Below are 461,373 nucleotides of genomic sequence, written 5' to 3' on the forward strand. Positions count from 1 at the left end.
ACCTTGCTTATTTGAAAGACAGATCAATGACGCCTGCCATTCAAAAACTTTTAAACAAAATACGTCAATTTGAAGTTTTTTAAATATAAAAAAAGGGCGAAGTGAGTACTCCGCCCTTTTGTAGCCATCATATTAAATTATTTTTGGTAACCACCTAATTGTTGTTCAGCCATTTGAACTAAACGTTTAGTGATTTCTCCACCAACTGAACCGTTAGCACGAGAAGTAGTTTCTCCACCAAGGTTTACACCAAATTCAGTTGCGATTTCGTATTTCATTTGATCAAGAGCTTGTTGTACACCAGGTACTACAAGGTTATTTGAGCTGTTGTTTGCCATGTGATTTCACCTCCTTGTGAGTATAGAATGTGTAGAATCACATGGCACTATGCAATAAATATTTGGTAATTGTTTCATTTAAATTTCTTTTTGTAATCTTTTTGTAATAAAGGTCGTTTAAAAAAGATCTTCCATCTCTTTTTCTATGTTTGAATTCGGCATAATAACAAGTTTTTCTGTATTTTCAACTGCTTTTTGAATATACGGCTCGAAGTCTGTATAGCTTTCAAAGTGTTGAACTTTTTCAAGCTTCGGCTTCGTTTTAGGTGATGAAGGTACAAATACGGTACAACAATCCTCAAATGGACGAATAGAAATATCATGCGTATCAATAGTTTGAGCTATGTCGATTATATCCGCTTTATCCATCATAATCAGAGGTCTTAAAATGGGTGTGCTAACCACCTCATTAATAGCATACATACTTTCCATCGTCTGACTGGCAACTTGCCCAAGACTCTCACCAGTAATAATGGATAATCCTTGATATTTTTCTCGTAGCGCGTCTGTTATTCTAAGCATTAACCTTCTTGTCGTTGTCATTGTATAGTTATCAGGAATTTGTTTTTGTATCAGCTGTTGTATTTCAGTAAAAGGAACAATATGAAGCGCCACGCCACCATTAATTCGAGAGAGCTTTTCCGCTAGATCAATGACTTTTTGTTTTGATCTTTCACTTGTAAATGGAGGGCTATAAAAATGAACAGCCTCGACTTCAATTCCTCTTTTCATGGATAAATACCCTGCAACAGGGCTATCAATCCCACCAGATAACATGAGCATACCTTTCCCACTTGAACCAGCTGGTAAGCCAACAGCTCCTTTAATATTCTCACATGAAATATAACTTGCTTCTTTTCTCACTTCAATGACTAAGTTTATACTTGGTTTTTTCACATCAACTGAGATAGAAGGCATATTTGTTAGTATATGTGCACCAAATGCTTGGTTAATACCAAACGTATCTAATGCAAAACTTTTATCTGCTCTTTTCGCAGTGATTTTAAACGTATCGCCTTCTTGATAAACCTTTTGAATTAATTGTAATGCCTTTTCCTTCATTGTATCTAAATCTTTTTCCACCTTCAAAACCGGACTAAAAGACTGGATACCAAAGACACCCTTTAATCTCTCAATAATCTCTTCATGTGGTTGGTCATTAAGCAGAACAAACATGCGATCTCTTTGCCCCTCGACCTTGATTTCAGGAAAATCATGTAGTACTCTCTTTACGCTTTTTCTTAATTTATCTATAAAATTTTTACGATTTCTTCCTTTAGTTGAAATTTCTCCATAACGAATTAATATTCTATCGTATTTCATTAAGCTTTCATTACCTTTCTCAGTTGAAATATAGTGTGTTTCACTTCATGAATAAACTTTTCTACCTCATCAGCCGTTGTATGATAACTTAAACTCACTCTAACAGCACTCAAGGCAATTTCTTCTTTTACACCCATAGCAAGTAATGTACTACTCGCTTGAGCATGTTTAGATGAACACGCACTCGTGGTAGAAATATAAATATCATTCTCTTCCAAGGCATGAACAAAAACCTCTGACTTAAAGCCTTTAACAGAGAAATTAAGAATATGTGGGGCTGTCGCCTTTATTGGCGTATGGATAATGACATCTTCTATTTCACTCAATGCTATTCTAATTTCATTCATTAAATGAGAAAGTTTAGAGCTAGAGTTGAAATAATCATTTGTCATCCTCAACGCTTTAGCCATCGCGACAATTCCACCAGTATTTTCTGTGCCGCTCCTTAATTCACTTTCTTGGTTACCACCTGCAAGGAGGGGCATTAGGGTTACTCCTTGTCGTAAATATAAAATACCCGAACCCTTTAGGCCATGAAATTTATGGCTTGACATTGTACATGCATCAATACCAAATTCATATAACTCCAGTGGGACTTTGCCTACTGATTGAACAGCATCGACATGAAAGAAAACCTTAGGATATTCTTTTAATAAAGTTCCAATAGCTTTAATTGGTTGAATGGTCCCTATTTCATTATTGACATGCATAACAGAGACAAGAATCGTTTCTTCCTTTATAGCTACTTGTAAATCATCTAGAGAAATTCTCCCATCCCCATCTACAGGTAGATAAGTCACTTCAAATCCTTCTTTTTCTAACTGCTTCATTGTCTCAATTACAGAAGGGTGTTCAATGGTTGTTGTAATTAAATGATTGCCACGATGCTGATATTGTTTAGCAATTCCTTTAATTGCCATATTATTACCTTCCGTACCACCTGAAGTAAACAGCAATTCTTTTTCTTTTACTTTAAGCAATTGTGCTATCTGTCTCCTCGCTTGTTGCAATAGTTTTTCAGCTTTCTCACCAACTCCATGGAGGGATGATGGATTACCAAAAAAGGTAGAAGAAACTTTTACAAACGCATCAATTACTTCTTTATATGGTTGAGTTGTTGCACTATTATCTAGATAAATCATTACGGCTCCTCCTTGAAGAACACTTATGCAATTTTTAATCATAGCATAATTTTCGCATAGATAGAAATGTTATTTGTATAAAGACGAAATGTAATTTCACTATTTTGTAAAAACAAATTATTACGATACACAACCGAAAAAAAATTTGTGTATTAATACAGGTTTTGCTTTATAATTTTGGGTTTTTAATTTATAATGAAAATAATTGGTTTAAAAAAACTCCGAAAATCTATTCCTTTCAAAGTTTGCCACCGTTATTTCAATATACCCAAAATTACAACATTTTTATAATTCGACACATTTCGTCAAAACCATGGTACTATAGTTTCTGTTGAAAATTTTATAGTGACTATTGACGAGCGACTTAGGGGGTAAATTGTATGAATAATAACACACTTTCGTTCAAACAAATCTTTTCAATAGGTTTAATGCTCTTTGCTCTATTCTTCGGAGCAGGGAATATGATATTTCCACCATTTTTGGGACAAGAAGCTGGTACTTCTGTATGGGTAGCAATTATTGGTTTCCTAATTACTGGTGTTGGACTACCACTCATTGCTGTTATTGCCATTGCAAAATCTGGTGATGTACAGACAATGGCAAATCGAGTTCATCCATTGTATGGATTAATTTTTACTGTGGCAATGTATTTAGTCATTGGTCCACTATTTGCCATTCCTCGTACAGGAACAGTTTCTTATGAGATTGGAGTATTGCCGTTTTTATCTGAAAACGCTGCCAATTCAATTTGGCCACTTTTAATATTCTCAATTGTTTTCTTCGTGCTTACGACTTTATTAGCTATGAATCCAGGTAAGCTTGTAGATGTAATCGGTAACATTCTAACGCCACTACTATTAATTATTCTAGCTGTAATTGTAATAAAAGCGATTATTTCACCAATAGGAGACCCTCAAGCTCCAACAGGCGCTTATGTAGACAGTGCCTTCTTTAAAGGGTTTATTGAAGGGTACTTGACAATGGATACGATTGCCGCTCTTGTATTTGGTATTATCGTGATCAGTTCAATCAAAGGCTTTGGTGTTACGAAAAAAGCTTCAATTACAAAGATTTGTATTGCCGCTGGACTTATTGCCGCAGCTGGTCTAGCCATTATTTATGTATCACTTGCTTATATTGGTTCTACATCTCCAAATACATTAGGTGTACAACCAAATGGCGGTGCGTTATTATCAGTAGCCGCACAATTTTTATTTGGTTCTGCAGGTGGTTATATTCTCGGATTTGCGATCATTTTCGCTTGTTTAACAACATCTGTGGGATTAATCTCCTCTTGCGCAGCTTACTTTAATAAACTTGTACCAAGTATTTCATATAAAAAGTTCGTTATTATTTTCTCAATTTTTAGTATGGCCATTGCAAACGTCGGCTTGACACAATTAATTAATTTCTCAGTACCAGTGCTAACATTCCTTTATCCATTAGCTATTGTGCTTATCCTTCTCACACTAATAAACAATGTATTTAAAGGAGCATCTATTGTATATATTTGCGCACTCATTCCAACAGGAATCATTAGCATAATTGATGGATTAAATGCAGCTGGTCTTGGGAGCGAAGGACTAAATAACACACTTTCTATCTTGCCGTTATTTAGTGTAGGTATTGGATGGCTTGTACCTGCTATCATTGGTGCAATTGTTGGTTTTATTATCGCTTTCAATACAAACCCGAAAGAACAGTTACAAACTCAAGAAGATTAAAAAAAAAGAAATAGTCACTAAGAAAAGCGAAGGAAAAGGGGCCTTCGCTTTTTTCTTATTGTTATTCATTTCTTTTGAGTTTTGTTCAGACAGTCAGTGCACTAAATTAAGTTCGTAATCACTTATAAACGAATGAAACAACTATAGCAAGCGAATTCAAACTAAAAAAACTGATGTAGCCACATCAGTTTTTTTCCTCTTCATTTATCCAATCTTTAATCTTCTCTAACGCTCCTGGTTCTACTTCTTCAATCGCGGTTGCTGCCAGTTCAAGTGCTGCTTTGTATTCATAATTCCTAAAGGCAAGCTCGGCATTCGTAAATTTTTCCTTTAACTCTAGGTGACGACTGCGATATCTATTACCATATTGAATGACCTTTTCAGTTAACGAAAATGTCTCTATCATATCCTCCGTGTATTCAACTGCTTTCTCTACTGATATTAAGGCTATTTCCATATAATCGTTAACAGAAGCAATATTTAGTGGCTTTTCTTCGAGTCGTAAGATGACCTCTTTAATCTGATCGTTTGCTTCTTTCATTACAAATTTATATTCTTCTGGTAAACCCGGAATATTACTTTTTGATACTAAGCGAGCTACGTCACTAACCTGCTTTTTTAAATCATTAATTTTTTCCCTAGCTACCATTTCGTCTTTACGTAATGCTTCTAATTTTTCACTAAAACGAGTTTGTTCCTCTTTTATCATATCTAATTCTTCTTTTACAGTTGTCAATTCTTCTTTTAAAACTGTATGGGGGACTTTTTGTTCCTTGATTTTATCTTCCAATACTTCATATCTTTTGATGGCATTAGTGAGTAGCTTCTGAAGTCTGTCCTGTGTATCACTTTCCGTGTCTGGTACATGATATGTATCGGAAATAACTCGCATTTCTTCTATTAAATCCATATGTCTTTCACTACTATCAATCAAGAGATCTTTCGCCTTGCTTTCTTCTTTAGAAACGAAGTGTTTCGCCATAACTTCCTTTTCTAGCTGTTCATATAAACTATCAATTCGTTCCTTAATTTCATCTTGGAGTTCAGAAGCAGCTTTCACGTTTATCTCTTCAACTAACTCAATTATTTTTTTAACTTCTTCTTCGATTTCAGTTATATTCTTTTCTACTTGGAGGTGTTCGAGTAGGTACCCTTGCTCTTTCATCTCCTCAAACCCATCCTTTAATTCTGCTAACTGATTAGGCAATTTATTATTGACTTCAACTAGTAATACAGGAATTTGATCTATATGATCATTCATTTCTTCCATCTTTTGATTTAAAGCAAGAACTAATTCTCGTGCCTCAAGATAGTTTCCTTCATTTGTTTTTTGAGTATATAACTCGAATTCATTATGCATTTCACCTAGCCTATTTTCGAGTTGTTCCCCCGGCTTGCCATAGGCATGACGTTGTGTTAGTAATCGCTTTTTATAATTGCGGTATGTATCTTTTAACGCTTCCATTTCGAGGCGGTTCTTTTCTTCACTTCCTACTAACTCTTTTAGCTCTATTAAAATCTGGTCGATTTGTTCCTCTACTAGGTTCAATTCCGCTTCAATTTTATTTAAGCTTTCCTTTGCTTTATTGAACCGATATTTATCTATGTATTCTTCCGCATCAAATAATGTCGTTTCAACCTCAGGAAGCTGTGATGTGACGATTTCGTCCCAAGCACTACGCCATTTTTCAAATAATTTTTCTGTTTGACCTGTCATATTTAGTGCCTTCACCTTCGATAATTCATCCAAAACAGGGCGATCTATAATTTCAAGCTTCCATGTCTCTAGTCGATCCACTTCCTTGAAGTATTTCTTCTTAAAAAAATACCCTGTAAAATAAATGCATATGAAAACTATGAGTACACCAATTACATATCCCATCTGTAAAGCCCCCTGTTCTGTTACCGAACCAAATATATATACTTAAATTAATCATTTTCTTGTTCATTTCAATGCTTTTATGATACCATGTAAACGACATTTTTTAACTATTATTTTAAGATTTTATTGAAATAATTGGACAAAATTCGTATAATCAATCTTTTTACATCTTAAATTGACCAGAAAAACTTCTATTTCCCCGTAAAAATAACTGAATAAAGTTAAATCTGCACGTATAAATGATTATTTTTATTTATCTCATATATCGCACGAAATAACAATTATTTCGCTATAAAAAGGAGCTTTCACGTGAAAAAAGATGGTCATATTCATACGCCTTATTGCCCTCATGGAACAAAGGATCATATGAAACATTATATTAATAGAGCGATAGAGCAAGGCTTTACTGATATCACTTTTACTGAGCATGCCCCTTTACCTATTGATTTTATTGACCCGGTGCCAGCCAAAGATAGTGCTATGAAAAATAGTGATATTGCCAATTATTTAGACGAAGTTGAGCAGTTAAAACAACAATATAAAAAGGAACTCAATATCCATATCGGACTAGAAGTGGATTATATTGAAGGGTATGAAGACGAAATAACGGCATTTTTGAATAAAATCGGCCCAAGTATCGATGACGCCATCTTGTCTGTTCATTTCCTAAAAGGGGAAAATGGTTATCATTGTTTAGATTATAGCCCTGATGTCTTCCAAGATATGATTAATGAATACGGGTCTATCGATGCCGTATATCAACATTATTTTCGTACAGTTCAAAAGTCCATCTTAAGCGACCTTGGTCAGTATAAACCAACGAGAATTGGACATATTACTTTAGTTAAAAAATTCCAAAAAAAATTTCCCGTTGAACAGGAATTTGAAAAGGAACTTAGTGATATTTTGAATGCTGTTAAAGACAAGCACTACGAACTGGACTATAATGCCGCTGGGCTCATTAAGCCGCTATGTCTTGAAAGTTATCCTCCTGCATCAGTCGCACAAAAAGCAATGAGTATGGGCATTCCACTTGTATACGGCTCCGACGCTCATCAAGCAAAACTTGTGGGATACGGTTGGAGTAAGTTAAATTCCCAGTTACAAAACATTTAGCAATGTCACCTGCTGCTCTTTTGGCTCTTTTCTACAAACAAAATGATCAATCCAAGCATGAGTCTCACGTACATACTTCTCCACAAAATAACTTTCATGGGGAACAAGGTAAAGCACTTCTGTTAAGTAATGACTATTAAGAAACGGCATAGTAAGCAGACTCTTCCATTGTAGGATTAAATACGCCGTCGTGTTTAAGTAGAATTCTTTCGTCTTGAATCCTTGTTCAAAGATTCTATTTAGATAATACTTTTCCTTTGTTAAATAAGTGGACATAATTTCTCGGACCATTTGCGAATCGATCGACATTTCTCTAATAATCAGTCTCGTTAATTGCACATTTTCAAATTGGAAATAAAGGATATTTTCAGCAACGGCCTTTAGGGAATGTGTCGGTCCTCGGTCTAAGAGATTAAACCCTTTCTCAATTTCTTGAATATATGCTTCATAATATTCCGTTAAACATTGCTCTAACAAACCATTTTTATTACCAAAATAATAGGATATATTAGCAACATTTGTTTTTGCTTTACTGGCGATATCCCTGACAGATGTTCCATTAAACCCTTTATGGTTGAAGAGATAGATAGCTGCATCAATTATTGCCACTTTAGCATTTTCTTTCATGCGCTCTTTCGCCTCCCTATAACAAGATTTTTGTTCAAATATCCTCTGTTCTTGTTATAATAAATCTATTCTTGCATAAAAGAGATTTTCCTTTTATTAATTGTCGACAAAGTCTCCCCTTTTAACCTATTTTATGGCATAATACCTTAAATACTTAAAGAAAGCATGGTGATGTATGATGTTTAACGTCGAAAATTATCAAGGAAATAAAGAAGAAAATTATCAACTAGTAATTAAGCAACTTGCTGCATTATTAGAAGGTGAAAAAAATACAATCGCCAACTTAAGTAATGCTTCTGCCTTATTAAATCAATTTTTAGACCGTACAAATTGGGTTGGCTTTTATTTAATGGAAGACGGAGAACTTGTTCTCGGACCATTTCAAGGATTGCCCGCATGTGTAAGAATCCCAGTTGGTAGAGGTGTTTGCGGCACTGCTGCTTCTAGACAAGAGACGCAAAGAATTGCAGATGTCCATGCTTTTCCTGGCCATATCGCATGTGATGCGGCTTCTCAATCGGAAATTGTCATTCCTATCGTAAAAGATGGAACATTATTAGGTGTCTTAGATATTGATTCTCCTGAAAAAGACCGCTTTGATGAAATAGATGAAAAGATGCTAGAAGCATTTGTAAAAGAATTAGTGAAGTTCTTATAATTTCAAGAAATGCGAACAAATAAGGATATATACATTTGTTCGCATTTTGATTAGATGATGTTATTTGAATTGATTTAACGCTTCAGAGAGATCTGCTTTAATATCTTCGATTGCTTCTAATCCCACTGAAAGCCGTAATAAACTATCTCCAATCCCCATTTTTTCTCTCTCTTCTTTAGGAACGACAGCATGTGTCATCGTTGCCGGATGTTGAATTAAAGTTTCTGCATCACCTAAACTCACAGCCACTTTAATTAGACTTAGATGATTCATCAATGCCTGCGCTTCTTTTTGTCCTCCTTTAATTTTAAAAGAAATAAGCCCCCCGGGTTGCTTCATTTGTTTTGCGATAATCTTAGCTTGTGGGTGATCAGCAAAACCTGGGTAATAAACCTGCTCAATTTTTTCATGATTTCGTAAAAATTCGGCAAGAATAGTAGCTTGTTGACTGTGTCGGTCTAATCGAATAGCTAATGTCTTGATACCTCTTAATAATAACCAAGCATCAAAGGGAGATATAATACCACGTATATCCTTTCTTGTATGTCTCGCAATGTCGTCCATCCACACTTTTTTACCTGCCACAATGCCAGCAATGACGTCTCCATGGCCACATAAATACTTTGTTGCACTATGGATAACAATATCACATCCAAATGAAATTGGATTTTGCAAATAAGGGGAACAAAAGGTGTTATCTACTACAACAGGGATTTGTTTTTCTTTACCTATTGCTACGACCATTTCAAGATCAACAATATCAAGCGTTGGATTAATCGGTGTTTCAATGTAAATAAAAGTGGTTTCTGGTGTAATACAACTCATTAACTCTTCTCTAGAGCTCATAGTAGAAAACTGATGTGAAATCTGGTACTTTTCTTCTAATAAATGCAATAGACCATATGTGCATCCATATACTCCTTGTGAGCATAAAATATGGTCTCCCGCTTTCGTTAATGTCATTAACACAGATGAAACAGCTGCCATTCCAGATCCAAATGCTAATGCCGCTTCTGCCCCTTCTAATTCTGCCATTCGTTTTTCTAAGATCTCAACAGTCGGGTTCCCTAAACGTGAATAGACATACCCTGCTTCTTCAGAGGCAAACCTGCGAGCACCTTCCTCTGCACTTGAAAATGTAAATGTAGCTGTTTGAAATAAAGGTGGTATTAAACTGCCGTTATATAATTGACTATCATAACCAGAATGAATACATTTGGTCTCTATTCTTTTCTCGTTACCTTCCAAGGATATCTCCTCCAGGATTATGATTGAAAACGCTTACAATAATAAAAGTACAAAACATTACCGTTTAAATATAAAAAAGATTCCTATAATTCAGAATATGCTACCACACAAGAATTTTCAACGATTATTATTATTTATCGGTGTCTAATTAAACAAAGAGGCTGGTATAAGTGGCGTTAACTAAATAGGATTGGGCGTTTGTGAACTAAGTGTCCAGTTTGGACATTAAAAGTTCTCATTCTAAACCCCATCTATTTAATTTCTATCCAACTAAACTAATCAACCTCTTAGTCTCTATCTTTTTCTAAAAAAACAACTTTATTTTTCCCTGCATTTTTCGCTTCATATAATGCTACATCAGCACGGTGAAATAAGGTTGCATAGCTCTCCTCTTCATTAGCTTTCCAATGTGACACTCCACATGAAATACTCACATTTGGACTCGTTAATCGACTCACTTTTTCCTTTAATCTTCTAGCGATTGAAACACCGATCTTCGCATCTACATTTGGAAGATAAATCGCCAGTTCCTCTCCTCCCCATCTTGCGCCCACATCACCCACTCTAATATGATGAATGATGATATCTGCCACTTGAATAAGGATATCGTCACCGACTTGATGACCATATTCATCATTAATCATTTTAAAATCATCAATATCGATTAATATTAAAACACCTTTTTCATCACTTTTTAGTGATTGTTCCACTTGATTATCCAAATAACTTCGTGAAAAAAGTTGCGTTAAGTGATCGGTTACGACTAACTTTTCTAATTCCTCTCTTAATAACGAATTCTTAAATGCAAGCGTTGTATGATGAATTAATGCTTGGAGTAATTTAAATGAATCAAACGGAAAGTAATAAGGCATAGGGTGCAAAATCACGACAAACCCCCACATATTCCCTAAGTTTCCCATAGGTACGGCCATAAGAGAACGGTAACTAGCTTTCATATGGGGAATCGTTAAATCGCCAATAAAGAGCGCATCTTTCTTCTCTAACATCAATTTTTGCACATATGTTACAAAGGCTTTCGATTTTTTTGCAAAGAAGAAACTGGTGCTACCACTTAATGGAGTCCATTTTTCACCATCTTGAGACAAGAAAAAACCCACTTCTTCTGCGTGAAATGATTTCTTTATTTGTTCTGTCATAAAATGAATCGTCTCTGTAAAACGCAGATCAGCATTTAATTGCTGTGATGTTTCGTTTATAAATTGCAAATCACCAATTAATTGTTGTGATTGTTGATGTAATTGAATATTTTCAATAATTGCTCCTGTCATTTTCGCAATTAAACCAAAATACTTTTGATCTGCTTTAGGAATGGCATATATCCCTTTAGTAATCACTTGGAGAACACCATATACCCCCTGGCTTCCTAAAAAAGGAGCATATAGAACAATGTCGGTTGATGTTTGTTCTATTGTCACTTCCCCTGATACATACGCTTCAAGTGCGAGACTGTTTTCCTCCTGATAATCTAGATCCCTCACTGGTAATTGATTGATTTCTTCATAATCATGTGTCAACAATAAATAATATTGAAATGAAGGATAGAGCCTATCCAGAATTTTTAACATTTCACTTAATAATACGTCCAATTTTAATATTCTATGAAAACTAAAACGTTCGACAAATGCGAACAATTCCGTGTAATGCAGTTTTTCATCGTAAAGCTCATTTATTTTACCTTTAAATAACATATAGGAACTCAAGACATCTGTAAGCTCATTCATAAATGGTTGGCTCAACATAAATTGTTGATTCTCCCTTAGCAAAACCAAATACTCTGGTAAGCCATCTAACCGCTGAAGGAAGAAGATGAGTAAGCGTCCATCTTTACTCGAATAAGCTCCCTGTTTTTTATTAACATACAAAGGATGATTTTCACGATAAACCTCATCTATAGGAATAATAGCAGGTAAAGACAATAACTCAGCATGGTATTCCCCTTCAATGACATATGCCTTTCTCCACTCATTTACGAAATAAAATCCCGCTGCTATACATCCTAAACTAGTAGCAACTTCTTTAACAAAATCATCAAATTGATTCTTAGAAGTATTTCCTTTATATATAAGGTCTAATATTTTACTTTTTATTTCTAGTAACGCTTTTACTTCTTTTTCCTTATCCATAGTTATATCACCTATATTCAAAAGTGGTTTGTTTATCACCCACATTTTAGATAGAATATGTACTAAATCCAGATGTATAAAACAGACATAATTAATCGTCTCTTAAATGGTATGGGAATTATCATTTTTATGACTTAACAAATGACATAAAAGGATAATCGCACTTAAATATATTTATTATTACACTTAGCTATTTTTTTCTATACTATAGTTCTTTTAACCTACTTCAAAACAGATACTTTAGAACTATATTATATCATATATTTTACAATATCAATCAATCTTTATTATAGTTTTTACTATATTCATAAGGAATTGACTCATTTTCATTAATTGTTTTCAACTTACAACCTCGACATCAGAGATTACTGATTGACTACATATTACACTCAGTAAAACATTGACTTCTAATCAATAAAGATTGTATAATAGTCTTTGTGTAAAATATCGCAGCTTTTGTGTGTACTTTAATGTTTCATTCTGTTCCTCTAACAATCTTTGTTGATGGGGTATTGTGTAACCCTCTGCTGCGAGGGCGAAGATACTTGAAAACAAAATGTGCGTAAAGATGACCACAACTGTTTTTATTTTACCCAAATAAAAACAAAAAGGAGGAGTCATATTATGGCTCGTTATACTGGCCCAAGCTGGAAATTATCTCGTCGTCTTGGTATTTCTCTAAGCGGCACTGGTAAAGAATTAGAAAAGCGTCCTTACGCTCCTGGACAACATGGTCCTAACCAACGTAAAAAATTATCTGAGTACGGATTACAATTACAAGAGAAGCAAAAGCTTCGTCACATGTATGGTGTAAATGAACGCCAATTCCGTAACTTATTCGATAAAGCTGGTAAAATGACTGGTAAACACGGTGAAAACTTCATGATTCTTTTAGAATCTCGTTTAGACAACGTTGTTTATCGTCTAGGTTTATCTCGTACTCGTCGTCAAGCACGTCAACTTGTGAACCACGGTCACATCTTAGTTGATGGCAAGCGTGTAGATATCCCTTCTTACCGCATGCAACCAGGTCAAACAATTACTCTTCGCGAAAAATCTCGTAACCTAGATATCGTGAAAGAAGCAGTTGAAGTTAGCAACTTTGTTCCTGATTTCGTATCTTTCGATGCAGATAAACTTGAAGGTTCTTTCACTCGTTTACCAGAGCGTTCTGAACTTCCAGCAGAAATTAACGAATCTCTTATCGTTGAGTTCTACTCTCGTTAATATTAGCATTAAGCATTTTAATGCTAATAAACCCCTTGAAATGTTGTTAGATCAACATTTCAGGGGTTTTTTCGTTTTTATTTACTTTGCAAAACAGGGTAAGATAATGCTTTTTGGGACCAAGTTGGGGCCAAAAAATAATAGGAAGAGTGCCCGTTTGCTTCATATTATTACTCATTCTTCAAATCCCGAACATCGTACTTGACGGTTCACAAGGAATAAAAGAACTTACAGAATGACTTTGTCTTAGAACTATATTTAGTTAAAAGGAATTTCTATTTTATTATTTTTATGAATATCTTCAGTTCCGGAATCCAAAGCTGTTCTGTAATACCAACATTTATGCTTGATGAGTTCCATTGTCTTGTTTAATTCCTCTAGTTGTGATTCCACTATAGCTTTTCGTTCCATGAACATATCAAATCTTTGTTGCAAGGTGGAATCTCCTTCAGAACACCAATCAATAAAATTTTTTATTTCTTTAATAGGCATTCCGGTGGCTTTTAAACATTCAATTATTTTTAAAGCTTCGATATCGGATTCTTTAAACTGTCTTGTTCCCCTAGCAGTACGTTCTATAAATGGCATAAGTCCTTCTTTGTCGTAGTAGCGCAAGGTATATACGGTAAGATTCAATTCTTTAGCAACCTCGCTGATAGAATATGTCTTCATTATTACTCTCCGTTTCTTTATTTACGATATAGATTTCGAGTTAACTCTAGAAATGAAAGAAATTATATCATGGTATTTGTTGATTGGCAAAGTCATCTGTTCATTAGAAATTGGGTAAAAAGAATAAATGGGTCATTTTAGCTAGAGTTAACTGTAATATATAAGAGAAAAAAAGCAAGATTTGATATGAATAGAGGCTATTTTAAGATGAGTTCTTAGTTTAATCTGGTATAAGTGTTATAAAAAATGGATTAGGAATGATAGAGCGTCAGATTCAGAAAAGGTATATTTTGAAGAATACAGTAAATTGATGAAAAGCAAAAATTGGGATTTGTAAAGAAAAATTCAGAACATAGGTCTTAACGAACAAATAAAGACGTCTTTTTAGTTACTAATATTTAATTTTTATAGGGGTACCGCCATTGGCTGTACCCCATAAATATCGCTTACGTCATTCACATTGTACTGATGTCAATTACAAATCTATACTTCACATCGGAAGCTACTACTCGTTCATAAGCTTCGTCAATTTGATCAGCTGAAATCACTTCAATTTCAGGAGTAATATTATGTTTAGCACAAAAATCCAACATTTCCTGTGTCTCCCGGATGCCTCCAATCATAGACCCAGCAAATGAACGACGATGACCGATTAGATTGAACACGTTTAGTGACAGTGGTTCTGCAGGAGCGCCTACGTTTACTAGCGCGCCATCAAGATTGAGTAGTCCTAAATAGGCATCCAAATTAATCTTTGCACTTACCGTATTAATAATTAAGTCATAGCATCCAGCAAGTTTCTCGAATGTTTCTGGGTCACTTGTTGCATAGTAATGATCTGCACCTAACTTCAGACCATCGTCCATTTTCTTCAATGTTCGAGACAGAACAGTGACTTCAGCACCCATTGCATGTGCAATTTGAACAGCCATATGTCCAAGCCCCCCCATACCAACAATTGCTACTTTCTTGTTAGGACCTGCTCCCCAATGATTTAACGGGGAATATGTTGTAATACCCGCACAAAGTAATGGTGCTGCTACGTCAAATTCAATATTATCAGGTATTCTGAGTACGAAATCTTCCGATACGACAATGTGGGTTGAATAGCCACCTTGAGTGGGCTCCCCGTATTTATCAACACCTGCATAAGTATCGACTTTTCCTTTTAAACAATATTGCTCTTCTCCTTTACGGCAGTTCTCACACTCACCACAAGAATCAACCATACATCCGACTCCTACTCGGTCCCCAACCTTATACTTTGTCACCTCGGCTCCAACATCTGTGACGATTCCCGCAATCTCGTGTCCGGGTACAAGTGGATAGTTCACTGGACCCCATTCACCATGAGCAGTATGAATATCAGAATGACATATGCCCGCATATTTAATTTCTATCAGAACATCTTGTGAATCAAGATCACGTCTTTTAATTTCTGCAACTCTAAATGGTTTGTCTGGACCGTCTACTGCTCTTGCTTTAGCTGTTATCATTTGTTTAAACCTCCAATAATTTGATTTTAAAGAGAATTGACCTGTTTGTTTCTTACAAAACTAGAATAACCCCTCTAGTTAACTCTAAGTCAAGGTATAAGTTTATATGCAGAATCAAGCCAGCAAAATTATATAATAGTGATACTCCTTATGTGGAGTGTTTTGTAGGAATATACCTTTCCATTGTGTGAACAAACTAAAAATGTAAATACTTGTAAAAAGAAAGATGAGATGTATTTGATAAACAGAGTTGATGAATTTAGAAAAGGAGCGAGGTTTGAACCAAAGAGATTTCGCTAAAGCAATTCGTTAAGACAAACTGGCTAGAAGCGAATTTACTTAATTAGTAATTAATTTGTGAAAAGATGTTCTTTAAAACAAACAGCTGTTCAGGTAAAAAGCCCCTCTCGATTGAGAAGGGGCTTTTTACTAAAACTCGTCATAACTTACTAAGGAAAAGTCATCCTTATTTAATTTCCTTTTACAAATATCCATATAATCACAAACATTGTTCTTGAAGTTTTTTATAATGTCTACTAAGGCATCCTCAATTTTTAAGCCATATCCTACTGCTCCTTCAAAACCACCTAAAGGATCTTTTAGTTTTAGATTTGTATAACCAATAAAGGTATTAGATTCTTTTTGTTCATAGATTCTCACTTTAAAGGAACCAAAAGGAATTTGGTCACCTTCATATACTTCTTCAAAAAAAGATAAAGCAGATACTTCAAACTCAGCCACTAACTTTTCAATTGTATTAATTTTCTCTATATCTAAATCCTTCCAACTCATTCAATCCCCCCATTTTTTTGGAGCTTAACATTTTACTTTCATTCTTTTTATATCTAACCATGCCGTAAACTTCACCTAATACATGAGTTCCAGAGTATTTCCCCCAAAGGAAACTGCTTAGGCAATTCACATATGGAGAACTTTTTTGGATTACTATATCAGGTAATGTATTTCAGAAAAGCACGCTACTCATTTGAGAAAATTAAAGGAGAGTAGATCATTCATTATATAAATAAACGCATAAAGAAAAAATGGCAGGTATGAGTGGTTCAATACCATATTCATACCTGCCAAATAGTTACTTAATATAAAGCTCTCACTTTTAGGAGTCACTACTATATGTTGGTTTTTCTTTATTTAATAATGATATACCTCCTTGCTTAATACTTAAACAACATGGCAACCATCTCATGCCCCGCACCAATAGTCCAAAATAACACCGTATCGCCTCTTTTAATCCTTCCTGTTTCAATACCTTCATATAAACAAATAAAAGGACTACTTGTAGTGGTATAACCGTACTTATCACCTATGTAGATGATCTTTTCCTGTGTGATTTCAAAATGTGATTGTATTTTCTTAATGTTTGATAAAGCAAATTGAGAGAAACAGTAAGCATCTACATCTCCTATTGTTAGGTTATTTCTTTCAAGCAACTCTTCAATCATTTCACAAGCTACTGGAATGGCCATTGCTCCATCAAAAGGTAGGAAAACAATATTTTCTGCTTGTCCTCTCGTTTGAGAAAAACCTGCCTGCGGATAGACAATATTATCTTTATTCGCAGAATCCACTTCGAATATGGCATCAATAAAACCTGTTTCTTCTGTTGTTTTTTCTAAAATAAGAGCTGCTGCTCCATCAGCAAAGTTGGCAAAGGTAATCTCTTGCTGAGGGTGAGATATGAGGCTATTCGCATCCGATCCAATCACCAATGCTTTTTGCACACGTGGATTGGCCATCATGTAACGTGACACATTTTCCACTGTTAAAGTCATACCTGCGCAATTTGCATTACTATCATATATCATTGTATGATTCTTGGCACCAATGGCCTCATGTACATACATCGCATGACTTGGAAACGTCCTTTCAGGTACCTGTGTGGAAAAAACGATCAGATCTATATCCCCTCCAGCCATTTCAGCCTTAGTTAATACCTTTTTCGCTGCTTCTATTCCCATTGATAAGCTATTTTCCTTACTGTTATCAATGATGTATCGCTCTTTTCTACCCATGATTTCAAGGAAATGTGTAATATCCCTCCCTTGTTTCTTAAAATGTTCAATATAAAAATCATTTGTCACAACATTCTCAGGATGATAAATAGCTATTGCACGCATTTTAATATTCTGTTCTGTCACTTTCAATTCTCCTCTTGATATGATTTATTTTCCATATAAATAAGTATGAAGAGCTACCCAAATAGAATAGCTCTTCATACTTATTTAAGCCTCTTCAACACTCGCTTGTAAAAGACCCGCGTTTCTCGCCACTCTTGCCAATTGCATTTTGAGGACTACATTTTCCTTAATCGTATAGATGACTTTCTTGAAGCCTGTCTCTTTATACATTTTCATCACTTCTGTCAAATTATCAGACAGCTCTTGAGATAAAAGCTTCATTTCCGTACAATCAACAAAAAGGTCATAATCCGGACCATTGATCGGACCGATTTTTGCCACATATTCCTCAACAAAAAGCTTTGCATCCTCCATCGTCATCTGCCCTGCTACAGACATATTTACTATTTTACTTGCTTCATTCACATGAATCGTTGCTTTTTTCATTTTCCTATAACTCCTTATTATTTTTTACTCACAAATAGGTCTTTACACCCATAAATAAGTTATAAGACTATATCAAACTATTAGTCTACTATAATAATATCGGATGATTAATAAAAATTTTACTAGAATATAGGAAAATAGGCACAAAAAAAAAGCACCCTGTTAGGGTGCAAAATACTTTTATCACTCATATGCTAGCAAAATCTTCTTTGAAAAAATTTCTTGCTACATTCGTAAACAAATGAATGGTTACATTGTTTTTGAACTAGATATATCTTTGCTACTCTTCATATAAGTTTCCCGTTTAAGATAGATTAATAGACCACCTATAACCCACCAGCCTGCAAAGATGACCCATTCATATGGCCAGATTAATGCAGCAGGCATTCCTGGGAAAAAGAGGATAATAAAGCCAATACTTAATAGAACCGCTAACCACCCGACAATATTAGAATTCCCTGCTTTGAATGGTCGAAGCATATCTGGCTCATTTTTACGTAATTGCAAAAAGGCAATAGAGACGATTAAATAGGCAAAGAGAACGGCCAACCCACCAGCGTCTACTAACCATACAAGCATTGGACGACCTAAGAGTGGCGCTAACATTGATAGTCCACCAATAAACAGAATCGCATTCGTTGGCGTTTTATTTTTCGGATGTAAGCGACCAAACCAAGCGGGAATCATTTCCTTCTCTGCCATTGAGCAAAGAATACGACTACCTCCAATAATAAAGGCATTCCAACTCGTCAATATCCCAGCAATTCCTCCAAGAATCAAAATGGTGGCAAAATGATCAGAACCATATATGATTGCCATCGCATCCGCGGTTGGTAAAACCGATGTCGAAAGAGTTGTTTTATCTACTGCTATTCCTACTGCTATGACTACTCCAATATAGAATATAACAGCAAAGGCAACTGACATTATTAAAAGGCGTCCAATCGATTTTGGAGGTATATTCATTTCCTCAGCCGTTTGTGGGATAACGTCAAAACCGACAAACATAAATGGAGTCATCACTAGAACAACAATAATACCTGAAACGCCCCCTACAAAAAGTGGTTCAGCATCTGCTAAGCTTCCAGTCACACCGGCACCTGCAATGAGCATGACACCAATTAAAGCAATCACAATCGTTAATACCATCTGTAAAAAGGCAGCTGATTTCACACCAAAGAAGTTAAAAATGGTAACAAATAGGGCACCTGCGACTCCTACTAAAACCCAGGATAGATAGACATCATAATCATTGATGGTGTACATATAACCAACTTTATAATTAGGAAACAAATATTCTACAACGGTCGGCAGGGCAACTGCTTCAAAAGCGACGACTGATATATAGCAAAGTGCTAACCCCCAGGCAGCAATAAAAGCAGACTTACGTCCAATACCTCTTTCTGCAAAAATCATCGTTCCCCCATTTGTCGGCATTGCTGATGATAATTCTGCATAAGCAAGTCCGACAAAAGAAACTAAAATACCGCCAACAATAAAGGCAATCGTTGCTCCAACAGAACCAGCAGTATGAACCCAGTTGCCTGAAAGCACAACCCACCCCCAGCCAATCATTGCACCAAAAGACAAAAACAACACATCGAATCGAGACAGGACTTTATTCTTGTTAATAAAATTCAACCCTTTCAGATTTAATTGCCATCTAATGTTTCAAAAGTTTGTATAGATACTGTTTTTATCTCTGTAAAAAACTCAATTGCTGCTTGTCCCTGTTCTCTGCTACCTGAGCTTGATGCCTTCATTCCCCCAAATGGTGCTTGGGGTTCTGCACCTCCAGTCTCTCCATTAACTTGAACCATACCTGCTTCAGCATGTTGAATAAAATGAAATGCTTGGTGAAGATTATTCGTGAAAATAGAAGCGCTTAGGCCATATTTAGAGGAATTCGTTGCTTCTAATGCCTCCTTGTAATTCGCTACTTTCCTTAAACAAAGAACTGGGCCAAAGATTTCTTCCTTAACAATCGTCATGTTTTCTTTCACATTTTCAAAAATTGTCGGTTGAATATAGTAACCATTTTGCCAATATGTATCAGCAAGCGACTTCCTACCGCAAACAAGCTCTGCACCTTCTCCCAATCCTTTTTGGATATAGGATTGTACTTTTTCATATTGTCTCTTTGATACCACCGGACCAATATCTGTCATCTCTGATAATGGATCTCCTATTTTCAATTCATTGATTGTATCCTCCAATATCGTTTTAAAAGAATCATAGACTGCCTCCTCAACATAAACGATGCCCGTTGCTGTACAGCGTTGTCCTGATTGTTTCATTGCACCGTCTATACATGATTGCGCAGCAAAAGATAAATCACAATCAGCCATTACAATCGCAGGGTTTTTCCCGCCTAACTCAAGTTGGTACTTCTTTTGCTGAGATGCAGCAGTAACAGCAATTTGATTGCCTACTTGGTTTGACCCTGTAAATGTAACTGCAGTTATTTCTTTATGACGAACTAATGCCTCTCCAATCGTTGCTCCTGAACCATTAACCATTTGTAGCACATCTTTAGGTAACCCTGCTTGCCACAGAATTTCTGCTAGTTTTATTGCTGTTAATGTAGATTCCTCTGATGGTTTCCAAACAACTGTATTTCCGAAAACTAATGCTGGGGCCATTTTCCAGATTGGGATGGCGATTGGAAAATTCCATGGAGAAATAACAGCTATCGGTCCAATCGGCACTCTAGAAGAGTAGAGAGTTTTTCCAATAAACGCAGAAGGAAGATGCTCTCCAATTTGTCTCCATCCTTCTTGCCCATAATATCGGAGAATCGCTGCTGCTCTACCTATTTCACCTCTCGTCTCTCTTATAACCTTTCCTGTTTCTTTTGTCGCAAGTATAGCCAGTTCTTCCATATTTGCTTCTAATAGATCTGCAGCTACTCGTAAAATTTCCCCACGTTCAATTGAAGGCTTGTTTTTCCATTTTAAAAAGGCTTGCCTAGCAGAAGTAGCCGCTAAGTCTACTTCCGCTAGGGATGATTCTTCTACTTCTCCTATTAATTCATCAGTATTAGCAGGGTTATAGCGCATATACTTTTTTTTATTTGTATCAATCTTCAACCTTTTAACACCTCTCTCTTTACATTCGAAATCGCCTGGTCAAGGATATTAACCATCTGCTCTACTTCTGCTTTGTTTATGATGAGCGGCGGTGAGAAAACAATCGAGTCATGATCATACGTAACTGTTCGCAAAATCAACCCTAGCTTCGCAGCTTCCTTCACAATGAGTGGACTTAAATATTCAGCAAAACGCTCACCAGATTGACTATCTTTGACAATGTCAATGCCACCAAGTAAACCAAACCCTCTTGCATTTGTCACGATTTCATGTTTTTCTTCTAAGTACTTTAGCCCTTTATACAATTCCTCTCCCATTTTTTTTGCGTTCTCAATAAGACCATTTCTCTCAATGATTTCAATATTTTTCAAAGCAACATTACAAGCCACTGGATGACCGCTATACGTATAACCATGCAACAGAGTGCCCTTTGAGAGAGTCTTAAAATCATTGTGTAGGCGATCATTAAGTGCAACTCCACCTAATTGGGCATATCCACTTGTTACACCTTTGGCAAAACAAAGCATATCTGGTTGAATCTCTTCATGTTCAATGGCAAAATATTTTCCTGTTCTTCCAAAGCCAGTAATGACTTCATCGATAATCATTAAGATGCCATATTCATCACATATTTTTCTTATCTCTTTAAAGTAGCCTTCTGGTGGGAGGTTGACTCCGCCTGCACCTTGAACAATCTCAGCAATAAAAGCGGCTATTGTCTCAGGTCCTTCCTTCTCTACTAATGTACGGAATTCTTCTACGCTCGAATTTACATAGTGAAAATGGGGCGCATTAGCATTTGTAAAATCACGAAACGGTTTTAACCCTGTAGCACTTGTAGCCCCCATTGCAACACCATGATACGACATTTTCCGGGAAATAATTTTTTGGCGCTCTGGTTGATCCTTTAATATCCAATAATGTCTTGCTAATTTAAATGCCGTATCGTTTGATTCGGAACCCCCTGATGTAAAAAAGACAGCATTCAGATCTCCTGGTAGTATTTTTGACAACTTTTCTGCTAAGCGGATCGCTGGCTCATTACTAAAAGTGCTAAAATTAGATGTAAAGGCGAGTTTAGACATTTGTTCATAAGCTGCTTCAGCCATTTCCTTCACACCATGGCCTATATTGACATTCCAAAGCGAGGACATACCATCAATAACTTTATGTCCGTTTGTATCTGTCAAATATACGCCCTTACCCTCTGTAAATATATGGCTCGGACCTTCCGCCTGTTGCTGGGCAATTGAGCTAGTTGGATGGATAAAATGCTTCTTGTCTAATTCAGATAACTCTGTGGTTAATAATGTCGTCATGTCAATTCCTCCATTATGTGATTATTTAGAATATTATTATTTATAATGCAATTCTTATGCCAAATTTATAAAACTTATTAAATGAAGAAACTTCTTTATCATTAATGAATTTAATAATTCATTTTTGACTTTTTTAATCAATAAATTAATTATTAATTATATTTTGAATTATTGTATAATTGAAGAGAGGTTTATATGCAAAGGAGTTTTTATATGGAAAATTCATCACTTCATCATTTAATAGAAACAATCGTTCTCACATCCAATAATAATATTACAATTACAAATGGCGTAGGCGAAATCTTATATTTCAATCCAAAACATTGGTCTGTTTATGGTGTAAGGCAAGAAGATTGCTTAGGTAAAACAGTTTATGAATTAGAGGCAAAAGGCGTATTTAACCCTTCAATTACAGCACTAGTAATAAAAAAGAAACAACAAGTAGAACTGATGCAGCAAACGCTAACAGGAAAAATCATTATGACTACCGCCTACCCAATATTTGATAATAACAATCAAATACAATTCGTAGTGAGCTATGCTCAAGATCAAACAGAAATAAATAAACTTCATTTACAATATAAAGAGCTAGAGCGACAAATCCAAAATTATCAGCAGGTCGTAAAAGCACTTAGAGAACAAGAAAATGCCCAATATCGTAACAAAAAAATGGAAGAAATCAAACGAACGATTCATCGGGTAGCCAATACAAACGCAACCGTCTTATTATTAGGTGAATCTGGTGTTGGAAAAAGTATGTGGGCAAGAAAAATCCATCAACTAAGTAAAGAAAAAAAAGAACCATTCATTGAGGTTAACTGCAGTACCATTCCAGAAAGTTTATTCGAAACGGAGTTTTTTGGCTATGAACCAGGGAGCTTCACTGGGGCCCATAAGCATGGAAAAAAAGGGTTAATTGAACAAGCACATCATGGCACATTATTTTTAGATGAGATTGGAGAATTGTCGTTATCCTTACAGGTCAAATTATTAAAAGTACTTGTAGAAAAGAAGTTTAAAAGAGTTGGCAGTAATACAGAGCGAACGAGTCACTTCAGACTGATTACAGCCACGAATCGCCCATTAGAGGAAATGGTCAATAAAGGTGATTTCCGCCTTGACCTTTATTATCGTATCAATGTAATTCCCATTGAAATTCCCCCTTTAAAAAAACGGAAAGAAGACATCATCTTTTTAGTAAGTCATTATCTGTCCATCATGAACAATAAATATCATATGGAGAAAGAGATTCATAATGAGACTTACGAATACTTAACAGAGTATCATTGGCCAGGAAATGTGCGCGAGCTTGAGAATTTAATAGAAAGACTTGTCTTAACAGTTGATTCTGTCATTATTTACCCAAGTCACCTACCCCAAGCACTCTTTAAGAACAAGCAAATCGAACCAGACCTTATTGACTTACCACTACAAAAGAATAATGAAAGCTTAAAAGAGAGAATAGAAAGAATTGAAAAACATATTCTCTTACATACGTATAAACAATATCCCTCAAGCTATAAAGTAGCTGAATTACTAGGAATTAGCCAAGCATCTGCTGCTAGGAAGCTAAAGAAATATCGCGCAAATAGAGAGCTATAGCTTCTATTTGCTTTTTTACTATACAAAACAGGTCCACTCAATTTCTTCTACTATTTTTTTATTCAGCAACATATATAGATAAAGAGATAAATATTAAAAATGATATGAGATAAAAGGGAAAAAATCTTAGAATAAATAAATTTTTAAAAAAAGGTTTGAAATAAGACTATTAAGGATATTTATCTATTGTAAAAGGAAAGGTTTTTTTTTAACTTAAGTGACATATGTGTCACTTAAATTCTAGACTTTCTCCTTTTCATTAGGTACAGAAAAAAAAGGAGCGAAGCAATGGAAAAGACAAAAAGTGTTGTAGTCATCGGAGCAGGTGTTGCAGGATTAGCTAGTGCGATACGATTACAAAAAGCAGGCTATGATGTAGAAATTTATGAAAGAGATAGTAATCCTGGAGGTAAAATGAATCGTATCGAAAAAGATGGCTTCACATTTGACCTCGGGCCGACTATCGTGATGATGCCCGAACTATACAGAGAGATATTTGAACTTGCCGGAAGAGATCCTAATGATTATATTCCTATGCAAAAACTCGATCCGATGTACGCTGTTTTCTTCAGTGAACAGTCTCAAGATCATTATGAAATATCCTCAAACTTAGTTGAATTAATGAAAACACTTGAAGATATTGATGAGAAAGATGCCCAAGGATTCCTCACCTATTTAGAAAAAATATACAAACGGTTTTTAGTTGCCAAAGAACACTTTCTACAAAAACCTTTTAGGAATGGAAAAGATTTTTACAACCCCAAAGTATTGAGGCAAGCTCTCAAATTAAGAACATTAGATAGTGCAGATTCATTTATTGGAAAGTACATCAAAAATGACAAAATAAAAAGTATGCTGAGCTTCCAAACATTATATATTGGGGTTTCTCCTTATACTGGACCATCTTTATATACGATTATCCCAATGATTGAAATACTTTATGGGGTCTGGTTTATAAAAGGTGGAATGCATACGATGGCAAAATCAATGGAAAAACTTTTCTTAGAACTAGGAGGTAAAATTAATTACAACTGCGACGTGCAACAGATCTTAATAAAAAATGGCAAAGCATATGGTATACAGGCAAACAACCAAGTTGTCCATTCTGATTATGTTATGTGCAACGCAGACTTTCCTCATGCCATGAAACACCTCATTCAAGATCAGCGCACTAAAGGAAAGAAATATACAGATAAAAAGATTGATCAAATGAAATATTCATGTTCCTGCTTTCTCATGTATATAGGGTTGGATAAAAAAGTGGAGCAACTAGACACTGTCCATAATTTTTATATTAGTCAATCTTTAAAGAGAAACATTGACGATATATTCGAAGGTAATCAATTAAATGACCCCTCTTTTTATGTTTATATCGGCTCAAAACTTGATGAAACAATGGCACCTAAAGATAAAGATGGTCTCTATATACTTGTTCCTGTTTCTGAGCTCTCTACAGCTAAGGATGAATGGACGCATGAAACCTCGCAACACTACCGCGAGCAAGTCATGAAAAAATTATCAACCATGCCTGGATTCGAAGATATTGAAGAACACATTATTTCTGAAACACATATCACTCCAATGGATTTCAAACATCGATTTAACGCTTATAATGGAGCGTGTTTTGGATTAAGACCAAATTTGACCCAAAGCAATCACTTACGCCCGCAAAGTAAAGCTACTTATTGTGAAAATCTTTACTTTACCGGTAGTAGTACACATCCTGGCGCAGGCGTACCGATTGTATTATTATCAGCAAAAATTGCCTCAGAGGAGCTTATATTAGATGACGAGAAAGCATACGAGAAAATTTAAGGGGGGCATGTAATGAATCAGCAGCTATTAGCCGATTATTATTATTGTGAAAAAATCATTCAAAACTATTCAAATAGTTTTTACTATACCTTTTCTCATCTACCGAAGGAAAAAGCGAATGCAGTGTATGCCATTTATGCTTTTTGTAGAATGGCAGATAATGCAGTCGACCTTCATGACAGTACGGCGGAAAAAGTTAACCGTCTGGAGCAACTACACGATGAACTTGTCCTGTTTCAACATAATAAGGAGCTAGATTTACCTTTATGGAGAGCATTACGAGATGTATTTAACCGCTATGAAATGAATATTCAACCTTTTTTTGAACAATTAGAAGGACAAGCAATGGATATTTCCTTCAAAGCCCCTCGTACAATAGATGAGTTGTTGAAGTATAGTTATCATGTAGCCGGAACTGTCGGCCTTATGCTGCTACCTATTATCGCTAAGACGCATTACCAACAACTAAGACCAATAGCTATTAAATTAGGAAATGCTATGCAATTAACAAATATTTTACGAGACATTGGTGAAGATTATCGCAATCATCAACGTATATATATCCCAGAAAATTTGCTAGTAAAATATCAATATTCAACTGGAGAACTTTCAAGAGGTGTGATTAACCCTTCATTTATTTCAATATGGGAGGAACTTGCCCAAAAGGCTGAAAGCGAATATGACAGCTTTGAAACGAGCTATCATCTATTTGATCGTGACTCTCAATTCCAAGTATTATCCGCTGCAAGAGTTTATAGAAGCTACTTAGCACAAATTAGAAACAAACAATATAACTGTTTTAAAGAAAAGCATGCGATGATCTATGATGATGTGGCGGATATATTAAATAATACAAGAATGGATTTAGCTAATTAAGGGGGATAATTAATGAAGCGAACAGCCATTGTCATCGGCGGTGGACTCGGCGGACTGTCCACTAGTATTTCCTTAGCACAGAGCGGTTTTCAAGTTTCATTATATGAAAAAAATGCTCACCTCGGTGGAAAATTAAATAGGCTTGAGCAAGATGGGTTTGGTTTTGATCTTGGACCAAGTATTTTAACCATGCCGCATATTTTTGAAAGATTGTTTAACGGCAGTGGCAAACAGATGTCTGAATATATTCCAATAAAGGAAGTAGCACACCAATGGCGTGCTTTCTTTCCAGATGGAAAAATGCTTGATCTCTTCTCAAATTTAGAACAAATGCTCACTGAAAATGATGATTTAACATCCAAGGATATAGAAGAATATGAGCAGTTCCTTCATTATTGTAAAGGGTTATATGAAATGACTAATGAAGGTTACTATAAGCATGGGCTTGATTCAACATTAGAAGTAATCAAACATCACGGAATCATCCGCTCACTTAGAGGGTTTGATTTATTTTCCACAATGTATGATGCCATCGAGCATCATATTAGTCATCATCATCTCAAGAGAATGCTCTCTTATTTTATCAAATATGTTGGCTCTTCACCTTATGATGCACCAGCTATACTTAATATGATGATTTATATGCAGCATAAGCAAGGGGTATGGTATGTGCCTGGTGGTATGCACAAAATTGCAGAAGGTTTAACAAAACTTGCTCAAGAAATTGGTGTTCATATTTACCACGGTCAAGAGGTAACAAAATTATCTACTAGCAAAAATAAAGTCACAGAAGCCATTCTAGCAGATGGTACCACCCTAAAGGCTGATTATTATATTTCCAATATGGAAGTCATTCCAACCTATCAATTTTTATTGAATGAAAACATAGGCTACATTAATAAACTTGAAAAAAAGTTTGAGCCCTCTAGCTCAGGTTTAGTGATTCATCTTGGTGTTAAAAATCAATACCCACAATTACGTCATCATAATTTCTTTTTCTCAAGAGATTTAAAGACGCAGATGAATAAAATATTTCATAAAAAACAACTACCAGATGATCCAACGATCTATTTAGTCAATGTCAATAAAACAGACCCAAGTCAGGCTCCAGTTGGCCATGAAAATCTTAAAGTGCTGCCACATATCCCGTATATCCAAGATCAGCCCTTCACAAAAGAGGATTATTTGCACTTAAGGACGACTGTACTCATTAAATTAGAAGAAATGGGATTGACTAATTTACGCCAATCCATTGTTACAGAGGATTTTTGGACGCCTGAAGATATCAAAGAAAAATACAACTCTCATCGTGGTTCTATCTATGGAACCGTTTCTGATAAGAGCAAAAACAAAGGCTTTAAACACCCTAAACAAAGTGAAAAGTATAAGAATTTATTTTTCACAGGCGGAACCGTAAACCCAGGTGGCGGTATGCCGATGGTCACACTTAGCGGTATGCAAGTGCGTGATAAAATAATGACTGCTGAAAAAGAAAGGGCGTAACATTCATGGTTCTGACCGGTATTCTCACCGTACTTGTCTTGTTCATTATATTTGGCCTCCTTTCTGGGAAGCTAATGTTATGGGAAATTCCCACTGCTGAAAAAAAAAGTACAAAACTGGTTTCACCACTTATAGAACAGGTATCTATCATTATACCCGCACGAAATGAAGCGAAACGATTGCCGAACTTACTCACTTCATTACAGCAACAAATTATGCAGCCAAGAGAAATTATTGTCATCGATGATGGTTCGGTAGATAGCACAGCTTCTATTGCTATGCATTACGGTGCAAAGGTTTTAAATACCAACACATTAAGAGAAAATTGGACAGGAAAGTCAGCGGCCTGCTGGCTTGGCGCGAACGAAGCGAATGGTGATTTCTTATTATTCCTTGATGCTGATACATTCTTTGAACATCCTGATAGCTTGCAGAATTTAATGCAAACATATGAACGATACGGAAAAACCGGTATTCTCTCTGTACAGCCTTTTCATCGTATTAAAAAATCCTATGAAAACTTATCCTTACTATTTAATATGATTGTTTTTGCAGGCATGAATGTCTTTACCATTTTTCGTCAAAAAATACCACCTGCAGGTGCATTCGGTCCGTGTATCTTATGTAATACACATGAATATCTACAGACAGGCGGGCATCAAAAAGTCGGGGAAGCGATTATGGATGATCTTGTGTTAGGAGGAATTTTTAGTAAAGAGGGATTCCCAGTCCATTGTATTAGCGGTAAAGACCTTATCAGCTTTCGTATGTACCCAGAGGGGATCAAAGGTTTGATTGAAGGTTGGACTAAAAGCTTTGCTACAGCTTCAAAGGCTACTCATTCTTTTATTACCATACTAATAAGTTTATGGATTGCCGGTGCCTTTTCTTCCGTTGCATTCATCTTATTGTCACTATGGCAAAGCAGTCTTAGCTTATTACTTATTTCATTAGGATTTTATCTTCTTTACATCTATCATCTTATTTTGCAGTCTCAAAAAATCGGTCGTTTTCATATAGCGAGTATTGTCCTTTATCCATTTTTATTTTGTTTCTTTACACTAACATTTGTATATTCTCTTTATTTAACGCGAATTAAAAAAAGGGTGAACTGGCGTGGTAGGAAGGTAAAAGTATGAATATTTTTCCGATTTTCACCCTTACACCACTCGCTCTTTTGACAGTTAATATTCTTGCATGGGGTTTCATTCACATCAGTTTATCTCTTTTACTAGCTTCTCTACCACTCCGTTGGTTTAAAAATGATTCTCATCTTTATCAATCAAAAAAATGGGAGAAAAACGGAGAGCTTTGGCAATGGCTGGTTAAGGTAAGACAGTGGAAACATAAAATTCCAGATGGTAAGCATATTATTTCTAAAGGATACGAAAAACAAAACTTACAGGGTGTTTCTCTGTCAGACCTTGAAGTTTTCTTATATGAATCTAGAAGAGCAGAGCTCACCCACTGGCTATCCATACCACCTGCATGTTTATTTTTCATTTGGAACCCCATTTGGGCAGGTTGGGTAATGATTGCCTATGCATTAATATTTAATTTACCTATTATTATCGTACAACGCTATAATCGGCCACGCTTAATACGCTTAATAGCATTAAAAAAATGCAGAAAAACTGTTTACTAAAGATAAGTAGCCTATCTCTAATTTTTAGAAATAGGCTACTTCATTTTAATATTGAATTAATGTATATTTCTTCTTCCCGCGACGAATAACTGTAAATTGACCCTCTATTTTATCTTGCTCACTCAACTGATAATCAACCTGTTGCATACGATCACCGTTAATGTAGATTGCACCGTTCGTTACGTCTTCTCTCGCTTGTCTTTTAGAAGGCGAAATTTTAGCCTCTACAAGTAAGTCAACAATATTGCCCTCTCCAGTATGTTGATAAGAAGGAACATCCTTAAACCCTTCCTTTACTTCCGCAGCGGTTAACTCTTTAATTTGTCCACTGAATAAGGCTTCAGTAATTTTCAGCGCTTGGTTCAATGCTGCTTCACCATGTATTTGTCTCGTCATTTCTTCTGCTAATGCCTTTTGTGCTTTACGTAAATGAGGCTCTTCTTGGACAGCTACTTCCAAAGCTTCGATGTCTTCACGTGATAGGAATGTGAAGTATTTCAAGTATTTAATGACATCTGCATCTGCTGTATTAATCCAGAACTGATAAAACTCATAAGGTGATGTTTTTTCGGCATCTAACCAAATGGCTCCACCTTCTGTTTTTCCAAACTTCGTACCGTCAGCTTTTGTCACAAGCGGAATGGTCATACCGTATGCTTTTGCACCTTCTCCAACCATTTTACGGATAAGCTCAAGCCCAGTTGTAATATTACCCCACTGATCACTGCCGCCAATTTGAATTTTACATTGATGATTTTCATAAAGATGCTTAAAGTCCATCCCTTGTAAAATCGTATAAGTGAATTCCGTAAAAGAAATACCTGATTCTAATCTTTTAGCAATCGTATCTTTAGCTAACATATAGTTAACCCCAATATGTTTACCGTAATCCCTGAGGAAAGTGACAATATTCATACTCGATGTCCAGTCGTAATTATTGACTAATGTCGCTCCATTATCTCCTTCAAAATCAAAAATACGTTCTAATTGCTGTGATAAAGAAGCAACATTTTCTTGTACTTTCTCAATCGTTTGTAGTGTTCTTTCTTCTGTCGCCTTTGGATCACCAATTAACCCAGTTGCCCCCCCTACTAACACAATCGGACGATGCCCAGCATTTTGAAACCTTCTCAATGTTAAGAAGGGTAATAAATGACCAATATGCATACTATCACCAGTCGGATCCATCCCACAATATAAGGAAATCTTTTCTTTTTCTAAAAGATCCTTCATCCCCTCTTCATCTGTTTGTTGATAAATAATGCCTCTCCACTGTAAATCTTCTAATAAATTCATCCACTTTTCCTCCTTTATTTCATAAAAGATAAATTTTTATCCAAAAAAAATACGCCCCTGCTCATTGCAGGGACGCATTTCTTTGCGCGGTACCACCCAGTTTGAGAACACTATTATTCTCCACTCTTCACTGATAACGGAAATACCGTTTACTACTACTAGATATATTCATTCGCAGTAAAAGCTCCGGGAGGTATTTCGCACTTCTATTTGTATCGACTCACAGCAAACCGTCGACTTTCTGAAAACAGGGATAGAATGACTACTTATGACCCATCAACGCTAATATTAAATTGAATCGTAATAATGCATTTTTATCATAAAAGAATAACCAATGTCAATATGACGTTTTTTTAACTTTTTTTCATCCCAATAGGAAAAATATGAATTTTGTACTTTATGACGAACCTTGTCATATTACCTGTTAGGTTATGCTATAATGTATTTGATTTTAGGAGGGATGAACGAATGAATGAGACCTTCAGCAAGATAAAAGAAAAAGCAAAAGCCGCGTTCGGTTTTTTAACTCATAATAAAACCAAAAAAGGCGCACGTATTACATATCAAGTTATATGGAACTTATTATTAATACTTGCAATTACCGTTATCTTAGGTGGGGCATTTGCAGGTGCCACAGGTATTGGCTATTTTGCTTCTCTTGTTAAAGATGAACCCCTTCGTTCTTATGAAAATATGCAAAAAGATATCTATAATTATGAGGAAACCTCAAAATTATATTTCGCTGGTGATGTATATTTAGGAAATGTAAGAACGGACCTTGAAAGAGAAGAAGTGAAGCTAGAAAATGTTTCACCATATTTGAGAGATGCTGTTATTGCCACAGAGGATGAGTACTTTTATGAGCACGAAGGTGTAGTGCCAAAAGCTATCCTACGTGCACTGTTTCAAGAAGTAACTAACGCCTCTACTCAATCTGGAGGAAGTACATTAACTCAGCAACTGATAAAAAACCAGATCTTAACAAACGAAGTTTCTTTTGATCGAAAAGCAAAAGAAATCTTACTCGCATTAAGGTTAGAGAATTATTTCGATAAAGAGGAGATTCTTGAAGCTTATTTAAATGTCTCTACTTTTGGCCGCAATGCGGAAGGTAGAAATATCGCTGGCGTTCAGGCTGCTGCCCAAGGTTTATTTGGTGTTGATGCTAAAGATGTGTCTATACCGCAAGCAGCTTTCATTGCTGGTATGCCTCAGTCACCTTTTGGTTATACACCATTCCAACAAGGTGGTGGCTTAAAGGATGAAGAGTCTCTACAACCAGGCATTGATCGTATGAAAGTCGTACTTAAGAGAATGTACGATGATGAAAGAATTACTGAAAAAGAATATAAAGAAGCTAGTGAGTATGATATTGTTGCTGACTTTAGAAAACCGAAAAATGATGATGCAATTGAAAAATACCCTTATTTAACTTATGAAATTCAAGACCGCGCCAAGGAGCTTTTGGCATCCATCTTAGCAGAACAAGATGGCTATGAAGAAGCTGATTTAACTGGTGACCTTAAAAACGAATATCTTATTTTAGCTGATCGAGCATTAAGACAGAATGGTTATCATGTTCACTCAACTATTGATAAAGATATTTATGAAGCTTGGCAAAAAGTTGTTAAAGATTATCCTAACTACGGCCCAGCCAAAAGTGCAACCTATGTAATCGATGGTGAAGAAAAAGAAGTAATGGAACCAGTGGAGGTTGGTGGACAACTTATTGAAAACAGTACAGGGAAAATTCTGAGCTTTGTTGGTGGTCGTGGCAAGGGTGTATCCTTAAATGAAGACCTTAACCATGCAACCGATACGTTAAGACCAAACGGCTCAACCATGAAACCATTACTTGTTTATGGTCCTGCATTCGAACTTGGTGCAGCACAACCAGGAAGTATTCTTCCCGATGTGCCACTGCGCTTAAATCCAGGTTCAAGTGACTATTGGCCAAAAAACTATTCTTTTACCTACCATGGTTTAGTTTCAGCAAGGTATGCCGTTGAACAATCTTATAACGTCCCAGCGGTTAAACTTTATACCGATATTTTGAGCCAAAATCCGGCACAATATCTTGAAAAGATGGGTATAACCACATTAACCGCAGAAGATAAAACGAATAGATCAGCTGCATTAGGTTCATTAACAAATGGTGTTTCCGTTGAGGAAAATACGAATGCATTTACTACATTTGCTAATAACGGTAAATTCGTAGATGCTTATATGATTGATAAGATTACTGATAAAGAAGGCAATGTCATCTACGAGCATGAAACGAAGGAAGTAGAAGTCTTTACTCCGCAAACAGCTTACTTAACAATAGATGTGATGCGTGGGGTTATTAATAGTGGGACAGCCACTGCTGTTAAAAACCGTTTAAAATTTAGTGCCGATTGGGCAGGAAAAACAGGGACAGGTAATAACTTTGAAGATGCATGGTTCGTCGCGTCTAACCCAAATGTAACCGCTGGTCTATGGAGTGGCTACGATACGCCTAAGTCTCTAAAAGCAAGTGGTAGTTTATCTTATAGCGCACGTAATAATTACTTATGGGCTGATTTGATGAACGCTGCTTATGATGTAAATCCTGAACTCATGAAGCCAGATAAAACCTTTAAACGACCTGATGGTATAGTCAGTCGCTCATTCTGTGCAATTAGTGGTTTAATCCCTTCTCAAGCTTGCTCTGAAGCAGGACTTGTTGATACTGACATCTTTAATGCAAAATATGTTCCGTCTAAATCAGATGATAGTCTTGGAACAGGTAGAATTGTCTATATAGGGGATAAAAAGTATTTGGCACTTGAATCCACACCAGCGGAATTTTCTGAGCCTGGTATGGTCATAGATGCCGATTATATTGAAAAACTATTTGGCATTAGAGCGAACCCAAGTGATTTATTGCCGAAAAGGGATAAATGGGCTAAAGTACTCGTTGCAGCCGATAAAATGAGTGAAAATGGCAAAAAGCCAGCTGCACCAAATGCTAAAGCATCAGGTAACTCCATCACTTGGGGGCAACATCCTGAAAATGACGTCATTGGTTATCGTGTATATAAAGACGGTAAAAAAGTAGCCAGTATAAAAGCCGGTGACTCCTTAGGCTATAAAGGTGGCAATGGTGAGTACCATGTTACAGCAGTTGATATTGCCGGTAATGAATCTTCACCTTCAAGCAAAGTCCAAGTTGGCAAAGTGAAGGAAGAAGAGAAGCCAAAACAAGAGGACAAAGTAAAAGAAAACGAGCCTAAAGAGGAACAAACAGATAAGGAAACAGAAACGGATAGCAAACCAGAAGAAAAACCGGAAGAGGAAAAGCCTCAAGGTGAAACAGAAAATCCTCCTGCGGAAGAAGATCAACCGGATACGAGTGATGAAGAATAGAACAATGAGAAATTTAGAGATTTAAAGAGGTGCCATTCGCACCTCTTTTTTATTTATCTTTATATTTTTACGTTTGATCACTTGGTAAAGTAACTTTCTTTAAAATAGATGTTTTCCAAGAAATAATTGTCGTGTTATCTCTTACATTATTTTCTTCGATACATCGAAACAATGTTTTCATGCTTTCTTCTTCCTTCGAACTGGCGAAAGCATGATAAATGTTTTGAGGGTTTGAATAGGGTTCATTCGGACATTCTAATAAACCATCTGTGGTCAGCAAGAGGTGATTTTCTCCTTGTCTTAACTCTCTGATACCAACACTGTAGCAAGGTACTTCTTGTTCAAAAGTATTGACTTGTCCTATCCACTCATAGAATTGCCTTTGGTTTAATTGGTATTGTCCTAATGAGGAAAGTTCTGGATGAAATAAATAAAGAACACAGTCCCCAACCGAAAACCACCAAATATATTTATCTTTCCTAACGACAATCAAACAAGCTGTTTCTCCCTGTGTCTTTTGGCAGATAGATAAAAATTTCTTAGATTGAAACATACTTATTATGTTTTCTTCTAACATCTTAAAAGTTTTCTGAGATGCAGTCATAGACAATAAAGGTTTTATTTGAGCCTTTCCATCCTCAAACAATCCTAACACTTTTTCAGCACTTTCGGCTGTGTTATGTGCATCTAAAACAATAACGAACTCCCAATCTTCCTTTTCGTTAAGCCATACTAAGCATCCATCTTCATTCTTATATTGACCTGCATTCGAATTTCCTCCATATCGGCCTACTATTATATGGTTTACATAGGTAATATTTTGTCTATCTACAAAGTCTTCTTTACTTCCCACCCAACTAAATTCTTTCATGTGGTTATTCATGAGGATTATTCTCTAAATATGTTTTCAGACGATTACAAAGTTCCACTACTTCTTTGTTTTCGCCCATTGGAGCCTCATCCCAATTGTAAACTTCCAGCGGACCCCAATATTCTTCTGGCGTATTCGGATAACGAGCGATTAAATGCATATGAAGATGTGGAACAAAATTCCCCGAAACAAGCGAGTAGATATGTTCAGCGCTTTCTGAATATTTTAGTGCTTTACTAACTCTAGCCATTATAACCCCGAATGCCCTAGCTTCTTCTCCTGTCATTTCAGCGAGTGTTGGTACGTGTCTTTTTAAATCAATCATAATATGACCTAAGTAGTTAGGCTTTCCATTTCTATCAATATGCCCCACATAGATATACTCATCTTCATAAATTATGACTCCAGCAGTTGCAATTTTTCCAGCATGTTTATTACATATAAAACATTCACTCATAGCTACTTCCCCCCCTTTTTTCTAAACAACACTCTCTATACTTGAAAAAACATTAAAAAAGCGAGTCAATTAGAGAGGAATACCTCAATCATTGACTCGCAACTCACCTCTTTGCTCAGTCTTCCATTGTAGATAAGTCGCCCGTAGGTAAATCTAATTCCCAAGCCTTTAATACACGGCGCATGATTTTACCACTACGTGTTTTTGGCAGTTTGTCGCGGAATTCGATTTCACGAGGTGCAGCGTGTGCAGCTAACCCCTTTTTAACGAATTGACGAATATCTTCTTTCAGTTCATCTGTTGCTTCATAACCATCGATTAGCGCAATAAAGGCTTTTATAATCTCGCCACGAACCGGGTCCGGTTTTCCTATGACACCAGCTTCAGCAACAGCTGGATGTTCGATGAGCTTACTTTCTACCTCAAATGGTCCTACCCGTTCGCCGGACGTCATAATTACATCATCGACTCTCCCTTGGAACCAAAAATATCCATCTTCATCCATATAAGCGGAATCACCTGAAACATACCAGTCACCTGGCATAAAGTAAGAATCATATTTCTCTTTATTATTCCAAATGGTATGCATCATAGATGGCCACCCTTTTTTTATGGCCAGATTACCCATGCGATTTGGTGGTAGTTCATTCCCTTGGTCATCGACAATGGCTGCTTTTACCCCTGGAATTGGTTTACCCATGGAGCCAGGTTTAATTTCTAGGCTTGGGTAGTTACAAATGAGTTGAGCACCCGTTTCAGTCATCCACCACGTATCATGAATACGCTTATTGAATACTTTCACTCCCCATCTCACCACTTCAGGATTCAATGGTTCACCTACACTTAACACATGTCGTAGAGTGCTTAAGTTGAATTTCTTCACTACTTCATCCCCAGCGCCCATTAACATACGAAAAGCTGTTGGTGCACTATACCAAACCGTAACACCATAATCTTCAATCGCCTGATACCATGTTTCTGGGCTAAATCTGCCTCCGACAATAAGGTTTGATGTTCCTGTCAACCAAGGTCCGAAAATACCATAAGAAGTTCCTGTTACCCAACCTGGGTCAGCCGTGCACCAATAAACATCATCTTCTTTTAAGTCCAATACCCATTTCGCCGTTTGATAATGTTGAATCATCGCATTGTGAACGTGCAGCACACCTTTTGGTTTACCAGTGGAACCAGAAGTATAATGTAAAATTAGACCGTCTGTCGGTTCTACCCATTCAATTTCTAATTCTTTACTAGCCTTTTGCATATATTTACGGAAATCTAATAATTTTCCATTTTCTTCTACATTCTCACCAACAACAAAAATATGTTTTAAGTTTGGTAATTTATCAGCGGGTACACGATCTAATAGTTCAGGAGTCGTAATAAGGACTTTTGCTTCGCTATCCTCTAAACGGTCTGTTACTGCTCCCTCCATAAAGGCTTCAAATAGTGGTCCGACTATGGCACCTAGCTTGATTGCGCCAAGAACTGAGAAGTAAAGTTCTGGTGAACGTCCCATAAAAACAAATACGCGATCACCTTTTTCAACGTCTCCATGTGCTTTTAGTACATTAGCCGCTTGGTTTGAAAAGTCCTTCATCTCTTTAAAGGTATACTTCTCTTTATTCTCACCTTCACGATAATAGAGCGCTACCTTGTTTTTCTTATCACTTTCAGCATGGCGGTCAATTGCTTCGTACGCCAAATTCATTTTCCCTGTTTCGTACCAAGAAAATTGCTTTTTCGCTTCTGTCCAATCAAAACTATTATACGCTTCCTCATAATTTTTCAAATTATGGTTACCTTGTATTGCTGGCAGCGCTTCCAATTTCATGTTCATTTATCCCCCTTTAAACTTGTTTAAACTATTATAATATAAATACTTTTTTTTCACAATTTTTTAAATTATAAGGCAGTAAATTATCTATAAAGACTTATTAAATTGTATGTTAAGAAGGGATAACGATTAAAAGCTGATTCCTTCTGTGTTATTGATACGATTTTTTTATAATCAGGGATAGCTCAGGAAAAGGGATTTGCGCGTACATCTGAAGGTAAACGGGCAAGGATAGTTGAGGAAAAAAGGATTTGCTTGTGTAGCCACTTTTTTCAAAAATGTCAACAGTTCGATCAGCTAGCTGTTTTTTTATACTTACCTACTGTGAAGTAAGATTTTACATTCCCCCTTACTTTATCTGGTGTTGAAGCTACTCTGGGTTTTTAATTTTATGCTGATAGCTTTAACAAACGTTCTTACTTCTTTTATTGCTATGATTTTCTTCACGGCTACATTGCCTGTTAGGAGTAATCTAAAAAGGCTGACGTAAATATTATGTTAAATCCTCCCTTTCCATTGATCAAATATAGGGCAATTAAAATAAAAAGGTTTCAATTCCCACTAAAATTTTTATATAATCTACATATTATTTTAAATTGTCATTAAATTGATGTTTTTTATATGAAAGCGCTTCAGTAGTTTATGTATAATAGATAGAAAGATTAATTGTTTTAGGCGGTGAATGAATTGCAGCATCTGAAAACGTATAATGCGATGAAACTGAATACGGCAAACGGAGAATTAATCATTGAAGGACCGATATCTGCCGACGTTCTAAAAACCTATGACTTTCATCATGATCTTGTTGCTTTCAGACCTCCAGAGCAACAGAGGAAGGCCTTAATTGAGATTGCTGGTTTACCTGAAGGAAGAATCATTATTGCTAGATTTAGAGATACGATCGTAGGCTATGCGACTTATTTATATCCAGATCCGTTAGAAAGATGGTCAGAAGGGAAAATGAATAATCTCATAGAACTAGGGGCAATAGAAGTGATTCCTGCCTTTCGAGGAACGGGAACTGGAAAAAGTATCTTACGCGTATCGATGATGGATGATGCGATGGAAGATTATATTGTTATTACTACCGAATATTATTGGCATTGGGACTTAAAAGGAACTGGTTTAAACGTATGGGAGTATCGCAAAATCATGGAAAAGATGATGAATGCAGGGGGACTTGTTTGGTTTGCTACCGATGATCCAGAAATCAGCTCCCATCCCGCTAATTGTCTAATGGCCCGGATTGGTAATCGGGTAAGCACAGATTCCATTCAACAGTTCGATAAACTTCGATTTATGAATCGCTTTATGTATTAGTTTTTCTTAAAAAGGGGGATTTTAAATGATTGTTGAAGAAATGATGAAGAAGGAAATCTTTACACTTACAGAAAATCACCTCATTGCTGATGCACTCCAACTCATGCGTGATCAAAAAATCCGCCATTTGCCCATTATCGATGAAGCCAATCACCTGATCGGCTTAGTAACAGATCGAGATATACGGGATGCGACGCCTTCTATACTAGATACAGTTCAATTAAAAGAAGGCCTCTCACAACCAATTAAACGAATTATGAAAACGGACATTATTTCTGGACACCCATTAGACTTTGTAGAGGATATCGCTGCGACCCTTTACGAGCACCGCATCGGTTGTATGCCCATTCTCAACGATAACCAATTAGTCGGCATTGTGACTCAGACAGACCTCCTTCATACTTATGTAGAATTAACAGGTGCCCATCAGCCAGGGTCACAAATCGAAGTAAGAGTGCCTAATCGTACAGGTAAGCTCTTTGAGGTTACCTCCGTATTTCGTAATTTAAAAGCCAATATTCTTAGTGTCCTCGTCTATCCAGATAAAGAGGATAGTAATTATAAAATTATAGTCCTTAGAGTCCAAACAATGAATCCGCTTTCTCTTGTAGACAAATTACGTGAGGAAGGACATTCTGTACTCTGGCCTATAGATCCAAGGAAGTGAACATCATGGACCGTTCTGTTTTTTTATATTCTGATGCATTACTTAACTATCGCTTTAATGCTGAGCACCCTTTTAATCAGCAACGCTTAAAATTAACTTTAGATTTACTACAATCTATCCATGCGATAAAAGACACGCAAATGATTGCACCTAGAATAGCAACAGAAGAAGAATTATTACTCATTCATGATCCAGGTTATGTTCGTGCTGTAAAGTTAGCAGGTAATGATGAGCTTCCCCAAGAGCAGGCAGAGAGTTACGGGCTTGGAACCGAGGATACACCTATTTTCCCTCAAATGCACGAGGCCAGTAGCTTACTTGTTGGAGGCGCATTGACTGCCGCTGATTATGTCATGCAAGGGAAGGCAGAACACGCCCTTCATTTAGGCGGGGGACTTCATCATGGCTTTAGAGGTAAGGCATCTGGATTTTGTATCTATAATGACAGCTCAGTGGCAATCAAATATTTACGAGAAAAGTACAATGCCCGTGTCCTTTATATTGATACGGATGCTCATCATGGTGATGGTGTACAATGGGCGTTTTATGATGACCCAAATGTATGTACATTATCTATCCATGAAACCGGTAGATACTTATTTCCCGGAACAGGGAATATTAACGAAAGAGGTCATAGTCATGGATATGGCTATTCTTTTAATATACCTTTAGACGCTTTTACAGAGGATGATTCGTGGCTACATGCATACGAAACGTCCTTTAAAGAAGTAGCAGCGTTTTTTAAACCAGATATTATTTTCACCCAAAATGGTGCTGATGCGCATTACTTTGATCCGTTAACACATCTTTCGGCAACAATGAGAATATATAAAGAAATACCAAGGCTCGCTCACCAACTCGCTCATCAATATTGTGAAGGAAGATGGATAGCCGTTGGTGGGGGTGGATATGATATCTGGCGGGTAGTTCCGAGAGCTTGGTCACTTATTTGGTTAGAAATGATTGAAAATTCAAGCGGAACAGGACCATTACCTTCTGATTGGATTGAAAAGTGGGAAAAGGAATCTCCATTTAAGTTGCCACAAACTTGGGAAGATTCATCGGATATATATGATCCCATTCCAAGAAAAAATGAAATCACTGAAAAAAACGCTAAAACGGTGGAAAAAGCGCTTTATCCCTTAAGAGGAAAAAATGAATGAAAAATGAAGTAAGGCGCAAAGTTTTGGGACAGAAGTTATTAAGTAATGATAAAGGTTAGGAAACATAACTAACATCACCTATTGATCTATGAGCTAAATTATCAATATAGAAAGCTGAACTATTGTAGCATGTTCCCGATGTGTGAGCTTGTCTAATCATAGTTCGGCCTTTTTAGTTGAGTTGCTGCAAACCTTTTGTCCTAACCTCTTCTCTTTTATGAAGAAGTAGCTAAACATTGTAACAGAGTGTAAGCAGCTTGCTGGGCGCTGACAGTAAGAAACACATATTATGATTCGTATTCTTTTATATTTACTGTTATATTCTTATTTTTCCGGCAGAAAAAAATCCTGCGAAGCATTCAGATCTTGTTTTCCTTTTGAGTAACTTGCTAATCCTTTTTGCGAAGCGCTCAGCTCTGGTTTTGTTCCTGAGTGACTTGCTAACATCTTTTGCGAAGCGCTCAGCTCTGGTTTTTCTTATGAGTGACTTGCTATTCCCTTTTGCGAAGCGCTCAGCTCTGGTTTTCTTTCTGAGTCACTTGCTAACATCTTTTGCGAAGCGCTCAGCTCTGGTTTTTCTTATGAGTGACTTGCTATTCCCTTTTGCGAAGCGCTCAGCTCTGGTTTTGTTCCTGAGTAATTTGCTATTCCCTTTTGCCAAGCGCTCAACTCTGGTTTTCTTTCTGAGTGACTTGCTATTCCCTTTTGCGAAGCGCTCAGCTCTGGTTTCCCTTCTGAGTGACTTGCTAATCCTTTTTGCGAAGCGCTCAGCTCTGGTTTTTCTTCTGAGTGACTTGCTAACATCTTTTGCGAAGCGCTCAGCTCTGGTTTCCCTTCTGAGTGACTTGCTAACATCTTTTGCGAAGCGCTCAGCTCTGGTTTTTCTTCTGAGTGACTTGCTATTCCCTTTTGCGAAGCGCTCAACTCTGGTTTTGTTCCTGAGTAATTTGCTATTCCCTTTTGCCAAGCGCTCAACTCTGGTTTTCTTTCTGAGTGACTTGCTATTCCCTTTTGCGAAGCGCTCAGCTCTGGTTTCCCTTCTGAGTGACTTGCTAATCCTTTTTGCGAAGCGCTCAGCTCTGGTTTTTCTTCTGAGTGACTTGCTATTCCCTTTTGCGAAGCGCTCAGCTCTGGTTTTGTTCCTGAGTGACTTGCTATTCCCTTTTGCGAAGCGCTCAGCTCCGGTTTCCCTTCTGAGTGACTTGCTATTCCCTTTTGCGAAGCGCTCAACTCTGTTTTGTCCCAGTCTCTGCTTGTTTTAACTTAATAGGATCACGGGAGTCTATTCTCCAAGATTCTCAATTTCATTGTAAATAGATGTGATGTCATTAATTGTTTGCATAAATTCTTGGTCCTCGATGAATGCCTCAGATAATGTCCCTTTCTCCAAACCTTCCTCAAGCTTAACTAAATGCGTAGATAATGCTTCATTTTGTTGCACCAACTCAGCATGCAGACTATCAATTAATTCTGGTGCTTCAGTGTTTTCAATTGTATCGATGGCATTTTGTAAATCCTCTACATTTTTTTCCAGTGATGCTGCAACATTCTCATCCGTTATCGCTTGCTCTGCTTGTTCCGGAAATTCGTTGGCAAACTGTGTAATCTCATTCATATAATCTTCCACATCATTTACGTAAGCCAACGTATTTTTTGTATCTTCAATTGGCGAACACGCAGACAAGCTTAACAACATACCAAAAGCTGCAAGGTAAACTTTTGTTTTCATCCCTTATCTACCCTTTCTTTTCTTTAACTGTTCTTTTATGATTGGCACTGCTTTTTTCTTCAAAAACTTCACGCCTTCTTTTTGAATGAGTCTCTTTAGTAATTTTTTCACAGCCATTAGTCTTCACTCCTTAATAAATGAGTTAGTGTTTCTTTTTTAAAAGCACGACAAAAACCCTTACCAAAGAAACTTGGTAAAGGTCTCGCAAACAACGAATGTTGCCAATAAAGCCGAGGGAGAGCCCCTGTATTGACGACTTTACTGTAACTGCTACTCCCCTTTAGACAAAAGGTAGTTGTATATTTAAGTTTCACCAATTATACCATGCCCATATTTAACCTGCAACTGATTGCAACCTTCATCTGAAAGAACAAGTCGATGACAGTAGCCCAATCAAGCTTAGCCTTCCACTCCTTGGGATGCATCCCACTTTCCTTGTAATTTGCGCAACAAGATGATTTGACCCGTATGATACGCCGTATGCAAATAAAGATGACTCAATGCCTCACTGGCATTATTCATCACTAAATCATCCGCTGCTTCTAGGTTTTTTTTCCAATCATTATATAATTGATGAATCCTCTCTCTCGTGTGAGAAAAAGTTACCCCTTCAGCCAACTGAAAAGTATTTTCTTTAGCTTCATCAACTGGCTCTTCTTTGAAGCGATGCAAGTATCTTTCATTATAATAAAGAAGATGTGTCGTGATTTCATGGATACTATGAACGTCTTCGTTCGGTTTCCAATTTGCTTCTTCATCACTCAAGTTTGTTATGCTATTCAGCAAACTAACAAACCACCCATTTTCATGATGTGATGCATTTAATTGCTCGTTTAATACCTCCCTTAATTCCATCACTTTGCCCCCTTTTGCATCTTATATCCAAACATCATTTTCAGCCGTCAATGATGATTTCACCTCTCCTGTATTAATCACTCCTTTCGGTTCAATTAATATGACATGGCACTCTTCTTTTGCATATGGACAATGTTCTACTCCCTGAGGGACAACGAATAAATCACCATTCTTTAATACCACATCTTCTTCTCTCATGCGAATCGTTAATTCACCTTTAACTACCAAAAATACTTCGTCTGTATCATCATGCTTGTGCCACACGAACTCCCCTGAGAATTTAGCGACCTTCAATTGATAATTATTCATTTCTGCAACAACTTTTGGAGACCAAAACGTATGAAATTTTGTTAGTTTTTCTTGAATGTTAATGGGTTGATTGTTCATTTTTATGCCTCATTTCCTTGTGAAATAACTTTATTCATTTCTTTTGCTGCACTGATTGCCTTCGTATCTTTTTCGATATCTCTCGGTTTATTTCCTTCACCCAATATATATCCTAAAAACTTCATTCCCATAAAATCAAAGATGTACAGAAATTGTTGAATCATTGGTAATCCCTTGATCGTTGGCTGATCTCCACCAACAGCTATGACATAAGCTTGTTTATTTTCCATGCACTTCTTAAAGTGTTTCATTTCGGGATCCCTGAGTGTTTGGGACCAACGATCGATAAAATTCTTCATCATACCGGACATACTATACCAGTAAATAGGTGTAGCAAATATTAACGTTTCATATGTCATTATTTCTTGAATTAATTGTTGATAATCATCATCCACTAGAGGAAAACCGCCTTCACTATGTCGATGATCCTTTATAGCATCTATTTGATAGTTAGATAAATGAAATTCCTTAACTTTCACCCCATTTATCACTTGTTTCGTCAACCATTCAGTATTCCCGCTTTTACGTGTTCCACCATATATAACTGCTATTTTCATTACGATTCACTCCTCTAGTTTCCTATCATATTAAGTTTAATCTGTTTCTATTAATAGATACAGATGATAATATAGATATCATCAATCGAAAAATACGATCAATGCAGAAGGTGAAAAAATGGATATGAAGCAATTAAAGACCTTTCAAACAGCGGCCACTACTTTGAATTTTACAAAAACTGCAAAAATGCTTAATTTTGCACAATCAAGTGTAACCGCTCAAATTAAAGCATTAGAAGCAGAACTGCAACACCCACTTTTTGAAAGGTTGGGAAAAAAGCTTGTCTTGACCGCTACCGGTAAAGAATACAAGAAGTATGTTGACCAAATGTTAAGGTTAAATGATGAGGCACTACAAAAAATAAGTGACAAACAGTTTAGAACAGCCTCCTTAACAATTGGCGCACAAGAAAGTCAATGTACTTACCGACTTCCACGAGTTTTACAATTATTTAAATCACAGTTTCCTCATGTAAAATTGACGTTTAAACCTGCCCATTCTGATGATTCAGCAAGAGCACTTATAGATGATGGTACACTCGACCTTGCCTTTATCATGGATGTGAGAAAAACCCCTGAGACCTTACTGACAGAGACATTAATAATTGAAGAGTTAAAAATGGTGGCAGCGCCAGAGTATGCAATTAAATCAAGCGTTACCCTAAAAGATTTACAAAATGAATCATTTCTCTTAACCGAAATCGGATGTGCCTATCGCACTTTATTGGAGCAGACTTTAGCGGGGGAAAATGTCTTTTTGCATAACAGTATTGAGTTTGTGAGTATAGAGGCCCTTAAACAATGTGTAATAGCTGGACTAGGTGTGGCTTTTCTTCCCGCCATGGTCGTCAATAAAGAGCTTCATAACGGTCAATTAAAAGAAGTTATTTGGCCAAACGAACACATTCAACTCTATACACAAATAGCTTGGCATAAAAACAAACAAATGACACCACCACTACAAGCATTTATTGATTTAACTAGAAACGTATTTAAAGAGGAGAGAAAAAAAGCTGTTAGTTCTTATTAATAAGAGTTAATCCTATTATCGATAGCTTGGCAGTTACTATTTAATGATCGTCTCCACTATGTGAAATAATGTCGTAACAAGTTGTAACGCAAACAATCTAAATTTGCGCAAGGAAACAAAATTTACTAATGAAAAGGCTAACACCACCATCGCTCGGCTTTCACTTCTGCTTTTCCACTCTTGTCCATCATTTCCTTATATGAAAAAACCCAATCCGATTTGATCAGATTGGGTTTTTACTATCGCCTATTACTCTCATAAAAATATTTGATTGAGCGCTCAATCATCAATCATTTTTATTTATAAGAATGCCACTGTTGTTTCAACACTACATGGTTTTTTTGCATATATTGTAGACTTGCAACAAGCGCAAATCCTATCATAAGAAAAATGACAACCATGCCGATGACTCCATGCCATTCGTAGCGCGACCAAAAGAATCCAGCAACTGTACCACCGACACTAGAGCCGAAATAATAAAGAAATAAATAGAGCGAAGAGGCTTGTGCTTTGTCATGTGTTGCTCGTTGGCCAACCCAACTTGAAGCAATGGCGTGTGCCCCGAAAAAGCCAAATATAAAGATAGATAAACCTAAAAGAATGCCGATGATATGAGGTATAGCCGTACAAACTGTACCCACTATGGCCAAGGTGAAATAACTAACTAACATCTTCTCTTTACCGTAAGAACGAACAAGTTTTGCGTTAATTGTAGAACTAACTACACCGATTAAATAAATAAGAAATAACCAGCCAATCGTTGCATGACTATATGAAAATGGCTCGCTCATTAATAAATAACCAACATAGTTAAACAATGCCACATTGCTGCCTAATAGTAAAAAACCGATAAAAAACAAAGCTAACAACATTGGATCTTTAAGATGGTCAATTAAAGAATTGGATAATGAACGAAGGTTTAATAATCTCGGTTTAAAGAATTTTGAATCAGGTAAACTTCGTTGAAAATACATTGTGGCAATAAAGCCAATCAGTCCCACGCCAAGGATAGCAATTTGCCAGCTGAAGTAATCTGTAATAACACCAGTAAACACACGCCCAAAGACAGCGCCTGTGGCATTCCCACTAATATAAAGGCCCATTGCCTTTCCTAAACTTTTCGGATCCATTTCCTCAGATAAATAAGCCATTGCAATAGAAGGCAAGCCTGCAAGTGTCACACCAATGAGCACACGATAAATAAGTAATATCTCAAAAGAAGGACTAAATGCTGTCAAAATACACAGAAATGAGGAAATGAACATGGAATAAACCATAATCGGTTTTCTTCCCCACACCTCTGATATAGACCCAAAAAATAACATACTAATCGCTAAAACTACTGTTGTCAGGGAGAGGGAGAGACTTGCTTCTGCTGGGGTAATAGAAAAAATCTTCGAAAACTCCGGTAGTAATGGTTGCATGCAATAGAGTATGGCAAAAGTATTAAAACCCGCTGCAAAAAATGCGATATTCACTTTTTTAAAAAGGTTGGTACCTTGCTGTATGCCGTTCATCAATTCATGTTCTCTTCTTTCTTTTAGAATAGTTCTTCTAACATATTCTTTAATATTAAACATCGTACCACCTTTGAATCGATATGTATAATGCATTATAATAATAAAAATAATGCATTAATGTAATGGAAAAGAGTGAGTCTATGGATATTCAACAACTGCTTTATTTTCGAACTCTTGCGGAAACAGAACATATGACACAATCAGCAGAGAAACTATTGATTTCTCAGTCTGCATTAAGTCGTTCCATTGCAAGGTTAGAAGATGAATTAGGCGTGCCATTATTTGAAAGACAAGGGCGTGCTATTCACCTTAATGCTTATGGGGTTATTTTTTTGCGAAGAGTAGAGAAAATCATTCAAGAATATGTAGAAGCTAAGCAAGAAATTCAAGACCTTATTCAACCGCATACTGGAACGATTTCTCTTGGCTTTCTCCACACATTAAGTACCAACATTATCCCCGATATGATTTCACAATTCCGTGATTCTTACCCTGAGACACATTTCCGACTTAGTCAAGGAGCTTCACATGTCATGTTAGAGCAACTCTATAATGGGCAAATTGATTTATGTTTTATTGCACCTAATGAAAAAGATGATCAGGTAGGCTGGATGAAGTTATGGGAAGAAGAACTTTTTGCTGTCGTACCTAAAAACCATCGGCTAGCAAAGAAAAAATCTATTACACTCGAAGAACTAAAATATGAACCAATCATCCATTTAAAGAAAGGTTATTCTTTAAGAGAAACCGTTGAGGGGCTCTTTTTAGATGCAGGCCTCACGCCAAAAATTACGTTTGAAGGAGATGAGGCAGATACAGTCGCAGGGTTAGTTGCTGCAGAGCTTGGGGTTTCAGTTTTACCTGATTTGAAAGGTATCAACAAAAGTAAGATTATACAAATTCCAATTAGTCGACCACATTGTTTCCGTATGATTGGTATTGCCTGGTTAGAAAGCCGTTATATGTCACCCATTACTAAAACGTTTAAAAAATTTGTGACAGACCAATATATCTCTTCTGGATGGTAAAATACAAAGCCATCCAGAAAGATATATTCAAAACCGATGTTGATGAAGATTCCCGAACCTTTCAAACCATGCTAATGCCTTCTGTTCAACTTTTTTCACATAAGCATTTTTTCCTTCTATATAGGCATGGATATCTGTCGAGTGCTTGATGGCCAACGATTCTTTTAAGGCACCATATTTTCCAGCTTCTAATGGATGAGTCCGTAAATAATCACGAAAGGCAAGATGTCTAATAATCTCCTTACTGTCTTTTGCAAAAAAATGAAGATGATGCGTACGATTATCATGTCCTTTTTGAAAATATCTTCTTCCTCTTATACCATTCTCTCCTCTTGCCTCATACCCTAATGCATTCATTTCAATTAAGTAATCATCAACCTCTGTAATATCTTTGACAACCGGTAATATATCAATAATCGGCTTGGCTTTAAGACCTGGTACTGAGGTGCTACCGATATGAAAAATGACTATCATTTTATCTTTGAAGACTCGTTTTAACTTCTGTGCCTCTACTTCAAAGGCCGTAGACCATTGTCTATCATAATTAAGTACTTCTACTTTCCTCATGATTACCTCCATTTCCTAGGATTGAATAGTCCCTCTATCTGTTCGAATAACGATTGGCGCTTCTTTAGCGTATTTATTTGAGAAAATCCACCTTCTACCAACAGGAGCAACAATAATATAAACTCCATCATCATATTCTCCGAAAAAGTTTAAATATTTCTCGTGTTTAATTGATTCGTTGTTTCTCACTGGTATTCCTTTATCTTGTAATTGCTGAGCAAGCTCTATTATATGGTTTGTAGCGATACCTACCTCACTTATATTTAAAAAATGAGCCTTATGAAAATGCGATTCACTAGCTACTGCTGACGTTTTTCTTGCAATCAATTCAACGATATTACCGGATGGATCCTCGAAATAGATCGCTTTTGCTTTCGCTTCCTTAAAGTCTGCCTCATCTTCCCCCTCCTCCATTGCCAATTTAACTCTATTACTTAACCAAACTTTCGCTGATTGAAGTAAGTTAGGTGGAATATTAATAGCAAAATGATAAAAAGATGCCTGTTCAATCTCCTCTTGAATGGTTAACAGACTTGTACCGACCTGAAATGTAATCTGTTGTTTAGATTCTTTATATACATTTAAACCCATCACTTCTTCATAAAATTTTCTCGTTTCATTGTAATTACCTACATATATTGTCAGCTCTTTTATTTGCATACGTTTCTCCTCCTTACCGTTTCTTTCATTATACAAAATGACCGCTGTTTAAAAGTCAGTCTATAGGTTGAGAAAAAACAGTTAAATATTATATGGTAAGGAGTAGGCATAGCTTTTTTTGGGACCAAAAAAATGAAAAAAGCTATAGAATCAATTAGATGATTCCATAGCTTCATTGTGTTTATACTCAGGATCAAGAATAATAACTTCTACTCTGCGATTTTTCTCCCAATTTTCTGAGCTATTATTTGCGGCAATCGGCCTTGTTTCACCGTATCCTACTGCAGTAAAACGAGACGGTTCTATTTCATTATTATCCACTAAATAACGAATAACACTACTTGCTCGAGCTGAAGATAATTCCCAATTCGATGGGTAGCGATACGTTTCAATTGGGCGATTATCTGTATGGCCCTCGACTCGGATAAGATTAGGCATTTCTTTGAGCATGACCCCTAAGCTTTCGAGAAAACCAAATGAATCTTCAATAAGATCGGCTTGGCCCGTTTCAAACAATACTTGCTCTTGCAGAATGAGCACAACACCTCTTTCATTTCGATTGGCTGTAATCACATTTTCCAACCCATTAGATTTTAGATAACTCTCAACTTCCTGAACAAGTGAATCAAGTGAATGTGGTGTACCTGTCTCTGTTTCATCTGGCACAGATTCACGTCCATCATCAGGTAATATTGATGAGCTAGATTGGAATATCCCTACTTTATTAAATGAATCTGAGACAGCCTTAAACTTCGTCATATCCACTTGTGACATCGAAAACAGAAGGATGAAAAAAACGAGAACGAGCGTAACAAGATCTGAATAGGTCACCATCCAAAGGGGAGCACCCTTTTTATTGTTCCTATCTCTTTTAGAACGGCGGTTATTGCGCCTCATGTTCAAAGTCCTCCGTTAGCTCTAGTCGCCCCTCGATAGATTTTTTCTCAGTTTCGGACAAGTAAACACTTAATTTCTCTCGTAAAATCGTTGGGTTCTGTCCCGTTTGAACACCAATTACTCCTTCAATCACAACCTGTTTATAAAAAATTTCATCATCCGTTTGTGATTCAAGTTTCGCAGCTAAAGGATTGAAAAAAAGATTTGCTAGTAAAGAGCCATATAAAGTCGTTAAAAGAGCAATTGCCATTCCGGAACCAAGTTCTGAGGGGTCATCCATATTTTTCAACATAAGGACTAGTCCAATTAATGTACCAATCATTCCCCAAGCTGGTGCATAATCCCCTGCTTTTTCAATAATATTCCTCCCTTTTCGATGGCGCTCTTCCATTGCATCAATATCGGCATCAAGTATATCCCTAATCATTTCTGGTTCAATTCCATCAACCGCCAACAACACACCTTTACGGATAAAAGGATTTGGTTCATTTACAACTTCTAACTCTAAAGATAATATACCTTCTCTTCTAGCACGGTCTGCTAACTTAACAAAGGTCTCAATCAGGCTCTCGATTGACCTTTCTTCTTTAGAAAAGCCTTTTTTCATTACTATAAAAGTCTTTCGTAAATCCTTCATTTGGAAGGATATAAAAAGACCTGCAACTATCCCACCAATGACAATAAAGATGGAAGAGAAATCAAAAAAATACTTGACCCCAGTCCACCCACCGGAAGCAACAATTCCAAAGATAATCATGATTACACCGACCATTAAACCAACTGGTGTTAACTTGTCTAACTTTCTCATTCTCTCTCTCCCTAATGACGAAATTAGAAAACTCGCCTATTGGCGAGTCTTGCAAGAGGTGAAGACAAGTTGTTCCTTATTAGCTGCAAAGACACTTATCTTCTCACTTGACCATTTTTTCTTACCTTAACATGTAAAAAGTGAGAATTACCTTGTAAACTCGGTAAACTCACTTTACATGTCTTTCCCTCTTTTTCTCATATCGGTCGGATGATTATTTTGTTGAGTTACGCTGTTCAATTCGGTGCGGAAGTACTACTGTGTGATCTGTGACTTCTTCCTTATTCATATACTTCGTCAATAATCTCATTGCAACTGCACCTATGTCATATAACGGTTGTACAACAGATGTAAGTTGTGGTCTCACCATTAAAGCTAATCTTGTGCTATCAGAGCTAATCACTTCTACATCCTGAGGTACGTGATACCCTTTATCTTGCGCCCCATGAACGATGCCCAATGCCATTTCATCTGAACCAGCAAATATAGCAGTTGGCTTGCTATCTAACTCTAACAACCGTTCAAATGCTTCCAAACCTGAGTCATATGTGTAGTCCCCTTCAATTACCCATTCTTCATGATACGGAATACTCGCGTCTTGAAGAGCTCTCTTATAGCCTTCTAATTTTTTCTCTGCATTGATTGGTTCTCTTAAAGGGCCAATCAGCAAGGCAATTTTTTCGTGACCTTTTTGAATAAAGGCTTCCGTGGCATCATAAGCTGCTTGTTCATAATCGATGTTAACAGAAGGAATGGTTTGCGACTTTTCAATAGAACCAGCAAGTACAATAGGTACAGGAGATTTCTCAAATTCCGTCACATGTGCTTCCTCTATATTACCGCCCATAAAAACAATCCCGTCCACTTGTTTTCCTAACATCGTGTTTAATAGATGTAACTCCTTGTCCATATTTTGATCTGAGTTACTTAAAATAATATTATACTTATACATCGTTGCGATATCTTCGATTCCTCTAGCTAACTCCGCGACAAAAGTACTCGATACATCGGGTAATATCACCCCTACTGTCGTAGTTTTTTTACTAGCAAGTCCCCTTGCAACAGCATTAGGGCGATAGCCTAAACGTTCAATTACCTCTAATACTTTTTTTCTTGTTGTCGGTTTGACATTAGGATTCCCATTGACAACCCTTGAAACAGTAGCCATTGAAACATTTGCTTCGCGTGCTACATCATAAATCGTAATATTCATGTCACACACTCCTTCTACTTTTTCTATATTAATAAAATGTATTTATGTATGTCATTCTTCTACAAACCTTATTTGTTCAGCAAGAATTGTAATTATGTATAATCATACGATACTTTTCTCTTCCCTCGCAACTTCATGCTGAAATATTTATGAAAAAGTCAAAAAATAGTTAGAATCTAACCTACATAACTGATATCCCAAAGTTCTATCCTATTGTTCAATTCCTCACATAATCTTGTAAAAAAATTAGAAACCACAACCAGCTTACTACAAATTTTTTTAAAAAGATATAAAAAAGCCGACTCAAGAGGGACGGCTACCATTCCCCTTAAATCAGCTTTATTATACCATTACACTTGAATTTGTGAAGGAAGTTTAAGTGCGTTCATGAATTGATCAAATTGATTTAAATCCATTTGCTGAGCGGAATCAGATAACGCCACTGCAGGATCTGGATGTACTTCTGCCATAACCCCATCAGCACCAATTGCAAGTGCTGCTTTTGCAGCTGGAAGTAATAAATCTTTTCTTCCAGTTGAATGAGTGACATCAACCATAACTGGTAAATGTGTTTCTTGTTTTAAAATTGGAACAGCCGTAATATCTAACGTATTTCTTGTTGCTTTTTCATATGTTCTTATACCTCGTTCACAAAGAATAATTTGGCCATTTCCTTGTGCCATGATGTATTCAGCTGCATTAATGAATTCTTCAATCGTTGCAGACATACCACGCTTTAAGAGTACAGGCTTATTGATTTGTCCTGCTGCTTTTAGCAATTCAAAATTCTGCATATTTCTAGCTCCAATTTGAATAACGTCTAAGTACTGCACTGCAGTTTCCATATCATTTGGGCTTACGATTTCTGAAATAACAGCTAAACCATATTCATCTGCTACACGTTTTAAGATCTTCAAGCCTTCAACACCCAAACCTTGGAAATCATAAGGAGAAGTTCTAGGCTTAAATGCGCCGCCACGTAACAACTTCAAGCCTTTAGCTTTCACAGCTTCAGCAACTGATGCCACTTGCTCATATGATTCTACTGCACATGGCCCAAAGACAAGATGCGGCTGTCCGTTACCGATCTGCTCTCCATTTATATCAACAATTGTATTTTCAGATTTTTTCTTACGGGATACTAATAATGCTTTGCGATGGTCATCCTTTTGTAATTCTAAACCAGCTTTAAAGATCTCCTTGAACATATGCTCAATTGTTGAGTTCTCAAAAGGTCCATTATTATTCTCTTTGATTAGATCCAACATCGCTCTTTCACGGACAGGATCATAACGATAGACTCCTTGTGTTTCCTTTACCCTTCCGATTTCTTGTACAAGTTCTGCTCTCTCATTAATTAAAGAAAGCAACTGAAGGTTAATTTCATCCACTCGGTTACGCAATTGCTCTAGTTCTTTACCCATAATAGTCCCATCCTCTCAATTGTTATTACATTAAAGCTCAATTCCGAAAAAGCGAAGATGAGTACAATACTTTCTTGCTTCATTCAGATATCACTTATTTGTTTTGGTGATAATTATAATACATTTTTTATAATTGTTGTTATTATATATGAAATATACGCTTCTGTCACTAATTTTATCTTTATTAATTAGACGCTTTTAAGCAATAAAGCAAATTGATTCAAAAGGATGTGATTCTTTTGGGTGAGAAGAAACAATTTTTTGTCTTAGATATAGGAACAAGGTCAGTCATTGGTCTCTTTATTCTTTTTGAAGAAGGTGAGTATAATTGTGTTGATTACTTTGTAAAGGAACATGATGATAGGGCAATGATGGATGGACAAATTCACAATATCCAATCGGTTGCAGAAACAGTTATTGTTATTAAACAATACTTTGAAAAAAAACATGGTCCCCTTCAAAAAGTATTTATTGCTGCAGCTGGTAGATCATTACGAACCGAACGCATAATGGCTAGTATGGATATAAGAAATTACCCTCCTTTAACTGCTGACTATATTCAATATTTAGAATGGCAAGCTCTTCAAAAAGCACAATCTACTATTACAAATAAAACTCATCATACAGAAATCCAAACAGATTATACCTTTGTAGGCTATACACCACTGTATTATTTTATTGACCGACAGCCTATTGGGAGTTTATTACATCAACAAGGTGCTCAAGCGAGTATAGAAATTATTGCCACCTTCTTACCTAAGCTTGTTATCACCTCTCTAGAAGCAACTGTACAAAGAGCAGGGTTAACGATCGATGGACTAACACTCGAGCCTATTGCTTGTGTACAAACTTTAATTCCTCCATCCTTACGACATTTGAATATAGCTGTATTAGATATCGGAGCAGGTACATCTGATATTGCCATTACTAATGAAGGAACAATTACTGCTTATGGGATGGTGCCACAGGCAGGTGATGAAGTGACAGAGTTCATTCAGCAATTAACACTAACCGATTTCCATGAAGCAGAGCGGATCAAGCGGCAATTGGTCGACCATGAATCCTTCACATTTGAAACATTAAATAACACAAAACAACATATCTACTCAAAAGACTTAATGAGTAGGCTTTTTCCCTTTATCGAACAACTTGCTCATTCACTTTCAAAAAAAATACAACAGCTAAATAATAAAAAGTCACCTCTTGCCCTCATAATAATTGGCGGTGGAAGCTTAACACCAGGCATTCAAGAATTACTTAGAGACCAATTAGATTTGCCTCCTCATCAAGTCATGCTTAAAACTTTAAATAGCTTAAAACATCTATCATTTCCAGAAGAGCTAGCTTCTCACCCGATGTATGTCACACCTTTTGCAATCGCAATTGCAGCCAACGAAACTCCGCTCAGATTTGTTCCTATTACAGTCAATGGAGAGACAGAACGATTGCTAAAAATCAAGACTCTCACAGTAAAGGATGTCTTATTAACTGCAAAATATCTCACAAGGAATTGGTATGGAAAAATTGGCTCTCCAAAAGTAATTACCGTTAACAAACAACAAATGACCATTCCAGGAAGTCACGGAAAACTGCCATATATTTATTTGAACGGTAAAAAGGCAAAATTAAATGATGCCGTTCACGCTCATGATGAAATAAGTGTCGTAAGAGGAATGAGTGGGGAGCCAGCGACTATTAGAGTATCTGATTGTGTCGGAGAAACCGAGAATAAAAGTATTTATATTCACGATGCAAAATACACCATTATGCCCTTAATAAAGGTGAATCAAGTAACAGCATCCACTCAACAGCTACTCGAGGACGGTGATCATATTGAATATATGATCCCATCGACAATTACAGAAATCTTTCATTCATTAGATTTGACACATCTATTAGAGAGCGTAAAGCCATATCAACTGATCATCAATGGGAAGCAGACAATCATTCCACCGCATAACGGAAAAGTTATTTGCAATGGAAATTCGATATCTTTAACTAGTCATGTCAACCATTTAGATCGTTTAGAGATCATTGAGCCGCGCCCATTAACACTGGTAGAATTCATAAAATATAAATCTTTACAATACAAGGCCAGTATAACGATTAGTGTCAATAATAAAGAAGTTACGCTTTATAAACAACTTTTGCACATAATCAGAGAAAAAGAGAAATTAGTTGAGGAATCACTTATACATTCAGGAGATGTACTAGAAATAATAAAGGAAGATGACCAAGCAAGGTTTTATTTTCATGATGTGATTAAATTTGCAAAAGTTCAAATTCCTTATCATGGTAAACTTCAATGTACATTATTTAAAAACGGCAAGAAGTCCTCTTTATTAGAGGAAATACAAGAGGGGGACAATTTAAAAATTCACTGGTCAACTAAAAATTACACACTCGTGCGGAAAAAACACATAACTCCTTCAACCAATTTAAAAAATGTTCCGAACGACTCACGTCCATATTAGACAAATAAATCGTTCGGGATAGATAACTTCCTTAAGCTTGTACAGCCTCATTTAGGGTATCATATGTAATTTTACGGTGGGATGTATGCCAAGCCACTTCTTTATTAACAAAAAGAAAAGCTTGTGGAGATTCGTGTTTTACTTCAAATATTTCTGCAATCTCGTTTGACAATGGGCGATCTTCTTGAACAACTAAGTAATAAGCTTTCACATCACTATTTTCATTTGTGTATTTTTCATATTGCTCGTAAGCATCTGCGCTGATTGGGCAAGTGTTACTGTGCTTAAGTAATAACATCTTCTCATTCTCTTGCAGTGCTTGTTTAAATGCTTCTTTTGTATTTAATCTTTCCATTTGAATTACCTCTCTTATTATAATTATGGTATACCTCACATTATTTTACTAAAAAAGAAGCACCTATGACAAATCGAGATCATAATAAAGCGGTAAAGAATAGATGGCTCTTTACCGCTTTATTGAATACTATTGATTTACTTTTTCTTCTGTTTGGTCAAAAGCTACTTTCGTTTCTTCTAATCTCTTTTGTGCTTCTGCTTCCGATGTTGGAGCATTTTCTTCAGCTACTGCGTCATCTTTTGCAGTCATTTGTTTAATTTTATCTTTCATATCTGCAGACTGCTTTGAGACTGTTTGTTGTAAGTCACTAGATTTTTCTTTTGCTGATTGGACAATTTCATTGCTTTTTTCTTTAGCAACCTGAACCCATTCAGTACCTTTTACTTTAGCAGTATCAGCGATATGGCTAGATTTTTCCTTTAATTGAGAAGCTTGTGTATTAATATCACTTATTAGTTCCTTACCTGATTTAGGTGCAAGTAATAATGCTGTACCAGCACCTACAATACCACCAATTAGTGCTCCGATGACGAAATCCTTTGTATTGATGCTATCTTCATTTTTGGCCACTTGTTTTGATTCATTTTCTTGACGATCTTGGTTACTCATCATTATCATCCTCCAAATTGAATTTATGACCTTGCTCTTTCTCTTTTCTTGCTAGGAACTGGGATAGGATCCTCAGCTGTATAGGTTTGCGCTGGTGCTTGCTTACGTTGTTTATATTTCTCTCTTAATTCTAAGATGACATTACCCCAGCTAATAGCTTGTGCAACTTTTTCTTTATTCGACTCTAGCTGCTGACTGACTGAAGATGATATATTTTGAATAGAACCATTAAAGGTTCTTACTGAGTCCCCTACTTCTTTTACGGCACCAACAACATTATTCAAGCTTTCAGATTTCTTTTGAATATCTTCTGCTAATGCATTCGTTTTATGTAAGAGTACTGTTGTTTCCTTGGTCACTCCATCAAGCTGTTTTTCTAACCCGTCTAATGTCTTAGATACACTTGTTAACGTTACTTGTAGCGATGAGAGTGTTTTAGAAAGGTAGATGACTAAAACTAAAAAAGCAATGGCAATAACCGCTACACTCAAATACAAGATAATTTCCATTAGGCACACCTCCGTATTTTCAAAATAAGAATGATTCAAAGAAAAGAGCAAAGTATTTAATTTATTATTGCTTTTCCCCAATTATGAGAGAATAAACGCTCTTTCCAAATAATCCTTTTTATTTTATCTGTAAATATTATCATAATATAAACAATTACTTAAATGAAGCGATTAGACCTAACGGGAACCTTACTTATCTATTTTATCCTAAGAAAATCATTTATTCTGTCTTTTTCTCTAGTTATTTTCGAACAAACATCCCACTTTAGGTTACAATAAGAAGGTAGTAATCAATTTTTTATTCGGAGGGATATGTAATGAAAGATCCTCGTATTGAACAATTAGCTAAGAACTTAATTAATTATTCAATTGGTTTACAAAAAGGAGAAAAGGTTCTCATTGAGAACTTCGGTTTACAAAAAGAACTTGTAACTGCTCTTGTAAAAGAAGCCTACGCCGCTGGTGGTCACCCTTTTGTCACGATAAAAGATAATACAGTTGACCGCGCACTTTTATTCGGCGCAAATGAAGAACAATATAATATGATGGCTTCATTTGAAGCAAATGTCATGAGCCAAATGGATGCTTATATTGGTTTACGTTCTGGAAATAACATTAACGAACAAGCAGATGTACCAGATGAAAAAATGCGTATTCACGGATCAACAATCGGCCAAAAGGTACATAGAGAAATTCGCGTGCCAAAAACAAAATGGGTCGTACTCCGCTATCCAAACGCTTCAATGGCTCAATTAGCTAAAATGAGCGTGGAAGCATTCGAAGACTTTTACTTTGATGTATGTAACTTAGACTACAGTAAAATGGATGCAGCCATGGACAATCTCGTTTCATTGATGAATAAAACAGATAAAGTTCGCTTAACAGGACCTGGGACTGATTTAAGTTTTTCAATTAAAGATATCCCAGCTATTAAATGTTCTGGACAAATGAATATACCAGATGGTGAAGTTTATACCGCTCCAGTGCGTGATTCAGTGAATGGAGTTATTTCTTATAACACACCATCTCCATATAACGGTTTTACGTTCGAAAATGTAAAACTAACTTTCGAGAATGGTAAAATCATTGAGGCCACTGCTAATGATACTGAGCGTATTAACAAAATATTCGATACAGATGAGGGAGCTCGCTTTGTTGGAGAATTTGCTATTGGTGTTAACCCTTATATTCTACACCCAATGCAAGATATCCTTTTTGATGAAAAAATTGACGGTAGCTTTCACTTCACACCAGGACAATGCTATGACGAAGCATATAATGGGAACAAATCAAATATCCATTGGGACTTAGTCAATATCCAACGTCCTGATTATGGTGGTGGAGAAATCTACTTCGATGATCAATTAATCCGCAAAGACGGCAAATTTGTAATTGCAGAATTAGAAGCTCTCAATCCAGAAAACTTAAAATAAGCTAACAAATTCGACTTTTTCCATGTACCACGAACAAATTTTTGTTCGTGGTTATTTATGTATTGCCATATTCTTCGGATTTAATTGTTATAATTTTCCTTATTTACTAATTCTGTAATTTCCTTAACAACAGGTACACCCTGTCTTGTAATTGTATTAAACATGACAAATGTCTTCTTACATGTTGTTAATAGCTCTTGATTCTCATTATATATTTCTTGATAAATATAAAAGCTTTTATTACCTACGTTACGCAATTCTGTGAAAATTGTGAGTTCTTCATTCACCCGTGCCTCTTTTTTATAGGTAACATCAAAGTTAACCATTACTGTTCCTAAATGCTGTTGATCTAATTGCTCTCTTCCAATGCCAATTTCTCTATACCAGTTAGATACTCCCTTCTCTAAATAGACAAGATACTTCATATAATTCATGTGTCCTAAATGATCAATATCATCTTGTTGAACACATACCTTTAATATATTTTTTCGCATACTCATTCCCCCGTAATTTATCCGTCATTTTTTTATATTATATTTTATCAAAATAGTAAGAAAATGAATACCATCAACTTTCATCATTCAAATTTATTTAGTTCAAAGTAATTGATTAAGGAGAGTATTTGAAGAAAAAATGATTGTTGTGTCGTTTTCGATGGCCTGATGTGAGTGCAACTCAAAAATCACGCAGCTATCTTTGCCGATTTCACTTCAATTGCACGCACAAATTCCTTTTTTACTCTAATGGAATTGAACCACAAATTGAATTTATAAAACAAAAAATAGTCCCCCACTCACATGAGGAACTACTCGCTTATAGTTGCATTTCGTATGCTTTCTGGAATTTTTGAATGTCGCCTGCACCCATAAAGATTAAGACACCATCGTGGTGATCTTTTAAGATATTCGTATCGTCTTCGTTTAAAATAACAGCACCATCGACTTTTGCTTGTAAATCTTCAATAGAAAGCTTTCCGTGGATTTCCCTAGCGGATCCAAAGATTTCACATAGATACACTTGGTCTGCCAAGTTTAAACTTGAAGCAAAATCATCTAAGAATGTTTGTGTCCTTGTGAAGGTATGCGGTTGGAAAACACCGATGATTTCTTTATCAGGGTATTTTTGACGCGCTGCTTCAATTGTTGCTTTTATTTCAGTCGGATGGTGAGCGTAATCATCGATAATGACTTGATCACCAATTTGTTTTTCTGTAAATCGTCTCTTTACTCCTCCAAAAGTGAGGAGCTGCTCTTGAACAATCGAAGCATCAATATCTTCGTAATGACACACGGCAATCACGCTTAAAGCATTTAAGATGTTATGATCTCCGTATGATTTGATCGTGAACGTATTATAGAAGGTATTCCTTACAAATACATCAAAGGTTGTACCGCTTGTTGACTTGATGACATTTCTTGCTTGAAAGTCATTTTCTTCACCAAAACCGTAAAAAACAACAGGTACTTTTGCTTGCACTTTTTGTAATTGTTCATCATCACCACAAGCGAAAATCCCTTTTTTCACTTGTAATGACATTTCTTGAAACGCAGAAAAAACATCATCAAGACTTGCAAAATAATCTGGATGATCAAAATCAATATTTGTCATGATGCAATAATCCGGATGGTATGACAAGAAGTGGCGGCGATATTCACATGCTTCAAAAGCAAAATATTCGGCCAGTTTATTTCCTCTCCCAGTACCATCACCAATCAGATAAGCAGTAGGATTCGCACCTGTAAGTACATGTGCAAGCAACCCAGTCGTAGAAGTTTTACCATGTGCTCCTGTAACAGCGATACTTGTAAAATTCTTCATGAAATCACCGAGGAACTTGTGATAGCGAATGATTGGTAAACCAAGTCTTGTCGCTTCTTCTATTTCCTCATGTGTATCAGGGAATGCATTACCGGCAATGATTGTTAAGCCAGGTTGTATATTATTTTTATTAAATGGCAAAATTTTTATTCCAGCTTCCTCAAGTGCCACTTGTGTGAAGAAGTGCTTTTCAACGTCTGATCCTTGAACATTATAATTCATATCATGTAGAATTTGTGCAAGTGCACTCATCCCTGACCCTTTAATACCGACGAAATGGTAAATAGTCATATAAAGAAACCTCCAACCATCGTATATCTGTAAAACAGTATATGACATATATCTATTTTTGCTCATAATCGTTTATTTCAAGTTTCCATAGTTCTTTTTAATTCACATTTAAACATTATATCATTATTCCCTTTGAAAAACTATGTATCACTTGTCCCGATCATTATAATTTTTTTCAACTTATAAAGCATTAGCATTTTCTTACCTACAGTACAGTATAACAGCCTTTTCTACCTAAAAAGGTTGTTTGTTTTTAGGTAATAAGAACGAGGACTATTGACTCACTACTTCCCAATATTGGCTTTCTGGTAATATGTCCAATGCTCTGTGCTTTAAAAAAGATCTCAATGTATCTTTTTTGCCCATTCTTTGATAGTTTGTACGTAATTCACTAAAAGGATGAACATCTTGACATAGTAGGAGAGGGGTGAAAGCGAAATTATTCTTTATACCAGGAATTCTCCTTAAAAAAACAACCGTTCCTCTGACGATAGTTAAAGAAGAATGCTCCACTTTATTTAAAGATACAACTTGTTCTTCCTCATTTAAATCATATCCAACTATAGTCTTTCCATCATAGTTTGTAATTAACAATGGTTCCATAACAGCAGCCATACATAGGGCAGCTTGAATCATTTCATATTCATGCATCTGAGTTCTTTGTCTCTGTAAAAATAGCTGAAACACGCTAACCCCATGAATGGTTTGGTAGTCAAAAATTAACCAATCCGTAAATAGCTGGTACATACTTGATGGAATTTCATCCTCCTCCTTTAATTGGAGGTGTAGTTTAAAAATATGCTTTGCACGGACCATCTCACGAATATTTAAGTGGCGTTCACTGTACCTTTTAACCTTTTCAATTAACTGAAAACTAGCTTCCTCACCTTGCAGTTGCTTTTTATCACGAAACTTGTGCAAATGAACGATGGGTGTATCATTTTCAACCATCATGACCCTTCCTTACCTTTCTTCTAACATCATTCACTATTTTGTTCAATTTCATTTAGTTCCATTTCAGTAATGAGGACATCTCTTGGCTTACTGCCCCGATTTTCAGATACGAAGCCTTGTTCCTCCATCATATCTATTAAGCGTGCTGCTCTGTTATAACCAATTTTAAACCTTCTTTGTAACATAGAAGCCGATGCCGCCTGATGATCAATCACAAAATAACATGCTTCAAAGAATAATTCATCTGTTTCTTCAGTTACTTTCGCTTTCTTTAATAACTCTTCTTGTTCAAATAAATATTGTGGTTTCTGCTCTTTCCTAACATGTGCTACGACATCATCAATTTCTTGATCAGAAACAAAAGTTCCTTGCAAGCGAACTGGCTTTGATGAACCGTTTTCTAAAAAGAGCATATCTCCTCTACCCAATAGCTTTTCAGCACCACTAATATCTATTATTGTCCGCGAATCCACTTGTGAAGAAACAGAAAAAGCAATTCTTGTTGGTACATTTGCCTTAATGAGACCCGTGATAACATCAACTGATGGTCGTTGAGTCGCAATAATTAAGTGAATCCCACAGGCCCTTGCCTTTTGAGCGATACGACAGATGGCTTCCTCAACATCCGCTGGAGACATCATCATTAAATCGGCTAATTCATCTATGACAATGACAATATACGGCAGTTTTTGATGGTATTGCTTATTTGCCTCTGCATAATCATTGTAACGATTAATATCTCGTACGCCCGAATGAGCAAATAATTCATACCTTCTTTCCATTTCTTCTACCGCCCACTTCAGTGAGGCTGTTGCTGCTTTTACATCGGTTATGACCGGACTAACAAGATGTGGTATTTGATTGTATGGTGCTAATTCTACCATTTTAGGATCAATGAGCAAGAGCTTTAACTCCTCAGGATCAGCTTTGTATAAAAGACTAATAAGAATAGAATTAATACAAACACTTTTACCAGATCCTGTTGCACCTGCAATTAAACCATGGGGCATTTTGCGTAAATCTGTGACAATTGGATCACCAGCAATATCTAGACCTAATACAGCAGTTAGTGGTGACTCTGATTGCATAAACTCTTCACTATGAATGATTTCGCTAATTTGTACAGGTCTACTCTTTTGGTTAGGCACTTCTATGCCTATCGCGTGTTTTCCAGGGATAGGTGCTTCTATTCTAATATCCCTTGCAGCAAGACTGAGTTTGATATCATCAGCTAGGTTTGTAATTTTATTTACTTTCACTCCAGGCTCTGGTTGCACTTCAAAACGAGTAACCGCAGGACCTTTCGTTACTTGTATCACATGAGCTCGGACATTGAAGTGATGTAGGGTGGCATTTAATAATTCCTCTTGTTCTAATAACCATTCTTCATCTGTGTCCATATTAACTGGAGGATCTAACAACCTCATAGATGGGAAGACATAATTAGGCAAATTTTCTTCTATTTCCTCATCTCTATAAAAGTCATTTTTTTTTACTTGTGACGATGAATCAAATGCTGCCGTCTCATTGACATTTAACTTTTTCTTATCCGATTGCAACATCATTACATTAAAGGGCAGATGACTCCGCTTCTGTGGTTGATGAGACGATGTTCCAGTTTCTATCTCTTCTTCCACATTGGCGTGAGCTTCTTCCATGCTATGTATGTTTGTTTGTCCTTCATCCTGTGCCTCATCTTCATACATCCGTTTTTCTTCAACTTCTTCATACTGGTTCGAATAAGGAATGGATTTTTCAAGTGCGACAGCAGTTTGATTTTGTGAAACTGTTAGCTCATCTTCGACCTGAAAGGATGCTATCACTTGTTCCGGCTCATTGTTAGTCGCGACAATCGGGGCTTCTTCCATCCTCTCATCCACTTGTTCCGGCTCATTGTTAGTCGCAACTATCGGGGCTTCTTCCACCCTCTCATCCACTTGTTCCTGCTCATTGTTAGTCGTCACTATCGGGTCTTCTTCCACCCTCACATTCACTTGTTCCGGCTCATTGTTAGTCGCCACTATCAGGTCTTCTTCCACCCTCACATTCACTTGTTCCGGCTCATCGTAAAGAGACAATTGATTGTATTGTTCTTCAAGTGAAGCAGATTCTTTTCTGCCACGAGCAATACCAAGGTCATATTCAGTAGGTTCTATTCTTTCATACTGTTCAAGTTTCGTTTCCTCTTTTATTTGACTTTTCCTTTGACCAAAACCATATATAGGAGAAGGAATTTCTGATGGTTTAAATGGCCCTGCATTCAGCTTAATTTCCGTTTTTTTTATTTGTTTCTTTTCTAATGGACGATGATTTTCTTGCTGATTTTCAATATTTTCTTTTGTTGAATGACTTCTTCTTTGTCTTGTTTGAAGATTTTTACTATCTTTTGGCTTTTCGTCTGCTAATTTATTTTCACGTTCTCTTGGCTTTCTTCTTTCCCGTGTCTCATCTGGGATGAGAGGAAAACGGAATTCACCTTTTGGATATTGATAAATTACTTTTGCTTCGATCTCTCTATGTGTTTCATATGGTTCTTTAGTTTGAATTTTATTAGTGTTATTTGTAGGTTTATCTTCTTGAGTTGTATTCGTTGGATCATATTCCTTGAACTCATCGGCATCATAGCCATTAAAGTAGGCTTTTATTCTTTTAAACCAATTCATTCTATCAACTTCCTTTTCTGTTCTAACTTACATTCTATCAGTAAACCTACTAAGAATGATAGCAATTATGTAATCTGAGTTATCTTTGATAAGTTTTTGATATCATTGAAAAAGATGACACACAAATGAAAAATGGACCGCCTATAGCGACCCATTTCCATGGTTATTGTTTCTTTTTATTCTTGCCTAAAATAAATATTGGTTCTAACTCCCCATCTTCATATAAGAAAGACAGAGCTGTAATTGGTACATGACCACTTGCAAAAAAGCTCATTGTCATTTGTGCCAGGATATCGTATCCTGTTTCATTCATAATATCAGCAATAATTAATACATCTTGATGAGGAACAGCTACAGCCATATTTCCTTTGACCTTTGTCGCCATATTTTTGAGAAAAGACTCGTTTAAGATACGACTAGCATCATACCCATCTTTTTTATTGAGGAAATAAAAATCGTTACCAGCTACTTGATCTATTTTCATTTCTGTAGAAAGCGACCGAACATTAAACTGAGCAACTTCTTTTATTCGCTCTTTTTCCCAGCCTTCTTTTTGAAGCAATTTTTCATCAATTAATCGGTAAGTGCTCCCTAAGTCAAGCGCATAAAAAATTCGCGTTTCTGCGGTATGCTCATCATATACAAAGGGTACTTCATCACCTGTTTCTAGTGGAAAGGAAGTTGAGCGAATAACGGGAAAAATGTTTTTCTCTTTACCGGAAAAACGTTGTTCTCCTGTCATGGCTTCTAAGCCTTCTTCTACATAATAAACAACCTCATCAATTGCTTTTTCCTTTTGCTCTTGATATCTCGCGACAATGCCAGGCAATTCTATCGTAATCCCTTTGCCAGTATGTTTATTTTCTATACGTAATTGATCTTTTTCTCTATCGAAAGTCATTAGGCGATCCTCTTTATGAAGACGCTTTTCTAATTCTTCTTTCATACGCTTACTTGTCATTTTATTCTTCATTCTTATCCCTCCTTACAGGGAAGATTTTCGGTACTTAGTTTACACTAAAATGAGCAGAAACAAAAGTGTCCCGCTTCCATAACCGATGATATGGCTATTATCCATGTAGAACAAATATCTCCATCTATCCTATCAAAACAACCAAACTATTTCGTGGGAAAAACGATATAAAGGAATGAACAAAATACCTTTTATTGATATACAGGGTGGATTCATTTGCCATTCAAACAAGATTGTCATTGATTCGTGGTGTGAACAAGAAATAACACCGATGATCTCCAAATTCGTATTGTAAAAATAAAAAAACGGCCCTTATAAGGAGCCGTGCAAATCTATTTTTAAAGCGCTGCAATAAATTCCTCAATTTCATCTTGTGTTTTACGATCCTTACTGACAAAACGACCAAGCTCTTTACCATTTTCGATAGCTACAAAGCTCGGAATGCCGAAAATATCAAGTTCCACACAAAGATCGATGAACTCATCGCGATCTACATAAATAAATGTAAACTCTTTATACTTATCAGCTACTTCAGGCATAAACGGTTCAATAAACCGGCAATCCCCGCACCACTGTGCTGAAAACATTAAAATATATTTTCCGTTTTCCTTTAATTGCTCATACTCTTCCATTGACGCTAATTTTCTCATTGTTTTTCATCTCCCATATCAAGCTTCATATCGCCGAATTTAATCCAGCCTTTTTTTCTCATATATTCTGATATTATCAAGCTAATGATTGCAGGTCCAATAAAATGTATTACAATCACTTTTAATAGTACAGTAAGATTAAATCCCATTGTTGTAAAAGTCATTATTTGGCCGACTAAGCCACTCGTACCCATTCCCGCACCAGCAGCAATACTTTCCATATTAAAAATAATAATGCCAATTGGCGCAAGTAAAAGCCCTGCAATTGTGGGTGGGATGAGTATGAATGGATTTCTCATAATATTTGGCACCTGCAACATAGAAGTTCCTAGCCCTTGTGCAACAAGGCCACCAAATTTATTCTCCCTATAACTCGAGACAGCAAATCCAACCATTTGAGCAGCACAACCAATTGTTGCTGCTCCTGCAGCTATACCATTTAAATCAAGCATCATCGCAATAGCTGCTGCTGATATAGGGGCTGTTAAAGCTAGACCCATTAGTACAGCTACAATCATTCCCATCACTAGTGGTTGCTGCTCTGTCCCCCACATAATCAATGCTCCAAGATTTTTTATTCCAAGATCTATAAAAGGACCAATTAAAGACGCTACACTATATCCGGAAAACACAACAACAAAAGGTGTCACAATAATATCAAGCTTTGTTTCCTTACTAATTAGTTTGCCTAGTTCAGTAGAGATGATTGCTGCAACAAAACTACCTGCTGGTCCACCTAATACCGCACCAGCTGCCCCACTTAATAAAGAAGCAAACAAGACGAGAGGAGGCGCTTTTAGACTATACGCAATAGCAACCCCGATCGCAGGACCCATTAACCCCATTGCCATTGTACCCATTTCAATCATTACATTAGAAATCATGCCTAGTTGTAATTGTTCACCAATAGTTTTAATAATCAACCCTATAATTAAAGTGGAGAACAATCCTAAAGCCATACTCCCCATAGCGTCTATAAAATATACCTTTAGAGACAGTTTTACTCCCTTCTTATTAAGAAAAGCGTTCATAAGTATAATTCCTCCATCATTATGTTCATTTAACACCATATTATCTTATCACATGTAAAGACATATGTAATATCTTAATTTTTATTTCATTAAGATGTTAATAGAGGGAGTTACAACCTTAAAGTTTTATACCATTCAAAAATAAAATGAATGGGATGACCATTTGTATTTCTTCAAAAACGTTCAGTAGATACTTGTCCACATTCTTTCTTCATCTTCTCATATTCATACTTCATTTGATGAAATAGTTAATACCATTAGAATTAGCCGCCATACAAGCCTTCTAATAATGAAATAGACTATCTTAATGCGCGATTGTTCGAAAGATCTGTTCTTTAATAGATGAACGACATTAAGTAAAGGGTAACTTTTATTTTTAGAAAGGAGTTAAGCATCGGAACAGAAAATAGTCATTTAGCACATACAGTATCAAACAAAATAAGCAGTGCACATATTTTCACTATCAATCCATTTGATGTTAGAATAAGTAAAAGTGTAGAGGAGGAAGACAATGGAACTGAATGTATATTTAGCTGGGGAAATTCATTCTAACTGGCGTGAAGAACTGAAGGATAAAGCCAAATCACTACAGTTACCGGTTCATTTTTTCGGACCTATGGAGAATCACGATCGCAGTGACTTCATTGGGGAGGAAATCCTTGGTAAGCAGCCTAATGCTATTTTCAAAGACGAAGCAGCTTCAAATATCAATAATTTACGCACTGAGCTTTTATTGAAAAAATCTGATTTAGTGATTGCCTTATTTGGCGAAAAGTATAAGCAATGGAATACTGCTATGGATGCAAGTGCAGCAATCAACCAAAACAAACCGCTTATCCTCATTCGGCCAGAAGAACTCCACCACCCTCTGAAAGAATTATCAAGTAAAGCAAATGTTACAGTGGAAACGGTTAATCAGGCCATTAAAGTACTTTCTTATATTTTTGAGGAAAAATAGTAGACTACTCCCTACCTGCCACCATTCATGTGGTGGGTATATTTTTGAGACTTTTGCAGAAAACACATCATATGCATCTTAAATAAAAACCAGCCCTAAAATGAAATAGGCTGGTTAATTTATTGTAAAAGGCTTTATTCACCTCTATTGCGATATTGCCATTGACCATACAATAGCTTAACAAGATGGGTAAACATTTCTTCGCGGTTGATTTGATTTTCAGTAAATACCCCTATTGCTCCTTCTTGGCTACGGATATTATTTTTATTCGTAAAATCATCCATGACTGGTCCCAGTTCCTCTCCTTCAATCAGACGTTGCGCTATAGAATCTGGTAAAAGAATTCTTGCTCCACCTGCAACAATTGGCGTATGCCCTTCTACTGCAAGTGCACCCCAATTACATAAGAATAGACCATAATCTGTTTGCTGTACACCACCTTCTAGGCCAATGCCAATGACTCCATCGCCTTCATATAAGGCACCCTTCGCCCTGTTAATTGCTCCTTGAATCGTTTCTTGATCAGTCATTGGTTGTTTAGCTACATTAGATGCAACATCAACAGCAATAACATCACTATTTTCAATGAAAATATTTTTAACGGCCTGTACTTTTGTAGGGTTTTTCGATCCAATATAGATCTTCATGATAGCCCCTCCTAAAATAAATATATTAAAAATCATCCTGATATACTCATTGCCAATGCAAAACTTAAAAAGGACCTCTTGTAAAGAAGTCCCATGTTACTTATTTGAAATTCTAACTGTTTTGACGAATGGTTTCAACTGTTGTGCGATCAAGTGATTTTATCAATGTGACAAGTAGTTCTTTCGCAGCAGCATAATCATCTATATGGATAATTGAACCGTGCGTATGAATGTATCTTGAACAAATACCAACAACTGCACTTGGGACACCATTATTTGTTAAGTGAACACTGCCTGCATCCGTTCCACCAGGAGAAACAAAGTATTGGTATGGAATCTGATGACTTTCAGCCGTATCTAGAATAAATTCTCTCAAACCGCGATGTGTAACCATTGAGCGATCAAGTATTCTTAATAATGTACCTTTCCCTAACTGTCCGAACTCGTCCTTTTTACCAGTCATATCATTGGCAGGACTTGCATCAAGCGCAAAAAAAAGATCCGGTTTAATCATATTAGCAGCTGTTTTTGCACCTCTTAAGCCTACTTCTTCTTGTACAGTCGCACCAGACCATAAATTAATAGGTAGTTTCTCATCTTTTATCTCCTCAAGTAATTCGATAGCAAGACCACACCCATAGCGATTATCCCAAGCCTTCGCCAAAATTTTCTTCGGATTCGCCATTGGTGTAAATGGACAAATAGGAACAATTTGTTGTCCCGGTTTGATACCGATTTCTCTTGCATCTTCTTTATTGTCAGCCCCGATATCAATCAACATATTCTTTATATCCATCGGCTTATTTTTTGCCGTATCATCTAATAAATGTGGAGGGATAGAACCAATTACCCCAATTACCGGTCCGTTAGCAGTCATAATCTGCACCCTTTGTGCCAATAATACCTGGCTCCACCAGCCACCTAATGTTTGAAATCTGATCATGCCATTATCTGTAATAGCAGTTACCATAAAACCTACTTCATCCATATGACCTGCAACCATAATCGTAGGATCTGTTTCAGCACCTTTTTTCACACCAAAAATACTTCCTAAATGATCTTGAACAATTTCATCTGAATATTTACTAAGCTCTTCTCTCATAAAATTTCTAACTAAGTGTTCGTTACCAGCTGCTCCGGGAAGTTCTGTTAATGTTTTAAATAGTTCTAAAGTCTTCTCATTCATTATTTCCCACTCCTATTATTTGACTATATTGAATCCTATGTATATTACCATTCTACATAACTTTTATGACGGGTGCCACCATTAGGAAAGTTAATTAGTTTTTAAATATTCAATTCTTTGCTAAGATAAAAGTGAAGCAATTAGCATAGCAAAACATCTAAAAGATTATGTAGATACTTTTTAATAATGGAGGTTTAATTATGAGTTGGAAATCATTTGTTTTAGGTGTAGGGGTCGGTCTTGTTGGAGGATATATTACGCGCGAGGTAATGACAGAGAAAATAGCAGCGTCACCTGAGAAGGCATTACAAAATGCAAAAGATGCCTTCAAAGAGAATGGGGAAATAAGTGGTTCATGGATTCATATGGAAAAAGAACCTTATCAAAAGGAAGAATTACATTATGAAGTGTATAAAGGCGGCATATCCAGATATACTGGTGAAGACGTAAAACAATATGAATTTGTTGCCGATGCAAAAACAGGTGTCATTATTGACGCTTATCCTATTTAATTTATTCCTAAATGAGCGCTGAGCCTCATCGACGCAGATGCGTTGATGGGCACAGGCATTCATTATTTATTTGGCTCTTTTAATTTCTGCGATGATTTCTTTCCCCTCTTGATTCCATTTAACTGCTCGATAAAAGGCATCATGATAAAAACTAAACCAAGCTTCTTTTTCTAATCCTATCTTCATCCACTTTTGTTTTGCAGAGATAGAATCCATCGGATAATCATCAAACGCCAATACCCATAGCACATTTTGATGCGCATGTGTTGGCATAATATCGGCCATATGTATAAGCAACTCTTCTTTTCCCTCAATGATAATGATGCTATGTCCATCACTATGGCCGCCTGTATGAATCATTTGAACAGGTCCCATACTCCATTCTTTATCAAATGTTATTACTTGTTCTTGTATACTCTGCCAATTTTCCTTCCAATATGTATTACGTGAGCGAATATTCGGATTTCTCATTTCATCCCATTCGATTTGTGAACAAATAATCTTCGCGTTCGGAAATACAGAATGATAGGATTCTCCTTCTAATTTAGTCAAACCACAAGCATGATCAAAATGCATATGAGTCATAAGAACATAATCAATATCCGACGTCGTAAAACCTAGTTGCCTTAAGTCTTCCTCTATAAACGATTCTTCCCATGCACCGTAATTCCGCTTTTGTTTATCTGTAAACTTCCCAATCCCTAAACCGCTTTCAACTAACAGCAATTGATTATTCCATTGTATGAGGATAGGATCTGTTCGTAGCTCAATTTGGTTATTTTCATTACTAGGATACTTTTTGGACCATAATGGTTTCGGAACGACACCGAACATCGCTCCCCCATCTAGATGATTGACACCACCACGAAGCCAAGTTAATTTTATATCGTCTATTTGTAAAGTCTCCATTCTTTTCCCTCCCTTTCACACCATTAGTCTATCATATTTACGCAATATTAAGAAATCTATTATTAAGCAGTATTCCATTAATTAAAGAAAAAACAAGTTCAGTTAAGCCACTGGGTATAGTCACTAAAAAGTTCTGAAATCAGGAGGAGAAATAGAGATTCATCGTTCACATAGAAACTCTCTTTCCGTTGACTTCCGTTACAGGATCGATGTGCTTACAATTCTTCAATTTTTCATATATTCGATTTTGTACGGAACTCGTATTCTCTTCGCTTTTTTGAACACATACTCTTGATATGCAGTCTACTCAAAGAAACATGATTAGAGAAGTGAAAAAGGCCTTTATCACCAACACAACATGACGATAAAGACCTGTTACTATTTTCTGAGCCTTTCTTAAGTGAAGCGGCATTTTCACCTTATCGATATTGCACTTCACATCGGAAAATACGACTACCTTTATTCGAGAACTTTTCTTCGTACTCTGTCATTATATTTCCTTCATAATCACTCTGGTGAAGGTCTAAGCTGACATATTTCAATATCATTCCGTATTGAGAGAAACTCATTAAAGAATATTCGAAAAGACCTTGGTTATCTGTTTTAAAATGAATCTCTCCTTGAGGAGGTAGAATATCTTCATAAAGAGATAAGAATGTTTGATAAGTTAGTCTTCTTTTTGCATGTCGTTTTTTAGGCCACGGATCTGAGAAGTTTAAATAAATCCGATCTACTTCACCTTTCTCAAATACCTCCCGTAACTCTGCTGCATCGATATTCATCAGTTTTACATTTGGTAATTCTTCTTCAATAATATGATCTAGCGCACTTACAATGACGCTCTCCGCTAATTCAATACCAATATAATTAATCTCAGGATTCTGTTTTGCCATTCCAGTAATAAAACGACCTTTTCCCGTACCAATTTCGATATGAAGTGGACGATTATTACCAAAGCACACTTGCCACTTTCCTTTTTGTTCTTTTGGCTCTTGGATAATGTATTGTGGATAATTGGCAAGTTTTTCTCTCGCCCACGGTTTATTTCTTTGTCGCATAATTACACCTCTATATTCAATTCATCTTTCAAAAGATAACATGCAATGTAAAAGTGTGCAAGCTCCTTTAAAAGGGTAGCTTACTATGCAGTTTTGCAGACACTCACTACTTCCCATGGTGAAACCTCTTTTGTCATTACGGTTTTTTGCATGTATAAAAAACGAAAGGAATCACAATCTAGTTGTGATTCCATAAAAAGAAAAAAGGTGAGTAAAATGCCAATTAGTCAAAAAGACCAATTAACATTGCTGCAGGATCTATTAAGGAACCATCACACAGATACCTGTGGCTCCAAATCAGAATGTGAACAAATTGCTAGGCTTGTACAATCCCTACAAAACCAAGAAACTATTCATCAAGATTTACTTCCTTTATTAAATGATGTTGACCAATATAGTAAAAACGGTATAGAATCATCTGACCTAAACGAGCATATTTCTTCTAGCAAAGATGAACTCGCTCAATGGGTCGACACAATGAATCAACTAATATAATCTAAATGAAGCCTTCTTTCCAACCCTTGGATTAGATTATTCATTTCCTGAAAACGGAATTTACTTTTATGCCATTGAATACTATCCAAGGCTTGGAACAATGCATACCACTTCATGCGCAATCGCAAATCTTCCGTCAACACCATGCCATATAACTGAAGCCACTCACTCCATTGTTCATATGGAATATAGGCATATAATAATGTACCAATATCTATAGCCGGGTCACCGATCATTGCTCCATCCCAATCTATTAAAAACAACTGATTATCCTCGGATAATAGCCAATTATTATGATTCACATCACAATGACACACAGTCGTTACATCCGTTTCAATCGCATTCACTGTGTCTTTTAAAAATGTTAGTGACTCAGCTACTAATGGAATTTCCAATAAGTCTTGATCCAATTCCGTTAATAGTGATTGTAATACTGTCTCTGGATGGATGGCCGATTTCCCTAACCTAGTTAACATGGCAAGCAATGGTTTTGATGAGTGAATCTTCTTTAGCAGCTTGGCTACTCTCTCGCTATTCATTTGCGATTGCCTAAGCTCACTACCACTCATCCATTGCTGAGCAGTAAATACATCTCCATTCTCCATCCTTTTCGTCCAAACAAGCTTCGGGACAATTCCTTCTGCAGAAAGCACGGCTAGAAAAGGAGAAGAATTCCTTTTTAAAAATAATCGCTGTTCATCATGTTGTGCATAATAGGCTTCTCCAGTTGCACCACCAGCCGGGATAATCCGCCAGTCATCCCCGAATAAATTTTCCAAAATAGTTCACCTGCAATTTACTACGCCATTTATGAATAGCTGTATTAAACAATTTCACACTTAAAGTTTCAATTGAAAATAAAAATAGCTATTGATACAAATTCAACAATAGCTATCTTTATAAATTTTATCTCTTTCAAGAGTTTTTAGCAAGTTACTTTTTCCTGAACAAAACAATAGCAGGAAAAGGGAGGCAAAGTAATATTAGAATAGTTACCTAACGAATGAGGAGAGGCTTGATTTTGAGTGACATATAATTTCCATTGCCCATATGGTAAGGAAATTTCATATTCCTTTTCAGTTGGATTAAAATAACATAATACATCCTCATTAAACTTATGATGTGAAAGTAAATACGCCAGTAGTGGTTTTTCAATATCTAGAAAACTTACCGCTTCATTAATTTGCTTCGTACTGGATAAACGTAAAATCGCATACCTTTTTCTGAAAGCAATTAATCCTTTTACATATTCAACATTCTCTTTATATTTACTCCTAGCCATCCAATCCAATTGATTCACACAATCAGGTGAACGATAACTATTCCCTTCACCGTTTTTTGTTCGAAAGAACTCTTGACCACTGTGCAAGAAAGGAATCCCTTGTGCAAGAAGAACCATCGCTGTTGCTAATCGATGTCTTAGTCTTTTACTTTCATCTGTGTCTTCAGGAAAACATATATGGATTTTATCCCATAATGTATGATTATCATGTACTTCCACATAATTAACCGTCTGAAATGGTTCATTAAATATCCCTTGTTGACCAATGCTCCCCTTCAATACTGTTTTAGCTGTTTGATAATAATAGTGATTACCAAGTGCATATCCACAATCGTATAGATTAAATGTATTCCCTTTTATTCCATCTCTAAACTGATCATTAAATTGTGCAATGGCACCAAGCCTATCTTGATTATGAATATTCGCTTTCTCTTCTTTAGCGAGAGGTGTATTTAAGTCCCAACCTTCACCGATAACAAGGATTGTCGAATCAATGCCATCTAACGTTTTCCGGATAAGTTTCATCGTTGTCACATCTAAAATACCCATTAAGTCAAATCGAAAACCATCAACCTTAAAAGTGTTGGTCCAATAAGTAATCGAATCAACAATAAACTTTCTTGCCATATGCCTTTCAGATGCGATATCATTTCCGACACCTGTACCATTTGATGGAGTACCATTTAGATCATGTCTAAAATAATAACCTGGTACAATTTTTTCAAAAGAGGAAGTTTCTCTTTCATACACATGATTATAGACAACATCTAAAATGACCCTTATACCTTTTTGATGAATGACATCAATGAGTCCGATTAATTCATTTATTCTTGTATAAGGAGTGGCAGGATTAGAGGCATAGCTTCCTTGTGGCACATTAAAATGAAGAGGATTATATCCCCAATTATAACAATCGTCTGGTCTAGTCTCATCAACTCCAGCAAAATGATTCAATGGTAAAAATTCGATATGTGTTATACCTAATTCTTTCATATAATTGAGCGCTGTAGAGTCTCCTTTTACGTTAGCAGTGTTCTCTTCAGCTATGCCTTTATATAAACCTTTGTGGCGGACACCGCTATTTGGATGAATGGTCAAATCCCGAATATGCGTTTCGTAAATAATAGCATCTGTCATCATTGAGAAGGATGGGCGTGCTGTTTTTGGATGTTTATATCGATTCTCATCAATAATGACACCTAATTGCCCATTTGGAGTAATTGCTTTTACATATGGGTCTACAGCTTCTCTCCAAACCCCGTTCACACATATGTGGTAGCAATAACACCATTCATGTACATCCATTGATACAGTAACCTGCCAAACACCTTTTTGCTTCCTACTCAGTTCAATCATTTCTGAATCATTGCCATGATGTAACTCTAATCGTAGGGCAGTTGCCGTTGGTGCCCATACTTTAAAAGTCGTTGCATGCGGTTGATATTCATATCCAAGAGGCCCTTCATATTTGAAGAGCTCATCAAATTCAGGTGTTCTTGTCACCGACCCAATATCGACCTCAATCACATCTCCGTGTTCACTTTCTATATAACATATCGCCCCAAATGGAAAAGGATGAGGAAAAGAACAATAGTATTTGCGAAAATCATTAATTTCTTCTATTCCTTCTATCACAAGCTCGTAACTTTCATCACGATGGATATAAGTAAAATACTTTGAATGACCCTGGTGATAATCATAAGGAAGTAATAATGTGACTAAATCTAATCGATCTAAATACGCATAAAATGCTTTCTTACTATCATTCATATTACTCCCCCATCCCTTCATTTAATTATTGTCCTCTTTGCTAGATTGGAAATATCTCTTAGGCGAAATGATAAGCCATTCTCCCCTCTATCCTGCACATCAAATGAACGGGAAGCCGCATTGAGATAGAAAGTCCAAGAAGTGACATCACTTCTTTATACTTCCCTACTTTCCTTTGCAATGTGAGCATACTAATCAATTATAATAATGTCCATCCCTGTACTCGCCACAGTTCCTACGACATTTGCGGAAATCATATGTAACGCCAACAAAAAGTCTCAGGTTCTATTCCTATCGGTTTATAAACCGATTCACCTTATAGGCAACTTAAGCATCAAACCACAGCCCATTATTTTTACAAATAGCAAATAGAGTTATTTAATCCGCAAATTCACCCGATATCAAAACTCTTCTTCATTATCTATATTATTCACCAGTGATTTAAGTGCTTGTTTAGCTGAATAGACTTTCAAAATACCTCTTATCAAATCATTACCCGATCTATATGGAAAAAGGCCAGTTTAACAGCCGAGCTCTTATTCCATCCATGCAGTTCATGAATGGTACAAACACTGCCTTACAAACCAATAACACTTTTTATTCGGACCTGTTACTGGACAAGAGTATTTGACTTGGCTGTCTTAAATTTGCCTGAACGAGAGACACACTCATTTCATTTTTTTCGTATGGATAGACAATAATGATTAATCGCCTATTCGTTACCCTTCCCCTATGTCACTCCATTCCGATCTTTCGAATGATATACTTTCCGCATAAGTCAACAAGGCTTGTGCTGCTAATAACTGCTGACTTTTTAACGGTGCTTTTGTTTGTCTTTTATTTATGAACCAAGACGGATACTCTTTCCGATCAATTAAAGTAACATCAAAGGGTACTGAAGGATAATCAATATATCCTTCTCGGCAAAGAACAACCTTTTGAACAGGTAAAGTGACATCATGTTTGTCCAAAATTTTCTTGACTACTGTGACTGTTCTGTTTAATGAGATCAATGGGTTTAAAATTTTCTGTTCATTTTCTTTTTTAGCTAACCAAAATCGGCCAGCACTTCCGGTATAAGCCGTTAATTCAGCACCGTCTAAAAAATGGAGACAGATTACTTCCGTCGGTGTGAGAATAATTGTATCAAGAGAAACCGGTGCTTGACCTAGCTTTAGTATCGGCTGGAATAGGACAAGGAATGTATCTGGAAACCTTTGTAACAAGTATTTTAACTGTTCATTATAATAGTAACTTCTTGGTAGAGATGATTCAGAAAACAAGGTTGAGCTTGCCCACTTTAATTGTGTACGAAATAATTGATCGAGGTACATTTGCTTAAGTTCCTTTGTTGAGGTAGGTCTCACATGATAGTCCGCGGTAAACGAAAATGAATCTTCATTATGATTCGTTTCCTCTTCAGCCACCTCTTCAATCATTGTCTCCTTGTTTCTTTTTACAATATTGAGCAGCTTATCCTTCAAGCGTGGTTTATGATATTGAGCTGGTTCTTCCTCTATGAGTTGGTACTCTTTTCCTTCTTCTTCAAAACGGGTCAATAACAGTTCCCATTGTTGTTTTTTTAATTTTACAAATCTAGATGGATATAAATAAATATTCTGCTCATATCGTGAAATACAATCGACAATTTTTATTAACTGCCCCACCCTACTACCCCCTTAACTTTTTAATGAGAATGTTGCTATTCTTTTATATTTCGGCTTACTCTCTGTATTTACTTCATAAAGACCCACTTCAGTAGCTTCAAATGATAACGGTGTTTCCATAATAGGCGGAAAATGTGTGAACTGATTTTTACCTTGCCATTTTTTAGCTAATGTAATATGTGGTGTGAAATTTCTTCTATCACGTGAGAAACCATACTTTCCACAGACTTGATTAACAATGGATTGAATTTCATGTAATTGCTTTTCTTTATGTATATCACACCATAGAATACGAGGACGTTCCTTAAGTCCAAAAGTTTGAACACCTTCAAGATACAGCGTAAATGGGGAAGTATTTTTTAAATCATTAACTATCAGTTGGTTCATTTCGTCCAATACTTCTAAAGAAGCACTCCCTAAGAAAGCAAGAGTAATGTGATAATCACATTCATGTACCCAATCTTTAAACGGATAATCAGCCTCTACTGCCAGACATTTTTGTTTTATGATTAATTGTATATTTCTTGGTATACTAATCGCATAAAAGTAATGAGGATTTCTCTTTTCCATCATCTTTATCCTCCCAATTCCTTTTGATTATCTATATCTATTTTATCAGAACAGATAAGAATTTCAGTATTTTTCCATAGGTATGATGTCATGTTTGCCTTTAAGCAATTCCTTTATAACTGATAAGTTAAATATGATATAACTATAATAAAGAGTAAAGCATTGAAGAAAGGATGCGACTTGAATGAAGGTTGTTGAAAACTTAGCGCAACTAATAGGAGACACCCCTCTATTGAAATTAAATAAAATTGGGCCTAAAAATGGGGCTACTATTTATGGAAAACTAGAGTTTTTTAACCCTAGCAAAAGCGTAAAGGACAGAGCAGCATATAATATGATTCTAAAAGCTGAAAAAGCGGGGTTATTAAAACCAGGGGCTACAATTATTGAACCCACAAGCGGAAATACAGGCATAGGTCTTGCTATGAATGCTGCCGCTAGAGGATATAAAAGTATACTCGTAATGCCCGATACGATGACGAAAGAAAGAATCAATTTATTAAAAGCGTACGGTGCAGAAGTTGTTCTCACACCAGGAGATGAAAAAATGCCTGGTTCAATCAGAAAAGCAAAAGAATTAGCTAAACAAATTCCTAATAGCTTTATCCCTATGCAATTTGAAAATAATGCTAACCCAGATGCCCATAGGCATTCAACTGCTATTGAAATTATTGATGGGATGAAACAAATAGGTAAGGATTTGTCTGCATTCGTTGCTACTGCAGGGACAGGGGGAACCATTACAGGTACCGGGGAAGTATTGAAAGATTATTATGAGGGACTCCAAGTCCATGTTGTAGAACCAAAAGGTTCGCCTGTGCTTTCCGGTGGAGAACCAGGAAAACATAAATTAGTAGGGACAAGTCCTGGCTTTATACCAGAAATCTTAAATACAAATGTCTATGATGAAATACATCAAATCACAGACGAAGACGCCTATCAAACAACAAGAGACCTCGCACGAAAAGAGGGCATCCTTGTCGGTCCATCATCTGGAGCAGCTTGTTTCGCAGCGATACAGGTCGCTAAAGGTTTAACATCAGATGATGTCGTTGTATTCATTGTTTGTGACACAGGTGAGAGATATTTATCAAGTGATTTATTTAAAATTTGAATATAGAGCTAGAAAGCCGGACGAATGCTATCGTAGATTTGTCAGGCTTTTTTATTATTACACTCCTAAATTAAAAACCGATCCCCCGTTAACCAAGTTTACCAAGCTTTCACACCTCGTGTGTACCCAATTTAATTCCATAATTTCCTATTTTAGTTTTCATTTGTGTCTTTCCTGCTAAATGACTTGCAAGTTCGCATTGCTCGGATTTCATTTCCATTCTCGCTTCGGAGTAATATGCAAACCACACATTTAATAAGTACCTTTTGCTTCCAATATGCCCTAAAGAAACCCTCCCATATTTCTTTCGCGTGTTCCCCGCTCATATGCGTTATGTTTAGAACAACAAAAAAAAGGCCACTCGATTTATCGAATGGCCTTTCTCTTATACTTCAGCACTCACTTGTTTTGAATGCCTATTGTCTTCCTCTTCTTCTAACTTACGTACTGCTTCCTCACTTGTATCCACTCGTTTTATAAATAATACGAGTATAAGTGCAACAATATTAATTGCAAGTGATACATAGAAGGCATATTGTATACCTGCTAGTAACGCCTGTTGAGTAACTGCAGCAGTTGTTGCTTCTGTCATTGTTGTAGGGTCTACACCTGTCATTAAGCTTTCTGCTTTAGATTGTGTGACACTATTCATAATCGTTACTAATATAGCTGTACCGATTGAACCCGAAACTTGTTGAGCTGTGTTATTTATTGCTGTTCCATGTGGATTTAAGCGATTTGGAATTTGGTTCATACCATTTGTCATAATTGGCATCATTACCATTGACATACCAAACATTCTCAACGCATAGATAATCACAATATGACTATAGGATGTATCGATTTGTAAATTAGCTAACATATAAGTTGAAATAGCTGTCACTATTAAACCAACAGCAGCTAACATACGCGGTCCAAATTTATCAAATAACTTACCAGTGATTGGTGACATAATTCCCATCACAATTGCTCCTGGAAGCATTAACAGACCAGAATCGAGCGGCGATATTCCACGAACACTCTGTACATATGCTGGAGTTAAGATCATACCTGAAAACATGGCGACCGCATTAACAATTGCAATCACTGATCCCAGTGCAAACATCGGATATTTATATACACGTAAATCTAATAGTGGTTTTTCCATTGTCATTTGACGAATAATAAAGAGAATAAGTGAAATGCCACCAACAATTAAAGTCGTTAGTACCCATGTATCTGTCCAACCATCAGCACTTGCAGAACTAAAACCATAAAGCAAGCCGCCGAAACCTAAACAAGATAGCACGACTGAAAAATAATCAAGTTGCACATTTTTATTTTGAGGCATAACGTTCTCTAATTTCCAAATAGATAGTAATAAGCTGATGATTGCTAATGGCAAAATCATCTCAAAAAGAACACGCCAATCATGATATTGAACAATATACCCAGACAAAGTCGGACCAATGGCTGGTGCAGTAATCATAACTAATCCAAACACACCCATTGCAGTACCGCGTTTTTCACGAGGAAAACTAACAAGCATGACGTTCATTAATAAAGGCCCCATAACGGATGCACCTGCAGCCTGAACCATACGACCTGCTAATAACATACCAAAGTTTGGTGCAAATGCAGCCATAGCTGTACCAATTGTAAATACAGACATACAGAAAATATATAAGCTACGATTTTTAAAACGTGTTAGTAAGAATGCTGAAGCAGGAACAAGCACGCCACTAACTAGCATATACCCAGTTGCCAGCCACTGTACTGTAGAATAATTTTCTACATTTAAATCGACCATAATACTAGGCAACGCCACATTTAATAATGAATTATTTAAGAAAGACACAAACGCACCGACAAATAATATTGCAAGCATTAAATACGGAGGTTTTTGAGGTTGTAAACTTGAATCCATACTTTCTCATCCTTTTTATTTTTTATTTCGAGTACTGAACCATTTTAAACCCAAAGTATAAATCGGTCAACATATTTATACTAAAAGTTCAATTACATTGTATTTCTCTTCTTAAGAATTTATAATTAAAGCCATAAGGGTGGGGAATACACGATGAATAACAAGAAGAAGAAAGTGGCAGATGCAGCATTGAAACTGTTTCAAGAAAAGGGAATTCAACAAACATCTGTACAAGATATTATTGATTCAGCAAATATTTCCAAAGGGACATTTTACAATTATTTCGCCACAAAAAATGATTGTATCGCTGAGATATTAGAGGATTTGCGCTATGAAGCAAGTCAAAGAAGAATTGCACTACAAGTGGGGAAAGATACAAAAGATAGAGATGTCTTTATAGATCAAATCTCCCTATTATACACACTACAAGAAGCCAGTAATCTTCATCGATTATTTGAAGCGATATTGCATTCCAATGAAAAGGATTTAAAGAAACTCGTTTTACAACATAGAGTGTACGATATGGAATGGTTAACATTTAGAGTTATTGAGGTATTCGGAGAAGACACTAGAGATTATGCGTTTGAAGGAGTTGTCTTATTTACTGGAATGCTCCAACACCTTCTCTTTGTGAAAAGAATTACGAATAATGTTTATGATTTAAAACAACTTATTGATGTGACACTATCTTATTTAGAGATGATTTTACAAACGATGAAATCTAGTGGCGTTTCTCTTCTCAATTATTCAGCTATTAATCAGCTAAGAACTCATATAAATAAACGGATTATCAAAATTGAAGAAATTTTTGAGTTTGCTCAGCAATTGCAAGAACAGCACCAATTTGATGAAGATCAACAAGATTTATTTGATGCGATATTAACAGAATTAAAAGCAGACCGAATTCGTAAACCTGTTCTGTTACCTTTACTCAAACCTTTCCAAACCTCACTAGACAAGACAGAGATCGAACTACAAGCTCATACGTTTACAAATTTGATTTGGTACTATTTACAAACAAAATAAAAACAGCTTGGACAGTTTTGCTTTTATCTAAAATAACCACGAGCCAAATGAATTTGGTTCGTGGTTATTTATTTCCCATTAGCTATTTGCTTTTGCTAACTTTGGCCAGAAGACAATTGGTACTAAAATGAATGAAATCAATCCACCAACTATACTTAAAGTAGCATAACTAGAATGAGCAACAACCATGCCCGAAAGCAACCCACCTGTCGCACCAGATAGGGCAATAAACACATCGACTTTTCCCTGAATGTGAGCTCTGTTTTCATTGGTTGTTCCATCAACAATTAATGTCGTTCCACTGATTAAACCGAAGTTCCAGCCTAACCCTAATAAAGCTAAAGCTAAGATTAATCCAAATAAAGAATCCTCAGGCACACTAGCAGCGGTAATTCCAGATAACAATAATGTAACACCTGCAGCAATTGCAATAAAATATCTACCTAATCTATCAACTAGAACACCTGTAAATAGAGATGGTAAATACATCGCACCAATATGAACGCCAATTACCACTCCGATTGCTTGTAGTGTATGACCATGATGAAGCATATGAACAGGGGTCATCGTCATAATCGCTACCATAATTAACTGTGTTAAAATCATTACTGTTGCCCCAACAACGATATGATATTTATTTACATTTTTGGTAGCAATAACAGAATTACTCATTTGATTTTCTTCTTCAGCGACCCATTGCTTCGCTAAGATAAATGGGTCTGGACGTAATAAAATAAACAATACAATCCCAGCAGCTATGTATGCAAGAGCAGATAATAAAAACGGGCCAGCTAAAGGAGGAATGGTTAATCGGCCTGCCACCTCCCCCATAATATTAACTAGATTGGGCCCTAATACTGCTCCAAATGTGGTCATAACCATTGTTAAACTTACTGCTTTTCCCCTTTGATTCTCATTAGCCAAATCACTGCCGGCATATCTCGCTTGTAAATTGGTTGCCGTACCTGCGCCGTAAAGGAATAAAAAAAAGAATAATAGAAAGATATTCTGTAATATAGCTGCCAAAACAACCCCTAATGCTCCTAGTCCACCTACAATAAAACCTATAGTAAGTCCAATTCTTCTGCCATAATGTTGAGAAGTTTTCCCTACTATAAAAGCAGTAACTGCTGATCCAATCGTGAATAAAGCTGTTGGCAAGCCTGCATATGAAGCCGTTCCTAATATATCCTCTGCTAATAATGCTCCTACCGTAATGCCTGCAGCCAAACCTGCTCCACCAAACAACTGAGAAATACTCACAACCGTTAAAGTTCTTTTATATAATCTCTCTCTCTCACTCTCACTATAACTCGATTGAATCGGTTCTCCCATTTCTTCCCCTCACTTTGTTAAATCTTATATTTCTTGATTTTGAAGTTTTATTAGTATTGTATCCTTAATAAACTGTCGGCAGCTTTCAGATAAAAGTGACTTATTCGGATGAATCATATCACCATATATGTTATTCCCTAGAATTCTCACTTCTCCTGCAAATGGTTTATCGGATTGTGCATCGTACCCTTGTAGGACAATATAAATAGATTGTCCCCTCCTCGCAAAATCAATGATAGACATTTGATGTTTACTCAATTTTATTCCATCCCCTCTGGTTATAACCGTTATTGACTAGTTTACTCTATTTTTGGTAAATGGGAGCAATGATTTGATTATCATTCAGCTAGTAAAAGCTTTCATAACACCTTATTTTAAGGTATTCAACCATTTTTTAATCTTCAAGCATAATAAGTAATACATGAGAGGAGTTGATTTTATAAAGGAGTTTTTATAATTGACCCTATTACGACGTTTAGATGGCACTAATCGTCTTTACTGGACCTAACAGACAAGAGAAGATAACGGATGATTTGATTAATAAAATTGAGGGTACAACTATTTCAAAAACAATACATCATAATCATTGAAGAAATTCTCTATAAAACAACTATGTATGATAGAAAAGATGATACATGTAGTTAAATTTACTATTGAACGCAAAAAACAGAGACACCATTAGATGACGTCTCTGTTTTCCTTCTTAGTCATTATACTTGCGACCGATTCCAAAATCTGTGAGCGGACAAAGCATCAATTATTTGTTTCGCAAAATCATTACCTGATTGTTCTTCTAGTAAAATGCCTTCTTCACTAGGATAATCTAAATCTTTAATCCAATAGATGGCATCACCAGTAGCAGCGATTGGTTTGAAGTGTTGGTATGCTTCATCTATAAACAGCAATGCATCATGCTTAAAGGTTGCATCAACTTCATCACTACCAATGAGATACACACCATCAAATACCACTGAACTGTCACTAGCAAATGTATGTTTTGCTTGTAACTCTACTCCCCCACTCCCTCTAAGTGTGCCAAGACGGTCACTTATAATACATGGGTTCACACCAGCTTCTTGCAAATCATTGATGATTGACTTTGCTTTTTCACCTTCAAACCCATCTGTAACAATGATTGCTAGTTTACGTGTAGCTGCGGAAAAGATTGTGTTTTGTTGACTTAGTGCAGGTGATGATTTCGCTGTAGTTGTCTCATTTTTATTCTCAACTGCATCTACACCCACTTTTTCAGCAATGCGATTAGCAAGATCACTATTTACGTGACTAAACATTTCGACTACACGCTCTTTTACAGCTTGGCTTTCCACTTTACTCAATTCGAATTGAAAAGCACTAATCGTATGTTCTTTTTCTATATCGCTCAAGCTATTCCAGTACAGTGTAGCTTGACTAAAGTGATCTTCAAAACTATCACTTCGTTCTCTAATTTTCCTACCTTCTACTTTTTCTTGATAGTGAGCATAACCACCTTCAGATTCTTCAACCGTATTCGGCGAACCATTTGCTAGGGTATTATTATGATAAGCAGCTTGTCCTGTATTAATCGTTTGGCGACCATAACCATCTCTTTGATTATTGTGGAAAGGGCAAACAGGTCTATTAATAGGTAGCTCATGGAAATTTGGACCACCTAAACGAATGAGTTGGGTATCTGTATAGGAAAACAATCTTGCTTGTAATAATGGATCATTCGTAAAATCAATACCAGGTACTACATTTCCAACTTGGAAGGCCACTTGTTCTGTTTCAGCAAACACATTGTCTACATTGCGATTCAGTGTCATTTTACCAATTTTACGAACAGGAATTTCTTCTTCTGGCCAAATCTTCGTTGGATCCAGAATATCGAAATCAAACGAAAATTCATCCTTCTCTTCTAAAATTTGCACACCAAGTTCGTATTCAGCATAGTCGCCTGCTTCGATAGACTCCCATAAATCACGGCGATTGAAATCAGGGTCTTTCCCTCCTAACTTTTGTGCCTCGTCCCAAACAAGGGAATGTGTGCCTAATACTGGTTTCCAGTGAAACTTAACAAAGTGACCTTCCCCTTTATCATTAACCAATCTAAATGTATGAACACCGAATCCTTCCATTGTTCGATAACTTCGCGGAATACCACGGTCACTCATCACCCACATCACCATATGGGCAGATTCCTGATTTTGCGAAACCCAATCCCAAAAAGTATCATGTGCAGAAGCCGCTTGTGGCATTTCATTATGCGGTTCAGGTTTCACTGCGTGAATTAAATCAGGAAATTTAATACCATCTTGGATAAAAAATACAGGAATATTATTACCTACTAGATCATAATTTCCTTCTTCTGTATAAAATTTTGTAGCAAATCCCCTGGCATCTCTCGGCGTATCAAGTGAACCACGCGAACCAACAACTGTTGAAAACCGGACAAAAACAGGCGTTGTCGTATGAGGATTAGTTAAAAATTTCGCTTTCGTGAATGCCTTCATTGAATCATCATAAACTTGAAACTCACCGTGAGCCCCAAATCCCCTAGCATGAACAACACGCTCAGGAATTCTTTCATGGTCAAAATGCGTTAACTTCTCACGTAAATGGAAATCCTCTAGTAATGTTGGACCTCTTGTACCAGCTTTTAAAGAATGATCATCTTCTGAAAGTTTTACTCCACCGTTTGTTGTTAAGTCTTTATCCTTATTGTCATTACTTCTAAAATTTTCAAGTTGTTTGTCTTTATCATTTTTAGACATAGTAATTCTCTCCTTTTATTATGTAATTATTTTTAAGGAATAGTTGTTTTTATTTACCCTCCATATTTTTTCTAAAACAAAAATAATCATTTTTTTTAAATAATAATTATAAAAAAGATGGAATCAACACATTGATTATTTTAAGCCAACGCCTATTTACAGGTTTCTTTTATGACATACTAGCGTTTTATCATAAAAAAAAAGCACCCTATGATGGATGCTTTTCTTCGTGCATTTGTAATGATCTTTGAAGATGAATCATGTCATTTTTCAAGTTAGATAAACCTTGCATTTTAGGAAAGGACAAATTTGCTGGAGCGTGCTCTCTGTAAGCTGCATTAGCTAAAGATTCATAAGAATACAAGAGTTGCGCTAAAGCCTCATCAGATAATTTCACTTGGTGCGCTTTCTCTTCTGCTGTTTTTTCAAGAAAATAGGTGATTTGCTCTAACCAAAAAACAACTGGCCAATAATAGGTTAATGCGCTGCGATCGATCGGGATCTCACCAGCTGCTGTATTATATACAGTCTTTAAGCCTTGAATATTTGTTTTCAATTTAGATAGTTCTCTTTCTGATTCATGACCATCTTTTGTATGGGTTGAAAACATTGTAAACATGAGCTGAGCTTGGCTACGAATTGTTTTTGAAATGAGGTGGGGTAGCCTACTAGAGGCTGAGCTTCTCCCAATAATTAAAACACCTAATAAACCAATGATACTGCCTATAAAAACATCAATTATTCTTGCTTGTGCGAAATAAGTAAAAGCAAAATCACCTGGCGTTACTGTTTCTGCCATCAACAGCGCATTAGGTGTAAAAAAGATTGCCGCTAATCCATAGTTTTTCACAATAAATAATTCTGTAATAAAGGTAAGTAAAAAGATTAATAAGGCAATGACAAGTCCAGTAGGGTGAAAACTAAGTATAAAGCTAGCGATTAAGATTCCCACTATTGTTCCAATTCCACGTTGAATTGCACGATGATAAGTGGCAACGACTGTTGCTCCAGACATGACAGCTACACAAGAAAGAGGTACCCAAAATGAACGTTCAAAATGAAATTGGTAAGCGATAATCCCTGCAATGATTGTCATAATTCCAATTCTCAAAGCAGACAGTAATACAATCGAGTTCTTATCAAATGAATGAAGTAAAGCTTTTCTAACAGTGGGCTTAGAAAGCTCTATTTCTTCTTTCACATGCGAAGATATATCTTCTGTATCCCAATCGAGGCGTTTAATAATTGCATATAATTGCTTATACTTGGCGTGCCAGCCTCTTACTTCATCTTCTTCGATTTCAATTATATCCAATCTATTTTTATCAACTGAATTCGATAAAACTTGAAGCTGTTCTATTAATTTTTGTGGTGGCGCTGTTCTTTCATTTAAAAAGTTTTTAATCACCTCTAGAAAAATGCGATTCAAATGATCATTTAACACATATAAACGATCATATCTCTTCTTCCTTCTAAGAGGTAGGTAGCCAGCAATTAAGATATCCTCGACATCATTTAAGGAGGACATGACTTTATATCTCTGTTCATCAAACTGCTCTGTACCAATGCTTTTTATCAAAATGGTTAATTCATTATAAGCCCTTTTAACGACATCTGTTTCAGGTCCAAAAGGATTCACAAACCAGCCTGCCATCGCAATCAACCATGACAGTGCACCACCTAAAAACACAAACCCAGCACGCTGAAACGCTAGCTCAGGCTCTGTAGGCATTCCAGAAGTCATTGCGAACACTAATACAAAAAAGATCGCACTTGGCCCGGTAAAGCGTAACGCTCCAAAGACAAACGTGGCCATTGCAGCAATTATACCCATAATGATTGCAACAGCAAGTGGAAACGGTGCAGCAATTGTCCCTAAGAAGGATGATAAAGTAATTCCTATGGCAACGAAAAATAGTTTTTTTGCTCTTTGGGCATAAGGGATATTAAATACATAAAGATAGGTAAACCCACCCATACCTGTTAATAAACCATACTCTAGCTCTCCAAAAAGGATACCAATAATAACTGGAAGACCTGCAGCTAATCCAGCTAGAAAAGCCTTTACCCATGGAAAAGGTTTTTTGTTCACCTTTAGAGCTTGTTGAAGAAGGGATGCATTTCCTTTATCTGTATTTCCACTCATTTATAAAACCTCACTTAAAACCTTAAAATAAAAACAATAAAGAGCATCTATTCACACTAGATGCCCATGTTCTATAGAACGTAAATAAATCCCTTTAAAAGGGAATTTCCTGACATATATATTAGTATAACATATTGCCAAAATACTTATGTGGCAATCCTCATGGTACATTTTCACTTTACTACTTGTATGAATATTTCGTATACTTTTATTGATTGTAGTAAAAGTAAGGAGTGTGGTTGCTGTTGAAAGTACACCAAGCGTTGTTAGCTGATGTAGATGATATTCTTACTTTGCAGAAAGGGATCGTTGAAGAAAATCGATTTTTCATTACTACAAACGAAGAATTTTTAGCAAATATAGATGAAGAAAGAAAAAGATTATCTGCAATCATCACAAATAGCAAAAAACACTCGGTTGTCTTTGTCGCTAAGTCTGATCAAAGAGTCGTTGGATGTATTATATTTCGCTCATCATCCATAGCCCGACTAGCTCATCATGGTAGTTTTAGTATATATGTTGACTCAAGCTATCGTAAAAAAGGCATTGGTATGCAATTATTGCAAACACTGATTAAATGGGCTGAAGAACATCCTGTCATTGAAAAATTATCTTTAGGAGTGTTTTCTACTAATTACCCTGCTATCCATCTTTATGAAAAAATGGGCTTTGTGGAAGAAGGACGAAAAATAAAAGATATTAAACTTAGTCATGATGTGTATGTTGACGATGTTTTAATGTACAAGATGGTTTAAAAATATTACGAGGTGATTCCGTTGATAAGACGTCATACTGTTCTTATGAATCAATTACACACGTATCGTGAGGAAGTGCTATTAATCCTCAAGAATGTATCTGCATAGCAAGCAGAAATCATTCCTGCCGGTTTCCGCAATAACATCAGATGGCATATGGGGCATATTTACCTTGATCAGTTTTTATGGATACAATCGTTAACAAGAGAGGTTAGCATAGACTTATCAGCCTATCATTCATTCTTTGGTTTCGGTACAACACCAACTGATTTCAATGAATGCACCCCTTCTTATGAAGATCTTATCAGATTACTTCGTGACCAACCGACAGTTATTGAACAGCATTATGGTGATATCTTAAATCGCGAATATCAACCTATTGATATGGGTATGTGCACCATTGAGGATGTCCTCATCAGAACCATCTGTCCTGAGGGAATCCACATGCAAACAATCAATATAATTATCCGTTTAATTAAGGAAGGTTCCTATGACCAATATTCGAAAAATTAAGCAGAAAGATAACTTAAAGATTGCAGCAATTATAAAAGAAGCATTAGAGTCAGCCAATTTAGCTATTCCAGGAACGGCTTATTACGATCCTCAATTAGATTCGCTCCATCAATACTATGAAGAAACCCCAGGCTCAGCCTATTGGATTGTTGAAATGGAAAAAGAAATCATTGGAGGTATCGGCATTGCTCCTTTTGACTTAGACGAAGGAATATGTGAATTACAAAAACTATATGTATCACCTAAAGCTAAAGGACTGGGCTTATCCAAAAAGTTAATGGATACTGCGCTGACATTCGCAAAACAACATTATCAATATTGTTATTTAGAAACACACAATACACTAACAATTGCGGATCGCCTATACCAATCATATGGGTTTGAATTACTTCATGAGCCACTAAAAGGGTCAGAACATTCAGCTATGGATCGTTGGTACATAAAGCCACTGTAAATGAAAAAACGAACAAATTGTTCGTTTTTTCTATTTCACCAAACTAACCAGCTTTTTCATTCTGAAACCCATCTCTTATAAAGTAATAAATACTATGTGTAATCTTTATATCGTGAAGAATGATAAGCAATACAAGTGTGACTGGACCAATAAATAAGCCAAATGCTCCGAATAATTGGAGACCAACAAAAAGAGAGATTAACACAGCAACCGGATTTAAATCCATGCTGCTCGATAAAACTTTGGGCTCTAACAATTGTCTTACGACTAATGTCACACCATAAACAATGGCAATGCCAACCCCAAGTCTGACATCTCCTGTAATGAGAAGATAAACACTCCAAGGAATGAGGATTGTCCCTGTGCCTAAATAAGGTAGAAGTTCTGCGATACCTATAATAACCGCTAGTGTAAATATATTTTCTACTCGCAAAATAGCTAGACCAATGAAGACAATAATTCCTGTTGCGATCATTAGAATAAACTGCGCTCGTATAAAACCAAACAGTCGGTTTCTTATGGCAAAGTTAAACTCTTTTGCCTTCACTCTCACACGAAAAGGGAGGATTCTCCTGAAAAAACTTCTATATTGTCCCCAATCTTTTCCCATAAAGTAAATGCTTAATAAGAAAAAAATAAAGGCAACAAAAAAAGTAGGCAAGCTGAGTAGCAACTGAGATAACCAATCAACAACCCCTTGACCAATATCTCCTAAAATAGAACCAACCTGTGAACCAAGTTCCATTATTCCTTGCTTCATGGCCTGATTATTACCCGAACCAATTGAGTTAAATAACCCTGACGCATCTTGCCAAAAAGGTAAAATAACCGTATTAAAAAAGTGTTGCACATTAATAGAAGCGCCCTCTATCCAGTTAGGGATTTGCAAGAAAAAGGTTTTAAAATTGGCAATTAGTAAGAACAGTAGGCCAGTAATCATACCGCATATAACAAGAACACCGCCTAACAAGCCAACGAAGCTTGCCCATCCTGAAGAAAAGCGTAATTTACTTTGTAATAACCGAACAAGGGGCTGTAAAAACCAGGCAAATAAGGCAGCCAACCAGAAAGGATAGGTAAGGGTGAATGTTTTTATGACGAACCAGCCGACCAACACCAAAGTGAGTATAAGCACGCCAGCTCGTACAATCATCCAAGCATGACTTCTTTTCATAAAACATCCTCTTTTCATTCAATTCTACTGTTTATTTCATGTCATAATTATATACTAGTCCTCTGAAAGAACAAAAAGTCTACACTCGAAAACCATGAAAAATTTGGTGCGTTTTTTTGAAAAGTGCTGGATATTTAGAGATATTAAAGTTAGTAACTTTACAATAATGTCCTTGAAAGTGAAAAATTCCTTGAGCATCTCTATGCAGCTAAAGAAACAGCCCCACGCCCATTCTTCATATTCATGAAGACGATTAATGATTTGTGTGCAATCAAGAAAGGTATTAGCTGACTTTATTCATGAAAAGGCCCTGCTAGCAATAAAAAAGCACCTCCACTTGTAGATACCGTCTAACAAGTGGGGTGCAGTTTTTGATATTACTTATGGTTAGAAAGAATTCTACTTCCCTTTATATTGATATCCCTTACACTGTCGTTGTTAAGCTTCCGCATTCGCTTTCAATCGCTGCATCAAATAATCCTTGAATTCTCTTTGTTAACACGCCAGGTACACCTTCACCTACTTGTTTTTCGTTTATTTGAATGATAGGTGTAATTTCTGAAGTTGTGCTAGATAAAAATACTTCATCCGCTGTATTTAAATCATTTAACGAGAACGGCTCTTCCACTACCGGAATACCATCCTTTTCACAAACCTCAATCATTTTACGACGAGTGATGCCATTTAAAATCAGATTGGAAGCAGGATGTGTGTAAAGTGTTCCATCTTTAATAATAGAAATATTAGATGAGCTACCTTCTGTTACAACTTCGCCACGATGTTGAATCGCTTCATAACATCCTTTTGAGATAGCCTCTTGTTTAGCCATTACATTACCAAGTAAATTTAAGCTTTTAATATCGCAAAGTAACCAGCGAATATCTTCTTTTAATATGGCTTTGACACCATTTTCTAAATTCGCAAGCGGACGCGCTACTTCCTTCGTATAAGCCACAAATGAATGAGCTACATCAGAAGAGGGGTATGGATGATTACGTGGAGCTACTCCTCTTGAGAATTGCATATAAATCGTTCCATGCTCTAATGAATTTTTTGTTATTAATTGTGTTAACAGCTCTTTCATTTCTTTAACAGTATAAGTTAACTCCATGCCAATTTTTTTTGCGCTTAAAATAATTCGCTCCAAATGTTCTGTCGCTGTAAACATTTTGCTATTATAGACGCGAATGACTTCATACACTCCGTCACCAAATTGGTAACCACGGTCTTCAATATCAACATTTGCTTCCGATCTTTCAATGATATTGCCATTAAAAATGACATAATTCATGATAGAGCATCTCCTTCAACGATTTCATTTTTCCTTTAAAGTGCTAAACTTCAACGCTATCTTATCAAGGAAAACAGCATTTATCAATAGATTATTTTGTTAATTCGTATATTGCTTCTGCATAGATGGCTGTTGCTTTCAATAAATCTTCAATATACATATATTCATCTTTCTGATGGGCTACATCTTCTCTCCCAGGGAATAACGCACCAAAAGCTACTCCAGCTTTTAATGAACGCGCATAGGTTCCTCCACCTATCGAAAGTAATTCAGCTTCTTCCCCAGTCTGTTCTGTATACACTTTTTTTAATGTTTGAATGAGGAAAGAGTCACCATCTACGTGATGTGGTCTTGAATCATCTAGGTTTTCAAATAGCATCCCCAATGTTTGAGCTTTTTGTTCAATTTTCTTCAATGTAGATTCAATATCAGTAGTAACTGGATATCTCATATTTAAACCCAATCTACCTCCAGTTTGTTGTTTGTAATAGATTTTACCTACATTGATTGTCAAGTCTCCCGTGATATCGTCCGAGAAGGCAATACCTAACTGATTACCTCTAGAATCATTAGCAAAATGCTTCGCTATGAAACCGATAAATTGGTCTGCTTGTTGATCTAGCTTTAAACTTGAGAGAAAATCTGCTAATAATAGTCCGGCGTTTTTACCCAAATTCGGCTCCATCCCATGTGCAGATACACCTTCAAGCTCAAGAATAAGTTCACCATTGTCCATATAATATTTACCTTGAAGTTCTTTTTCCTTTAAAAAGTCAACATACATTTGTACAACTTCAGTTGGCTCATATTGAACCATAAGCGATGCTTTAGCAAAGTCAGGAACCATATTGTATCTTTTACCTGACTGGAGTGAGAGCACTTTTACTTGTGAGGAAGCGACACCGCGAATAATTTCTTTTTGCACAAGGTCAAAGTCAGCAATGCCCTTTTCTGCATAAATAATAGGAAAATCCGCATCTGGGGCAAAACCTAAAGTTGGCATTTCTTCTACTTCAAAGTATCGATCCACACAACGCCAATCACTCTCTTCATCCGTACCAATAATCATCCTTACTCGCTTGTTCATATCCAGGCCTAACTCTTTGACAATTTTCATTGCATAATACGCAGCCATTGTTGGTCCTTTATCATCAATCGCTCCACGAGCAAAGATTTTACCATCTCTTATTTCGGCACCATAAGGATCACTGGACCAGCCATCTCCCTCAGGAACAACATCGACATGACAAAGAATACCGAGTAACTCTTCACCTTGTCCAAACTCTAGGTGACCAGCAAGATTCTCAACATTTTTTGCTATAAATCCATCGGATTCACCTAAATTCAATAGATAGGTTAACGCTTCTTTTACCTCTTTACCGAGCGGTGCATCAGATGTGGCATTTTCCTCATCTAGCACACTTTTAATTTGCAATAACTTTTGTGTATCTTTAATTAAGTCGTCCTTCCTTTTCATAACTTCTTCTTGCCAATTAATATCACCCAATGTAAAAACCTCCTGCTATATGTAATCAACATCCTTCTCTTTTAAAAGGATTAATAAAGTAAGTGCTTTCATGGTTATTATAACACTACCCTTAAAAATATAACGATATGTACGGTATGTTTCTATTTCAAAGTCTACATCTTATATTCATTATTGATCATTTCTTTAATAAACGTTCAAAGTCCGAACAACACATCACATTGTTCGGACTTTCTTATCTTTCTTGTTCACTACTGGATAAGACCTTTCTCTTTTAAATATTCTTCTGCTACTTCTTTGGCACTTTTCCCATCAACATTCACTGCATAGTTCATTTTTCGCATCTCATCGTCTGTTATCTTCCCTGCCAACTGGTTGAGAGGATCAACAATTTCCGGATATTTCTCAATTGTTTCTTGTCTCAATAACGGTGCACCTTGATAAGGAGGAAATAGTGATTGATCATCTTCTAGAACAGTTAGTCCATACTCTTCTAACTCAGAATCAGTTGAGTAGGCATCAACAAGATTGATTTCACCATTTTCCAAAGCGGTATACCTTAATTTAGGCTCCATTGTCACCACTTCAGAAAAACTTAAGCCATACAACTCCTGAATACCGATGTAACCATCTTCTCGATCAGAGAATTCGAGTGTAAATCCTGGTTTCATCATGCTTTCAATTGCTTTTAAGTCGGATATTGTTTGAAGTTCATGTTCTTCGGCAAATTCATTAAGCACAGCTAATGCATAGGTATTATTATATTCCATTGGTTCTAATAGAACTAAATCGAATTCCTCTTGAATTCCTTCTTTCGCTTGTTCATAGACGGCTGTTTGGTCTGTGCTTACTGCTTCTTCCTTTAAAAACTCAGCAATCACTGTACCAGTGAATTCAGGATAAATATCAATACTACCGGAAGTTAAAGCTTTAAATACAAAAGAAGTCTTACCCAGTCCTGGCTGGAGCTCAACCGTTAAGTCTGTTTCTTCTTCAATCAATAATTTATACATATTGATAAGAATCTCAGGTTCTGATCCAAGTTTTCCGGCAATCTTCAAGTCTTTCTCTTGTTGAAAGATATAAGGAGACACCGTTACAAACAAGGCAATTATAGCTCCAATACTGACACCTACTAGCGCTTTCTTAAATGATAATTTCTGGAACCTTCTTAAAATAAAATCAAATAAAATAGCTAAAAGGGCCGCTGGAATAGCGCCAATTACAATTAGTGTAGAATCATTGCGGTCAATCCCTAGTAAAATAATATCTCCTAGGCCTCCTGCACCTATAAGTGCTGCTAGAGTTGCCGTTCCTATAATTAGAACCATACCTGTACGGATTCCAGCCATAATGACAGGTATCGCTAGAGGGAGTTCGACTTTCATCAACCGTTGTGCAGATTTCATTCCCATCGCACTGGCCGCCTCTTTTAAGGCTGGATCAACTTCTTTAATTCCTGTATATGTATTTCGTAAGATTGGTAAAAGAGCATAGGCAACTAAAGCAATAATAGCTGGGATCTTACCAATACCTAATAAGGGAATTAATAAGCCAAGTAAGGCTAAAGAAGGGATTGTTTGAATAACTGCCGCAATGCCAAGAATGGGTTCTGCTACCTTTTCATTCCTCGTTAAGATAACCCCTAATGGGATTGCAATAATCACGGCAAATAATAAACTAATAAACGAAATTTGTATATGCTCAATTAATGCACTGAGCAATTGGTCTTGTCTCTCTGATAAAACGTTAATAAGTTCATTCATACTCTCCACCCACATCTTTCGCTTGAGTGGCTAAAAACTGAATGACACTCTCCCTTGTAATCATCCCAACGATAACACCATTTTCTTCCACTGCTATTTTTTCATGTGTGACCAGTTGATCTAGCACTTGCTCTTTACTTATGTTTGACGTTACTGTTTCAGTGATTGATACATCGCTCGTATCAAAAGGAATCATCACATGATTAATGGCAAATCGATCAACTGTTTGGTCAGTTGAAGTGATGAACTCTTCAACAAATTGACTTTCAGGTTGATACCTCAGCTCTTCGGGTGTACCAATTTGGACCATTTTTCCTTCATTCATAATAGCAATGCGATCACCTAGCTTTAGCGCTTCTTTCATATCATGTGTCACAAAGACAATTGTTTTATTTATATTTCTCTTCATTAACAATAAATCATCTTGTAGCTTCACTCTCGTAATCGGATCAAGCGCACTAAATGGTTCGTCCATTAATATCACTTCAGGATTGGCAGCTAAAGCACGGGCGACACCTACTCTTTGTTGCTGACCACCAGATAGCTCAGCTGGCTTTCGGTTCCGATACGTACCTGCATCCAGTCCCACTAAGTCTAATAATTCTGTCACACGTTGATGAATTTTGCTTTTTTTCCATTTTTTTAATTCTGGTACAATGGCTATATTCTCTTCTACTGTCATATGCGGAAAGAGAGCTATCTGTTGCAACACATAGCCGATGTCATAACGTAAATCATGAAGAGCATAATCACTAATATTCCTTTCATTTATTGTAATTGATCCACCACTTGTTTCTTCTAAGCGGTTAATCATCTTTAGTGTTGTTGTTTTACCACAGCCGCTTGGACCTATTAATACAAATAGTTCGCCTTTTTCTATGGAGAAATCCAAAGAAGTGACGACTTCTTTTTCTCCAAAAGCCTTAGACACACCAGCAAATGTAATCATGAGTTTCCTCCAACTAGATAATTTCAATCTATAATAACTTCCCTAACATTTCATTCTTTAAACCAATAAAAAAGTTTTTTCTTTTATTTTTTTGAATATTTAGAACATAAAACAGGCTCCTTTAGCCATATATATGATGTTAAAAAGAATGGAGGATGCTTTTGTATATTTAGGAGGAAAAAGAGAAAAATAATGTAAAATCATGCAAGTGACTAGAAATTATCTGAAAATAGGTTTACAATATTAATAATTAGTATGACATCTTGATTATTTCTTCTGTTAAACCAAAAAAGGAGTTGTCTCGGGAAAAAGAAGACTACATATAACTGAAAGGACATGTTTCTTAACTGAAACTGTCGGTTGCAGGCACTTGCCATGGGTTTATAAATTGGATAGGGAGTGGTTTTTTGAAACCTTCGACTAACCGGATGTTAAACCGTATCAAATCCGTTTATATGTTTATTCGGAAAAACGGAACTGTAACAACTCAGGAGCTTGTAGAGGAATTCGGTATCACTCCTCGTACGATACAGCGAGATTTAAATGTTTTAGCTTATAATGACTTGGTGAAAAGTCCAAGCCGAGGAAAATGGACTATTACACAAAAGAAAGTGAAGATGTCATCATAAGAAAATGACAAGCGAAAAAAAGAAGCTCTTATTCAGGCTTCTTTTTTTGTTACAAAGTATATTTTAGTACTTACATTTCATTACTTGGATCATAAGATAATAATTCTTCTAATTCTTCATCCGTTAATTCTCGATATTCTCCTAACGCAAGAGAATCATCAAGTTGAAGCGGACCCATTGTAAGCCTTTTTAAATAAATCACCTTTTTATTTACTGCTTCAAACATGCGTTTGACTTGATGAAACTTCCCTTCTGTAATCGTTAAATAAATTTCAGAGTTTGTCTCACTTTTTAATATTTCTAGTTTTGCTGGCTTCGTTTCATAACCATCATCAAGCTTCACACCTTTAGCAAAGGAATGAATATCAGCCTCTGTTACTCTATCATTAATAATGGCATAATATGTTTTTGGCACATGTTTTTTTGGTGACAATAACTGATGACTAAGCTTCCCATCATTCGTTATTAGTAATAGTCCCTCTGTATCCTTATCCAGTCTACCTACAGGAAATGGAGAATAAACGATATCTTCCAGCTCTAATAGATCAATGACAGTTTGATGCATCGTATCTTCTGTGGCAGAAATTACCCCGTTAGGCTTATTCATCATTAAATATATGTATTCTTTATACTCAATTATCTCCCCATGAATACCCACTTCGTCCTGTTTTGGATCAATATGTTGTTTAGCATCTTTAATCTGCGCCCCATTTACCTTTACTGCTCCTTGCTTTAATAATTGCTTTACTTCTTTTCTACTTCCATAACCTAAGTTTGCTAACATTTTATCTATTCTCATCTTACTTACTCCTTTTATATCATCGTTCCTACGCACATATTGCTCTTATCAACATAGACTAACATCATAGTTTATCGATAAAGGAGTGCAAGAAACATGTATTACTATCGTCAACAACCAACGTTTTTCCCTATTCCAGGCTTCCCGCCGAGCAACACCAACCGTAGAATAGAGCGTTTAGAAAATCAAGTACAACGCTTAGAGCAACAATTCGATCGTTTAGAAAGAAGATTAGAAAGAGTGGAACGACGCATTGGTATTAGTCATCCGCCACCCTCTCCTCGCCCTTATTAAGGAAGGAGGAAAGACCAAGAGGAAGTTTTTCCTCTTTCTACATATCCTCTTTATGTCAGTTACTCCTAGTATATCATCTACCTAACATAATGTAACTTACACATACATCCTGGCTCATACACTCTTACTATTTGTTAGAGGACCTTTCTCTATTTCTTTGTTATCTCCATGCTTTTGTCTGTTTTCATTTAAATGACAAAGGGAACCTAATTTCTGTTGCCCATAGTGATGTGACATGTGTTTTTTCCTGTTAACTAACATTTTCCTCACCTCTTCATTCAGTTTTATTAAATATTCTATGTAAGTCCTTCAATAAGTGATTAAAACAATAGAAAATGAAACAAGACTGCATGGTTTCATCATGCAATCTTATGCTTATTTTACTTCCTCCAAATAAATGATAATGTCTTCTTTATCAACAGAAGGTGAATCCTTTAAGGTCTTAAAAGCAATCGATCCATCCTTTTTACGAACACATAAAGGATAACCGCCCACTTGTGCTTCCTCTATTTTTTCATAATTGTCGTTAGCTTGCTTACTTTCTATCGAATAAGTTGTATTTATCTTCTTATTTAACTCTGTGAACACATGCTCTTCGTCAAAAAGCATATGAGCTTTCACAGTTGTGGGAAACCCTCCATCCTTTTCCTCATCCATCCGCTCAGTCGCAATGGTAAACGTTTTATTATAGCCAAACTCCGGAAGAAATGACTGTGTAACCAGGGCATTATAATTAGGGTCATCAGACAATACCAGGATGAATTCGTAAGGAGTTAAGTCGATTTCGAATTGACTATGCTCATCTAGAATTTGTCCCGAGTAAGTTTCAATCCCCTTTTTTCGGATAAGCTTTAACTTGCCACTTGATGTGTCACTAATCAGTACAGGATTACCCAACTCTTTTAACTTGTATGCTAAAGCAATTGAAAAGCTACTTGCTCCAACAATCAGTACACCTGGCTCTGATTCAGATGCTAATTTTAATTTTTTTGCCAGCGGTGCTAACGTAAAACCATGAGCACAAACCGTAATAAAAACGAGAGCAAAAGTTAATGTTGTAAGTAATCCTGCTTCTCGATAACCATCATCCATTAATATAGTTGCGAAATAACCAGAGACCGTTAATGCCACAATTCCTCTTGGGGCAATCCATCCAATTAAAGTTTTCTCTCGGTTGGTTAGCTCTGTCCCTATTGTTGATATCCAAATCGATAGTGGACGAACAACAAATAACATCACGATTACAAAGCCAATAATTTGGATACTAAACACTTCTGCAATCGTCTCTCTTGTTAAAGAAGCTGTTAATAGAATAAATATTGTAGATGTTAAGATTACAGAGACATTTTCAATGAAGTGACTAATATTCCCAAGGGCAGATTCTCTTTTCTTCTCTCTAGCTAGCACAAGTCCCATCACTGTCACAGCAAGCATGCCTGTTTCATGCATAATCACTTCACTTATGCCAAAACAAATGAACACAAGAGATAAAGTAATAGGGGATTTCAAGTATTCTGGAAACAACCCTTTGTTAGCCATCCAGCTCAAAACCTTTGCAAATATGTAACCGATCACTATCGCTAATAATGAAGCTAACAAGAATTTTCCGAGTTCCATCATGCCTAATGTATCACTTACTAATACTTTAATAACCTCATAAGCAAATAAGGCTAGAAGTGGTCCTGCTGGGTCGACAATAATACCTTCCCATTTTAATAAAGCACTCACTCGTGGTTTAAGTTTGGACTGCCTTAATAAAGGGATTATAACAGTTGGCCCTGTAACGATAAATAATCCACCGATGATAAAAGCCACCTCTAAACTCAAGCCTGCGATATAGTGAGCTGCCAAAGATCCAAGTATCCAAGCAAGAAAAGCCCCAACAGTAACTACCCGAAAAACAGATTTGGAAATACTACGAACTTCACGAATATCAAGCGTTGTACTACCTTCAAATAATATGACAGCTACAGCTAAAGAAATAATAGGGCTATAAAGACTTCCTAGATCTTGTTCTGGGTTCAATAGTCCGAGCGCTGGACCGATTACTAATCCAGCAATCGACATAATCACAATTGAAGGCCATTGAATTTTCCATGATAACCACTGAGAAAAGACCCCTAAGGCAATAACGAGAATAATTCCTAATAATCCAAATGATTCCATTTTATTCACTTCTTTCAACGAAATACGCGAAGGATACACTTCTCTCCCTTTTTAGTAATTACAATTCATTTTGTTTTTCATTCACATTATCAATAAAAAGTAGGAAGAATGCTTTAGTTAGAAAATATTAAATATACTGAAAATTTACTGTTGACAGTATACATTTATATTCTTATGATAAGTACATATTGAATACGCTTACATTTTTTTGTTGAAAGGAGTGGTTTACTTGATTTCCATTATGAGAGAAACATTAACTGTACAAGTGTATCAGCATTTAAAAAAGAGATTATTAGACGGATATTATCCTGGAGGGGAAAGATTAATAGAAGTAAAAATCGCTGAAGAATTTAACGTTAGCCGAGGGCCAGTACGTGAAGCATTAAAAATGCTCATCCAAGAAGAATTAGTTGTACAAAACGGAAACACCCTTAAAGTATTTAGCCCTTCCCTTACGGATATGATACAAATTTATCAAATTAGACAGCAATTGGAGTCGTTCGCAGCAAAATTATCTGCTAAAAATATTGAAAATTCCGACTTAGAACTTTTAGAAAGCATTATTGATCAAACGAAACAAGCATGGTTATCTCAGGCGAAAGAGGATGTCGTAAGACTTAGTATACAGTTTCATGAAATCATCTTAAGCTCATCTGGAAATGATCATTTAGTTTCATTAACTAATACCATTCGTGATAAAGTAACCTATTTCAGAAATAGTGGGATTAAAATCGGCATACGAGACGAGAGTTGTATCGAGGAACACGCTCAAATTCTAGCCGCACTTAAAGAACGAGATAGCTTAAAAGCAGCCAATGAAATGTACAATCATATTGAACAAGATTTACTCTCTTTACAAGCAATCTATAAGTAAATTTATTTATTAATCATAGAGGTGAAAAAAATGTCCAATAAAGCGTTATCTGGTTTAAAAGTTCTTGAACTGGGACAGTTAATCGCTGGACCCTTCGCATCGAAATTATTAGCTGAATTCGGTGCAGATGTCATTAAAATTGAACCTCCTACAAAAGGAGACCCTCTTAGAACTTGGAGAGTAATAGAAGATGAGACTAGCCTTTGGTGGTATGTGCAATCTAGGAATAAGAAATCAATTACACTGGATTTAAAAAAAGAGGAAGGTCAAAAAGTTCTCCGCGCATTAGTAAAAGAAATTGATATTCTAATTGAGAACTTTCGTCCAGGTACCCTAGAGAAATGGGGTATTGGATATGAGGAATTAAAAAAAATTAATCCACGATTGGTTATGGTACGAGTGTCTGGTTATGGACAAGATGGACCCTACAAAGATAAACCTGGGTTTGGATCAATTGGAGAAGCAATGGGTGGACTTCGCTTTATAACGGGCTATCCCGACCTCCCTCCAGTGAGGGTAGGCATAAGTATAGGTGATTCCCTATCTGCTCTATATGCAGTAATTGGTGCACTAATGGCGGTTTATCACCGTGACGTAACTCATTCAAAAGAAGGACAAGTCATTGATGTAGCCCTTTATGAATCAGTGTTTAGTTTAATGGAAAGCATCCTACCTGAATACGGAAGAAATGGGGTAATCAGAGAGCGTACGGGTAGCACACTACCAGGTATTACTCCTTCCAATACATACCTTTGTTCGGATGGCAAATATATCGTCATTGGTGCGAATGGGGATACGATTTTCAAAAGGTTAATGAAAACCATTGGCAGAGAAGAGCTTTCAAAAGATTCTCGCTTTGAAAATAATATCGGTCGCTCTAAACATGCAAAGTATTTAGATCAGCTGATTGAAGCTTGGACGAGTCAGCACCCACTACTTGTAGTCAAAGAGCTCTTAGATGAGGCTGGTGTACCAGCTGGGTCGATTTATTCAATTGAAGATATTGTAAATGATCCACATTATCAAAACAGAAATATGATACAAGAAGTACCTATTGATGGAATCGGAACTTTGAAAATGCCAGGAATCGTACCGAAAATGAGTAAAACACCTGGTGAGATTAAGTGGGCCGGTCCAAACTTAGGGTCGCATACAGAAGATGTTTTAATGTCAGAATTATCGCTCACAAAAGAACAAATCGCAAAATTAAGAGAAAAAGGGATTATATAGAAGTAAAACACATCAACTTATAAATAAAAAAGGAGTGAATGTAAACGTGCTATCTCTATTAGGCTTCTGCATGATGATATCTTTTCTTCTTCTAGTTCTGACTAAAAAACTTTCACCTGTTGTTGCTTTTGTCTTTGTTGCAGTTGCTTTTGCCATTATCGGAGGATTCAGCAACGAAATGGGCCAACTGATGATGGATGGGATTATCCAAGTAACCCCTACAGCGATAATGATTGTTTTTGCGATCCTATATTTTGGATTAATGATTGATGTAGGGCTATTTGACCCAATGATTTCACGTATTTTAAAGTATGTCAAAGGGGATCCATTAAAAATAGTGATAGCTACAGCTCTTATTACAATGATTGTTGGTTTAGACGGGGATGGCTCATCAACTTTCATGATTACCATATCAGCGATGCTACCTCTTTATAAGAAGTTAGGCATGAACCGCCTTATTTTGTCATGTGTTGTTGCCTTAGCTGCAGGGGTAATGAATATGATACCTTGGGGAGGTCCTTTAGTTAGAGCCGCTGCTAGTTTAAATGTAGAAATGAGTGATTTATTTATCCCTCTCATCCCAGCGATGATCGGCGGACTAGTCTGGACATTTTTCTCTGCTTATATTCTAGGTAAAAAGGAAAGAGAAAGAATCGGTGTCATTCAAATATACACTGAGAGTTTCACAGAACAATCGAGTACAATAGAACAGAAAAAAACGTCCCCCACATTATTCTGGTTTAATTTACTTTTGACAATCGCATTAATGATCATGCTTATTATGGACGTATTGCCATTACAAATTTTATTTGCCATTGCTTTTTCTATCGCACTTTTTGTCAACTTCCGGGATCCAAAAGCGCAACAAGAGCAAATTTTAAGTCATGCAAATAACTTTGTATTAATCAGTACATTAATCTTTGCTGCAGGGATATTCTTAGGTGTCCTAAATGGAACGCAAATGATGGACGCGATGGCTGTTTCCATTGTTTCTGTCATACCTGAAGGCCTTGGCCCTTACCTCCCTGTCCTCGTTGCGATAACGAGTTTACCGTTAGTATTTGTTTTCCCACCTGATGCTTATTACTTTGGCATTTTACCAATTATAAGTGAAACAGCAGCCAACTTTGGCATCGACCCAGTGGAAATAGGTAGAGCAGCATTACTCGGTCATTCAACAACAGGCTTCCCTCTGTCTCCTTTAGTTCCTGCGACCTTTATTCTCATCGGGCTATCTGGTGTAGACTTTGGTGAGCATCAGAAGTTCCTATTTAAGTGGGCGTTTGGGACCACGATTGTGATGACGATTATTGCCGTACTTACGGGTGCCATTTCCTTTTAGTAAAGATTTTCAGTATTTCCCAACTCCTATGAAACTTCCATCTCATCATTCCGTCTACTCATAAAAAGGGGAATGAACTTGATGAAAAAAACATCTCGTCTACTGCTATTTCTATTACTACTCTTCTTAAGTAGCTGTTCAGCAGCACCAGAACCTAAAATTTCCGAACAACAAGCCAAGTCCATCGTTATTGAAAAAAACACAAGAACAATTGGGAGTGTAACTATCGTTTCAATTGAACAGAAAGGGAATAAATATATAATCAAATGGGAGAATCCAGAGAATTGTGAAAGCGGGGTTGAACATATGAACCACCAAAGCGGTAAAATCATTACAAGTGAAGTTACTATCTGTTAACTGAAGCCGTAAAAAGCTAAGGATATATTGATTGGACCTACTCAAAGTCTGCGACAATTATACCCCTATTCGCTTATCTTTTTGTCAAAAGGCTACATCAACAAACACAATGGCACCCAGTATACATACGCCGGGTGCCTAAAAAAATTACTATTTCTTCAACTTCAATTTAATTAAAATCCGCTCGATTCTGTCTCCGAATAATAAGGGCAATAGACGAATCCTATTTGCAAGATAGAAGTATACACTTGCACCTACTCCTCCACAAATAAAAACAATCATTATTGCATGCCATCCGGATGTTGGATCTAAGAAAATCATTAGCATTTGATACAATAGCCAAGTAATAACCGTCATAACCAACGTAAGAATGACAATTAATAAACTGCGTCTGAATACTAATCTAAATTGATAGCCTGAGAATATTTTAATGACAATTAAGTTAATCAAGATCGCCACAGCATAACCAAGTGCTGTTGCTAGAACTGCTCCCTCTGTTTCTAACCACTTAATCAGGGGTATATTTAATGCAAGCTTAACTAAAATTCCTACTAATAAACTAAGAATGGTAAAGCGCTGCTCATTGATCCCTTGTAGAATAGCAGCTGTCACTGCATAAAGGGCAAATAACATCGCCACTGGGGCATAAGCTCGAAGTACAGCGGTACCTAACTCACTATGCTCATAGAACAATGTGTATACTGGTTCTGCCAGTAGTGCAAGACCAACAACTGCCGGTAAAATTAAAAACAAGATCACTTGAAACGTTTGATTCAACTGACGATTCATCGTCAAGCGATCATTTTTCATAAAGGAATTCGTAATCGTTGGCACAAGTGTTAATGAAAATGCTGTTGCTAACGTAACAGGAATCATCACTAATTTATGCGTTTGATAGTTCAATACGGAAAGGGCTTCTCCTGCTTCTTTACCAGAGTATCCTATCGATTGCATCGCTTTATTAAATGTTGATAAATCAATCATTTGGAATAACGGATTAACCAATGCGACAAGGACAAACGGAATCGAATAAAGAATGATTTCTTTATACATATCTGTAAGAGAGATATCCATTGTACCTTTATCTTTAGCTAATAATTGATCTAAATAAGGCTTTCTTTTGTACCAATAAATAAACAAAACAGCTAAACTACCGATACCACCTATGAAGGCTGCAAAAGTAGCTACACTGACTGCTGTAACTAAATCGCCATCCATTACATAAAGGACGACAAATGCCCCAGCAAGTAGAAAGGCAATTCGTACAATTTGTTCAACGACCTGAGATACGGCTGAAGGTCCCATGGATTGATGACCTTGGAAGAATCCGCGAATTAAGCTCATAAACGGAATAATGATTAAGGCAAAGCTGACCGCTCGAATAACGGAGACAATATCTTGTAGCATTGCTACATCTTCTGGGTCCACAAAAATCTTTGCTAGAGTAGGCGCTCCCATATACATGATTAAGAAACAGACAATTCCGCTACAAAGCATAATAATTAAACCGGATTTGAATAGCTTCCTACCAACTGCATACTCCTCTAATGCGTTATACTTTGAAATAAACTTTGAGACGGCAAGCGGTACACCCGCAGTCGCCACACTGATAAAGATTGTGTATGGTACATAAGAATAGTTATAAAGGATTGTTCCTTCGTTTCCAACGATTTGATAAAATGGAATCACATAAAATAATCCAAGAAACTTAGATATGAATGTACCAAGAGTTAAAATAAATGTTCCTCGTAAAAGCTTAGACGACATATAATCCCTTCCTCTATTGTCCAAGCGCTACCAAAAGCGTGGTGTTTTCTATCATTCGCAAAATTAAACTATACAACTTCTCATTTTACCATATGTTACGACAATAATAGACATATTTTTATCTCAGAAGACCCTTTTCATTCTTGATGATTTTTTAAGAAGATGTTTAGATGTTTTATCTTTTGCTTTATAATAGCAAAGGTATGCTATTTTCATTGAAAGGGAAAAAGTTGGTGAAGAAAATGAAACAAACACAATATGATGTCATTGTCATTGGCGGTGGACCATCTGGACTAATGGCTGCCATTGGTGCTGCAGAGAATAAAGCAAAAGTATTACTTATTGATAAAGGCAATAAATTAGGTAGAAAACTGGCGATTTCAGGTGGTGGTCGTTGTAACGTGACTAATCGGCTCCCAATCGATGAAATCATTAAACATATTCCTGGTAACGGTCGCTTTCTACATAGCGCCTTTTCTATTTTTAGTAATGAAGATATCATCCGTTTTTTCGAGGACCTAGGCATTGCTTTGAAAGAAGAAGACCACGGTAGAATGTTCCCAGTAAGTAATAAAGCACAATCCGTTGTCGATGCACTACTTATGCGACTAGACGAATTGAAAGTAACTATAAAAACAAATAGTCCTGTTGCTGATATTCAATTCCAACCGGAGAAAAGCCATACAGTCCAATTACATTCCGGTGAACAGTTTCATGCAAAAGCAGTTGTGCTAGCAGTGGGAGGCAAATCTGTTCCTCATACAGGATCTACAGGAGATGGCTATGTTTGGGCAGAGAAAGCTGGACATACGATTACAGACTTATTCCCTACAGAAGTCCCGTTAACGTCAAGTGAATTATTTATTAAGAACAAAGCGCTACAAGGACTCTCTTTACGCGATGTAGAAGTAAGTGTATTGAACCCTAAAGACAAGCCGTTGATTACACATCAAATGGATATGATATTCACCCATTTCGGGCTGAGTGGTCCTGCGATTTTAAGATGTAGTCAATTCGTTGTCAAAGCCATGAAAAAATGGAAGCTAAAAAAGGTAAACGTACGCATCAATGCCTTACCTGGGCAAAATGGCGAGAAAACCTTCCAAGAGATCATATCACTAAAAAAATCAGAGCCAAAAAAGAGTATCAAAAACTTGCTAAAAGGGATCGTTCCAGAGAGATATCTTCTCTTCCATTTAGAAGAAGTGGGTATTGATCCGACGGCACAAGCAGTGAGTATCACGAATGAACTGCTACGTTTATTCGTTAGCCGTCTACATGATTTCCGTGTTGAAATCGATGGGACATTACCATTAGAAAAGGCCTTTGTAACTGGTGGCGGCGTTTCTGTTAAAGAAATTGAACCACAAACAATGGCGTCAAAAAAAATGGCTGGTTTATATTTCTGCGGAGAAATTCTTGATATTCATGGCTATACCGGTGGCTACAATATTACCTCAGCCCTTGTAACTGGACGTTTAGCTGGCAGTAATGCGGCTCTATGTAAAAGCGTAACTACTTGATAAGTAAAAGTAGTTACGCTCTATAAATGACCATCGCCGAAAAACAGTAAATTTGCTCTTCATCCTCTTCTTGCATCGCAGCAATATTATACTTAATATCAACAAGCTTTTGTTCTTCCACCTTTTCTAAAAAACGGTTCATCGCAACCTCTAAATCTTTTTCATGCTCTTGGTCGAATAACTTTACCTTGATCATTTGATGAAAACTCCCTTCATGGGAATAAGTATTTTTATTTATTATTAACAGAAAATTCATAATATATACATAGGTAGGAGGTGATGAAATGAGCGTCGTTAAACGAATACTTTTAACTACCATTTGTCTTTATGGCTTGTGGGTAATTGGAGATATCAGTAATTCAATTACTAAATACAATGGTGCTGGTTTTATCGACGCCATTTTGATAAAAGAAAAAGGCATGATTTACTTTATCGACGAAGAAAAACGGCCCACTGTCCAGATAAATGAAGAGGCATCATCTAACACGACCTATCAACCTGACTATATACCGAATGGACCGACATTTTTGCTTGATTACCACTCATTCGATTCAGGGGATCAAGTTCGCATTTGGTATACAAGCATTTTAGAGTCTTATCCTGGGAGAATAAATATCGTAGACGTAGAAAAAATTGATTAATCTCCGTCATTTTTTTCTCTTAACATGGTAAGAATCTTTTTTGTATCTGCGATTGCTTCTTTTAAAGACATTAATAAGCGATCAGTAACATATACAATATCCTCCTGATTTTCTGATATGTTCAATACCTTTCTGACATGAATTGGATGAGCCATTTTTGCTTGTTGGACTAGGCGTAAAATAGATGCATAAGAATAATGAGCCATCCTTAATACTCGAATCACCTTTAGCATATTAATTTCCTTTTCTGTAAAAACACGATACCCCTTTTCATTACGAGGAATAGTAATTAATCCGTTTCTTTCCCAATTTCTTATTAGCTCTGGATGAAGTTGAATTTTTTCAGCTACTTGTTGTCTGGACAATCCTTCACTTTGTATTTCCTTAGGTGAATATAACCAACTCTCTGCAATCTCAGCTGCTTCAACCGCTCTTTCATATTCCTTGGTTAAATGCAGTAAATGCTTTTCAGCCTGCTCGTACGCTTTCAGAAATTGCTTCTGACCACTAAGGAGCACAATCTCTCTTGCATTTTTACGAATACTGCCTTGAATGATTTCACACCGAAAAGCGAACCTCGCTATTTTTAATTGAAAAAGATGTATGTCATCATATTGTCTGTATCCATTATCAGCACGAGGAGCAGGGGAAAGATATCCCCATTCCTCGTAAACTCTCACAGTATTAGGATGAACGCCCATACTATCAGCGATTTCTTTAGTTGAATAAACCAAGATATCTCACTACTTCCATCTAAAATATTTAATCGAAAGGAATCCACTAATGAATACACAAGCCATCATTGTCACTATTGGAAAAATCATGTCGCTTAGAACTCCGCCTAAACTTACTTCCTTAAGCAACTGAATACCTTGTGATAAAGGAAGGAATGCAAAGACATTCTGTAAAATTTGTGGAAAAATCTCAAAAGGTATAGTAGCACCTGAAAAAAGAAGCATGCCGAAATAGGCTAACGACCCCCATAAATTCGCTGCTTTTTGATCTGGAACAATACTCCCGATGAGTATGCCAATGCTATACATAGCCATTAAAACAAATAAATAACTACAAAGAAACAAACCAAAGGAACCAGCCATTTCATAATTGAAAACAAAAAGATATACCGCAGTCACCCCTAGGAAAGACAACATAGAGGCAATAAACTGAACCAATGCCTGCGCACAAAGCAAAGTTAAAGGCGAAGCTGGGGTCACCTGAAACCTTTTTAAAATATGGCGATGACGGTAATCAGCAATGGTAAGGGGCAGTCCCATTACACCTGTAGCTAATATACTAATAGTTACAACTGCCGGATAAGAATGGAGGAACATAGTATTTCCTTGGGTAAACAGTTCATTATTCATAATATAACCAAATAATAAGGCAACAATGATTGGAAAAATGATACCGAAGATCAGTATATCTAAACCTCTCCAAACGAGTTTCGCTTCTATTTTTGTTAAAGTATAGAATGTCATCATCCTTCCCCCTCTTCATCTGTTAAAGTTAAATAGGCAGCTTCCAACGAAGCTTGTCCTGAATAATTGATCACTTCTGCTATCGTTCCTTCGCATATGATATGTCCGCCCTTTAAAATCATAATGCGGTCGCAAAGTGCTTCAACTTCATCCATATAGTGAGAGGTAAGGATAATAGATAATCCCTCACGCTTATAATTTCTTAGCGTTTGCCACAATTTTTTTCTTGCTTTCGTATCTAAACCCGTAGTCAATTCGTCTAGAAAGACTAATTCTGGGTTGGGTAACAATGCTAATAACACCGCTAATCTTTGCTTTTCACCGCCTGACAATGATTTAACTAATGATTTCTCCTTATCTTGTAGGCCAAATTTGGTCAATAAAAATTGATATGGAGCGGTTGCCTTGTATAACACACTCCATTGCTGACATGCTTCAGAAACGGTCATTTTATCTGGAAAATGCGATTCCTGAAATTGCACACCCACTTTCTCAAAAACTTGCTTTCTATTATGAATTGGAGATTGTCCTAATATAGCGACTTCCTTATAAACAGCAGGCCTAATTCCTAGCACAGCTTCTATCAACGATGTCTTTCCTGCGCCATTTTCTCCTAGTATTCCGAGTACCTCTCCTTTTTGAAGGGAGAAACTAATCTTATCAACTACCGTTTTCTCTCCATAACTAACGGACAATTCTTTTACCTTCAGAACCATCAACTCACTCCCTTTTCTAAGAATAGATTCACATCATAGCAAAAGAAATGAAGGGTGGTGGTATATTGGAGGGTTTTTAAAACTTTTTTATTTATTTTCTGATAATAGGATATCGATGATTTGTGTGAGTGGTTCTTTATCTAGGACTCTATAAAAAGTAGGTTTTTTGTTTTTGTAGTGAATGGCGATTGCTTCATCATATACGCTAACACTTTTTCCAGCTGTTTTCGTTACAAAACCAATTCTATACAGTTCTTTAGATGCTGTGCAATGATATCTTTTTAATTCAATATCTGCCAAAAGTGAGCGAATTTCTTTTAGTTGCTTATCATGATCGTCCTTATTTAAAGATACAGTTTCTGTTGTTTCACTAGTAGCTATAATGATGGACTGTAGATTTTCCTCCGATATCAGTACGACCTCATTAAACCCCAGCTTTTTCTGAGAAAGATAAAATTGATATACACCCATGGACAAAAATAATAGAACAATTACCGATAAAAAAGGAATGATTTTTTTACTCATTCTTTCTCCTTTCGCATCTATTTGAACGATCGTCTGAAGTAAATAAATTGAATTTTTATAATATTATACCTATAATAGAGTAAATTGTTAACAGGTGGTGTAAATATGCAATACGCAATTTATGGTGGTACAAGCGTAAGCAAGGAAGCGATAATCGCTCTTCCACCTCTTGGTGAAAGAAAGGAAATTTTCTCCTCTCTTGGCAGTGTTTAAGTGGCCATCGTATCATTTCATTTGACACAACTCTGAGAAACCCACCGTGTTAGATAATATTCAATTGATCAACACATTTCATGACAAATTTGGCATATTGTAAAAGCAAACTGAAAGTTATGTAAACAACTCGTGATTCTTACATACTAATGGTTATACGATAACGAAAAAAAGAAGACCTCCTAAAAAGAGGCCTTCTTCATAAGTACCAATTATTTTGTTTCGCCTTCCCACTCAAGCATACCCCCGACCATATTGGTCACTTGATAGCCTTGTTCTTGCATAAAACGACAAACTTGTCCACTACGATTCCCTGAACGGCAAATCATAATATACTCTTTGTCTTTATCAAACTTATCTAGGTTTTCAGGAATTGTGCCCATTCTAATATGCTTCGCACCAGGAATAATTCCTTGAGCTACTTCGTCATCTTCCCTTACATCTACAAGTTCAAGCTGTTCTCCAGCTTCTATCTTTTTCAGTAATTCTTCTGTTGTGATTTCTTTCATTTCAGTCATCATCAACCACCCTTTCCATTATCATTATCTTTATTCTAAAGAAGTGTTGATCGAAATGCGAATATTACAGTCTCATAGGGAAAGGGTAGCTCTTTTCATTAAGCTACCTCTTTTTCTAAATAATCTTAATTAGCGACAATATTCACTAGCTTCCCAGGAACAGCAATTACTTTTCTTACTGTTTTGCCATCAATTTGTTCTTTGATTTTATCATCTTCCATGGCAATTTGTTCTAGCACATCCTTTTGTGCATCAACGGGTACCATTAATTTAGCCTTCACTTTACCATTGATTTGGATAACGATCTCCACTTCATCATCTGTCATTTTCGCTTCGTCATATGCTGGCCAAGCTTCATAAGAAATGGTTCCTGTGTGACCAAGTATCTCCCATAGTTCTTCAGCAATATGTGGAGCAATTGGAGCCAACATTTTTACGAACCCTTCTGCATAAGCCTTTGGAAGAATATCAGCTTTGTAGGCTTCATTGACGAAAACCATCATTTGTGAAATTGCTGTATTGAAGCGCAAACCTTCAAAGTCCTCTGTTACTTTTTTGACTGTCTGATGATACACTTTTTCCAGTTGAGACACTTCTACATCCTGCACTTTGTTGCTTAATGTATGATCTTCTTCAGCAATTAAACGCCAAATACGGTCTAAGAATCGTCTAGAGCCATCTAATCCATTTGTAGACCAAGCAATTGAGGCATCAAGTGGTCCCATAAACATTTCATATAAACGAAGCGTATCCGCTCCATGGCTTTCTACAACGGCATCAGGATTAACAACATTTCCTTTTGACTTACTCATTTTTTCATTATTTTCCCCAAGAATCATGCCTTGGTTAAATAATTTTTGGAATGGTTCTTTCGTATCAACTACACCTATATCGTATAATACTTTATGCCAGAAACGAGCATATAATAAGTGAAGAACCGCATGTTCAGCGCCACCAATATAAATATCAACTGGTAACCACTCTTTTAATTTTTCGGCATCAGCTAATGCCTCACTGTTTTTCGGATCAATATAACGTAAATAGTACCAGCAGCTACCTGCCCATTGTGGCATCGTGTTGGTTTCACGGCGACCTTTTTTACCTGTTTCAGGGTCAATAACATTAACCCACTCTTCAATATTAGCTAACGGTGATTCACCTGTACCAGATGGCTTAATCTCCGTTGTTGTTGGTAAAATTAACGGTAACTCTTCGTAAGGAACTCCCGTCATTGTACCATCTTCCCAATGAATAACAGGAATCGGTTCACCCCAATATCTTTGACGACTAAATAACCAATCACGTAAGCGATACGTCACTTTTTTCGTCCCAATCTCTTTCTCTTCTAGCCAAGCGATCATTTTTGTAATTGCTTCTTCTTTACCTAAGCCATTTAAGAAATCAGAATTAATATGTTCTCCTTCACCCGCATAAGCTTCTTTAGAAATATCTCCACCAGCTACGACTTCTTTAATAGTCAAGTTAAATTCTTTCGCGAAATCATAATCACGCTCGTCATGAGCTGGAACAGCCATAATGGCACCTGTACCATATGAAGCAAGCACATAATCAGCAATCCAGATAGGCATTTTTTCACCGTTAGCAGGGTTAATTGCATAAGCACCTGTGAATACACCTGTTTTTTCTTTGGCTAAATCTGTTCTTTCTAAATCACTCTTTGTTTTAACTTTTTCAATATAAGTCTCAACTGCATTACGTTGCTCTTCTGTTGTAATTACATCAACTAGTTTATGCTCTGGGGCAAGGACAGCATATGTCGCACCAAATAATGTGTCTGGGCGTGTCGTAAACACTTCAAACGTACCTTTGTCACCTTCGATATGGAAAGTCACTTCAGCACCTTCAGAACGACCAATCCAGTTGCGCTGCATATCCTTCAAGCTTTCTGGCCAATCAAGTAAATCAAGATCTTCTAGTAAACGGTCAGCATAAGCTGTTATTTTTAACATCCATTGGCGCATCGGTCTTCTTTCAACAGGATGGCCTCCACGTTCACTTTTCCCATCAATTACCTCTTCATTAGCTAGCACAGTTCCAAGTGCAGGACACCAGTTCACTGCTACTTCATCGATATAAGCAAGACCTTTTTCATAAAGCTTTAAGAAAATCCATTGCGTCCATTTATAATATTCCGGATCTGTTGTGTTAATTTCACGATCCCAGTCATAAGAAAATCCTAATGATTTAATTTGACGGCGGAATGTATTAATGTTTTTCTCGGTAAATTCAGCTGGGTCATTCCCTGTATCAAGGGCATATTGTTCAGCAGGTAAACCAAATGCATCCCATCCCATTGGGTGAAGAACATTATACCCTTGCATTCTTTTCATACGGGCAAGAATATCTGTTGCTGTATATCCTTCAGGGTGTCCTACGTGTAAACCTACACCAGACGGATAAGGAAACATATCTAACGCATAGAACTTTCTCTTCCCTTTTTCTTCACCCGTTTTAAATGTTTTTTGTTCTTCCCAATAGTGTTGCCACTTACCTTCAATTTGCTGATGATTAAAGCTCATCTTCTTTCCTCCTAAAAATGCTACGTTTTTAAGTATAAAAAAACCCCTCATCCCTCAAAAAGGGACGAGAGGATTATGTATATCTCCCGCGGTACCACCCACATTAACAGTTTACGGTTAACTGTTCACTTCATTCATCCTTAACGCGGAGTACGGCAAGCATTACTGTCATTTTCACACTTGCTGCTCAGTAGGTGAGTTCATGAAAGGAGCTGACTAGCTTACACCAACCGCTAGCTCTCTAATATCAGGCTTCCTAGCATTACTATTCCTCATCATTGCAGTTATAAAATATTCATATTGACATTGTAATCAATTTCAATGGTTGATGCAAGTAGGCTTTCACAAGTTACTATAGATAAGTATAAGCTATTCAAGAAAAATGAAAACGTGTCAATTTTTTAATCCATGTATTACTCTTCCTTATTTTGCCCATAACTATAGTAAAAAATAAGGAAAGGTGATTTCATATTATGAAAGGTATCGCTTTTATTAATGAAAAGTGGATTATGAATGATTATAAAACGCTAGATGAAAGCCTTGAAGTTCAGAAGCAATCCATCCAGACGTTCATTGAAAATAACCAAATGAAAACCATTAAATTAAATCCTTATCAATTACATGATTACTACACCATTCCACATGCCTTATATTATGATTTAAAACAAACCAAACCGAAGTTAGATTGCCTGATACTCTACTCCGAAAAAGTCATTGAAAGTTTTATCGAGGCCTATCCCGCTCGTTGGTTGATCTTGAAAAGTTTCTTTCATAAAGTCATTTTTCTAGATGAAGTTCAATCACATCATTACCAGGATATTATCTAAATGGTTAAGTAGAGAGCCCCTGGATTTTTTATCTACGGGGCTCGCTTTTTATGAAGGTATAGCTGGCAAAACTTTTTTCTTTTTAAGCTTCTTATCATAAACAACTGTTGTATATACGGAGATGAGCAGTAATGCCATTAATATACCGAAAAGCATCTTCACACCGTATACATCCACGAGTACGCCCCCAAGTAATGGCCCAATCATTCTTCCTCCTGTAGAGACACTGTTAACAATCCCTTGATAGAACCCTTCTCTACCTTTAGGTGCTAAGTCATTAGCAATTGTAGGTACCGCTGGCCATACGAGCATTTCCCCAATGGTTAAAATAATCATTGCTGTGACAAAGCCGGAAAAGGCAACTGCATTTCCTACAACAGCAAAAGAAATAGCAAAAATAAAAATACCAATAATAATTTGTACTTTTAATGATTTTATTCTTTTAACTAGAAGACTAATTAATGGTTGCGCAAGTACAATCATGGCGCCATTTATTGTCCATAGCATACTGTATTGTTTTAAAGAAATCCCAATTTGTTGAGTATATGCCGAGATAGTCGATTGCCATTGCACATAGCCAATACAACATAATAGATAACCGATTAATAAAACGAATAAAGCGTTTAATTTAGGATTACCGCGAAATTTTTGTGCTGTTTTTATTTCATTTGGTTGACTAACAGACTTTACTTCCATTTTTCGATAGCTAGTAATAGCTATCAAGAAAAACAAGATATACATTAGACAATTAGCGATAAAGATATAATTGAAAGAAAATGAAGCTATATACCCTGCCATTGCTGCACCTAATGCTACACCTAGATTTGTCGCTACATACATCGCATTAAACGCTTTTCTGCCGCCCTCTTTCCATACACTTCCTGCCAATGCATACATAGAAGGAAACACGATCCCTGAGCCAAAACCTAAAATCGTCAATAATACAATGTATTCCGGCCATCCGTGTTTAAAGACCATAATAATGAGTGAAGATAACGAAATGACTATGCCTAATAAGATCGAACGATAGCCACCTAATTTATCAAACAGCACACCACCAACTAGATTGCCTATGACTGTTGCTGCTGAATTGATCATTAAAACAATGCCGGCAATCGATAAAGACTTTCCTAATTCTTCATGCATATAAATGGTGTTTAAAGGCCATAAAAAAGAGGAACCTGTTACATTAACAGCCATTCCAATTACTAATAACCACAAAGCTCGAGGCATCATCCATACCCCTTTCAAATTCTATTCATTTCATTCCATTTCGAATTCCAAAATAAATTTTATTCGTTTTTTATGATGGATTCAATACTAATTTTATGACAGATTTAGACATCTATCTAATCTATACATGTAAATGAATAATTACTCTTGAATCTAAGCATAAACGGAAGGAATGGATGAATTTATGTATGAAATATACAGAAATATTTTTAAATTTATCATAACCATACACAAGCAAACTCCACGAGAATTGCTTGTGTACAGATCATTTACTAAATACATATTATTTATTCTGGATGAAATTTAGATTTAACGGGTTGCCCACCTGTTTCCTCATATTTCTTTTTAGATCGTGGGATCACATTGGCACTACCGAATTCTACCTCTTGGTTATTGATACCATTTCTTGTTTTTTGCTCTGGATTGTTTTGTTTTGACTTTTTTCTAACCAATTGTTATTCACCTCTTAATGGGGAGTAATGATCATTTGATTTTGTAACTGCTGTAGCTGTAATCTCATTCGATGAAGTTCTTCCCTCTGCGCATCTGTAGCACTATGAGACATCGTCATCAAATCATTGTAGGCTTGTTCGATATGAGCAAGCGCTTTAGCATAGTCTTGATCGTTATAATGTTCTTGCATTTGCCCATCTTTAAACTGCATGTTAGCAAATTCAATGACTTCTTCACATTGTTGCATTAATTGTTGTACGGAATCACGGGTTGCCATAAAAGCCTTCCCCCTCTTTTTTAATGAAATGTACGAAGCAAATACGCCTCAATGATAGTATTTACCGAGTGTTCGATTTCTACTAATTGAAATGTTATCAATGTGTAATTGAGTTGATGATTTCTTTCATGATAATATTGAATTTGTCACAGTGGTGACTTTAGGAGGGCTGACTTTGGATTTACTGACTCAATTTCCATATACAAATGATCAAAAACGTTATCATACATGGAACTTTCATTTAAAAAAACATTTCGGGCACAAGGTCTTTAAAGTTGCTTTGGATGGAGGCTTCGATTGTCCTAATCGGGATGGTACTGTCGCTCATGGTGGCTGTACATTTTGCAGCGCAGCAGGATCAGGTGATTTTGCCGGTAATCGTGCAGAACCATTAGACGTACAATTTATTAAAATCAAGGATAGTATGCATAAGAAATGGAAAAACGGAAAATACATCGCCTATTTTCAGGCATTCACAAATACCCATGCACCTGTTGAAGTACTAAAAGAAAAGTATGAATTTGTTTTAAAACAAGAAGGGGTTGTTGGCTTATCTATTGCCACAAGGCCTGATTGTTTACCAGATGATGTCATAGATTATTTAGCTGACCTTAATAAAAGAACATACTTATGGGTTGAATTAGGCCTACAAACCGTTCATGAAAAAACAGCCCAATTAATTAATCGTGCACATGATTATGATTGCTATAAAGAAGGAGTAAAGAAACTTCGTCAACATGATATACGTGTCTGTTCTCATATCATTAATGGTTTACCTGAAGAGTCACCTGAAATGATGATGGAAACAGCACAAGAGGTTGCAAAATTAGATGTACAAGGAATTAAAATACACTTATTACATCTATTAAAAGGAACACCGATGGTTAAGCAATATGAAAAGGGAATGGTTTCATTCCTTAGCCGAGATGAATACATTCAGTTAGTTTGTGACCAATTAGAGATTTTACCTAAAGAGATGATTGTTCATCGCATCACTGGCGATGGTCCCATCGACCTTATGATTGGTCCTATGTGGAGTGTGAATAAATGGGATGTGCTAAATGGCATTGATCATGAACTGAAGCAAAGAGATAGCTGGCAAGGTAAATATTATCAACCATTTACCGAGGAGGTGAGCTCTTGAAGCTAGAACGTATTCTACCATTTGCGAGAGAACTACTACAGAAAGCAATTGCACCAGGAGACGTCGTGGTTGATGCTACACTTGGAAATGGACATGACACATTATTTTTAGCTCAGCTCGTTGGCGAACATGGCAGAGTATATGGATTCGATATCCAAGATGAAGCCATACAGTCTACCCAAATAAAACTTGATGAACATGAACTTTCTAATCGTACTGTTCTATTCAATCGTGGTCATGAGCATGTGACTGCTTGCATTCCACCAATCCATTTCGGCCGTATCACTGGCGCTGTTTTTAATCTCGGGTACTTACCTGGTGGAGACAAAACGATTGTCACAAGACCGAGAACAACCATTTCCGCGATTGAACAGTTAATTGATATGATGGCACCTGAAGGCATCATTATTTTGGTGATTTATCACGGCCATCCAGAAGGTGCTGTTGAGCGTGACTATATTTTGCGTTACTTGAAAACCATTGATCAAAATACTGCTCATATTTTGCAATATCAATTCATTAACCAAGCTAACCGTCCACCTTTTATTGTTGCGATTGAGAAAAGGTAAGTTAAGACAAAGAAACACTCCCGAACAGACAAGAACAAATTTGTTCTTGTTTTTTTTATTCTCGTTTACTTTTGTTTGAATCGAATCTGAGTTATCCTAGTCTACTTGTAGCCTTTTCTTAATGGTTGACTAGATGCCGCTTGCGAGTCAGATTTTTCCGAGTTAGAGTATCCTGTTCCTGCTTTTCTCTTGTTTTCTGGATTGATTCCGATTTATTGAGCTAGAAGCCCCTTACTAATGTTCCACGATGATGACAAGTTTTATGGGCTGGAGAACTTTATTCTGCAAATTTTATCGTTAGACATGATTTTAAGCTATTAACCGCGCGATTCATGAACGCACAACCCCCTGCCTACTTTTTAATGCGCGATAGGCACGACCATTAATATAAAAAAAGAGGCTTGAGAATCCACCAGATTTAATCATCTTTCTTGCTAGTTTTTTCATTTGTTGTCCTCTCCCGACTTTTTCATCCGATAAGTATAACCCTAATAATCCTCGATTAATTAAAAGGTGAAATCGTTTATGAGGAAGCTTGTCCGTATGCTCATCTGCACACTTTACAAAATAACGTATGCGCTCAAATAATTCTTTTTCATCTTCATAATAAAAGCAAAAGTTTAAATCTCCTGCTTCCTTATCTTCCTCTTGATCAATGTAATAGTCTAATAAAATGTGCAGACCTTGTATATATGGAAAATACCCATTACGTATAATCTCCCCGTAACTTTCCTTATAGTCCCTTCTCGTTGCATAAGCAACTAAGCAAAAAATACCGAGTGTAGAACCCGAACAAGCAGAAAATTCATACCAGCTCATAGGTGGGATGATATCTTGATGTTCTTTATGCCAACTTTGCAGGCGAGAAACTCTTTCCTCAATTGCCACATGTTTATGTATTTGCAAATCACAATAATAACGACAAAGCTCTGTCAAATAAGTTTTGATCAATGAATAATTTTCCATAGAAGCTAAAACTTTACGGCAAGTCATCACTAATGCTAACAGATAGCCACCATCCTCCTGGTCATCCCGATAACGATAATAATTCACCTTAGGTAACTGCTCATCGATTAACAATGAGTGACGCATCGCTTCATGTATTGCCGTAAAATCTTTAGGGTCCATCGATGTACTTCTATCACATAGATTATCTAAATAATCACTAATGGTTTGATAGGCAACAATAAACGTTATGACTTGACGATAGTCATCAACGGCCAAAAGTGACATGATGGCCCCACCCTCACAATGAAAGGTTTTATCTTTTATGCTAGAAAGTGCTTGTGACTTTAATTCATCATTGGGGATTGATTCCGCCAATTTGCGCCATTTGTTTAACTCCTCATTCACAGCAGGCATCACTTTTTTATATGCATTTGTCATTAAGCTGATCGGCATTGTTGGAACATTCATTACATGGACTCCCTTTACTCTTTACTATACGATATACCCGATAGACCGCAAACTACTCATTACAAAATCCTTTGCGTAATCAAATACATCTTCCCTCTCCGGCTCATTAAAGATTTCATGATAGCATTTTGGCCATTCTTTAAAACGTTTCTCAGTAAACGGAGCTTTATTGAACCATTGTTTAACAGGAACTTTATTAACGATTTTGTCATCCCCACCTTGCATAACCAGTAAAGGAACATCTTGCACCTTTTTTATATCTTCAAATGCCAAATTGATTGTTTGGTGTAGTTCACGAAACCATCGTACAGACACTTTGGTAATATACAGTGTGTCATTTACATCCATTTCTCTTACATCAGCATTCCTTGTTGCCATATCAATAGTTAACCCCGAATTGACTCTCAATGTAGGAGCAATTTTATTTAAAGGATACGACGCAAGCTCGAGTAGCTTTGGTGGATTTTTCATAAGCCCTAAACATGGAGATGAAAGAATGACGCCCGCAAGCTTTAATCTTTCTTCTTGTAACAAGCGTATTGTTATTAAACCACCCATACTATGACCTAAAAGAAAAACAGGTAAATCAAAGGTGTAAGCAGCTTGTATCCAATCCTTTACTTCAATAAGATACTCTTGAAAAGAATCAATATGCCCTCTTCGTGATCTAGTCGTCATTCCTTGACCCGGAAGGTCACCCATAACAACGTGAAATCCTGATACTCTCCACATTTCTATTAACCAACCATACCTGCCGTGATGTTCCATTGCCCCATGAACCATCACAATCACACCTTTTGCCTCACCCTCAGCTTCCCATTTCCACATCGTCTGATCCTCCTAAAAACAATTCTGTTTCGTTCAAGTTTGTTACCCTTTATTATATCCTACCTTTTAAAAATCTTCACGATTTCTCATGATTTCTCCATGATATAATATTAAAAAAGAACAGAATGGCTAGAAAACAGTCATTTTAAATTGACTAAGGTAAAAAGGAGCTATGATAACAATGATTTATCCTTTTCATGACAAACAACCCAAAATTGCTGATGATGTATTTATTGCTGATTATACAACTATTACGGGTGATGTAGAAATTGGCGAAGAATCAAGCGTTTGGTTCAATACAGTCATCCGCGGTGATGTTGCACCCACTTATATTGGAAAAAGAGTGAATATACAAGACAATTCAGTTCTTCACCAAAGCCCTAATAACCCACTCATCCTGGAAGATGAAGTAACAATTGGACACCAAGTTATCTTACATAGTTGTAAAATAAGAAAAAAAGCATTAATTGGCATGGGTTCTATCGTCTTAGATGGAGCAGAAATTGGTGAAGGTGCATTTATCGGAGCAGGTAGTCTTGTTCCTCAAGGTAAAATCATCCCTCCAAACACTTTAGCATTTGGTCGTCCAGCAAAAGTAGTGCGTGAATTAAATGACGATGATAAAAAGGATATGGAACGGATTATACGAGAATATGCTGAGAAAGGGCAGTATTACAAAGCACTAAAAAAAGAAAGGCAATAACTTCTGATAAATTCTGCTCAATCGCCGATAATAAGTGGAAGACATTATTTAGGTGGTGTAATTGTTGAAATTTATTATTGGAATGGCATTAATTTTGTTAGTTTATTTATTTATTAAACTGCTAAAAAATGGTGCTAAACAACTGCTTATCCTTCTTCTTATTTTAATCTTCCTTCTTCCTTCTCCGAAAGCAACAACGGAACACGCTGATGCTGCCCTTTTCCGAGAGAACAAATGGGCGGAAGGAACAAACAATGAAGAATTTATCGTAAAAATAAAACAACAAGTATTATTAGACATTCCGGTCATATCACAATTTCCAGAACTCCCTCGCGGATGTGAGGTTACAAGCCTTGCGATGTTACTCAACCACGCAGGCGTAACTGTGGATAAAATGACTTTAGCTAAAGAAATTAGGAAAAACCCTGCAACCTTTGAAAAAAAAGATGGCAAGATTTATTATGGTCACCCCAATGACGGTTTTATTGGCGATATGTACTCTTTTAACAATCGAGGTCTCGGTGTTTACCATACGCCTATTAAAGAGCTGGCAGAAAACTATTTACCAGAGAAGATTCATGATTTTACTGGTGATGACTTTTCGTCAATCAAAACACATCTCTCTAATGAGAAGCCTGTCTGGGTGATCATTAATACGAAATACAATGAACTGCCTGATGCTTATTTTCAGACATGGCACACACCAAGCGGCGTAATTGACATTACGTATAAAGAACATTCCGTTTTAGTGACTGGATACGATGAACAATATATATACTTTAATGACCCCTTCTCTAATATAAAAAATAAGAAAGCACCTATCAAAGAGTTCCAGGCCGGTTGGGAACAAATGGGCAGGCAGGCAATTACTTATTTAAATTAGTAAAGTACAGTTAAGACATTTAGAATTTTTTTACTTTAACAACAAGAAAACCCGAACTCAGTTCGGGTTTTCATTCTTTTTCACAGTTGTTGACTTAAAGGTGTGCTGTTGTTTCTGAAATAAATTGCTTTTCAAAATCATATTTCTTTTCAATAAACACATCATGCCACACAATAAACATAAGTACCGTCCAGATTTTCCTACTATAATCTGCTTTTCCTTGTGCATGCATTTCAAGTAAGTTTACTACATACTCTTTATTAATTAAATAATCTGTATGACTTTCTTTAATTAACGTTTTCGCCCAATCATACATCTCATCTTTTAACCAATGACGGATAGGGACCGGGAAGCCTAACTTTTTACGATTCAACACATGTTCTGGCACAATACCTTCCGCTGCCTTACGAAGGATATATTTCGTTGTTTGATGAGACGTTTTTAAATGAGTTGGGATGGTTGAAGCCACATTAAAGACCTCTTTATCAAGGAATGGTACCCTCAATTCTAATGAATGTGCCATCGTCATTTTATCTGCTTTTAAAAGAATATCTCCGCGCATCCAAGTATGAATATCAATATACTGCATTTGATTAACCGCATCATAGGCTGCACTTTCAGCATATAATGGACGGGTAATATCTTTAAAATCATTCTTCTCATTATAAACCTGCAATAATTCTCTTTTTTCATGTTCTAAGAACATTTTCGCATTGCCAATGTAGCGTTCTTCCATTGGCGTCGTTCCTCGTTCAATAAAGCTCTTACCCCTCATCCCCTCTGGCATGATTCGAGAAAGGGTACGCAATAACTTTCTTCCTGCCGAAGGCATTTTACTAAAAATCTCCAAGTCCTGTGGTTCACGATATATATTATATCCACCAAACAATTCATCAGCACCTTCGCCTGATAATACCACCGTTACATGTTTTCTTGCTTCCCTTGCGACAAAGTAAAGTGGAACGCAAGCAGGGTCCGCTAATGGATCATCCGTGTGCCACATAATTTTTGGAACTTCTTGCATATATTCTTCTGGAGAGATGATATAGCTTATATTTTCAACACCTAGTTTTTCAGCTGTTTCTTTAGCCACATCCACTTCACTAAAACCATCTCTTTCAAAACCTACTGAAAACGTTTTAATATTAGGGTGAAACTGTTTTGCTATGGATGCAATAATAGAAGAATCAATCCCGCCGGATAAAAACGAACCTACGGGTACATCACTGCGCATATGCATTTTAACTGAGTCAGTTAAAACATCTTGAATCTCTTTAATAAACTGAGATTCTTCTTTTTGTACAGGTTGGAAATGTGCTTTCCAATAACGCTGGATATGCATAGATCCACCGATTTTCTTCTTGAAATAATGACCTGGCTCAAGTTTCTTTATACCCACCGACATTGTCATCGGTTCAGGTACAAATTGATAAGTCATATAATACTGCAAAGCATCATAATTAATGACATCGTTTTTTAATGCCAACAGAATACTTTTCTTTTCAGAGGCAAAATAAGTGGTTTCACCATCTTCAAAATAATAGAATGGTTTGATTCCAAAAGGATCTCTCGCTCCAAAAACTTCTTGCTTTTCTTTATCCCAAATAACGAAGGAAAACATACCTCTCAGCTTTTCTGCCGCCTTCTCCTTGTAATAACTGTACAAAGCAATAATCACTTCAGTATCCGAATTAGTTTCAAAAGTTAGTCCTTTATTGATTAATTCCTCACGTAGTTCAACATAGTTATAAACTTCTCCATTAAAAATAATCCAGTATTTACCATTGTCATAAGTCAGTGGTTGATGACCACTTTCAATGTCTATAATACTTAATCGACGGAAGCCAAATTGGATATGGTCTGCACGATAATATCCTGAATCATCTGGTCCACGATGAGTAATAATGTTATTCATATTCTCAAATTGCTTATCTGCTTCTTGTACTTTTTGTGCTTGATCATGTATACAACCAATAAAACCACACATTATGTACGTCACCTACTTTTTATTTCATCTAGTTTGTATTTTTTCCCATACCTTGTATAGACGATAAGTTATTTTAAAAAGTTTCACCTTTCGAAAAAAAAATGGAATGATTTATGCTAGGCAGTATGTTCATGTTTACTTCTTCATATACTTAAGGATGTTTATTCTTTACCCTCAATTTAAGACGAAAAGATGACAATTATTTTAATTTTATATGAAATCGTTTCCTTAAGGGTTTTTGTCCATTATTAGGGGGCTTAAAATATTATATTTATTTGCTACTGTAATATCTAAAAAAACGACTTTTACTCTTCTATCTTTGGCTATTCCACTTCTTGATGTACGAGCTAATCGCTTTGGCTCAATTGTACGTTTATTAAAATTTAACGATAGCCCCTTTTCCACATAAAAAAACTGTAGAAAACTCATTAAAGGAGTTTTCTACAGCCATAATTTTCTAATTTATTTTAAAGCTTCCTTACGCAATTCTTCCGCTTTATCTGTGCGCTCCCAAGGTAAATCAATATCTGTACGACCAAAATGTCCATAAGCGGCTGTTTGCTTGTAAATCGGACGGCGTAAATCAAGCATTTTGATAATGCCAGCAGGACGGAGGTCAAAATTGTTTCTAACAACTTCAACTAAAACATCCTCAGATACTACTCCAGTTCCAAATGTATCAATACTGATGGATACCGGCTGAGCAACACCAATTGCATATGCTAATTGTACTTCCGCTTTGTCAGCTAGTCCAGCAGCAACGATATTCTTTGCCACATAGCGAGCTGCGTAAGCAGCTGAACGGTCAACTTTCGTTGCATCCTTACCAGAGAATGCACCACCACCGTGACGTGCATAACCGCCGTATGTGTCAACGATAATTTTTCTACCAGTTAAGCCAGCATCACCTTGAGGTCCACCAATAACGAAGCGACCTGTTGGGTTGATGAAGTATTTTGTGTTTTCATCAATTAATTCAGTAGGAACAACTGGGTTAATTACATGCTCTTTTAAATTGCGTTGAATTTGCTCTAAACTAATTTCTGGATGGTGCTGCGTAGAGATAACAATTGTATCAATACGTACAGGTTTGTTGTTTTCATCATATTCTACTGTTACTTGTGTTTTACCATCTGGGCGAAGGTAAGGTAAGATTTCCTCTTTTCTTACTTCAGCTAAACGGCGAGAAAGTTTATGAGCTAATGAAATAGGTAATGGCATAAGCTCTTTTGTTTCATTACATGCAAAGCCAAACATTAAACCTTGATCTCCAGCACCAATGGCTTCAATTTCTGCATCAGTCATCTGTCCTTCACGCGCTTCTAATGCTTGGTCTACACCCATAGCAATATCAGCTGACTGTTCATCAATAGAAGTTAATACAGCACATGTTTCAGAGTCAAAGCCATATTTTGCACGTGTATAACCAATTTCCTTAATGGTTTCACGAACGATTTTTGGAATATCTACATATGTGGATGTAGTGATTTCTCCTGCAACCAATACAAGACCTGTAGTAACAGACGTTTCCGCAGCAACCCTCGCATTTGGGTCCTGTGATAAAATAGCATCTAATATTGCATCAGATATTTGGTCACTGATCTTATCCGGATGACCTTCAGTTACTGATTCAGAAGTAAACAATCTACGTTTTGTTGACATCTGACTTCCTCCTTATTTATCGAATCAATAAGACTTTATTATAGTCTTTATTTTTGATACGGAACTCATTCCCTTATTTGAATCTTCATTATTTATGGGCCAATGTTTATCTCATACCCTTAATAACCTATGCGCTAACTTGGAATATTGAGAATAAAATGGTTGGTCTTTTTCCCATACATAAATAGTACATTCCAAAAGCCGCTCCTCGTATTCGCCAACATCATGTTAAAAAGCATGAAAAAAAACCTCTTCTCTGATTTAGTGAAAAGGTTGAAGCAAAATGATTCGCGCCTTTCACTCTTATCGTTCAAGGATAGTGAGTAATAAATCCTTGCATCAGGTTAGCACCTTTGCTCATGAAAATGTAGTTGGCAGGTTGCTGGGTTTCATAGGGCCTGTCCCTCCACCAGCTCGGGATAAGAGAGTATCCGTTCAAGGATTCATCATAACTTACACATGGAATATAGTCAAATGTTTTTCATTAACAATTCAATGTAAAAATTGTCATATCCGACTCTATAAACTTTAGTTTTGATAACGGATAATTTTAGTTAAGATCATACCGTTCTTTTTCCTTAATATATATAAAAATTACATTAAATTTGCTGATTATCCTTTTTAAATTTGCAAAAGCTATTTATAATGAATACTGCCTGTATTTGTGACAATTTCATTAATTATATAAAAATGATTTATATAGTATAGACTGAATGAATAAATGTGTTATACTATTTTTGAAGAAATAATCACAAATAGCGACTGAGATGCATATCTCTTAAATAATATTATATAAAGGAAGGTATTCATCAGATGAATTCTGTATCGATAACTGAGTTAAATGATTTACTAAAAGGCGAAAACATCCAAGTTCAATTATCTGTGCCGCAACTAGTTGAAAAAGTATTAAACAGAAACGAAGGTGTTCTTACATCTACCGGTGCAATTCGCGCGACAACAGGTAAGTATACAGGTCGTTCACCTAAAGACAAATATACTGTTGAAGAAGCAAGCTCTAAAGATAAAATTGACTGGGGAAGTGTGAACCAACCAATTTCTGAAGCAGTCTTCAATAACTTATACAACAAGGTGATTGCTTTCTTAAAAGAGAAAGAAGAAGTTTTCGTATTCAAAGGATTTGCTGGTGCGGATAAAAAACACCGTATGCCAATCCAAGTAATTAATGAATATGCTTGGCATAACCTTTTTGCACACCAATTGTTTATTCGTCCTACAGAAGAAGATTTATTAGATCACGAATCTGAATTTACAGTTATTTCAGCACCTAATTTCAAAGCAGACCCAGCAGTTGACGGTACAGCTTCAGAAACTTTTATCATCGTTTCATTCGAACGCCGTATTGTACTTATTGGTGGTACTGAGTATGCTGGTGAGATGAAAAAATCTATTTTCTCTGTTATGAACTACATGCTTCCTGAAAATGGAATTCTCCCTATGCACTGTTCAGCCAATGTTGGCCGCGAAGGTGATGTTGCTTTATTCTTTGGCCTTTCCGGAACTGGTAAAACAACATTATCAGCTGATCCCAACCGTCGTTTAATCGGTGATGATGAGCATGGCTGGTCTCCAAATGGAGTATTCAACATTGAAGGTGGCTGCTATGCGAAGTGTATCGACCTTACACGTGAAAAAGAACCACAAATTTTCGATGCCATCCGTTTTGGCGCTGTACTTGAGAATGTTGTATTAGACAAAGAAACACGCGTAGCAGATTATGCGGACAATACGCTAACGGAAAACACGCGTGCGGCTTACCAATTACAAGCAATTGACAATATTGTTGACCCGAGTATTGCAGGTCACCCGAATACTATTATCTTCTTAACAGCTGATGCTTCTGGTGTATTACCTCCAATCTCTAAATTGAATAAAGAACAAGCAATGTATCACTTCCTAAGTGGATACACTTCTAAGCTGGCTGGTACTGAGCGTGGTATTACTTCACCACAAGCGACTTTCTCCACTTGTTTTGGATCACCATTCTTACCATTACCAGCTCAACAGTATGCAGAAATGCTTGGTAAAAAAATTGACGAGCATAACGCGAAAGTATTCCTAGTAAACACTGGTTGGACTGGTGGAGAATATGGTGTAGGAAGCCGTATGAAGCTTGCTTATACACGAGCAATGGTTGAAGCTGCTCTAGAAGGCGAACTAAATTCTGTTGAGACAGTAACTGACCAAGTATTCGGTTTAGAAATTCCTCAACATGTAACTGGTGTTCCAGATGAAGTACTATTGCCTAACAAAACTTGGCCAGACCAAGATGCATATAATGTAAAAGCAAAAGAACTTGCTAATGAATTCCGTGAAAACTTCAAGAAATTCGGTAATATCTCTAGTGAAATCGCTGAAAAAGGCGGTCCTATCGCTTAATTAAAAAAACCTTCGAGCATCCGACTCGAAGGTTTTTTGTTTCAATAATTTCACTTCACTCATCACTCACTGTTTATTTTTGAGGGTCAAAATACCGGTTCAACCGGCTTCGATTTCTAATAAGTGCGATTAACTTAAGTCAATCGATTAGCTAATCTCACCAAGTTGCAATCGACGGCTTGTTTCATATAGCCACCACTCACTATCTTTCCTATGTATCCAATATTCGCCCTTTATGAGTCTACAAATTAGCTGCTAACTTAAGAAACGATGATCTTTTGTTGATGGACACCGATAAATAAATACTTATATTCATGCAAAGTTTCAATAGACATTTGTATACAAAATAAGCCCAACACTGCAAAAGCAGTCGGGCCAATTTTTAATTTGTAGTTTTTAGCGAAATCAGTTGATAAAAGATTTTCGTACAATCATTTTCCATTTCTAACTTTTGGATGCTTCCCATTCCACTGATTTCACCGTCTCTTGTTTTCTTTACTTCAAGTGGAATATTTAGTGGGTAGAGGCGGTATCCTTCTTTTGTTAATGTAAAAAGGTTTTCATTTAGCCTCTCTTCTCTTCCTTTCGTAACGATCATTGTATTTAATTCTAAAGGCATACCCATAATTGTTTTGCTCCTTGTTCATCGAGTTTTATATTACTATTGTATCTTACAATCTCTATACAATAAAGCTTATTGTTCTTTCATCCACCGCCCAAGATCACGGACAATTTGTCTATTAATAGCTGGCGGAAAATAATGCGTATATTCTTTGAAATACCATGTATCTACAGGTTTACCTAACTCTTTTAATCGCTTCTCTAAGCGGAAGGCATGCTCGACAGAAACATTATGATCTAAGACACCATGAATAATTAATACATTTGCTTGCAGTTGATTAAGTTCATATAATGGTGTGCGATATTCATATCTTTCTGGGTATTTATGAGGCGTTCCACCGATGACTCGTTTCATCATTTTACGCAAGTCCACTCTTTCTTCATATGTGAGGAACATATCGCTAACACCACCCCACGTAACAACTGAAGCCGCTTTAGGCATATGTAAGGCTGTTAATAACGCCATTACACCTCCTCTAGAAAACCCAAAGACATGTACCCTTTTAACCCGAGGGTGTTCTGCTAAAAGTTGAAAAGCTGAAAAAGCGTCATAACGATCATCACCTGCAAAATCTTCATTTCCCTCCCCTCCTTGATTGCCCTGATAAAAAGGCGCAAATACAATGAAACCTTGGAGGGCAAACTGTACAATCCGACTAGGGCGCACTTTACCGACGTTCTTAATCCCACCTCTTAAATATAGAAAACCTTCTGATACGTTTTTATTTTCTGGTTCAGCTAATAGACCTTTGATTTTTAGATCATTAGATAAGTATGTAATGATTGATAATTTCACTTGAGGATGCGGAGATGGAAACCGCCATTTATCGATTATCAATGCTTTTCCCTCCTTTACATATAGTAAAAATTTCACATGGGCAATCACACAAATTTGTCACCCTCATAAGATAGTTTAGATGCAAAAATCTAAGAAACATTGAATGAGGAGGTTCTCAAATGAAAAAATGGCTTAAATGGAGCTTCATGCTTCTCTGTATTTCTGTTCTACTCATTCCTCTTGCAGCTTGTGGAAAAGAGGATGTGACAAAAATACGTATCGGTGAGGTCACAAGATCTCTTTTTTATGCTCCCCAATATGTTGCAATTGAAAAAGGTTTTTTTAAAGAGGAAGGTTTGGATGTTACGTTAACCACCACTGCCGGCGGCGATAAAACGATGACTGCGCTATTATCCGATAGTATTGATATTGCTCTTGTTGGCTCTGAAACATCCATTTATGTTCAGGCGCAAGGAGCAAATGATCCTGTCATAAATTTTGCCCAACTGACGCAAACAGATGGCACCTTCCTTGTTGCAAGGGAAGATATCCAAGATTTCACTTGGGATATGGTAAAGAAGAGTACCTTCCTCGGGCAAAGAAAAGGTGGCATGCCGCAAATGGCTGGTGAGTATACGTTAAAAAAACATGATATTGATCCACATGCTGACTTAGAGCTAATTCAAAATATTGATTTTGCCAATATCGCTCCTGCCTTTTCATCTGGTACTGGTGAGTTTGTACAATTATTCGAACCGACTGCGAGTGTGTTTGAAAAAGAAGGCATTGGACATATCGTCGCTTCCTTCGGTGAAGAATCTGGCCATCTTCCTTATACAGCATATATGACAAAGGATAGCTTCATCAATGGTAACGAAGAAACAGTAGAGAAATTTACACGTGCCATCTATAAAGCGCAACAATGGGTAGATGAACATTCAGCAGAAGAAACAGCTAAAATCATTACAAAATACTTTGATAATACAGATTTAGAAATTTTAACCATGTCAATTGATCGTTATAAAAGTCAAGGGTCCTTTGCGACCGATCCTATTTTAGAAAAAGAAGAATGGGAGAACTTGCAAAATATTATGGATGAAGCAGGTGAACTGCCTGCTCGAGTGGATTATGAAACTCTTGTCAACACATCCATTGCTGAGAAAGTGATTAAAGAATAGTACTATGTGGAGCGGATAGAATGATTCTGTTCGCTCAACCATCCAGAAAAAAAAAGAGGAGACTGCAAGATGACATTCTTAAAAGTGCAAGATATTCATCATACTTACTTTACGAAATCAAATGCAGTGACGGCTCTCTCTAATATCTCACTTCAAGTGAATGAAGGAGAATTCATTTCATTTTTAGGACCGAGCGGATGTGGCAAAACAACCTTGTTATCTATCATTGCTGGTCTTTTCCAACCAACGGAGGGCCGTGTAGAATTAGAAGGAAAACAAGTAGCTACATTGAAAAGTGAAATTGGATATATGTTGCAACAAGATTATCTATTCCCTTGGAAAACCATTGAGGAAAATATTCTTTTGGGTCTAAAGATCAATCATCACTTAGATGAAGAAAGAAAAGCTTATGCAAAAGATTTATTATTACAAATGGGCTTATCAGATGTCGAGTCATTGTATCCAAAACAATTATCAGGCGGCATGCGACAAAGGGTAGCACTTGTAAGGACGCTGGCAACCGAACCTAAACTTCTCATGTTAGATGAACCATTTTCCGCTCTCGATTATCAAACAAAATTGCATTTAGAAAATCTTGTATCTGACACATTAAAATCATTTGGAAAAACAGCTATTCTTGTGACACATGATATCGGCGAAGCAATTGCGATGAGCGATCGCATCTATTTATTCGCACCAAGCCCTGGTAAGATTCATAAAGTATTTGAAATACCTGAAGAATTAAGAGAATGCTCTCCATTCGATACAAGAAACCACCCAATGAATGCAGAAATTTTTCAAACGATTTGGAAGGAGATGGAGTCCCTTGGATCACAAGAGTCACACAAAAGCACTCCATAATGCGTATATCCGCTCCCTTAAGAAAGAAAAGTATTGGGTACGATTTTATCAACTCGTTATTTTTCTTATTTTCTTCTCAGGCTGGGAGATTGCCAGTAGAAACAAGTGGATTGATCCTCTCATTTTCAGTTCACCTTCAAAAGTATGGGAGCTCTTTTTAATTAAAGTTCAAGATGGTACGCTGTTTTTTGATTTAGGTTTTACTTTATCAGAAACCATACTCGGTTTTATTTTAGGGACATTATTGGGAACGATATTGGCGGCGATTCTATGGTGGTCACCGTTTCTCTCTAAGATTCTAGATCCTTATCTCGTCATTTTAAACAGTATGCCGAAAGTGGCTTTAGGACCGATTTTAATTGTCGCTCTTGGACCTAGCTTCACGTCGATTGTAGCAATGGGAACGATTATTTCCGTTATTATCACAACCATCGTCGTTTATACATCTTTTAGAGAGGTAGATCCAAATTATATAAAAGTGCTTCAAACCTTTGGTGGAACCCGCTTCCAAATATTTAAGGAAGCCATTCTTCCGTCATCCTTTCCTGTAATTATTTCCACACTTAAAGTCAATGTCGGCTTATCTTGGGTCGGGGTGATCGTCGGGGAGTTTCTCGTCGCCTCTAAAGGATTAGGTTATATGATTATTTACGGATTCCAAGTATTTAACTTTACTTTAGTTATGCTCTCTCTGCTTGTCATAGCTGTATTAGCTACCATTATGTATCAAGCAGTAGAATTTTTAGAGAAGAAATTAATAAAAAACAACTAAGGGCTTGCATGAGCGTGCAGCCCTTTATTTCAAGCGATTTTGTAGATAAGCTACACTTCTCTCTACTACACGATCTTTCATTATAAAACTATAATTGGGTTGATGAATCTCCCTCATGAGCTGATTAATCGCTACCCATTTTGGACCATCCGTTTCGAAATAATGGTCTACTTTTTGTAAATAATCAACCTCTGCAAACATGATAGCCTTTATAAAGGAACGATGTTTTTCCATTACTTGATATGTACCAATATGTTCAATAGAAGACAAGACTGCTCCGGTTTCTTCCTTTACTTCTCTCTTTGCAGCTGTATATATATCTTCTCCTTCCTCCGCCTTTCCACCTGGAAACTCCCACCCTCTTTCTTTATGGTTCGTTAATAACCAGTCATCGCCTTTTTTACATAACACCAACACATGACGCGGCTCCATTTCAAATCCTTCTTCATTAAATGAGAGTGCTACACGATTCCCGTTTTGATCGATAAAATATTCCATTTAATCTCCCACTTTACATATACTTATTGGTATATTTTACTTGGAAAGAAACGTAACGTACAGGAAAAGGTGAAAACACCGTCAATATTTATAACGGTGTTTAGAGCACAGTTTTATTGTTGTTCAGGGGGAAGAATCCCCATATTGACAATATGATTTTTAGCTTCTTCATCGCCTAATCGATAAATGGCGCTATATATTTGCGTCAAACCATCATCATACTTATCATTTTGCCTGTCGAAATGATACTGTAAATAAGGAACATGAGCCCGGAAAAAACCTTCCCATTCTGTTGAGTAATTTTGATCAAACAACTCTCTCAATTCGATAATTTCATCATCAGTTGCCTCTATTTTAAAATTCCATGATGAGGAAGTAGAACTTTGTGAGATTTCACCATCATTCACCGTAATATAATAAGTTTTCTTCTGATCCACACTTTCAGCCCCTTTCTTCTTATTATTTGTTTCCCTCATTATGAATGAATTTATACGAAAAATGAGCAAAACCATGAACTTAACATATACTAAACGTAAAATAAGATGAAAATGGGCAGGTGCAAATAATGAAAATTATTGATGAACTGTACGACTATTATCGTAATAAGCTTACAGGTGACGAAGAAGATATTGATATGCTTACGTTTGCTTTCTTAGAGGAAATGTCCCGAGAAGATATCCTTACATTAATTGAAGAACTGGATAACCAAGAACTATATAATTTAATGGGGCTTTATGTTATTGAATCCCTTAAAGGAAAATTTGCAGAAAGTGATTTTACAAAGCCTCAAAATTATCATTGAGTCTACATAGGCTTCTGATAAAAAAGTGGCATGTTACAGAAAGTGGTGGATTGGGGAAATAAGGATAAACTTGGTGGCATGTTTAAAAGTGAAGCTGAATATTCACCCATTTAACTTGCTATATTTGCCAAATTAATTAGTGGCATGTTAGAAGCATCTTGGTCTTCTCTCACTTGATATTGATTCAAATAAATGATGGAATTACGACTCATCAGGATGGGGATGCAGAGTTGAGTCGGGCAGATGATGGAATCGCTACTCATCTGGACGGCGAAACAAAGTTTAGTCGGGCAACTGCTTGTATCGCTACTCATCTCAACGGAGATCCACAGTTTAGTCGGGCATTTGCCCGAATCCCTACTCATCTCGACGAAAATCTACAGTTTAGTCGGGCATTTCAACGAATCGCTACTTATCTCGACGGTGAAACAAAGATTAGTCGGGCAACTACTCATATCCCTACTCATCTCAACGGTGAAACAAAGTTTAGTCGGGCAACTACTCATATCCCTACTCATCTCGACGGAAAAACAAAGTTTAGTCGGGCAACTACTCATATCCCTACTCATCTCGACGGAAAAACAAAGTTTAGTCGGGCAACTACTCATATCCCTATTCATCTCGACGGTGAAACAAAGATTAGTAGGGCAACTACTCATATCCCTACTCATCTCGACGGAAAAACAAAGTTTAGTCGGGCAACTACTCATATCCCTACTCATCTCAACGGAAAAACAAAGATTAGCCGGGCAACTACTCATATCCCTACTCATCTCGACGGAAAAACAAAGTTTAGTCGGGCAACTACTCATACCCCTACTCATCTCGACAGAAATCCACAGTTTAGTCGGATCAATGCTGGAGTTCTAAGTTCTTTACACTTTCTTGTGTTCGTATTCCAGTTTAACAACTATTCTCGGCTCTTTTCAGCCCACTAAAGTTCGCAATTTCAGATTTCCTTTTCATTCGGCTCTTTTCATATTCCACATTCTTTCATATCGTCTCTTCCTGCACATTTTATATTTCCCAAAATTAAAAAAGACCTCTTAAAAGAGATCTTTTTCCGCTTATCCTAAAAATGCTTTAAGCATCCAGTTATGTTTTTTCACACTCTGTTTAACTGCAATCAGCATATCACCAGTGGCTTCATCTTTCGCTTCATCAGCTAGTTCAATACCTTCTTGTAGTTCATCTAACATTTTATCGAAGTCACTCCATACAGATTGTACCATGTCTCTTGCGTCTTCTTTACCTGTTGCTTCTTCAATAGAAGCCGTATCCAAGCAATCCTTCATTGTTGCTACAGGATTTCCACCTAAAGCAAGTATTCTTTCCGCTAATTCGTCAATATGGTCATTAGCTTCGTTATATAGTTCTTCAAATTTTTCATGCAATACGAAGAAGTTGCTTCCTTTAACATACCAATGGTAGTTATGTAACTTCACATACATTACAGTCCAGTTTGCTACTTGTTTGTTTACTGATTGGATTAATTTTTCGCTCATATTTATCAACCTCCACTTATAAGATACCCGCTTATCCAATTTTCAAACACATAACTATCGGATAAGGAAAGATATTTTAGTTCAGATTAAAAGAGAGAAATGGTAAAATAGCTTTTGTAAAGGGGGAGACTATTTATGACTTATATTATTGTCATTATGATATCAATTATTATTGTCTTTACAATCCTTATTTTAAGTGTAATGACAACATCCAAAGCTTACACATTCAAACATACCGTAGATCCTCTACCGAAACCTCTTTCAGAAGAGGATAAGGCACCCAATCAAGAGGACAAGGATATAAAGTAACACTAATACTTTTTGAGAGGAATCTGCACTTCTATGGATATTTACTCCATATTTATTGGACTCATTTACCTTTTAAATATGATTCTTGCCATTGTCGTTATTTTTCTTGAACGAAAAGACGCCGCATCCACATGGGCGTGGTTACTAGTTTTGTTCTTTATCCCGCTACTCGGGTTTGCCATTTACTTATTATTCGGACAAAACTTCTCCAAAAAGAAGAAAATGTTTCAATGGGAAGATCGTAAGAAAATAGGCATTGATGAAATGCTCAAAATGCAAATATCAGCGCTTCATAATCGCAGTTTGCCTGCAGAGAATGAGCAAGTTCAAAATCATTATGACCTCATTCATATGCAATTAGTAAATAATGATGCTGTACTTACGCAAGATAATGCTATACAAATGTATACAGATGGCAAAGACAAGTTCGATGCCCTATTTAAAGATATAGAAGGCGCTACTGACCATATCCATCTGCAATACTATATCTTAAGAAGGGATGCATTAAGCAAAAGGCTAATCACACTTCTGAATAAAAAAGCCCGTGAAGGTGTGAAGGTCCGCATTTTATATGATGATTTAGGATCAAGAAGTTTAACCAAACGGTTTTTTAAGAGCTTACGTGAGGCTGGTGGAGAGGTTGAGGCGTTCTTTCCTTCTAAATTCCACTTTATTAATTTACGGTTAAATTATCGTAATCATCGCAAGCTAGTAATTATTGATGGCAAAATTGGCTATGTTGGTGGCTTTAATGTTGGAGATGAATACTTAGGTTTAAATAAGAAATTCGGTTATTGGCGAGATACACATTTAAGGATAGAAGGAAGCGCAGTTTATGCGATACAAACACGCTTTATACTTGACTGGAATCAAGCTTCACATCGTCATGATATTCACTATTTACCGGAGTATTATCCCCCTATCACTACAAAGGGACGTATCCCTATGCAAATTGTAGCAAGTGGACCAGATAACGAACTCGAACAAATCAAACTTGGTTATATAAAAATGATTATGTCCGCAAAAGAAACCATCCTTATTCAAACTCCTTATTTTATACCTGATGCTAGTGTTGTTGATGCGCTTAGGATAGCTGTTTTGTCAGGTGTGAATGTAAAAATTATGATTCCTAACAAACCTGACCATATGTTTGTTTATTGGGCTACCTATTCGTACATTGGCGAATTATTAAAACTTGGAGCAAAAGTGCTAATTTATGATAATGGTTTTATTCATGCGAAAACAATCGTAATTGATGATGAAATTGCATCTGTTGGGACAGCCAACATCGATGTTCGAAGCTTTAGGCTCAACTTTGAGGTCAATGCCTTTATTTATGACCGCAAGATAGCTGAGGAAGTAGCAGCTAGCTTCTATAATGATGTAAGAGTATCACGTAACCTTACATTAGATGATTACAATAACCGTTCCTTTTATATTAAGTTCAAGGAATCTATATCGCGCCTACTATCACCGATTCTGTGAGTCGGTGGTTTTTTGTATAGATTTATGGTGATCTATAACATAAAATAGGAATATATGGATAAAAAAGGAGTCTTGTTGATGAAGATAAAGTTTTGGACTATTTTCCTCATTACCTTTGCCATCGAAACAGGTATCACTTATTTTCTCTCTTCTCAGTTTTCTGTGCCCTTTATTGAAGTCATATTCTTTACGGGCATTGTATTTCTTATCACAAGCATTTACTTTTCTGGAGGGCTCCCTTACATCAAGGAGCAACAAGATGCTAAAACTCGTGCAGAAACGGGCTTTACACCATTTGTAGAACCACCAACTATATTTAGACGAGGACCATTCTTTTTCGCTTCCCTCACTTTTTTTCTTATCGGACTTATATTTTTCATCTTGCTGTTAACTGAAATTATTCCTCCAGTATCTCTATAAAATATAGATTAATTTTCAATAGAAAAAATGAGTTTTTTCATAGAATTTTTTTAAGAATAAGCTATGTTAAATAACTCTATTGATATCTGAATAAAAAGAACTCTTGTTCTATAATGAACGTAAAATAAGACGAGAGCGAGTTGTTTAGAATGGCATTGAAGGACATCATGCTAGAAATCCAAAAGTTTAGTACAGCAGACCAATACCGCCGGAAAGAGTTCATTGTTACATCCTTAGCTTCCTATACCGCTAGTGAGACTAAATATAAAGAGGTTTCAGAGCGGAAGCATAAAGACGGATTCACTTGTTCTCATTGCGATTCCAATAACGCATTTCGGTTCGGAAAATACAACGTGAAAATGGGTACTCGCACAATTGTACGCCAACGATACCGCTGCAAGGTTGTGCTAAGATATTTACTAACCTAACGAATACTCCTCTTCACGGTACTCACCATCCTCACAAATGGTTGGAGTTCGTTCAGTGTATGATAGAGGATTACTCACTTCGGAAATCGTCAGAACTCTTAGGGGTTCACTATGTAACTTTGTTCTATAGACACAAGCTCCTTTCAGCTATTAAACAAATGATTTTGACAGATTTGAAAGTATCGTGGAGATGGATGAGACTTATTTTCTGTACTCAGAAAAAGGGAAACGCAAAATTGATGGTCGAAATGCACGTAAACGAGGTGGTTCGTCTTCACAACGAGATATTAGTAAAGAACAAGTTTGTGTATTGGTTGCAAGAGCACGTCAGAAGGCAACGTATTCGAAGGTCGTTGGTCAGGGTCGAATTGTAAAACCCCGACTGGAAGAGGCAATTGGCACTATACTGTCTCCTGCAAATGTTCTATGTACCTATGCTTGGCGGGTATTTATGACTTACGCAAAAGAAAAAGACGTTTGAGCACTATAGGTTTAAATCTGATGGAAAAGAACGTGTCCGAGGCGTTTATCATATCGAAAATGTGAATAGTTATCATAGTCGTTTGAAGGGCTGGATAAATCGGTTTAATGGCGTGGCAACGCAATAACTCGACCATTATTGGAGTTGGTTTCAATTTCTAGACCAAATTAAACATCGAAATGACGACACGACGGTTAGCAAGATAATTGTTGAAAGTTGTCTGTTTTTAACGGATGCTGCCTATGATAAAATTAGTTTATCAGAATTTTCCAAATGGGTAACGAAGCGTATTTAGTTATAGGACATATTAATTAAACAAAGAGGTGGAGGGATTATATGATTTTACATACAAATATTACAGGTGAAGGTGAACCCTTAGTTCTCATTCACTCTGGAGGAATGACTGGCTTGACCGAGTATCAGGAACAAAGTGAATACTTTTCAGCTAGGAACTTTAAAGTAATTAGACCTGATTTAAGAGGACACGGAAAGTCTGTTGGAGAAATCGATAATTACTTTAATCGTTGTGTCAAAGATTTAAATGATACCTTGGAATTTCTGAATATTGAACAATGTCATATTGCAGGAGTTTCAATAGGTGGAATCGCTGCTTTGCTTTTTGCTAAAGTATATCCTAATAAGGTTAAGTCTCTCAGCTTTTCTGGGATATTTCCAGTAGAGCCTGATAACTGGACAGAACTTTCAAGAGAAGAAGCTGCATCCTATGAACAATTGTTTAATAACGAAGAAGCCGTAGCATTCTTAAACGAAATTCACGGAGAAAGTGATTGGAAATTGTTACTTCAATCTTTCAATGATGAAGATTTCTACCCCTTTGATAAAACAGGTGATGTATCTGATATCAAAATCCCAACATTATGTATTGTTGGCGAAAAGCAAGAAATAGAAGTTTCCGCCGCTATAACCTACAAGCAATTAAATTATAATATTAATATATCTGTTATTCCTTTTTCTGGTCACTTGGTACATAGGGAACAACCAGATTTATATACTAAAACTTTACATACATTTCTTAACAAGATTATCAGTCTGTAAAAGTAATATAATTTACATTCTGGTTAGAAAGTTGATGAGTTATTTAATCTTCTTGAACTTATACGGAATAAGGGAACTCCTAGCGAATATAGAGTTCCCTTGTATATTTTATAATATCAACATTATCATTTAACATAGCTTAAGAATAAAAATAAGAGTTGAAAAGGAAATGACCTGTAAGAACTGGAGTGGATATTCATTTATACGAGTGACAGATTTAATTTCTCTTCGTCCTTTAGATTTAAACTGGCTCTTGGTTCAGAGAAGGTTTATACTTTCTGTTTGCGTGGGTGAAGTAACAAATCACTTCAGTAAAAATAAAAAACCTTCCATCAAATATGATGGAAGGAGAACCACTTAAGCAAATACTTGCTTTAATTCTTCTTTTGATTGAGAAAGCCAATATTTCATTAACTTCTTTGCACCTTCTAGGTCGTGTAGCTTCGCTTGACCACATTGTTTTTCATTTGCTGCTGGTATTTCTACAATTTCAACAGCATCTTTCATTGTTGCATCTAAAAGGTCGATAATTTCTTCTACTGTTGGCTCACCACTTACAACTAAATAGTAGCCTGTTTGACAACCCATTGGCGAAATATCAATAATATCAAAATGATCATATTTCTCTGCGTGTGTTCTAATGTTAAACGCAAGTAAATGTTCAAGTGTGTGAATAGAATCTGGCTTCATAGCCGCTTTGTTTGGCTGACAGAAACGAATGTCATATTTGTTGATCTTTCCGTCTGTTCCTACTTTATGCACGCCACAATGTCTCACATATGGAGCCTTGACAGCGTTATGGTCTAATTCAAAACTTTCAACTGATGGCATAAAATACACTCCTTTATCATCATTGCCTTTATTATACTATAAAATCCGACTAATTTCATCAACTTTAAATATATAGTCAATGATTTGGACTTTTCACCCTATTATATGATATCTTGGTGCTAAAAGAGCAACTTTTTTCAAAGGAAGGTCCATATGTTACAAAAAATCATGCTTGGATTTTTTAAATTCTATCAAGTAGCCATTTCACCCATCAAGCCACCTACTTGTCGTTTTTACCCTACTTGTTCCAATTACGGATTAGAGGCAGTTAAACGATTTGGTGCAATAAAGGGCGGATATTTAACTATTAAAAGAATCTTAAAATGTCACCCATTCCATCCTGGTGGGGTTGATTTCGTGCCCGAAGAATGGCCAACTCGCAAACAAAGCAAATAACTTATTTCTTCTCATATCCATCCACGACTAAGTCCAGTTTGCCCGTACTAGGATCGATGACAAGACCATGTACTGGTACTGCTGGAATCAGCGGGTGGTTCTTAATCATATCTACACTATGTGCGACACTGTCCTCTACTTTATTAAAGCCTTCTAACCAGCTCTCAATATCAATACCGGAATAATTCAAAGTAGAAATTGTTTCTTCTGAAATGCCTCTTTCCTTCATATTTTCAATCATTGCATTGGCATTCATGCCACTCATCCCACAATCATGGTGACCGATAACTAACACCTCGTCTGCTTTTAATTGATACAGCGCAACGAGAATACTTCTCATAATACTGCCAAATGGATGACTCACAAGTGCCCCTGCTGTTTTGACGATTTTTATATCACCATTTTTTACATTTAATGCTTTCGGTAATAGTTCCACCAATCTTGTATCCATACATGTTAAAATAACCATTCGTTTGTTTGGATATTTCGTTGTGGCATATTCACGATATTGCTCTGTTTCCACAAACTCCTTATTAAATGCTAATACCTCTTGTAAAAGACTCATTATTTTCATCTCCACTACGTATATTGTTAAATATGTGTTAAATCGCTTGCTCTTCTTTTATGATACAAAATAGTATCCATTTTAACAAATTTTATACTTGATTTTTCGATTTAGTTTTTGTATGATTACATATGTGAATCGGAACGGTTACGTATTAATATGAAAAATAAATCGTAATAAATACGATTTGATACATTAAGGGGAGAAACATATGAAGAAATTATCTATTTTACTTATTCCTTTTATTTTCATCCTTGCTGCATGCTCAAATTCAACAGCGAGTGACAAGGAGACAACACAATCATCAGAAGAAGTTTTAACTGTTTATACTACAGTCTACCCATTACAATATTTCACAGAAAGAATCGGTGGAGACCTTGTTGATGTAAAAACTGTTTACCCTCCCGGTTCTGATGAACATACTTACGAACCTTCACAAAAGGACATGATTAAAATGGCCGATTCTGATTTATTTATCTATTTGGGCCTTGGTTTAGAAGGATTTGTTGATCAAGCGAAAGATATCTTAAGTAATGAGGGCGTTAAAATGGTTGCCGCTGGGGAACATCTTGCAATAGAAAAAACAGAGCAGCACGAACACGATGATCATGAACATGATCACGACCATGATGGTCATAGTCATGATGGTCACGATCATGGCGATGTTGACCCCCATGTTTGGATTGATCCAGTATACGGACAGCAATTAGCAGAGGAAATCCAAACACAATTAATTACTGCCCTTCCAGAGCATGAAGAAGAATTTACTGCAAACTTTGATAAACTAAATGAAGAACTTAATGAATTAAATGATAACTTTACTTCAATGGTTGAAAATGCAGATAAAAACAAATTCATCGTTTCTCATGCAGCCTATGGTTATTGGGAATCGCGTTATGGATTAGAACAAATAAGTGTGGCCGGGCTTAGCACATCTAGTGAACCCTCCCAAAAACAATTGCAAAATATTATTCAAACAGCAAATGAAAATACCTTAGACACGATTTATTTCGAACAAAATGTTAGCTCTAAATTAACTGAAATCGTTCAATCTGAAATCGGTGCCGAGAGCTTACAGCTTCATAATCTTGCTGTCTTAACTGAAGCAGATATTAATGAAGGAGAAAACTATTTTACATTAATGGAAAGAAATATTGATAACCTGGAAAAAGGTTTAAACTAACTAATAGTAGGACCAGAGCAAATAAATGCTTTGGTTCTTATTTTTTCTTTAAGAGGAAATTGTATTAGGTTTCGGACTAATAAAGCATGTAACTACCTATATCTGAGTTAGCGATAATTAGTTTACTCTCCCTTTTTTTGAAAAAACTTATGATTATATCATCAGCCAATTATGGTAAGAATAGTGATGATGGTGAAACCCATCTGAAGATTTTTCTAAAAGGAAGTGAAAATGATGGCAAAAGATGTATTGTGTGAAGTCAATAATTGTACTTTCTGGGAAAAAGGCAATCTATGTGGTGCTGATCAAATTTATGTAGTCAGCCATCGAGACCAGGCATCTACGAGCAAGGAAACTGACTGTAAAACATTTGAACCTCAATAAGAAATAGCCTATAGACGCTTTTATATGTAATTTTCGTACATATAAAGGCGCCTTCCTTTTTCTAAAAAAAATAATTATTGCTATTTTTCAAATAGCATTATATACTAAAGCTACTAAATATTGAAAGTAGGTGAGCATGATGAATCTAATTGACTTTTTCATACCGAAGCAATTAAAGTTTTCATATTTATCATGCTCATTGGAAATAGGTTAATACCCTATTATTCATTTCTTTCATTTATGTGCGGATAAACCTTATGATCCTTTAATTGCGGGTCATAAGGTTTTTTATTTATCACAAAAATGGAGGAAAAGAATTTGAAAAAAAAGCATGAAAAACAACTCATCGGGCGAATTGCTATCGCCTATAACCATATGTACAAAATATTGACAAAAGAGCAAACCTTTTTACCCGCTAGCCTCCCTGGCAACTATCACTTTCAAGTTCAACATGAGGCAGACTATCCAGCGGTTGGTGATTGGGTTGTGTTTCACCAATTACCAAATGAAGATAAAGCAATGATCAAAGAAGTTTTACCACGAAAGAGCAAGTTTTCAAGAAAAACTGCCGGAGTTGCTGTGAAGGAACAAATTATCGCTACTAACATTGATTATTTATTCATTGTTACAAGCATGAACGAAGATTTTAATATAGCAAGAATCGAGCGCTATTTAGTTGCAGCACAACATTCTGGAGCTTTACCTATTATTGTCTTAACAAAAGCTGATCTTTGTGAAGATAAAGGATGGATTTTGGATCAATTATTACTACTTGGCGTCGACTTCACAATGGTTAGTATGTTTCAACCTGAATCTGTAGAGGTCATTAAAGATTACTTAATTGGAGGCAAAACTGGTACATTTGTGGGATCATCTGGTGTGGGGAAATCTACACTTATTAACTTACTAACGAATGAGGAACGGATGAAGGTGGGCAATATTCGTGAAGATGATCAGAAAGGTCGTCACACCACAACCCATAGGGAATTAATTCAATTAGGTGACGGATATATCGTCGATACACCAGGTATGCGTGAATTTCAACTTTGGGAAGATGATATAAATATAGGGGAGAGCTTTACAGATATTCAAGCACTAAGTGAGCAATGTAAATTTAGAAACTGCTCTCATCATAAAGAAGTGGGATGTGCCGTACAACAAGCAATTGATGAAGGAAAAATAACTGAGAAGAGGCTTAGCAGCTACTTTAAACTAGAACGAGAGTTAATCATGCTCGAGAAACGCCGTGCGAAACAAGAAAAGAAACGTATGAAAACAACGAATAAGAAAAAGAGTGCACGTTATGAGTGAAATTCATTTAACTGCAATCACAAAAGAGAATTGGTACGAAGTTGCATCATTACATGTTACAACAGAGCAGAGTAAATTTGTGGAAAGTAATGCTACCTCTATCATTCAACAACAGTTTGAACCAACTTTACAAACCTATGCGATTACAGTAAATCAGCAAATCATTGGCTTTGTTATGTATAATCGTCAGCTAGAAGAACTGAATGGGTATTGGATTTATCGTATTATGATTTGTGATAGTCATCAACAAAAGGGATATGCCAAGCAAGCATTAAAACTTATCGTGACAGAAATGAAACAGTTAGCTAGAAAACCACTTATTATTGCAGGTATTCATCGTGAAAATCATGCTAGTATTGCTCTGTTTAAAGCGGTGGGCTTCATTAATAGTGGACATCATTTTGGCAAAGAAACGGCTTATATTTTGTCCATAAACGAATAATAGCTTTTGCATAAAGTGAAAATTCATTAGGAGGAAGATGAATGGCTGAGGCGATAGAAGTATTATTAGATCAGTTAGCCGCAAATGCAGACGATCCTAGTTGGTATACCCCCTTCTTGCAAACGGTTGATGAAATTAGTGAAGAAGAAGCGTTTATGAAGCCAAACGATAAAAGTCATAGCATAGCCGAAATTACACAACATCTCATTTACTGGAATGAAGTTTGGCATATTCGCTTTAAAGAAAATAATGTTGGGACAGTTCAACGAATCGAAAATAACGATTGGAGCTTTTTCGTTCCTAAGGGAAAAAACTTTTCAGATTTAAAAGCTTCACTCTTAGTTAAGTTACAACACTGGCAAAAACTCCTAACAACCAATGAATTATTGGATCAATATGTCGAAGGATTTCCTGTTACAGCCCATTGGTGGGCAATCATTGCCAATGTCACTTCACACAACGCTTACCATATAGGACAGATAGCTTATTTGAAGAAATTAATAAAGTCATCTCATTAGAAAATCCGAACAATCGTTCGGATTTTCTCCTTTAAAATGCTTGTACCATTTTTCTTAGTTCTCTTCGCAAGATTTTTTTAGCAGCGTTTCTTGGAATTTGATCGACAATAAAGAATCTCTTCGGAATTTTGTACTTCGCTAATTTTTCTTGGCAATATTCCTCGAGCTCTTTATGAGAAACTTCTGCGTCTTTCTTAATTACAACAAATGCTACCGGCACTTCTCCCCATGTGGAATCTTTCATACCTATCACACCTGTATCATCAACAGCTGGATGTGCTGCAACAATTCCTTCTACCTCAGCAGGATACACATTTTCTCCACCTGAAATAATCAAATCAGAGCGACGGTCAAGCACATAAAGAAAGCCATCTTCATCTAGAAGGCCTATATCCCCTGTTGCTAACCAACCTTGTTGAATTTTTTCAGCAGTTGCCTCATCTTTTCCTAAATAACCACTTGTTACATTCGGCCCTTTAACAAAAATTTCACCAGATTCATTCGCCTCTGCCACTTCACCAGTCTCTCGACATATCTTTACTTGAGAAGGAAATAAGGCTTTACCAGCCGAACCTAACTTTTTAATACTATCCTCAGGTGATAATGTTACGATTTGTGAGGATGTCTCTGTCATCCCATATGTTTGATAAACCGGAATACCACAAGAAACGGAATCTTCTAATAGTGCACGCGATGCCGGTCCCCCTCCAAGTAACATACAGCGAAATGAATCGTGCAACGGCTGCTGTTGCAAACGTTCTACCATTTTTTTCAACATCGTACTGACTGCAGACATAATGGTCACTTTTTGCTCACGAATCAGTGTTATCGTTTTATCCGCATCAAAACTATCAAGTAGTACAATCTTATGACCATATATGAGTCCTCTCATAAGAATGGAGAAACCGCTTATATGAAATAACGGGACAGCACATAACCATACATCATCATCCCTTAATCCAAGGTTCAAACTTGAGCCAACAGCACTCCATAAGTGATTACCGTAAGTTTGCATCACACCTTTTGGATGACCTGTCGTGCCTGACGTGTACATAATTGTGCAAATATGATCTAATTGGACTTCACTTACTATCATAGGCTCCTCGAAATCATCAACCATGATTTTCTCTTTCACAAGTAAACGAAGGGATGATACTTCCATTTCAACATCAGCTCTAACTTTTTTAAAAGCATCTTCAGTTATAAAAAAAACAGACCCTGAATCCTGTAGTTGCCAAATGATTTCTTTACTCGTTAATCTACTATTCAATATTACCGCTTTAACGCCAAGAAGTTGCAAAGCGAATAAAACGAAAACCGATTGAAGATTGTTCTTAAGCAGTACACCCACGAATTGTGATTGCTTTACTCCTTTAGCTGATAAGATACCAGCCCACCGATATGCCTCATGATAAACGGTTTCAAAAGTATAACTTTTTCCTTCGTAATAAAATGCTTCTCTTTTCGGTGTAGATAGAAACCTTTTATAAATAAAATTTTGCATCTCTTGATTAGACAAAACAGACACCTTCTTTAATATAGTCACAACGAATCCTAAAAAGAAACAATGGCAAAACAGCTTGATGGTTATCCCATCAAGCTGCTCATTTTATCATTTCATTAAGGGAAACGTGGGAATTGTCCAAAGTCCGGATCACGTTTTTCTTTAAATGCGTCTCTTCCTTCTTTTGCTTCATCAGAAGTATAGTAAAGAAGTGTTGCATCTCCAGCAAACTGTTGAAGGCCTGCTAGACCATCAGTATCTGCATTAAATGCAGCTTTTAAGAAACGAATCGCAGTTGGACTTTTTGATAGAATTTCTTCACACCATTGAATCGTTTCCTCTTCTACTTTTTCAAGTGGCACTACTGTATTAACTAGTCCCATATCTAAAGCTTCTTGTGCGTTATATTGACGGCATAAGAACCAAATCTCACGCGCTTTCTTGTGGCCTACAAGACGTGCCAAGTAACCAGAACCGTAACCAGCATCAAAGCTTCCAACTTTAGGACCTGTTTGACCAAATACAGCATTATCTGCAGCAATTGTTAAATCACAAACAACGTGAAGAACATGTCCACCACCAATAGCATAACCTTTTACCATTGCAATAACAGGTTTAGGAATGACACGAATTAATCGTTGTAAGTCCAGTACGTTCAAACGAGGAATCTGGTCATCTCCAACATATCCGCCATGTCCTCGGACTTTTTGGTCCCCACCAGAACAGAAAGCTTTATCCCCTGCTCCTGTAAGAACGATTACACCTACATTAGAATCATCTCGTGCGTATGCAAATGCATCCATTAATTCCATTACAGTTTTCGGAGTGAATGCATTATGTACGTGCGGACGGTTAATTGTAATTTTAGCAATACCGTTATATGTTTCATATAGAATTTCTTCATATTTACGGCCTGCTACCCATTCTACTGCTGACATTTCGAAGTCCTCCTTCTATATTACTAACTCATTTTGTAATTTTAATAGTGCTTCCTATCATATTTTAGCAATAATTGACGAAAAACACACCTTTTTTCATCATTTTCTTCTAATAGGTTGATGTTTCCAATAAAAATTTCTCTATTTCATCTACATACTGTAAAGGTTTTTCAAGGTGAACGGTATGGCCTGATTTTTCAATCGTTTGATGTGTAGCACGTTGAATACGCATAGACATTTCTTCACCAATCGTACAAAACTTTTGATCGATTGAACCGGTCAAAATAAGGACTGGCATCTGAAGCTCAGCTATCGCTGTCCACCAATTAGGTTGCGCACCAGTACCCATCCCAATAAGACTGTTTATTAACCCTTGGGGGCTATTTCTCAGACGTTGCGTACGTACCAGCTCTCTCTTATGTGCTGTTAATTTCTTTTGACTTGCGAACAAAGGAATGTTTTCCCAATAATTCACAAATCCCTCTATTTCTTTATCTTTAATCAATTGACAGATTTTCTTATCATTTTTAATACGTATTTCTCTATCTTCAATAGATTCAATTCCTGGTGTTGTACTCTCAAGGATCAGGCGATGGACCTTTTCTGGAAAAAGCAGAGCAAAGGTAATGGCTAATCGCCCACCCATTGAATAACCAATTACATCAACTTTACTTATTTTCATAAGGTTTATTAAATGTGCTAGCATAGCCGCTTGCTCTTCAATTTGATAATGAGAAATATCATCCGGTGATTCTGACTGTCCGTGACCAATAATATCCGGTGCAATGATTGTTCGATCAGATATTATTTCTGAATAAAATTGCCAACCGTTGCTATTACCTGTAAATCCATGAAGTGCCATGATTGGTTCTCCATGACCGAAAGTTTCGACATGATATTTCACGTTTTTGTAGAAAAAGTCCATTACTCTTCGTCCTTTATTCTCTTATCTATTTCCCGGGAAACAGATTCCCACAAATTCCGATGCTCTTTTACATTATTTTCTCTATTGGTCATAACCTCAATTACCTTTAAATGAGATGTCTCCGTCGCAATTGCTTCCGAGAACTGCTGCCAGTCTTCCACCTTTATATAATCTCCACCAAACATTGTTACACTGTGTGAGAAATCTATGTTCAATGGCGTACCAAATAATAATTCAAAATGCTTCGGGTGTTCTGATTGTGGTAAGAAAGAGAAAATCCCTCCGCCATTATTATTAATAACAATAATCGTAATAGGAATATGGTATATTTTACTAACAATCAACCCATTCAAGTCGTGGAAAAAGGTTAAATCTCCAACAATTAGATAAAGTGGTTGTGTATACATTGCCACGCCTAGCGCTGTGGAAATTGTACCGTCAATACCATTTGCTCCTCTATTACCTAAAATCCTCATAGATTTGTTATTAATAAAATAAAAGCTATCTAAATCCCGAATGGGCATGCTATTCCCAACGAAAATCGTAGACTCTTCAGGCAGTAACTGACCTAATTGGGCAAATATCTTTCCCTCATTGAGTTGTTCAATCTCCAATACTTTTACCATTTCTTTTTTTGCCACTTCATTAACGACCTGCCATAAAGTAAGATAGCCATTCTCTTTAATAGCAAAAGTATTGGCACGAAGAATCAGTTCTTCACAAAATTGTTTCTCATCACAATATATCATATCTGTTGATAACAATGAGGGATCTCTAAAGCCTCCTCCACCATCGACAATTAATTGACGCGTTTCTGGATACTGCTTCATAAACAGTAGCAACGGTTTCGATACTGGCATCGCGCCAAAACGAATGATTAACTCAGGTTGCAACTCAACTTTCGCTGTCTCACTTTTCAAAATGGCATCATATGCATCAATGATTTGGCTTTGTTCATGGCATCCACTGCGTAATTGTGAAAGTGGATCAGCAATAATCGGAAATTGTAGTGCTTTTCCAAGTTCAACAATCTTATGTGAAAGGTCCGCATCATCCATAGGTCCGCAGATAATCATTCCTTTATTATATGTTGAAACAGTTTGCGCAATAGTATCAAATTGGGCATCATCCACTGTTAAAATAGATGGTGACACTGTCATATACTTTTGTTCTCTAGAAGAGCTAAGGAAAATCTCCGGATCGTTTAGGTCAGGAATAAGCGGTTCCCTAAACGGAAAATTCATATGAACAGGACCTTCTGGATTTCTCTTCGCAGTAGCAACTGCTCTTACAGCAGCCGTACGGACATAATTAATCATCGAAGGCCCATTTTCAGGTGGTGCCATTTCTGCAAACCATTTGACATGTTTTCCGTACATTTGAATTTGATCGATAGCTTGTGGCGCGCCTATATCTCTTAGTTCATGAGGGCGGTCTGCAGTAAAGACAAGTAGAGGTACTCGAGAGTAAAACGCTTCGATTATCGCAGGATAGTAATTTGCTGCTGCTGTACCCGAAGTACATAAAATGGCGACTGGACGTTTTGTCCCTTTGGCTATTCCAAGAGCAAAGAAAGCTGCCGAACGTTCATCAACATGGATATGGACTTGAAGGTCTGGGTGCTCAGCCATTACCATAGCCATGGGCGTAGAACGAGATCCAGGACTGACGACCACATCTTCTACGCCATTTTTTACTAGTTCAGAAATGAAAGCCGCAATGTATTTAGTTAAAGCCTGTTGATGGCTCATTTCAGTCCCCCTCCAAGCGCTGATAACATTGGTCTAAACTTAATTTTCGTTTCCTGAAATTCACTTTCAACTTCAGAATCTTTCACAACACCACATCCAGCAAAGATCGAAGCCTCATTACCTTGTATTAATCCTGATCGCAATGCCACTGCAAAATCGCCATTGCCTTGGTAATCAAGCCAGCCAATTGGACTACCATATAACCCTCTGTCCAAAATCTCTAAACCCCTAATGACTTCTATAGCTTTTTCTGTCGGAACTCCACCTAGAGCTGGTGTTGGGTGCAGTTTTTCTATAATTGCCAAGAGCGACCCTTCCTTACTAGCTGCTGCAATAACTGGTGTATAAAGATGTTGAATATCTCTTAATTTTAAAAGTTGCGGACCCTCAGGTAATTCGACTTCTGTACCTACCATTTCCATCGCTTGACGAATCATATCTACAACGTATTGATGCTCTTGGAGATTTTTTTCATCTTGTAATAATTCTTTCCCGAGAACATCATCCTCTTCCTTTGTCTCTCCTCTTTTCATTGAGCCCGCTAAACAAGTCGTATAAAGCGTATGACCTTGTTTTTTCACTAACCGTTCTGGTGTCGCTCCAATAAAACAATCGGACCCCGACTCAAAGGCAAAGATAAAGCTGTTTCTTTGCTTGTCTAAAAGATTTTGTAGGACGCTTTCAATTTGTACAGGATGAGCAAAAGTAAGTCTCGTTTCTCTCGCCAAAACAACTTTTTGTATAACGTTTTTTTTCATCTCATCTACTACTTGTGCGACAGCTTTCTTCCATTCTCTAGACGCCACCTCATGTTGGGCAATCACCTTGTTATTTATCCCCGTAGGTAATACTTTAGCATTTTGTAATAATTGCCTACGTTCCTCTAACATATACTCAATACGTTCTTCTCTATCGTGTGGATGAACAAGCATATTCGTTGTTAAAAAAGCACGACCACCAGTAATAGTACACATATATTGCGGTAGATGAAAATCTGTATGCTTATATTGACTCCATAATTTGGTCTTTTCTTTCAGAGGATCGAAAGTGAATCCACCAAATAATGTTGGACCAATCGCGTCGATTGAGTATGAATTATGGATTATTGCATCATCAAGCAATGACTGCCACTTTTTTTGCACATAAAAAAAGCGGTCAGTAGTCTGATCCGATTGAAATAAATAGTTAATACCAACACCAGTTATTACAACCTCATTATCAGAACCTGTCCAAAAAAACCGATCACCTAGTTCTGTCTTTTTTCCTGCTCCAAAAAAAGCTAAAGGGTCTATGCAATCTATCTCACAAACCTCACTAAATAAAATATCATGGTTCGTTCGTTGTGCTTTCGATAACGCTTTAATAAACCCTTCTTTAAATTCTGTGTGCTGTAAAGTAAACAAAAAAATCCCTCCAATAACAGCTACAGTCAGCTGCTATTCTTCATTCATTAAAGATACACCTCTTGCTTAAATGCTGTCAATCATTCCAATCAATACACTTCCTTATTATATATTATTTTGAGTAAAATAAGCACTGTTCGTTCTTTAGTAGGAAATATCCTCCTTCGCTTCTTTCAAAATTCAATTGACACTTAATAGGACATTACCTAAACTTAAGAAAGTGATTTGTTTTATTTGACTTAATTGGAGGTACTAAAAAGTGCAAACACAACCTAATATAAACACGCCACATTCTACGAAGAAGAAATGGCAAATCTGGTGGCAATTAACACGTCCACATACATTAACAGCTGCCTTTGTTCCTGTACTACTAGGTAGCGCATTGGCTATTTATGAAACGTCGTTAGATGCCGGACTTTTTATCGCCATGATGGTTGCTAGTCTTTTCCTTCAAATTGCAACGAATATGTTCAATGAATATTATGACTTCAAACGCGGCAATGACACAGCTGAGTCTGTAGGGATTGGTGGAGCAATTGTTAGAGAAGGGATTAAACCACATGTAGTGCTTAACTCCGCTTTAGGGTTATACGGCGCTTCCATCTTGATAGGGATTTATATTTGCATGAATAGCAGTTGGTGGTTAGCAGCTGTTGGACTTCTAGGTATGGCTATTGGCTATTTATACACAGGTGGGCCATTACCAATTGCCTATACACCTTTTGGTGAAATTATTTCTGGTTTTGTTATGGGTATGTTACTTATTTTGATCTCATTTTTTATTCAAACTGGCACAGTAACTACGACAAGTGTTCTTGTCGCCATTCCTAGTCTTTTATTAGTTGGAGGTATTATGCTCTCTAATAATATTCGAGACTTAGATGGGGACAAGGAATTTGGTCGAAAAACATTAGCTATTTTAATCGGACGTCCAAAAGCCGTAAAATTATTAGCAACCATGTTTATCGTTTCTTATATATGGGTATTTATTTTAATTGTAATGCAAGTTGTTTCACCATGGCTTGCACTCGTGGTACTAAGTGCACCAAAACCAATCAATGCCATTAAAGGCTTTAAAGGCAAGACGATTGCATATGAGATGGTCCCAGCAATGAAAAATACTGCCCAAACAAACACTGTATTTGGATTACTACTTTCTATAGGATTATTAATCGGATATATTCTATAAAATCAGTAGCACTTTGCTAAGCGCCTTTTACTTATAAGGCGCTTTTTCCTACTTTTTTAGCATTCAATCTCTGCTTAGCGTACCATAAGATGATAAAATAAATGAATAATTATCGCAATTTTTCACTTATTTTAACCAACAACGGCACATCTAGAAAGCGACTAAAGTATTTGAACTAGGTCATATTATAAGAAAAGCTGCAGTGAAACTACCTAATAATCAAGATGAAAACTTAATACATCCTGAATTCACCCATGTAAGATGCTAAATAGGAATAGATACAAAGGACGAAATCTCACTAAAGATTGTAAGGAGGATGAAAGATGCTGGATAGTCAGTATAAAGCACAATGTAGTACCGAGTATGGTCGTTTAAAAACTGTCGTATTATGCGAACCAACCTACATGAATATTGAGAATCAAATCAATGAAACACAAAGAAGGTATTCTGATAAAGGCTTTAATGTGGAGCAAGCCATCATTCAGCATCAACAATTCGTTGCAAAATTAAAAGATTTAGGGATTGAGGTCGTACTTTTACCTCCAGGTAAAAACTATCCTGAACAAGTGTTTACGCGTGACATTGGTTTCACCCTTGGGGACACTGTATTTATCGCTGCGATGGCAACAAAAATAAGACATGGTGAAGAAGATATTTTACAAGAGTGGTTAAAATCCCATAATGTATCTTATAACAATATAAAACATGGTCATGTTGAAGGTGGAGATGTCATTATCGATCAAGATACCGTTTATATTGGACAAAGTGACCGTTCCGATACGATTGGTATTCAATATTTACAATCTAAATTACCACATATGAAAGTATTACCAGTACCATTTACTAAATCCTTTTTACATTTAGACTGTATCTTTAACGTGCTATCTCCTACAGAAGCACTCCTATATCCAGGACAAATGGATAAAAAAGTAGAAGAATATTTATATTCAAGATATGACATTATTGAGGTCTCTAAGGAAGAACAGTTCACACTAGGAACAAATGTCCTTTCTGTAGGTAATAGACAAGTATTCTCACAACCAATCAATACACAAGTAAATCGAGCTCTAAGTCAAAGAGGCTTCGAAGTAATCGAAGTAGATATTTCTGAAATCATAAAATCCGGTGGTGCCTTCCGCTGTTGCACAATGCCCCTATTACGTTTAACAGACCCAGCTTATTTTGATTGAGGAACAAATGCGGTTGATTGAATAAATATAGAGACTCCCTCCGTTTTCTCTAGCATTTATAATATAGTGCTTATACGTTCCAACATAAATAAAAAGCAGAAGTGTGTATGAACTGCACCCCTGCTTTTTTTATCTATTTAATCCCCCATATCCCTTGAGCATATTCATTAATTGTTCGGTCGCTGGAAAAGAAACCCGATTTAGCGATATTGTTAAGGCTCATTTTCCGCCATTTCTCCTGTTTTTCATAAGCGTACCCCGCTTTTTCCTGAATATGAACATAGCTAGAGAAATCACGTAAAACAAAATATTGGTCATTTTCCATAATTAGAGAATCATAAATGGGTTCAAATTCATCAAATACATCAGGAAAGAAACCATTTCTTAACTGGTCCATTACTTGCCGAATTCGATGATCATGATGATAATATTCAGTCGCTTGATAGCCACCATGAGCATAATAATGATTGACCTCATCAGAGCGTAAACCGAAGATAAAAATATTCTCATCACCTACGCGCTCATGAATTTCAACATTAGCACCATCCATCGTTCCAACAGTAATCGCACCATTCATCATGAATTTCATATTTCCAGTTCCAGACGCCTCTTTACTTGCCGTCGAAATTTGCTCACTAATGTCTGCTGCAGGAAAAACATCCTCTGCCAGTGATACCCGATAGTTCTCAAGGAAAATCACCTTAAGGTATTCATTTGTTTTAGGATCATGATTTACCTTTTTAGCAACAGTATTAATAAGCTTTATTACCTTCTTAGCAAAATAATATCCTGGAGAAGCTTTCGCACCAAAAATGAATGTACGGGGGTGCATTTTAAAACTCTCATCTTCTTTGATTCGATTATATAAATACATGACATGAAAAATATTTAATAGTTGTCTCTTATATGCATGTAGTCTCTTTACTTGAATATCGAATATGGAATGGGTATCAATTTTTATTCCTGTTTGGGTAAAAATACGATGGGCAAGATTTTCTTTATTTGCGTGTTTAATATCAGCAAGTCTCGTTAACAAGTCTGTATCATTTTCATATTTTAATAATAATGCCATTTGCTCTGGATCACGAATCCATTCCGCTCCCAACTTTTCTGTTATTAAATCAGCAAGCGACTGATTAGATTTAAGTAACCAGCTACGATGCGTAATGCCATTTGTTTTATTATTAAACTTCTTAGGAAAAAACTGATAAAATGAATGCATTTCTCGATATTTTAATATCTCGGTATGGAGTGCAGCCACTCCGTTTACACTATGGCTACCTACAATAGCCAAATGAGCCATTTTTACTTGGTCATGAGCAATAATCGCCATGTTTTCGATATGCTGCCATTTGCCAGGATACTTTTCCCAAAGCTTGGCACAGAACCGTTCATTGATCTCATTGACAATCATATACATTCTTGGTAATAACGGTTGGAAAATGCGAACTGGCCATTTTTCCAGTGCTTCAGATAAGGTCGTATGATTAGTGTAAGAGATTGTTTGTGTAGTTACTTCCCAGGCATCATCCCAACCAAGCTTTTCTTCATCAATTAATATCCTCATTAATTCTGGAATCGCTAATACTGGATGCGTATCATTAATATGAATACTAATATATTGATGGAATTCCTTCATATCCTTATGCTGTCGTTTAAATGAGCGTATGATCGACTGAAGACTTGCACGAACTAAAAAATATTGTTGTTTTAACCTCAGTATCTTGCCTTCATCTTGCGTATCATCAGGATATAAAAACTCAGATATTGCTTCAGTCTCTTTTTTATATTTTAAGACATCTTGATTGGTAGGATAACGGACTGGCTCTGCACTCCATAACCTAAGTGTATTAATCGTTTCAGTATGATACCCGACGACTGGCATATCATATGGTACTGCAGTTACTCTTTCAGCATGGATGTGTTGAAACACTTGTCTGCCATTTTCTTCACGTATATCTACTTCTCCCCAAAACGGAATTTCAACTGATAAATCTGCCTTTCTCACTTCCCAGACATGACCATTCCTTAACCATTGATCGGGTAGTTCTACTTGATATCCATCAACCACTTTTTGTTCGAATAACCCGTGCTTGTATCTAATCCCACAACCATGGCCAGGCAAATTAAGAGAAGCTAATGAGTCAAGGAAACAGGCTGCTAATCGACCTAAACCTCCATTACCTAATCCTGCATCTGATTCTACTTCCTCTAAAGAGCTTAATTCGATACCTAAATCTTGCAACCCAGCAGACACCACTTGCTCTATCCCTAAATTTAATAAGTTGTTTCGAAGTAGTCGACCTAATAAAAACTCTATCGACAAATAATAAACCTGCTTTACTTGGTCTATCCTGTAACGCTCATTGGTATTAATCCATTCCGTACTTACATACTCACGTATTAATAAGCCCAATGTATAGTAATGATCTTTTTCTGTGCTATCAGCAAAGCTTTTTCCGCATGTCATCTCTAGCTTCTTTAAAAATGCCTCTTTAAATTCTTCTGTATTAGAAAACATGGCTCTCACTCCTAGAGATCACATCTGAATATAATTGATTATATTTAAAAGCGGATTGTGCCCAACTATAATCTTTTTCCATAGCAGTTATAACTAATTGACTCCACAGTGGTTGGTTCCGATAATATGCTAGTGCTCGACGATAAGTATAGAGCATATCATGTGCGTTAAAGTTTTTAAAAGTGAACCCCCAGCCCTCACCTGTCTTCTCATTATAAGACTGTACGGTATCATTCAACCCTCCTGTTTCTCTTACTATAGGAATGGCACCATATTTCATCGCAATGAGTTGACCTAATCCACAAGGCTCGAACTTAGACGGCATCAAAAATAGATCAGCACCCGCATATACTTGATGCGCAACTTCTTCATTGAACCCAATATAACATTTACATTTTTCCCCGTAATTAGCTTCCATTCTTCTGAAGAAATTTTCAAACGCTACATCGCCTGTGCCAATAAGAATAAATTGCACATTTTCTTGCATCATTTCATGGAATACTCTCTCTATTAAGTCCATACCTTTTTGTGTTGTTAACCTTGTGATCATAGCCACAATGGGGGTATTCCGATCTATCTTTAAATCGAATATTTTTTGTAAATATGCCTTGTTTTCCTTCTTTAATAGCCATTGCTCTGGATGAAATGCTTGATAAATCGTCGCATCTTTCTCTGGGTGATAGACGTCTTCATCAATTCCATTCAATATCCCAATTAAACGGTCCTTTCTTTCCTGTAACAAACCATTTAATCCCTCACCAAAATAATCTGTTAGAATCTCATCTCTATACGTAGGACTTACAGTTGTTATTTGATCAGCTGCTACTATGGCACCTTTCATAAAATTAATACAATCATAATACTTTAATTGATCTTCACGATAATACTCAAACCCCAACCCAAACAAATCATGAATGGCCTCTTTAGGGAAGACACCTTGAAAGTGTAGATTATGAATCGTAAAGACTGTTTTAATCAATTCATACCCACTTCTTTTTTGATAATGAACTCTTAATAAAAAAGGAATCATGCCTGTATGCCAATCATGGCAATGAATAATATCAGGATAATAGTCGAGCTGTGCCAGTGCTTCTAATACAGCTCTATTAAAATAAGCAAATCGCTCACCATCATCATCGTAACCATATAATTGTTCTCTCTTAAAATAGTATTCATTATCTACAAAATAAAAAGTAATATCATTTAACTCGAGCACTTCAATTCCACAATATTGATTGCGCCAGCCAACAGCGACTACGAATTCGGCTATCTTTTTTGTCTTATTCTTATATAAGGCAGGGATGTTCCCATACTTCGGTAATATTATTCTTACTTCCGTCCCTTGTTTCGTTAATTCCTTCGGTAACGAACCTGCGACATCTGCTAATCCACCTGATTTAATAAAAGGGACACATTCTGAGACGGCAAATAATACTTTCACGAATTCATCAACGCTCCTTGAATTGACCCTTTTTTAACAACAAAAGGGACCGATTGTGTGCCTGTTAAGTAGGTTCCTTCTTCTACTTTCACATCTTTATCTAAAATAACAGAATCTAATACACATCCCTCTTGAATCTCACATTTCTGCATAATCACACAGTTTCTTACTATCGTATTTTTACCGACTTTTACACCCCTAGCAATAATACTATTTTCTACTTTTCCTTCTATTTGGCAACCGTTGGCCACAATAGAATTCTTTACTTCACAACCATTTAGATATCTTGTTGGCGGTTCATCTTTTACTTTTGTATAAATTGGAAAATCTCTTAAAAATAAATTTCTCCAGACATCGGGGGTTAGTAGTTCCATGCTCGCTTGAAAATAAGATTGGACAGAATCGATAGTTACTGCCTCCCCCTTATATTCATAATGACAAATTGTGTAAGGCTGATGGATATCAGCCATAATATCACTTATACATGTATAACCTGTTTGTCTCCGAGTTTGAATCATATCTATTAGAAGATCTTTTTTGACCAAATACATTTCTAAAGGTTGATTTAGCTGTTGAATTGACGTAATATCACAGCCAGATTGAATATGTCGCTGTAAAACTGGTGAGAAATCAATATTACAAACGGTATAGCAATTAGCAATTAATGCATAATCTTGTGAACTACGATAAAAATAATCAATGTTAGCGACAAAATGATTAAATGAACCAATCCCACTATTTGAACTATCAATCATCGGTGATGGGAAGAAGAAAAGACCATCTCTTTTTCTATCTAGATCCCAGTTCTTCCCCGATCCTAGATGATCCATCAAAGATCGGTATTGATATTTCGGAAAAATCGCCACACTCTCTATTCCTGAATTGACCATATTAGAGAGAATAAAATCTATTAGTCTATATCTTCCAGCAAAAGGAACAGCAGCTAAAGAACGATGAAGGGTTAACTCATCCAGTCCCTTATGATAAGTTGTCGCATCAATGACTCCTAATAAACGATTATTCAATCAATATCCCCCCAGTAAAAATCATACAGTTCTACATTTATGCAAAATGACAAATACTTTCTGGCGTGATTAACAATGCTTCACTTGTTTCTTTTCTTTCTTTAATTACTGTCCCATCTGGTATAACTATATTAGATGGGACAATGACTTTTTCTAATATGACATTCTTACCAATCCTTGTATTTGGCATAACTACTGACTCTTTAATAACAGACCCTTTATCAATCGCTACACCTTGAAAGAGAACTGATTTGATTACCTCGCCTTCAATCGTACATCCTTCATTTACTAAAGATTGTTTGACCTTTGCTTGTGGAGAAATATATTGTGGAGGATGGTTAGGATTAACTGAGTAAATTCTCCAGTCTTGATCAAAAAGATTTAACTCACAATTGTCATCTAATAAATCCATATTAGCTTCCCATAGACTTTGAACTGTACCAACGTCTTTCCAATAACCATTAAAAGGATAGGCATAAAGTTTCTTATTTAACTTCAACATCTCAGGAATAATATCTTTTCCAAAATCATGGCTTGAGTCCTTATTTTGATTATCCTTTTGTAAAAACTCATTTAGTACTGACCATTTAAAGATATAAATGCCCATTGATGCTAAATTATTCTTTGCTTGCTCAGGTTTTTCTTCAAAATCTTCTATTCTCATATCTAAAGAAGTATTCATAATACCAAAACGATTTGTTTCATGCCACGGGACCTCTATAACAGAGATTGTCGCATCAGCTCCTTTAATAATATGGTAATCTAGCATTAAGTCATAGTTCATTTTGTAAATATGGTCACCTGATAAAATTAATACATATTCGGGGTTATGTTGCTCTAAATAATTGATATTCTGATAGATAGCACTTGCCGTACCTGTATACCATTTGACTTCAGAAGATTCACTGTATGGGGGAAGTACTGTCACACCGCCATTTCTTCTATCCAAATCCCAAGCGCTTCCTATGCCAATATATGAATTGAGTATTAGCGGTTGATATTGTGTTAGTACACCGACTGTATCGATGCCTGAATTTGTACAATTACTAAGTGTAAAATCGATGATGCGGTATTTACCTCCAAAAGGTACAGCTGGTTTAGCAAGCTCCTTCGTCAAAGAATTAAGGCGGCTTCCTTTGCCTCCAGCAAGCAACATCGCTACACATTTCTTGTTAGCCATTTACAACATCACTCCTTTTTCTTTTTCTAACAGGACGTAATACTGAAATACCGAATGGTGGTATCGTCATTTCGATGCTGTATGGTTTTCCATGATAGGATAGTTTTTTTGTATTTAATACACGTTTATTAATACAATGGGAGCCACCAAATTCATTATTATCACTATTAAACACTTCTCTATAACTCCCATTTTTAGGAACACCCATTCGAAAATTCATATATACTTGAGGGGAAAAGTTACATACAACAATTAATATTTCTTGTTCTTCTACTCCTTTACGAATAAATGAAAAAATGGATTGCTGATGGTTATTAGCATCAATCCACTCAAAACCTTCTGATCTGTGGTCCCATTCATATAATGATTTAGATCTCTTATATAACTTTATTAACTTCTTCACATAATGATTCGTTTTTGCATGCATTTCATACTGAAGTAAGTGCCAATCCAACTCAGCTTCATCTTTCCACTCGGCAAATTGTCCTAGCTCAAACCCCATAAATAACAGCTTTTTACCTGGATGTGTCATCATAAAACCTAAGAGCAAACGATATTGGGCAAATTTTTGCCAATAATCTCCTGGCATCTTGTCTAGCAGGGATTTCTTCCCATGGACAACCTCATCATGTGATAACGGTAAGAGAAAATTTTCGGAGTATGCATACATTAATGAAAAAGTCATTTTATTATGGTGGTATTGCCGTTCATGTGGGGCTTTCTCCATATAAGATAATACATCATTCATCCACCCCATATTCCATTTATAACTGAAACCTAATCCGCCATAGTGAACAGGAGCCGTTACTTGGGGCCAATCTGTAGAATCCTCTGCCATCATCAAGATAGAAGGATCATAAGCAAAAACAGCCTTATTTAATTTCTGTAAAAATTGAATACCAAATGGATTTTCCCTATTCTCGTTATTAGGCCAAAAAATGATATTTGATACTGCATCAATTCTAAATCCATCGACATGGTATTTTTCCATCCAAAAAATAGCATTGGATATGAGGAAACTATGAACCTCTGTTTTACTTAAATTAAAATTAGCTGTACCCCAAACAAAATTTTCCCTATCAGCTTCTGTTTCGTATTCATAAACATATTCACCATCTAAACAATATAGCCCATGTTGATCTTTACAGAAATGTCCTGGTACCCAATCTAAAATAACACCAATATTATTTTGATGACATTGATCAATAAAAAACATTAAATCTTTTGGTTCACCATATCTACTAGTAGCCGAATAATAGCCTGTTCCTTGATACCCCCATGAACGATCATAAGGGTGTTCAATTATAGGCATCAATTCAATATGTGTAAAACCATGCTCCTTTACGTAAGGAATGATTTCTTCTGCTAGTTCACTGTATGTCAATAAAAGGCCATTCCTCTTTTTCCATGTACCTAAGTGCATCTCATATATCATCATAGGTTCTGAAAATGCTTTCCTTTGTTGTTTTTCCTTTTGCCAGCCTTGGTCCTTCCATTTGTAACCTTCTAAGGAATAAACAATCGAAGCAGTACTAGGCCGTAATTCTGAACAAAAAGCAAAAGGATCAGCCTTTAAAAAAGTTTGTTCATCCTTGTTCTTAATTGCATATTTATAAATTTCTCCTGTTAAATCTCCATCTAGCTGAATTCTCCATATCCCCTCTTTATTTACTTTATCTAATGAAAAACCTTCGCCATTCCAATGATTAAAAGAACCAACTAATGATATTGAGGTGGCATGTGGAGCATAGATAGTAAAGGAAGTAACCCAATTATCTCCTTCTTTATGACGGTGTGATCCAAACAGTTCGTATGCCTTAAATAAGCTTCCTTCATGAAACAAGTGCATTTCGAATTCAGTGGGGTATGCAGTTGTATTCATCTTAATTCATTCCACTCCTTGTATTACATTACTCTTTCTTAAATAATTCGTCTTAAGTATAAAAATCCCTTGTTATTTTTCAAATTATTTTGACATCTAATGACAGATAATATAACATCCAAAAAGTGTTAGCCACATAAAAAAGAAGCTGTCAACTTATGTTGACAGCTTCTTTTTTATGACCCCTACGGGATTCGAACCCGTGTTACCGCCGTGAAAGGGCGGTGTCTTAACCGCTTGACCAAGGGGCCAACTGGCGGAGAAGGAGGGATTTGAACCCTCGCGCCGGTTGCCCGACCTACACCCTTAGCAGGGGCGCCTCTTCAGCCACTTGAGTACTTCTCCATATGGCTCCGCAGGTAGGATTCGAACCTACGACCGTTCGGTTAACAGCCGAATGCTCTACCACTGAGCTACTGCGGAATAATATAAATGGTGGGCCTAAATGGACTCGAACCATCGACCTCACGCTTATCAGGCGTGCGCTCTAACCAGCTGAGCTATAGGCCCCTATTTAAGCGGGTGAAGGGAATCGAACCCTCATCATCAGCTTGGAAGGCTGAGGTTTTACCACTAAACTACACCCGCAATGGGGCGGCTGATGGGAATCGAACCCACGAATGTCGGAACCACAATCCGATGCGTTAACCACTTCGCCACAACCGCCATAAAAGATGGCTCAGGACGGAATCGAACCGCCGACACAAGGATTTTCAGTCCTTTGCTCTACCGACTGAGCTACTGAGCCAAAATAATAAATATGTAAATGGCGGTCCGGACGGGACTCGAACCCGCGACCTCCTGCGTGACAGGCAGGCATTCTAACCAACTGAACTACCGGACCAGATTGCGGGGGCAGGATTTGAACCTGCGACCTTCGGGTTATGAGCCCGACGAGCTACCGGACTGCTCCACCCCGCGATAATAATATGAATGGCGGAGGAAGAGGGATTCGAACCCCCGCGGGCTTTAACACCCCTGTCGGTTTTCAAGACCGATCCCTTCAGCCAGACTTGGGTATTCCTCCGAATAATGGTGGACCTTGTAGGACTCGAACCTACGACCGGACGGTTATGAGCCGTCTGCTCTAACCAGCTGAGCTAAAGGTCCATCATTCTATCTATGGTAGCGGCGGAGGGGATCGAACCCCCGACCTCACGGGTATGAACCGTACGCTCTAGCCAGCTGAGCTACACCGCCATAGAATATATTGTATAAAATTAATTGGTGGAGCCTAGCGGGATCGAACCGCTGACCTCCTGCGTGCAAAGCAGGCGCTCTCCCAGCTGAGCTAAGGCCCCTAAAAATATATATGTATATCTAGTGGTCGGGAAGACAGGATTCGAACCTGCGACCCCTTGGTCCCAAACCAAGTGCTCTACCAAGCTGAGCTACTTCCCGATACAAAACGCGCCCGAGAGGAGTCGAACCCCTAACCTTTTGATCCGTAGTCAAACGCTCTATCCAATTGAGCTACGGGCGCTTAATTTTAAAAAGAATGGTGCCGAGGACCGGAATCGAACCGGTACGGTAGTCACCTACCGCAGGATTTTAAGTCCTGTGCGTCTGCCAGTTCCGCCACCCCGGCACATATTGGAGCGGAAGACGGGATTCGAACCCGCGACCCTCACCTTGGCAAGGTGATGTTCTACCACTGAACTACTTCCGCAAATATTTAAAATGAAAAATGGTGCGGGTGAAGGGAGTCGAACCCCCACGCCTTGCGGCGCCAGATCCTAAGTCTGGTGCGTCTGCCAATTCCGCCACACCCGCATATTAAAATGATCAAATGGTGAGCCATGAAGGACTCGAACCTTCGACCCTCTGATTAAAAGTCAGATGCTCTACCAACTGAGCTAATGGCTCGTACAAAGCACGAGTGGTGCCGGCCAGAGGACTTGAACCCCCAACCTACTGATTACAAGTCAGTTGCTCTACCAATTGAGCTAGGCCGGCAAATACACACAAAAAATGGTGGAGGATGACGGGATCGAACCGCCGACCCTCTGCTTGTAAGGCAGATGCTCTCCCAGCTGAGCTAATCCTCCAATATGTATGCCCGGCAACGTCCTACTCTCACAAGGGGACAGCCCCTAACTACCATCGGCGCTTTAGAAGCTTAACTTCCGTGTTCGGTATGGGAACGGGTGTGACCTTCTCGCTATCGCCACCGGACTTTTTAAAGACATATATTATTATAACGTCTTTAATAAAATTTTCAAGAGAAATTTTAAATCATTCTCTGAAAACTAGGTAATGTTGAAGAAGATTGTTTTGAGTAATCGCCTGAATGCGTGCTGACGCGACTACTTACGTAGTGCTGTCTAGCTGCGGCGGCTTAAAGCCGCCCGCATTTCGTATTGTCCAGCTACAGCGCCTAGGTAGGTGCTTTCGCTTTTCGTTTTTGGTTAAGTCCTCGATCGATTAGTATTAGTCAGCTACATGTGTCGCCACACTTCCACCTCTAACCTATCAACCTGATCATCTTTCAGGGATCTTACTAGCTTGCGCTATGGGAAATCTCATCTCGAGGGGGGCTTCATGCTTAGATGCTTTCAGCACTTATCCCTTCCGCACATAGCTACCCAGCGATGCCTTTGGCAAGACAACTGGTACACCAGCGGTGCGTCCATCCCGGTCCTCTCGTACTAAGGACAGCTCCTCTCAAATTTCCTGCGCCCACGACGGATAGGGACCGAACTGTCTCACGACGTTCTGAACCCAGCTCGCGTACCGCTTTAATGGGCGAACAGCCCAACCCTTGGGACCGACTACAGCCCCAGGATGCGATGAGCCGACATCGAGGTGCCAAACCTCCCCGTCGATGTGGACTCTTGGGGGAGATAAGCCTGTTATCCCCGGGGTAGCTTTTATCCGTTGAGCGATGGCCCTTCCATGCGGAACCACCGGATCACTAAGCCCGACTTTCGTCCCTGCTCGACTTGTAGGTCTCGCAGTCAAGCTCCCTTGTGCCTTTACACTCTACGAATGATTTCCAACCATTCTGAGGGAACCTTTGGGCGCCTCCGTTACTCTTTAGGAGGCGACCGCCCCAGTCAAACTGCCCACCTGACACTGTCTCCCATCCCGATAAGGGATGTGGGTTAGAATTTCAATACAGCCAGGGTAGTATCCCACCGACGCCTCCACCGAAGCTAGCGCTCCGGCTTCTAAGGCTCCTACCTATCCTGTACAAGCTGTACCAAAATTCAATATCAGGCTACAGTAAAGCTCCACGGGGTCTTTCCGTCCTGTCGCGGGTAACCTGCATCTTCACAGGTACTATAATTTCACCGAGTCTCTCGTTGAGACAGTGCCCAGATCGTTACGCCTTTCGTGCGGGTCGGAACTTACCCGACAAGGAATTTCGCTACCTTAGGACCGTTATAGTTACGGCCGCCGTTTACTGGGGCTTCGATTCAAAGCTTCGCGTGAGCTAACCTCTCCTCTTAACCTTCCAGCACCGGGCAGGCGTCAGCCCCTATACTTCGCCTTGCGGCTTCGCAGAGACCTGTGTTTTTGCTAAACAGTCGCCTGGGCCTATTCACTGCGGCTCATCAAGGCTTTAACACCCTAATGAGCACCCCTTCTCCCGAAGTTACGGGGTCATTTTGCCGAGTTCCTTAACGAGAGTTCTCTCGCTCACCTTAGGATTCTCTCCTCGCCTACCTGTGTCGGTTTGCGGTACGGGCACCTTATTCCTCGCTAGAGGCTTTTCTTGGCAGTGTGGAATCAAGAACTTCGGTACTAAATTTCCCTCGCTATCACAGCTCAAGGTATGTGACCATGGGATTTGCCTCATGGTCCCTCTAACTGCTTAGACGCACATCCAATAGTGCGCTTACCCTATCCTCCTGCGTCCCCCCATCACTCAAACAGAATACGGTGGTACAGGAATATCAACCTGTTGTCCATCGCCTACGCTTTTCAGCCTCGGCTTAGGTCCCGACTAACCCTGAGCGGACGAGCCTTCCTCAGGAAACCTTAGGCATTCGGTGGATGGGATTCTCACCCATCTTTCGCTACTCATACCGGCATTCTCACTTCTAAGCGCTCCACCAGTCCTTACGGTCTAGCTTCAACGCCCTTAGAACGCTCTCCTACCACTGAACATCAACGATGTTCAATCCACAGCTTCGGTGATACGTTTAGCCCCGGTACATTTTCGGCGCGGAGTCACTCGACCAGTGAGCTATTACGCACTCTTTAAATGGTGGCTGCTTCTAAGCCAACATCCTGGTTGTCTAAGCAACTCCACATCCTTTTCCACTTAACGTATACTTTGGGACCTTAGCTGGTGGTCTGGGCTGTTTCCCTCTTGACTACGGATCTTATCACTCGCAGTCTGACTCCCATGGATAAATCTTTGGCATTCGGAGTTTGTCTGAATTCGGTAACCCGATGAGGGCCCCTAGTCCAAACAGTGCTCTACCTCCAAGATTCTTACGCATGAGGCTAGCCCTAAAGCTATTTCGGAGAGAACCAGCTATCTCCAAGTTCGATTGGAATTTCTCCGCTACCCACACCTCATCCCCGCACTTTTCAACGTACGTGGGTTCGGGCCTCCATCCAGTGTTACCTGGACTTCACCCTGGACATGGGTAGATCACCTGGTTTCGGGTCTACGACCACATACTAAATTCGCCCTATTCAGACTCGCTTTCGCTACGGCTCCGTCTGTCCAACTTAACCTCGCATGTAATCGTAACTCGCCGGTTCATTCTACAAAAGGCACGCTATCACCCATTAACGGGCTCTAACTACTTGTAGGCACACGGTTTCAGGATCTCTTTCACTCCCCTTCCGGGGTGCTTTTCACCTTTCCCTCACGGTACTGGTTCACTATCGGTCACTAGGGAGTATTTAGCCTTGGGAGATGGTCCTCCCTGCTTCCGACGGGATTTCTCGTGTCCCGCCGTACTCAGGATCCACTCTGGAGGGAACGAAGTTTCAACTACAGGGCTTTTACCTCCTATGGCGGGCCTTTCCAGACCTCTTCGTCTATCTCGTTCCTTTGTAACTCCGTATAGAATGTCCTACAACCCCAAGAGGCAAGCCTCTTGGTTTGGGCTAATCCCGTTTCGCTCGCCGCTACTCAGGGAATCGCGTTTGCTTTCTCTTCCTCCGGGTACTTAGATGTTTCAGTTCCCCGGGTCTGCCTTCCATACCCTATGTATTCAGGTATGGATCCTATCCCATAACGGATAGGGGGTTTCCCCATTCGGAAATCTCCGGATCAAAGCTTACTTACAGCTCCCCGAAGCATATCGGTGTTAGTCCCGTCCTTCATCGGCTCCTAGTGCCAAGGCATTCACCGTGCGCCCTTATTAACTTAACCATATGTTTGGGTTGCTTTCGCTTCCCTCACGGTTGTGTGTTTTAAAAAAGTTTAGTATCTCTACTCTATTATATAGAGAGAAAATAACTAAGGTGGCGATTACTCGGTAATCTTCTTCATTACATTATCTAGTTTTCAAAGAACGATTGAATTGAGAGATTATACTCTCAAAACTGAACGAACAGTCTAACATCAAGTCAATTCCGTATATTCCTTAGAAAGGAGGTGATCCAGCCGCACCTTCCGATACGGCTACCTTGTTACGACTTCACCCCAATCATCTGTCCCACCTTAGGCGGCTGGCTCCAAAAGGTTACCCCACCGACTTCGGGTGTTACAAACTCTCGTGGTGTGACGGGCGGTGTGTACAAGGCCCGGGAACGTATTCACCGCGGCATGCTGATCCGCGATTACTAGCGATTCCGGCTTCATGTAGGCGAGTTGCAGCCTACAATCCGAACTGAGAATGGTTTTATGGGATTGGCTAAACCTCGCGGTCTTGCAGCCCTTTGTACCATCCATTGTAGCACGTGTGTAGCCCAGGTCATAAGGGGCATGATGATTTGACGTCATCCCCACCTTCCTCCGGTTTGTCACCGGCAGTCACCTTAGAGTGCCCAACTAAATGCTGGCAACTAAGATCAAGGGTTGCGCTCGTTGCGGGACTTAACCCAACATCTCACGACACGAGCTGACGACAACCATGCACCACCTGTCACTCTGTCCCCCGAAGGGGAAAGTCCTATCTCTAGGATTGTCAGAGGATGTCAAGACCTGGTAAGGTTCTTCGCGTTGCTTCGAATTAAACCACATGCTCCACCGCTTGTGCGGGCCCCCGTCAATTCCTTTGAGTTTCAACCTTGCGGTCGTACTCCCCAGGCGGAGTGCTTAATGCGTTTGCTGCAGCACTAAAGGGCGGAAACCCTCTAACACTTAGCACTCATCGTTTACGGCGTGGACTACCAGGGTATCTAATCCTGTTTGCTCCCCACGCTTTCGCGCCTCAGCGTCAGTTACAGACCAGAAAGTCGCCTTCGCCACTGGTGTTCCTCCAAATCTCTACGCATTTCACCGCTACACTTGGAATTCCACTTTCCTCTTCTGCACTCAAGTTCCCCAGTTTCCAATGACCCTCCACGGTTGAGCCGTGGGCTTTCACATCAGACTTAAGGAACCGCCTGCGCGCGCTTTACGCCCAATAATTCCGGACAACGCTTGCCACCTACGTATTACCGCGGCTGCTGGCACGTAGTTAGCCGTGGCTTTCTGGTTAGGTACCGTCAAGGTACCGGCAGTTACTCCGATACTTGTTCTTCCCTAACAACAGAGTTTTACGATCCGAAAACCTTCATCACTCACGCGGCGTTGCTCCGTCAGACTTTCGTCCATTGCGGAAGATTCCCTACTGCTGCCTCCCGTAGGAGTCTGGGCCGTGTCTCAGTCCCAGTGTGGCCGATCACCCTCTCAGGTCGGCTACGCATCGTCGCCTTGGTGAGCCGTTACCTCACCAACTAGCTAATGCGCCGCGGGCCCATCTGTAAGTGATAGCAGAACCATCTTTCAATCTAATTATATGTATAAATAGATATTATCCGGTATTAGCCCCGGTTTCCCGGAGTTATCCCAGTCTTACAGGCAGGTTGCCCACGTGTTACTCACCCGTCCGCCGCTAATCTTTGGGAGCAAGCTCCCTCAGATTCGCTCGACTTGCATGTATTAGGCACGCCGCCAGCGTTCGTCCTGAGCCAGGATCAAACTCTCCAATAAAGTGTTTGATTAGCTCATTTGCACCTATGGTGCTTTGTTGCTGATAAATCAGCTTTTTAGAATTACGCTTGACGTTTTATGTTCGTTCAGTTTTCAAAGAACAATCTCGTTCGCTTTAAAAGCGACTTTATTATCATAACATCCCGTCTTCATCACGTCAACCATTTTTTTAAAATAATTTAAGTGATTAAATTAGTAAATTTTTCTTTTATCGGGAACAAAAATAACTATATCATGATTAAAAAGTGTTTGCAATATAATTTTAAAAGTTTTAATCAAGTTTTTCATATTTTTATTAAGTATCGTAACTATCATATAGTTAAGCGTTTCCATTAATTGATAACCACAAGAAACTATTAATTATCTTTTGCTTTACTTATATATAGATACTCTTCAGATACTCTTCAATCATTCTTCCCTTCTTCTAAGCTCCCGTCTTAACTCAATAAGTAATCTCTCTTTCTCTTCATCCTTATCATAAATATTTGTCATAAAGTTGAGAATGGGTCATATAATCTACTAATCTCATTCTATTATATATGAAAGGTGTGAATAGAGCTGGAAGATGTAGCACTATACGTATCAGTAATTATGGCCCTTTTTTTATTTTCATTCGCTTATGTGGAAGGTATTCGCATCGCTAATTCACCAGGTAAAGTTTATGGAGGAACTTTCATCTTCACCGTAACAGCTGCATTTATTTTTAGTAGATTATCCTATTTATTTATATAAAAAAGGTGAGCTCATTCTTGGCTCACCTTTTGCTTCATTTTCTAAACTTGATCTTCATTATTTGCCTATAATCGTTTCTTTCTTCTTCTTCTTTCATCTATTAAAAAGGAAGATAGCCCTACTATAACAAATAGCCCACCCAAAATTTGTGACCAAGCTATTCTTTCTTGTAGTACAAAATAAGCTAAAATGGCTGCACCCACAGGTTCAAACAAAGTAGCCATCGAAATAACAGAAGTACTTAAATACTTTACAGACCAATTAAATAATGTATGGCCTAATAATGTTGGAAAAAGTGCTAAGAGAATTAAAAAAATCCAGTCATTTACTTGATAAGGATACAAAGGTTGTTTGTTAAGCATGACATAGATAAAAAGTGTCAATGTGCTAATACTGTATACAATAAATGTATAAGTAATCAGGGATACTCTTTGACGGACGGTCTGCCCAAACAGTAAATACCCTGTTACTAGCCCACAGGCGATGAGTGCTAACAAATCTCCATAGAGCGCCTTTTCACTTAGTAGAAAATCACCCCAGCTAATAATGATACAACCGCCTATCGCAGTTATAGTTGACAAAATGGATTTCCAAGAAGTTTTTTCTTTAAAGAAGAGATAAGTACCTATAAATGCAAAAATCGGTTGTAAGGCAACTAACACAGTCGAGCTAGCAACCGATGTGTATTGAAGAGACTCAAACCATAAAATAAAATGGAAAGCTAAAAAAATACCCGCAATGATAGAAAACAGCCAATCCTTGCTTGTAATATGACGAATTTCATGAACATATTTTAAAAGAAAGATTGGCATCATAAGCACGACTGAAAAAAGGAGACGATAAAAAGCAATAATACCAGGGGGAGCTGAAATCAACTTTACAAAAATGGCTGAAGTTGAAACTGAAACAACTCCTATAGCTAATACAAAAAGCGGATTCATCTTAACTACCCCATGCTATCACCTTGTCTCTATATATTGATATTTAGGTATAGACTATTTTACACCTTAAACCTATAGTAAAGGTAACTTATTTAAAATTTATTAAATGATAAAGCAGGCGATATTATGTACGGATTAGAAATGGATGTCCTAATGAAGTTAGGGATTTCAGCTGTGCTTGGTCTTATTATAGGACTAGAAAGAGAACTAAAACGTAAACCAGTTGGCTTAAAAACAAGCCTAGTCATTTCAATCGTTAGCTGTCTTCTCACTATTGTGTCAATAGAATCAGCATACATATTTCCAGGTAATGACGATATTAATATTACAATGGATCCTTTACGTTTAGCAGCTCAAATTGTATCAGGAATTGGCTTTCTTGGTGCAGGGGTCATATTGAGGAGAGGGAATGATAGTATTTCCGGCCTTACAACAGCCGCCTTAATTTGGGGCGCAGCTGGAATTGGTATCGCTGTTGGAGCTGGATATTATATGGAGGCTGTTGCAGGCGTCGTATTACTTATTATTTCAGTTGAAGTTGTTCCCTACTTATTAGGGCTTATTGGCCCAAGACAACTACGAGAAAAAGAGATTACGATGAAAATGGCAGTTGAAACGAAGGAACAGATCACGACGATTATTCATACCATTAAAGAGCAGCAAGCGGCTATTCGCAGGATGAGAATTAAAGATACTGAAGAGGGCTACCCACAAGTTTATTTAACTATTGCAGTAGATTATCGTAAAAAAACAACTGACTTTTATCATACAATTTCTCAAGTGCCGGGAGTAAAGTCGATGGAAATAGAAAGCTTGCACTAATTTTTTATTTTGACTATTGAAAAATATTCATTCTCCCGCTATAATTTCAATATATCTAGCGGGGGATTAGCTCAGCTGGGAGAGCGCATCGCTGGCAGCGATGAGGTCAGGGGTTCGAGCCCCCTATTCTCCATACCAAGAAGCCTTGATTTATCAGGGCTTCTTTTATTTTTGTCTAATTATCCTCCCCCACTACAAACCTCATTCAACACCTTTAGAAGCATCACATAAATTGTATAAGCACATAATCAAGTGCAAACATTCTGAAAACAAGGGTTGCCATTAAAGTACATGCTGTAAACCCAGAAGATGAAGATGTTATTAGAGAGGAGCAGGGTTGGACAGAAAATGAATCGGTTCCATAAGTTACTAACTCGATTATAAAGATCCTGAATATACTCACCTTAACAATTGTTTCTCCTGCTTCTGCTGCAGGTGAAGTAAAACCACAAGAATGCACTAAATGGTATTGTCATACTCCATGGTAATTCTGTACCTCATTTGACTGAATAAGGCTAGTAAGTCCGTTGTTAAATGCAGCTCCTGTGCCTTATTCTCTTATTCTTCCACTTACTTCTACATCACTCCTCTAATCTTGTTTTTTAAATGCTCAACTAATCCTCTTTAACACGAACATTTATTCGTGTATATTAAAGATATAATTTTCAAGGAGGATATTATGAACTCAGTTAATTTAATTATTTTAAACTTCAACGAAATTAGAAGAAGAAGTATTAAGGTCTGGACATCTATTCCTCAAGATAAGCTAGAATGGAAGCCTGATGATGAAGCCTTGACATGCCTAGAAATGATTAGGCATGTGTTAGAAAGCGAACATTATTATCACCTAGCAATTAAAAATAGAAGGAGTTTGTCCAAATTCAATTCTCCATTCGAAAATCGTCCTTTCACTTCTGTAAATGCAGAATTGGATTTTGCTGAACCTTATAGACAGCATTTTATAAATACAATTAAATCATTTTCAGAAGAAGACCTATTTAATATAAAAATTGACCGTTCCGATGCAGGTTACATACGAGATTTAGGTGACATGCTATTACGAATTGCTTATCATGAATCTGTTCATACCGGTCAGTTATTGGATTACTTAAGATCAGCAGGAATACCTAGAATCCATATATGGGATTAAGTCTCATTGGTGTTATCAACAACTCGCTGATACGTATGGTGTAGAGAATGAATACAAATTGATGGCTACAAAGTCTTTGAAAATTGGCTGAAATGATAACTTCTTGATATCCTGCTTTCATTCTGACGTTCTCAAGAAAAAGTATCGAGATTTAACCATTGATGGTTTTGTAATATTATCCAATATTGGTTATACTATTTTTTTGAAAGGCCACTTTCGTATATAAGAGCAACGTTTCAAGTAGTAAAGACGTAAGAATGAATCAAAAGAATAATAATCGTTGAGAGGATGGTTCAGATGGCAAAAACATCAATAACAACCCTTAATATGAAACGCAAATTTAATGTTCCAGCAGAAAAAGTATTTGACGCGTGGACTAAAGCAGACACGATTAAAAAATGGATGTTCACCATGGAACATACAAATAAAGTGGCAAAGAGTAATCCTCGTGTAGGTGGAACATGGGAAGTTGTGGATCATCGGGATGGGAAAGATTATCGAGCTATTGGAGAATACAAATTGGTTGAACCACCAGCGAAACTTGTTTTCACATTCAAAATGCCTCAATTTAGTGATTTAGAAGACGACATTACAGTGGAAATCGAATCGCTTGAATCAGGCTGTGAAATGATTTTCACACAAGAAATTAACGTAATCCATGAAAAAGATTGGACAACTGAAGATATTCAAAAAGCACATGAAGATTGGAAAAAAGATACCGAACAAGGTTGGCATTATATGTTCTTAGGTTTGAAAGAATTGGTAGAAAAAGGAAATATTACATATCCATCATTTTAATAAAAATAAGGCTAACTTTAACAAGAAACTTGTTTGAAGCAAAGTATAAAATAGTCAGATTCAATATCACAATTAGCAAAGAAGAGAAATTTAAAAGTTTCTCTTCTTTGCTTTTTTTATTTATTTCTGTGCAAGTTCAGAAGCAATTTTTTCGACTTCAATATAAGCATTTTCTAAAATTGTCTCTCTTTCTAGTAAAGCTGTCCCTTGCGCTCTAACCATATGATAATCTTCAATTCCAATAAAATTGAACATAGATTTCAAATATTTGTGTGAGTATTCGACTTCAGTATACCAGTCATTATTAGTATAAATACCACCACTTCCTTGTATCACCAACATACTTCTTCCATCATTAAGTAAGCCAATAGAACCATTCTCTGTATATTTAAAAGTCTCTTTCGCAATTAAAATATTATCCATATAGTCTTTTAATTTTGTTGGTACATTAAAATTATGCAATGGGAGAACGATTACATACTTATTCGCACTTTTAAATTGTTGTAACACTGCGCTCATACGGTTTGTTACTTCTTTTTCTTCATTCGTAAGTTCTTGATTCTTAGCAAGCTTAGCCCATGCATTTAAAACTATCTTATTTATCATAGGTACTTCTTCGCTATATAAGTCAATTTGTTCAATGACCTCATCTTCTGATTGTAATCCCTTATATACATTTTTAAAGTGATTAAGAACATTAAGACTAACAGACGAAGTAGATTCCACTTCTGGATGTGCATTTATAATAAGTAATTTGCTCATTAGATAATTCCTCCTGAATAAATGTTTCTTTAATGGGTAAACTAATTGTCTCTTACATCAATCGTCGATTAATCTTGTCGACGTTAATCAATATAACGCTATTAGTAATTTGTGTCAAACAAAAAAAACTATGTTAAGATACAAATACAATAAAAAGATAATTAAAGATGTTTTAAATAGAGCAGGTGATTACATGAAATATAGTGTTATGGTTGAATATGCGTTGCATAGTTTAGTGTACTTAATTGATGTACCATCAGATGAAGTTATTGGGATAAAAGAACTTTCAGAATTTCAAGGGCTTTCAGAAACATATCTTTCCAAAGCATTTGGTAAATTATCAAAGGCTAAAATTGTGAGTTCTGTTCCAGGAGTCAATGGAGGTTATAAATTAGCTAAGGCTCCTGAAGAAATTTCCTTTTGGGATGTAATAGAAGCCGTTGAAGGTGTTAAACCAATTTTTCAGTGTAAAAACATTTTAAGTAATAACCTTATGTATGTAGGTAAAGAAGAAAAAGAGGATAGAGACTGTTCATCTTGTATATCAGGTAATTCCACTTGTACAATAAATTTAGTAATGTTAGAAGCCGAACAGCAAATGAGAGAGTATTTACGAAACAAAACGATTGCTTGGTTAGATGAAGAACTTGATCGTGTTTTACCAAAAAAAATCCGTGTTGATAGCCGAGAATACTTTAAGGATAAAAGTCTTAAATAGCAAAAGAGAGTAGGAGAATGATTTCTACTCTTTTTTTGTCTTTTTTTAATTAAAAATTAATATTTTGTTTATTTTATCCAAAAGATTATTTAGAAGGGGATCATAAGACAAAAATCTTGGAAGCATTCTTATAATAAATGTACTTATTTAAGGAGTTAATGAAGGGTTTTCCTTAAAGAAACGGAGAATTTAGGTGAAGAGGCTATTCATTTACTATGGTGAAATATGTATTTAAGGTAACATATAAAGGAGGCTAAATACTATAAGAAATGTTTGTAGAATAAAAGCAAGGGGGAAGAACTAACTTGAATATCACAACAGAAAGACTACTAATCAGACCTTTTAAGCGTAATGATTTACAGGATGTATTTGCTATTTATAATAATGATGATACTTGTAAGTTCTTATTACATGAGAAGTGGACTGACGAAGATATGAATAAAAGGTTTGATAAAAAGTTAGCAAACTGTGCACTCACTAAAGAATCCATGTTAAGTTTGGCAGTTATATACAAGAATAAAGTAGTTGGTGATTTATCCGTATGGTATACAGAAATGAAAGATACTGTTGAGATTGGTTATAGTTTTTCAAATGAAGTTGCTGGTAGAGGTTTGGCAACAGAAGCAGTAAGTAGTTTGGTCTATAAATTATTTGATGAATTTAATGTACATCGTATACAGGCTAATCTAGATGCACGAAATATATCTTCACAAAAATTATGTGAAAGAATTGGTATGAGAAAGGAAGCACATTTCATACAAGATTTTTGGAATAAAAATGAATGGACAGATAGTATTGTGTATGGCATGTTAACTTCCGATTTGAAGTAACTGACTTATTAATTTGTATTAATGGTGACTTATGTTAAAAAGCCCTTCCAACTGGAAAGGCTTTTTAACATAAGTGCAAGTTCATTTAGTGGTATAAAATTTTTGTTTGTTTTTGCAGAAAATTTAATTGACCTATTTAGTAGTTATTAATAATTTTATAAGAGCTTGCCTCAATGATGTAGCAGGACGTTTTAATAAGAATTCCAAATCGGAATGTGTGGATTCTAAGCCACCTTCACGTATCCCTTTTTGAGTCATTACCAACATAGGGTGGTAAGCTTCTGGTACTCCGGCATCTTTTAACATTTTTTCAAAAGAAGCATCGTCTACTGCTACTAAAGGAACTTCCTTACCTGTTACTTGATTTAATATATCAACAAATTGCTGGTGTGTTAAATTTTCACCAGAAAGTTCATAAATGTTATTTTCATGACCATCTTCTACTAAAATATTTGCAGCTGCTTCAGCTAAATCTGGTCGGTATACCCAACCGATTTTCCCCTCACCTGCAGAAGTTACCCAAGGGGCACCATCCATACAACCTTGGATTGTATTAAGCTCATTTTCTATATACCAGTTGTTACGTAGAATTACATAAGGGATACCTGATTCAATAATAGCTATTTCACGTGCTCTATGAAGAACTGCTAGGAAGAAATCATTTTCTTCTGATCTAGTAACACTTGGATAAATAATTTGTTTTACGTTTGTTTCTTTGGCAGCTTCAACTGCATTTAAATGTTGTCGCATAACCGTTTCATAATCACCAAATGTTGATATAACAAATACTCGATCTATATCTTTAAATGCAGTAATTAGGGTAGCTTTCTTTTCAAAATCCGCTACTCGCACTTCCAAGCCTTTTTTCTTATAACCCATTGCTTTTTGAGACTTGTCGTCACGTACACCAACAACTACTTCTTCTACTGATAATTTGGCAAGTAAATATTCTACAACTTTAGAACCTAAATTTCCAGTTGCCCCAGTTATTAAAACTTTCATAGAAACTCCTCCACTATGGTGTATTTTTGATTTTTAATTCTAATATCTATACTATTTGTTATATAGGATTTATGTAAGTAGGCACATTTTAATAACATAGTCATAAAAATAGCACCTAGAGAAAAAGGAGGTTTTATTATGGCACGTTTTAGTTATCAAGATGAATCAATCACTGAGGAAATACAACAAGAAATCTGTCCATTAACAGTCACCCAAAATGCAATTGCGGGCAGATGGAAAATCGTGATTTTATGGCATTTAAGCCAAAATAATATCATTAGGTTTAATGAATTATTGAGAATGTTACCTGGAATATCAAAAGGAATCTTAACAAGACAATTGAGAGAACTTGAAGAGGACAACCTAGTACACAGAGAAGTTTATAAAGTTGTACCACCAAAAGTAGAATATTCATTAACCGAACAGGGGCGAAAATTTATACCTATTTTAGAAGCAATGCAAACCTGGGGTAAAGATTTGCTAAATAAAAAAATAGAGATGAATGAAAAATCTAAGTATTAATGAACTCTTACTAACTTACGAAAGAACTAAACCAGGCTACCATATAAAAAAAACAGCACCTAGTATTGTTTATTTAAAAAAATCTAAATACTACTTAAAGGTGTTTAAAATTTGTATAGCCCTCAATATCAAGAGGGCTCTCTTTAATATTCACTCATAAGCGCTAATCAAACCGATTTCTTCGGTTTTTTTCATACATTTAAGATTCTTAACATCTATTAAAAACATCCTCCTATATAAGATTAATAAGCACCAACCAATTAAATCTCTAAATTATTCACCTTCTATCAACTACGTATTTAGAAATAGATTTTTAAAATTCAGAAGATAACCCTTAAAAGGATGCTTCATTGATTTTCATCTGGTCAAAACGTTATAAATGATTGGAGCTTCTGTGTTTTTTCTAACATTCCATATTCTCTTGCTCACTCTCGGAGAACGTATTTGATTGGAGAAGTTACAGCTATACCCCTTCCGGCAATCTTCAATTCAATAAGGATTACTCCAACAAAGGGAAACAAGATTCCTAAAAGACTAGAGCTATACGTTTTGTCTTCAAGCAATTAGAGAATAAAGCAGCACCATAAAATTGTGTATCCTCTTTTCAAAACTTTTCATCTTATAGTAAAATATACCCACAATGTATATAAGGAGGATCCATATGGATATTTTTAAGGGGATAGAATTTAACTACATGCAATTTATTGGACCATTGCTAATTCTGTTTATTACAATGTTTGGTGTAGCTTTCATTTATCGATTTTTGCTTTTTAAACTATTGCCAGTTAAACTCTACAATTTTTTTATCGGGCCAATAGCCTTATTAGGTTTTTTTATTTGGTTAATACCTATGGAATTAGGTTTCCATCAATTTTTTAAGTAGGCACCTTCATTTGGGTGCTTTTTTAAATAAACTTAAGAATTCTTTAATAAAGCTCATACAAGCACCCAATCCCTTCAAAATCATAAGATGCTTTGAAGGAGTGATATCACCATGCCATGGCAACATAAAATTAATTATTTAATTGGCCAACCAATTGGTATCTCATTCACCAATGGTCAAGGGACATCAGGGAAACTTTGTGGTACATCTCAAAGAAAATTATTAGTGATTGAATATTTATATCAATCCCAATTCGCATTAAAACAATATGATTTTCATATGATTCAAGATATAAGTGGGTTTCCATCCTGTCATAACCAACAACCATTATATTGAAGCACAGCCCACATCAGTGGGCTGTTTTTTAAGAGACATTATACATAATCTGTAATTCATCCTGTGCTCGCAGATACATTGGTTAATTAAAATATACATCTACTTCGAAGCACATAATTCTGAGATTAAATACAAAAGCATACCTGGTAAAGAGCATGAAATATGTAAATGACTTTATAATTTATGAATACTTAAGTCCATTTAACATCACTCTAAGTTAAGATAGTATACCTTAAAGGGGAGAGTTAAAATTAAGAGGATCCTCATTACCATGATTATGTTTCTTTTGTTAAGTGGATGTCAAAAGCCTGTAGAAATTCAATATCAAGCATACGCCATTGGTTTTGGTGTTGACTTTATTGACGAAGAATATGTGGTATATGTTCAATTCTTGGATTTTTCAAATGTAGCTAAGACCGAGAGCAGCTCTATTAATCAAGATAAACCTGTATGGTTGGGTGTAGGAACAGGCAATACAATAAATAAAGCATTAACTAATATTTATAAAACCATGCAAATAAAAATTAATTTTGATCATATCAATAGCTTTATTTTTTCAGAAAATATAATCAAGTATAAACTAAAGGAAACGACTGATTCACTATCTTCGAATTACAACATACGTGTCCATGGGTGGATTTATGGCACTAGTGAAGATTTAGAGGAAATATTGACACTTAAAATGCCTTTTTATTATCCCTATACAAGCAGTATTATTAATCAACCTCTAGACACACAAACACAAGTTTCAGAAGTACCTGCTATTGATGCAACTAAATTTCTTATTGGTTTAGGTGAAGCGACAAAGACTATCTTACTACCACGAATTGAAATAACTAATAATAATGTGAGAAAAAATGAATTGAAATTTTTAGTACCCTATTTTAATGGAGGATATTTTATTAAAGGCGGGAACTACAAAGGTTTTTTAAACTCATCTCAATTAAGTGGTTATATCAAAGCTAATAAGCAGGCAGATGTTGAAAGAAGTTTAATTCAAGTCAATATGGAAAATAAAAACGATCCTGTTGAAGTCGAACTTAGAGATCCTAAAACGAAATTAACGTTGGAGGAAGACAACTTTCATTCTAAATTCAAGTTAAACATAAAATCCACAATCATTTTAAGGGAGGGAGCCTCCGAAGTAAATCAAGATGCACTTAAACATAAAGTTGAAGATAAAATCAGAGATGAAGCGTTCTTATCTTTAAAATCTGGGAGGGAAAAAGGTATAGATGTATACCTTTTTGAAGATTACCTCTTTAGGCATCATAATAAAATTTGGAAGCAACACAAATTTCAAGACATGTTTAAGAATATTACTGCCGAAGATATAAATGTAGAAATTAAATATTCTCATAGTCCAAATAAAGTATTTAAATCAAGAAGCAAGTAAAAGTGAGTAATTATTCGCTTAAAAAGACTCTTACCTATTCATAGGACTTCAATTAAAAGTAATATAAGGGCATAAAGTAAAATAAAGAGAGGCAAAGGTCCTTTGAATGACAAATTTGTATTTTTTTCATCAGTTTCCTTTGCCATCTTCTCCTATGCCAAGTTTCAACTACCTCTCTATATCAAGCACCTAGGAATCCTTTTGTTACATATTGAGCTATTCATTCTTCACTTTCTAGCTTTCAAATAGCCCCTTAAAGTTTTAATTGAGTTATTCCTATAACGGTGTCCGGTAGCAATAGCCTGACTGAGACAAACTATTCATCTGGTACTCATACATTTAATGATGGCCACCCCTTTAGAAATAAAACGGTACATGACCTCCAATGTCTGCTACAAGATTATTACAAAAAAACTAATATAAGTTGGCAAACACTTTAATACAATGTAAAATTTTACATATTAACGAAGTCTATTGGGAGGATGAGGAGATGAAAGACAAACCATCATCAAAGAAAAGTAACTTCAAAAGTATCATTGGGTCAACTATCGCGATAAGCATCATTGTTCTGTTGGTCTTATCATTCGTTCTTGCTCTTTACTTTTTTAGTACTCTAGGAATCTTTCATTTACTTAACATCAAATTTGAATCCTTCCCATCCATCATTTCATTTATTTTGCTTTATTTTCTCATTGGAATCGTATCTGAAATTTTTATAGGAGCTCTCATTTTATTGATGAATCATTCGGGGAAATATACCCTGAAGCAACAGCAGGTTACATCTTTAGTGTTTTCTTTTTTGACAAACTGGGCGATTGTGTCTTTTTTGGATTATGTCATGCATTCCATCCAAATCGGATTGTTCGCTACAATTATTTTAGCTTTGATTTTTTCTTTAATAGAGTATGCATGTGAAGACTTAGGGAAGGATGAGGAAAAAGAATAGACTATAACAACTACCCATTTACTGCTTGCAATCATGAATACTCCCATAACGTAACAGCATTTTTTAGAATGGATGTACCAGAAAAAGAAGCTTGTACTATCTACTTAATATTTAAATATAATAGTCACAAAAAGGTTATCCATAGCCTGTAAGTCTTGCTTCATTTACTTTTCCTTCTGATTCCGTTATGATTATGATGAAAATATGTAAAAGAATTGAAAGGAGGGGAGCAGTCTAATGAGACATTTATCATTTAATCATACCATTCTCTTTGGGATGATATTTGCTGGTCTTTTTGAACTTGATTATCAAACGATTCATGACTTAACCTTAGCTGGTATTGTCTTAACAATCCTACTCCCCGCCTTAACGATATATTTCTTACAACGAAATACAGGCATGCTTTTTTATCGTCTTCAAGAAGCAGACGCTGATTTAATTAACCACTACGCATCTGTTCTTTCTAATGTGCTTAATTGGGCATGTAAACAAAACCGTTTACTTACAGTTCGTCGCAAAGAAAGTCCAGACGATAGCGATGAAGCATTTCTTTCTCTAATGACTAATTAAAACAATCATTAGAGGAGGAAATATTTTTGAAGAAAATGATATGGTTAGTAATTACAATTTCATTGGTTTTAGCTGGCTGTCAAGCAAATGGTGGTACAGACACAGGGTTTTTCCATCATTATTTTGTGCAGCCATTGATCTCTATCATCGACTTTTTTGCAGGCATATTCCACGGAAATTATGGTTGGAGTATTGTGCTAGTGACTTTATTATTAAGGTTGATCTTACTACCTTTAACCGTTAAACAAGTAAAAAGCTCTCAATCGATGAAGGTCAAAATGGAAGCGTTACAACCTGAAATGAAGGCTATACAAGAGCAAATGAACAAAACAAAAGATGAAGCTAAGAAGCAAAAATTACAACAAGAGCTTATTGGTTTATATGCGAAACATGGGGTCAACCCATTGAATATGGGGTGTTTGCCCTTGCTGATACAAATGCCGATTTTGATGGCTATTTATTATGCTATTAGAACATCTCCTGAAATCGCTACCCATGGCTTTTTATGGTTTAGCTTAGGACACGCCAATATTCCAATGGCTATTATCGCTGGTGTCATTTATTATTTACAATTCAGAGTTTCCCTTATGCAATTACCAAAGGATCAACAACAAGGACCAATGAAAATCATGGGATACCTTTCACCGGCAATGATCTTGTTCATTTCCCTATCTGCACCAGCTGCACTGCCTTTATATTGGTCAGTGAGTGGATTATTCCTTATTATCCAGACATATGTCATCCAGAAAAAATATAAGAAATCACCCGTCGTGCAACCTAGTCTTTAATAATAGGTTAAAAAAAGTCCAATGATTAAATTAATCATTGGACTTTACTATCTGCTGAGGAAAAAAATTTAATCTCTGCCTACTAACTCACCACTTATCGCATTAATAATATAATCGATATCTTCACTACCATCTCTGACTTCGATTTCATACTGCTCTGTTCCATTCTCTACTTCTAATGTCCAACCGCCAATTTCATTACTCGTTTCTGCTTGAACAATTTTCATCGCTTCTGAAGGTGAAAGAATCTCATTTAAAGAAATACCTTGTTCTTCATCCCCTTTTTCAATTGCCTCTTCACTTTGATCTAAAATATCTCCAGTATGTGCATCAATCACAAGCTCATACTCTTTTTCATTAGAAGCTCCAGCCACATCATATTTCCATTGATCCATATCACTATCTAATTCAACTTTTGTAATATAATCCACTTCATATTCTCGCAGAAAGATATCTACGGCATTTTGAAGACTCACTTCAATTTCTTCATCTGCTAGATTAGGTTTATCAATGTTTCCACTCTGAGAATCGCCCTCACCATCGCCACATGCAGTCAAACAAAACAACGTCATTATCGATAATATAAGTAAAAATCTCTTCATCTTTAATCGTTCTCCTTTAACTATTATGTACTTATGTTTTATATTCCCTCTTCTTTCAAATAAAAAACAAGTATTAGATTGTATTCACTTAAAGTTAACCTTTAAGAGTAGGTGAATCAAGTTATTTGTTAAGTTTACTGCTAATAATTGGAGCTAAGATAATGGGATGAACAATAAATTTACGATTACTACTGGAGATATCTCTAGTATGAGCGCTACAGTTCTACTATATTTGCTAAAAAGGGGCAGAAGTAATTGTAACAGATATAGATGATCAAGTAAGAAAAATGCTTAAAAAAATTGAATGTTGCAAATGAGGGAAAGCTAAATGAATCAGACTTAACAGAATCCGATACTTGTACAAAAGAGTTCCTGAGGATAAAACAAATGATGAATAAAAAAAGTCAATGTTGATTAGATGTGAAATTCTTAAAAGTTCAAGCATTAAAGGAGACACAATCGACTGGCTACACTTCATGTTGCAAAAGAGAAGAAGATTCGTATGAATAGAGTCCAGCCAGGTTTCATTGCGATGAACTGGCAACAAACAATTTTAAAAAGATGAACTAATTGCCAAAAAACCGTTAGTCGATGAGGTTATGCTGTTGTACCTAGCTTCTAATGATTCGACTCTTACTACGGGTCGTGTACTAGTTAATAAATGGTCTTTATTTGGAAGAAGTAACCGGTAAATGTACATCTTTCATTTTTATCTCCTTAAGTACAAACCCACTTCCTTCACCACATACATATAATGAAGCGAGTATGGGAGGGATTAGGCCTGAATAGTCAACTAAAGGAGATTTTTGGCTCTGTATTGTCAACTATCGGTACAATTGAAGCAGCTTTAGGAAGTACTCCTCAACTCCCTATCAATGAACAGCTAAAAATTGATTTGCGTTTGCAAGGAAATATACTTCAAGCTACAGGCGAAGCACTTTCCGCTGATGGCCAAGGAACCTATTCACTTGAGCTTATTGGTGATGAAGTCCAAGCTGTTGGCAATTCTCTCGTTATCATTGGCATCCTTTTTGACCCAAATAAGGACTTGAACCAAAGAATAATCATTACTGGTAATTGGTTCCAGGCTTTAGGAAGTTTTGTTGCATTAAGTGATGAGTTTTTTGATTTAACACCCTCGGGTAGATTTTTAAATATAGTTGGTGGCTTCCTTCAAGGAATTGGCAATAGTATGCAAGCAAAAGGAGGGATTGAATCATTAAGAGACAAGAGTAGTGAGAGCGGTGAAGCATTGGGGTTTTATGGTAGTTGGATTCAGGCGATCGGGTCTGTTTTATCACTTATTGGTCAAATGAAAGAAGAGCTTCAAGAAATTGCACTTCATATTAATGAGTAAGTTTATAAGCCTCGTACAAGTAATCATGTTTACCTCTCTTTTTACATATACCTTTAAAGAAAGGATGTGTAAATTCATGAGTGAATTTGTACTTTGCAATAAATGTCAAGAGCTTGTTTATTATCATGAAATACTAATCGTAAAAAGAAAGACCATTTGTATGACTTGTTTAACTAAAAGAGTTGTTCACAAATCAAAATAAGCGGTGTCCCATATTTGATAATTACAAATATGGGATCCGCTTATTTTTTTCTTAAATCTTAAAACCACGCCTTATTTTCAGTTTACGAGAATAGCATTGGTCACAAACACCATCATTATCAATATATTCATTCTTGTCTTCTATTACTTTCTCACATTTAGAGCAAATCCACTGTTGTTGTTTCACTTGTTTCATTACTCTCAGCTCCTTTTCACCTATCATTCGACAAATCTAGGTAAGTTCCTTTTCGTTTTTATATTTTTCGGAAAATAAATGTATCTTTCTTTGAAAAATAACAGAAGCTAATCCTATCACTCTTCTTAGGAGGGTTTTTTAATGGTATTTTTCATTGTATTGATGATTATAATGATTCCTCTTTTAATGGTTTTTGCTAATAAATATTGGGCACCTACACATATTGTGCTAATTTCTTTAGCTACCATTTCCCTTATCGTTTTTGAAAGTATAACAGCTACAACAGTTTATGAAATCATTAGCGAAAACTTAGTATTTATGACAACCGTCCATGTCGTCTTTCTCAACCCTTTATTTTTAATTACAGGGGGATATCTAGGGGTTTTCTTACTTTATTTACTATTTTTAAGACTTGCAATGAAATAACTAATTAGGTTTGAACCCATTTCTTTCACCATTCATATAGTATAAGGATTCTTTATTTGGTGGTGAACGGGATGATAACAATTAGCCTTTGTATGATTGTAAGAAATGAAGAGGAAGTACTTGCTGAATGCTTAAAAAGTGTGTCTGATTTATGTGATGAAATTATAATTGTAGACACGGGCTCAACAGATGAAACAGAGAAAATCGCTAAAGAGTTTACTGAACATCTTTTTCACTATGAATGGACAGATGATTTTGCCGCAGCAAGGAATTATGCTTTTGAGCAAGCTACACAAGATTATATTCTCTGGTTAGATGCAGACGATATACTTTTACCAGATGACAGACAAAAAATGAAAGACTTAAAAGGAACGTTATCTTTTGACGTAGATGCTGTCGCAATGCTCTACCATTTAGCCTTTGATGAGGAAAATAAACCAACCTTTAGTTCTCGTAGACATCGGTTAGTTAAAAGAGACCGACATTTCAAGTGGCATGGTCCTGTCCATGAATATTTGGAAGTCGGGGGCCATATTATTGAGTCAGATATTGCCATTAAGCATAATAAAAGTAGGAAACAAACACATCATGAACAAAGTGACCGCAATATTAAAATATACGAGAAAAGGGTAGAAAAGGGTGAGGAGTTTTCACCAAGGGATTTGTTTTATTTTGCAAATGAACTAAAAGACCATGCTAGATTCGAAAATGCAATTTCCTATTATGCACAATTTTTACAGAGTAAAAAGGGATGGGTCGAGGATGAAATTAGGGCATGCTTATCTATAGCTGAATGTTATAAACATTTAAATATAGAAGAAAGTGAGCTTGAGGCACTCATTTTAACCATGAAGTTTGATACACCAAGACCCGAAGCCGCTTGTAAAATTGGTGATATTTATAAAGAAAAAAATGACTTTAATAAGGCCATTTTTTGGTATCAATTAGCAACTACGCTCAAGGAACCGACTCATTTTAATTTTAAAGATGAATCTTATACTACCTGGTACCCACATATTCAACTATGTTATTGTTACTGGCAAAATGGTAATGAAAATCAATCATATTTCCATCACTGTAAAGCAAAAGAGTACCGACCCAATGATTCAAGAGTCAATCATAACGAGCTTTTTTTCAAAGAATATTACATCAAATAAGCAATGTGAGGATAATGATTCCCACATTGCTCTTTTTATCCAATTTGGTGAATGGACCAAACAATGGGTAAAGTCCCTGATCCCAGATTCAAGCTAATTGTAAGCCCATTTGCATTATAGAATAAACCCACAGTATCTCCCGCATTTAAAGTCATATCACCTGAGAGAGTAACTGTTCCAGAACCCAATATAGTTCTCAGACTCAATAATAAAACAATATTCACATCTAGAATAGGAAATACACCAGTAATTAAATCAGTTGAAGTAGATATTCTTCTAACACTAAAAGTCGGACTAACTCCTGCACCGATAGCTATAGAAATAGTGGTAGTTGTTTGATAATTAATTGTTGCCTTAATAGAATATCTCCCTGTATTTGGTACTGTAAAAGTACCTGTAGTAGCATTAAAACTTGCACTACTATAGCTAGGCGAAGCAATATTCCAATTAGCAATTTGTTGCGAAGCACTAATCCCACTTAAGTTTGTTCTAGCCGAAAAACCGACAATAGGTACTGAAATGCCTGATGGACCAGTTACACCTGTGATTCCTGTCACTCCTGTTGGACCCGTGATCCCGGTAGATCCTGTTAGGCCAGTCAGACCTGTTACTCCCGTTGGGCCGGTTGTTCCTGTGAACCCTGAGGATCCTGTTAAACCCGTTAATCCCGTTAGACCGGTTGGTCCGATTGAGCCTGTTGAACCGGTTGGGCCCGTTAGTCCCGTAGGTCCTGTTGTTCCTGTTAAGCCGGTTGTTCCCGTTAAACCGATTGCTCCTGTGATCCCTGTTACTCCCGTTAGACCGGTTGGGCCTGCACTCCCCGTGATTCCTGTCGCTCCAGTACCACCCGATACTCCGGTACTTCCCGTGATACCGGTCACCCCTGTTGAACCCGTGACCCCCGTGGCTCCAGTTAGACCTGTTGATCCACTCAAGCCTGTTGGACCTGTTAATCCGGTCAAGCCTGTTGGACCCGCTGTTCCTGTGATTCCTGTTGGTCCTGTTAAACCGGTGACTCCCGTCAAGCCGGATGGGCCTGTGGTCCCCGTCGCTCCTGTTAGCCCAGAATTTCCTGTCGCCCCAGTCAAACCGGTTACCCCTGTTAGGCCAGTTGATCCACTCAAGCCTGTTGGACCCGTTGTTCCTGTGATTCCTGTTGGACCTGTTGAACCAGTTACTCCTGTCAAACCGGTTGTTCCTGTTACTCCTGTTGTTCCAGTTAAACCAGTTACTCCTGTCAAGCCGATTGAACCGGTGATACCGGTCACTCCTGTTGAACCTGTTACTCCGGTTAAACCTATCGCTCCTGTGATTCCCGTTAGCCCTGTAGTTCCTGTCGCCCCTGTTAGACCCGTTACTCCCGCTATGCCTGTTGATCCAGTCGAACCTGTTACTCCAGTTACCCCTGTTAGACCCGTCGTACCGGATGAACCGGTGATTCCTGTTGAACCTGTAGCTCCTGTCAAACCGGTTGTTCCTGTTACTCCTGTTGATCCAGTTAAACCCGTTAATCCTGTCGAGCCGATTGAACCCGTAATTCCTGTTGTTCCTGTTATGCCCGTTGCTCCAGTACTTCCGGTGATACCGGTCACTCCTGTTGAACCCGTGGCTCCAATTAAACCAGTAGCTCCTGTCAAACCGGTTGATCCAGTTAAACCAGTTACTCCAGTCGAGCCGACTGACCCAGTAATTCCTGTGGTTCCTGTTAAGCCCGTTGAGCCAGTTAGACCTGGGATTCCCGTTAGCCCTGTGGTTCCTGTGACACCGGTTGAACCCGTATTTCCGGTCGTCCCTGTTAGACCTGTTACTCCTGTTAAACCTATTGCTCCGGTGATTCCGGTCGCTCCTGTTGAACCCGTAGCTCCTGTCAAGCCGGTTGTTCCTGTAATTCCTGTTAAACCTGTCAAACCTGCTGATCCTGTTATTCCTGTCGCTCCTGTTGGACCTGGTGCTCCAGTCAAGCCGATTGAACCCGTAATTCCTGTTGTTCCTGTTATGCCCGTTGCACCAGTAATTCCGGTGATACCGGTCACTCCTGTTGAACCTGTTACCCCCGTTAAACCTATTGCTCCTGTGATTCCCGTTAGCCCTGTAGTTCCTGTCGCCCCCGTTAGACCCGTCGTGCCGGATGAACCGGTGATTCCTGTTGAACCTGTAGCTCCTGTCAAACCGGTTGTTCCTGTTACTCCTGTTGGTCCTGTTAAACCTGTTACTCCTGTCAAGCCGATTGAACCCGTAATTCCTGTTGTTCCTGTTAAGCCCGTTGCTCCAGTCAAGCCGATTGAACCCGTAATTCCTGTTGTTCCTGTTAAGCCCGTTGCTCCAGTTGGACCTGTATTTCCCATTAGCCCTGTAGTTCCTGTGGCTCCAGTCAAACCGGTTACCCCTGTTAGACCTGTTAAACCGGTCAAGCCTACTGGACCCGTTGTTCCTGTGAATCCTGTTGGACCTGTTAAACCGGTCGAACCTGCTGATCCTGTTATACCCGTGGCTCCTGTTGGACCGGTGATTCCCGTTAGACCAGTTGAACCTGTGGCTCCAATTAAACCTGTAGCTCCTGTCAAACCGTTTACACCGGTTAGTCCAGTTGATCCGGTCAAGCCAGTTGGACCAGTTGTTCCTGTGAATCCTGTTAGACCTGTTACTCCAGTCAAGCCGATTGACCCTGTATTTCCTGTTGGTCCCGTTAAGCCCGTCGAACCTGTTGATCCAGTGATTCCTGTCACCCCTGTTAGACCTGTTACTCCGGTTAAACCTATTCCTCCTGTGACACCAGTTGGACCGGTTGTTCCCGTTACTCCTGTTGATCCAGTACTACCAGTAACTCCCGTATTTCCTATTATGCCGGTCACTCCTGTTGAACCCGTGACTCCCGTGGCTCCTGTCAAACCGGTTGTTCCTGTTAAACCTGTTACTCCAGTCAAGCCGATTGACCCCGTAATTCCTGTTAAGCCCGGTGATCCAGTTGCACCTGTCACTCCTGTTGATCCAGTGATTCCGGTCGATCCTGTTAGACCTATTACTCCCGTTGCGCCAGTTGAACCCGTGATTCCGGTCGTCCCTGTTAGACCTGTCACTCCGGTTAAACCTATTGCTCCGGTAATTCCTGTTACTCCCGTTAGACCGGTGATTCCAGTTGCACCTGTTAACCCCGTTGATCCGGTTGGACCCGTCGAACCTGTTGATCCAGTTACCCCTGTTAGACCTGTGACTCCGGTTAAACCTATTGCACCAGTGATTCCGGTTGACCCTGTTAAACCCGTTACTCCCGTCAAGCCAGTTGGGCCTGTGATCCCCGTCGCTCCTGTTAGCCCAGTGGTTCCCGTAGTCCCAGTAAAACCGTTTACACCGGTTAGACCAGTTGTTCCTGTCAAGCCGGTTGGCCCCGTTATCCCTGTTAATCCTGTTGTACCAGTTGGACCTGTGATTCCGGCCGCCCCTGTTAGACCTGTTACTCCCGTCAAGCCGGTTGAACCGGTGACTCCGGTGGATCCTGTTAAACCCGTTACTCCTGTCAAACCGCTTGACCCCGTAATTCCTGTTGCTCCTGTTAAGCCTATTGAGCCAGTTGGACCCGTTAGACCTGTATTTCCTGTGTTACCAGTTGAACCAGTAGTTCCAATGATTCCTGTCGGTCCAGTACCTCCTGGGATACCTGTCACTCCTGTTGAACCCGTAGGCCCCGTCAAGCCAATTGCTCCGGTGATTCCTATTGCGCCCGTTGAACCTGTGGCTCCCGTTAGACCCGTCGAACCGATTGAACCTGTCACTCCGGTTACACCCGCCAAGCCTGTTGGACCCGTGACCCCTGTCACTCCTGTTGAACCAGTAGTTCCCGTTATTCCTGTTGTTCCTGGTAAGCCCATTGAACCGGTGATTCCGGTTGATCCTGTTACTCCCGTCAAACCGATTGAACCTGTGACTCCTGTTGCTCCTGTTAAACCCGTTATTCCTGTTACTCCGGTGTTGCCAGTGGTTCCGGTACTCCCTGTAAGACCCATTAAACCAATTGGGCCTGTGATTCCAGTAGGTCCAATCATTCCCGTTGAACCTGTGACTCCTGTCAAACCAGTAGGACCGGTTGAACCCATTATTCCAGTCTGGCCTATTGGCCCAGTGTTGCCTGTTGCACCAGTACTTCCCGTCACACCTGAAACGCCCGTAGCCCCTGTCAAGCCTGCGACTCCTGTTGCACCTGTTAATCCTATTTCTCCAGTTAGACCCGTGACACCGGTATTTCCTGTGCTCCCAGTGATACCTGGCGTGCCTGTGGGACCAGTAACGCCTGTGACTCCTGTTTCTCCAGTTGTTCCCGTCACCCCTGCGCTACCTGTTAAGCCAGTAGGTCCAGTCATTCCCGTTACTCCTGTCACACCATTAGGGCCGGTGGTTCCTATTGAACCAGTTACGCCAGTGGCTCCGGTTAATCCCATCACTCCAGTAGGACCGGTGATACCTGGCGCTCCAGTTAAACCATCTACCCCTGTTAGACCTGTCACTCCAGTAGCTCCAGTTAGACCGGTGGCCCCCGTTATACCAGTGATTCCCGTACTTCCAGTTAAGCCTATCGCACCAGTCATACCCGTTGGTCCAGTTGCACCTGTTATTCCTGTCTCACTGCCTGGTGGACCTGTTGGACCTGTTGCCCCTGTAGGACCCGTTATTGTTAATCCGCTTCTCCCAGGTATTCCTGGATAACCCCTCGGACCCATTGCACCTGTCGACCCTGTTGCGCCAGTCATACCTGTTACTCCGGTAACTCCTGTTGCACCCGTTACCCCTCTTCTGCACCATCTACACATCCGACAATTACATCTTTGATTACAAGCATGAGGGATATTTATTTCACCAGCTGCTCCTTCACTTACTTCTCTCAAGATTGGAACTAATATGGGATCTTGTAAAATCTCAGCCAAGAGTCTAAGAGACTCACCAGGAATCTCATGAATTTCCGGTGAAAATTCACCTATTCTATCCGGAAACAGCAATTGAAAAAGATATGTGAGCCTCTCTTCTACCTCTTCAACATCGAATAGGCCTTGGTCATACATATTACTTAACAATAGCCTCAATTGATTGATTTCCTCGATGATTCTCACATATCTCAAATTTCCTCTCTCCCTTATAGATTTTAATAAACTTTTTATCTATTTATTTTATATTCGTTTCATATTCAATTACCTATATGCTATTCCCATTAAAGTATTCTGTTTGTGTATTCGCCTGTAAAATAGACATTTGTAACAAAATAAACGGAATAAAGAAGCTTTAATTGAAGAGAAGAAATGGACACTGCAATTCACCACTTATACCTTTTCTTAACAATATAATAAACAATGAAAATACCGATAAAGTTCTTAAAAATATCAACAAAAGAGAAAGAACGATAAGGAATATATAATTGATGAATTTCATCAATCAGACTATAAAGTAAAGACAAAATGAAACAAACAATCATTTTCTTTTTTGTAAACTCTCCATTAGGATTGGCCTTAAAGGTAAAGATAAGGAAAATAAATAAAATGCCAAACTCGATAAGATGCAATAATTCAAAAACAGTGCCGAGAATTACTAATATAGGAAAATCTAGTCTATAAGCATATATTTCAATTAATTGGGGGTTAAAATATTCAGATTGAAGCCAAATGAAAACCATATAACCAATCGTCATGAGCATCCAACTAACCTGTTTTCCGTATCTCCAAAGTACCAATGATTTACCCCCTAAGAATACGCACAGCTTTATTTTTCAATCGGTTTAATCCTGATCTGAAGAAATATTTCCACAACAATAATTTATTTCTCCGCAAGAAAAGTGATTGTATGATTGTATCATCCTTCATTATTTGTTCTATCTGTATTACAACTGGAATAAGTGAAGCTTCTGATCTGACAGTTTGTTTATCGACCCGTATCATTCGTCGACCAACAGACATTTTTAAAAGTCTATATAACTTTTTTTCTAATATAGCTATATAATATTTCGGCTGATGAAGAAGGGCATGATCATAAATGATTTCAAAAAAATGAAAGAAATACCCTTGTCTATGATAATCTTTATGTAAGCATAGTTTATCTATCTCCCATACCCGATCCTGTTGTTGAAAAATAGATGGGATTTTAGAAAAGCGAAAATACCTTTCTACTTCCACTTCTTCATGATAAGGAATAAATTCAATCGTACCGATAACGGTCGGGTCTCTTTTAGATAACAATAGTTGATACCTCTCGCCTGTTTGTGCATAAGGGTCTTTATGCCAACCATTTCTCTCACAAAAATATTCCCATGTAGCAGCAAAAGCCTCTTGTTCCTTCTGACTAGTTACTTTTTTAAACATATTCTCACCACCTAAATAAAAAACGCAGAGCGCCCTGAAATAAACAAGTTAATCTCTTTTCTAGTAAAAAATCCTTATGTACAAAAGTACATAAGGACATTTCCTCAACTGTAGATATCTGTTTCCGGCTCTGGATCAGCAGGATCCTTAGGATCCTTTCCTCCCCCATGTCCTCCACCTTTCATGGTCATTTTTACATCTAGTACTTCCAGTTTTACTTCTCCCCACGGCTTTTTCATAAAATCACGAATCCTTTCTATTTTTTCTTTAGGAAAAGGAAATATTTACATTGCCTCCACCTGCCTCTGTAACAGTTGACTAAATAACTGGTTCTTATCTTTAGATAATTGAACAAATTCTCCGACTTGAACAACTTTACCTGCATCTAACACAATTACTTGATCGGCATCTCTAATGGTGGAGAGGCGATGAGCAATTACTATGATTGTCATTTTTCCTTTTAATTGTTCAATACTCTCTTGAATGTTCTTTTCATTTTCGGTATCTAAACTACTCGTTGCTTCATCAAGTATAAGAATTAAAGGATCTTTCAAAATAACTCTTGCTAAAACAAGCCTTTGTTTCTCACCACCAGATAACTTTATTCCTCGATCGCCAATGTAAGTTTCTAAAGATTCAGGTAATTTTTTCACGAAATCAGCTGCTGAAGCAAAGGACAAGGCTTGCCATAGTTCTTGATCTGTCGCATTCGGGCGAAGTAGTAGCAAGTTTTCTCTAATCGTACCGTTAAATAAGAAAGGCTCTTGAGAGACATAACCAATGCTCTGCCTTAATAAGGCAAGCGAATGATTGCTAATCTTTTGTCCATCAATATACAATGCGCCTTCCTGTGGTTGATTTAAGCCCATCAGTAAATCCACGAATGTACTTTTACCCGCACCTGATTTGCCGACAATTGCTGTCATCTTTTTTGATGGGATTGTTACATTAATATCCTTTAAGGCATATTTCTCTTTAACGTAGCGAAAAGACACCTGTTGATAAGTAATACTGTTCTCTAATTTGAGTTTTTCATCTGATGAAATAAGTTCCTCGCGAGCTTGTTTACATTCACTTTGTAATAACTTTACCGCTTTAAAAGATGGGATAGCTGTTGTTATTTGTTCTAAAGAGGATTGAATACCTGCAACTCTCGGCCAAAGGCGAGAAAATATAACAACAATTAGTAATAGTGTTGCTGATTGAGCTTGAAATAATTGAATAGATAGATAAACAAAGACCGCGATGAATACAGCTAATGAAATTTTATAATTCAACTGTGAACGTAATCTCGTATTCATATAATTCACTTGCTCTTCTTGCATTTGAGCCGTCATTTCACCAGCCCAGCGTAGTTGTGCTTCTTCTAAATGGTTAGATTTAATTTCCTTGATTCCCCCTAATTGGTCTGTTATTCCGGCTAGGAATTTTTTACCTAACGTATAATTTTGTTTACCAAAAGCTTGTGTCAGCTTCAAATATTTCCTGTTCATATAAATGGCCACCATGCCAAGCAAAAGAACAAAGCTTGTAATATATGGAGACAGAATAAACGCCATGCCAATTTGCACGCAAGCGAAAATCAGATTCGTACATAATTGTAAAATAGACCTCGTACCACCACTTGTTTTAGCAATCTCGGTTAGCACGGTATGGATTAAATCGGAACTGCTCTTTTTCAGGAAAAAAGACCAATTACTCAACAATATGTCCTGATAGATACTCATTCGTAAATGTGTCAAAAAACCCATTTGTATGCGCGTATGCTTTATCATCACAGCTTTTTCAATAAGATGATGAACAGCTACAATGACAACAAAAATCAGTAAGATCAACGGCAGTACTACACTAGATGGTACATACTCGAATAAGGAAAAAGAGGATAAAAAGGAGTTTTCTAAGCCGAAATCGACCATACCGGTAAAATGAATCAATGGGATTAGTAAAAGGATAACTAATCCATCTAAAAGACTGACAATTGTAACTGCTATTAAGCTAGCGAATAGTCTCCAACCAGCGTATTGGTAAACTTGTTTTAAAAAATAGATAATATCCTTCAAGTAACCACCCCTTGTTCCTAAAAAGAACATTTATATTCTATATAACGAACTCTCATTATCAATTTACCATGATTCACCACTAGACGTCAATAAAAATTAGGTTAAACGAACTATGTTTAATTACATTCATAATGGTTTACACTGATTTCCTCATCTAAAGTACTATTAAACACAAATATATAGTAAAAAAGCGACAGTACGTGCATAAGATAACCTATCTAGAAAAGGAGGCGAGAAAAAGTGATTTTTATTATCAAAGATTATTTCGAGAATAATGCACCAACGATTAAGAATTACGATACCGCGATGATTCGTTTAAAAATAACAAATTTACATCCAACCACTTCGTTGTCATTTAACATTCACAACATCACGATTACCGTTAGGGCAAATGAAACATTCGAGGGAAACTTTGCTCCGTTTAACACGCTCTCTGTGCAATCATCTGTCCCTTTTAGATGTTATGTAAGTTCTTGGTTAAATAATGACGAACTCAAACCTGAGCCTGAATCACCTCCAAGAAATGTAGAAAACTTAATGATTCATCAAGTAACTGCTACTAGCGTTACGTTACAATGGGACCCACCTCTTTATCATGATGGAATTACCTCTTATGACATTTCTCAAAATGACCAATTTAGAGAGAATGTCGTCAATCCTTCTGTCACTTTAGCAAACTTGTCCCCATCCACCTTTTATACTTTTACCGTACAAGCAAAAAATGAAGCAGGTCAAACCTCTACAGGGGTTAGCATTACCGTAACTACCTTAGAATTAGACGAAACACCACCTACTTTAACGGTGACACCTAGTGGCTTTTTTTCACAATCACACGAAATTACTATTACTTCAAGTGAACCAGCGACGATCTATTATACTTTAAATGGAGACGAACCCACTTCAACAAGCCCGGTTTATTCAGGTCCATTTATAATTACTGAAACCACAACCTTACAGGCTTACGCAATAGATAATACTGGAAACAAGAGTGCGCTACAATCTGCCTTATATCAAAAAATTGGCATTCAAACTGAGGGTATTATTCTTCATTATGACTTTACCAACCGTTCCGGGGAAACGAATAATTCTATTAGTGATACGATTCATGGGGTCGTTGCTTCCTTAATAGGTCTTTCACATGATGGAGTGAGCGATGGTTATGTGACAGATCAAGGTTTATTAGTCAATCGCGAGGATTATGTAGAAATACCGACAAATGCCTCCCCACTGAATCAACTCATTACTTTTGAAAATGGATTAACTATCCAAATGGCCAGCTTCAACACAAATGGATCGCACTGGAAAACAGTAGATGGGAAATTCACAGCTGCACGCTCAGATGTATTTATTCCGTATTTGACTACAACAGGACAGCAAAACACAAGAGCAATTAATTCATATTGGTTTAAAGATGAACAAGGACAAAAGAAAAGTTATCAAGATTGGCTAAACCCTATTGATTCACATGCGATTAATCTCTTTACACTCAGATTTAATACCGATCAAACAGCCAGTCTCTTTATCAATGATGCAATCAATGATAATGGTCCAAGACCTGTACCTAATGATTTTGCTAGTACCGTAAATGCGCTTATTCAATCACCACTTCAATTAAGAAAGGACTTTGTCGCACACAATCAAGCACCTGAAATCATTGTGGCTTTTGCAATTTATAATCGCGCATTAACGGATGAGGAAGTAAAAAACAATTATGACTATTATCAGCAAACAGAACAATTAATTGGCATTTCTGCGTTACCACAAACCATCTCTTTAGCCATTGGTGAAAGCCAAAAGTTATTTATTGAAGCCATTCCAAGTCAATACACTTCAGACCTCACCCTTGATTTTCAAAGTAATAATGAACAAATAGTAGAAGTAGATAACAGAGGCCGTATAAAGGCATTAACCGCAGGGACGACGTCCGTAAATGTAATGGCTGCCTACGAAGAACAGAGCTTTACGACAACTATTCCTATAGATGTGCAATTATCTCCCTCTCTCCCCCCATCTAATCGGACGATCACCGAGATTGTTATTAATAAGAAGAAGGAAACGATGGTTGTTGGTGAAGCGACTGTATTGATGGCGACTGCATTATCAGAAGGATTACCTTTTGATGTGCTAAATGATAATATTGTCTTCTGGGAAAGTGAAAATATTCATATCGCCACAGTACAATATGGAGTGGTTGAAGCACTTACGAGCGGTACAACGACTATTACTGCTTATGATAGTAGTAAAACAATTGCTGCAAGCTTTACTTTGACTGTATCTGAACGAGCGGAGCAACCGATTGAGGAAGCCGACATTTTGTATGTGAATGCAGAACAATATGATATACATTTGGATGAAACAAACGCTCTTGCAACTACTAACGGGATTCAAGCAGCATTTGATGATGCCTTACTGGGCCCATATAAAAAAGTCATTTTCCCCTACGGCCATTATTTAATTAATCCAACTGTTAGAACATTGTTTCCTCCGACTAATATCATCATTGATTTCAGTGATAGTAAGATTCAAATTGAAGCAAGTGAAAAGACAAAAACTGGGTACAGAATGTTCTATTTTACTAATCTTGAAAATACCAAACTCTTAAACGCCCATATTTATGGCGAAAGAAACGATACAACTGTTGCAGAATCTACTGAAGGTTGCCTGAGTGTGCTCATTGATGATTGTAAAAATGTCTCCTTTGAGTCATGTACGTTTAATCAATCACCAGGATTTAATTTCATCACTGGAACAATTCATAACCGTGAGCTCGGAGAAGTGAAAAGTGATACGGTTGTTAGCTGGTCACATTTTGAACCAGGAGATATAGATGATCAAGGGAATGCGCGTGCAGAAATAAACAATCATCGTTTTCGCTCATCTACCTATTTAAATATTTCAGGACTGGGTAGTTATTATTTGTTAGGTTACACTCAAGGTTATCAAGGGTTCCGTTATTTACGATCCAGACTGTATTCTATATACTTTTACGATGAAAATCACCTATTCATTTCTTCCCAAACTTATAATCTACAATTTTACAATTATGATAAGCCACAAGCGGCAAAATGGGTCAAAATTGTCATTTATCAAGAAGCCCCCCCTGCAGATGGCGATACCGACTTTAATGGCGCAGTCGCTTTTCTTCGTACCATTGGCATGCCAAGACAATGTAAAATTAAAAACTGTCATTTTGAAGAAAACACCAGCACAGGACTTGCGATGTGTGGTGGTCAAGAATGGTTAATTGAAGGAAATACATTTGTTAATAATAAAGGACGAACACCAGGCTGTGACATTGATTGGGAAGATGGCTGGGATGCAATGGCGTTGGATGTTGTTAGGTATAACCGTTTTACTTCGCCTCTAGGTATTATCTTAAGTGCTGGTAGCAGTTTAGCTATTTATGAAAACGAATTTACTATGTCAACAATGAAGGCATGGGGAAGAACACAAAACTTTAGAATTTATAATAATATTTTTATGGGTAAAGGCGCAATCACCAATGACTTTAGTACGCAGGCAGAATCCATTCTCGCCAGAAATATATTTACCGATGGTGCCGGTTTTACCACTGGTAAAGAACATGAGAATGGATCCTATCAAGTTCACACTTACCAGAATACTACTATTTAAAAATCCAATATCACGTCTAGGACTAGACAAGAATCACCTAAAATATTGCTGCTAAGAAGAGAGCATTCTATCTCTTCTCTTCGCTTGCAAGCGTCTTAGTATAGTCAAAACCATTTTTAAAATATATTGGAATTCGTCCGTTCGGTAAAATACGATTATATATAATAAATTAGGCAGCACTAAACTTACAAATAAGTAAATAAGAAAAGTAGAAAAACTGACAGGAGAAAACTGCATAAGAATGATTTTCGTTAATAAATAAGCTACCAATCCTATCAACATAAGAGACAAATAAGAAGTAAAATATTGTCTTACTGGTAGCTTAAACAATTTTTTATAGACCACATAGGGGGTAAACCAAAAAGGAACGAAAAGAGCACTAAGGAAATGCCCTAAAAATATGCCAGTAATCCCTAGAAATTGTACAAGGACAAGTGCAAATATTAAGCTGATTCCTGCTTGTAATAGCGGTGCATATTGATCTTCTCGAAATAAACCCGCTGTTGTTTTTATTGCTGATATAGAATTTCGCATGCCACGTTCATAGAACGTCAATAATAGAATGACGAGTAACGCTTCTTGATAAAACAAGAAGTCGCTTCCTAACCAGATTCTTATAAACGGCTCCAATGTAAATGCCAATACAATGGTTAACGAAGAATACAGCCAAAAATTTACTAAACGATAACATTTATAAATCGCTATGATCTTCACCATTGATTCATTAGCCACGAGATTGCCAACACTATGATACACATTACTAAATACCTGGTTAATAAACGTACGAGCAATATCAATGACCATTTTATAATTCGAATAAATTCCAACAGCCACTAAGCTAACAAAGGATGCAATCAGAAGATGCTCTGTCCCGAATAATAAATAATTCCCTATGTTTTGAATAACAATCGCCTTCACGTTGGTAGTGATTTGTCCCTTTGTTATTTCATCTAATTTACCCTCCACCTTCTCGCGCAAATATGGGTACATTCGATTGACCATCACAGCAAGGATAATGGAATTGGCAATTGTAATAACACTATCAATTATTAAATAAAGTAAATAATTTTGAGTATAAGATAAAATAGCTATTTTCATTACGGCCGTTACTATCGATGAAACTGTGTAAACAGCTGTAACAATATAACCACGCTGTGCGACATTCAGAAATGAATTTTTATGAATGTAAAAATAGGGAGCAACTGTATTAAGCAAAAAGATAAAGTAAATGAGTTCTACATCCTCAATATTCGCCCCTTTTACAAAAAAATCAAGGAACGGAAAAAGCAATAAACCGAGTACGAAGACAATTGCTGCAATAACCATATACGCTTGACGATAAAATTTCATAAGAATGCGGATCTTCATATAATCATTGTCCGCAACAGGCTTATATAAACTGTACATAATGCTAGCACCTAGTCCTGCTTCAGCGAGCGTAAGCATCGCTAAAAGATTCGTAAACAAACCATTAATCCCTAAATATTCTACACCTAATGTTTGGATAAAAATTGTTCTTGATAAGAAGCTTAACATGGTAATAATCAACTGATTGGTTAAACCTGCTGTTATATTAATTAGAGAGTAGCGTGATCTCATTTTGTCCCCTTCTCACTTTCTTTGTTCACACCCATTAGCTCACAGCTTGTCTATCTTTCTTTGACTCCTGATATCTTCTTTTCTCTGCCAATAACCTTAGCGACATCCCTTGCGTAAACGGAAGGATATCAAACAATTGGGAATAAACGCCAATATCCTTTGTGTCTCCTTGTGAGAAGTCAATCGCTCCCGTCCTTCTCGTTACCTTCATCAAATAATGAATAGCTTTATCTCTACCTTGGCAACACTGATCCTCAATCTCCTCGATATAAGCAGCATGAGCTAAGAAATATCCTAATGTCGACGTTGTCGAAGAGTCCGCTCTCGCTTCTTTTCTAGTCATTAACCAACTCCAGGAACCAGAGTCTTGCTGTAGACTCAAAATGACTTTTGCCAATTGTGTTATCCTTAACTCTAATTCATGTTTATAATGATGATGATTCGGTAACTCCTTCCACGAATCAATCACGCCTAGCGCTAACCATGCCATTCCTCGTCCCCATCCATATAGTCCAGTCCCCACCTTTGATTTTATATGATAAGCATGAGCGGGTACTGCCATCTGACTACTCATCCCATAAGTAAAAAAGGATTCTATTTGATGAATCGCAAGGTCAATGCATTCCGGCTTATTATTTTTCACACCGTAAGTAATCAGAAAAGGGCAAATAAAACCAATCGTATCGACGTACCGATAGTCTACCATTGACTTTCTATACATGACGGTTCCATCCTTCCCAATATGTGCTTGAATCACTTGCCACATTTCATCCATTGCTTGCTGATAACACTCACCATTTAACCGATTATTTTTAAGGATTGCATAAGCTAAGATTGCACCATCTATCTGTTGTGGACATGTTTTCCATTCACCAGAGGGAGTGATTTTCTTATTGATAAAACGATCGACTTCTGAAATAAACTGGGGTGATGGTAATGCCAATAACAAAGCTGCCTCTTGCCAATATTGGATCTCGCCTCTTGTATATTGTCCTTTGATGATATCTAAAGCCACCCAACGCCTTTGGTCGGTTAAAGGTACTTTAGGTGTTCTCTTTAACCAACGAGCGACTGTAGTGATGATAGGTTTCTCCCAATCGCGTTCATTTTCATATTTGCCAAAATGAATCCGTGAAAACCAAGTTTTAAATATAAGAAATAAATCCAAACCGATTGCTCCAACCAAAATCAGTATGAAAAAGGCTAACAGCCATATAATCATTAAAGATTCGCCTACCCTACTTTTATATATTGGTAAAAACGCTTGATTTCGTCTTCTGTTCCAAGTTTCTCTTTCCCTAGTCCCTCCATTAACTGATGCTGTAAATATTCATCTGCAAATAATTGTACAATCGTTTCTGCAAGTGATTCTGCTGTCATATTTGCGATTAGCCCCGTCTGTCCATGATTAATTTGATCGCCTGCTGTGCTATAGTTTGTGACAATCACTGGCTTGTACAATATTTTGGCTTCCTCAACAGCAACTGACTTTCCTTCAAAGCGCGAAGGCTGAATATATATATCTGCCCACCGAATATATGGATAAGGATTCTCCTTTATTCCGATAAATTTCACTTCTTCTTCTAATTGATACTTTGTAGATAACTGGATTAAATTCTCCCTTTCGCTACCTTCTCCTAAGATGAGCCATTTAAATGGTACACCTTTTTTCTTCAGTAACGCAGCTGTCTCTAAAGCTAAGTCAAAACCTTTTTGTCGATGTAATCGTCCAATAGATACAAGCTTCAATCCTGGAAATGGTAAAGGCATCTCATTCATAGACAACGTTTGAATAGTCGATTTAGATAAGATATTTTGTATGACTTTTATTTTCTGTTGATATTCTGGAAATTGTTGACGTAATACTTCGGCACAGGAATCTGACACTGTCATAATACCGTCCAACTGCTGAAAGTATGGAGAGTCCCACGTTTTATCCATGCCCATTTGTTTATAATCATTATGGATAAACCCTATTTTCCTCTTTGCTTTTACTTTTTCTAGACAAAAATAAATAGGATTCTTTTCTAAGAATCCTATGGCAACATCATATTCTTTTTTTACACTAGATAAGCATGGGGATATATATTTCCACACTTTTTGTTCACAAACAGCTCCATTATTTTCCGTTCTAAAAATACGGGCTGCCCTTATACGAGAAATGGCGAGATCAAACCTTCGAGATGAAATAGCTTTTAACACATTATCGATGACTCTGCCATCAAAGTAACGAAATTCCTCTTGTTCATTTAAAATGGTTACTTCATTTGGCACGATATTCAAAAATACACCTTCCTTTTTAAATAACAGCAAGTCCACCTCATATCTTTTATAGTCAATGGCATGTAATAATGAGATAAGTGCCTTTTCTGCACCGCCACATTGGAGGTTATTCATCACAAAGAGTAGTTTTGTTTTCATGCTTATACCCCTCTATACGATTTGATAAAACTTGTCTATTTCAGATTCTGTTCCATAAGAGTGCCCGCTTAAATTGACTGTTAACTGTTCTCTTAAAGCATCATCTTTCATTAATAAGCTAATTCCCTTTTCGATCCCATCCACGTTTAAATCTACGATGAGTCCCGTAACTCTATCTATAATTTGATCTTTTGCTGTAGTATAGTTTGTTACGACAATCGGTTTGTGCAGTATTTTTGCCTCGTCTATAGCAATTGCCTTACCTTCAAACCTTGATGGCTGTACATAAATATCAGCTACATCGAGCCAAGGATAGGGGTTCGCTTGTTGTCCAAGCAAAATGAAGTGTTCCTCTAGTTGATGAATTCTAATCAATCTTTCCAATTTGGTTCTTTCTTGCCCCTCGCCAATAATGTACCATTTCAGTTTCATTCCTTTTCTTACTAAACGGCTACAAGCCTCAATTGCCATATCTAGACCTTTTTGCGGATGCAAACGGCCAATGGTTAGTAACGTAAACATTTGCTTTTGTAACGGTATGGACTGACGTGACATTTCGTAAATGATTGTTGGTGACACAATGTTATGAATCACCTTTACTTTATATTTCAATGAAGGAAACTGTTCGATAAACACGCGTGCACATTCATGAGAGACTGTGACAATAGTGGACATTTCTTTAAAATAAGTATGATCGTATGTTGCATCCATACCCATTTCATTGTAATCAATATGTACCCACCCAATTTTCTGTTTCGCATTTACTTTCTCCACACAAAAATAGGTTGAAGATTTCTCTAAAAATCCGATCGCTGCATCGTACGTTTTGACTAGTTGTGGACATGCTTGTTTTAAATATTTCCAGGCATACTGTTCTTTTTGAGCTGTATTTCCTATTCTTCTATTAGCTAAAAAGTATAATAGACGGTTATACACGAGCTTCCATCTGCGTCTCTTGGCTAGAGCCCATATAGCTGAATGGACTGGTAAAGAGAAATGTTCAAAATCTACGGAGTGATTTAGCACAGACACTTGAGGAGGTAGAAACGATAGAAATACACCTTTTTTGGCAAAAAGAAAAACATCCACCTCATACTGGTCATAATCGATTTGTGATAGAAGATTGATCAAGCTTTTTTCTCCTCCACCTGCTGCTAAACTAGGGATAATAAATAATAGTTGTTTTTTCATTATCCTAGCAATTCCTTTAAAGAATGCACGGCTTCATACGAACGGTTTTGTATAATGGGGATGACTTTTAGCAATTGTTCTTTAATCTGGGCTTCTTGATCTACCATTTCACCAAAATATTGAATCAGTTTATTACTATTTGACACTTCCTCAATCGAAACTACAAATCTTTCACTATTGAATAAATCATAGGCGATACCTCTTGACTTCACACTATAGCCTAAAACGAGGGTCGGGACAAAACTGGAATAGGCTGCAATCGTTGCATGTGTTCTTGCGCCAATGAAAAAACGCATTTTTGCAATATACCCTTTATACTGTAATGCGTTTAAATCCGCTGGTAGCAATATGACTCTTCGTGAACTTTTATATTTTTGATAGTACTCTTGTAATAAATCATAATCATTATTCCCCTTTTGCATGACATGTGGTGTGAGCGCGATGACAGATTCGGTATTTTCTAAAATATATTCAATTAAATGAGAGACAGCTTGTTTACTACCTTGATTCTTGCTAACTAAAAGTGGACTGATATTTAAGCCAATCGTATCCCCATCTTTCCAACCAATGGGCAGGTCTACTTCTTCTTTCTCTAGTGTAAATGCAGGATCACCACAAAGTGTCACATGATGAATGCCTCTCTTTTTTAACATTTGGTACGTATATGTCTCTCGAGCCAAAATTAAATCAAATGTTTTGAGATCTGCTAGCTTTCTTGCCGACATATCTTCCTCTCCGATCGAACACCCCCATAATACTAATTTTTTCCCTTTCTTTTTGACCATTTTATCAACTTCATACCAACCGGGCTGTTCACCATAACAGTAATTATCTCCGCCAATTGAAAGACAAATGTCAGCCACATCAATTTGATTAATCGTTTTTTGTTGCGTTTTTTGCAAGGCGTATGTTTCGTCTTGAAAGAGTTTATTCCGAATCGCAGCCTTCCACCAATCTGTTGAATATTTTCTTATAATTGTTTCTGAACCATCAAAGATTCCATCTAGCTGTTGTATATGTTGATCTGTTTCAGGTTGATAAGAGGAAAGAAAAACAGCCACATCTTCCACTTTTTCTTTGAGCATAGTTGACGTTGATCGTACAATCGCCTCACAACCGCGATTCTCACTTCCTCCATGGGCAAACATCAGTATTTTCATGAATGAACCTCCCCTTTTTTTCTATTTCGCCACCTACTATATGCAGTTGCACTATATAAACCAAGAAGCGATTGATGCTTTATACACTTCATTAAGAAGCGGTCATATCTGCCGAGCATTCTTACCTTTTCTACCGGGTAGAGTCGTAAAGCTTCTTGAACAACTGGATGATGAATCATTGTTTGTACATATTGCCTTCTTTCTTTTTTACTTAATTCATTTGTAGGTAAAATATAGATGTGAATATAAGCTAACACTTGATGAAGCAGCTTCATAGCCTTTAGTGTCTTGATTTGAGGGCTACTCATTTCAATCCGATCTGGTATACTACGCTGATAAGAGCGTAACGCATGAGAAAAGTAATCTTTTTCTTGGAGATTTCTTGTCGCACTGCCTGCTACTTCACGATAATAATAACCAGGAAAATCGCTATAAATCGCTGAATTCGCACATAAAAAAAAGGACCAATTAAATTGTCCATCTTCCCCAAGCACCTCGTTTATCGGAAATTGCAGCCGAAGCTTATTCAATGTTTCTCTTCTATATAACTTGTTACACACACTATTAAAATCTTCTTTTTGTAACATGTGTGGAATGATAAACTCATGAATGTCCTTTTTATGTAATTTTACCCGCCTTGGAAAGGGATAGCTAATCACTCTTTGAATGCCATTGACCTCTTCAACTAAGTGAAATATAACGACCTCACTATCGAATTGATTAGCAAGCTGATATACGTGCTGATAAGTATTTTCTGTTATTGTATCATCAGCATCTATAAATCCGATGTATTCACCTTTAGCTATTTCAACCCCCTTATTCCTCGCATAGCTGACCCCGTGGTTTTCTTGATTCAAAAGTTTAATGCGATAATCTTTTTCTTGATAAGCTTCAATGAGTTGTTGACTGTGGTCACTAGACCCGTCATTGACGAAGATAAATTCACATTGTTGTAAACTTTGCGTAAGTAAAGATTGAATACATTCTTCCAAATAATCGGCTGCGTTATAAACGGGGATGACGACACTTACTTTCGGTTGTTCCAATGGCCCTATCCCCCTTTTTCATTCACAAATAGCATGTAATTTTTCGAGCTCGGCTTCATTACTAAAGTTCGTTCGTTGACAATTCTTGCTCAACCTCTCCCTTTCCTCGGGATGTTCATATAGCTGAATAATGCTTGAAGCTAATTCTTCTGGATTGTTGCCAGCGATATAACCATCCACTCCAACACGAATTTGGCTTGTTGCTGTAGGATAATTCATAAGTAGTACTGGCTTTGCTAGTATTTGCGCTTCACTTACTGTAACGGCTTTCCCTTCATAACGAGAGGGTTGAACATAGAGGTCACATGCCTTCATAAATGGATAAGGGTTGACCTTTTTACCAAGTAATATAAACTGACTTTCTAAATTACAAGCTTGAATGAGTTGTGTCAGTTCTTTTTCATCTCCACCAAAACCAATCACATACCACACAATGTCGTGATAACCTTTTTCTTTAACTATTTTCATTGCCTGTATGGCAATATCTATTCCTTTTGCTTTTGAGAGTCTAGCAACTGTAACAATAGTAAAACGATGATCTAAGAGAATAGGATTTTCGACTATTTCCTCAGACAATTCTTGTATAAATGTCGGCGATATCAGATTTTCCATCACCATCACCTTATTGACTAACTGTGGATAAACGGTAAGAAATGCTTCTCTACAAGCATCAGAAACTGCGATAATATGATCAAATAACCGCCAAACTTTTTCATCTTCATTCGTATCAATATGAAGAGAGGAAAAGTCAGTATGAATCCAAGCAATCTTCTTTTTAGCCTTTACTTTATAGGCTACAAAATGGTGGGGCCATAAATAACTAATAGCCACATCGTAAGTTTTATCCATTGTAGGAAGGAAGGGTGATGAATATTTACCGATTTGCTGCATCTGATAGTAACCCCACTCTTCATCACGTGCGTGCAGGCTTTTCCATTGTGTTTGCCATTTGGCTAGTAGTCTTACAGAAGCCAATAGCATATGCTTCTTTTGGATTGTTTCAATAATGGACTGACGAAATGTAGCCATACTTGAAAACTCTTGCAACAAATGCACTTGTTTAGGAAGCAGATGAAAAAAATCGCCTTGATGACGATATAATAATAGATCCACCTCATACTTTTCGTAGTTAAGTTGTTTCAATAATTGTAATAAACTTCTTTCTACCCCGCCAATTTCCATATCATATGTAGCAATGAATATTCGGCTCATGACCTCACTCCCGAAAACTTCTTACGTAAATTAGCTAATTTTTCTCCGCCAATCAATTTGACTATATTCCTTTTCACGATTCGTTTAACTAATACATGAGGAGGCAACCAACTCTGATAAAAATGATGCTTCGTTACTGTTTCATCTGATTGCAGGTCGCGACAATTAATATAATCATATGGGGAGAAAATTGTTTGCTCGAATATTACTCCCATTTCTTCTATCACTTGCTTTTGTCCGTTACATATAACCCCTTTTTTCTTCATTTCTTCTGTTATGGCGGCAACATTTGTCCATTCGTTAAAAGTCCCGTCATCATTGATAAAATGATTAGATTGATAGGATTCTAAAAAATACTGGATAAGCGGATGCCCCTTACTGGCACCAATCGTGCTTGTTGCAATATAATTGCCTTCTTCAAATCCCCAAAAGGATGGATAATGAAGGAAACGATCAAAAGATTGATAAACCTCGACATCTGTATCAAGATAAACCCCACCTTCTGTATACAAAGCATACATTCTAAAATAATCACTCACAAAAGCATATTTTTTCGCTTGATACGCTTCGTGTACATAAGCATTACATGTTACATCAACATTGCTTTCATCCCATTGTTTTAGCTCATAATGAGGGAGATGTTCTTCCCAGGACCTTATACACTGTTTCATTAACTCTGGCTTTTCCCCGCCACCAAACCAACAATAATGAATAATTCTTGGTATCTTCTCCATCATTTCAGCGCTCTCTTCCTTTTCTTAAAACTGAGTTATTTATTCTTTACTTCATAAATTCTTTGTTTAACTGTCTCCATCTGATCTTTTTCAATGCCTAACTCTCGCATTTCCTTAATAAGTATTTGCCATTGTCTATTTTGCTCCGTGATATAGACGCCTCTGATGACTTCTTCTATTTCAACACCGAGTACGAAAATAATTTTTTCAATGACTTGAATAGAAGGGTTTTGATGGACCTCCCTTTCAATATTACTAAGATATGACTTCGCTACGCCCGCTCGTTCGGCTAGTTCTGTTAATGTTAATCCTTTTTGTTTACGTAGTTTTGCAATATTTTTTCCTATCATTCTCTGCCACCTATCCTAATAAATATGGATGCAGATGAAGATTTGAGGTAATGGTTGTTTGAATACAGTGTATCACTCTGTTTTGTTGCTCAATTGTTAAATCAGATCCTGAAGGTAAACAAATTCCTTTTTCGAATATCATTTCCGATATAGCTTCGTGCTCGACATCATGTGGATAAAAACTATAACCTTGAAATAACGGTTGTAGATGTAATGGTTTCCATACTGGACGAGCCTCTATATTCTCATTCCTAAGAGCGAAAATTAGCTCCTCGACAGTTACACCAATTGTCTCACTATCAATCAATATAGTAGTTAGCCATCTATTGGAATAGGTTCCCGGAAGCTCAGGTAAAAATGAAATGCCTTCCAATCCTTGAAGCCCTTCTTCATAACGCTGAAAAATTTTCCGACGTGCATTTATTCTCTTTTCCAGATAGGTCAATTGGGCTCTACCAATACCGGCAGCGATATTACTCATACGATAATTAAACCCGATTTGGCTATGCTGGTAATGTAGTGCTGTATCTTTTGCCTGTGTGGCTAAAAACGAAGCATACTCCACACCTTCTTTATGATTGGAAACGAGCATCCCCCCTCCAGAAGTTGTAATGATTTTATTACCATTAAATGAGTAAATACCATAACTGCCGATTGTGCCGGTTGGCTTCTCCTTGTATGTAGAACCGAGAGATTCAGCAGCATCTTCAATTAAAGGCACACCATAACGTTGACAAATCATTAGCAATTCATCCATTTTGGCAGGTTGCCCATATAAATGAACGACAATTACCGCTTTTGGTAAATTTCCATTTGCACTCGCTTCCTTTAGAGCTCTTTCTAACGCATCAGGAGACATATTCCAAGTTTCGGGTTCTGAATCAATGAATACCGGTTTTGCCCCAATATAAAGAATAGGATTAGCCGTAGCTACAAATGTAAATGTAGAACAAAAAACGGTGTCTAGAGAGCTAATACCAAGTGCTAATAATGAAAGGTGAATGGCAGCAGTACCCGAGTTCACCGCTAAGCAAGATTGGACATTCACAAGTGTTGACATTTCTTGTTCGAACAAATCGATATGAGGACCGACGGGTGCCACCCAATTATCCGTAAATGCGGATTGTACATAATGAATTTCTTCACCAGTCAAATAGGGAGGCGATAAATAAATACGCTCAGTCAATGTCATCACTCCATTTCAATATTTTCTTTGCTTGTGCGGGTAATCCCACTGCCATTACTCGCTCTGGTATTGAATGAATCACTGTCGAGCCTGCCCCTATGACAGACCATTTTCCTAATGTTACTTGTGGAATGACAACAGAAGCAGAACCGAGATGCACCCCCTCTTCAACTTTTACTGATCCAGTTAAAGTTGAACGCGGGGAGATGTGCACATAATCACCAATTTCATTATCATGTTCAATCACTGCTCCTGTATTAATGATTGTATGATGACCAATCACCGCATCCGCATTAATAACCGTCTGCGGCATGATGACGGTTCCTTTACCAATTATTGCGCTCGGACTAATACAAGCAGAAGGATGGATACAAGTGGTATAGTATTCTATTGGTAAAGCTAGCCTTTCGAACATTTGCTTGCGGATTTTATTATTGCCTATAGAGATAACAAACCTAATATTAGGGTTGATTTTTAGGACATCATGTACATAATCAATCGGTGCTAAAAATACATTCCCTTTCATTTTTAATGAGCGATGCTTATCATCAAAAATACCAACCACTTTATTTTTTTGCATTGTAATAATGTCAAAGATTACTTTGCTATGCCCGCCATAACCAATTAATGCAATATCCATTTATGTCACTCTTTCATTTTTATTTGGCTTCCCTTAAACACTTCAGTTGTGGCAGCACCTGGCTGATTAATTCCTTCTGAACGGATGACCTTACTAATCGTAAGAAAAAGAATTTTTAAGTCTAGTAAAAAATGTTGATGATCGACATACCATACATCCATTTTTAATTTTTCTTCCCAACTAATCGCATTCCGGCCATTTACTTGTGCCCAGCCTGTGATTCCAGGTTTGACACAATGTCTTCTTGCTTGTTCTGGTGAATATAATGGTAAATAATCTATTAGTAACGGACGCGGTCCAACCAAACTCATTTCACCTTTTAAGACATTAAGCAGTTGTGGTAATTCATCCAAACTATATTTTCTTAACTTGCTACCGATTTTGGTCAATCTTTTCTCATCTGGTAACAGATGACCTTGCTCATTTGTTTCATCAGTCATTGTACAAAATTTATATAAGCGAAAGGATGATCCATTAAGTCCAGGTCTTTCTTGTCTGAAAAAAATGCACGATCCATTGATAAGCAAAACGGTAGATATAATTGCCATTACAGGTGCAAATAAAAGAAGCAGTATACATGCGCTAATAAAATCAAATAATCTTTTCATATCCTTCCTTTTCTTATACGGGATTCGACATCTTATTAAGAAAAAGAAAAATCCCCACTTTGCATTAAGTGCGGATTTTTCTTATCACTATATCCAGTGGGGTTATTTTTCTGCCAACGCCAGGCGTCTATACACATTTCCTCTAATCCTCTTTGAGCCTTCCAACCTAACCCCGTCGCTGCAGCTGTTGGATCAGCATAACTAATAGGGATATCACCCATACGGGCATCCGTAATGATATACGGTATATTCACATGATTTACTCTCTCAAAAGTTTGGACAATTTCTAAAACACTATAGCCTTTCCCTGTACCTAAATTATAAAAATTAAAACCGGTCACCTTTTTTAATTGTTCTAGTGCACAGATATGTCCCTCAGCTAAATCCATTACATGGATATAATCTCTTACTCCTGTACCATCTTTAGTAGAAAAACCATCGCCGAATATTTGTAATACCGGCCGTTTACCAATAGCTACTTGGGTAATATAAGGCATGAGGTTATTAGGGATACCTCGTGGATCTTCACCTAAATTTCCACTTGGATGGGCACCGATTGGATTAAAATAACGTAAGCATGTAATCGCCCACTCATTATCGGATTCATAAATATCTCTCAACATATCTTCGATTATTAGTTTTGTTCTGCCATATGGATTAGTGGCCGATAGATGAGCATTCTCCGCAATCGGTACCTGCTTTGGTCTACCATAAACAGTCGCTGAAGAGCTAAACACCAGTTTTTTTACGTTAAACTGTTTCATTACTTGCAATAAGTAAATCGTGGAAATGAGATTATTATCATAATAGGAAAGTGGATTAACTACTGATTCTCCAACTGCTTTATACCCGGCAAAATGAATCACTGCCTCGATTTCATTATCAGCAAAGACAGAATGAACTGCGTCTTTATCCTTTAAATCAATCGAATAGTACTTTACCTCTTTCTTCGTCATATGCTCAATCCGCTGCACCACTTTTTGATTACTGTTGGAAAAGTCATCAAGAATAATGACATCCATACCACGGTTTAATAAAGAGACACATGTGTGACTGCCAATATACCCTGCTCCACCGGTGACGAGAACACTCATTTTTTCTCCCCTCTTTCTCTCGTTATCCTAACCAATCACTTTGGTACTGAATATTTAAACTAATGACTGTTTCATAAAAATAATAGAAAAAATATAGCACAAGGATACAATAATAAATAAAGCGTTGATCCTTTGGTTGAAATAATTTGACTATCCAAGCAACAAGAATCAATTGATAAAGACTAAAATAGATAGAAAATCGCGCAAAAATCCAGTTTTGTGTAGAAATAATCATAAATACTAAACCAACTAGTGCCATATTCACAATAAAATCACTTTTAGGAAAGATAGTCCTTAACTTCTCTCGCCCAAGATAAGCAATGAATAAAGGGGTTGCTTCCACAGCCACGCGTAAAATATTGGCTCCTCCTTCTTGGAATTCTGCATATTGCCCATATTGTGTATCTTCTATCGCTGAAAAAAGGAGTGTCGAAAACTCATTAAAGCCGACAACAATAAGAACGGCTATCAGAAGTAATATCAACGTCGCTTTCGACCAGGCCTTATAACGTACAAAAAAGTAAATAGGTAATAAAATGAGCGCACTTTGATGAATTGAAGAAGCAAGGATAACAAATAAAAAGTACACAGGCCAATTCCCATTTATAAGGAACTTTGTTGCCGCAAATACTATCGCCGCTGCTAAGCATTGGCGAATACCATTCATCGTAACTAAAAATAAACCACCAGTTATATAAATATAAATACTCAACTCAAATAATCTTGCATAGTGTGCGAGAACAAATACTATTAAACTGTTCGTCAATAACGAGACAACGAAAATTAACACTTGCGGGTCATCAGTATAAAACTTCAGAACCATTTGTAATAATCCGAAGCCAATATCCTTTCCCTCAACTATTGTTGCCCAGCTAAAATCATTGACTTCATATGCATGCATATAAAAAAAAGTGTCGCCAATATTGGTTCTTGCCCCTGAAACAGCAATAAGAATGAAAGCAACAAAAGTAATCATCAGTTTATTAGGATAAACAGTCTGGACTGAATCCCCTACAAGTACAGGTCTAGAAAAGTATCTAGCTATTAAAGCAACACTAAAACTTGCGAATAAACACATCCAAAAAACAGTCATGATTACTGCTCACTTCCCATGACATTCCTCTTTCGTTGCTCATAGCGTACATAAAATGAAAGTAGATACCCAAATGGTAGCGCAACAAGTGTCATACCTTTTAAAGGTGACTCTTTAATAAAGTGTTTCTTTCGACTTAATAAACAACTAGAAACGTAATGTATACATTCTCTTAATTTTTCTTTCAATGATGGAGCATGGATCATTGCTGTTTGACGAAAGAATGCAAATCCTTTCGGGTTTTTATAGTATTGATTAAGCATATTTAAACTCGATCCGTCTGGTAAATATTCGACATGGCATAATACTTCATTCAGAAGTAATAACGGTTTTAACTGATCAATAAAAATATACTTATAGCTTAATGGGCAATACTTTTCTCCTGAGAAAATAGGATAAGCAGGGGTCGTTTTTGTCAATGCTGTTCGATAGACAAGCTTCTTATCACCCTTCACTTTATGAACACCATACAATTCCCCTAGAGTACAAGTAGACAAATCAGCGGGTAATTCGGTCCCTATGATATCCCCATTTTGATAGGCATCAAGCCCGACAATTCCAGCTACCTCCTCACTACCAAATTGGTTCCAATAAGTAATGATTTTCTGTACCGCATCCACTGGCATATAATCATCAGAATCAATGCACACATTCAATTCTGTTTCGATTAACTCATAGGCTGTATTATGTGCCCCATGCATACCTGAATTTTCCTGGTAATGGTAGTGAATAGAAATGATTCCCTCTTCTATCCACCCTTGAACCAATGACCTTGTTCCATCATTCGAACCATCATCAATGATTAACCACACAAAAGATTGACATGTTTGTTTTTTAAAACTTTCATAGCCTAAATGTAGGGTGTAAGCACGGTTATAGGTAGGGGTAAAGATTGTTAATATAGGTTTCATCTTATCTCGTCCCGCTTGCATGATTTGTAGTATCGTTATATTCGTTATAAAAGGTAGATAACCACTGACTCGTGGTCTCGATATCATAACCAGCTACTTTTAACTCCGTAGAGGTATCCTTATGTTGGTTATCTAATTGCAACAGTTTATCTGCCCACTCAGAAGCCTTTCTAGATAAGCTCATAAATGTTACCCTATTCGTCAGATTCACTTCTGCCGTTATCGTATCAGAGACAAGGCAACTGAGACCTGCAGCCTGTGCTTCAATTAAAACTACAGGTAAACCTTCAAAATGAGAAGGGAATAAAAAGACGTCCAAGGATTGCAAAAGCGAAGGAATATCTTCTCTAACACCTAAAAATTTCACTTGTTGTTCTAGCCCTAGCTTGTGAACTTTTTTCTTTATTTGTGGCATTAAGTCACCATCTCCAGCAAAAATTAAAACAGCGTCTTTTCTTTTATCAGATATAGATTGGAAAATATCTATGATGAAATCATGATTTTTCTGATAATTAAAGCGCCCAATATGACCAATTACAAAAGAATCATCCACGCCCAATTCTCTTCTTATCCGCTTTCGCTCTGGCAAATGATAAAGATATTGACTCACATTTACTGCGTTAGGTAAAACGGTTACCTTGTTCTTAGATGATGTAAACAACCATTCCCCAGCACGTTCAGAACATGCAAAATAATAATTAGGATAATCCTTCATGCATGACCTTGCATACTTGCGAAACGGCCATTTAAAATCTATATGTAAATCGCTCAAATGGCTATGTGCAATCCGACACGGCACTCCAGCATCATATGCTGCACGCATAACAAAACTACTGTTTTCGTTTAAATGAGCATGTACAATTCGATAATATGGGTGTTCGGCAAAAAAGGTGTCCAATTGTTTAAAGTATTTTTGGTAATTGCCTGGGCGAATGGATGGCATATGAAATATACGACCACCTAGCCTCTTAATTTCCTTGTCATAATGACCTTCTTCCTGCCGATGGACAATGAAGTCAAATTGAATGCCAACATGCCTAAGCCGACGATAATAATTCATTAACATGGTCTCTAACCCACCACGATTCATAATCGTTACCACTTGCAACACTCTTAATTCCATTATGACCTACTCCCCCAGCGCTTTTTTCTTAATTTATCAATCATCATAAGCATATAGTAGACACTGCTAGCTGAACGTGAACGGGCACAAACAAAAAATACCCTCCAAACGAATGGAAAGTAGTTGAGATCCAACGTTTTAAAAGCCTCTCTAACAATAGGTTCACTTAATATGTTATCTATTTCATTGATTTTTTCTCGTACCGTTAGTTGGCTTTTAGAAGCAAGGATATTTAAGCCTAAACCAATCATATTTAAGCAAATACGATTATTTAAAGCTGATTGAGCATGGCGACTGAATGAATATTCCTTTATGCAATGATTCATTTCATCATAAAGTTGCTGCCAAAGCTGAAATAAATCCGATTTATATTCACTCGTTTGTGAATGTTCATTTTCCTTCCAGTAATGATATAAAGGCCGATCGACATAGACAAAAGAGTCAGCTAGGCTCATCACTTTCATATTGAAAAGGGTATCCTCATTTGATCCAATATGATGTAAATCTGTAAAAAAGATAGGTTGTTTTGTTAATAAATTTGTACGGTATAGCTTTGACCAAACGGTTCCCATAGCATCAAGCATACTAGGATCAGATACTTCTTCCTTAATTGGACCTACTAATCGCCTGACAATTTGTTCTTTATAGGCTTGACCTCTATAGGTTTTTTCTTTCAAGTGATGGAAGTATCTTTCCTTAGAAAAGTGTTGATACGCTCGTGTGTATCGACACATAGCGATATCTGCCTGCTCTCGTTGAAGCGCTTCATATAATGCCTCATACATCTCTTGGTGAACCCAGTCATCAGGATCGACAAAACCAATATACTCTCCTTCCGCGTGCTTTAGTCCAAAATTACGGGCTTGGGAGACACCTTTATTCTCCTGGTAGAAGACCTTCAGCCTTTTATCCTTCTCTTGATATTTTGAAAGAATGTCCCCCGTTTGATCGGTTGAACCATCATTGACGGCAATAATTTCAATTTTTTTAAATGTTTGTGTGAGTAAACTATGTAGACATCTTTCAATATACATTTCCATATTATATATAGGCACGATAATGCTGATGATTGCTTTCATCTTTCTTCTCCTGCGTGTATTTAGCGTAAAGGATCATTAATTCTTCCATGACGACTTCAGTTGAATACTTGCTAACAAGTTGCCTATTTGCTTTAGCGAACCTCTCTCTCTCTTGTTCAGAAAGTATAAGACTTTCCATTTTTTCGGCGAAACGATGCACATCAGTCGCTGCTATCAGATATCCATTATGCCTGTCCCTGATCAATTCATGATGCCCTCGATTCATAGTAGCTACAATGGGTAGGCCACAAGCCATAGCTTCCAAAATATTCACTGGGAGGCCCTCCCTTAAACTAGAAGCCACAGCCACATCACTCATTTGTAACCATTCCTTCACTTCATTTGTAAAGCCGAGAAATACTACCTGACGATCAATTCCAAGCTCAGTAGCAAGTCTTTGACAATCTGATAACAGCGGTCCTTCTCCTGCTAATAGTAATTGGCTAGATGGGTGTTGTTTCGCTATTTTCTTAAACGCTTGTAGTAAAAGCCTTTGGTTTTTGTTTCGATTAAACTCTGCTGCATAAAAAAATAAAAAAGCCTCTTTTTCAATTAGATGCTTTTCTCTTAGTTTTTCCTTTATTTCCTTATCAATTGGCTGATATTGTGCCACATTGACGCCTACTCCATGGATAAAAGCTATTTCCTTCGCTTTCAATGCCTTAGTGGCTAAGGCATAATCTTCTTGATTAATCGTAATTAAACAATCCGTTTTCCGCGCCAAGGTTTTTTCAATAGGATAATAGATAAGCCAATTAAGTAGTGGTGCACCTTTGCAAAAATGAAATCCATGGGCAGTATAAAATAGTAATGGCTTCTTCTTCAAACTAAAAGTTGCCAATCTACCAAGTAATCCACCAGTGGGTGTATGGCAATGAACAATATCGTATTGATGAATCTCCATTAAGCTTTTCAACTGCTTGTACGCATATAGATTGGCTTTTTTCAACGGATGTCTTTCAATTGGGAGGCGATGCTGTTTGGATACAAAAGGTAAGGTTAAGTCACCTTTAGCCGCTATATGTATTTCCCAACCTTGTTCGTATAGTTGTCGCATAAAGGGGAGATGAAATGCCTTGAAATGATAGTCGACTGTGGCAACTAATAGCAGTTTTTTTGCCGTCATTTGATTGGATATCTTTCTGTTATCGTTTGTAGAAAACCTAACAGCTCCTCTTGTAAATCCTTACGTTTTAAAGCAAATTCAATGGATGTTTGAATATAACCAAGTCTCTCACCAACATCATAGCGCTCTCCTTGAAATTCGAATGCAAATATCGGTTCACTATGATTCAAAGTGGCTAACGCATCTGTTAGTTGAATTTCATTCCCCCTCCCTGGCTCTTGATATGAAAGAATATCAAAAATACTCGGTGGTAGGATGTATCGCCCCATGATTGCTAAATTAGATGGTGCTTGATTAAGGTCTGGCTTTTCAATTAAAGAACGAACCGTATGAAGTCTTTCCGTCACTATTTCACCATCAATGATGCCATATCTTGATACTTCTTCGTCTTTCACTTTTTTCACCCCAAGAATCGTACCTTTATGCTCTTCATACTGTTCTATCATTTGAGCTATGCATGGCGTAAATCCTTCAATAATATCGTCACCTAACAAGACCGCAAACGGCTCATCGCCAATAAACTTCCGTGCACACCATATGGCATGCCCTAACCCAAGCGGTTCTTTTTGTCTGATATAATGAAGGTTGGCCAGTTGAGATGACTTTTTCACTTCTGATAGTAATTCAAATTTACCTTTGCTCATTAAATTTTGTTCTAGTTCAAAAGAATAATCAAAGTGATCCTCTATTGCCCTTTTCCCTTTACCTGTAACAATAATAATATCTTCAATACCAGCAGCAACTGCTTCTTCTACAATGTATTGAATTGCCGGTTTATCGACAAGTGGTAGCATTTCTTTTGGCATTGCTTTTGTTGCAGGAAGAAATCTAGTTCCTAAACCGGCAGCTGGAATAATCGCTTTTCTTACTTGCCTCATACTTACTCACTCCTTCTTCCTTAAGATAGTGATAACATATTAGCAACTTCCTGCTTTTTCTCTGGCGTTTCTTTTCGGTTTGCAAGGGTTAACAATCGTTCTCTTAATTCCTCTTTACTCATCACAGGATATAAATCAATTAAACTTTCAATCTCTTCAATATAAAGGGTGGCGCTTTTCCCAATATAAATATGTGGGTGAATTTGCTGATCGTCCATTTCTTCCTTATTCAATAGTTCTTCAAATAACTTCTCCCCTTGGCGAATACCGGTGAATTTAATACTTATTTCCTGAGTTGTATAGCCGGAAAGTTTAATTAAATTTTTTGCTAAATCATATATTCTTACCGGTTTACCCATATCTAAAATAAATATCTCACCACCTAATGCTAGTGCACCTGCCTGTAGCACAAGCCTTGACGCCTCAGGAATGGTCATAAAATATCTCACCATATCAGGGTGCGTGACAGTAATTGGTCCCCCTTTTTCGATTTGCTTTTTAAAAAGGGGAATAACACTCCCTCTACTACCTAATACATTGCCAAACCTTACCGCAACAAAACGAGTTGTACTTACTTTATTCATTTGTTGAACAAGCATTTCTGCAAGACGCTTCGATGAGCCCATTACACTTGTTGGATTTACTGCTTTATCTGTTGACACCATTACAAATACATTGACTTGTGACTGATGAGCTGCCTCTGCCATATTCCTTGTACCAATTATATTATTTTTTACTGCTTCCTCTGGATGTTCTTCCATTAATGGTACATGCTTGTGGGCGGCTGCATGATAAACAACTGCCGGTTGATATTTTTTCATGACTTGAATCATGCGTTCTTTATCTTGAATATCAGCAATAACAGGAATCAGTTCGCTATCACTTTTCATATCTACCAGTTCTAATAATATGGAATAAATGCTGTTTTCTCCATGACCGAGAAGAATCAAACGCTTCGGTGAAAAATTTAAAATCTGTCGACAAATCTCTGAACCAATTGAACCACCTGCACCAGAGACAAGTACCGTTTGATTGGCAATATACTCCGAAATACTATTGTCCTCTAAGAGAATCGGCTCTCTTCCGAGTAAATCTTCCACCTTTACATCTCGTATATGATTGACTTTTACTTCTCCCATGACAATATCTTCAATAAAGGGTAGTGTTTGTGTCTTACTATTCGTTTTGGTACATTCATTAAAAATGATTTCGAGCTCTTCTTTTTTAAGTGAAGGGATAGCAATGATTAAATGCTCTATACCCATTTCCTGAACAATCTCTCTTAATTGTTCTACCTTCCCTAAAACCTTTAAGCCTGCTAAATACAAGCCTTGCTTCCTATAGTCATCATCAATAAATCCGACTGGAATTAATTGATCATGTCCTTGCATCAATTGTTTGGCAAGCATTCCTCCTGCTGAACCAGCACCAATAATTAATGTTTTTTTCTTATTAATAGCTAGCTCTTGCATTTGTTCTCGATAGACTCTTACGCCATATCTCGAACTTGTTAATATAATGAGCAACACTAAACTATAAATGATTGTAAATTGTGGAAGAAACGCTTTTAATAACATGTAGTATGTAATCATTGTTAAACAGACTGTCGTTCCTACAAGCCTGAGAATAATGAGAAATTCTCGAATACTAGCATAGGACCATAATTGCTCATAGAATTGCTCTTTATAAGCAAAGATATAATAAAATAGAAGTGATAAACTATAAATTATAATAGCTTGATTGTATGAGATAGAAGTTGGGAGTAATAGATACGTAAATATAAAAGAACTCAATAGTAATACTGCATCCATCAATAACGAAAATATAAGCTTTAGTCTGTATGACACAGTATCATCCCTCCCTTGCTTCAGGATTTCAAATGACTTATACCATCAGTAAATGATTAGAACTAATACAATTCTCAACTCATGTAAAGACATTTAATCTAAAAGTAAAACAGGGCATCTAACCCCCCCTCTCACCACACTCTTGACGACAGGGCGTCTAAGGTTTCTTTCAACCCACAGCATGACCGAGTATCTCTCTTAGATAAAGGCAAGGAGACATCACCTTAAATATTCTTTATAACGAACAATCATAAAAAAATTAATGGCTTCCATTCAAGATGGTGCCAATAATGTTCGACTTTGCATATTGTAGTGTTTTTTTAGCATTGTAGACATGTTCTGCTTTTGTTTGCCCTTGTTTTACGACGAGTATCACACCATCACTAACATTCGCTAACACCTTTGTATCAGTAACATCTAATAAACAAGGGGAATCAATTAAAATTACATCATATAATGGGCTAACTTTAGCTATGAGCTTCTTCATGACACTAGAACCAAGTAGTTCTGAGGGATTGGATGGAATCTTCCCACTAGGCAATAGTTTTAGGCCAGGAATTTGCGTAGAAATAGTCACTTCTTCCTGTATTGCATCGCCTTTCAATACATCTGTTAAACCAGGCTCTTGAGCTGCCATAAACATTTGATGCAATGCTGGATTTCTTAAATTAGCATCAATCAAGAGTACTTTCTCTTTTTGGTTCGCAATTGATACAGCAATATTGCCTATCATTGTCGTTTTACCTTCATAACGATCTGGTGAAGTAATAAGCAAGACCATATGCTTTTTCTCACCATTGATAAATTGGATATTTGTTCTTATCGTGCGGAATTGTTCAGAAATGATAGAATGAGGGTACAAATAAGTGACTAAGTTTCGTCCCTTATTGCTCGTACCGATTTTCCATTTCCGCATATTGACCATTAGTCTTCCTCCTTTCTTTCATTGTTTGTTTTTGTTTCTTTTGTTTCAAATTTTTTGTATGTATGATTGAAACAGTACCAATTGTTGGCACATCGATTAATCTCTCAAGCTGGCTTTCTGACTTTACAGAATCATTTAATGAGTCTAATAGAAAAATAAAGCCTATTCCCGCAACTAAACCTAATACCCCTGCAATTACTATTATATTCAGCCCATTACTTTCATTAATAGGGGTCGGGTTTGTTCTTGCCTCCGACAAAATGCTGACTTCATCAAAATCCATAATTGTCGGGATTTTTTCAATAAACACTTTTGCTGTAGTATTAGCAATTAAAGCGGCTCTTTCTGGATGTGAATCAACTACGGTTATATTCACCACCTGCGTATCATCAACACTCGTAACAGCAATCTTATTCGCTAATTGATCACTTGTTTCCGCTAATCTCAATTCTTTAATTACTTCCTCTAACACCACTGTGTCTCTAATGATGACCTGTAGAGTATTTCGATACCCTACTTCTGCCCCAATAATAATATTCGTATCACTTTGATAGAGTAGCGTTGGTTTATTTAATAAGTGATAAATAAAAGCAATCCCACAAGCAAGCAACGTAAAAAGAAGCACCAGCCAAAACCTTTTCTTAATGACTTTAAATAGTTCAGGTAATTGTATTTCTTTAGCCTCAGGTTCATTCAAATATCTGTTCATTTGTAATCCACCTTTTGTATTTTCTTTATAAAGAACAAAAAGAGTAAAAAAATAGAATTAGATTAGATTTATTTCATTTTAGTTCTTTATAAAGAACAAGTCAACAAGTTTTCTTTCTTGCATTTTGTAGTATTTGCCGTTTCCTATTTAGCCATAGAAAAGGTTTTATCACATAATAGAGTGGGAACCATTTTTTCGGTAACGGGAATGCTTGATAATCTTCGGACAAAGGATAGAACCATTGCAAATAATGAATGAACTTCTGCTTCAAAGTAAATAAACTACGTAAATATTGCGCATGATAATGAGCAATTTCCTTTGGTACATGATGATCATGTAACGAAACCAATTGGTGAAAATAAAACGATGCCCCTCTTGCTAATTTTATTGATGCGCGCTTATCCATGCATGTTGATTTTACATTTGAATTAAATAGTTTCACTGATAATAATAATGCCTGCCCAGCGATTTTATCGTATTGGTATTGGGTTAAATGATGTGACCAGTCCTTATCATTCACAAAACTTCCCTGTAACAAGATCTGATGAATGTCGAACAGCCACCTTAACCTTGACCAACCGTGCCTAGCACCGTGAGTACTTAAGAAATAGAATAAATCTTTTTCACCTAAATAAGGAAAGCTAATTTGACTACTCCATTGGCTTTCTCTTCTTCTCTCCCATAACTCGGTAAAATGGGGCTCTGTGCTTGGTGCAGGGTGAAGGCGCCAGTGAACTTCTACCTTCGTTCGATGTTGCTTATGAAAATAGGTAAAGTGGTGATGTCGCCATTTCCAATCATCCATCACCGATTCAATATATTCATCTTTTTCATAACCTTGTAGGAGCATTAATTGTTCTGCTTGTTCAATACGTTCAATCGGCACCAGCAAATCAATATCAGCACAAGTACGCAAAGACAGATCACCGTAAAGCTCTTTAGCTAGTATCGGACCTTTGAGAAAAAGAAGCGGTAGAGATGCTTGTTGAAACTGCAAATAGAGTGTGTGCATTTCCGCAGTCAAATGCAGCATACGATAGATATTCTGCTCATAATCTTTCTTTATTTTTGTAAATATATATGCTGGCATCTTATCAGCTACCCTTTGTTCATTTATTGCATGATATATTTGCGGGAATATTCGATGATGCTTTACTGCTAGCAGGAACTGATCCCAATCTACCTTGGTACATAATGAAAGTACTAATTGCTTTTCATTTTTCATCAATGATACGATCAGCTGCATTTCTAAAGGTAAATTTTGATTATCCAATGACGTTCTTACCATCTCTCCTTCTCCTTTTTCGGTATACATGCAAACATACTAACAATTGTAAACTTATCTTTTTCATGCGCCCCGCTCAGAAAGAAAGTACCACTTCTTAACCATGCATGAGCGACAAACTCACCGTAATCATCCCTTGCAGTCCCTAAATATAAAGTACTTTCTATTCCTCTTCTTTCAAGCATTTTCATACAAGCAACAGCCTTCACTAAGCATTCACTCTCCCAAAACGTATACCGACTCATATGATGTACTGCTTCAGAAATTTGTTGAATAGGATTCTCTCTATGAAGGTCCTGTGTTTGTTCTGTCTCTTTCATATGCTTACCTAATAGATGTGAAACTTTAGAAAATGGTAACTGCTTATAGATTCTTGCATAAGCTAGATAAATTAGGGCCTCTATTAATAATTGTTTTTTCTCCCAGGGAAGAGCAAGAAAATGTTTAAGTTTATGAAAAATTATGCTATTCATGTTGATGTACTTCAATAAGCCCTTCTTTTAAAAGCTGATCAAGAAAGGAAAACACCTCTTCTTCACACTTGATTTGCTCCACTTCGTATTCTGCTTGCATTTGCACAATGAGAGAAGAGATTAACACGCCTTCTTGCATCTTTCCCCAGATTTCACCACCAATGACACCTAAATTATAATACTTACCGTTTTCAATATTCAGCATCACTTTCTCACCGTTCATATCGCTTACCATATTTCCACCTACTTGTTTCACGATATCATTGATTGACAATGGCTTCTTTGTTATCATTCTGCTCCTCCTCAAACAAGTTATGAATCGTATCTGCCAGCTCATATGCTGAAAATAAGTTCGACCGCTCGATCGCATACATAGGAATTTGACTAGCAATCTTAACCGATAAGTCAAAATGCCAAGCTAATAGTCCTAACCGCCCGATCATAAAAGGACGATATGTATGAGCATCCAAAACTTCAATTTTTTGTAACCCATTTAAAGGGTGTATTTCTTTTGGCCTTTCATTCACCTGATGTAGGACGAAAATACCTGCAAGTGGAACCGAGTGATGTGTGAATACATTCTGTACAGGTATCGCATATTTATTTTCTCTATCAAAAAGAGGATGATAACTTGTAACTGATAAACCTAACTTTATAATACTTTCATCCCATAGTTTTTGTTGTGGGTAGCTCGGTACTACATAGGCTGTGCCGTTTACTAATTGAATAGGTATGACATCATCACTTAATAACGACCATCCTTTAAGAATAAGCGTCGAAGCTAGTGTCGACTTTCCTGCCCCTGAATCTCCGACAATTAAATAGGCTTTGCCATCCTTCATTACTGCACTTCCATGAAGGGGTAATATCCGCCTTTGCATTAACAGTACACCCATACACGATCCTAATATAAACAAACGGACCTTATCTATTGAACTACTAGGATGAGGGTCAAAATAAATACTCCTGCCCCCCTCAATATAGAAAGTTGCCGTTTCATTAACTGTAAATAGAACGGATTGATCTGTTAATACTTTAAATTTTCTTTTCTCTCCATAATTATCCCATATAGATGATAAATCTCTTTGTTTAATACTAATCATCTCAATAGGATTAGAGGGCTCAGATTCTTCGCTAGCAACAAGTTCTTTAAATGGAATATCACTTAATACATATAAACCGAATGCCCGATATTTATGTGTCTTCTTATCCAAAACGATCCTCCTTTCTTAGAAAAGCGCCAGACACCACTGCCTATAAGCGTAAAAGAAAGGACTCTGCCTATCCTGTTTTTTTAAGCTATACCTAAGAGCAATAGCGTCCAAATTTAGCGCACGAAATGTCAATTAAACTTATTATCTCTCCAACTCTTTTCTAAGAAGCCCTTATACATAAGCACAAGGGCCGGTTCCTTTAATGTGCTTACGAATGATGAATGGTTTCATCTTCATCTGGTTGGACAGCATCCGGGATTTTTAATCCTGGTCCTCCCATTGTTCTTTTTATTTCAAGTTCTTGCAAAATGGGTGTTTGCCAAATTTTTGTCACTTGTTTCACCTCCTTTAATAAGAAAACGGTAAAGAATGAGTGTCCGCATCGCTATGCGAAAATCATCATCAAACACCTGGTTTGCTTGTGGGTGCTGAATACGCTTTAGATGGTCCCGGATGACTGACACATCGATAAAGTGCTGAATGCGCTGATCGTTTAGTGCTTTTTCCATTTCATTTAGAAAAGACGACCAATTTGGTAGGAGACGCAGCAGCCCATCTGCACCTTGCACACCCTTACTTTTCACATTTAATCGGTTAAGATTCGGTAAATATCCTTTTGTTGCTCTACGAATAAAGGCACGATTGAATCCATTTTTCACAAATTGATCCTCCGGAAGCGATAAACAAAAACGGACCACTCGTAAATCATCTGTAGGATCTCTAGGAATTACTCCATATTTCAAGGCCATTTTTGCGCCATATACCCCTGTTGTATGCCAATAATAGAGGTCATTGAATTGTTTTTCTCTCACTTGATATGCATTAGTTAGCCCGTTCCCCGCTTGGTCAATGCCGTTATCTCTTAATTTTTCATACACCTTTGTTTGCCTTGCAAATGCAGGATGAATAAATTGTGGAAAGGGATGCCCCCGATTCACATGGGATGCTCTTATTTTTTTATTTATAATAGTCGACCAAACTTTTTTTCGATCAACACCTAAAGCGATACTATAGGAATTAGTCTCTTTTAAAAAATGTAATAATCGATACTTTTTAAGAAGACTTGCATAGTAATCAAGCGCTGGACCCCAAGAAATGGTCCAATTGCCACGTTGGCCATTGAGGAGAATACCTATATCCAAAGCTGATGCTTGTTCGTAAATCCCTCGTAACCAATACGTATTATCGAAATATTTATAAGGTGATTCAATCACATTCAACCACTCATCCATTTCTGTATAAGCATTACGGTCAGAGAAAGATAAGAAATGCGGAACGAGAGTAGGGTATAGCTTAAGCATCTCTTCAATCCATGGTCTTTCGTTCGCTTGTCTACTTTTGGGTGTCCAATCTTCAAACTTGGGAATAGGGATGTAACTGAAAGTATGTAACGGTTCCCCTTGTAATGATTTGGCCGCAAATGCAGTGACTGTACCTGAATCCAACCCCCCACTTAAATGAGCACCTTTTCCCTTAAATGTTCTTAATTTTGAATCAACTACTTTTTGAAATAATTCTTGAAATGCTTCAATATATTGTTCATCATTCTTTAGTTTAAGCGGTTCTCTTTCTTCTAGTAGGTGACAGTATTGTTTAATCTGCATATGATGTTTCGTTATCGTGATTGAGTGTGAAGGTGGTATTTGATAAATAGATTGATAGACCGTTGAGGTTAAATCTACTGATTCTATCGTTAATGGATTAGCAAGATATTCAGCGATCCAGTTCTCATTATATGTATCTTCTACTTCTGGTAAAGTCAGTAGTGCACCCATAGTTGATGCGAATGAGAAGAACAAAGCATTTTTAGTAAAATATAATGTTCTCGTGCCTGAGAAATCTCTAGCTCCAAACCATGTTTGTTTCTTGTCATTCCAAATCATAAATACAAAATCACCGACTAAAAACCTAGGACAATCTTCTTCCCATTTTTCATAGGCATATAAAATCAGTTGACTATCGGTAATCATACATCTCTCATACTTCCGAATATTTAATAGCTGGTATAAATCTTCGCGATTATCAATAATACTATTGCATATAATAGCTAACCCTTTTTCCCGATTATAATAGGGAATTTCCTCACCCCTAGATTGTGGTGTAATCCAATTTAAAGAACAACTTAAGAATAGGCGGCGCTCTCTTATTGTTTGCACTTGATCATAACGGAACCCTTGAAACTGTTGCAACATCCTATCCCCGTAATGAACGGGAATTTCCCACTCATTGAAGCTCCATATACCAGCAATTGCTGTCATGCGCTACCTCCCTCTTTTTTAGTTCTTTATAAAGAACATATAAGTACTTTTAAACTAACATCATACAAATCAACTGTCAATATTGTTTTTGATACAAATGGCTTATTTTTTTAAAATTTTAGTTATTTTGTTTATTGCTAAAATGAGCCTGCCTTTCATTCTCGTGAAGTAAAAAAAGTCTGGTTGAAATGTAAAAAATTTTACAATTATACCAGACTTACTCTATTCCACTTTTACTGTTCATCATCCCAAATAGCAAATGCCCATTCAGGATTATCAATGAAGGGATTGCGGTTATTTTGAAATTCTTCATAGATGAATTGATTTCTACGTTGTTCATTCTCATCTACAGGGTCCTCTTTATGCCACTTTAACAAAACGGATAATTTTCCATGCAAAGGCGTGCGTCCATTATTGACTCTATCGTTCAATTCTAAATCTAACTCGCCATCATCTCCCTCATAACGTACCGCCATATAGAAAAGCATTCTGGCAATATCACCCTTCACTTCATCACGAGGTTCAAAAGAATCATGATCATAATAATTACCCTTTGCTTCCTGATGTTCTTTTCCACCATTATCAAAATCTAAGTTTCCTCTAGAAGCATTTACACTTACATCCGTCGGCCTTAAATGATGCAGGTCTGTTCCTACACCTGGATCAGTATCAAATCCACCATGGGATTTTGCCCAAATATGTTCACGGTTCCAGTCATCTGCATCTGAACCTTTTAAGTCCTTGTCTTGCGATCTTCCACTATAGAATAAAATTACATTGTCTCTATTTTGTGGATCTTCATCTGTCACCATTAACGCTTCCCATACCTCACGATAAGTCAGTTCATTATGATCATCTATAATCTCATGAAGTGCTGCTTTTAATTCATCTCCCGTTTTCCCTTCTGCCTCTTTATAATAGTCACTATCAACCTGATAATCATTTGTTTGTCTTCCCTCTGTAAATGGGGATTCCCCTTCTGGCGTACAACTAACTAACAAGCTCAATAAAACTAATAATGGGATAAAAGAACGTATGCCCATTGTTTCCTCTCCTTCATAAAGTACTTAAAAGAATATTATCTATGAAAAATAAATATTTGAACAGCACCAACAGTAGGGTTTTATTTAATAGAAGTTTTCCTCCCCTCATATGACTATTTTTTATGCAATGAATGCTGAAAGTAATATCTATCTAAAAACTGCAGCAATGAATTGGAAATATCATTTTAGGCAGCTGAGTACTCTTCGTCGTTTTTTAATTTGAATTGGAGGGATTCCTTATATGAAGAAAAATTCATGAGTATGTCGGCAACGAAATTATAAACAGATTGTTTCCAAATGAAACTAGAGCAAATTCTCTATTAGAATTTGCTCTAGTTTCTTTCTATTTATTTCCATGTCTCTGTATTTTTTTTACTAAATCCCTTTTAGCGCCTCACCTATCGTTTCCTCCCCTGTAACGAGGTCGAATGATTTATGAATGGTCTGATCATTATGAAGCACCTCAACGATTGTTGCAGCCACATCTTCACGTGGAATTGTATTTCTTTCAAGAGAAGCAGAAGCCTTCACTTTCCCTATTCCTGGTTCATTTAATAAGCCACCAGGACGTACGATCGTGTAGTCTAATGAGCTATTCATCAGCATTTTATCAGCATAATGTTTGGCTGCCATATATGGCTCAATCGCTGACCATTTTTCTCGGTCATTCGCATGTATGGCACTAACCATCACAAATCTAGAAACGTCGGCTTTTTCCGCTGCTTCGATTGCTTTACCTGCGCCGTCTAAATCGATGAGCAATGTTTGGTCATATCCTGTATGGCCTCCTGATCCTGCTGTGAAGACAACAGCATCACATCCTTGCATAGCCTTAGCCAAATCTTCAACCGTACCAGTTAATGATGCATGGACCGCTTCCATCCCACGGTTTTTAAAATCAGTTAATTGTTCTTCTTTTCTTACCATTGCTACAGGTATATCACCGGTTGTTTCACTTAATTTATCCATCACTTGTTTACCAATTTGCCCGTTCGCTCCTATTACTAATACTTTCATTCTCTTTCTCCTCTCTTCCTTTTCATTTATCGGTGAAAATCGTTTATGAAAATGGATTTTCACCTATACTAAATAATACTATTTTCTAGGGGAGTTTATAAAATGCCACATTATCTGTATTCTTATTTCACTCGCTTACCATTGGTCTTTCGTATACTCATCATGGCACTGATGACAATTATCCTATTTGGCGGTTTTGTTCACTTATTAGAGCCAAATAGTTTTCCTACTTGGTTTGATGGTATCTGGTGGGCTGTCATAACTGCTTCAACTGTCGGGTATGGTGACTTTGTGCCTCACTCTGTTGTCGGAAGACTAGCAGGAATTGTCCTTGTTTTGACAGGAGCAGGTTTTATTGCTTCTTATTTCGTTGCATTGTCTACTGCCGCTGTCGCTAAGCAAAATGACTATATTCAAGGAAATTTCAAGTTTAAAGACCGTGATCATATTATTGTCATCGGTTGGAATGCTCGTTCGAGAGAAATTTTGAAAACGATATGTAGCTATGTTAATAGCGTACCCGTCACATTAATTGATGAAACATTGGAGGAAAATCCATTGCCCCACCAAAACCTTCATTTCGTCAAAGGCAATCCACAAAGAGATGATGTGCTCATGAAAGCAAGTGTAATGGACGCTAGACAATTGATTATTACCGCTGATCAAAACAAAGACGAACACCAAGCAGATATGCACAGTATCTTGACGTTAATTGCTGTTAAAGGAATGAATCCATCCTTACCTTGTATTGTAGAAATCCTAACAACTGAACAGATGAAAAATGCGAAGCGAGCAGGCGCAGATGAAATCGTGCAAACGAACTTATTAACAAGCTTTGTCATGATTAGTAGCCTTACTTCAAGAGAAATGGTTACGGCATTTCTCAGTTTACTAAGGCAAATTGATCAAAGAAGACTAGGTATTGAGCCCATATTGACTGACCATATTGGGGCTAATTTTCGTGATGTAAGTATTAGCTTAATGAATGAAGATATATTGATTCTTGGCATCAAACGAGGAGAAGAGATGATTATTCATCCCCCTCACCCGTTTTCACTTCAAGCAGAGGATTTGCTTATCACGATAAAAAATTAATATTGCAAAATCCCCTCTAGTTCTTTAACAAGCTCGTGACCTATAGCAACATATCTTTCGGTAACTTCTCCGTCCTTATCAACTGGTGCCTGAAATTGATTAAATGAAGCAGAGAAATTACCGATATTTGCGTTATTTTCATCAATATTGCTCTCGTAAATATGTGACAAGAGGTAAGGTGTTCCCAGTTCTACTGTACAATTGCTTGTATCTAATTGACCATCTATGGATTTGAAGGGTATACGTAAGAAATGATAACCATTGTTCGTATCAATCTTGTAATCAAACGCACCATGGTCATAATCCCAATTCCCTCCAATTGTATAACCCATTGGTTTTAATAACTGCTCCAGCTTAAACAAGTGATATTGCTTTCCCTCGATATTAGAATGAATTTCTCTCATTGCTTTCATTCCTTTCAACATCATATTTTGCTTAGTTTTACCCTATTCCCTCTCACTAATACTAGCGCTTTTCACTTCTCTTTAGGCTTCTTCGCATAAATAGCTAACCTTAATGGACAAACATACAATCGTGATAAGTGCTCAACTCATAAGTTATAGCAGATGAAGGGTAAATGTATACAGAGTGCCTTCAGTTAACCTCTTTTAAAAATACATCTATATAATTTTATTAACCCGTATGAAAGGAGAGAATTATGTAATGGCAGAATGTAATCGCAATGCGAATGGTGCCTGTTCTGATGCAGGTGGAATAAATACAAATGCAAACGGTGAAGCTGCTCACGCGGAGGGGACTTCAACGACTGCTGATGGTAATGCTTCTCATGCGGAGGGGTTTGAAACATTAGCTACTGGAGTCGCTTCTCATGTGGAAGGGAGCCAAACAAATGCTATTGGCACAGCTGCTCACACAGAGGGGTTTCAAACCACTTCTGTTAGTGACGCTTCTCATGCGGAAGGGAGTTTAACAACTGCTGAAGGTGAGTCAGCTCATGCGGAAGGGCATAAGACTTTAGCAAGTGGAGCTGCCTCTCATGCGGAAGGTTCTAGTAGTTCTGCAACTGGTAATGATGCACATGCGGAAGGGTTCAAAACTGTTGCTTCTGGTACAGCTAGTCATGCGGAAGGCGATAATACGATTGCGACTGAATTAGCCTCGCATGCAGAAGGTCTCAACACTATATCCATTGGAGAAGCTAGCCATTCTGAGGGAATTGACACGCAAGCTTCAGCAACTGCAAGTCACGCACAAGGGCTGACTACTTCTGCGCTCGGCATTGCTTCTCATGCTGAAGGGAGCTCCTCACAGGCAAATGGCATTGCTTCTCATGCTGAAGGCTTTAGTACAATCACCACAGGGGATGCTTCACATGCAGAGGGGAACTCAACTAGAGCGATCGGATTAGCTTCTCATACAGAAGGATTTGAAACTGTTGCCAGTGGTGATACTGCTCACGCGGAAGGGAATACAACCGAAGCCTCAGGATATGCTGCTCATGCAGAAGGTCACCAAACTGTTGCCAGTGGAAATGAAGCACATGCGGAAGGAACACTCACCTTAGCCAGTGGTCTTAGTGCCCATTCAGAAGGGAATACAACAACAGCAAGTGGTGACTACACGCATGCGGAAGGATTAAGGAATACCGCCTCTGGCGAAAGCGCTCATGCGGAAGGAATGGACACTGAAGCAAGTGGTTTTGTTGCTCATACAGAAGGAAGAAGTACAGTTGCAAATAATTCTTATGCTCATGCGGAAGGCTTTCAGACAAATGCTTCTGGGAGTATTTCTCATGCAGAAGGGCAAGGGTCTATTGCTTCTGGTACTAACTCTCATGCAGAAGGATATTTAACGACTGCATCTGGCTCCACTTCACATGCAGAAGGTGGTAGCAGCGTAGCATCTGATAGCTTTGCTCATGCAGAAGGTCTTTTCACCCAAGCAAGCGGTTATGTTTCTCACGCTGAAGGAAGTTCAACTGTTGCTTCAAATGCCTTTACCCATGCCGAGGGAATAGAAACGACAGCAGCAGGATACGCGTCGCACACCGAAGGGTCTCGTACAAGAACAGAAGGTATAAACGCTCACGCTGAAGGAAATACAACACTAGCAAGTGGGGATTATTCTCATGCAGAAGGAAGAGGAACCACCGCTAGTGGAAACTATGCACATGCAGAAGGGTTCAATAATATCGCCTCTGGATATGGGGCCCATGTGGAAGGGGGAGTGAATGCAAATAACGCTTCTTTACCCAATACTGCTTCTGGTAATAGTTCGCATGCTGAAGGTTACGGAACCACCGCAAGCGGCACAGGTGCTCATGCAGAAGGTTTAAATACCCTATCTACAGCGAATGCCTCACATGCGGAGGGTGTCAACAATAACGCGACTGGTCAAGCCGCTCATGTAGAAGGACAAAATAATGTAGCCCAAGGTGTATTTTCTCATGCTGAAGGATTTCAAAACATAGCCACAAATATCGGTTCACATATAATGGGAATATATGGAGAAACAACAGACAATTATTCTTGGCATGTCGGTAATGGAACAAGTGCTAGCAACAGAGGTTTAGCTGCGCTACTCCAAGGATCTACAGGAGATTTATTTATCGATGGCACACTTCATGAAAATGGCGCTGACTATGCTGAAATGTTTGAAACGATTGATGGAAACAGCATTACACCAGGTAGATTTATCTCATTACAAGGTAAAAAGGTGAAAGTAGCAACCAGCGCAGACAGCTATATTTTAGGCATTACAAGTGCTGCCTCCGCCATTAAGGGGAATGCCGCTGAACTGCATTGGCATCATAAGTATCTAAAGGATCAATGGGGCCGTACTCAATATGAACAAATTCCAAGTGACCCTAATGATGAGTACCTCGCAAAGTTAACGCGAGTGGCACCAAAAATAAACCCCGCCTACGATTCACAGCAATCTTATATACCAAGAAGTAAACGTAAAGAGTGGGTAACAGTTGGATTACTCGGTCAATTGCTAGTGACTGATGATGGTAGTTGCTCAATTAATGGTTACTGTTTACCGAATGATGAAGGAATCGCCACATATTCAGAAACAGGTTACCGTGTGATGGATAGAATAAGTTCTGATCAGATACTAGTCATGTTTAAATAGAGTTGGCAAGTACTATGGAAGGATCAAAGTTAACTAAGCACAGAGACGTTTCTCATAGCGATTATCGAGAGCTGGTTAACTTATAATTACCACTCTTAAGCCGGTTCTCCTATTTTTCGATTATCATTTCCACCTTTTGGCTCCTCTCAAGAATCTCCAAGGAATTATAATAGGCTACTTTTATGGAAAGAATGAAGTAGGATTACCCTAATTATAAAAGAGAGGATGGATGGATATGAAAGAAAAAATCATCTATATATATCACGATTTTGGAGGTACCCATACCACCTCTTTAGCCGCTGCCTATCACCTAAATATTTTGAGTGATACTAATTTAATACCAAGTAAAGAAGAGATTTTATCTGTTCCGTACTTTAACAAGCTAAAAAAGAAGGACGCTGGGGAGTTTATTTATCATGGAATTGATAGTGATGGTAATACGGTTTATACTATCGGGAGAAGATCATCCAAACTAACTGTAAAATCACTATATAATTTTAGTGAACTATTATCTCTACAGCATCAAACTATGAATAAAAAAATAATATTTTCTAATACCTCTCCTGTTGTACCGTTAGCTATGACACTTGGAGGCTTTTTTTCACGAGGTCTTGGAATTGATTCCATAGGGGTGCCACTTTTAATTAAAGGGGCACAGCGTTGTAGCGAAAACATCTTTCAACTTGTAATGGAGACAAAAAAAGTGGCTAAAGAATCGAATCAATTAATTGTTAAAATCGAAAACACAAAATACCAGGCTTGATGTTCTTTAAGCCTAATCACTTCTTCTTTGGAAGCTCTTCGCAAAAAAACAGCGGCCTTCCACCCTCTTTTTAGAGCATGGGTGAAACCGTTGAGTTTGTTCATCACCATTATTCTTAGTACTAGTAGTCTTAATAATTCTTGTGTACAAATTCCTTAATTTTTCAAATTGCATATTCTAAACTGATTTAGATTAAGGAGTTGATTAAATGTACTATATGAGTAAGCCAATACAATTCAGAGACAATCACGAACTTATAATGGATATTTCTAAAGCCATTAATGGTGAGTACTCTGCAATTAATTGTTATAAGAAACTTCAGCAATTAGCACCTAATGAGAAAACTAGGACTATTATTAAAGAAATAAGACAAGATGAGAAAAAACATTTTAGGATTTTTAACGAAATATACCGACAACTAACAGGGCATGAGCATTCGCCTCAATTAACTAATCAATGTCCAAATTCTTATCAAACTGGTTTAGATTATTCATTTAACGATGAGCAACAAACTGTGGACTTCTATTTAGAAATTGCCGATAAAACCAGTGACCCATATATTAAAGAACAATTTAATAGAGCAGCTAAAGATGAGCAAAATCATGCTGTTTGGTTTGTCTATTTAATGAATAGAGGATATTAATTTTCATTATTCTTCAAAACATAACAAATAAGTAGTAATATAAACCCTTCACGCTTTAAATACCGATACCGGGATAAACAAACCCATAGCCAATATGTATTTCATTTACTGATCTTATGTTTCGGTACGTTTATCTAGTAAACGAAAACAACCTAGGGTAGTTCTCTATCTATGACCTATTCGAACTTTCAGTATCGAAACATGGAAGTGCTCGGTGGATGGAAAGTAGCATCTAAGACCAACCAGGTCTTATTTTTTTAAAATAAAAGCATATATTTTAGAGAAGAATGTAAGAATTGTTGATTAACATACCTAAAAGGAGATATTGAAAGTTATATGATAAGAAGCTGGGTACCATTTGAAAAAATACAAGTTAATCTTGGACATAGAAACCTTATGATGTTTGGTAAAATCTCAAAATATATGGCTGATCTATAGACTTTATGCATGAATTGTGGTCAATCAGCCATATACAATTGTTTTATGTTTACTTATTAGACCGTTAAGAGTTGAAGACTTTTATTTCAAGCGTTCTTCAAGCTCTTTTTTCTTCTCTTCATAACCTTGTTTACCTAGCAATGCAAACATATTCACTTTATATTCTTCCACACCAGGTTGATCAAATGGATTCACACCAAGTAAATACCCGCTAATAGCGCAAGCTTTTTCAAAGAAATAGACAAGATAACCAAAAGTGAATGCATCCATTGCTGGAATCGTTACAATGAGGTTAGGTACACCGCCATCTGTATGGGCAAGCATTGTTCCTTCGAATGCTTTATGATTCACAAAATCAATCGATTGATTAGCTAAATAGTTTAAACCATCTAAGTCATTTTCAAGGTTTTCAATTTTCACTTCATGTCGTGGTTTCTTCACTTTAATAACTGTTTCAAATAAATCTCTTCTACCTTCTTGCACATATTGACCAAGTGAATGAAGATCAGTAGAAAAATTGGCAGATGAAGGATAAATTCCTTTTTGATCTTTTCCTTCACTTTCACCAAATAATTGCTTCCACCATTCTGAAAAGTATTGTAACCCCGGCTCATAATTAACAAGCATTTCAATTGTTTTACCCTTATTATAAAGGACATTCCTTACTGCTGCATATTGATATGCGATATTCTCTTCTATATCGGCAGAACTTAACTCTTTACGAGCAACTTCAGCCCCTTCCATTACTTGGTTAATATCAATATTCGCAACGGCAACTGGTAATAATCCAACGGCTGTTAGCACAGAGTATCTTCCACCAATATCATCCGGAATAATAAATGACTCATAGCCTTCTTCATTCGCTAATGTTTTTAACGCGCCCTTTTCTTTATCAGTGGTAGCGTAAATTCGTTTTCTCGCTTCCTCTACACCATATTTCTCTTCTAATATTTTTCGGAATAAACGAAAGGCAATTGCTGGTTCTGTCGTTGTTCCAGATTTAGAAATGACATTAATAGAAAAGTCTTTACCTTCCAATAAATCGATGACATCATGAATATAACTAGAGCTAATATTATTGCCTACAAAAACGATTTGAGGTGTTTTCCTTTTTTCTTTTGAAAGAGCATTATAAAAACTATGTTGTAACATCTCAATAGCAGCTCTTGCGCCAAGGTAAGAACCACCAATTCCGATTACTAAAAGAACATCAGAATCTTGCTTGACTTTTGATGCTGCCTGTTGAATTCTTGCAAATTCCTCGCGATTATAATTTTTCGGTAAATCTACCCACCCTAAGAATTCATGACCTGCTCCTGTTTTATTTTCTATAGCGGTATGCGCTGCTGTTACCGCTCCTTTTAAGTATGATAGTTCATGCTCACTAAAAAAGCTAAACGCTTTCGTATAATCAAACTGTATATGAGTCATCGTTATTCCTCCGCTTATGTATTTCATGAATCAATAGTCCTCTATCACTTTATCGAAAGACAAGGAATTTTTCAAGAATCAGTCTTCGCCACCGACGGTTTGCACAACCCCGTTATATAGTTCATGATTACATCATCTCCAAAAATAAGGTTTATAACCCATCACTCGTGCATAAGCCAAATTAGCCTTCACATTTTTTACTATGCTTGTATAAGCAAACTCATACCAGGTGACCACAATTCCATTAAACCCAAATATGACAAGAACCTATAAAGAAAGCTCCCGTTTCACACGAGAGCTTCTTCCTTATAATGCTGAACGATAGATTGAAAGAACATCCTCTTTATCTAATACTTGAAAACGACCAAAAGGACCATTATGAACGGCTTTATTTGCCATATCTTCTAGCTTGCTATCGTCTATACCATAATCTGATAATTGTTCTGGTGCATCAATACTGTTCCAAAACAGTCTTAAACGAGCAATCCCTTCTAATGCAACTTCCTCATCTGTTTTACCTGTTGGATCGACTTCAAACACTCTTATTGCTAATTGTTTCATTCTCTCAGGCTTGGCATGTAATGTATGCTTAATCCAATGAGGGAATAAAATGGCCAAACCGCCACCATGAGGGATATCATAGACTGCCGATACAGCATGTTCAATATTATGCGTTGCCCAGTCTCCTTTATAACCCATATTTAGAATACCGTTTAACGCCATTGTACCGCTATATAAAATGGTCGCACGATGCTCATAATTTTCTAAGTCATCTATTAGTTTTGGAGCCGTATCCATTATCGTTGTTAAGAGAGATTCGCACATACGATCTTGAAAGTCCGTATTTTCTTCCAAATGGAAATAATGCTCAAGTACATGAGACATCATATCGACTATGCCATAAATCGTTTGGTCTCTTGGCACTGAATATGTATGTTCTGGATCTAAAATTGAAAATTGAGGGAATACAGCCGGGCTTCCCCAAGACAATTTTTCATGTGTCTCCCAATTAGTAATGACCGCTCCAGAATTCATTTCAGAACCCGTTGCAGCTAATGTAAGGACGGTACCAAAGGGAATCGCTTCTTCCATTCTTACTTTATTTGTCACCATATCCCAAGCATCACCAGCAAATTTCGTTGCTCCCGCAATAGCTTTTGTACAATCGATGACACTCCCGCCACCAACAGCTAGAATGAAATCAACTTCTTTCTCGCGGCAAATATTCACACCTTCACGAACGGAAGAGACACGAGGATTTGGATCAACCCCACCTAGTTCATACACTTCTGCATTCATTTTCTCAAGCTCATTCATTACCTTATCGTATAGACCATTCCTTTTAATACTTCCACCACCATAAACTACCAGCACCTTACGGCCAAAAGGAGAAATCTCTTCACTTAATTTACTAAGTTCACCTTTACCAAAAATCAATCTCGTTGGATTCCAAAATGTAAAATTCTCCATTCTATCACCTTCCTTTTTTGTTATTATCATTTTTTTTACTAAGGATTGCAAAGAATACATCTTTTTTTATTTATTTTAAAAAATAAAATAAATGCCTCTCTGTAATTGTTACTCCCAAGGAATTAAATGATTCTTTCATTCGACAAAAAAAAAGACACCGAGATTTCCCGGTGTCTTCTATGAAGCTGAACTAGCTTATTTTTTAATTAAATCTTCACGCTCAGATTGTGCAATCCACTCTTGCAACTTATCTTTTAGTGTATTGAAACCTTGGCTACCATTATCCTCTACTTTTTGAGCTACAGGATTATTTGGACGTTTACGAGGTTTTTTCTCTTTTTCTGTTGGAGCTGGTGCTTCTTGTGTTGCACGAATAGAAAGACCGATTTTTCCAGCATTTTCATCAATAGAAAGTACTTTTACTTGTACTTCATCTCCAACACTTAAATGTTCATTAATATCTTTAACGAAGCCATGAGTAACTTCTGAAATGTGAACAAGTCCTTGTGTATTTTCATCTAATGCAACAAAGGCACCATAAGGTTGAATACCTGTTACTTTACCAGTAATCACGCTGCCTACTTCAATTTTCTCTGACATGGGAACACTCCTAATTATTAATATTTTATCGTTTATATACGCAATAAAAAATTATATCATACTCTATAGCTAATATCAAAAGTAAAATGGATAGTCAATAAATAGTCACAATTAATTAACGAAATGTTCATACAATTACCCATTAAAAAAGTTGATTGGTGGTAAAATAAAATATAGAAGGGGGGATAAAAATGAATCACATTGGTGAAAACATTCGCTTAGTCCGTGAACAACATGGGTTAACAAGATTTGAACTTGCAAAAAGAGCGCGGGTAGGTAGTGCAGTAATCGAAAGATATGAGTCAGGTATTTCCACCCCAGATACGCTAACAATCCTCAAGCTATGTACAATATTGGACATCCCAGTATCAACTATTACAAATCCACAAGTTGACCTTCAAAATCAGAATGAGTTGAACCATCCTATGCTTCATCAACAGGATATGAATGAAACTATTTCCAATTTTTACGTATAAACATGTAGGTATTCGGAAAGGCTTGTATTGTAAGTCTTTCTAGAATTCCCCCTTTGTTGAAGGCAATCTGTTATAGGATTGCCTATTTTTTATTTTATGCCGAAAATACAATGTTTCTTCTTGTAAGCAATGGCCACGAATGATATGACTTATAGTAACACCTTACATCACTGTAAAGAAATGAGGACAACCATTGCCAAACGATAAAATGCTTTTAAATGGAAATGACTTTTATTATGAATATTACCCACACCCAACCCCTAAACAATCATTTGTATTATTGCATGGGTTTCTTTCTTCCAGCTTTAGTTTTCGAAAACTCATACCATTGCTACAAAAAGAAAATACAGTACTCACAATTGACCTCCCACCATTTGGGAAGAGCGGAAAAGCAAAAAAGTTTATCTACTCTTATGAAAATATTGCTTCAACTATTATTTTACTTCTTGAAAAATTATCTATTCAACAAATCGTGATGGTTGGGCATTCAATGGGAGGACAAATTTGCCTAAACATTGCTCATCAAAGACCAGACTTGCTCGAGGCTGTAGTCTTATTATGTAGCTCTTCTTATCTACCGAAAATGCCAGCAAAGTATGTTTACGCAAGTCACCTACCTTTCTTTTCTCATTTTGTAAAAAGATATCTTGAGAAATCAGGTGTAGAAAAAAACTTAAACAACGTTGTATATGAAAAAGAAATGATTGATGATGCCATGAGGGATGGTTATCTAGAACCATTTTTAAACAAGGATATCTTCTATTCCTTAGCGAGAATGATACGTGACCGGGAGGGAGATTTGGATGAGACCTTATTAAAAACAATTAACACTCCTTGTTTACTCATATGGGGGGAGGCAGACAAGGTGGTCCCTCTCTCTATCGGTCAAAGGTTACAGGGAGACCTACCGCATAGCGAATTACATATCCTTAAGCAGGCAGGACATCTTATACCCGAAGAAAAGCCTGAGGAGATTGTAGCAATTATCGAACAATATTTACAGAAAAAAGGAATGGTGGGGTGAGATAATTTTTATTCCTTCACCCATTCATTCAATCTCGCAAGAACTATTATTTTTTATCACCAGGAGTTTCTGCGCATATTTTTTACATTGAGCAAGAGGAATTACTTCATCAAAAGAGAATTCATATATAGCTTGGATGTTATGGGCCAATTCATTAGTATCGTCAACAGTTTGTACTATTTGGATTATATCAGCTATTTCCGTATCGTAATTGCCTGTACCGATATGAAATGGGTCCCAATCATTTAAACAATCTACTAACAATAGATTCATTTGTTGTGTATTCATTATACATTCACCTTATTATTTTTCATTTATGTTTACATATCTTATCATATAGATAGAAATCGATAAATAAAGAAATGGTGGGATAGAAGTGGAAAATCAATATTTTCATGAAATTTTTGATCGTAAAAATACGTCATCAGTGAAGTGGGAATTGACCAAAACGGTTTTTGGAGAAGAAGATGTCCTTCCAATGTGGGTTGCAGATATGGATTTCAAACCGCCTAAAGAGGTAACAAATGCACTACAAAAACGTTTAGATCACGGAATTTATGGTTATACATTTGCGTCCCCATCCTTACCAAAAGTAATCAAGGATTGGGTAAGTGTTCATCACGGCTGGGATATTCCCCTGCAGTCCATATTATACAATACTGGTGTGGTTCCATCTTTGGCAGCGGTCGTACAGACCTATACAGAAGAAGGGGACAATATATTAATACATACCCCTGTTTATCCGCCATTCACAAATGTCATTGAAAGTAATCATCGTAAAGTTTTACGTTCTCCACTTAAGCTTGTTAATGGACATTACAAAATTGATTTTGATGACTTTGAACAGCAACTCAAAAAAGGGGCGAAAATGTTTATTCTCTGTAATCCTCATAATCCAGGAGGAAATGTGTGGTCAAAAGAGGATTTACAGAAGATCGGTGACTTATGTATCGCTTATGATTGCTTAATCCTATCAGATGAAATTCATGCAGACCTCGTCTATAAGCCGAAAAAACATGTCGCTATCGCTAGCTTAAGCGAGGAACTGAGAGGCCAGACGATTACATGCATTGCACCAACCAAAACTTTTAATATTGCTGGGTTGCAAGCATCTGCCCTTATTATTCCAAATGAGACATTAAGGAAAAAATTTGAAGATTTTCAAGCTAGACAAGGCTTCCATCAATTATCCATCTTTGGAATGGTCGGCATGGAAGCGGCTTATACCCATGGAACAGAATGGTTAGAAGCTTTACTCTCATATTTACAACAAAATATCCAGAGTGTAAAAAGTTTTATAGAAAAAGAATTGCCTGATATTGATGTCGTTGATCCAGAAGGGACGTATTTAATCTGGCTAGATTGTCGTAAACTCGGCTTAACTGATGATGACATTCAGCAAAAGCTTGTAAAGAAAGGAAAACTTGGATTAGAGCCAGGACCAAAATATGGCCCAGGTGGTGAAGGGTTTGTCCGTATGAACATCGCCTGCCCTCATGATATACTTATGGATGGACTTCATCGTTTAAAAACAGCATTTTCATAAGGATTCTGTAAAAACATGTCGGAAAAACTATTTCCGACATGTTTTTTATTTCAATAAATTCTCTTCTATATGCTTTTTTATTTCTAGCCACTCTTCTATTGTCACACTATACATCACTGTGTGACGAATTTCTCCATTCCTACGAATCATATGATTACGTAATATCCCCTCCTTCTTAGCACCTATTCTCTCAATTGCCTTTTGTGATTGGAGGTTCTCATGGCCTGTTTTTATTTGTACTCGATTAAATTTCAGTTCTTCAAAACAATAAGACAATAAAAGGTGTTTACAATTTGTATTGATTGCACTGCGCCAATAATGAGGATGAATCCATGTTGAACCGATTTCTAACCTTTTATGGGTAAGGTCCACATCTAAAAACCAAGTACAGCCAATAATTTGCTGCTCCTTTTTATTAAAAATAACAAAAGGGAACTCTCTTCCTTCTTCACGCTTTTTGATACCCGCTTCAACATATGTAACGACGTCACTATATTGGGTTAAATCCACTGACATATGTGTCCAAATTGACTCGTCTTTCGCTGCCTTGCTTATCCCTTCAATATGACAAGTTTCCATTGGAATCAGTTGTACTACACTATTTTCTAGTAGCTTCATAAAGTCCCCTCCCTTTAACCTATTAAAGCATATTTACTATAAAATAAATACGCTTTTTACATAATATTCTTACTTTTATTCACGCAATGATTTTCATAAATTTTATTTTAAAAAACTTATGACTCACTTCGTTCACTTAATGGTTTACTCTCTTCCATCGATAAACCAGCCTAGTTTTTTATCGTTTCCTAAGCAATAAAAAAGAACAAATTCCTTCCAGAATTTGTTCTTTCTTCCATTCATATAATATTGGTTAACTCTTACTATTTTGTGCTTCTTTCTGCTTTGGTTCTTTGTCTTTCGAAATCACTCCACAGGCAATTCTTTCCCCGGAGTCGCCAGAAGGCTGTGTCATTCCATCATCTGTTTTTTCATCAATGACAATAGATGTACCATCTTTTGTTAATAATGAAGACTTTTCATCTTTCATTGTAACTTCAGCTGCAACTAAGTCTGTCTTCACTTTCCCATCATCTTCCACAATAATATTAGGTAAATCACCCGCATGATGACCATCTTGATTCAGTAAACCATGATCTTTATCTTCGGGATTAAAGTGATTACCAGCCGATTTAAAGTCAGGAGCCTCACACTCACCTTTCTCATGGATATGAATAGCATGATCCCCAGGTGGCAGACCTTTTAAATCTAACCCTAACTTGACCCCACTGGCTTGCTCTTCTAATTTAACCTTACCAAGAGAATCCCCAACTGCGTTAAACATCTCTACATCTACCTTTTTTACTTCCTGTTCTGTACAACCCATTAATAAAACAGATAGACTAAATAATAAATAAACTATCTTCTTATTCATAAAGAAAGCCTCCAAAAAGAAAATCATGCACTTAGCTTTTCCCAATCCAAAAAAAATACAACCACTACTCAAAGTGGTTGTCGAAAAGTTTACAAACATGAAAGTTGTCTTCAATCAACAGAAGAGTTTTTACTTTTTTGTTTTAATTGGTCTTCGAGTTCGCGTGTTTTTTCACTCTCTTTTTTTGAGTGGTGAATAAACCATCTCATTACAAATGCTGCGAGAATCATAAAGGCAACTAACCATATAACGGCCGGAATATATTCTGTCTTGTCTTCTGGAAAATAAAGAAATAAAGAAAACACATAAGTTTGAAGCACGGCTATGTTCCTTTCTTACTTTCGTTGATATCCTTATTATAACAGTCGATGTAATCTATACCAACCTTTATTCGATGACTTGTATTTTCTCAATAATCACGTCTTCTACTGGTTTATCGTTTTCATTTACTTCTACTTGTGCAATATCATCAACAATATCCATTCCATCTATCACCTGTCCAAAAACAGTATGACGCCCATCTAGCCATGGCGTTCCACCACTTTCCACATATTTCTCAATAATTTCAGCTGGATATTCATTATCTTTCATCTGTTGTTCTAGGCCATCCCCTAATGTTGTATTCTGAACAATGAAAAATTGACTACCATTTGTATCAGCACCTTTGTTAGCCATCGATAAGGCACCGCGAATATTAAATAATTGATTAGAGAATTCATCCTCAAAGTATTCCCCGTAAATACTTTCTCCACCAAGTCCTGTGCCTTCAGGGTCTCCACCTTGGACCATAAACTCTTTCATAACACGATGAAAGATAACGCCATCATAATAGCCTTCTTTACTATGAGTGATAAAGTTTTCTACTGTCTTTGGTGCAATATCGGGAAAAAGTTTAATCGTAATTTCTCCTAATGATGTTACCAACTTAACGACTTGCTCATTTTCCCCTACTTCATTGGAAAGCTGTGGGAAACCTTTTACTTTAGCAGCTTCGCCTGTATCATCTTCTTGTGTTTTTTCCTCTGCTGTTGACTTGTCCTCTTTGTCTGCATCAGTTGTATCGTTATTCTCACCACAACCAGCAAGTAATAAAAGAAGCGTGGCAAATAAAACAAACCATTTTTTTCTCATTTTCTCACTCCCAAGCATATGTATTATACTACCATTATTTTAATATTGTACCGCTTTGTAAAGAGCCTATCTATCTGTTTTATGGATTGTCTTTCATTTCTTTCTCATTCATAATATAGGCAAGATCAATTGTTAGGAGGTACATCAATGAGTGAATTAAATATTGGAGATAAAGTTACCGGGATATACAAAACAGGGAAATATATTGGAGAAATCACAGACATCCGTCCGCAAAGTTATTTGGTAAGGGTCTTAGCAGTGCTGAAGCATCCTACACAAGGTGATCTTCACCATCCTAAAGAAGTAGACGGCGTTTTCTTTCAAGAAAGAAGAGCCTTGGCATATAGGGAACAAACGAATGTCCCTTTAAAAATGGTGAAACCTTTTACCGAAGATATTCCCGACTATCAAGATTCACTTCAAGAAGCCATTGAAAAAATGCGTGCAGAATTACTTAGCAAAAACACGCAATGGGCAGAAAAAAGCTTAATGAACTTAAAATCATTAGAAAAAGACTATTTTAAATAATTGTTTTTAAACGAACTGTCACAGATTGAGTCCTAAATCACATTGAGTAATTTAGGACTTAAACACCCCTTAACAGTCCATCTCTTTTGCCTACAGTTCTGGCTGATTTTGAAATCATTTATGTGGGCATTTCTTTGTACTCCATATTTCTAGTTAGCTCCTTTTCTTTTCTGATATTTGCTTTCTCAATAGTATGTGTGCGCTTCGGCTTGCTAACCGTCATTCCTTCTCTCACACCATGAATCCAATGCAAGCTAGTACTGGATTAAGTGGAGTAGATTAGCAACAGTACTGTAAAAACAGCGAATTTTTTCATTCGTAGTTTAGCAGCACCTTGACCACTTTTTTTGCATAAGGTTTGATATTAAAAACAGGTTTACATGCAAAAAAATAAGACCCAATTTCACTTTGAGTCCTTACACATGTTGCTTCAACAGCTTAGAAAAATCTATGACGTCCCCGATTGTAGCAGGCTTTGGTTTCTTTAGATAGCGCTTATCTTTTTCCACAAGCTTAAAGATCTGATAAGTCGTTAAGGCATCATCCAATGCTTTATGGTGCTTCCCCGTGCCTTCTTTTCCATACTCTTGCACAGCTCTCCATAAACCTGTCTGATTCTGATTACCGAAGAATCGTTTATATTCCATTGATAAATCTATTTCTTTACCATCAAAGGGAAACGGTAACTCCGTATGTAAACAATTATTTCGCAGCACCTTCATATCCATATTTCCCCATGTAACGATTTTTAAGGAGGAGACAGTTGGTATTTTCGAAAACTGGTCTAGCATTTGTTTAAAAGTGATGCCTGTATCAACCTGTTGTTGAGAAATTTTCAAAAACGAGCTACACCTTTTAGATAAATGAGGGTACTTAATTGGTTTCACATAAGATGAAAACTGGTCAACGATGTTTCCACCCTCTACCAAAATATAGCCTACTTCAATGATTTCAGGATAAAACCCTTTCCAATTCCGTTCTGGCATTGTAAATTCAAAATCAATAAATAAATACCTTGCTCCTTCCATCAGCTGAGATCCCCCTTTTTACGTAAATAATAAGAAAAGATCCTTTCTTTAAACGGATTTTTCCGTGTACTCTTTATTGTTATTATAGCATGCTATTTTTTTATTTTTCAGTTATTTGAATTAAAACCTAAATATACTCCATCATATTCCTGACTGTCCCAAATATGTACCTTTTTATTTCTCATGTGATGTACGCTCATTTCAGAAAAACCCCAAAACCCCTTACCTAAATAAACCAAAGAAGTTATGCATCGTATTAGGATTGCATTATTCATTATAATCTCATAATCATTTCAAATAAAAAAGATCCGAGCAAAGTCAAATTTGCCCGGACCTTCCAAGTCTCATTAGTCATATTTACCACGTATTTTTGAAAATTTTCTCAAGACACTTCTCTAATTTTCACGTACTCTCTCGGAGCAAAATCAGATACATCCGCTTCTATTTCCAGATTACTCCATTCACTTTCATACTTTTTAGATTGATCTGCCTTCAGTTTATTTGACATTTCCTGAGATTCAACGAACCAAGCACTGCAGAAAATAATGGCAAATATGCCTATAGCAGTTATTATTTTCCCAAACATTTACAAACCACCACCTAAAAATAGTTTGTATAATTATTCGTTTTTTTATTCATTTAAAAAATTTTTGCCAAAAATCGACGTGTTTCTACTTATTTATAAAGTTTATGGGGAAACCTACTGCTAGAGGATTTCTTCAATGCAACTGATAACTTTTTACGTTATAATTACTACCGTAGCTGTTGAACTTTAGTATGAATAGCATATTTCTCTGCATTATCTTGCAATTCACAGATTTTTTCTTCAAAAGGGGGTAATTTCTTGTCACTGTTACATTTGGCGATTATTGCGCCATTTATTATCGCAGTGTTTGTACCGCTAATATATAAAAATATTAAGTCAGTACACACAGGGTGGTTTATACTACCACTTCCTATTCTGCTGTTCATTTATTTCAGTAGTTTTATTTCTAAAACAACAAATAAACAAGTAACAATGGAATCGTTTTCATGGATCTCTTCTTTAGGAATTGACTTCACAGTTAAAGTGGATGGACTAGGTTTATTATTCGCTTTATTAATTACTGGGATTGGTTCGTTAGTTATTCTGTATTCTATTTACTATCTTTCTAAACAGAAAGAGAAATTAAATACATTCTATGTTTATTTATTGCTGTTCATGGGGGCAATGCTTGGTGTTGTTTTATCAGACAATTTAATTGTCCTTTATGCGTTTTGGGAATTAACTAGCTTTTCATCTTTTCTCTTAATTGGCTATTGGTACAATCGAGAGAAATCACGTTATGGTGCACAAAAATCAATGATTATCACCGTTTTAGGTGGACTAGCTATGTTGGGAGGAATCATCCTTCTCTATAACATGACCGGAACGTTCAGTATTACCGAAATTGTCGCACAAGCTGACACAATTATTGATCACCCACTTTTTGTTGCCGCTCTTTTATGTATTCTATTAGGTGCATTCACGAAATCGGCACAATTTCCATTCCATATCTGGTTACCAGATGCGATGGAAGCACCAACCCCTGTTAGTGCTTACCTTCACTCAGCTACAATGGTTAAAGCGGGGATCTATCTAGTAGCTAGAATGAGTCCAGTTTTTGCCGAAGACACTTTATGGATGGGGCTCATCATTGCTTTTGGATTGTTCACATTATTCTGGGGATCCTTCTCAGCGGTCAAACAAACAGATCTAAAATCTATCCTAGCCTTTTCGACCATAAGTCAACTTGGATTAATTATGTCTTTACTAGGCGTAGGAGCTGCTGCGCTGCATTACGAACAACCTGAATATTTTATGGTAGCAACTACTGCTGCAATTTTCCATTTGATGAACCATGCTACCTTTAAAGGAAGTTTATTTATGGTCGTAGGGATAGTCGACCATGAAACAGGTACAAGGGATATTCGTAAGCTAGGTGGTTTGATGAACCTCATGCCAATTACATTTACGATTGCTATAATTGGCACCTTTGCTATGGCTGGGTTACCACCATTCAATGGCTTCCTTAGCAAAGAGATGTTCTTTACTGGTATGATTAATGCACTTCATATGGATTTTGATTGGAGCATTATTATTCCAGTTATTGCTTGGATTGCGAGTGTGTTTACTTTCATATACAGTATGATCCTTGTTTTCAAAACATTTACAGGGAAATATCAACCAGAGAAATTAGAGAAAAAACCGCATGAAGCCCCTATTGGTATGCTTATTTCTCCAATTATTTTAGCATCATTAGTTATTGTAATCGGCTTTTTCCCTAATCTCGTAAAACCTTTGTTAGTACCTGCTATAGAAACGATTATGCCTATGTATGAGTTTGATGTTCATATTTCTATGTGGCACGGTTTTAATACAGAATTATTTATGACAATCGGTGTTATTATTGTTGGGATTCTAATGTACCTTGGATTAAATAAATGGCGTGGCATTTATGGTATTTTCCCGGAGAAAATTACACTTAACCGCTTCTATGATGGGTTACTTGATTCAATGTATAAAGGCTCTTACAGCTTAAATCGCAATGTAATGTCAGGATCCATTAACCATTATTTAAGCTATATGTTTATTTTCATGGTTGTGCTTATTATTGGTTCATTATTTGGGCTAGACGCTTTCGCCTTTAGCACTGATAATTTAGCGCCAATTGAATTCTACGAAGTAATACTAACATTTATTGTGGCTGCTGCATCTATCGCTCTATTGTTTACTAAGTCTCGTATTGTTTCTATTCTACTAACTGGAACAATAGGATATATGGTTGCCTTGCTATTCATCGTTTTTAGAGCGCCAGATTTAGCGCTCACTCAATTGGTGATTGAGACAATTTCTGTATCACTATTCTTACTTTGCTTCTATCACTTACCGAAGAAATTGACAGACGATCCTGTACCAGTGAAAGTGCGAAATGCCATTATTTCAGTAGGGGTTGGCTTATTCGTCATTTTAGTTGGATTAACAGCGCATAGTACGAAACTATTTGATTCTATTTCACAATATTATATTGAGAATACGTATAGTGAAGCTGCTGGGAAGAACATGGTTAATGTAATCTTAGTTGACTTTAGGGGCTTTGATACGATGTTTGAAATCGCCGTGTTAGGTATTGCTGCATTAGCTATTTTCGGTCTGATTAAGCTAAGGAGAAATGGAGGAAAGAAAATTGAAAACAAGTAACGTTATCTTGCAATCGATGACGAAAGTGTTATTATTTCTCATCATGATTTTCTCCATTTATATCTTTTTTGCTGGACATTATACACCTGGAGGCGGATTTGTAGGCGGCTTATTAACGTCAGGCGCCATCCTGCTTCTACTCTTAGCCTATGACCTTCAAACAGTAAGAAATATTTTACCATTCAACTTCTTATATATGGTTGCACTTGGTTTAGTTTTTGCTATTGGAACAGGTGCAGGTGCATTTATTTACAACAAACCTTTTTTAACACATGCATTTGGAGACCTTCATGTACCTATTTTAGGTGAGCTTCACTTGCATACAGCGACATTGTTTGATCTAGGGGTATATCTTGTTGTTGTAGGTGTAACGATGTCCATTATTCAAACGATAGGAGGAGATGATGAATAATGGAAATACTAATGATTTTTATTGCCGGCATTCTTTTCATGTCTGCAACCTATTTGATGCTTTCACGAAGTGTTGTGCGAATCATTTTAGGGACAACTGTATTAAGTCATGGCGTACATCTTCTCTTATTAACTATGGGAGGCTTGAAGAGAGGTGCACCACCTTTAGTGGGTGAAGAAGCAAGCGCATATACAGACCCTCTTCCTCAAGCACTCATTTTGACAGCAATCGTTATTGCTTTTGGAGTTACTGCTCTATTCCTCGTATTAGGGTATCGCTCATACAAAGAACTTGGCACAGATAATATGGAGAAATTGAGAGGAAATGATGGCAATGATTAATTTTTTGATACTCCCTATTCTAGTTCCGTTAATTACCGCCGTCATTCTGATCTTTTTAAATAAATCAGTTATTGCTCAAAGGTGGGTTGCTGGTCTATCAGCCTTTGCTACAGTCATTCTATCTGCACTATTAGTGAATCAGGTAAAAAATGACGGTATACAAACATTAAACTTATCGAACTGGGATGCCCCTTTTGGTATAACCCTTGTTTCTGATATGTTATCATCTTTACTTGTATTAACAACGAGTATCGTCGCATTTGCATGTATTATTTATTCATTTAAAGGAATTGGCGAAGATCGTGAAAAATATCATTTTTATGCCGCTTTACAATTTTTAATTGTTGGTGTAAATGGTGCTTTTACGACAGGCGATATTTTTAACCTTTTTGTATTTTTTGAAGTCATGTTAATGTCTTCTTATGCTTTAATTCTACTCGGTGGAACGAAAATTCAATTAAGAGAATCCATCAAGTATATTTTAGTTAACGTTATTTCTTCCGGTTTATTCGTCATTGCAGTTGGTTACCTTTATTCGGTCGTAGGAACTTTGAATATGGCGCATATTGCTGAGAGAGTGAGTGAAATAAGCGGGGTTTCTCAACCTGGTGTGATTACGATTATTGGAATCATATTCCTCATCGTCTTTGGTTTGAAAGGGGCAATATTCCCGTTATATTTCTGGTTACCGGGCTCTTATTATGCACCTCCAGCACCTGTAATGGCTATTTTTGGAGCACTCCTCACAAAAGTCGGTGTATATTCTATTATTAGAACTTACTCCCTATTCTTTTACGAAGAAGGTGGATATGTTCAACAAGTGATCATGATCTTAGCGATTTTAACTATTATTACTGGGATTATCGGTGCACTGGCTTATTGGGATGTTAAAAAGATTATCATATACAACATTATTGTTGCTGTCGGTATCATTCTGTTCGGAGTAAGTACAATGAATGAAAATGCCTTAACAGGATCAATATTCTATCTTATTCATGACATGATTATCAAAGCAGGGTTATTCTTACTTGTTGGGTTAATGGCAACCATTACAGGTACAAATAACTTAAAGCAAATGGGCGGATTAATAAAGAATTATCCAGGGTTCAGCTGGACATTCTTCCTTGCAGCACTTGCATTAGCTGGTATTCCACCATTAAGTGGTTTCGTTGGAAAAGTCCTTATTGTTCAAGGTGGATTTTCATCTGAACACTTCATTGGCGCTGCAATTGTGTTAGCATCTAGCTTATTCGTGCTCATCTCTATTATGAAAATCTTTATTAATGGCATTTGGGGCGAACCAAAAACATTTGCAAATGAAAAGACAGTTCCTTATAAGCAGTTATTAATCGCTCCAGTGATCTTAGTCATTCTTTCTATCTGCTATGGTGTAGGTGCAGATTTTGTTTATCCGTATATCTCTCAAGCTGCTGAAAGTTTAATCAACACCAATTTATATATCGATGCAGTTCTAAAGGAGTAGTGAGTATGGCAGTTCAAATTTTATTAAATGTTTGTCTTGGGTTTATGTGGATGTTTCTAACAACAACGTATGATCTAGTGGCATTTATCAAAGGATACTTTTTTGGCCTACTCATTTTGTTTGTATTTAGAAATTTCTTCAGCAGCCGTTTTTATTTGTACCGTGTTTATGCAGTGGTTAAATTGCTCTTTATCTTTATACGAGAGCTAATTCTAGCCAACATTGCTGTCGTTAAGATTGTGTTAACACCTAAGCTACACAACACGCCTGGGATATTTGCCTATCCAACAAGTTTAGAAAAGGACTGGGAAATTACCACACTATCTAACTTAATTACCCTAACACCAGGTACGTTAGTAGTAGATATATCAGAAGATAAGAAAATCCTTTTTGTACATGCTGTAGATATGAATGATGTCCAGGATGAAATAGAAGCGATTCAAACAAGCTTCGAAAAGGCGATTATGGAGGTGAGCCGAAAATGATACAAACTGCCGTTACAATTGCAATCATTTGTTTAGCTCTATCCATGCTTGCATTAGTCTACCGAATCATTAAAGGCCCAACATTGCCGGATCGTATCGTTGCTTTAGACGCCGTTGGTGTAAACATTGTTGGTATTGTCGCGTTAATATGTATCAAAGTAGATACAACTGCCTATGTAGAGTTCATTTTACTATTTGGGATATTAGCGTTTATCGGGACAGTAGCCTTCTCCAAATATCTAGAGAAGGGAGTCATCATTGATCATGATAGAGATCGCTAATATTATCATCGTCATATTTATTATTCTCGGAGCGTTCTTTCACTTAATAGCTGCGCTAGGTGTAATCAGATTACCTGATGTATATACGAGAAACCATGCTGCTTCAAAAGCTGCTACACTTGGTGTCCTTTGTATATTATTAGCTGCATTCTTTTACTTTTATTTTCATGAGAGTGAGTTTAATACAAGAGTACTTCTCTGCATCGTCTTTATGTTTTTAACAGCTCCAGTTGCTGGCCATTTACTTGGAAGAGCAGCCTATCATCATGGCGTAAAAATGGAAGGTAGTAAGGTTGATGATTACCAAGAATACCTCGAGATAAAGAAATCTAATGAACAACAAAAATATGAAGAATTTAAAAAGAAATTAGGGAAGAATCTATAAAAAAAAAACGCTACCATATGCAATCTAAACTGCATGTAGGTGGCGTTTTTTTTATTTTAATAAACAAATTTTCCAATCGTGACTAATCAAATGAATGAAACGTAACTAAGTGCGGTTTATTAAAAATGATTGTTGTGTGGATACTGGACACCATGCGAAGGTTTAACTTTCATATCATACAATGCCACATATAAAACCAAAAAAAAACAGGGTAGAAATTACCTTTCCACCCGCATTTCATTAAGACTTTTTCAATTTTAAAACAGCCATTGTACACCTTGATGCACATATTAATTTTTCTTGTTCATCGACAATCTTTATTTCCCAAACCATCGTTGTTTTTCCTTGATGTAGAACTGTTGCAATTGCTGTCACAACGCCGTCTTTCTTTGACTTAATATGGTTAGCATTAATCTCTAGTCCTGCTACACCTTCTGTTTCTTTATCAACGAGTTCATAAGCACCTAAGCTCGCTACAGTTTCAGCAAGCGCTACAGAAGCCCCTCCATGAAGGATACCAAATGGCTGTCTCGTTCTGCCGTCTACAGGCATAGTGGCAACAACCTTTCCCTTTTCAAGGCTTGTAATTTCAATACCTAACGTTTCTATCATTGTTTTTGGATACATATGTACGCCTCCCCTCAACTACCATTATAACCGAACATATATTTTATGGGAATATTCTGTTTAATCATAGAATAAGCCTTAGGCACATATATTTATGCTAATGCGATATTGAAAGGAGACCTATGATGTATCCTACACGTTTTAATCCCTCTCCTATTTGTCCGTATCCTTATACCTATCCTATATATTGCCACCCTTATCCACCAATACCTATACGTTCATTCCCTCCAGTTAATCCGGATCAGTTCATTCAATCAGCAAAAGCAATGGAAGTATTAATGAATAGTGCTAGTAAATTACTTGATAAAATGGCGAAGTCCAGAGAATACTCCTATAATATTATGACTGCTGCCCAGGAATCAAATCAAACAAAAGTTAATCAATTAATTGATTCTGCTAATCTGAACAATCATCCGAAAGTTACTTATACACCAGATGGATTAACATTAAATTTTCAATCTGCCGGTGATCAAAGTGCGAATTTGTCATTAAAATTAAAATGGACTACGATGCAAATGTAGGGTTAAGCCATATTTTCAAACCTAATATAGAAGAGCAGTCAATTTACGACTGCTTTTTATTTTTATAATCTTGGTTATGATTTTGCTGTACTATCCTTCAATATATAAATTTAAGCTTACAAAAAAATACCACAGCATCTCTCCGTGGTATCATTTTTATCTAGTTAATCTCATTATTTATATTAATATTTGGTCCATAAAGATTGGGATTGCCAGCATAGGGATTTTGGTAGCCACCAAAACCTTGATTGCCATATGGAACAGGGCCGGGGCCGTAACCGTATCCATATGGTGGACAAGGTCCTCCAAAACACGGCCTAGGTCTAAAGAACAGCGGTGCGGCTAACGCCCCTCCCGCTAATCCTCCAAGAAAACCGCCAACAAATGGCGCCGCCAAAAAGGGAAAAAAGCGTTCATCCGCAACACCAGGATGTCGATAATAATAATGCACTAGGGATTACCTCCTTTAATTAAAAGCTGGGTACCTTCCCTATTACATATGCATCTATCATCAATTAAGCGTGGGCTTAATGTGAGTTATTATCATTCACTCTTCGTTAAAATAGCATCCGCGATTCCATAATCCACCGCTTCTTGTGCGCTCATAAAATAATCACGTTCTGTATCCAACTTCACCTTGTCTAATGGTTGATTTGTTTTCTCGGCAATCATTTGGTTGGTTACGTCTTTTAGCTTTAATATCCTCCTTGCAGAGATCTCAATATCTGTCGCTTGCCCTCTTGCACCACCTAAGGGCTGATGAATCATTACTTCGCTATGAGGAAGCACAAATCGTTTTCCTTTCGTGCCAGATAGAAGCAGTAGTGCACCAAATGAGGCAGCCATCCCTGTACAGATAGTGCGAATATCACACCTAACATAGTCGAGTGTATCTAAAATAGCAAAGCCCGCTGTTGTTGATCCTCCAGGACTATTAATATAGAGTGAAATATCTTTTTTCTCATCTTCTGCAGCTAAAAATAATATTTGAGCAACAATATTATTCGCCATATGATCATTGATTTCTTCACCAATCATAATAATCCGATCTCTCAATAGTCTTGAATAAATGTCATAGGACCGTTCACCTTTAGCCGTTTGTTCAATTACATAAGGTATTATACTCATTAGGAAACCTCCAAAAGGCAAGCATTAAGCTGCCATCATATTGAAAGCATTTGAAGGGGTGCTTTGCTTGGAAGTACTATAATGATTAATTATTGGCAGTAATTTGATAAGCTCAGTGGGATGTTGATGCTCAAGTGCACGATGGAAAACTTGAAAGATTTTTCTCTCGACCGGCTCATCCCATTGCTGATTTAATTCTTTCATATCTGTTCCTAAACGTCTTCTTGCTCGATGCAATAAACTCTTAACAGAGGCTTCTTTCATATTTAACATCTCTGCAATTTCACTATTCTTAAATAAAAACGCTTCTTTTAATGAAAAAGCTAGCGCCTGTTGCACAGTTAATTTCTCTAATAATAATTCAATTGTTTCTGTCAAATGATGATTTCTTGTTTCGATATCAACATGATTTTCTGTTAATTGCTCTTTTTTCTTTTTTCTAACCACATCGATCCATTGATGATAAGCAATTTTCTTTAACAAAGCTCGTGTTAATTTAGCCTCGTTATACTTCATTGCCTTCAAGATGGTTTCTTGCGCTATGTCCTCTCCATCCCACTCATTTTGGCAAAGAAAGGTGCAATAGCTTACTAAGTCTCGATAATACTTTTTCGCAATCAAATCTAACGTTGCTGACCGGCTTACCATCTGCTCCTTCTGCATTGTTTCCTTCACCCCTTCACACTTTCTATTACTTAAACGGCTATAAGTGAAAAAAAGATATGGGTCAATAAAATTTTTTTCTTAATAAGCTTTAGCCCAATAGACAAGATGCTGTGCTTCTTCTTTACAGCAAACACACGCTTTAGCAATCGCCGTTTCATCAAATGGCATACATCGGGAAGTCACACTCGTGTCTTCTTTTATTTTCTCTTCGCATGCTTGATTGCCACACCACATCGCTTTGACGAATCCTTGTTTTTCATTAAATATCTGCTTAAACTCTTCATAAGTATATGCTTCATACGTATGTTCGTTGCGATGTTCTTTTGCCTTATGATAAAGTGAAGTTTGAACCTTTTCTAAGAGTTGAACAATTGTTTCTTCTAGATTTTCTAATGGAGTGACCATTTTCTCCCCTGTATCTCTTCTTGCAAGTACGACTTGGCCCTTTTCAATATCTTTAGGACCTACTTCTAAGCGAATGGGCACACCCTTCATTTCATATTCATTAAATTTCCAACCTGGCTTTTTATCACTTGCATCAATATCTACGCGCGCTACTTTACTTAGTCTTTCTTTTAAATCATAGGCAAAATCTAATACGCCACCCTTATGTTGCGCAATAGGAACAATCATTACCTGCTTTGGGGCAACCTTTGGCGGAATTACTAAACCTCTGTCATCACCGTGGACCATAATCATCGCACCGATAATTCTGGTTGTGAATCCCCAAGAAGTTTGCTGCACATACTGCTCTTTTCCATCTTGGTCGGTAAATTGAATCCCAAATGCCTTTGCAAAGCCATCTCCTAAATGATGAGATGTCCCTGATTGTAGCGCTTTACCATCATGCATTAAACTTTCAATTGTATAAGTTAATTTAGCGCCAGCAAACTTTTCTTTTTCCGTTTTCTTGCCTTTAACAACAGGGATAGCTAAAAGATTTTCACAAATATCTGCATAGACTTCTAGCATCTTTACTGTTTCTTCTAACGCTTCTTCATCCGTCGCATGACAAGTATGGCCCTCTTGCCATAAAAACTCCAACGTTCGTAAAAATGGTCTTGTTGTTTTCTCCCATCGAACAACATTTGACCATTGATTATAAAGCTTTGGTAAATCACGATAAGAGTGAATAATATTTTTATAATGTTCTCCGAAAAGTACTTCTGATGTCGGGCGCACACAAAGTCTCTCAGCAAGCTCATCTTCCCCACCATGAGTTACCCAAGCAACTTCTGGGGCAAATCCTTCAATATGATCTTTTTCTTTCTGAAGAAGGCTCTCAGGTATAAATAGAGGCATATAAACATTTTCATGCCCAGTTTCTTTTATCTTTTGATCAAGTGCTGATTTAATGTTCTCCCAAAGGGCGTAACCATTTGGACGAATAATCATTGAACCTCTCACACTCGAATAATCGACTAAATCAGCTTTCTTTACGACATCTGTATACCATTGTGGAAAATCTTCATTCATTGATGTTATTTCTTTCACAAACTGCTTACCCATATTGACACCTCATTTTTAATTTTTATTCTTTCAAAGACACAAAAAAGCCCTGCTTTCAAATAGGGACCCAATGACTGGTGGTACCACCCTATTTCAAAGCAAAGCTTTGCACTCTTATTGATAACGGTTCAACAAGTAAACCGCATATTCTAAAGAATATGTACTCAGAGGGCAGGTTCAGCTTTTCATTAATAGATATCTTACAGCACAAACGGATACCTTCTCTGAAAATAATGATGAAAACTTACTATTCCTCATCAACGATTAACTATTTTTTGAAGATTATATAGAGTTTAATGAAAAATGTCAAATTTTGATTGAAGGCTCTTGGTCTAATGGCTTTTTACTTCTCTTTTTAGCCCTCTCAAGTGACCTTTTTTCTATTACTAGACTAATTGGTACACAAGAAGAGGCAAAAAAATAAGATGATCAATAACAGAATGTGAAAAGATAAACCTTTCCGTACAAAGAATACAATCCATTTTTCTATTTTAATATTTTGAAGGAATTCGATTATCCCCTATATGTGTAACTAGAAAAATACAGCCCTATTAAATCCTTGAATGGTAAAGGGGCTCCTGAAGATACGTTAACCATCATAGCAAAAGAATACTAAATGAAGGCTATAAGAAAATCGCGTTCAACATGATTTAGTATCAACTGAACTACTCCTACAAATTCATACATCGTCTAATATATCATCCAAAAAGTAAAAAAACCTACCCCTATTAAGAGGTAGGAGAAAGTATCATTAGTTTGTTATTTCTTCATTTGCGAATGCTGCATCGACTTGAACATAATCATAACCTAAGTCCCTTGCGACTGCTTCATACGTTACATGCCCATTTACTACGTTTACCCCTAATTTCAATGCTGGGTTTTGTTCAACAGCTAGATGTGCACCTTTAGTCGCTATTTGTAATGCATAAGGAATTGTTACATTCGTTAATGCGATTGTTGATGTTCTTGGCACGGCACCTGGCATGTTTGCCACAGCATAATGCACAACACCATGTTTAATATATGTTGGATCATCATGTGTAGTTACATGATCAACCGTTTCAAGAATACCACCTTGGTCAACCGCAACGTCGATAACGACTGCACCAGGTTTCATCGTTTGAATCATTTCTTCTGTTACTAATTTTGGCGCTTTTGCTCCTGGAATGAGTACAGCACCAATTACAAGGTCAGCTTCTTTTACGGATTCAGCAATATTTAATGGATTAGACATTAATGTTTGAATGCTATTACCGAAAATATCATCAAGTTGACGAAGTCTTTCAGGGCTTAAATCAATGATTGTTACATCTGCACCAAGACCAATGGCCATTTTCGCAGCATTAATACCCACAACGCCCCCACCAATAATCGTCACTTTTCCTCGAGATACACCTGGCACACCTGCAAGTAATATTCCTTGGCCACCGTTTGTTTTTTGTAAGAATTGCGCTCCAACTTGTGTAGCCATTCTACCGGCAACTTCACTCATTGGTGTTAATAATGGAAGTGTACGGTTCACCTCAACTGTTTCATATGCAATAGCCGTTACTCCACTTTTCACTAGCGCATCTGCCAATTCTGGTTCTGCTGCTAAATGCAAATAAGTAAACAATACTAGGCCTTTACGGAAATAGTCATATTCAGTTGGTAGCGGTTCTTTTACCTTCATTACCATCTCCGCTGCCCATGCTTCTTTTGCCGTGCCTACGATTTTCGCGCCTGTTAACTCGTAATCTTGATCTTGAAATCCACTTCCGAGTCCTGCAGTCGTTTCAATAAGTACTTCATGTCCAGCTTTTACTAATGCATCTACCCCCGCTGGTGTCATTGCTACACGGTTCTCGTTGTTTTTAATCTCTTTAGGTACGCCGATAATCATATCCTTTTGGCCCCTTCCATTTATTATATTAATTTTTAAGTATGAATAAATTGCATAGAATAAATTGTCAAATAATAAATGACAATTTTATGTTTCCCTATTGTCAGTATAATAATAGAATGTTGAAATGACTTTGTTTATATTTGAAAAATGAAAAAGCATCATTTGTGTAATTTCACAAACGATGCTTTTTTTCTATGTATTTGCGGATTTGCAGTTCTAAATACAAGGAAAATTTCTCATGTGTACTTTTAAAGTTCACATGAGTGAGTTCTGTAATTCTCTTCAAACGATAATTTAATGTATTAACGTGAACATGCAGGACTTTAGCAGCGTCATTTACATTGCTATCATTTAAAATAAAGGCCTCTAGCGTCATTAATAGCTCCGTTCGATGAGCATGGTCATAATCAATTAAACGTTGGATGACGGGATGTTCATATGCATCACGGCTTCTTATATCAAGAATGGCATCCAAATATTTAAAGACACCTAATTGGTGATAAGTATAGATTTCTTGCATTTCTTTCGGATATTGTGATTTTAAACGAAGTACTTCTAAGCATTCTGAATAGCGATCTTCAACATGGTCATAGGTCAATTTCAAACTACTGCTGCCACTAATGATATGATCAATTTCAAACCTTACATACATTTGATTGATAACAAACTGTACAAACTCAGATAAATCTGTTTCATTTGCCTGTGTAGATGGCGGAGATGCTAGTAAGATAAAATCATTACCCATCGTTGCATAAAAAGTCATATGGATTTTTTGGCTCGTTGAAATAAGATAAATCATGCTTTGTTCTGTTTGCATGTCTATATCGTCAATAAAACGAAAAATAATGACAGCAGAGTGTAGAGATGGTTTGATATGAAAATCATCTAACTTGTCTACTACTTCTGCATGCTTGGGATATCTGCCAGTTAACAACTGCCAGAAAAAATCCTGATAGCTTTCTTCTCTTTTCTTTTTTTGACGATAAAGCTTCAACAATTCAATTCTTGCCGATTGAGCAGCCAGTTTTAGTAAATACATATCTTCTGCTGTAAGAGACTTATCTCGTTCGACCACCCAAATATAGCCAAGCACCTCTTCTTGATGCCTGATAGAGATTGCTACCCTATTCCCCAGCCCAATTTCTTTAATTTCTGGAATCTTTAATGGTTCAGCACTCCTTAATAATTGAGGTATAGCATCTGCTTTCCATAAACTATTTATTACCTTTTCGGGAACTTTTCTGCTAATAATCGTTGCAATTCTAGCCTGATCGGTTTGGTCATCATGCGTACTATAAGCTAATAACCGATGATTAGCATCTTCAATAGTAACTGGACATTCAAGAACATCTCTAATTTTATCCACAAATGTTTCTAAGTTATCAAATGATCGTTTAAATGGATCTTTCCCGTACTGTTTTTCTCTCCCCATTTCAAACCTCCAACTGCCTCTTTTTTTTATTATATCTAAACCTTTACATGCTGTCGAAAAGCTCTTTTTAAACTTATTGATTATTATAAATAGTTAAACTTTTTTAAAATTGATTGAAGTTATCCTTGTATAATTTTACAATAATAAGTATTCTTATAATTTTCCGTGCACTTCAATCATTTTATTAAGATAGTATGATTTTGGTTTATGTTTAAGAAAGCGATTACATCTAAAAAAATATAGTATGGTATGATATTCAACTATAGAGAGGAAGATTCATCTGTGGACATTATGAACATACTTGAAAAAGTTAATTCCTTTTTGTGGGGAACCCCCAGTTTAATCTTATTGTTTGGGACGGGCCTACTTCTAACAATCATGCTTAAAGGTCGTACATTTACGAAACTCTATTATGCTTTTAAATTAGCATTTACAAAGGAAGGGAACGCTAAGGATACAAATGATGAAGGCGATGTAAGTAATTTCAAAGCGTTAATGACTGCATTGGCAGCAACAATAGGGAATGGAAACATTGCTGGAGTCGCCACAGCTATCACTTTAGGTGGACCAGGCGCCATTTTTTGGATGTGGATTGTTGGGCTTTTCGGGATGGCTACTAAATACGCGGAAGCCTTACTAGCAATGAAATATCGTGTAAAGAATAGCAATGGTGAATATTCAAGTGGACCCATGTACTATATTGAGAGAGGATTAGGAGCTAAGTTTAAATGGTTAGCCATTGCCTTTGCCATTTTTGGTGCTTTTGCCGCTTTAGGTATAGGGAATAGCGTGCAATCTAATACGATTGCTCAAGTAGCTAGTGAATCCTTTGGTATCAACAGTGTTATTACTGGCATCGTTTTAGCTGTTTTTGCTTCACTCATTATTTTTGGAGGCATTCAAAGAATTAGTACCGTCGCTGGATACTTTGTTCCCATTATGGCTTTTCTTTATATTGGTGGCGCCTTAATCATCATTGCGGTTAATTATGAAATGATTATTCCGTCATTTCAATTAATTTTTCATTATGCTTTTAATCCCATCGCAGCAACCGGTGGTTTTGTAGGAGTTGTCGTATCAGAGGCAATTAAAAATGGTGTCTCAAAAGGAATCTTTTCTAATGAAGCTGGTTTAGGTACTGCTGCTTTAATCGCCGGTAATGCCAAAACAGACCATCCTGTGAAGCAAGCACTTGTTGCTATGACAGGCACTTTCATTGTTACCATCATCGTTTGTACAATGACTGGACTTGTATTAATCATTACTGGTTTTTGGGATTATACAGGAGGATTACTTTCTGGCGTAACCCATGACCCTAATCTCGATGGTGGTGCATTAACGAGTGCAGCGTTCGCATCAGTATTAGGAACAGCAGGAGAATATATCGTCGCTTTTTCTGTTATCTTTTTCGGATTTACAACAATTGTAGGCTGGTATGTATACGGTGAGAAATGCTTTGAATATATAGCTGGGACAAAAGGAATTGCAGGCTACCGCGCGATTTATATTATTGCTTGTGCAGCTGGTGCAATGGTTAACTTAGCTACCGTTTGGGCATTTGCTGATATGGCTAACGCATTAATGATGATTCCGAACTTAGTTGGTCTACTCCTGTTGAGGAAAGTTGTTGTACAAGAAACAGACGAATTCTTCACACAACATTATAAAATAAAATAATTGCCTTCATTACTCAAGAAATAAGAGCCTCACAAATTGAATGATTTGGGGGCTTTTTTATTATTTACTTGTTCATTTAATAAAAGGCATTCTTCTTCTTTATGTTTTTAAAGATCTTATAATGAAATAAGAATTCCTTACAATATAATTCTTCGTTGTGGTCAAAATCATAAATATTTAGAAACTCGGATAATATATTTCGATCTGCCTCTAGCCATTGATAAGCAATCCATAATTTATACTTTAATTGTTCATATAAGTGGTAATGCCCTGACTCATGGAAGATGTCTTCTAATTCGTATTCTGTCATTTTACCTGTCCTCCCATCTGTTTTCTTCATTGTCCCCACTAAGAACGATTATTACTCAAAAGGTTGTAAAATATTCACTATCTTTGACGAAGCAACACTTGTTTTGTCAAACGTAAAGGAAAATATATTTCTTTAAGCGAATGCTTCTTAATAAAGTAATGATAAGGAGGAGATTACTTTTGAATACAGGCGCTGTAGCGAAACTACTCGGTGTATCCCAAAGTACTATTCAGCGATGGATAAAACAGCTAAATTTAAATATGACAAAAAATGAGCATGGCCATTATGCTTACTCAGAAGAAGATATTCAATTATTAAAAAGAGTTCATGATCAATTAAATACAGGTGTCCTTCTTCAAGACGTAAAAGTAACTAGCAAAAAAATTCGGCACGCCACTATATCTAGTCCACAGATATCCAATGATGAACTAAGCGCAAGAATGGATATGTTAGAACAACGCTTAAATGCAAAAGCAGATGATGTGACTTCTTATCAGTTGCTACATCATCGGCAGGAGTTAGAAGAATTACACGCAGAAATTGAACGTTTACATGAACGTATACACATACTTGAAAAGAAGAATTTCATGCAAGTGTCTCCTATTCCCTCTGACAGCCCTACTGCTAGTATCTTACCCAAAAAAAGAATAAAAAAGCGTAATATTCTTACAATGCTTTTCGGCATTAAATTTTAAACAAAATTGGTTCCTCCTCAGATTTGGTTGGAACCATCTTGTTATCCTTTATGCGGTTATGCTTAAACGAATATCTGGTTCTAAAGATCGCGTTGGAAAACTAAAAGCAGATTGACTGAGGGTACTGATATTATGTCAATATCCTTTAATAGTTACTATTCATATCTTTTTGTTAAATCCTAGCTTCCTTTAGGTGTATATAGTGACATATGCAATGTTCGACTACATTTAGCTTTATGTGGCTTAGACTTTATTACTTTTTTATTTTTTACTTGATTCTGCTTTGACGGTCAGATTTACAAACATTCTTAGTGTTCATTCATGAATCAGAAAACTTGACCTATATCCATTGCCTCAGGTCGAGTTCACAAAAATAAACCCAATCAAATATGATCGGGTTTAAATAATACTCGTTTATTCTTTTTATAATACCATTGCAGCAATCCAGCCAAATATAATGACAGGGATATTATAATGGATAAATGTTGGTACACATGTATCCCAAATATGATTATGATTACCATCCACATTCAAGCCCGATGTCGGTCCAAGTGTACTATCTGAAGCAGGAGAACCAGCATCACCTAAAGCAGCAGATGCACCAATTAACGCAATCGTAGCCATTGGACTAAATCCTAGCTCTAAACACAATGGCACAAAAATGGTCGTAATAATTGGGATGGTTGAAAAGGATGAACCAATACCAATCGTAACCAACAAGCCGACTAAAAGCATTAGTAATGCACCAAGAGCTTGATTATTACCTATCATCTCAGCTACATTCGACACAAGGACTTCAACATCCCCTGTTTCTTTCAGTACATCACCGAAACCAAATGCCGCGAGCATAACAAATCCGATAAATGCCATCATTTTCATTCCATCTGTTAATAAGCTATCTGCTTCAGCGCCCTTTATGGTCCCACTTAAATAGACAGTTATAATACCGGCCACTGCTCCCATAATCATTGAATCTAGTTGTATTTGTACAACTAACGCAATAATGATTGATAATACAGCAAATAAGACACCGCGCCTACTATAAGATACCGTTTCAGTTTCTATGATTTCTGATGATTGATGATAGTCTCGCGGTTTTCGATAAGATATAAATACGGCTATTATTAATCCAACAACCATACCTAAAGCTGGCAGTAGCATAGCTAGTGGTATTTGTTGCATATCAACATTCAAACCACTACTTGTCATATTGTCTGCTAAGATTTGGTGAAATATTTGGCCAAACCCTGCAGGGATAAGCATATAAGGAGTAACTAAACCAAATGTAAGAACGGAAGCAATCAGTCTTCTGTCTATCTTCAATTCATTCATCACTTTTAATAATGGTGGGACTAAGATAGGGATAAATGCAATATGAATAGGAATTAGATTTTGTGAGAAACACGCCATAATTAACAATGATAAAATGACTAATGTTTTAGATAATCCTTTCTTCCTTGTCTCTCCTTCTTTCCCTACCTTTTGAATAATTTTATCAACAAGGAGATTAGGTAGACCTGTACGAGAAATAGCAATAGCAAAGCCTCCTAATAAAGCATAACTAAGCGCTACTTCTGCACTGCCACCTAAACCATTTGTAAAGACTTCAATTGTGTTTGTTATACCAAGTCCACCTGTTAATCCTCCCACCAATGCACCTATAATAAGGGATAACACGACATTTACACGTAATAGACTTAGTATTAACATGACTAATACAGCAAGTAAAACAGCATTCATGATTAAAACCTTTCTTTCTATTTATTATTTGCTTTATTTTAGTAAAGTGTTAGAGTAATAAATTAACATACTCATTCAAGTTCGTCAAATAATGGATTTTTAAGAAAAGTGTCATAATTCCCATTCTTATTCATCATGTTATCGAAGGTTTCACCTTTGCAAATGTGAGTTCTAAGGAGGAACAAAAAAGCATCTTAAGGAGCTTCTCATCCTTTAAGATGCTTTTAATGAATGGTTGATTACTTTACTTCAAATCTTTCTACAAGTAGAGCTAGTGTACGTGTCATTACACCTGTGGCACCAGCAGGACCTAATTCGTAAGGTTTATTTGTTGTAGATGTACCAGCTATATCCAAATGCACCCATGGTGTATCTTCCGCAAATTCTCCAATAAAGCCGCCTGCCATGATCGCATGGCCTTCTCTTCCTGGTGAATTGTTTAAATCTGCCACTGGGCTATTGCGAATTCTTTGTTTATCTTTTTCAAATAATGGGAGTCTCCACATCGCTTCACCTGCTTCGAATGAGGCTTCTAATACTTGTTCAAAGAAGGTTTCATGATTAGTAATCGCACCTGTTGTGTCTTCTCCTAAGGCAACAATAACACCTCCCGTTAAAGTAGCAACATCGACTAAATAATTGGCACCATGCTGTTTTGCGTACGTAATGGCATCAGCTAAAACGAGACGCCCTTCTGCATCTGTATTTAAGATCTCTATTGTTTTTCCACTTAATGAAGTAATAACATCATCTGGTTTAAAGGCAGATCCACTTATCATATTATCTGTTGATGGAATAACGGCTAATACATTCTGTTCTGGTCTTAACTCCCCGATGATTTCCATCGCACCCAGAACGGCTGCTGCTCCGCCCATATCTGTTTTCATTCCAACAATCCCTGTTTTCGGTTTTATCGAGTAACCACCAGTATCGAAGGTAATTCCTTTTCCAACTAAACTAATGACATCTTCCCACTGATCTTTCCCTTGATATTTTAGAACAATCATTTTCGGTGGCTCTGTCGAACCTTGATTGACAGCTAACAGCGCACCCATCCCAAGCTCTAACATTTCTTTCTTATCTAGTATTTCTATTTCAAAATCATATTTATTAGCTAACTCAATCGCATACTCTGCCATTGTTGTTGCTGTTAACATATTCCCAGGCATATTCACTAAAGTTCTTGCAGAGTTTGTTCCCTTACCATAGGCATAACCAACTGTTAAAGCAGATAAAACATCTTCTCTATTTTCAGTCGTATAGGCTGTGATTTTATCAATTGTCTTTTCAGGTTCATTTGACTTTTGTTTATATCCCTCAAAACGATAGGTAGCAAGGGTATATGCTTCACTAACTGCATGACCAACATCGAGGGCATCAAGCTGATCGGCAACCGTAAATGTGTCTAAAAAAACAGCTACTTCCGAAAGTTTACTTTTTTGAATTTCTTTAAAGGCTAATCCTATCGCTTCTTTTAATTGATTGAATTGTAATGTCTTTTTCTTACCTAGCCCCACAAATAATAATCTCTTTGCACCAATTTTATTGAAGGTATGTACTTTACTTACTGATTTTAACTTCCCTGATATATCACCTTGCTTAAGAAAATCATTCATTTGTCCTTCAAATTTTTCGTCCAGAGAAGATAATGCATCTTTTATTATATTCGGTTCATCGAACAAACCGATGATTAAAACTTCATGAGCTGAGTCATAAAGATTTTCTTTTTTAACTGTAAACATGTTAACACCTCCATAAGATATATAATCATTATATCTAATCTTTCACATTATTTCGACTAGCTAACTTTATCGTCTAAGAAGATCTGATTTTCAAATCAAAATGTTTTGTGCTAATCTGTTACTAATAGAAAATCCTTCCTTATAGTAATAATTAATTAAAATTAAACACGAACAAAGAATACAAACATCGATAAGGTGGTTAAATAATGGAATTATTTTTGAACTTTCCTCTTTGGTCAGCATTAGCTGCCATTCTCTTTGCACAATTTGTAAAAGTCCCTATTACCTTTTTTGCTACAAGAAAGCTAGATTGGTCACTGTTAACAAGTACAGGAGGGATGCCAAGCTCTCACTCTGCTGCCGTTACAGCTTTATCGACAGGGGTGGCCATCGAGGCAGGATTAGATTCAGTTCCCTTCGCAATATCAGCCATGTTTGCTATCATTACTATGTTTGATGCAACCGGAGTTCGAAGGCAAGCGGGTGAACAAGCCATTGTGCTTAATCAGCTTGTCAATGACTTTAACCGTTTTGTCGATGAAGCGAAATCATGGCCCAAAAAGCCAGACCAAGTAAAACGTAAAGAACTGAAAGAATTATTAGGCCATAAACCAGTAGAAGTGTTTTTTGGAGGATTAACAGGTATTTTATTAACATTACTCTTATATGCATTGATATTTTAAGATATTGGAGGTTTCAATCATGCGAGTCGCCTCTCTTTGCCCTAGTAATACAGAAATTCTCGCCTACTTAGGGTTAACCGATCAACTTGTTGCTGTTGATGATTACTCTGATTGGCCAGCAGCAGTAAATACTCTACCAAAGCTGGGGCCAGACCTCTCTATAGATATGAACGCTGTAGAAAAGGCTAAACCAGACCTTGTGCTGGCATCCTTAAGTGTACCGGGAATGGAAAAAAATATTCTAGCATTGGATGAACGAGGCATTCCCTACATAACATTAAATCCACAAAGCTTAACAGATATAGAAAATGACTTAATCACTGTAGCCACAGCCCTAGGTGAAAAAGAAGTCGGCATGCAGGCCGCAGCAAGCTTTCATGAAGAAGTAATGAACTTAAAAAAGTTAGCTAAACAGGTGAAAAACCCTCTCTCTATTTATTGGGAATGGTGGCCAAAGCCAGTTTTTACGCCTGGAGGTACAAACTGGCTAACTGAAATTAGTGAACTTGTGGGCGGCAAAAACCTTTTCGCATTTAAAGAACAAGCAAATATCCAGACAGACTGGGACACCATCCGTTCGCAAAATCCTGATGTCATTTGTTTAGCCTGGGTAGGTGTAAGACAAGAAAAAGTGAATCCAGTCATTTTACAGAAACGTCCAGGTTGGTCAAATATGGATGCAATGAAAAACAATAACGTTTATGTCCTAGAGGAAGAATTGTTTTGCCGTCCTTCACCAAGATTAATCGAAGGGGCAATCAAATTGGGGCAGTTATTACATCCGAAAATATATTCTTCTCCACTAAAAAAGTAATGGGTGCTCATCCCCCATTACTTTTTTAGTTTAGTTATTCTTTTGTATACTGCTGTCTAAATACTTGTAGTGATTCCGTTTCATTTAACTCTTGTAAATCTTCTTCAGTTAACGTACCATCACCGATTGATATTACATAAACATCCAAAGTTTTCTTCCCCCAAGAATTATATACATCATCTACTGTTTCATAATATAAGTCCAATTTATTTCCTTTAATGGCGCCACCTTTGTCAGCAACTACGCCAAACCCATAATCAGGAATCCACAGTATCGTACCAATGGGGAAAACAGTTAAATCTGCAGCAATCGTAGAATATAAATCCCTTTTCACCTTTACACCAGAATATGTAATACCAAATTCAGGATGACCAGGATTTTTACCTGTCGACTCATAATAGGCCGTATATCCGGTTGCGATAACTTCCTTAGTGTCGTATTGTGACCAATCCCAATCATTCAAAGAAGGTGGTTCCTCAGCAACTGTGCTTGCTGATAATTTCAAGTGATCTGCTTCCAAAGTCTTATTTAAATCTTTAAAGGCCAGTCCAATCGATTTTAAAGCATGTTTGAAAGATAGGGTAGATCCCTCTCCTTCATTAGCTTGTTCACTCATATAATCAATCACTTGCTTTGCTTCTACACCTGAAATCGTTTGGAATGTGGATAATAAAGCGAAAGAAAACGCTACAGCTATCACCATTCTTTTCGCCCATTTTTTTATATCATACATCAGTTAATCACTCCTCCCAACAATAGTCATTTCCCTTAATTCAAGGTAATATTCATTTTTTTTAGAAAGAAGCTAAACATACGGTCCTATAATCAAATAAAACCCTTATGAAAATTCAATATTCCTCATCATTTGATAGCTAACTAATAACCGCTTGGACTTTCATATCAAAAAAACCAAGAGATTCACTCTCTTGGTCCAATAGCTTTCTGCTCGAATCCTTCTACTTTTTCTTTGATCATGGGGGTTTTTGACGAGTTTATGCATGAATCCTACCACTTTTTTCTTCGGTCACGGATTTTTGACGCGTTTTCGCCTGAATCCTACCATTTTTCTCTTCGGTCACGGAATTCTGACAGGTTTTCGCCTGAATCCTACCACTTTTTTCTTCGGTCACGGATTTCTGACGCGTTTTCGCCTGAATCCTATCACATTTTCCTTCGGTCACGGATTTTTGACGCGTTTTCGCCTGAATCCTACCATTTTTCTCTTCGATTACGGATTTTTGGCGCGTTTTCGCCTGAATCCTATCATTTTTTTCTTCGGTCACGGATTTCTGACAGGTTTTCGCCTGAATCCTACCATTTTTTTCTTTGGTCACGGATTTCTGACGCGTTTTCGCCTGAATCCTACCATTTTTTTCTTCGGTCACGGATTTCTGACAGGTTTTCGCCTGAATCCTACCACTTTTTTCTTCGGTCACGGATTTTTGACGCGTTTTCGCCTGAATCCTACCATTTTTCTCTTCGGTCACGGATTTCTGACGCGTTTTCGCCTGAATCCTACCATTCTTTTCTTCGGTCACGGATTTTTGACACGTTTTCGCCTATACACTACCAAATTTCTCTTCGATCACGGAATTCTGACACGTTTTCGCCTGAACACTACCAAATTACTCATCAACCACGCATGTTGAAGCAATCCTTGCATTGTTCTATTTTCTTTCATAATAAATACCTCGGCCACTTCCTTTTAAGGAATAATTGTTTAGGAGGACTCTTCGAATAGTTGATTTGCTTATGATCCCATTACACCAATTAAATATGACTTGGTTCGTTACTTTCAAAGCAGGAAAAAGAATGGAAAAATCATGAATCAGATCTAACAATGCATTTTCTAAGGAACACTGACTTTTACACGTAGGGCAGATGACCCGATTAGCTTTCCTTTCCATCTTATTCCTACATTTTTTACAAAATAGCCCTTTGGCTAATTCCTGATATGTATACTTCGGAGTGAAGAACAATGGAGACTCGGTTTGATGGGTTAATAAAGTTTGAATAATCTTTGTATGATGGATTGTGGGGGTGTGACGCATTTGGCTTAAATTTCTTATTAAATTTGGGATTTGTGGGGGAAGAATGAGTTTCTTTCTTGGCTTAGAATCATACAGCATGAATTCAGGGTTTACAAAAACCAACAAATAATCAAAGGTTAGTTGTAAATGATGTTGATCTACAAATTGTCGAATCAGTGTTTGATTTCGTTCTATTTGAATCAATGGATTTTTTATTTCTTTATTTGAATGATACCAATGCCCATCTTTTATCGTAAAGTTACCGCTAAAATTTTTAGTCTCAAAAAAAGTAATATGATGCTGGTGAACCATGAGTGCATCTACCTGAAAAATCGTATGATTACTTTTTAGCGTGAGGTCAAATAGAATAGGAATCTCAGAAGGAAAGCCGTTTAAATATTCTCGCCACCTTTTTTCTCCTTCGTAACCTTTAAGCAATAAGTGAAAGTATTGTTTTTCATCGAGTGAAAATTCCTTTCGCACACTCAGTGCACGTAAAAATTGGAGCTGATGTGAGGGATTCAGGGGGTTAATAATGGCCATGATGTACCGCCTTTCTTTTTACATTATAAAAGATTCCATCACAATAAACGACATTATTTTAAAATACAAAAAACTCTACTTTAATATATAGTAGAGTTTCTTTCCCTATGTATAGATTAAAACATACGATATCCTCTTTTGCGGAGCATGTTAATGACTATGCCAGCAACAATGGCACCAACAAAGCCACTGCTCAAGATGAGAATATCAGCTAATTGGAGGCTCGTGATTTCCGTCCAAAGACTAGAAAAGGCAGCACGAGTGTCATTAAAGTATTCAATGAGTCGAACCTTATCAATAATCCTAATAACGACAATTGGATAAACAATTGCCATGATCCATGACATTCTTAAAAGCATATTTAATATAAAACCAATTCCGAAAAACAAAACAAAAAAGAGTAACATAGAAATCGGCAATACGAAAATGGTCATTTGCATTCAGCTTGTCCTCCCTTGCACATCAATATTAAGTTTACTGAAACTTCTCTCTATGCGTCAACATGTTCTTACAATAGAAATGACAAAAAATAAAGATTTTTCTACTTTAAAGTTAAATTTACCTTTAAATAGCATTGAAAATGTAAAAAAGCTAGAAGTGCCCATCAAGTACGCACGCCTAGCTTCATTATGATTACTGTTCACACCTTAACGGATTTTTTCTCATTCGGTTTCATATGAATCGCACGGTTATTCAAGCCCTCAATAGCTTCTAAAATGGTTTCGTTAAAACTCGGGTGAGGGTACAGTGGGAAATTTAAGTCTTCGTCACGACCAACGAGTTCCATGGCTGTGACTGCTGTACTAATTAATTCAATAGCTGAAGAACCAATGGCATGAAAGCCGAGTAGCACATCATTATCTGCATCTTTAATAATTTTCATGATGCCACTTTTTTCACTAGTCACCATCGCATAGCCATTGCCGCTATAATTGAATTGACTAACAGCAATGTTTAACCCTTTTTCTTTTGCTTCTTGTTCTGTCATCCCCACTGTTGCAAGAGGTGGTATTGTATGGGCAACTGATGGCATTAAGCTTAAATCCACTTCACTATTCAAGCCAGCTATCCTCTCAGCGACCACTTTTCCTTCTTTAATTGACTTAACAGCCGATTGCCCGCCACCCGTGACATCACCAATAGCGTATATTGTCGGTATATTTGTTTGTAATTGCTGGTTTACTTTAATAAAACCATCAGTTGTACATTCCACACCTATTCTTTGTAAATCGAGGGTCTTGATATTCCCATGATGCGTTCCTTCCATAAATACATGACTACCTTCACATGTGATCTCCTGGTCTGATTTAGATAACTTCAGCTGCAAGAGAGTATGACTTTCTTTTATATCTATTAATTGATAATCACGGTATACTTTGATTTTTTGCTTCTTTAATAATCGCTGTAACTCCCTATTAATACTTTCATCAAATGAGAAATTTTCTTTATTTAAAATGAGGGTCACATCTGCACCAAGTTGACGATAAGTAAAGGCCGCTTCTAATGCAATATAACTATGACCATAAATGATAAGATGAGGAGGAATCTCCGTTAACCGATAAAGTTCAGCTTCTGTTAGGATTTTGGCAGAGCGATACTCTGTTGGTATTTCAGCAGTGCTTCCAGTCGCTATAATGACTTTCTCAAAATCATATAAATCAAAATGATGAGACATTTCAATACCTAAACGCTTTTGATTTATAAATTGAGCCTTGCCACGAATTAACTCAATTTGGTTTGCTTTACAAAGTTCTTCTACCCCTTTACGCAACCGTTCAATTGTCATATTCTTATAATCATTTAACGATTCAATAGCAAAAGTAGGTTCATCAATAGCAAAACCAAAAGAAGCATAATGCCCTAGCGCTTCTAACTTCTTTGCAGCTTGCGCGTAAACCTTTGAGGGTATACAACCTGAGTTCAGGCAAACACCGCCCAATTCATTCTGTTCAACTAAAGTTACCTTCAACCCTAATTGCGCTGCTCGAATCGCCGCGTTGTATCCTCCAGGACCGCCTCCAATAATGATTAAATCCCGCTTTTCAGCGAATTCGCCTACAACCATTTAAATCAGCTCCACTAATAGTTTTGTTGGTTGTTCAATTAGTTCAATGAAACGGTTAGAAAAAGCAATTGATTGCGCACCATCTATGACGCGATGATCAAAAGAGATAGAAATATTCATGATAGAACGAATAACGATTTCATTTTTAGCATTTACTACCGGTTTTTTCTTCACTGCATGGAAGGTAATAATACTTGTTTCAGGATGATTGATAATTGGCGTTGCCCCTGTCCCGCGGCCAAGGGGGCCAACATTATTAACTGTAAAAGTTCCACCCTTCATATCACCAGGAGTTAGCTTACCTTCTTGTGCTTTTTTCGTTAACGATTTCATCTCCTCATGGATCGCCCGGACTGACTTTTGATTAGCTTGGTGAATGACCGGTACCATTAAACCTTCTTTTCCTTGTGTCGCCACACCTATATGATAATCCTTTAACAACCGAATGACACCTGCTTCTTCATCTAATCTTGCATTAAATAATGGGTGTTCTTTTAAGCAGATAACAACTGCTTTCAAGAAAAATGCGGCTGGAGAGAGGCGATCACCTAAATCCTTTAATTCCTTTCTCGCTTCTAATAATTGGGTGACATCGACCTCATCATAATGCGTAACATGAGGAATTGTTTGTAGAGAATGACTCATTCGTTGAGCGATGACTTTTCTAATTCCTGTAAAAGGAATAGTCTCCTCTAATTTTGTTGTTTCTACTTGTGGCTCTGTTCTCTCTTTTTTCGTTTCTTTAGCACGATATCCTTCCACAAATTGATACACATCATCATCCATTACTCTTCCCGCTGGTCCTGTACCAACAATTCTTTCTATATCTATATTTAGATCTCTTGCAATTTTTCTTGTATAAGGTGCTGCAAGTATACGTTGATAGCGATTCCCATTCGCTTCAGCAATAACTTCTTTTTCCTTACGCGGTGGAACGGCTTCAATCACTACTTCTTCTCTCTTTGCAAGGCTCTGTCCATTATCGATTGTCATAATCACCGTTCCAACCGTAACGACTTCTCCTGTTTGAAAAGGAATGGAGGTGATGACACCAGCTGAGGGAGCAGGGATTTCAGCCACCATTTTATCTGTTTGTAGTTCAACCAATGGCTGATCTATCTCCACTGTATCTCCTTCTTTGACAAAGTAATGGATAATCTCTCCTTCTGTCATTCCTTCACCTATATCGCTAAATTTCACATCAGTCATATCATCTCACCCTCCCCTCTAAAATGTGTAAGCTTTACGAATTGCTGTCTCTACTCGTTCTGTTGATGGTAAATAATCATTCTCCAAAGAAAATAATGGCACAGGTACATCGAAGCCAGTCACTTTCTCCACTGGTGCTTTCAAATATAGAAAAGAAGTATCATTTATTATAGAAATAATTTCGCTACCTAACCCGCCTGTCTCATGCCCTTCATGAACTATGACAACTCTCCCTGTTTTTTGCACAGAATCAGCAATCAAGTCACGGTCTAGTGGGTAAAGGCTTCTTAGATCAATCACATCACAGGAAATACCGTCTTTTTTCATTTTTTCACTAACTTTCATGACTAATGGAATCATTGCACCCCAAGCAAAAATGGTGACATCATTGCCTTCTTGCACACGAGTGCCTTTGCCTATTTCAATTCGATAATCACCCGTAGGTACTTCTTCTCTACTTCCACGGTATAGACGCATCGGTTCTAAAAAAAGGACGGGATCTGGGTCATCTACTGCTGCTAACAATAAACCTTTTGCATCATAAGCGTTAGATGGGCACACGACTTTTATTCCTGGCAAATGTGTAAATAATGCTTCGACACTTTCCGAATGGATTTCTGGTGAGCGGACTCCTGCACCGTATGGAGCGCGAATCACCATGGGAATATGATATTGACCGAGTGTACGCATACGCATTCTTGTCACATGAGTCGCAATTTGTTCAAATGCTGGATAGATAAAACCGAGAAATTGAATTTCGACGACTGGTTTTAGTCCCGCTAACGCCATCCCTACAGCTGTTCCGACGAACCCTGCTTCACTTAGTGGTGTATCGATGACTCTTTTTTCGCCAAAAGTCTCCTGTAAACCATCAGTTGCTCTAAACACACCCCCATTGCGTCCAACATCTTCACCCATAATAATCGTGTTTTGATCACTGTCTAGCATCGTCTTTAATCCATCCGTGATTGCTTGGATCATCGTCAACGACTGACTTGTTGCTTTCGTTTTTATTATTTCATTTGACATGACCATGATTATTGATTCCCCCCAATCAAGCCTAATTGTTCTTTTTGCCTTGATATCGTCCAAGTAGGTTCTCTAAAGACATGATCAAACATATCGTCTGTGTTAGCAGCAGGTGCATTTTCCATTTTCTCTACAGCTGCCTCTATCTCCTTACGTATATCAGATTGAATACTCTCTACCCACTCTTCACTCCAAAATCCGCGAAATTGCAAATGCTTTTCCAGCCGAAGAAGAGGATCCTTCACCTCTTTTTGACGATTGATTTCTTCCTGATCACGATATTTCGAAGGGTCATCTGCTGTTGTATGTGCCCCAAAACGAATAACAACTGCTTCAATAAGCGTTGGTCCCTCCCCTTTTCGCGCCCGTTCTAAAGCTTCTTTCACTGCATAATGTACAGCAAAAACATCCATACCATCTACCCGCACACCCGGTATCCCATAAGCAACAGCTTTCTGTGCAATCGTTTCGGAATTCATCTGTTTTTCAATAGGTAACGAAATAGCGTAACCATTATTTTGATTAAAGAAAACGACTGGTGCCTTAAATACACTTGCTATATTTAAACCCTCGTGAAAATCACCTTCAGAGGTAGCACCATCTCCAAAATAAGCAATGGCAGCGTTGTCAGTTCCTTTATACACCTCCGCTATTGCAGCGCCTGTAGCATGTGGTAAATGGGTAGCTATTGGTATGGAAGCTGGCATAATTCGCTTTTCTTTTGATGGTAAACAACCTTCAATTCTACCATTCCAATGAAGGAGCATCCGATCTAAATCTGCACCAAATGTGAGAGAGGCACCGTGATCACGATAAGTAGGAAACATCCAATCATTTTCTGATAGTGCCAGTGCGCTTCCTACTTGTGCTCCTTCGTGACCTGGAAAAGGCACATACGTACCAATCCTCCCTTGACGCTGCAATGCAACCCCCTTCTGGTCATAGGTGCGTATACGCAACATGTGATAATAAAATTCCTTTACTTTTTCCTCATTGAATTCTTCTTCATGTGACTTGTTAACCCATTCCCCGTTCTCATCGATCATTTGATATAGTGGATAACTTTCCATAGTAATGCCTCCCATCATTTAAAATCCCATTTAGGTCTTACATTCCGAGAGAAAAAGTTGCTTCTATGTTGCTGTTCTTTCATCTGTCTTTGTAGACGATCTTGGGCGGCTTCTACTGTGTTCTTTCCAGTTGTAGCAGATTCTCGATATAATTGTTGTAAGGTATGATAAATCGTTCTTGTTTTTTGCAATACTCGCTCTTTACTTGGTCCATATAATTCATCTGCTACTTGAATGAGCCCCCCAGCATTCACAATATAATCAGGAGCGTATAGGATACCCTTATCATGTAAAAGAGCGGCGTCAGAAGAATGTGCCAGTTGGTTATTAGCAGATCCGACAATGGCATGGACTCTTAATTCGCTGATGGTTCTTTCGTTTAACACTCCACCCATTGCACATGGAATGAAAATATCGGCCGATACGCGGTAAATCTCTAGATGATCAACTACTTGCACATTACCTCTTAACGTTTCTGCCTTTTCTACAAGTTCTGCTATTGCCTCTTGATTAATATCTGTAACAAACACATCACCACCAGCTTCAAGCAGTGATTCTGCAATCTTCATCCCAACTTTGCCTAATCCTTGAATACTGTATGTGCGCCCTTCCAAAAGGTCTGTACCATGTAAATAATGATTAGTTGCCTGTATAGCATAAACAACCCCTTGAGCAGTAGGGATGGACGAATCTCCTCCACCTCCATATGCTTCAGGTATCCCATTAATGAATCGCGTTTCTTTTGAAGCATGGACAAAGTCCTCCATCGTTGTTCCCATATCCGTTCCTGTATAAAATCTACCATTCAATGAATCTACAAATTGACCAAAAGCACGAAATAAGGCAGGTGATTTATCCTTTTTCGGATCACCAATAATGACTGCCTTACCTCCTCCAAAATCAACATCTGCTGCTGCACATTTTGCTGTCATGCCTTCAGCTAAACGTAAAGCGTCTTCTAAGGCGGCATCCATATTTTCATAAGGGTACATCCGCGTTCCACCAAGAGCTGGACCTAATGTGGTATTATGAATGGCTATAATTGCTCGTAAACCTGTACTCGGGTCATTACAAAAGACTACTTGTTCATGATTAGCCATCTTCTTAAAAATATCGTTTCCTACTTCTTGAGACTGATTAAGCTTCTCCATCCTTGCTCCCCCTTAATTGTTGGTAGCTAAAACTTTCTTCGCAATTACTTCTTTCGGAAGAACCGCTTGTTTGACTTCTCCTCTACCAATTAGTCCAAGTTCATTCATCACAATAACCTCCGTTACTAAAGAACGTTCAGTAATTGTCGTAACGGTCGCTGTTAAAGTCACTTTAGAATTTTCCCCAGATGGTGCCACATGTTGCATGTGGACAGCTGCCCCCATTCCCTCTTCATGATCCTCAAGAAACGGAAGAAGGATTTTTCTAGAAACCCACTCCATGTGATACACCATGGATGCAGTTGAATAGACGGGATGAACAACTTCTCCGTCGAACTGCGCAAACATATCCTTTGTGATATTTATTGTCATTACTTCTGATAGACCAATATGTAATCCATCCTTCATTGCTACACACCACCCTTTTTGTATGCGCTTTCATTGTAGTAACAAAAGAAAATTACCCATGTTAAAATATTTACACCACACCACACTTCTGAATTTTCTTTATATTTCGGATATTACAACATTTTCTATTTTTAGTCAACGGAAAACAGTTAACCAACATACCTCTTAATTTAATATTCGCCTTGTTTGACTTGAAAGAGCGATATGAAATGAAGCTGTAATTGCTCTACCCCATACATAGTTTATGTAAAAAAAGGGTGAAAAAGACATACTCACTTTGTGCATTTAAACAAGTAAGGATAACGCAACAACAGGAAGAAGAAGTAGTAGAAAACTTCATCACTTTCAGTTACAGAGGAGGTATATATGCGTTTGTTGCTAGAACAAATATTAGCCAGCTCGAATGCGGGGATGAATTTAGCTATAGGCGGGATCATGTGTACACTATTTTTATGAATGAATAACCTAACTAAGTTAGTAAAAGGAATGGGAAATTACCATTGAATTCTCTATAATGACCTTCTCTCAAAAGAAATATATGGTCGTCACTACAAAGAAGAGCACACCATACGGGGGACTTTACAGATAAAATAAACAAGCTGACTTGTCTCACCAGTGTTACAATCAAACCTTTAAACTTAGAATCTGCCTTAATAATCAAACAAAGCTACTCTATGTAGGGCTCTACTTAGAGTAGCTGATCTTTATTTAGACACGCTTTTATCAATATGCATAAGGACACCATCAAGCCCTTTTCTGATATGCTGTCTGATATATTCTTGTGCTCCTTTTTCATCACCGCTAAATAATAAGTCTATAATTCTTTCATGTTCTTCTACTAATGTAGGATAGAAGTTTTCCTTTACCATATTACTACGCATATAATGAATCTTTGCCCGAATCATTTCTAATAACTCTGTTAACTGTTTATTCTTTGAGGCATAAATGATAATATCATGAAAGGCTTGGTCGAGCTTACCGAGTTCGATTATATCTTTCTTTTCATTTGCCTGATAACTAGCTATTAAATTCTCCTGTAACTTTTCTTTCTCATTCTCTGAAATATTATGAATAGCTAAGCTGATCGCAAGAGCTTCTAAACTTTCTCTACATTGGAAAAGATCTATTACATCTTGAACCGTCGGTGTATAAACCTTTACATAGCCATCATTATATACAAGGAGACCATCTTGAATGAGCATTCGAATCGCTTCTCTAACGGGTCCTCTACTTATGCCTAATTTACTTGCCGCTTTTGCTTCTACAATTCTCTCAGAAGGTTGATATACCCCTTCAAGAATTTCGCTCTTAATTATATGATATGCCTGTTGATGCAGAGACTCAGGTTTAACGATACGCATAAATTGCAACCTCCATTACAAACTTCGCCAATTACTAAACTTTATTATAGCAGAATTTTATTTAAAAATTTTGATATTTGATAGCATGATGAGATAATTCTACTGCATTTTAACAAAATTAAAAGCGCTCTAGAACTTAGAGCGCTATCATTACACCTTATTCAGTTGCTATATTTATTTTTCATGTTTACCAGAACCACCGCAACAAGCACATGTTTCCGATCCTCCAAGGATCAGTTGGAAATACCCTTGACCTGCACAATAGATACAAACTTTAGATTCATTTTTTACTGTCATGTTGTTCATCTCCCTTGGAATAATTGAATTTTCTGATAATAACTAAATAATACAGAAAAATATCAAAAATGGAAAGGTTCAAAAAACAGTAAAAACCCTTTATGTAAACGCATACAAGCGTTATTATCTTTCTTATGCTTTAAATTATGCAATATATCACGAGGTTACAAAAATAATTTATAAGAAGTGTAACCAAATTGATCTCCAGGATTAATGCCATCAATTAATGTTTTGTTGTTATGATTGAGGTTCTCCCATATATACTGAATCATGACTGAAGTTGGTTGATGATGAATAAGTTCCAGTGGATCCATAAATTGGACATCATCTAATTCTTTGTCTTCTATTACAATTGCCTGATTTGTATCAGCTTCCAAAAGAAAAATGATCATATTATCGCTAATTTCACTTTTGATTACACCCGTACGAAGACCTATCATCTCTTTCACACGACAAGATAGCCCAGTTTCTTCCTTCACTTCTCTAATTATTGCCTCATCTGCTGTTTCATCTTGCTCTACAAAACCGGCAGGTAATGACCATTTCCCTTTTAAACCACCGTATTTCTTGTTTACAACTAACCATTCATTCTTTTCATTGATTAAAAGACCACTAACCCCAAGCCATACTTTACCTCTATCGACTTTTCCCATTTTATCCCTCCTTAGATGAATTAATCTATAAAAAAAAGAGCAAACATATCGTTTGCCCTCTTATATTTAACGCATTAAAGAACGTTGAATTTACCTTTTTTTGCAACTAATGAAGCGCCACCGATCATTAATAATGCACGGTTATCAACCATTTTCTTCATAAATGAAGCTTTTTTACCAACCACTTTTTTACCAAATACAACACCAATCGCATCATCTTCACCTAAAGAACATACTGTACCTTTGTTATCAAAAGTAAATGACCCTAGTTCTTTATTTTGAATAAGTGCAGCAATATTTTTTGCAACTAATTCACCTTGTTGCATAGCAATTTGTGCAGTTGGCGGATAAGGACGATTAATTTCTTCATTAATTACTAATGAACTATCACCAATAACAAAGATATTGTCATGTCCAGGTGCTCTTAAATTCTCATCCACTTTTATGCGTCCACGCATAGCTTCGAATCCTGATTTTTCAATAATGGCATTCCCACGAATACCAGCAGCCCAGATTACAGTACCAGCTTTAATTTCTTCTACATCATCTTCGCCTTTTGCTACGATAATACCATCTGGCGTACCTTCTTTAATCGCTGTGCCAATACGGAATTGAACACCTTTCTTCTCAAGATGAGCAACAGCATATTCAACTAATTCAGGATCAAATCCTGGTAATACCATTGGAGCTGCCTCAACACATACAATCTTCACCTTTTCAAAAGGTACATCATATTCTTTGCATAATTCAGGAATACGGTTACCTAATTCACCAAGGAACTCGATACCTGTGAAACCAGCACCACCAACAACGATTGATAGGCGCGTATCATCTTTTACTTCTTCTGTATTATAAGTAGCAAATTGATACTCGATATGCTCACGAATTTGGCGCGCAGAATTGATATTAGAGATAGAGAAAGCGTATTCTTTCAATCCTTTAATACCGAATGTTTCAGATTCTCCACCTAGTGCAACTACTAGATAGTCATATTCAAGCTCACCTTTTTCAAGTAGAACTTTCTTCTCATCTGTTTTAATTTCAACAGCAGTACCTTTTACAAATTCAACTTTACCGTTGTCAATTACTTTACTTATATCATAACGTACTCGGTCGTGATGTAATGTACCAGCAGATGCTTCATGTAACCAAGTTGTTTCATAATGGTAATCATTTTTATTCACAAGAATAATTTCAGCATCATTTGCTCCGATTTGTTTCTGCAAACGAGTTGCAGTCATTAATCCACCGTAACCTGCACCTAAAATAACGATTTTTGGCTTTTTCAAGTGTATCACTTCCACCTTTAATATATTTTATAGTACTTCTTATCTCCTATTTTTCATAAAATAAAAGATTGTGATATTCTTCACTAATACGGACAAAAAAATGTTCGAAAAATGTCACAAAAAATTAATAAATATATCTTCTATTACATAGTATTCCTTTTCTATCTTATTTTCAAGCTAAATTGACACTTTAAGAATTTTAAGATTTTTTAATTTGATAATGATTATCAATACTATAAAATCAACATTGGTACCGCTTTCACATTTTACCTTTCTAAAGGAAATTTAACCGTATTTTTCTAGTCAACGCTTATTCTTAAAAGATCATTTGATGGTACATCTTTTCCTCATGCAACACCTAATGATACAGAATAGTCTAATATTATGGTAAACTAATTAAAACACCATAAATATACTTAGGGGGAATCACTTTGACTGAACAGAAGATTTACGACATCACGATTATCGGCGGGGGTCCAACTGGGCTATTCACCGCTTTTTACGGTGGGATGAGACAAGCATCTGTTAACATTATTGAAAGCTTACCTCAACTAGGTGGACAGCTTTCTGCCCTTTATCCAGAGAAATATATCTACGATGTTGCTGGATTTCCGAAAATCCGCGCACAAGAGTTAATAGATAATCTTGTTGAACAGATGGACAAATTTGATCCGACTATATCTTTAGAACAATCTGTACAAACATTGGAAAAACTAGCAGATGGAACATTCAAAATTACGACAGATAAAGATGTCCACTTTTCAAAATCTGTCATTATTACTGCTGGTAACGGCGCATTCCAACCCCGTCGTTTAGAATTGGAAAGTGCGAAAGAATACGAAGGAAAAAACCTTCATTATTTTATTAACGACCTCAATCATTTTGCTGGAAAAAGAGTCGTTATATTTGGTGGAGGAGATTCAGCAGTGGACTGGGCTTTAATGCTTGAACCTATCGCAGAAAAAGTTACAATCGTTCACCGCAGAGATAAATTCCGTGCACATGAACATAGTGTAGAAAACCTTGAAAATTCTAAAGTTGATATCAAAACACCATATATTCCAGCTGAATTAGTTGGTGATGAAAGCGGTGTAAGCCAAGTAATCCTTGAAAAAGTAGGCGAAGAAGAAAAAGAAGTTATCGACGTCGATGCCGTTATTGTTAACTATGGTTTTGTCTCTTCATTAGGTCCAATTAAAGAATGGGGCTTTGACATTCAGAAGAACTCTATCGTTGTAAATCAAAAGATGGAAACTAACATTGAAGGTGTTTATGCTGCTGGAGATATTTGTACTTACGATGGAAAAGTAAAATTAATTGCATGTGGATTTGGTGAAGCACCAGTCGCAGTTAGTCACGCTAAAACATATATTGACCCTAAAGCAAGAGTACAGCCTAAACATAGTACTTCAATGTTTTAAAAGAAAGGCCCGGATGTGATTCCGGGTTTTTTTACACCCTTAAACTGGAGGAAGTTTTGACCATTTTCACATAATACCTACCAACCACACTTCTGGTGGATTAAACATTGACTTTCTGACTTCAAATTATTATGCAAAGTAAAAAAAGACCTTCCCTTTATAAAGGAAAGATCTCTTCACTAAGATTAGCACTCTTCTGGCGTACCAACCTTCGTTGCTGTTCTAAAGGAAGAGCCGCAGCCACAATTGGCAATCGCATTTGGGTTGTCGATTGTGAAACCGCCACCCATCATGGATTCTTTATAGTCTATTTTTGTCCCTTGTAGAATCGGTGCATCTTCTTTACTTACAACGATTTTAAGGCCATGTAATTCAAAAGGAATGTCGTCTTCTTCTACTTCTTGAGCAAAGCCCATTCCGTAAGATAATCCGCTACAGCCACCGCCCTTTACAGCTACACGTAGCTTGGCGTTCTCTTCTTCATTTTGTTTCATCATTTCTTTAATGTGAAGGGCTGCCGCTTCTGTAATCTCAACAACTTGATTCATCATAATCCCTCCAAGTTTATATTATAGGCTTAGTATATACTTCTTTACAGTGTTTCACAAACTTACTGCCTTCATTAACGTAACTATACCTTATTATATGGCAACAAAAGAGTAAAGGAACATTATTTCTTCATCTAAATGTTGATAAATGTTATAAACCAATTCCTCCGCATTTTCCCCATGAATGATGTCATTGTCAACTAAAGCGAATAATAAATGCCGGCACTTCCCACAATATCCTAAACAGCCATATTCAATGACATCTAAATCATAATCTTTTTTTAACTTTGTAAAGGCATGGTGAGAACCATTGGCCATATTTGTTATACAAAATTCTACAACAATCTTCCTCATAATATTAACTCCTTATTCGCTTCCTTTTCTTCTTTACAAGAAACTATAAATATCAGAATATTTTTACTCCGTCCTTTCTACATAAGTTTCCTTTTGTTTTCTGTTGTGATTTAGAGATAATTTCGTTATACTTTTTATGGGATTATGCAATATGGATGGTTATATTTATTTTTTTAAGATAATTTGGACACTTGTGTTTTTTCCATTGTATCAGATTATCTTCTTGTATGAGAACGGACAAAATAAAGGGGATATCAGCAAATGAAAAATCTTGTTATTCTAGGGGGAGGATACGGAGGAATGCGAGTGCTTGCTCGCCTTTTACCGAATCAACTGCCGGATGATGTTTCGATTACTCTCGTCGACCGGGTACCTTATCATTGTTTAAAAACAGAATACTATGCACTTGCCGCTGGAACGATTTCCGATCAACATGTACGTGTTGCTTTTCCAGAACACCCTCGCTTGAACATTCAATATGGAGATATTACAAAAATTGACACAAAAGAAAAGATGGTTCATTTAAACGATCAACAACCAATTTCATATGACGATCTAATTGTTGGACTTGGTTGTGAAGATAAATACCATAATGTTCCTGGGGCAGATGTATATACTCACAGTATTCAATCTATTGCCAAGTCACGAAAAACATATGAAACGCTGAATAATTTGCCAGCAGGTGCCATTGTTTCGATTGTTGGTGCTGGTCTCAGTGGTATCGAGTTAGCATCTGAACTAAATGAAAGCAGACCTGATTTAACGGTCAAGTTGTTTGATCGGGGGAATCGCATCTTATCTGCCTTCCCAGAGAGACTAAGTAAATATGTACAAAACTGGTTTAACTCTCGAAGCGTACAAGTCATTAACAACTCTAATATCACTAAAGTCGAAGAAGGCGCTCTATACAACCATGATGAGCGGATTGAAAGTGATGTCGTTGTATGGACTGCAGGTATTCAGCCGACACATGTTGTACGTGCGATGGATGTTGAAAAAGACAAACAAGGTAGAGTCGTATTAACCAAGTATCACAATATCCCTGATGACGAGCATGTATATGTAGTAGGTGACTGCGCAAGCCTTCCTCACGCACCAAGTGCGCAACTAGCTGAAGGACAAGCAGAACAAATTGTACAAGTCCTTTTAAAACGTTGGAAAAATGAAGAACTACCCGAAACCCTTCCAGTAATAAAACTAAAAGGAATCATGGGTTCTTTAGGTAAAAAACACGGCTTTGGTTTAGTTGCCGAACGTCCAATTACAGGACGAGTAGCACGCCTTATTAAATCAGGCATTCTTTGGATGTATAAATATCATAACGGTTAATAAAACTCTTGGTTATCTACAGTTTTATAATTTATTGATTTAAGAGGGTTTTTCAATCCTTTTAAATACAGGAAGTACAATTTCTTTTAGAGATTGTACTTTTTTTGTTGGGTTTTTATATTGCTCTTTCAATTGCCTTCAAAACTTTCAACAACATTGGCATAATTTGATAATCCATATCCAAGTGCTCCATACTGAATTCCAGTTCATGCTCTATCACTTTTCTCTAACATGAAAAAACATGAACCAACAACAACAACAACGGATGAAAGAGGAAAACTCGCAACTATCAAATCAACTAACGGGTTTAATGCCTAGGCCAATACCTTAGGTGATTCATCTCCAAGATACTCAGTGGCTCCCAACTGGGATTGCTTCTGGTGAAACAGCAAGCATAATCCGTAATGCATTGTTGTACCTATTCTTCTAATTCCTCTTTTGTTGCTCTTTCCAAAAAGGATTGTTTTTAATCATTGAATATTAATTCAAAATAATGTATTATTATTCAAAAGTTATTTGGAGGGAAAAATGAATTATAAAATTATTGAAGAACTATCTTTGAACAATTGGCAGCCATTATCTACGTTACTTTACGATGGGTGGGTACTACGATTTTCAAATGGTTATACGAAACGTGCTAATTCTATTAATCCTATCCATTATTCAACTTATGATTTAAATCAAAAAATTAGAGAATGCGAGAAAAACTACTCTAATAATGAACTAAGTACTACATTTAAAATTACGCCTTTTGTTAAACCAGAAAATTTAGATGAGATTTTGGAGGAAAAAGCTTATTCTTTAATTGATTGTACAAGTGTTCAAACCATGGCGCTAAATGGCATCATAGAACCAACCTACCATTCTGTAAAACTAGATAGAAATATTAATATTGAGTGGCTAGATAATTTTTGTAGACTGAATAATGTTGAAGAAAAAAACAAGGATACGATGGTACAAATGTTGTCCAATATTACAACTCAAAAGTGCTTTATATCACTATATTATAAAGCAGATGTGATTGCCTGTGGTCTTGGGGTTATAGAAAGGGACTACATAGGACTTTATGATATTGTCACTGACATTAAATTTAGGAATCAAGGGTTTGGCGAACAGTTGATATTGAATTTACTAAAATGGGGGAAAGAAAATGGAGCTAAATACAGTTACCTAGCTGTTCTTTTGAATAATAAACCTGCATTAAGGCTTTATTCTAAAATTGGTTATTCGGAAATTTACAAGTATTGGTACAGAGTTAAAAAAAATGTTTGACCCAATCCTAATTCAACTATATCAGATAATTATAGATCCTCAACTACTCCATTATAGAGCGCTTTTGTTGAGCGAAATTTAGTCGTGGCAATTGTATAAACCATTTAATTAGATTGCCTTGATAAGATGAGAAAACGGAATATGAGAAGAATCAGATTGGACATGCTTAGTCGAGTTTCTCTATATGTTTAGTAAGTAATAGGTATAAATACAATCTCTTTCCTCTTAATTTTAATAATATATGTAAAAGCAAAAAAAGGGGGGAAGATAATGCTGTTAGGATTTAACTATCATTCACATGAAAATTGTAATGAATGCAATATATATAAGTGTAAACCTTATTATATTAGAGGAGATACTGGTCCCACCGGTGTAACTGGTCCCATTGGTTTGACGGGAGATACTGGTCCCACCGGTGTGGCCGGACCCATTGGTTTAACTGGAGTTACTGGTCCCACCGGTATAACTGGACCCATTGGTTTAACAGGAGTTACTGGTCCCACCGGTGTGACTGGACCTATTGGTTTGACAGGAGTTACCGGACCCACCGGTATAACTGGACCTATTGGTTTGACAGGAGTTACTGGTCCCACCGGTATAACTGGACCTATTGGTTTGACAGGAGTTACTGGTCCCACCGGTATAACTGGACCCATTGGTTTAACAGGAGTTACCGGACCCACCGGTATAACTGGACCCATTGGTTTAACAGGAGTTACTGGTCCCACCGGTATAACTGGACCCATTGGTTTGACAGGGGTTACCGGACCCACCGGTATAACTGGACCCATTGGTTTGACAGGAGTTACTGGTCCCACCGGTGTAACTGGTCCCATTGGTATAACAGGGGTTACCGGACCCACCGGTGTGACTGGGCCTATTGGTTTAACGGGGGTTACTGGGTTAACTGGAATAACAGGAGTAACAGGTCCAACTGGTGAAGCCTTTGTACCGCAGTACTTTAATGCTGCAGGAATTGGAGGAAACCAAGTAGTTGCTACAAATGAAGATGTGATTTTCGATCTATCTAGTCCAGCGTCAACTTCTGGTTTCACATTCACACCAGTATCATCAAATATAGTAGTAAATGTATCTGGTGTTTATCGTATTGACTATGCCTTATCATTACGTTCTGAAACAGGGGGAGGCACAATTAATTCTGCGTTTGCAGTAACCATTAACGGTGCTGCCCAACCCCTTTCCTTCTTTGGTGAAGAATATGTCACTTTCCCAGATACTGATAGAAGTCAATTTAACGGTTTTACAATCGTTTCTATCCCTGCTGGAGGAATAGTAACCATTAGAAACTTTAGTGCAACTATCAATTTGCTAGCTGGAACAGGGGTAGACAATCAAGCCATAAATCGTTCAGCAATTATTATACAAAGGGTTGGGTAGGGTTTCCACAGGAGTAAGTCAACAACGAACATTCCCACTTACTCGCCTTTTATAGGATCATTGATTTGGATTACAAATGAAAGTTTTCTGCTCCGATAAGGAGGGAAATAGTTAAACAGGGGTTCGGAATACATTTTTTTCACCCCCCTTACCACTAGCTTTAAAGGTTAAGCATTAAAGCGACTCGTTTATTTTATAATACACAGTAGTTGTGATACACATCTTAATATTAATAATTGAAATTAAAAATATAGTAGTTAATTTTATTTATGAAAACACAAGAAGGTTAGGTGAAGAGGTTCGGCATAGAAGAAGTTTAATTTTCGTGAACTTTATTATGACTGGAGAAAGGTGAAACAATCAATTTGAAGCAAAATAAATAGGTATGAATAAATGCTTATTTGTTATGCTCGAAATTGATATTTTGCTCTCCGGATGGATTCTTCTTTTTAGACCGTAGAGTAAAATCTCTACGGTTTTTTGTGTTTAAAATTAGAGGAGGAATTAATATATGATCGTAATGAAAATTACTTGAAAATAACTGACGAAAATCAATATGACTTTGCGACACTTATATATACTGTGATTATGGCACTCTTGCACCTATTGACTGAAAAAAATTACTACAACATATTTTTAGAAGTTTTAAAAAAAGGCGGAAGTTTCTTTTTAGATGTCTTTACTGAGCATAAATACAATGTTTTTACAGAAAGTAATAATTGGTACTTCAGAAATAATGGAGGTTTTTGGTCTCCAGAAGGATATATAGAATTGAACCAAAATTTAAACTACGATGGTTATACTTCGCTTGAACAAACGACTATCATAACTATAAAACACCCTCGGGTATTACCATTATTTCACTTATGAAACAAACGTACTTAATTCAATTTTTCTATACAGGTGACCAATGCTTTTGGTGGATAAGATTCAAGCATGCGACTATATCCGATAGCTACTTGATCACCACTAACAATCCCCTCTAGAAGAAGTGGTGACTCTATATGTAATAATACAATTTGGTATTTTGCTTGTAATTCATCCATATCTAAATGGATGTCTTTGGCATGGAAATTTCCATCTTCTATTAAGATTTTTTCTTCTATATAAATATGTCCTACCAGTACACTCTTTTTTTCACAAGATGATGTATACAGTTCCATAGCTTTTACAGCGATTTGAGGAATTTGTGTTTGAGATATCTTACTATAGCTTACTTTCACTTTATCGCCGTTCTTTATACCCTCTGGAAGCTGAGGTGCTTTATATGATAGATAGTAGATAGTGTCGTACTTTTCTTTTAAACGATTTACATCAAGATGAAGGTCTGCCTGTTGAAAATCTTCATCACCAATTAACATATGCTTATCTAATAGAAGAAACCCTATTTTTGATCTTTCTCGAGATTCAAAAGAAGGGGAGGACAAATGCATATAAACGAAATAATTCAATCCCATAAGCAACAAAAAAATGACAATAAAACCTTTCATTCCGTTTCTCCTTTTTTACTTTTTTTCTATCACTTTTAAAAATTAGACTCATTTAGCTTTCAAAAGTTTCAACTAATAAAGGGCATTTCATAAAATATCCTTTTATCAATACGTATTCTCTTCAGGACAAAATTAAGTATCACCACAGTATTCTCTTGCTATAATGGTTGTTTTTTTACATAAAAACCAAATTCCTTTATAATGATATGAATTTTTACAAAAATAACAGTTTTCTTACTTTCTCTCTTTCTATTTTCTTATAGAGACTTGCCCTTTATAATGGCAAAGAAGCGCTTACAAAATAGTTAGGTTATATTCAAAATATTTCCTAAATAGAAAGAAGGGAGAAAATATAAATGAAGAAAAAGAGAAAAGGTTACTTGCAGCGTTCATTAGATAGTGTTGAAACAATTGGTAACAAATTGCCTCATCCCGTCACTTTATTCGCAATATTGTCATTAATTGTTTTGCTATTATCTGCTGGTCTATCACAACTAGGAATTAGGGTAGAGCACCCGGGCGAAGAAGGCAAAATGGTTGAAATTACTAACCTTTTAAGTGCAGAAGGTATCCAATATATATTTTCTAGTATGACAGATAACTTTATTGGGTTTGCCCCTCTAGGTGTCGTTTTAGTGACGATGTTAGGGATAGGTATTGCTGAGCGCTCAGGACTTATTAGTGCCTTATTACGTGGGTTTGTCTTATCAGTACCTAAGCGATTTATTACACTAGGATTAGTGTTCGCAGGAATCATGTCTAGTGTCGCTTCCGATGCAGGATATGTTGTATTACCGCCACTTGGTGCACTTCTTTTTGCAGCAGTAGGTAGACATCCATTGGCAGGATTAGCTGCAGCCTTTGCCGGGGTATCAGGAGGATTTAGTGCAAACCTTTTACTTTCAGGTACAGATGCATTATTAGGGGAGCTAACCATTGCAGGTGCTGCAATTATAGATCCTGTTTATGCAGAAGGTATGAGCATTGCCATGAATTATTGGTTCATTATTGTTTCTGTGTTTTTATTGACAGTTATAGGAGCGTGGGTAACAGAAAAAATTGTTGAACCACGACTTGGGGAATATAAAGGCGACTACAGGGAAAAAGTTGAAAAGTTAACAGCTATCGAAAAGAAGGGGTTAATCTGGTCAAGTGTTTCAATTGTAGTAGGGGCTATTTTAGCAGCATTACTCGTTTTACCGGAAGGTGCTCCAATGCGTGGTACTGGTGATCAACCAATTATCTCCTCTCCATTCATGAGTTCTTTAGTACCAATCATTGCGATTCTTTTCTTTATTCCAGGTTTAGTATATGGCATGGTTACTAGAGAGATTAAAAATGATAAAGATGTGGCAAATCAACTCTCTGATACAATGGCGTCAATGGGAATGTTTATTGTACTAGCTTTTACAGCGGGACAATTTGTCGCTTACTTTAATGAATCTAATATAGGATTAGTTCTTGGGGTTTATGGTGCTGAATTCTTACAAAACATTAACCTCACAGGCATTCCATTAATTATCGTCTTTATTCTTATTGCTGCATTTATTAACATATTTATCGGCAGTGCTTCTGCAAAGTGGGCAATGATGGCTCCGGTATTTGTTCCAATTATGATGCAATTAGGTTATTCACCTGAGCTTACTCAGATGGCCTATCGAATTGCAGATTCATCAACAAATATCATTTCTCCGTTGATGACGTATTTTGCCATTATTATTGCTTTTGCACAGAAATATGATAAAAAGATGGGAATTGGTACGCTTGTATCAACAATGATTCCTTATTCAATGTTCTTCTTAGTCGGATGGACACTTATGTTGATTGTGTGGATGTTACTTGGTATAGAACTTGGACCAGGTGCACCGATTATGTATGAATAAATGCTTTTTTAACAAAAAATGCAACCTCTATCTCATTTATCTGAGGTCAGAGGTTGCATCTTTTTTTCATTTACACCGCTGTAAATCCGTATTTCTCCATCTCCGCATAAATCACTTTCAACCTAGGATTACCTTCTCCAACAATTTGATCTTTGATTTTAACTACGGGATAAAACATATCTTCTTCAATTACACGAGAGGCGAAAGCTTTTTTTTCTTCATCTAATGGTGGGTTGAATATATCGACATATGATACTTTAAATTTTTGGTTTTCAAACTTTCTTGCCAGTGCCGCTTCAAGCCATTCGTATGTCTCTTTAGATGACGGTAAATTCACACAGCTTGCACATAGAACATCTGCTCCATATACAATAATCTCTAATTGGTCAGCCATGAAATGCTTCCCCCTTTTTCAATAAAAAAAATAATTTCACTCTTCATTCTATTTTACAATATAGTATAATAACAGACATAAGTAAATGTTTCCTTATCATAGATTTTTATGGTTATCTTGATTATAATATAGATATGAAAGGAGTCGATTTTAAATGGCAGAACAAGCAGAAATGACAGGTCAAGTCCAAGAAGTACTAGATAAATTAAGACCGTTCCTTCTTCGTGATGGAGGAGATTGTGAATTAGTAGATGTAGAAGACGGGATTGTAAAATTACGTCTTTTAGGCGCATGTGGTAGTTGCCCAAGTTCTACAATTACTCTTAAAGCAGGTATTGAACGTGCTCTTTTAGAAGAAGTTCCTGGTGTTGTGGAAGTAGAACAAGTTTTCTAATGCCTACTTAATTAAAAAAGCGATGTCACATGACATCGCTTTTTATTTTTGAACTATTTTCTTTATAAATACGACTACCGATTAAATCCATTTGCAATGGAACTACTTTCATTCCATGTAAACCTGCACTCAAGAGCGTTGCCAGTTTTTGTCCTTCCCCATCACGAGCTAAGCATAATATAGTCGGTCCTGCGCCACTTAGTGCTACACCAAGTGCTCCATTCGCCATTGCAACTTTTTCTACTCCTTCAAGCTCTGGTACAATTTCTTTACGATAAGGTTGATGATAAAGATCTTTCATCATCATTTTACCCGCTTGTTCATAATCCCCACTAATAAGTGAAGCAATAAATACATTGCCAATTGCCCCTGCGTGAACAGCCTGTTTATAAGAAAGTTCCGTTGGCAATACTTGGCGCGATTTCTTCGTTAATAATTCAGATGTTGGGATACAAACGACAAAATCAACTTGAAGGTGGTATAGTGATAAAGCGTCTACACCATCATCTGTTTGACTACCGATTAGCAATCCTCCAAGCAGGGAAGCACCGACATTATCGGGATGTCCTTCTATTTCAGTTGCCCATTCGAGCTTTTGTTGTTTTGTTAATCGTAAATCACATAATGTATCAGCAAGTTCGATTCCAGCAACAATCGCTGCCGCACTTGAACCTAACCCTCTAGCAATGGGGATATCACTGCTCACCGTTAATCGACAAGGTGGGCATTCCTGATTGTATTTCTTTGCTGTTTGCATAGCCACTTGAATAATGTAATTCCGCTCATCTGTTGGAAACGTCATCAATCCTTCCGAAAGAGGAATGACTTCCCATTGATCATGGGTTGTTACCTCAAGTCGCAAATACAAATTGAGAGCCAAACCAATGGAATCAAAGCCTGGCCCTAAATTTGCTGTACTAGCAGGTACTTCAATGACTAGCATTTCACCTGCCATCATACGTGGACAACTCCCTTTATATGCGCTGCCACAGCTTGCTCATCATTTGGCAATTTCACAGGTTGAACGGGACTCGCATCAATCGCCGTATTCGGATCTTTCAATCCATTTCCAGTTAAAACTGCTACTACTTTTGTTTGATGCTTAATTTCTCCATTACGTAATTGCTTATATACTCCTGCAAGAGAGGCACATGATGCCGGTTCAGCGAAAATCCCCTCTGATGAAGCTAATTTTCTATACATACAAAGAATCTCTTCGTCACTGACTTCATCAATTTTACCTTGCGATTCTTTCGCTGCATTCACAGCTAAATCCCAGCTTGCTGGATTACCGATACGGATAGCTGTAGCAACTGTTTCAGGGTTTTCAAAAACACGATTATGAACAATAGCTGCTGCACCCTCTGCTTCAAATCCATGCATTTTTGGTAGGCCTGTTTGTTTAGCTTGATGATATTCTTTAAACCCTTTCCAGTAAGCGCTAATATTGCCCGCGTTTCCAACTGGTAAGGCGAGAATATCTGGCGCCTTCCCACCTAACTGATCACAAATTTCAAATGCTGCTGTTTTTTGCCCCTCAAGACGATAAGGGTTTACAGAGTTTACCAATGTAACAGCTTCTGTTTCACTAATTTTTCTAACCATTGATAAAGCTTGATCAAAATTCCCTTCAATTGAAACCACTTCTGCCCCGTACATGACTGCCTGTGCTAATTTTCCCATAGCGATTTTTCCTTCAGGAATCACGACAATACATCTTAGACCAGATCTCGCTGCATAGGCTGCTGCCGCTGCTGAAGTATTACCTGTAGATGCACAAATAATTGCTTCACTTCCAGCTTCTTTCGCTTTAGCTACAGCCATAACCATACCGCGGTCTTTAAATGAACCTGTTGGGTTTGCTCCTTCTGTTTTCACATATAAATCAATGCCCCAATCTCTTGAAAGGTTATCTAACCGAATTAAAGGAGTGTTGCCTTCATTTAGTGTTAGCATCGGAGTATTTTCAGTTATTGGTAAAAAATCTTTATATGATTGTAATAAGCCTTCCCATCTCATCGTTTGGCTCCTCCTTCTACACGATACGAACTTTTAATCTCTTTTACTGCCTCTAAGTCTCTTAAATGAAGCATAATATTTTCATAGTCTTCTAACGATGCTTGGTGTGTAACCACTACAATTTCAGCTAGTTCTTTCTCTTTGACAGGTACTTGTAGAATCTTCTCGAAACTCACACCTCTTTGCGAGAAGATATTTGTGATATTAGCGAAAACACCGACTTCATCACTTACATGTAAGCGCAGGAAGTATTTGGCGAAAATTTCATTATCGTCTTTTAATTTCTTCTCAAACTGTGGAACTGCCGCACTTCTTCCATTAACTCCTAATCTCATATTCTTCATGACTGCAACCAAGTCTGAAACAACAGCTGTTGCTGTAGGTAAGCTTCCCGCTCCTGGACCATAAAACATTGTTTCACCCACTGCCTCACCATACACATATACGGCGTTATATTCATCCTGTACACCCGCAAGTGGATGGGTTTCTGCTAACATCGTCGGTTGTACACTCACTTCTACTTTTTCGCCTTCTCGGTGAGCGATCCCAATTAATTTCATTGAATAGCCGAGTTGCTTCGCATATTGTAAATCTTCTTCCGTGATTTCCGTAATCCCGTTAACCTTCACATCATCTAAATCAATATTCATAGAGAAGCCTAATGTTGATAGAATGGCCATTTTTCTAGCTGCATCTAACCCTTCTACATCAGCAGTAGGGTCACTTTCTGCATAACCAAGTGCTTGTGCCTCTTTTAGAACCTCTTCGTAAGCACTGCCCTCTTTACTCATTTTTGTCAAAATAAAGTTTGTCGTGCCGTTAACAATGCCCATCATTTTCGTAATGCGGTCAGATGCTAAACCATCTACTAGCCCTCTTAAAATAGGAATACCACCAGCTACACTTGCTTCATAAAATAAGTCACATTGATTTTCCGAAGCAGATTGTAATAATTCCGGCCCATAAACCGCCATTAAATCCTTATTAGCTGTCACAATATGCTTATGGTGATTGATTGCTTCTTGGAGATAATCCTTCGTTTTCTCCAGTCCACCCATCACTTCGATGACTACATCTATATTATCGTTCTTTAAGATATCATCAGGGTTCGCTGTAAGTAGCTCTGGGTTTATTTCTACCTCTCGCTCTTTATCTAACTCTCTCACCAGAATTTTACTCACCTTTACCGGGCATCCAATTTGATGCATAAGCTTATCCTGGTTTCTTTCAATGATTTTTACTACACCTGAACCTACTGTGCCCAAACCTAATAAACCGATCGAGATTGCTTCCATTTCCGTTCCCCCTTAGATTGTTCTTATAGAAAGTACATTTGTATTTGTATAGTAGACATTATAGACCTGTTTCTTGTCTTTGACAATAGGAGAACGTAGTTTTTTCTATTTTTCTATTAACGCTTTATCTTATAAAAATTTATAGAATCCGACTCTTGAAAATAAAAAAAGACATTTTCATAAAAACTGAAAATGTCTTCATCCTGCTTATTCTTTATTTTTTTTCACAAAAATAACTATACATTCAATAAGTGCCACGATAATGAGGGATATACCAAATAAAGGCATCAGTATACCTAAAAGGACCATTAACACTATAAAACCAATGGATAGTCCTTTGAAATTTTTCGGTGGTGCAGAAAACTTGTCTTTTTTCTTCCGCGAAAGCCATGTTTTAAAACCCAAAAAAATAACAAAAAGAAAAGCAAGACAAACTACTAAGTTTAAAACCTTATTTGGCCAGCCAAATAAATGACCTTCATGTAATGGAATCCCCCATGTAAACCATTTTTGCAAAAGATTATAATCCTCATAATTAACAGCGGCGATGTATTCACCGGAATATTGGTCAAAGTAAGTAGTCATTTCTTCTGACGGACTCACATCCAAACCCGTCACACCGGAATTGCTTCCTTTAGAAACGATATAAACACCGTCATCAGCAGAAGGATAAACAATAGAATAAGGTTTACTAATATTTTCACTTTCCACTTCATCTATTAATTGCCCTACTGAAATCATAAACTCATTATGTTCACTCTGAGAGGATCCTCCGTGATGATGGGCATGAGGATCATCAGATGCTGGGGTTTCCTCTTGCCTTGTCGCCCACGGGATCTCATTAATATCAGATGTTGGTGGATTTAATTCCAGTTCAGGTGCATTATTACTGGCAGTTGTATAGATTATATTCCCCATAACCGCAGACCACGGTAAGCCCGTGAAAATAATAACTACCATTGGAATGGTAATGATTACACCTATAAGTGCATGTAATTTTTTATTACGAAAGTTCTTAGAACCATTTGCTTTTCTCGTTAAGATCTTCCCTTTAAAAGTCATATACAACCCACTGATTAGTAGAAAGATGGCCCAACAGGCCGCTAGTTCAACTAAATAATTGACCGGTGTTCCTCCTACAAATAGGGAGCTATGTATGCTACGCATCACATTTGAGTATGTATTGGCTGCATTCTGACTCCCAACAATTTGGTTTTGTTCATCAAGGAAAACATACTTTTGCTCCCCAGCCTCATCTGTTAAAGTTAAACGAGTATTATATGGCTCCTCCATGATACTAATCTTTGTAACAGCAAACCCATGAAAGTCTTTTTCAACTTTCTCAATTCCTTCTTCTATCGTTAATTGTTCATTGCTTTCACTATCTCCAAAGAATAAATCATCATATAATTGATTTTCGACTTCTGGAAAAAACAAATAACCAATTCCTGAAAGAGTTAATGTAATAAGTAAGGGAGCAATAAAAATCCCCGCAAAAAAATGCCATCTCCAAAAACGATTATAAAATCCCTTTTTCATCTTGTATGCTCCTACTCTATAATCATAAAATTAGTTCGAATGACAACAGCCACCAGACATTTGCTTCACAATTTCTTTTATCGCTTCTTCAAACGGTAAGATTTCTCCGCCAAACCCTTGTTGGAATTGTTTGGCATGTTTATAAGAATTGAAACAAATCACTTGAGGGTGGCAGCAATTTAAATCAAGGTCAGCATTAATTAAATACAATGCTGCTTTTGCGCTCATCGTCGTATCTTTTAAGAAGTCTCTACAAATAATTTGTGTCACATCTTCCTTAATATCTTCATAACGTAATAATCCACAATGAGGACAACATGTTTGCTCAATCACATCATTCTCTCTGATGATTTGCACTGATAATCTTGCTTGCAATGGTTTCAAACAATAAGTACATTGGTTCTCTTTCGTTATATTTCTTGGAATGAGTGCAATCCCGTTAGATGTTTTAATGATTTTATCCTGTTTCAATAATGGTTTTATATCTCGATAAACTGTCATTTCTGATACGCCTAGTCTCTTACTAATTGTCGAAACTTTTAATGATCCTTCTTTCTCTAGCCAATCTATCATTTTTTCTCTTCTTTCAATTGGCAACATGAAATCCCTCCTCAAAAATATTTATGTTAGTAAAAGTGAATTCATAACGAATAATAACATAAAATCACATATTTTCATTAGTTACTCTAAACAATTACTAAAAGGTTTGCTATCTATACACACTCTCTTCATATATATTGGTTTTTTTTCACATTTCAAAAAACACCATGATGAAAAAGAAATGTACTTGTGGATTATTTTTTAGGAGCATAAAGATAAATGAAATGTCAAAAACCCGTGTGCTATAACGCCCACGGGTTTTAACCTACTCGTTTAATTTACAAAGATGGTTTATTATTTTACTGGTGTAAGTGGAGTCCTATCTGAAAATACTTGGTCAATGTTCTGTACGCATAATTCCATCATTTTATATCTTGTTTCAGTTGTTGCACTTCCAATATGAGGTAATGCGACTACTTGTTTTAATTGCAATAGAGGATGCTCTCCTGAGATTGGTTCTTCTGAGAACACATCTAATCCAGCTCCGGCAATTTCACCCTCTACTAAGGCAGAGTAGAGATCATCTTCATTGACTACTGGTCCACGTGAGGCATTCACAAAAATAGCTGAAGGTTTCATTTGCTGAAAGACTTCTTTTGTAAAAAGATTTTTTGTTTCAGTTGTTAAAGGCGTTAAACAGACGATAAAATCAGATTGACTGACAAGTTCTTCAAATGAAACATACTGAGCATGAAGTTCTTCTTCCGCTCTCTTTTTCCTCGAACGATTATAATAAAGGATATGCATATCAAATCCTTTTGCACGTTTAGCAACAACCTCACCAATACTCCCCATTCCAACAATTCCAATGGTTTTTCTATGGACGTCATGTCCAGCTAATAGCAGTGGACTCCAGCTTTTCCACTGATTATTTTTCACATATTCTGCCGCTTCAATCATTCTCCTTGCCGTAGCTAATAATAATGAAAAGGTCAGATCAGCCGTTGATTCTGTCAGGACATCAGGTGTATTAGTGATTATTACATTCGCGCGCTCTGCCGCTTGTATATCTATGTTGTCATAACCAACTGCCATATTGGCCACAACCTTTAATTTCGGGGCATGTTGAAATAATTCCTCATCTACTTTTTCTGATAACATTGTCATTAAGCCTTCTGCATCTTTCACCTTTTCGAGCAACACATGACGAGGGATTACTACATCCTCCTTGTCCCACATCTCAACATCGTATTTTGCTTGTAATGGCTCAATGACCTCATTTGGAAGTTTCCTTGTAATAAACAATTTCTTACCCATTCTCTCACCACTTCCCATTTTCTTTTCATTATAGGCAAATTTTTCATTTGGTGGAAGTAATTTCGCTTGGTAAGAAAGCACGATCCAGCTTGAATTAGGCTCGTGCTTATAGAATGATTGCTCTTTAGCTTAAGGTGAAGACTCATCTTAATTGGGAATGAAGGTGTGCTTATTTCAGATTTCTCCACACTTTCCAACTTTGTTGACTGATGAAGTGGAAATAATATTTTATTTCGATACCAACCATTCAGGCATAGGAATATACCACTGTTTAGATACTTCCTGATGGTTTACGATTTCAAAAAAACGCGATATGAATTGTTCATATTCTGGCGATTGGTGCAAATACTTTTCTAATTTTTCCTTCAGAATATTTCGTTCTTGTTCTGTTTGTGCACCGTAATAGCTTTCGACGCATTCAAAATAATGAAGTGGGAACATCATTCTCGCATAATATAAACGCCATGAAAAACTTGACAATGGACTGATCGATTCATATTCTTCAACAAACTTTCTTACATCTGGTTGATAGGTTTTTATATTCTTGAAGTACTTCTCTCTCGTCCATTCGGCTAAATCTCTTGTGGCATGGTCAAATACCCAATCAAAAGGGTTTTTCACATAATATTGTTCTCCCCATGTACGATTAGAAAATCTCTCATGGCAGACAGTGCCAGTATCAGTCATCATCGGTTCATCATCAAATTCCGTATCAACAATATATTGAATCGCATTTTCAGCCATTCCCATGTAATAAGGAAATGATTCTAAAAATAGGCGGTCAAATTCACTTTCTCCATCAAATTGAAATACCATATCATTCCATACCTTTTCCATTTGATCGAGTCTTGTTTCCCACAGTGTTTTCCATTGACCGATTCGACTTGTTTGTTCCACTGCAAAATTAACCGTTCTCCCTCGAAAGTGGAATTTTGCCAACTTCCTGCCGAAATGTCCTTCTTTTCTTGGCTGTAAACGTTGATTACTTAAAACTGCATATCTCGCTTCCTCCCACTCAGTATAAGGCTTTCCTTCTGTTGTTTTTTTAAATCCAGCAATATTCTTATCCCCACTCATTCTTAAATGCTCTGCAATTTGATCCAGTTCAGTTAGCGCCTCTTCTTTTAAATGATTCGCAGGGACTAATATATACACTTCATTTTGTGATTTACAAGCATTATAATGATCAAATCGAAACTCTTCTTCCGCCTGAATATTATATTTTTCCTTGAGTAAACGTCTTAACATTCGTCATAACCCCCTTTTAATCAAGCTAAATAGATGCATTTTATTCAAATATATGAAAAAATAGCTAAAACTTGTTGATTTATTTTTAGGGGATATGATGGTTTGAAAGTTCGCAAGCTATCATTACTATCATATATTAGTAAAGAGCAGCATAAAGCGAATAAAATTATAGAAAAAGGTGAACTCATGAGTGAAGAAAAAGCAATTACTTTAACAGAGAAAACAGCAAGAAAATGGCTCAAAGAACGAGGAGTAGAGATTGTTGATATTGCTGAGTTAGTGTATTTTCTTCAAGAGAAATATCATCAAAACTTGAAAATAGAAACATGTATCGACAATGTAGAAAGAGTATTATCCAAACGTGAAGTGCAAAACGCCATTCTCACCGGTATCCAATTAGATATGCTTGCAGAAGAAAAGAAATTAATGGAACCACTGCAATCCATTATTGAAACAGATGAAGGATTATATGGTGTTGACGAAGTTTTAGCGCTATCAATTGTAAATGTGTATGGTTCAATCGGAATGACCAATTTTGGTTATGTAGATAAATTAAAACCCGGTATCTTAGGTCCATTAAATGATAAAAACTCTGAAAGATGCCATACTTTTTTAGATGATATTGTTGGTGCCATTGCTGCTGCGGCTTCTAGTCGCCTTGCCCACCGTGCGCATCATGTGGAATAGATAGAAGAAAAATAGTAGGACATCACTTTATAGTGAGCCTGCTATTTTTATTTTACTCGCCTTTATATTACTGCAGAGTTTTAGATAAATTTGTTGTTATAAAAAGCGTTCATGTTCACTCGCATGACTGTCTATAATCGTCTTCTGCATCAACATCTATTCCAACAATATAAAAAACAGCAAGTACATCTTTCGTACTGCTGTTCTTCATTTCTTATAAGTATTCCCACTGATTTAGTGTATCCACAACAAAGGTTGGTTGCTTGTCGTAGCCTTTTAAAAGTTCCTTCGTTGTTACGCCTGTATGAACCAATAATGTGTCTAAACCAGCATTCATTCCTGCCTTGATATCTGTATCATAGTTATCTCCAACCATCAATGTATGAGCTTTATCTGTGCCTAATACTTTTAACGCTTGCTCCATAATAATCGCTTCTGGCTTGCCAATAAAAGTTGGAATAGTTTGCGTCGATACACTAATGACTGAGGTTAATGAGCCATTTCCAGGTAAAAGTCCTCTTTCAGTTGGAATGGCTATATCACCGTTTGTAGAGATAAAGGTAGCTCCATTTCTTACAGCCAAACAAGCCGTTGCAAGTTTCTCGTAGTTGATGTCACGATCGATTCCTGAAACAACATAATCGGCGTGCTCACCTGCAAAGTGAAAGCCCTTTTCTTCTAATGCCTGTCTAATCCCTTCTTCTCCGATCACAAATATAGACGCTTCGGGACTTCTTTGAAAAATATAATTCGCCGTTGCCATACTAGTTGTAAATACTTTATCTTCAGTCGCCTCAATGCCAAAATTTTGAAGTTTTTCAGCAACTTGTTTCGGTGTTCTAGATGAATTGTTTGTGACAAAAAGGTAGGGAATGCCTCTTTCTTTTAACCCTTGAATAAAGGAAACGGCTTCATGAATTAATTGTTTTCCTTTGTACATCGTCCCATCTAAATCAATTAAATAACCTTTATATTTTGTCATTTACTTTCCCCCTAATTTCTAAAAGCTGATACAGGACCAAGTTCTTTCATTAAATAGTCTCTAACAGCTGTAGGGAATTTTTTTAATTGAGCTAATTCTAATTGGAAGCTCTTGTTTAATTCATCATGTTGAATGCCTGTATAACTTTGCACTAATGGCTTACGGTAAGCAATAACCTTTTTATAGCTGATAGCCATTTCATGGTCAATGACTTTTTCATCTTCCAGAATATCAATAATATCTTCATAACTACCTGGGTCTCTCATAATAAAGCCATCAATCATTGCATTACCTACATCTAAGACCGCCTCAATAACCATATGGCTCAGTCTTTCAAGCGCAAGTTTCTCTATATCCGAATGAAGTGCTGTATGTTTCCCTAATAGTGATAGTTGTTTTTCCAAATAAACGAGGATTTCCTCAATTTTTTCTCGATCAACAAAATACATGTCCCTCACCTTTCTCATCCCATACTTCCTATCTATTGTATCTCATTCATAACAATGAAGAAAGTTCTCCCTTATGTGAGTATAAAATCAATTTCCTGTCTGCTAAGATTTTGTTATGATAAATGTAGCATGGATAGTTAGAAAGGGGTCTATACGTTAAATGACCGAAAGATTCTTTTTATATGATGATTTAGAAGATACAAAAACACGCTTTGTTAGTTTTATGGGTGAAAATCAACGCTTTGATTTAGCGCTTGTTCGTTCAGATCGGTATTATGGAAAACAACTTGTTCTTGATATTCAAGGAAGTCGTTTTGCTATTATTGGTACCGATGACCTTGAAGAAGAGGGTTATTTAGAACATGCTTTTCAATTGGAGAGCGAAGATGCAGAAGAGTTAAGAGCCTTTTTATATGAGGTCATTTAACCGATTGGATAATATTGATTGCTCCTGCAAATAGTATAAATGGGAGCGTAGCAAGGCTCTCATTTTTTCTCATATTATTAGGAGTGATATCAATGGATCAAAAAAAGAATTACTCGGATTTTGACAATGTTGAATCACAAAAGGAAAACCTCGCAGTGGAAGATTTACCTGAGGGCCCGTATGGTGCACCAAGAGGGAAGCATACACCTGTTGAGAATAAAAGTTCAGAGTGGGAAGAAGGTCAACACCAATCTAGTGCATTTGTTTATGAAAATCGGGAACTTCATGCTGACATTCCTAGAGAAATGCCTGGAGCACACGATCCCCATTCAGAAGCTTCAGATGAGTAATTTTAACAGAAAAAAAGCTGGACGAATAATTCGTTCAGCTTTTTCTATTGCTTCACTCTTTTTACAACGAAATAAGGACAACCAAAATTACAATATTCGTATAAATACTCTGTCAAAGTGCTAATTTTCGTATCATACGTCGCTTTTTGATTCTGATCGTCAAAAAAACCTCTTAGTCTTAGTTGGCCGTATCCCCAGTCACCTACAATATAATCATAACGATTTAATATTTCACTATATCGACCCCGAAAAGCTTCTTCATTAAATCCGTCTCTAATATCTTCAATTACTTCATAACAAGCGTTTTGTATACAAACCAATTGATCTCACCTCTTTTTCATTGGCTCACTAATTAAATTATAAAGAAAGTTAACGTTTATGTACAATAGTCCTATTTTAAATTATAACTGATTCACCATCAATTACTAAGGAAAAAAACGAAAGAATCGGAAAAGATATTGTTAAGGGGGTGTTTCTGATGAAAAAAATGATAATGTTCATCGGGATATCCAGTATGGTTGCTCTCACTGGATGTCAAGCAGCCGATCATTCCGCTAAAGGAGATATTTATCCCGAAAGTGGCAATACGGTTAATGTGAATGATCAGCGAACAGATATTTACAATACTAGTCAGCAAAATAGTGAAGATTTCGGATACGTTCGTCATCAAAAAAGTCCTATTTATGGAGAAAAGGTATCCAATGAACATTATGCTGCCATTAATCGTGAAAAAGTGGCTGATATTATCGGAAAATATTGTACTGAACTTCCTAATGTGGATGATGTATCTACATTAGTGACTGACAATGAAGTGTTAATTGTTTACAATACGGATTCAGATAATCGTGAATCAACTGCTACACAAGTACAAAAAATGGCAGAATCAGTTGTTCCCGGATGGTTTGATATTTATACCACTGACAATACCAATCTCCGCAAAGAAATAGAAAGTTATTCTACGATGGATGCAGATAGTGAGCACACACATTATGGTATTGATCAATTAACGAGTCAAATGAAAAAAGCCGATATTAACAAGTCTGAAAAGATGTCAAATAAGTAACGCTGTGAAATATCAAAAGAGGATTAGCTCCTTTAGCTAATCCCCTTTCTTGTGTTTACGCTTCTTTCGCGTCTACTTCACCCATTTGTTGTCTTTGCTTAGCTGCTGCATTTACTTGTTCATCTGCATGATAGGAAGAACGAACCATTGGACCTGCTTCACAATGGCTAAACCCTTTGGACATTGCAATTTCCCTTAATTCATTAAACTCATCTGGGTGATAATATTTTACAACTTTTATATGTTTTTTAGATGGTTGTAGATATTGACCAATCGTCATAATATCTACGTCATGTGCTCGCAAATCATCCATCGTTTGAATGATTTCTTCTTTTGTTTCCCCTAACCCAACCATTAAACTTGATTTGGTTGGAATTTCAGGTTGCATTTCTTTAGAACGTTGTAAAAATTCAAGTGATCGTTTATATGTAGCACGCGCTCTTACTCTTGGCGTCAGTCTTTCTACTGTTTCAATATTATGGTTTAAGATATCTGGTTTTGCATCCATTACTGTTTTAAGATTATCATATACCCCGCCCATATCAGAAGGTAAAACCTCTACAGTTGTAAATGGACTTTTTCTTCTAATGGCACGAATCGTTTCCGCTAAAATAGCTGATCCACCATCTTTTAAATCATCTCGCGCAACCACTGTAATAACTGCATGTTTTAAATTCATTAAAGCAACTGAATCAGCTACGCGTTCCGGTTCTTCCCAATCTAGCTCAGTTGGTAGCCCTGTTTTGACCGCACAAAAACGACAGGCTCTTGTACAAACAGAACCTAAGATCATAAATGTTGCTGTCCTTCTTACCGCCCAACATTCATGAATATTTGGGCATTTTGCCTCTTCGCATACAGTATGAAGATTCTTTTCTCTCATCATTTTCTTTAATCCGGTGTAGTTTTTATTAGTGTTTAACTTTATTTTTAACCAATCCGGCTTACGTAAATGTTCATCTTTCTTAGTCGTCATTCCTCTTCACTCCATCCCAGAATTTCAAAAAGACGCTTTTTTTATCATCATTTTTATCTAGAGAGTCTTACAGAAGCAACTTTAACACATGGAAGTAGATAGAACAACCTCGTTCATCAAAAACCTTCCAATATTTTATATTTATCGTTTTTCTATTTTATCACAAACTATAACAGTAATTAGAAGAGAAGGGAGGTTTATTGGTGCGAGTTTTCACATTACTTATCACCTTAACAACGGTCTTATCCTTAATGCAACCAGAAACGGCAGTAGCCTCCGAAATAGATGATATTTACGCAAAAAGAATGGCGCTTTATGAAAGAATTGAAACAGTCACGACCATTCCTTGGTATTATCTTGCTGCCATCGATCAATATGAAAGAAATGTAAGACAATCAAGAAGAGACTTACCTAAAGCTGAAGGGATTACTGGCATTTACTTTAAACCGGAGGAATGGGTTGGTTTCACAAACCCAAACATAAATGACGAAGACCCAAAGACGATAGAGTTTTTTAATGGTATTGGCTTTGATGGTGATGGTGACGGAAAAGCAAGTTTAGATAGTGATGACGATGTATTGTACGCATTTGCTAACTTTCTACTTCGTTATGGTACGGATTATGAGAACATTAAAATTGGTATTTGGAACTATTATAAACGTGATAAATCGGTCAGAATTATTATGGGGAAAGCAAAGCTTTATCAAAACTATGGGAGACTTAATTTAGATGAACATGTTTTTCCTGTCCCAATTGGTACTCATTATAGCTATCGAAGTACATGGGGAAGTGCAAGAGGTTGGGGTGGTAGAAGAATCCATGAAGGAACAGATATTTTTGCTGATTACGGCTTACCAGTTAGAGCTACCAGTTATGGTATTGTCGAAATGAAAGGCTGGAATAAATATGGTGGTTGGCGAATTGGTATTCGCGATATCAACAATAACTATCACTATTACGCTCACCTAAGTGGATTTTCTGATGATTTAAAAGTTGGTCAAATTGTTGAACCTGGAAAAGTTATTGGTGGTGTCGGTAGTTCTGGCTATGGACCAAAAGGGACTTCGGGAAAATTCCCTCCCCACCTCCATTATGGTATGTATAAGGATAATGGCTATACTGAATGGTCGTACGACCCATATCCTCATTTAAACCTTTGGGAAAGACAAGAAAGAGCAAAGTAAACGAGGAAGAGATGGCGCTTTCTTGTTAGAAGCGGCATCTAACTCCTCGTTTTTTGAATTTCGCTTGAGCAATGATCCATTACCCAATATTTTGTTAACGGTTCTTTTTATCCGCCCAAATAAGCCATACGGATTTCATCACTTTCTTGTAAATCTTTTGCTGATCCGGTGAGCACCACTTTTCCAGTTTCAAGGACATACCCTCTTTTCGCAATAGAGAGGGCCATATGCGCATTTTGTTCAACAAGTAAAATCGTTGTTCCATTTGTTTCATTAATTTCTTCTATAATACTGAAGATGGTCTTAACCATAATAGGGGCAAGGCCCATGGATGGTTCATCTAACAAAAGCAACTTAGGTCTAGCCATAATGGCTCTGCCCATCGCTAACATTTGTTGTTCTCCGCCTGATAAAGTTCCGGAAAGCTGTCCTTTTCTTTCGAATAATCGCGGGAAAAGTTCATAGACTTTCTGGATATCTTTTTGTACTTCTTTATCTTTTCTCACAAAAGCGCCTAGTTCTAAATTTTCTTCTACAGTCATATTCGAGAACACGCGTCTTCCCTCTGGTACATGCGATATCCCAGCCTTTACAATCGTTTGTGCTTGTTTACCAACAATCGATTGATTCTCATATTGAATCACGCCTTGCTTCGGCTTTAATAATCCTGATAACGTTTTTAATAGCGTGCTTTTCCCTGCTCCGTTTGCACCAATTAAAGTGACAATCTCTCCTTCTAATACCTCTAACGAGACGCCCTTTAATGCATGAATATTCCCATAGTAAACATCTATTCCATCAACCTTGAGCATCCGAAGAAACCTCCTCTCCGAGATAAGCCTCGATTACTTTTGGGTTACTTCTAATTTCTTCTGGCAACCCTTCAGCAATTAATTGCCCATGGTCAAGCACATAAATTCTTTCACATATCCCCATAACTAAATTCATATCGTGTTCAATTAAGAGTATCGTTAAATCAAACTTCTCTCTAATAAAGCGAATGAGCTCCATAAGGTCATGTGTTTCTTGTGGGTTCATACCGGCAGCCGGCTCATCTAACAGCAAAAGCTTTGGTCCAGCCGCTAATGCTCTTGCGATTTCTAATCGCCTTTGTTGTCCATATGGCAAGTTTTTAGCTAATTCATCCTTCACATGTTCGAGCTGAAAAATACGTAATAGTTCTATTGATTTGTCTTCCATTTCTTTTTCTCCGTTAAAATGAGAAGGCAACCGGAGAATCGAGCTTAACATCGAATGTTTCGCACGCGAATGATTCGCTACTTTTACATTATCTAACACAGAAAGATCATTGAATAAACGAATATTTTGAAACGTCCTACTGATTCCTTTCCTTGTCACCTGATAGGGAGGGAGTCCGTTTAAACGTACACCTTCTAAGAAAATATCTCCTTCAGTCGGCACGTAGACACCAGTTAATAGGTTGAAGCTGGTCGTTTTCCCTGCTCCGTTTGGACCAATCAAACCGATCAGTTCCCCTTGGTGAATTTCCAAATCGAATCCTGAAACAGCTTTTAAACCGCCAAAAGAAATACCAGCTTGATTGACTTTTAATAATGGTTGATTCTCCATTTTAGCTTCCTCCTTTCACGCTTTTACGTTTAAAGAGGTCCGTAATTTCCTTTGTCCCCAATAAACCTTGCGGACGGTAAAGCATAACTAGAATGAGCACGGCACTATAGATTATCATTCGTGTTTCAGGATAACTTTGTAAAAATGTGGAGATAATCGTTAACAAAATAGCCGAGATAACCGCCCCAGATAGACTGCCTAATCCCCCTAATACGACGAAAATGAGGATATCAAATGATTTCAAAAAACCAAATTGAACGGGTTGAATAATATAAAAATTATGAGCATATAACCCCCCTGCGATTCCTGCGAAAAAAGACCCAATGGCAAATGCCGCTACTTTATAATAGGTCGTATTAATACCCATCGCATCGGCAGCGATTTCATTTTCTCTAATCGATATACATGCGCGACCATGCCTTGAATTTGTAAAATTCACAATCACTAATACGGTAATAAATAAGCAGATGAAGGCTGAAGTCCAAGTTGTCATCTTTGTGATCTGCATACCTGCTGCTCCACCTACTGCATCAATATTTAAGAAAATGATGCGGATAATCTCTGCAAATCCTAATGTTGCAATCGCTAAATAATCACCACGTAACCTTAAAGAAGGTATCCCAACAATTAAGCCAGTTAAAGCGGCAACAATCCCACCAATAATAAGTGCAATAGGAAATGGGAGTGAAAGTTTCATCGTTACAATTGCTGAAATGTAAGCCCCAACAGCTAAAAAACCAGCATGTCCGATTGAAAATTGTCCTGTAATGCCAATAACTAAATGTAAACTGACGGCCAATATAATATTAATACAAATATAAACAAGTGTATTCACATGATAATTATTAATCATTCCAGTATTTGCAGCCATCTGAACTGCAAAATAAACAATAATGGAGAGAATAACAAACAACCAGAAACCTTTGATCTTCTTCGTATTCATCCTTTTTACACCTTCTCTCTTGCATTTTTACCAAAGATACCTGATGGCTTGAATAAAAGGATTAAAATGAGAATGACAAATGCTGCCGCGTCTCTCCATAAAGAGTAACCAAGGCCACTAACAACCGTTTCAACTACGCCTAACACAAGGCCACCAACCATCGCTCCAGGAATAATACCGATGCCACCTAGTACAGCTGCAACAAAAGCCTTTAATCCTGGAATCACGCCCATTAACGGTTCTATTTTTGTATAATACACACCAAAGAAAACACCTGCTGCCCCAGCCAAGGAAGAGCCAATAGCAAATGTGGCGGAAATGGTTGTGTTTACATTAATCCCCATCAACCTTGCAGCATCCATATCATGTGACACAGCCCGCATTGCTTTACCGATTTTGGTTTTATGAACAATAAATTGTAGAACAATCATTAGCACAATCGAAGTGCCTAAAATCATAAGTGATTGACTACTGATTTGTGCACCCAAAATATTAAAGGTTTGATTGCTAATGACTTCAGGATAAGCTTCTGGTTGTGCACCTCTAAAGTAAATAAATAAGTACTGTATAAATAAAGAAATCCCTATCGCTGTAATGAGGGCAGCAATTCGCGTAGAACCTCTCAACCTTCGATATGCTACTCGCTCAATTAACATACCCATCCCTGCACAGACAGCCATTGCAATAATTAAGGCAGGAAAGAATCCTAACCCCCAACCAGCAATCGCGTAAAAACCAACAAACGCCCCAATCATAAATACTTCACCATGGGCAAAGTTGATCAATTTGATAATTCCATAAACCATTGTATAGCCTAAAGCAATCAGTGCATAAATACTTCCTAACGATATCCCATTTACTAACTGTTGAATCCAATCCATGAATCCCCACTCCTCTTCAAATAACCCGAATAGCTTCAGATAGAGAGTGACAGCTAGCGAAAACGCTATGCTGAATATCTCCTCATAAGGTAATTTTTGACACGCTAATTTCAAAAAACTATTGCCCCTGAGCAATCTTGGACTATGAGATTATTAGCTATCACAACAGGAATTACCCTTTCATATCTGATAAAAAAAATGGAAGGCCCAATCGCTCCTCCCATTTTAATACAGCCTCATTTTAAGGATTTACTTTCGTTTTGAAGACTTGCTCCCCATCCTTATATTCCAATACAGTAGCTGATTTAATTGGGTTATGATCTTCATCAACTGAAATGATACCCGTTACAAGAGTTAAATCTTTCGTCTCAGATAAGGCATCTTTGATTTTCTTCGCATCACTTGTACTTTCAGCACGCTCCATGGCATCTTTCAACATATATACAGAGTCATAACCTAATGCATTAAAAGCATCCGGGGATGAGCCATTATATTTTTCACCAAACTTTGTTACAAAGGATTGAATTGTCTCGTCTGGATCACCCGAAGAATAATGGTTTGTTATAAATGTGTTATTTAAGGAATCCCCTCCGGCTAATTCAACTAGCTTTGGTGAATCCCAACCGTCAGCACCCATTAGCGGTACGTCAATACCCATTTCACGTCCTTGTTTGACAATAAGTCCTACTTCTTCATAATAACCAGGGATAAAAATAAATTCGGGATTAGCTGATTTAATTCTTGTAAGTGTGGACCTGAAATCAGTATCCTTCGCCACATACGATTCTTCGGCAACTATTTTCCCACCTGCTGCTTCGAAAGTTTCTTTAAAGGAAGCTGCTAAACCTTTTGCGTAATCACTTGCATTATCAGCATAGATAGCTACATTTTTAACTCCTAATTCATTGGCAGCAAAATTAGCTGCCACTGTTCCTTGGAAAGGATCAATAAACGATGTACGGAATACAAAATCATTTAAGCTTCCATCATCATTCACTGTTACATTCGGACTCGTACCTGAAGGAGAAAGCAATACCGTCTCTGAATTATTAGCCACTTGTGCTTGAGCAACTGTATTTCCACTTGTAGCAGACCCAATAATAGCTACGACATCATCATTTTCCGTTAATTTAATAGCTGCATTGGTTGCTTCTGCTGCATCCGATTTATTATCTACTTTTACAATTTCTATCTCTTTACCGTCGATTCCACCATCTTTATTAATTTCATCCACAGCCAATTCGATTCCTTCAGCAATTCCTTCACCATATGAGGCAACTGCACCAGAAAGTTCTAGGTTGGCACCTATCTTGACAGTATCACCAGACTCACCACCACCTGCACTATCACTACCACAGCCAGCAAGGAAACCTGCAGCTCCTATGGTAGAAGCTAAAAGAACAGCGGTCATTCTCTTTTTAAATAACATAATGATCCCCCTTTTTTTTGATTATTCCAACAACTAAGAGCATGGTTCAAATCCCCCATATAAACCCCACAAGAAAAGATACCACACAAAAAAAGTAGACTAAAATAACCAAAATGTAATATTTTTCTGATAATTGCTATAAATCTAAAAATAGTATAGTATCATTTTATTCATCTGTCAAAACAATCTTTGTGAATAATATTAATATTTAGAAATCTATTAATAGTTTAGAGCGTTAAAGGGTTTCTCTTTACTATGTTTTGTTTGTAAAACTCTATCATTATATTCATAAAATAATTAATAGTAGATAGGTATAATGTAGTTCAGTTAATTGTTAATAATTAGCAATTATAAATAACTAGCTACTTTTATATAAAGTAAAATAACTTTGCTTATGTAGTGATTTTAGACTTGTAGGATAGAAAAAGAGGAATGAACCGACGAGTTCATTCCTCCTTCCTATATTGTTCAAAAGAACTATTATATCATCTTCTCGGTTTTTGTACCGAACATTTTAACAACAAGGAAAATCCCCGCCATCATAACAATCAAAGCAGCTAATGCAATGATTACACTTCCACTTACACCCAAAATGATATAAGAGATGGCCGCAGCAACAGCTGCTGTAAAGGCATAAGGAAACTGTGTAATGACATGGTCAATCAAATTACTCCCTGCACCTGTGGCGGATAAAATAGAAGTATCAGAAATCGGTGAAGCATGATCTCCGAATACTGCACCTCCAAGTACAGCTGCCATTGCAGGAATCAGCAAGGATATATCTGTAGCTACAGCAATATCACCAGCTATTGGAAGAAGAATGCCAAATGATCCCCAAGATGTACCTGTACTAAATGCCATAAGTGCCGCAATAATAAATAGGATAACAGGGATAAAATCATGACTCAGATTCGATTGATTAATAACGCTAGCCAAGTATTCCCCTGTACCTAGTTGACTAATCAAATCTCCGAGTAACCAGGCAAAAATTAAGATCAATACTGATCCAAACATAGATTTCATCCCAACCCATGTAGCTTTCAAATAAAAATTACTCGTTAGTTTATCATCTTTCTTTAATACTTGAGCAAATTGTACGTAAGCAACAGCTAAACTCAATAATCCTCCGACAATTAATGATAAGGCCACATCTGTGTTTTCTAATAAGGATACTAACGACACATTCCCCTCTGCACCATTAATGCCTGTCCAAGCCATCATACTCACTGTTCCAATAAATAAAACAATGATTGGCCAAACAAGATGACCAACAGTCCCTTTCGTACTAATAGGTAATTCTTCTTGAACTTCGTCTTTCAACTGTTTCTTCTTATCAAATAGAATTCCTTGTTCAATAGCTTGTTTCTCATGTTTCTTCATCGGACCAAAGTCAATTTGCCCAACAACAATGATAAACACCATTATGATTGCCGCCCACACATAAAAATTTAACGGAATGATTTGCATGAAAGCAGAGAAAGCACTATAATCAGTTATTTTATGAGACACTAAAATCGAGCCAATTAAGGCGATAATTGATGCTCCCCAACTTGATATAGGCGAAATAACACATAAAGGTGCGGATGTTGAATCAATTAAATAAGCAAGCTTTACACGTGATACTTTTTGTCGATCGGTAACAGGTCGAGATACCTGTCCAACTGTTAGCGCATTAAAATAATCATCTATAAACAAAATCATACCTAAAACTACGGTTAATAACTGTGCACCCACTCTCGTTTTCACACGCTTCATTGCCCATTCACCAAAGGCACGACTACCACCCGATAGTGAAATAAATGCAGTAATGCTACCAAGAATAAGTAAGAATAATAGAATGAATATATTCCAAGTATTTAACCCTTCATCTGTTATAAAAAGTGCTATAAACGACGAGAAAAATATTTGTAGCGTATCTAGCGGTTGATATCCTCCAATTATGATAGCTGCTGTTAACGCCCCTAAACCAAGGGAGAGAATCACCCTTTTTGTTAGTATAACCAAAAGCATCGCTACCAAAGGTGGCAGCACAGAAATAAATGTACCTGTCATAAAAAGACCTCCTATTAGTATAGGAGCTATAGACATGAACGAATGCGTCTCATATCAATTAACGATCAGAGAAAGGTATCCTCCACTTTTCTTTGATCCTTAATTGATAATAAAAAAAGAGTAACGATAGAGATTCTATCATTACCCTTCAAGAAGTAACGTTATTCTCCATCACGACTGTAGCTCCCCATTATGGTTAATATACCTCCATAATGACAGTGTTACTCCTATTAAGAGCAACCCCAACAAATAAATATTGACGTACCTATTTGCTTCGGCAAATCTCCCTTTTATCAAAGTTCACTGTTGTCATCCTCACATTGATTACTAATGATGATTTGCGCCTCTACCCCATCGGATTGATAAGGCATTATTCAATTGTTATACATTATATCAAAATATAATTATTTATGCAAAACTCTATCAAAACCTAAAATATTCATAAATTTATTATTTTTAAGATATAGTAGGATACTATAACCTATACCATTCTTAATAGCGCTTCTCTACCGATCATCCCTTTTTTAATGCCTAATTCCTCTGCAGCAAAAGTGACTGATTCAAGTGGTGCATCTATTAGCTGTTGAATCGTTTTTACCCCTACTGCTCTACCAGCAATGACATGGCGATCTTTTAATTTTTCATTTAATAACGCAACGTCTAATGCACCACACATGATATATCCTTTATCATTTGATACGACTAACAAATTAGTTTTTGGCAGCTCAACGGATACAGTCATAAACGTATGACCATCCAAAATAACAGGCTTTAATTCAACCATGACCGTCCCCCCTTCCCTTTAACAATTTATGTTATAGGTAGAGATTCGGTGTACTCATTAGTTAAAATAAACCGAGTTGTTTTGGAGCTAATCCCTCATATTCAATTCCTAATATTTCTAGAATTTCCTTCGCATTATCCGCTGCGTCACCACCAGAATTATTATTAAATAGTACATAGACCTCCTTCGCCTCTTTTTGTAATTGCTTTAATCGCTCTGCCCACTCCAATAATTCCTGGTGATTATAACGGTATAGATAGCGAACTTCACGCCAATTTGGTTGTTTTTTATTTTGCCATCCATGAACATTACGACCGTGCAAGCGGACTAGTACAATTGGATTACCGCAAGTATGCATCACAATTGGAACAGACCCCTCCCCTGCTTGTGGTTCATCACAAACGGTATGTATCCATTTCTCTTCCTTGATAAAATTTAAAGTACCTTCTATAAACGCATCTTGATACCAAGACTGATGACGAAATTCAACAGCACATGGTATTTCTCCCATTTGCTGTTTACACCAGCGTAAATATTGCACGTTTTCCTTTTTACAATTAAACCACGGTGGAAATTGAAATAGGACCATCGCTAACTTATTTTCTCTTATATAAGGGGCAAGCGACGCTTTAAAAGCAGCAAACATTTCTTCCTTTGTCTCAAAAGGAATCTCCCCCCTTTGATGCCCCGTCATCCCCTGATAAGCTTTCACAACAAATTTAAATGAAGCAGGCGTTTCCCTCACCCACTTTTCCCCGTTCCTTTCTGGCTGTACGGCATAAAAGGAAGCGTCTACCTCAACTGTTGGAAAATGAGCGCCATATTCTAATAGTTTATCTCGGTTAGATATACGCTCCGTATATAGGCTGTCATGATCTCCCCATCCAGTTAAACCAATCCTAATCATTCCATCACCTCATCTACCAATAATCTTCATACTGATTATTTTACCTAAAGGATATAACCATAAACAAGAAGGGCAATGAAATAAGTGAAAAAGAATCAGTCAAAACAGAAAAGAAGATTCTTAGAACATTTCATTGGCCCATTTTCTTATTTTGTGATTGTTCATCGGTATCGAAAAAGGAACCCTTACACAGTAATAAGGAAAAGCATATAGAAAAAGTAACTTATGGAAATGGTATAAATCAGATATTCGTTTTTTACTATGAGTTAAAAAGAAAAAAAATAACCCGAACCATTGTTCAGATTATTTTTTATTAAACAGGTTAACTCGCTTTGATTTTGTTCGTTTTTTTCAATAAATAAAGTAAGTATGGTGCACCAATTAAAGAAACAATTATTCCAGCAGGTATTTCTTTCGGAGCTAAAACGACTCTTCCAAGAAAATCAGCTGAAATAAGTAAAATCCCGCCAATTACTATGGTTAATGGCAGTAATTGTAGTAGCTTCGGACCGACCAGTTGTCTAGCAATATGTGGAGCTAGTAAACCGATAAACCCAATTGCCCCAACCACTGATACACTGATGCTTGACAACATAACAGCTAGTATAATCATAAACATACGCATTTTACTTGTTTTCACACCTAAACCAATGGATAGTTCATCACTCAATGATAAGATCTCGAATGTATTGGCCATATAGAGAATAACCGGAAATAGTAGTAACGATGTTATCATCACAATTACTAGATCACTCCAGCTTGTCCCATAGGTGCTACCAGCAAGCCATGTTAAAGCTTGTGATGCATGAAGGTTCGCACGTACTAATAAAATCTGTATAATAGCAGAACCTACCGCGGATACAGCAACACCCATTAATAATAGAATCATCGGTTGATAACCGCTCCGCGCACTAATAAACAATACAATTCCCATTGTGATAAGTGCACCAATTAATGCACCAATTGGAATAAGGACAAAGGGGGCTTGTGGAAAAACAATGAGAACCAACATCGCCACTACACTTGCACCTGAAGTCACACCTAAAACAGTAGCGTCAGCAAGTGGGTTTCGTAAAACAGTCTGCATCATTAAACCGCTAGCCGCCATCATCATACCAATTCCGAAGCTGACAACCACTCGAGGCAAGCGAAAATCCCAAACGAAGGTATTATACATCAATTCTCTTGGCAATTCTAAAAGACTAGTGAAACTTGTTCCCCCAAACGAAAGGCTAAACCCTACTAATCCAAGAACGGCGAGAGATATGAGGAGATAAAATCTTTTAACATGCTTAATTCGCACTTTCCCCTCTAATGCTCCTCCAGCAGTTCTCGTTTTCCTACTTATCTTTAAGGCTAAATAGACTAACCAAGGTGCTCCTATAATGGCCGTCATTGCTCCTACAGGTAACTCAGACATACTAGATATCATACGAACAAAGATGTCAGCACATATGAGTAAGCCTGCACCGACCACTATATTTCCTATTAGCATGGATCGATGCTTTCTAAATCCCATTAAACGAACAATATGTGGAGCCATAATACCAACAAAGCCAATTGGGCCTACTACTGTAACAGAGACAGCAGCTAATATAATTGCAATGCCCCAACCTATTAATTTACTTATCATCACATTTTGTCCTAATCCTACAGCTACATCTTCCCCCAACAGTAAAGCGTCAAAACGATGACCTATTATAAAGGCAAAAAGAAGAGTGAAGAGAACCCATGGCAAAGCAAATTGAACGCCACTCCAATCAAGCTGTAACAATGTTCCCGCTCCCCATAAAAACAACCCGGACACTTCATTTTCATATAAAAGCTGCAGGGCACTAGTAAATGAAGAAAACAACATTGTTACTATCAATCCAGTTAATGCGATTCTAATAGGATCCAATGCTCTACCTACTAAAAAACTAACAATTAAAGCTGCTATGATTCCTCCAAGCATCGTCACCAAAAATGGAAAGGCACCCTTTATAGAAGGAAAGAAAATGGAAAAAAGAACAACAAAGAAAAATGCTCCTGCATGAATGCCTAGTGTACTTGCACTTGCGAGTGGGTTTCTTGTCATTGTTTGTAATAACATCCCTGCTACGGCAAGTGCAGCTCCAACTAAACAACCAATTAAAAACCTCGGCATTCTACTATAAAGGAGAAAATTCAGTTCCTGCTCATTATCCCATACTTCCATCCAAAAGCTGAGTAAGCCTGTTGAAGCTTGTCCTTGGCTCAAGTGGATGAGACCAAGAATAATAAACAAGAGCACACATACCGCAAATAATAGAAAGGGTTTAACTCTCATAACATTACTTCACTAATGTCTCTTCAACATGATCAACTAAAGTTTCCATAGAAAGAACACTACCAAACGTCCACACACCTGCGCCTACATCGTACATCAAATCATTTTCTACAAAGTATAAAGAATTCCAAGCTTTGTTTCCTTCTAAATTATTAAATAACGGATCATCTTTTTGTACAGTATGAAGAAATATAGCTTCTTCGTACTTAGATACACCCTCTACATTTGTTGTAATAAAACCACTCGGCTGAGGATCTTGGTCCTGTATTTTATTCGTCAATCCTATACCTTCAAGTGTATGGCTCACCGTTGAGTTTTCTGTAAATAATCGAAAGGTCGGGGCTTGATTCGCAGAATAAGCTTGTGTAAAAACAAATTCATTTGTCTTTAATTGAGCTGCAGATATATTCTCTTTCGCTTCTGCCATTTTTTCCTCTAAATGAGCAACTGCCTCGTCAGCCTCTTGTTCTTTACCTACTAGCTTACCTGTCTGCTTTAATGTATGTAACATGTAAGCATATAAGTCTTTTTGAGCTTCCTCTGTAGAACTATCAAAAATCACTACAGGAGCTATTTTTTCAAGGTCCGCTTTAAACTGTTCTTGATATTCCATACCAATAATCACATCGGGCTCTAACTTTGCTATTTCTTCAATATTTGGTTCTGTTCTTAAACCAATATCCACAACACTATCATCTAATTTAGCGTCAATTGTGACCCACTTATTAAACCCCTCTACATCAGCTACTGCAGCTGGTTGTACACCAACAGCTAATAACTCTTCAGCCACGCTCCATTCAAGAGCAACTACTTTCTCCTGAACTCCTTCAAAGCTGCGTTCACCTGACGCATCTTCAATGACAATCGTTTGATTGCTATTATTCTCTTCTCCACTATTACTCTCTTCTTCCTTTTGCATACAACCAGCTAAAATGAGTACAAATAAAAGCATAATAAAATATAATTTCTTCATTAATCAAAGCTCCATTTCCAAAAAAATTAATTATCACAGCAATCTCATTCAAAGTGAAGAAAATTCCGAAATATTAAAAGCTAATCATTTGAGAATTTAATTTGATTTTAACCTTTCAACAATGATAATCATTCTCATTTTAATGTAAAAAATAGCGTTTGGCAATACACTATTTTTATTGCTCACACTACTATTCATTCTTTAATCATTTTAAATGCTCTTATCTTTAATAAAATCGTATATAATCGATATCATATCTTGAATGAACATTTCTTCAATCAAACGACACAATGAAAACGCCCACCTTCATTAAGGTGGGCGTTCGTTCTTATATTATTTACCCTCAGATGTCCCGTTAAGGTCTACGTCTTCCAGTAATTAATTGGAATAATAAAACGACGAGTGCAATAACTAATAATAGGTGGACAAGTCCTCCTGCGACATCAAAGCTAAATCCCAAAATCCATAAAATAATTAAAATACCGATAATCGTCCAGAGCATTTTACATTGTCCTTTCTGTTGTGTATTTGTTCGATACTCTTACATACCCCAGAAAAAAAACACTTAAACCTACAGAACATTTCTCTATGTTTAGAATATATGAGAGGAAGGGAAAATACAGAATAGATATTTCACCTATTAACGGAAGAAGGGATACTATTGGGCACACCTGTCGTTTATGACTTTATTGGCATTGGCTTAGGGCCTTTTAATTTAAGTCTTGCAGCTTTAACTGATCAAGTCAAAGAGATAGATGGATTATTTTTTGAACAAGAAGAGGAGTTTGTATGGCATCCAGGTATGCTTATAGAGGGCACAGATTTACAGACACCCTTTTTAGCTGATTTAGTAACATTTGCCGACCCAACTAGTCCATATACATTTATCAATTATTTACATACTCATGAGCGCTTATATGCGTTCTACTTTTTCAACCAATTCAACATTCCGCGCAAAGAATATAGTGACTATTGTAGTTGGGTAGCCCATCAATTATCACATTGTTATTTCAGCCATCGTGTAACAAATGTGATAGAAACAAAAGATCATCTTTATCAAGTAACTGTAGAGAATCTACTAAAAAAAGAAGTATCCAACTATTTAACAAAGAATCTCATTATCGGAACTGGCAGTATACCAATGGTTCCAAAGGGATTAGATGGAGATTGGCCAAACAATGATATTAGTCACTCAAGTGAGTATTTGTTTCATGAGAAGCAATTGAAAAGTGCGCATTCAGTCACTGTAATCGGTTCTGGTCAAAGTGCATCTGAGATTTTTTACGACTTATTGTTAGATCAGAAAAACCACGATTATGAACTAACATGGTTTACAAGATCTTCAGGCCTTTTTCAAAAAGAAGATGCCAAATTAGGGAAAGAATTTTTCTCGCCTGAATATATTCATTATTTCCATCAACTTGATTTTGACCATCGTCTAGAAGCATTAGATTCTTTAAATCAACTACGGAATGGCATTGACCCCGAAACTTTAAAGAAAATTTATAATCTGCTTTACCATCGTTCTATTAGTGGAGAAAAACTCAATGTAACTATCCAACCCTTAACAGAAGCGAAGAAAATAGAGAAAATAGAGAAGACGTACCATCTACATTGTCAACAATGGCAGCAGGAGAAAAAATTTACTCATCAAACGGAAAAGGTCGTCTTAGCAACTGGTTATAAACCCGCCCTACCGAATTGGTTATCACAATTTGCCGATGAAATTATTTGGGAAGACAATAAACGATTCAAAGTAACGGAAAATTATCAAATTGACTTTAAGAAAAAGAAAACAAATCATATCTATACCTTAACCAATATCGAGCATTCTCACGGGGCTAGTGCAACAAATCTAGGCCTATCTGTTCTAAGAAATCAAAAAATCATCAATTCAATTGTTGGAAAAGAAATATACCCTGAACCAACAAAAACGGTTTTTCAGCAATTTTCACCGAAACACTAGTCAATGTTGAGACAGTCAATAAAGAAACCCTGCAGATGAAAGTCTATTCAGCAGGGTTTCTTTTTTATTTTAGGTTAGCGACAGTGCCACCATCGACTCTTAAATCAGTTCCAGTAATATAACTTGCAGCATCACTCACTAGAAACGCAACGGCTGAAGCAATTTCAGTTGATTCTCCTTCACGCTGCAAAGGTGTTTTTTCTAGTAACATCTTCATATGCTCAGATTGACTAGCTTCCTGTCTACCCATTGGTGTATTTATCGTACCTGGAGAAACAGAAACAATTCGCGCCCCTTTCTGTCCCCACTTCCATGCTTGGTCTTCTACAATTAATAAAACACCTAATTTCGAAAAGCTATAGGCAGCACCAGAATTCGTTTGATAGAAAGGCTCCATCTTCTTGTGTAAATCTTCAGCTAACGGCGCCTTTAGTATTTCGCTATACGGCCCTTCCTTTGGCACCATATGTCCACTCATTGAGGAAATACAGACGGCAACTGTCCCTTTTTGTGCGATTTCATAGAAGGCATCTAAAATGATACTTGTTCCTTTTAAATTAACATCAACAATTCTTTTCGCATCAGCCATCGTCGGTGATAATCCAGCTGTATTGATGATGGACTTTAACTCACCTAATGAATCAGCCTTTTGCACCAATGCTCGAACATTTTCTTGATCTGTTATATCTACTGTTTGATAATGTACTTGAGCGATTCCTTTGTCATTTAACTCTTGTTGGGTCTGTTTTAATCTCTCTTCATTCACATCGGCGAGCAAATAGATATCTTCCTTGTTTAACGCTTCTGCAATCGCTTTTCCCATGCCACCTGTACCACCAGTTATTACATGAACATTTGTCACTTATGTTCCCCTCCGTTATACTTCAATTTACTATCACTTATAATTGTAAAAAAACAAGCCAATACAAACAAACGACATTTTCACACTAAATGTCCAATTTAAGGAGATGAGGAAGCAATGCTACAAAATACATCTGCGAAAGCTTATATCATCACAGCACTACTAGAGCTATTACATCAAAAGACATTCTCTTCTATAACAGTAAAAGAGATTGTAAAAAGAGCAGGCATTAGTCGCTCTACCTTCTATGTCTATTACTATGATAAATATGATTTGCTTGAGCAACTCTCAAAGGACATTATCAACGAATTTTTAGCCTTTTATCCTCAAGCTAAAAAAATGCACCATCCCCATTTAAAGGTTGAAGAAACAACCAAGGATATATGTAATCATGTCTTTTCTTATCAATCTTTTTATAAAGAACAGTTAAAAAACCCACAATTCATTCACCAATTATCACGAGAACTATCTGCAGCATTAATGCATGTCTATAACCATAAAAGTTACGCCTCCTTTTCTAGCTATGGCACAGTTGGCTTTCTGGCTGAATGGGTATATGACTCTTTTCAAATGACACCTGAGGAAGCTGCTATTGAATTAAGAAAGATAGGGACGACAGATTGGTCAGCTTCACATACAAACATGAAAACGGCGAACTCTAAGGAAAAATGATTATTCCATTAAGGATCTTTATTCTTTGGATATACAAGTCAATTGAATTTCTCTATGCAATAATATAAAAAAAGCAAGGTGAATACTTCCATTAAAGTAACCTTGCTTTTTATTTTATCTTCATTTATTTAACAAAAGTTCCTGCATTTAGTCGTCGTTGCATTTCTTTTACAACGAGGGATGGACGACTTAGTACACCATCAACAACCGTCCCCAAATATATTTGTAACGCTCTTACTGTATGAGGACCCATAAAACCATCAGGATTTGCACCAATCATTCGTTGTAATGCTTTTACCATCGGACTTCCTTGTTTTCCACTAGCAAAGTGAATCGTTCCATCATAGAAGGCATTCGTTACACTATTTTTCGGCTGATTACTGATGATACCATCAACAGGAGTACCAAGTGCTTTTTGTAGTGCTCTCGTTGTTGATTTTCCCCATTTTCCGTCCACATTCAGATTCGCTTTCGGGGCTATTTGTGGCTTCTTCGGCACTCCTTTTTTGATTTTTTCTAATAAAGCAATGTTTTGCGCCGCCGTACCTTGATAATTATTCATCCCATATTGCTTTGCTAATATTGCTCGATTCTTGAAAGATGAGTCGATCCCTTGTGCGTTAAGATAGTCGACAATACTATTTCCATTCTCAACCGGTTTTGGTTTTGGTTTCGGCTGATTAGGACCGGGGGAAGGGGATCCGAAATTTTCCTCTTCCTGCACCCCATCTACTTTATTCAAAAAATCCTCCCATGTAATGCCCTTATAACCCGCGCGCAATTGTGCGGGGCAGTTTTTCCCTGACCAATCGTGATGTTGTTTAATTCTACTCCGATCCAACCCATACTTGTCCATCAACATTTTGACTAATGCTGCTCCATTATTGATTGTCTGTTCATAATCTCCATCGGCATTGATGCACATTTCAATATGAATCGACGCCGTATTCCCCGGACCTCGCCCATCTCCTGCTGCCCAGCACATCACATCATCTTCAAATGACTGAATTACCATGCGATCATCCACTTGGTAGTGCCAACTAGCTTGTCTTGAATTTAAGTTCGACTGTAAATTAGCATGCATCTGTGCATTTGCTCCGATTCCCATATTTCCTGTTTGATGTGGTGTTATATATTGAATTTTGTTCCCTTTACCATAAGAGCGTTGATTAACCACTTCCTGAGATACCAGCTGCTTTATCACATTAACCATATAAAAACACTCTCCTTTCTATAATATATAAGTAAAAAGGACTGCCCGTGTGGACAGCCCTTCATAAAAAATACATATAGAAAGCCTATTTTCTCTATAGAATGGAGGAGTGAAAAGATATAATGATCAATTTACTGATTTGAGTATAAAAGACGCATTTGCTACTCTATTGTTTCAACCGTGTTGTTAATGCAAATGCATTTGGCTTCCCAAAATAGCGTAGTAACCTAAAAACATAATCGACATTCAAAAATTATGACAAAAAACGAACGAGTGGAGAAATTACTTGCATGCATCTCACTTCTGTAGACAATTATGAAAAAGTAGCATGACTGATTAAACCATAAATAACCTCTGACTTAAACTCAAAAAAAGAAGACGAACTAAAAAAGTTCGCCTCATATACTAAAAATAAACGAGAAAATAATCTGAATCGGCACGAACGTATTTTTCCTCTATTACTCCAAACAAAAAACCCTTATATAATAAGGGTTTTAAGCATTTATCCAATTGAACCTTCCATCTCGAACTTGATAAGACGGTTCATTTCAACAGCATATTCCATTGGAAGTTCTTTTGTAAATGGTTCGATGAAGCCCATAACAATCATTTCTGTTGCCTCTTCTTCAGAAATACCTCTGCTCATTAGATAAAATAGTTGTTCTTCAGATACTTTAGATACCTTTGCTTCGTGCTCTAATGAAATATTGTCATTCATGATTTCATTATAAGGGATCGTATCAGAAGTTGACTGATTATCCATAATTAATGTATCACATTCAATATTTGAACGTGCGCCAGTTGCTTTACGTCCAAATTGAACAATTCCACGGTAAGTTACTTTACCACCTTGTTTAGCAATTGATTTAGAGACAATTGTCGAAGATGTATTAGGTGCTAAGTGTAGCATTTTCGCACCTGCATCTTGGTGTTGTCCTTTACCTGCTAATGCGATGGACAATGTCATACCACGAGCGCCTTCACCTTTAAGAATAACGGCTGGATATTTCATCGTTAGTTTGGATCCGATGTTACCATCAATCCATTCCATTGTTGCATTTTCTTCACAAACTGCACGTTTTGTAACGAGGTTAAACACGTTATTTGCCCAGTTTTGAATTGTTGTATAACGGCAATATGCGCCTTTTTTGATGATAATTTCAACTACGGCACTATGCAGTGAATTTGTTGTATAAACAGGTGCTGTACAACCTTCAACATAGTGTACATGTGCGCCTTCATCTACAATGATTAACGTACGCTCGAACTGACCCATATTCTCAGAGTTAATACGGAAGTAAGCTTGTAATGGTGTGTCTACTTTAATTCCTTTAGGAACGTAGATGAATGAACCACCAGACCATACCGCTGAGTTTAATGCAGCGAATTTATTATCTGTCGGTGGGATTACCTTTGCCCAGTGCTCACGGAAAATATCTTCGTTTTCACGTAGGGCAGAATCTGTATCTTTAAAGACAATTCCTTTTGACTCAAGATCCTCTTGCATATTATGGTAAACAACCTCAGATTCGTATTGAGCTGAAACCCCAGCAAGATATTTTTGCTCCGCTTCTGGAATACCTAACTTATCAAAAGTTTGTTTGATTTCTTCAGGTACCTCATCCCAAGAACGCTCTGTTTTCTCAGATGGTTTTACATAATACGTAATCTCATCAAAGTTTAGTGCTGATAGATCGCCACCCCATTGAGGCATTGGCATATTGTAGAAGTGCTCTAAAGATTTTAATCGGAAGTCAAGCATCCATTGAGGCTCTTCCTTCATTTTAGAAATCTCTTGCACGATTTCTTTAGTTAAACCGCGTTTTGACCGGAAAATGGAAATGTCCTTATCGGCAAATCCATACTTGTAATCGCCGATTTCAGGTGCTTTTTTTGCCATTTCGTATTCCTCCATTCTTATGGTTAGAAAAATCCTTCACCATGATTTATTTTAACGTCACAACTCTATGACTACTTAGCTGTATCTTCCTCGTTCATTCCCTTTTCCATCGCCTTCCACGCTAGTGTCGCACACTTAATACGTGCCGGAAATTGGGAAACACCTTGAAGTGCTTCAATATCACCCAAATCGATATCGTCGTCATAATCTTTCCCAAGCATCATATCAGAAAAAATATGAGATAGCTTTACTGCTTCTTCCTTTGTTTTTCCCTTAATCGCCTGTGTCATCATAGATGCCGATGACATTGAGATAGAACAGCCTTCACCTTCAAATTTGGCATCAGCGACTTTCCCATCTTCGAGCTTTAAGGTTAACTGAATTCTATCTCCACAAGTCGGATTATTCATATTAACTGTTAAGCTATCATCTTCAAGCACGCCTTTGTTTCGAGGGTTCTTGTAGTGATCCATAATCACTTGGCGATAGAGGGTATCTAAGTTATTAAAAGACATCGCTGAAATACTCCTTCGTTTTAATAAGCCCTGCTGTAAGCTTATCAATATCTTCTTCTGTGTTATATAAATAGAAGCTTGCTCTAGCTGTTGCTGATTGCTTCAACCATTTCATTAACGGCTGTGCACAATGATGTCCCGCTCTAATAGCGATTCCTTCAGCGTCTAATACCGTTGCCACATCATGCGGGTGAACATCATCTAAATTAAATGTAACAATCCCTGCACGATTTGCTGCTGTTTTTGGACCGAAAATTTTCATGCCTTCTACTTCAGAAAGTCTCTCTAAAGCATAAGCAGCAAGCTTATGTTCATGAGCCTCAATTTGGTCTAAACCAATTTCTTCCAAGAAATCAATCGCTGCACCTAGTCCAATCGCTCCAGCAATGATTGGTGTGCCACCTTCAAACTTCCACGGAAGTTCTTTCCATGTAGACTCATATAAGCCGACAAAATCAATCATTTCGCCACCAAATTCAACTGGCTCCATATTTTCTAAAAGTTGTTTCTTTCCATAAAGAACACCAATACCAGTAGGTCCACACATTTTATGTCCTGAAAAAGCAAGAAAATCACAATCTAGATCTTGCACATCAATTTTTAAATGCGGTGCCCCTTGTGCAGCATCAACAACCATTACAGCTCCATGCTGATGAGCAATTTTGGCAATATCTTTAATAGGATTGATTACACCCAATACGTTAGATACAAGTGTAACAGAAACAATTTTCGTTTGGTCTGTAATTGTAGCGGAAACATCACTCAGAGCAATTGTTCCATCTTCTTGTAATGGTAAATATTTTAATGTTGCACCAGTTTCCTTAGCCACTTGTTGCCAAGGAATAATATTACTATGGTGCTCCATATAGGAGATAACAATCTCATCCCCTTCTGAAAGATTCGCTCTCGCATAGCTTGCAGCCACTTTATTTATACTAGTCGTTGTTCCTCTAGTAAAGATAATTTCTTCAGTGGATTTTGCCCTGATAAACTTGCGGACTTTTTCTCTGGCGCCTTCATAGCCGTCAGTAGCCCTTGTACCTAAAGTGTGTACACCTCTATGAACATTTGAATTATCGTTATGATAATATTTTTGTACCGCTTCAATCACTTGAATTGGTTTTTGTGATGTAGCACCGCTATCTAAATACACTAATGGATGGCCATTGACTTCTTGATTTAGTATTGGAAATAGCTCGCGAATCTCTTTTGCATTCATTATTGAACTTTCCCTTCGATCACAGCTGTTAATTGCTTTTTAACCCCTTCGATAGGAAGAGCATTAACTACTGGAGCAAGGAAGCCATGAATAACAAGGCGTTCTGCTTCTTTTTGTGAAATACCACGACTCATCAAATAATATAATTGTAACGGGTCGACACGACCAACAGAAGCTGCGTGACCAGCTGTTACATCATCTTCATCAATCAATAGAATTGGATTCGCATCTCCACGTGCTTTTTCGCTTAGCATTAATACACGAGATTCTTGTTCTGCATTTGCCTTTGTCGCTCCGTGCTCAATTTTACCAATTCCATTAAAGATGGAAGTAGCTGCATCCTTCATTACACCATGTTTTAAGATGTAACCTTCAGATGCTTTACCAAAGTGTACGATGTTTGTTGTAAAGTTTTGCGTTTGTTTCCCGCGACCTACAACGACTGTTTTCATATCTCCATATGAACCATCGCCGATTAAATTCGTTTTATTATCAGATACTGTATCGCCATCATTCATTAAGCCTAATGCCCATTCAATACGTGCATCTCGGCCAGCAACTCCGCGACGATTCACATATACAGTAGTTCCAGCAGATAAAGTGTCTACCGCTCCATAAGTTACTTTTGCATTTGTATTAGCAACAACTTCGGAAATGATGTTAAAAATGCCTTTGCTTTCTTCCATTGTTGAAATGTAGTTTTCTACATAAGTAACAGAACTATTATCTTCAGCAACCAATAATACATGATTGAACAGGTTTGCTTCTTGATCGTCGTGAATAAATACAGAGTGTAGTGGCTCTTTGATTTCTACATTTTTAGGAATATAGACAAATACGCCACCATTCATCAGTGCAGCATGTAAAGCTGTTAACTTATGTTCGTCAACCTTTACCCCATCTGTCATATAATATTTTTGTAACAGATCTCCGTGCTCTCTAGCAGCAGTAAAGATGTCGGTGAAAATAACACCTTGATCTAGAACTGTCTTTGATAAAGAGATATATGCCGGACGATTATTACGCTGAATATATAAATTTTGGTCAGCTGATTCTAAATTGATTAAGCTTCTTACTTCTTCTGGCAAGTCAGTTAATGAAGAGTAATCTTCACTTCCCACGATATGCTTATCAAATTGAGTGAAATTCCATTTTGAAATATTTGTTTTATCAGGCTTAGGCATTGGAAGATCTTCAGCTTTCTCCAGTGCGTTTACACGGAGATCTGTCATCCATGCAGGCTCGCCCATATCTTTTGAAAAAGAATGTACGTATTCTTTATCAAATGGTAACTTTATTTCTGTTGACATAGTGATCCTCCTAACTCTTACGCTTCTTGCTCAACTGATTCGTCTTCAATACCTAATTCTTTTTTAATCCAGTCATAACCTTCAGCTTCTAGTCTTTGTGCTAATTCTGGTCCACCAGACTTAACGACACGACCTTGCATCATTACATGCACGTGATCAGGCGTGATGTAGTTTAATAGACGTTGATAGTGAGTAATAATTAAGCAACCAAATTCCTCACCGCGCATTTCATTAATCCCTTTAGAAACGACTTTCAATGCATCGATATCTAATCCAGAATCAATTTCATCAAGAATCGCAATTTTAGGCTCAATCATCATCATCTGTAGGATTTCATTACGTTTTTTCTCCCCACCAGAGAAGCCTTCGTTTAAGTAACGTTGGGCCATATCTGTATCCATTTCAAGATACTCCATGTTTTTATCCATTTTACGAATGAATTTCATTAGAGAAATCTCTTCGCCTTCTTCTCGACGGCTATTAATTGCGGAACGTAAAAAATCTGCATTTGTTACGCCACTGATTTCACTTGGGTACTGCATTGCTAGGAATAGACCTGCGCGCGCGCGCTCATCTACTTCCATTTCAAGTACATCTTCACCATCTAAAATAATACTTCCTTTTGTTACTTCATATTTCGGATGTCCCATAATTGCGGAAGATAATGTTGATTTACCTGTTCCGTTAGGACCCATAATTGCGTGGATTTCTCCACCCTTTATCTCAAGGTTAACACCTTTTAAAATCTCTTTTCCTTCAATTTCAACATGAAGGTCTTTAATTGTTAATGTAGATGCCATGTTTATACCTCCGTAATAAAAAAGATTTGCACTGTTAAGTCAAATCTCATTTCTAGTTTAATTCTCACTTTATTCTCATTACAATCTTATAACAAATTAAATGTGATATCAACTCTTTGCACATATTAGACGATATTTCCACTATGTATATGTTGTAAACCTATCACCATCCATTATTCTACACTAAATTTAGCGAAAATAACTCATTTTTCTTCTATTTATATATGACTTATTGTTAAGTTCTTTTCTACTTGCATTTATGTCCAAATTAAAATCGGCATAATCATCTTGTTCATAAGCAATTATATAAACAAAAGAAACCAGATTTTTACACAATATATGGTTTCACGCCAACTTAACATTGACGTAATTAAATCTCATTTTCATTTATTATATACAAAAAGAGCCGTCTAACTGACAGCTCTCCTCTTTATTTAAGCATGTGCTTTACGTTCGATATCGGCAACAATTCTTTGACTCTTTAAGTAATCTTTTTCACGCTGTTTTTCTACGCGCATCCTTACATCCTGTCTTTGGCAATACGTTTCATAACCTACTCCATATGCTCCGTGCATGGCCTTTTCCATTTCGCTTGTGTAATTCAGCTGTAGCTGACTAATAATGAATCAATCCTTTCAAATTTTCGCCGTTTAAAGCGTTATAATGATTACAATAAAAATACTACACTATAAACTTACCCGACTCAAACACGATAAAACACGAAAATACGCTTTTTTACTGAATTTATCGTGATTGGTTTTATCCACCTCTTTTATTCATAAATTCATGGGTCAATACTTACAAATATTCACCTTTACTCATACAAAAGTTAGGAATGACTATTTTGTCTGTGCAAAACACCTCTAATCAACAGTTAAGGTCACCTTTGTAAGATTAAGCAATATACAGAGAATTATTATTTGTTTTTTATTAAGATTTTTATTTTCAACTTCTGATATACGATCTAATCGGTTTTTGTTCTGCTATCTTTGCAATTTTCTCTCTCGTTCGCAAGCCGCTTTTATTAGCAATTTTTCGTATCCTTAACCTTGATGTACGCTGAAAACCGATCATGGGGAAAAGCTTGTAAATTATATTTATCATTTTCTTTCTTAATAATACAAATTTTCCTCACTTCTTGTTTCTATCAAATCAAATTCAGGGATTCTTCAAAAGCAATCTACCTTATCTCCATCAATTGTCCTAGTTAGTCCCAAAAGGTGATTGACTCAGTGGAATATATCTTTTACATCGCCTTACCAAAAAAAGAAGCCTACAACTAAGTAGACTTCTTTAATAAATTTCTATTATTCAGTAACAGGTACAACTGCACCTTCATATTGTTCTTCAATGAAATTTTGGATTTCTTCAGAGTGTAATACTTCTAGTAGTGCTTTTATTTCTTCTTTGTCTTCATCCCCAGCTCTAACTGCGATTACATTCACATATGGAGAATCACTTTCTTCAAGTGCAATTGCATCTTCCACTGGATTTAAGCCAGCATCAATTGCATAGTTAGAGTTAATTAGAACTGCGTCACCTTCTCCATTATTATATATTTGTGGAAGAAGTGCTGCTTCATACTCCGTATCAAACTTTAGATTTTTCGTATTTTCCTCAATATCATCAATTGTCGCTGTCGTTTTATCGACATCAGCTTTTAGTGTAATCAAACCTTCCTTTTCTAACATTGTCAAAATACGACCATGGTCAGGTACAGAGCTACTCATAATAACTGTTGCTCCTTCTGGAAGATCATCTAAGCTATCATATTCTTGTGAATAAACACCAATTGGCTCGATATGAACACCACCAGCATTAACAAAATCATAATCATTTTCAGCCATTTGAGATTCTAAATAAGGGATATGTTGGAAATAGTTCGCATCAATATCGCCACCCTCTAACGCTTGGTTCGGTACAATATAATCTTGGAACGTTGTGATATCCAGCTCAATTCCTTTTTCTTCTAATAAAGGTTTTGCTTCATTAAGGATTTCAGCATGCGGTACGTTAGATGCCCCAATTTTTAATGTTTTTGTTCCTTCATCAGATCCTTCGCTACCTTCATCTGAAGATCCACAGGCAGCAATAAATAATGCAACAGCTGCAATCATTAAAACAGATAACCATTTTTTCATTTTTTTAGCTCTCCTATCGTTTGTCTAGTTTGGAAGTAATCAAATCACCAATCATTTGGATGATAAACACGATAATTAAGATAATAATCGTTGCAATCCATACAACGTCATATCTACTTCTTTGGAAACCTTCTAAGTAGGCAAGGTTCCCTAATCCTCCTGCACCTATGACACCTGCCATTGCCGTATATCCGACTAGCGCAATCGCTGTAACGGTAATACCCGAAACAAGCGCTGGCATAGATTCAGGGATGAGTACTTTCCATATAATTGTACTTGTTTTTGCACCCATCGATTTAGAGGCTTCAATGACACCTTTATCAATCTCACGTAAGCCAATTTCCACCATTCTTGCATAGAAAGGTGCTGCACCAATAATGAGTGCTGGTAATGCTGCATTTTCACCAATCATTGTCCCTAAAATCATTTTTGTGAAAGGGATTAATAACACAATCAAGATTAAAAACGGAATGGATCGAAAGACATTGACGAATGCCGCAATGATCTTATTAACTAGCTGATTTTGCCATATATTACCTTTAGAGGTTAAGAACAAAAGTAATCCAAGAATAATTCCTAAAATAAACGTGGCTATAACAGAAATACTTGTCATATATAAAGTTTCTTTTGTTGCTTCCCACATTCTTTCCCAATCCACATTTGGTAGCCATTCATTAAGCATGGGAAATCACCTCCACGCCAACCTTCTGCGAATGAATATATTCAATCGCGCGGGTAACCTCATCCGACTTTCCATCTATATGAATAAATAAGGTACCGTAAGAGCCACTTTGTGTTTGGGATATCTTTCCTTGTAATACATTCACTGTTACATTGTAGTGGCGAATTAAGTTTGTGATTAATGGTTGTTCCACTGAACCACCTACAAATCCAAGTTGAACAATTTGGCCATTTGGATAAGCACTCAGTAAATGTGTAATCGTTTCCTTCGTTTCTTCCGGTTCGGTCACTTGTTGAACAAATCGCTTCGTAATAGGTTCTTTTGGCTTTTGGAACACATCTAGCACTTCGCCAATTTCAACAATTCTTCCACCTTCCATGACAGCCACACGGTGGCAAATCTTGCGAATGACATGCATTTCATGCGTAATTAACACAATAGTTAACCCTAAACGTTCATTAATATCAACAAGTAAGTCGAGAATACTATCAGTTGTTTGCGGATCTAGAGCACTTGTCGCCTCATCACATAACAGTACTTTAGGATTATTGGCAAGTGCTCTAGCAATACCTACTCGCTGTTTTTGTCCACCGCTTAATTGCGAGGGATAGGCATCCTCTCGACCATCTAGTCCAACCAATTTAATTAATTCATTAACTCTCTCTAGTCGCGCTTTCTTAGGTACACCAGCAATTTCTAATGGAAACGCAATGTTTTCTCGTACTGTTCGAGACCACAATAAATTAAAATGTTGGAAAATCATGCTTATTTCTTGTCTAGCCTTTCTTAAGCTAGCACCTTTTATGCGAGAAACTTCATTCCCAGCTACAGATACAACGCCTTCAGTCGGGATTTCAAGTCCATTTAACATACGAATCAATGTACTTTTACCCGCACCACTGTATCCGATTACACCGAATATTTCACCCTCGTTAATTTCGAGGTTAACATTGTCTACTGCATTTACTTTCCCGTTTTTCGTTGAGAAAATCTTTTTTACATCTTTTATTGAAATCATTTTATACTTCACCTCTTCAATCCAGAAAAACCAACACATTTATAGCATATCCATTGTTTATAAAAAAAGCCTTCCTGCTTATGAGCAGAAAGGCTTGTTATGAAAATTCCTTTCTCTCATCTTTCAAAGCTAATGCTTTGAGTGAATTGGCACCATTTCAATTAAATGACGGTTGCCGGGCTTCAAAGGGCACTTCCCTCCACCTCTCTAAATAAGAGCAAACTATGAATATATTGAATTTTTTTGTGTACCTGTGTAATAGTATCATGTCATTGAAGTAGGTGTCAAATCTGAAATAATAGTTGTTAGACCCTTATATTTAATGAAGCAATACCGGTTGCCGCTTCAATAGCAGATTCAAGATCATCGATCAAATCTTCTACATTTTCAATTCCAATTGATAATCGGATTAAGTCTTCAGGTACACCTGCTTGTTTTAACCCATCTTGATTAAGTTGTTGATGCGTTGTGCTTGCTGGATGTATAATAAGACTTTTTGCATCACCTACATTCGCTACATGTGCGAACAGCTCAACCGAATTAATAACCTTCGCACCTGCTTCACGCCCACCAGATATGCCAAAAACGACAACTGCCCCTGCACCTTTAGATAAATATTTGTCTGCTAATTCTTTATTAGGATGGTTGTCATCGCCCGGATAAAGTACCCAATTAACAGCAGAGTGATTATTTAAATATTGCACAATTTTTTTCGTATTAGCAATATGTTCTTTCATTCGAACCGTTAACGTTTCTAAACCTAACGTAAATTGGAAGGCGCTTTGTGCACTTAGTGCTGGACCTAAATCTCTTAGAAGCTGCACTCTCGCTTTAGTAATATATGCTACAGGGCCAAGTGCCTCACTATATACTAAATCGTTATAGCTTGTATCCGGCTGACTTAATCCTGGATACTTCTCTGAGTTCCAATCAAATTTACCACCGTCAACAATGATCCCCCCCATTGTCGTCCCATTCCCAAGTAACCATTTCGTAGCAGAATGAACAACAATATCTGCGCCATGCTCAATCGGCCGACATAGATAAGGAGTTGCAAATGTGTTATCAACCACTAACGGCACACCATGTTCATGGGCGATATTTGAAACTGTTTCAATATCTAGTACTTGTAAACTCGGGTTACCAATGGTTTCGGCAAATACAGCTCGTGTCTTCTCATTGATTGCTGCTCGTAGTTCCTCTTCATTATTAATATCGATAAGCCTAACGTTGATGCCGTACTTTGGTAAAGTGACTGTAAATAAATTATATGTACCTCCATATAAATTAGAGGCAGCTACAATTTCATCACCCGCTTGAACAATATTAAGAAGAGCTAAGTAAATGGCTGCTTGCCCGCTTGCTAATGCTAATGCGCCTGTTCCCCCTTCTAACAATGCAACTCTTTCCTCAAACACAGTAACCGTTGGATTATGAATACGAGAATAAATATATCCTGTTTCTTTTAAGCCAAATAAGTCTTGCGCATGCTCTGTATTCTGGAATTGATAAGCATTATTTTGATAGATTGGGACCGCTCTTGCCCCTGTTACTGGATCAGGTTTTAGCCCACCATGAACACCAATTGTTTCAAATCGAAGTTGCTTTTCTTTTTCTGCCATTTTACATCTCTCCTCTTTTTTAAATTGGAAAGAAAAGACGACCAAAAACCCTCTTCACAAAGAAGAGGGTTTATCATCTCTTCTTATCTACCAGAGCTTTTATGCTCTGCTGGAATTAGCACCGTGTATCAAACAACCGGTTGCCGGGTTTCATAGGGCCAGTCCCTCCACCACTCTCGATAAGAATATTTAATTTTCTAATTATTCTAAGGATAGAATAACAACCTTTTTTTGGGAAGTCAATCTTTTTTTAGGACATTTGATGTATTTATGATTATTTTTGATTTAATACGAAAATGGCATCTAATTTTAATAATTGTCTAAAAGTCGACTTAAGGATGATATGCTTTTCATCCACTTGTTTCTTTAGACTCGTACGCCCTTGAAGCAAAGAATGAAAGTGGTCAGCAGTAGTTTGAATGTTTATATGATAATTTTTCAATGGGCGAGTATGTTTAATTAGCAGCCTTTTACGGTCTAATGTCAAATACATTAGATTTTGTTCTAATTCTACTCGAATCCTTATAGGTTCCTTTAACATCATTAAAATATGATCATTTACTCTTAAAGATTGATTAAAATGATAAATGAGTTCCTCTATTGAAACCACCCCCAGCCCGCGTCTTATATTCTATAATTCTGTTCCAAGAAATGATTTCCTTCTCCTAACTATCGACTTTAACTGACAGAACATTTATTTCCAACAATGTTCACAACCTATTTCCCGAGAAATATGTCAAAAGCTAGACTTATCGACAGAAAAAAGAAATATCCCATCGATTCATCTGCCTAGAATGAGTGAGGGGTGTAATTAAACATTTACGCAACCCCCCTTGATTAAAAGCATAAGAAAACCACTTATTCCTAAACAATAAGTGGTTTTAAAATTGAGACTGTAATTCATATGATTGAATTTGTTCAAGTAAATAAGGTACTGAATGGAAAGCATAAAGCTTATCAACTAACTCTCCTTTTTTAAACACAAGTAAACACGGTACACTTTCAATTTCATACTTTTCTGCCACTGCTGGCAAAAAATTCAGGTCGGCTTTACCTATAGGAAGGTTCTGCAACAGTTGCTCAGTAATTGTTAGCATTTTCCCGGCAACTTGACATGTCCCACACATAGGAGTAAATAAATAAAATAAGCCGGATTGCTTCCTTGCGATCAAATCATTTAAGTCATTGTTTGACCAGTCAATCATGTTATCATCCTTTATCTAAATACTCGGTATATATATCTATATTTGCACTTATTAAGGCTGTAGCTAAATGATGCGCAGGTGCCGCCTCGACTTCACGATACATTTTATCAATATAGATATGCTCTGCCTCTGGTAACTCTCTCTTAAATTGTTTACGAAGTTTTTCTCCTGATGCGTCAGCATCGACTAATATATAGACTTCCTTCCCAATTAAATAATCAATTAATTCATCCAACTTCGAAGTGCCAATCGTTCCATTTGTACATAAGATCTCTACAGGTTCTCTGATTAGTCCTTTCACTTTTCGTTTGTCAGATTTACCTTCAACAATAATCACTTTATTGCCATGTTCTATATGCATGCTCATCACCTAATATATATCATTTATATATTTTATAATAGTAAGCCTTTTTACATTTGAAAACTTTTCAGCACTCATCTGGTATGTCTATATAGAAATTTAGAAAAAGGTCAAACCATTTAATGATTTGACCTTCTTTATTTAACTACAATTAATCTTCTTTTGTCATTTCTTCATATTGTTCAGCTGTCATTAGCTTGTCAATTTCACTTGCATCGGATGGCTCAACAACAATCATCCATGCTTTCTCGTAAGGAGATTCATTCACAAATTCTGGACTATCGCTAAGTTCTTCGTTAATCTCAACGATTTTACCACTAATTGGTGCATATAACTCAGAAACTGTTTTAACAGATTCTACGCTACCAAACGGTTCATCAGCAGTTACTTCATCTCCTACTTCTGGAAGCTCAACAAATACGATATCTCCAAGTTCTGATTGAGCAAAGTATGTAATACCAATACGAACTTTATCTCCTTCTGTTTTTACCCACTCGTGTTCTTCTGAATAACGTAATTCTTTAGGTGTGCTCATGTTTCATACCTCCATTAATTTAGGAAATTGTTTATTTTAATGACCGAATAAACGATCGTTTAAAACGTATAAAGCGCATCCACCATTTACAGCCAATTTTGTTCAAATTCTAGCTCTTTAAATCCGACTGTTACTTTCGTACCATCCGTTGTTAATGGACGTTTAATTAACATTCCATCCGATGCTAATAAATCTAACAGTTCCGACTCTGAGGCCGTTTTCACTCGGTCTTTTAATCCTAACTCACGATACTTTTGACCGCTTGTGTTGAAAAATTTTTTTAGCTCTAACCCACTCTTTTTGTAAAGATCTTCTAATTCCTTGCGGGATGGAGGATTTTCCACTATATGTATTGCATCATAGGCTATTTCATGTTCATCTAGCCATTTTTTCGCTTTTCGGCAAGTACCACATTTAGGATACCAATAGAAAGTAAGTGCCATGTTTTCACCACCTATTTTATCATACCTATATTCATGAATACTATCGTTTCATTAGCATAACATATTTCTTTTTATTTTCATAACGAAGAATTGTAATTATTATCATATTAAAAACAAAACAAAGAGGCCCAAATTTGTTCTTGAGCCTCAAGTCATAAACTTCGCAAATGGAGGAAGTAAATAGGTTACTTTCCTTCACTTTATTCAAGATAAATATTATACTACAAACCTTTCAGCTTCAATAATTTTCTCAGCCGCTTGACGTTTTTTCGCAATTACATTTGTTGGAGTATGTCTCGTAAACTTCTTAAGCGCTGAAAGCATCATTCGTAATGTATCGCCTTCTTCCACACCTACTAAAGTTTCTTTCGCAATCAACTCAATTTGATTAAATGCTTCTTGGCAGAAAATTTGTGTGTATAATAGCTTTTGCTCAGCTTTTGCTACTCCGTCTTTTACAATGGCTTTTTCAGTACGAAGAACAGTAGATTCCATAGAATAGGCGTAAGAAACCAGATCAGCAATATTCACAAGAACTTCTTGCTCTTTATCCAAAGCTTTTCCGTATTTTTGTGCACATAAACCTGCTGCAAGTAATGCGATTTTCTTAGCGTTCTTTACAAGATATTTCTCTTGCTCTAATGCTTCAGAACCTGGCTCTTCTGGCATCATCATCATCAATTCCTCTTGAAGTGCCATTGCTTTTTCGAATAAAGGCAGTTCACCTTTCATTGCTTTTCTAACATACGTTCCTGGTACTAAAAGACGGTTGATTTCGTTTGTTCCTTCGAAGATTCGATTGATTCTAGAATCACGGTAAGCTCTTTCTACTTCATATTCTGCCATAAAGCCATAACCACCATGTAATTGAACTGCCTCATCAACTACATAATCTAGAACTTCGGTAGAGAAGAACTTATTAAGTGAGCATTCTATTGCATATTCAGCAATAGACTTCGCTACTTCTTTACCGTCTTTGACTTCTTCATCACTCAATTGACTCATTCTGTCATCAAATAGACCCACTGTACGGTAAACGGAGCTTTCAGCTGCATAAATTTTACTTGCCATTGTTCCGAATTTTTCCTTCGTTAAATTAAAAGAAGAAATAGGCGTACTGAATTGTTGACGTTGGTTAGCGTAAGTTACCCCTAATTTAAAGGCATGCTTAGAACCACCTACTGCACCTACACCAAGTTTGTAACGACCAATATTCAAAATGTTAAAGGCAATGACATGACCACGACCAATTTCACCTAGTACATTTTCAACTGGTACTTGTGCATCTTCTAAAATAAGTGTTCTTGTAGACGAGCTCTTAATACCCATTTTCTTTTCTTCAGCACCTGTTGATACACCCGGATATTCTCTTTCAACAATAAAAGCTGTGAATTGGTCACCGTTTATTTTGGCATAAACAACGAACACATCGGCAAACCCAGCATTCGTAATCCATTGTTTTTCCCCATTTAATAAATAATGTGTGCCTTCTGCGTTTAATTTAGCAGTTGTTTTTGCTCCTAATGCATCAGATCCTGAACTTGGTTCTGTTAGTGCATAGGCAGCTAATTTTTCGCCTGTCGCAAGCACCGGTAAGTATTTTTGCTTTTGCTCTTCATTCCCGAACAATACAATTGGAAGAGAACCAATACCTACATGGGCACCGTGTGAGATAGAGAAACCACCGACACGTGACATTTTTTCAGCGATAAGTGCTGAACTTACCTTATCTAAACCGAGTCCACCGTATTCCTCTGGCACATCTGTACCAAGTAAGCCCAAGTCACCAGCTTTTTTCAATAGTTTTACAGAGCGATCGAATTCATGCTGTTCTAAATAATCCACTTGAGGGACCACTTCATTTGTCACATAATCTTCTGTTGTTTTCGCAATCATGATTTGTTCTTCGCTAAAATCCTCTGGTGTGTACATATTTTCATAAGAAATATCTTCAATTAAAAAGCTTCCACCTTTAATAAATTTTTCAGTTTGATTTGACACGTTCATCATCCTCCATCTTCATTCTTTATGCTTTTTGCAGTTTTTGTTAACATTGTTTTTTCAAAGGTAGTTAAATAGAACTTTCACTTCGGTTCATTGCGCATCAGACACTCACTTTTTTCAGGGCTCAGATTTCTTTGATCTATTAACCGCAGGAGTCGAGTGTCTTCCACTCTATAACACTATTGGTTTAAAAAACGAACTTAGTCGTTTTTAAAGAAGTTCAAACACACCTGCGGCACCCATTCCGCCACCAATGCACATCGTTACAACACCAAATTGCTCGTTTCTACGCTTCATTTCATGAATTAATGATAGTGTTAGCTTAGCCCCAGTACACCCAAGTGGATGCCCTAAAGCAATAGCTCCCCCGTTAACATTCACTTTTTCTTCATCCAACCCTAATTCTCTAATGACTTGAATGGATTGAGAAGCAAAAGCTTCATTTAGTTCGAATAATCCGACATCTGATAGCTCTAACCCCGCTAGTTTTAAAGCTTTAGGAATTGCTACAATTGGCCCAATCCCCATAACCTCTGGCGGCACGCCTCCGACAGCAAAAGAACGAAACTTCACTAAAGGCTGCAGTCCTTGTGCATCTGCTTTCTCTCTGTCCATAATCATTACAGCTGCTGCACCATCACTTGTTTGTGATGAATTCCCCGCTGTGACTGAGCCTTTCACATTAAAAGCTGGTCTCAGTTTCCCTAAAGTTGCAACTGTTGAATCGCTCCGTACACCTTCATCTTGTAAAAACTGGAAGGTGCGTTCTTTCACTTTATTATCCGATCCAATTTGACGGAGTGTTACATCAACCGGAGTAATTTCATCAGCAAATTTACCTTCACTTATTGCTTTCGCTGCTTTTTGATGACTACGCACAGCGAATGCATCTTGTTCTTCTCTTGAAATGCCGTATTTCCCAGCAACTTGCTCTGCTGTATGCCCCATACTCATATAATATTCAGGAGCTGTCTCGGCTAAAGTTAAATTAGGACGGACAACATGACCCATCATAGGTACAAGACTCATGGATTCAGCTCCACCGGCGATCACTGTATCTGCGTGACCAAGCATGATTTTTTCGGCACCATAAGCGATTGATTGCAACCCTGATGAGCAATAGCGATTGACTGTGATTGCTGGTACCGAGTCTGGAAGCCCAGCTAATGCACCGATATTTCTGGCCATATTCAAACCTTGCTCTGCTTCTGGCATGGCACAACCAATAATTAAATCATCTATACTACCTTCATAATTTCCAGCTCGTTTCAACGTTTCTTTTACAACAAGTGCACCTAAATCATCTGGCCGTACAGTGGCAAGTGAGCCTTTTTTTGCTTTACCGACAGGTGTTCTAGCACCTGCAACAATTACAGCTTCTTTCATTGCTTTTTCCCTCTCCTTCTACTCTCGGTATCTTTTATTCTCTCTAGCAATCTATAATTAGTTACGGAGTGGTTTACCCTTTAAGAGCATGTGTTGCATTCGTTGTTGAGATTTTGGCTCTGCAATAAGTTTTAAAAATGCTTCTCTTTCAAGGTCTAACATATATTGCTCATCCACTTCTGTACCAAAAGGCACTTTGCCCCCAGCAATGACATATGCCAGTGCTTTGGCGATTTTCAAATCATGTTCTGAAATATAACCAGATAAATGCATAGAATTAGCACCTAAAAGTAATGCGGCATACCCTGTTTCACCAACTACTGGGAATTTCACTTTTGCTGGTGGAAGGTAACCTGCATTTGCCAATGCTAATACCGCTTGTTTAGCATCATAAATGAGGTGATCTCCATTCACACTAATTGCATCCGAAGCATTCAAAAAGTTATTTTCTCTCGCCTCTTCTCCTGATGTAGATACCTTTGCCATCGCAATTGTTTCAAAGACTTTATTGGCCACGTTCTGTAGATCAAACTGAACTCCTTTAGGCATGCTTGCTAAATGTTTCAAATATAGTGACTTGTTCCCTGCACCACCTGGAATTAATCCAACTCCTGCTTCCACCAAGCCCATATAAGTTTCACTTGATGCTTGAACATGTGCCGCACTTAAAGCTACTTCCGCTCCTCCGCCAAGTGTCATACCGAATGGGGCCACTACGACTGGTTTTGCACTATACTTGATTTTCGTCATCGCATTTTGGAATTGTTTGATAACCATATCTAATTCGAAGTAATTATCATCTTGAGCTTCCATTAACATCATTCCGATATTTGCACCGACACAGAAGTTCTTTCCTTGATTGGAGATAACAAGACCTTTATAATTTTTCTCTACTTCATCAATAGCGAAATTAATCATTTGAATAATGTCTAAACCAATCGCATTACTCTTTGAATGGAACTCTAAGATAGCGACGCCATCGCCTAAGTCGATTAAGCTTGCTCCAGTATTTTTCTTAATCACACCTTGTTTTTGTTTTAATTGCTTTAAGTTTATTACTTTTGCATTTAACTTAATCGGCTGATACTCACCATTTTCATACACATAAGTTGTCGCGTTCTCTTCCTTATAGAACTGTGTATGCCCATCAGCGATCATTTTCTCAACCCATTCTGGAATGTCTAATCCTTCCGCTTTCATTTTGTTAACTGATTGTTCCAAACCAATGGCATCCCATGTTTCAAATGGGCCCATATTCCAACCAAATCCCCATTTCATTGCATCATCAATGGATTGAATATCATCGGCAATTTCCCCTAGGAGTTGCGCAGAATAAACTAATGCTGGTGATAACACCTTCCATAATAATTCTCCAGCGCGATCATCTGCGTATACAAGCGCTTTCATTTTGTTTGCTGTCCCTTTTTGTTGTTTAGCTATTTCTACCGCTGCCGTTTTCAACTTTTTACGAGGACCGTATTCCAAGGTTTTAGGATTTAACTCTAAAATTTCTTTCCCCTGTTTTAAGAAAAAACCTTGTCCTGTCTTACTGCCTAACCAGCCTTTGTCTAACATCTTATTAATAAAATCTGGTACATCGAATACTTGTTTTTCTTCACCTTCTACTTGGTCATAAACATTTTTAGCTACATGGGCAAACGTATCTAAACCGACAACGTCCAATGTACGGAAAGTCGCACTTTTCGGTCTACCAATAAGTGGTCCCGTAATTGAATCTACTTCACCAACAGTAAATCCACCCTTTAACATTTCTTGTACTGTTACAAGGAGACCATATGTGCCGATTCTATTGGCAATAAAATTCGGCGTATCTTTTGCGATAACAACACCTTTTCCTAAAACATCCTCACCAAAAGTTTGCATAAAAGAAAGTACTTCAGGAGATGTTTCCTTAGTTGGAATCACTTCCAATAGTTTTAAGTAACGTGGTGGATTGAAGAAATGAGTGCCTAGGAAATGCTTCTTAAAGTCTTCAGAACGTCCTTCAGCCATTGCTTCGATGGAAATACCAGATGTATTAGAACTGACAATTGTTCCAGGACGACGATATTTGTCTACTTGGGCAAACACGTCTTTTTTCACACTGAGATTTTCTACCACCACCTCAATAATCCAATCCACTTCTTTCAAGCGCTCCATATCATCATCGAAGTTACCGGCCTCAATAAGATGAATATTTTTCTTCGCTGTTAACGGTGCAGGTTTTTGCTTTAATAGTTTTTGCTTACCACTTTCGGCAATTTTATTTTTGAACTGTTTATCCTTAAGGGTAATCCCCTTTACCTCTTCTTCTTTACTTAATTCGCGAGGAACAATATCTAATAAAAGTGTTGGTATACCAATATTCGCTAAATGTGCGGCTATTCCAGAGCCCATAACACCTGAGCCTAAAACAGCAGCCTTTCTAATCTGTTTGGTCAACTGTTCTTCCTCCTTCGATTTTGAATGAATGCTCATTCATTTTTTCTGTAAAAAATTTTGGAAATTCCTTTGATACTTATAATAATAAAATATTTGCAAAATTTAATCAATCATTTTCCTTATAGATTTTTTATTTCTTTTTCACTTTTTTCTTTCTGCATAAATTTTTCAGCAATTGACAAACTATTTTAGAAGAAAATCATCAAAATGGAGGTATTGGGATGCAACAACAAAATACAAACTTCTCGAATCAACAAGGAATTATGCAACAACCCCCAGTTATGGTATCAACAAAAGATGCACTTTACTTTAATGACATTCTTTCTTGGAATTTATTAGCAATGAAAAAAGCTCATTTCTATGCGGAACATTGTCAAGACCCTGCTTTAAAAACTGTTTTTGAACAATGTGGACAAATGCATCAACGCCATTATGAGCAGGTTTTGAAACATCTTAATACGACACAACCGTTTAATAATATGCAATAAGGAGGAAACTCAGTTGACTAATTCAAAAAAAGTACAAAATCCTGAAAAACAGATAGCCAAAACACCACAAATGAATGATCGTGATTTTACAAACGACCTACTCGCAATGGAAAAGTACATGAGTGATTCTTATAGCATTTATTTAAATGAAGTTAGTAATCAAACACTTTATGAAGATTTTATGCGTATTTTTACTGAAACAAAGAATGAACAACGTCATCTTTATAACCTCATGTTTGAAAGAGGTTGGTACAGTCTTGATGCAGCAGATCAACAAAATCTGCAACAATCTTACCAACAATTCCAAGGTTACTCTACACAATTTCCCTATGGAACAAACGGTAACATCCAATAGCTAAGTTAAAAGGAATAAAACAGGAACAGATGTTGACCAACAATCATCATCTGTTCTTATTTTTTTATTTTTTTTTATTATCATCAGGCTTTTGTTGCCGCTGTTTTTCATTTAAATCTTTAATCTTTGTAATTAGCTCCATCATTTCTTGCTTCCCTTCAGGGTACAATTGATTCCAATGTTTTACTAAAGGTGGCATCTGTTTAGCAATGAATGAATAGATAATCCATGATTTTACTTCTCCTTTTAATGTTTCGTCACTTTCTCCTAATAACAATTCCGTGTATTTTTCTACCATTGCTTCTATCTTCTGATCCAAATCATGAGCCAACTTTTATCGCTCCTTTACCATTTTTTAATCCTCATTCATAACACAACCAAATTTGGTAACAATATTAATTAGATGCATTTAATACTTCTGATTGACGGTGATACCTTTGAGCATATGGGATAAGTTTAAAAAAATCAAAGATGATGGTTGGAAATCTTTATTAAAGCAGTCAACTGATTTTCAGTCTACCTATTATTTTAATGAAAAAACGAATGAACGGTTTGGTTTTCATTTTTATGCGACTTTAGTAGATGAACAAATTATTCAGGAAAGTGCTTTACCAGCGCTTTTAACAAAAAAATTTGAATCACTGGAAGATTTGCATAGAATAGTTCCCATAGCAGATATTCATATTTTAAAAAATCCAAGCGATATAGAACAAAAGTTATTAAATGGATATGTACTTGTCACACTAGATTCTGATAAAAATCGTTTTGGATTTATTGCCGCTCAGAAAGAAATTGTCCGTTCTCTCACTCAACCTGAAATTGAGTTTTCTGTAATTGGACCTAAGGAAGCGTTTGTTGAGGCTATTGGTCAAAACTTAAACTTGATTAGAAAAAGATTACCTATTAAAGAATTAATTTCACAAGAATATACTGTTGGAAAACTTTCGAAAACAAAAGTAGCTGTCTTACATATAGAAGGAATTACTAATAAAGACAATGTTGATACTGTGAAACAACGTATAAAAAATATTGAGATTGACACGATTTCTGATAGTTCAAATATTGTTGAATTATTAAGTGATAATTCCAATTCCCTATTTCCACAATTGCTGGACACTGAGAGGCCTGATCGAGTAGCAGCTATTCTTGCTGAAGGAAAAATCGCCATAATCGTTGATGGTTCACCACATGTGTTAATAGCGCCCACGACGTTAATTGAATTTTTTAGCGCTTTCGAAGACTATTTTCTCAATTGGATTGTCGCTACATTTTTTCGCTTAGTGCGATTTTTTGCTGTTGTCTTTTCAGTATTGGTTACACCGATTTACGTTGCAGCTATGACATATCAATACGAGCTCATACCACCAGACTTATTAGGGTTATTAGTAACATCAAGAAGAACCATTCCGCTCCCCCCGATTCTCGAAGCATTATTCCTTGAGCTAACGATTGAATTATTGCGTGAGGCGGGGGCACGGCTCCCTACTAAAGTCGGTCAAACTATTGGTATCGTAGGGGGTATTGTTATTGGTACAGCATCAGTTGAAGCCGGTCTTACTAGTAACGTACTGTTAATCTTTGTCGCATTAGGTGCATTAGGTTCCTTTACAACACCTGTTTATAAAATGGGTAATACCATTAGGGTTTTACGATTTCCCTTTCTTCTGTTTGCACAATTTTGGGGTGTATTAGGAATTCTTTTTTGTTTCTGTATTCTCATTGCCCACTTATTACGCCTGACCTCACTAGGAAGACCTTTTTTGGCGCCAATATACCCGCTTAGATTAGCAGATATGAAGGATACACTTATTCGCGCACCATTACAAAAAATGTACAGGCGTCCACATGTTTTAAGAACGCAAAAACCAAAACGATTCAATAAGAAGAAAGCTGAAAACCCAAAAGACATTGATGAATAACCCTAGCCTTAATAGAGGTGATGAATATGCAAAGCCAAACGATTCCCAATAACTTAAAAATATCTCCCTATCTCGTTTTTTATGTGATGATCGCTATGCAAATTGGCATTGGCATTCTAGGATATCAAAGAATTATTGCCGACTATGCTGGATATGATGCATGGATTTCCATTCTCATTTTAGGTGTTTATATTCATATTGTATTATGGATGATGTACAAATTATGTGAAATGGTTAATGGAGATATTATTACCGTTCATGAATTTCTTTTTGGGCGATTCATTAGTAAAGTGGCAAGCTTCGCCTTTGTTTTATTTTATATCACTTACCTTCTTTCCTTTATATTGAATTTTATCGAAGTTATTCAAATATGGATGTTTCCAGATATAAATAATTTTGCGTTTTCGGTATTGTTCTTACTTCTATCAATATATATTGTATACGGTGGACTTAGGACAGTTGTGGGTGTTTGTTTTTTTGGAACCATTTTACCAGCCTATTTAGTATTCACATTCACCTTTACGCTAAAGTACGCTGACTTCACCCACTTATTACCGATTTGGCAACATAAAATCACCGAATTATTACAAGCTTCCTATCATATGTCACTAACTTCTGTTGGATTTGAAGCAATTTTATTTATCTATCCTTTTATTAACCAACCGCAGAAATCGAAAAAATGGGCACATATCGGAGTAGCCACCACGACAATTTTTTATACGATATTAGCGATAATTGCTTTTGCTTATTTCTCAAAAAAGCAATTAGAAAATACGATTTGGGCTACACTTTCTATGTGGCAAATGGTGCAATTTCCATTTGTTGAACGCTTTGAGTATATTGGGGTTGCCAATTGGTGTTTAATACTACTACCGAATATATGTCTCTCCCTTTGGATTGCTTCAAGGTTACTTAAAAGAGCCACTAAATTAAAGCAAAGAAAAGGTTCCATACTGATTTCAGTCATCTCTGTTATTATCGTTACTTTTTTTGAGAAGGGCTTAGATATTGAAAGGTTTAATCAAGTGGTTGAACTGGTGTCTGTTGCTTTTGTATTTGTTTATATTCCCTTTTTGTACTGTTTATCCCTCATTATAAAGAAGGTGAAGAAAACATGAAAAAATGGATATGTATCATTTGCTGCCTGTTTATACTTACTGGATGTGTACAAAAAAGAATAATAGATGAACTCAATATCGCAGTCGCAACTGGCTTTGACCCTGATACGAGTGATGAGCATTTGTTAAAGACAACCTTTCTTATGGAAGTATTCAACAAAGAAATGAGTGTAGAGAACAAAACTGTTACAACAACCGGTGATCTCAGGAGAGAGACACTGTATAAAGCAAACCGGCAATCACCCAATCCAATTGTAGTCGGTGGTTTAAGGCTTACATTATATAATATTGCCATTGCCGAACGTGGATTAACTGTTTATGTGGACGCCTATCAACGAGATGCTTCAATTGGAAAACGAATCTACTTTGCAACCACTGATAGTAGTACGGAGGAAATTTTAACAGGTGAATATGGCCCTCAAGGGAATGGAACTTTTATTTCTGACTTAATTGAACACAATATTGACTATGGAGATTTACCTAAAACGAACTTAACCTTATTTATGAGAGATTTTTATCAAGAAGGGAAGGATATCTTCTTACCACATATCAAAAAAATCAATGAGCAAGAAATAGAACTAGCCGGCATATCATTATTCAAAGATCATGCTGCATATAAAATTCTTCCTAGTGATAAATTATTTTATTTTAAATTACTCGTTGATCGTTATAGTAGAGGTGATTTCTCTATCGACTTGCCGGATGGTCAAAAAGTGGCTATTAAAAGTATACATTCCAACCATAAATATAAATTAGATAAAAAGGATCCAACAAACATCACCATTAAAATTAAGGTCCAAGGTAATATAAAAGAATATTCAGGAAATAATTTGGATGATAAAAAAATAAAAGAGATAACGAATTTTATCAATAAGAAAATAAAAAATGAATGTTCAGCGCTTATTCAGTCATTTCAAGAAGATAATGCCGATCCAATCGGAATAGGTAAGGTTTATAGCACAAAAATACGCAATTTTGATTATAAAGAATGGAAAAAGGGATATCCTGACTTAAACATTAAAGTTGATGCGAAGGTAATTATACTGGATACTGGTGCATCTATCTAACAGCATTAACCCGAGAATTTAAAATTCTCGGGTTTCTTTTTCCTACGAAGATCTGGAAAACATGTACCGTTTACTATGAAATCCAATTGAAAAAATTAGCCCCATAGCGAGCATATTGCCCATTAGTGAGCTTCCTCCATAACTAATGAACGGTAGTGGGATTCCTGTAATCGGTAAAACACCAATTGTCATTCCGATATTTTGAAAGACATGGAAAGTTATTAAACTAATTACCCCTACACAAACATATGTATAGAATGGCGTTCTCGTACTAATACCTATTTTAGTCAAATGATAAATCAATAAGAAAAATAAACTAACAACCACACTTGCCCCAATAAAACCGAACTCTTCTCCTATGATACTAAAAATAAAATCTGTGTGACTTTCTGGTAAGTAAACTTCTCTTGTGCCGTAGCCCTTTCCTGTTGTCTCACCAGAACCGATTGCAAGTAAGGAGCGCGTTAGTTGAAAACCTGTAGAACTTTGATAATTATAAGGATCGATCCAAGAATAAATTCGCCCCAATTGGTATTCCTTTACTCCCAAATATTTCTCCAACAACTCTGGATGCCACAATACAAAATAAAAAATACCAACAACTAAAGTTACACCTACACTTACAATAGGCGCAAGTATTTTCCAAGTGATACCTGAGATAAAAACCATTCCGAGCAAAATCGCTAAAATTACCAAGGAAGTCCCCAAATCTGGTTGTTGCATGATGAGTAACAAAGGGAACCCAGTAACAATTAGCATTTTAAATAATAGGAAAAAATCTGTTTTCACAGTTTTTAATTGTGTCTTTTGATGATGGTCATCGATGACCCTGGCTAAAGCTAATATGAGAAAAACCTTTACTAACTCAGCAGGCTGTATTTGTCCAAGACCAGGCAGCCGTATCCATGATTTCGCTCCATTAATTACAGGAGCAATACTTTCAGGTGCGACAACAAGAAACCCAAGTAGCAATAGTCCAAAACCGTAAGCATACCAAGAAATTTTCTTTAATTGTTCAGCATCTAATGTAATGACTGCTAATATAATCCCTATTCCCACTACATACCATACAATTTGTTTTAGTAAAAAATTCTCACCGTATTGTTCAGTCGTTTGTGCACTATATATAGAAATACAGCTCACTAAAAACAATAAAAATAAAATAAGAACTAAAGTATAATCAATTCTCGATGTTGTCGTTCGTTTAGAAGTCATTAATCAATCTCCTTATGAAACAAAGGCTCTTCATTAAAAATAATCTGTGTACAATACTTCATTATATTTTTTTTAGATGAAAATCACAACAGCTACGTATATTTCTTTTTTGTAACAAAGAAAAAATGCATATTATAATTGTACATATTTACTTTGAATATCCTTCACCATCCACATGATGTTATTAGGTACTTGTGGCAAGAAATATCCGATAAAAAGAGGGCTTGTTACATATCGAGGGACAATTTTTGCAAATATTTCATTCTCGAAATGGTAAAAGAATAGATTATAGCTGTTACATGTAAAAGGAAAATCCCTCAAAATATATTTGGTTGCCATTTGAATATATTTAGCAAACGCTGCGATATCCTTTTTCTGTCCTAATTTAACATTAAATTCATAAAAACCAATACGTGGTTTATTAGATAAAGAAAATTCAGTATCACCATGTTGATCAATTAACTCTCCTACAAAATCGTCAGCCTGCACCTTATTTTGATATACGACATCATATAAACCTACAATTTGCATATGAGGATGAGCAATGCTTCCACCTGAATGAGGACCATGATTCTTGAAAAAAATCACAGATTTATATTTATCACTTTTCTCCATACTTAACCAATTGTCTAAACCAAATGTAATCAATCTGACTAAATGGTTGTCATCATACTGTGAAAGTTCCGTGTCACACTGATCTGTCTCGATTAAGACCGTTTGATGAGCATTTTCTAATACGGGATATTTATTCTCCAACCAAATGATTGGACCATCCTCCGCAATAATCTTCGTCAATTGTTCTCTCTGACAGAACGGACACACTTGTTCTTTATTCCTTATACTATTAGGTTTCTGTTTACCAATGCTTGTATTAAAAAATAAATGAGTATTTGTCATTTGTTATTCTCTCCTGATTTCAATTACTTACTTCTATTATAAAGGGCTTCTTCTTTATAGTGTGAAAGTTTGATTATGATTAGTATAAAATTCATCAATATTAAAGGCAACTTCACTTGCGTAACATGAAAACAAAAGTACATTATTAAATAAGATAAAAAAGATATTTGCATATGCAAATATCTTTTTTCTACTGTTAATTTACTATGACCTCAAATTCACTATGTTCATGTAATCCTTCATCATTTTCTACATGAACGACAATCTTGTATGTTCCATTATCAGTAAATGCATGTGTTGCTGTATACATCCCACTAGTTTCCTCTACTGCATCTACCCATGCCACCTGATGATCATCAATTGACTGAACGATTTCTAACCTCACATTTGCCTCTTCAAGTCCTTGTTCTTCTTTAGTAATATGAATATCAAATGGAGTTTCCTCATTCGTCTTAATATCAGCAGTAGGACTTATATGTATCGCTACATTTCCATCATGCTCATGTGCGCTGTGGCCTTGATTTTCTTCTTCGTTATCTATTTCAGCACTGCCTACCGCCACTTTAACTTTAGGCATAGTGTGCATACTTCTTGCGGTGACATGTGACTGAATATGATAGATAGCATCTTTTTCAAATGTATAGGATGCAACGTACTTGCCATCATTCTCGTGTTCTGCTTCTATTAATTCACCATTATCCTTTTTCCCATCTTCCCACAATTCAAATTTTACTTCATCTGCATCTTCCACAGACTCGTCTCCCTGAGTAACAGTAACTTCCAAGCGTACTTCTTCGTTCCTTTTAATCTGACTTGGTATCGAGATACTGGCATCGATTGCAGCAGGAACTGATCCTTCCCCACCACTAGAGTTTGCATCATTCTCTGCATTTCCACAAGCAGCAAGAAAAATAATCATAATTACAGAAAAGGTTGATATCCACTTCTTCATAAAAAGCCCCTCTTTCTTAAACATCTAATCTTTCTCATCTATATTACTAATAATATGTGTTAGAAAAGTGAAATAATTTGTTAATGAGAGAAATATGTAAAATAAAGAAAATATAGGTATAAAAAAAGATTTATTTGGAGAAACTTCTATTACAAGTGTAAATCCCCCTTTTTAGCTTCCATTCATGGAAGCTTTTTTTTTGTACTTATCTACAAAGCTTTCAACTAGATGCCTAGAAGCTTAATTTAAAATTAATCATACAAAAAAGCTCATAAACCTTATAGAAGATTTAAGAGCTTTGACGCGCCTTAGAGGATTCGAACCTCTGACCCACAGCTTAGAAGGCTGTTGCTCTATCCAGCTGAGCTAAAGGCGCAAACTAAAATATGTATGGCTCCGCAGGTAGGATTCGAACCTACGACCGTTCGGTTAACAGCCGAATGCTCTACCACTGAGCTACTGCGGAATAATATAAATGGTGGGCCTAAATGGACTCGAACCATCGACCTCACGCTTATCAGGCGTGCGCTCTAACCAGCTGAGCTATAGGCCCCTATTTAAGCGGGTGAAGGGAATCGAACCCTCATCATCAGCTTGGAAGGCTGAGGTTTTACCACTAAACTACACCCGCATTTAAGAACTTCAACATACCGGTGGTCGGGGTCGAACCGACACTCCCGAAGGAACACGATTTTGAGTCGTGCGCGTCTGCCAATTCCGCCACACCGGCATAAAGGCAACACCCGGATTTGAACCGGGGATAAAGGTTTTGCAGACCTCTGCCTTACCACTTGGCTATGCTGCCATAACTGGGCTAGTAGGGTTCGAACCTACGAATGACGGAATCAAAATCCGTTGCCTTACCACTTGGCTATAGCCCAATAAAATGTTTAAAAATGGGGCGGCTGATGGGAATCGAACCCACGAATGTCGGAACCACAATCCGATGCGTTAACCACTTCGCCACAACCGCCATAATTGGCAGGGGTAGTAGGAATCGAACCCACATCAAAGGTTTTGGAGACCTTCGTTTTACCATTAAACTATACCCCTAGATGGTGGAGGGGGGCAGATTCGAACTGCCGAACCCGAAGGAGCGGATTTACAGTCCGCCGCGTTTAGCCACTTCGCTACCCCTCCAAAAAAGACTAAATGGTGGCTCAGGACGGAATCGAACCGCCGACACAAGGATTTTCAGTCCTTTGCTCTACCGACTGAGCTACTGAGCCAAAATAATAAATATGTAAATGGCGGTCCGGACGGGACTCGAACCCGCGACCTCCTGCGTGACAGGCAGGCATTCTAACCAACTGAACTACCGGACCAGATTGCGGGGGCAGGATTTGAACCTGCGACCTTCGGGTTATGAGCCCGACGAGCTACCGGACTGCTCCACCCCGCGATAATAAATATTAATGGCGGAGGAAGAGGGATTCGAACCCCCGCGGGCTTTAACACCCCTGTCGGTTTTCAAGACCGATCCCTTCAGCCAGACTTGGGTATTCCTCCATTAATAAAAAAGCAATAGCGGCGGAGGGGATCGAACCCCCGACCTCACGGGTATGAACCGTACGCTCTAGCCAGCTGAGCTACACCGCCATAAAATATATTGTTAAAAATTAAATTGGTGGAGCCTAGCGGGATCGAACCGCTGACCTCCTGCGTGCAAAGCAGGCGCTCTCCCAGCTGAGCTAAGGCCCCTAAAAAGTATTCGTGGTCGGGAAGACAGGATTCGAACCTGCGACCCCTTGGTCCCAAACCAAGTGCTCTACCAAGCTGAGCTACTTCCCGAAATAAAACGCGCCCGAGAGGAGTCGAACCCCTAACCTTTTGATCCGTAGTCAAACGCTCTATCCAATTGAGCTACGGGCGCATATGGAGCGGAAGACGGGATTCGAACCCGCGACCCTCACCTTGGCAAGGTGATGTTCTACCACTGAACTACTTCCGCAAATATCCATTATAAAATACTAATGCGGGTGAAGGGAGTCGAACCCCCACGCCTTGCGGCGCCAGATCCTAAGTCTGGTGCGTCTGCCAATTCCGCCACACCCGCAAATATAAATGGTGAGCCATGAAGGACTCGAACCTTCGACCCTCTGATTAAAAGTCAGATGCTCTACCAACTGAGCTAATGGCTCGTACAAAGGACGAGTGGTGCCGGCCAGAGGACTTGAACCCCCAACCTACTGATTACAAGTCAGTTGCTCTACCAATTGAGCTAGGCCGGCAAATAAACACAAAAATGGTGGAGGATGACGGGATCGAACCGCCGACCCTCTGCTTGTAAGGCAGATGCTCTCCCAGCTGAGCTAATCCTCCAAAATGGTGACCCCTACGGGATTCGAACCCGTGTTACCGCCGTGAAAGGGCGGTGTCTTAACCGCTTGACCAAGGGGCCAAAAAATAACCCCAAAAATTGGGGTAGTTTGCCCGGCAGCGTCCTACTCTCACAAGGGGACAGCCCCTAACTACCATCGGCGCTGAGAAGCTTAACTTCCGTGTTCGGTATGGGAACGGGTGTGACCTTCTCGCTATCGCCACCGGACTATGAAATTGTAAGGGAATCGTTCCCTCAAAACTAGGTAATGTTGAAGAAGATATTTATGAGTAATCGCCTATGCGTTGCTGATGCGACTACTTACGTAGTGCTGTCTAGCTGCGGCGCCTAGGAGCCGCCCGCATTTCGTATTGTCCAGCTACAGCGCCTAGGTGCTCGAGGTCATAAGTCAAATTTGTCATGAGGTTAAAGAACAACCTCCTGTCAAATCTGTCTTATGCTTGTCGCACCTATGCAAGGCGCTTTCGCTTTTCGTTTTTGGTTAAGTCCTCGATCGATTAGTATTAGTCAGCTACATGTGTCGCCACACTTCCACCTCTAACCTATCAACCTGATCATCTTTCAGGGATCTTACTAGCTTGCGCTATGGGAAATCTCATCTCGAGGGGGGCTTCATGCTTAGATGCTTTCAGCACTTATCCCTTCCGCACATAGCTACCCAGCGATGCCTTTGGCAAGACAACTGGTACACCAGCGGTGCGTCCATCCCGGTCCTCTCGTACTAAGGACAGCTCCTCTCAAATTTCCTGCGCCCACGACGGATAGGGACCGAACTGTCTCACGACGTTCTGAACCCAGCTCGCGTACCGCTTTAATGGGCGAACAGCCCAACCCTTGGGACCGACTACAGCCCCAGGATGCGATGAGCCGACATCGAGGTGCCAAACCTCCCCGTCGATGTGGACTCTTGGGGGAGATAAGCCTGTTATCCCCGGGGTAGCTTTTATCCGTTGAGCGATGGCCCTTCCATGCGGAACCACCGGATCACTAAGCCCGACTTTCGTCCCTGCTCGACTTGTAGGTCTCGCAGTCAAGCTCCCTTGTGCCTTTACACTCTACGAATGATTTCCAACCATTCTGAGGGAACCTTTGGGCGCCTCCGTTACTCTTTAGGAGGCGACCGCCCCAGTCAAACTGCCCACCTGACACTGTCTCCCATCCCGATAAGGGATGTGGGTTAGAATTTCAATACAGCCAGGGTAGTATCCCACCGACGCCTCCACCGAAGCTAGCGCTCCGGCTTCTAAGGCTCCTACCTATCCTGTACAAGCTGTACCAAAATTCAATATCAGGCTACAGTAAAGCTCCACGGGGTCTTTCCGTCCTGTCGCGGGTAACCTGCATCTTCACAGGTACTATAATTTCACCGAGTCTCTCGTTGAGACAGTGCCCAGATCGTTACGCCTTTCGTGCGGGTCGGAACTTACCCGACAAGGAATTTCGCTACCTTAGGACCGTTATAGTTACGGCCGCCGTTTACTGGGGCTTCGATTCAAAGCTTCGCGTGAGCTAACCTCTCCTCTTAACCTTCCAGCACCGGGCAGGCGTCAGCCCCTATACTTCGCCTTGCGGCTTCGCAGAGACCTGTGTTTTTGCTAAACAGTCGCCTGGGCCTATTCACTGCGGCTCATCAAGGCTTTAACACCCTAATGAGCACCCCTTCTCCCGAAGTTACGGGGTCATTTTGCCGAGTTCCTTAACGAGAGTTCTCTCGCTCACCTTAGGATTCTCTCCTCGCCTACCTGTGTCGGTTTGCGGTACGGGCACCTTATTCCTCGCTAGAGGCTTTTCTTGGCAGTGTGGAATCAAGAACTTCGGTACTAAATTTCCCTCGCTATCACAGCTCAAGGTATGTGACCATGGGATTTGCCTCATGGTCCCTCTAACTGCTTAGACGCACATCCAATAGTGCGCTTACCCTATCCTCCTGCGTCCCCCCATCACTCAAACAGAATACGGTGGTACAGGAATATCAACCTGTTGTCCATCGCCTACGCTTTTCAGCCTCGGCTTAGGTCCCGACTAACCCTGAGCGGACGAGCCTTCCTCAGGAAACCTTAGGCATTCGGTGGATGGGATTCTCACCCATCTTTCGCTACTCATACCGGCATTCTCACTTCTAAGCGCTCCACCAGTCCTTACGGTCTAGCTTCAACGCCCTTAGAACGCTCTCCTACCACTGAACATCAACGATGTTCAATCCACAGCTTCGGTGATACGTTTAGCCCCGGTACATTTTCGGCGCGGAGTCACTCGACCAGTGAGCTATTACGCACTCTTTAAATGGTGGCTGCTTCTAAGCCAACATCCTGGTTGTCTAAGCAACTCCACATCCTTTTCCACTTAACGTATACTTTGGGACCTTAGCTGGTGGTCTGGGCTGTTTCCCTCTTGACTACGGATCTTATCACTCGCAGTCTGACTCCCATGGATAAATCTTTGGCATTCGGAGTTTGTCTGAATTCGGTAACCCGATGAGGGCCCCTAGTCCAAACAGTGCTCTACCTCCAAGATTCTTACGCATGAGGCTAGCCCTAAAGCTATTTCGGAGAGAACCAGCTATCTCCAAGTTCGATTGGAATTTCTCCGCTACCCACACCTCATCCCCGCACTTTTCAACGTACGTGGGTTCGGGCCTCCATCCAGTGTTACCTGGACTTCACCCTGGACATGGGTAGATCACCTGGTTTCGGGTCTACGACCACATACTAAATTCGCCCTATTCAGACTCGCTTTCGCTACGGCTCCGTCTGTCCAACTTAACCTCGCATGTAATCGTAACTCGCCGGTTCATTCTACAAAAGGCACGCTATCACCCATTAACGGGCTCTAACTACTTGTAGGCACACGGTTTCAGGATCTCTTTCACTCCCCTTCCGGGGTGCTTTTCACCTTTCCCTCACGGTACTGGTTCACTATCGGTCACTAGGGAGTATTTAGCCTTGGGAGATGGTCCTCCCTGCTTCCGACGGGATTTCTCGTGTCCCGCCGTACTCAGGATCCACTCTGGAGGGAACGAAGTTTCAACTACAGGGCTTTTACCTCCTATGGCGGGCCTTTCCAGACCTCTTCGTCTATCTCGTTCCTTTGTAACTCCGTATAGAATGTCCTACAACCCCAAGAGGCAAGCCTCTTGGTTTGGGCTAATCCCGTTTCGCTCGCCGCTACTCAGGGAATCGCGTTTGCTTTCTCTTCCTCCGGGTACTTAGATGTTTCAGTTCCCCGGGTCTGCCTTCCATACCCTATGTATTCAGGTATGGATCCTATCCCATAACGGATAGGGGGTTTCCCCATTCGGAAATCTCCGGATCAAAGCTTACTTACAGCTCCCCGAAGCATATCGGTGTTAGTCCCGTCCTTCATCGGCTCCTAGTGCCAAGGCATTCACCGTGCGCCCTTATTAACTTAACCATTGTTCGGCTTGCGATAAGCTACGCATTTCGGCGTCAGCTCACTCGTCAACATCCTCATGTGCACAAGACGCACACTCCGGTGTTTCCTCGCTCGCTTCCTTGAACTGCTTGCTTCTCACAACCCTCACGGTTGTATGTTTTTAAAAAAAGTTTAGTATCTCTACTCTATTACTATTATATAGAGAGAAAATAACTAAGGTGGCGATTACTCGGTAATCTTCTTCATTACATTATCTAGTTTTCAAAGAACGATTGAATTGAGAGATTATACTCTCAAAACTGAACGAACAGTCTAACATCAAGTTAATTCCGTATATTCCTTAGAAAGGAGGTGATCCAGCCGCACCTTCCGATACGGCTACCTTGTTACGACTTCACCCCAATCATCTGTCCCACCTTAGGCGGCTGGCTCCAAAAGGTTACCCCACCGACTTCGGGTGTTACAAACTCTCGTGGTGTGACGGGCGGTGTGTACAAGGCCCGGGAACGTATTCACCGCGGCATGCTGATCCGCGATTACTAGCGATTCCGGCTTCATGTAGGCGAGTTGCAGCCTACAATCCGAACTGAGAATGGTTTTATGGGATTGGCTAAACCTCGCGGTCTTGCAGCCCTTTGTACCATCCATTGTAGCACGTGTGTAGCCCAGGTCATAAGGGGCATGATGATTTGACGTCATCCCCACCTTCCTCCGGTTTGTCACCGGCAGTCACCTTAGAGTGCCCAACTAAATGCTGGCAACTAAGATCAAGGGTTGCGCTCGTTGCGGGACTTAACCCAACATCTCACGACACGAGCTGACGACAACCATGCACCACCTGTCACTCTGTCCCCCGAAGGGGAAAGTCCTATCTCTAGGATTGTCAGAGGATGTCAAGACCTGGTAAGGTTCTTCGCGTTGCTTCGAATTAAACCACATGCTCCACCGCTTGTGCGGGCCCCCGTCAATTCCTTTGAGTTTCAACCTTGCGGTCGTACTCCCCAGGCGGAGTGCTTAATGCGTTTGCTGCAGCACTAAAGGGCGGAAACCCTCTAACACTTAGCACTCATCGTTTACGGCGTGGACTACCAGGGTATCTAATCCTGTTTGCTCCCCACGCTTTCGCGCCTCAGCGTCAGTTACAGACCAGAAAGTCGCCTTCGCCACTGGTGTTCCTCCAAATCTCTACGCATTTCACCGCTACACTTGGAATTCCACTTTCCTCTTCTGCACTCAAGTTCCCCAGTTTCCAATGACCCTCCACGGTTGAGCCGTGGGCTTTCACATCAGACTTAAGGAACCGCCTGCGCGCGCTTTACGCCCAATAATTCCGGACAACGCTTGCCACCTACGTATTACCGCGGCTGCTGGCACGTAGTTAGCCGTGGCTTTCTGGTTAGGTACCGTCAAGGTACCGGCAGTTACTCCGATACTTGTTCTTCCCTAACAACAGAGTTTTACGATCCGAAAACCTTCATCACTCACGCGGCGTTGCTCCGTCAGACTTTCGTCCATTGCGGAAGATTCCCTACTGCTGCCTCCCGTAGGAGTCTGGGCCGTGTCTCAGTCCCAGTGTGGCCGATCACCCTCTCAGGTCGGCTACGCATCGTCGCCTTGGTGAGCCGTTACCTCACCAACTAGCTAATGCGCCGCGGGCCCATCTGTAAGTGATAGCAGAACCATCTTTCAATCTAATTATATGTATAAATAGATATTATCCGGTATTAGCCCCGGTTTCCCGGAGTTATCCCAGTCTTACAGGCAGGTTGCCCACGTGTTACTCACCCGTCCGCCGCTAATCTTTGGGAGCAAGCTCCCTCAGATTCGCTCGACTTGCATGTATTAGGCACGCCGCCAGCGTTCGTCCTGAGCCAGGATCAAACTCTCCAATAAAGTGTTTGATTAGCTCATTTGCACCTATGGTGCTTTGTTGCTGATAAATCAGCTTTTTAAAATTACGCTTGACGTTTTATGTTCGTTCAGTTTTCAAAGAACAATCTCGTTCGCTTCAGAAGCGACCTTCTTAATATATCACCCAGTGTGTTTGATGTCAATAACTTTTTTATAAAATCTTATGTAAGTTACTGCGTCAGTAACGACTGCTTTAATATAATATCACCTGTTATTATTATTCGTCAATAACTTTTTTAAAAAAATTAATCTATTACATAAATAAAAAGGAGTCAGCACTTTCATGTTATGCTGACTCCTTTTTATTATAGTATTTGCGATAAGAACGCTTTCGTCCTTTCATGTTGTGGGTTATCAAATAATTCTACTGGTGTTCCCTCTTCCACAATTTCACCGTAATCAAATAGAACAATACGGTCAGCTACTTGGCGAGCGAATCCCATTTCATGTGTAACTACTACCATTGTCATTCCTGATTCAGCCAACGTCTTCATTACATCCAATACCTCTTTTACCATCTCAGGATCTAACGCTGAAGTCGGTTCATCAAATAACATGATTTTCGGTTGCATCGCCAGCGCTCTTGCAATAGCCACCCTTTGTTGTTGTCCACCTGAAAGTTGACCTGGATATTTATCAGCTTGTTCAGGGATACCCACCCTTTCAAGCAACTCTTTCGCGATTTGTTCAGCTTTTTGCTTCTTCCACCGCCTCACCCATATCGGTGCTAAAGAGATGTTTTTTAGAATCGTCATATGCGGAAAGAGATTAAAAGATTGAAAAACCATCCCTGTTTCTTTTCTTATTTCTTCTATATTCTTTAAATCATCAGTCAACTCAATACCATCTATCTTTATTTGTCCTTGTTGGAACTCTTCTAAAGCATTAAGGGTGCGAATAAAAGTAGATTTCCCTGAACCAGATGGCCCCAGAACAACAACAACCTCACCTTGTTTCACACTAATATTTACATCTTTTAAAACATGCAGTTGTCCAAACCATTTATTTAATCCCTTCACTTCTATTATATTTTCTCTTTTTTCAATAGGTATATCTATTTTCTCAACTCCAAATATACTTTCCATCTATATATATCCCCCTAACGCTCTCCAGCACCTAAAGTATTTTCTAATCTTCTACTTACATACGACATAAGCGAACAGAATATAAAGTAAATAAACGCGATAAACAGAAATACTTCCATGTTCTTACCTAAAAAGGCAGGATTTGCAATCACCTTTTGCCCCATCCCTAATAATTCAGTTAATCCTACAATCGCTACAAGAGAAGTATCTTTGAAAATTGAGATAAATTGACCAACACAAGCTGGAATTACAGCTTTGATAGCTTGAGGAAGAACAACAAAACCCATGGTATATGTGGAATTTAAACCTAAAGCTTGCGCTGCCTCGAATTGTCCCCTCGGGATCGATTGCAATCCACCTCTTATATTTTCAGCTAAATACGCCGCACTAAATAATGTGAAACCAACCATTGCCCTGAGGACATTACTCACGTCAATACTATTACCTAAAAAAAGCGGCAACATCAACTGAAATACAAATAGTATTGTAATTAGAGGGATCCCTCTTATCAGTTCAATATAAATGATACAAAACCATTTCACTACAGGGAGTTTACTTCGTCTTCCTAGAGCTAATAAAACTCCCAAAGGAAAAGAACAAACAATTGCCACACTTGCAATAAGTAGCGTTAACAAGAAACCTCCCCAAATATTAGAATTCACTTTTGGTAAAATACCGAAACCATTGAATAGAGAAATAACAAGCGGAATGAACAATATCCATAATAATAAAACTGGGATTTTTAGCTTCTTCACTTTTCTTCCTATTATATAAAAGAGGAAAATAAAAATAATATTCCCTACAAGAATAAGCCTCGTATTTGTTTGGATAAATGGCAGGACAAGCGAAACGAGCATTAGCCCAGCAATAACCAATGCCACATGCCTCATCACTCCTCGCCATAGCCCCCATGAGCTTCCTAAAAGAGCAGAAATGAGAAAAATAGCTACCCAAACTCTCCAAGTCTCCTCTAATGGAAATTGCCCAACCATGAGTAAACGAAAGTTCGTTTCGATAACAGTCCAATCAGCTGTGAAAATAAATTCCCCTGTATGGAAGACAACATATGAAATAATGGCAACTGACACGATAGTTAATATAATATTTGGCCAAGTACCGAATAAGTTTGTCTTTAACCAACCACCTACACCGACTGTTTTTTTAGGCGGTCCCACAACCGAAGTATCAGTAGTAACGTTTATTTGAGGTTCATTGTTCATGCTTACACCTACCTTTCAACGAGTTGTGCTTTCTTATTAAAGTAGTTCATAAATAAAGAAGTAATTAAACTAAACGTTAAATAAACAGCAATCATTATCGCAATGGCCTCTATTGGGCGCCCCGCTTGATTCATTACTGTGTTTCCGATACTTACAATCTCTTGATAACCAACTGCAACAGCCAAACTTGAATTCTTAGTTAAGTTCAAATACTGACTGGTTAAAGGTGGGATAATAATTCTAATAGCCTGTGGGAAAATCACCAATCTTAGAGCTGTTGAATTTTTTAACCCTAATGCTTTCGCAGCTTCAGACTGCCCCTTATTGACTCCATTGACCCCAGCTCGTATGATCTCTGCAATAAATGTAGATGTATAAATGACCAACCCGAGTAATATAGCGGAAAATCCAGGTGATAGGACAAAACCACCATCAAACCCATTTCCTGCAACAGACGGAGCATGGAAGGTTACTGGTGTATTTCCAGTGACTACGTAAGATATAATAGCAACCACCACGATAACGCCCAACGCCCACAATGATGGAAAAATCTTTTTCCCAGACTCGATTTGTTTCTTTAACATCAAACGATATACAAAAAAAGCAATTACCAGTGACACAAAGAATAAAATGCCCCAGAGTAAAATCCCTTGATTTTCTTCGTACCAAGGAATAGCTGTACCGCGATTTGAGAAAAGCATTGGTCCAATCTGAAGGGCTTCTTGAATTTTTGGCATTGGTAAAAACACGGCATAAAACCAAATAAAAATTTGTACAAGCAATGGTGTATTTCGAAAAATCTCGATGTACGCTCCGGCAAGTTTACTTAATAACCAGTTATTCGACATTCTCGACAACCCTACAATCAATCCAAGAATAGTCGTCAAAATGATACCAAAGAATGCAACCCTCAATGTATTAAGCATGCCTATGAGTAAAGCTTTTCCATATGTATCAGTCGGTTGATAATCAATCATCGCCTCCGAAATAGAAAACCCCGCTGTATTGGCAAGGAAATCGAACCCTAACTGTAAACCTATTTGTCTTAGTCCACTTAACGCATTGTTAATTAAAAGATATCCGAATGCTAAAACGATAATAGCAAATACTACTTGTAAGATAATTGGGATAATCTTTTTATTTCGCCAAAATGGTGGAGAAATCGACTTCTTCTGATTCGACAGTTCACTCACATCTTACACTCCCTTCTAGAGGTACCTATTTAACTAATAGTTTAAAATAGACCTGCTATAGAGAATTCTCATCAAGCAGGTCTATCTTTACTTAACGGAATGGAGGAGAGTAAAGAATTCCGCCATCAGTGTATAATGCGTTTAACCCTCTATCTAACTTGAAAATAGTATCTGCTCCAAGATTCTTCTCGAAAATTTCGCCATAATTCCCTACTTGTTTAATAATCTGGTAGGCAAAGTCATTAGGGAGCCCTAACTGTTCTCCAAGATTTCCTTCAGTTCCTAGCAATCTTCTAATTTCAGGATTTTCCGATTCTAAAAATTCATCAACATTTTTAGAATTGATGCCAAATTCTTCAGCTTGAATAGTAGCATTAACCATCCAGTTCACTGCATCAAACCACTTATCATCTCCACCTTTTACTGACGGTCCAAGTGGCTCTTTCGATAAGTTCTCTTCCAAAATCTTATGGTCATCAGGATTTTCCATAACTGCCTGCCTTGCAACTAATCCTGATTTATCTGTTGTCCATGCATCGATGCTTCCTGATTCATATGCCGCTACCACTGCATCTTGACCATCAAACACAACCGCCTCATGCTCAATACCAAGCGCCCTCATCTGATCTGCTAAGTTCAGCTCTGTTGTTGTTCCTGTATCTACACCAATACGCATACCTTTTAAATCCTCAAGAGACTCTACCCCACTGTCAGCTCTCACCATAATACCTTGCCCATCATAGAAAGTTGTTGGAGCAAAATTCAAACCAACTTCCGAATCCCGGTTTGTTGTCCATGTTGTGTTTCTAATTAACACATCAACTTCGCCTGTTTGCACAGCTGTAAATCTCTCTTGAGCAGATAAAGGTCTAAACTCAACGGCTTCGGCATCCCCTATCGCACCCGCTGCTAGTACTCGAGCGAAATCAACATCAAACCCAACGTTCTTACCACTCTCATCGATGTAGCCAAACCCTGGCAATTCATCATTCACCCCAGCAACTAGCTTCTTATTATCAATCACTTTACTAAGAATAGAACTTCCAGATGATCCATTATTTGAATCCCCGCTTTCCTTCCCCCCCGCCTCTTCATTTGAACAACCAGTTAAAGCAAGCAATACTACTAAAAATAAACTCATAAAACCAAAAGAAATTTTCTTCATAATTAACCCCCTTTATTCTGTTATTTAACAGAATTTTTAGATATTTAACAATAGTAATAGACTTACCATGTAAGATTGTCTATCACTATATGTTATATATTAACTTTATTGTTTTTTATAGTCAACATTTATATTTTAAATATTCTTAAAAATATAAATATTTAGAATTAATAAATCAACTTAAAATTTTACTAACATACTAATCTCTTCCTATACGATTGACGTCTAATCATGTTTACTTACAAATAAGAGTATTTCTTAATAATGTTTCTCGTTTAACTAACACTCATCCTAAATACCCATTCTACACATCGGATTAATAATCTTTTTTTACCAAAACGGACCACATTTCACCTTCCCCTTCTCTTCTTCCATTTTTCCGTAATTAATCCATAAAAGTAGTTTCTCAATATAACACTTTATCTTCTTTCTTTTTGCAGAAATAATGAATGAAAAAGATATAACTTTCGATTATAAATGACAAACGATTATAATATTGATGAGGTGAATAAATATGGGTAGAGATAGAAAGTTCTCCATTACAGAATTATACGAACATACACAAGCATTATTACTAGAAGTTGGATATGAAGGATTTACGTTTAGTTTACTAGCAGAAAGGCTACATGTAGCTAGAGGGACAATTTATAAGTATTTTGAAAATAAAGATGAACTTATTACAGCTTTTATGATTTATGAAATGAATCAGTTTATGAAAAAACTCGAGCAAATTGAGGAAAAAGGGGATTTTGAACGGCAATTTACTTACTTAATGGAGATTATCTTTGAAAGAACTGAGATTCAGGAATTAATCAATATTACAAAGCAAGTGAATACAACAAACGAAAAAACAGTTGCAAATCAAACTTATTTTAAGAGCATGAGTATAAATATGTATACATGCTTACAAAACTTTGTCCAATTAGGTAAGCAAGAAGGAAAGTTAAACCCCTCCTTGCCAGACACAATGATATTAGGCTTTATTTTTCAATCAGTAGCCATTCCAAATCATTTTCAGTTACCACGTGAGCAATGGGTTCAATCCATTATTGAAATGGTAAGTAACGGGATACGCACATAATAATTGACACATGTGTCACTTTGGAGCAAAATATGATAGAAGCATGGATTTTTATGATATTTACCCCAACCTAACTTGAAAGGATGTCCTATCAAATGAAAAACTTGCTCCATACTATTACTGATCGAGTAGCAACGAAAAAAGGGGCCTGGATTACCATCGTCTGTTGGCTAGTTATCGCGCTAGGGTTAGCATTTTTTGCTCCTAATGCGAAAGATTATCAAGTGGGAAGAATTGCTACTCTCCCTGAAGATAGCCAATCGATTATCGCCCAAAACAAATTAGAAAAATACTTTCCAAGCGCTGACGGTATTCCTGCCATCCTTGTCTTTCAGGATAAAAATGATGAGCAACTTGAAACCTCTGTTTTAGCAGAACAACTAAATAGCTTTAAGGATAATGACATTAAAGGAATAACTGAGGTCATTCCACTAGAACAATTACCACCTGAAGCACTCAAAGGCTTCTTTTCTGATGATCAATCCATAGCAGTTATTCCACTACAATTTGCATCTAGTATGGAAAGCGGAGATATTCAAACTTCCATTCATCAAATGCAAGATATTGTCGAAGATCAAACAGACCTAAACTTTTGGGTAACTGGACCTGCTGGCATTAGTGCAGACTCTCTTGACCTATTTTCAAGAGCTGATGTTGTCCTTATTTTATCTACTGTCGCTTTAATATTAGTCTTACTTATTGTTATTTATCGCTCACCACTGCTTGCTATCATTCCTTTATTGGCTGCTGGCTTTGTTTATGAAGTTGTTATGAAGTCATTAGGTATTTTCGGAAGCCTAGGATTAAATCTCAGTCAACAAACTATTTCGATTATGTTGATCTTGTTATTTGCAGCAGTAGTTGATTATTCACTTTTCGTATTTTCACGTTTTAGAGAAGCATTAAAAAACCATGAAAACTCTTTTGAAGCGATGAAAGTGGCCATGAGAAGCGTTGGCATGCCTGTTTTCTTCTCTGGAGGCACGGTTCTTGCCGCTATGCTTGTTCTGTTCTTTGCCGAGTTTGGTGATTATCGAAACTTCGCTCCAACTTTCGCAACAGCAATGGCGATTATCATGATCTCATCCATAACGCTCATCCCTGCGTTATTTGCGTTATTTGGCAGAAAAGCATTTTGGCCAAAAGTACCGCAAGTGGGAGACCATTCAGTGAAAGGAAGTTCTTTCTGGAGTAAGGTAGGTCAATTCGTTGTCAAAAAACCGATTGTATCAGTTGTATCTGTCGGGGTTATCTTGGTCGTTTCTGCATTAAATATTTCAAACTTAGACTATGAATTTGATACGATAAAATCTTTCCCTGAAGATATGCCATCTCGTGTCGGTTATGAAGTATTAGAAGAAAACTTCTCTAGCGGCGATCTTGCACCAACAACTGTTTTAGTTGAATCATCACAAGCATTATCTGAAGAACAAATTTCTTCTATTGTCGAACAACTTTCATCAAGGTCAGAAGTAAATGAAGTTAGACCTTCTGGGACAGCTGAAAACAATCAAGTTCTTCAACTGAGCTTGACTTTCAATGACAGTCCTTATGCGATTGAAAGTATTAATGAACTAGAAAAAATAGTAAATGAGAAAGAAGAGTTATTAGATAACAGTAATATAGATGGTGACATTTATTTTTCAGGGGAAACAGCGTCATCATTAGATGATCGTAAAGTGAACAATAATGATATCCTTTTGATTGTTACCCTTGAAACGGTCCTCATCTTCTTGCTCCTTATTGCTTTGACAAAATCGATCAAAATGCCAATCTATATGATGGGAACTATTCTCATATCATTCTTAGCAGCATTAGGATTAGGAACATTTTTAACAGAGATATTTTTCGGAATCGATGCTGTAAGTAACCGCGTTCCTTTATATGCCTTTGTATTTCTTGTCGCACTTGGAATCGATTATAATATTATGCTCGTTTCTCGCTTTCAAGAAGAAAGAAAGCACCATAGTGTCAAAGAAGCTGTTCAATTAGCTGTTTCTCATACAGGTGGAGTCATTTCTTCAGCCGGCTTGATTCTAGCCGCAACATTCGCTGTTCTAATGACACAACCTATCGAGTTACTATTTGTATTCGGATTTATTGTAGCCGTTGGAATTCTATTAGATACATTCCTTATAAGAGGTGTACTTTTACCAGGATTAATTGTTTTATTAGAGAAAGATAAACAAGGAGATAAGCAAAAATCTAAATCTGCTAATAACGGATAGAATACAAAAATTAATTTATGTTTGTACTGCCACAGATGATGTTCTGTGGCAGTTTTTATACACTGAGAATATAACAGCCAAGGAGTTCTTACTGCAAACTTTCCTTTTGAACGGTCTTCAATTAGATAAACAGCGTTTAATACTCCTCTCCCAATATAAGATATATCTTTCACTTGCCAGGCCTCTTCAGACTCTAACGCTATTCGGATTTGTTGCTTTAAATGCTAATTCAACCTAAAATCACATTAGATTCCCCTAACTACTCTAACGTTTCTATACATATTTCGATCGCCCTTGTTAAATCCTCTTGACTCCAACTAGGCAGTTTACTATTGGTCAATGCTAATCGATGAGACGCAGGAATATGAATAAACCCTGCTGGGATATTAATGTTATGTTTTTTTATATAATACAGTACTTGATACATCACATGGTTACATAAATAAGCTCCTGCTGTATTAGAAATTTTTGCAGGGAAACCATGATGATGAAGCCTTTCGATCATTTGCCTATTAGGTAGCGTAGAGAAGTAACCATCTTCGCCATCCATGTGAATAGGCTCATCCACTGGTTGAACTCCGTTATTATCAACAGGTCCATCATTTACATTAATCGCTATCCGCTCGGGCGTTATTTTATCTCTACCAGCTGCTAGCCCCATAAGTATCACGGCATCTGGATTCATTTCTTCCATTTTTGTTATAAGTGTTTGTTTTACATGTTTAAACGAGACGGGGAGCAAGGCCGTTTGCACATGATAATTCCCAATTTTTTTGCCATCTAATGCTTCCACAACTTCTGCGGTTGGATTAATTGGAAAATCTAAAAAAGGTTCAAAACCGGTTAATAATAATTTTTGCATCTATCTCACCCTTCATTATGTAGAATATTCAATTATTTTACCAAAAGAGAAATCGCTTCTTTTCTAAACAAGAAGCGATTTCGTTTTTAAGAATCTTTCCCTAACATTAATTGATCTTTATTTTCCTTCTGATCTGCAAGGAGCTTGTCGGAATCAACATATACGCGAGTGCTTTCTAGCGCAATGATGACACCTTCTTGCTCTAGAATATCAATGATTTGAAAGTTAATATTCTCTTTAATTTTAAGGAATTCTCCCCAATTGGTTGTGTTCGTAAAGAAATACAAAAATAAGTCATATGAATTATCTTTAATTTCATCAAAAGTAACAAAGATGGTTTCTGGATGGATATCATCATTATTTACTAAAGTTGAATGAATTCTATCAACAATACGTTGTAGCTTATGTCTTGGTGTCTCATGTGAGATCGATAAATTAAAGGTAATTTGTCTTTTTCCCATTCGGCTCCAATTCGTAATGGGTTCATTCGCAATTGTCCCATTTGGTAATGTAACAATCGCCTGTGCGAATGTCCGGACTTTTGTACTTCTGAAGGAAATATCTTCTACGGTCCCTTCAACACTCGGCGTCATAATCCAATCACCGATTGTAAAAGGTTTCTCGGTTATGATGACGAAACCTCCGAATAAGTTACCGATTGCATCCTTCGCTGCAAAAGCAATTGCAGCACCACCGATACCAAGCCCTGCTACAAGACCACTGATATGGTATCCAAACTCTTGCAAGATAATACTTGCAGCAATAACCATAATCACTATTCTTAACATACGTGATAAAAATGGAATGAGAATATCATCCACCTCTAACTTATACTTATCACGCATTTTTATAAAGACTGCTGATGAAGCTGATGCTACATTATATAATCCCCAAGCAATCATAGTGATAAATGCGGATTTTATAAGTGCAACAAATATCCTATTATGTTGTTCTAAATATGGGAAAAAGTCCATTGCGATATATAGACCGACAATGATGAAAATCCATTTCACCGGTTTTTCAAAAGAAAGAAAGATATGAGATAAAAGCTGAGAGTTTGCCTTATTACTCACCTTCATTAATAGTTGAAACAAATATTTTGCAAAAATACCGCGAAAAATTAAAAAAAGTATTACGATTCCTATTGATATCCCTAGCTGTATCCAGGTGTTCTCAGAATCAAGGAATGAAAAAGCGCCTTCCATTTATCTGTCCCTCCTTATAATCTAGTGTTTATCATACCATAACACCGCTTGTTACCATTAGTAAAAAGATATTACTTTATGTAAATAACCGTTCCACACGTTAACAAACCTGATGGTTGAAAATAATGTCGAATGTATCTTGTCCTCTGCATTCTTATTCTTTCTCATTTTCAGCTATTCTACCTTGGAGATTTATGTTAAGAAATGCTGTCGAAAAATATTATGCACATTATTATTGATTTCATAATACTGTATGATATACACTATTGTTATTAACGAGGTGATTACAATTGAAAGACTTATTACATTCCCTTACAACAGAGCTAAAACGTGGAACACTTACATTAGCGGTTTTAAGTCAGTTAGACGAACCACAATATGGCTACTCTTTAGTACAAAACTTAGAACAATCAGGCATCGAAATAGAACAAAGTACTTTATACCCTCTACTTAGACGACTGGAAAAACAAGAACTTGTCACTAGTAGTTGGGACACAACCGAAAGCAGACCAAGAAAATATTATCAGCTTAGTGAATATGGGAAGAAAATATTCGCAGTATTAAAGGAGGAGTGGGCAAAAATGTCTACTGAAATGAATTTATTATTAGAGGGGGGAAATAACAATGGAATGGATTGATGTTTATATCCATGAGGTTACAAAGCGTCTACCAGAAAAACAACGGAATGACATTGCTTTAGAGCTAAAATCATCCATCTTAGATGCGCTACCAGAGAATTATTCGCTCGAAGATGTTAAAGCTGTATTGGAGGACTTAGGAGATCCTGCAGAAATCGCGAAGAATTATCGCGATGCGCCCTCCTATTTAATCGGTCCTGATTATTATGACTTATTCATGACCACTATGAAGATGATTTTACAACTTGCCATTGGGTTTGCTGTTGCTTTTATCTTTTTTGAAGGAGTAATTACTTACCTAAACAGCGATCAAGATTGGACTTATATATTTACTGCCTTTGGCAAAGGGATTTGGACGGTTATATCTACAGCTATCCAAGTCGTATTCTGGGTCGCTATTGTCTTCATCATTATGGAACGAACTGGCGTCGCGCCTTATGAAATCGCCGGTACAGGAGAAAAATGGACACCAGATGATTTGAAAAATATCACTGTTATTCCCAAGAAAAAAGGAATCACGAAGATCGATATTTTTGCTGCGTTCCTTTGGACAGCAATATGGGGTACCATTTACTTCATCGCACTTGATAGAGTCGGTATCTATACACAAAATAATCAAGAAACAGGGTTAACCCTACTGACGCCGATTTTCAACCAAGAGCTTCTTCTCTCATTCTGGCCACTTGTTTTGATTGTTCTTTTATGCGAGCTCACATTAACGGTATATAAATGGGTAAAGAGGCAGTGGACCAAATCTTTAGCAACCATTAACACTATCTATCAACTCTTGTATACAATTTTGTTCCTATTAATTATTCTGCAACCAAATCTCTTTCACAGTAATTTAATCAATGAACTTAGTCAGCTCTTTAACACAACAACAACAAGTATAAGCTCAATTCTTGACACAATTATTGGGGTATCTATTGCGATTACAATCATTTCAGCTGTTTATGCTTCGTATGATGGTTTTAAGAAAAGTAAAATAAAGAATGATACTTTACTGTAACTAAAAAGAAGCGCGAATAAAAGCCCCGCGCTTCTTTTATTTATTGCTCTTTTTTTCTTTTCTTCGGTTTAATATATAAACCCAATTCTTTCTTTTCTTGCATTAATGACCGATAAATTGAAATCATCATTAATATCATTATAAATGAGAAAGGGAAAGCGGAAATAATCAATGCATTTTGTAAACCTTGTAAGCCCCCACTATATAACAAAATTAAGGCTACTAATGATTGTGCCACTCCCCAAGTCAGCTTAACAGAATTATGAGGATTTAAAGAGCCATAAGTTGTTTGCATACCTAGCACAAATGTGGCCGAATCTGCTGAAGTAATGAAAAAAATGGCTACCAATAGAATAGCAATAATCGAAATCACCATAGACCCTGGAAACTCACTGAAAACACCAAATAGTACTTGTTCCGTTGGAAATTGACTTAAATCAACCGCTCCACTTCTTTGAACGTCCACGGCTGATGTACCAAATACCGCAAACCAGAAAAGACTAACTAACGCTGGAGCTAATAGTACACCTGAGATAAACTCTCTTATTGTTCTACCTTTTGAAACACGAGCGATAAAAATTCCGACAAATGGAGACCATGAAATCCACCATGCCCAGTAAAATATAGTCCAATCATTTATCCATGATCGATGGTCCTCATTCAGTGGTGAAATACTAAAACTCATTCGCATTATATTTTGTATGTAACCACCTATCGTATCTGTGAACATATTTAAAATAAGTACTGTTGGACCTAAAACAAAGACAAGCAGTACCAATATTACTGCTAAAACCATATTTACATTACTTAAATATTGAATGCCTTTACTCAAGCCTGACCACGCTGAAAGCATAAATAATACTGTGACAATCGCAACGATGATTACTTGTACTATAAAACTGTCAGGGATCCCGAATAAATACGTTAATCCTCCATTAATTTGTGCTGCACCAAACCCTAAGGTCGTTGCTACCCCTACAACTGTTGCAAATACAGCCAATACATCAATTAGTGTACCCCAAAAACCGTCCATCGCTTTTCCAAAAAGAGGCTTTAATGTGGCTGAGATTAAACCCGGTTCATCTTTTCTAAATTGAAAATAGGCTAATACTAAAGCGACAAGTCCATATATAGCCCATGCATGTATGCCCCAATGAAAGAAAGTATATCGTAAAGATTCTCTAAACGCTTCATCTGTCTCTCCGTTCGCCAGTGGAGGTGTGACATAATGAGATACCGGTTCTGCCGCTCCCCAGAATACAAGCCCGATGCCCATACCAGCACTAAACAACATCGCAAACCAAGAGATAGTAGAGAATTCCGGTTTAGAATCCTGTTTCCCTAATTTAATCGAGCCAATAGGACTAAAAATGAGAAATAGACAAAATACGACAATGATAGTTACCAAAATAAGGTAATACCATCCAAAACCATTTGTTAATAAATCTTGTAAATTAGCTGTTATCCTTTCGAACACACTAGGAATCGCTACACCTAAAGCGACAAAAATAAATACAATTACTACAGTTATCCAAAAAACATTCGATACTCTCTTCATAGATTGTTCCTTTCCCAAAAATCTTTTCTACTTCACTTTAATCTGCCTCTAAAAACCTTTGTTATAGTTTAAGACAAATTTTATTTATTATTCTTTGTCTGACAGAATACACAACCGTTCGACAAATCCCTTACACCTTTTACCCAATTAAAAATATATTAAACTCGATTTTCAAGACCTTTAGCCTTGTATCTTTGTATTAGCCACTTAATTAAAAAATGCCTTTATACATTATTCAGCATAAAAGGCAGTATTCGTTTTAATATTGATCCATACAACTCGTGTCAATAACCCACGGTTCCCCTGTATTCATATCAATCATTTTAATATGGCCAGTAGTAAGTGGATAGGTCGGTAAATAAGTTAATGTGTATTGATGCTTCTCTATATTCTTTCCCCAGCTTAATTCCATAAAAAGCTTTTCCTTAATCATTTCTGTTGCCGCTTTAAATGTAAGGCTTGCGACAAATGATACCTTTGAGAAGTCTTGGAGTACCTCACTATCTACATCTACATATTTCACCAAGCCTGTATCGTCTATTTGAATATGAACCAAAGCATCAGCTACTTGAACGCCCCTTTCTTGTCGAATAAACGTAAAATCGTATATGCCGTTTGCGGGTTTTTGACTTATTACATTATCGTCTAATTGTTGCAGTTTAAAATAATCATGAGGGTTATCACAAACTGCTTGTAACACTGATGTAGCAGTTAAAAGCGCCACTTTCGAATTAACATGTCCAGAAACAAACGTTTCAGAATCATCTAAGCCCATTAATTTAAGCAGTCTTCCATCCGCATTGAATACAAATTTTATCGCACCAGGGATATCTAATTCATCATCTAATAAATCTTCCTCACTCACCCGTAAAGATTTTTTAGGTAACTTACTCCATACCTCTAGTCTACCACTTTTCGTTTTTGCTTCAGCTACAAGCATATGGTCTTCCGTCATTCCCGCCAATGTATAAATATCTATAAATTCAGCCAAATCGGGTAAGGATGTCATCAGCGTTTTGCCAACACCAAACGAATCCGAGGTAAGTATTCCCCCATTTGTGTGTACACCAAGAATAAAATCCTCCAACTGATAAACATAGTGATACTCATCATCACCATTGACAAATATGTCATTATCATACTTTGCAATAACAGGTAGAATCCTTAAATGATTTAAATAAATCCGCTTCGCTTCTTCATTCGTAATCAGTGTTTTGGGATAGACAAGTTCAAAATCCATGCTTTCTCTTTCGACTGCACTTAATACCCCATTACTAAGCATTGTAAAACTAATTCCAGAATGAGGGAGTTCCTTATTCAACCGCTCATCTTTGCGATTATATAAAATCATATGATATTCACCTAAGTCAATGTATGCTGACAAATATAACCCATGCCTGAAAGTCGAATCATAGAACCTTTCTATAAACTGCTCTGCTTGCATGATCATATCAAACTTACTCATTTCCCCTGGAATTTCATCTAGTTCATCCGTATAAATGAAAAACTCTGCCACACCTAATTCATCCATACGAACCGAGCCAATTGACTCTCCCCAATCTTCCAACAGGATATCATACACATTTTCTTCAAATTCCATCTGCTCCATAACTAAATCATCTGGGTTGATTCCTTTAAAATAGGTTTTTAGTTGTTCCATTATTAAGTGATTCAAAGCAGCTGTTCTCCTTTAGTTATGATTTAATTAACGTGCAGGAAGTGAAATTTTAACATTAAATCGTTTCTATTTAAAGGTTCTCTTTAATTCTTCCCATAATAATGACATCTATAAATTAGAAAAGCGCAGGGCGCCCGCTTATCGGTGACAAGCATAAGACGAGCCGGCAGAAAGGTTGTTTTTTAACCTTTTTGACGGATTGGCTTATGACCTCGAGCCGATGGCGTCCGGAGCTAGACAAAGCCTCGTTAAACATTTCATATAATGCAATCGCCCTTATATTATCTGCACATACATCTAACTCTAATCTGATGAGTCCTAACTCTTCATCGGCAAGCTTTACTATTCGCTCAAGAAGCGTCTTGCCAATCCCTCTTCCTTGTACTTCTTCATTAATAGAGATGGACACATTCCGCTATATCTTAACTTTCCACTTCTCTCTTCTAAGGAAGCTATCCCTCGAACATGACCGTTACATTCTGCAACAAATACATCGTCTTCTTTTGTAAGTCCTTCAATATAATCTTCAATATCTTTTAATCTCCCCGATGATAAGGCCATTGTTTGTTGAATAATAGAATCTTGCCTATGCATATCATGAATATCTCTTGCATCATTTATATGTATCGGTCTAATCTTTATTTCTTCCCCCATATAAAAACTCCTTTTTTTATAAAACTGTTCTGAATGAAAACTTATAAACCAAGACTACCACTTTTCTTAGTTTGAAAATATTGCTTTATTCATTTACGAATGAACAGTATAAAAAGTTTCTTATCATTGCACTGACATAATCACTACGATACAAAATATATATGAAAGGAGGCATCGAGATATTTTATGAGCATCCAAAGGAGGGTAATTTGAATATGCTTGCTTTGTTCAGTCTTTTTCTAGTTGTCGGCTACAGTTTCTTTTTCTTTATTAGTGCCGTTAGAAAAAAGAAAGAAATAGCTACAAAATATTCTAAATGTATTCCCATGGTGGTTGGTATGACGAGTAGCTTAACAATCGGTTTGATTATATCTGTGTGGTTACCAGAAATGGCTAAAGCAACTGTATTATCAATTCTCATTAGCGCTGTCATTGCCATTTTTATAGGACTACCGTTTAAAACAAACGGACTCGTTGAAGCTCAAGCGTCAAGTCTCATGGGAAGTATGATGGGGGCAATGCTAGGCATTATGTTGGTACCCAGTGAAGTTACATTTATGATCATTAGCATGGATCTGATTTATTTAATTAGTATTTTTGCCATGATGCTTCTCATGCACAAAAAACATTCATTAAAGGAAGCATTGAAAAATCGACCTGTGCCCTTCTATCTAACATTCTTATTAAGCATCGCCATTATCTGTGCATCGGGAATTCATCAAGAAGCGAAGAACTCAATTCATCCGATTGAAGAAAACACCCCACAAGTAGAACACCATCACTAGTTTAATGATTAATTTCAATTATGTTATTGACTTTTCATGTAATAGATAATATTATGAATATAATTTAATAAAGCATTTTCTCTTATAAAGAGCGGCTGAGGGACTGGCCCTGCGACGCCCGGCAACCATTCATATACCCATATGAACAGGTGCTAAATCCTGCAAAATACTTTTTGGTATTTTGATATATGAGAGAGGTTTACTACTATTCTAGTATATTTATGCCTCTCATGATGAGAGGCATTTTTGTTTTTATCATCACATCAAAAGAGAAACGAGGAGAGGAAATGACTGTAACAATCGTAAAAGGGGCTCCAGGACATTATTTATTAGGTTCAGGCATTCTAACAGAACTCCCCGACCTACTTAAAGATATTTCTGTTTCCAAATACCATATAATAACCGGTAAAAAAGCTTGGCAAGCCGTGCAACCCTACTTGCCCAAGGAAGTAATAGATAACAACGTTCACCTTCATTATATAGATGGTCACACTACCTTAAAAAAGGTCCATGACATCCAAGAAATAATAACAAATGATGGTGCTAATGGCGTAATAGGTATTGGTGGTGGGACAGCATTAGATATAACAAAAGCAGTTGCGATTGAAGCATCTGTTCAATCCATTCTTATACCAACAATCGCAGCTACCTGTGCCGCATGGACACCATTAAGTGTTTTTTATAATGAAGAAGGCAGCTTTACTCATTATACAGAGTTCCCTATTGCGACAACCCTCGTATTGGTTGAACCTGAAATTATTGCTAAAGCGCCTATTACTTATTTAAAAGCAGGAATTGGGGATACATTAGCCAAGTTTTATGAAGCTGAAGCTCTAATTGAAAGTTTTTACCCTGAAGAAACACTTCCTGTACCTAAACAAATTTCGCAATTTTCAGCTAAAATTTGCCGAGATACATTGCTTAATGATGGTGAAGCCGCACTACAATCAGTAGCCAAAAACGAAACCTCAAAAGCACTTATCCGTGTGATTGAAACGATTATCATGACTGGGGGTATGGTCGGTGGATTCGGCGAAAAAGCAGGACGAATCGCTGGTGCCCATTCGTTTCATAATGGACTAACCGTAGCGGATGCAGCCCAAGATTTTCTTCATGGGGAATTAGTCGCTTACGGGATTCTTGGTCAATTGGCCATTGAAGAAAAATGGACGGAAGTTGATTACCTTCTCCCGTTTTATGAGAGCTGGCAATTGCCAAGTAGTCTCTCTAGTCTAACTATTGATGTGAATGATGAGCAATTAATGAAGACAATTGTAAAAAAGGCGATACGCCCAACTGAATCTATTCACTTTATGAAAAACGAGATAAGTGAACATTCTGTTTTACAAGCACTTCGATTATTAGAAAAACAAAATGAACAAAAAGGAGTTCAAACATCATGAAAAAATGGTTACTAACTGGAACAGTCTTATTATCTTTAACAGGCTTAGCTGCATGTGGTAGTGATGAAGCCAACAACTCTACAGAAGGATTATATGACGATGAAGAATTAGTCATTGGTGTCACTGCAGGTCCACATGAGCAAATCTTAGAAAAAGTAATTGAATTAGCTAAAGAAGAAAATATCAACATTAAATCACAAGTATTTACTGATTATGTGATGCCAAATGTCGCATTAGCTGAAAAAGAGATTGACTTAAACATTTTTCAAACAGAGCCTTATTTTAATGCATTTAAAGAAGATAGAAATTTAGATTTAGTTAAATCTTTTGATACCGTTTCATTCCCGATGGGCATCTATGCACTCAATGTAAAAGATGTAGCTGAATTAAAAGATGGCGCAAAAATCGGTCTTCCGAGTGACCCAACAAATAGTGGCCGAGCTCTATTACTATTTGAAAAAGCGGGATTAATCGAATTAGATCCTGAAACAGGTATTAATTCAACAGTTCGTGATATTGAAAAAAACAATGGTAACTATGAATTTATTGAACTTGACTCTGCTCAAATCGCTCGTCAGCTAGAAGAGCTTGACGCTGCAGCTATTAACACGAACTTTGCAATTGAAGCCGGTTTTGTCCCTTCTAAAGACGCTATCTTTATCGAGCCTAAGGATTCACCTTACGTAAACCACGCTGCTGTCCGTACGGAGAATAAAGATGATGAAATTCTTGAAAAATTAGCTGATATCTACCGCAGTGAAGAAATTGAAAAGTTTGTTGAAGAGGAATTTGACGGATCAGTTATCGTCTCTTGGTAAAATGATTAAAAATGAGCGTTACGGAGGGAGCATCAAATCATGATAGAGCTTAAGAATATAACCAAAACCTTTACAGGAAAACAAGGAAGCATCCATGCATTAAAGGATGTCTCACTATCAGTGAATCAAGGAGAAATCTACGGGGTTATCGGATACAGCGGCGCTGGTAAAAGTACATTAATTCGCTGTGTGAACTTACTTGAAAAACCTGATAATGGTTCTGTAAAAGTCAATGGGGTGGATTTAACCACGCTGACACCAGGAAAACTCCGTGAAGCAAGAAGTCATATCGGCATGATTTTTCAAGGGTTTAACTTATTAAAAACAGCAACAGTTTATGATAATATTGCTATCCCTCTTAAACTAACAGGATTAGATAAGAAAGAAGTAAAGAGCCGCGTTAATAAATATTTAGAGATTGTCGGTTTAAGTGAAAAACAAAATGCTTATCCAGCTGAGTTATCTGGTGGCCAAAAGCAAAGGGTTGCTATTGCACGTGCATTATCGCATGAACCAGAAGTATTACTCAGCGATGAAGCAACAAGCGCCTTAGATCCAGATACAACAGAGGCAATTCTTGATTTGCTATTAAAAATCAATAAAGAATTAGGGATTACGATTCTCCTTATTACACATGAGATGAATGTTATCCAAAGGATTTGCGATTGTGTGGCCGTTATGGAAAATGGGGAAATTATTGAAGAGGGACGAACGAAGGATATCTTTACCTCTCCTCAACACAGTACAACAAAAAGATTCGTTAATAGCTTATTTTCACATGATATCCCCGATGATCTATTAGAGGAATTAAGTGAAAGTGGCCAAGTGGCAACATTATCTTTCTTTGGTGAATCATCAGGTGATCCTGCACTTGCATTAGTAACGAAAAAATATGATATTTTCCCTAATATCTTATCTGGTAATATTACAAGATTAAAAGATGAAGCATTCGGACAGTTGCTTGTCCATTTTAAAGGCGATACAGCAGAAATTAACAAAGCCATACAATTTTTACAAGAGAAACAAGTCCATGTGGAAGGAGTGACACTCAATGAACGCCATCAACGAATTTCTTGATGCATGGGGTGCTGATTTATGGGAATCAACGATACAAACCTTCCAAATGGTTGGTATCTCTCTCGCTATTTCCATTCTGATCGGGCTACCATTAGGGATTCTCCTTGTTTTGACTAGACCAGGTAAAGCCCTAGATAATAAATTTGTATATAATGTGCTCAACGTAGTGATTAACGTCATTCGTTCCGTACCTTTTATTATCTTATTATTTTTCATTCTACCGTTTACCAAATTTATTGTCGGTACATCGATTGGTGTAAAAGGCGTAATTGTCCCACTTGTTATTTATACTGCTCCATATATTGCGCGCTTAATGGAATCAGCATTACTTGAGGTTGACCGTGGCGTAGTCGAAGCCTATGAAGCAATGGGAATTAAAACAAGACATATTATATGGAATGTACTTGTTAGAGAATCTCGCTCTTCAATCGTTCTTGGACTCACGATTGCAACAATTGGATTAATTGGTGCTACAGCAATGGCAGGACTCGTTGGCGGCGGAGGACTTGGTGACTTAGCCTACCGTTATGGACATTTAAGATATGAAGTTGATGTGATGTATGTCACAGTCATTTTACTGATTATTTTAGTACAAGGATTACAGTCATTAGGGAATTTCTGGGCTGCGAAGTTAAAGAAGGATTAAAGCAAAAGAGCCGAAGCGAATGTTCGGCTCTTTTCTTATTTCTGATAGAAGGGTCTTAAGAAAACCGGGGAAGAGATTGTTCTTCTTAACTTTAGGTCTCTTCTCTTCTTCTCTTTAATTTCTCCCCAATGGCTAAAAATGATGGGACTAAGATTGGTAGCATAAGTAAGCTCAGCATGATTAGCCCAATTATCACAACTAGCGCCACTTCAATCAGTGTAATAACACCTGAAGGGATTAATGCAGCAAAGGTCCCTCCTAAAATAATAGCAGCCGATATCACTACTCCACCTATATTTTTCGCTGCCGTTAAGATCGCATTTACTGGATTACCATCCACTTCATTAAAACGCATCATAAGAAAGATACTATAATCGACCCCAAGAGCGATAATCATAATAAAGCCAAAAAACGGCACATTCCAAGCGAGTTCACCCACGCCAAGAATAGATTGACTCATCCATTCACTAATACCTAATGAAGTATAGTAGGCTAATAGAAGTGCAGCAATAATATATAATGGCTGCATAACTGAACGGGTAATGACCATTAGAACGACGCCAATGCCAATTAACATTATTGTTGCCGTTCGAGCGAAATCTTCTGTAGCAATATTTTGTAAATCTAGATTTTGCTGTGTTTGCCCACCGATTGCATATTCAGCATCTTGTAAAATGGTTGCCTTCAAGCTTGCCGGCACTTGACGATTGACTTCCTCCATTACCTTCATGGCTTCATTTGTATAAGGATTTTCTTCTAACACAATCGTCAACGTCGTCATTTTTTGATTATCTGATACATACATATCAAGTGCTTGCTGGAATTCCTCTCCATTTAACACTTCCTCTGGAATAAAGAATTTCTCTGAAGCTTTCGAGTCACTTAACCCGCTAAGATACTTATTTGCATCCTGTAAACCTTCTCCTACTTGATTTAATCCATCTGTACTTTCTATTAATCCCTTTTGTAACTCCACCATTTTCTCACTTAAATCATTTAAACCCGTTTGGAGCATGGTTTGTCCCTCATTAATCTGGGCTAAACCAGACGCTAATTCACCCGATTTTGTTGCCATTTCGTCTGATGCATTTGCACCATTTGCTAGCCCTGCTTGCAATTCATTTGCACCTGACTCTAATGCAACTAAACCGTTATGCAGTTTTTCTAAACCAGCATCCACTTGCTCTAGTCCTGCATTCGCTTCTTCAAACTGGGACATCGCTCTTTCATATTGCGGATGAACAGCTTCTAATTGCGTATTTAACCCCTCAACTTGTTGCTTCGCCTCCCCTGCTGTTCCTAATGCGAATTGCATATGTTCATCTGAAGCAGCTTCGGGATTTTCTTCAATATAGTTTGTTAAAGATTGCTCAATTTGCGTAAATGCCAAAGTCATGCTTGTTACTGCAGTATTCATCTGTATAAATACATTGCCTGTATTCGAAAGACCTGTTTGCAGATCTGTATAGCCATTCAATAATGTGCCAGTTGCACCAGAAAGCTGTTCCACACTTGCCTTCACATCTGCAACCCCTTGATTTAACTCACTTGCCCCACTACTTCCTGATTGAATTCCAGTTGTTAATTCATTCAGTGCCTCAACTAAGGTCGACGCTCCGTTTTTAGCATTTGTTGTTCCATCAATGAGTGTTTGCACATCTTCTAATTGATTACTATTTTGATTGGCTGATAATTCTCCTTCAGCAGAAGATAAACCATCATGTATCGATCCTACCCCTTTGTTAGCATCCCCAATCCCTTGGTTTAATTGATCTGTTTGATCATTTAAATAGAGTTCTGCTATTTTTTCTCCAGTTGGTCTTGTTACAGATTGTACCTTGGATACGCCATCGACAGCTAATATTTTCTCTGTCAATTCATCTATCGCTTGCAATGACTCTTGTTGATTGAGTGATTGCTCATTTTTTATAACTAATGTTGCCGGTGCTGAGAACCCAGAAGGAAAATGGTCTTCTATCCGATTGATCCCCTGTTTTGATTCAAAAGAATCATCTACTTCAAGAAGGTCGTTATAGCTTAATTCTCCCGAGTATTTGAATACAAATGGCAAAGAGATAAGGAGGACAATAAGTAATGAGAGAAAAGGACGCATTATTGAATGTCCTGATAGAAATCCCCAAAATTTACTGTCTGCATGACCATCAAATTTCTTAGATGGCCAAAACATTTTCTTCCCTAATACGTACATGAAAAATGGATTAAATGTATACAACACTCCGACAAGGACTGCTACACCAATAGCTACTGCCGAACTAGCTTGATACAAACTAAATTGAGCAAACATTAATACAATAAAACCAATAAACACCGCTAAACCACTATATAAAACAGTAATTCCTGCCGTACGATAGGTAACTTTAAGTGCCTCTAAAATGGATTCCTGCTTACTCAGCTCTTCTTTAAACCTCGTAAAAAGTAAAATATTATAGTCCGTACCTATTCCAAATAAAATCACTACTAAGAACACTTGCGTAAAATTTGAAAATGGGTAATTAAATGATTCTACTAAGTTGGCAATAATAGACATAGAGACGATATAGGATACACCCACAGATAATAATGAGATAAACGGTATAATCGGTGAACGGAAAACAAGAATTAATACGAGTAGGATGAATACGACGGCAATTGCCTCGGTTTTCTTAATCCCATCCTGCGTCGCCTGAACAAAGTCTTCCATGACAAGTTCGTTGCCAGTAATAGAAACCTGGAGTGTTTCTGTTATGAGCTCACTTCTAAGAGAATTAGCGACTTCCTGTAATTCTCCTTGCTCTCGGTCAATAGAAATCTGCGCTAGTATGGTCGAACAATCTTCAGCTGTTAGAACCGAAGCTGCTTCTTCACCATCTAAATGCGTTGTCATCTCTTCGATACCAAGTGTTGATTGTCTGGCTTTTAATTCTGCAAGAAGTTTATCTAATTCCTCTTTCTCCTGATTAGACATTTTCTTGCCATCTTTTGATCCTATTACTGCTATAAAATCATACGTATTTGCATTCTCATCCATTTCCTCTAACATGTGTGACGCTTCTCTACTTAAGGCATTATCTGGTATGGTTATTTGCCCCTTTTCTCTAACAAGGTCATCCATATTCGGCATCCAAAGGAAACTTAATATTGAGATGACAACCCACCCGAAAAATAATAGGGTTCTTACATTTTTAAACTTTGACACGTTCTGGCTCCTTTCTCTTTTTTAAATCACGGAATGAATATTCATTCCTATTTATGTTCAGCTTGAAATCAACTTTCAAGCTAGCTTAACTAGTTGGCTTTAATCGCATTCCAACAACATTCCTCTAAGTTATCCATTAAAGGAGAACTACCATCAATCGTTCCTGCCCGCACCATTTTTAAAATTTGTACAATGGCACCATAAACAACACCTATCAAAGCCTCTGTTTGTAGAACAATAATTTCTCCTCTTTCTTGACCAACCCTAACAACATTGGAGATATACTCTATAAACGAATCAAAAAGTTCCTGACTCTCTTCTGTTAAAAACATTTCATTACAATGAGAATCAATGAAATGTAGCGCATGTGTATCTCCCATCGCAAAGTGGTGAATACTCTCAAAGATATGATGAAATTGTTCACGGATACTTGCATCAGTCGGATAATCCTTTAATAATTGTTCAAATAACGCATTTAGTTTTTCCTGGAAGAGCACATTAACTAAGTTCTCTTTATGATCAAAATAACGATAAATCGTTCCTGCCCCAACCTTTGCAGCATCAGCAATCATTGGTACCGTCGTCCCGTTATACCCCCTCTCTGCAAACAAAACAATCGCGGCATCCAATATATCTTGCCGCTTCGACTTTTTTGCGTCCGTCATATACTCGCTCCTCACTTTAGTCAATATATGATTCGGAATGAACATTCATTCCTTTTGGGAATAGAATAATATATTTTTTTATATTTTACAAGGGAAAAGAGAGAGGTATTTGGACTTTAAGCAAAAATGGCAGACTTGCCATTGACTATAGGAAGATGTACACAAACAACTATTTAACACACCATCTGCGTTTTTGTGAGTTTGGGTTTATATATGGGTTGCGCGCAGTTCTTTGTTGGCTACTCCTCGCTTTTGCACGTATTCATCATTTGCGCGCAATTCTTTGTTTGCCACTCCTCGCTTTTGCGCGTATTCATCATTTGCGCGCAATTCTTTGTTTGCCACTTCTCGCTTTTGCGCGTATTTATGGGTTGCGCGCAGTTCTTTGTTGGCTACTCCTCGCTTTTGCGCGTATTTATGATTTGCGCGCAGTTCTTTGTTTGTTACTCCTCGCTTTTGCGCGTATTCATGGGTTGCGCGCAATTCTTTGTTTGCCACTCCTCGCTTTTGCGCGTATTCATCATTTGCGCGCAGTTCTTTGTTTGTTACTCCTCGCTTTTGCGCGTATTCATCATTTGCGCGCAATTCTTTGTTTGCCACTTCTCGCTTTTGCGCATATTTATGTTTTGCGTGCAGTTCTTTGTTTGCCACTTCTCACTTTTGCGCGTATTCATGGGTTGCGCGCAGTTCTTTGTTGGCTACTCCTCGCTTTTGCGCGTATTCATCATTTGCGCGCAGTTCTTTGTTGGCTACTCCTCGCTTTTGCGCGTATTCATCATTTGCGCGCAGTTCTTTGGCTTCTCCCTACCACCTTTGCGCGTATACTTGAACTATACGCATTTCCCTGCCTTTTCCTTCCAACTTTTGTGTGTATTCATTACTTAAAGAACAACTCACCTAACGATGCCTGACTTGTTCACAAACTCCCACTTTATTTTACTTATCTTCCTAACCCCTCTTACATATAGCAAAAAGACTGACTCAAGAATAAAGTCAGTCTTTTTGCTACAAATTTATTTCACCGATTCACGTACAATAAAAGAAGCGGCAGTTGCCTCTTTTAATTCTTCTAAAGTCACGCCCTCTTGTAATTCTACAAGTTCCATGCCCTTTTCAGTGAATTCGAAGACTGCCATGTCCGTAATAAGTACATGAACAACTCCTTCACCAGTTAGTGGCAATTCACAACTCTTTTTCACTTTAGATTCACCATATTTATTACGATGGTCCATGATGACAACGATGCGTTTTGCTCCTTGAACAAGGTCCATGGCGCCACCCATACCTTTAACCATTTTTCCTGGTATCATCCAATTGGCTAAATCACCTGTTTCAGATACTTCCATACCACCAAGGATAGCAAGATCGATATGACCGCCACGAATCATAGAGAAGGATTCTGCGCTATCAAAATACGAAGCATTACGTTTAGCTGTCACTGTTTCTTTTCCAGCATTGATAAGATCAGCGTCTACTTCAGACTCTTTCGGGTAGCTACCAATGCCCAATAAACCATTTTCGGATTGAAGCATCACATCAAATTCTTCAGGGATGCGATCTGCAATTAAAGTAGGCATGCCAATACCAAGGTTTACACACATACCATCTTTAATTTCTTTTACTGCTCTATTGAGTATTTTTTCTCTTCCACTCATGATTATGTCCTCCTTTTAAGCTTCTTTTCTCGTTGTTAGTCTCTCTATTCTTTTCTCATAAGCTTTTCCTTCATATACATGTTGAACATATACGCCCGGTGTATGAATCTCATCTGCATCTAATTCTCCCGCACCAACTAACTCTTCTACTTCAACAATCGTTATTTTTCCTGCTGTCGCCACAGTTGGATTAAAATTACGAGCTGTTTTTCTAAAGACTAAGTTGCCAAATGGATCTGCTTTCCATGCTTTTACAAAAGCGAAATCCGCTACAATGCCTCTTTCTAAAATATATGTTTTTCCATCAAATTCTTTATGTTCTTTATCTTTAGCGACCTCTGTGCCTACACCAGTTGCAGTATAAAATCCTGGAATTCCAGCGCCACCAGCTCTTAACCTTTCAGCTAATGTACCTTGAGGAACGAGTTCAACTTCAAGCTCACCGCTTAAAAATTGTTTTTCAAATGTTTTATTTTCTCCTACATAAGAGGCGACCATTTTTTTGATTTGTTTATTTTGTAGAAGTAAGCCTAATCCCCAGTCATCCACACCACAGTTATTACTGTATACCGTTAGTTCCTTCGTTCCTTTTTCTTGCAGGGCTATAATTAGTTTCTCTGGAATACCGCATAAACCAAAACCACCTACTGCTATAGAAGCACCGTCCTGAACTTGTTCTAACACTTCATCTAAAGATGTAATTATTTTACTCATGGTATGACTCTCCTTCCATCTTCCTTATAAACTATTAAATTAAATAAATAGTGAAATAGCAAAAGCTAATGCAAATACAGTAATCGTTTTTAATATTGTCAACACAAAGATATCTCCATATGATTGTCTATGTGTTAAGCCAGTAATCGCTAATAATGTAATAACAGCACCGTTATGAGGAAGGGTATCCATTCCACCTGAAGCCATAGAAGCAATACGATGAAGTAACTCTGGCGAAATACCTAATGTTTGTGCCATCTGTAAATATTGTGCACCCATTACCTCTAATGCGATTGATAACCCACCTGAGGCAGATCCAGTTACCCCTGAGAGTACGTTTACAGCAATTGCTTCAGAGACTAACGGATTATTGCTTGCATTAAATACCCAGTCTTGAATCGCTGTAAAACCCGGTAGCGTTTTCACAACATTACCGAAGCCAACTTCAGAAGCAGTATTAAAGATTGCTAGTAATGAACCCATAGCAGCTGTCGTTAACCCTGCTGCCAAACCTGTTTTTATTTTTCTCACATTCGTGAGCATTGCGACAATTATTCCGATGGTTAATGCTGCAACGAGTGCCCATGTTGAAGTGACTGTGCTTGGATCAGCAATATTGTATTGTTCAGAAAGCTGTGATGCATCATACCAGAATTTCGCAGACCAACTTGTGCGGCTAAAAATAAAGTTTAATGCAATCACGACAACGAGTGGTAAGATTGCTAACCAAAAACTTGGTAACGTATTCGGGTCGACTTTTTCAGGCTCGTTTTTATGCCCTGTACCATAACCTTCGCCATTCGCAAGCGCTTTCCTTCTACGACGTTCTAACCAAATCATCCCGCCAGTGAAGATAATAATTGCTCCAATGATACCTACAAGAGGGGCAGCATAAGCATCTGTTCCAAAATAATTCGTTGGTATAATATTTTGAATTTGTGGCGTACCAGGTAGTGCGTCCATTGTATACGTGAATGCTCCTAATGCAATAGCGCCTGGAATTAAACGTTTAGGAATATCAGCTTCTTTGAAGATAGCTGCAGCAAACGGATAAACAGCAAATGCGACGACAAATAGGGAAACGCCTCCATATGTTAACGCAGAACATGCAAGTACAACAGCTAAAATAGCATGTTTTGACCCTAGTGAGGATACAATTGTCCTTGCAATGGCTGCTGCTGCTCCTGTCATTTCCATCACTTTTCCGAAAATCGCACCTAGTAGGAAGATTGGGAAAAATGATTTGATATAATTAGCTGCATTCGACATATACGTCTCTGTGTAGCTTGGTAATAATAACCCTCCAGATATGACAACAGCTAATAACGTAACAATTGGGGCAATAATAATAACTGGATAACCACGATAAGCTAAGAAAATTAAAAGTCCTAATGCTAGTATAATAGCAAAAATCTCAATAAACAATGAAATCCCCCTTTATTTTCGCTAACAAGTCAAACTGACTTCTCCCCAGAGTCGTCCGATTGTTGCTTTTCTCCCCCTTTGTAACTCCCTCTTACTTTTACTTGTAGAAAACGTTTTCATTTCCATATACATCTCCCCAAAAATTTCTTTTGGAGTCATACTGACAATAAACCGTCTGTTAAAACTATGCAATGAACGTGCCAACTTAAAAATTCCCTCTATTCTTATTCTTTTTTATATTCATGCACATTTTTTTCGCAAAAACCGTTCAGAAAAACTGTCACTTTTAAAACACTGCGGTTATTCTGTATGGATTTACGTACACTCTAAGAATATCCACTCAGTTCTTGTACGGATTACTTAACAGATTTACGGAATATCGAATCATTTATCTTTTTTGTTTTTGTGAGAATAGGGGTTACAGATAATGTGGATAAACATTGATATCCACACTACTCTTGGGATTTCTACTCTTTTGTGTGGACAAATCGTAATTTATTACCCGCATTTCTTCTGGATTTTCCACTCTTTTGTGTGGGCAAACTCCAATTGCCCACACTCCTTCGAGTTTTTCCGTCTTTTTGTGTGGATAATTAACAATCATCATCTACAGTTGTACCGTTTTGGGTATCATACAAAAAAAATCCTACCAAACACTATAACAAGTATTTGGTAGAATCCCGTTCTAAACCTTGCTTACTCTTCTAGCAAATGATATTTGTTCATTTTTTCATACAATGTCGTACGGCTAATGCCGAGACGTTTGGCTGCTTCTGTTTTCTTGCCACCAACTGCTGTTAGACATTGAATAATGGTTTGTTTTTCTGTTTCTTCCATGACTTCTGCTAATGTACGTGTAGGTATTACTGTTTCTTGTAATTTAATATTTGTCGACAAGTGCTTCGGTTCAATAAAACAATTGAGATCAACCATATTCATCGCGCGCTCGATTACATTTTCAAGTTCTCGAATATTGCCTGGCCAATGGTAGTTTTTCAAGATATGGAGCGCCTTTTCGTCAATCCCCTTGACTGGTTTTGCCATCATTGTTGCGTATTTTTCTGTAAAATAATGAGACAGTCGTGAAACATCTTCTTTTCTATCTTTTAAAGAAGGAATGGTTATTTCCATCACCTTTAAGCGATAGTAAAGATCCAATCGGAATTCTCCTTTATTAACCATATCCTCTAGATTACGGTTAGTTGCTGCAATAATACGAACATCAATGGCTTTACTATTAGTTGAACCGACTCGTTCAACTTCTTTTTCTTGTAACACGCGTAATAACTTCACTTGCATATGAATGGGCAGCTCACCTATTTCATCTAAAAAAATTGTGCCTCCATCTGCTGTTTCAAACTTTCCTGCTTTGCCGCCTTTTCTTGCACCTGTAAACGCTCCCTCTTCATAGCCAAATAGTTCGGATTCAATTAATTCAGCTGGGATAGCAGCACAATTCACTTTTACAAACAGCCCCATTCCCCTACTGCTTGCCTGATGAATCGCATGTGCAAATAATTCCTTGCCTGTCCCGCTCTCACCTAAGAGCAACACATTAGAATCATTTTCGGCCACTTTGACTGCTTGCGCTTTTACTTGTTTAAAAGCAGGAGATTCACCAATTAAATGATGAAAAGAGTATGATGCTTTATTACTTTCTCTAAAATCACCCTTATATTTCTTCAACTCTTTTTCTAATGAGTGCAATCGTTTAAATAATGCGGAAAACTGACCAACATTTTTAAATAGGAGCTTTCCAACCGCACCTACTACTTTTCCATTTTTAAAAATAGGCGAACGAGTAGCAATCATATAGCCACCATTTACTTTCTGTAAGGAGGCTGCTTCTTGCTTACCTGTTTTTACAACGATATGCATTCTCGTATTTTCGATCACTTCTGTAACATGCTTACCTATTGAGCTTTTCTGATCGACCTTCAAAAATTCCGCATATGCTTGCGTCAACAGAACGACATAGCCTTTTGCATCAACAAGCACTAAGCCGTCATAAGCATATTCTAGAATGTCTTCTATTAGCATCTCATTCTCTTGCTGTCCTTGGCCGGTAGGTAGCAAATCTGCAATAGCTTCATTTGAAAGTGCACAAAGATACATATAGGCAGCGCCATTTATACCTTCTAACCGTTCACCCTTAATTAATAGCTCTTTTTTATTTATTTTCATCTTAACGATTGTACTGAGAAGGAAGTCTTGTTGGAGAAGATGAGTCATTTCGTTTTCATCGTCATCCATCATCCACAACAATCTTTGATTACAAAACAGTATCTCCTTTTGATGATTAAGTATCATCACCCCTAACGGCAGCTCATCTATGATTTTGTTAAATAACTGTTCATTCTGGATGGCATGACTGTTTTGCATCTTAGATCTCTCCTTACAATCTACTTTTTACAATCTGATAATTTTCATTATTATATCATAGCCAGGCAAAAGAAATTTTTTAATCACATAAAAGGTGTAGAACTTTTTGTCGTTCTACACCTACGCATTATTTTTTCATTTTTGCTAAGCGAATAAAGGAACGGTCTCTTTCTAATAGTTTATTAGAGACCATCTCACCTTCATATTGGAAAATCCCTTCACCTGTCTTTACACCAAGCTTCTTCTCGGCTACTAAGTCAGAGATAATGGCTGGCGCTTCCTTTGTGTCATTTAATTCTGAAGCAACGTTATTAAATACTCTTTCCCAAGTATCTAATCCCCCGAAGTCAGCAATCTCAATCGGCCCTGTAAATGCCCAGCGGAAACCTGGCCCTGCGGTAATAGCCGTATCTATATCTTCAGCTGTTGCCACGCCTTCAGCCAATAATGAAAAAGCTTCTCTCATTAAGGCTGTTTGTAATCGATTAGCAATAAAGCCAGACTTTTCTTTTTGTAAAATAACAGGTGCTTTGCCGATTTCTTTCATAATGTTTCTCACTTCTTCAACAATTGCATCCGAAGTCTGTTCATGTTTAATAATTTCTACTAAGGGAACTAGATGTGCTGGGTTAAAGAAATGCATGATCACCATTTGATCAGCAAACGTGCACTTCTCCATTAATCTCGTAATAGGAAAAGTTGATGTATTTGAGGCAACGATCGCTGTTGGTTGCTTCATTTCTTCCAACTGTTTATATAAATCCCACTTCCATTCAATCACTTCTGGTATTGCTTCAATAATTAAATCTGCTTCTTGAACTGCTTGAGATAAGTTAGCAACATATCTAATAGCATTCAAGCTTGTATCCGCTTCCTTTTCTAATAACACTTCCTCTTCAACAAGTAATGCTACATCTGCAGCTACTCTTTTTTCTGCTTTATGTAATAATTCATCGTTTAAATCATTCAGTATTACGTCGTATCCTTTAGTTGCAAACGATATCGCAATACCAGTCCCCATTACACCTGAACCAATCACAGTAATATTTCTTATCATCGTTGTAACCTCCTTTAACTTTTCAAAAATTAAAAATGCAATTACTGTGCCAAAAATAAAATAATTGCGAAAACCGTGAATCTATGTTACGATTTTTCCAGTTTTAACTCCCCAACTCCCTATTACTGACTTTACACATCTTCATACTGGAATAAGCCACTAGATTGATATGGAGGAATGTCAAAATGGTATCTAATAAAGTGGCAATTATAACAGGTTCAGCACGAGGCATTGGTTATGAGATTGGCAAAATTTTTGCCGAAAACGGAGCCAAGGTCGTTCTTTCCGATATTAATGAAGAGGAAGTCAAAAATTCTGCGCAATCTCTTCAAGAAAAAGGGCTAGAAGTGTCTGGCCTGAAAGCTGATGTAACAAAAGAAGAAGACATTATCAGCTTGATTGAAGAAACAAAGAAAACACATGGAAGAATCGATATCTTTATTAATAATGCCGGTTTGCAACATGTGGCACCCATTGAAGATTTCCCTACTGAGAAATTTGAGCTGATGATTAAAATCATGCTTACAGCACCATTTATTTCACTCAAACACGTATTACCAATTATGAAAGAACAACAATTTGGTCGTATCTTAAATATTGCATCCATTAACGGATTAATTGGATTTGCCAACAAAGCAGCCTACAATAGTGCGAAACATGGTGTAATCGGCTTAACAAAAGTGGCCGCACTAGAGTCCGCAGCAGATGGCATTACAGTCAATGCCCTTTGCCCTGGTTATGTTGACACACCACTTGTGCAAAACCAATTACAAGACTTAGCAACAACAAGAAATGTGCCATTAGAAAATGTCCTTGAAGAAGTCATCTATCCACTCGTTCCACAAAAACGCTTACTACAAGTAAAAGAAATTGCTGACTATGCCATGTTCCTAGCCAGTGATTTAGCTGGAGGCGTAACAGGCCAGGCGATTGTGATGGATGGTGGGTATACGGCGCAATAAGTGACAAAAAGAGAAAACTAGAATCAAACTAAAAGAAGTGCTGTTCCTTAACAGTACTTCTTTTGATTATATTTACATCATTTTGAGTACTTTTTGTAAGCAACTTACTATCACGGCGATAAATAATACTATCCCACTATTAACAAGCAACATATAGCCTATTTGCAGACCATAAAAAACGGTAAACGGATCGCGGATTATAGAGATAGCTATTAAACTCCCCATACCACCAAATACAGGGGCAAATGCTAGAATAATGAGTGCTCCCTTGTATACACTTCTTTTTTTAAAAACTACAAATGCCCCTGCTATATTGGCAATGGCAATAAAAACAATCATCAAAATTGAAAGAATCACCATTTATCCTCCTTAGTAAAATCGCTTATTTTAAATTCGTATTCACTAAGAAAGTTTCCACTTCCTCTGCAAACTGTTGCGGCATTTGTGTATTCAGTTCATGGCTACCATTATTTATGATTTGTAATTGCGCATGTGGGATCAAATTTGCCAATTCTTTTGCAGTAGGCATATTTATACGGTCTTTAGAACCAACCAATACTAAGGTCGGAATATTTATTTGATGCAATGAATGAGATAAATCATAACTTTCCATAGATTGATAAAGGGGAATAATTGTTGACTTTTCTATCCCTTGCTTCCTCCACACTTTTGTTGGTATGAGCTTAAATATATATTTTTGCAGCTGAAATATGCTTTTAATCTTCCATCCATTTACTAATGAGTATGGCGTTCCCGATAATACCATCCCTTTTAAATGAGGGTTCGTGATAAGGGATTGATGTAATGCAAAGCATCCTCCTAATGATAGTCCAATGATGATAAACGGACCATCTATTGTATGAAGCACATTAGTTAAAGATTTAGATAACTGATTGAAAGTAATAGATTCAGATGTTTTCACTAATTCATCTATAGAGATGAACCTAGCATCGTATCCGTCCCCCATAAACTTCTTAACCTTTATCCAACTATCATTGGTCTGGCCTAATCCATGCAAAAAAACTAGTTTCATCCGTTTCTCACCACCGATATTTAATTGTGCCCTGTAGCTTAGTTACTTTGTTTAGTGAATACAACGAGCTAAATTTCACCAACTCTTTTTCCTACTAAATATCCCGCGCATATCGCAAAGTTTTATATTCATCTTGCCCCTTGTTATACCAACCTTTCTGTTCATGTTGCAAAACGAAACCTTTTGCCTCATAAAAGGGAATGCCCATTCCATTTCCCTTTTGAACAGATACCCATTGTTCTTTTACACCGTAGATTTCTTTTTGTTGTTTCGTAATAGCATGTAATAGTTTTGTGCCGATACCTTCGTTTTTCCTAGCTGGATCAAGGTATAAAACAAATATTTCCCCGATTCCTTCACCAGTCAATCCACCGCCACCTGCACCAATAACACGCTCATTATCTACTGCTACAAAGTAACCTCCCCATTGTCGATTCTCGTTTCAACTTCTGCTGAAACTCTAGCAACATTGTAAAAATCACTGATCACACTCTCAATATATTCCTTCGTATATAAATCCTTATAGGTCGCCCGATATCCATTTGAACACACCTTAATAATCCCATTAATATGGGTTGAATTAGCTTGAATGATTTGTATCATATTTATCCCCTATTCATGGAAAAATCAGAATTTTATTACTCTAATTTTACCATAGAAAGAAGTGATGGATGGCAAGACTTGTTATCCTCAACAAAAAACCTACTGTCTTTTTCAGACAATAGGTTTTTCCTTCTCTTATGATTCATAAATAACTTCCCCACACTTACGTAAATCATAGCCGTATAGCTGTTCGATTTCCTTTTTATAACTTTGGGAATTAACCGTTTCTTTCAACAATTGTACAAGTTCTTCATTTTCTTTAAGAATGATAAGGTCATACTGCTCAGATATTAATGGAATAAAGTCAACATTGACCATTTTTGTTACATTTTCAATACCTATACCAATATCCGCCTGACCACTCGCGACAGCTGAAGCCACAGAGTAATGGCTTGTTAACACATGGTCATACCCATTAAGCTTGCTCGCATTGAATCCATGAACTCTAAGTTGTTCATCCAATAACACTCTTGCGCCAGAGCCAACTTCCCTATTCATGATGGTAACATCCGCACGCCCAAGATCTGCCCATCCTTGAATATGCAGAGGGTTTCCTTTTTGTACGTAGATACCTGCCGTACGGTAAACAAGATTCAGTTGGATAAACGGTTGACTGACAAGAATTTTCTTCACATAAGACGTATTATATTCTCCTGTATCACCATCAAACAAATGACAACTAACGACATTACATTCTCCACGATACATCGAAAATAAACTATTCAAGCTACCACTATACATTCTTAATGGCGGTTGTCCTTTTTCATTTTCTATATGTTTAGCTAGTATATCTAAAACAATATCTTGTCCACTTATAATCACATGACCATCATCAACTGAATGAACTTTCTCTTTTACTTCTTTCACAGCTTTATTCTTGGTGATACCTGTTTTACTCTTGGATTTGTATCGCTCCAAGTCGATGGCATCAATTCTCATTTGCCTCCCTACACGATAAGCAGGGAGTTGATCCTTTTTAATAAGATCATATACTGTTAACTTTGAAACCTTTAATAATTGTGAAACTTCTTCTATTGTATAAGATGCATCGTTCGTCAAAAGTATCACCTCCAGGATATTTCAAAAAGGATTCGTTTTTTGTTTATGTTTTTATTATAATTAATACTAACTAATTATAACTAATCAAAAGGTGGGCAAAATGGCACAATTAATCTTTGAACATATTTCTAAATCTTATCATTCAGGTGAACCGGTCATAAAAGATTTCCACTTTGAAACAAAAGAACAAGAGTTTATAGTCTTTGTTGGACCATCTGGTTGCGGAAAATCAACGATCCTAAAAATGATAGCCGGCTTAGAAAACATCACTTCCGGAAGATTAATAATTGATGGGAGAGAAATGAATAACGTCCCTACTAGAGAACGTAATCTATCAATGGTCTTTCAAAATTATGCGTTATATCCTCATATGACAGTATATCAAAATATCGCTTTCGGTTTAAAGATGAGGAAAGAAAAGAAAACTGATATTAAGAAAAAAGTGTTGAAAACCGCAGAGATTACTGGCTTAACAACTTTGTTAACAAGAAAACCGAAAGATCTATCGGGCGGACAAAGGCAGCGTGTAGCCCTTGCTAGGGCAATCGTTTGCGATAATCCCGTTTTTCTAATGGATGAACCACTCTCTAACCTTGATGCCAAGCTGCGTACACAAATGCGCAGAGAAATTACCCTTTTGCATAAAAGGCTAGCAACTACGACAATTTATGTCACTCATGATCAAACAGAGGCAATGACAATGGCTGATCGTATTATCGTATTAAAAGATGGAAGTATTCAACAAGTGGGTACACCACATGAAATTTATGAAACACCAGCAAATCTCTTTGTCGCCAGCTTTATTGGATCACCAGCTATCAATGTTTTAGAAGGAAAGGTCGAATCCAATGTCATTACAATTGACGGAATTCCGACTCATTTTTCACGTGAAAATTTAAAAAATACTAATGAGGCACTAATCGGTATTCGTCCGGAGCATTTAATCATTGATAAATATAATCCACTCTTGATTGCCACCGTTGAAGACTTAGAAACTCTTGGTGCAGATACAATTATTTATGCTAAATACAACCGCATTCATTTAACGATAAAAGCACCTGGATTGTTATCCTTCACTAAAGGTGACCGATTACCTTTGTCACTCGCTGGTAAGCATCTTCTCCTATTTGATAAAGAGTCAAAAAAAATAATCCTTTAGTATAAAAAAGTATTTTCTTTTATAATTAGTTATAATAAGATATAAAAAGATATAATTAATTAGAAGAAAGATGGAGATGATTCAACTTGTTAAAACATTTAAAGCTGATCTGTTTATTACTCTTAGTTACTTTATTTACCGTAGCATGTTCTTCAAATGAAGGAGAAACTGCCCTAAAAGAAACGAATAATAAAGAAAAAGAACCCGTAGAATTAACGATTTCTGCTGCTGCTAGTTTGCAAGATGCCATGTCAGAAATAGATGAAATGTATGCAGAACAACACCCTGAGACAAAACTCACATTCAATTTCGGTGGATCAGGTTCTCTCCAACAGCAAATATCCCAGGGGGCACCAGTTGACCTCTTCTTCTCAGCTGCAGAAGATAAATTCGATATTTTAGTAGAAGAAGGAAGTATTGCAAAAGAAGATGGTGTTGACCTATTAGGAAATAGCTTAGTGTTAATCACGCCAGCCGATGAAAAAAATCTAACAGGTTTTACAGATTTAACAAAAAAGGAAGTTGAACAAATTTCACTTGGCACACCTGAATCTGTCCCTGCTGGCGCTTACGGTGTCGAATCACTTAAAAATATGGGCTTATGGAACGAGCTAGAAGCTAAAACCGTTTACGCAAAAGATGTAAGACAAGTTCTTTCTTATGTAGAGACTGGCAACGTAAATGCAGGCATTGTTTATAAAACAGATGCACTCGTTTCTGATAAAGTTGAAATTATTGATACAGCAGATGCTGATACACATACACCTATTATTTACCCTGTTGGTATAGTAAAAGACACGAAAAATTACGATGCAGCGAAAGAATTCTATACCTTCTTACAATCTGATGAAGCATTAAAGGTCTTTGAGGAATATGGATTCACTGCTCAATAATATTACTAGTTCAACCTTTCTAAGTCCCATATGGATTTCATTAAAAATTGCCCTTCTCGCTGGAATAATCGTCGTTATAATTGGAACAATTGCTGGCTATTTTCTAGCAAGAAGGTCTTTTAAAGGCAAAGCAGTCGTCGAAACGATTTTAATGTTGCCAATGGTACTACCACCGACAGTCGTTGGCTTCTTATTAATTGTCATCTTTGGTAAAAATAGTTGGGCTGGTCAAGCTATAACTTGGCTATTCGACAGACCCATTATTTTCACTTGGTGGGCTGCAGTCCTTGCCGCCATCGTTGTCTCTTTCCCTTTAATGTATCAATCAGCTAAATCTGGCTTTCTCAGTATTGATCGTGATATCGAGGATGCAGCACGTGTGGATGGTGCAAGTGATTGGAAAGTATTTTGGCTAATATCTGTTCCATTAGCTTCTAAGGCGCTCATTTCTGGGGCTATTTTAAGCTTTGCCAGAGCACTAGGAGAATTTGGCGCAACATTGATGTTTGCAGGTAATATTCCTGGTGAAACACAAACGATTCCTATTGCTATCTATCTAGCCATCGATTCCGGACAAATGACCATGGCTTGGCTTTGGGTAGGGGCTATGATTATTATTTCATTTATCATCCTTTTAACGATTAGAGTAAAGGAATAAAAAATCGTAGAGATATCCACAAACTCTGCGATTTTTTTTGTTAAATCCATTGGCCTATTTATCTTATAATGAAAAAGTAGGAAGTTTCTCTTGCAGAAAAGGGAAAAAAGCGTTATCCTTTAATGAGAATGATAATCAATTGCGGAATTTAGGAGGGATCAAGATGGAACAGCATGAGTTATTTGATGTGACGGTTATTGGTGGAGGTCCAGCAGGCTTGTATTCTACTTTTTATAGTGGGTTACGTTCCATGAAGACCAAGATTATTGAATTTCAACCACAGCTTGGCGGAAAAATCCATGTGTACCCAGAGAAGATGATTTGGGACGTAGGTGGCCTAGCTCCTGTACCTGGTGAGAAACTAATCGAACAACTCGTTACTCAAGGCTTAACATTTGATCCCACTGTTGTATTAAATGAAAAAATTGTAAAAATCGACCAAGATGACAACCGTATTTTTCATCTACATACCGCATCAGGTCAAATACATTATTCCAAAACGGTCATTGTCGCTGTAGGTGGGGGTATTTTAAAACCACAGAAGCTTCAAATTGAAGGCGCGGAAAAATATGAGGTATCAAATCTTCACTATACAGTTAAATCCATTCAAAGCTTCCGTGATAAAACGGTTGTGATATCAGGCGGAGGAAACTCAGCTGTCGATTGGGCAAATGAACTTGTTCCTTATGCAAAAAAAGTTTATTTGACTTACCGTAAAGGTGAACTCAGTGGACATGAGGCACAAGTAGAACAACTTAAAAATAGCTCAGCTGAAGTCATTTTCCACTCTTCTATTACTAAGCTTGTTGCTGGTGATGGACAGGATCGTATTGAGCATGTGGAGTTAACTAATCATGAGTCGGATGAGGTATCAACCCTTGCGATAGATGATGTAATTATCAACCATGGATACGAAAGAGACTCAGCACTCCTCAATAATTGTGATATGCAAATTGACATGATTGATGATTTTTATATTGCTGGTAGTAGCAGAAGTGAATCATCTATCCCTGGGTTATATGCTGCAGGAGATATTCTGAAGCATGATGGTAAAGTTCATCTCATTGCCGGCGCCTTCCAAGACGCTGCCAATGCTGTTAACCATGCGAAGACATACATCGATCCAGAAGCCAATGGATTCGGAATGGTTTCTTCACATAACGAATTGTTTAGTGAGCGGAATAAAGAATTAAAGAAGAAAATCTATAAATAATTTCACGTTATAAATAGATCCTATATGGAGAAAGTGTAAAATATTTGCTTGCAGTAATGGTCAAAAGTATGGATACTTTTGACCATTTTTCTATATAGGCATGGCAGTTAGACAAATTGATTTAAGTACTACATTCTTTTATCTTAGTTCACATCCCCAAGATAGACAGGTGAATGATTATCGAGTATGTATTTTGTTAGCTCTTGCGGATAGATCCGAATTGTCTCAAGGCTTTTTATTGGTATCCACTCTATCCCCACTTGGTGATCATCTGCCAGAATAGCATCATTCTGATCTACCAGATGACAGGTGAAGAAGAATTCAACTTGATGTACATTCTTATGTTGCGATGAAAACTCATGATTTCTTCCTATGTATTCACGAATATAACGAAGGTTTCCTACTTTTATAATTGCTCCAGTTTCTTCTAAACACTCTCTTTTCACTGTTTCTTCAAGGGTTTCCCCGTGATTTTGCCCTCCTCCAGGAAAAACATAAAAAATGCCTAATTCATCAATACATTTAACTAATAACAAGCGGTCACCTTCTATCGTGATCGCTCTACTCGCATTTCTTATTTCCATCTATTCCCCACCTTTTTTCCTATTAGCACAGTGTAAATGCACAATAATACTGAAAACATTCATTTTTTATGGTACTATATAACCAGTTAATTATACCTATAAAATACAAGGAGCCTCTATGTCTAAACAATTAGGATTAAACTTAAAAGTAGAAAGATTAAAGAAGCATATGACGCAAAAGGAATTAAGTGAGCACATCGGCATTAGTGCACGTACGATTTCACGGTATGAATTGAATCAGGCAAATCCAAAGGAAAAAACATTAATGAAGTTTGCAGAATTTTTCGGTAAAACAATAGAACAACTGAAATAATATTCTCCTATTCAAGCAAAAAGGAGGCTTTACGCCTCCCCCTACTCTTTCACTTTCATTAAGCGCATACTATTTAAGGCTACAATTAAAGTAGCACCAATATCTGCTACAATTGCAATCCATAAAGTTAACCAACTTGGGACAACAAGTAGTAGAGCAATGAGTTTAATCGTAAGTGAGAAGGTAATATTTCCTTTTATAATTCTCATGGTTTTTCTACTTAACTTAATCGCAAATGGGAGCTTTGATAAATCGTCACCCATGAGAGCAATATCCGCCGTTTCTAAGGCAGCATCCGTACCTGCTCCTCCCATCGCAATTCCCACTTGTGCAGAAGCAAGAGCAGGGGCATCATTTACGCCATCACCGACCATTGCCACATGTCCTGACTCTTTTTGTAGTCTTTTTACCAGTGCCAATTTTTCTTCCGGTAATAATTCTGCATACACTTTCGATACCCCAGCTAATTCCCCGATTCTACTGGCTGCCTTATGATGGTCGCCGGTTAACATCACCGTTTGTTTCATCCCTAATTGGTGTAGCTTTTCTACTACTGCTTTGCTTATTTGACGGATTTCATCAGCAATGGCCATTGTCACGAGTATCCTTTTTGCTGTTCCAAAAACAATGACTGTTTTTCCTTCGCTTTGTTGTCTTCCAATCATTTCACCTATAGTATCAGGCATTACTTGTAATTGTGTAAAAAGTTGTGGGTTTCCAATATAATATTTTTCTCCATTTATCTTTGCCTGGACCCCTTTACCTGTTAATGAAGCAAAGTCTGTGACTTCGATGTCTTTATCTTTTAACCCTTTTTCATCTGCTAAATGAATAACAGCAGAAGCTAATGGATGTTGGGAAAGTTTTTCAATACTAGCAATCATTCGTAGCCATTCATCACTTTCTTTCTCATCATCATGGACATTAAAATCAGTAACTACCGGTTCTCCTCTTGTTAACGTCCCTGTTTTATCAAAAGCTACTGTTTGTATATGCGACAACTCTTCTAAATAGATACCACCTTTAATGAGAACGCCGTGTCTAGCTGCATTACCGATTGCTGAAACGAGTGCAATTGGTGTCGAAATGACAAGGGCACAAGGACAACCTACAACCAAAACAGCTAATGCTTGGTAAACCCAAGATTCCCAGCTCCCATCTAAAAATAATGGCGGGATAATGGCAATGAGAACAGCTATTAACATAATAACTGGTGTGTAGTATCTCGCAAAACGATCGATGAAAGCTTGTGCAGGTGCTTTTTCACCCTGTGCTTCCTCTACTAAATGAATGATTTTGGCAATTGTCGTATCACCGACCAATTTCGTAATTTTCACTTCTAAATAACCGTCTTGATTCAATGTACCTGCAAATACCTCATCATCTATACCCTTTTCAACTGGAATGGACTCACCAGTAATCGATGCCTGATTGATGGATGATATACCTTTAACAATCATGCCATCCATGGCAATTTTTTGTCCTGGTTTTACTAACATAATATCGCCAACTAGAATTTCTTCAACAGACACAACCTGCTCTATACCGCTCCTTCTGATTATTGCCTTCTTCGGAGCAATTCTCATGAGTGAGCGAATAGACTGTCTGGCTTTTTCCATCGAATAACGCTCAAGTTCTTCACTTATAGCAAACAAAATGACAACAACAGCTACTTCTCCCCACTCGCCAATGATCGCCCCGCCAATGACGGCTACAGTCATTAATGTTTTCATATCAAAATCTAGCTTTATTAGATTCTTTACCCCTATTTTTAATAAATCTAAGCCACCAATAATTATTGAGAAGAGAAACATTGAAACCGTAAGATAATGGCTCTCTCCAAACCCAATCCAAGATAGATAGCCAAACAGAACAAACAAACTAGCAATAAGCACACGACTGTATTTTTTTATAAAAGAGGTGGGCTCCTTTTCATTTAATCCGACATGGGCATTCTCTTCGGCTACCTTTAAATTTTCAAAAGCGCCTGCTTGTTCTAACTCTGCAATCGATACCTCTCCCTGTACAGAGAGTTTACTTGCACCAAAATTCACATGGGCATCTTGTACACCAGACAAATTTTTTACATTTCTTTCAAACTTAGCAGCACAATTCGCACAGGAAAACCCTTCCACACGATAAGTCTTTTCATTTATTTTTTGTTCAGGAATGACTTTAAGTTTTTCAAACGCACCCGCTTTTTCAATGTCGCTAAGAGAGGCATTTCCTACAATTGAAAGTTTAGAAGCACCAAAATTCACATGGGCTTCTTTCACTCCAGGTATGTTCTGTACGTTTTTCTCAAATTTCCCCGCACAATGAGCGCATGAAAATCCTTCAATCCGATAGTTCTGTTTAGCTTCACCTTCACTCATTGATTTGGCCGCCCTTCTTGATGATGGATATAGGCAATCTGAATTAGTTGTTTGACATGGTGATCATCTAAAGAATAATAAACAAGCTTTCCTTCTTTACGAAATTTCGCTAACCCAATATTTTTTAATAATCTTAAATGATGGGAGGCTGTTGCCATTGAACAATCAATGATTGTTGCAACATCACATACACAAAGTTCTTCTTCTATTGTGAGAGCATAAGCAATTTTTATACGTGTAGCATCAGATAAAGCTTTAAAGATTAGCTCAAGGCCTGTTATATCGCTCATTTCTTGTTTGACTCGACTAACCTTCTCTTCATCATTACAAATAACTTCACAAACCTCAGCATCTAGCTTAATCTTGGAAACCAAAATAAAAGCACCTCATTCAAACGAATATTTGATTATAACTTCAGTCTATGTAATGGAAGTGGTTATTGTCAAAGAAAAATGAAGAATATTTGAAAAATAATACTCCATACTAATTACCAAAAATAGGTTTAACCGCTAGAGAAAAGAGGAATACAGATAAAAATATTTAATTATACAATAGACACACATTTGTGAGGAAAACACTTCAGATATAAACGATGGGAGGGAAGAGAAAAATGGCTTATGTAATTACATCTCCTTGTATTGATGAACAGGCCGCTGATTGCCTTGACTCATGCCCAGTCGATTGCATTGAAAAAGGGGAAGATCAATATTTGATTGATCCTTCAATTTGTATTGATTGCGGAGCATGTGAAGCTGTTTGTCCAGTAGATGCTATCTTCTATGAAGAAGATGTACCTGAAGAGGAAGAGTCTTTTATTGCGAAGGCAAAAGCCTATTTTGATGCTTAATGAAATGAGAACGGAGTGTACAAACAATGGCACTCCGTTCTCATTTTTTGTATTTAGACTATAGCTGGTGATAATCCGTTTGTTTCGGTAAAACAGGTTTCTTTTTTTGCGAAGCACTTGACTTTTTTTTATTCGTTTCCTAAAAATGGAAATTTCCTTAGTTTCTTAGTGGACCTGGTCTAATTAGTTTCAAATCGGGACAGCCTGCTAACTCTTTACTTATTCTGTCTCGTTTAACATTGGTTCGAAGGAAACTTCTTTTATTCTTGCTCCCCTTCTGAATCGTTTAAGGCCGCACAGTAACACCCTCTACCTATTAGATAGAGGGTGTTACACTTTATTTCAGATTTCTCTTTAGAAACGCTTTTGTTCTCTCATGTTGAGGTGAAGTAAATAATTGATCTGGCTTACCTTCTTCAACGACTTCACCTTGATCCATAAATATGGTTTTTGTTGAGACTTCTTTGGCGAAGCCCATTTCATGGGTAACGACGATCATCGTCATTTTTTCTTTCGCTAAATCTTTCATTACTTGTAATACTTCAACGGTTAGCTCAGGGTCCAATGCTGAGGTTGGTTCATCGAACAACAGAATTTCTGGTTCCATCATTAAAGCTCTTGCAATGGCCACCCGTTGCTTTTGCCCACCGGATAAATTACCAGGAAAGGCATCCATCCATTCGCTTAATCCTACCTTAGCTAATAAAGTCTCGCTTCGTTGTCTGATTTCCGCTTTTGTCCCCATTTTAGCCATTTTCGGTGCGATTTCTAAGTTCTCTCGGACGGTTAAATGTGGGAATAAATTAAAATGTTGAAACACCATCCCCATTTTCGCAATCATATTTTTCACATTTTGAGGTTTAGCATACTTTCCATTTTCGACTAATGCCTCCCCATCAATCATGATTGAACCGCTATTGATTTCTTCTAATTTAATCATACTGCGAAGTAGCGTACTTTTTCCTGAACCTGAAGGACCGATAATTGACACAACTTGATTTTTCTTAATATTAAGGTTGATTCCTTTTAATACTTCTGTTTTACCGAATGACTTTTTTAAATCAACCACAGAAATAACTGTCATACTAAGCGCTCCTTCCTATGCGTATCTAAATCTTCTTTCAATCCATTTAAAAATAAACGAGAGTACAAGTGTCATCAATAGATAAATGATGCCCGCTAAGAAGAATGGCATGATAGTAAAATCACGATTGACTGCCGTTTGAGCAAAGTGTAAAAGTTCCGGAACAGCGACTGCATATAATAACGCTGTATCCTTTACTAACGTAATTGATTCATTCGCAATCGCTGGTAATGCTACTCGGATCATTTGAGGAATGATGATACGTGTCATTGTTTGCCAACGATTTAACCCTAGTACATGCGCAGCTTCATATTGACCCTTATCTACTGAAATTAGGCCCCCGCGAAATATCTCAGCAAAATAAGCGGCATAATTCAAGATGAACCCTAAAGATGCGGCAACAAACCGATCAAGGACTAAATATTCACCTACGACTGGAAGCATTGGTAACCCGAAACAAATAAATAATAATTGTAGTAGTAATGGTGTTCCCCGCATCACATAAATATACGTATGGGCAAACCAAGATAAAGGCTTTATCTTACTACGAGCTGCTAGTGTTAATAAAAATCCAAGTGGAATTGAGGCAATAATGGCAATGATAAAGAGTAACACTGTAATTTGCGCGCCTTCTAGCATAGGCTTAAGTAACGTCATAATATAATCAAGTGACATCGTTCATCCTCCAAAAACAAAACAGGGTTTCCTCCAATTAGGAAAACCTGCTGTTATTCATTTACTTCAATAATAAATCTTCACCAAACCATTTCTCGGAAATATCTGCCGCTGTACCATCAGCAATCAATTCATCTAATGCTGTTTGTAAATCTGCTAGCAATTCATCGTTTCCTTTTTTCACACCAATACCATACTCTTCTGGCGCCAGTGATTCCTCAAGAACTTTAAAGTTTTCATTTTCTTTTGTCATATAATAATCAATGACGATTTCATCAATGACTACTGCTTCGACGCGACCATTTCTCAAGTCCGCTAATGCTAACACATTATCAGAGAACTCTGTAACCTCTTTTACTTTTTCACTAATTTCATTTCCACTTAAGGCATCAGCAGCCGATGATAATGATTGTAAACCTACTACTTTTCCTTCTAAATCATTAATCGTTTGAATATTAGAATCTGCCTGTGTCACAACCACTTGTGCATTACTTAAATATGGCTTAGTAAATAAGACCTTCTCTTTTCTTTCATCTGTAATCGTATAACCATTCCATATGAGGTCGATACGACCACTACTTAATTCGGACTCCTTTGTTTTCCAATCAATCGGTTGAAAGACAGGGGTTGCACCCATTTTTTCTACTGCCGCTTTTGCTAAATCAATGTCAAAACCGACAATCTCATTATTTTCATCTCTGAACCCCATTGGTGCAAACTTATCATCTATTCCGATAACGATTTCCTTTCCTTCTTCTGAACCGTTTTCCTCACTAGATGTTGTTGAGCCGCAAGCAGCTAAAAACCCGACTACTAAAAGTGATAAAACAAAAAGCGTCAATTTTTTTCCCATGATTAAGCCCCCAATTTATAATAAATACTTTAGTATGCTAATATATTAGAGTGATAAAATAAATCTATCATATGAGTCAAATCTATGTCAATCATTATTTTAATATATGCAAATCAAGTGTATATTCTGATATTTTATAGTTACTTTAATGTAACTATGTGTAACGAAAGTGCGTTCTTCACATTTGTTGTTTAACCATTTACGATAAGAATAGATGACAAAGAAGGAGTGATATGGAATGGGTAAAAAAATTGCCGCACTTGTAACAGATATGGTGGAAGAAATTGAATTCACTGATCCCGCTGAGAAAATGAGAGAAGCTGGCCACACGGTTTCCATTGTAAATGCTGAAGCAGGAAAAGAAATCAGAGGAAAAAATGGTCAAAATTTCACTGTGGATAAAGGGCTTGATGAAGTTAGTCCAGAAGACTTTGACGCTTTGCTTATTCCTGGAGGGTTTTCTCCGGATTTATTAAGAATTAATCCTGACCACGCCAGTTTTGCCAAACATTTTATCGCAGAAGGCAAACCGGTATTCGCTATTTGCCATGGACCTCAATTTTTAATTGATACAGATTTATTAGAAGGAAAAAGGGTGACGAGCTTCATTTCTGTACGTAAAGACTTAATTAATGCTGGGGCTCAATTTGTCGATGAAGAAGTAGTTGTTGATCAGCAACTTGTAACAAGTCGTACACCAGATGACTTACCCGCTTTTAATCGTGAAGCATTAAAATTATTAAATAACTAATAAGGCCAAAGCATAACTAACATTAAAAACCAGCTTAGGATTACTTCTCCTCAAAGCTGGTTTTTAATATGCCTTCTTCTTGTAGCTGTTGGATGCGGTTCGTACCCCATTCATACATCATTTCAATAATAGGTAATAGCGAATAACCTAATTCCGTCATAGAATACTCCACTTTCGGCGGCATCTCTGGATACACTTTTCTACTGATTATCCCATCTTCTACTAACTCTTTTAATTGATTAGATAGCGTTTTATGCGATACACCATCAAAAAGCTTTTGTAGGCCATTAAAACGGTAAGGACCTTCTATACCTAAATGCCAAAGGATAACAACTTTGTACTTGCCACTTATCACTGATAAAGTGAACTCCTTCGCACAGTGGTAATAACCACTTTCTAGCTTTTCTTTTATATCTTCCCGAAGAGACTCACACATGCTTATCCACCTCCCTCGCACCTATCCATCCTTTAAGAGTTTATTTTAACATATCAAACCCCGTGTATATCTAATGGTTTCTATCACATCATCTACAGATTCTAAGTAATGTAATTTCACTTATTATAGCTACTGATATTGCTGAAATTTGCCAACTAATTTTTATTGCTTTTACTTAAACCCTCTGATAAGATAACTTACGAACGTTCGTTAATCAGGGGTGAGTGAAATGAAAAGTGATGATATAAAGGAAGCAGCTTTGAAATATTTTACGATTCATGGATATGAAGGTGCTTCCCTTTCCCAAATAGCAGAAGAAGTGGGCATGAAGAAACAGTCATTATATGCGCATTTTCGCGGTAAAGATGATTTATTTCTTCAAGTGTTACATGATGCCAAAGAAACTGAACTACTAAGCAAATTACAATATTTTAACAACATACGAAGCTCGCAACCAGAAAAAGATTTATATGGATTTTTACAACTAATTGTAGATCTCTTTCAACAAAATGAGCAATTGAAGTTCTGGCTAAGAATGTCATTCTTCCCACCAGCTCATCTACAAAAAGAGGTTGACCTTGAAGTCATTGATATAGAAGAAAAAACGCAAGCCTTATTACAGGAAAAATTTCAGAAGTGGATAAATGAAGGGCTATTGCATGTAGAACATCCACGCATACCTACACTCGCATTCTTTGGTGTTGTCGATAGCATCATGCTTGAGCTTGTCTATATGAGTGATACAAAACGATTACAAGAAAAACTAGAAGCCTCATGGAAAGTATTCTGGAGAGGCATCTCGATACGTTGAGAAAAAAAGAGGTGTTTCAAATGGAACAAAAACCGTTAAAAGAACAAAAAGCTGTCTTACTCATTTTATTAAGTAATATTTTCATTGCCTTTTTAGGCATCGGATTAATTATTCCGGTCATGCCTTCATTTATGAATATTATGCATTTATCTGGAAGTACAATGGGCTATTTAGTCGCTGTCTTCGCTTTCGCTCAATTGATTACTTCCCCATTTGCAGGTAGATTCGTTGACCGATTTGGCCGAAAAAGAATCATTACCATCGGGTTATTTCTATTCGCTATCAGTGAATTGGTTTTTGGATTAGGTACTCATATTTCTGCTTTATATCTATCAAGAATTTTAGGCGGAATCAGTGCAGCTTTCATTATGCCTGGGGTAACAGCCTATGTAGCCGACATCACTACATTAAAAGAGAGACCAAAGGCAATGGGTTACGTGTCAGCAGCTATTAGCACTGGATTCATCATAGGCCCAGGAATCGGTGGCTTTATCGCCGAGTATGGTATTCGTCTGCCTTTCTTCTTTGCAGCGGGTATTGCCTTCTTTGCCTGTATTTTATCTATCTTTATATTAAAAGAACCACTAACAAAAGAGCAGATGAAAGAGCTTTCTGAAAATGCAACGAAAAGCAGTTTTATCGCAGATTTTAAACGCTCGTTTAATCCGTTATACTTTATTGCGTTTATCATCGTCTTTATACTAGCGTTCGGTCTATCTGCCTATGAGACAGTATTTAGCTTATTCTCAGACCATAAATTTGGCTTTACACCGCAAGATATTGCGATCATTATAACCATCAGCTCGATATTCGGCGTCATCGTCCAAATTTTCTTATTCGGAAAGATGGTCGAGAAACTCGGAGAGAAAAAAGTGATCCAGGCCTGTTTAATCATGGGTGTTGTCTTAGCATTTGCCTCAACAGTCATATCTGGATTTTGGATGGTGTTATTAGTTACGGCCTTCATCTTCTTAGCATTTGATTTACTACGTCCGGCACTTACCACTTTCCTTTCCCGATCAGCTGGGAAAGAACAAGGCTTTGTCGCTGGAATGAACTCAACTTACACAAGTCTCGGTAACATTGCCGGACCAGCAGTTGCAGGCATTCTATTCGATGTAAATATCCATTATCCTTACCTATTTGCAGGTGTCGTCATGCTTCTAGGCTTAGGGATAACATATATATGGCGTGAGAAGGAGTTTGTTGAAAGCACGGCAGAATAATTGAAAGAGTCATTATGTGTCACCGTTAAGGAACACATATGACTCTTTTTTCTATATAACAAAAAAGGGCGAATTCCTTATTTCTTTCTTCACCTTGGATGAATATGATGCCTCTAATGAGTCTACTATCAGGGGCGGGTATAATGGGAACATTCTTTTACACGATGAGTACGTTTGATAAACAACTGGGGGAGTTCCTTACTTCTTATGGATTATATATATATGCACTGTTATTTTTGCTTGTTTATTTAAAGACTGCCTTCGTGGTACTTACATTTATTCCAGGGGACTCACTTGTATTTGCTAGTGGCGCTCTTGCAGCAGTGGGTAGTTTGAATATCGAAACACTAGCCATTGTTTTCTTTCTTGCTACCATCTGTGGAGATAACCAAAACTTCTCTATTGGAAGATTAATCAAAGGCTGGAATAGTAAAAGATTAAAGCCATTTTTATTAAAAGAAACACAACTCCAACGGGCTGAGCAATTTATGAACCGTTACGGAAAAATATCCATTATCACCGCAAGATTTATTCCACTTATGCGTACAACCGTTCCGGTAGCAAGTGCGATAATGAATTATTCCTATCGATCTTTCTTTAGACATAATGCCCTTGGCGGATTCCTCTGGGTGTTTTTTTGGTTACTAACAGGGCTTTTATTGGGGCAAATGCCCATTGTAGAACAACATCTTGTTGCCTCACTTTTGGTACTTTCGCTTATTCCTTTTAGTATTCCGGTTGTTTTTTTCCTCATGAAAAGAAAAATAAACAAGAAGTAAATTTAAGCATTGTACATGGTAGTAACCCAACCTTATTAATAATTTCATTTATTACTATTTAAAGGATGACTATTTCTTAACATCGTCCATAATCTTAGACAAAAAAACACTCCCATTAGGAAGTGCAACAATGCTAAATCTATCTATTTTTCTATCGTTTGTTTTTGAGAAACAGATGCGGGGGCTTCTTTTTCTTCCCCTTTAGGCATGAGAAAGATGAAAAAAAGACTCAAAGTCGTAAAGATTGTCAGTAAAACTGCGGTTGATGATAATCCTTTCGCGCCATTTCCTCCAGCAGCAAAGATTGCGAAAGTAACTAAAGCAAACGATGCCCCTACACGAGAAGCGACATTTTCTATCGTTAAATAAGTAAAGGAGACCACGCCAACCCTTGTAACAGGTGCCCGAGAGACAACGAGTGCTTTTACGATTGGTCCTACTGTCCCAATTGCAGAACCTATAAGACTCATAGAGATAAATAAATAGACAAAAGAGGTATCCTCATTAGCAAAGATCAACATGCTAACCCCACCATTCAGCAAGAAAATACTGCAGAGAATTAAATGCACTGGTTGGATTTTACTCATTAAACGCCCACTAATAAGGTTGCATATAGCCATAGTTAGGAATAATGGAAATTGCAATAACCCTACCACCGTAGACGAATGGCCTTGAACACTTTGCACGAAGAACGTTAATAAATACATCACACTACTAAAAGACATGTACATGATAATAGCAATGATAGATGGCACCCAAAAATGACGTGTCTTTGCATAGTCAATATCCAGTAACGGTTGCTTAGTCCTCTTTTCAACGATAATTAAAAAGATGAATGAAACAACAGCAACTACTAATGCTGGTGACCACATCCATGATGTCACACCATACTGATTGATAAATGTTGGAATCGTAAGTAGACCTGCTAAAAGAAGAAAGACAAATATTACGCCTAACCAATCAATTGTGCTCTTCTTGCTTCTTTGTACAGAAGGTACGCCAAAAGTAAACAGCAGGAAAGCAATAATACCAAAGACTGAGCAGAGCCAAAAGATAGACGACCAACCGATGCGATCCACGAGAACCCCACTTAATATAGGACCAATGAGACCACCTACAACCGTATAAAATCCATACACACCCATCATTTTACCACGCATACTATCGGTATATACGGTACCGACAAAGTTCACTCCGGCAGGAATCACAGCCGCTCCGGCGAAGCCTTTTAAAAATAAACCGAACACCAACAACCAAAAAGATGGAGCAATGGCCACCATAATCGAACCGATTGTTAGTAATCCTGAACCGATCAATATGACTATTTTTTGGCCAAACGAATCAGACAACCAACCCATCATCGGTTGAAAGCCTGTTAATCCTAAAGCAAACCCTAGCTGCATATAGACAGAATAGCCTGCAGTTAAATCGAAATGTTCGAGCATTTTTGGATAAGCTGGGATGTGTGTTGCCTCTGCAAACACGACAAGTAAAATGCCGATGCAAAGAATATGAAACGAACGATTAACAGACTTTTCCTCCACTCCATTCCCTCCTTAATTACCCGATATGGATCACGCACGCCTTTTCACGGGTGTTCTCTAATAAGGAATCTTTACCAAATCCACTCTCCTTAAATCCACCAAACGGTAATTCTGGTCCTACTCTTCGATACGTGTTGACCCAAACATTTCCACTATCAATTTTCTTCATCATACGATGGGCTCTCCCTAAATTGTTTGTCCATATGCCCGCTCCGAGGCCAAAGCTTGTATCATTGGCAAGACGCAGGGCATCTTCTTCATTATCGAATGGCAAGACGACCGACACCGGACCAAAAACCTCTTCCTGACAGATTCGTAGAGAAGAATCCTTCACTAGTAGCAGCGTTGGTTCCACCCAGTATCCTTTTTGAAGATCTGCTTGATCGTCAAAGAAGCTCTCCCCACCGTAATTTCCTCCAAAGATGACTTCTCCCCCCTCCTGCTTTCCTAATTCAATAAAGTCGCAAACCTTTTTATATTGGACATTGTTCGCAATTGGTCCCATCGATGTCGCTAGATTCATAGGATCACCAAAATGAATTGACTCTTCAATGGACTTTTTCATTAAAGGAAGAAAATCGGGTAAGATGTCTTTTTGTACAAGAATGCGAGAGCCGCCGACACAAATTTGTCCAGCATTCCCCGTGAAAATACCATTTAATGTGACGCCTTCTGCCGCTTTCTTTACATCCGCATCAGCGAACACAATATTGGGGGATTTCCCTCCAAGTTCAAAAGTGACAGGCTTTGGCGATTGTGCCAGCTTCTTTGTAATCGCACGAGCAGTTTGACCTGATCCCGTTAACGTCACCCGATCAACATCTCTATGACCGACCAAGTACGAACCTGTAGAACCATCTCCTGAGATGACGTTTAATATTCCCGGAGGAAGAATTTGATTAAGCAGTTCTGTATATTTTAAGCTCGATACACTCGCATGCTCGGAAGGTTTGATAATCACGGCATTGCCTGCTGCAAGGGCATACGCCGCTTTAATCGTAAAGGTAAATAAGGGGGCATTCCATGGAAGAATACCAACAACAATGCCTAACGGTTCCCTAAGCGTGTACCCGATTGTTTCCTCATCAAGTTGGACCGTTTCACCTTTATTGACATGTGACGCCGCTCCTGCTGCGTCTAACCAAATACTCACTAATGATGGAATGAGACCGTGCAATGTTTCCCGATAAACCCACCCATTATCCTTCGTTTCTAACATCGCTAACTCTTCGCCATACTTTTCAACCTGTAACGCAATTTCTCTTAAATATTTTGCACGTTCCATTGCTGATAATTGCGACCAAGCTGGGACGGCCTGTTTGGCATGCTTGATTGCTAAGTCAATATCTTCTTCTGTACTACAGGGGATTGTCGCCCATACCTTGCCATTTGCAGGGTTTATACTTGTTAATTGTTTTCCTTGAGTAGCTGGCAATTGCTTTCCATTGATTACATTTAAATAATGTTCGATTTCATTTATGGTCTGCATTACAATCACTCCCCTTTTTTCTTTTACCATCCTAAAGCTGCTGCTGCCTTTTCATAATAGCTCTCTCTACTACCTAGATAGTGTTCATAATAGCGCGCTCTTTTCACATATAAATGACAATCTAATTCTTCAGTAAATCCAATCCCGCCATGTATTTGTACATTGGCTGCTGCTGCTTTTTGCAGGGCGTTATGAATAAAAATACGCGCCGCAAATATGGATTCCTGACGATCTTCAGCTGCTGTATCGTAAGCCCAATTGGCATAATAGGATAGTGACCTTGACAGTTCTAAATCCACTTTCATATTGGCAATCGCATGTTTAATGGCTTGGAAACGGCCAATCGGTTGCCCGAATTGTTCCCGTATCTTTGCGTATTCTGCTGCCATATCCACAATCGCAGCCATACAACCCACCATAATGGCGCAAATTGATGCATTAATAGATAGCAGTCCTTCTTCGAGAATGTTATCACCTTGGTTTAGCTCTCCTAGTAATTGCTCTTTATTAACGATTACATCTTCAAAGTGAATTTGCGATAGCTTCCGTGTTTCATCAATACTTTGCTGCTGTGTAACGTTTTTTATCATTGCCTTATCCACTAGAAAAAGTGAAATTCCCTCTTCATGGCTAGATGAAGTGGTTCGAATCGGAACGAGAAAAGTATCAGCTAGTTCGACATCTACTACTAACGATTTTACGCCGTTAAGAACAAAATCATCACCTTTTTCTACCCCACTTACTTGGATCGACGACGCCTTGTAACTTCCTTTTGGCTCTATCCAAGCAACCGAAATCTGCAGGGAACCATCGGCAATTGCAGGTAGATACTTTTGCTTTTGTTTCTCTGTACCATATTTTTCGATAAGTGGTACAGAGAAACTATTCGTTTCCAAAAACAGCCCCGGCAGGACACTTCTCCCCATCTCCTCAAGTGGTAATACCATGTCTAATAAACCTAAGCCCATTCCCGCATAGTCTTCTGACACATTGATACTTGGATAGCCTAATTCAACTAATCCTTGAAATGCTTGATTAAATCTTTGTCCATCACCATCAATAAAAGCACGGGCAATATTGGTTGTACCTTGCTCAGTTAAATACTTCCTTACATAACTACCGAATAATTCCTGTTCTTTATTTAATGCGAAATCCATTCTTTTTCACCTCCAACAATGTTAACGTCCTAGATCCTTAGGTAGTCCTAGTATTCTTTCTGCAATAGTATTTCTTTGTACCTCACTTGTTCCCCCGCCAATTGTCATACCAAAGGAATAAAGATACTGTTTCTGCCAATACGAATCACCAATTGCCGCATCCTGCTTCCAAAGAATCCCGTGTGGACCTTGAATAGATACGGATAAGGCAAAGAGTTCTTGTGTCGCCTCACTTACTATCAGTTTATCTAAAGAGCCCTCAGAGCCCGGTTGACCATTCTTCAATGTTTTCGTTAAATTACGATAATAGTTCAACAAAGATCCCCTAGATTTTGCATATAAATCAACTAATGCATTTCTTACACTTTCCTTTTTTATGACAGGCTGCCCGTCCTCCGTCCATTCCTTAGCCATCGTTACTAAATCTTGAAATTGCTGCTCTAATGTAAATACTTGACCACCAATACCCGTACGTTCATGCATAAGTAAAGCAATCATTACTTGCCAGCCACAATCGATCTCACCAACAATATCACTATCATAAGCAATCGCATCATTTAAATAGACTTCATTAAAGTCATGTTCCCCATCCATCTGGATAATAGGCCTAGTCTCTACACCTTCTTGATGCATATCCAAAAGGAAAACGGTAATACCATGATGTTTCTTCTCCCCTTTTGAAGTACGCGCTAATAGGAAACAGCGATCTGCTAAATGACCAAAACTCGTCCAAACCTTCTGCCCATTAATCACCCAACGATCACCTTTTTTTACTGCAGTTGTCTGAATAGCTGTTAAGTCTGAGCCCGCATTTGGTTCAGAATATCCTTGGCACCAAACCTCTTCTCCAGAAATGATTTTAGTAATATAAGCTGATTTCTGTTCGTCACTTCCCATTTGCATAAGCAAAGGGGCAACCATATGGATGCCGACATAATTTACTAGAGGCGGTGCACTAACGCGAACCATTTCTTGTTGATAGATGATTTCTTCAATTAAACTAGCTTCTCTTCCTCCGTACGCTTTTGGCCAAGCAATTGCCCCCCAGCTACCTTCATAAAGCTTGCGCTGCCAATCTCTTAAGAAGCGAGAATACTCATTCATATCTTCTGGTAATTTTCTGTCTCCATGCAACCACCCTTCTGGCAAGTTTTCCTTGAGCCATGTACGTAATTCATGTCTAAACTTTTCTTCTTTTTTTGAAAATGAAAAGTCCATCTTTTCTCTCCTCCCATCCTATTCCCATTGTGGTAGGGCACGCTCATCATTGATCTTCTGCCACGTCATTTCTACTTCCATCCCGATATGGATGTCTTCTATCGCATGATCCAAAATGTTACCGATCATTTTCACTTCTGGATAGGCAGCCAATTCAATAACGGCAATGACAAGTGGCGTATCATTGTGAAATCCTGGCAAGAAAGGGCGGTGGGAAATGACGTAAGAATACACACGTCCTTTAATATTTGTGCCTAAGTTCTCCCATGTCAGATCACTGCTGCTACACTTTGCACATGCCGGTCCAGGTGGATGGGCGAACTGTTGGCATGTATGACATTTTTGCAAAAAAAGTTCATGGCGGTCAGCCGCATCCCAAAAGGGGGCATTATCTTCATTTTTTAACGGTATCGGTTTCTCATAGCTCATTCGTATTCCTCCTAATTCCTTAATATCATCGCACCAGCAATATCTGGACCTGCCCAGCCCGTACATAAACCAACTTCACAATCCTTCACTTGTCGGTCTGATCCCTCATAGTCGTGACGAATCTGTCGCACAATTTCAATCACATTATTCATTCCATGTGTGTATCCTTCTGAAAGCATGCCACCAGCTGTATTACTCGGCAGCTTCCCACCCATCTTGAGATGTCCATCGGCAACAAAGTCTCCCACTTCGCCTCTTTTCGCTATCTCATATGCCTCTAACTGCCGCAACACAACCCAACTATAGCAGTCATAAATAGATGCGACATCGAGGTCCTTTGCGGTAACCCCTGCCTTCTTGTATACATCCTTAGCAACATAGTCTGAAGCGACTTCATCTACATTGTTCCAATAATGTGCGTGTGAAACACATTGTCTAGCGGCGATTCCCATAATATAAGCGGGCTGCTTCGGTAATTGTTCAGCTCGTTTGGCGGATGTAACAATGATTGCATTTGCTTCGTCTGACTCTAAGCAGAAATCATGCTTATTAAATGGGAAGCTTAAATCAGGCGTATCATGATAAGCTTTCATTGTTAATGGCTTTCCATAAAAGAAGGCTTTCGGATTTCTTTGTGCATGCTCATAAAAACTCACACAAACATGACCTAGATGCTCCTTCGTTAACCCTGTTTCATGCATATGACGTGTGGCAAATAAGCCAAACCATTGCCCAGGACTACCTGCTCCATATGGGATGAGAAAGCTACCGCCATCCATCGCATTTTGCAGCATGTTCACATCCCAGCCACCACCGCCCATTCTTACGCCTGATCTGCCATTCATAGATCGATAAATAAGGACGGTATTTACTTGACCTGTTTCAATCAGACCAATCGCGTCAGCAATTAACATTTCTGTACTGCTTCCGCCACCCATAATATCTTTTACATATTTCGGTCTCACGCCTAAATAGGTAGATAATTGATGTGCCGTACATGAATCGTTTTCACTGTAACTCATAAATCCATCAATCTCTTTTGTCTCAAGTCCAGCATCAGCAATAGCTGCTCGCGCTGCATCTAACGCCAAATGTAACGGGGTTGTACCCGACTTTTTTGAACGTTCGCTTTCTCCAACTCCGACGATTGCATATTTGTTTTTAATGTTTTCCATCGTCAACTCCTCCTTATTCAAAGAATTCCAACAATGCAGAACCTGATCCAACGATTTCTTTTATTGATTTAGCCGCTTGCAACTCAAATTCCACATATTTCTTTCCTTCGTCCTCGTATACGCGTTTTACAGTAGCTGCGCAAGTAATCTCATCCCCCGGTTTAGTCATCGCTCCAAAACGCATGTTAAACTTCGCTACTCTCGCAGTCACACCAGCTAATTGTTGGATATATTCTCCTAAGAATCCCATGACTAACATGCCATGTGCGATGGCTCCTGGTAATCCCATACTTCTAGCAAAAGCATCGTCGGTATGCAATAAGTTGTAATCTCCTGATGCTCCCGCGTATTTGACGAGTTGAACCTTCGATACCGCAGGCTTCACTAATGGTTTTAACTCTTGACCGTCTACCAAATCGGCAAATCTTAGCATTGTCATTCCTCCTCGTATCGTTATACTGCCTGGACTGGAGGCTGGGTATAGATGATATTCATGCGACTTGTAACCACTAAATCCCCCTCTGTGTCTCTCATTTCGGTATCCAGAATAATAAATTGCATCTTTCCTTTTTTTCCTTCTTTTTCATAAAGGTCTGCTACTTTTATTTGGCAAGTAAGAGACTCGCCTACTTTTAGTGGGCGATGATAAATAAAGGACTGCTCACCATGAAGCATTCTCTTTTTATCTAAATCTAGCTCTATTCCTTCACCCTCTACCCCTGCTACCACCGGAAAAGTAGGTGGCGCAATCAGCCCATTATAGGGACTCTGATTAGCATAAGTTGGTTCCGTATATAATGGATTGTCATCACCTATAGCTTGAGCAAATTGTTTAACATGTCTTTTATCCACTTCAAACATGAACGTTGACCCAGTCTTACCGATAATTGTCTGATCGAGCATCGATACCACTACCTCCTAGCGAGCATATTTTCTGTTTGTGCAGCGCTTGTTACAATTAGTGCATCTACCGCTTTTGCGCACTTTTCAGTCACAATGATTGGATTTAAATCTAGCTCTTCAATGTCATAATCTTGTACAAGTGAGGATACACGCAGTAAGATGTCGACAATGCCCTCTACATCAAGCGCTTCTTCACCTCGTACACCGTCGAAAATGGCTTTTCCTTTAATCTCATTTATCATTTCAAGCGCATCTTGTCTTGTGATCGGTGCAACCCGGAAAGCAATATCTTTGAACACTTCAACAAAAATGCCGCCTAAACCAAACATAATCACCGGTCCAAAGCTGGCATCTCTCGTCACACCAACGATAACTTCCGTCCCCTTTGCCACCATTTCCTGCACCATCACCCCATTAATGTGGGCATCAGGATGATATTTGTGAGCGGACAGAAGAATGTCATCGAATGCTTGCTTTACTTGCTCTGCATTTTGCAAGGAAAGACGTATACCACCTGCTTCTGTTTTATGCAAAATGTCTTTTGAATCAATTTTTAATACAACAGGATAACCAATACTGTTCGCTTGCTGAACCGCTTCATCCACGGTAGTTGCTAAGCTCTTTTTTGTAGTGGGAATTTCGTAAGCCTGTAGCACTTTGCTTGCATCCCATTCGTTTAAAATTTGATTCTCTTGCAGTAAATACGCTACGTTCTCTTTCTTCTGAATAGATGCCCGTTCTCGAACACTCTCTTTTTGATACGCACGATATTTTTCGCTATATTCGACTAACTTTGCGAGCGCAGATATCGCTTGTAAGTTACCCGGTATCACTGGAACACCATGGTCGACCATATATTGTTGCCCTTTAGGTATACTCATTCCTTCTAACGGAAATGTACTTACAAACACAAATTTATTCGTGTTTTTACACATCTCAACAAATTCTTGTAATTCCTTCGTCTCTTCATCCCAAAATAAGGGGAACTCTGTAAGAATGATATTGTCTACATCCGGATCCTCCATTAAGGCTTTTAATGGCGCAGTAAATAGCTCTGGTGCCGATACAGAAGCCGCTGCAGTTAGATCAATTGGGTTGGCTGCACTAGCAAAGGAAGGAATCACTTGTTTGATTTTCCGTTGAGTTTCCTCATTTAATTTTGGAATCAACAAGCCATTAGCTTCACAACGATCGGCTTCGTTAATCCCTCTGCCACCCGAGCTTGTAATAATTACGGTATTTCTCCCTGTTGGCAGTTTGCCAGATAAGAATAATTTCGAGAATGAAATAATTTCATCATAATCATTGGCTCTAATCATGCCAGTTTGTTTAAAAAATGCGTCATAAATATCGTTCGAGCCGGCTAATGAACCCGTATGAGAAGCGGCTGCTCTTTTTCCTGCAGTTCCTCGCCCTGCCTTCATAACGATAATCGGTTTCCCTTTTTCAAGCGCCTCGTATGCCAATCCCCTTAATTTTTTAGGTTTTTTCGCACCTTCCAAATAACCGCTGATCACTTTCGTTTGCTTTTCATGAACCATATACTCAACTACATCTTCAAAACTGGTATCCATTTCATTTCCAACACTCACAAAATAATTGAACGTTAATCCATGTTGGGCAGCAGCCATATACGTAAGCACACCAAAGGCGCCGCTTTGCGATACATACCCAACTGCGCGTTGTTCACTAAGAGGATAGCTCATAACAGCAGGAGAAAATGTACCGACCAGACCATTCAGCGTATTAACAAGGCCGACACAATTTGGACCAAGTAAACGGAGACCATGCTTTTTTGCATAATCCGCTATTTGTTTTTGTTGTTTTTCTCCCGACTCTCCAGTTTCAGAAAATCCTGAAGCAAAAATAATCGCTGCCTTCACTTTCTTTTCTACACATTGCTCTAGCCCTTGCTGAATCTGGTGAGCACTTAAACAAAAGATGACTAAATCAACTGCATGTGAAACCGCTTGTAAGGATGAGTAGCACTTCACTCCATGAATTGCATTTGAAGTAGGATGAATAGGAAAAATATCTCCTTGAAAGCCCCCATCTAATAATGCCTTCACCTGGATATTGCCAAGCTTCTTCGGGTTTTCAGATGCACCTAACACGGCTACTGATTGCGGATAAAAAAAAGAATGTAGCTCATCCTTTGCGGAAACGTTTTCATTTATCATTACATTCACCTCACTAAATAAAAATCAATTTCTTTCTATCGATAGCTTACAAAATGAACGCTAATGGATCAGGCGTAAAGAAAACATTAAACATTTAATTATTAGGTAGTAAAAAAAAGTAAATATCAACTAAACCTTTACTTACCGTAGGCAGAAACTTTCACAATTATTTTTTTACGTACTATATCATCTCGACTATGACACAAGATCACCTCGACAATGGCAAGGGATTACCACGAAAAAAAGACAATGATCACACAACTTGTGCTCATTGCCTCTTTTCCATTATCTCTATCCAGCGTAATAACTTACCTTCCACCCGTTTAGATGGGACTTTAATTCCTCGTTCTATCGTACTGATATAAGCTTGTGACACCTCAACTTCTTGCGCTAATTGTGATAACGACAAGCCATTTGTCACTCTTACTTCTCTTACACGTTTACCTAAAAGGACGTGATCTGTTAACGATTGATGGTCTTTCACTTTCACTTCAAAAGTCGTTTTCTTCAATTGAGCATACCTTTCAACAACTTCCTCAGGTGGCTGAATAATAATCTTTGCTTGCTTCCAAGTATTCCCCCAGCCTTTACTATCCACAATGGATTCTTCCCATGCTTCGTAATACCATGCAGAGAGTAAACCATCCTCTTGTAGCGTATCAAGCGCGCTCTCAAATCGTTCTCTTGTCCTTGAAGGCAATCTTATATTTAATGATTCACCTATCGCTGCGAGTAATGTTGAAATATAATGTGGTTTTAAATAATCGCCCTTCTTTGCCTGGACTCTCCAACGCCAATGCATATATCTCCCTAACCTCTTCTCCCAAGACCTTCTGTAAGGATCATACTGCAATATTTTAAGTGGTAGATGTATAACCTGCCTACCGGATCCATATAGAAATGGGGAAAATATAGGACCCATTTTATATTTCAACACTTGCTGTGATTCATTTTGGTCATACACGTCAAAAGCATTACCCATTAACCTTTTCTCGACTGGTTTTCCTTTTTGATATACCACAGTCTCTATATCGATCCAAAGATTTTTTATGATTGTAAGCGATTTCATAATTCTTAGACGTTGACTCCGCTCATACCCTCCGCGTCTCCCTTCTCCACCGCGTTTAGGTAACAAGCCCCTCATCCGAAGCAGTTCATCCACCTCTATCGTAATAACATCTTCATGATGCTTGGCGATAGCAAGAAAGTTGGCACATAACATATCGAGTACATCAACATCCAAATCTGTTAACGTAAAGCGATCTACATTTTGATCTTCTACTATCTCGTTAATCATCAATAAGCCTTGCACATGACCTTTCTGGATTCTTCTACAATACCTTTCTTTCTCTTGATCCCAATGAAAAACTTGATATAGCGCCTCTCGTACCGCTTGATAAGGGGCATTATTCATTACACAAATATTCTCTCTCTGAGAAGGGACTAGAGATGAATTTCTCCAATCTACTCCATGAGCGATAGCCTTTTCTAATTCCTGTACAGTGCATTTACTATATTTAAAAAGTTGATTGATCCATTTATCAGCATAATCATTTACGATTATCGTGAACATAGAAAGAAATTCTTTACTGTTCAGCAAAAAATTAGACAGGTATTGATAGAAGAGCTGATTTAATTCAGCTTTCTTTAGTTGACTGAGGTGCTCCATCCCAAGTTCGTCAGCCATTACATCTAATACCCACTCTGCGATTCCCCGCTGAAACCACTGACAAAACTCTTCCCAAGCAGCTTCCTCATTTAAAAAGGTATCCGCCCTTAGCCTATTTTCAATTGCTGAAATGGCAAGTCCCCTTAGTTGATGATCTAAAAAAACCATTGTAAATAGGGAGGAATAATTTTTGTTTTTCTCGATAAGAAAATGCACGATATGATCTGCCAATTGATGAATAAAGCGATCTCTTGCGATTTGTCTTAACGAATTAAAAACAGCCGGATTTTCTTGATATGCCTTTTCCCAAATCATAAAAGATTTGACACCTGAGATATAATAAATAGGTGCCTTCTCTTTTTCAATCGACTCTTGTTTGGCAATTGCTTCTTTTTGCTGTTCATAAATACATAGAATTAAAAAATTATCAATTTCATTTGTCAATTGTCTAGCTTTGCCTTCATTACGCTTCCCATTCCTACGAACAACTTTTTTAGTCATAAACCGTCTATTCCCTCCTACCCTTATTTCATTGAGTGACTTAGACAATGTTGGTCGTTATTTATTACAAGTGTAGCATAACAAAAGTTTAATTAACTATATATTTTAACTATTCAGAATAAAAATACCCGCCATGGAGGTACTTCCATGACGGTGTATGACTACTTTTCACCAGCATCAGCAAACCGCTTCAACCGCTCGCCTATCTCATCTCTTACACGAGTAAACGTTTGCCACTTTTCCTCTTCCGTGCCAATTGCTTTGGCAGGATCATCAAATCCCCAATGTTCTCGTTTCACTTCTTTCGGTGTTATAGGACATTTATCAGCAGCATCGCCACATAAGGTGACAACCAAATCCGCTTGATTTAAGATGTCGGTATTTATCACATCCGAAGTTTGCTGTGAGATATCTATCCCTGCTTCTTTCATCGCTTCTACAGCTTTTGGATTGAGTCCATGTGCTTCAATGCCTGCACTATAGACTTGCCAATCTTCGTTTAAATAATGCTTTGCCCAACCTTCAGCCATTTGACTTCTGCAAGAATTCCCTGTGCAAAGAAAATAAATGATTTTTTTCGTCATATGAACACTCCTTTAATGAATAATTAATAACCATATATAAAGACCTAATAAGGTGATAAATAAGGTGGGAATCGTTAGAATGATACCTGTTTTAAAGTAGGTACCCCAAGAAATCTTCACCCCTTTACGCGATAACACATGTAACCATAATAAAGTAGCAAGTGAACCAATTGGCGTGATTTTTGGTCCAAGGTCAGATCCGATGACATTGGCATAAATCAAGGCATCTTTCATCATACCTGTTGCATTCGTATCTGCAATGGCTAACGCATCAATCATCACTGTCGGCATGTTATTCATGACCGAAGACAAAATGGCAGCAATAAAGCCCATGCCCATTGTTGCGGCAAACAATCCTTGATCAACGGTTAATTGAAGAACATCTGTTAATAAGCTCGTTAGCCCAACATTCCGCAAACCATACACAACAACATACATTCCGACTGAGAAGAAAACAATATTCCACGGAGCCCCCTTCATGACGGATTTCACATCAACTGCATCACTTCTTCTAGAGATCATAAGAAAAATAAAAGCAATGATACTAGCAATAATCGATACAGGCACACCAACAAACTCACTTGCAAAATAGCCAACTAGTAATATCGCCAAAATCCACCATGAGTACTTGAATAATCGTGGATCCTTTATCGCTACACGTGGCTCCCGTAATTGCGTACCATCATAACGACCGGGTATGCTTTTTCTAAAAAACAAATAGAGAACCAAAATACTTGCCGCAACAGAAAATAAATTCGGTACAATCATGACAGTGAAAAATTCCACAAATCCGATGCCAAAGAAATCGGCCGATACAATATTAACAAGATTACTTACCACAAGGGGTAATGACGCTGTATCAGCGATAAAACCACTTGCAATAATGAATGGAAAGACCATTTTCTCATTAAAATTCAAGTTCCTTACCATCGAAAGAACAATCGGTGTCAAAATCAAGGCAGCCCCGTCATTCGCAAACAGAGCAGATACAATCGCTCCAAGCAAAATCACGTAGACAAACATTTTTACACCATGCCCTTTTGCCGCTCTCGCCATATGCAAGGCAGACCATTCAAAGAAACCGATCTCATCTAAAATTAAAGAAATAATAATAATAGCGATAAATGTTAACGTTGCATTCCATACAATCGACGTTACATCCAAAACATCTTGGAAATCTACCACACCAACTAGTAAAGCCAATATCGCTCCACCACAGGCAGACCAACCAATAGACAACCCTTTAGGTTGCCAGATGACTAAAATAAGTGTGATTAAAAAAATCACTGATGCCAAAACCACTGACGTTGTCATACCCATTCCTCCTTAATCACACAATACGCGCAAACCTTGTTTTTCAAGACTTTCAAGTAGCCCCTCTTGACTTGGAAGCTGATTTAATAAAATACAAACGAAGGGAAAGTTCTCATATTGTTTATTTAAACCGTAATAAACCCATTGACCCCTTCTTGATTCAAAGATCAAACCAACATCACGTAACTTACGTAAATGCTGACTAATAGCTGGCTGGCTCATATCAAATAAATGAACAAGCTCACAAACACAGCATTCCCTTGATTCAAGAATCTTCACCATCTTTAGCCTTGTTTTATCGCCTAACAGCTTTAACACAAGCGCAACTTCCTCAATTGTACTTTTCATTAAGGTACTCCTTTATCGTATAAGTAAATGCTTATATCCTTATGCTATTTTATAGATAAATCTATAGTTAAGCAATCCCTGTTAGAAAAAAACGCATCAAATTTTTTTGATTTATTTCTTGATTTTCCAATTATAGTTAAAGTATACTGATAACACATCAAAAAAATTTGATAGGAAGTGCAAACCATGAAACCATTCATTGAATATGAAAAACAATTTAAAGCATTAGCCGACCAAAAAAGACTAGAAATTATGTATGAGCTATGCCAACGGGGACAGACATGCGTTTGTGATTTATCCGAGATTTTCTCTCTTCCGCAATCGAAATTATCCTATCATTTAAAGATTTTGCTCGATGCTGGTTTAATTACAAAAGAGACAAAAGGAAAATGGAATTACTATGAATTAAATGAGCAATCCGTTAACCATCTCTTATCAGAAGAACTTTGTTGTATCTTTAGAAAATCAAGTAATTCTTGTTGCAATTAAAAGGAGGCATTTCAAATGAAATATGTGCATATCGGCATTAACGTAACCAATTTAGAAGCATCTATCGCCTTTTATTCAAAAGTATTTGGTGTTTCTCCAATCAAGGTCGAACCCACTTACAGTAAGTTTTTACTAGAACAACCTGGACTCAACTTTACCCTTAATGTTAAAGACGAAGTAAACGGTAATCAAGTGAATCACTTTGGTTTCCAAGTAGAAACACAAGAAGAAATCGATCACCATAAACAACGATTAGAACAAGAAGGATTCTTCGCACGTGAAGAACGGGATACCACTTGCTGCTACGCTCTGCAAGACAAGTTTTGGATCACCGATCCAGATGGGAATGAGTGGGAGTTTTTTTATACGAAGGCGGATAGTGAAGTTCAGAGTGAGGGATGCTGTGTAGATATTTAAGGGATATTTCTTTCATTTCCTAAAATAACAAGTAATTTAAAAAACATATATACTAATCAGTGCCTTGTTTTTAACTTACTATAATCCTCCACATGGAGCATAAAGTGAAATATAACTACCTTTAGTATTAATATGTTTGCTTAACAACAATACTGTACTTCTTAGTGCCTCTCAAATCCTGCTTATTATGTACATAATATTCCTAATTTTCAATTATAATAGGATGTGTAGTAGCAGAAAAAGGAGGGGTAAACCCTAATGAAAAAAAGATACTATAAAATATTTGCCTTATTAATTCTGCTAGGTGTCATTACTTTTTTGATTTATAACTATATAAACAATTATAGATTTGCTAGTGAAGTTTATTCTTTTAGGGGTGAAGGACAAAACTGGGTTGTTACCTCTAAATATACATCTATTCATCAGGATAACTATAGGCATGAGATAAAAATAGAATATACTGGTGATGACAAAAATGTATTAGTTGACCATTGGTATTTTCATTCTTCACTATTTGGCACCGGCGACGGTGGGGAAACGCTTGATGATAATAACCAGCTTAGTAAAAGAGAGGATGGGACATTCATGTTTACGCCAAATAAAATGCATACATTCGAAATAGAATGGAATGGCAATAAAGAGACGTTTGATGTTAACCTATTGGAGGATTATTAATTTTTGTGAATAGCTTGGTTTTATATGTTATTGGTTTTAACCAAATAAAAAACCACCAAATATGTATTTGGTGGAGACGGAGGGAGTCGAACCCTCGTCCAAAGATATTGGCACTTAAGCTTCTACGAGTGTAGTCGATATATTCGTGTTTCGCTGCTCCTTATGCCTATCGACGGGCGTCCGGGCAGCTAGTCTGGTTGTTCTCTTCCTTCATCCTCAGACGGTGGAATCCGGCGTAGCCCACTAAATTTGAGTCCCTTACCCTACCACATGGGCGATGGAGGGAGGAACCGCTAAAGGCCTATTAGGCAGCTAAAGCGAAGTTGTTTTGTTGTTTGCCAGTTATAGGCTTTGACGTTTTAACGAGGACGATCCCCTCGACTCGCAACCTAAGCTCAAACTATCCCTGTCGAATCCGTAGCGTCCCCATTGGATAGTAGCAGTTTTTTAAAGCTGCTAACTGTATTAGGTGCGCAACTGAGTCGTTGCAGCATACGGAATGCTCGATAAACTTTGAGCAAAGATTGTGCACTTCTATTTGAAGTGACAATTACTATTATAGCACAAACAAACGAAATATCAATTGTAAGCTTTTGGTATATTACATTTTTTGTCTTTCGCGGAAGGCACGCTCAACTTCTCGTTTCGCTTCTTTTCGTTTTAAGTCTTCGCGCTTATCATATTTCTTTTTACCCTTCGCTAATCCAACTAAAACCTTTGCGAAACCATTTTTTAAATATAGTTTTAATGGAACAAGGGCATAGCCGCTTTCTTTTGACTCACCTATTAGTTTGTTAATTTCTTTCCGGTGTAGTAAAAGCTTTCTCGTTCTTAATGGGTCGTGGTTATGAATATTCCCTTGCTCGTAAGGACTAATATGCATACCAATAATGAATAATTCATTATTAACAATTCGTGCATAGGCATCTTTTAGGTTCACACGTCCGTTACGAATAGATTTAATCTCTGTTCCTTGTAAAACAATACCCGCTTCATATGTTTCTTCGACAGTATAATCATGATAGGCTTTTTTATTTTGGGCGATTGTTTTCCCTGCACCTTTTGGCATCTCTTTCTCATCTCCCTTAAATCACAGCAGTTTTATTTATTTTAGCAAAAACAAAGGAAAGAAGGAAGAAAGCCTTACAAAAAAGGCTTCCTCCATTAGTCTATTAACGTTTCTTTTTTCGTTTTGCTTTCGGCGCATTTTCATAGAATTTGCGTTTTTTCTTTTTCTTACCCTCTGGCTTACCAGATTTTTCACCTCGTTCTGGCGCAGCAGATTTCCTTGGCTTTCTTTCTGAACTACCTGTTTTAAACACTTTTGTTTCTTGTCGGCGTTCTCTTCTAGGCGTGCCTTTCATTCCAACAATCTCAAAGTCGATCGCACGTTCATCTTTATTGACATTGATGACACGAACGGTAATTTCATCACCAATGCGGAATACATTCCCTGTACGTTCGCCGATCATTGCCATTTGTCGTTCTTCATAGCGATAATAATCATCGGTCATATAGCTGACATGGATTAAACCTTCTATCGTGTTTGGTAGTTCGACAAACATCCCAAAGTTCGTAACAGAGCTAATCATACCATCATATTCTTCACCAATTTTATCAAGCATGTATTCTGCTTTTTTCAATTCATCGGTTTCACGTTCGGCATCGACTGCTCTTCGCTCCATTTCAGAAGCATGATCCGCGATTTCAGGTAACATCGCATTCCATTTTTCTTGGGTGCGATCGTCTATCTTACCTTCGATCAAATACGTACGAATGAGACGGTGAACAATTGTATCTGGATATCGACGAATTGGCGAGGTGAAGTGTGTATAAAACTCTGTTGATAGTCCGAAGTGACCCAAGCTTTCTGGATCGTACTTCGCTTGTTGCATGGATCGAAGCATCATTGTTGAAATCACCATTTCCTCTGGTGTCCCCTGTACTTCTTCTATAATATCCTGCAATGCCCGCGGATGAACAGCGTTGGCTGTTCCTTTCACAATATAACCAAAGTTTGTAATAAACTCAAAGAATCTTCTGAGCTTATCTTCTTTCGGGTCTTCATGAATACGGTAAATAAACGGTACTTCCATCCAATGAAAATGCTCTGCAACCGTTTCATTCGCTGCTAGCATAAATTCCTCAATGAGTCTTTCTGCTACTGAACGTTCGCGAATGACGACATCTTTTGGGTCACCCTCTTCATTCACTAACACTTTCGCTTCTTTAAAGTCAAAATCAATGGCGCCACGATGCATACGCTTTTTACGAAGAATCGCAGCTAATTCTTCCATTCGCTTAAACATTGGTACGAGTGGCTCATAGCGTTCAATTAATTGTTCATCGTTATCTTCCAAAATTTTATTCACATCCGAATAAGTCATTCTTTCGGTTGTTTTAATGACGCTTTGGAAAATCTCATGATTGACCACTTCACCATCAGGCGTAATTTCCATCTCACATGAAAGTGTGAGACGATCTACTTTTGGATTTAAAGAACAAATTCCATTCGATAGGCGATGGGGAATCATAGGTATTACACGATCGACTAAGTACACACTAGTTGCTCGTTCCTCTGCTTCTACATCAATTGGTGATCCTTCAGTTACGTAATAAGATACATCAGCAATATGCACACCTAATTTATAATGACCATTATCAAGTTGCGTCACAGTAACAGCATCATCTAAATCTTTCGCATCTGCACCATCAATCGTCACAATCGTTTCGCCTCTTAAATCTCGACGATTTTCAATTTCTTTTTCATCAATCTCATCAGGCGTTTCTTCTGCCTGCTTTAACACATCATCAGGGAATTCCATCGGTAACCCATGTTTATGAATAATGGAAAGAATATCAACGCCTGGATCGTTTTTATGACCCAGAATTTCCATTACTTCACCTTCCGCACTCTTTCTTCCTTCAGGATAAGTTGTGAGCTTAACAACAACTTTATGTCCTTCTACTGCCCCTTTAGAAGCAGCTTTTGGGATAAAGATATCACTGGCAAACTTTTTATCATCTGGAATAACAAAGCCAAAATGCTTACTCTCAGTGTATGTACCAACGATTTGTTGCACACCACGTTCCAAAATGCGGACGATGGTTCCTTCTTTTCTTTGACCAGCGCTTTCTGCTGCTACACGGGCTAAGACAATATCACCGTGCATGGCATTATTTGTTTCATTTGGTGGGATAAATAAATCATCGAGTCCTGGTTCATCTGGAATAACAAAGGCAAATCCTTTGGCATGACCAGATAATTTCCCGCGCACAAGATTCATTTTTTCAGGTAATCCATAGCGATTACTCCTTGTACGCACAACTAAGCCTTGTTCCTCCATAATGACTAAAGTCTTTACAAAATCCTTAAATTGGGTGGAGTCTTCTATCCCAAAGGCCTCCTCCATTTCTTGTACTGTTAGAGGCTTGTACGCCTCGTCCTTCATATAATTTAATAGTTTATCGACCAGCTCTTTTTTGTGGTTATCCACGATTGACAACACTCCTCAAACTTCGATCCAACTTACACTTGCCAATCAAGCTGCTCTAAGAATTGATACACATCTTCATGCAGCTGATCTCTTTCCTTATCAAGTGTAATGACATGACCGGATTCTTCATACCATTTAATCTGTTTTTGATCATTTTCTACTTCATTGTATATAATATTCGCGCTTTCAGTATTAATCATATGATCTTCTCTTGATTGCACAACAAAAGTCGGAGAATAAATCATATCCACATTATGACGAACATCTGCAATTAATGCTTGTAATGCCTTTAATGTGTTCATTGGTGTTTCTTTAAACTTAGCTACTTCTTCTTCGATTTGTTCGGGTGATTTTCCTTCTAGCTTCTTATATTGTCGGGCATAATCAACGACATTATCGTACATCACTTCTTCAGATTTAATATGCATAGGTGCACACATGGTTATAATACCCTTTACAGGTACAGTGTAACCTAATTTCAAGGAAAATACCCCACCAAGAGATAAGCCGGCAATCGCGATTTCTTCATGCCCCATTTCCTTTAGGTGTTGATAACCATTCATGACGTCTTGCCACCAATCTTCTGGTCCCGTATGGACAAGTTCTTCCGGCGGGACGCCATGGCCTTTATATAATGGCGCATGACAAGTATAACCTTTCCCTTCTAGGAATCTTGCCATCATGCGAACATCTGCTGTATTACCAGTAAACCCATGTAATAATAATACTGCTCGTTTACCATCTCCAAATGTGAATGGTTTTGGTTGAACTACTTTCATTATGTAAACTTCCTTTCAATCAAACGTTTGTTTAACATGATTAGTTTTCCCTGTAATAGGCAAAATAAAAACCCGACCTTTCGTTGAGGCCAGGCATTGCATTGTTCGTCTCTATTTATAGAGCAAAATAAGAAACTGCGATTGTTAAAATAAAGAATAAAACAGCTAAAACAATCGTCAAACGATGTAAAATCAAATCTAAGCCGCGTGCTTTTTGTTTACCAAAAAGCTGCTCCGCTCCACCAGAAATCGCACCTGAAAGACCTGCACTTTTTCCTGATTGAAGTAAAACAACGGCAATTAAACCGATAGACACAATGACTAGCAATGTAATTAAAAGTGTATGCATGTGGGCACCTCCATATCAACCATTTACGTACAATAATAATACTCAAATTTTAGCATATTTACTATGTACAGACAAGTTAATCTATCATGAAATGTCAAGTTCATGCCCGCATGCCTATTTGCGCATCTACAAATTATTAACAAAAATGGTAATCGTATTATTGTTCGATGTGATTAGCCGCTGTTTAGGAAAGACTCTATTATATATATTTCTGTATTTTTGATTTTTCTTTTCAAAGTAGTATACAAAGAAGTGGTTTTAGAAATTTGACGTGATTCCGTGATAAATGAGTCAACATTCGTAGTGGGTACGAAAATTTGATGCGCTTCCATGATAAACGAGTCAGAATCCGTAGTGATTCCGAAAATTTGACGCGGTTCCTTGATTAACGAGTCAGAATCCGTAGTGATTCCGAAAATTTGACACGATTCCTTGATAAATGAGTCAGATTCCGTAGTGGAACCGAAAATTTGACGCGGTTCCTTGATAAACGAGTCAGATTCCGTAGTGATTCCGAAAATTTGACGCGGTTCCTTGATAAATGAGTCAAAATCCGTAGTGAACCCGACAATTTGACACGATTCCATGATTAACGAGTCAAAATCCGTAGTGATTCCGAAAATTTGACGCGGTTCCTTGATAAATGAGTCAAAATCCGTAGTGAACCCGACAATTTGACGCTGTTCCTTGATTAACGAGTCAGATTCCGTAGTGATTCCGAAAATTTGACGCGGTTCCTTGATAAATGAGTCAAAATCCGTAGTGAATACGAAAATTTGACGCGGTTCCTTGATAAATGAGTCATAATCCGTAGTGATTCCGAAAATTTGACGCGGTTCCTTGATAAATGAGTCATAATCCGTAGTGATTCCGAAAATTTGACGCGGTTCCATGATTAACGAGTCAGATTCCGTAGTGGATTCAAAAATTTGACGCGGTTCCTTGATAAATGAGTCAAAATCCGTAGTGAATCCAAAAATTTGACGCGTTTCTATGATAAACGAGTCAGGGCTTTTGGTTTTGACATTTCTTTAATTATCTCGCCATGTATTTACGCGTATTTTCCACTACGGAGATCGACATCCCTTAAAACCTAAAATAGCTAAAAAAAAAACAAACACCATTTACAAAATGGTGTTTGTTTTTTTTAAGACATTATTTACTCAAGTTATAAAAAGATTTCAATCCGTCATACACAGCTAAATCACCAAGCTCGTCTTCGATGCGAAGAAGTTGGTTGTACTTAGCAATACGATCTGTACGGCTCATTGAACCTGTTTTGATTTGACCAGCATTCGTAGCTACAGCGATATCAGCGATTGTTGCGTCTTCTGATTCGCCAGAACGGTGAGAAACGACTGCTGTGTAACCAGCACGTTTCGCCATTTCGATCGCTTCAAATGTTTCAGTTAATGTACCGATTTGGTTTACTTTAATAAGGATTGAGTTTCCTACACCTTGTTCAATTCCTTGTGCTAGCTTTTTCGTGTTTGTAACGAATAGGTCGTCCCCTACTAATTGAACTTTACCACCGATGCGTTCAGTTAATAATTTGTGGCCTTCCCAGTCGTTTTCATCTAATCCATCTTCAATCGAGATGATTGGGAATTCAGAAACAAGCTCCTCGTAGAAAGAAACCATTTCTTCTGACGATAATCCAAGACGACCTTCTCCAGTTAAATCATATTTGCCGGTTTCTTTGTTAAAGAATTCAGATGAAGCAACGTCCATTGCAAGGTAAATATCTTTACCTGCTTCGTAACCTGCATTGCTAATCGCTTCAATGATGACTTCTAGCGCTTCACGGTTTGACCCAAGGTTTGGAGCGAAGCCACCCTCGTCACCTACTGCCGTGTTTAAGCTTTTAGATGAAAGAACTTTTTTCAATGAATGGAAAACTTCAGCACCCATACGGATCGCTTCTTTGAATGTAGGAGCGCCAACAGGCATAATCATGAATTCTTGGAAATCAACATTGTTATCCGCATGAGAACCACCATTAATGATATTCATCATTGGTGTTGGTAATTGTTTCGCATTGAAACCACCAAGATAGCGGTATAGTGGTAAACCAACAGACTCTGCTGCTGCATGCGCACAAGCCATAGAAACACCAAGAATCGCATTTGCACCTAATTTACCTTTATTTTCTGTGCCATCTAGTGCGATCATTGTACGGTCAATACCTACTTGATCAGTTACGTCAAAACCAATAATTGCTTCAGAAATTAAGTTATTCACATTATCTACTGCTTTTTGAACACCTTTACCTAAGTAACGATCCTTGTCTCCGTCACGAAGTTCAACGGCTTCATATTCACCAGTTGATGCACCAGATGGTACAATCGCACGGCCGAAGAAGCCAGACTCGGTTAATACTTCTACTTCTACTGTTGGATTTCCACGTGAATCTAATACTTCACGAGCATATACATGTTGGATAAATGGCATGATAATCTCTCCTTTTTCATTGGCTGTCATCTTGTCAAACTTCATTTATATGTAAGGCACGGATGTTCACAAAAAAGTGAACACCGGCACTTATTTAATTAATGTAGAACCAGTCATTTCTTCAGGTTGAGACACTTTTAATAAATCAAGTATAGTTGGAGCTAAATCTCCTAATATACCATCTTCACGTAATATTAGACCTTTTTCCGTTACAATAACAGGTACTGGATTAGTTGTATGAGCTGTCATTGGATGATCATCAAGAGTAATGACCTCATCCGCATTGCCGTGGTCAGCGGTGATAATCGCTTTTCCACCTTTAGCAATAATGGCGTCAATCACTTTTCCAAGACATTCATCAACCGTTTCAACAGCTTTAATTGTTGGTTCTAGCATTCCTGAGTGCCCCACCATATCAGGGTTAGCAAAATTTAATATAATGGCATCATGCTTATCTTGACTAATTTCATCAAGCAAAGCATCTGTTACTTCGTAGGCGCTCATTTCAGGCTTTAAATCATAAGTAGCAACTTTAGGTGAGTTAATCAAAATCCGTTCTTCACCAGGAAATTTTGCTTCTCTTCCTCCACTCATAAAGAATGTAACATGAGGATACTTCTCTGTTTCTGCAATTCTCAGTTGCGTTAAGTGATTTTGTGAAAGTACTTCTCCAAGAGTATTATCTAGGTTTGTCGGTTTAAATGCAACATACCCGTCAACTGTTTCACTAAAATGGGTTAAACAAACAAAGAATAAAGTCTTTGGATGGCCTATACCACGATCAAATGAACGGAAGTCTTTGTTTGTAAACGTATTTGAAATCTGAATCGCGCGGTCAGGTCTAAAGTTGTAAAAAATCATAGCATCATTATTACTAACTTTTCCAACAGGTAATCCATCTTCCTTCACAATAACAGAAGGAATAACAAATTCGTCATAAATACCGTTCGCATAACTATCTTCGACTAATTCATGGGCACTATGATAAGCAGGACCTTCACCATACACCATCGAACGATAAGATTTCTCCACACGTTCCCAACGATTATCACGATCCATTGAGTAATAACGACCTGAAATAGAGGCGAATTCACCTACACCAATTTCGTTCATTTTCGCTTCTGCCGCTTGAATATATCCTCTAGCTGTCTGCGGACCAACATCGCGGCCATCAAGAAACCCATGGACATAGACCTTTTTTAATCCTTCGTCACTAGCTAGCTGAAGGAGAGCATACAAGTGGTTAATGTGACTATGCACACCACCGTCTGACAATAATCCCATCAGATGAAGGCTTGTATTGTTTTTCTTCGCATGATTAATCGCTGCAAGGAATGTTTCATTCTGCTCAAAGTGACCCTCACGAATAGCCACATTTACTCTTGTTAAGCTTTGATAAACAATGCGTCCGGCCCCGATATTCATATGACCGACTTCGGAGTTCCCCATTTGTCCTTGTGGTAAACCAACCGCTTCTCCACTTGCTGTTAAATAAGCGTGTGGATACTCATTCCATAACCGATCAAAATTCGGTTTTTTCGCTTGAGCAACAGCATTGCCTTTGACTTCTTCTCTATGGGCAAAGCCATCAAGAATAATCAAAGCAACAGGTGATTTACTCATACTTACCCGCCTCCAATAATTGCAGGAAGGAAGAGGGCTCAAGACTTGCGCCACCGACAAGTGCACCGTCAATATCCGCTTGACTCATATATTCTTTAATGTTTGCCGGTTTCACACTACCACCATATTGAATGCGAAGAGCTTCGGCGATTTCCTCAGAAAACTGTTTACTAACGACAGAACGAATATGGGCACATACTTCGTTTGCATCTTCTGCTGAAGATGACTTTCCTGTACCAATAGCCCATATCGGTTCATAAGCGATGACAGCCTGTTTTAATTGCTCATCAGATAATCCCGACAACGCTGCTTCAACTTGATGTCCAACAAAACTCATTGTTTCATTGTTTTCTCTTTGTTCAAGTGTTTCACCTACGCAAATGATGGGAGTGAGGTTATGTGCAAATGCTGACTTCGCTTTTTTATTCACAGTCTCATCAGTTTCATTGAACATTTCGCGACGTTCTGAATGACCAATGATGACATATGATACACCTAAGTCTTGAAGTGCAACAGGGCTGATTTCGCCAGTAAATGCGCCATTATCTTCAAAATGCATGTTTTGTGCTCCAATGGCAACAGGTGAACCTTCCACACCATCTACAAGACGCTCTAAAAATAGGGCTGGAGCACACACGACTGTATCCATATCCATTTCATCTGGAACAAGACCATTAATCTCTTCAATAAAGGACTTCGCCTCATTCATTGTTTTATGCATTTTCCAGTTACCTGCAATAATCGGCTTACGCATACTATCTCGTCCTTTCTTTTAATTACTTATTTATCATTTAAAGCGACAACACCTGGAAGGGCTTTTCCTTCCATAAATTCTAATGATGCACCGCCACCTGTTGAAATATGACTCATACGATCAGCAAAATGGAATTTCTCGACTGCTGCTGCAGAATCACCACCACCGATAACAGAGTATGTGTCATTTGCTTCCGCTAATGCTTCTGCTACTGCTTTTGTTCCACCAGCAAACTGATCCATTTCAAATACACCCATCGGTCCATTCCAAATGACTAGCTTACTATCTGCAATTACTTCACTATATAAATTAGCCGTTTCAGGACCAATATCTAATGCCATCCAATCTCCTGGAATCTCGTTAATAGCCACTATTTTACTATCTGCGTCTTCAGCAAAACGATCGGCAACGACAGCATCAATTGGCATTAGAAATTTCACGCCTTTTTCTTCCGCTTTTTTCATAAACGTTTTCGCTAATTCTAATTTATCTTCTTCTAATAGAGAATTGCCAATATCGTGGCCTTGTGCTTTTACAAACGTAAAGGCTAGACCGCCACCGATAATTAAATTATCTACTTTATCTAATAGATTATCAATGACATCGATTTTATCTTTTACCTTTGCACCACCAATGATAGCTGTAAATGGTCTGTCAGGGTTTGACAATGCCTTGCCTAACACTTCTAATTCTTTTTCCATTAGTAAACCAGAAACCGCTGGGATATAGTGGGCAATTCCTTCTGTCGATGCATGTGCACGATGTGCTGCACCAAAAGCATCATTTACATAAACATCTGCTAATTGGGCAAAAGCTTTAGCAAGTTCAGGATCATTCTTCTCTTCACCTGGGTAAAAGCGAACATTCTCTAGTAATAGAACATCGCCCTCTTCTAAACCATCTACTGCCTGTTCTACTTTTTCTCCGTACGCCTCATCTGCATAGGCAACATTTTTTCCTAGCAAGGCAGATAATCTTTCTGCAACAGGAGTTAACCTTAACTCTTCTACTACTTGTCCTTTTGGACGCCCTAAATGAGAAGCTAAAATCACTTTCGCTCCTTGGTCAATTAGATAGTTAATTGTCGGAATCGCTGCGCGGATACGTGTTTCATCCGTGATTTGTCCCTCTTTCATTGGCACATTAAAGTCTACACGACAAAATACGCGTTTTCCTTTTAGTTCAACATCTTTTACGCTCTTTTTGTTCATAGTAAAAGGCCCTCCTAAACATAATAATAGACTATTTTCTAGTTAGCTGCTTGTACTACAAGAAAGGCGAATGTTCATTCATTTATATGTATAAAAATCACCGTTTTCTTTCTTACTCGCGCAAGAAAAGCGCGAAAACGTATAGAAAAAGTCAAAATAAAAGGGAGAGGTATGGTCCCTTTCTCCCTTCACCATTTATCATTATAGACGTTCATTCATCTAATATCCATAAAGATGTGAGTTTGTAAGCAAAATTTTATTTTTAATGTTTACCAAACCTACATTTATAATCCTTTTTCAGCCATATATTCCATTAAATCAATCACTCTGTGAGAATAACCACTTTCATTGTCATACCATGATATGACTTTGACCATATTGCCTTCCATAACCATTGTAGATAATCCATCAACGGTTGATGATGCAGGATTGCCATTGTAATCACCTGAAACTAATGGTTCCTCACTAAAGCTAAGAATATCCTTTAACTCTCCATTTGCGGCAGATTTCAATGCTTCATTCACTTCATCGACTGTGACATCTTTATCAAGCTCGGCAACTAAATCAACTAGAGAAACATTCGGTGTTGGAACACGAATGGCACCACCATTTAATTTCCCTTTTAAATCTGGTAGAACAAGGGAAACGGCTTTTGCTGCTCCAGTTGTTGTTGGAATAATATTTTCTGCAGCTGCTCTTGCTCGACGATAATCTTTATGAGGCAAATCAAGAATTTGCTGGTCATTTGTATAGGAGTGGACAGTTGTCATCATTCCTCGTTTAATTGTAAATGAATCATGTAAAACTTTCGCCAACGGTGCTAAGCAATTCGTCGTACAAGAAGCATTTGATACGATATGATGGTTGTCAGGATCATATGACTCATGGTTCACACCCATTACAATCGTTAAATCTTCATCGGTTGCCGGAGCAGATATAACCACTTTCTTCGCACCTGCTTCTAAGTGCTTCGCTGCATCTGCTCGTTTTGTAAAGCGGCCTGTAGATTCAACAACTAACTCAACACCTAAATCACCCCAACCAATATCAGCTGGATTTCTTTCTGCTAACACTTTAACCTTTTTGCCACCTACGATTAAGTTATCGCCATCTACCTTTACCTCGTGCGGAAATGCTCCATGAATGGAATCGTATTTTAATAAATGAGCAAGCATATTCGCATCTGTTAAGTCATTTATCGCAACGATTTCTACATTTTCCTTTTCAAAGCTCGCACGAAATACATTTCTACCAATTCTTCCAAATCCGTTTATTCCCACTTTGATTGTCATATTATGAAACCTCCGTTAATTAATTGTTTTTAGTAATTCCTCTGCCACAATCTCATCTGTGACAAGTATTGTTTGTCTTGGTGCTTGTTTCATGTAGGCAGCAATCGCTTTAGCCTTTGTTGATCCACCTGCAACGGCAATCACATAATCTGCATGTTGCAAATCTTCTAGTTGTAGTCCTACTGTTTGCAAACGATGGACCACTTTACCCTCTTCATTAAAGTAATACCCGAATGCTTCAGCAATCGCACCTGATTCTGTTAATTCCTTTATATTTCCCTTATGGGTACCACGTCTTTCTGCCATCTCAAGTGCATTGCCAATACCGTGAATAACGATATTCGCCTTTTTTATCACTTTCAGCACTTGCTTTATTTCTGGTTCCTTGATGATGGATTGATACATTTCTTCACCGACGACATCTGGGACATACAATGTTTGGTATGTGCCGCCCGATTCTTCTGCCATTCGCGCCGCTAATGTATTGGCTTGGAATCTCATATCTGTGCCGACGCCTCCACGGGCTGGAACAAATAAGACATCCGCCATATGTTGCTGTTTCCTTAGCGCTTCAGCTACAGTTGAAATTGTGGATCCACCCGTCACTGCAATGGTCATCCCACCATTAGCTATCGCCTGAACAAGGCGGGCTACTTCTTTTCCTAACTCTGACTTTACTGTTTCATCCTTATCAGTATCCCCATAAGTAAGTAGCACCTTTTCTATTTGAAGCATTTTTGTCAAGTTTATTTCTTTATCATTTAATCCCGACCATTCTTTAATTACCTCGTGGAGATCTACAAGGAGATGCTTTCCAGCCTCCGATAGTTTCGTTCCTTGTGCATCTACAATAATTAAGCCTTGTTCTCTTAAAAAATCGAGTTCTCCGCGTAATACTCTTTCGGTCATCCCTACTTTTGTCGCTAAACTCCTTCTTCCTACAGACTCCATTAAAGAGGTTTGTTGCAAAATTTCATATCGTCTTTTCATTATTTCCATCAAGTCTGGAATTACTTTTTGAGTAACATTCATCCACTTATTCAATTTCTTACTCCTTTACATGGACATTATATGTCCACGCAAGACATTTTGTGTCCCACGAGAATAAAAATATATAATGAAGTCAAAACTTCATTTTTTTCTTCTTTATTCTTATACCCTTTTTACAATAATTTAATCATCAATCTTTAAAAATAACCCTACAACTTTATATTAGCAGGGTTATTTTTATTTTTCAATCATTTATCATTTTCTCCACTTAACTTCTCAGAAAGAGTGACATAATCTACTTGTCCATATTGAAGAATCTCACCGTCTACTTCAATAACTGGAATCATTAAACCAAAGCGTTCTGTTAGATCATCACTTGTTTCAATATCAATGGCTTCATATTGAAATAGACTTTCTTCTTGGATCATCTCAATGACAAGCTCAGCTTGCTCACATAAAGGGCATCTTTTTCTTGTATACAGTTTAACAATCTGCAATAATCATCCACCCCACTCTTTATTCGTATCTTTTTCTTTTTGAAGAAGATGGAATTTTTAATTGATCACGATATTTTGCAACTGTTCTTCTTGATATCACAATACCTTTTTCCTCTTCTAATCGCTTAACTATCACTTGATCTGAAAGAGGTTTTTTCTTATCTTCACCTTTCACCATGTCACTTATTGCGTTTTTCGCCTGCTCAGATGATGTATTCTCAAACGACGTCGTCTTAATCGTACTAGAAAAAAAGGATCGCAATTCAATCGTTCCAAATGGCGTTTGCGCATATTTTTCACGGACCGCACGACTGACAGTTGATTCATGTATCTCTAATTCATCGGCTATCTCTTTCATTGTCATCGGTTGCAAATAATTTGGGCCCTTCCAGAAGTATTCAGGCTGTTTTTCAACAATTTTTAATGCTACTTTTAATAATGTTTCTTTTCTTTGTTCTATACTTCTAGCAATCCAATGAAAGTCCGTTTTTTTCTCTTGCAAAAAACGATTCACTTCTTGATCTCCATCTGCTTGAAACTTACGAAAATAGCTCTCATTAAAGCGAATCTTTGGTAGCACATCATCATATATACTTACAGAAAAAGTCCCATCTTCCCACTGAATAACGACTTCTGGTGTAATATATGGTGCTAACTCATTTTGGAAGGCTGCAGCTGGTCTTGGATTTAGTGTTTGCACAAGATCAAAAACTTCTTGGATTTCTTTTAGTTCTACTTTCAGGTTTTTCGCTATTTCTTTCCATTTCTTATCAGCAAAAAGAAGAAAATAATCACTAATGACTTTCTCAGCGATTTCATTATAAGGGTGAAGTCTCTCTAATTGTAACCATAGACACTCCTGTAAGTCTCTCGCCGCTACTCCTGCAGGTTCTAAACTTTGAATCTCTATCAACGCTTCATTCATATCCTCTTCACTTACGTAGAATTTTTCCGCAACAGTTTGTATGTCTGTCTGTAAGTAACCGTTTTCATCTAAACATCCAATGAGATAGGAAATGAGTTTATATTCCATATGATTTAATTCTGCGATCGCTAACTGCGAATGTAAGTATTCTTGTAATGTTGTATGGTTTTTTGAACCGATTTGTTCAATCCAGTCCTGTTTATTGTCATCTAATTTTTGTTTTGATGGTTTCATTCGGTCAAATCTCGAATCGGCTGCTTGTGCAGGACTCGCTTCAATTTGCATAAGGGGATTCTCTAACGCCTTACTTTCCAAAAAGGCAGACAATTCTTGTGTATTATATTGTAACAGCGCAATCGCTTGTGTAAGCTCTTGTGTCATGGTCAATTTTAATGTTTGCTGTTGCCACAACCCTGCTTTCAAGTTCATTCTAAAAACCCCCCTTATTCTCATTCTACAATAATCACCTGAAATAGTGTATAGAAATAAATTGGTAGCTCACTACATAACTATTCAGATTGTAGAGTAAATATCATCAAAAAAGAAAAAGGAAGATTTGTGGAAACTAAACAATTATTAGATTTTTCAGTTATTTTTCCCTTTAGTTACAAAAAGGACGTTTGTCGACCATACTCTATGAATATGTGATAGAATCTATCATATTGGGCAAATTTTACGAAAGTAAAAGACGCAAAGCCACGGGCCTAAAGCATATATTGTCATGGCAGCCGGGTTGCAGATGTGTGAGGTGATTATTTCCGCTTGAATCACCCTTACCTCTTATGGACTTTCTAAAGGTCTCCTATATAAAAACCTTTCTAATTTTGCCTAAATTTCCCACAAAAAAGAAAGGTGTGTCTTATGATCTATCCAACCGTTCAAAGCGATGAAACCCATTTAACCCACATTGTAAAAGACAAACACTCTTGTATATGCGGTTTCCGCTATAATGTTTTTGCTACATTTACGAGGAAAGATTTGAAGAAAATCCAATTTAGATCGAATGAAAAAATTACTTGTCCCGTATGCAAAGCAACAGTAAATGAGGATTAATTGTATACATACCAAATTTAAAAGCCAACCATATAATCATGCGAAGGGTTGGCTTTTATGATGAAGTTGAAAATTTAATGATGACAAATCGAATGAGCCAACCAATTATGACACCAGGAATGACAGCTATCATTGGTAACCATACAGGCCCAAAAAACACGCCAAATATTGATACCTCTGTTGAATACATAAGACCAACCGTTACAAAATAAGCACAAAATACAAATGGTAAGAATGAATATTTACTCCCTTCACCCCCAGCATCCTTATAAGCATCCCAAATAGCGAAGAAGTATAAACACGGATAGAACATTAACCATCCATAATTAGCTGCTTCAGCAGCTTGATGAACTTTCCCTTGAAAGCTTAACATAATAATTTCGTTAAAATTACCCATGACATTAAATAAAATTTCTAAAACTAAAAATACAGTACCTTTAAACAATTTACCATTTAAATATTGACCAAAACCGGGAAAAGCAATCGACCAAAACAATTTCTCAATCGGGTTATTTTTTCTCACAGAACATCCCTATTTCCTTTTCTTTTTAGAAATATTTCTATGGTCTACTGATTGAGGGGCTTGTTCAAGCCAACCGTATTTAATTAATAAACTTGCCGATTGATTGCCTAAGTCTAATGTTTCGGTCATTATCTTTGCATACATTACCGTTAAATCCCGTCTTGTAGTCGTACCTAATGCTGTCCCATAATAGCCGGATAACGTAGCAATAAATATTACTACTTGGTATAGCATTAGCTTTTCTGAAAAAGGTGGTGTGGTAGAATTAAGCACTTCTGAGTCCCAAGTCGGTGAAACAGAAATGCTATCCTTAATTAAAGTATTAGCAAATTCTTGGACATTTTCATCGAACAAATCAAGACCTTTCCGCAAAAATTTCTTGATATCATTGGAAGTAACAGTTTGACAAAGACCTAAAAACAGGGCCTTTCCTAAAGCATTTCTTTGCATATCGTTGTACACATTCATAATCTCAACGACTGATAATGCTCGCTGTTCACTTATAAAGCCGTTTAAATAACTATTTTTTTCAGCGATTTCAATTTTTTCTGGGATTGGAATAGACGGTGAGGGGTGAAAAACACCCTTTTCTTGCTGCAATTTAATTGCCCTTCTATATAATTGTGAACCTTTTTCCAATGCTTTTGTGAAAACTTGATCCACATCTTCATGAATTGCAATAGCTAATGCAGTTCCATAACCAATAATGCCATAACGAGTCATATCATGCATATACGCAAGAATAAACACATCTGAGTAAAGCTTTGGAGCAGTTACATTGACATCTTCTTCTTCACTAAAGGCTTTCGGCAATGGATGGTTGTTCTTATTATAGATCGTCGTAATATCAAAAATAATTTCATCACACATCTCGATAGCCGTCTCAATAAATTCCTTAATCTCTCCTTTATCAGCTTTTTCATAAAAATATTGCAGGACGCATTTATACATTTTATTATTCATATAGGCATTCCATAGCTGTGCTAACTCAGATGCCGTTAACCTTTGATCTTTCTCCGCCATATTAACCCTCCCATTGAAAGATTATCTATAGCGTGTCCTTAACCTTAAGGAAACATTCCCAGTTTTTTTACATCCATATACAATTAAACTAATGTCGGTGAAGCAATTAAACTTTTTGCCAATTTAAACGCGCTTTCAACGTCACCAATCTTCCTATAATAAGCAAATAAACGTTGTTCGTATTTTTCTATCATAAGCGTATCACCCGACTGACGATAATAAGGTAATAATTTATTTTCTATTATGGCGTATGCTTCCTCTTCTCTGCCCTCAATTAAGAAGGAGTAAAACTCAAATGTAAAAAGCCCACTCCATTGGTAAGTCTTTGCTAATTCAATCCCTTTTCTTACTTCTTGTAACAATTCCTTTTTATGTACTAACCCACTAATAAAACCATTATGAATATAATTTTCTAAAAACATGGCGTATAATGGAGAGTTTTCGCAAGCAATTTCTAATGCTTTCAAATAGTAATAGTGTGCTTCAGTGTATTTTTTCCTTTTATGAAGGTCATAAGCGAAGTTGTTATATACCTTTGCTTTTCTCTCTACTTCGCCACACTCTTCACATAAACGAAAAAGAGCCTCATACCTATCTTTCGTCTCTTTAAAATCATGAGCACCTTTCGCATTTAACTGCACAAGTAATAATGTTTCCGAATCTATCATGCGATTAACATTCATCGTTGAATGAAAATAATCAGCAGCTTTTTTACCATAATAATAGGCTTGTACGTTCTGATTAGCAGCATAATAAGCGAGTGCTAGATGGTAATAATATTCATTTTGATGATAGCTATCATGGTCAATAGAACTTAATTCTCGAATACAGTCTTTATTTCTCCCCGTTAAAAAATAATATATCCCTAATTGATGCTTTAATGAATTCTCTTCAAAAGAGGTTAGCTCTATCACTTCCTTTTGAAGTTGGTTGATAAAGTAATAAGCTTCTGTCACTTTCATCTTATATAAGAAGTACCTCGCCATTGTTAGAAAGTAACTCGCTTGAAAATCTGGTACTTTTCTTAACGAGTTTGCTGTTAACTCTTTCTTTAATTGCTCAATTCTCTCATCATCTTGAATAATAATTTGCTTTTGGAGGTCAGTCATCTTTCGCTTAAATTGCTGAAATCGTTCAATTTCATCTTCCATGTTAATTTCCAACCGTTCACAAAGCATATAAATAATTTCACTGGAGTATTGAGTAGACTCTCTTTCAATTTTACTTAAATGGGTGATAGAGCAAATGCCTTGTACAATCTCCTTCTGTGTAAGCTTCTTTGCTTCTCGATAGTATTTGATGATTTTTCCTTCCATCCTTGAACCTCCCAATAAGTGAAAAGTTAATCATGTCTCTTTTTGGCTATTATAGCAGAGAAAAATGATGGAGAAAGGCAAGGAAATCCTATTTAACCGTCTTACACATGACGGAAAAGTAATAGACAAACTAGGAGGACCATGTTTTATACGGTAGAGTAAACCATGAAACTTTTTTCGAAAAAAATAACCTAATAAGGGGCAAAACAGAAACGATTAAGCGGCCTTAGCCCTAAAGAATATAGAGCTAAAGCCGCTTTATTATTTCCACTGACTATTTAACAGGGGGCAGTTCAATTAGTTCGTATCGATAGGATTCGTATCTATCTGTCGTAAGCTATAACTATTCAATTGGTGTTAAACCAATTAATCGAAGGAAATATTCAAGGTCTTTGTTACCGATTTTTTCTTTTGGTTGTTTCGATTCAGCATCAGGACCTTTCGTTAAGAAATTCTTTTCTGTTATTCTTATGTCTAATTCATCGACAATTCCGTCTTGATTAATATCTTCTTTCTTCTTCGAGGTATCTTCATCTCCATATGCATCAACAATTTTTCGAATGTCTTTTATATCAATGACCTTATCGCCATTCACATCACCGGCTAATCCTAGTTTTGGACGGATGGTTTGATGTTGACCAAAGAGTTCGCCATCGATTTTCTTACCAGGCACAAAAGTTGTGGCGCTCTTTAGGTGGCCTGGTGCTTCAATAACTAACGTATAATCCTGACTGCTCGCTGGAATTCCTTTTACAGTGAATTGTCCATGATCATCCAGCGTACCTTTATAATTCTTACCTGAACGTGTTTGAGCATACACTTTAATACCTAAATCGTTTGCTTCTCCAACGCGGTTAAAATATCCTTCCTCACTATTAAAAGCTTCTAAGTTCACTGAGCCTGCAACAGTCGTATGTTTAGAAATCACATCAAATGAATCGACACTATAATAAGGAATATCAACTTGTTGCTCGTCTTTTGGTGTATACTTTCCATTTACTACTTCAAAGCTACTTGTTTTACCATAATAAGCATCATCTTTCAACTTAAATGTCACATCAATTAATGGCATATCCCCATCTAGCCCATCAAAAGCTTTTCCAGATAGAGCACTACTTAATGTAACCGTACTATTCCAAATATCACTTTTTTCTACTACCGGTTTAGCTAAATCCACTTTAATGCCCTTTTGTTTTGTGTATTGCTCTATCTCTTTCGTCAAATTTGCCTTTTTGAAATCATATAAGTCATGTTGGAAACTCACTTGCCATTCCCCTGACATCATATCTTGAACATTGTTTAGCGAAAGAGTCATTGTAATATTGTCTTTTTTCTTTATCGCTTCCTTATCATAACTAGCGGAAACATATGGAGTTCCTTCCTTCACAAAAATATAGTTCTCCATCTTAACAGCTGTCGCTAAATCGGAAGTGGCTAACCGTAAATATAACTCTTGATTTTCAATATCACTTTTTTCAATGCCAAATTTCACATTTCCTTCTGCATCAATCGGGAATGTCCTTGCAAAATAAGCGTATTTAGAAGTGTCAAAATACATCGTATTAGATGATTGATCATACGGTAAACCTTTTTCATTTAATAGTCCGATTGTTTCATCTTCTACTTTACCATGAACATAAAATGCCTCTTCCCCATCCTCGACTGTAAACATCGAGTCATTCAGTTCATACACACCGGGCTCGTGATCCCACTCAATCTCAGGTGCGGTATTGTCAATGATTGCTGGTGCGTCAACTGTATACGTTTTTCCACTTTCATCCTTCGCTAGAATGACTATTTCATAGTCTCCCTCTGGTAATTTTACGTATTCTTCAGCAATTGGCTGATTAGGGTCTTTCGTAAATGGCAACATTGCTCCTGTAAACATATACAGCAAGAAATATTCTCGATCTGGCATCATATTCTCAGCATTTAACGAACCAATATATCCGAGTGCCTCACCTGACTGACTATCTTTCACGATCACGTCGATGCTTTCCATTGGACTTTTCAAAGTAAATAATCCGTTAATAATTGGATAGTAGTTTTGCCAAAACCCAACATCATTCGCTAGTGTTGGTCGATCCGTTTCAAAAGAATCAATTCCTTTATCTGTAACAAAGATGGAAAAAGGAATTTGATATTTCTCTTGGGCATCCGCTTGATTATTTATACGAATATAGCCTTCATATGCACCCGGCTTCGCATTCGCTGGTACATTGATGGTGGCGTTTAGCGTTTTTTCTTTCCCTTTACCGACTGTAACAGACTTCTTCGTTTTTAAAGTGACCTTATTTTCTTTTGCATTTTCAACCCCATCAATCGATTGATTAAACTCTACTGTAAGGTCATAAGATTTTTTCTTACCGCTATTTTTGATCACAATATCTTTAGAGTGGTTAATCGCTTCACCATCATCACGTAAATAATCCCTACCAAATGCTATAGAAGCTGTCTCTTCATCTATAACAACGGTACCTTCTCCCTCCATCATTTCCGTTTCATCAAGTACTTTAATTGTCGTTTCAGCATGTACAGATGCATAGGCATTGATTCTTCCTGCTCCAACTTCATTCACTGAATAATCGCCATTCAGGTCGACTGAGTTATTCATCAATACTTCCTTCACTTCGAAAGGGTCATAAGCTTCATTTTCTTGAAGAATCAATGCTGCTACACCTGCTACATGAGGTGTTGCCATCGACGTTCCTTGCATTCTAGCATAGGCATTGTCATATGCGACTCCTTCTTCAGGACTATTGATATACTCTGGAATCGTCGAAAATATCGCTACCCCTGGCGCCACAACGTCTGGTTTAATATCATAGTTTCCATTCACCGGACCTCTTGAACTAAAGTCAGCTAAATGATCTCCCTCTGTTGTCGTTTCATCAAGATTTGTTAAAGTGATTTTATTGACTCCACTCGCTTTCAATTTCTCTCCATCTTCTTTTGACAGGCGGAAAGATGGGAGATATTCACTTCCTTCTCCCAAGTAGGATGGGATTTGCCCTTCTTCATTGTTATAGATAATAACAGCTATTGCTCCTGCATCTTTCGCATGTTTAATTTTCTCATCAAAGGTCAAAGTGCCTCTTTCAATTAATGCGATTTTCCCTTTCACATCTAACCCTTGGAAATCCGTCTCTTGGCCAATCCCAGCTTCAACAATCGGTAACTCTTTACCTTCTAATAATGCCAACTTATCAGAAAAATTCTTCGCTAGTAACATTAAGGATAGTTTTTGGCCTTTAACGGTTACATCTAAAGTCGGGATACTCATATCGGAGTCACTTGCCCCTACAGTAATACCTAAAGCAGCTGTACCAGGTGAACCGAGTGTTTTTTCATCTGGACCTGCATTTCCTGCAGCCACTACCGCAACAACCCCAGAAAGCATCGCTTGGTTTATCGCAATAGAGGTCGGGTCTAGTGGGTCATTGACAGAAGTTCCGAGTGATAAATTCATTACATCCATTTCATCTGCAACTGCTTTATCAATACCAGCCATAACATCTTCGTTACTTCCAGATCCGTATGGACCTAGCACTCTATAATTATATAAGTCAACTTCTGGTGCTACCCCAGTTACAGCATAATCTACAGTGTTATCAGGGTTTGCTGCTATCGTTCCTGATACGTGAGTGCCATGAGATGTATAATAAGTCGCTCCACCGTATTCTTCAGGATACCCTTCTCCATTTTCAACCCAATCTTCATAGGTTGTTTCCATTGGGTCAGCATCATTATCAACAAAATCCCAGCCTTTAACTGAAGATGGCTCTACCTCAGCAGGATTCTCGCCATCGGTATAGCGATATCCTTTATAAGCATCCATTAAATCAGGATGGTTATAATCAATTCCTGTATCGATTACACCGACTTTAATGCCTTCTCCCTTAATCTTTTCATCATTCAATTGATCAACCCCAATTTGAGGTACACTATCAGCCATTTTCGGACTAACCTTCTCATCTTCACTAGGTATATCTAATTTGATTTCTTTGTTACTCCATATTCTTTTTACTTCATCAGAGGCAAGTAATGATTGAACAGCCGTACCAGGTAAAGTCATTGATACCCCATTAAAAGCGTGTTTGTATTCATGAATGATCTCAAGCTTATTGGCATCAAACTTATCAATAGATTTTTTCTTTTTCATTGAGGATATAAATGTTGAAAAGGATTTATGAGAAGCCTCAACTTGCTGTTCTGCATTAGTAACCGCTTTTTGCTTACCTAATAAAAGTTGCTGTTTAACAGCCACTTTTGCTGGAAGTGTTTTAAATTCAACAATAACAGAAACTAATTCTGCACTATCCTGCTTAATATCTGGAGAAATTGTAAATGTTGGTGACGCATTTAATTCATTCAAAGTCGCTCTTTCTTCTTTGGATAAACCACTGAGCATAGATTCAATCTGTTTCATATTGAACTGATCATTCTCAGCTGCCATTGAATGACTAGGTACACTGAACGAAAATATCATACCAGCAGCCATCGTCAACGTAAGTAACGGCTTTAGCTTTTTAAACTTCATAACTCCACCCCTATTTTTTGAAAATTTATTATTTTTATAATTTAATGATAGGTTGTGAAGTTATTACTTGTAAATTGGGGTAATATTTTTAGGTACTTCGGTACAAAAAAGCGAAGAATTTGTCGAAAAAAGAAAACAAACGGACCATTTTCGGTTATTTTTTTGCGGCTCCTTGCGTTTTTTAGTGAGATGTTTGACGGAATTACCCCAACAAAAAAAAACACATCTAACTTGAGATATGCTAGTTCTAGTTTTTATGAAGATGTATACATGAGAATTGCTAAAGACAGCTGAAAAGGAACAGTTTCAGCTTTACTATAACTTTCCGGCGCTAAATGGCTGTATGATTGTTTTTTGTTTTCTAGTACTTATCTTATTAAGATTATTTTGTGCTTTATATTGAGTTATATCTTTCAATCGCTTCTACAATCAATTTATTTCCTTTTTCCACTTCCTCCTTTGAAAGAGCATTATCTTTTTTTGCTTCAATTAAATTGAATTTCATACTTTCAATTGCGACTAATGATGTCATTTTTTTGTATTGGTTTTTGGAGTATCCGAGGTTTAAGTAATCAATTAACTCTGGAACACCATCTAGTGTAGGAATATATTCAAACAAATTTTCTTCATATCTATCAGGAAGTTGAATACTTAATAATTTTTCTCTCATACAATCACCTCTTTTTAAATTTTTAATTATAAAATTTAGAAACCTATTTTTATTGTTTGCAGAACAAATTATTCGAGAATTTTTCTCATCTCAACTCATTTAAGGGTTCCCGCGATTCCCGACTTTTTATGCATAGACTAAGGTGTTATCGGTAAGAGTATAATTATCTACTTATTGGAGGTATAGTTGAATGTTTACCCATATTTTCTTGTGGACTATGTTGATTCTACCTTGGTTCTTTCTCCTTTTTTTAGATACTAAAAGGGTAAAGTCCTTCATTCCCGGTGGATTAGTAAGTGCCCTGCTTTTAACAATAGTATTTCAACTATATCAAAGATATCATCTAGTTGAAGTTGTGCAAACCATTTTCCCATTAACTAATACAACTCCTTTTGTCTACGGCTTATACATAGTCTTACCTACTATATTTCTATACTTTACATTTGGTAACTTTTGGATTTATATAACAATTAATACAATTAGCGATGCAGTCTTTTCTTTTGGTATCATGAACCTTTATGAATATTTCGGGATTTATAAAATGGATGATTCTATCCATATCATCATTTTTATCACTTGTATTATTTGTGCTTCACTCATTTACTTATTTCAAAAGTGGCAGTATATTGATCCATACAAATGAGAAGTTAATCAAGGTTTATAGAGCCCATCGGCTCTTCTTTTATTTATTCATTTGAAGAAGTTAACGATTTCCATTATTGTAGACTTTTTCCCTAGAGCCTTTAGTCTCCTTTTCAGTGTTTCTAATAGATATTGCTTTCTTTGTCTCCATTTCATTTATATAATACTTTTAATAAATGGAGAAGTTGAGGTGTAGAATAGATGAAATATCTTCAAGAAAAAATGCATTTATTAGGAGAAAGACACTCAAATGTATACATAATTAAAACTCCAGAAGAAAAATATATTGTCTCTATTCCTGATCTCCATTGGTCAGCACAAATAGGCTGTTTAGAGGAATTCCAACAAAAAGTGGAATACCTCAATGATTCACTCTCATTTCACCTTTATGAAGGCAATTCATACGAGCTAGCCTATAGACTGTCCAAGCTTACTGAATTAAACATATTTCGTTAACCTTCGTATAAAAATTTATCAATTAAATACACTAAGTAGAAAATTGTCTGTAGGTGATTATTTTCTTCTATTCAAATGAAATATTCGGCATGCTCATTTTCGGGGGATTACTAGCCCCAACTTCATTATTCCTTTTTAAAAAAATTCATTATGGCATAGTTATAGCAGCCATGTACATAAATATCTTTGTTGTAATGTTTCTCTTCAGCGTTCTTATAGATTTATAAATGAATTTTTTAACCTTTTTGATGAAACATCATTATTTAATCCAGCATTAAAATGATTGCACATAAAATATAATGGTTACATTGGTTTGCCAACCAATGATCTCTTCAAAGAGTGCATCCCTCACGCTCGCTGTTCTTTTCTTTACTCATCCTTTCTGCATGATAAAATCGCATAATAAGAGTAGTTTCATCGGAATTTCATTTAAAGAAGAGTCAATGCATGACTCTTCTTTTTTGTTCACATTTTGTGTTTTTTTTGGTTAGTTTTTTAAAAAATGTGGGCTAAATCCTTAATTTCACAAAGAAAGATTTCTCCGCAGATGCGCTTTTTAAATGGATAAATGGATAAAACGATTTTTTTAACACAAAATAGATTTATTATTAGAATTTACAACTCAAAAACGGAGGAATACATTAATGTATTTTTACAAAGAAGATTTAATTAATATGATTGTTCCTGATAAACCAGATCCACATGCAGCCAAGGTGCTTCAAGAAGCGCTAGGTGGACAATTTGGAGAAATACGTACAATGATGCAATATTCATTTCAAAGTGCCAACTTCAGAGGAAAAGCAAAAAAATATCGAGACCTATTAAGAGGGGTATTTATAGAAGAGCTTAGTCATATAGAATTAGTACAATCGACAATAAATCAACTTTTAAATGGTGCTGGTGGTTCTAGCCCAGGTAACCAAGCATTTGATAATGCTCCGTTAGATGATGTTATTCAAGATGGCGCAAATCCCCATCATTTCATTATAGGTGCTAAAGCATCCTTACCAGTTGATGCAGGAGGTAACCCTTGGAATGGTTCCTGGGTTTATGACCACGGTAACTTAGTAGCAAATTTAATCAATAATGTTTCTTTAGAATCAACTGGTGTACTTCAAAAATCAAGAATTTATGAGATGAGCAGTAATAAAACTCTAAGAGAAACAGTAGCTTTTCTTATGGTTAGAGATAATGCGCATCAAAATGCTTTTGCAAAGGCATTAGAAACATTAGGAGTTGATTGGGGAAAAGTCTTCCCTGTTCCTAACTACGACTTGAATAAATATCCTGAATGTAAGAAATATGTTGATATGGGCTTTCACAACGCTCAATTTAATTTCCGTTTAGATGATACACTTATTGGGGAAGTATTCACTGGAACAACACCTAGTAGAAATGGTGGGGACCTTTCAGTGACTGAACCACCTAAAGGGTTTCCCGTGCCAACAATGCCGGATATGCCAAATGAACATGCACCAGGTTTATATGATTTAGATAATTAGGGCCTTTTAGGCTCTATTTATTTGTTTTCGATAATTTCGTTCAAAACACTAAACCTGTATAAATTAGTTAACACCCACATAATCTAAAGGAAAATAGAGGTGAAGTGAATGCTTGCTAATTTTTTTAGAATATTTAATGCAATTGTATTATGGGCAATCGTTATTATTTTTCTACCTAAAAATTCGTTTAAAAGATTTTTACCAGTGACATTATTTTGCTCACTTCTTTTACTCATTGTCGAAATGTTAAGTCCAATATTTAATTGGTGGAAAGTAAAAGGTGGTTATAAATTTATATTATTTGATGCATTAGCATTTATTTTAGGACCATTCTTCACGATAAATTTATGGGTGTTTCACTTTACTTATGGCAAATTCCCCTTATATGCTACTATTAATTTAATTATGGATGTTATTTTTGCCTATCTCTTAACTCCTCTTTTCGAAAAGATTGGGCACTTTAAACTCAAAAAATTCACACGAACTGGAATACTTATCCTTTACTATTTCCTTGCTCTTTTGAATTATGGCTTCCAAAAATACATTGAAAAACCGGTAGAACCAATGGAAAATTAAGGATTTAGTATAAGGCTATTGCACACTTTTTCATCGTAGCTTAAATAATTAGTTATTACATGATTGTATTTTATTTAGATAAACATGCCATGGGGCTCTTTCCCTTTTGACCATCTTTTTTCTGGTAGTTAGCTTATGTATAACTTCATTCTTTAACTTTGAGAATTGCTCCTGAGATTGGTGACTTCTAGAAAACATATTGTAATGACTCTTAAACTTTCCTTTCCTTCAATTATCTTTTTTTCACCTCAAATATTAAAACTAACCTTCTTTTAAGCATTAGCGATAATCTATATGTAGGAATATTAAGAATAATTAAGGGATAATCGATTTATGAACTTCCGATTAGGGTAAATAAAATAGGAGATTTTTAACTTCGTCGGACAAAAGTCGAACTAAAATTAAAAATCTCCCATCATTTCTTATATTTTAAACATGTAGCGCCCTCGGAGGGAATCGAACCCCCATTTTAAGAACCGGAATCTTACGTGCTATCCGTTGCACCACGAGGGCAAGGTATGGAATTAAACCTTAATATATCAATATTCATGCCGGTATTGCTTATTTCCACTTCGTGATATTTACCACAAATACGAACCTTCGACTTTAATAATAGTACATGAAGGTAAAATACTTGTCAACGAAGTTAATGCCTTATACAAGCGAAAGATTAAGCTATATCACACCCCTCCAAGTTTTATAATTTACAATCTTTGATATAGCATTTTGACTTACTCCGTATTGTTTACTCAATGCCCTCGTGCCAAATTCTCTATCCTTTGGGATATAATTTTCCCTGATGTAACGAATTTGCATTTCTGATAGCTTGGCATTAATGTTCTCTTCGCCCTTTAACAATGACGAATTTATTAATCCAGTTTCGTGCGCATGCTTAATATTTTCGCTAATGGTATTCCACTCAAGGTTAGATACTTTGTTATTCTTTTTGTTTCCGTCTTTATGATTTACTTGCGGTTTGTTATTCGAATTAGGTATAAATGCTTGAGCAACTACCCTATGTACAAGTACTGTTTTTCTCTTTCCACCTTTAGTCAAGTCGACTTTTTCATATCCCTTTGAATCAGTTCTTACCATCAATACCTTTTCTTTAACTTTAATAAGCAAACCGTCTTTTCGCTCTCTATACCGCCCTAAGCTCTTGACTCGCCCTATGTTTGATACCTGATACAAACCTTCAAATCCTGTAACGTTCTTCCAGATTTCCAATCCGATAAGCCTCCAATAATTGTAATAAGCAAATGTTATAAATTATCGGAGAGGACTTCTAGGAAACCTTTCGCTATATTTTGAAAATCCCCCACCCATATATAAAAAAAATCCCCCAAAAGAATGACCCAGAATTAACCCAATATATGACCACTGAACATGATACAATAAAATGTAGATTACAAGTAATATTCTCCAAAAAGGATGTGTGAAATTATGGCCAGTGTCGATTCAAAGCGAACGTTTAGACGTTCTAAAGAAGACATTTTTGTTGTGCATGAATATAAGACGGAAATTCTAATAGAAGATTATTTTGAGCCATTGAAAAAAGCAAGACTGTCTCATTATCGATTGTCAGAAATTCAAGATTACATAAACGAAACAGGAAATATAGAAAACGGAAATTGGAATTATTTATTACAAAAGAAAAAATGGTGTGAGGACAAATACAAAGCATTAGAGAAAAAAATAGGTATTATAAAAGAGGAAACAAAAAAATACGAAGAATTTGTTCCCATTCAGAAATCAATGACCATTGATGAAACCATTGATATAACTAAGGATTATTTACTAGTTAATGCTGATATGGAAGAACTCATTGAAAAAATGCTCACAAAAATTTCAATTGACCAAAAACGAAATATAAACGATAATCTTGGAAAATTGGACGATGAACTATCACAAATGCAATTCCACAGATACCTTAATACCCAAAAAATATACCAATTGAACAACGTTCACACCGATTGGGATAAACAAGTTACTTATATTATTACTACAAAAAATAATAAATTTCAGGCAGCAATAAAAGCTATCCCAAAAGAAAGCAGAATGTTGAAAGTTAAGGACTATGAATTTAGAATACAAAAACTTTATGAAGAAATAGCCGTGCTAGATTCAACAACTTGGAAAATTAATGAAGCGTTTATTTCAAACGAAAAAATAAAGCAAATAGATGAAAATAACAAAGTTCAGCACAAAATAGAAAGAAAGTTATTTTGGTTGACAACTATCACACTCGGCTTTGTAATTATACAAACAGTTATCGGATATTTAAGTCTACAATAGAAAGCGCCAGTCGTTTATTAGCGACTGTCGTTTTCTTTTATTTGAATGATTCCTCGATTTATTTAAAACAGAAGAAAATGTTTAATTGGGAGTGCTACACTGATATTAAGTTTTCAGCGAAAAGAAACGTAAACGTGCCCCGCGTTTTCCCTTCTCCCTAATCTTATTCAGGTGCCATTCCTGCTGCCTCCTCTCTCGATTACACAACACTCTAATACATTAAGAACGTATACATATTAACTTGTTCGTTCTATACAATAATGCCTCGGCCAAGGAATAAGCAAAAGGTTGTTGTGCTATCATTTAATTACAGATGATTGATTGAGCATTTATTAAATGAATTCAAAAAAGACTTTCTCTAATAATTGAGAAGGTCTTTAAAAAGATAATTCAGTTATTTCTTAGACTTCATCAAAACCTTCCTCAATGGCATTTTCCAAATCCTTTCCGTATATTTCAACATAACGTTTTAATATTTCTAATGATTGATGTCCTGTTAAGCGCTGTAATATAAACAAGTTTGTTCCAGCTTCAACTTTTAATCTGCAAAACGTCCGCCTGAAAGCATGAGGAGAGACAGCAACTTCATTATCCACTCCGGATTTTCTTCCGTGAATTTTTAATCTATCCTGAATCTGACGAGCGCATATCGGTTCATCCTCAACTGTTATAAATAAAGAATCAGTATTTAATGATCCACGTTCAATAATATAAGCTTTCAGAACAGCTCGCAAACGCCTTGTAAGTGGGATTCTACGAGCATAACGATTCTTTGCTCGCTGGACTATTACTTCACCTTTTCCATCAAAGGAAACGTCCTGAATACGTAGTGCTTGAAGTTCTGTTAATCGCATACCAGTGTGTGCAAATGTCAACATTAACGTCATATCGCGTAAACCAATGAATGTTGTGGTATCAGGGGTTTCCAACAACCTATTTAATTGTCTTTTAGTGAAAGTCGGACCTACCTCATGTCTTTTTCTTAGCTGTGAGACACCGTTGAAAGGGTTGGAGTTCACGTATTCTTTTCGTAAACAAAACTCAAAAAATGTTCGTCCTGCTCTTAATCGAGAATTAATTGGACTTACTGCTCTATTTAATGATTGCTGATACTCGATGAAATCTTCTATATCACTGGTCTTAATCTTACGAATATCTGATAGCGGCACATCAATTTCTGTAAAAGCTCGCTTGATTTGCTTTAATTCTTTGTCGTAAAACTTTTCTGTATGACTGGATAAACCTTTAATTCTGCAATGCTTCAAAAACTCTGTGATAGCATTCTGCATATTTGAATTTAGCTGAATTCCTTCACGTTTAAATGAATTGAGAGTTTGTTTAGCAATTGGACTAGTGATGAAACTTCTACGTTTAGAAATCGGAATCCCTCCTCTTCATATGAGTCAGAGGTTCGTGTTATTATTGCGTGGTATTCATGTTTGGAGTGTACCCTGAAAATTGGACATAAAAAATACCACAATCATTTATATACGAAGTGGTTTTCATGAATTAATTAATATTAGAATAAGTTTATTTCCAAAGTGCTATCCGTTGCACCACGAGGGCATTTTTTATTATGTAGGAACACGTTTTTCTTGGTGTTACGAATATTAATTATATGGGAAAAACCCTTTATATGCAAGCATTCGTTGTTTAAAAGCAAAAATATGTGGGTATCATGGATACGAGGAAATCAACTTAGAAAAAAATGTCGAATAATTCTCTTGAAATAATCAAGCGATTCGTTTGACCTTAATTGACCAACCATGTATGATGAAACTACATACATTTACCAATGGCGAGGTATAAAATACCTTTCCAAAACTTTTTTGACCTTTAAAGGAGGAATTGGAAATGAACTTAATCCCTACAGTAATCGAACAAACAAACCGAGGGGAACGCGCTTATGACATTTACTCTCGCCTATTAAAAGATCGCATTATCATGTTAGGCAGTGCGATTGACGATAATGTGGCAAACTCAATCGTGGCTCAGCTATTATTCTTAGAAGCAGATAATCCTGAAAAGGACATCACGCTTTATATTAATAGCCCAGGTGGAAGTATCACTGCTGGTATGGCTATCTATGATACGATGCAATACATCAAACCAAATGTTTCAACAATCTGTACTGGTATGGCTGCATCAATGGGTGCATTCTTACTAGCAGCTGGTGAAAAAGGGAAACGTTTTGCGCTTCCAAACAGTGAAGTCATGATTCACCAACCACTAGGTGGCGCTCAAGGGCAAGCAACTGAAATCGAGATTGCTGCTAAACGCATCCTATTCTTACGTGAAAAATTGAACCAAATTCTAGCTGAACGCACTGGTCAACCTTTAGATGTTATTTCTAAAGACACAGATCGTGATAACTTCATGACTGCAGAAAGAGCACTAGAATATGGTCTTATCGACAAAATCATTACAAACAATACACCAGAAGAGAAAAAATAAGCATCACAAATAACAAAAGCCATCAGCATTTCATTTGCTGATGGCTTTTTGTTTGCTATGAATTAATAGTTGTTAGATTGACTGGGAGGTGAACGAAAAACGGTGAGATAAAAAAAGTAGAAATAGGGTGATTTGTAGAGTGGCAATTTCGCATTAGTTTTGAGTGGCAATCGTAACCGATATATGAGGAAAAATTGATCTGTTCGGTCTTCTTTTGTGATTTTCTATCTAGTTAGCTGCACAATTCCTCTTTGCTCCGGCTTCTTTGTGTTTTTCCATCTCAACCAAACCACTTGCCCCTATCATATCGATGCAAGTTGGTTGAGGACAATGAAACGCACCCCCATTGGTAGAAGCATCTAGCAATGGGGGTGCGCAGGTTATTCGTGTATTATACAGATTATGAAACAATGTCCTCTTGTAGGAGTGCAGTCAGTTTATTTAAGGCTTCGGTTTCATCGCTGCCTTCAGCGAGGAGGGTTACGGTGGAACCAGCACTTAGAGATAGGCTCATTAATCCCATGATACTTTTGGCATTTACTTTTTTTCCGCCTTTTTCGATAAAGAGATCTGCTGTGAAGCGATTGGCTTCCTGCACTAACTTTGCAGCAGGGCGCGCCTGTAAGCCTGATTTAATTTTGACTTCCACTTGTCTTTCTACCATGTCCTAACCTCCAAAAAACTTTAAGATTCCTTCCATTGCCCTGTTTTAATTTTTTCTGCAATTTCATCAATTTTTCTTAGGCGATGATTGATACCCGATTTGCTTATCGTGCCACCAGAGACCATTTCTCCAAGTTCCTTTAAAGTCACATCTTGATACGTAACACGCAATTCAGCAATTTCGCGTAATTTCTCTGGTAACACCTTTAGTCCAACGGTACTCTCAATATATCTTATGTTTTCAACTTGTCTTAAGGCAGCACCAATTGTTTTATTTAAATTGGCTGTTTCACAATTGACCAAGCGATTAACTGAATTTCGCATATCTCTAACAATGCGGATATCTTCAAATCGTAAAAGCGCGCTATGAGCCCCAATAATATTAAGGAATTCTGTAATTTTTTCCGCCTCTTTTAAGTAGGTAATAAAACCTTTCTTTCTTTCCAATGTTTTACTATTCAACCCAAAAGTATTCATTAATTTCGACAAGGCGTCATTATGCTCCTTATACATTGAAGCAATTTCTAAATGATAGGAAGAGGTTTCAGGGTTATTGACAGATCCCCCTGCTAAAAAAGCCCCTCTTAGATAAGCACGTTTGCAGCATTTCTTTTTAATTAAATCCATTGAGATATCATGGATAAATTGAAAGCCAGCACTAATAATATGCAGATCATCAAGAATCTTTTGTGCTTGCTCCATTAGTCTAACAATATACACGTTATTTTTCTTAAGTCTCATTTTCTTTCGAACAAGCAGCTCAACTTGCACATCATAATTCCTTTTGATCAGCGTATAGATTCTTCTGGCAATCGCTGCATTCTCCGTTTGAATATCTACAATTAACATTTTATTTGAAAAAGAGAGAGATCCGTTCATACGAATCAAAGCGGATAATTCTGCCTTTCCGCAACAATCCTTTGTCTCCAAGTTCGTTAATTCTTTTTTTGTTTCCGAAGCAAAAGACATACCTTCTCCCCCCTAACCAGACAAATACTAGTTTTTCATTATATCATTTACAATTAATTGATAAATCTTTTTAGCGACTTCATTCGTGTTATGACGAATTGCCCCTTTTTCAAGGCTAACAATCTCACCCTGTAGCACTTCCAAGCCTTGTTCGACTAATCGATCACGGTCATAATAGACAGGCTTCGCTCGTTCCTCTTCATAACGCTCTTGAATATCTTCTGGAATTTCTTCATGATTGACAAGAATCAAATCTAAACATGGCTCAGCCATATGATCAAATATTGCCTGTACGTGGTCACTCGCCCGATAGTCCAAAGTTTCCCCTGCCTGCGTCATTAAATTACAGATATACAGTTTTTTTGCATGAGAACGGCACACTTCCTTACCTACAGACGGTACAAGTAGATTAGGAAGTATGCTTGTGTACAGGCTACCAGGACCAATGATAATGAGATCAGCCTCTCGAATAGCTTCAATCGTTTCCGAAAGCGGACTTACCTTCTCAGGAGTCAAAAATACTTTCTTAATCTTCTTGCCAGAGTAAGGGATTTTGGATTCTCCTGATACAATACTGCCATCTTCCATTTCTGCATGTAATACAACACTCTTTTCAGCTGCAGGTAAGACTCTCCCATTAACATTTAATACTTTACTCATCTCTTGAATCGCATGAACAAAGTCACCAGTAATAGAAGTCATCGCTGCTAGAATCAGATTACCTAAAGAATGACCCGATAATTCATTGGACGTTTTAAAACGATGCTGGAACATTTCTTCTACAAGGGGTTCCACATCTGATAACGCTGCCAAAACATTTCGAATATCTCCTGGAGGTGGGATATTTAATTCTTCTCTCAACCTACCAGAGCTACCACCATCATCAGCAACTGTGACAATGGCTGTTAAATCAAGGGGATATTTTTTTAATCCTCTTAATAAAACTGGCAACCCTGTTCCACCGCCAATGATGACGACCCTCGGCTTTCTATTCATGTTGTTTGCCTTCTCCTCTCAATGTCACGGTGAGTGATGCGAGTGTTGTAGTCTTCCTTAAAATGGTTAGCGATATACTCGGTTAGTGCTACTGATCGATGCTGTCCACCCGTACATCCAATCGCGATAACAAGTTGTGATTTTCCTTCACGCTTATAATGCGGGAGCATAAATGCTAGTAAATCCGTGACCTTTTCTAAAAATTTATTTGTTTCGTTCCATTTCAAAACATAGTTAGACACTTCTTCATCCAAGCCTGTCTTCGGACGCATATGCTCAATATAATGCGGATTTGGCAAGAAGCGAACATCAAATACAAGATCGGCATCAATCGGTAATCCATGTTTAAAACCAAATGACATCACATTTACAGTGAAAATGGATTGTTTATTAACAGAAAACTCGTGGAGTATCTTTTCTCTTAATTCACGCGGCTTCATATTAGATGTCTTATAGATAATCTGCGCTCTACCCTTTAGATCATCTAATAATTCTCTTTCCAACTTGATGCCTTCCATTGGCAAACCTGATGGCGCTAATGGATGAGAGCGACGCGTTTCTTTATATCTACTTACAAGGGTTGCATCATCCGCATCAAGAAAAAGAATTTCTGGTGTGACCCATGACGTATCTGCTAAATCATCTAACGCCTTGAAAAGATGCTCAAAAAACTCACGGCCACGTAAATCCATCACAAGCGCAACCTTATTCATCTTATTCCCTGAATCCTTCATCAGTTCAAGAAATTTCGGTAATAAGGTCGGTGGTAAATTATCTACACAAAAAAAGCCTAAATCTTCGAAGCTTTGAATCGCCACTGTTTTACCTGCGCCAGACATCCCCGTAATAATGACCATTTGTGTTTCTTTTGCTGCTACCGAACTCATTTCTCGCTTCCCCCTGTATTCATTTTTAGCTTGGATCTAAGCGGTAACTAATTAATTCAAAGTCAGGTGTATAAGTAAATGTACCGTAGATCATGCGATTGCCATTAATCATATATTCAAGAATATGATGATCTCCTGCAGCCATTGGTAAATCCTTCACTTTGTCCACTTCGACCCATCGCAATTTTCCTTCTTCTGACTCATCTACATTTAATCCGTCCGCATCTGTAGCAAAAAAGGTAAACATCATCCATTCAGAAAGTACTTGATCTCCATCCTTCATAATGAAAGTAAAAATCCCTTTTATGTTTGGATTCCTTAAGTAAATCCCCGTTTCTTCTCTATATTCTCTGATACAAGAGTCACGCACCGATTCACCTGGCTCCATCTTTCCGCCCGGTGCAACCCACCATCCACGGCGTGGCTTTTGTAGCAACAATACTTGATCATCTTTTAATAATACGCAGTTTGTGACCCGCTGCATCCTATTCACCTCTTACTTCGTGCCACTCATTATTAGAGAACAGATTAACCTAAATACTCTAATGAATGAAAGCATAGTATTTATCATTATATTATACTATTTTTGTCATAGCGCTACAACGATACAGGTTGAACATGATACTTCTCCCTAAGCAAATTGCCTAGACTTCTTTATAGTAAGTGTATATCCATTATTATAATATCCAACCGGTGTGCTACATTCGATCTGTGGAAAAAAGAATTTTGCTTCGCTCTCATCTCTTTTTCTCATTCTGAGTGACGTGCAAACCTCTTTTGCTTCGCTCTCACTTCTTTTTCTCGTACTGAGTGACGCGCAAACCTCTTTTGCTTTGCTCTCACTTCTATTTCTTATTCTGAGTGACGTGCAAATCTCTTTTGCTTCGCTCTCACTTCTATTTCTTATTCTGAGTGCCGTGCAAATCTCTTTTGCTTCGCTCTCATTCGTGATTTTCATTCTGAGTGATGAGCAATTCACTTTTGCTTCGCTCTCATTCGTAATTTTCATTCTGAGTGATGCACAAATCTCTTTTGCTTCGCTCTCATTCGTGATTTTCATTCTGAGTGATGCGCAATTCTCTTTTGCTTCGCTCTCATTCGTGATTTTCATTCTGAGTGATGCACAAATCTCTTTTGCTTCGCCCTCATTCGTGATTTTCATTCTGAGTGACTCGCTAACCCACTTTGCTTCGCTCTTACTTCTTTTTCTCATTCTGAGTGATGCGCAATTCTCTTTTACTCCGCTCTCATTCGTGATTTCCATTCTGAATGAAGCGCTAACCCACTTTGCTCCCCTCTCACTTCTTTTTCTCATTCTGAGTGACGCGCAATTCTCTTTTGCTTCGCTCTCATTCGTGATTTTCATTCTGAGTGACTCGCTAACCCACTTTGCTTCGCTCTCACTTCTTTTTTTCATTCTGAGTGGCGTGCAAATCTCTTTTGCTTCGCTCTCACTCGTGATTTTCATTCTGAGTGACTCGCAATTCACTTTTGCTTCGCCCTCATTCGTGATTTTCATTCTGAGTGACTCGCTAACCCACTTTGCTTCGCTCTCATTCGTGATTTCCATTCTGAGTGACTCGCTAACCCACTTTGCTTCGCTCTCACTTCTTTTTCTTATGTTGAGGGATGCGCAATTCTCTTTTGCTTCGCTCTCACTCGTGATTTTCATTCTGAGTGACTCGCTAACCCACTTTGCTTCGCTCTCACTTCTTTTTCTCATTCTGAGTGATGTGCAAATCTCTATTGCTTCGCTCTCATTCGTGATTTTCATTATGAATGACTCGCTAACCCACTTTGCTTCGCTCTTACTTCTTTTTCTCATTCTGAATGAACCTTTTCCTCATTTGCTCAAAAACCAAAAAAAAGAGCACAGGAGCTACCTGTGCTGTAAAAGGAATATATCTTTAAAAGGGGGTCAATTTCTATTATTATCATAACCGAAATTTGTTTCACCCAGGTTACAGTAGAGTTAAAACGAAATGACTTTTTGTAAATGATGAATAAAGTTGGATTATGATGCCCTTGTTCATTAATTTGTAGCTGTTTTTAGACTTTCTTCAAGCTCTTCAATATAATGCTGAGCAGCTTGAGCGGCAATGCTACCATCGCCTGTTGCGGTAACGATTTGACGCAATGTTTTTTCACGAATATCTCCAGCAGCGAAGATACCAGGGACATTCGTTTCCATTTGGTCATTGGTTACGATATAGCCTTCTTCATTCGTAATACCAAGGCTTGCAAATGGTTTCGATAGTGGATTCATTCCAATGTAAACGAACACGCCATCCGCTTTGAATTCTTTTTCTTCACCTGTTTCTGTAGATACAATCGTGACACTGCCTACTTTTCCGTCCTTATCGTTGACTTCTTTCACTGTATGGTTCCAAATGAAATCAATTTTATCATTATCAAAGGCACGTTGTTGTAAGATTTGTTGTGCACGTAATTTATCACGACGGTGAATGATGGTTACTTTACTTGCAAATCGTGTTAAGTAAACACCTTCTTCAACAGCAGAGTCGCCTCCACCAATAACTACTAGTTCTCTTTCTTTAAAGAACGCACCATCACAAACCGCACAATAAGAAACACCGCGGCCGCCTAGCTCTTTTTCACCAGGAATACCTAGTTTTTTATATTCTGCACCTGTTGTAATAATAACCGCACGTGCTTTGTATTCTTTAGATCCAGCAATGATTGTTTTATATTCCTTGCCATCGATGATTTCTTTAATATCTCCATATGCATATTCTGCACCAAATTTTTTCGCATGATCGAACATTTTTGTAGAAAGTTCAGGTCCAAGAATATGATCAAACCCTGGATAGTTTTCCACTTCTTCTGTATTCGCCATTTGTCCGCCTGGTACCCCGCGTTCAAGCATTAATGTTGATAAATTTGCACGAGATGTATATACTGCCGCGGTCATTCCTGCTGGACCTGCTCCTGCAATAATGACATCGTAAATT

Annotated in this window: 429 protein-coding genes, 47 tRNA genes, 6 rRNA genes, 1 other RNA gene, 1 pseudogene, 6 riboswitches and 3 other annotated features (2 of these 493 running past the window's edge); of the genes and pseudogenes, 144 read left to right on the top strand and 340 right to left on the bottom strand. The window is 37.2% G+C overall.

The features are described from left to right. Positions 1–83, top strand: the 3' end of a protein-coding gene (locus MKY26_RS11730) for a LysR family transcriptional regulator (protein ID WP_341097532.1). Its footprint begins 802 nt before the window's first position; 83 of the gene's 885 nt are visible here — the last part of the coding sequence; the start codon falls outside the window, past its left edge; its stop codon occupies positions 81–83. Between the two features lie 54 nt (positions 84–137). On the opposite strand, the gene MKY26_RS11735 is transcribed toward MKY26_RS11730, so the two are convergent. From MKY26_RS11735 to MKY26_RS11745, 3 genes are all read right to left on the bottom strand, one after another. Beyond that, positions 138–338, bottom strand: a complete 201-nt coding sequence (locus MKY26_RS11735; RefSeq protein WP_066191274.1) for an alpha/beta-type small acid-soluble spore protein — start codon at positions 336–338, stop codon at positions 138–140. Positions 339–455: 117 nt separating this feature from the next. Continuing rightward, positions 456–1,661, bottom strand: coding sequence for a tRNA uracil 4-sulfurtransferase ThiI (gene thiI, locus MKY26_RS11740; RefSeq protein WP_224935750.1), 1,206 nt, complete (start codon positions 1,659–1,661; stop codon positions 456–458). Continuing rightward, on the bottom strand, positions 1,661–2,803 hold the full coding sequence (locus tag MKY26_RS11745) for a cysteine desulfurase family protein (protein ID WP_307316820.1): 1,143 nt from the start codon (positions 2,801–2,803) through the stop codon (positions 1,661–1,663). The genes thiI and MKY26_RS11745 overlap by 1 nt, the downstream gene beginning before the upstream one ends. A gap of 380 nt (positions 2,804–3,183) precedes the next feature. On the opposite strand from MKY26_RS11745, the gene brnQ reads away from it, so the two are divergent. Then, positions 3,184–4,527 carry a branched-chain amino acid transport system II carrier protein gene (gene brnQ / locus MKY26_RS11750; protein ID WP_095372267.1) on the top strand — a complete coding sequence of 448 codons (1,344 nt, stop codon included), beginning with the start codon at positions 3,184–3,186 and terminating at the stop codon, positions 4,525–4,527. A gap of 184 nt (positions 4,528–4,711) precedes the next feature. Here the strand turns inward: brnQ and ezrA are convergent, their stop codons facing one another. Next, positions 4,712–6,409 (bottom strand): septation ring formation regulator EzrA, encoded by a 1,698-nt coding sequence (gene ezrA, locus MKY26_RS11755; RefSeq protein WP_095372266.1) that lies wholly within the window; start codon positions 6,407–6,409, stop codon positions 4,712–4,714. Between the two features lie 309 nt (positions 6,410–6,718). On the opposite strand from ezrA, the gene hisJ reads away from it, so the two are divergent. Further along, complete coding sequence (hisJ, locus tag MKY26_RS11760; protein WP_341097554.1) at positions 6,719–7,525, top strand: histidinol-phosphatase HisJ; 807 nt, start codon at positions 6,719–6,721, stop codon at positions 7,523–7,525. Here hisJ and refZ read toward each other — a convergent pair. Beyond that, positions 7,511–8,152 (bottom strand): forespore capture DNA-binding protein RefZ, encoded by a 642-nt coding sequence (gene refZ / locus MKY26_RS11765; protein WP_095372264.1) that lies wholly within the window; start codon positions 8,150–8,152, stop codon positions 7,511–7,513. The two genes, hisJ and refZ, sit on opposite strands and share 15 nt — an antisense overlap. 178 nt (positions 8,153–8,330) lie before the next feature. Here refZ and MKY26_RS11770 point away from each other — a divergent pair, with 178 nt between their 5' ends. Continuing rightward, on the top strand, positions 8,331–8,810 hold the full coding sequence (locus tag MKY26_RS11770) for a GAF domain-containing protein (protein ID WP_095372263.1): 480 nt from the start codon (positions 8,331–8,333) through the stop codon (positions 8,808–8,810). A 60-nt stretch (positions 8,811–8,870) separates the two neighbouring features. Here the strand turns inward: MKY26_RS11770 and megL are convergent, their stop codons facing one another. Both megL and MKY26_RS11780 read right to left on the bottom strand, forming a co-directional pair. Continuing rightward, positions 8,871–10,058, bottom strand: coding sequence for a methionine gamma-lyase (gene megL / locus MKY26_RS11775; protein WP_341097561.1), 1,188 nt, complete (start codon positions 10,056–10,058; stop codon positions 8,871–8,873). A gap of 287 nt (positions 10,059–10,345) precedes the next feature. Continuing rightward, positions 10,346–12,202 carry a sensor domain-containing diguanylate cyclase gene (locus MKY26_RS11780; protein ID WP_341097568.1) on the bottom strand — a complete coding sequence of 619 codons (1,857 nt, stop codon included), beginning with the start codon at positions 12,200–12,202 and terminating at the stop codon, positions 10,346–10,348. A 624-nt stretch (positions 12,203–12,826) separates the two neighbouring features. On the opposite strand from MKY26_RS11780, the gene rpsD reads away from it, so the two are divergent. Then, positions 12,827–13,429, top strand: coding sequence for a 30S ribosomal protein S4 (gene rpsD / locus MKY26_RS11785; protein WP_095372261.1), 603 nt, complete (start codon positions 12,827–12,829; stop codon positions 13,427–13,429). Positions 13,430–13,687: 258 nt separating this feature from the next. Here the strand turns inward: rpsD and MKY26_RS11790 are convergent, their stop codons facing one another. From MKY26_RS11790 to MKY26_RS11825, 8 genes are all read right to left on the bottom strand, one after another. Next, positions 13,688–14,101: a MerR family transcriptional regulator gene (locus MKY26_RS11790; RefSeq protein ID WP_095372259.1), complete on the bottom strand. Its 414-nt coding sequence runs from the start codon at positions 14,099–14,101 to the stop codon at positions 13,688–13,690. Positions 14,102–14,556: 455 nt separating this feature from the next. After that, on the bottom strand, positions 14,557–15,597 hold the full coding sequence (locus MKY26_RS11795) for an NAD(P)-dependent alcohol dehydrogenase (protein ID WP_095372258.1): 1,041 nt from the start codon (positions 15,595–15,597) through the stop codon (positions 14,557–14,559). A 429-nt stretch (positions 15,598–16,026) separates the two neighbouring features. After that, entirely contained in the window at positions 16,027–16,389 is a 363-nt protein-coding gene (locus MKY26_RS11800) for a hypothetical protein (RefSeq protein ID WP_095372257.1), read from the bottom strand. A 380-nt stretch (positions 16,390–16,769) separates the two neighbouring features. Beyond that, positions 16,770–17,732, bottom strand: a complete 963-nt coding sequence (locus MKY26_RS11805) for a ketoacyl-ACP synthase III (protein WP_328198131.1) — start codon at positions 17,730–17,732, stop codon at positions 16,770–16,772. 105 nt (positions 17,733–17,837) lie between these two features. Then, entirely contained in the window at positions 17,838–18,179 is a 342-nt protein-coding gene (locus tag MKY26_RS11810) for a hypothetical protein (protein WP_095372256.1), read from the bottom strand. A 249-nt stretch (positions 18,180–18,428) separates the two neighbouring features. Continuing rightward, positions 18,429–19,820 carry an APC family permease gene (locus MKY26_RS11815; RefSeq protein WP_370873355.1) on the bottom strand — a complete coding sequence of 464 codons (1,392 nt, stop codon included), beginning with the start codon at positions 19,818–19,820 and terminating at the stop codon, positions 18,429–18,431. Between the two features lie 11 nt (positions 19,821–19,831). Further along, positions 19,832–21,268 carry an aldehyde dehydrogenase family protein gene (locus MKY26_RS11820; RefSeq protein WP_322910348.1) on the bottom strand — a complete coding sequence of 479 codons (1,437 nt, stop codon included), beginning with the start codon at positions 21,266–21,268 and terminating at the stop codon, positions 19,832–19,834. Then, positions 21,265–22,587: an aminotransferase family protein gene (locus MKY26_RS11825; RefSeq protein WP_095372255.1), complete on the bottom strand. Its 1,323-nt coding sequence runs from the start codon at positions 22,585–22,587 to the stop codon at positions 21,265–21,267. Before MKY26_RS11825 ends, MKY26_RS11820 begins: the two co-directional genes overlap by 4 nt. 213 nt (positions 22,588–22,800) lie before the next feature. Here MKY26_RS11825 and MKY26_RS11830 point away from each other — a divergent pair, with 213 nt between their 5' ends. From MKY26_RS11830 to MKY26_RS11855, 6 genes are all read left to right on the top strand, one after another. After that, positions 22,801–24,189 (top strand): sigma-54 interaction domain-containing protein, encoded by a 1,389-nt coding sequence (locus tag MKY26_RS11830; protein ID WP_095372254.1) that lies wholly within the window; start codon positions 22,801–22,803, stop codon positions 24,187–24,189. A gap of 288 nt (positions 24,190–24,477) precedes the next feature. Beyond that, positions 24,478–26,004: a phytoene desaturase family protein gene (locus MKY26_RS11835; RefSeq protein ID WP_307316794.1), complete on the top strand. Its 1,527-nt coding sequence runs from the start codon at positions 24,478–24,480 to the stop codon at positions 26,002–26,004. Positions 26,005–26,016: 12 nt separating this feature from the next. After that, complete coding sequence (locus MKY26_RS11840) at positions 26,017–26,880, top strand: phytoene/squalene synthase family protein (RefSeq protein WP_307316792.1); 864 nt, start codon at positions 26,017–26,019, stop codon at positions 26,878–26,880. 12 nt (positions 26,881–26,892) lie between these two features. After that, positions 26,893–28,383 carry a phytoene desaturase family protein gene (locus tag MKY26_RS11845; protein ID WP_307316789.1) on the top strand — a complete coding sequence of 497 codons (1,491 nt, stop codon included), beginning with the start codon at positions 26,893–26,895 and terminating at the stop codon, positions 28,381–28,383. 5 nt (positions 28,384–28,388) lie between these two features. Further along, the gene (locus tag MKY26_RS11850; protein ID WP_341097595.1) at positions 28,389–29,522 is read left to right on the top strand and encodes a glycosyltransferase family 2 protein; all 1,134 of its coding nucleotides are present in this window, start codon (positions 28,389–28,391) and stop codon (positions 29,520–29,522) included. Further along, positions 29,519–30,028: a glycosyl-4,4'-diaponeurosporenoate acyltransferase CrtO family protein gene (locus MKY26_RS11855; protein WP_095372249.1), complete on the top strand. Its 510-nt coding sequence runs from the start codon at positions 29,519–29,521 to the stop codon at positions 30,026–30,028. Before MKY26_RS11850 ends, MKY26_RS11855 begins: the two co-directional genes overlap by 4 nt. 45 nt (positions 30,029–30,073) lie before the next feature. On the opposite strand, the gene tyrS is transcribed toward MKY26_RS11855, so the two are convergent. Continuing rightward, the gene (gene tyrS / locus MKY26_RS11860; RefSeq protein ID WP_095372248.1) at positions 30,074–31,324 is read right to left on the bottom strand and encodes a tyrosine--tRNA ligase; all 1,251 of its coding nucleotides are present in this window, start codon (positions 31,322–31,324) and stop codon (positions 30,074–30,076) included. 65 nt (positions 31,325–31,389) lie between these two features. Further along, positions 31,390–31,613: a binding site (T-box leader), on the bottom strand. A 179-nt stretch (positions 31,614–31,792) separates the two neighbouring features. On the opposite strand from tyrS, the gene MKY26_RS11865 reads away from it, so the two are divergent. Next, on the top strand, positions 31,793–34,711 hold the full coding sequence (locus tag MKY26_RS11865; RefSeq protein WP_307316783.1) for a transglycosylase domain-containing protein: 2,919 nt from the start codon (positions 31,793–31,795) through the stop codon (positions 34,709–34,711). Between the two features lie 67 nt (positions 34,712–34,778). Here MKY26_RS11865 and MKY26_RS11870 read toward each other — a convergent pair whose 3' ends face one another. The 3 genes from MKY26_RS11870 to acsA form a co-directional block, all read right to left on the bottom strand. Next, entirely contained in the window at positions 34,779–35,594 is an 816-nt protein-coding gene (locus MKY26_RS11870) for a protein phosphatase 2C domain-containing protein (RefSeq protein ID WP_341097600.1), read from the bottom strand. Next, a complete protein-coding gene (locus MKY26_RS11875) occupies positions 35,587–36,039 on the bottom strand; it encodes an HIT family protein (RefSeq protein WP_341097604.1) in 453 nt (150 codons plus the stop codon). Before MKY26_RS11875 ends, MKY26_RS11870 begins: the two co-directional genes overlap by 8 nt. 115 nt (positions 36,040–36,154) lie before the next feature. Next, positions 36,155–37,873 (bottom strand): acetate--CoA ligase, encoded by a 1,719-nt coding sequence (gene acsA, locus MKY26_RS11880; RefSeq protein ID WP_095372244.1) that lies wholly within the window; start codon positions 37,871–37,873, stop codon positions 36,155–36,157. A 690-nt stretch (positions 37,874–38,563) separates the two neighbouring features. On the opposite strand from acsA, the gene MKY26_RS11885 reads away from it, so the two are divergent. Genes MKY26_RS11885 through MKY26_RS11895 form a run of 3 tightly spaced genes read left to right on the top strand, consistent with a single transcriptional unit; the run spans position 38,564 to position 41,026 of the window. After that, a complete protein-coding gene (locus tag MKY26_RS11885) occupies positions 38,564–39,196 on the top strand; it encodes a GNAT family N-acetyltransferase (RefSeq protein ID WP_095372243.1) in 633 nt (210 codons plus the stop codon). A gap of 25 nt (positions 39,197–39,221) precedes the next feature. Next, positions 39,222–39,863 carry an acetoin utilization AcuB family protein gene (locus MKY26_RS11890; RefSeq protein WP_307316775.1) on the top strand — a complete coding sequence of 214 codons (642 nt, stop codon included), beginning with the start codon at positions 39,222–39,224 and terminating at the stop codon, positions 39,861–39,863. Between the two features lie 5 nt (positions 39,864–39,868). Beyond that, positions 39,869–41,026 (top strand): acetoin utilization protein AcuC, encoded by a 1,158-nt coding sequence (locus tag MKY26_RS11895; protein ID WP_180316943.1) that lies wholly within the window; start codon positions 39,869–39,871, stop codon positions 41,024–41,026. Between the two features lie 579 nt (positions 41,027–41,605). Here MKY26_RS11895 and MKY26_RS11900 read toward each other — a convergent pair. From MKY26_RS11900 to MKY26_RS11920, 5 genes are all read right to left on the bottom strand, one after another. Continuing rightward, positions 41,606–42,256: a hypothetical protein gene (locus tag MKY26_RS11900; RefSeq protein WP_341097611.1), complete on the bottom strand. Its 651-nt coding sequence runs from the start codon at positions 42,254–42,256 to the stop codon at positions 41,606–41,608. A 52-nt stretch (positions 42,257–42,308) separates the two neighbouring features. Next, the gene (locus MKY26_RS11905; protein WP_307316769.1) at positions 42,309–42,755 is read right to left on the bottom strand and encodes a DUF6376 family protein; all 447 of its coding nucleotides are present in this window, start codon (positions 42,753–42,755) and stop codon (positions 42,309–42,311) included. Positions 42,756–43,154: 399 nt separating this feature from the next. Beyond that, positions 43,155–43,610 carry a DinB family protein gene (locus tag MKY26_RS11910; protein ID WP_095372239.1) on the bottom strand — a complete coding sequence of 152 codons (456 nt, stop codon included), beginning with the start codon at positions 43,608–43,610 and terminating at the stop codon, positions 43,155–43,157. A gap of 21 nt (positions 43,611–43,631) precedes the next feature. Continuing rightward, positions 43,632–43,997, bottom strand: coding sequence for a cupin domain-containing protein (locus MKY26_RS11915; RefSeq protein ID WP_095372238.1), 366 nt, complete (start codon positions 43,995–43,997; stop codon positions 43,632–43,634). Positions 43,998–43,999: 2 nt separating this feature from the next. Further along, positions 44,000–44,554, bottom strand: a complete 555-nt coding sequence (locus MKY26_RS11920; protein ID WP_341056871.1) for a flavodoxin family protein — start codon at positions 44,552–44,554, stop codon at positions 44,000–44,002. 118 nt (positions 44,555–44,672) lie between these two features. Between MKY26_RS11920 and MKY26_RS11925 the strand changes: the two genes are divergently transcribed. Beyond that, positions 44,673–45,584 carry a LysR family transcriptional regulator gene (locus MKY26_RS11925; protein ID WP_307316763.1) on the top strand — a complete coding sequence of 304 codons (912 nt, stop codon included), beginning with the start codon at positions 44,673–44,675 and terminating at the stop codon, positions 45,582–45,584. A gap of 296 nt (positions 45,585–45,880) precedes the next feature. Here MKY26_RS11925 and MKY26_RS11930 read toward each other — a convergent pair whose 3' ends face one another. Beyond that, positions 45,881–47,101, bottom strand: coding sequence for an MFS transporter (locus tag MKY26_RS11930; protein WP_095373627.1), 1,221 nt, complete (start codon positions 47,099–47,101; stop codon positions 45,881–45,883). Positions 47,102–47,244: 143 nt separating this feature from the next. On the opposite strand from MKY26_RS11930, the gene MKY26_RS11935 reads away from it, so the two are divergent. Then, positions 47,245–48,132 (top strand): LysR family transcriptional regulator, encoded by an 888-nt coding sequence (locus MKY26_RS11935; protein ID WP_095372235.1) that lies wholly within the window; start codon positions 47,245–47,247, stop codon positions 48,130–48,132. A 27-nt stretch (positions 48,133–48,159) separates the two neighbouring features. Here the strand turns inward: MKY26_RS11935 and MKY26_RS11940 are convergent, their stop codons facing one another. The 6 genes from MKY26_RS11940 to MKY26_RS11965 all read right to left on the bottom strand — a co-directional run bounded on the left by MKY26_RS11940 (position 48,160) and on the right by MKY26_RS11965 (position 53,701). Then, positions 48,160–48,699, bottom strand: a complete 540-nt coding sequence (locus tag MKY26_RS11940; RefSeq protein ID WP_307316759.1) for a GrpB family protein — start codon at positions 48,697–48,699, stop codon at positions 48,160–48,162. A 15-nt stretch (positions 48,700–48,714) separates the two neighbouring features. Then, positions 48,715–49,359, bottom strand: a complete 645-nt coding sequence (locus MKY26_RS11945) for a hypothetical protein (RefSeq protein WP_307316757.1) — start codon at positions 49,357–49,359, stop codon at positions 48,715–48,717. A gap of 150 nt (positions 49,360–49,509) precedes the next feature. Further along, complete coding sequence (gene motS, locus MKY26_RS11950; protein ID WP_322910355.1) at positions 49,510–50,256, bottom strand: flagellar motor protein MotS; 747 nt, start codon at positions 50,254–50,256, stop codon at positions 49,510–49,512. After that, entirely contained in the window at positions 50,243–51,064 is an 822-nt protein-coding gene (motP, locus tag MKY26_RS11955) for a flagellar motor protein MotP (protein ID WP_322910356.1), read from the bottom strand. The genes motS and motP overlap by 14 nt, the downstream gene beginning before the upstream one ends. Positions 51,065–51,278: 214 nt before the next feature. Further along, the gene (gene ccpA, locus MKY26_RS11960; protein WP_224938773.1) at positions 51,279–52,277 is read right to left on the bottom strand and encodes a catabolite control protein A; all 999 of its coding nucleotides are present in this window, start codon (positions 52,275–52,277) and stop codon (positions 51,279–51,281) included. 350 nt (positions 52,278–52,627) lie between these two features. Next, on the bottom strand, positions 52,628–53,701 hold the full coding sequence (locus MKY26_RS11965; protein WP_285840908.1) for a bifunctional 3-deoxy-7-phosphoheptulonate synthase/chorismate mutase: 1,074 nt from the start codon (positions 53,699–53,701) through the stop codon (positions 52,628–52,630). 239 nt (positions 53,702–53,940) lie between these two features. Between MKY26_RS11965 and MKY26_RS11970 the strand changes: the two genes are divergently transcribed. Next, positions 53,941–56,175 (top strand): cell division protein FtsA, encoded by a 2,235-nt coding sequence (locus tag MKY26_RS11970; protein ID WP_341097629.1) that lies wholly within the window; start codon positions 53,941–53,943, stop codon positions 56,173–56,175. A gap of 31 nt (positions 56,176–56,206) precedes the next feature. On the opposite strand, the gene ytxJ is transcribed toward MKY26_RS11970, so the two are convergent. The 3 genes from ytxJ to MKY26_RS11985 all read right to left on the bottom strand — a co-directional run bounded on the left by ytxJ (position 56,207) and on the right by MKY26_RS11985 (position 57,651). After that, the gene (gene ytxJ, locus MKY26_RS11975) at positions 56,207–56,530 is read right to left on the bottom strand and encodes a bacillithiol system redox-active protein YtxJ (RefSeq protein WP_095372227.1); all 324 of its coding nucleotides are present in this window, start codon (positions 56,528–56,530) and stop codon (positions 56,207–56,209) included. A gap of 129 nt (positions 56,531–56,659) precedes the next feature. Then, a complete protein-coding gene (locus MKY26_RS11980; protein WP_341097632.1) occupies positions 56,660–57,145 on the bottom strand; it encodes a YtxH domain-containing protein in 486 nt (161 codons plus the stop codon). 20 nt (positions 57,146–57,165) lie between these two features. Further along, the gene (locus MKY26_RS11985) at positions 57,166–57,651 is read right to left on the bottom strand and encodes a DUF948 domain-containing protein (protein WP_095372226.1); all 486 of its coding nucleotides are present in this window, start codon (positions 57,649–57,651) and stop codon (positions 57,166–57,168) included. Positions 57,652–57,968: 317 nt separating this feature from the next. Between MKY26_RS11985 and MKY26_RS11990 the strand changes: the two genes are divergently transcribed. Continuing rightward, a complete protein-coding gene (locus MKY26_RS11990) occupies positions 57,969–59,084 on the top strand; it encodes an aminopeptidase (protein ID WP_095372225.1) in 1,116 nt (371 codons plus the stop codon). An 80-nt stretch (positions 59,085–59,164) separates the two neighbouring features. On the opposite strand, the gene MKY26_RS11995 is transcribed toward MKY26_RS11990, so the two are convergent. The 7 genes from MKY26_RS11995 to MKY26_RS12025 all read right to left on the bottom strand — a co-directional run bounded on the left by MKY26_RS11995 (position 59,165) and on the right by MKY26_RS12025 (position 67,464). Then, positions 59,165–59,578, bottom strand: coding sequence for an acyl-CoA thioesterase (locus MKY26_RS11995; RefSeq protein WP_322910358.1), 414 nt, complete (start codon positions 59,576–59,578; stop codon positions 59,165–59,167). A 319-nt stretch (positions 59,579–59,897) separates the two neighbouring features. After that, complete coding sequence (murC, locus tag MKY26_RS12000; RefSeq protein ID WP_095372223.1) at positions 59,898–61,193, bottom strand: UDP-N-acetylmuramate--L-alanine ligase; 1,296 nt, start codon at positions 61,191–61,193, stop codon at positions 59,898–59,900. A gap of 273 nt (positions 61,194–61,466) precedes the next feature. Next, positions 61,467–62,147, bottom strand: coding sequence for a hypothetical protein (locus MKY26_RS12005; RefSeq protein WP_341097641.1), 681 nt, complete (start codon positions 62,145–62,147; stop codon positions 61,467–61,469). A 26-nt stretch (positions 62,148–62,173) separates the two neighbouring features. Beyond that, on the bottom strand, positions 62,174–64,810 hold the full coding sequence (locus MKY26_RS12010) for a DNA translocase FtsK (RefSeq protein ID WP_341097646.1): 2,637 nt from the start codon (positions 64,808–64,810) through the stop codon (positions 62,174–62,176). Positions 64,811–64,973: 163 nt separating this feature from the next. Beyond that, the gene (locus MKY26_RS12015) at positions 64,974–65,783 is read right to left on the bottom strand and encodes a DUF1444 domain-containing protein (RefSeq protein ID WP_224938783.1); all 810 of its coding nucleotides are present in this window, start codon (positions 65,781–65,783) and stop codon (positions 64,974–64,976) included. 338 nt (positions 65,784–66,121) lie between these two features. Next, positions 66,122–66,433 (bottom strand): thioredoxin family protein, encoded by a 312-nt coding sequence (locus tag MKY26_RS12020; RefSeq protein ID WP_095372220.1) that lies wholly within the window; start codon positions 66,431–66,433, stop codon positions 66,122–66,124. Further along, positions 66,430–67,464 carry a PTS transporter subunit IIC gene (locus tag MKY26_RS12025; protein WP_095372219.1) on the bottom strand — a complete coding sequence of 345 codons (1,035 nt, stop codon included), beginning with the start codon at positions 67,462–67,464 and terminating at the stop codon, positions 66,430–66,432. Before MKY26_RS12025 ends, MKY26_RS12020 begins: the two co-directional genes overlap by 4 nt. Before the next feature lie 511 nt (positions 67,465–67,975). Here MKY26_RS12025 and MKY26_RS12030 point away from each other — a divergent pair. Continuing rightward, positions 67,976–68,422, top strand: a complete 447-nt coding sequence (locus tag MKY26_RS12030) for a YtoQ family protein (RefSeq protein ID WP_095372218.1) — start codon at positions 67,976–67,978, stop codon at positions 68,420–68,422. Between the two features lie 134 nt (positions 68,423–68,556). On the opposite strand, the gene MKY26_RS12035 is transcribed toward MKY26_RS12030, so the two are convergent. Both MKY26_RS12035 and MKY26_RS12040 read right to left on the bottom strand, forming a co-directional pair. Beyond that, positions 68,557–69,069: a DUF84 family protein gene (locus MKY26_RS12035; protein WP_095372217.1), complete on the bottom strand. Its 513-nt coding sequence runs from the start codon at positions 69,067–69,069 to the stop codon at positions 68,557–68,559. A 112-nt stretch (positions 69,070–69,181) separates the two neighbouring features. Further along, positions 69,182–70,255 (bottom strand): M42 family metallopeptidase, encoded by a 1,074-nt coding sequence (locus MKY26_RS12040; RefSeq protein ID WP_095372216.1) that lies wholly within the window; start codon positions 70,253–70,255, stop codon positions 69,182–69,184. A 200-nt stretch (positions 70,256–70,455) separates the two neighbouring features. Here MKY26_RS12040 and MKY26_RS12045 point away from each other — a divergent pair, with 200 nt between their 5' ends. Next, a complete protein-coding gene (locus MKY26_RS12045) occupies positions 70,456–70,767 on the top strand; it encodes a PepSY domain-containing protein (protein WP_095372215.1) in 312 nt (103 codons plus the stop codon). Positions 70,768–70,833: 66 nt separating this feature from the next. On the opposite strand, the gene MKY26_RS12050 is transcribed toward MKY26_RS12045, so the two are convergent. Together MKY26_RS12050 and trmB are read right to left on the bottom strand one after the other, a co-directional pair. Next, positions 70,834–71,676 carry a YtnP family quorum-quenching lactonase gene (locus MKY26_RS12050; protein WP_095372214.1) on the bottom strand — a complete coding sequence of 281 codons (843 nt, stop codon included), beginning with the start codon at positions 71,674–71,676 and terminating at the stop codon, positions 70,834–70,836. Between the two features lie 419 nt (positions 71,677–72,095). Then, the gene (gene trmB, locus MKY26_RS12055; RefSeq protein WP_095372213.1) at positions 72,096–72,734 is read right to left on the bottom strand and encodes a tRNA (guanosine(46)-N7)-methyltransferase TrmB; all 639 of its coding nucleotides are present in this window, start codon (positions 72,732–72,734) and stop codon (positions 72,096–72,098) included. A 216-nt stretch (positions 72,735–72,950) separates the two neighbouring features. On the opposite strand from trmB, the gene MKY26_RS12060 reads away from it, so the two are divergent. Beyond that, a complete protein-coding gene (locus tag MKY26_RS12060) occupies positions 72,951–73,229 on the top strand; it encodes a YtzH-like family protein (RefSeq protein WP_307316725.1) in 279 nt (92 codons plus the stop codon). Here MKY26_RS12060 and MKY26_RS12065 read toward each other — a convergent pair. From MKY26_RS12065 to thpR, 4 genes are all read right to left on the bottom strand, one after another. After that, a complete protein-coding gene (locus MKY26_RS12065; protein WP_095372211.1) occupies positions 73,217–74,008 on the bottom strand; it encodes a phosphotransferase family protein in 792 nt (263 codons plus the stop codon). The two genes, MKY26_RS12060 and MKY26_RS12065, sit on opposite strands and share 13 nt — an antisense overlap. 146 nt (positions 74,009–74,154) lie before the next feature. Beyond that, positions 74,155–76,281, bottom strand: coding sequence for a type I pullulanase (pulA, locus tag MKY26_RS12070; protein ID WP_341056912.1), 2,127 nt, complete (start codon positions 76,279–76,281; stop codon positions 74,155–74,157). A 719-nt stretch (positions 76,282–77,000) separates the two neighbouring features. After that, positions 77,001–77,948: a nuclease-related domain-containing protein gene (locus MKY26_RS12075; protein ID WP_095372209.1), complete on the bottom strand. Its 948-nt coding sequence runs from the start codon at positions 77,946–77,948 to the stop codon at positions 77,001–77,003. A gap of 12 nt (positions 77,949–77,960) precedes the next feature. Next, positions 77,961–78,521, bottom strand: a complete 561-nt coding sequence (gene thpR / locus MKY26_RS12080) for an RNA 2',3'-cyclic phosphodiesterase (RefSeq protein WP_307316718.1) — start codon at positions 78,519–78,521, stop codon at positions 77,961–77,963. A 181-nt stretch (positions 78,522–78,702) separates the two neighbouring features. On the opposite strand from thpR, the gene cysK reads away from it, so the two are divergent. Then, positions 78,703–79,632 (top strand): cysteine synthase A, encoded by a 930-nt coding sequence (gene cysK / locus MKY26_RS12085; RefSeq protein WP_095372207.1) that lies wholly within the window; start codon positions 78,703–78,705, stop codon positions 79,630–79,632. 385 nt (positions 79,633–80,017) lie between these two features. On the opposite strand, the gene MKY26_RS12090 is transcribed toward cysK, so the two are convergent. Then, a complete protein-coding gene (locus tag MKY26_RS12090) occupies positions 80,018–81,538 on the bottom strand; it encodes an MDR family MFS transporter (RefSeq protein ID WP_095372206.1) in 1,521 nt (506 codons plus the stop codon). Between the two features lie 153 nt (positions 81,539–81,691). On the opposite strand from MKY26_RS12090, the gene MKY26_RS12095 reads away from it, so the two are divergent. Further along, positions 81,692–82,564, top strand: a complete 873-nt coding sequence (locus MKY26_RS12095) for a TetR/AcrR family transcriptional regulator (RefSeq protein WP_095372205.1) — start codon at positions 81,692–81,694, stop codon at positions 82,562–82,564. Positions 82,565–82,642: 78 nt separating this feature from the next. Here MKY26_RS12095 and MKY26_RS12100 read toward each other — a convergent pair whose 3' ends face one another. From MKY26_RS12100 to MKY26_RS12115, 4 genes are all read right to left on the bottom strand, one after another. Continuing rightward, a complete protein-coding gene (locus MKY26_RS12100) occupies positions 82,643–83,899 on the bottom strand; it encodes an MFS transporter (protein ID WP_095372204.1) in 1,257 nt (418 codons plus the stop codon). 24 nt (positions 83,900–83,923) lie between these two features. Further along, complete coding sequence (locus tag MKY26_RS12105; protein WP_322910361.1) at positions 83,924–84,157, bottom strand: hypothetical protein; 234 nt, start codon at positions 84,155–84,157, stop codon at positions 83,924–83,926. Positions 84,158–84,609: 452 nt separating this feature from the next. Then, the gene (locus tag MKY26_RS12110; RefSeq protein WP_341097672.1) at positions 84,610–86,652 is read right to left on the bottom strand and encodes a catalase; all 2,043 of its coding nucleotides are present in this window, start codon (positions 86,650–86,652) and stop codon (positions 84,610–84,612) included. A 208-nt stretch (positions 86,653–86,860) separates the two neighbouring features. Further along, on the bottom strand, positions 86,861–88,798 hold the full coding sequence (locus MKY26_RS12115; protein WP_307316708.1) for an FUSC family protein: 1,938 nt from the start codon (positions 88,796–88,798) through the stop codon (positions 86,861–86,863). Positions 88,799–89,043: 245 nt separating this feature from the next. On the opposite strand from MKY26_RS12115, the gene MKY26_RS12120 reads away from it, so the two are divergent. The 3 genes from MKY26_RS12120 to MKY26_RS12130 all read left to right on the top strand — a co-directional run bounded on the left by MKY26_RS12120 (position 89,044) and on the right by MKY26_RS12130 (position 90,520). Further along, complete coding sequence (locus MKY26_RS12120; RefSeq protein ID WP_307316704.1) at positions 89,044–89,553, top strand: GNAT family N-acetyltransferase; 510 nt, start codon at positions 89,044–89,046, stop codon at positions 89,551–89,553. Between the two features lie 156 nt (positions 89,554–89,709). Continuing rightward, on the top strand, positions 89,710–90,066 hold the full coding sequence (locus MKY26_RS12125; RefSeq protein ID WP_307316702.1) for a DinB family protein: 357 nt from the start codon (positions 89,710–89,712) through the stop codon (positions 90,064–90,066). Then, positions 90,044–90,520: a GNAT family N-acetyltransferase gene (locus tag MKY26_RS12130; RefSeq protein WP_095372199.1), complete on the top strand. Its 477-nt coding sequence runs from the start codon at positions 90,044–90,046 to the stop codon at positions 90,518–90,520. The genes MKY26_RS12125 and MKY26_RS12130 overlap by 23 nt, the downstream gene beginning before the upstream one ends. Before the next feature lie 43 nt (positions 90,521–90,563). On the opposite strand, the gene ytvI is transcribed toward MKY26_RS12130, so the two are convergent. The 5 genes from ytvI to MKY26_RS12155 form a co-directional block, all read right to left on the bottom strand. Continuing rightward, positions 90,564–91,694, bottom strand: coding sequence for a sporulation integral membrane protein YtvI (gene ytvI, locus MKY26_RS12135; protein WP_095372198.1), 1,131 nt, complete (start codon positions 91,692–91,694; stop codon positions 90,564–90,566). Positions 91,695–92,118: 424 nt separating this feature from the next. Then, positions 92,119–92,985, bottom strand: a complete 867-nt coding sequence (dat, locus tag MKY26_RS12140) for a D-amino-acid transaminase (protein ID WP_307316696.1) — start codon at positions 92,983–92,985, stop codon at positions 92,119–92,121. A gap of 91 nt (positions 92,986–93,076) precedes the next feature. Continuing rightward, positions 93,077–94,492 (bottom strand): dipeptidase PepV, encoded by a 1,416-nt coding sequence (gene pepV / locus MKY26_RS12145; RefSeq protein ID WP_095372196.1) that lies wholly within the window; start codon positions 94,490–94,492, stop codon positions 93,077–93,079. Positions 94,493–94,722: 230 nt separating this feature from the next. Continuing rightward, positions 94,723–96,237: an osmoprotectant update ABC transporter permease/substrate-binding subunit OpuFB gene (gene opuFB / locus MKY26_RS12150; protein ID WP_341097683.1), complete on the bottom strand. Its 1,515-nt coding sequence runs from the start codon at positions 96,235–96,237 to the stop codon at positions 94,723–94,725. Then, complete coding sequence (locus tag MKY26_RS12155) at positions 96,230–97,186, bottom strand: ABC transporter ATP-binding protein (protein WP_095372194.1); 957 nt, start codon at positions 97,184–97,186, stop codon at positions 96,230–96,232. The genes opuFB and MKY26_RS12155 overlap by 8 nt, the downstream gene beginning before the upstream one ends. A gap of 407 nt (positions 97,187–97,593) precedes the next feature. On the opposite strand from MKY26_RS12155, the gene MKY26_RS12160 reads away from it, so the two are divergent. Then, positions 97,594–97,815, top strand: coding sequence for a DeoR family transcriptional regulator (locus MKY26_RS12160; RefSeq protein ID WP_095372193.1), 222 nt, complete (start codon positions 97,594–97,596; stop codon positions 97,813–97,815). Between the two features lie 70 nt (positions 97,816–97,885). On the opposite strand, the gene MKY26_RS12165 is transcribed toward MKY26_RS12160, so the two are convergent. Next, complete coding sequence (locus tag MKY26_RS12165; RefSeq protein WP_095372192.1) at positions 97,886–98,614, bottom strand: pseudouridine synthase; 729 nt, start codon at positions 98,612–98,614, stop codon at positions 97,886–97,888. A gap of 96 nt (positions 98,615–98,710) precedes the next feature. Between MKY26_RS12165 and MKY26_RS12170 the strand changes: the two genes are divergently transcribed. Then, positions 98,711–98,908 carry a hypothetical protein gene (locus MKY26_RS12170; protein ID WP_095372191.1) on the top strand — a complete coding sequence of 66 codons (198 nt, stop codon included), beginning with the start codon at positions 98,711–98,713 and terminating at the stop codon, positions 98,906–98,908. A gap of 375 nt (positions 98,909–99,283) precedes the next feature. On the opposite strand, the gene MKY26_RS12175 is transcribed toward MKY26_RS12170, so the two are convergent. After that, on the bottom strand, positions 99,284–101,074 hold the full coding sequence (locus MKY26_RS12175) for a cation:proton antiporter (protein WP_341097692.1): 1,791 nt from the start codon (positions 101,072–101,074) through the stop codon (positions 99,284–99,286). 229 nt (positions 101,075–101,303) lie between these two features. On the opposite strand from MKY26_RS12175, the gene MKY26_RS12180 reads away from it, so the two are divergent. The 4 genes from MKY26_RS12180 to MKY26_RS12195 all read left to right on the top strand — a co-directional run bounded on the left by MKY26_RS12180 (position 101,304) and on the right by MKY26_RS12195 (position 104,877). Continuing rightward, positions 101,304–101,948: a GntR family transcriptional regulator gene (locus tag MKY26_RS12180; RefSeq protein ID WP_095372189.1), complete on the top strand. Its 645-nt coding sequence runs from the start codon at positions 101,304–101,306 to the stop codon at positions 101,946–101,948. A gap of 30 nt (positions 101,949–101,978) precedes the next feature. Beyond that, complete coding sequence (locus MKY26_RS12185; protein ID WP_218971963.1) at positions 101,979–103,178, top strand: CaiB/BaiF CoA transferase family protein; 1,200 nt, start codon at positions 101,979–101,981, stop codon at positions 103,176–103,178. 46 nt (positions 103,179–103,224) lie between these two features. Further along, the gene (locus MKY26_RS12190; RefSeq protein ID WP_095372187.1) at positions 103,225–104,520 is read left to right on the top strand and encodes a CitMHS family transporter; all 1,296 of its coding nucleotides are present in this window, start codon (positions 103,225–103,227) and stop codon (positions 104,518–104,520) included. A gap of 81 nt (positions 104,521–104,601) precedes the next feature. Beyond that, positions 104,602–104,877, top strand: a complete 276-nt coding sequence (locus tag MKY26_RS12195) for a hypothetical protein (protein ID WP_095372186.1) — start codon at positions 104,602–104,604, stop codon at positions 104,875–104,877. Between the two features lie 150 nt (positions 104,878–105,027). On the opposite strand, the gene MKY26_RS12200 is transcribed toward MKY26_RS12195, so the two are convergent. Next, positions 105,028–106,644, bottom strand: coding sequence for a putative polysaccharide biosynthesis protein (locus MKY26_RS12200; RefSeq protein WP_095372185.1), 1,617 nt, complete (start codon positions 106,642–106,644; stop codon positions 105,028–105,030). 242 nt (positions 106,645–106,886) lie between these two features. Here MKY26_RS12200 and MKY26_RS12205 point away from each other — a divergent pair, with 242 nt between their 5' ends. After that, on the top strand, positions 106,887–108,167 hold the full coding sequence (locus tag MKY26_RS12205) for an NAD(P)/FAD-dependent oxidoreductase (protein WP_341098689.1): 1,281 nt from the start codon (positions 106,887–106,889) through the stop codon (positions 108,165–108,167). Between the two features lie 13 nt (positions 108,168–108,180). Here MKY26_RS12205 and MKY26_RS12210 read toward each other — a convergent pair whose 3' ends face one another. Further along, complete coding sequence (locus tag MKY26_RS12210) at positions 108,181–108,363, bottom strand: sporulation protein Cse60 (protein ID WP_095372184.1); 183 nt, start codon at positions 108,361–108,363, stop codon at positions 108,181–108,183. An 88-nt stretch (positions 108,364–108,451) separates the two neighbouring features. Between MKY26_RS12210 and MKY26_RS12215 the strand changes: the two genes are divergently transcribed. After that, a complete protein-coding gene (locus MKY26_RS12215) occupies positions 108,452–108,808 on the top strand; it encodes a hypothetical protein (protein WP_322910368.1) in 357 nt (118 codons plus the stop codon). On the opposite strand, the gene MKY26_RS12220 is transcribed toward MKY26_RS12215, so the two are convergent. From MKY26_RS12220 to leuS, 6 genes are all read right to left on the bottom strand, one after another. Then, a complete protein-coding gene (locus tag MKY26_RS12220) occupies positions 108,805–109,542 on the bottom strand; it encodes a MerR family transcriptional regulator (protein WP_340975993.1) in 738 nt (245 codons plus the stop codon). The genes MKY26_RS12215 and MKY26_RS12220 overlap by 4 nt on opposite strands. 9 nt (positions 109,543–109,551) lie before the next feature. Further along, positions 109,552–110,289 (bottom strand): ABC transporter permease, encoded by a 738-nt coding sequence (locus tag MKY26_RS12225; protein ID WP_095372182.1) that lies wholly within the window; start codon positions 110,287–110,289, stop codon positions 109,552–109,554. After that, the gene (locus tag MKY26_RS12230; RefSeq protein ID WP_307316675.1) at positions 110,286–111,002 is read right to left on the bottom strand and encodes an ABC transporter ATP-binding protein; all 717 of its coding nucleotides are present in this window, start codon (positions 111,000–111,002) and stop codon (positions 110,286–110,288) included. The genes MKY26_RS12225 and MKY26_RS12230 overlap by 4 nt, the downstream gene beginning before the upstream one ends. A gap of 87 nt (positions 111,003–111,089) precedes the next feature. Beyond that, positions 111,090–111,527 (bottom strand): hypothetical protein, encoded by a 438-nt coding sequence (locus tag MKY26_RS12235; protein WP_341097710.1) that lies wholly within the window; start codon positions 111,525–111,527, stop codon positions 111,090–111,092. 425 nt (positions 111,528–111,952) lie between these two features. Then, complete coding sequence (locus MKY26_RS12240) at positions 111,953–112,258, bottom strand: rhodanese-like domain-containing protein (RefSeq protein WP_095372177.1); 306 nt, start codon at positions 112,256–112,258, stop codon at positions 111,953–111,955. A 125-nt stretch (positions 112,259–112,383) separates the two neighbouring features. After that, positions 112,384–114,798, bottom strand: a complete 2,415-nt coding sequence (leuS, locus tag MKY26_RS12245) for a leucine--tRNA ligase (protein ID WP_095372176.1) — start codon at positions 114,796–114,798, stop codon at positions 112,384–112,386. A 57-nt stretch (positions 114,799–114,855) separates the two neighbouring features. Then, positions 114,856–115,086 (bottom strand) — a binding site (T-box leader). 185 nt (positions 115,087–115,271) lie between these two features. On the opposite strand from leuS, the gene MKY26_RS12250 reads away from it, so the two are divergent. Continuing rightward, positions 115,272–115,625, top strand: a complete 354-nt coding sequence (locus MKY26_RS12250; protein ID WP_191809793.1) for a hypothetical protein — start codon at positions 115,272–115,274, stop codon at positions 115,623–115,625. A gap of 48 nt (positions 115,626–115,673) precedes the next feature. Here the strand turns inward: MKY26_RS12250 and MKY26_RS12255 are convergent, their stop codons facing one another. The 3 genes from MKY26_RS12255 to MKY26_RS12265 form a co-directional block, all read right to left on the bottom strand. Next, complete coding sequence (locus tag MKY26_RS12255; protein WP_341098690.1) at positions 115,674–116,858, bottom strand: MDR family MFS transporter; 1,185 nt, start codon at positions 116,856–116,858, stop codon at positions 115,674–115,676. Positions 116,859–117,145: 287 nt separating this feature from the next. After that, positions 117,146–117,310 (bottom strand): glycogen biosynthesis protein GlgD, encoded by a 165-nt coding sequence (locus tag MKY26_RS12260; RefSeq protein ID WP_095372173.1) that lies wholly within the window; start codon positions 117,308–117,310, stop codon positions 117,146–117,148. 14 nt (positions 117,311–117,324) lie between these two features. Beyond that, the gene (locus MKY26_RS12265; RefSeq protein WP_095372172.1) at positions 117,325–117,588 is read right to left on the bottom strand and encodes a YtzC family protein; all 264 of its coding nucleotides are present in this window, start codon (positions 117,586–117,588) and stop codon (positions 117,325–117,327) included. A gap of 175 nt (positions 117,589–117,763) precedes the next feature. Between MKY26_RS12265 and MKY26_RS12270 the strand changes: the two genes are divergently transcribed. Both MKY26_RS12270 and MKY26_RS12275 read left to right on the top strand, forming a co-directional pair. Continuing rightward, a complete protein-coding gene (locus MKY26_RS12270) occupies positions 117,764–118,732 on the top strand; it encodes a TIGR01212 family radical SAM protein (RefSeq protein WP_095372171.1) in 969 nt (322 codons plus the stop codon). Next, positions 118,729–119,301: a class I SAM-dependent methyltransferase gene (locus MKY26_RS12275; RefSeq protein WP_095372170.1), complete on the top strand. Its 573-nt coding sequence runs from the start codon at positions 118,729–118,731 to the stop codon at positions 119,299–119,301. Before MKY26_RS12270 ends, MKY26_RS12275 begins: the two co-directional genes overlap by 4 nt. Before the next feature lie 330 nt (positions 119,302–119,631). On the opposite strand, the gene MKY26_RS12280 is transcribed toward MKY26_RS12275, so the two are convergent. Both MKY26_RS12280 and MKY26_RS12285 read right to left on the bottom strand, forming a co-directional pair. After that, on the bottom strand, positions 119,632–120,717 hold the full coding sequence (locus MKY26_RS12280; protein WP_307316662.1) for a tetraprenyl-beta-curcumene synthase family protein: 1,086 nt from the start codon (positions 120,715–120,717) through the stop codon (positions 119,632–119,634). A 24-nt stretch (positions 120,718–120,741) separates the two neighbouring features. Continuing rightward, the gene (locus MKY26_RS12285; RefSeq protein WP_095372168.1) at positions 120,742–121,545 is read right to left on the bottom strand and encodes an alpha/beta hydrolase; all 804 of its coding nucleotides are present in this window, start codon (positions 121,543–121,545) and stop codon (positions 120,742–120,744) included. 181 nt (positions 121,546–121,726) lie between these two features. Here MKY26_RS12285 and MKY26_RS12290 point away from each other — a divergent pair, with 181 nt between their 5' ends. Continuing rightward, on the top strand, positions 121,727–122,248 hold the full coding sequence (locus tag MKY26_RS12290; RefSeq protein WP_095372167.1) for a gamma carbonic anhydrase: 522 nt from the start codon (positions 121,727–121,729) through the stop codon (positions 122,246–122,248). A 64-nt stretch (positions 122,249–122,312) separates the two neighbouring features. Then, entirely contained in the window at positions 122,313–123,131 is an 819-nt protein-coding gene (locus MKY26_RS12295) for a C39 family peptidase (protein ID WP_233435206.1), read from the top strand. A gap of 94 nt (positions 123,132–123,225) precedes the next feature. Here the strand turns inward: MKY26_RS12295 and asnB are convergent, their stop codons facing one another. Both asnB and metK read right to left on the bottom strand, forming a co-directional pair. Continuing rightward, positions 123,226–125,118 (bottom strand): asparagine synthase (glutamine-hydrolyzing), encoded by a 1,893-nt coding sequence (gene asnB / locus MKY26_RS12300; RefSeq protein WP_341097728.1) that lies wholly within the window; start codon positions 125,116–125,118, stop codon positions 123,226–123,228. Between the two features lie 462 nt (positions 125,119–125,580). Further along, on the bottom strand, positions 125,581–126,780 hold the full coding sequence (gene metK, locus MKY26_RS12305) for a methionine adenosyltransferase (protein ID WP_095372165.1): 1,200 nt from the start codon (positions 126,778–126,780) through the stop codon (positions 125,581–125,583). Positions 126,781–127,080: 300 nt separating this feature from the next. After that, positions 127,081–127,206: riboswitch (SAM riboswitch) on the bottom strand. A gap of 387 nt (positions 127,207–127,593) precedes the next feature. Here metK and pckA point away from each other — a divergent pair. Beyond that, positions 127,594–129,177 carry a phosphoenolpyruvate carboxykinase (ATP) gene (gene pckA, locus MKY26_RS12310; RefSeq protein ID WP_095372164.1) on the top strand — a complete coding sequence of 528 codons (1,584 nt, stop codon included), beginning with the start codon at positions 127,594–127,596 and terminating at the stop codon, positions 129,175–129,177. A gap of 382 nt (positions 129,178–129,559) precedes the next feature. On the opposite strand, the gene MKY26_RS12315 is transcribed toward pckA, so the two are convergent. Together MKY26_RS12315 and MKY26_RS12320 are read right to left on the bottom strand one after the other, a co-directional pair. Next, positions 129,560–129,802: a DUF2584 domain-containing protein gene (locus tag MKY26_RS12315; RefSeq protein ID WP_095372163.1), complete on the bottom strand. Its 243-nt coding sequence runs from the start codon at positions 129,800–129,802 to the stop codon at positions 129,560–129,562. A 69-nt stretch (positions 129,803–129,871) separates the two neighbouring features. Next, a complete protein-coding gene (locus MKY26_RS12320) occupies positions 129,872–130,636 on the bottom strand; it encodes an alpha/beta hydrolase family protein (RefSeq protein WP_095373622.1) in 765 nt (254 codons plus the stop codon). Between the two features lie 119 nt (positions 130,637–130,755). Between MKY26_RS12320 and MKY26_RS12325 the strand changes: the two genes are divergently transcribed. The 3 genes from MKY26_RS12325 to MKY26_RS12335 all read left to right on the top strand — a co-directional run bounded on the left by MKY26_RS12325 (position 130,756) and on the right by MKY26_RS12335 (position 133,387). After that, the gene (locus MKY26_RS12325) at positions 130,756–131,754 is read left to right on the top strand and encodes an ABC transporter substrate-binding protein (RefSeq protein ID WP_328198827.1); all 999 of its coding nucleotides are present in this window, start codon (positions 130,756–130,758) and stop codon (positions 131,752–131,754) included. A 69-nt stretch (positions 131,755–131,823) separates the two neighbouring features. Then, the gene (locus MKY26_RS12330) at positions 131,824–132,615 is read left to right on the top strand and encodes an ABC transporter ATP-binding protein (protein ID WP_095372161.1); all 792 of its coding nucleotides are present in this window, start codon (positions 131,824–131,826) and stop codon (positions 132,613–132,615) included. Next, complete coding sequence (locus tag MKY26_RS12335; RefSeq protein ID WP_224938834.1) at positions 132,581–133,387, top strand: ABC transporter permease; 807 nt, start codon at positions 132,581–132,583, stop codon at positions 133,385–133,387. The genes MKY26_RS12330 and MKY26_RS12335 overlap by 35 nt, the downstream gene beginning before the upstream one ends. Positions 133,388–133,411: 24 nt before the next feature. Here the strand turns inward: MKY26_RS12335 and ytkD are convergent, their stop codons facing one another. Continuing rightward, positions 133,412–133,885, bottom strand: a complete 474-nt coding sequence (gene ytkD / locus MKY26_RS12340) for an RNA deprotection pyrophosphohydrolase (RefSeq protein ID WP_095372159.1) — start codon at positions 133,883–133,885, stop codon at positions 133,412–133,414. A 113-nt stretch (positions 133,886–133,998) separates the two neighbouring features. Beyond that, the gene (locus tag MKY26_RS12345) at positions 133,999–134,361 is read right to left on the bottom strand and encodes a hydrolase (protein WP_095373621.1); all 363 of its coding nucleotides are present in this window, start codon (positions 134,359–134,361) and stop codon (positions 133,999–134,001) included. 89 nt (positions 134,362–134,450) lie between these two features. Between MKY26_RS12345 and MKY26_RS12350 the strand changes: the two genes are divergently transcribed. Both MKY26_RS12350 and MKY26_RS12355 read left to right on the top strand, forming a co-directional pair. After that, entirely contained in the window at positions 134,451–134,687 is a 237-nt protein-coding gene (locus MKY26_RS12350) for a DUF6154 family protein (protein ID WP_095372158.1), read from the top strand. A gap of 173 nt (positions 134,688–134,860) precedes the next feature. After that, complete coding sequence (locus tag MKY26_RS12355; RefSeq protein WP_341097745.1) at positions 134,861–135,625, top strand: hypothetical protein; 765 nt, start codon at positions 134,861–134,863, stop codon at positions 135,623–135,625. 129 nt (positions 135,626–135,754) lie between these two features. Here the strand turns inward: MKY26_RS12355 and MKY26_RS12360 are convergent, their stop codons facing one another. Further along, the gene (locus MKY26_RS12360) at positions 135,755–136,192 is read right to left on the bottom strand and encodes a Dps family protein (RefSeq protein WP_095372157.1); all 438 of its coding nucleotides are present in this window, start codon (positions 136,190–136,192) and stop codon (positions 135,755–135,757) included. A 135-nt stretch (positions 136,193–136,327) separates the two neighbouring features. Here MKY26_RS12360 and ytzI point away from each other — a divergent pair, with 135 nt between their 5' ends. The 5 genes and pseudogenes from ytzI to MKY26_RS12385 all read left to right on the top strand — a co-directional run bounded on the left by ytzI (position 136,328) and on the right by MKY26_RS12385 (position 140,371). Then, the gene (gene ytzI / locus MKY26_RS12365) at positions 136,328–136,501 is read left to right on the top strand and encodes a YtzI protein (RefSeq protein ID WP_095372156.1); all 174 of its coding nucleotides are present in this window, start codon (positions 136,328–136,330) and stop codon (positions 136,499–136,501) included. Between the two features lie 33 nt (positions 136,502–136,534). Further along, positions 136,535–137,986, top strand: a complete 1,452-nt coding sequence (gene cls, locus MKY26_RS12370) for a cardiolipin synthase (protein ID WP_095372155.1) — start codon at positions 136,535–136,537, stop codon at positions 137,984–137,986. Between the two features lie 78 nt (positions 137,987–138,064). After that, positions 138,065–138,406, top strand: a complete 342-nt coding sequence (locus MKY26_RS12375; RefSeq protein ID WP_341097752.1) for a hypothetical protein — start codon at positions 138,065–138,067, stop codon at positions 138,404–138,406. Positions 138,407–138,555: 149 nt separating this feature from the next. After that, positions 138,556–139,610, top strand: a pseudogene (locus MKY26_RS12380) (IS1595 family transposase). Positions 139,611–139,651: 41 nt separating this feature from the next. Next, complete coding sequence (locus MKY26_RS12385) at positions 139,652–140,371, top strand: alpha/beta fold hydrolase (RefSeq protein WP_322910379.1); 720 nt, start codon at positions 139,652–139,654, stop codon at positions 140,369–140,371. A gap of 357 nt (positions 140,372–140,728) precedes the next feature. Here the strand turns inward: MKY26_RS12385 and MKY26_RS12390 are convergent, their stop codons facing one another. After that, positions 140,729–141,202 carry an S-ribosylhomocysteine lyase gene (locus MKY26_RS12390; RefSeq protein WP_095372153.1) on the bottom strand — a complete coding sequence of 158 codons (474 nt, stop codon included), beginning with the start codon at positions 141,200–141,202 and terminating at the stop codon, positions 140,729–140,731. 153 nt (positions 141,203–141,355) lie between these two features. Between MKY26_RS12390 and yidD the strand changes: the two genes are divergently transcribed. Then, positions 141,356–141,598, top strand: coding sequence for a membrane protein insertion efficiency factor YidD (gene yidD, locus MKY26_RS12395; protein WP_095372152.1), 243 nt, complete (start codon positions 141,356–141,358; stop codon positions 141,596–141,598). Between the two features lies 1 nt (position 141,599). Here yidD and MKY26_RS12400 read toward each other — a convergent pair whose 3' ends face one another. Then, a complete protein-coding gene (locus MKY26_RS12400) occupies positions 141,600–142,163 on the bottom strand; it encodes a beta-class carbonic anhydrase (protein ID WP_095372151.1) in 564 nt (187 codons plus the stop codon). Between the two features lie 211 nt (positions 142,164–142,374). Between MKY26_RS12400 and MKY26_RS12405 the strand changes: the two genes are divergently transcribed. The 5 genes from MKY26_RS12405 (at position 142,375) to MKY26_RS12425 (ending at position 146,001) form a co-directional block, all read left to right on the top strand. Continuing rightward, on the top strand, positions 142,375–143,346 hold the full coding sequence (locus MKY26_RS12405; protein WP_341097762.1) for a metal ABC transporter solute-binding protein, Zn/Mn family: 972 nt from the start codon (positions 142,375–142,377) through the stop codon (positions 143,344–143,346). A gap of 234 nt (positions 143,347–143,580) precedes the next feature. Then, entirely contained in the window at positions 143,581–143,730 is a 150-nt protein-coding gene (locus MKY26_RS12410) for a DUF1540 domain-containing protein (RefSeq protein WP_095372149.1), read from the top strand. Between the two features lie 318 nt (positions 143,731–144,048). Beyond that, positions 144,049–145,041, top strand: a complete 993-nt coding sequence (rsgA, locus tag MKY26_RS12415) for a ribosome small subunit-dependent GTPase A (protein ID WP_341057102.1) — start codon at positions 144,049–144,051, stop codon at positions 145,039–145,041. Then, positions 145,034–145,483 (top strand): GNAT family N-acetyltransferase, encoded by a 450-nt coding sequence (locus MKY26_RS12420; RefSeq protein WP_095372147.1) that lies wholly within the window; start codon positions 145,034–145,036, stop codon positions 145,481–145,483. Before rsgA ends, MKY26_RS12420 begins: the two co-directional genes overlap by 8 nt. Before the next feature lie 41 nt (positions 145,484–145,524). Continuing rightward, the gene (locus tag MKY26_RS12425; protein WP_340976119.1) at positions 145,525–146,001 is read left to right on the top strand and encodes a DinB family protein; all 477 of its coding nucleotides are present in this window, start codon (positions 145,525–145,527) and stop codon (positions 145,999–146,001) included. Between the two features lie 31 nt (positions 146,002–146,032). Here the strand turns inward: MKY26_RS12425 and MKY26_RS12430 are convergent, their stop codons facing one another. The 5 genes from MKY26_RS12430 to MKY26_RS12450 form a co-directional block, all read right to left on the bottom strand. After that, a complete protein-coding gene (locus MKY26_RS12430) occupies positions 146,033–147,520 on the bottom strand; it encodes an o-succinylbenzoate--CoA ligase (RefSeq protein ID WP_341097775.1) in 1,488 nt (495 codons plus the stop codon). Between the two features lie 101 nt (positions 147,521–147,621). Next, positions 147,622–148,443 (bottom strand): 1,4-dihydroxy-2-naphthoyl-CoA synthase, encoded by an 822-nt coding sequence (gene menB / locus MKY26_RS12435; protein WP_095372144.1) that lies wholly within the window; start codon positions 148,441–148,443, stop codon positions 147,622–147,624. Between the two features lie 109 nt (positions 148,444–148,552). Beyond that, a complete protein-coding gene (gene menH / locus MKY26_RS12440; RefSeq protein WP_307316627.1) occupies positions 148,553–149,368 on the bottom strand; it encodes a 2-succinyl-6-hydroxy-2,4-cyclohexadiene-1-carboxylate synthase in 816 nt (271 codons plus the stop codon). Next, on the bottom strand, positions 149,368–151,119 hold the full coding sequence (menD, locus tag MKY26_RS12445) for a 2-succinyl-5-enolpyruvyl-6-hydroxy-3-cyclohexene-1-carboxylic-acid synthase (protein WP_341097781.1): 1,752 nt from the start codon (positions 151,117–151,119) through the stop codon (positions 149,368–149,370). Before menD ends, menH begins: the two co-directional genes overlap by 1 nt. Then, a complete protein-coding gene (locus tag MKY26_RS12450; protein ID WP_341097786.1) occupies positions 151,116–152,522 on the bottom strand; it encodes an isochorismate synthase in 1,407 nt (468 codons plus the stop codon). The genes menD and MKY26_RS12450 overlap by 4 nt, the downstream gene beginning before the upstream one ends. A gap of 259 nt (positions 152,523–152,781) precedes the next feature. Between MKY26_RS12450 and MKY26_RS12455 the strand changes: the two genes are divergently transcribed. Together MKY26_RS12455 and MKY26_RS12460 are read left to right on the top strand one after the other, a co-directional pair. Beyond that, positions 152,782–153,711: a 1,4-dihydroxy-2-naphthoate polyprenyltransferase gene (locus tag MKY26_RS12455; RefSeq protein ID WP_095372140.1), complete on the top strand. Its 930-nt coding sequence runs from the start codon at positions 152,782–152,784 to the stop codon at positions 153,709–153,711. A 323-nt stretch (positions 153,712–154,034) separates the two neighbouring features. After that, positions 154,035–154,901 (top strand): dimethylarginine dimethylaminohydrolase family protein, encoded by an 867-nt coding sequence (locus MKY26_RS12460; protein WP_180316942.1) that lies wholly within the window; start codon positions 154,035–154,037, stop codon positions 154,899–154,901. A 133-nt stretch (positions 154,902–155,034) separates the two neighbouring features. Here MKY26_RS12460 and MKY26_RS12465 read toward each other — a convergent pair whose 3' ends face one another. The 30 genes from MKY26_RS12465 to MKY26_RS12610 form a co-directional block, all read right to left on the bottom strand. After that, a complete protein-coding gene (locus tag MKY26_RS12465; protein WP_322910389.1) occupies positions 155,035–157,422 on the bottom strand; it encodes a glycogen/starch/alpha-glucan phosphorylase in 2,388 nt (795 codons plus the stop codon). After that, positions 157,412–158,863: a glycogen synthase GlgA gene (gene glgA / locus MKY26_RS12470; protein WP_307316614.1), complete on the bottom strand. Its 1,452-nt coding sequence runs from the start codon at positions 158,861–158,863 to the stop codon at positions 157,412–157,414. The genes MKY26_RS12465 and glgA overlap by 11 nt, the downstream gene beginning before the upstream one ends. Beyond that, positions 158,860–159,888: a sugar phosphate nucleotidyltransferase gene (locus MKY26_RS12475; RefSeq protein WP_095372137.1), complete on the bottom strand. Its 1,029-nt coding sequence runs from the start codon at positions 159,886–159,888 to the stop codon at positions 158,860–158,862. Before MKY26_RS12475 ends, glgA begins: the two co-directional genes overlap by 4 nt. Before the next feature lie 37 nt (positions 159,889–159,925). Next, complete coding sequence (locus MKY26_RS12480) at positions 159,926–161,068, bottom strand: glucose-1-phosphate adenylyltransferase (protein ID WP_341097794.1); 1,143 nt, start codon at positions 161,066–161,068, stop codon at positions 159,926–159,928. Then, a complete protein-coding gene (gene glgB, locus MKY26_RS12485; RefSeq protein WP_095372135.1) occupies positions 161,061–162,950 on the bottom strand; it encodes a 1,4-alpha-glucan branching enzyme in 1,890 nt (629 codons plus the stop codon). Before glgB ends, MKY26_RS12480 begins: the two co-directional genes overlap by 8 nt. A 179-nt stretch (positions 162,951–163,129) precedes the next feature. After that, a tRNA-Glu gene (locus tag MKY26_RS12490) sits at positions 163,130–163,201 on the bottom strand. Positions 163,202–163,204: 3 nt separating this feature from the next. Continuing rightward, positions 163,205–163,295 (bottom strand) — tRNA-Ser (locus tag MKY26_RS12495). Positions 163,296–163,298: 3 nt separating this feature from the next. Continuing rightward, a tRNA-Asn gene (locus tag MKY26_RS12500) sits at positions 163,299–163,373 on the bottom strand. A gap of 10 nt (positions 163,374–163,383) precedes the next feature. Next, positions 163,384–163,460: transfer RNA gene (locus MKY26_RS12505), tRNA-Ile, on the bottom strand. Positions 163,461–163,467: 7 nt separating this feature from the next. Continuing rightward, positions 163,468–163,538: transfer RNA gene (locus MKY26_RS12510), tRNA-Gly, on the bottom strand. Between the two features lie 2 nt (positions 163,539–163,540). Further along, positions 163,541–163,616, bottom strand: a tRNA-His gene (locus MKY26_RS12515). Positions 163,617–163,625: 9 nt separating this feature from the next. After that, positions 163,626–163,698, bottom strand: a tRNA-Phe gene (locus tag MKY26_RS12520). A 19-nt stretch (positions 163,699–163,717) separates the two neighbouring features. Further along, positions 163,718–163,794: transfer RNA gene (locus MKY26_RS12525), tRNA-Asp, on the bottom strand. 3 nt (positions 163,795–163,797) lie between these two features. After that, positions 163,798–163,871: transfer RNA gene (locus MKY26_RS12530), tRNA-Met, on the bottom strand. Positions 163,872–163,884: 13 nt separating this feature from the next. Next, positions 163,885–163,977: transfer RNA gene (locus MKY26_RS12535), tRNA-Ser, on the bottom strand. A gap of 6 nt (positions 163,978–163,983) precedes the next feature. Further along, positions 163,984–164,060 (bottom strand) — tRNA-Ile (locus MKY26_RS12540). Between the two features lie 13 nt (positions 164,061–164,073). Beyond that, a tRNA-Met gene (locus MKY26_RS12545) sits at positions 164,074–164,150 on the bottom strand. A 25-nt stretch (positions 164,151–164,175) separates the two neighbouring features. Beyond that, positions 164,176–164,251 (bottom strand) — tRNA-Ala (locus MKY26_RS12550). A 23-nt stretch (positions 164,252–164,274) separates the two neighbouring features. Beyond that, positions 164,275–164,351 (bottom strand) — tRNA-Pro (locus MKY26_RS12555). 8 nt (positions 164,352–164,359) lie between these two features. Further along, positions 164,360–164,433: transfer RNA gene (locus MKY26_RS12560), tRNA-Arg, on the bottom strand. 16 nt (positions 164,434–164,449) lie between these two features. Further along, positions 164,450–164,538, bottom strand: a tRNA-Leu gene (locus MKY26_RS12565). A 6-nt stretch (positions 164,539–164,544) separates the two neighbouring features. Then, a tRNA-Gly gene (locus tag MKY26_RS12570) sits at positions 164,545–164,619 on the bottom strand. A gap of 19 nt (positions 164,620–164,638) precedes the next feature. Then, positions 164,639–164,723 (bottom strand) — tRNA-Leu (locus MKY26_RS12575). A 17-nt stretch (positions 164,724–164,740) separates the two neighbouring features. Continuing rightward, positions 164,741–164,816: transfer RNA gene (locus MKY26_RS12580), tRNA-Lys, on the bottom strand. Between the two features lie 14 nt (positions 164,817–164,830). Then, positions 164,831–164,906, bottom strand: a tRNA-Thr gene (locus MKY26_RS12585). A gap of 16 nt (positions 164,907–164,922) precedes the next feature. Next, positions 164,923–164,998: transfer RNA gene (locus tag MKY26_RS12590), tRNA-Val, on the bottom strand. 9 nt (positions 164,999–165,007) lie between these two features. After that, positions 165,008–165,125, bottom strand: a 5S ribosomal RNA gene (gene rrf / locus MKY26_RS12595). A gap of 229 nt (positions 165,126–165,354) precedes the next feature. Beyond that, a 23S ribosomal RNA gene (locus tag MKY26_RS12600) occupies positions 165,355–168,288 on the bottom strand. Positions 168,289–168,506: 218 nt separating this feature from the next. Next, positions 168,507–170,055 (bottom strand): 16S ribosomal RNA (locus tag MKY26_RS12605). The 16S, 23S and 5S rRNA genes sit together here with 21 tRNA genes alongside, the layout of an rRNA operon. Before the next feature lie 797 nt (positions 170,056–170,852). Next, positions 170,853–171,728, bottom strand: coding sequence for a DMT family transporter (locus MKY26_RS12610; RefSeq protein WP_322910393.1), 876 nt, complete (start codon positions 171,726–171,728; stop codon positions 170,853–170,855). Between the two features lie 126 nt (positions 171,729–171,854). On the opposite strand from MKY26_RS12610, the gene MKY26_RS12615 reads away from it, so the two are divergent. The 4 genes from MKY26_RS12615 to MKY26_RS12630 all read left to right on the top strand — a co-directional run bounded on the left by MKY26_RS12615 (position 171,855) and on the right by MKY26_RS12630 (position 174,498). Beyond that, positions 171,855–172,550 (top strand): MgtC/SapB family protein, encoded by a 696-nt coding sequence (locus MKY26_RS12615; protein WP_095372133.1) that lies wholly within the window; start codon positions 171,855–171,857, stop codon positions 172,548–172,550. Between the two features lie 60 nt (positions 172,551–172,610). After that, positions 172,611–172,683, top strand: a tRNA-Ala gene (locus MKY26_RS12620). A gap of 546 nt (positions 172,684–173,229) precedes the next feature. Then, positions 173,230–173,700 carry a DinB family protein gene (locus MKY26_RS12625; RefSeq protein WP_095372132.1) on the top strand — a complete coding sequence of 157 codons (471 nt, stop codon included), beginning with the start codon at positions 173,230–173,232 and terminating at the stop codon, positions 173,698–173,700. Positions 173,701–173,997: 297 nt separating this feature from the next. After that, on the top strand, positions 173,998–174,498 hold the full coding sequence (locus MKY26_RS12630; RefSeq protein ID WP_095372131.1) for an SRPBCC family protein: 501 nt from the start codon (positions 173,998–174,000) through the stop codon (positions 174,496–174,498). A 120-nt stretch (positions 174,499–174,618) separates the two neighbouring features. Here the strand turns inward: MKY26_RS12630 and MKY26_RS12635 are convergent, their stop codons facing one another. After that, a complete protein-coding gene (locus MKY26_RS12635) occupies positions 174,619–175,260 on the bottom strand; it encodes an FMN-dependent NADH-azoreductase (RefSeq protein ID WP_095372130.1) in 642 nt (213 codons plus the stop codon). A 193-nt stretch (positions 175,261–175,453) separates the two neighbouring features. Here MKY26_RS12635 and MKY26_RS12640 point away from each other — a divergent pair, with 193 nt between their 5' ends. After that, positions 175,454–175,978, top strand: coding sequence for an RrF2 family transcriptional regulator (locus MKY26_RS12640; protein ID WP_095372129.1), 525 nt, complete (start codon positions 175,454–175,456; stop codon positions 175,976–175,978). Between the two features lie 305 nt (positions 175,979–176,283). Next, positions 176,284–176,808: a GNAT family N-acetyltransferase gene (locus MKY26_RS12645; RefSeq protein WP_341097806.1), complete on the top strand. Its 525-nt coding sequence runs from the start codon at positions 176,284–176,286 to the stop codon at positions 176,806–176,808. A 132-nt stretch (positions 176,809–176,940) separates the two neighbouring features. Here MKY26_RS12645 and MKY26_RS12650 read toward each other — a convergent pair whose 3' ends face one another. Then, entirely contained in the window at positions 176,941–177,810 is an 870-nt protein-coding gene (locus MKY26_RS12650) for an SDR family oxidoreductase (RefSeq protein WP_095372127.1), read from the bottom strand. Positions 177,811–177,948: 138 nt separating this feature from the next. Here MKY26_RS12650 and MKY26_RS12655 point away from each other — a divergent pair, with 138 nt between their 5' ends. The 7 genes from MKY26_RS12655 to yidC all read left to right on the top strand — a co-directional run bounded on the left by MKY26_RS12655 (position 177,949) and on the right by yidC (position 183,251). Next, entirely contained in the window at positions 177,949–178,332 is a 384-nt protein-coding gene (locus MKY26_RS12655) for a winged helix-turn-helix transcriptional regulator (RefSeq protein WP_307318079.1), read from the top strand. 661 nt (positions 178,333–178,993) lie between these two features. Continuing rightward, positions 178,994–179,215, top strand: a complete 222-nt coding sequence (locus tag MKY26_RS12660) for a hypothetical protein (protein WP_095372125.1) — start codon at positions 178,994–178,996, stop codon at positions 179,213–179,215. Between the two features lie 111 nt (positions 179,216–179,326). Next, complete coding sequence (locus MKY26_RS12665; protein WP_095372124.1) at positions 179,327–179,551, top strand: hypothetical protein; 225 nt, start codon at positions 179,327–179,329, stop codon at positions 179,549–179,551. A gap of 259 nt (positions 179,552–179,810) precedes the next feature. Beyond that, the gene (locus MKY26_RS12670; RefSeq protein WP_340978588.1) at positions 179,811–180,947 is read left to right on the top strand and encodes a Ger(x)C family spore germination protein; all 1,137 of its coding nucleotides are present in this window, start codon (positions 179,811–179,813) and stop codon (positions 180,945–180,947) included. 490 nt (positions 180,948–181,437) lie between these two features. Further along, positions 181,438–181,893, top strand: a complete 456-nt coding sequence (locus MKY26_RS12675) for a YrvL family regulatory protein (protein WP_095372122.1) — start codon at positions 181,438–181,440, stop codon at positions 181,891–181,893. Positions 181,894–182,130: 237 nt separating this feature from the next. Further along, complete coding sequence (locus MKY26_RS12680) at positions 182,131–182,463, top strand: hypothetical protein (RefSeq protein ID WP_095372121.1); 333 nt, start codon at positions 182,131–182,133, stop codon at positions 182,461–182,463. 35 nt (positions 182,464–182,498) lie between these two features. Continuing rightward, a complete protein-coding gene (yidC, locus tag MKY26_RS12685) occupies positions 182,499–183,251 on the top strand; it encodes a membrane protein insertase YidC (protein ID WP_095373619.1) in 753 nt (250 codons plus the stop codon). A gap of 68 nt (positions 183,252–183,319) precedes the next feature. On the opposite strand, the gene MKY26_RS12690 is transcribed toward yidC, so the two are convergent. Then, positions 183,320–183,853 (bottom strand): PepSY domain-containing protein, encoded by a 534-nt coding sequence (locus MKY26_RS12690; RefSeq protein WP_095372120.1) that lies wholly within the window; start codon positions 183,851–183,853, stop codon positions 183,320–183,322. 754 nt (positions 183,854–184,607) lie between these two features. Between MKY26_RS12690 and MKY26_RS12695 the strand changes: the two genes are divergently transcribed. Continuing rightward, positions 184,608–185,210 carry a DUF6944 family repetitive protein gene (locus tag MKY26_RS12695; RefSeq protein WP_322910394.1) on the top strand — a complete coding sequence of 201 codons (603 nt, stop codon included), beginning with the start codon at positions 184,608–184,610 and terminating at the stop codon, positions 185,208–185,210. Positions 185,211–185,463: 253 nt separating this feature from the next. Here MKY26_RS12695 and MKY26_RS12700 read toward each other — a convergent pair whose 3' ends face one another. After that, positions 185,464–185,607, bottom strand: a complete 144-nt coding sequence (locus tag MKY26_RS12700) for a hypothetical protein (protein WP_180316941.1) — start codon at positions 185,605–185,607, stop codon at positions 185,464–185,466. A gap of 141 nt (positions 185,608–185,748) precedes the next feature. Between MKY26_RS12700 and MKY26_RS12705 the strand changes: the two genes are divergently transcribed. Then, on the top strand, positions 185,749–186,033 hold the full coding sequence (locus MKY26_RS12705; protein ID WP_095372119.1) for a transposase: 285 nt from the start codon (positions 185,749–185,751) through the stop codon (positions 186,031–186,033). Between the two features lie 71 nt (positions 186,034–186,104). After that, a complete protein-coding gene (locus tag MKY26_RS12710) occupies positions 186,105–187,190 on the top strand; it encodes a glycosyltransferase family 2 protein (RefSeq protein WP_341097819.1) in 1,086 nt (361 codons plus the stop codon). 35 nt (positions 187,191–187,225) lie between these two features. Here MKY26_RS12710 and MKY26_RS12715 read toward each other — a convergent pair whose 3' ends face one another. The 5 genes from MKY26_RS12715 to MKY26_RS12735 form a co-directional block, all read right to left on the bottom strand. Continuing rightward, entirely contained in the window at positions 187,226–191,902 is a 4,677-nt protein-coding gene (locus MKY26_RS12715; RefSeq protein WP_445293141.1) for a beta strand repeat-containing protein, read from the bottom strand. A gap of 587 nt (positions 191,903–192,489) precedes the next feature. Then, a complete protein-coding gene (locus tag MKY26_RS12720; RefSeq protein WP_341051882.1) occupies positions 192,490–192,903 on the bottom strand; it encodes a VanZ family protein in 414 nt (137 codons plus the stop codon). Positions 192,904–192,907: 4 nt separating this feature from the next. After that, a complete protein-coding gene (locus MKY26_RS12725) occupies positions 192,908–193,528 on the bottom strand; it encodes a hypothetical protein (protein ID WP_328197445.1) in 621 nt (206 codons plus the stop codon). Positions 193,529–193,632: 104 nt separating this feature from the next. Then, a complete protein-coding gene (locus MKY26_RS12730; RefSeq protein ID WP_157733909.1) occupies positions 193,633–193,767 on the bottom strand; it encodes a paeninodin family lasso peptide in 135 nt (44 codons plus the stop codon). A 45-nt stretch (positions 193,768–193,812) separates the two neighbouring features. Beyond that, positions 193,813–195,588: an ABC transporter ATP-binding protein gene (locus tag MKY26_RS12735; protein ID WP_095372115.1), complete on the bottom strand. Its 1,776-nt coding sequence runs from the start codon at positions 195,586–195,588 to the stop codon at positions 193,813–193,815. Between the two features lie 240 nt (positions 195,589–195,828). Between MKY26_RS12735 and MKY26_RS12740 the strand changes: the two genes are divergently transcribed. Then, a complete protein-coding gene (locus MKY26_RS12740; protein WP_095372114.1) occupies positions 195,829–199,221 on the top strand; it encodes a chitobiase/beta-hexosaminidase C-terminal domain-containing protein in 3,393 nt (1,130 codons plus the stop codon). Positions 199,222–199,272: 51 nt separating this feature from the next. Here MKY26_RS12740 and MKY26_RS12745 read toward each other — a convergent pair whose 3' ends face one another. From MKY26_RS12745 to MKY26_RS12890, 30 genes are all read right to left on the bottom strand, one after another. Then, complete coding sequence (locus MKY26_RS12745; RefSeq protein WP_095372113.1) at positions 199,273–200,820, bottom strand: lipopolysaccharide biosynthesis protein; 1,548 nt, start codon at positions 200,818–200,820, stop codon at positions 199,273–199,275. Positions 200,821–200,854: 34 nt separating this feature from the next. Then, positions 200,855–202,042 (bottom strand): glycoside hydrolase family 88 protein, encoded by a 1,188-nt coding sequence (locus MKY26_RS12750; RefSeq protein ID WP_341057168.1) that lies wholly within the window; start codon positions 202,040–202,042, stop codon positions 200,855–200,857. A gap of 11 nt (positions 202,043–202,053) precedes the next feature. After that, positions 202,054–203,241, bottom strand: coding sequence for a glycosyltransferase (locus MKY26_RS12755; protein WP_341097829.1), 1,188 nt, complete (start codon positions 203,239–203,241; stop codon positions 202,054–202,056). Between the two features lie 12 nt (positions 203,242–203,253). After that, complete coding sequence (locus MKY26_RS12760; RefSeq protein WP_307318100.1) at positions 203,254–204,432, bottom strand: glycosyltransferase; 1,179 nt, start codon at positions 204,430–204,432, stop codon at positions 203,254–203,256. Beyond that, positions 204,432–205,592 carry a polysaccharide pyruvyl transferase family protein gene (locus MKY26_RS12765; protein WP_341097834.1) on the bottom strand — a complete coding sequence of 387 codons (1,161 nt, stop codon included), beginning with the start codon at positions 205,590–205,592 and terminating at the stop codon, positions 204,432–204,434. Before MKY26_RS12765 ends, MKY26_RS12760 begins: the two co-directional genes overlap by 1 nt. Next, positions 205,589–206,638, bottom strand: coding sequence for a glycosyltransferase family 2 protein (locus tag MKY26_RS12770; RefSeq protein ID WP_341097838.1), 1,050 nt, complete (start codon positions 206,636–206,638; stop codon positions 205,589–205,591). Before MKY26_RS12770 ends, MKY26_RS12765 begins: the two co-directional genes overlap by 4 nt. A gap of 18 nt (positions 206,639–206,656) precedes the next feature. Beyond that, positions 206,657–207,850 carry a glycosyltransferase gene (locus MKY26_RS12775; protein ID WP_341097842.1) on the bottom strand — a complete coding sequence of 398 codons (1,194 nt, stop codon included), beginning with the start codon at positions 207,848–207,850 and terminating at the stop codon, positions 206,657–206,659. Then, on the bottom strand, positions 207,847–208,587 hold the full coding sequence (locus MKY26_RS12780) for a glycosyltransferase family 32 protein (protein WP_340976196.1): 741 nt from the start codon (positions 208,585–208,587) through the stop codon (positions 207,847–207,849). The genes MKY26_RS12775 and MKY26_RS12780 overlap by 4 nt, the downstream gene beginning before the upstream one ends. Positions 208,588–208,619: 32 nt before the next feature. After that, complete coding sequence (locus tag MKY26_RS12785; RefSeq protein ID WP_095372106.1) at positions 208,620–208,934, bottom strand: helix-turn-helix domain-containing protein; 315 nt, start codon at positions 208,932–208,934, stop codon at positions 208,620–208,622. 10 nt (positions 208,935–208,944) lie between these two features. Continuing rightward, the gene (locus tag MKY26_RS12790; RefSeq protein WP_341097846.1) at positions 208,945–210,126 is read right to left on the bottom strand and encodes a DegT/DnrJ/EryC1/StrS family aminotransferase; all 1,182 of its coding nucleotides are present in this window, start codon (positions 210,124–210,126) and stop codon (positions 208,945–208,947) included. Beyond that, positions 210,113–210,760: an acetyltransferase gene (locus tag MKY26_RS12795; RefSeq protein ID WP_328197430.1), complete on the bottom strand. Its 648-nt coding sequence runs from the start codon at positions 210,758–210,760 to the stop codon at positions 210,113–210,115. Before MKY26_RS12795 ends, MKY26_RS12790 begins: the two co-directional genes overlap by 14 nt. Before the next feature lie 5 nt (positions 210,761–210,765). Next, on the bottom strand, positions 210,766–211,368 hold the full coding sequence (locus tag MKY26_RS12800) for a sugar transferase (protein ID WP_095372104.1): 603 nt from the start codon (positions 211,366–211,368) through the stop codon (positions 210,766–210,768). Positions 211,369–211,403: 35 nt separating this feature from the next. Next, a complete protein-coding gene (gene galE / locus MKY26_RS12805) occupies positions 211,404–212,462 on the bottom strand; it encodes a UDP-glucose 4-epimerase GalE (protein ID WP_307318112.1) in 1,059 nt (352 codons plus the stop codon). 22 nt (positions 212,463–212,484) lie between these two features. After that, positions 212,485–213,555: an EpsG family protein gene (locus tag MKY26_RS12810; protein WP_307318113.1), complete on the bottom strand. Its 1,071-nt coding sequence runs from the start codon at positions 213,553–213,555 to the stop codon at positions 212,485–212,487. 2 nt (positions 213,556–213,557) lie between these two features. Next, the gene (locus tag MKY26_RS12815) at positions 213,558–214,466 is read right to left on the bottom strand and encodes a glycosyltransferase family 2 protein (RefSeq protein ID WP_341097847.1); all 909 of its coding nucleotides are present in this window, start codon (positions 214,464–214,466) and stop codon (positions 213,558–213,560) included. Position 214,467: 1 nt separating this feature from the next. Beyond that, a complete protein-coding gene (locus tag MKY26_RS12820; RefSeq protein WP_307318117.1) occupies positions 214,468–215,589 on the bottom strand; it encodes a glycosyltransferase family 1 protein in 1,122 nt (373 codons plus the stop codon). Next, positions 215,589–216,668, bottom strand: a complete 1,080-nt coding sequence (locus MKY26_RS12825; protein ID WP_341097849.1) for a glycosyltransferase family 2 protein — start codon at positions 216,666–216,668, stop codon at positions 215,589–215,591. Before MKY26_RS12825 ends, MKY26_RS12820 begins: the two co-directional genes overlap by 1 nt. Next, on the bottom strand, positions 216,631–217,794 hold the full coding sequence (locus tag MKY26_RS12830) for a glycosyltransferase family 4 protein (protein ID WP_328197420.1): 1,164 nt from the start codon (positions 217,792–217,794) through the stop codon (positions 216,631–216,633). The genes MKY26_RS12825 and MKY26_RS12830 overlap by 38 nt, the downstream gene beginning before the upstream one ends. Then, complete coding sequence (galU, locus tag MKY26_RS12835; RefSeq protein WP_251163335.1) at positions 217,791–218,672, bottom strand: UTP--glucose-1-phosphate uridylyltransferase GalU; 882 nt, start codon at positions 218,670–218,672, stop codon at positions 217,791–217,793. Before galU ends, MKY26_RS12830 begins: the two co-directional genes overlap by 4 nt. Positions 218,673–218,692: 20 nt before the next feature. Further along, positions 218,693–220,519 (bottom strand): polysaccharide biosynthesis protein, encoded by a 1,827-nt coding sequence (locus tag MKY26_RS12840; protein ID WP_341057203.1) that lies wholly within the window; start codon positions 220,517–220,519, stop codon positions 218,693–218,695. Between the two features lie 259 nt (positions 220,520–220,778). Continuing rightward, complete coding sequence (locus MKY26_RS12845) at positions 220,779–221,444, bottom strand: CpsD/CapB family tyrosine-protein kinase (protein ID WP_095372095.1); 666 nt, start codon at positions 221,442–221,444, stop codon at positions 220,779–220,781. After that, the gene (locus tag MKY26_RS12850; RefSeq protein WP_095372094.1) at positions 221,404–222,153 is read right to left on the bottom strand and encodes a YveK family protein; all 750 of its coding nucleotides are present in this window, start codon (positions 222,151–222,153) and stop codon (positions 221,404–221,406) included. Before MKY26_RS12850 ends, MKY26_RS12845 begins: the two co-directional genes overlap by 41 nt. 100 nt (positions 222,154–222,253) lie before the next feature. Beyond that, entirely contained in the window at positions 222,254–223,441 is a 1,188-nt protein-coding gene (locus MKY26_RS12855; RefSeq protein ID WP_307318127.1) for a nucleotidyltransferase domain-containing protein, read from the bottom strand. After that, complete coding sequence (locus MKY26_RS12860; protein ID WP_307318129.1) at positions 223,435–223,911, bottom strand: lasso peptide biosynthesis B2 protein; 477 nt, start codon at positions 223,909–223,911, stop codon at positions 223,435–223,437. The genes MKY26_RS12855 and MKY26_RS12860 overlap by 7 nt, the downstream gene beginning before the upstream one ends. After that, a complete protein-coding gene (locus MKY26_RS12865; RefSeq protein ID WP_341097850.1) occupies positions 223,904–224,203 on the bottom strand; it encodes a lasso peptide biosynthesis PqqD family chaperone in 300 nt (99 codons plus the stop codon). Before MKY26_RS12865 ends, MKY26_RS12860 begins: the two co-directional genes overlap by 8 nt. Beyond that, positions 224,172–225,125, bottom strand: coding sequence for an aldolase (locus MKY26_RS12870; RefSeq protein ID WP_341051907.1), 954 nt, complete (start codon positions 225,123–225,125; stop codon positions 224,172–224,174). Before MKY26_RS12870 ends, MKY26_RS12865 begins: the two co-directional genes overlap by 32 nt. A 208-nt stretch (positions 225,126–225,333) precedes the next feature. After that, positions 225,334–225,459 carry a paeninodin family lasso peptide gene (locus MKY26_RS12875; protein ID WP_224937966.1) on the bottom strand — a complete coding sequence of 42 codons (126 nt, stop codon included), beginning with the start codon at positions 225,457–225,459 and terminating at the stop codon, positions 225,334–225,336. Continuing rightward, positions 225,419–227,383 (bottom strand): asparagine synthetase B family protein, encoded by a 1,965-nt coding sequence (locus tag MKY26_RS12880; RefSeq protein ID WP_341097851.1) that lies wholly within the window; start codon positions 227,381–227,383, stop codon positions 225,419–225,421. The genes MKY26_RS12875 and MKY26_RS12880 overlap by 41 nt, the downstream gene beginning before the upstream one ends. Before the next feature lie 233 nt (positions 227,384–227,616). After that, a complete protein-coding gene (locus MKY26_RS12885; protein WP_340976234.1) occupies positions 227,617–228,426 on the bottom strand; it encodes an endonuclease I family protein in 810 nt (269 codons plus the stop codon). A gap of 375 nt (positions 228,427–228,801) precedes the next feature. Next, the gene (locus tag MKY26_RS12890) at positions 228,802–229,443 is read right to left on the bottom strand and encodes an SDR family oxidoreductase (RefSeq protein ID WP_328197406.1); all 642 of its coding nucleotides are present in this window, start codon (positions 229,441–229,443) and stop codon (positions 228,802–228,804) included. Between the two features lie 75 nt (positions 229,444–229,518). On the opposite strand from MKY26_RS12890, the gene MKY26_RS12895 reads away from it, so the two are divergent. Then, the gene (locus MKY26_RS12895) at positions 229,519–230,538 is read left to right on the top strand and encodes a potassium channel family protein (RefSeq protein ID WP_322910439.1); all 1,020 of its coding nucleotides are present in this window, start codon (positions 229,519–229,521) and stop codon (positions 230,536–230,538) included. Here MKY26_RS12895 and MKY26_RS12900 read toward each other — a convergent pair. Then, the gene (locus MKY26_RS12900; RefSeq protein ID WP_095373616.1) at positions 230,535–230,942 is read right to left on the bottom strand and encodes a YugN-like family protein; all 408 of its coding nucleotides are present in this window, start codon (positions 230,940–230,942) and stop codon (positions 230,535–230,537) included. The genes MKY26_RS12895 and MKY26_RS12900 overlap by 4 nt on opposite strands. A 259-nt stretch (positions 230,943–231,201) precedes the next feature. On the opposite strand from MKY26_RS12900, the gene MKY26_RS12905 reads away from it, so the two are divergent. The 3 genes from MKY26_RS12905 (at position 231,202) to MKY26_RS12915 (ending at position 235,040) form a co-directional block, all read left to right on the top strand. Beyond that, positions 231,202–233,634 carry a peptidase G2 autoproteolytic cleavage domain-containing protein gene (locus tag MKY26_RS12905; RefSeq protein ID WP_341097852.1) on the top strand — a complete coding sequence of 811 codons (2,433 nt, stop codon included), beginning with the start codon at positions 231,202–231,204 and terminating at the stop codon, positions 233,632–233,634. 247 nt (positions 233,635–233,881) lie between these two features. Then, a complete protein-coding gene (locus MKY26_RS12910) occupies positions 233,882–234,397 on the top strand; it encodes a DUF3189 family protein (protein WP_341098692.1) in 516 nt (171 codons plus the stop codon). 208 nt (positions 234,398–234,605) lie between these two features. Next, a complete protein-coding gene (locus MKY26_RS12915) occupies positions 234,606–235,040 on the top strand; it encodes a ferritin-like domain-containing protein (RefSeq protein ID WP_341097853.1) in 435 nt (144 codons plus the stop codon). A gap of 519 nt (positions 235,041–235,559) precedes the next feature. Here the strand turns inward: MKY26_RS12915 and MKY26_RS12920 are convergent. From MKY26_RS12920 to yugI, 3 genes are all read right to left on the bottom strand, one after another. Continuing rightward, complete coding sequence (locus MKY26_RS12920; RefSeq protein WP_341097854.1) at positions 235,560–236,909, bottom strand: glucose-6-phosphate isomerase; 1,350 nt, start codon at positions 236,907–236,909, stop codon at positions 235,560–235,562. A gap of 306 nt (positions 236,910–237,215) precedes the next feature. After that, positions 237,216–238,379, bottom strand: a complete 1,164-nt coding sequence (locus tag MKY26_RS12925; protein ID WP_341097855.1) for an iron-containing alcohol dehydrogenase — start codon at positions 238,377–238,379, stop codon at positions 237,216–237,218. Positions 238,380–238,574: 195 nt separating this feature from the next. After that, positions 238,575–238,979: a S1 domain-containing post-transcriptional regulator GSP13 gene (yugI, locus tag MKY26_RS12930; protein WP_095372077.1), complete on the bottom strand. Its 405-nt coding sequence runs from the start codon at positions 238,977–238,979 to the stop codon at positions 238,575–238,577. A 191-nt stretch (positions 238,980–239,170) separates the two neighbouring features. On the opposite strand from yugI, the gene MKY26_RS12935 reads away from it, so the two are divergent. Further along, complete coding sequence (locus tag MKY26_RS12935) at positions 239,171–239,455, top strand: helix-turn-helix domain-containing protein (protein ID WP_341097856.1); 285 nt, start codon at positions 239,171–239,173, stop codon at positions 239,453–239,455. Between the two features lie 193 nt (positions 239,456–239,648). After that, positions 239,649–240,479 carry an alpha/beta fold hydrolase gene (locus MKY26_RS12940; protein ID WP_341097857.1) on the top strand — a complete coding sequence of 277 codons (831 nt, stop codon included), beginning with the start codon at positions 239,649–239,651 and terminating at the stop codon, positions 240,477–240,479. 24 nt (positions 240,480–240,503) lie between these two features. On the opposite strand, the gene MKY26_RS12945 is transcribed toward MKY26_RS12940, so the two are convergent. Beyond that, positions 240,504–240,767, bottom strand: coding sequence for a DUF1871 family protein (locus tag MKY26_RS12945; RefSeq protein ID WP_307318148.1), 264 nt, complete (start codon positions 240,765–240,767; stop codon positions 240,504–240,506). Positions 240,768–240,855: 88 nt separating this feature from the next. On the opposite strand from MKY26_RS12945, the gene MKY26_RS12950 reads away from it, so the two are divergent. Continuing rightward, a complete protein-coding gene (locus MKY26_RS12950) occupies positions 240,856–242,025 on the top strand; it encodes a MalY/PatB family protein (RefSeq protein ID WP_307318150.1) in 1,170 nt (389 codons plus the stop codon). 45 nt (positions 242,026–242,070) lie between these two features. Here MKY26_RS12950 and MKY26_RS12955 read toward each other — a convergent pair whose 3' ends face one another. From MKY26_RS12955 to MKY26_RS12970, 4 genes are all read right to left on the bottom strand, one after another. Next, positions 242,071–242,643: a GNAT family N-acetyltransferase gene (locus tag MKY26_RS12955; RefSeq protein WP_307318151.1), complete on the bottom strand. Its 573-nt coding sequence runs from the start codon at positions 242,641–242,643 to the stop codon at positions 242,071–242,073. Positions 242,644–242,896: 253 nt separating this feature from the next. Continuing rightward, a complete protein-coding gene (locus MKY26_RS12960) occupies positions 242,897–243,457 on the bottom strand; it encodes a superoxide dismutase family protein (protein ID WP_095372072.1) in 561 nt (186 codons plus the stop codon). A 110-nt stretch (positions 243,458–243,567) separates the two neighbouring features. Further along, positions 243,568–243,777, bottom strand: coding sequence for a hypothetical protein (locus MKY26_RS12965; RefSeq protein ID WP_095372071.1), 210 nt, complete (start codon positions 243,775–243,777; stop codon positions 243,568–243,570). Positions 243,778–243,844: 67 nt separating this feature from the next. Beyond that, positions 243,845–244,588 carry a peptidylprolyl isomerase gene (locus MKY26_RS12970; RefSeq protein ID WP_095372070.1) on the bottom strand — a complete coding sequence of 248 codons (744 nt, stop codon included), beginning with the start codon at positions 244,586–244,588 and terminating at the stop codon, positions 243,845–243,847. 147 nt (positions 244,589–244,735) lie between these two features. Between MKY26_RS12970 and MKY26_RS12975 the strand changes: the two genes are divergently transcribed. Beyond that, a complete protein-coding gene (locus tag MKY26_RS12975) occupies positions 244,736–245,116 on the top strand; it encodes a kinase-associated lipoprotein B (RefSeq protein ID WP_095372069.1) in 381 nt (126 codons plus the stop codon). 416 nt (positions 245,117–245,532) lie between these two features. Here the strand turns inward: MKY26_RS12975 and kapD are convergent, their stop codons facing one another. After that, positions 245,533–246,147: a 3'-5' exonuclease KapD gene (gene kapD, locus MKY26_RS12980; RefSeq protein ID WP_095372068.1), complete on the bottom strand. Its 615-nt coding sequence runs from the start codon at positions 246,145–246,147 to the stop codon at positions 245,533–245,535. Between the two features lie 379 nt (positions 246,148–246,526). Further along, the gene (locus MKY26_RS12985; protein ID WP_095372067.1) at positions 246,527–246,730 is read right to left on the bottom strand and encodes a hypothetical protein; all 204 of its coding nucleotides are present in this window, start codon (positions 246,728–246,730) and stop codon (positions 246,527–246,529) included. 258 nt (positions 246,731–246,988) lie between these two features. Between MKY26_RS12985 and MKY26_RS12990 the strand changes: the two genes are divergently transcribed. The 7 genes from MKY26_RS12990 to mnhG are packed head-to-tail and all read left to right on the top strand — an operon-like array spanning position 246,989 to position 252,751. Beyond that, positions 246,989–249,364: a Na+/H+ antiporter subunit A gene (locus tag MKY26_RS12990; RefSeq protein ID WP_095372066.1), complete on the top strand. Its 2,376-nt coding sequence runs from the start codon at positions 246,989–246,991 to the stop codon at positions 249,362–249,364. Then, the gene (locus MKY26_RS12995; protein WP_180316937.1) at positions 249,336–249,776 is read left to right on the top strand and encodes a Na(+)/H(+) antiporter subunit B; all 441 of its coding nucleotides are present in this window, start codon (positions 249,336–249,338) and stop codon (positions 249,774–249,776) included. Before MKY26_RS12990 ends, MKY26_RS12995 begins: the two co-directional genes overlap by 29 nt. Then, positions 249,776–250,117, top strand: a complete 342-nt coding sequence (locus tag MKY26_RS13000; RefSeq protein WP_095372064.1) for a Na(+)/H(+) antiporter subunit C — start codon at positions 249,776–249,778, stop codon at positions 250,115–250,117. Before MKY26_RS12995 ends, MKY26_RS13000 begins: the two co-directional genes overlap by 1 nt. After that, positions 250,110–251,600 (top strand): Na+/H+ antiporter subunit D, encoded by a 1,491-nt coding sequence (locus MKY26_RS13005; protein WP_095373614.1) that lies wholly within the window; start codon positions 250,110–250,112, stop codon positions 251,598–251,600. Before MKY26_RS13000 ends, MKY26_RS13005 begins: the two co-directional genes overlap by 8 nt. 5 nt (positions 251,601–251,605) lie before the next feature. After that, on the top strand, positions 251,606–252,085 hold the full coding sequence (locus MKY26_RS13010; protein WP_095372063.1) for a Na+/H+ antiporter subunit E: 480 nt from the start codon (positions 251,606–251,608) through the stop codon (positions 252,083–252,085). Continuing rightward, a complete protein-coding gene (locus tag MKY26_RS13015) occupies positions 252,082–252,366 on the top strand; it encodes a Na(+)/H(+) antiporter subunit F1 (RefSeq protein ID WP_095372062.1) in 285 nt (94 codons plus the stop codon). Before MKY26_RS13010 ends, MKY26_RS13015 begins: the two co-directional genes overlap by 4 nt. Then, positions 252,350–252,751 (top strand): monovalent cation/H(+) antiporter subunit G, encoded by a 402-nt coding sequence (gene mnhG / locus MKY26_RS13020; protein WP_095372061.1) that lies wholly within the window; start codon positions 252,350–252,352, stop codon positions 252,749–252,751. Before MKY26_RS13015 ends, mnhG begins: the two co-directional genes overlap by 17 nt. Before the next feature lie 240 nt (positions 252,752–252,991). Here mnhG and MKY26_RS13025 read toward each other — a convergent pair whose 3' ends face one another. Next, positions 252,992–253,378 (bottom strand): hotdog fold thioesterase, encoded by a 387-nt coding sequence (locus MKY26_RS13025; protein WP_095372060.1) that lies wholly within the window; start codon positions 253,376–253,378, stop codon positions 252,992–252,994. Positions 253,379–253,500: 122 nt separating this feature from the next. On the opposite strand from MKY26_RS13025, the gene MKY26_RS13030 reads away from it, so the two are divergent. Continuing rightward, complete coding sequence (locus MKY26_RS13030) at positions 253,501–253,899, top strand: hypothetical protein (protein ID WP_341097858.1); 399 nt, start codon at positions 253,501–253,503, stop codon at positions 253,897–253,899. Between the two features lie 160 nt (positions 253,900–254,059). Here MKY26_RS13030 and MKY26_RS13035 read toward each other — a convergent pair whose 3' ends face one another. From MKY26_RS13035 to MKY26_RS13060, 6 genes are all read right to left on the bottom strand, one after another. Next, the gene (locus MKY26_RS13035; RefSeq protein WP_180316908.1) at positions 254,060–254,350 is read right to left on the bottom strand and encodes a hypothetical protein; all 291 of its coding nucleotides are present in this window, start codon (positions 254,348–254,350) and stop codon (positions 254,060–254,062) included. A 92-nt stretch (positions 254,351–254,442) separates the two neighbouring features. Beyond that, positions 254,443–255,027 (bottom strand): ATP-dependent Clp protease proteolytic subunit, encoded by a 585-nt coding sequence (locus MKY26_RS13040; protein WP_341097859.1) that lies wholly within the window; start codon positions 255,025–255,027, stop codon positions 254,443–254,445. A gap of 24 nt (positions 255,028–255,051) precedes the next feature. Further along, the gene (locus tag MKY26_RS13045; protein ID WP_341097860.1) at positions 255,052–255,690 is read right to left on the bottom strand and encodes a sigma-70 family RNA polymerase sigma factor; all 639 of its coding nucleotides are present in this window, start codon (positions 255,688–255,690) and stop codon (positions 255,052–255,054) included. A gap of 81 nt (positions 255,691–255,771) precedes the next feature. Beyond that, the gene (gene proS / locus MKY26_RS13050) at positions 255,772–257,202 is read right to left on the bottom strand and encodes a proline--tRNA ligase (protein ID WP_341097861.1); all 1,431 of its coding nucleotides are present in this window, start codon (positions 257,200–257,202) and stop codon (positions 255,772–255,774) included. 58 nt (positions 257,203–257,260) lie between these two features. After that, positions 257,261–257,472 (bottom strand) — a binding site (T-box leader). Positions 257,473–257,953: 481 nt separating this feature from the next. Further along, positions 257,954–259,084: an alanine dehydrogenase gene (ald, locus tag MKY26_RS13055; protein WP_307318163.1), complete on the bottom strand. Its 1,131-nt coding sequence runs from the start codon at positions 259,082–259,084 to the stop codon at positions 257,954–257,956. A gap of 175 nt (positions 259,085–259,259) precedes the next feature. After that, positions 259,260–260,519, bottom strand: a complete 1,260-nt coding sequence (locus MKY26_RS13060) for a PucR family transcriptional regulator (protein ID WP_322910413.1) — start codon at positions 260,517–260,519, stop codon at positions 259,260–259,262. A gap of 291 nt (positions 260,520–260,810) precedes the next feature. Here MKY26_RS13060 and MKY26_RS13065 point away from each other — a divergent pair, with 291 nt between their 5' ends. Further along, entirely contained in the window at positions 260,811–262,196 is a 1,386-nt protein-coding gene (locus tag MKY26_RS13065) for an alanine/glycine:cation symporter family protein (protein ID WP_328197467.1), read from the top strand. 76 nt (positions 262,197–262,272) lie between these two features. Here the strand turns inward: MKY26_RS13065 and MKY26_RS13070 are convergent, their stop codons facing one another. Continuing rightward, a complete protein-coding gene (locus MKY26_RS13070) occupies positions 262,273–262,506 on the bottom strand; it encodes a hypothetical protein (RefSeq protein WP_095372053.1) in 234 nt (77 codons plus the stop codon). Between the two features lie 179 nt (positions 262,507–262,685). On the opposite strand from MKY26_RS13070, the gene MKY26_RS13075 reads away from it, so the two are divergent. After that, positions 262,686–263,201, top strand: a complete 516-nt coding sequence (locus MKY26_RS13075) for a MerR family transcriptional regulator (protein ID WP_322910414.1) — start codon at positions 262,686–262,688, stop codon at positions 263,199–263,201. Between the two features lie 423 nt (positions 263,202–263,624). On the opposite strand, the gene MKY26_RS13080 is transcribed toward MKY26_RS13075, so the two are convergent. Together MKY26_RS13080 and MKY26_RS13085 are read right to left on the bottom strand one after the other, a co-directional pair. Then, entirely contained in the window at positions 263,625–264,941 is a 1,317-nt protein-coding gene (locus MKY26_RS13080; protein WP_322910415.1) for a Na+/H+ antiporter family protein, read from the bottom strand. Positions 264,942–265,180: 239 nt separating this feature from the next. Beyond that, the gene (locus MKY26_RS13085; protein WP_095372050.1) at positions 265,181–266,683 is read right to left on the bottom strand and encodes a leucyl aminopeptidase; all 1,503 of its coding nucleotides are present in this window, start codon (positions 266,681–266,683) and stop codon (positions 265,181–265,183) included. A gap of 206 nt (positions 266,684–266,889) precedes the next feature. On the opposite strand from MKY26_RS13085, the gene MKY26_RS13090 reads away from it, so the two are divergent. After that, the gene (locus MKY26_RS13090) at positions 266,890–267,366 is read left to right on the top strand and encodes a divergent PAP2 family protein (RefSeq protein WP_095372049.1); all 477 of its coding nucleotides are present in this window, start codon (positions 266,890–266,892) and stop codon (positions 267,364–267,366) included. 19 nt (positions 267,367–267,385) lie between these two features. After that, positions 267,386–268,180 carry a cobalamin-binding protein gene (locus MKY26_RS13095; protein WP_307318173.1) on the top strand — a complete coding sequence of 265 codons (795 nt, stop codon included), beginning with the start codon at positions 267,386–267,388 and terminating at the stop codon, positions 268,178–268,180. 34 nt (positions 268,181–268,214) lie between these two features. On the opposite strand, the gene MKY26_RS13100 is transcribed toward MKY26_RS13095, so the two are convergent. The 14 genes from MKY26_RS13100 to MKY26_RS13165 form a co-directional block, all read right to left on the bottom strand. Continuing rightward, positions 268,215–268,913: a 3D domain-containing protein gene (locus MKY26_RS13100; RefSeq protein WP_224938001.1), complete on the bottom strand. Its 699-nt coding sequence runs from the start codon at positions 268,911–268,913 to the stop codon at positions 268,215–268,217. 259 nt (positions 268,914–269,172) lie between these two features. Beyond that, positions 269,173–269,718 (bottom strand): hypothetical protein, encoded by a 546-nt coding sequence (locus MKY26_RS13105; protein WP_341097863.1) that lies wholly within the window; start codon positions 269,716–269,718, stop codon positions 269,173–269,175. Positions 269,719–269,847: 129 nt separating this feature from the next. Beyond that, positions 269,848–270,753, bottom strand: a complete 906-nt coding sequence (locus tag MKY26_RS13110; RefSeq protein ID WP_341097864.1) for a nuclease-related domain-containing protein — start codon at positions 270,751–270,753, stop codon at positions 269,848–269,850. Positions 270,754–270,869: 116 nt separating this feature from the next. Continuing rightward, a complete protein-coding gene (locus tag MKY26_RS13115; protein WP_224938003.1) occupies positions 270,870–271,193 on the bottom strand; it encodes a YuiB family protein in 324 nt (107 codons plus the stop codon). A 200-nt stretch (positions 271,194–271,393) separates the two neighbouring features. Continuing rightward, positions 271,394–272,818, bottom strand: a complete 1,425-nt coding sequence (locus MKY26_RS13120; protein WP_341097865.1) for a dihydrolipoyl dehydrogenase family protein — start codon at positions 272,816–272,818, stop codon at positions 271,394–271,396. After that, complete coding sequence (locus MKY26_RS13125) at positions 272,819–274,027, bottom strand: dihydrolipoamide acetyltransferase family protein (RefSeq protein ID WP_341097866.1); 1,209 nt, start codon at positions 274,025–274,027, stop codon at positions 272,819–272,821. 18 nt (positions 274,028–274,045) lie between these two features. After that, complete coding sequence (locus MKY26_RS13130) at positions 274,046–275,062, bottom strand: alpha-ketoacid dehydrogenase subunit beta (RefSeq protein ID WP_233435203.1); 1,017 nt, start codon at positions 275,060–275,062, stop codon at positions 274,046–274,048. Between the two features lie 2 nt (positions 275,063–275,064). Then, entirely contained in the window at positions 275,065–276,126 is a 1,062-nt protein-coding gene (gene pdhA / locus MKY26_RS13135; RefSeq protein WP_341097867.1) for a pyruvate dehydrogenase (acetyl-transferring) E1 component subunit alpha, read from the bottom strand. 14 nt (positions 276,127–276,140) lie between these two features. Further along, entirely contained in the window at positions 276,141–277,277 is a 1,137-nt protein-coding gene (locus MKY26_RS13140) for a Leu/Phe/Val dehydrogenase (RefSeq protein WP_341097868.1), read from the bottom strand. A gap of 12 nt (positions 277,278–277,289) precedes the next feature. Beyond that, positions 277,290–277,685: a thioesterase family protein gene (locus tag MKY26_RS13145; RefSeq protein ID WP_095372039.1), complete on the bottom strand. Its 396-nt coding sequence runs from the start codon at positions 277,683–277,685 to the stop codon at positions 277,290–277,292. A gap of 704 nt (positions 277,686–278,389) precedes the next feature. Further along, positions 278,390–279,046 (bottom strand): GntR family transcriptional regulator, encoded by a 657-nt coding sequence (locus MKY26_RS13150; RefSeq protein WP_095372037.1) that lies wholly within the window; start codon positions 279,044–279,046, stop codon positions 278,390–278,392. A gap of 174 nt (positions 279,047–279,220) precedes the next feature. Next, positions 279,221–279,343 carry a YuiA family protein gene (locus MKY26_RS13155; RefSeq protein ID WP_233435202.1) on the bottom strand — a complete coding sequence of 41 codons (123 nt, stop codon included), beginning with the start codon at positions 279,341–279,343 and terminating at the stop codon, positions 279,221–279,223. Between the two features lie 164 nt (positions 279,344–279,507). Continuing rightward, a complete protein-coding gene (locus tag MKY26_RS13160) occupies positions 279,508–279,996 on the bottom strand; it encodes an NUDIX hydrolase (RefSeq protein WP_341097869.1) in 489 nt (162 codons plus the stop codon). Between the two features lie 74 nt (positions 279,997–280,070). After that, a complete protein-coding gene (locus tag MKY26_RS13165; protein ID WP_095372035.1) occupies positions 280,071–281,285 on the bottom strand; it encodes an NAD(P)/FAD-dependent oxidoreductase in 1,215 nt (404 codons plus the stop codon). Positions 281,286–281,716: 431 nt separating this feature from the next. On the opposite strand from MKY26_RS13165, the gene MKY26_RS13170 reads away from it, so the two are divergent. After that, positions 281,717–282,706: an NAD(P)/FAD-dependent oxidoreductase gene (locus tag MKY26_RS13170; protein WP_307318352.1), complete on the top strand. Its 990-nt coding sequence runs from the start codon at positions 281,717–281,719 to the stop codon at positions 282,704–282,706. Between the two features lie 185 nt (positions 282,707–282,891). Here MKY26_RS13170 and MKY26_RS13175 read toward each other — a convergent pair whose 3' ends face one another. Both MKY26_RS13175 and MKY26_RS13180 read right to left on the bottom strand, forming a co-directional pair. Beyond that, the gene (locus MKY26_RS13175) at positions 282,892–283,254 is read right to left on the bottom strand and encodes a HesB/IscA family protein (RefSeq protein WP_322910422.1); all 363 of its coding nucleotides are present in this window, start codon (positions 283,252–283,254) and stop codon (positions 282,892–282,894) included. Between the two features lie 93 nt (positions 283,255–283,347). Then, complete coding sequence (locus MKY26_RS13180) at positions 283,348–283,608, bottom strand: DUF1450 domain-containing protein (protein WP_341097870.1); 261 nt, start codon at positions 283,606–283,608, stop codon at positions 283,348–283,350. 261 nt (positions 283,609–283,869) lie between these two features. Here MKY26_RS13180 and MKY26_RS13185 point away from each other — a divergent pair, with 261 nt between their 5' ends. The 4 genes from MKY26_RS13185 (at position 283,870) to MKY26_RS13200 (ending at position 288,477) form a co-directional block, all read left to right on the top strand. After that, positions 283,870–284,937: an NAD(P)/FAD-dependent oxidoreductase gene (locus MKY26_RS13185; protein WP_095372031.1), complete on the top strand. Its 1,068-nt coding sequence runs from the start codon at positions 283,870–283,872 to the stop codon at positions 284,935–284,937. A gap of 528 nt (positions 284,938–285,465) precedes the next feature. Next, positions 285,466–286,209 (top strand): GNAT family N-acetyltransferase, encoded by a 744-nt coding sequence (locus tag MKY26_RS13190; protein WP_307318353.1) that lies wholly within the window; start codon positions 285,466–285,468, stop codon positions 286,207–286,209. Positions 286,210–286,479: 270 nt separating this feature from the next. Beyond that, the gene (locus tag MKY26_RS13195; RefSeq protein WP_341097871.1) at positions 286,480–287,607 is read left to right on the top strand and encodes a collagen-like protein; all 1,128 of its coding nucleotides are present in this window, start codon (positions 286,480–286,482) and stop codon (positions 287,605–287,607) included. 531 nt (positions 287,608–288,138) lie between these two features. Continuing rightward, positions 288,139–288,477, top strand: a complete 339-nt coding sequence (locus tag MKY26_RS13200; protein WP_341097872.1) for a hypothetical protein — start codon at positions 288,139–288,141, stop codon at positions 288,475–288,477. An 11-nt stretch (positions 288,478–288,488) separates the two neighbouring features. Here the strand turns inward: MKY26_RS13200 and MKY26_RS13205 are convergent, their stop codons facing one another. Then, complete coding sequence (locus tag MKY26_RS13205) at positions 288,489–289,097, bottom strand: hypothetical protein (protein WP_340976339.1); 609 nt, start codon at positions 289,095–289,097, stop codon at positions 288,489–288,491. 356 nt (positions 289,098–289,453) lie between these two features. Here MKY26_RS13205 and MKY26_RS13210 point away from each other — a divergent pair, with 356 nt between their 5' ends. Continuing rightward, positions 289,454–290,980 carry an AbgT family transporter gene (locus tag MKY26_RS13210; RefSeq protein WP_307318358.1) on the top strand — a complete coding sequence of 509 codons (1,527 nt, stop codon included), beginning with the start codon at positions 289,454–289,456 and terminating at the stop codon, positions 290,978–290,980. Between the two features lie 70 nt (positions 290,981–291,050). On the opposite strand, the gene MKY26_RS13215 is transcribed toward MKY26_RS13210, so the two are convergent. Beyond that, positions 291,051–291,374, bottom strand: a complete 324-nt coding sequence (locus MKY26_RS13215) for a YuzD family protein (RefSeq protein ID WP_095372025.1) — start codon at positions 291,372–291,374, stop codon at positions 291,051–291,053. A gap of 154 nt (positions 291,375–291,528) precedes the next feature. Here MKY26_RS13215 and MKY26_RS13220 point away from each other — a divergent pair, with 154 nt between their 5' ends. After that, positions 291,529–291,768 carry a NifU family protein gene (locus MKY26_RS13220; protein WP_095372024.1) on the top strand — a complete coding sequence of 80 codons (240 nt, stop codon included), beginning with the start codon at positions 291,529–291,531 and terminating at the stop codon, positions 291,766–291,768. 25 nt (positions 291,769–291,793) lie between these two features. On the opposite strand, the gene thrB is transcribed toward MKY26_RS13220, so the two are convergent. From thrB to yutH, 7 genes are all read right to left on the bottom strand, one after another. Next, complete coding sequence (gene thrB, locus MKY26_RS13225) at positions 291,794–292,726, bottom strand: homoserine kinase (protein WP_095372023.1); 933 nt, start codon at positions 292,724–292,726, stop codon at positions 291,794–291,796. After that, the gene (gene thrC, locus MKY26_RS13230; RefSeq protein WP_322910426.1) at positions 292,723–293,787 is read right to left on the bottom strand and encodes a threonine synthase; all 1,065 of its coding nucleotides are present in this window, start codon (positions 293,785–293,787) and stop codon (positions 292,723–292,725) included. The genes thrB and thrC overlap by 4 nt, the downstream gene beginning before the upstream one ends. Further along, complete coding sequence (locus MKY26_RS13235; protein ID WP_307318364.1) at positions 293,784–295,082, bottom strand: homoserine dehydrogenase; 1,299 nt, start codon at positions 295,080–295,082, stop codon at positions 293,784–293,786. The genes thrC and MKY26_RS13235 overlap by 4 nt, the downstream gene beginning before the upstream one ends. Before the next feature lie 207 nt (positions 295,083–295,289). Then, complete coding sequence (locus tag MKY26_RS13240; protein WP_341097873.1) at positions 295,290–296,621, bottom strand: PepSY-associated TM helix domain-containing protein; 1,332 nt, start codon at positions 296,619–296,621, stop codon at positions 295,290–295,292. 30 nt (positions 296,622–296,651) lie between these two features. Next, positions 296,652–297,221: a DeoR family transcriptional regulator gene (locus MKY26_RS13245; RefSeq protein WP_095372019.1), complete on the bottom strand. Its 570-nt coding sequence runs from the start codon at positions 297,219–297,221 to the stop codon at positions 296,652–296,654. A 294-nt stretch (positions 297,222–297,515) separates the two neighbouring features. Beyond that, positions 297,516–298,478 carry a 2-hydroxyacid dehydrogenase gene (locus tag MKY26_RS13250; protein ID WP_322910427.1) on the bottom strand — a complete coding sequence of 321 codons (963 nt, stop codon included), beginning with the start codon at positions 298,476–298,478 and terminating at the stop codon, positions 297,516–297,518. Positions 298,479–298,706: 228 nt separating this feature from the next. After that, positions 298,707–299,726 (bottom strand): spore coat putative kinase YutH, encoded by a 1,020-nt coding sequence (yutH, locus tag MKY26_RS13255; RefSeq protein WP_307318367.1) that lies wholly within the window; start codon positions 299,724–299,726, stop codon positions 298,707–298,709. Positions 299,727–299,912: 186 nt separating this feature from the next. Here yutH and MKY26_RS13260 point away from each other — a divergent pair, with 186 nt between their 5' ends. Then, positions 299,913–300,413: a phosphatidylglycerophosphatase A family protein gene (locus tag MKY26_RS13260; protein WP_095373610.1), complete on the top strand. Its 501-nt coding sequence runs from the start codon at positions 299,913–299,915 to the stop codon at positions 300,411–300,413. A gap of 214 nt (positions 300,414–300,627) precedes the next feature. Here MKY26_RS13260 and MKY26_RS13265 read toward each other — a convergent pair whose 3' ends face one another. Both MKY26_RS13265 and MKY26_RS13270 read right to left on the bottom strand, forming a co-directional pair. Continuing rightward, a complete protein-coding gene (locus MKY26_RS13265) occupies positions 300,628–301,395 on the bottom strand; it encodes a TIGR01457 family HAD-type hydrolase (protein WP_095372017.1) in 768 nt (255 codons plus the stop codon). A gap of 11 nt (positions 301,396–301,406) precedes the next feature. Then, complete coding sequence (locus MKY26_RS13270; RefSeq protein WP_095373609.1) at positions 301,407–301,844, bottom strand: DUF86 domain-containing protein; 438 nt, start codon at positions 301,842–301,844, stop codon at positions 301,407–301,409. 160 nt (positions 301,845–302,004) lie between these two features. On the opposite strand from MKY26_RS13270, the gene MKY26_RS13275 reads away from it, so the two are divergent. After that, positions 302,005–302,271 (top strand): DUF3055 domain-containing protein, encoded by a 267-nt coding sequence (locus tag MKY26_RS13275; RefSeq protein ID WP_095372016.1) that lies wholly within the window; start codon positions 302,005–302,007, stop codon positions 302,269–302,271. 92 nt (positions 302,272–302,363) lie between these two features. Then, positions 302,364–302,621, top strand: coding sequence for a hypothetical protein (locus MKY26_RS13280; RefSeq protein ID WP_251163570.1), 258 nt, complete (start codon positions 302,364–302,366; stop codon positions 302,619–302,621). 44 nt (positions 302,622–302,665) lie between these two features. Here MKY26_RS13280 and MKY26_RS13285 read toward each other — a convergent pair whose 3' ends face one another. Next, entirely contained in the window at positions 302,666–302,941 is a 276-nt protein-coding gene (locus tag MKY26_RS13285; protein WP_095372014.1) for a YutD family protein, read from the bottom strand. A 158-nt stretch (positions 302,942–303,099) separates the two neighbouring features. On the opposite strand from MKY26_RS13285, the gene MKY26_RS13290 reads away from it, so the two are divergent. After that, a complete protein-coding gene (locus MKY26_RS13290; protein WP_095372013.1) occupies positions 303,100–303,684 on the top strand; it encodes a YhcN/YlaJ family sporulation lipoprotein in 585 nt (194 codons plus the stop codon). Positions 303,685–303,739: 55 nt separating this feature from the next. Here the strand turns inward: MKY26_RS13290 and lipA are convergent, their stop codons facing one another. After that, entirely contained in the window at positions 303,740–304,660 is a 921-nt protein-coding gene (lipA, locus tag MKY26_RS13295) for a lipoyl synthase (RefSeq protein ID WP_095372012.1), read from the bottom strand. Between the two features lie 251 nt (positions 304,661–304,911). Between lipA and MKY26_RS13300 the strand changes: the two genes are divergently transcribed. Then, positions 304,912–305,844 carry a M23 family metallopeptidase gene (locus MKY26_RS13300; RefSeq protein WP_095373608.1) on the top strand — a complete coding sequence of 311 codons (933 nt, stop codon included), beginning with the start codon at positions 304,912–304,914 and terminating at the stop codon, positions 305,842–305,844. Between the two features lie 107 nt (positions 305,845–305,951). On the opposite strand, the gene MKY26_RS13305 is transcribed toward MKY26_RS13300, so the two are convergent. The 11 genes from MKY26_RS13305 to MKY26_RS13355 all read right to left on the bottom strand — a co-directional run bounded on the left by MKY26_RS13305 (position 305,952) and on the right by MKY26_RS13355 (position 318,213). Next, a complete protein-coding gene (locus MKY26_RS13305; protein WP_095372011.1) occupies positions 305,952–306,656 on the bottom strand; it encodes an ABC transporter ATP-binding protein in 705 nt (234 codons plus the stop codon). Beyond that, positions 306,643–307,434: an ABC transporter ATP-binding protein gene (locus tag MKY26_RS13310; protein ID WP_095372010.1), complete on the bottom strand. Its 792-nt coding sequence runs from the start codon at positions 307,432–307,434 to the stop codon at positions 306,643–306,645. Before MKY26_RS13310 ends, MKY26_RS13305 begins: the two co-directional genes overlap by 14 nt. A 1-nt stretch (position 307,435) precedes the next feature. Then, positions 307,436–308,377 carry a branched-chain amino acid ABC transporter permease gene (locus MKY26_RS13315; RefSeq protein WP_340976354.1) on the bottom strand — a complete coding sequence of 314 codons (942 nt, stop codon included), beginning with the start codon at positions 308,375–308,377 and terminating at the stop codon, positions 307,436–307,438. A 5-nt stretch (positions 308,378–308,382) separates the two neighbouring features. Further along, the gene (locus tag MKY26_RS13320; protein ID WP_095372008.1) at positions 308,383–309,258 is read right to left on the bottom strand and encodes a branched-chain amino acid ABC transporter permease; all 876 of its coding nucleotides are present in this window, start codon (positions 309,256–309,258) and stop codon (positions 308,383–308,385) included. A gap of 241 nt (positions 309,259–309,499) precedes the next feature. Next, entirely contained in the window at positions 309,500–310,687 is a 1,188-nt protein-coding gene (locus MKY26_RS13325; RefSeq protein WP_095373607.1) for an ABC transporter substrate-binding protein, read from the bottom strand. Positions 310,688–311,167: 480 nt separating this feature from the next. Further along, positions 311,168–312,739, bottom strand: a complete 1,572-nt coding sequence (locus MKY26_RS13330) for a Na+/H+ antiporter NhaC family protein (protein ID WP_095372007.1) — start codon at positions 312,737–312,739, stop codon at positions 311,168–311,170. A gap of 172 nt (positions 312,740–312,911) precedes the next feature. Further along, a riboswitch (Lysine riboswitch) is annotated at positions 312,912–313,096 on the bottom strand. Between the two features lie 124 nt (positions 313,097–313,220). After that, the gene (locus tag MKY26_RS13335) at positions 313,221–313,523 is read right to left on the bottom strand and encodes a YunC family protein (RefSeq protein ID WP_095372006.1); all 303 of its coding nucleotides are present in this window, start codon (positions 313,521–313,523) and stop codon (positions 313,221–313,223) included. A 61-nt stretch (positions 313,524–313,584) separates the two neighbouring features. Then, entirely contained in the window at positions 313,585–314,430 is an 846-nt protein-coding gene (locus MKY26_RS13340) for a DUF72 domain-containing protein (RefSeq protein WP_095372005.1), read from the bottom strand. Between the two features lie 322 nt (positions 314,431–314,752). Further along, positions 314,753–316,738: an iron ABC transporter permease gene (locus MKY26_RS13345; RefSeq protein ID WP_341097874.1), complete on the bottom strand. Its 1,986-nt coding sequence runs from the start codon at positions 316,736–316,738 to the stop codon at positions 314,753–314,755. 4 nt (positions 316,739–316,742) lie between these two features. Beyond that, a complete protein-coding gene (locus MKY26_RS13350) occupies positions 316,743–317,711 on the bottom strand; it encodes an ABC transporter substrate-binding protein (protein ID WP_095372003.1) in 969 nt (322 codons plus the stop codon). A 355-nt stretch (positions 317,712–318,066) separates the two neighbouring features. After that, on the bottom strand, positions 318,067–318,213 hold the full coding sequence (locus tag MKY26_RS13355; protein WP_157733904.1) for a lmo0937 family membrane protein: 147 nt from the start codon (positions 318,211–318,213) through the stop codon (positions 318,067–318,069). 159 nt (positions 318,214–318,372) lie between these two features. Here MKY26_RS13355 and MKY26_RS13360 point away from each other — a divergent pair, with 159 nt between their 5' ends. Continuing rightward, positions 318,373–319,677, top strand: coding sequence for a lysine N(6)-hydroxylase/L-ornithine N(5)-oxygenase family protein (locus MKY26_RS13360; RefSeq protein ID WP_307318387.1), 1,305 nt, complete (start codon positions 318,373–318,375; stop codon positions 319,675–319,677). 64 nt (positions 319,678–319,741) lie between these two features. On the opposite strand, the gene MKY26_RS13365 is transcribed toward MKY26_RS13360, so the two are convergent. After that, positions 319,742–320,539 carry an SDR family oxidoreductase gene (locus MKY26_RS13365; protein WP_341097875.1) on the bottom strand — a complete coding sequence of 266 codons (798 nt, stop codon included), beginning with the start codon at positions 320,537–320,539 and terminating at the stop codon, positions 319,742–319,744. A gap of 117 nt (positions 320,540–320,656) precedes the next feature. On the opposite strand from MKY26_RS13365, the gene MKY26_RS13370 reads away from it, so the two are divergent. Next, positions 320,657–321,211: a TetR/AcrR family transcriptional regulator gene (locus MKY26_RS13370; RefSeq protein WP_307318389.1), complete on the top strand. Its 555-nt coding sequence runs from the start codon at positions 320,657–320,659 to the stop codon at positions 321,209–321,211. A 124-nt stretch (positions 321,212–321,335) separates the two neighbouring features. Here MKY26_RS13370 and MKY26_RS13375 read toward each other — a convergent pair whose 3' ends face one another. The 19 genes from MKY26_RS13375 to MKY26_RS13465 form a co-directional block, all read right to left on the bottom strand. Then, positions 321,336–322,424 carry an N-acetylmuramoyl-L-alanine amidase gene (locus MKY26_RS13375; protein ID WP_095371999.1) on the bottom strand — a complete coding sequence of 363 codons (1,089 nt, stop codon included), beginning with the start codon at positions 322,422–322,424 and terminating at the stop codon, positions 321,336–321,338. Between the two features lie 502 nt (positions 322,425–322,926). Then, complete coding sequence (gene sufB / locus MKY26_RS13380) at positions 322,927–324,324, bottom strand: Fe-S cluster assembly protein SufB (protein ID WP_095371998.1); 1,398 nt, start codon at positions 324,322–324,324, stop codon at positions 322,927–322,929. 71 nt (positions 324,325–324,395) lie between these two features. Further along, entirely contained in the window at positions 324,396–324,839 is a 444-nt protein-coding gene (gene sufU, locus MKY26_RS13385; protein WP_095371997.1) for a Fe-S cluster assembly sulfur transfer protein SufU, read from the bottom strand. Further along, entirely contained in the window at positions 324,829–326,058 is a 1,230-nt protein-coding gene (locus MKY26_RS13390; RefSeq protein ID WP_095371996.1) for a cysteine desulfurase, read from the bottom strand. The genes sufU and MKY26_RS13390 overlap by 11 nt, the downstream gene beginning before the upstream one ends. Beyond that, a complete protein-coding gene (sufD, locus tag MKY26_RS13395; protein ID WP_095371995.1) occupies positions 326,058–327,368 on the bottom strand; it encodes a Fe-S cluster assembly protein SufD in 1,311 nt (436 codons plus the stop codon). Before sufD ends, MKY26_RS13390 begins: the two co-directional genes overlap by 1 nt. Positions 327,369–327,385: 17 nt before the next feature. Beyond that, on the bottom strand, positions 327,386–328,168 hold the full coding sequence (gene sufC / locus MKY26_RS13400; RefSeq protein WP_095371994.1) for a Fe-S cluster assembly ATPase SufC: 783 nt from the start codon (positions 328,166–328,168) through the stop codon (positions 327,386–327,388). A gap of 434 nt (positions 328,169–328,602) precedes the next feature. Next, positions 328,603–328,743 (bottom strand): hypothetical protein, encoded by a 141-nt coding sequence (locus tag MKY26_RS13405; RefSeq protein WP_180316907.1) that lies wholly within the window; start codon positions 328,741–328,743, stop codon positions 328,603–328,605. Between the two features lie 732 nt (positions 328,744–329,475). Next, on the bottom strand, positions 329,476–330,309 hold the full coding sequence (locus MKY26_RS13410; protein WP_328199008.1) for a MetQ/NlpA family ABC transporter substrate-binding protein: 834 nt from the start codon (positions 330,307–330,309) through the stop codon (positions 329,476–329,478). 13 nt (positions 330,310–330,322) lie between these two features. Continuing rightward, on the bottom strand, positions 330,323–330,991 hold the full coding sequence (locus MKY26_RS13415; protein WP_095371992.1) for a methionine ABC transporter permease: 669 nt from the start codon (positions 330,989–330,991) through the stop codon (positions 330,323–330,325). Next, a complete protein-coding gene (locus MKY26_RS13420) occupies positions 330,984–332,009 on the bottom strand; it encodes a methionine ABC transporter ATP-binding protein (RefSeq protein ID WP_341097876.1) in 1,026 nt (341 codons plus the stop codon). Before MKY26_RS13420 ends, MKY26_RS13415 begins: the two co-directional genes overlap by 8 nt. Before the next feature lie 113 nt (positions 332,010–332,122). Beyond that, positions 332,123–332,227, bottom strand: a riboswitch (SAM riboswitch). Positions 332,228–332,314: 87 nt separating this feature from the next. Next, positions 332,315–333,631 (bottom strand): O-acetylhomoserine aminocarboxypropyltransferase/cysteine synthase family protein, encoded by a 1,317-nt coding sequence (locus MKY26_RS13425; protein ID WP_341097877.1) that lies wholly within the window; start codon positions 333,629–333,631, stop codon positions 332,315–332,317. A gap of 80 nt (positions 333,632–333,711) precedes the next feature. Further along, positions 333,712–333,817, bottom strand: a riboswitch (SAM riboswitch). An 88-nt stretch (positions 333,818–333,905) separates the two neighbouring features. Next, complete coding sequence (locus MKY26_RS13430) at positions 333,906–334,241, bottom strand: hypothetical protein (protein WP_095371989.1); 336 nt, start codon at positions 334,239–334,241, stop codon at positions 333,906–333,908. A gap of 271 nt (positions 334,242–334,512) precedes the next feature. Next, positions 334,513–334,836: a thioredoxin family protein gene (locus tag MKY26_RS13435; protein WP_095371988.1), complete on the bottom strand. Its 324-nt coding sequence runs from the start codon at positions 334,834–334,836 to the stop codon at positions 334,513–334,515. Positions 334,837–334,840: 4 nt separating this feature from the next. Further along, complete coding sequence (locus MKY26_RS13440) at positions 334,841–335,203, bottom strand: toprim domain-containing protein (RefSeq protein WP_411675025.1); 363 nt, start codon at positions 335,201–335,203, stop codon at positions 334,841–334,843. 145 nt (positions 335,204–335,348) lie between these two features. Further along, entirely contained in the window at positions 335,349–335,732 is a 384-nt protein-coding gene (gene gcvH, locus MKY26_RS13445; RefSeq protein ID WP_095371986.1) for a glycine cleavage system protein GcvH, read from the bottom strand. Positions 335,733–335,818: 86 nt separating this feature from the next. After that, positions 335,819–336,175: an arsenate reductase family protein gene (locus MKY26_RS13450; protein WP_095371985.1), complete on the bottom strand. Its 357-nt coding sequence runs from the start codon at positions 336,173–336,175 to the stop codon at positions 335,819–335,821. A gap of 216 nt (positions 336,176–336,391) precedes the next feature. Next, on the bottom strand, positions 336,392–338,176 hold the full coding sequence (locus MKY26_RS13455; RefSeq protein ID WP_095371984.1) for an acyl-CoA dehydrogenase family protein: 1,785 nt from the start codon (positions 338,174–338,176) through the stop codon (positions 336,392–336,394). A gap of 213 nt (positions 338,177–338,389) precedes the next feature. Beyond that, positions 338,390–339,565, bottom strand: coding sequence for an acetyl-CoA C-acetyltransferase (locus MKY26_RS13460; RefSeq protein WP_095371983.1), 1,176 nt, complete (start codon positions 339,563–339,565; stop codon positions 338,390–338,392). 57 nt (positions 339,566–339,622) lie between these two features. Beyond that, positions 339,623–342,007 carry a 3-hydroxyacyl-CoA dehydrogenase/enoyl-CoA hydratase family protein gene (locus MKY26_RS13465; protein ID WP_341052084.1) on the bottom strand — a complete coding sequence of 795 codons (2,385 nt, stop codon included), beginning with the start codon at positions 342,005–342,007 and terminating at the stop codon, positions 339,623–339,625. A 221-nt stretch (positions 342,008–342,228) separates the two neighbouring features. Here MKY26_RS13465 and MKY26_RS13470 point away from each other — a divergent pair, with 221 nt between their 5' ends. Further along, positions 342,229–342,495: a hypothetical protein gene (locus MKY26_RS13470; protein ID WP_095371981.1), complete on the top strand. Its 267-nt coding sequence runs from the start codon at positions 342,229–342,231 to the stop codon at positions 342,493–342,495. A 70-nt stretch (positions 342,496–342,565) separates the two neighbouring features. Then, positions 342,566–342,850, top strand: a complete 285-nt coding sequence (locus MKY26_RS13475; protein WP_095373606.1) for a spore coat protein — start codon at positions 342,566–342,568, stop codon at positions 342,848–342,850. Between the two features lie 64 nt (positions 342,851–342,914). Here the strand turns inward: MKY26_RS13475 and MKY26_RS13480 are convergent, their stop codons facing one another. Continuing rightward, on the bottom strand, positions 342,915–343,181 hold the full coding sequence (locus MKY26_RS13480; protein WP_095371980.1) for a DUF2573 family protein: 267 nt from the start codon (positions 343,179–343,181) through the stop codon (positions 342,915–342,917). Positions 343,182–343,287: 106 nt separating this feature from the next. Between MKY26_RS13480 and MKY26_RS13485 the strand changes: the two genes are divergently transcribed. From MKY26_RS13485 to MKY26_RS13495, 3 genes are read left to right on the top strand one after another with little or no spacing between them, the layout of a single operon-like run. Continuing rightward, positions 343,288–344,769, top strand: a complete 1,482-nt coding sequence (locus tag MKY26_RS13485) for a spore germination protein (protein ID WP_095371979.1) — start codon at positions 343,288–343,290, stop codon at positions 344,767–344,769. 26 nt (positions 344,770–344,795) lie between these two features. Next, positions 344,796–345,887 carry a GerAB/ArcD/ProY family transporter gene (locus tag MKY26_RS13490; protein WP_322910435.1) on the top strand — a complete coding sequence of 364 codons (1,092 nt, stop codon included), beginning with the start codon at positions 344,796–344,798 and terminating at the stop codon, positions 345,885–345,887. Next, on the top strand, positions 345,884–346,954 hold the full coding sequence (locus tag MKY26_RS13495; RefSeq protein ID WP_341097879.1) for a Ger(x)C family spore germination protein: 1,071 nt from the start codon (positions 345,884–345,886) through the stop codon (positions 346,952–346,954). Before MKY26_RS13490 ends, MKY26_RS13495 begins: the two co-directional genes overlap by 4 nt. Before the next feature lie 42 nt (positions 346,955–346,996). Here MKY26_RS13495 and rodA read toward each other — a convergent pair whose 3' ends face one another. The 34 genes from rodA to MKY26_RS13665 all read right to left on the bottom strand — a co-directional run bounded on the left by rodA (position 346,997) and on the right by MKY26_RS13665 (position 362,326). After that, positions 346,997–348,169: a rod shape-determining protein RodA gene (rodA, locus tag MKY26_RS13500; RefSeq protein WP_095371977.1), complete on the bottom strand. Its 1,173-nt coding sequence runs from the start codon at positions 348,167–348,169 to the stop codon at positions 346,997–346,999. A 132-nt stretch (positions 348,170–348,301) separates the two neighbouring features. Further along, complete coding sequence (locus MKY26_RS13505; RefSeq protein WP_095371976.1) at positions 348,302–349,066, bottom strand: DUF4931 domain-containing protein; 765 nt, start codon at positions 349,064–349,066, stop codon at positions 348,302–348,304. A 196-nt stretch (positions 349,067–349,262) separates the two neighbouring features. Further along, positions 349,263–350,018 (bottom strand): FixH family protein, encoded by a 756-nt coding sequence (locus MKY26_RS13510; RefSeq protein WP_322910436.1) that lies wholly within the window; start codon positions 350,016–350,018, stop codon positions 349,263–349,265. Between the two features lie 302 nt (positions 350,019–350,320). Then, a tRNA-Arg gene (locus MKY26_RS13515) sits at positions 350,321–350,394 on the bottom strand. Between the two features lie 15 nt (positions 350,395–350,409). Continuing rightward, positions 350,410–350,484: transfer RNA gene (locus tag MKY26_RS13520), tRNA-Asn, on the bottom strand. Between the two features lie 10 nt (positions 350,485–350,494). Beyond that, a tRNA-Ile gene (locus tag MKY26_RS13525) sits at positions 350,495–350,571 on the bottom strand. Between the two features lie 7 nt (positions 350,572–350,578). After that, a tRNA-Gly gene (locus MKY26_RS13530) sits at positions 350,579–350,649 on the bottom strand. A 17-nt stretch (positions 350,650–350,666) separates the two neighbouring features. After that, positions 350,667–350,748 (bottom strand) — tRNA-Leu (locus MKY26_RS13535). A gap of 4 nt (positions 350,749–350,752) precedes the next feature. After that, a tRNA-Cys gene (locus MKY26_RS13540) sits at positions 350,753–350,823 on the bottom strand. Between the two features lie 4 nt (positions 350,824–350,827). Further along, positions 350,828–350,899, bottom strand: a tRNA-Gln gene (locus tag MKY26_RS13545). Positions 350,900–350,915: 16 nt separating this feature from the next. Continuing rightward, a tRNA-His gene (locus MKY26_RS13550) sits at positions 350,916–350,991 on the bottom strand. Between the two features lie 6 nt (positions 350,992–350,997). Then, positions 350,998–351,071 (bottom strand) — tRNA-Trp (locus tag MKY26_RS13555). Positions 351,072–351,074: 3 nt separating this feature from the next. Next, a tRNA-Tyr gene (locus MKY26_RS13560) sits at positions 351,075–351,158 on the bottom strand. A gap of 13 nt (positions 351,159–351,171) precedes the next feature. Next, positions 351,172–351,247: transfer RNA gene (locus MKY26_RS13565), tRNA-Phe, on the bottom strand. 19 nt (positions 351,248–351,266) lie between these two features. After that, positions 351,267–351,343: transfer RNA gene (locus MKY26_RS13570), tRNA-Asp, on the bottom strand. A gap of 3 nt (positions 351,344–351,346) precedes the next feature. Further along, a tRNA-Met gene (locus MKY26_RS13575) sits at positions 351,347–351,420 on the bottom strand. Between the two features lie 14 nt (positions 351,421–351,434). Further along, positions 351,435–351,527 (bottom strand) — tRNA-Ser (locus MKY26_RS13580). A gap of 16 nt (positions 351,528–351,543) precedes the next feature. Next, positions 351,544–351,617 (bottom strand) — tRNA-Met (locus MKY26_RS13585). 26 nt (positions 351,618–351,643) lie between these two features. After that, positions 351,644–351,719, bottom strand: a tRNA-Ala gene (locus tag MKY26_RS13590). 13 nt (positions 351,720–351,732) lie between these two features. Beyond that, a tRNA-Pro gene (locus MKY26_RS13595) sits at positions 351,733–351,809 on the bottom strand. A gap of 8 nt (positions 351,810–351,817) precedes the next feature. Then, positions 351,818–351,891 (bottom strand) — tRNA-Arg (locus MKY26_RS13600). Positions 351,892–351,894: 3 nt separating this feature from the next. Further along, positions 351,895–351,969: transfer RNA gene (locus tag MKY26_RS13605), tRNA-Gly, on the bottom strand. A gap of 23 nt (positions 351,970–351,992) precedes the next feature. Next, positions 351,993–352,074 (bottom strand) — tRNA-Leu (locus MKY26_RS13610). Between the two features lie 9 nt (positions 352,075–352,083). Continuing rightward, positions 352,084–352,159, bottom strand: a tRNA-Lys gene (locus MKY26_RS13615). Between the two features lie 14 nt (positions 352,160–352,173). Then, positions 352,174–352,249 (bottom strand) — tRNA-Thr (locus MKY26_RS13620). A 15-nt stretch (positions 352,250–352,264) separates the two neighbouring features. Continuing rightward, positions 352,265–352,340: transfer RNA gene (locus tag MKY26_RS13625), tRNA-Val, on the bottom strand. A gap of 4 nt (positions 352,341–352,344) precedes the next feature. Continuing rightward, a tRNA-Glu gene (locus MKY26_RS13630) sits at positions 352,345–352,419 on the bottom strand. A gap of 30 nt (positions 352,420–352,449) precedes the next feature. Beyond that, positions 352,450–352,566 (bottom strand): 5S ribosomal RNA (gene rrf, locus MKY26_RS13635). Positions 352,567–352,836: 270 nt separating this feature from the next. Then, positions 352,837–355,770: ribosomal RNA gene (locus MKY26_RS13640) — 23S ribosomal RNA — on the bottom strand. Positions 355,771–356,096: 326 nt separating this feature from the next. After that, a 16S ribosomal RNA gene (locus tag MKY26_RS13645) occupies positions 356,097–357,645 on the bottom strand. Between the two features lie 323 nt (positions 357,646–357,968). Continuing rightward, complete coding sequence (locus tag MKY26_RS13650) at positions 357,969–358,748, bottom strand: amino acid ABC transporter ATP-binding protein (RefSeq protein ID WP_095371974.1); 780 nt, start codon at positions 358,746–358,748, stop codon at positions 357,969–357,971. A gap of 14 nt (positions 358,749–358,762) precedes the next feature. Further along, positions 358,763–359,968 carry an amino acid ABC transporter permease gene (locus MKY26_RS13655; protein WP_095371973.1) on the bottom strand — a complete coding sequence of 402 codons (1,206 nt, stop codon included), beginning with the start codon at positions 359,966–359,968 and terminating at the stop codon, positions 358,763–358,765. A gap of 8 nt (positions 359,969–359,976) precedes the next feature. Then, positions 359,977–361,152, bottom strand: coding sequence for an amino acid ABC transporter permease (locus MKY26_RS13660; protein WP_411675024.1), 1,176 nt, complete (start codon positions 361,150–361,152; stop codon positions 359,977–359,979). A 100-nt stretch (positions 361,153–361,252) separates the two neighbouring features. After that, a complete protein-coding gene (locus MKY26_RS13665) occupies positions 361,253–362,326 on the bottom strand; it encodes an amino acid ABC transporter substrate-binding protein (protein ID WP_095371971.1) in 1,074 nt (357 codons plus the stop codon). A gap of 514 nt (positions 362,327–362,840) precedes the next feature. Here MKY26_RS13665 and MKY26_RS13670 point away from each other — a divergent pair. Then, positions 362,841–363,407: a TetR/AcrR family transcriptional regulator gene (locus MKY26_RS13670; RefSeq protein WP_095371970.1), complete on the top strand. Its 567-nt coding sequence runs from the start codon at positions 362,841–362,843 to the stop codon at positions 363,405–363,407. A 95-nt stretch (positions 363,408–363,502) separates the two neighbouring features. Continuing rightward, positions 363,503–365,635, top strand: coding sequence for an MMPL family transporter (locus MKY26_RS13675; protein ID WP_095371969.1), 2,133 nt, complete (start codon positions 363,503–363,505; stop codon positions 365,633–365,635). Positions 365,636–365,894: 259 nt separating this feature from the next. Here MKY26_RS13675 and MKY26_RS13680 read toward each other — a convergent pair whose 3' ends face one another. Next, positions 365,895–366,497, bottom strand: a complete 603-nt coding sequence (locus MKY26_RS13680) for a pyroglutamyl-peptidase I (protein WP_095371968.1) — start codon at positions 366,495–366,497, stop codon at positions 365,895–365,897. An 86-nt stretch (positions 366,498–366,583) separates the two neighbouring features. After that, positions 366,584–367,702, bottom strand: coding sequence for a mechanosensitive ion channel family protein (locus MKY26_RS13685; RefSeq protein WP_095371967.1), 1,119 nt, complete (start codon positions 367,700–367,702; stop codon positions 366,584–366,586). Between the two features lie 290 nt (positions 367,703–367,992). Between MKY26_RS13685 and MKY26_RS13690 the strand changes: the two genes are divergently transcribed. Both MKY26_RS13690 and MKY26_RS13695 read left to right on the top strand, forming a co-directional pair. Further along, positions 367,993–368,340 (top strand): PadR family transcriptional regulator, encoded by a 348-nt coding sequence (locus MKY26_RS13690; RefSeq protein WP_095371966.1) that lies wholly within the window; start codon positions 367,993–367,995, stop codon positions 368,338–368,340. Then, positions 368,327–369,349 (top strand): HAAS signaling domain-containing protein, encoded by a 1,023-nt coding sequence (locus tag MKY26_RS13695; protein WP_095371965.1) that lies wholly within the window; start codon positions 368,327–368,329, stop codon positions 369,347–369,349. The genes MKY26_RS13690 and MKY26_RS13695 overlap by 14 nt, the downstream gene beginning before the upstream one ends. Before the next feature lie 40 nt (positions 369,350–369,389). On the opposite strand, the gene MKY26_RS13700 is transcribed toward MKY26_RS13695, so the two are convergent. The 4 genes from MKY26_RS13700 to MKY26_RS13710 all read right to left on the bottom strand — a co-directional run bounded on the left by MKY26_RS13700 (position 369,390) and on the right by MKY26_RS13710 (position 373,239). Continuing rightward, positions 369,390–370,907: a glycine betaine uptake BCCT transporter gene (locus MKY26_RS13700; protein WP_095373605.1), complete on the bottom strand. Its 1,518-nt coding sequence runs from the start codon at positions 370,905–370,907 to the stop codon at positions 369,390–369,392. A 259-nt stretch (positions 370,908–371,166) separates the two neighbouring features. Further along, positions 371,167–372,582, bottom strand: a complete 1,416-nt coding sequence (locus MKY26_RS13705) for a hypothetical protein (RefSeq protein WP_157733902.1) — start codon at positions 372,580–372,582, stop codon at positions 371,167–371,169. A gap of 118 nt (positions 372,583–372,700) precedes the next feature. Then, a complete protein-coding gene (locus tag MKY26_RS23395; protein WP_095371963.1) occupies positions 372,701–372,994 on the bottom strand; it encodes a GNAT family N-acetyltransferase in 294 nt (97 codons plus the stop codon). Next, a complete protein-coding gene (locus MKY26_RS13710; RefSeq protein WP_095371962.1) occupies positions 372,928–373,239 on the bottom strand; it encodes a hypothetical protein in 312 nt (103 codons plus the stop codon). Before MKY26_RS13710 ends, MKY26_RS23395 begins: the two co-directional genes overlap by 67 nt. A 209-nt stretch (positions 373,240–373,448) precedes the next feature. Here MKY26_RS13710 and MKY26_RS13715 point away from each other — a divergent pair, with 209 nt between their 5' ends. The 5 genes from MKY26_RS13715 (at position 373,449) to MKY26_RS13735 (ending at position 377,968) form a co-directional block, all read left to right on the top strand. Continuing rightward, positions 373,449–374,024, top strand: coding sequence for a hypothetical protein (locus MKY26_RS13715; RefSeq protein ID WP_180316933.1), 576 nt, complete (start codon positions 373,449–373,451; stop codon positions 374,022–374,024). Between the two features lie 79 nt (positions 374,025–374,103). Next, positions 374,104–374,219: riboswitch (SAM riboswitch) on the top strand. Between the two features lie 92 nt (positions 374,220–374,311). Beyond that, positions 374,312–375,427 (top strand): iron-containing alcohol dehydrogenase family protein, encoded by a 1,116-nt coding sequence (locus MKY26_RS13720; RefSeq protein ID WP_095373604.1) that lies wholly within the window; start codon positions 374,312–374,314, stop codon positions 375,425–375,427. Further along, positions 375,424–376,245: a MetQ/NlpA family ABC transporter substrate-binding protein gene (locus MKY26_RS13725; RefSeq protein ID WP_095371960.1), complete on the top strand. Its 822-nt coding sequence runs from the start codon at positions 375,424–375,426 to the stop codon at positions 376,243–376,245. Before MKY26_RS13720 ends, MKY26_RS13725 begins: the two co-directional genes overlap by 4 nt. A 39-nt stretch (positions 376,246–376,284) precedes the next feature. Further along, on the top strand, positions 376,285–377,322 hold the full coding sequence (locus MKY26_RS13730) for a methionine ABC transporter ATP-binding protein (protein ID WP_095371959.1): 1,038 nt from the start codon (positions 376,285–376,287) through the stop codon (positions 377,320–377,322). Beyond that, a complete protein-coding gene (locus MKY26_RS13735; protein WP_095371958.1) occupies positions 377,297–377,968 on the top strand; it encodes a methionine ABC transporter permease in 672 nt (223 codons plus the stop codon). The genes MKY26_RS13730 and MKY26_RS13735 overlap by 26 nt, the downstream gene beginning before the upstream one ends. 91 nt (positions 377,969–378,059) lie before the next feature. Here the strand turns inward: MKY26_RS13735 and MKY26_RS13740 are convergent, their stop codons facing one another. The 8 genes from MKY26_RS13740 to MKY26_RS13775 all read right to left on the bottom strand — a co-directional run bounded on the left by MKY26_RS13740 (position 378,060) and on the right by MKY26_RS13775 (position 389,062). Further along, positions 378,060–381,164: an MMPL family transporter gene (locus MKY26_RS13740; protein WP_341097881.1), complete on the bottom strand. Its 3,105-nt coding sequence runs from the start codon at positions 381,162–381,164 to the stop codon at positions 378,060–378,062. A gap of 89 nt (positions 381,165–381,253) precedes the next feature. After that, complete coding sequence (locus MKY26_RS13745; protein ID WP_095371956.1) at positions 381,254–381,829, bottom strand: TetR/AcrR family transcriptional regulator; 576 nt, start codon at positions 381,827–381,829, stop codon at positions 381,254–381,256. A gap of 207 nt (positions 381,830–382,036) precedes the next feature. Continuing rightward, positions 382,037–382,480 carry a hypothetical protein gene (locus MKY26_RS13750; RefSeq protein ID WP_322910476.1) on the bottom strand — a complete coding sequence of 148 codons (444 nt, stop codon included), beginning with the start codon at positions 382,478–382,480 and terminating at the stop codon, positions 382,037–382,039. A gap of 362 nt (positions 382,481–382,842) precedes the next feature. Then, on the bottom strand, positions 382,843–383,484 hold the full coding sequence (locus MKY26_RS13755) for a 3-oxoacid CoA-transferase subunit B (protein ID WP_095371955.1): 642 nt from the start codon (positions 383,482–383,484) through the stop codon (positions 382,843–382,845). Between the two features lie 15 nt (positions 383,485–383,499). Next, the gene (locus tag MKY26_RS13760) at positions 383,500–384,198 is read right to left on the bottom strand and encodes a CoA transferase subunit A (RefSeq protein WP_095371954.1); all 699 of its coding nucleotides are present in this window, start codon (positions 384,196–384,198) and stop codon (positions 383,500–383,502) included. A 39-nt stretch (positions 384,199–384,237) separates the two neighbouring features. Continuing rightward, entirely contained in the window at positions 384,238–385,623 is a 1,386-nt protein-coding gene (locus MKY26_RS13765) for a GntP family permease (protein WP_095371953.1), read from the bottom strand. Positions 385,624–386,319: 696 nt separating this feature from the next. Then, on the bottom strand, positions 386,320–388,005 hold the full coding sequence (locus MKY26_RS13770; protein ID WP_322910473.1) for a sigma-54 interaction domain-containing protein: 1,686 nt from the start codon (positions 388,003–388,005) through the stop codon (positions 386,320–386,322). Positions 388,006–388,132: 127 nt separating this feature from the next. Beyond that, positions 388,133–389,062, bottom strand: coding sequence for a 3-hydroxyacyl-CoA dehydrogenase family protein (locus tag MKY26_RS13775; protein ID WP_322910472.1), 930 nt, complete (start codon positions 389,060–389,062; stop codon positions 388,133–388,135). A 185-nt stretch (positions 389,063–389,247) separates the two neighbouring features. On the opposite strand from MKY26_RS13775, the gene MKY26_RS13780 reads away from it, so the two are divergent. Beyond that, positions 389,248–390,024, top strand: coding sequence for a 3-hydroxybutyrate dehydrogenase (locus MKY26_RS13780; RefSeq protein WP_095371951.1), 777 nt, complete (start codon positions 389,248–389,250; stop codon positions 390,022–390,024). 72 nt (positions 390,025–390,096) lie between these two features. On the opposite strand, the gene MKY26_RS13785 is transcribed toward MKY26_RS13780, so the two are convergent. From MKY26_RS13785 to MKY26_RS13805, 5 genes are all read right to left on the bottom strand, one after another. Beyond that, positions 390,097–390,381 carry a 3-isopropylmalate dehydrogenase gene (locus tag MKY26_RS13785; protein WP_224937044.1) on the bottom strand — a complete coding sequence of 95 codons (285 nt, stop codon included), beginning with the start codon at positions 390,379–390,381 and terminating at the stop codon, positions 390,097–390,099. 25 nt (positions 390,382–390,406) lie between these two features. Beyond that, positions 390,407–391,057, bottom strand: a complete 651-nt coding sequence (locus MKY26_RS13790; RefSeq protein ID WP_307317734.1) for an alpha/beta fold hydrolase — start codon at positions 391,055–391,057, stop codon at positions 390,407–390,409. 94 nt (positions 391,058–391,151) lie between these two features. Further along, a complete protein-coding gene (locus tag MKY26_RS13795) occupies positions 391,152–391,445 on the bottom strand; it encodes a GNAT family N-acetyltransferase (RefSeq protein WP_341098693.1) in 294 nt (97 codons plus the stop codon). Positions 391,446–391,465: 20 nt separating this feature from the next. Beyond that, the gene (locus MKY26_RS13800) at positions 391,466–391,660 is read right to left on the bottom strand and encodes a hypothetical protein (RefSeq protein ID WP_322910471.1); all 195 of its coding nucleotides are present in this window, start codon (positions 391,658–391,660) and stop codon (positions 391,466–391,468) included. Between the two features lie 135 nt (positions 391,661–391,795). Further along, the gene (locus MKY26_RS13805; protein ID WP_095371948.1) at positions 391,796–392,719 is read right to left on the bottom strand and encodes a helix-turn-helix transcriptional regulator; all 924 of its coding nucleotides are present in this window, start codon (positions 392,717–392,719) and stop codon (positions 391,796–391,798) included. Between the two features lie 100 nt (positions 392,720–392,819). Here MKY26_RS13805 and MKY26_RS13810 point away from each other — a divergent pair, with 100 nt between their 5' ends. The 4 genes from MKY26_RS13810 to MKY26_RS13825 all read left to right on the top strand — a co-directional run bounded on the left by MKY26_RS13810 (position 392,820) and on the right by MKY26_RS13825 (position 396,642). Then, positions 392,820–393,878, top strand: a complete 1,059-nt coding sequence (locus MKY26_RS13810; RefSeq protein WP_095371947.1) for an ABC transporter ATP-binding protein — start codon at positions 392,820–392,822, stop codon at positions 393,876–393,878. Between the two features lie 86 nt (positions 393,879–393,964). Continuing rightward, positions 393,965–394,771 (top strand): molybdate ABC transporter substrate-binding protein, encoded by an 807-nt coding sequence (modA, locus tag MKY26_RS13815; RefSeq protein ID WP_095371946.1) that lies wholly within the window; start codon positions 393,965–393,967, stop codon positions 394,769–394,771. Further along, entirely contained in the window at positions 394,752–395,429 is a 678-nt protein-coding gene (modB, locus tag MKY26_RS13820) for a molybdate ABC transporter permease subunit (RefSeq protein WP_095371945.1), read from the top strand. Before modA ends, modB begins: the two co-directional genes overlap by 20 nt. Positions 395,430–395,592: 163 nt before the next feature. After that, positions 395,593–396,642 (top strand): NAD(P)/FAD-dependent oxidoreductase, encoded by a 1,050-nt coding sequence (locus MKY26_RS13825; RefSeq protein WP_095371944.1) that lies wholly within the window; start codon positions 395,593–395,595, stop codon positions 396,640–396,642. Positions 396,643–396,785: 143 nt separating this feature from the next. On the opposite strand, the gene MKY26_RS13830 is transcribed toward MKY26_RS13825, so the two are convergent. Further along, the gene (locus MKY26_RS13830; protein ID WP_095371943.1) at positions 396,786–397,226 is read right to left on the bottom strand and encodes an NUDIX domain-containing protein; all 441 of its coding nucleotides are present in this window, start codon (positions 397,224–397,226) and stop codon (positions 396,786–396,788) included. 118 nt (positions 397,227–397,344) lie between these two features. On the opposite strand from MKY26_RS13830, the gene MKY26_RS13835 reads away from it, so the two are divergent. Continuing rightward, the gene (locus tag MKY26_RS13835) at positions 397,345–397,539 is read left to right on the top strand and encodes a helix-turn-helix transcriptional regulator (RefSeq protein ID WP_095371942.1); all 195 of its coding nucleotides are present in this window, start codon (positions 397,345–397,347) and stop codon (positions 397,537–397,539) included. A gap of 41 nt (positions 397,540–397,580) precedes the next feature. Here the strand turns inward: MKY26_RS13835 and MKY26_RS13840 are convergent, their stop codons facing one another. Together MKY26_RS13840 and MKY26_RS13845 are read right to left on the bottom strand one after the other, a co-directional pair. After that, entirely contained in the window at positions 397,581–399,914 is a 2,334-nt protein-coding gene (locus MKY26_RS13840) for a heavy metal translocating P-type ATPase (RefSeq protein ID WP_095371941.1), read from the bottom strand. After that, complete coding sequence (locus MKY26_RS13845) at positions 399,911–400,288, bottom strand: ArsR/SmtB family transcription factor (RefSeq protein ID WP_370873380.1); 378 nt, start codon at positions 400,286–400,288, stop codon at positions 399,911–399,913. Before MKY26_RS13845 ends, MKY26_RS13840 begins: the two co-directional genes overlap by 4 nt. A gap of 236 nt (positions 400,289–400,524) precedes the next feature. On the opposite strand from MKY26_RS13845, the gene MKY26_RS13850 reads away from it, so the two are divergent. Continuing rightward, positions 400,525–400,761, top strand: a complete 237-nt coding sequence (locus MKY26_RS13850; RefSeq protein WP_095371940.1) for an indolepyruvate ferredoxin oxidoreductase subunit alpha — start codon at positions 400,525–400,527, stop codon at positions 400,759–400,761. 337 nt (positions 400,762–401,098) lie between these two features. Here MKY26_RS13850 and MKY26_RS13855 read toward each other — a convergent pair whose 3' ends face one another. From MKY26_RS13855 to MKY26_RS13865, 3 genes are all read right to left on the bottom strand, one after another. After that, entirely contained in the window at positions 401,099–401,845 is a 747-nt protein-coding gene (locus tag MKY26_RS13855) for an amino acid ABC transporter ATP-binding protein (RefSeq protein WP_095371939.1), read from the bottom strand. Between the two features lie 15 nt (positions 401,846–401,860). Continuing rightward, a complete protein-coding gene (locus tag MKY26_RS13860) occupies positions 401,861–402,520 on the bottom strand; it encodes an amino acid ABC transporter permease (RefSeq protein ID WP_095371938.1) in 660 nt (219 codons plus the stop codon). A gap of 61 nt (positions 402,521–402,581) precedes the next feature. Next, positions 402,582–403,373, bottom strand: coding sequence for an amino acid ABC transporter substrate-binding protein (locus MKY26_RS13865; RefSeq protein ID WP_095371937.1), 792 nt, complete (start codon positions 403,371–403,373; stop codon positions 402,582–402,584). Positions 403,374–403,611: 238 nt separating this feature from the next. Here MKY26_RS13865 and MKY26_RS13870 point away from each other — a divergent pair, with 238 nt between their 5' ends. Beyond that, complete coding sequence (locus tag MKY26_RS13870) at positions 403,612–404,124, top strand: type 1 glutamine amidotransferase domain-containing protein (RefSeq protein ID WP_095371936.1); 513 nt, start codon at positions 403,612–403,614, stop codon at positions 404,122–404,124. A gap of 40 nt (positions 404,125–404,164) precedes the next feature. On the opposite strand, the gene MKY26_RS13875 is transcribed toward MKY26_RS13870, so the two are convergent. Continuing rightward, positions 404,165–404,560 (bottom strand): winged helix-turn-helix transcriptional regulator, encoded by a 396-nt coding sequence (locus MKY26_RS13875; RefSeq protein ID WP_095371935.1) that lies wholly within the window; start codon positions 404,558–404,560, stop codon positions 404,165–404,167. Between the two features lie 229 nt (positions 404,561–404,789). Between MKY26_RS13875 and MKY26_RS13880 the strand changes: the two genes are divergently transcribed. The 3 genes from MKY26_RS13880 (at position 404,790) to MKY26_RS13890 (ending at position 407,376) form a co-directional block, all read left to right on the top strand. Further along, positions 404,790–405,371: a TetR/AcrR family transcriptional regulator gene (locus tag MKY26_RS13880; RefSeq protein ID WP_095371934.1), complete on the top strand. Its 582-nt coding sequence runs from the start codon at positions 404,790–404,792 to the stop codon at positions 405,369–405,371. 20 nt (positions 405,372–405,391) lie between these two features. Next, entirely contained in the window at positions 405,392–406,597 is a 1,206-nt protein-coding gene (locus MKY26_RS13885; RefSeq protein ID WP_095371933.1) for an MFS transporter, read from the top strand. Between the two features lie 143 nt (positions 406,598–406,740). Next, positions 406,741–407,376 (top strand): DedA family protein, encoded by a 636-nt coding sequence (locus tag MKY26_RS13890; protein ID WP_157733896.1) that lies wholly within the window; start codon positions 406,741–406,743, stop codon positions 407,374–407,376. Between the two features lie 143 nt (positions 407,377–407,519). On the opposite strand, the gene MKY26_RS13895 is transcribed toward MKY26_RS13890, so the two are convergent. From MKY26_RS13895 to MKY26_RS13955, 13 genes are all read right to left on the bottom strand, one after another. Beyond that, a complete protein-coding gene (locus MKY26_RS13895) occupies positions 407,520–408,920 on the bottom strand; it encodes an MFS transporter (RefSeq protein ID WP_095371931.1) in 1,401 nt (466 codons plus the stop codon). A 16-nt stretch (positions 408,921–408,936) separates the two neighbouring features. Continuing rightward, on the bottom strand, positions 408,937–410,409 hold the full coding sequence (locus MKY26_RS13900) for an aldehyde dehydrogenase family protein (protein ID WP_095371930.1): 1,473 nt from the start codon (positions 410,407–410,409) through the stop codon (positions 408,937–408,939). A gap of 23 nt (positions 410,410–410,432) precedes the next feature. After that, positions 410,433–411,566, bottom strand: a complete 1,134-nt coding sequence (locus MKY26_RS13905) for an acyl-CoA dehydrogenase family protein (RefSeq protein ID WP_322910462.1) — start codon at positions 411,564–411,566, stop codon at positions 410,433–410,435. A 21-nt stretch (positions 411,567–411,587) separates the two neighbouring features. Beyond that, the gene (locus MKY26_RS13910) at positions 411,588–412,784 is read right to left on the bottom strand and encodes an acyl-CoA dehydrogenase family protein (protein WP_322910461.1); all 1,197 of its coding nucleotides are present in this window, start codon (positions 412,782–412,784) and stop codon (positions 411,588–411,590) included. 18 nt (positions 412,785–412,802) lie between these two features. Beyond that, positions 412,803–413,213, bottom strand: a complete 411-nt coding sequence (locus tag MKY26_RS13915) for a Zn-ribbon domain-containing OB-fold protein (protein WP_095371927.1) — start codon at positions 413,211–413,213, stop codon at positions 412,803–412,805. An 11-nt stretch (positions 413,214–413,224) separates the two neighbouring features. Continuing rightward, on the bottom strand, positions 413,225–414,388 hold the full coding sequence (locus MKY26_RS13920) for a thiolase C-terminal domain-containing protein (protein ID WP_322910460.1): 1,164 nt from the start codon (positions 414,386–414,388) through the stop codon (positions 413,225–413,227). A gap of 13 nt (positions 414,389–414,401) precedes the next feature. Next, positions 414,402–414,821, bottom strand: a complete 420-nt coding sequence (locus MKY26_RS13925; RefSeq protein ID WP_307317766.1) for a MaoC/PaaZ C-terminal domain-containing protein — start codon at positions 414,819–414,821, stop codon at positions 414,402–414,404. Between the two features lie 20 nt (positions 414,822–414,841). Further along, entirely contained in the window at positions 414,842–415,291 is a 450-nt protein-coding gene (locus MKY26_RS13930; protein WP_095371924.1) for a MaoC family dehydratase N-terminal domain-containing protein, read from the bottom strand. Positions 415,292–415,299: 8 nt separating this feature from the next. After that, complete coding sequence (locus MKY26_RS13935; protein WP_341097882.1) at positions 415,300–417,471, bottom strand: acetate--CoA ligase family protein; 2,172 nt, start codon at positions 417,469–417,471, stop codon at positions 415,300–415,302. Positions 417,472–417,739: 268 nt separating this feature from the next. After that, entirely contained in the window at positions 417,740–419,641 is a 1,902-nt protein-coding gene (locus MKY26_RS13940) for a helix-turn-helix domain-containing protein (protein ID WP_322910459.1), read from the bottom strand. A gap of 161 nt (positions 419,642–419,802) precedes the next feature. Further along, the gene (gene arsC / locus MKY26_RS13945) at positions 419,803–420,225 is read right to left on the bottom strand and encodes an arsenate reductase (thioredoxin) (protein WP_307317771.1); all 423 of its coding nucleotides are present in this window, start codon (positions 420,223–420,225) and stop codon (positions 419,803–419,805) included. Between the two features lie 12 nt (positions 420,226–420,237). Next, positions 420,238–421,539 carry an arsenic transporter gene (locus MKY26_RS13950; RefSeq protein WP_322910458.1) on the bottom strand — a complete coding sequence of 434 codons (1,302 nt, stop codon included), beginning with the start codon at positions 421,537–421,539 and terminating at the stop codon, positions 420,238–420,240. Positions 421,540–421,551: 12 nt separating this feature from the next. Next, positions 421,552–421,887, bottom strand: coding sequence for an ArsR/SmtB family transcription factor (locus tag MKY26_RS13955; protein WP_322910457.1), 336 nt, complete (start codon positions 421,885–421,887; stop codon positions 421,552–421,554). Positions 421,888–422,073: 186 nt separating this feature from the next. Here MKY26_RS13955 and MKY26_RS13960 point away from each other — a divergent pair, with 186 nt between their 5' ends. The 3 genes from MKY26_RS13960 (at position 422,074) to MKY26_RS13970 (ending at position 423,468) form a co-directional block, all read left to right on the top strand. Further along, entirely contained in the window at positions 422,074–422,376 is a 303-nt protein-coding gene (locus MKY26_RS13960; RefSeq protein WP_095371917.1) for an ArsR/SmtB family transcription factor, read from the top strand. A gap of 15 nt (positions 422,377–422,391) precedes the next feature. After that, positions 422,392–422,793 (top strand): ArsI/CadI family heavy metal resistance metalloenzyme, encoded by a 402-nt coding sequence (locus MKY26_RS13965; RefSeq protein WP_095371916.1) that lies wholly within the window; start codon positions 422,392–422,394, stop codon positions 422,791–422,793. Between the two features lie 258 nt (positions 422,794–423,051). Beyond that, positions 423,052–423,468, top strand: a complete 417-nt coding sequence (locus MKY26_RS13970; protein ID WP_322910456.1) for a hypothetical protein — start codon at positions 423,052–423,054, stop codon at positions 423,466–423,468. 68 nt (positions 423,469–423,536) lie between these two features. Here MKY26_RS13970 and ssrA read toward each other — a convergent pair. The 18 genes from ssrA to MKY26_RS14060 all read right to left on the bottom strand — a co-directional run bounded on the left by ssrA (position 423,537) and on the right by MKY26_RS14060 (position 446,961). Beyond that, positions 423,537–423,896: a transfer-messenger RNA gene (gene ssrA / locus MKY26_RS13975) on the bottom strand. A gap of 173 nt (positions 423,897–424,069) precedes the next feature. After that, positions 424,070–424,537: an SsrA-binding protein SmpB gene (gene smpB / locus MKY26_RS13980; protein ID WP_095371914.1), complete on the bottom strand. Its 468-nt coding sequence runs from the start codon at positions 424,535–424,537 to the stop codon at positions 424,070–424,072. A 103-nt stretch (positions 424,538–424,640) separates the two neighbouring features. Continuing rightward, positions 424,641–426,920, bottom strand: a complete 2,280-nt coding sequence (gene rnr, locus MKY26_RS13985) for a ribonuclease R (RefSeq protein ID WP_412728606.1) — start codon at positions 426,918–426,920, stop codon at positions 424,641–424,643. A gap of 77 nt (positions 426,921–426,997) precedes the next feature. Continuing rightward, positions 426,998–427,744 (bottom strand): alpha/beta hydrolase, encoded by a 747-nt coding sequence (locus tag MKY26_RS13990; protein WP_095371912.1) that lies wholly within the window; start codon positions 427,742–427,744, stop codon positions 426,998–427,000. Positions 427,745–427,859: 115 nt separating this feature from the next. Next, positions 427,860–428,093, bottom strand: coding sequence for a preprotein translocase subunit SecG (gene secG / locus MKY26_RS13995; protein WP_095371911.1), 234 nt, complete (start codon positions 428,091–428,093; stop codon positions 427,860–427,862). 1,155 nt (positions 428,094–429,248) lie between these two features. Beyond that, entirely contained in the window at positions 429,249–430,544 is a 1,296-nt protein-coding gene (gene eno / locus MKY26_RS14000) for a phosphopyruvate hydratase (protein WP_095371910.1), read from the bottom strand. 90 nt (positions 430,545–430,634) lie between these two features. Continuing rightward, positions 430,635–432,167 carry a 2,3-bisphosphoglycerate-independent phosphoglycerate mutase gene (gene gpmI, locus MKY26_RS14005; RefSeq protein WP_095371909.1) on the bottom strand — a complete coding sequence of 511 codons (1,533 nt, stop codon included), beginning with the start codon at positions 432,165–432,167 and terminating at the stop codon, positions 430,635–430,637. After that, positions 432,160–432,921, bottom strand: coding sequence for a triose-phosphate isomerase (gene tpiA, locus MKY26_RS14010; protein ID WP_095371908.1), 762 nt, complete (start codon positions 432,919–432,921; stop codon positions 432,160–432,162). The genes gpmI and tpiA overlap by 8 nt, the downstream gene beginning before the upstream one ends. 26 nt (positions 432,922–432,947) lie before the next feature. Beyond that, entirely contained in the window at positions 432,948–434,132 is a 1,185-nt protein-coding gene (locus MKY26_RS14015; RefSeq protein ID WP_095371907.1) for a phosphoglycerate kinase, read from the bottom strand. Between the two features lie 284 nt (positions 434,133–434,416). Then, a complete protein-coding gene (gene gap, locus MKY26_RS14020) occupies positions 434,417–435,424 on the bottom strand; it encodes a type I glyceraldehyde-3-phosphate dehydrogenase (protein ID WP_095371906.1) in 1,008 nt (335 codons plus the stop codon). Between the two features lie 15 nt (positions 435,425–435,439). After that, positions 435,440–436,468, bottom strand: a complete 1,029-nt coding sequence (locus MKY26_RS14025; RefSeq protein ID WP_341097883.1) for a sugar-binding transcriptional regulator — start codon at positions 436,466–436,468, stop codon at positions 435,440–435,442. A gap of 194 nt (positions 436,469–436,662) precedes the next feature. After that, positions 436,663–436,911, bottom strand: a complete 249-nt coding sequence (locus MKY26_RS14030) for a glutaredoxin family protein (RefSeq protein WP_095371904.1) — start codon at positions 436,909–436,911, stop codon at positions 436,663–436,665. Between the two features lie 19 nt (positions 436,912–436,930). Further along, entirely contained in the window at positions 436,931–438,265 is a 1,335-nt protein-coding gene (rpoN, locus tag MKY26_RS14035) for an RNA polymerase factor sigma-54 (protein WP_341097884.1), read from the bottom strand. A 226-nt stretch (positions 438,266–438,491) separates the two neighbouring features. Beyond that, a riboswitch (cyclic di-GMP riboswitch) is annotated at positions 438,492–438,577 on the top strand. A gap of 367 nt (positions 438,578–438,944) precedes the next feature. Further along, positions 438,945–439,412, bottom strand: a complete 468-nt coding sequence (locus MKY26_RS14040) for a hypothetical protein (protein WP_095371903.1) — start codon at positions 439,410–439,412, stop codon at positions 438,945–438,947. Positions 439,413–439,421: 9 nt separating this feature from the next. Continuing rightward, on the bottom strand, positions 439,422–440,435 hold the full coding sequence (locus tag MKY26_RS14045) for a DUF3231 family protein (protein WP_307317808.1): 1,014 nt from the start codon (positions 440,433–440,435) through the stop codon (positions 439,422–439,424). Between the two features lie 83 nt (positions 440,436–440,518). Continuing rightward, positions 440,519–441,751: a helix-turn-helix domain-containing protein gene (locus MKY26_RS14050; RefSeq protein ID WP_322910450.1), complete on the bottom strand. Its 1,233-nt coding sequence runs from the start codon at positions 441,749–441,751 to the stop codon at positions 440,519–440,521. 343 nt (positions 441,752–442,094) lie between these two features. Beyond that, positions 442,095–446,291, bottom strand: coding sequence for a S8 family serine peptidase (locus MKY26_RS14055; RefSeq protein ID WP_341097885.1), 4,197 nt, complete (start codon positions 446,289–446,291; stop codon positions 442,095–442,097). Positions 446,292–446,685: 394 nt separating this feature from the next. Then, the gene (locus MKY26_RS14060) at positions 446,686–446,961 is read right to left on the bottom strand and encodes a hypothetical protein (protein ID WP_095371899.1); all 276 of its coding nucleotides are present in this window, start codon (positions 446,959–446,961) and stop codon (positions 446,686–446,688) included. 190 nt (positions 446,962–447,151) lie between these two features. Here MKY26_RS14060 and MKY26_RS14065 point away from each other — a divergent pair, with 190 nt between their 5' ends. The 4 genes from MKY26_RS14065 to MKY26_RS14080 all read left to right on the top strand — a co-directional run bounded on the left by MKY26_RS14065 (position 447,152) and on the right by MKY26_RS14080 (position 450,137). Beyond that, on the top strand, positions 447,152–447,604 hold the full coding sequence (locus tag MKY26_RS14065) for a hypothetical protein (RefSeq protein ID WP_095371898.1): 453 nt from the start codon (positions 447,152–447,154) through the stop codon (positions 447,602–447,604). A gap of 200 nt (positions 447,605–447,804) precedes the next feature. Next, entirely contained in the window at positions 447,805–448,059 is a 255-nt protein-coding gene (locus MKY26_RS14070) for a YueH family protein (protein WP_095371897.1), read from the top strand. Positions 448,060–448,703: 644 nt separating this feature from the next. Next, complete coding sequence (locus MKY26_RS14075; protein ID WP_307317816.1) at positions 448,704–449,561, top strand: manganese catalase family protein; 858 nt, start codon at positions 448,704–448,706, stop codon at positions 449,559–449,561. 108 nt (positions 449,562–449,669) lie between these two features. Then, positions 449,670–450,137: a hypothetical protein gene (locus tag MKY26_RS14080; protein WP_341052162.1), complete on the top strand. Its 468-nt coding sequence runs from the start codon at positions 449,670–449,672 to the stop codon at positions 450,135–450,137. Between the two features lie 441 nt (positions 450,138–450,578). Here the strand turns inward: MKY26_RS14080 and MKY26_RS14085 are convergent. After that, positions 450,579–450,650: transfer RNA gene (locus tag MKY26_RS14085), tRNA-Arg, on the bottom strand. Between the two features lie 162 nt (positions 450,651–450,812). Further along, positions 450,813–451,364, bottom strand: coding sequence for an NUMOD4 domain-containing protein (locus MKY26_RS14090; protein ID WP_341057541.1), 552 nt, complete (start codon positions 451,362–451,364; stop codon positions 450,813–450,815). A 216-nt stretch (positions 451,365–451,580) separates the two neighbouring features. Here MKY26_RS14090 and MKY26_RS14095 point away from each other — a divergent pair, with 216 nt between their 5' ends. Beyond that, a complete protein-coding gene (locus tag MKY26_RS14095) occupies positions 451,581–452,432 on the top strand; it encodes a hypothetical protein (protein WP_341057545.1) in 852 nt (283 codons plus the stop codon). Positions 452,433–452,833: 401 nt separating this feature from the next. Here MKY26_RS14095 and MKY26_RS14100 read toward each other — a convergent pair whose 3' ends face one another. Then, on the bottom strand, positions 452,834–453,721 hold the full coding sequence (locus MKY26_RS14100) for a tyrosine-type recombinase/integrase (protein ID WP_341057547.1): 888 nt from the start codon (positions 453,719–453,721) through the stop codon (positions 452,834–452,836). Positions 453,722–454,286: 565 nt separating this feature from the next. Here MKY26_RS14100 and clpP point away from each other — a divergent pair. Further along, positions 454,287–454,886, top strand: a complete 600-nt coding sequence (gene clpP, locus MKY26_RS14105) for an ATP-dependent Clp endopeptidase proteolytic subunit ClpP (RefSeq protein WP_095371895.1) — start codon at positions 454,287–454,289, stop codon at positions 454,884–454,886. Between the two features lie 400 nt (positions 454,887–455,286). On the opposite strand, the gene MKY26_RS14110 is transcribed toward clpP, so the two are convergent. The 7 genes from MKY26_RS14110 to trxB form a co-directional block, all read right to left on the bottom strand. After that, entirely contained in the window at positions 455,287–455,550 is a 264-nt protein-coding gene (locus MKY26_RS14110; RefSeq protein WP_095371893.1) for an HPr family phosphocarrier protein, read from the bottom strand. Positions 455,551–455,570: 20 nt separating this feature from the next. After that, positions 455,571–456,518, bottom strand: coding sequence for a DNA-binding protein WhiA (gene whiA, locus MKY26_RS14115; RefSeq protein WP_095371892.1), 948 nt, complete (start codon positions 456,516–456,518; stop codon positions 455,571–455,573). A gap of 27 nt (positions 456,519–456,545) precedes the next feature. Continuing rightward, positions 456,546–457,514: a gluconeogenesis factor YvcK family protein gene (locus MKY26_RS14120; RefSeq protein ID WP_095371891.1), complete on the bottom strand. Its 969-nt coding sequence runs from the start codon at positions 457,512–457,514 to the stop codon at positions 456,546–456,548. Next, on the bottom strand, positions 457,511–458,401 hold the full coding sequence (gene rapZ / locus MKY26_RS14125; RefSeq protein ID WP_095371890.1) for an RNase adapter RapZ: 891 nt from the start codon (positions 458,399–458,401) through the stop codon (positions 457,511–457,513). Before rapZ ends, MKY26_RS14120 begins: the two co-directional genes overlap by 4 nt. A 25-nt stretch (positions 458,402–458,426) precedes the next feature. Continuing rightward, positions 458,427–458,885: an NUDIX hydrolase gene (locus MKY26_RS14130; RefSeq protein WP_095371889.1), complete on the bottom strand. Its 459-nt coding sequence runs from the start codon at positions 458,883–458,885 to the stop codon at positions 458,427–458,429. A gap of 147 nt (positions 458,886–459,032) precedes the next feature. After that, on the bottom strand, positions 459,033–460,175 hold the full coding sequence (locus MKY26_RS14135) for a hypothetical protein (protein ID WP_341097887.1): 1,143 nt from the start codon (positions 460,173–460,175) through the stop codon (positions 459,033–459,035). 258 nt (positions 460,176–460,433) lie between these two features. Further along, positions 460,434–461,373: the 3' portion of a thioredoxin-disulfide reductase gene (trxB, locus tag MKY26_RS14140; RefSeq protein ID WP_095371887.1), read on the bottom strand. 14 nt of this gene lie beyond the right edge of the window; the window shows 940 of its 954 coding nt (coding positions 15–954); its start codon lies beyond the right edge, outside the window; it ends in the stop codon at positions 460,434–460,436.

This window comes from Cytobacillus sp. FSL R7-0680 (genome assembly GCF_038009245.1).
GTDB lineage: Bacteria > Bacillota > Bacilli > Bacillales > Cytobacillaceae > Cytobacillus > Cytobacillus kochii.

Coding starts and splice junctions, on each gene's coding strand:
- MKY26_RS11940 (WP_307316759.1), bottom strand. CDS start 48,699: ATGAGGAAAGTAGAAGTACTTAATTATGATAGACAATGGTCTACGGCC.
- MKY26_RS13810 (WP_095371947.1), top strand. CDS start 392,820: ATGGCACAATTAATCTTTGAACATATTTCTAAATCTTATCATTCAGGT.
- MKY26_RS11805 (WP_328198131.1), bottom strand. CDS start 17,732: ATGCGTGCAATAGCTATTTATCATCCTGAGAATGTTGTGACAAATGAT.
- thiI (WP_224935750.1), bottom strand. CDS start 1,661: ATGAAATACGATAGAATATTAATTCGTTATGGAGAAATTTCAACTAAA.
- MKY26_RS13345 (WP_341097874.1), bottom strand. CDS start 316,738: ATGAGAGTTAAACCCTTTCTATTATTTGCGGTATGTGTGCTCTTGTTT.
- MKY26_RS13205 (WP_340976339.1), bottom strand. CDS start 289,097: ATGAAAGGTTTTATTGTCATTTTTTTGTTGCTTATGGGATTGAATTAT.
- MKY26_RS13930 (WP_095371924.1), bottom strand. CDS start 415,291: ATGCTCGATCAGACAATTATCGGTAAGACTGGGTCAACGTTCATGTTT.
- MKY26_RS13710 (WP_095371962.1), bottom strand. CDS start 373,239: ATGGGGGAAGAAATAAAGATTAGACCGATACATATAAATGATGCAAGA.
- menB (WP_095372144.1), bottom strand. CDS start 148,443: ATGTCAGCAGTAGAATGGGTAGCAGGCCGTAAATATGAAGAAATTCTA.
- MKY26_RS13850 (WP_095371940.1), top strand. CDS start 400,525: ATGGCTTATGTAATTACATCTCCTTGTATTGATGAACAGGCCGCTGAT.
- MKY26_RS13070 (WP_095372053.1), bottom strand. CDS start 262,506: ATGACAGAATACGAATTAGAAGACATCTTCCATGAGTCAGGGCATTAC.
- MKY26_RS11850 (WP_341097595.1), top strand. CDS start 28,389: ATGGTTCTGACCGGTATTCTCACCGTACTTGTCTTGTTCATTATATTT.
- ytzI (WP_095372156.1), top strand. CDS start 136,328: ATGACTTATATTATTGTCATTATGATATCAATTATTATTGTCTTTACA.
- brnQ (WP_095372267.1), top strand. CDS start 3,184: ATGAATAATAACACACTTTCGTTCAAACAAATCTTTTCAATAGGTTTA.
- lipA (WP_095372012.1), bottom strand. CDS start 304,660: ATGACGACTAAGAAAGATGAACATTTACGTAAGCCGGATTGGTTAAAA.
- MKY26_RS12465 (WP_322910389.1), bottom strand. CDS start 157,422: ATGTTTTCTAATACAGAAGAATTTAAAGAGGCATTTTTAAAGAAGCTA.
- MKY26_RS13270 (WP_095373609.1), bottom strand. CDS start 301,844: ATGTATTTTGTTGATCGAGAAAAAATTGAGGAAATCCTCGTTTATTTG.
- MKY26_RS13915 (WP_095371927.1), bottom strand. CDS start 413,213: ATGAGCTATGAGAAACCGATACCGTTAAAAAATGAAGATAATGCCCCC.
- MKY26_RS13300 (WP_095373608.1), top strand. CDS start 304,912: ATGCAACCAGAAACGGCAGTAGCCTCCGAAATAGATGATATTTACGCA.
- MKY26_RS13960 (WP_095371917.1), top strand. CDS start 422,074: ATGAAACCATTCATTGAATATGAAAAACAATTTAAAGCATTAGCCGAC.
- MKY26_RS12095 (WP_095372205.1), top strand. CDS start 81,692: ATGAATAACAAGAAGAAGAAAGTGGCAGATGCAGCATTGAAACTGTTT.
- MKY26_RS13155 (WP_233435202.1), bottom strand. CDS start 279,343: ATGACAGTAAAAAATGAATCTAAAGTTTGTATCTATTGTGCAGGTCAA.
- MKY26_RS13040 (WP_341097859.1), bottom strand. CDS start 255,027: ATGAGTATAATACCTTATGTAATTGAACAAACGGCTAAAGGTGAACGG.
- MKY26_RS12825 (WP_341097849.1), bottom strand. CDS start 216,668: ATGAAAGCAATCATCAGCATTATCGTGCCTATATATAATATGGAAATG.
- MKY26_RS13185 (WP_095372031.1), top strand. CDS start 283,870: ATGAAAAATCTTGTTATTCTAGGGGGAGGATACGGAGGAATGCGAGTG.
- MKY26_RS12630 (WP_095372131.1), top strand. CDS start 173,998: ATGGCAAAAACATCAATAACAACCCTTAATATGAAACGCAAATTTAAT.
- MKY26_RS11980 (WP_341097632.1), bottom strand. CDS start 57,145: ATGATGAGTAACCAAGATCGTCAAGAAAATGAATCAAAACAAGTGGCC.
- MKY26_RS14100 (WP_341057547.1), bottom strand. CDS start 453,721: ATGCAGAATGCTATCACAGAGTTTTTGAAGCATTGCAGAATTAAAGGT.
- MKY26_RS13085 (WP_095372050.1), bottom strand. CDS start 266,683: ATGTTTACAGTTAAAAAAGAAAATCTTTATGACTCAGCTCATGAAGTT.
- MKY26_RS13755 (WP_095371955.1), bottom strand. CDS start 383,484: ATGAGTGGAAGAGAAAAAATACTCAATAGAGCAGTAAAAGAAATTAAA.
- MKY26_RS13925 (WP_307317766.1), bottom strand. CDS start 414,821: ATGCTAAGATTTGCCGATTTGGTAGACGGTCAAGAGTTAAAACCATTA.
- MKY26_RS13510 (WP_322910436.1), bottom strand. CDS start 350,018: ATGAAGAAGTGGATATCAACCTTTTCTGTAATTATGATTATTTTTCTT.
- MKY26_RS13340 (WP_095372005.1), bottom strand. CDS start 314,430: ATGATTAGGATTGGTTTAACTGGATGGGGAGATCATGACAGCCTATAT.
- secG (WP_095371911.1), bottom strand. CDS start 428,093: ATGCATACACTTTTAATTACATTGCTAGTCATTGTGTCTATCGGTTTA.
- MKY26_RS12050 (WP_095372214.1), bottom strand. CDS start 71,676: ATGGAGACTTTACAAATAGACGATATAAAATTAACTTGGCTTCGTGGT.
- pulA (WP_341056912.1), bottom strand. CDS start 76,281: ATGAATGATAGTAAGAAAGCATTTTATGCGTATTTAGATCGATTAGAT.
- refZ (WP_095372264.1), bottom strand. CDS start 8,152: ATGAAAGAAAATGCTAAAGTGGCAATAATTGATGCAGCTATCTATCTC.
- MKY26_RS13335 (WP_095372006.1), bottom strand. CDS start 313,523: ATGGTTGAATTAAAGCCTGTTATTTTGGATGGTCATACGTTTATGACT.
- gpmI (WP_095371909.1), bottom strand. CDS start 432,167: ATGAGTAAATCACCTGTTGCTTTGATTATTCTTGATGGCTTTGCCCAT.
- MKY26_RS13870 (WP_095371936.1), top strand. CDS start 403,612: ATGGGTAAAAAAATTGCCGCACTTGTAACAGATATGGTGGAAGAAATT.
- eno (WP_095371910.1), bottom strand. CDS start 430,544: ATGCCATTTATCCAACATGTATATGCTCGTGAAGTATTAGATTCACGT.
- MKY26_RS13280 (WP_251163570.1), top strand. CDS start 302,364: ATGGATCAAAAAAAGAATTACTCGGATTTTGACAATGTTGAATCACAA.
- murC (WP_095372223.1), bottom strand. CDS start 61,193: ATGACTATTTACCATTTCGTCGGTATTAAAGGGTCAGGGATGAGTGCA.
- MKY26_RS13855 (WP_095371939.1), bottom strand. CDS start 401,845: ATGACAGTTATTTCTGTGGTTGATTTAAAAAAGTCATTCGGTAAAACA.
- MKY26_RS11985 (WP_095372226.1), bottom strand. CDS start 57,651: ATGGAAATTATCTTGTATTTGAGTGTAGCGGTTATTGCCATTGCTTTT.
- cls (WP_095372155.1), top strand. CDS start 136,535: ATGGATATTTACTCCATATTTATTGGACTCATTTACCTTTTAAATATG.
- MKY26_RS12250 (WP_191809793.1), top strand. CDS start 115,272: ATGAAAGGTATCGCTTTTATTAATGAAAAGTGGATTATGAATGATTAT.
- MKY26_RS13890 (WP_157733896.1), top strand. CDS start 406,741: ATGGGAACATTCTTTTACACGATGAGTACGTTTGATAAACAACTGGGG.
- MKY26_RS13235 (WP_307318364.1), bottom strand. CDS start 295,082: ATGGAAGCAATCTCGATCGGTTTATTAGGTTTGGGCACAGTAGGTTCA.
- MKY26_RS12425 (WP_340976119.1), top strand. CDS start 145,525: ATGGCTGAGGCGATAGAAGTATTATTAGATCAGTTAGCCGCAAATGCA.
- MKY26_RS13090 (WP_095372049.1), top strand. CDS start 266,890: ATGGAATTATTTTTGAACTTTCCTCTTTGGTCAGCATTAGCTGCCATT.
- MKY26_RS13970 (WP_322910456.1), top strand. CDS start 423,052: ATGAAAAAAAGATACTATAAAATATTTGCCTTATTAATTCTGCTAGGT.
- MKY26_RS13260 (WP_095373610.1), top strand. CDS start 299,913: ATGAGTGAAGAAAAAGCAATTACTTTAACAGAGAAAACAGCAAGAAAA.
- MKY26_RS13450 (WP_095371985.1), bottom strand. CDS start 336,175: ATGGCACTTACTTTCTATTGGTATCCTAAATGTGGTACTTGCCGAAAA.
- sufD (WP_095371995.1), bottom strand. CDS start 327,368: ATGTCAACAGAAATAAAGTTACCATTTGATAAAGAATACGTACATTCT.
- MKY26_RS12240 (WP_095372177.1), bottom strand. CDS start 112,258: ATGACTGAAATGAAAGAAATCACAACAGAAGAATTACTGAAAAAGATA.
- arsC (WP_307317771.1), bottom strand. CDS start 420,225: ATGACGAAAAAAATCATTTATTTTCTTTGCACAGGGAATTCTTGCAGA.
- MKY26_RS13665 (WP_095371971.1), bottom strand. CDS start 362,326: ATGAAGAAAATTTCTTTTGGTTTTATGAGTTTATTTTTAGTAGTATTG.
- MKY26_RS12970 (WP_095372070.1), bottom strand. CDS start 244,588: ATGAGAAAAAAATGGTTTGTTTTATTTGCCACGCTTCTTTTATTACTT.
- MKY26_RS12820 (WP_307318117.1), bottom strand. CDS start 215,589: ATGGAATTAAGAGTGTTGCAAGTGGTAACGATTATGAATCGTGGTGGG.
- MKY26_RS12615 (WP_095372133.1), top strand. CDS start 171,855: ATGTACGGATTAGAAATGGATGTCCTAATGAAGTTAGGGATTTCAGCT.
- MKY26_RS12640 (WP_095372129.1), top strand. CDS start 175,454: ATGAAATATAGTGTTATGGTTGAATATGCGTTGCATAGTTTAGTGTAC.
- MKY26_RS13115 (WP_224938003.1), bottom strand. CDS start 271,193: ATGCAAATGACCATTTTCGTATTGCCGATTTCTATGTTACTCTTTTTT.
- MKY26_RS12680 (WP_095372121.1), top strand. CDS start 182,131: ATGAGACATTTATCATTTAATCATACCATTCTCTTTGGGATGATATTT.
- MKY26_RS14130 (WP_095371889.1), bottom strand. CDS start 458,885: ATGCAGCGGGTCACAAACTGCGTATTATTAAAAGATGATCAAGTATTG.
- MKY26_RS12690 (WP_095372120.1), bottom strand. CDS start 183,853: ATGAAGAGATTTTTACTTATATTATCGATAATGACGTTGTTTTGTTTG.
- MKY26_RS12675 (WP_095372122.1), top strand. CDS start 181,438: ATGAAAGACAAACCATCATCAAAGAAAAGTAACTTCAAAAGTATCATT.
- MKY26_RS12900 (WP_095373616.1), bottom strand. CDS start 230,942: ATGAGAGAAATTCATTCTAATATCGAGGGAAAGCAATATCACTTGTTT.
- MKY26_RS14045 (WP_307317808.1), bottom strand. CDS start 440,435: ATGGCGGAGAAAGATCAAAGGTTAACGGCATCTGAGTTAGCACAGCTA.
- MKY26_RS11825 (WP_095372255.1), bottom strand. CDS start 22,587: ATGACGACATTATTAACCACAGAGTTATCTGAATTAGACAAGAAGCAT.
- MKY26_RS12730 (WP_157733909.1), bottom strand. CDS start 193,767: ATGAAAAAGCCGTGGGGAGAAGTAAAACTGGAAGTACTAGATGTAAAA.
- MKY26_RS12925 (WP_341097855.1), bottom strand. CDS start 238,379: ATGGAGAATTTTACATTTTGGAATCCAACGAGATTGATTTTTGGTAAA.
- MKY26_RS12935 (WP_341097856.1), top strand. CDS start 239,171: ATGAATCACATTGGTGAAAACATTCGCTTAGTCCGTGAACAACATGGG.
- MKY26_RS11920 (WP_341056871.1), bottom strand. CDS start 44,554: ATGAAAATAGCAGTTATATATGGTGGAACACGTAAAAGCGGGAATACT.
- MKY26_RS11905 (WP_307316769.1), bottom strand. CDS start 42,755: ATGAAAACAAAAGTTTACCTTGCAGCTTTTGGTATGTTGTTAAGCTTG.
- rnr (WP_412728606.1), bottom strand. CDS start 426,920: ATGAAGGACGAGGCGTACAAGCCTCTAACAGTACAAGAAATGGAGGAG.
- MKY26_RS12315 (WP_095372163.1), bottom strand. CDS start 129,802: ATGGGTATGCCTTTAGAATTAAATACAATGATCGTTACGAAAGGAAGA.
- MKY26_RS13495 (WP_341097879.1), top strand. CDS start 345,884: ATGAAAAAATGGATATGTATCATTTGCTGCCTGTTTATACTTACTGGA.
- MKY26_RS12125 (WP_307316702.1), top strand. CDS start 89,710: ATGGGGCATATTTACCTTGATCAGTTTTTATGGATACAATCGTTAACA.
- MKY26_RS11745 (WP_307316820.1), bottom strand. CDS start 2,803: ATGATTTATCTAGATAATAGTGCAACAACTCAACCATATAAAGAAGTA.
- thrB (WP_095372023.1), bottom strand. CDS start 292,726: ATGATGGCAGGTGAAATGCTAGTCATTGAAGTACCTGCTAGTACAGCA.
- MKY26_RS12995 (WP_180316937.1), top strand. CDS start 249,336: ATGGAGGAAAGAAAATTGAAAACAAGTAACGTTATCTTGCAATCGATG.
- MKY26_RS12290 (WP_095372167.1), top strand. CDS start 121,727: ATGATTTATCCTTTTCATGACAAACAACCCAAAATTGCTGATGATGTA.
- MKY26_RS13110 (WP_341097864.1), bottom strand. CDS start 270,753: ATGGCCATTATTAACCCCCTGAATCCCTCACATCAGCTCCAATTTTTA.
- pckA (WP_095372164.1), top strand. CDS start 127,594: ATGAATTCTGTATCGATAACTGAGTTAAATGATTTACTAAAAGGCGAA.
- MKY26_RS13900 (WP_095371930.1), bottom strand. CDS start 410,409: ATGCAGACCATAAATGAAATCGAACATTATTTAAATGTAATCAATGGA.
- yutH (WP_307318367.1), bottom strand. CDS start 299,726: ATGTTAAGACGTTTACTCAAGGAAAAATATAATATTCAGGCGGAAGAA.
- MKY26_RS11795 (WP_095372258.1), bottom strand. CDS start 15,597: ATGATAACAGCTAAAGCAAGAGCAGTAGACGGTCCAGACAAACCATTT.
- MKY26_RS13060 (WP_322910413.1), bottom strand. CDS start 260,519: ATGGGGAGAGAAAAACAGTACGGGAAAGATCCATTTAAACGATCATTT.
- MKY26_RS12725 (WP_328197445.1), bottom strand. CDS start 193,528: ATGTTTAAAAAAGTAACTAGTCAGAAGGAACAAGAGGCTTTTGCTGCT.
- sufB (WP_095371998.1), bottom strand. CDS start 324,324: ATGGCAAAAAAAGCACCTGAAATCGGCGATTACAAGTATGGATTTGCC.
- yidC (WP_095373619.1), top strand. CDS start 182,499: ATGATATGGTTAGTAATTACAATTTCATTGGTTTTAGCTGGCTGTCAA.
- MKY26_RS11855 (WP_095372249.1), top strand. CDS start 29,519: ATGAATATTTTTCCGATTTTCACCCTTACACCACTCGCTCTTTTGACA.
- MKY26_RS12205 (WP_341098689.1), top strand. CDS start 106,887: ATGAAACAAACACAATATGATGTCATTGTCATTGGCGGTGGACCATCT.
- MKY26_RS13650 (WP_095371974.1), bottom strand. CDS start 358,748: ATGGAAAGTATATTTGGAGTTGAGAAAATAGATATACCTATTGAAAAA.
- MKY26_RS14095 (WP_341057545.1), top strand. CDS start 451,581: ATGGCCAGTGTCGATTCAAAGCGAACGTTTAGACGTTCTAAAGAAGAC.
- MKY26_RS13505 (WP_095371976.1), bottom strand. CDS start 349,066: ATGACAAATACTCATTTATTTTTTAATACAAGCATTGGTAAACAGAAA.
- galU (WP_251163335.1), bottom strand. CDS start 218,672: ATGAGGCAAGTAAGAAAAGCGATTATTCCAGCTGCCGGTTTAGGAACT.
- MKY26_RS12460 (WP_180316942.1), top strand. CDS start 154,035: ATGCTGGATAGTCAGTATAAAGCACAATGTAGTACCGAGTATGGTCGT.
- MKY26_RS13860 (WP_095371938.1), bottom strand. CDS start 402,520: ATGTCACTTGATTATATTATGACGTTACTTAAGCCTATGCTAGAAGGC.
- MKY26_RS12350 (WP_095372158.1), top strand. CDS start 134,451: ATGAAAATTATTGATGAACTGTACGACTATTATCGTAATAAGCTTACA.
- MKY26_RS12130 (WP_095372199.1), top strand. CDS start 90,044: ATGACCAATATTCGAAAAATTAAGCAGAAAGATAACTTAAAGATTGCA.
- dat (WP_307316696.1), bottom strand. CDS start 92,985: ATGAATTATGTCATTTTTAATGGCAATATCATTGAAAGATCGGAAGCA.
- MKY26_RS12625 (WP_095372132.1), top strand. CDS start 173,230: ATGAACTCAGTTAATTTAATTATTTTAAACTTCAACGAAATTAGAAGA.
- MKY26_RS12610 (WP_322910393.1), bottom strand. CDS start 171,728: ATGAATCCGCTTTTTGTATTAGCTATAGGAGTTGTTTCAGTTTCAACT.
- MKY26_RS12325 (WP_328198827.1), top strand. CDS start 130,756: ATGAAAAAATGGCTTAAATGGAGCTTCATGCTTCTCTGTATTTCTGTT.
- MKY26_RS12880 (WP_341097851.1), bottom strand. CDS start 227,383: ATGACAGCAATTGCTGGTATATGGAGCTTCAATGAGTGGGAAATTCCC.
- MKY26_RS12775 (WP_341097842.1), bottom strand. CDS start 207,850: ATGAGCCGAATATTCATTGCTACATATGATATGGAAATTGGCGGGGTA.
- MKY26_RS13885 (WP_095371933.1), top strand. CDS start 405,392: ATGGAACAAAAACCGTTAAAAGAACAAAAAGCTGTCTTACTCATTTTA.
- MKY26_RS13950 (WP_322910458.1), bottom strand. CDS start 421,539: ATGACAACGTCAGTGGTTTTGGCATCAGTGATTTTTTTAATCACACTT.
- menD (WP_341097781.1), bottom strand. CDS start 151,119: ATGAGCCATCAACAGGCTTTAACTAAATACATTGCGGCTTTCATTTCT.
- MKY26_RS13910 (WP_322910461.1), bottom strand. CDS start 412,784: ATGGACTTTTCATTTTCAAAAAAAGAAGAAAAGTTTAGACATGAATTA.
- MKY26_RS13320 (WP_095372008.1), bottom strand. CDS start 309,258: ATGGATTGGATTCAACAGTTAGTAAATGGGATATCGTTAGGAAGTATT.
- MKY26_RS13245 (WP_095372019.1), bottom strand. CDS start 297,221: ATGTTGCCAATTGAAAGAAGAGAAAAAATGATAGATTGGCTAGAGAAA.
- MKY26_RS12760 (WP_307318100.1), bottom strand. CDS start 204,432: ATGAAAAAACAACTATTATTTATTATCCCTAGTTTAGCAGCAGGTGGA.
- MKY26_RS11800 (WP_095372257.1), bottom strand. CDS start 16,389: ATGAGTTGGAAGGATTTAGATATAGAGAAAATTAATACAATTGAAAAG.
- MKY26_RS14120 (WP_095371891.1), bottom strand. CDS start 457,514: ATGAATAGAAAGCCGAGGGTCGTCATCATTGGCGGTGGAACAGGGTTG.
- MKY26_RS13180 (WP_341097870.1), bottom strand. CDS start 283,608: ATGAGGAAGATTGTTGTAGAATTTTGTATAACAAATATGGCCAATGGT.
- MKY26_RS11840 (WP_307316792.1), top strand. CDS start 26,017: ATGAATCAGCAGCTATTAGCCGATTATTATTATTGTGAAAAAATCATT.
- MKY26_RS13655 (WP_095371973.1), bottom strand. CDS start 359,968: ATGAACAATGAACCTCAAATAAACGTTACTACTGATACTTCGGTTGTG.
- MKY26_RS13675 (WP_095371969.1), top strand. CDS start 363,503: ATGAAAAACTTGCTCCATACTATTACTGATCGAGTAGCAACGAAAAAA.
- MKY26_RS12790 (WP_341097846.1), bottom strand. CDS start 210,126: ATGACATTGACTGAGCGTATTTATTTATCGCCTCCCTATTTGACTGGT.
- MKY26_RS13190 (WP_307318353.1), top strand. CDS start 285,466: ATGAATTATAAAATTATTGAAGAACTATCTTTGAACAATTGGCAGCCA.
- MKY26_RS12330 (WP_095372161.1), top strand. CDS start 131,824: ATGACATTCTTAAAAGTGCAAGATATTCATCATACTTACTTTACGAAA.
- MKY26_RS13375 (WP_095371999.1), bottom strand. CDS start 322,424: ATGGTTAATGTGATAAAGCAGCTGGTATCTCAGGAAGTGGTTAATCAA.
- MKY26_RS11865 (WP_307316783.1), top strand. CDS start 31,793: ATGAATGAGACCTTCAGCAAGATAAAAGAAAAAGCAAAAGCCGCGTTC.
- MKY26_RS14075 (WP_307317816.1), top strand. CDS start 448,704: ATGTATTTTTACAAAGAAGATTTAATTAATATGATTGTTCCTGATAAA.
- MKY26_RS12255 (WP_341098690.1), bottom strand. CDS start 116,858: ATGCCTCGAGCTTTGTGGTTATTAGTAATTGGAATGGCTGTTAATGTA.
- tyrS (WP_095372248.1), bottom strand. CDS start 31,324: ATGAATTTATTAGAAGATTTACAGTGGAGAGGCATTATTTATCAACAA.
- MKY26_RS12985 (WP_095372067.1), bottom strand. CDS start 246,730: ATGTTTGGGAAAATAATAACTGCTATAGGCATATTTGCCATTATTTTC.
- MKY26_RS13685 (WP_095371967.1), bottom strand. CDS start 367,702: ATGGAAGGCGCTTTTTCATTCCTTGATTCTGAGAACACCTGGATACAG.
- MKY26_RS13220 (WP_095372024.1), top strand. CDS start 291,529: ATGGCAGAACAAGCAGAAATGACAGGTCAAGTCCAAGAAGTACTAGAT.
- MKY26_RS13390 (WP_095371996.1), bottom strand. CDS start 326,058: ATGAATGCAAAAGAGATTCGCGAGCTATTTCCAATACTAAATCAAGAA.
- asnB (WP_341097728.1), bottom strand. CDS start 125,118: ATGTGTGGTTTTATTGGTTGTATACATGATCAAGCACAAAAAGTACAA.
- MKY26_RS12020 (WP_095372220.1), bottom strand. CDS start 66,433: ATGAGAAAATTAGCGTCAATGGAAGAGTATGAGCAATTAAAGGAAAAC.
- MKY26_RS13470 (WP_095371981.1), top strand. CDS start 342,229: ATGCAACAACAAAATACAAACTTCTCGAATCAACAAGGAATTATGCAA.
- MKY26_RS12215 (WP_322910368.1), top strand. CDS start 108,452: ATGAGCGTCGTTAAACGAATACTTTTAACTACCATTTGTCTTTATGGC.
- MKY26_RS12915 (WP_341097853.1), top strand. CDS start 234,606: ATGTACTATATGAGTAAGCCAATACAATTCAGAGACAATCACGAACTT.
- metK (WP_095372165.1), bottom strand. CDS start 126,780: ATGTCAACAAAACGTAGATTGTTTACTTCTGAATCAGTAACTGAAGGT.
- MKY26_RS13435 (WP_095371988.1), bottom strand. CDS start 334,836: ATGATTGACTGGTCAAACAATGACTTAAATGATTTGATCGCAAGGAAG.
- modB (WP_095371945.1), top strand. CDS start 394,752: ATGGATTCACTGCTCAATAATATTACTAGTTCAACCTTTCTAAGTCCC.
- MKY26_RS12650 (WP_095372127.1), bottom strand. CDS start 177,810: ATGAAAGTTTTAATAACTGGGGCAACTGGAAATTTAGGTTCTAAAGTT.
- MKY26_RS13875 (WP_095371935.1), bottom strand. CDS start 404,560: ATGTGTGAGTCTCTTCGGGAAGATATAAAAGAAAAGCTAGAAAGTGGT.
- MKY26_RS13695 (WP_095371965.1), top strand. CDS start 368,327: ATGGAATGGATTGATGTTTATATCCATGAGGTTACAAAGCGTCTACCA.
- cysK (WP_095372207.1), top strand. CDS start 78,703: ATGAAGGTTGTTGAAAACTTAGCGCAACTAATAGGAGACACCCCTCTA.
- MKY26_RS12280 (WP_307316662.1), bottom strand. CDS start 120,717: ATGAATGTTCCAACAATGCCGATCAGCTTAATGACAAATGCATATAAA.
- MKY26_RS12100 (WP_095372204.1), bottom strand. CDS start 83,899: ATGGGAGAACCGATTCAATCGAGTTATAGTGAGAGTGAGAGAGAGAGA.
- MKY26_RS12695 (WP_322910394.1), top strand. CDS start 184,608: ATGAAGCGAGTATGGGAGGGATTAGGCCTGAATAGTCAACTAAAGGAG.
- MKY26_RS13330 (WP_095372007.1), bottom strand. CDS start 312,739: ATGACAGGTACATTTATTTCTGTGCTGCCACCTTTGGTAGCGATGCTT.
- rapZ (WP_095371890.1), bottom strand. CDS start 458,401: ATGAGTTCGGTAGCAGCAAAAGAAACACAAATGGTCATTATTACGGGG.
- MKY26_RS12195 (WP_095372186.1), top strand. CDS start 104,602: ATGAAAAAAACATCTCGTCTACTGCTATTTCTATTACTACTCTTCTTA.
- MKY26_RS12705 (WP_095372119.1), top strand. CDS start 185,749: ATGGTATTTTTCATTGTATTGATGATTATAATGATTCCTCTTTTAATG.
- MKY26_RS12030 (WP_095372218.1), top strand. CDS start 67,976: ATGGAACTGAATGTATATTTAGCTGGGGAAATTCATTCTAACTGGCGT.
- rodA (WP_095371977.1), bottom strand. CDS start 348,169: ATGACTTCTAAACGAACGACAACATCGAGAATTGATTATACTTTAGTT.
- MKY26_RS12715 (WP_445293141.1), bottom strand. CDS start 191,902: ATGGGTCCGAGGGGTTATCCAGGAATACCTGGGAGAAGCGGATTAACA.
- MKY26_RS13405 (WP_180316907.1), bottom strand. CDS start 328,743: ATGCACGGAGCATATGGAGTAGGTTATGAAACGTATTGCCAAAGACAG.
- MKY26_RS13210 (WP_307318358.1), top strand. CDS start 289,454: ATGAAGAAAAAGAGAAAAGGTTACTTGCAGCGTTCATTAGATAGTGTT.
- MKY26_RS12400 (WP_095372151.1), bottom strand. CDS start 142,163: ATGAGTCTTTTACAAGAGGTATTAGCATTTAATAAGGAGTTTGTGGAA.
- ald (WP_307318163.1), bottom strand. CDS start 259,084: ATGATTATCGGCGTACCTAAAGAGATTAAAAACAACGAGAACCGTGTA.
- MKY26_RS13015 (WP_095372062.1), top strand. CDS start 252,082: ATGATACAAACTGCCGTTACAATTGCAATCATTTGTTTAGCTCTATCC.
- MKY26_RS12850 (WP_095372094.1), bottom strand. CDS start 222,153: ATGAACAGATATTTGAATGAACCTGAGGCTAAAGAAATACAATTACCT.
- MKY26_RS12025 (WP_095372219.1), bottom strand. CDS start 67,464: ATGAACGCTTTTCTTAATAAGAAGGGAGTAAAACTGTCTCTAAAGGTA.
- MKY26_RS13325 (WP_095373607.1), bottom strand. CDS start 310,687: ATGTTATTTAAAAAGAGAATGACCGCTGTTCTTTTAGCTTCTACCATA.
- MKY26_RS12890 (WP_328197406.1), bottom strand. CDS start 229,443: ATGAAAGTATTAGTAATAGGAGCGAACGGGCAAATTGGTAAACAAGTG.
- MKY26_RS13290 (WP_095372013.1), top strand. CDS start 303,100: ATGAAAAAAATGATAATGTTCATCGGGATATCCAGTATGGTTGCTCTC.
- MKY26_RS12655 (WP_307318079.1), top strand. CDS start 177,949: ATGGCACGTTTTAGTTATCAAGATGAATCAATCACTGAGGAAATACAA.
- MKY26_RS13140 (WP_341097868.1), bottom strand. CDS start 277,277: ATGGAGAAGCTTAATCAGTCTCAAGAAGTAGGAAACGATATTTTTAAG.
- MKY26_RS13790 (WP_307317734.1), bottom strand. CDS start 391,057: ATGAAACTAGTTTTTTTGCATGGATTAGGCCAGACCAATGATAGTTGG.
- MKY26_RS12010 (WP_341097646.1), bottom strand. CDS start 64,810: ATGAATTGGTTTAAAAGAATAAAAGCCTACTTTAATGGCTATGATGCC.
- MKY26_RS12865 (WP_341097850.1), bottom strand. CDS start 224,203: ATGATAACAAAGAAGCCATTGTCAATCAATGATATCGTGAAACAAGTA.
- MKY26_RS12855 (WP_307318127.1), bottom strand. CDS start 223,441: ATGGTAAGAACGTCATTGGATAATCAAAATTTACCTTTAGAAATGCAG.
- MKY26_RS13065 (WP_328197467.1), top strand. CDS start 260,811: ATGAACATACTTGAAAAAGTTAATTCCTTTTTGTGGGGAACCCCCAGT.
- MKY26_RS12360 (WP_095372157.1), bottom strand. CDS start 136,192: ATGAGCGAAAAATTAATCCAATCAGTAAACAAACAAGTAGCAAACTGG.
- sufU (WP_095371997.1), bottom strand. CDS start 324,839: ATGTCTTTTAATAACTTAGATACCCTCTATCGCCAAGTGATTATGGAT.
- MKY26_RS13490 (WP_322910435.1), top strand. CDS start 344,796: ATGCAAAGCCAAACGATTCCCAATAACTTAAAAATATCTCCCTATCTC.
- MKY26_RS11835 (WP_307316794.1), top strand. CDS start 24,478: ATGGAAAAGACAAAAAGTGTTGTAGTCATCGGAGCAGGTGTTGCAGGA.
- MKY26_RS12815 (WP_341097847.1), bottom strand. CDS start 214,466: ATGAAACCTATATTAACAATCTTTACCCCTACCTATAACCGTGCTTAC.
- rpoN (WP_341097884.1), bottom strand. CDS start 438,265: ATGAACTTGAAAGCAGGGTTGTGGCAACAGCAAACATTAAAATTGACC.
- MKY26_RS13010 (WP_095372063.1), top strand. CDS start 251,606: ATGGCAGTTCAAATTTTATTAAATGTTTGTCTTGGGTTTATGTGGATG.
- MKY26_RS12920 (WP_341097854.1), bottom strand. CDS start 236,909: ATGACTCATATACAGTTTGATTATACGAAAGCGTTTAGCTTTTTTAGT.
- MKY26_RS12765 (WP_341097834.1), bottom strand. CDS start 205,592: ATGAAAATACTGATGTTTGCCCATGGAGGAAGTGAGAATCGCGGTTGT.
- proS (WP_341097861.1), bottom strand. CDS start 257,202: ATGGGTAAGCAGTTTGTGAAAGAAATAACATCAATGAATGAAGATTTT.
- MKY26_RS13150 (WP_095372037.1), bottom strand. CDS start 279,046: ATGCGTATCGTTAAACCTGAGTCTCTGCATCAACAGGCATATCATATA.
- ccpA (WP_224938773.1), bottom strand. CDS start 52,277: ATGAATATTACGATTTATGATGTAGCACGCGAAGCAAATGTTTCAATG.
- clpP (WP_095371895.1), top strand. CDS start 454,287: ATGAACTTAATCCCTACAGTAATCGAACAAACAAACCGAGGGGAACGC.
- MKY26_RS12945 (WP_307318148.1), bottom strand. CDS start 240,767: ATGAATACACAACAAATGAATCTATTGTTAGTAGATTGTTTAAATGAT.
- MKY26_RS12175 (WP_341097692.1), bottom strand. CDS start 101,074: ATGGAATCATTTGGATTATTAGGAATTATTCTCGTTATTGCCTTAGGG.
- MKY26_RS13920 (WP_322910460.1), bottom strand. CDS start 414,388: ATGGAAAACATTAAAAACAAATATGCAATCGTCGGAGTTGGAGAAAGC.
- MKY26_RS11945 (WP_307316757.1), bottom strand. CDS start 49,359: ATGCAAATAAAAGAGCTGACAATATATGTAGGTAATTACAATGAAACG.
- MKY26_RS11890 (WP_307316775.1), top strand. CDS start 39,222: ATGATTGTTGAAGAAATGATGAAGAAGGAAATCTTTACACTTACAGAA.
- MKY26_RS13940 (WP_322910459.1), bottom strand. CDS start 419,641: ATGACTAAAAAAGTTGTTCGTAGGAATGGGAAGCGTAATGAAGGCAAA.
- MKY26_RS13745 (WP_095371956.1), bottom strand. CDS start 381,829: ATGACGGACGCAAAAAAGTCGAAGCGGCAAGATATATTGGATGCCGCG.
- MKY26_RS12045 (WP_095372215.1), top strand. CDS start 70,456: ATGAGTTGGAAATCATTTGTTTTAGGTGTAGGGGTCGGTCTTGTTGGA.
- MKY26_RS12015 (WP_224938783.1), bottom strand. CDS start 65,783: ATGAAGAATAAAATGACAAGTAAGCGTATGAAAGAAGAATTAGAAAAG.
- MKY26_RS12860 (WP_307318129.1), bottom strand. CDS start 223,911: ATGAATAGCATAATTTTTCATAAACTTAAACATTTTCTTGCTCTTCCC.
- mnhG (WP_095372061.1), top strand. CDS start 252,350: ATGATAGAGATCGCTAATATTATCATCGTCATATTTATTATTCTCGGA.
- MKY26_RS14080 (WP_341052162.1), top strand. CDS start 449,670: ATGCTTGCTAATTTTTTTAGAATATTTAATGCAATTGTATTATGGGCA.
- MKY26_RS12230 (WP_307316675.1), bottom strand. CDS start 111,002: ATGGTTCTGAAGGTAAAAGAATTGTCCGTTAGTTATGGAGAGAAAACG.
- MKY26_RS11845 (WP_307316789.1), top strand. CDS start 26,893: ATGAAGCGAACAGCCATTGTCATCGGCGGTGGACTCGGCGGACTGTCC.
- MKY26_RS13305 (WP_095372011.1), bottom strand. CDS start 306,656: ATGCTCAAGGTTGATGGAATAGATGTTTACTATGGGAATATTCATGCA.
- MKY26_RS13410 (WP_328199008.1), bottom strand. CDS start 330,309: ATGAAAAAATGGTTATCTGTTTTAATGATTGCAGCTGTTGCATTATTT.
- MKY26_RS12285 (WP_095372168.1), bottom strand. CDS start 121,545: ATGTGGAAATGGGAAGCTGAGGGTGAGGCAAAAGGTGTGATTGTGATG.
- MKY26_RS13840 (WP_095371941.1), bottom strand. CDS start 399,914: ATGAGTGAAGGTGAAGCTAAACAGAACTATCGGATTGAAGGATTTTCA.
- MKY26_RS11935 (WP_095372235.1), top strand. CDS start 47,245: ATGGATATTCAACAACTGCTTTATTTTCGAACTCTTGCGGAAACAGAA.
- opuFB (WP_341097683.1), bottom strand. CDS start 96,237: ATGAATGAACTTATTAACGTTTTATCAGAGAGACAAGACCAATTGCTC.
- MKY26_RS12165 (WP_095372192.1), bottom strand. CDS start 98,614: ATGAGAATAGATAAAATGTTAGCAAACTTAGGTTATGGAAGTAGAAAA.
- MKY26_RS12635 (WP_095372130.1), bottom strand. CDS start 175,260: ATGAGCAAATTACTTATTATAAATGCACATCCAGAAGTGGAATCTACT.
- MKY26_RS11790 (WP_095372259.1), bottom strand. CDS start 14,101: ATGAAGACATATTCTATCAGCGAGGTTGCTAAAGAATTGAATCTTACC.
- MKY26_RS12660 (WP_095372125.1), top strand. CDS start 178,994: ATGGATATTTTTAAGGGGATAGAATTTAACTACATGCAATTTATTGGA.
- MKY26_RS13080 (WP_322910415.1), bottom strand. CDS start 264,941: ATGAATGCTGTTTTACTTGCTGTATTAGTCATGTTAATACTAAGTCTA.
- trmB (WP_095372213.1), bottom strand. CDS start 72,734: ATGCGACAAAGAAATAAACCGTGGGCGAGAGAAAAACTTGCCAATTAT.
- MKY26_RS13780 (WP_095371951.1), top strand. CDS start 389,248: ATGGTATCTAATAAAGTGGCAATTATAACAGGTTCAGCACGAGGCATT.
- galE (WP_307318112.1), bottom strand. CDS start 212,462: ATGAGTGTTCTCGTCACCGGTGGAGCAGGGTATATTGGCAGTCACACA.
- whiA (WP_095371892.1), bottom strand. CDS start 456,518: ATGTCTTTTGCTTCGGAAACAAAAAAAGAATTAACGAACTTGGAGACA.
- MKY26_RS11915 (WP_095372238.1), bottom strand. CDS start 43,997: ATGAACAATCAACCCATTAACATTCAAGAAAAACTAACAAAATTTCAT.
- MKY26_RS13275 (WP_095372016.1), top strand. CDS start 302,005: ATGACCGAAAGATTCTTTTTATATGATGATTTAGAAGATACAAAAACA.
- MKY26_RS13990 (WP_095371912.1), bottom strand. CDS start 427,744: ATGAAAGTAGTTCAACCAAAACCATTCACATTTGGAGATGGTAAACGA.
- MKY26_RS12710 (WP_341097819.1), top strand. CDS start 186,105: ATGATAACAATTAGCCTTTGTATGATTGTAAGAAATGAAGAGGAAGTA.
- MKY26_RS13175 (WP_322910422.1), bottom strand. CDS start 283,254: ATGAATCAAGTTGTTGAGATTACAGAAGCGGCAGCCCTTCACATTAAA.
- acsA (WP_095372244.1), bottom strand. CDS start 37,873: ATGAAATTGGAAGCGCTGCCAGCAATACAAGGTAACCATAATTTGAAA.
- motS (WP_322910355.1), bottom strand. CDS start 50,256: ATGAGGCGCAATAACCGCCGTTCTAAAAGAGATAGGAACAATAAAAAG.
- MKY26_RS12375 (WP_341097752.1), top strand. CDS start 138,065: ATGAAGATAAAGTTTTGGACTATTTTCCTCATTACCTTTGCCATCGAA.
- MKY26_RS12810 (WP_307318113.1), bottom strand. CDS start 213,555: ATGACTGTTTTTTGGATGTGTTTATTCGCAAGTTTTAGTGTTGCTTTA.
- MKY26_RS13830 (WP_095371943.1), bottom strand. CDS start 397,226: ATGGAAATAAGAAATGCGAGTAGAGCGATCACGATAGAAGGTGACCGC.
- MKY26_RS13720 (WP_095373604.1), top strand. CDS start 374,312: ATGACTGTAACAATCGTAAAAGGGGCTCCAGGACATTATTTATTAGGT.
- MKY26_RS11990 (WP_095372225.1), top strand. CDS start 57,969: ATGAAAGATCCTCGTATTGAACAATTAGCTAAGAACTTAATTAATTAT.
- gcvH (WP_095371986.1), bottom strand. CDS start 335,732: ATGAGCACACCTAAAGAATTACGTTATTCAGAAGAACACGAGTGGGTA.
- MKY26_RS14070 (WP_095371897.1), top strand. CDS start 447,805: ATGAAATATCTTCAAGAAAAAATGCATTTATTAGGAGAAAGACACTCA.
- menH (WP_307316627.1), bottom strand. CDS start 149,368: ATGGACTTTTTCTACAAAAACGTGAAATATCATGTCGAAACTTTCGGT.
- MKY26_RS12345 (WP_095373621.1), bottom strand. CDS start 134,361: ATGAGGGAAACAAATAATAAGAAGAAAGGGGCTGAAAGTGTGGATCAG.
- MKY26_RS13120 (WP_341097865.1), bottom strand. CDS start 272,818: ATGGTTGTAGGCGAATTCGCTGAAAAGCGGGATTTAATCATTATTGGA.
- MKY26_RS13905 (WP_322910462.1), bottom strand. CDS start 411,566: ATGGATTTCGCATTAAATAAAGAACAGGAATTATTCGGTAGTTATGTA.
- MKY26_RS14135 (WP_341097887.1), bottom strand. CDS start 460,175: ATGAAAATCACGAATGAGAGCGAAGCAATAGAGATTTGCACATCACTC.
- MKY26_RS13735 (WP_095371958.1), top strand. CDS start 377,297: ATGAACGCCATCAACGAATTTCTTGATGCATGGGGTGCTGATTTATGG.
- pdhA (WP_341097867.1), bottom strand. CDS start 276,126: ATGGAAAGTTATCCACTATATCAAATGATCGATGAGAACGGGGAATGG.
- MKY26_RS12235 (WP_341097710.1), bottom strand. CDS start 111,527: ATGAGTAAAAAAATCATTCCTTTTTTATCGGTAATTGTTCTATTATTT.
- ytxJ (WP_095372227.1), bottom strand. CDS start 56,530: ATGGAAAGATTAAATACAAAAGAAGCATTTAAACAAGCACTGCAAGAG.
- MKY26_RS13265 (WP_095372017.1), bottom strand. CDS start 301,395: ATGACAAAATATAAAGGTTATTTAATTGATTTAGATGGGACGATGTAC.
- MKY26_RS11995 (WP_322910358.1), bottom strand. CDS start 59,578: ATGCGAAAAAATATATTAAAGGTATGTGTTCAACAAGATGATATTGAT.
- MKY26_RS11870 (WP_341097600.1), bottom strand. CDS start 35,594: ATGAATAACCACATGAAAGAATTTAGTTGGGTGGGAAGTAAAGAAGAC.
- MKY26_RS13775 (WP_322910472.1), bottom strand. CDS start 389,062: ATGATAAGAAATATTACTGTGATTGGTTCAGGTGTAATGGGGACTGGT.
- MKY26_RS12225 (WP_095372182.1), bottom strand. CDS start 110,289: ATGATGACATTCTATACTTTAACAAAAATAGAAGCGAAACTCGTTTGG.
- MKY26_RS13310 (WP_095372010.1), bottom strand. CDS start 307,434: ATGGAGAATCAACCATTATTAAAAGTCAATCAAGCTGGTATTTCTTTT.
- MKY26_RS11925 (WP_307316763.1), top strand. CDS start 44,673: ATGGATATGAAGCAATTAAAGACCTTTCAAACAGCGGCCACTACTTTG.
- MKY26_RS13935 (WP_341097882.1), bottom strand. CDS start 417,471: ATGATAAATGAAAACGTTTCCGCAAAGGATGAGCTACATTCTTTTTTT.
- MKY26_RS11810 (WP_095372256.1), bottom strand. CDS start 18,179: ATGAAAAAAGCAACGATTCATGTGAATGAAGCAAGTAAAATAGTAAAT.
- thpR (WP_307316718.1), bottom strand. CDS start 78,521: ATGATGGAAAAGAGAAATCCTCATTACTTTTATGCGATTAGTATACCA.
- MKY26_RS13030 (WP_341097858.1), top strand. CDS start 253,501: ATGATGTATCCTACACGTTTTAATCCCTCTCCTATTTGTCCGTATCCT.
- MKY26_RS13955 (WP_322910457.1), bottom strand. CDS start 421,887: ATGAAAAGTACAATTGAGGAAGTTGCGCTTGTGTTAAAGCTGTTAGGC.
- MKY26_RS14055 (WP_341097885.1), bottom strand. CDS start 446,291: ATGAAGTTTAAAAAGCTAAAGCCGTTACTTACGTTGACGATGGCTGCT.
- MKY26_RS13730 (WP_095371959.1), top strand. CDS start 376,285: ATGATAGAGCTTAAGAATATAACCAAAACCTTTACAGGAAAACAAGGA.
- MKY26_RS12960 (WP_095372072.1), bottom strand. CDS start 243,457: ATGAATAAGAAGATAGTTTATTTATTATTTAGTCTATCTGTTTTATTA.
- MKY26_RS13475 (WP_095373606.1), top strand. CDS start 342,566: ATGAATGATCGTGATTTTACAAACGACCTACTCGCAATGGAAAAGTAC.
- MKY26_RS12390 (WP_095372153.1), bottom strand. CDS start 141,202: ATGCCATCAGTTGAAAGTTTTGAATTAGACCATAACGCTGTCAAGGCT.
- MKY26_RS11965 (WP_285840908.1), bottom strand. CDS start 53,701: ATGGGTAAAGAACTAGAGCAATTGCGTAACCGAGTGGATGAAATTAAC.
- MKY26_RS13145 (WP_095372039.1), bottom strand. CDS start 277,685: ATGAAGGATGGATTACATATTGGTCTATCAGAAGTAATGACAATAAAT.
- MKY26_RS13370 (WP_307318389.1), top strand. CDS start 320,657: ATGCTACAAAATACATCTGCGAAAGCTTATATCATCACAGCACTACTA.
- ezrA (WP_095372266.1), bottom strand. CDS start 6,409: ATGGGATATGTAATTGGTGTACTCATAGTTTTCATATGCATTTATTTT.
- gap (WP_095371906.1), bottom strand. CDS start 435,424: ATGACAATCAAAGTGGGAATAAACGGATTTGGAAGAATTGGTAGAAAT.
- MKY26_RS12210 (WP_095372184.1), bottom strand. CDS start 108,363: ATGATCAAGGTAAAGTTATTCGACCAAGAGCATGAAAAAGATTTAGAG.
- MKY26_RS12905 (WP_341097852.1), top strand. CDS start 231,202: ATGGCAGAATGTAATCGCAATGCGAATGGTGCCTGTTCTGATGCAGGT.
- MKY26_RS13460 (WP_095371983.1), bottom strand. CDS start 339,565: ATGAAAGAAGCTGTAATTGTTGCAGGTGCTAGAACACCTGTCGGTAAA.
- MKY26_RS12885 (WP_340976234.1), bottom strand. CDS start 228,426: ATGGGCATACGTTCTTTTATCCCATTATTAGTTTTATTGAGCTTGTTA.
- MKY26_RS12060 (WP_307316725.1), top strand. CDS start 72,951: ATGCCAATTAGTCAAAAAGACCAATTAACATTGCTGCAGGATCTATTA.
- MKY26_RS14110 (WP_095371893.1), bottom strand. CDS start 455,550: ATGGTAGAAAGACAAGTGGAAGTCAAAATTAAATCAGGCTTACAGGCG.
- MKY26_RS13880 (WP_095371934.1), top strand. CDS start 404,790: ATGAAAAGTGATGATATAAAGGAAGCAGCTTTGAAATATTTTACGATT.
- MKY26_RS13125 (WP_341097866.1), bottom strand. CDS start 274,027: ATGACTGATGTGAAATTTAGCGATATAGGTGAAGGAATGACAGAAGGA.
- MKY26_RS12745 (WP_095372113.1), bottom strand. CDS start 200,820: ATGAGATCACGCTACTCTCTAATTAATATAACAGCAGGTTTAACCAAT.
- MKY26_RS12480 (WP_341097794.1), bottom strand. CDS start 161,068: ATGGCTAACAAGAAATGTGTAGCGATGTTGCTTGCTGGAGGCAAAGGA.
- MKY26_RS13005 (WP_095373614.1), top strand. CDS start 250,110: ATGATTAATTTTTTGATACTCCCTATTCTAGTTCCGTTAATTACCGCC.
- MKY26_RS13425 (WP_341097877.1), bottom strand. CDS start 333,631: ATGGCAGAAAAAGAAAAGCAACTTCGATTTGAAACAATTGGTGTTCAT.
- MKY26_RS13725 (WP_095371960.1), top strand. CDS start 375,424: ATGAAAAAATGGTTACTAACTGGAACAGTCTTATTATCTTTAACAGGC.
- MKY26_RS11930 (WP_095373627.1), bottom strand. CDS start 47,101: ATGAACGGCATACAGCAAGGTACCAACCTTTTTAAAAAAGTGAATATC.
- MKY26_RS13355 (WP_157733904.1), bottom strand. CDS start 318,213: ATGCTCTGGACGATTATCGGTATTTTAATTATTTTATGGATTTTGGGA.
- MKY26_RS12035 (WP_095372217.1), bottom strand. CDS start 69,069: ATGAAGATCTATATTGGATCGAAAAACCCTACAAAAGTACAGGCCGTT.
- thrC (WP_322910426.1), bottom strand. CDS start 293,787: ATGAGATGGGAAGGCTTATTACAATCATATAAAGATTTTTTACCAATA.
- MKY26_RS12420 (WP_095372147.1), top strand. CDS start 145,034: ATGAGTGAAATTCATTTAACTGCAATCACAAAAGAGAATTGGTACGAA.
- leuS (WP_095372176.1), bottom strand. CDS start 114,798: ATGAGCTTTAATCATCAGCAAATTGAAGGTAAGTGGCAACACTATTGG.
- MKY26_RS13965 (WP_095371916.1), top strand. CDS start 422,392: ATGAAATATGTGCATATCGGCATTAACGTAACCAATTTAGAAGCATCT.
- MKY26_RS12780 (WP_340976196.1), bottom strand. CDS start 208,587: ATGATGGAGAAGATACCAAGAATTATTCATTATTGTTGGTTTGGTGGC.
- MKY26_RS12785 (WP_095372106.1), bottom strand. CDS start 208,934: ATGATAGGAAAAAATATTGCAAAACTACGTAAACAAAAAGGATTAACA.
- MKY26_RS13045 (WP_341097860.1), bottom strand. CDS start 255,690: ATGCAGAAGGAGCAGATGGTAAGCCGGTCAGCAACGTTAGATTTGATT.
- MKY26_RS13315 (WP_340976354.1), bottom strand. CDS start 308,377: ATGAATACGAAGAAGATCAAAGGTTTCTGGTTGTTTGTTATTCTCTCC.
- MKY26_RS11910 (WP_095372239.1), bottom strand. CDS start 43,610: ATGGAATTAAGGGAGGTATTAAACGAGCAATTAAATGCATCACATCAT.
- MKY26_RS13770 (WP_322910473.1), bottom strand. CDS start 388,005: ATGCAAAACAGTCATGCCATCCAGAATGAACAGTTATTTAACAAAATC.
- MKY26_RS12090 (WP_095372206.1), bottom strand. CDS start 81,538: ATGGATTCAAGTTTACAACCTCAAAAACCTCCGTATTTAATGCTTGCA.
- MKY26_RS13825 (WP_095371944.1), top strand. CDS start 395,593: ATGGAACAGCATGAGTTATTTGATGTGACGGTTATTGGTGGAGGTCCA.
- MKY26_RS11895 (WP_180316943.1), top strand. CDS start 39,869: ATGGACCGTTCTGTTTTTTTATATTCTGATGCATTACTTAACTATCGC.
- ytvI (WP_095372198.1), bottom strand. CDS start 91,694: ATGAAAAGAAGTCATGCTTGGATGATTGTACGAGCTGGCGTGCTTATA.
- MKY26_RS13095 (WP_307318173.1), top strand. CDS start 267,386: ATGCGAGTCGCCTCTCTTTGCCCTAGTAATACAGAAATTCTCGCCTAC.
- MKY26_RS12955 (WP_307318151.1), bottom strand. CDS start 242,643: ATGAAGCTACTAGAAAATAGTGTAGTACAACTGATTCCAATGGAAACT.
- motP (WP_322910356.1), bottom strand. CDS start 51,064: ATGAGAAAGTTAGACAAGTTAACACCAGTTGGTTTAATGGTCGGTGTA.
- MKY26_RS12750 (WP_341057168.1), bottom strand. CDS start 202,042: ATGATTATATGGCTGTTAGCCTTTTTCATACTGATTTTGGTTGGAGCA.
- MKY26_RS14065 (WP_095371898.1), top strand. CDS start 447,152: ATGTTTACCCATATTTTCTTGTGGACTATGTTGATTCTACCTTGGTTC.
- MKY26_RS13420 (WP_341097876.1), bottom strand. CDS start 332,009: ATGATTTCAATAAAAGATGTAAAAAAGATTTTCTCAACGAAAAACGGG.
- MKY26_RS13130 (WP_233435203.1), bottom strand. CDS start 275,062: ATGGTCATGTCAAATGAAATAATAAAAACGAAAGCAACAAGTCAGTCG.
- MKY26_RS14050 (WP_322910450.1), bottom strand. CDS start 441,751: ATGGAAGGAAAAATCATCAAATACTATCGAGAAGCAAAGAAGCTTACA.
- MKY26_RS12115 (WP_307316708.1), bottom strand. CDS start 88,798: ATGAGTGGAAATACAGATAAAGGAAATGCATCCCTTCTTCAACAAGCT.
- MKY26_RS12405 (WP_341097762.1), top strand. CDS start 142,375: ATGAAGAAATTATCTATTTTACTTATTCCTTTTATTTTCATCCTTGCT.
- MKY26_RS12005 (WP_341097641.1), bottom strand. CDS start 62,147: ATGATGGTTGAAAATGATACACCCATCGTTCATTTGCACAAGTTTCGT.
- smpB (WP_095371914.1), bottom strand. CDS start 424,537: ATGCCAAAAGGTGCAGGGAAAACAATCGCCCAAAATAAAAAAGCCTAT.
- MKY26_RS12155 (WP_095372194.1), bottom strand. CDS start 97,186: ATGATTACATTTGCTGGTGTGTCTAAGGCTTTTGGAGAAAAAGAAGTC.
- MKY26_RS12110 (WP_341097672.1), bottom strand. CDS start 86,652: ATGTCTAAAAATGATAAAGACAAACAACTTGAAAATTTTAGAAGTAAT.
- MKY26_RS13670 (WP_095371970.1), top strand. CDS start 362,841: ATGGGTAGAGATAGAAAGTTCTCCATTACAGAATTATACGAACATACA.
- tpiA (WP_095371908.1), bottom strand. CDS start 432,921: ATGCGTAAGCCGATTATTGCAGGTAACTGGAAAATGCATAAAACAATG.
- MKY26_RS13240 (WP_341097873.1), bottom strand. CDS start 296,621: ATGAAAAAGGGATTTTATAATCGTTTTTGGAGATGGCATTTTTTTGCG.
- MKY26_RS11735 (WP_066191274.1), bottom strand. CDS start 338: ATGGCAAACAACAGCTCAAATAACCTTGTAGTACCTGGTGTACAACAA.
- MKY26_RS14060 (WP_095371899.1), bottom strand. CDS start 446,961: ATGAGAGAAAAATTATTAAGTATTCAACTTCCTGATAGATATGAAGAA.
- MKY26_RS13760 (WP_095371954.1), bottom strand. CDS start 384,198: ATGAGTAAAATAATTACATCTTTAGATGAAGTGTTAGAACAAGTTCAG.
- yugI (WP_095372077.1), bottom strand. CDS start 238,979: ATGTCAGAGAAAATTGAAGTAGGCAGCGTGATTACTGGTAAAGTAACA.
- MKY26_RS13415 (WP_095371992.1), bottom strand. CDS start 330,991: ATGCTTAATGAATGGCTACCAAATGTGGATTGGGAAAGAATGTGGGAA.
- rpsD (WP_095372261.1), top strand. CDS start 12,827: ATGGCTCGTTATACTGGCCCAAGCTGGAAATTATCTCGTCGTCTTGGT.
- MKY26_RS13215 (WP_095372025.1), bottom strand. CDS start 291,374: ATGGCTGACCAATTAGAGATTATTGTATATGGAGCAGATGTTCTATGT.
- MKY26_RS12755 (WP_341097829.1), bottom strand. CDS start 203,241: ATGAAAACAAAACTACTCTTTGTGATGAATAACCTCCAATGTGGCGGT.
- MKY26_RS12200 (WP_095372185.1), bottom strand. CDS start 106,644: ATGTCGTCTAAGCTTTTACGAGGAACATTTATTTTAACTCTTGGTACA.
- MKY26_RS13680 (WP_095371968.1), bottom strand. CDS start 366,497: ATGCAAAAATTATTATTAACCGGTTTTGAACCTTTTTTAGATTTTCCA.
- MKY26_RS13700 (WP_095373605.1), bottom strand. CDS start 370,907: ATGAAGAGAGTATCGAATGTTTTTTGGATAACTGTAGTAATTGTATTT.
- MKY26_RS13195 (WP_341097871.1), top strand. CDS start 286,480: ATGCTGTTAGGATTTAACTATCATTCACATGAAAATTGTAATGAATGC.
- yidD (WP_095372152.1), top strand. CDS start 141,356: ATGTTACAAAAAATCATGCTTGGATTTTTTAAATTCTATCAAGTAGCC.
- MKY26_RS13160 (WP_341097869.1), bottom strand. CDS start 279,996: ATGGGAAAAGTCGATAGAGGTAAAGTATGGCTTGGGGTTAGTGGTCTT.
- MKY26_RS13025 (WP_095372060.1), bottom strand. CDS start 253,378: ATGTATCCAAAAACAATGATAGAAACGTTAGGTATTGAAATTACAAGC.
- MKY26_RS12700 (WP_180316941.1), bottom strand. CDS start 185,607: ATGAAACAAGTGAAACAACAACAGTGGATTTGCTCTAAATGTGAGAAA.
- MKY26_RS13250 (WP_322910427.1), bottom strand. CDS start 298,478: ATGGGTAAGAAATTGTTTATTACAAGGAAACTTCCAAATGAGGTCATT.
- glgB (WP_095372135.1), bottom strand. CDS start 162,950: ATGAATACAACTGCATACCCCACTGAATTCGAAATGCACTTGTTTCAT.
- MKY26_RS12265 (WP_095372172.1), bottom strand. CDS start 117,588: ATGGCAACCCGTGATTCCGTACAACAATTAATGCAACAATGTGAAGAA.
- MKY26_RS11780 (WP_341097568.1), bottom strand. CDS start 12,202: ATGGATAAGGAAAAAGAAGTAAAAGCGTTACTAGAAATAAAAAGTAAA.
- MKY26_RS13000 (WP_095372064.1), top strand. CDS start 249,776: ATGGAAATACTAATGATTTTTATTGCCGGCATTCTTTTCATGTCTGCA.
- MKY26_RS13835 (WP_095371942.1), top strand. CDS start 397,345: ATGTCTAAACAATTAGGATTAAACTTAAAAGTAGAAAGATTAAAGAAG.
- MKY26_RS12800 (WP_095372104.1), bottom strand. CDS start 211,368: ATGAAAAGATTATTTGATTTTATTAGCGCATGTATACTGCTTCTTTTA.
- sufC (WP_095371994.1), bottom strand. CDS start 328,168: ATGGCATCTACATTAACAATTAAAGACCTTCATGTTGAAATTGAAGGA.
- MKY26_RS11770 (WP_095372263.1), top strand. CDS start 8,331: ATGTTTAACGTCGAAAATTATCAAGGAAATAAAGAAGAAAATTATCAA.
- ytkD (WP_095372159.1), bottom strand. CDS start 133,885: ATGGAATATTTTATCGATCAAAACGGGAATCGTGTAGCACTCTCATTT.
- MKY26_RS12185 (WP_218971963.1), top strand. CDS start 101,979: ATGTCCAATAAAGCGTTATCTGGTTTAAAAGTTCTTGAACTGGGACAG.
- MKY26_RS12410 (WP_095372149.1), top strand. CDS start 143,581: ATGGCAAAAGATGTATTGTGTGAAGTCAATAATTGTACTTTCTGGGAA.
- MKY26_RS12385 (WP_322910379.1), top strand. CDS start 139,652: ATGATTTTACATACAAATATTACAGGTGAAGGTGAACCCTTAGTTCTC.
- MKY26_RS13440 (WP_411675025.1), bottom strand. CDS start 335,203: ATGAGCATGCATATAGAACATGGCAATAAAGTGATTATTGTTGAAGGT.
- MKY26_RS12975 (WP_095372069.1), top strand. CDS start 244,736: ATGAGTGAATTAAATATTGGAGATAAAGTTACCGGGATATACAAAACA.
- MKY26_RS13800 (WP_322910471.1), bottom strand. CDS start 391,660: ATGATACAAATCATTCAAGCTAATTCAACCCATATTAATGGGATTATT.
- MKY26_RS12170 (WP_095372191.1), top strand. CDS start 98,711: ATGTATTACTATCGTCAACAACCAACGTTTTTCCCTATTCCAGGCTTC.
- MKY26_RS12795 (WP_328197430.1), bottom strand. CDS start 210,760: ATGGATATTGCATTAATTGGTTATGGCGGGCATAGCAAAGTAATCTTT.
- MKY26_RS12830 (WP_328197420.1), bottom strand. CDS start 217,794: ATGACGGCAAAAAAACTGCTATTAGTTGCCACAGTCGACTATCATTTC.
- MKY26_RS12040 (WP_095372216.1), bottom strand. CDS start 70,255: ATGAATGAGAAGACTTTAGAACTATTTAAAACATTAACAGAACTTCCC.
- MKY26_RS12845 (WP_095372095.1), bottom strand. CDS start 221,444: ATGGTCAATATGCGGAAATGGAAAATCGGTACGAGCAATAAGGGACGA.
- MKY26_RS13865 (WP_095371937.1), bottom strand. CDS start 403,373: ATGGGAAAAAAATTGACGCTTTTTGTTTTATCACTTTTAGTAGTCGGG.
- MKY26_RS11830 (WP_095372254.1), top strand. CDS start 22,801: ATGGAAAATTCATCACTTCATCATTTAATAGAAACAATCGTTCTCACA.
- MKY26_RS11875 (WP_341097604.1), bottom strand. CDS start 36,039: ATGAGTGAATGTTTTATATGTAATAAACATGCTGGAAAAATTGCAACT.
- MKY26_RS13350 (WP_095372003.1), bottom strand. CDS start 317,711: ATGAAGAAATTATATTTTATTATGCTTTTATTTGTACTCATTTTAGCT.
- MKY26_RS14015 (WP_095371907.1), bottom strand. CDS start 434,132: ATGAACAAAAAGAGCGTAAAAGATGTTGAACTAAAAGGAAAACGCGTA.
- MKY26_RS12665 (WP_095372124.1), top strand. CDS start 179,327: ATGCCATGGCAACATAAAATTAATTATTTAATTGGCCAACCAATTGGT.
- MKY26_RS13100 (WP_224938001.1), bottom strand. CDS start 268,913: ATGTATGATATAAAAAAATGGGCGAAAAGAATGGTGATAGCTGTAGCG.